We start from the raw sequence: 461373 nt of genomic DNA on the forward strand, positions 1-461373 counted from the left end.
CGCACAGGTCCAGACTTGGCGCGCGTAGGCGGACGCTACAGCGATGAGTGGCATCGCATACACCTCAACAACCCGCGTGACCTGGTGCCTGAGTCCAACATGCCTGCTTACCCGTGGTTGAACACGGCCAAGGTGGACGCTCAAGCCTTGGCCAACAACGTCAAGGGCATGCAGACATTGGGTGTGCCTTACACCGATGAAGAGGTGGCTGCTGCCGCCGCTGCAGTGCAAGGTGCTACCGAAATGGACGCGGTGGTGGCTTATTTGCAAGTCATGGGCACATCGTTCAAATAAACCCGGCTACACAACAGGAACACGCGTTATGGATATCAATGACATTCGCTCCATCGTGACGGTGGTGTGTTTTTTGGCTTTTCTAACCATCGTGGGTTGGGCTTGGTCTAAACGTAACAAGGCCGACTTTGACGAGGCCGCCAAGCTGCCCTTTGACGATGAAGCGCCGCACTAAGCGCATCCACAGATAACCCGCGTGGGTGATTGCCCCGCGCATGAGAGAGGTACGCCATGAGCGACTTTATTAGCGATTTTTGGTCCAACTACGTTGCCATCATTACGTTGGTCAGCATTTTGCTGTGTGTCGTGTTGCTATGGATTAGCGGCACCACCAAAGTGAAACCAGCAGATGACAACACCACTGGTCACGTGTGGGACGAAGACCTCAAGGAAATGAATAACCCGCTGCCACGTTGGTGGGTAGGCTTGTTCATCATCACCGTGTTGTTCGGCTTGTTGTATGCGTTTTTGTATCCCACGCTGGGTTCAGACCCTGGCCGCCTGGGTTGGACGTCTACTGGTCAGCATGCCGTGGAAGTGCAAAAGTACCAAGAACGCATTGAACCCATTTACGCAGCGTTTAACGCCATGCCAGTTGAGGCGGTGGCTAAAGACCCCAAAGCCCACGCGATTGGCGAGCGTTTGTTTATGAACAACTGCGCACAATGCCATGGATCTGACGCACGCGGCTCAAAAGGCTTTCCTAACCTGACTGACAAAGACTGGTTGTACGGCGGTGAGCCTGAGACCATAAAAACCAGTATCAAGGGTGGTCGCCAAGGCATGATGCCCGCTATGGCTGCAGCTGTTGGTACGGCCGAGGATGTCACCAATTTGGCGCACTATGTGTTGAGCTTGTCTGGCAGCCCACATGACTCCATCAAGGCAGCATTTGGCAAAAGCAAGTTTGTATCTTGCGCCGCATGCCACGGTATGGACGGCAAGGGCAACACCGCACTGGGTGCGCCCAACCTCGCCGACGATATCTGGTTGCATGGCTGGGGGGTTGATCATGTGGTGAGCATGGTGAATAAAGGCAAGCACAACATCATGCCCGCCCAGGGCGCCAAGCTCAGTGACGACCAAATTCATGTGCTCACAGCTTATGTGTGGAATATGAGTAACGCCAGTAAATAAAAACAATCGTTTCACACACGCCCCCTCCCTAAGTGAACAACAATAAAAAAGTCACCAGCAACGCCACTGCGTCTGATGAAGCCGTGACGGTGTCTCTGTACCAGTCGCAAGCCAAGATATATGCCCGCGCGGTCACAGGCATATTTACCAGCTGGCGCTGGGTGTTTGTGTGGGCCACGCAGCTGGTGTTTTATGGCTTGCCCTGGTTGTCCATGAATGACCGCCAAGCGGTGTTATTTGATTTGGAAGCCAGGCGCTTTTACATCTTTAACCTGGTGCTGTACCCGCAAGACTTCATTTATCTCACCGGGCTGCTCATCATCAGCGCGCTGGCCTTGTTTTTGTTCACGGCCGTAGCAGGGCGGTTGTGGTGTGGCTACGCTTGCCCACAAACCGTGTACACCGAGATCTTCATGTGGATAGAGCACAAAATCGAAGGCGATCGCTCGGCCCGTATGCGTTTGGATAAGAACGGTTGGACAGGTAATCGCGCTGTGCGCAAAATGGCCAAGCACGGCTTGTGGTTGCTGGTGGCCTTGTGGACGGGGGCTACTTTTGTGGGTTATTTCACGCCTGTACGGGAACTGGTAGGTGCTATGGCTGGCAATGCGCTTGGCCCCTGGCAAACATTTTGGGTGTTTTTTTATGGCTTTGCCACTTACGGCAATGCTGGCTTTATGCGAGAGCAGGTGTGCAAATACATGTGCCCTTACGCTCGCTTTCAAAGTGCCATGTTTGACAAGGACACCATGATAGTCACCTACGATGAGGCTCGTGGTGAGCCGCGTGGGGCGCGTAAAAAATCTGCAAGCCCAAGCGAGTTGAATTTGGGTTCTTGTATTGACTGCACCATGTGTGTGCAAGTGTGTCCTACCGGTATTGATATTCGCAACGGTTTGCAATACGAGTGCATTGGTTGTGGTGCATGTATTGATGTGTGCGATGAGGTCATGGACAAAATGGGCTACGAACGTGGCCTGGTCAAGTACGCCACCCAAAACGGTATGGCCGGTGGCTGGAGTCGGGCCCAAATGCTGCGCCGCGCACTGCGCCCTCGTGTGCTGGTGTACACCAGCATATTGGTGCTGATTACGGTGTCCTTGTTCACGTCGCTGTTCTTGCGCGACCCCATGCGCGTAGACATAATTCGTGATCGTGGCGCTTTGGCGCGCATGGTTGAAAAAGGATGGGTAGAAAACGTTTACCGGTTGCAGCTGATGAACGCGACCGAGCACACGCAGCGCTACGCGGTCAGCATCAGTGGCCTTGACGGCGGCGTGATGACAGCTGACGATGATGGCGTCTTTGAGGTGTTGCCAGCAGAGATAAGGTCGGTTGCTGTCAGGGTGCGTGTGCCACCCATGCGCTACCCCACTGGCTCCTACCCCTTGCAATTTGTGGTGCAAACCTTGAACGCCCCAGCTGTCAAGAGGCACACGGTTACCGAGACATCAACGTTTGTGATGCCGCGTTAGGCGCGCGACGCTGCATAAGGATTAGGAGTATTTATGAGTACCACTGTGGCACCCAACAATGTGCAATCAAGCGCGCGTGCACCCGGTCAGACTTGGTGGCGTGAGCCCATGATGTGGCTGGTGGTTGGCGGCCCAGTGGCTGTGGTGGTTGCCGCACTGGTAACCGTTTGGATTGCCATGACCCATGTAGACCCGCTTATTGACAAGCGCGCACCCAGTCAGTCCAACGAAGTGGCCAGTGCTCGTGCACTGCAACGAACCGACTTGCCTGCTGGCCAAGCCCGCAACCATGTCGCAACGCCAGAATGGGCGTTGGCCACACAAAAGTAGCGTTTGTGATGATGAGCAAACTTCAAGCTGGCGACTCATCTACGCCAACAACCACACACCGCTTGGCAGCTGTGCTGTGGCCAGCATTTTTGGCCGCAGGCCTTATGGAAATGTTGGTATTTGCCTTTGTTTCCCCAAGTGAGTTGCACTGGGGCCAGGCATTCAGTGGCCTACCACCAGCTGGCATTTACACGCTGGCGTTTTTTGCTTTTTGGGGCGTTACCAGCTTGTCTAGTTGGTTGACGCTGGCCTTGTCTGTGCCGCGCGCCCAGCTCAACCCCCACGCCACGCAAGACTGAACGCCTTGTTTTGGCGTTGGTCAAGAGTCAAATGGCGCGTGCCTCGGGCGCGGCCAACGCGCGCAAGCCGTCCATATTCACGATTTTGATGTGACGTTGCTTGACTTCAATCAGTGCCTCGTCGACAAACTTCGAGAAAGTGCGGCTGACTGTCTCTAGCTTCATGCCCAGGTAGCTGCCAATTTCCTCGCGTGTCATGCGCAGCACCATTTCACTGGCTGAAAAGCCGCGTGCGGTCAAGCGCTGTGTGAGGTTGACCAAAAAAGCTGCCAAGCGCTCTTCAGCGCGCATGCTGCCCAGCATCAACATCATCCCTTGGTCGCGGACCAGTTCACGGCTCATGACGCGGTGGATGTGATGTTGCAAACTGGGGAAGTCGCGCGAAATGCTTTCCATATTGTCGTAGGGCATGACGCACACTTCGGCGTCTTCCAGGGCAACGGCGTCGCAGGAGTGTTGTGCGTTCACTATGCCGTCCATGCCCAAAATTTCTCCTGCCATTTGAAAGCCTGTGACCTGCTCACGGCCATCGGGCGCGGTGATCAGCGTTTTGAAAAAGCCTGAACGCACCGCAAACATGGCGTTGAACGCTTGCCCCGCGCTAAACAGCGGCTGCCCCTTGCTGATGCGTCTGCGGGTAGAGACAACGCGATCAATGTGCTCAAGCTCTGCGTTTGATAAACCGACAGGCATGCACAAATCACGCAGGTTGCAGCTTGAGCACGCAACGGTAGTGGTTGATTTACCAATAATCGACATACCCTTATTGTGCGCGAATTTGTATGGCCAAGTTGCGCCCATTCGTGCAGTAGACGACATTAGTTTCTTGGTGATGCTTAATGCGTATGTGCGTACTTTTGCTTGTTGCTTGACGTGTATCAACATGCGCAGGGTGGGCCGGCGGCATAGTAGATGCCATGTCATTACCTATTACAGCCGACGAGCTCGCGCGTTTTGACGTGAGCGGGCCGCGCTACACGTCTTACCCTACGGCTGATCGATTTGTAGAGGCGTTTGCCGCAGGCGACTATGAGGCTGCGCTGCGCCAAGCGAGCCACGCGCCACTGTCCCTTTACATACACGTGCCGTTTTGTGAGTCGGTTTGTTACTACTGCGCTTGTAACAAGGTGGTAACCAAACACCACAGCAAAGCCAAGCGTTACCTGCAATACCTTGAGCGCGAGCTTGACTTGGTCATTGCGCAACTGGGCGCTAACCACACCGTGTCACAACTGCACTTTGGCGGCGGCACACCCACTTTTTTAAGCGATGACCAATTGCGCCAATGCATGGACATGCTGCGCAGCAAGTTCAACTGTTTGCCAACCGGTGAGTACGCCATTGAGGTAGACCCGCGCACCGTCGGTCAGGCGCGCTTGCAAGCGCTGTGGGACATGGGCTTTAACCGCCTCAGTTTTGGCGTGCAAGACTTCGATCCGCAGGTACAAGTGGCGGTGCATCGCGTGCAGCCCTTTGATCTGGTGCAAGCACTGGTACAGCAGGCGAGAGCCATTGGCTTTGCTGCTATCAACGTAGACCTCATTTACGGCCTGCCATTGCAAACACCACACAGCTTTGCCACCACACTGATGCAGGTACAAGCCATCAAGCCAGACCGCATCGCGGTGTATGGCTATGCGCATTTGCCCACACGTTTCAAGCCTCAACGCCGCATAAATAGCGATGAGTTACCAAGCGGGGCAGATAAGCTGCGCATGTTGTCGCTGGCGCTGGATACCCTGGGTGATGCGGGCTACGACTACATTGGCATGGACCACTTTGCGCTGCCCACTGATGCGTTGTCTGTGGCTAAACGCCAAGGGCGTTTGCACCGTAATTTTCAAGGCTACTCCACGCAACCAGACTGCGACGTTGTAGCGCTTGGCGTGTCTGCCATTGGTCGGGTGGGCCGTTGTTACAGCCAAAATACGAAATCGCTTGAAGACTACTACGACGCACTGGACCACCATGAGCTGCCCGTGGTGCGCGGCATGCACTTGAGCCGTGAAGACCTGCTGCGTCGCGCCGTCATCATGAGCATTATGTGTAACGGCCGTCTTCACTTTGACGATTTCAACACGGCTTACTTGGTGGACTTTAAGAAATACTTTGGCAAAGAGCTACAACGACTTGACGAGCTGCAGGCCGCAGGCATGGTGCAGCGCACCGAGCAAGGCTTTGAAGTGAGTGCAAAGGGCTGGTACGTGGTGCGCGTAGTCGCCATGGTGTTTGATGGCTACTTGGACTGTGCACGTGACAGTGCCCGTTTTTCGCGGGTGATGTAGCCACACGCTTGCCGCCTAAAATTCACCCATGAGTGCTCTTACACAATTGGCCACACCTGTACTGGCTGCCTTAAGCATGGGCTTGCTGGGCGGGCCGCATTGCATTGCCATGTGCGGTGCCGCTTGTGCGGGTATCGCCAGAGCCTCAGGCAATGACAGCAAAGCGCTTTGGCGTTTTCAGCTGGGCCGCTTGCTGGGCTACAGCTTGCTCGGTGCTGTGGTGGCCGGTTCTGTGCAGGCCATGGGCTGGCTGGGTGAGAACACCGCTGTGGTGCGTCCGTTGTGGGCCAGCTTTCATGTGTTGGCAGCCTTAATGGGCGTGAGCCTCATGGTGCTGGGACGGCAGCCTTTTTGGATGGACGGTATGGCACAGCGTTTATGGCGTTGGACCAAGCCCAAGCTGCAAGGGCGCAGTGCCAACACGCCTGTGCTCATAGGCATGCTGTGGGCGCTGATGCCCTGTGGTTTGCTGTACTCGGCATTGCTGGTGGCTGCATTGTCTAACAACGCTATACAAGGCGGGGTGACCATGGCCGCGTTTGCCATGGGCAGCGGCTTGTCCATGACACTGGGCGCTTGGTGGTTGCTGCGCGTGCGGGCCAACCCAAGCGGTCACTGGGCCATACGCGCCGCAGGTTTGGCGTTGTTCGGTATGTCCAGCTGGGCCATCTATATGGGTATTACGGCACCAACGGGTTTGTGGTGCTAGGCATGCCCTTTGCCAGTGGTTGCCAACACCACGCCCATCAGCGCGATACCGAATGCCACGGCTTGCAGGACTGTCATGACGTCACCTAAAAACAGCACGCCAATGGTCGCTGCGCTGATAGGCAGTACGACGGTGAACACACCCGCTTGGTGAGCTTGCACGCCTTGCAGCCCAGTCATCCAAAGCCATACCGTTAGTACGCTAGCGGCCAGCGCGTAAAACACCAACAGGCCCCAGTCACTTGGTGAAACCACTGAAAAGTCGAATTGGGTCAGCCAATACAAACCTGCCGGTGTGGTGAGTGCCAAGCCCCACACGTTGATGACAGAGGCAATGCGTTTAGCGCTTAGGTGTTGGGTTAAGTGTTTGCCAATCACCGCGTAGGCAGCTTCGCAACACACGGCAGCAAACACCAACAGGTTGCCCAGCCATGCGTAGGGGTAGTTGGCGTCCACGTCTGTGTGACTGATGCTGGCGTACAAGCCTATGCCCACAATGGCACAGGCAATGGCCAATAGTGAACGCGTGCTTAGACGCTCTTTTAAAAACACCGCACTTTGCAATGCCACCATGGCTGGGATGGCAGACAACATAACGCCCGCTGCACTGGCACTGGTGAGGCTCACGCCGTACAGCATGCAAACAGAAAATAAGACGTTGCCCAGAAAAGACTCTAGAAACAGCAACTTCTTGGTGGCTGCAGACAGTGGTTTTTCTGTACTTGGCTTTTGAAGCCAGCGGGCCATGGCAACCGAGCCGATCGCAAAGCGTAGCCACGCCAGTAAAAACACCGGAAATACGGCCACCAGTGGCTTGGACAAGGCCACATAAGACCCTACCAGCGCCATGCTGGTGGCCAGGCAGGTGAATGCAAGCCAAGGTTTCATCTCACTAGTTTAGGGGATTGCATAGCTGAAAAGGGAAAACCACAATATGAAATATCGCGATGCTGCACTGCGGAAAAATTTCTCATGGTGAGAAAAACAATTTCGTATTGAGAAATTAATAGTATTTGTCGTTGTTTATAAACGTAAAAATATTTTATCTTATATAAGACACAAGAGCAAAATAACTCTTATATAAGACTTATAGTTAAGCCCATGGCAAAGCAACAAGCCGAGCCCAAGGTTTTCACGGTTTTTAATCTTCAAGGAGCGTCCACATGACACAACAAACACGCGAACAACAAGTAGCAGCGCTAAAAAAAGACTGGGCAGAAAACCCCCGTTGGAAAGGCGTTAAGCGCAACTACACAGCCGAAGACGTAGTGCGTTTGCGCGGCAGCCTGCAGCCTGAGTACACACTGGCCAAGCGCGGCGCAGAAAACCTGTGGGCCAAAGTCAATGGCGGTGCCAAAAAGGGCTATGTCAACGCGTTTGGTGCTATTTCTGCTGGCCAAGCCATGCAGCAAGCCAAGGCTGGTCTTGAGGCTGTGTACCTGTCTGGCTGGCAAGTAGCCGCTGACGGCAACACTTCCGAGACCATGTACCCAGACCAGTCTTTGTATGCCTACGACTCAGTACCCACCATGGTGCGCCGCATCAACAACACCTTCAAGCGTGCTGACGAAATTCAGTGGTCACGCGGCGTCAACCCAGGCGACAAAGAGTTTATTGACTACTTCCTGCCCATAGTGGCTGATGCAGAAGCAGGCTTTGGCGGTGTGCTCAACGCGTTTGAGCTGATGAAAAACATGATCACTGCAGGTGCGGCTGGTGTGCACTTTGAAGACCAATTGGCGGCTGTTAAAAAGTGTGGCCACATGGGCGGCAAGGTATTGGTGCCTACGCAAGAGGCCATTGAAAAACTCAACGCCGCACGCTTTGCAGCCGACGTTATGGGTGTATCCACCATTGTGTTGGCCCGTACCGATGCAGAAGCGGCCAACCTCATTACCTCTAACCACGATGCCAATGACCAGCCTTTCCTGACAGGCGAGCGCACACCAGAAGGCTTTTACCGCGTGAAAAACGGTCTGGAGCAAGCCATCAGTCGTGGTGTGGCGTACGCGCCTCACGCTGACTTGGTGTGGTGTGAAACAGGCGTGCCAGATATTGGCTTTGCCCGCGAGTTTGCACAAGCCGTGCACGCAGCTTGCCCAGGCAAGTTGTTGAGCTACAACTGCTCACCATCATTCAACTGGAAGAAAAACCTCAACGACAGCCAGATCGCCAGCTTCCAAGAAGACTTGGCCGCGCTGGGTTACAAGTACCAGTTCATCACCTTGGCTGGTATTCACGTGAACTGGTACAACACCTTCAAGTTTGCCAAGGCCTACGCAGGCGGCGAGGGCATGAAGCACTACACAGAAATGGTGCAAGAGCCAGAATTCGCAGCCCGCGAAGACGGCTACACCTTTGTGTCGCACCAGCAAGAAGTGGGTGCAGGCTACTTTGACGACGTGACTACCGTTATTCAAGGTGGCGCGTCATCTGTAAAGGCGTTGACAGGCTCTACTGAAGAAGAGCAGTTCCACTAACGTGAAGCGCTAGCCCCTAGGGGCTCAAGATTGAAGCCACCTGGTGCTTGCGCATGAGGTGGCTTTTTTGTGTCTATGGCGGATTGCGCTGATGCATTTCTCGCGGTGTATCTAGTTCGCCGGTTTGGACAGGCGCATCAGCCGCCCGCCAGCGCCATCCTCCATCACCCAGATTGCACCGTCTGCGCTCACCTCAACGTCACGTACACGGCGCTGCCAGCTGAAGCGCTCGGCTTCTGCCGCTTGGCCGTTCTTGAAGGACACACGAATCAGTGCTTGGCTGCGCAAGCCGCCAATAAAGGCTTGATCTTGCCACTGCGCAAACTGTGCACCTTTGTAAAACGCCAAGCCAGATGGTGCGATGGTGGGGTCCCAAAATAGCGCTGGGGCTTGAAATTCCGGTCGGGTGCTGTGACTTGGAATGCCACGGCCGCTGTAGTGTCTGCCTTCAGACACCAAGGGCCAGCCGTAGTTGCGTCCGGGTTTGATGTGGTTGAGTTCATCGCCGTTGCGTGGCCCCATTTCGTGGGCCCACAGCTCGCCCTGGTTGTTAAAGGCCAAGCCCAGCACGTTGCGGTGCCCGGTCGTCCAGGCGGTGGCGGCCAGTTGCCCCTTGTCCTGGAAAGGGTTGTCTGCTGGCACGGTACCGTCGTCGTAGAGGCGCACTATTTTGCCCAAATTACCAGTCCACGCCTGCGCGGGCTCCATTTCTTGGCGGTCGCCTGATGAGATAAACAGTTGCCCCGCATAGGCACTGTTGGCGGGCGCAAAGGCCAGCCTGTGTGAGAAGTGGCCTTTGCCACTGAGTGCCGGTGTTTGTTGCCAAATGGTTTGTTGATTGGTCAGGCGCAATGGCAAAGCGTTGATGTCTAGCGTTGCGCGAGCCACGGTGGCAAAGCGGGTTCGCCCGCCGTCGGTGGAGTTGACATACGACAGGTACACCAGCTGGTTGTTGGCGAAATTGGGGTGGGGCACCACATCGCCCATGCCACCTTGCCCGCCTGCAAACACAGTGGGCACACCCTCAACCAGGCGTCTTTGCCCTGTGGTGTCGACCAGCCACAGTTGCCCGGACTTGGTGCTGACCAGTAGTTGTTGCCCGTTGATGAATGACAAGGCCCACGGCTCCTGGAACTCAGCAACAACCTGCGCGCGCGCAGCTGGCTGCCGCGGCTGCCAACAATCGTATTGTCAGCGTTTGCCGACGTGGCTATGGCCGCAGTTGATGCCAGCATGACCGCAAGGCGTGGCAGCCACTTCAGGTGTGACGAGCGAGCCGCAGGTGGTGTCAGTGTTGTGTTGCGCATCACGGCCTTTGGTTGCCTTGGTGAGACGAGTTCGTTGTACTTCATTTGATGCAGTTTGGCAGGTGACCAGCCACGGCTTTGCTGCACGCTGAATAAACAGACCAGTCTTAATGTTTTTAACAAAGTGGCCGGCGCACCAGGTCGCAAGCGCCAGAGACAGGTGCTTTATCGTTTTGCGGCTCTAATAGCTGCAATGACCCGCCATTCAGTATCCATACCGCTTGCCTTTTGGCGTAGCTGCACGCCCACTCAACAAGCGACCATGTTTGGTTTGGGTGCGGTCCTGATTTGGGGCGCCTACATGGCGCTGGCTCGCGCTGGTGTCAGTGGCGGATTGACAGGGTTTGACTTTGCGTTTATCCGCTATGCCGTGGCTGGTGTGGTGATGCTGCCCTGGTTGTTGCGCAACAAGCCCTTGCAGCTTGCGGGCATTGGGTGGCGTAAAAGCATGGCCCTGGTGTTGTGTGCAGGCCCCATTTTTATTGCTGTAGGTGTGGGCGGTTACGCCTATGCGCCGCTGGCCCACGGTGCCGTGGTGCAGCCTGCCACCATTGTGGTGAGCACCGCCTTGTTTGCGTGGTGGCTGTTGGGCGATAGGCCTACACGTGAGCGTCTTGTGGGCATTGTGCTGATTGTGTTGGGCTTGTGTTTGGTTTCTGGCCCTAGCGTGTGGGTGGGTGATACCCAAACGCTGATAGGTGACGCCATGTTTGTGGGCGCTGGCTTGCTGTGGGCCATGTTCACCGTGCTGACCAAGCGTTGGCAAGTGTCTGCCATTGCCGTTACGGCGGTGTTGTCCGTGCTGTCTGCTGTGCTGGTGTTGCCCCTGTACGCGGCTACTGAAGATTTTTCGCGGCTGGCGTCCTTGCCGGTGTGGACGCTGTTGGTGCAGTTTGTGGTGCAAGGTCTGTTGTCGGGTGTGGTGGCTATTGTGTTTTTTACCCGAGCCGCTGAGCTGGCGGGTGCTGCGCGCGCTGCCATATTCCCAGCCCTGGTGCCTGCGGCTGCCATTGTGATGGGCATACCCATTACAGGTGAACTGCCCACGCCAAACCAATGGGCGGGGCTTGTGGTCGTCACCTTTGGTTTGTTGACGGCTATAGGTGTGGTGAAGCGGTGGTTGTTGCGGCTTTAGTGGCGTCTTGGGTTGGGTCTGGCGTTGTGGGTGGGGCCGGTCGGGTCGCAGGCCCAGTGCGCACTATAGAATCGAGGGCTGCACGCATTGCAGTGTGCACCAGCAGTGTTTAGCGCCGCGGTGCAGATTGTGCCCAACACATTACCTACCACTTCGACTATGTCTGACATCACGCTACCCGACGGCTCCGTTCGCTCTTTCCCTGGCCCTGTGACTGTGGCCGAATTGGCTGCCAGCATTGGCACGGGTTTAGCCAAGGCTGCGTTGGGTGGCAAAGTTGATGGGCAGTTGGTCGACACCAGCTTCAAAATTGAAGGCAACGCCAATGTGGCTATTGTGACGGCCAAAGACGCTGACGGCTTGGAGCTGATTCGCCACTCAACGGCGCACTTGTTGGCCTATGCCGTCAAGAGCCTGTTTCCAGAGGCACAGGTCACCATCGGTCCTGTAATTGAAAACGGGTTTTACTACGACTTTTCATACAAGCGCCCGTTTACGCCCGAAGATTTGACGGCTATTGAAAAGCGCATGACCGAGCTGGCGCAAAAGGACGAGCCTGTAGTTCGCCGTGTATTGCCGCGCGACGAAGCCGTGGCTCACTTCAAGGCCATGGGTGAAGCCTACAAGGCCGAAATCATTGCTGGTATTCCCGCTGACCAAGACGTCAGCTTGTACGCCGAGGGCGCATTCGAAGACCTGTGCCGTGGCCCACACGTGCCCAGCACGGGCAAGCTAAAGCACTTCAAGTTGATGAAAGTTGCAGGTGCTTACTGGCGCGGCGACCACCGCAACGAAATGCTGCAGCGTATTTACGGCACGGCTTGGGCCACCAAAGATGAGCTGCAGCAATACATCACCATGCTGGAAGAGGCCGAGAAGCGAGATCACCGCAAGCTGGGTCGTGAGTTGGACTTGTTTCACATTGACGAGCACTCACCCGGCACTGTGTTCTGGCACCCCAAAGGGTGGACGCTGTGGCAAGAGGTCGAGCAGTACATGCGCGCGGTTTACCGCAACAACGGCTACCAGGAAGTCAAGGGGCCGCAGATTCTGGACAAAGGCCTGTGGGAAAAAACTGGTCACTGGGACAAGTACCGCGACAACATGTTCACCACAGAGAGCGAAAAGCGGGACTACGCGCTAAAGCCCATGAACTGCCCGGGGCACATTCAAATTTTCAAGCAAGGCATTAAGAGCTACCGCGACTTGCCGCTGCCTACGGTGAGTTTGGTCAGTGCCACCGCAATGAGCCGACAGGCGGCTTGCACGGCATCATGCGTGTGCGTGCGTTTACGCAAGACGACGGCCACATCTTCTGTACCGAAGAGCACATTTTGGACGAGTGCGTCACCTACACCACCTTGCTGCAAAAGGTGTACGAGGACTTTGGCTTTAAGAACATCATTTACAAAGTAGCCACGCGCCCTGAACAGCGCATTGGCTCGGACGAGAGCTGGGACAAGGCCGAGCACGCGCTGATGGAAAGCTTGCGCCGCTCAGGCTGTGAGTTTGAAATAGCGCCGGGAGATGGTGCATTCTACGGCCCCAAAATCGAATACACACTCAAAGACGCCTTGGGTAGGCAGTGGCAGTGCGGCACCATGCAGGTGGACTTTTCCATGCCAGAGCGCCTTGATGCCGAGTACGTGGGCGAAGACGGTGCACGTCATAGGCCTGTCATGCTGCACCGCGCCATCGTTGGCAGCTTGGAGCGTTTCATAGGCATTTTGATTGAAGAACACGCCGGCGCCTTGCCAACATGGCTGGCGCCAACGCAGGTTGCAGTGCTCAATATCACGGATTCGCAGTTGGATTACTGCCACGAAACGGCCAAATTGCTCAGAAATCAAGGGCTTAGGGTAGAGGTTGACGCCCGAAACGAGAAAATTACGGCTAAAATACGCAGTTACGCCATGCAAAAGGTGCCTTTCATTGCCGTTGTTGGTGATAAGGAACTGGCCGCTGGCTCGGTTGCTGTGCGTGCGCGCGGCAACCAAGACCTAGGCGTGATGTCGGTGCAAGCCTTTGCTGAATTGGTTGCCAAAGCCGTATCGGACAAGGTGTGAGCCCACTCACTCCGCTAGATTTTTATATGTTGTGTGCAGCCTAGTGCTGCGGAAAAAAGGATTGAACCATCGCTACCGAATTTCGTGATCGTCGCCACCGTGAAGAGCGCAAACACCGCTTAAACCGTGAAATCATGGCCCCTGAGGTGCGCGTTAGCGGCCCAGATAACGAGCCTTTAGGCATCGTGTCATTGATGGAGGCGTTGCGCATGGCGGGTGAACTGGACGTGGACTTGGTTGAGATTTCTCCCAATGCCGCCCCCCCAGTTTGTCGCCTGATGGACTACGGCAAATTCAAGTACCAAGAGCAGAAAAAAGCTGCTGAAGCCAAGTCCAAGCAAAAAGTCATTGAAGTTAAAGAGGTGAAGTTTCGCCCCGGCACAGACGACGGCGACTACAACATCAAGGTGCGTAATATCCGCCGCTTCCTCGAGGATGGCGACAAGTGCAAGATCACGCTGCGTTTTCGCGGTCGTGAAATCACGCACCAAGAATTGGGCTTGGCCTTGTTGCAGCGTTTGCGCGACGAGTTGGCCGACGAAATTATGGTGGAGCAATTCCCCAAGCTGGAAGGCCGCCAAATGGTCATGATGATTGCACCGGCGCGTAAAAAGCCCGGTGGCAATAAGCCTGCAAAGGCCGCACCTGAAGGTGCAGCCCCAGCAGCCGCTGAAGCAAAAGCTGAGTAAGCTTTTAGCGACTGGCGCAGCAGTATTTGCACGCAAGTGCGAACGGGTAGGTTGTAAGACCTGCCAACCACAACCGGCAGCGGTGAGGCCTTAGGGGTTTGTCGCTGTTGTGTTGAATAAGTGTCTCGGGGCCAACAAGTCTGTGGAAGGTTCACAGCGCCTCACGAGCACAATGTCAAAGGAGCATAAAAATGCCCAAGATGAAAACTAAGAGTGCGGCTAAGAAACGTTTCCGCGTTCGTCCAGGTGGCACCGTTAAACGCGGTCAAGCCTTCAAACGTCACATCCTGACCAAGAAGACCACTAAAAACAAGCGTCATTTGCGCGGTGCAACCAATGTAGCGAAGTCTGACTTAGGTCATATCGCTGGCATGATGCCCTTCGCAGGCCTGTGATTTAACGACGAACAAGGAGAAATACTATGCCTCGCGTCAAACGTGGTGTTACGGCTCGCGCCCGCCACAAAAAAGTCTTAGCCCTTGCCAAAGGTTTCCGCGGTCGCCGCGGTAATGTCTACCGCATCGCCAAACAGGCGGTGATGAAGGCCGGTCAATACGCATACCGTGACCGTCGCACTAAAAAGCGCGTGTTCCGTCAGTTGTGGATTGCCCGTATCAACGCCGGTGCACGTGAATTGGGTCTGACATACAGCCAGTTTGCCAACGGCTTGAAAAAGGCAGCGATTGAGATTGACCGCAAAGTGTTGGCCGATCTGGCCGTACACGACAAAGCGGCGTTTGCCAGCATTGTTGAGCAAGTTAAAGCCAAATTGGCCGCTTGATGCAACGCGCACAGCCCGCTAACTAGTTAGTGGATTGCGTGCAAACGAATTGGGGCTAAGCAGCGATGCTCTAGCCCCTTTTTATTGCTGGTCTGCACAGACATAATTTTTGATGGCTCTATACCAACGGCCCTAGAGGCACTAGATACCGATGAACGACTTGGACGCTTTGGTGCAAACGGCTGCAGCGCAGTTTGCACAAGCCAACACCCCCAACGATCTTGAGAACGCCAAAGCGCAGTTTTTGGGCAAAAGTGGTCGTGTTACCGAATTGATGAAAGGCATGGCGGCCTTACCGGTAGACGAGAAAAAAGCGCAAGGCGCCCTGATCAACCAGGCCAAGCAAGCCATTGAGGCAGCACTGTCCAGCCGCAGAGCAGCGCTGGCGCAGGCTGAGCTGGACAAGCAACTCAAGGCCGAGGCTTTGGACGTGACACTACCCGGTCGTAGCCAAGGAGCAGGGGGATTGCACCCGGTCAGTCTCACCATTGAGCGCATAGAGGCTATTTTTGGCTCCATGGGTTTTGACGTCGCAGACGGCCCTGAGATTGAATCAGACTGGTTCAATTTCACCGCACTCAATACGCCAGCGGACCATCCGGCGCGCTCAATGCACGATACCTTTTACGTTGAGCAAGTGGTGCAATCCGAGGATGGTCAGCCCAACTTGCTGCGCACACACACAAGTCCCATGCAAATTCGCCATGCGGTGCAACATGTCAAGCGACACCGCGCAGCACTGGATGCCGGCGAGGCCATGCCAGAAATTCGTGTGATTGCACCAGGGCGTACCTACCGTGTAGATAGCGATGCCACGCACTCACCCATGTTTCACCAGTGCGAAGGCTTGTGGATTGGCGAGAACATCAGCTTTAAAGACTTGCGCGTGGTCTTTACCGAGTTTTGCAAAACTTACTTTGAGTCTGATGACTTGGTGCTGCGCTTTAGACCTAGCTTCTTCCCGTTCACCGAGCCAGGCGCTGAGGTCGACATTCAGTTTGCCAGTGGCCCTTTGGCCGGCAAGTGGCTTGAGGTGGCCGGTTGTGGGCAAACCCACCCAGATGTGGTGCGCAACATGGGCCTAGACCCAGAACGCTTTATCGGCTTTGCGTTTGGCATGGGTCCAGACCGTTTGGCCATGCTGCGCTACGGCGTGAATGACTTGCGCTTGTTTTGACGGCGATTTGCGTTTTTTGAGCCAGTTCCAGTAAAGCAGCTTGAGTTTTTTGCGCCAGTGGCGCATACCGCGTGACTTGTCACACAGTTTGAATTTTTTGCGTTCGAGTAGCCCCTATGCAATTTCCAGAATCTTGGTTGCGTGAGTTTTGCAACCCACCACTAAACACCCAACAACTTGCCGACACCTTGACCATGGCTGGTCTGGAAGTGGAAGATATGCAAACTGCTGCACCCGCATTCAGCGGTGTGGTGGTGGGCGAAATTGTGTCTGCCGAGCAGCACCCAGACGCTGATCGCTTGCGCGTTTGCCAAGTGAATGTGGGTGCGGCTGAGCTGCTCACCATTGTGTGTGGCGCACCCAACGCGCGCGTTGGCATTCGCGTGCCAACCGCCACTGTTGGTGCTTTGCTGCCGCCGGGCAAAGACGGCAAGCCGTTTGCCATCAAGGTGGGCAAGCTGCGTGGTGTTCAAAGTTACGGTATGTTGTGCTCAAGCGTTGAGCTGGGTATTGACTTGGATGGCGAAGGCTTGATGGAGTTACCCGCTGATGCGCCGCTTGGCCAAGACCTGCGAGCCTATCTGGACCTGGACGACACCATATTTACGCTTAAGCTCACGCCCAACCTGGCGCATTGCTTGAGCGTTCAGGGCGTGGCCCGAGAGCTTAGCGCCGTTACTGGCGCGCCGCTGGTGCAGCCGCAGTTCCCAAGCATTGCGCCTGTCCACAACGACACGCTAAACGTGGTGGTACAAGATACCGATTTGTGTGGCCGCTTCAGCGGACGCGTGGTGCGTGGAGTTAACACGCAAGTGCAAACGCCTCAATGGATGGTGCGCAAGCTGGCACGTTGTGGCCAGCGCAGTGTGGCCCCATTGGTGGATATTTCAAACTACGTCATGTTTGAGCTGGGGCGTCCATCACATATTTTCGACCTTGACACAATTCACGGCGGTTTAACCGTGCGTTGGGGCCAGCCGGGTGAACAGCTCAAGTTGCTCAATGGCAACACCGTAAGCCTTGATGAGTCGGTCGGTGTGATCGCCGATGAGCAATCGGTCGAGTCTTTGGCCGGCATCATGGGGGGCGACGCGACCGCCGTGACCGATGCCACCACCAATATTTTCATCGAGGCCGCGTTTTGGTGGCCCAAGGCCATTGCTGGGCGCTCACGTCGCTTCAACTTCTCAACAGATGCGGGCCATCGTTTTGAGCGCGGTGTGGATCCCCAGTTAACGGTAGAGCACATTGAGCGCATCACTGCGTTGGTGTTGTCCATATGTGGCGGACAAGCTGGTCCCATAGACGACCAACAAGTCAACATGCCTACCAACCCCACAGTGCGTTTGCGCGTCGCTCGTGCCAGCAAGGTTATTGGCATGGCCGTGACTGAGGCGCAATGTCTGCAAGCCTTGTCTTTGTTGGGAATGACGGTCAAGGTGGTTGAGCCCGGGGTGCTTGACGTGGTGGCACCGTCGCCACGCTTTGACATCCACCTCGAAGAAGACTTGATTGAAGAGGTGGTGCGCATGGTGGGCTTTGACAAACTGCCCACTACCGCGCCCCTGGCGCCTACGTCGCCCAAGGTACGCTCAGAACGAAAGCGTGGCCAATACGCCCTGCGTCGATTGGTGGCTCAGCGCGGTTACTTTGAAACCATCAACTACAGCTTTGTTGAGGCACGCTGGGAGGCTGAGCTGGCGGGTAATGCAGATCCCATCAAGCTGCTAAACCCCATAGCAAGCCAGCTTAGCGTGATGCGCTCAAGCTTGTTGGGCAACCTGGTGCAAGTGCTCAAGTTCAATCTAGACCGCCGTGCCTCACGTGTGCGCGTGTTTGAATTGGGCCGCGTGTTCAAGAAGAACCCTGCAGTTGTTGACAGTGACACCACGGTTGCAGGCTTTGACCAGCCCATGCGTTTGGCGGGCCTGGCCTTTGGTCCCAACCAGCCTACACAGTGGGGTGTGGCTGAGCGCGACGTTGACTTTTACGACGTGAAGGCAGATGTTGAGGCTTTGTTGGCGCCGCTCAAGCCTGAGTTTGTAGCTGCCACACATCCAGCACTTCACCCGGGTCGTTGTGCCCAGGTGTTGTTAGACGACCAAGCCATTGGCTTTGTGGGCGAGTTGCACCCGCAGTGGCGTCAAGGCTACGACCTACCCAAAGCGCCAGTGCTGTTTGAGTTGGACTTGGACGCCTTGCTGGCCAGACAGTTGCCCAAGGCGCAGGTGGTCTCACGCTTGCAGCGCGTTGAGCGCGACTTGGCGGTGTGGGTGGCTGAGGCCGTGACACACGACCAAGTCATGGCGGCCGTTAACAGTGCCCAAACGCAAGGCTTGCTCAAGAGCGCCAGCCTGTTTGACATCTACCGCCCCAAACCCGTGGACGGGGTTGCCAGTGCGCGCAAGAGCATGGCCATTCGTCTGAGTCTGGGCTCTGACGAGGCGACCTTGACAGACGAGCAAGTTGAAGTGGCTGTGGCCGGTGTGTTGGGCGCTTTGCAAAAAGAGGTGGGTGGCGAGTTACGCGCTTGAATGCGTATTGGCCGATAAGCTTTTGTAAGCCATCAGTTCTAGGTCGACTGGCTGTCACCTGGTGCAGGTAAGGTGTTGAACCGATTGGGTAAAATCAATCTCCCAAGTTGTGAGTGTAGTTATGGAATTTGCGTTTGAAAGCTTAGAAACCCCGGCGCTGACCAAAGCAGCGTTGGCCGATATGTTGTACGACAACATTGGCTTGAATAAGCGCGAAGCCAAAGACATGGTAGAGGCCCTGTTTGACTTGATCACAGAGCAATTGGTCAGCGGCGAAGACGTCAAGATCACTGGTTTTGGCAACTTTCAAATTCGCTCCAAGTCACCACGTCCGGGGCGCAATCCACGCACTGGGCAGCCTGTGCCCATTGCCGCGCGTCGCGTGGTCACATTTCACGCCAGTCCAAAGCTTAAAGACCAAGTACAAGCGGGCGTAGCCAGCTTGGCATAAGCCCTTGGTTTTCAGTTTTTAAAGGTGCACAACAACTTCACTGGCGTTGTGTCAGATTTGCTGTAAAGTCATGGCCTTGGCGAATTTTCTTCGTGTTTCATCGACGACCCGCCAGCACCTTGCACCAGATTGTTAATGGAACAAACACTCCCATCCATACCAGCCAAGCGCTACTTCACCATTGGTGAGGTTGGCGAGCTGTGCGGCGTCAAGCCGCACGTGCTGCGCTACTGGGAGCAAGAGTTCACGCAGTTGCGCCCCATGAAGCGCCGGGGCAACCGACGCTACTACCAGCATCACGAGGTGTTGATGATTCGGCGCATTCGTGACTTGCTGTACGAACAGGGCTTTACCATCAGCGGTGCGCGCAACAAACTGCAAGAGCTGGTACATGTGCAGCGCAATGCACGTAAGCAAGCGTCCCCAGACCTGGCCGATGCAGCGCTTGGGCAAGATGACGCCAATGCGTTGGTAGAGCAGGCTGCGATGAATTTGTACAACGCCCCGCTTGCCATGTCCAACAGCCATGACTTGGTGGGCTTGCGCGCTGAGTTGGTTCGCATACGCGACATTCTGACCCTGGACCTGTAGGTCTAAAAATAAACCAGGTGGGTGCTCAGTTGCTGACAGTCAGCACGTTATAATCTGTGGCTTGTCGGCGTGTGGCGCAGCCTGGTAGCGCACTTGCATGGGGTGCAAGGGGTCGCGAGTTCGAATCCCGCCACGCCGACCATTATTGAAAACCCGCAGTTCTTACGAGCTGCGGGTTTTTTCTTGTGTGGTTCTGATCCAACAGACAGCCCACGACAAAGACTTGCATTTGTGCATATTCAAGGGGGTAGACCCAAATCCACTAGGGTTGGTTGCTTTTAGTATTTATAGTTGTTCGCAATCCTCACTGACATAACTAGCAGAGCCGCCCAGCGGCCCAACACCTTTATGACCCAACCCCCAAGCCCGGCGCACGTTAACCAACACAGTATCAAAGCACGCCTGTTGCGTTTGCGTGACCTGGAGCGTGAGCTTAGCGAACCCACAACCTTGCTGGGCAGACGCTATATGGTGTTAATCGCCATGACCATCGTGGCATCCATCTTCTTTTTGTTTATTGTTGATGAATACCCCAGTTGGTTTCCTACCAACAGTTTGCAAATTTTTATCCCCGAGTTGCTGATTTTTGTCATCTTTACGGTGGACTTCATACTGCGCATAACCGTAACCAAGCTGAGCAATTGGCGTGCCGTCTTGCTGCTGTTATGCGACGCTCTGGCGATTGTGCCGTCGGCCATGGTGGTGTTGGTATTTATGGATGTGGTGCCAGCTGCGCACATTGATTCGCTGGTATTGCTGCGTTTGTTCAGGCTGTTGCGCGTTGTGAAGTTGCTGCGCGTGAGCAACATCATTGGTGAGGTATTTGGCGCTTCGGTGTTCAGTTTGGTATTTGGCGCCATGGCCGCCCACCTGGGTTTGCGCGTGTTGTTTGTAGAGGTCAGTCGGGTGAGCTCATTTGACTTGTACGCCTTCTTTGATCGGCCTGTGCTGATGTTGGCGGTGAGTGCTGTGGGCTATGTGTTTGGCATTGCGCTGGCTATTACCTTTGGCATCGTAAAGCGCAAGCAAATGGAAATCACCGAGCTACACCGCACAGCGCTTGATGCACTGAATGCCGTTGAGTATGACTTTCAAACAGTGCTAAAAGATGCGGCAGATCAGGCTGAGGCCAACGGTAGGCGCCCGGATTTTGAGGGTTGGCGTTTGCAGTTGTCGCACTACTTGCAAGAAGAGTTGAGCTACGAGGCCATGAAGGCCAGCACCAATCAGTTATTGGCCAATATTCGCGACGTGGTGGCCACGCGTCCAAGCATGGATGTGCCGTTTCACGCGGTGCTGACGCAGCGTATGTCGGCCTTCCTGACCAGAACCCAAGTGTGTTTTCACCCGGCGTTTTACGACTGGCTTAAACGCATTGCCAACCTGTACTTTGTATTGGTGATGCTGGCCGCACCCGGGCTGACCGGGCTTGGCGCACAGTTGTTGGTGATCTTTGTCTTCCAAGGTCTGGTCGTCATCATTGATGACATGGATCACTCAGTCGACAAAGCCGTCACCATCTTTAATTCCAAAATTTTGGACGTTTAAAGTTTAATTTGCGCAATCATTTCAATTTCAACGCACGCGCCCATGGGTAGTTGCGCCACACCAAAAGCGCTGCGCGCGTGTGCGCCGACTTCTGGGCCAAACACCTCGCCCAGCAACGCTGAGCAGCCATTGGTCACAATGTGTTGATCGGTGTAAGTGGGTGTGGAGTTCACCAGGCTCATCACCTTGACGATGCGCACCACTTTGTTCAGGTCCCCTCCCACGGCGGCTTGCAGTGTGCCCATCAAGTCAATGGCAACAGCGCGAGCAGCGGCCGTGCCAGTTGCCGTGTCTGTGTCCTTACCCAATTGGCCAACCCAAGCGACGCCATTTTGCTTGGCGATATGGCCGCTTAAAAACACCATGTCGCCGGCGATGGTAAATGGCTTGTAGGCCGCTGCGGGTACGGATACGGGCGGCAGTTCAATGCCGAGTTCTTGTAGTTGCGTGTAAACACTCATAGTGATCTCCGTTTGCGGGTGCTAGGTTAAAAGCGCTCATTCTAGACTTGGCGTGCGATGTGTATCGCTGTGTAAGCGGCTGCACTGTTCAGTTTGTGGGCTTACACCATGTTGCACCATGACCTACATACTGCGGCTTTGTATCGCCTAGCGCATTGGCCTGGCGCTTTACTGTTCGGCGCGCCTACGGCTTGGATGGCAGGTGTGGCCACGCTCATGTTTCAGCCTGACTTGTGGTCGGCGTGGTGTTACAGCGTATTGCTTGCTTTGGCGCTGCTGCTGTTGGCTTGCTGCTTATGCGACTCATGCGGCTTTTTTCACGTTGCTCAATCACGGTTAAGCCCGTGGTCTAGCTTGCTGGTGAGTATGTTGGCCCTGGCTTTTTTGGGATTTGCCAGCACAGGGCTGCGAGCCACTCACCGCCAAGCCTTGGGGATTGACCCAAGCATGGAAGGCACAACCGTGTGGGTACGTGGACGCATAGCATCGCTGGTGCACAGCGACGAGCTTGCAAAGCGCTGGCAGTTTGAGGTGTCGCATGTCAGCACGGTTGCGCCAGACGCTGGCGCTGAGCCTGATTGGTCAGGCGATCAATGGCAAGCGTGGCCAACAATGATTGCATTGTCCTGGTACCACGGCGCTAGGGGCGGCAAGGCCTCTGCGCCTTTGCCAGAGCTGCTTGCCACGCAGCAGTGGCTGCTGCCTGTTCGTCTTAAAGCACCGCATGGCAAGCGAAACCCATTTGGCTTTGACTGGGAGCTGCACGCCTGGAGCCAAGGCTTGAGTGCGGTGGGCTACGTGGCCAGTCGGGTAAATCAGCAGGCCCAATTGTTGGCGCCTGCGCGCAACACCGGCTGGCTGGCATGGCGCGCGGATACCAAGAAGCGCATTGGCGCTGCCTTGGCCAGCAGTCCGCGTGTTGCTGGCTTGTTGAGTGCGCTTGTAGTGGGTGACCAAGACGCCATTGCCAGCGCAGACTGGGACTTGTTCAGAGACACAGGTGTTGCCCACTTGGTCAGTATCTCTGGTTTACATGTGACCATGTTTGCATGGCTGGCACACGCCTTGTTGTGGGGCTTTTGGCGTGTGCTGGGGGTTCGTCTAATGGGTCGCGCCAACGCACCAGTGCCCATTGCCGTTGGTGCAGCGCTTGGTGCGTTGGCTTATGCATTGTTTGCGGGTTGGGGCGTTCCCGCTCAGCGCACGGTATTGATGTTGTTCGCATGGGCTGCGTTAAAGGTCTTTGGCCTACGTTGGTCGTGGCCTGCGGTGTGGCTTTGTGTGTTGGCAGTGGTTGCGGCTTGGGATCCGTGGTCCGTGCTCAGTGCTGGCTTTTGGCTGAGTTTTGTGGCGGTGGCTGCGCTGCTGGGAGCTGTTGACCGGCAGCCTAGCGTGGCCGTTGACGTGCCGCTGTCAAAGCGCATGCTTGCAAGCCTGATGGCCTTGTGGCGGGTGCAGTGGCGCTTGAGCCTGGTGCTGGCGCCACTGACGTGGTTGTTGTTTGGCCAGGTATCTGTAGTGGGTACGTTGGTGAACTTGCTGGCCATACCGCTTGTGAGTTTTGTGGTGTTGCCGCTGGCCATGGTGGGCTTGTTAGGTGGTGTAACGCAATGGGCTTGGCAGTTGCTGGTGCCTATTGTGCAAGCCGCATTGGCGGGGCTGCAGTGGGCGCAACACTTTGCATGGGCGGTGGCGCAGCCTGCTGCCTTGCCAAGCTGGCTGGGTGTGAGTGTGGCTTTGTCTGTGTTTGTCATGGCCGCACCTTGGCCCATACGTTGGCGTTTGCAGTGGGCATGGGTGGTAGTGGTGGCGCTGTTGTACACGCCGCCTCGGCCTGCCAGCGGCAACTTTGAGATGCTGGCGTTTGACGTGGGGCAAGGCAGTGCTGTGCTGTTGCGTACGCATCGCCACAGCTTGTTGTTTGATGCTGGTCCCAGGTATGCCGGTGGTTTTGACACAGGCATTGGCGTGATCGTGCCGCACCTGTTGGCAACGGGCGACCACTTGGACGCAGTGGTGTTGAGCCATGCTGATAACGATCATGTTGGCGGCAGCGCTTCTGTGCTTCAGTCTGGGGTGGCTGAGGGCGCTGTTGTGTGGTCGTCGTTTGCACCACCGCCTGATGCCAGCCACACCTACCAAGCGTGCAGGGCAGGCAAGCGTTGGCAGTGGGATGGCGTTTGGTTTGAATGGATGCACCCCGGCGCAAGGTCCAACAGCACGACGTGGCCACGCATCAGCAGGTCACAACGCAACGCGCAGTCGTGCGTACTAAGGGTGAGCAATCAACAAGCCGTGGTATGGCTGATGGCGGACGCAGGCGTTGCGCAAGAACGCGCAATCATGGGGCGCTTGGGCGAGCAAGGACAAAGCGCTTTGCCCACGGTGTTGGTGGCAGGCCATCATGGGGCGGCTACGTCCACCAGTGCTGCGTGGCTGAACTATGTCAGGCCCAATTGGGTGGTGATGCAAGCGGGCTACCGCAACCGTTACGCACATCCAAGCGCCGCTGTGCTGCGGCGCTTAAGCCTGCTTGCATCAAAGTGGCACATGCAGTGGCAAGATACCGTTCACTGCGGTGCGGCCACCTGGCGCAGCAGCCAACCCCGTCAGCTCGGTTGCGAGCGTGAGATGCGCCCAAAGCATTGGCAACACAGGCCTTGAGGCGCTTGCGCTGGCGGCTACCTGCATGCACAAAAGCTCCCCGGTCTGACCGGCCACGCGGCTATCGCATGCTGTTTTCTACAGCTTGCCCCAAGTGAATAACCGCTAAGGCGTAGTAGCTGCTCCAGTTGTAGCGGGTGACCACATAAAAATTGTGTGTGCCAGCAACATAGGTGGGCTTGCCTTTGGCGTTGTCCAGTCGCACCAGCGCCAGCTTGTCTTGATGGGCCAGCCCGTCCTTGCGCAGGCGCGCGCCGTTGTTGTGCAGGTAGCTCGCACTAAAGCTGGGCACTATGTCTGGTGCCAGCAGTTCTGCAAGGGCAGGGCTTTTAGGGTCAACCTTTACGCGGTAGTGCGTGGGCATATCGGTTTGCCAGCCAAAGGCTTTGAAGTAGTTGGCCACTGAGCCAATGACATCGGCTTGGCTATTGAGCAAGTCAATGTGGCCGTCCTTGTCAAAGTCCACAGCAAACCTTTGCCAGCTGGAGGGCATGAACTGTGGCCAACCCAGTGCACCGGCATAGCTGCCTACCCATTGCTCTATCGGCTTGTCTTGTGCGCCTGCGAGTTTTAAAAACGCGGCCAGCTCATCGTTGAAAAACGCTTGGCGCGCTGCCCATTTGGGGTGCGCTTTGGGAAAGTCAAAGGCCAAAGTGCTCAGCACATCCAGCGTTGCAAAGTCGCCTTTGTGCTGGCCGTACAAGCTCTCTACACCAATGACGCCGACTATCAACCATGCTGGAACGCCGTAGATGGCTTGCGCACGCCGCAGCGTTTGTGCGTTGGCTCGCCAAAACGCGCGCCCCGCCTTCAGGCGCACAGGCTCTACAAAGCGTGCGCGGTAGCTGCGCCAATCTTTCTTGAATGTTGTGGGCGCTGGTGTGACCAGCTTTATCACGCGGTCTAGCTTGTTGGCAGCACCAATGGCAGCCAGGGCTTGCTGCGGGTTTACGCCATTGGCATTGGCCCAGTTGGTGGCAAACGCCATAGCGTCTTGACGCGTGGCGTAGTGGGCCTGGGTGCGCTCGGTGCGCAGCTCAAGGCGGGCTTTTGCTGGCGCAGCAGAAATCGCAATGTGGGGCTCAGTGGGCGCGCTGGTGGCATGACTGGTGCAAGCCAGCAAGCCGTAACATGCCAAGCCCGCCAAACGCCGCCTGAGCGTTGCAAGGTCCGATGCCGGTAGCTGCGGTGCACGGATGGGCTCAAATACGCTGGGCAACAAGGTGGCGGGCAAAAGAGTGCTTTCTAAAACTACTGGCTGACAAGCGTTATTGTGTCTCAAGTGACAATGCTTGATGGCCTGCAGCAGCTTTGAAGGTGTCAGTTTGTGGGCAATTTGTCGTGCTAAGCTGCCCATCCATGGTGCAATTGAATCCTCACGACGCGTCAGCCAGCGCTGCCAACCCATCTGCAAAAAAGCCTGCACAGGGTCTTGTGGGGCATTATGTAGAGGCCTTGTTGCCTCAGCTTGGAGGTGTGTCCAGGTCTCACGGTACAGGCTTGCTCAGTCACAGCGACTGCCGCTTACACGACATGGGTGCAAACCACCCCGAATGTCCGCAGCGCTTGAGCGCCATAGACGACCGTTTGCTCGTTACCGGTGTGGCAGACGCCCTGGTGGCTTTAGATGCGCCATTGGCTCATATCAATGACTTGCTGTTGGCGCATACGCCAGAGCACGTGGACAACATACTGAGCCACTCACAGCGCTTGGCAACCGCGTTGAAAGATGTGAGCGGTTTGAGCCATCTCCAAATTGACCCCGACACACTGATGAATGCGCACACGTGGCAAGCGGCCTTGCGTGCGGCCGGTGCGGCCATGGCCGGCGTTGATGCCGTCATGAATGGGTTGCTGGCCAATGTGTTTTGCGCCACCAGGCCGCCCGGACACCACGCCAAGCGCGCCCAAGCCATGGGTTTTTGCTTTTTCAGCAATGTGGCCCTGGCGGCGCGCTATGCCCAAGCGGTGCACGGCGTGCAGCGCGTGGCCATTGTTGACTTTGACGTGCACCACGGCAATGGCACGCAAGACGTGGTGCAAGGTGTCAGCGGTATCGAGATGTTCAGTTTTTTCCAGCACCCGTTTTACCCGTACGACGAGCCCTTTGACGGCAGCGCCAATTTGCACAATGTGCCGGTGCCAGCATACGCTGCCGGCGAAGCCATACGAAACATAGTGACCGAGCAGTGGCTGCCTGCACTGCATGCGTATCAACCCGAGTTGCTGCTTGTTAGTGCGGGCTTTGATGCACATCGAAACGATGACTTGGCGCAATTGGGTTTGGTCGAGGCCGATTACGCCTGGATCACAGAGCAGCTGGTGGATGTGGCCAACGCCTATGGCAAAGGGCGCATTGTGAGTTGTCTGGAGGGTGGGTATGACTTGGGCGCTTTGGCCAACAGCGTCGAGGCCCATGTGCGCGTACTGGCAGATTTGGCTTAGCGCCACAGCGCAATCTACAGGCTAGGCTGCCGTGTGCAAGCGCAGCCGTAGCGCCCCGCAGTTGAGGGCACAATGCGGTGTACGTCTATCCGTTTTCAGCGTATTTACTAAGCCACATACATGCAAAAAGTAACTTCTCCTTCGGCCAATGCACCGGCCAGTCTATCGGTGTGGTTAGACCAATTGATGCTGCCTAACGTACTGTTTGAGTGCGCAGCGCTGGTGTTGTGTGGTTTGTTGTCGTGGTATGTCGTGCGGGCCTTGCGCCGCAGTCTGGAATCGGCGCCTGAAGAAAACGGCGTGCTGCTGGGGCGCATAGGCCTTGACGGTGCGTTGTTTCCCATGCTGTGGCTATTGCTGACTGTGGGCGCGCGCTTTGCCCTGAGCATGCAGATTCCCATCACGTTGCTGCTTGTTGCCATTCCCATGCTGATGGCCTTGGTGGCCATACGCCTATCCGTGAAGATTGTGCGAGCGGTGTTTCCAGACTCACGCTGGGCGAGGCGTTTGGAGCGCACGGTGTCATGGCTGGTGTGGCTGTTGCTGGTGCTGTGGGGGACAGATTTATTGCCGTCAATGCTGAGTGAGATGTCTGACCTGAAGTTCTCGCTAAGTGGTACAGAGATCAATTTGCGCCAAGTGATGGAGGGCGTTTTAACAGCAGGTTTGGTGTTGATGCTGGCCATGTGGGTGTCGGCTGCCATTGATCACAAGCTGTTATCCAACGCGCAGGGTGGCGAGTTGTCGGTGCGCAAAGCCATCAGCAACATGATTCGCGTGGTGCTGCTGTTTGTGGGTTTGATGGTGGCCTTGACGGCGGTTGGAATTGATCTCACCGCGCTGTCTGTGTTGGGTGGCGCTATTGGTGTGGGTATTGGCTTTGGCCTGCAAAAGCTGGCTTCCAACTATGTGAGTGGCTTTGTTATTCTGGCTGAGCGCAGTCTGCGCATTGGCGACATGGTGAGCGTGGACGGCTTTGAAGGTGCTATCACCGATATTCGAGCGCGCTACACCGTGATTCGCTCTTTGCTGGGGCAAGAGTCCATAGTGCCCAACGAAATGTTGTTGATCAATCGTGTGGAAAACCTGTCCTTGGCGGATACGCGCATATGGCAGTCAACCACAGTTGGTGTGGCCTATGACAGCGATGTAGACAAGGTCAGCGCGTTGTTGCTCAGTGCTGCAACCTCGCAGCAAAGGGTCTTGACCGAGCCCGCACCAAGCGTGTCTCTGGTGGAGTTTGGCGCCGACGGCTTGATCTTTAGAGTGGGCTACTGGATAGCTGACCCGGAGAACGGCCGCATGAATGTGTTGTCCAGCATCAACTTCGAAATTCTGAGGCTGCTGCGCGAGCACGGTATTGAAATCCCTTATCCCCAGCGTGTTGTTCATCTCAAGCGCGACACCCAGGGCTGACACTTACCTTATAATTCAAAAAAAGCACGGTCGTTCGTTTTTAGTGACCTGCAACTGATACACTTGAAGATTAGATTGACGTTTACGTAAACGTCAATCCTTATCCACTTATCATCAGCCATTTGTGTCTATTGCTCAATCAGGAGTGTCGTTATGAAAGTTTTAGTCCCAGTCAAGCGCGTTGTTGACTACAACGTCAAGGTCCGCGTGAAGTCAGACGGCTCTGGCGTTGACATCGCCAACGTCAAGATGAGCATGAACCCATTTGACGAGATCGCAGTTGAGGAAGCCGTACGCTTGCGCGAAAAGGGCGTGGTAACTGAGGTTATTGCTGTGTCTTGCGGCGTCACCCAATGTACCGAAACCCTGCGTACCGCCATGGCCATAGGCGCTGACCGTGCCATTTTGGTTGAGACAGACGCCGAGTTGCAGCCCCTGGCCGTAGCCAAGCTGCTGAAGGCACTGGTGGACAAAGAGCAACCTGACTTGGTGATTTTGGGCAAACAGGCCATTGACGACGACAGCAACCAAACAGGCCAAATGCTGGCCGCCTTGGCAGACTGGCCGCAGGCCACGTTCGCCAACAAAGTTGAAGTGGCAGACGGTAAAGCCACGGTCACACGCGAAGTAGACGGCGGTCTGGAGACCTTGGCTATTCAGTTGCCAGCGGTTATCACCACCGACTTGCGCTTGAACGAGCCACGCTATGTCACGCTGCCCAACATCATGAAGGCAAAAAAGAAAACCGTGGATACCTACAAGCCAGAGGAGCTGGGTGTGGACGTAGCCCCTCGCTTGAAGACCCTCAAGGTTGCAGAGCCACCCAAGCGCAGCGCCGGCATCATGGTGCCAGACGTTGCCACGTTGGTAGACAAGCTGAAAAATGAAGCCAAGGTTCTGGGCTAAGCCGCCCGCCGCTGACTCCAACCACTATTTATAGAGAAGACACCGTTATGACCGCTCTCGTAATTGCAGAACACGACAACGCCTCTATCAAGGGCGCTACGCTGAACACCGTGACCGCCGCGCTGGCCTGCGACGGCGATGTGCATGTGCTGGTAGCAGGACACAATGCAGCCGCAGCCGCAGCCGCAGCCGCACAAATTGCAGGTGTAGCCAAGGTGCTGCACGCTGAAGATGCGTCGTTTGAGCACGGACTGGCTGAAGCTGTGGCGGCACAAGTGCTGGCAGTGGCTGGCAGCTACGGCCATATTTTGTTTCCAGCGACCGCATCCGGTAAAAACATTGCACCGCGCGTAGCCGCCAAGCTGGATGTGGCGCAAATCTCTGACATTTCCAAAGTCCTTGCGCCAGACACCTTTGAGCGCCCGATTTACGCAGGCAACGCCATTGCCACCGTGCAAAGCACAGATGCCACCAAGGTCATTACCGTGCGCACGACCGGTTTTGACGCCGCTGTAGCTACAGGCGGTTCAGCTTCTACAGACTCAGTCGCCGCGGCAGCGGGGTCTGGCAAGTCCAGCTTTGTGGGCAGCGAAATCGCCGCCAACGACAGGCCAGAGCTGACTGCGGCCAAGATCATTGTGTCTGGTGGCCGCGCTTTGGGCAGCGAAGAAAAGTTCAATGATGTGATGATTCCCTTGGCCGACAAGCTGGGCGCAGCCGTGGGTGCAAGCCGCGCCGCCGTTGACGCAGGTTACGCCCCCAACGACTGGCAAGTGGGCCAAACCGGCAAGATTGTGGCCCCACAGTTGTACGTTGCCGCAGGTATCAGCGGCGCCATTCAGCACTTGGCAGGTATGAAAGACAGCAAGGTCATTGTTGCCATTAACAAAGATCCAGAAGCGCCCATCTTTGGCGTATCTGACTACGGCCTTGAGGCCGACTTGTTTGAGGCCGTACCCGAGCTGACCAAGAGCCTTTAAGGCGCGGGGCAAAAGGCGCTGGTTGTTCAGCGCTTTTTTTGCCTGAAACGCCACCCGTAAATTGATATTTGGAGACTGAAGATGACCTATAAAGCCCCCGTACAAGACATGCTCTTCAACATGCGCCATGTGGCTGACATTGAAGCCGTGGCGCAAATGCCAGGTTTTGAAGATGCTGGCTTTGAGACCGCACAAGTTGTGCTCGAAGAGTGCGCCAAGTTCAACGAAGAAGTATTGGCCCCGCTGAACTGGGCAGGGGACATCAACCCCAGCCATTGGGACAATTTTGAAGTCAAAACCACGCCCGGCTTCAAAGAGGCATTCAAGTTGTACGGCGAGGCGGGTTGGCAAGGCCTGCAACACCCCACAGACTTTGGTGGACAAGGCTTGCCCAAAACAATTGGTGCGGCTTGCGGCGAGATGTTGAACTCAGCCAACATGAGTTTTGCGCTGTGCCCATTGCTAACTGATGGCGCCATTGAGGCACTCATTACAGCGGCCAGCGACGATTTAAAAAATACCTACCTGGAAAAGCTCATCAGCGGCCAGTGGACTGGCACCATGAACCTGACTGAGCCGCAAGCCGGCTCGGATCTCGCGCTGGTGCGCACAAAGGCTGTGCCTCAACCAGATGGTACTTACAAAATATCAGGCACCAAAATTTACATCACCTACGGTGAGCATGATATGGCCGAGAATATTGTGCATTTGGTGCTTGCCCGCGTAGAAGGGGCACCCGCAGGTGTAAAGGGAATCAGCCTGTTTGTGGTGCCCAAATTCATGGTGGTTGAGGGGGCGCTTTGGGCGCGCGCAATGATGTGAAGTGCGTGAGCATTGAGCACAAAATGGGCATCAAGGCCAGCCCAACCGCTGTGTTGCAGTTTGGTGACGCGGGTGGCGCCACTGGCTTTTTGGTCGGTGAGGAAAACCGTGGCCTGGAGTACATGTTCATCATGATGAACGCGGCGCGCTATGCGGTGGGTGTGCAGGGTATAGCCATTGCTGAGCGTGCCTACCAAAAGGCGGTGCAGTACGCGCGTGACCGCGTGCAAAGCCGCCCTGTGGATGGCTCTATGAACCAGTCCGCCCCTATCATTCACCACCCTGATGTCAAACGCATGCTCATGACCATGCGTGCCTACACAGAAGGTTGTCGCGCTTTGGCCGCATCTGCGGCTGCAGCCTTTGATGCCGCGCATGGTCACCCCGACGCGGCGGTGCGCAAAGACAACAAGGCGTTTTACGAGTTCATGGTGCCGCTGGTCAAGGGTTTCAGCACCGAAATGAGCCTGGACGTGACCAGCCTTGGCGTGCAAGTGCACGGCGGTATGGGCTTTATTGAAGAAACTGGCGCGGCGCAGTACTACCGCGACGCCAAAATTCTCACCATTTACGAGGGCACCACAGCCATTCAGGCCAACGACTTGGTAGGACGTAAAACCGCGCGTGACGGCGCCCAGCAAGCCAAAGCCCTGGCCGCACAGATTGAGGCTACCGAGCAAGCCATGCTGGCCAATGGTGATGCGTCGGCCAAAGCCTTTGCCCAGCGCCTGTCTGAGGCGCGTGTTGCCTTTGTAGAGGCTGCAGAGTTTATTGCCATCAACGCCAGTGCCAACCCCAACGCGGCTTTTGCAGGCAGTGTGCCTTACCTCATGCTCACGGGCAATGTCATGGCAGGCTGGCAAATGGGCAGAGCCATGTTGGCTGCGCTGGCACTCAAGGCTGCAGGTGATGAGTCATTTGGTGCGGGTTTTGTAGATGCCAAACTGGTCACCACACGCTTTTATGCAGACCACATACTGTCTAAAGTGCCTGCATTGCGTGACAGCATTGTGAGCGGCGCAGACAGCGTGAATGCCATGGCGCTAGAGGCTTTCTGACGACGACAGGCCAACACACTCTTATTACTTTTTGGAGACACCATGAGTTCTACTAAACGCACACTTCCTGGCGCATTGGCGCACTTGCCATTTCCAGTGATTGGCTCACCGCTGTTCATTATCAGCAACCCCAAGCTGGTGATTGCCCAGTGTATTGCCGGCGTTGTAGGCTCAATGCCGGCGCTGAATGCAAGGCCCAAAGAGCAACTCGAGGAATGGCTGATTGAAATTACCGAGGCTTTGGCCGCACACAATGCAGCGCATCCAGACAAGCCCGCTGCGCCGTTTGCCATTAACCAGATTGTGCACAAGAGCAACGACCGTCTTGAACATGACATGGCCATGTGCGTGAAGTACAAGGTGCCAATCATCATCACCAGCTTGGGCGCGGTTGAAGACATCAACAGTGCCGCGCACAGCTACGGCGGCGTGGTGTTGCACGACATCATCAACAATAGGCATGCACACAAAGCCATAGACAAAGGCGCTGATGGCTTGATTGCTGTGGCTGCGGGCGCTGGCGGTCATGCTGGTGTGAAAAGCCCTTTTGCATTGATCTCAGAGATTCGCCAATGGTTTGACGGACCAGTGGCATTAAGCGGCTCTATCTCAACAGGCCAAGGCGCGTGTTGGCCGCGCAAGCCATGGGTGCCGACTTTGCCTACATGGGCTCCGCCTTTATTGCCACTGAAGAAGCGCGCGCCACACCTGATTACAAGCAAGCCATTGTGGACGGCAACAGTGATGATATTGTGTACAGCAATCTGTTTACCGGCGTACATGGCAACTACCTGGCACCCAGTATCAAGGCCGCGGGCCTGGACCCAGCCAATTTGCCTGACAGCGACCCCTCTGCCATGAACTTTGGCGGCGACGCTAAAAAGGCCTGGAAAGACATATGGGGCTGTGGTCAAGGCATTGGCGCTGTTGACAAAGTGCAAACAGCGGGTGAGTACATTGCGCAATTAAAGGCTCAGTACGCACAAGCTAAAAGTGCATTGCTGTGATACTGCACTGAGAAAAAACGCACAGACTGACCCAGCACAAACGTGACATTGCCCGGCTGAACCGGGCACCCATGATGATCGACATAGCGCGCCATGAACGCTCGGTGCGCGTTCGATGCGCGTTTGGGCCTGGTGGTGAGCGCTTACAGGCCTGCTCTAAGTGCTGCCAGCAGCTTCTGTCCAGCACGCCCAGACGCTTCATGCTCCAGGCGTTGCTGCTCCAGTTTGATAGCGGCCTGGCTTCTGGTGCCCAGTGCGCCGTCTACTTCGCCTATGTCGTGTCCGCGTGCCAGCAATAGCGTTTGCACCTCGCGTTTTTCGGTGCGACTCAATCCTGCGTCATCAGTAGGCCAAGGCGTCGCGAACACACCCTGTCCGCGCAAGCGGTCTGACAAGTGGGCAATCGCTAGGCCGTAGCTCTCAGAGGCGTTGTAGCTGTAAATGGCCTTGAAGTTGTTCAGCAATAAAAACGCGGGGCCGTTATCACCAGCTGGCAATAGCAAGGCGGCATTTGTGTCGTTGTCAATACCACCACCTATCAAGTGTGAGCCATCAACGCGGCTAAGGCCTTGCCCCACCCAATAAGACATGCCACGCATGGACTTGCGCCCGGTCACACCTGGCGTGCCTTTGTTGAGCTTGACTTCAAAGCCCCATGTCTGGCCAGCCTTCCAGCCTGCACGCTTTAAAAAGTTGGCGGTGGAGGCGAGGGCGTCTATTGGGTTGGTGATGAGGTTGCGTTTGCCGTCACCATCGCCGTCAACTGCCAAACGTAAAAACGTGGATGGCATGAACTGCGTTTGCCCAAAGGCTCCAGCCCACGAGCCTTTGAACAACGCACGCTCAAAGTCACCCGCTTGCACAATTTTGAGTGCAGCCACAAACTCGCCAGAGAAAAAGTTCTGGCGTCTACCCATGCAACTCAGTGTTGCCAGCGACTCAACAATATCGCGCCCACCCGTGTTTTGCCCGTAGTTGCTCTCAACACCCCAAACCGCCACTATGGTTTCTTGGTCAACGCCGTATTGCTGGGCTATGGCAGCGAGCTCGGTTTTGTATTGCACCAACATGGCTGCGCCGTCTGATACCCGCTCATCGTCCACAAGGCTGGCCAAATAGTCCCAAATAGGCAGTTTGAACTCTGGCTGGTAGTTGAGCTTGTCCATCAATTCAGGCTTGGCCATTACGCCTTGCATGGCTTGGTCAAACGTAGCGTTGGTCACACCTGCTCGCGTTGCTTTGCTGCGCAGTTCATTGATACAACTTTGCGCCAGCGGCTGGTCGGTCTGTTGGGCATGAACCGTAGAGATGGCCAGTGCCGATGCGATTGCTAAAAGGGCATGGCGTGCTGATAAGCGAGAGTGTGTAGTCATGCTTTTAATCATAAAGAAAAAGCCACTGACGTTGGCATCGGTGGCTTGTTCGTTGCCCATATGGGGCTTGTTGGTGGTGTGCGTGCTGCCAAGTCAGGAAAAGAAGGCCTTGGCCTTCTCAAACCACCCTTGGTCTTGAGGGCTGTGCTTGGTGCCAGCTTTGCGGAAAGACTCGTCTAGCTCTTTGAGCAGCTTGCGCTGGTGCTCTGTGAGCTTGACAGGGGTTTCTGCAGAGATGTGGCAGTACAAATCACCGGCTACGCTAGAGCGTACGCCTTTAATGCCTTTGCCACGCAGGCGGAATGTTTTGCCGTTCTGCGTGCCATCAGGTATCTCAATGGTGGCCTTGCCGTTGAGCGTGGGTACGTCAATCTCGCCACCCAATGCAGCAGTGGTGAGTTGCACCGGTACCTGGCAGTGCAAGTCGTCGCCATCGCGCTCAAAGATGTCGTGCTTTTTAAGGCGGATTTCAATGAACAAGTCACCGGGTGGGCCGCCGTTGTGGCCGGGTTCACCGTTGCCTGTGCTGCGAATGCGCATGCCGTCGTCAATACCAGCGGGTATCTTGATCTCAAGCGTCTTGTTGACCTTGTTTTTGCCCTGACCATGGCAGGTGTTGCATGGGTCAGAGATGATTTTGCCAACACCGTGACAATGCGGGCAGGTTTGCTGCACGCTGAAAAAGCCTTGGCGCATTTGCACTTGGCCTGAGCCATGGCAAGTGGTACAGGTTTTAGCTTGAGTGCCAGGCTTGGCGCCGGTGCCGTCACAGCTGTTGCAGTCGTCCCAAGACGGAATGCGGATTTGCGAGTCTTTACCGGCAGCGGCCTCTTCCAGCGTGATTTCCATGGCGTATGACAAGTCATTGCCTCGGTGTACTTGACGCCCACCGCCGCCACCGCCTCGGCGTCCGCCACCAAAAATGTCACCAAAAATATCGCCAAATGCATTGCCAAAGTCACCATGGCCCCCCGCGCCACCGCGCATGTTGGGGTCTACGCCGGCGTGGCCGTATTGATCATAGGCTGCCTTCTTCTCGGGGTCAGACAGCATTTCATAGGCTTCTTTGGCCTCTTTGAACTTGGATTCTGCGTCCGCGTTGCCCTGATTGCGGTCAGGGTGGTGCTTCATCGCGAGTTTGCGATAGGCTTTCTTGATCTCGTCGTTACTGGCGTTTTTGGGCACGCCTAGTACTTCGTAAAAATCTCTTTTGGCCATGGTTTGGTCGTCTCGTTGCGGTTAAAGTCAAAAGCCGCGCCAGCGCCTGGTGGCACTAACGCGGCGGGCGTGAAGCAGACGGCTTAGTCTTTTTTCACTTCTTTTACTTCGGCATCCACCACGTCGTCGTCGACTGGCTTGCTGTTGTTGCCAGCACTGGCTTGTTCGCCACCTTGCATGTCGGCGTACATCTTTTCGCCCAGCTTTTGGCTGGCTGTCATCAAGGCGTTGGTTTTCTCTTCCAGGGCTTGCTTGTTGTCTTCGCCCTTGAGTTCTTCTTCCAGATCAGTGATGGCGGCTTCTACAGCCTCTTTTTCACCGGCCTCTAAAGAGTCGCCGTGCTCGCCCAAACTCTTCTTGACGCTGTTGAGCATGGCTTCAGCTTGGTTGCGGGCCTGCACCAGCTCAACTTTTTTCTTGTCATCTGCCGCATTGACTTCGGCGTCCTTGACCATTTGTTCGATTTCTTCATCCGACAAACCTGAGTTGGCCTTGATGGTGATCTTGTTTTCTTTACCCGTACCTTTGTCCTTGGCGCTCACGTGCAAAATGCCGTTGGCATCAATATCAAAAGTCACCTCGATTTGTGGTGTTCCACGCGCTGCTGGTGGTATGCCTTCAAGGTTGAATTCGCCCAGGCTCTTGTTGCCAGAGGCAATCTCGCGCTCACCTTGGTAAACCTTGATGGTCACCGCCGGCTGGTTGTCGTCTGCGGTAGAGAACACCTGGCTGAACTTGGTAGGAATGGTGGTGTTCTTGGTGATCATCTTGGTCATCACGCCGCCCATGGTCTCAATGCCCAAGGACAGTGGTGTGACGTCTAACAGCAACACATCAGAGCGGTCACCAGACAACACCTGGCCTTGAATGGCGGCGCCTACTGCGACGGCTTCATCAGGGTTTACGTCACGGCGCGGCTCTTTGCCAAAGAATTCCTTGACTTTTTCCTGGACTTTAGGCATGCGGCTCATACCGCCTACCAAAATCACGTCGTTGATATCTGACACGCTGATGCCAGCGTCTTTAATGGCGGTGCGGCAAGGCGCAATGGTGCGCTCTATCAGCTCATCTACCAGGCTCTCCAGCTTGGCGCGAGTCATCTTGATGTTCAAGTGCTTAGGGCCTGATGCGTCAGCGGTGATGTAGGGCAGGTTGATGTCTGTTTGTGAGCCGTTAGACAACTCGATTTTGGCTTTCTCGGCGGCTTCTTTCAGGCGCTGCAAGGCCAATACATCTTTAGACAAGTCAACGCCTTGCTCCTTCTTGAACTCGGCAATGATGAAGTCGATGATGCGTTGGTCAAAGTCTTCGCCGCCCAAAAAGGTGTCGCCGTTGGTTGACAACACTTCAAACTGCTTCTCGCCATCTACGTCTGCAATTTCAATGATGGACACGTCAAATGTGCCACCGCCCAGGTCGTAGACCGCAATTTTGCGGTCGCCTTTGGATTGCTTGTCCAGGCCAAAAGCCAATGCAGCAGCAGTTGGTTCGTTGATGATGCGCTTCACATCAAGGCCAGCAATACGACCGGCGTCTTTGGTGGCTTGGCGCTGTGCGTCGTTGAAGTAGGCAGGCACTGTGATGACGGCTTCAGTGACCGCTTCGCCCAAGTAGTCTTCGGCGGTTTTCTTCATCTTGCGCAAAATTTCAGCACTCACCTGTGGTGGGGCCAGTTTTTCACCGCGAATTTCCACCCAAGCGTCGCCGTTATCGGCTTTGGCGATTTTGTAAGGCATCAAGTCTATGTCTTTTTGCACTTCTTTTTCGGCAAACTTGCGGCCGATCAAGCGCTTGACAGCGTACACCGTGTTGGTGGGGTTGGTGACGGCTTGGCGCTTGGCAGGCGCGCCCACCAAAATGTCGCCGTCTTCTTGATAGGCGATCACGGAAGGCGTGGTGCGGGTGCCTTCACTGTTTTCGATCACGCGGGTGTTGTTGCCCTCCATGACGGATACGCAGCTGTTGGTGGTGCCCAAGTCAATGCCAATGATTTTTCCCATGATGAAACTCCAAATACGTTTAATTTTTAAATTTAAAAAAGCGGGTCGCTTTGTAGCGGCGTTTGCCTGTTGCTGCGGCCTTGCTTGTTAGGTAGGTGCTGATTCCGCTATTTCAAGAGGTGAAACAAAGGATTGCCCCTTTTTTTGCTTATTTGGGCGCAGTTACTGTGACCAGCGCTGGGCGCATCACGCGTTCGGCGATCATGTAGCCCTTTTGCAGCACAGTCACGACCGTGTTGGGCTCTTGCTCGGCCTGCACCACGCTAATGGCTTGGTGCTGGTGCGGATCAAACTTGGTGGCTGCCTCAGGCGCCAAGGCCACTACCTTGTTGCGCTCAAGTGCGCTGATCAATTGCTTGTGCGTGGCCACAATGCCTTCGCGCATTTGCTCTATGGTGGCTGTGTCTGTGGCCAATGCCGCATCAAAGCTGTCGATGACGGGCAGCAGGCTTTCAGCAAAGCTCTCAACCGCAAACTTGCGCGCTTTTTGCACGTCCTCATCTGCGCGGCGTCTGGCGTTTTCAACGTCCGCCTTGGCGCGCAAAAAAGTGTCTTTGACTTCGTCTTGCGCCGCAGCCAGCGCGGCCTGCAATGACTCTATGGTGACGGGTGCGTCAGCGCCTGGCATGGCGGGCTGCTCAGCCGTTGTGTTGAGGCCTGCCGCCAGCTCGGCTGCCAGGTCGGCGCCATTGGTGGCGTGGGGTTGCTCCGCGGGTTTGTCGTCGGCGTTGGGCTGTGCGTCTGCTTGTGAGTTGGTGTTTGGGTCTGTCATGGCGTTGGATATAGCGGGTAAGTGCGGTACGTCGGTTTGGCAACCAATAGTTGGCTTACGTTTGCATATGGGGCTGCGTGCAGCGGATTTCAAGAGCTGCTGCTAGCAAGTTGTGGCCAAAGAGGCCAAGCGCTTAATCAAAACGCCCCGGCTGCGAACAACCGGGGCGTTTTTAGGGGCGAGTCGCTTACAGCGAGTCCATAAAGCTGCGCAGTTTGTCGCTGCGGCTGGGGTGCTTTAGCTTGCGTACTGCTTTGGACTCAATTTGGCGTATGCGCTCGCGCGTGACGTCAAATTGCTTGCCCACTTCCTCTAGCGTGTGGTCTGTTGACATTTCGATACCAAAGCGCATGCGCAGCACTTTGGCTTCACGGGGTGTGAGGCTGTCCAGTATGTCCTTCACCACATCACGCAGACCGGCTTGCATCGCTGCCTCCAGGGGGGCGGTGTTGGCCGTGTCTTCGATGAAGTCACCCAGGTGCGAGTCGTCGTCGTCACCAATGGGTGTTTCCATGGAGATTGGCTCTTTGGCTATCTTCATGATCTTGCGGATTTTGTCCTCAGGAATTTCCATTTTTTCAGCAAGGATAGACGCATCAGGCTCAAAACCAAACTCTTGCAAGTGCTGGCGGCTGATGCGGTTCATCTTGTTGATGGTCTCAATCATGTGCACCGGAATACGGATGGTGCGTGCCTGGTCAGCAATAGAGCGCGTAATGGCCTGACGAATCCACCATGTCGCGTAAGTTGAGAATTTGTAGCCACGGCGGTATTCAAACTTGTCCACTGCCTTCATCAAGCCTATGTTGCCTTCCTGAATCAAGTCCAGGAATTGCAGGCCACGGTTGGTGTATTTTTTGGCGATAGAAATTACCAAGCGCAGGTTGGCTTCAATCATTTCGCGTTTGGCGCTGCGCGAGTTGATCTCGCCTTGAATCATGCGCTTGTGAATGCTCTTGAGCTGGTCAAGTGGCACGACCACGCTGGCTTGAATAGCGGCCAAATCGTTTTGCAGCTCTTGTACTGGCGGGATGTTGCGCTCCATGATGACGCTCCATGGCTTGCCAGCGGCGGCTTCCTTTTCAATCCACTTGGTATTGAGCAGGTTGGTGGGGAAGTCTTTGATGAAGCGCTCTTGAGGCAGGCCACATTTGTCTACCAGAATACGGCGCAGCATACGCTCTTTGGTACGCACAGTGTCAATTTGGTCGCGCACCATATTGCTCAGCTTGTCGATGGTCTTCGCGGTAAAGCGAATGGTCATGAGCTGCTCGGTAATGGCTTTTTGAGCCTTGAGGTAAGCGGGTGAGCCCCAGCCGTCTTTGTCGTAGGCTTTGTGCAGCTTTTCAAACTGGTCGCGCATGTTGTCAAAGCGGGTGAGGGCTTCGTTTTTTAGCTTGTCCAGCAAACGGGTGAGGGACTTGGAGCCGCCTTTACCGTCGTCATCGTCGTACTCTTCGTCGAAGTCTTCTTCGGCTACGTAGTCGTCGTTTTCGTCGGCGTCGGCAAAGCCATCCACCACGGTGGAAATCACAACTTTGCCTTCGCGAATTTCTTCAACCATGTCAAAAATGGCGGCAATCGTCGCGGGCGACTCAGAGATGGACTCCACCATGTCTGTCAAGCCGCCCTCAATGCGCTTGGCGATTTCAATTTCGCCTTCTCGGGTGAGCAGCTCAACCGTACCCATTTCACGCATGTACATGCGCACAGGGTCAGTGGTGCGGCCAAACTCGTTGTCCACGTTAGACAGCTGCTTCGGCTTCTTCTTCAGCTTCTTCTTCAGATGCAGCTGTGCCGCTGGTGTTGTTCAGCAGCAATGTCTCAGCATCTGGCGTTTGCTCGTAAACAGACACGCCCATGTCTGACAGCAGCGAAATAACAACCTCAAGCGTCTCCTCGTTTACCAGCTTGTCGGGCAAGTGGTCGTTGATTTCGCCGTTGGTGAGGTAGCCACGGGTCTTACCCATTTTCAACAGCTCTTTGAGCTTGTTGCGGCGGTTCAGCGTTTCTTCCTCAGACAACACGGTGTCGTCCAGGCCAAACTCCTTCATCAAGGCACGCTCTTTGGCCTTGCTGATCTTCATGCGCAGAGGCTTGACCTTTTCTGCCGGCTTGTCTGGCGTGTTGTCCTCAGCTTCCGGCTCACCGCTGATGTCGTCTTCCAGGTCGCTCAAGTCGATGTCATCGTCGTCATTGGCTTTTTTGCCGCCCTTGGCAGCAGCCTTGCCTTTGGCTGTTGTCTTTTTGGCAGCTGTGGGCTTTTTGGCTGCAGGTGTTTTTGCGGCTGGCTTGGGAGTGGCTGCCGCGGCCGCAGCTTTTTTGGCCGGTACGGCCTTGGCCGCAGCGGTTTTGGTTATTGGTGTTTTTTCGGGTGTGGCTTTTTTAGTCACAGGGGTTGCTTTCTTGGCGGCTGTTTTGGCAGCGGGTTTGAGAGCAGCGGAGGTGGCGGCTTTTGCAGGCGCTTTGGCGGCTACCTTGGGTGCGGCTTTTTTGGCGGGCACTTTTTTTGTAGCAACGGTTTTTTTACTGGCTGGCATCTCAATCCCTCTGTAAACAATCAAACATACCGCTGTTGCCTGGGCAACCCGTTAGCAAACAGCGGTCATTGGCGGCGTGTGTGGATGTGTTGCTAAGGTGACTCAGCAACGCAAGAGTTGTTTGAATGCATTGGCAAACACGACGAATCTGTGAGATGCGGTGTGACGCCAAATTATTCAAGGTAGCTGCGCAAACTGTGTGGGCGAACATTTGGTGTGCAGCCCTTGCGGATAAGTGTGTGGCGGGGCGCTGTGCCCATGCATTGCGTTGCGCAATGTTGCCGTGGTCCGGAGGTGCTGCTGTCGCGTTTGCTGAGCGAGATGGATTATACCAAGGTCGTCAGGCGGGGGTGTTGGTCTGTTGGGGCCAAGCTGGCGCCTGGCCGACCTTTCTACAATCGGGGTATGTCTGAACCGCTGTCCCCCCACGTCACACCACCGCCCTTGCTGCAAGGCCTCAACCCTGAGCAAATGGCAGCTGTTACGTTGCCGCCTGAGCACGCTTTGATATTGGCGGGTGCGGGCTCTGGCAAAACGCGGGTGCTCACCACGCGGATTGCTTGGTTGCTGCAAACCGGCCAGATCACCCCTGGCGGCATGTTGGCGGTGACCTTTACCAACAAGGCTGCCAAAGAGATGATGACCCGCTTGGGTGCCATGTTGCCGGTGAATGTGCGCGGCATGTGGATTGGCACATTTCACGGGCTTTGCAACAGGCTGTTGCGCGCGCATCACAAGCTGGTGAACTTGCCGCAAACCTTTCAAATACTGGACACGCAAGACCAACTGTCTGCCGTCAAGCGCTTGTGCAAACAGTACAAGGTGGACGATGAGCGCTTTCCGCCCAAGCAGCTGGTGTGGTTTATTGCCGGAGCCAAAGAGGATGGCATGCGCCCTGGTGACATACAGGTGCGAGACGACGAGACCCGCAAGAAAGTAGAGATTTACCAGCTGTACGAAGACCAATGTCAGCGCGAAGGCGTGGTGGATTTTGGTGAGCTGATACTGCGCAGCTACGAGCTGCTGCGCGACAACCCCTTGGTGGCGCAACACTACCAGCGCCGTTTCAGGCACATTTTGGTGGATGAGTTTCAAGACACCAATCGATTGCAATATGAGTGGCTCAAGTTGTTGGCTGGCGGCGGCAACGCCATGTTGGCCGTGGGTGACGACGACCAAAGCATTTACGCCTTTAGAGGTGCGCGCGTGGGCAATATGGCCGACTTTGTGCGTGAGTTTGGTGTGCAGCACCAGATCAAACTGGAGCACAACTACCGCAGTTGCAGCAATATTCTGGACACTGCCAACGCGCTGATCAGCAACAACACCTCACGCCTTGGTAAAAACCTGCGCACAGAGGCTGGCGCTGGCGAGCTGGTGCGGGTCAAAGAGGCGCCCAGTGATTACGCCGAAGCCGATTGGTTGATGGATGAAATCAAGCAGTTGGTGCGCGAAGACGTGCCGCGCCAGGAAATTGCCGTGCTTTATCGCAGCAACGCGCAAAGCCGGATCATAGAAACAGGCCTTTTCAACAACAGTATCCCTTACCGTGTGTACGGCGGCCTGCGATTTTTTGAACGCGCCGAGATCAAGCACGCGCTGGCCTATTTGCGTTTGTTGGAAAACCCACGCGACGACACCAGTTTTTTGCGTGTGGTGAACTTTCCACCACGAGGCATTGGCGCGCGCAGCGTCGAGCAGCTGCAAGACGCAGCCCGCTCGCATCAATGCGCCCTGGCAGATGCGGTAGATGCTGTCGCGGGCAAAGCGGGCACCAACCTGCGTGCCTTTGTCGCCAGAATTGACGTCATGCGTGAGCAAACCCAGGGTAAAACGCTGCGCGAAATCATTGAGCTGGTGTTGGAGCACAGCAGCCTGTTAACGCACTACGAGACAGAGCGAGAAGGCGAAGACCGCCTGGAAAACTTGGGTGAATTGGTTAATGCCGCAGAGAGCTTTGTTACCCAGGAAGGCTTTGGCAAAGAGGCTGTTGCCATGCCGCTAGACGAGGTGGCGGGCACCGTTGAGCCGCTCAGCGCAGAGGCCGCGACACAACTGGGTCTGCAGCCTGACACTGGCGAGGTGTTGTCACCGCTGGCAGCTTTTTTGACACACGCTGCGCTTGAAGCTGGCGATAACCAAGCCCAGGCAGGCACTGAGGCGGTGCAGCTCATGACTGTGCATGCATCAAAGGGTTTGGAGTTTGACGTGGTGTTTATCACAGGCCTGGAAGAGGGCTTGTTTCCCAATGAGCGCGCACTTACAGACCCAGACGGCGTGGAGGAAGAGCGCCGGTTGATGTACGTGGCCATTACGCGCGGGCGCAAACGCCTGTACCTCAGCCACTCGCAAACGCGCATGTTGCACGGTCAAACACGCTACAACATTCGCAGCCGCTTTTTTGACGAGTTGCCCGAAAACACACTCAAGTGGCTGTCGCCACCCAGCGGCGGTTTTGCCAGCCCCATGATGGCCAACAGCCAAAAGTCCTGGAACAACGGGTTTGATAAAGCGGGCCGCTACGCCGGCCAACAAGCCTCGCCAGCCTGGTCGCCCGCGTGGCATGGCGACACCAGTGGCCAGTCCGCCAAAGCCTTGCAGCCCAGTGACAGAGGCGAGGCCGCCTCTGGTATTCAAAAAGGTGTTGCGGTGTTTCACAACAAATTTGGCGAGGGCAAAGTACTGGCCATTGAAGGCCAGGGCGACGACGCCCGCGCTCAAGTTGCGTTTAGTCGCCACGGCACCAAGTGGCTGGCGTTGTCGGTGGCGAAGTTGACAGTGGTTTAGGCGCTGTCTAGGCCTTGGTATCCACCAGGTGCGTACCTTCAAAACTGTCTTGGTAAGTGAAGTAGATAGACGCAAAAAACATGGCTGCCATCACCATGGTGGCTGGCATGAGCAGCATGTTGATGACGGCTGCGCCGCCTAGCATGCCAGCCAATAGCGTAATGACCACGCCGGCGCCAGTGATCACGGCCATCCAGGTCAGCATGAACATCAGCATGGCGCCCTTGTTGCGCCAGCAGGCCATGGCACTGAAGAACAAGCTTTTACCTGGTGTGACGTCATGCCAGAATACCAATGCAGGCGCATGCCAAAACACGGCGGCCATGGGCAAGTACAACAACAGGGCCACCCACAGTGCGCTGATAAAACGACCGTCTGCCACCATGTCTTCGGTCAGTGGTGCGCCCATGAGGTACACGCCTGAAAACTGACCGCCGTCAATGAGCATGGTCACGCCAATAACCGCCAAAAATGCAGCGGTATACAACACGCCCAATTGCAGCATGGCGCTGCGCTTGGCCGCACCGGCCGTGAAGGCCGCGATCAGGGTGACAGGGAGCGGAAAAGAGCCGGTAGAAGCCAAACGGGCCGCGTTGATCAGGCCAAGACTGGCCGCTGGCAAGATGATCAGCGACAAGGCGGTGCCCAATAGCGGCACTATAGACAGCACAGACACCACGCCTATAAACAAAAAAAACAAGCCACCCAGGGCCAGCGGCTGGCGAATAAAGGTTTTAACACCCAAGCGCACCCACTGGACGCCTTGGCTGGACGGAACAATATGCAGTTTCATGATGTCGATTGTGCTTTAAGCAGCCACCGCCTCGCCCGGTGGCATGGCTTGGGCCAGCAGCGCCAAGGGCTTTGCGGCGCGAGCGCGCACAATGCGTTCAAAGTGGGCGGGGTCGTGGGGCTTGAGCATGCTGGCCTCGCGGGGCAAGTAAAAATCCCACAAGCGTGATATCCAAAACCGCAGCCCGGCCGCACGCAGCATGGGGTTTAGCAGCTCGCGCTCGGCGCTTGTCAAGGGGCGCACGGCCTGATAAGCGTCTAGCAGCGCCTGTACCCTTTGCAAATCCCACTCGCCGGTGTCCAGGTGCGTGGCCCAGTCGTTAAGACACACGCTCAGATCAAACAGCCAAGAATCCACACCCGCAAAGTAAAAGTCAAACACGCCTGTGAGGGTGTCGCCCTCAAACATCACGTTATCCCTGAACAGGTCAGCATGCACAGGGCCACGGGGCAGGGCGGCGTAGGCACTGCTAGCTGCCACATGGTTTTGCAAGGCTAGTTCTTGCAATAGCAGTGCACGCTGCGGCTCAGTGGTGTGCGGCAGCACGGTGGGCACGGTGTCGTTCCACCAGCTCAAGCCGCGTAAATTAGGCTGCGCCATATCAAACGACTGGCTTGCCAAGTGCATGCGAGCCAGGGTATTGCCAAGCTCGGCGCAGTGCACCGCTTGGGGGGCGAGTTGGCTGGTGCCTGCTAGTTTGTTAACGACGGCTGCGGGTTTGCCTGCCACGGTATGCACAATACCGCCGCTGTCATTGGCTTTGGGGTTTGGCACCGCAATGCCTTGGGCGGCCAAATGCTGCATCAGCGACAGGTAAAACGGCAGCTGTTCAGCGCTCAAGCGTTCGAACAGTGTGAGCACATAGGTTTGCGCTGGCTGGCCGTCTTGGCTGGCGCTAACGAAGTAGTTGGTGTTCTCAATACCGCCTTTGATACCGTCCAGCGCCGTGACCTCACCCAAGCCTAGGGTGCTGAGTAAGTCTTGCGCCTGTTCGGGGCTAACCTCTGTAAATACCGCCATGCTGGACTTGGGCCTAAAAGTAGATGTAAGTGAGCAACGTTGGATTGTAGGGCTTACGCATAATGTCACCCATGACTACACCGCTTGATGCTCCACAAAAAACACTTGTTCTGGTAGATGGCTCCAGCTATTTGTACCGCGCCTTTCATGCCATGCCTGATCTGCGGGTAGACCGTTCAGACCCCAATAGCGCGCCTACTGGTGCGGTGCGCGGCATGATCAACATGATGCAGTCACTGGCCAAAGAGGTGCAGTCGGACTATGCCGTGTGCGTCTTTGATGCCTCAGGCCCCACCTTCAGAGACGAAATTTACCCCGATTACAAAGCCCAGCGCGCGCCCATGCCAGACGACTTGCGCGCGCAAATTGAGCCCATTCACGAGGTTGTCAAGCTCATGGGCTGGCCAGTAATGGCTGTCAAGGGCGTGGAGGCAGACGACGTCATAGGCACGTTGGCCAAGCGCGGCGCCGAGCAGGGCTATAACGTCGTCATCTCCAGTGGTGACAAAGACTTAAGCCAGCTGGTAGAAGCCAACATCGTGGTGGTGGACACCATGAACGGTAAGCGCCGCGACGTCGCGGGGGTGACCGCAGAGTTTGGCGTGCCGCCTGAGCTGATGATTGACTTTCAAACCCTTGTGGGCGACACCGTAGACAACGTGCCTGGTGTGGCCAAGGTAGGCCCTAAAACTGCTGCCAAATGGTTGGTGGAGTATGGCTCTCTGGAAAATCTATTGGCCAATGCCCAGGCCATCAAAGGCGTGGCTGGCCAAAACCTGCGGGACGCTGTGAGCTGGCTACCGACTGGCCGCTCACTGGTCACCATCAAGACGGACTGTGACCTCGCTGCGCAGGTGAGCACTTGGCCCAATCTAGAGGGCTTGTCCAAACAGCCGCCCAACGCTGATAGCTTGAATGCCTTTTATGCGCGCATGGGTTTTAAAAGCCTCATGAACAAAGGCACGGTGGCGCAAACGCCCAAAACCGCAAAGGCAGCCAACAGCAAAGGGGCGTCCGGTTCATTGTTCGACGATGCGCCCAGCGGTGATGGCGAAGTGCCTGCAACTGACGACCAAGCCCGGGCCAACTCCAGTGTGAACGGCTCTGTGAACTACACCACGGTTGTGACAGCCGAGGCTTTGCAAGAGTGGGTTAACAAGGTCATGGCAGCGCCGCTGACGGCCATTGATACAGAGACCAATGCGCTAGACCCCATGAGCGCTGCGCTGGTAGGCATCAGCCTGTGCACCGCGCCTGGCGAGGCGGCCTACATTCCTGTTGGACACAACTACCCGGACGCACCAGCCCAGCTGCCGCTAGACCAAGTGCTGGCTGCGCTAAAGCCCTGGCTGGAAAGTCCAGACCACGCCAAGCTAGGGCAGCATGTAAAGTTTGACCGCCACATACTGGCCAACTGCGGCATCCACGTGCGCGGCTACGCGCACGACACCATGTTGCAAAGCTATGTGCTGGAGGTGCACAAGCCGCACAGCCTGGAGAGTCTGGCCAAGCGTCACGTGGGGCGTGTGGGTTTGAGCTTTGAAGACCTGTGTGGCAAAGGCGTGAACCAAATCACCATGGCGCAAGTAGAGGTGGACAAGGCCAGTCAGCGCTTGCGAAGATGTGGATATGTGTCTGGACGTGCACTTGCATTTGTTCCCCAAGCTGCGCAGCTTCGCGGGCCTCAAGCGTATTTACGAGCTGGAGATGGCCAGCAGCGAAGCGCTTTACCGCGTAGAGCGCAACGGTGTGCTGATTGACGCGCCCACGTTGGCCAAACAAAGCAACGACTTGGGTGCACGCATTGTGGCGCTTGAAGCCAAAGCGCACGAGCTGGCCGACCAGCCTTTCAACCTGGGTTCACCCAAACAAATAGGCGAGATTTTCTTCACCAAGCTGGGCCTGCCTGTGGTGAAAAAAACCGCTACCGGTGCGCCCAGCACCGACGAAGAAGTGCTGGAGCGGCTGGCTGCAGACTACCCGCTGCCTGCGTGCATTCTGGAGTACCGCGGCCTTGCCAAACTCAAAAGCACCTACACCGACAAACTGGCGGGGTTGGCCAACGCCAAGACTGGGCGCGTACACACCCACTACGCACAGGCGGTGGCGGTAACGGGGCGCTTGTCTAGCAACGAGCCCAACCTGCAAAACATCCCTGTGCGAACCGAAGAGGGCAGGCGCGTGCGTGAAGCCTTTGTGGCGCCGGCTGGGCGCATGATCGCCAGCGCCGACTATTCCCAAATTGAGCTGCGCATCATGGCTCACCTCAGTGAAGACCAGGCCTTGATTCGTGCGTTTAGAGAGGGCCTGGATGTTCACCGCGCCACCGCGGCCGAAATTTTCAACGCTGGGCTTGACCAAGTCACCTCTGAGCAACGCCGCTACGCCAAGGTTATCAACTTTGGCCTCATTTACGGCATGAGTGCTTACGGCTTGGCCAAAAACTTGGGCATAGACAACACCGCGGCTAAAAACTACATACAGACTTACTTTGAGCGTTACCCTGGCGTGAAGCAATACATGGAAGAGACCCGGGAGCAGGCCAAAGCGCAGGGCTTTGTTGAAACCGTATTTGGGCGTCGTTTGTATCTGCCAGAAATCAACTCGCCCAATGGCCCGCGCCGCGCCGGTGCCGAGCGCGCCGCTATCAACGCGCCCATGCAAGGCACGGCTGCTGACCTCATAAAAATGAGCATGCTCAAAGTGCAAGAGGCTTTGGACGCCGCTGATAACGGCGTGATCATGATCATGCAAGTGCACGACGAACTGGTGTTTGAGCTGCCTGTTGACCAAGCCGACTGGGTACGCACGCAAGTACCGGCGCTGATGGCCGAGGTGGCCCAGCTGCGCGTGCCCTTGCTGGCCGAGGTGGGCATGGGCGCCAACTGGGAGCAAGCGCATTGACCCCAGCATTGATAGGTGCAACAAATAAGGGCACACTTGCCGGATAAGCCACTTGAACTGTTTTCAACCCATTTGTAGGAGTCATTGTTATGTCTGAATCTGTATCACCTGTTCACAACAGCATCCAAGACGCGCAAGCCTTGCTGGACAAAGCCGTGCCCAGCACACCGCCCACTCGCCGTACCGCCTTGAAAGCCGCTTTGGGCGTGGGCTACGCCGCTGCTGTGCTGCCAGAGTTGGCGCATTCAGCCATTTACACGCCTGGCGATGATTTGGTGCAAGGTGAGGTGATGGTAGACGTTGACGGTTTCAAGATGCCTGTCTACCGCAGCCAACCCAAGGGTGACGGACCATTCCCCGTGGTATTGGTGTTGTCAGAGATCTTTGGGGTGCATGAGCACATTGCAGACATCACACGCCGCTTTGCCAAGTTGGGCTACATGGCTTTGGCGCCTGAGCTGTTTGTTCGTCACGGTGATGCCCAAGGCTACGCCGTGATGGCCGACTTGTTCAAGGAAGTCATCAACAAGGTACGTGATGAGCAAGTCATGACCGACTTGGACGCACTGGTGGATTGGGCCGGACAAAACGGTGGTGACACCAACCGCTTGGGCGTGACAGGCTTTTGCTGGGGTGGACGCCAAGTGTGGCTGTACGCTGCGCATCAGCCTAAAGTGAAGGCCGGCGTGGCTTGGTATGGCCGTTTGGTAGGCAACGTGAGCGAGCGCACGCCCAAGCAGCCTGTGGATGTGGCCGCCAGCTTAAAAGCGCCTGTGCTGGGCTTGTACGGCGGAGCAGACACCGGTATTGGCCTGGACACTGTTGCATTGATGCAAAATAAGCTCAAGGGCGCTGGCAACAACAAGGCGGCTCAGGCCAGTCGCTTTGTGGTGTTTGATAATGCACCACATGCCTTCCATGCTGACTACCGTCCCAGTTACCGCGCTGAAGCGGCCAAAGACGGCTGGGCGCAGTGCTTGCAATGGATGGCAGCCAATGGCGTGAAATAAGCGCCGTCGGCTTTTGCCGACTTTTTTAAGATGAGATGACATGAATTTGGCGTGGATTGTGGCCGGCACGGTAGTGGCCGGTGTGGGCAGCGTGTGGTTGGCTGCTTTTTTAAGCTTTGGTATTTTGGCGAGGTTTACCCGTCACATGCTGAGCTTTGCTGCCGGTGCGTTGCTGGCCACTGCCATGCTCAAACTGCTGCCCGAGGCGCTTGAAACGGGTGTTGGTGTGCACGCCTTGTTTACCGTGCTGCTGGCGGGCATGGTGTTTTTTTTCATGCTGGACAAGGCAGAGCTGTACCACCACGGCCACGAACATGGTGAACACGGCATGGACTTGCACAGCAGCGAGCCGCTGGAACAAAGCCATCACGCGCATCATGCCCACGGACAAAGCCACAGTCATGGCCACAGCCATGCGCACAGCGGCGGGGGCTGGGCGGTGTTGCTGGGCGACAGCATCCATGCATTTGGCGACGGCATTTTGATTGCCTCTGCCTTTATGGCTGACTGGCGCTTGGGCGTGCTTGCCTCCATGGCCGTGTTGGCCCATGAGGTACCCCACCACATGGGTGACTTGGTGGTGCTGCGCAACTCCACCAAGGGCAATGCGCAGGCCGCGTTAGTCAAGGTATCCATGGCTGGCACTGTGACCGCTTTGGGCGGCATTGTGGGCTATTTTTTGCTGGCGCAGTTTGCCAGTGTATTGCCTTACTTTCTGGTGGTTGCTGCCAGTAGCTTTATGTACGTGGCGCTGGCCGACCTCATTCCACAGCTGCAACGCCACGTCAGTTTGCGTGACTCCGCAGGCCAGTTGGTGTGGCTGGCAGCTGGCATCTTGCTGGTGTTGGCCGTGGGCGCGTTCTCGCACCACTCGCACTAAGCGTCGCGAGTTGCCCTTGGTGGCTTGTTGTTAGCCAGTCCCGCGCGTTTGGCCGCTGCTCTGGCCAAGGCGGCTTCAATAACGGCGCGTTTGTTGTCCAGCACTGCCGCATCGGTGTGTTGGCTGGCCGCGCCGACGTCTGCCAGCTTTAGCTTGGCTTTGGCTTCCAGACGGTCATCATGCTCTGTTTGTTCTCGGGCCAGGCGCGCGCCGCGTTGGGTGTAGCGCAGCAAGGCGGTGTCGGCCTGCTGCTGGCTCCAAGCTTGCCAGCCTGTCGCATCGCCGCTGACGCTGTCAAGGCTGATGCAGTCTACCGGGCAGGCTGGAATGCACAACTCGCAGCCTGTGCAGTCGGCCTCTATAACTGTGTGCATGGCCTTGTTGGTGCCAACAATGGCATCGACTGGGCAGGCTTTGATGCACAGGGTACAGCCTATGCACCACGCCTCATCAATAATTGCCACCGTCACCGGGCCCTCAAAACCGTTGGCCTCGTTCAGTGGGCTTATGGCTTGACCGGTAATGGCGGCCAGGCGCTCAACGCCTTCAGCGCCGCCTGGCGGGCATTGGTTAATGGCCGCGTCGCCACTGGCAATGGCTTGCGCGTAAGACATGCAGTCCGGATAGTCGCAGCGCGTGCACTGCGTTTGCGGCAGTGCCTTGTGAATGCGGGCAACCAGATCTTGCATGTCTTGTCATGACCCCTGTCTTAAGCTGCTTGACCCGTTGCGCGTTTGCGCGCTGGTGCTGCTTTGGTTGGGGCTTTTGTGGCCATTGTCTTTCGAGTAGCGGCTTTGGGCGCAGCTGTTGTCTTGGCAGCAGGCTTGGCCACTGCCTTTTTGGCAACGGCTGGCTTGCTCGTGGCTTTGGCAACGGGCTTGGCGATGGGTGTGGCGTGACCACGGCCTACAGCAAGCTTGCCTTGGGCTTTTTTGATGAAGGCTTCAACCTCTGGGTACACCATGTTGCGCCAGCGGCTGCCGCTGAAAATACCGTAGTGGCCTGCACCCTTGACTTCCATGTGGCGACGTTGTTTGGCATCAATGCCAGAGCACAAGTCTTGCGCAGCTTGGGTTTGGCCTGATCCAGAAATATCGTCTAGCTCGCCTTCAATGGTGAACAAGGCGCAGCCTTTGATGTCGGCAGGGCGCACACGCTCCAGCTTGCCCTCGGTGTTGGCCACATCCCATGTGCCCTCTACCAGGCTGAACGCCTGGAACACCACCTTGATGGTCTCCAGGTAGTAGTCAGCGTCCATGTCCAGTACGGCGTTGTACTCGTCGTAAAACTTGCGGTGTGCTTCTGCGCCGGTGTCGTCCCCTTGCATGAGTTGCTCAAAGAAGTCGTAGTGACTTTGTGCGTGGCGGTCGGGGTTCATGGCCACAAAACCGGTGTGCTGCAAAAAGCCGGGGTATACCAAACGGCCCGCACCTGGAAAGGTGGGGGGCACGCGATAAATCACGTTGTTTTCAAACCAAGCCAAGTCACGGTTGGTTGCCAGTGTGTTGACAGCGGTAGGACTGCGACGCGCATCAATGGGGCCGCCCATCATGGTCATGGACAGTGGCAGCTTTTCACCGCGTGAGGCCATGAGCGACACGGCCGCCAACACTGGGACTGTGGGCTGGCAAACGCTCATGACGTGGCAGTCGCCGTATTGGTCTTGCAAGTCACGTATGAACTCTTGCACGTAGTTGATGTAGTCGCTGAGGTGAAACTCACCGTCTTCAAGCGGCACCAAGCGGGCATTGCGCCAGTCGGTGATAAATACTTTGTGGCTTTGCAACATGGACTTGACGGTGTCGCGCAGCAGCGTGGCGTAGTGGCCAGACAGTGGGGCAACTATCAGCACCACAGGCTGCTTGACCATGGTGGACAAAGTGGTCTCGTTGTCACTGAAGCGCTTGAAGCGGCGCAGCTCACAAAAGGGCTTGTTTTTGACCACGCGTTCGCTGATGGCGACTTCAACGCCGTCCACTTCAACGGTTTGGATACCAAACGTGGGTTTTTCGTAGTCTTTACCCAGGCGGTACAGCAACTCGTAGCCGGCGGCCATGCGATGGGCCATGGGTGTTGAGCTTAGTGGAGAAGTAGGGTTGGCGTACAACTTGGCAGTCGCTTGGGCAAACTCTGCAAACGGCTCCATCAGGGCACGTTGTGCGTCGTAAATTTGGTAAAGCATGCGGACCTCTCAATAAAAAATGCTGCAGTGCAATATAACAGCATGTACCCTCATGTGGCTACTTGCTGATGCACATCTGCAGCATTTGTGTGACGTTGCCGTCACTTGGCGCGAAAATGACGCTTTAGGCTTACAAAACGGCTGCAATAGACTTGCATACGTGATCAATGTTGCCGCTGTTGATAGCGGCTACACACATGCGCCCTGTGTCTGTGCCGTACACGCCAAATTCGTTGCGCAGGCGCACCATTTGGTCTTTGCTCAGGCCAGAGTAGCTGAACATGCCAATCTGGGTGGTGATGAAGCTCATGTCCTGTGTCACACCTGCGGCCTTTAAGCCGTCTACCAGTTGCTGGCGCGTGGCCTTGATGCGCTCACGCATCTCGCCCAGCTCTTGCTCCCACAGTTCGCGAAGCTCTGGTGTACCCAGTACAGTGGCCACTGCCGCGCCACCGTGTGTTGGCGGGTTGGAGTAGTTGGTACGAATGGTGATCTTGAGCTGGCTCAACACGCGGTCGGCTTCTGGCTTGTCTGTGCACAACACGCTTAGCGCGCCAACGCGCTCGCCGTACAGGCTAAAGCTTTTTGAGAAAGAGGTTGACACAAAGAAGGTGAGTCCGGCGTTCACAAATTGCTGGATAACGGCGCCGTCTTGTGCAATGCCATAGCCAAAGCCTTGGTAGGCCATGTCCAAAAAGGCGACCAAGTCGCGGCTCTTGACGGTCTCAACCACTTGCGCCCACTGGGCGGGGGTGATGTCATAGCCCGTTGGGTTGTGGCAGCAAGCGTGCAGCACCACTACAGTGCCTGCCTCAGCCGCGTTGAGTGCCGCCAACATGCCGTCAAAGTTCACGCCGCGTTTGGCCGCATCGTAGTAGGGGTAGCTCTGTACGGTAAAGCCCGCAGCGGTAAACAAAGCGCGGTGGTTTTCCCAGCTGGGGTCGCTGATGAGTACCTTGGCGGTGGGGTTTAAGCGCTTCAAAAAGTCAGCACCCACCTTTAGGCCACCGGTACCACCAATGGCTTGAATGGTTGCCACACGACCGCTTTGCACAGGCTCGCTGTCCTGGCCGAACACCAGGCCTTTGACGGCGCCGTCATAGGCAGCAATGCCGTCAATAGGCAAGTAGCCTCGTGGTTTAGGCGTCGCCATCATTTGTGTTTCAGCAGCTTGCACGCACTTGAGCAGGGGTAGCTTGCCGTTGTCGTCGTAGTACACGCCCACACCCAAGTTCACTTTGTTGGGGTTGGTGTCGGTAGCATATTGCTCGTTCAAGCCCAAAATTGGATCGCGGGGTGCCATTTCAACGGCGGAAAACATGGACATGTGGCGGTACCTGTGAAAAGTAGACAAAACAAGAGATAAGCCTTCTATTTTAGGCTGCAAATGTGGTGTGTGGACAACGTTTTAAGCGGTTCTGGCGTCTGAAGCCGTGATGAATTGAACGCCCGCGACTTTGTGCGAATGCGCGCATTCAAGTGGTCAACACGTGACAGGTTTGGCAGACATGCAAAACCCCGGCCACAATAGCCGGTTGCCCGAACACGACTCAAATAGCGACTAAAACCATGTCCAAGCGCCCCGATACCTCAGCTGTTGAACAAGTGATTGCCTTGGCCAGTCGTACCGCTGCTGTGCAGGCTGGCGTGGGCGTGCAGGCGTCTAGCAGCAACGCCCAAAACCAGTCTGCTGCTGATGCACAGCACGCAGCCGGCGAATTTGTGCGCTTTGAAGGTTCACCCTTTGAGCTGTTTCAGCCATTCCCACCAGCGGGCGACCAGCCCGCGGCCATTGCGCAGCTGGTCGATGGTCTTGAAAACGGTGAGTCGTTTCAAACCCTGTTGGGTGTAACGGGCTCTGGCAAGACTTACACCATGGCCCAGACCATTGCGCGAATGGGCCGTCCGGCCATTGTGTACGCGCCCAACAAAACCCTGGCCGCACAGCTCTATGCAGAGTTCAGGGAGTTCTTTCCACACAATGCGGTGGAGTACTTTGTGAGCTATTACGACTATTACCAGCCAGAGGCCTACGTGCCGCAGCGGGATTTGTTCATTGAGAAAGACTCGTCTATCAACGAGCACATTGAGCAAATGCGGCTGAGCTGTACCAAAAGCATATTGGAGCGCCGCGACGTGGTCGTTGTGGCCACGGTGTCTGCCATTTACGGCATTGGCAAGCCAGAGAGCTACCACCAAATGGTGATGACGCTGCGCGTGGGTGATGAGGCAGGGCAGCGAGACGTGATTGCGCAACTGGTGCGCATGCAATACCAGCGCAACGACGTGGACTTTTCGCGCGGTACCTTTCGCGTGCGCGGTGACACCATTGACGTGTTTCCGGCTGAGCACTCCGAGTTGGCCATCCGTATCGAGCTGTTCGACGATGAGGTGGAGACGCTACAGCTGTTTGACCCGCTAACAGGCCGCGTACGCCAAAAGATTCCGCGCTTTACCGTTTACCCCAGCAGCCACTATGTGACGCCCCGTGAGCAAGTGCTCAGCGCGGTAGAGCTGATAAAGGACGAGTTGCGCGAGCGCTTGGCCGAACTGGTGGGTATGAACAAACTGGTAGAGGCGCAGCGCCTTGAGCAGCGCACCCGGTTTGACCTGGAAATGCTCACGGAAGTGGGACTGCAAAGGCATTGAGAACTACTCACGTCACTTGAGTGGTGCGAAAGCCGGTGAGCCGCCAGCCACGCTAACCGATTATTTGCCTAAAGACGCATTGATGTTTTTGGACGAAAGCCACGTGCTGACCGGTCAATTTGGTGGCATGTACAACGGCGACAGGGCACGCAAGACCACGCTGGTGGAGTATGGCTTCAGGTTGCCCTCGGCGTTGGACAACCGCCCGCTGAAATTTGAAGAGTTTCAGGCGCGCATGCGCCAAACGGTTTTTGTGTCAGCCACGCCTGGCGACTATGAGAAGCAGCACTCTGGCCAAATTGTCGAGCAAGTGGTGCGCCCCACAGGCCTCATAGACCCCATCGTGCATGTGCGCCCAGCCACCACCCAGGTGGACGACGTGTTGCAAGAAATCAGGCAACGCGTAGAGGTGAACGAGCGCGTCATCATCACCACGCTGACCAAGCGCATGGCCGAGCAGCTGACCGACTACCTGACAGAGAACGGTGTGAAAGTGCGCTACTTGCACAGTGATGTAGATACCGTAGAGCGTGTTGAAATTTTGCGCGACTTGCGCCTTGGCGAGTTTGACGTGCTGGTGGGCATTAACTTGCTGCGCGAAGGCATTGACATACCCGAGGTGTCCTTGGTGGCCATTCTGGACGCCGACAAGGAAGGCTTCTTGCGATCAGAGCGCTCACTGATACAAACCATAGGCCGTGCCGCCCGTAACGTCAACGGTGTGGCCATTTTGTACGCCGACAAAGTCACTGACTCCATGCGTCGCGCCATGGATGAGACGGCACGCCGCCGCACCAAGCAAGAGATGCACAACCTAGAGCACGGCATCACACCGCGCACGGTTATCAAGCGCATCAAAGACCTGATAGACGGTGTGTACAGCGAAAAGTCAGGCCAAGAGGCCGAGAAGCTAGAGCGCGACTCCATGCGCCGCGCCGAGCTGGAGGCCATGAGTGAGAAAGACATTGCCCGCGAAATCAAGCGTCTGGACAAGCTGATGCTGGAGCATGCCAAGAACCTTGACTTTGAAAAAGCCGCTCAGATGCGCGACCAGCTGTCCATGCTGCGCGAACAGGCGTTTGGTGCCACGGGCACCGACAATATCGCGGTGTTAACGCCCAAAAGTTGATGCGCTCACGCGCCGTGCAGGTGATTGTTCGCTGCAAGCATTAGGCAACTGCCCGCCCAAATTGTCTATTTATTGATAAATAAGTGACATTTAATTCGACAAAAGCATAAAACCCATGTCTAAAACATTGTTTGTCGTGGACAAATAATGTTTGTTGGCGTACAATCCCTACGAAATCACTGGGACATTCTGGTATACTCGACAAAAATAGTCGGGTAGTGCCCATCCCCCGGATGGTTTAGTTGAACAAAGCCGCATTGGCGGCAGTGTTCAAGGCCACAGACTTGGCAACAAGTCCAACCCCAACCAAGGAGTTTGTTATGCGTCTCACCACCAAAGGCCGTTTTGCTGTTACCGCCATGATTGATTTGGCTTTGCGCCAAAACACAGGTCCCGTCACATTGGCTGCTATCAGCCAGCGTCAACAAATTTCTTTGTCTTACCTAGAGCAGTTGTTCGGTAAGTTGCGTCGCCACCAACTGGTGGAGTCCACCCGTGGCCCAGGCGGCGGTTACACATTGGCGCGCAAAGCCGCCGAAATCACCGTGGCAGACATCATCGTGTCTGTTGATGAACCCATTGACGCCACACACTGCGGCGGCAAAGAAAACTGCATGGGCGAAGGCTCACGTTGCATGACACACGAACTGTGGGCCTCACTCAACGAGCGCATGGTGGACTTTTTGGACTCCGTCAACCTGCAAAAGCTGGTGGATGACCAAGTCGCCAAAGGCGTGGTGATTGAGCAAGCACCCATGATCAAGCGTGCTATCTCCAGCACGCCAGTGGTCAAACCCTTGCGCGTGAATGCGCCCAACTCTGTATTTGCGCTGGGCGCGTCGTTGGCCAACAGCTAAGTAGCTGCTTGCTTTTCATTGAGTTTGTATTGTTTGATCGCTTGTCTTTGACAGCTTGAATTAGGTAACCTTTTATATGTCAACGCCGCATTTCCCCGTGTACATGGACTACAGCTCCACCAACCCCTGCGACCCACGTGTGGTGGACGCAATGGTGCCGTGGCTGTACGAGCACTTTGGCAACCCTGCATCACGCAGCCATGCGTGGGGCTGGGAGGCCGAGGCCGCTGTAGAAAAGGCGCGTGTCAACGTTGCTGATCTCATTGGTGCCGACCCACGCGAAATCGTGTGGACCAGTGGTGCCACCGAGTCCAACAACCTGGCCATCAAAGGTGCGGCGCAGTTTTACAAAACCAAGGGCAAGCACATCATCACGGTCAAGACAGAGCACAAAGCTGTGCTGGACACCTTCCGTGAGCTGGAGCGCCAAGGCTTTGAGGCCACTTACCTAGACGTGCAAGAAGACGGCTTGGTGAACATGGATGCGTTCAAGGCAGCCATTCGCCCAGACACCATCTTGACCAGCGTCATGTTTGTGAATAACGAGATTGGTGTGATTCAAGACGTGGCGGCGATTGGTGCCGTGTGTCGCGAAAAAGGCATCATCTTCCACGTTGACGCAGCGCAGGCCACAGGCCGTGTCGAGATTGACCTGGCCAAGTTGCCTATTGACCTGATGAGCCTGACCTCACACAAAACCTACGGCCCCAAAGGCATTGGTGCTTTGTTTGTGCGCCGCAAGCCACGCATTCGCCTGGAGGCCCAAATGCACGGTGGCGGCCACGAGCGTGGCATGCGCTCTGGTACGTTGCCAACCCACCAAATTGTGGGCATGGGCGAGGCCTACCGCATTGCCAAGGCTGAAATGGCCGAAGAAAACAAGCGCATCAAAACCTTGCATGACCGCCTGGTGGCGGGCCTGTCTGGCATGGAGGAAGTGTTTATCAACGGCAACAAAGACCAGCGCGTGCCACACAACGTGAACATGAGCTTCAACTACGTTGAAGGCGAGTCATTGATTATGGGTATCAAGGGTATGGCCGTGTCTAGCGGCTCAGCCTGTACCTCTGCCAGCCTTGAGCCCAGCTATGTGTTGCGCGCCCTGGGCCGCAGCGATGAGCTGGCACACAGCAGCTTGCGCATGACCATTGGCCGCTGGACCACAGAGGCCGAAATCGACTATGCGATTGAGACCATCAAAACCAACGTGGCCAAGCTGCGCGAGTTGTCTCCGCTGTGGGAAATGTTTAAAGACGGCGTGGACTTGTCCACCATCCAATGGGCTGCGCACTAAGCGCTGGCCTACCACCACACACAGTAATTGAAGGAGTTTTGTTATGGCTTATTCAGACAAAGTAGTAGAGCACTACGAGAACCCACGCAACGTTGGCAGCTTTGACAAGGGCGACGAGTCCGTAGGCACAGGCATGGTGGGTGCGCCCGCTTGTGGCGACGTAATGAAGCTGCAAATCAAGGTCAACCCCGCTACAGGCGTGATTGAAGACGCGCGCTTTAAAACCTACGGTTGTGGCTCTGCCATCGCTTCAAGCTCATTGGTGACCGAGTGGGTGAAGGGCAAAACCCTGGACGAGGCTGCTGCGCTGAAAAATGCAGAAATTGCCGAAGAGTTGGCATTGCCACCCGTCAAAATTCACTGCTCTATCTTGGCTGAAGACGCCATCAAGGCGGCAGTTGAAGACTACAAAAAGAAGCATACGGCAACCGCCTAACGTGAGATAGGAAGTTCCTATGGCTGTCACCATGACTGAAGCTGCTGCAAAGCATGTCAACCGATACTTGGGCCGCCGCGGCAAAGGCATAGGTGTGCGCTTGGGCGTTAAGACCACGGGCTGCTCAGGCTTGGCCTATACGCTGGAGTACGCTGACGAGGCCGGTGAGGAAGACGTGCAGTTTGAAGACCAGGGCATCAAAATTTTGATTGACCCCAAAAGCTTGGCCTACCTGGAGGGTACGCAGCTTGACTTTGTGCGCGAAGGCTTGAACGAAGGTTTCAAGTTCAGCAACCCCAACGAGCGTGATCGCTGCGGCTGTGGCGAGTCGTTTCGTATTTGATGTCTGGCACTATTGAATTAAGCCTGCAGGCCAACGACTTCCAACTCTTTGACCTGCCTCAGCAATTTGAGCTAGACGCGGGCGACCTGGCCAAGCGCTGGAAAGCGCTGCAAGCCCAAACTCACCCCGACAATTTTGTAAGCGCCACCAGCGCCGAGCAACGCTTGGCCATGCAGTGGTCTGTGCGCGTGAACGAAGCCTACCAGCGACTGCGTGCCCCGCTGCAACGTGCCGCCTATCTGTGCGAGCTGCGTGGTGTACCCATTAACGCCGAAAGCAACACGGCCATGCCGCATGAGTTTTTGGTGCAGCAAATGACGCTACGCGAAGAGCTGGATGAGGCGGGTGGCAATGCCGTTGCCTTGCAGCAATTGGCCGATATGGCCGCTGCAGCCAAGCGCGAGTGGCTGGCCAAGGTAGGACAGGCGCTAGACACAGACAACGACACGCAAGCAGCCAGCGGCGCAGTACGCGCACTCATGTTTATTGAGCGCGTGAGCAAAGACATCAATCAACAATTAGACGACGCAGCTTAGTACACCCCATGGCATTGCTACAAATTTCAGAACCAGGCCAGTCGCCAGATCCGCATCAGCGCAAAATTGCTGTAGGTATAGATCTTGGCACTACACACTCGTTGGTGGCCAGCGTGCGCAATGGCGTGGCCGAGTGCTTGCCAGACGACCAAGGTCGCGTGATATTGCCCAGCGTGGTGCGCTACACCACCACAGACGTGGCCAGCTCTGGCCGCCAAATTGGCTTTGACGCACTTGAAGCTGCCAGTACAGATGCTGCCAACACCATTGCATCTGTAAAGCGCCTGATGGGTCGCAAACGCGCCGACGTGCACGACGTAGACAACTTGCCCTACACCGTTGTAAACGGTGAAGGCATGGCCCAAGTGGCCACGGTAGCGGGCAACAAAACCCCAGTAGAGGTGAGCGCCGAGCTACTGGCCACGCTGCGCTTCAGGGCCGAAGACACCTTCAACGACGACCTGTTTGGCGCAGTGATTACCGTGCCGGCTTACTTTGACGACGCGCAGCGCCAGGCCACCAAGGACGCCGCGCAGCTGGCTGGCATCAACGTATTGCGTCTGATCAATGAGCCCACCGCAGCAGCCATTGCCTACGGCCTGGAGCAGGGCAGTGAGGGCGTTTACGCCGTGTACGACCTGGGCGGTGGTACGTTTGACATCTCCATATTGCGCTTAAGCGAAGGCGTGTTTGAGGTGGTGGCCACTGGTGGTGATTCTGCCTTGGGTGGCGACGACTACGACCGCGCACTGGCCCACTGGGCCTTGCAACAAGCCCCTGGCCAGCCAGACCCGGCAGCCTTGAGTGCCGAAGACAAAACACACTTGTACGCCGCTGCACGCGCCTGCAAGGAGCGTTTGTCCGCGCAGCCCAGCGCTATATTGGCAGCGCCGCTAAGCGTGGGTGACCTCAGCGTGAACGTGAGCGGCCAGGACTTTGCCAACGCCACCACACACCTGACCCAGCGCACATTGCTGGCCGTGCGCCGCGTGTTGCGCGACGCTGATATGGCCACAGATGAGGTGCAAGGCGTGGTGATGGTGGGCGGCTCTACCCGCATGCCGGTGGTGTTGCAAGCGGTAGAGCAACTGTTTGCCACAACACCACTTACCAACCTCAACCCCGACGAAGTCGTCGCCCTTGGCGCTGCCATTCAGGCCAATCAGCTGGCGGGCAACCACACGGGTGATGCGTTGTTGTTGCTGGACGTGATTCCGCTGTCTTTGGGCATAGAGACCATGGGCGGCCTGGTAGAGCGCATTGTGCCGCGCAACAGCGCCATACCCACGGCGCGCGGCCAAGACTTCACCACATTTAAAGACGGTCAAACTGCCCTGGCCTTGCACGTGGTGCAAGGCGAGCGAGACCTCGTGGCCGACTGCCGCAGCCTGGCGCGCTTTGAGCTGCGCGGCATACCGCCCATGGCTGCAGGTGCGGCACGCATACGCGTGACCTTTACGGTAGACGCTGACGGACTGCTGCAAGTAGGTGCTACGGAAACACAGTCTGGCGTGCAGGCCCAGATAGATGTAAAGCCCAGCTACGGCTTGTCTGACGACCAAATAGCCAGCATGCTGCGCGACAGTTACAACACCGCACAACAAGACATGCAAGCGCGTGCATTGGTGGAAGCACGCGTAGACGCGCAGCGCATGCTCATGGCCACGCAAAGCGCGTTAGATGTAGATGGTGACTTGCTGTCTGCGCAAGACCGCGCCAGCATAGACGCTGACATGGCCACACTGGCCGCAATGCAAACCAGCGAAGACGCCGCACAGATAGAGGCGTGCACCAAACAACTGGCCGCCAGCACCGAGGCGTTTGCCGCTGCGCGCATGAACCGCGGCATTGCGCAAGCGCTGGCTGGAAAAAACCTCAACGCCATCTAAACCCACACACTTTATTGCCCACGCGCCATGCCCATTATCAAAATACTGCCTCACCCCGAGTACTGCCCGCAAGGCATAGACATCAACGCGCCTGCAGGCACCACCATCTGTGAGGCCATGCTCGACAACGACATCAACATCGAGCACGCTTGCGAGATGAGCTGCGCCTGCACCACCTGCCACGTCATCGTGCGCGAAGGCAGCGCCAGCCTCAGTGAAGCAGAAGAGGGCGAGGAAGACATGCTGGACCGCGCCTGGGGCCTAGAGCCCAACTCACGCCTGAGCTGCCAAGCCGTGCTGGCCCAAGCCGACTTGGTGGTGGAGATACCCAAGTACTCCATTAACCACGCCAAAGAGAATCACTAGGCGTAAAGGTCGTTAGTATGTGGGCATGAATACCCACCACAAACTCAACTACATTGAGCTGCCTGGCAACAATTTTGAGGCGACCAAGGCGTTTTACGCCAGCGTGTTTGGCTGGCAGTTTGAGTCTTACGGACCGGAGTATTTGGCGTTTACCGATGGTGTACTAGACGGCGGTTTTTATACATCAGACCAGCAAAGCCGCATCGACAATGGCGCGGCTTTGGTCATTTTGTACAGCGCTTGCATTGACGCCACCCTAGTCGCCGTGCAATCCGCGGGCGCCGTTATTGCCAAGCCCATGTTTGACTTTCCAGGCGGGCGGCGCTTTCATTTTTTAGACCCCAATGGCAACGAGTTGGCCGTGTGGTCAGATGCTTGAATGGCTTAACATCAGCGCATGCGACAAATTGTTTTAGACACCGAAACCACTGGCCTGTCACCTCATGACGGCGACCGAATTATTGAGATTGGCTGTGTAGAGCTTTATCAGCGCAAGCCCACTGGGCGCAACCTGCATCTGTACATCAACCCCGAGCGCGACAGCCACGAAGACGCGCTGAAAGTACACGGCATCACCACAGAGTTTTTGGCCGACAAGCCCAAGTTTGCTGCTATTGCACAAGAGGTGGTGGACTATCTGCAAGGCGCCGAGCTGATCATTCACAACGCGCCGTTTGACGTGGGCTTTTTAAATCACGAGTTTGCGCTGCTGGGCATGCCGCCCATATCCGACATTACGTCAGGCGTGATAGACAGCTTGGCCATGGCCAAAGATCTGTACCCTGGCAAACGCAACAGCCTGGATGCGCTGTGCGACCGCCTGGAAGTGGACAACTCAGGCCGCAGCCTGCACGGCGCGTTGCTGGACGCCGAAATATTGGCCGAGGTCTACGTCAATATGACGCGCGGTCAAGACGCGCTGCTAATGGATTTGGACGACCGCAGCACCAACGGCCAAGGTCACGTTAAAGCCGTTGACCTCGCACAATTCGAGCTACCCATACTCACTGCCAGCGACGCAGAACTGAGCGCGCACGAGCAAGTGTTGAGCGCGCTGGACAAGGCTTGCGAAGAAGGCAGCGTGTGGCGCCGCGCGGCTGAGGCTGCTGGTTAAAGCACCCAAAACCGGGCTATAATAAAAGGCTAGCCGGGCGGTTAGCTCAGTGGTAGAGCACTGCCTTCACACGGCAGGGGTCACAAGTTCGAACCTTGTACCGCCCACCAGCAATTAGTCAGTTAAATCAAGCACCTACGAGTAGTTCTAGGTGCTTTTTTTACGCCCAAAAGTAGTATGAACACGCTTTACTACTATTGTTATGTTTCAGGGCTGGTTTGGTTAGTTTTACGGTTCACGGGCACAGTGTTTCGTGAATCGAATCTATCCTGCTACCTGGAGATATACCACTATCGCACCGTCCTGTTGAAGCGATCGACACAGGCGTTCTGTGTTAATCCAACGGGCCTCCACGAAACCCAGGGCGATTCAGTCTCCGATGTTGCGACCCAAGCGTCTGGCCAGCGACCGACGCATGGTCTTTGCCATGCGTTGCTGCCCTTGCAAATGACAGCAATCATCGTATTTTTGCGGCGCGTTTGTAATGACTCGAGACGCAACGAGAGCAGTTGACGCTATACACATAGCCTCAGCAAGGCATTGCTTTATAGACCACTTTTGTATTATAGTAAGCGGGTATTTATTAATCCAAAGGAGTTATAGTGTATTGCTTGTGTTCGAATGCATCGTTCGATGAAATTTTGGATCGGCAGCGCAACGCGCCGCTGCCTAGCAAGGAAATGATTGAGCAGTACACAGGCTGCTCCAAGGGATGTGGCACCTGCATAGGCGCGCTACTGGCCGAAGCTGAGATGCTAGAACTGCTGCCATGTGTGGTCGAGGCATGTCCAGTATGAGTGGCCTTGAAATGCTGTATCCAAGGCTTTTCGACTCCATGGAGCAGGCACGGTGGAGTCTCGCACACGATATCCCTTGGGATAACTTCGAGCGCACCAAGCTCAGTGATCGGCAGGTGCATGGAATTAAAATGAATGCCATCCTTGAGTGGTCCGCAATGCCGACCGCTGAGATGTTTCTGCGCGATAACCAACACGATATAGACTTCGCCGCCTTCGTATCGATTTGGTTCTTCGAAGAGCAGAAGCACAGCCTCGCCCTGCTCGAGTATCTCCGGCGATTTGCGCCTGATTTTCTGCCAACTGAGGCAGAACTGGCGGCCGTGCGCTTTAATTTTGACCCGGCTCCAGCACTGGAAAGCCTGGCCCTACATTTCTGTGGAGAAGTCCGACTCAACCAATGGTACCGCTGCGCCCGCGAATACCACACCGAGCCGGTCATCCGCCATATCTATGCAACACTGGCTACCGACGAGGCTCGTCATGCTCGGGCCTACTACGCATACATGTCCAAGGCGTTAAAGATAACGGAGGTCGATGCCGCTCAGGCGTTCACTAAAGTCGGCGTTTTGATGACCAACGCGCGACTGAACAAGGCCATGCATCCGACGAATTTGCATGTCAATAAGTCGCTTTATCCGAACGACACCGTCAATGCCCGATTGCCGGATCCCGCCTGGCTATCAACTTGGCTCGATCATGAGATCAAGTTCAGTCAGAAATGGGAGGCGTGCGTCGAGCGAGGCATCCTCGGCAATCTTTCCACATTATTCGCCACACCAATCACTGATGCACACGATTTAAGGCGATTCAGGGATTCGTTGCGCGTGCAGCGGCACGAACTGCCCGAACCTTTGGAGGCATAAGTTGGCCACTTCAGAAGATATTCAGTTCCACTACGATGTTGACAACGCGTTCTATGCCATCTTCCTAGACCGCGAATTCCGCGCCTACAGCTGTGCGGTCTGGGACAATGCCAAGACGTTAGAGGAAGCTCAGCGCGCTAAAGTCGATCGTATCTGTCAATTCGCGGCGGTCAAGGCAGACACGCGTCTGCTTGATGTCGGCTGCGGCTGGGGCGGATTGATGGCTCATGCGGTCAGCGTCTACCACGCGCGCAACGCACATGGCTTGACGCTCAGCAACGATCAGTTGGCTTATATCGCTGCCGAAGCTTCGCCAGAGGTGAGCGCGGAGTTGCAGTCTTGGCGTGATCACCATCCGATGCAGCTCTATGATGCAATCATCTCGGTTGGTGCTTTCGAGCACTTTGTCTCGCGTGTCGAGCGCATGACCGGCCAACAGATTGGCATCTATAGGGACTTTTTCGCCACCTGCCGACGAGTGTCTACTGAAACCGCCCACCTAGGTCTACAGACTATTGTGACCGCGCGCAATCCGGCAACCCTACAAGAGGCGCGCGATGCGCGCTATTTGTTGGACAAAGTTTTCCCCGGTTCAGCCCTGCCAAGCGAGGCCGATATCCTCGCAGGTTCGGGTGGCCTGTATAAAGCGGCAGAGATTCGTCGAATAGGCAGAGACTATGCGCGTACGCTGGCCTGTTGGCGGGAGAGGTTACTTGGGCAACGCAAACTCGCGACTGAGAAATTTGGATCGGCGGTCGTCGATCACTATCTGCGCTATTTCGAGGCGGCCGAGAGAAGCTTTGAAAGCGGCGTGACCGATTTAGTTCAGATGTCTTTGTGTCCCGAACTTTCAATCGGGACCGTGCTGTCGTGAACGCAATGCTGGACGAGCCACGCGACGAGCAACTTCAAGCAGAAGCGAACTTCTTACCAATGCCATATGAGGTCGATTTCACTGGCTTCCTCAGTAATACGGTGGCACCGCGCTGGCTTGAGCGTATGCGACTTCAGCTGATCGCCGATCACTTCGACGATCAGGGTCTGTTTGAACGACGGCAGTTGTCGGTGATTGCGCGCAGCGAGATTGATTATCTGCGACCGGTTCGCATGGGTGTGCTTGTAGTCGGTCGGGCTTGGATTGAACGATGTCTGCGTACGAGTTGGACGATTCGCTTTACGTTCCGCGAAGCAGATGCAAATGTTCTGTGCATGCGAGCGCTGCAAGTCGGTGTCTTTATCGATCCAGATACCTTCAACCCGGTCCGAGTGCCGCCTGTCATAGCAGCTCGTGTAGCTGAAACCAACAATTAACAGGAGATTAATGTGGAACAAGAAATACTCCACAAAGCCCGCGACATTATTCTCGATATCGTTGATATTGAGCGTGAAAAAATTGTTCCCGAGGCTTCGCTACGCGATGACTTGCAAGCCGACTCTCTCGCTAGCGTCGAGATAGTCATGGCACTTGAAGACCAGTTCAAAATTCAATTTGATGAAGAGCAGGCGCGCAGCTTTGTTACGGTAGGTGAATTAGTCGCTGCAATCGAGGCCATGCGATGCATCAACGCTACGCCAAAGACATCGGTATGACCGAGATAGCCGAGCCGACCTCCGGCGCATCCGCCCCCGGTGGTTTTGCCGACAAGCCAGTAGCGAAGTTCGCGCGTTCGCTGTTCCCCTTGTTTGCCAGACTAATGCCGGACGCGGCGGCGAACCTCGCACTGAAGTTGTTCCTGTCACCGCCGCGTGTCAAAACACCCGGTTGGGAGCGCCCCTTTGCTGAGCGTGCCACGATCGGCGCGCTGTCGGTCGACGACAAGCAATTCAAAACTTACACTTGGGGAAGCGGCAATCGCACGATTGTCATATGCCATTCCTGGGGCGGGCGCTCTTCTCAGCTCGGAAATTTCATTGAACCGATTACCTCCGCAGGTTTTCGCGTTGTTGGTTTCGATGCGCCGGCGCATGGTGCCTCCGCGGGCAAGCAGACTGACATGATGGAGTATTCGGCCGCCATCAATGCGGTTGTCAATCATTTCGGGCCAGTGCATGGCATGCTCGGTCACTCGTTCGGTGCAGGAAACTCTCTGTTCGCTTGGGAGAGATTTGGCTTCAATGTCCCTCGAATGGCCCTCATTGGTTGCTTCTCGAATGCGATCTGGGTGACTGATCGCTTCGGCGAGGTACTCGGAATTCCGAAGGTGGTCCTGGTCAAGATGCGATCAGCACTTGAGCAGCGCTATGAGGGCAAGCTCAACTGGGCCTCGCTTGACATAGGCAAGTTCGCGCAGCGTTTTCCCGGCGAGCTGTTGATGGTTCATGATCGCGATGACTACGAGATTCCCTACTTCCACGCTGAGAAGATCATGGCGACTGCTGCGCGCCCCGGCTTGACTCTTTTAAGTACGAGCGGTCAAGGGCATCGCCGAATTCTTCGTGACCAGCAAGTCATTGTGCGCGTTACCGACTTTTTCAACGCTTCCGCCTAAGGTCCAGATGCTGTCATCTACCGGTATCCAGGCTTCGGAGAGCACGACGCTGATCAGGCTGCGCGTCATCATCGTTTATTTTGGGTGTTTGGCCATATTGTGGGTTCCTGCAAGTTCGGAATTATTGATGCTTGCTGCGCTGAGCTTTTATCTACGAACCTTTGGTTGGGAGGGTGGTCATCATCGCTACTTCGCGCATCGCAGCTTCAAGACAGGACGCTTCTTTCAGGCCGTGTTGGCTTGTCTGGGCGCGTCGTCTGGCCAACGTGGACCGCTCTGGTGGGTGTGCCACCACCGGGCACATCACCGATATTCGGACACGCCGCGCGATCCGCATACACCAGTCGGTAAAGGCCGGGCGTACGCCTACTTGGGCTGGATTTTCGACAAGCAGTACTGCGATACCAACTTAGACGAAGTGAAGGACTTTGCAAAGTATCCAGAACTGGTCTGGATTAATAAGTATCACTATGTTTTTCCGTACCTGTTGCTAGTTGGTCTCTATGCGCTTGGCCGCTGGACCTCTCTGCTGGGCCAAGATGCTGGGTTTGCCGCCGTGGTCTGGGGCTTCTTTGTGCCGACCTTTATCTCACTGCAGGGCTCGCTGCTCGTTAATGCTTTCGCTCATGGCTACCCGCAGGACGCCAAAAGTTGGTTTTCTTACCGAACCTATAACACCTCCGATACTTCGCGTAACAATTGGCTACTAAGTCTTGTTTCGCTCGGTGCTTCCTGGCATAACAACCATCACCGCTATATGAACTCGGCGACGACAGGCTTCCGTTGGTGGGAGCTCGATATCACCTACTTAACCCTGCGCGTTCTTGCAATGTTGGGGCTGGTCTGGGATCTTCACAGGGTGCCCGTGCATATTCGAAACGAACAGCGAATCACGACATCATGACAAGCGTCATACCCTTAACCATTACCACACCATCGACGGTACTTCCCCCGCTGCCGCCGCGACATTTTTTCGAACAATCGCTATTGCAGACGTCACTTTACCTTGGCTATGGGCTACTGCTCTCGATAGGCCCCGGTTGGTTATCCTATGTCGTTCAGACCACTGACTGGCCTCTCGCCGTGCGTCTCTCTGCTTCACTGCTGCTATCGGTGATTGCAGGCTTCGGATTTTTCATGCTAGCAGGTACCGCTCACGAGGGCTTCCACTGCAATCTACATCGTCGACCAGCCATAAGTGGACTAATTGGCATCATGTTCAGTGCGTGCATTCCGGGATTCATCGGTATCGGGTTCACGCTATCCCATTGGAAGCATCACCGATATACGAATGAACCGCTCGACCCTGATTGCATGCAGTTCAGGCGCTTCCGCAATTTCTGGTCTCGCCTACTATTGGCAAGGTTATCGGCCAATGCCGCTTATCGCCGTGTGGCGCTGACATTGTTGATGGGTCACATCGATACCAAGGCTGGCACCTACTGCCTGCCTTTGCACACGTTGCGCTTGCTTTGCTTAGTCAATGTAGTGTGGCATCTGCTACTTATGGCGGGCCTGATCGCAATTTGTATCAGCGCACCATTGTTGGCGGTTTGCATGTTCATTGCACCACTGATAGCCACATTAATGATCACAGGGATTAACCCCTACCAAGAGCATGCAGGTACGGGAACCGAGCACGACAATAAAGCACGGAGCCGTACCTCGCCGCTGTTCACGCTCTTGATGCTCGGCACCAATTACCACCTAGAGCACCACCTCTATCCACGGGTTCCATGCTGGCGTTTACCAGCACTTCATCGTTGGCTTGTCAGCACTGAATGGTACCGTGCGGCTGAGCCGATTGTCGTTTCACAGTTCATGGCCGCTTTCTCGCCACGCCTCATTTCGGGTGCTCTGGCCTACGGAACTTATGGAGAGTCAAATCCGTGAACTTGGGCGCGAGTACGGCATCGTTTCCGAACGCTCAAGACTGGTCGATGCTGTCGACATTGGTTCTAGCTGGCGGTGGCAACCGCTGTTGGTGGCAAGCAGGCGCAATTAGTTGCTTGCTTGATGCCGGATGGTCGTTGCCTCGGAAGTGGGTTGGTACCAGTGCGGGTGCTGCAATCGCCGCCTCCTGTCTGACAACCGGCGCCGAGTCAGCATTGGATGCGTGTCGTACCCTTTATGGAGAGAACACTCGTATTTTCGATTGGCAAGGTCTGTGGCATGGCCGACTTCGGTTCGCGCATCAAGACATCTATCCATCCTGGCTCAATGTTTTCGTCAATGACAAGACTTTCGATCAGTTACGTAGCTGCGATGCTTCGCTACAAGTTGGGATTACCCGGCCGGCGCGCCTGCTTGGCTTGGGCATCAGCGTTGCCCTGGGCACGGCGGCGTATCTAGTCGACAAGAAAATTGGGCATGGTATCCACCCACGCTTGCCTAGTTTTTTGGGACTACGCCAAGAATTTATAGATATCACGCGTTGCGGCAGTGCGTCTGAAGCGCACCTGATACTGCTGGCTGCAGCGGCACCTCCTCCAATCATGCCTGCGGTAAAAATTGCTGGCGACTATGGCTTTGACGGCGGCTATACCGACAACGCGCCAATCCCTGCTCAGAATTTGGCGGAGCGCAATGGAACACTGGTCATGCTTACTCGCCACTATCCGAAACTTCCAACCGTGTTCCGTTTGCGCGAGCGTTTGTACTGGCAGCCGAGCCGACCAATACCAGTTTCAACTTGGGACTGTACCAAGCAAGCGACTGTAGATTCCGCCTTCCGCTTAGGCCGTGAAGATGCAGCGGCCGTGCTGCAATTGGGCGGAGGAAATCCAATCCGTAATGGGGATGTAGACACTTGGCAAATTTAAAACGCCAAAGCAGCTGTATATCGTTGATGAACTGCCTCGCGGCCCCTCTGGCAAGGTGCAGCGATTGAAGTTGCCTGAACTTGTTCGCCATGAGGCAGCCGCGTGAGCCTCGGCGGCCTTACGAATGTCGGCCGCCAGTTGCAATCAGCTGTCAGCAGTGCAAAAACGCGTTTAAAGGGACTCAGTCCGGTGGCGTACCGGTTGAGTAACACCGCTTAATTAGTAGAGCCGCCTACGGGGCCCCTTTTTTCAATAGCATTGTTTGACCATGGCCTCTAAGGCAATGGGTTTGATCTTGGAGCCATGGCCTGCACAGCCGAAGGCTTCAAAGCGGGCTTCACAAATGCGTTGGGCGGCGCTGCGTGCGGCGATCAGGGCTTTGCGTGGGTCGAATTCGCTGGGTTGCTGGGCAAACAGCTGACGCATGGCGCCGGTCATGGCCAAGCGGATGTCTGTGTCTATGTTGACCTTGCGCACGCCGCGCTGGATGCCACGCACAATTTCTTCTACTGGCACGCCATAGGTTTGCTTGATATCACCACCGTATTGACGAATGATTTCCAGCCACTCTTGAGGCACGCTGGAGCTGCCGTGCATGACCAAATGAGTGTTGGGTATGGCTTTATGAATGGCCTCGATGCGGTCAATGGCCAATATGTCGCCTGTAGGTGGGCGGGTGAATTTGTATGCACCGTGACTGGTGCCAATGGCAATGGCCAGGGCATCCACGCCGGTTTGGGCTACAAAGTCTTTGGCTTGTTCGGGGTCGGTCAGCATTTGCTCGTGGCTCAGTTTGCCCACTGCGCCCACGCCGTCTTCCTCGCCTGCTTCGCCAGTCTCTAACGAGCCCAGGCAACCCAATTCACCTTCCACGGACACGCCTACTGCATGCGCCGTGTCGCAGACGCGTTGCGTCACGCCCACGTTGTATTCGTAGCTGGCGGGCGTTTTGGCGTCTTCCATCAACGAGCCGTCCATCATCACGCTTGAGAAGCCGGAGCGAATGGATTGCTGGCATTGGGCGGGGGACGCACCATGGTCCTGGTGCAAGACCACGGGTAGGTCAGGGTGGGTCTCTATGGCGGCTAACACCAAGTGGCGCAAGTAGGCTTCGCCTGCATATTTGCGAGCGCCGGCTGAGGCTTGCAGTATCACTGGGCTGTCAGTGGCTTGTGCAGCCTCCATGATGGCTTGAACTTGTTCAAGGTTGTTGACGTTGAATGCGGGCACGCCGTAGCCGTGCTCTGCCGCGTGATCTAAAACTTGGCGTAATGAAACCAATGCCATGATGTTGTCTCCTGTTGCGATTTAAAACATGTTGATTAAGCGGCTGCGCGTTGGGTCAAGATCTCAAACGCTGGCAAGGTCTTGCCTTCAAGCACCTCCAGGAATGCGCCGCCGCCGGTGGAGATATAGCCCACCTGCTTGTCTATGCCGTACTTGGCAATGGCTGCCAAAGTGTCACCGCCGCCTGCGATGCTGAATGCGCTTGACTCGGCAATGGCTTGCGCAATCACCTTGGTTCCGTTCTCAAACGCGGCGAACTCGAACACGCCCACGGGGCCATTCCACACAATCGTGCCTGCCTTCATCAGCTGTGCGGCCAGTCTGGCTGCGGTTTGTGGGCCTATGTCCAGGATCAGGTCGTCGTCGGCCACCTCAGTGGCTGGCTTTATGGTTGCCACGGCGTCAGCGGCAAAGCTTTTGGCAGTGACCACATCGGTAGGGATTGGCACTTCTGCGCCACGCGCCTTGATGATCCCCATCACGGCTTTGGCCTGGTCCAGCAAATCTGGCTCGGCCAGGCTCTTGCCTATGTTGAGGCCAGCTGCCAGCATGAAGGTGTTGGCAATGCCGCCGCCCACGATGAGTTGGTCTACGTTGTTGGCCAGGCTAGTCAGAATGGTCAACTTGGTACTGACTTTGCTACCCGCCACGATGGCGGTCAAGGGGCGTTTGGGGTTGGCCAGGGCTTTGGTGATGGCATCCATCTCGGCGGCCAACAGGGGGCCTGCACAAGCCACGGGGGCAAACTGTGCAATGCCGTAGGTTGAGCCTTCGGCGCGGTGGGCGGTGCCAAAGGCGTCGTGTACAAAGATGTCGCACAGCGCGGCGAGTTTGTGGGCCAGCTCAGGCGTGTTCTTTTTCTCGCCTTTGTTGACGCGGCAGTTTTCGAGCATGACCAGTTCGCCCGGAGCCACTGTGACGCCGTCTACCCAGTTGGCCAGCAGCGGCACTTCGCGGTCCAGCAGCTCGCCCAAGCGTTTGGCGACATGGGCCAATGAGTCTTGGGGTTTGAACTCGCCCTCGGTGGGGCGGCCCAAGTGGCTGGTCACCATGACAGCAGCGCCTGCGTCCAGGGCCATTTGAATGCAGGGTACAGAGGCGCGGATGCGGGTGTCCTCGGTGATGTGGCCTTGGTCGTCCTGGGGCACGTTCAGGTCCGCACGGATGAAAACACGTTTGCCATTGGCCCAGCCGTTGGTGCACACGTCAGAGAATCTCAAGAAATGCATGGTGGCCTCGCAATCAGCAGCTGCCGACGTGCTTGACAAAGCGCATCATGTTGCAGGTGTAGCCGTATTCGTTGTCATACCAGGCCACGACTTTGATAAACGTATTGTCCAAAGCGATGCCAGCCTCGGCATCAAATATGGAGGGCATGGCGCAACCACGGAAGTCTGTGGATACAACCTTGTCGGTGGTGTAGCCCAGCACGCCTTTGAGCCCACCTTCGGAGGCGGCTTTCATGGCCTTGCAAACGTCGTCGTAACTGGCTTCCTTGTTCAGCTCCACGGTCAAGTCGACCACAGACACATCAGAGGTCGGAACACGAAAGGCCATGCCAGTCAGCTTTTTGTTCAGCTCAGGCAAGACCACACCCACGGCTTTGGCCGCGCCCGTGCTCGATGGGATGATGTTTTCCAAAATGCCGCGACCACCACGCCAGTCTTTGCTGGAGGGGCCATCCACCGTTTTTTGTGTGGCAGTGGCAGCGTGTACTGTGGTCATCAAACCGCGCTTGATGCCGAAGTTGTCATTGAGCACCTTGGCCACGGGGGCTAAACAGTTGGTGGTGCAAGAGGCGGCCGAGACAATGGCTTGGCCTGCGTAGCTGCTGTGGTTCACGCCGAAGACGAACATTGGGGTGTCGTCCTTGGAGGGGGCAGACTGCACCACTTTTTTGGCGCCGGCATTGATGTGGGCTTGGCAGCTGTCGCCCGTCAAGAAGAGGCCTGTGGCTTCCACCACCACGTCTACACCTGCGTCGCCCCATTTCAGGTTGGCGGGGTCGCGTTCGGCGGTCAGGCGTATCTTTTTGCCGTTGACCAACAGGTCTTTGCCGTCTACGGCTACGCTGCCTTTGAAGCGGCCATGCACCGAATCAAACTGCAACATATAGGCGAGGTAGTCTGGTTCAAGCAAGTCGTTGATGGCCACCACTTCTATGTCGTTGAACTCGGCTTCTTGTGTGACGGCGCGAAACACCATGCGGCCAATGCGACCAAATCCGTTGATACCAATTTTTAAAGTCATGATGCGGGCTCCAGTAAAGAGAGGATAGGTAGAAAGTCAGGAATAACCCGGTCGGGGTTTGAGGCGCTCACAGGCTCGCCCATGTTGTAGCCATAAGGCAGCAACCACACACGGACACCTGCGTTGTGGGCAGTGGCCGCGTCTATGGAGGAGTCGCCTATGAAGATTGCCTCTTCAGGCTTTATGCCAAAGTGGTCCAGGCAATGTTGGATAGCAGCCGGGTTGGGTTTCTTGGTGGGCAAGGTGTCGCCGCTGATGACCATGTCAAAGACGTTGTCCATGGCGTGGGCCTTCAAGACGGTTTGCGTGAAGCGTCCCTCTTTGTTGGTCACCACGGCGAGGCGAACCCCTTTTGGGGCCAACACATCCAGCACCGTGCGCACATGGGGGTACAAGTTGCTGCGCGTGCCACAACGCTGTTGGTAAAACCCATTGAACACCGTGCTGGCGTTAGACAGCCCATCCCAGGCGCGAATGTCATCGGTGGTGGTTTGCTTCACGTCCGCCAAGGCGCTGATCAACAGCGTGTGCGTGCCGTGACCTATCCAGTCATTGACTTGCTTCAATGTCACCGAGGGCAAACCCAGATGCGTCAGCGTGTCGTTGACGGCATCTGCAATCTCGGGCGCTGTTTCTATCAGTGTGCCATCGAGGTCAAACATGACCAGTTTCAAGGTAGACGTCATGTTTATTGCTCAGTTGGTTGATGGCACGATGTGGTCAGGGAAGGGCACATCGTGTTTGTGGTTGTTGCGGTGCACCAGGTTTTTGACGGCAACCTCGATACGTTCTGTGGTGATACCAAAGTGTTTGTACAAATCAGCCGCAGGCGCAGATTCGCCAAACGTGGCAATGCCAATCACCACGCCGGTGCGACCCACGTACTTGCGCCAGAAGTCTGGATGCGCCGCTTCGACCGCCACCGTGGGCAAGCCAAGGGGCAACACCATGTTTTGGTAAGCCTCGGGTTGGCGGTCAAACGCATGGGTACATGGCATGGACACCACGCGTGTCGCTATGCCTTGCTCGGCCAAATGGGCTTGTGCTTGCATGGCCAACATGGTTTCAGAGCCTGTACCAATGATGATGGCCTTGGCGTCGGCCATGTCGCTCAAAATGTAGCCGCCTTTGCGCACCTTGTGCGCATCAGCCGCGTTGTCGAGCAAGCGGGGCAGGTTTTGGCGTGACAAGGCCAGCAAAGAAGGGCCGTCATGACGCTCAACAGCGCAGGCCCAGGCCACTGCTGTTTCCAGGCCATCTGCAGGACGCCACACATCGAGGCCAGGAATCAACCGCAAGCTGGGAACGTGCTCTATGCTTTGGTGTGTGGGTCCGTCTTCACCCAGACCTATGGAGTCGTGGGTCATCACATGAATGACGCGCTGCTTCATCAAAGCCGACATGCGTATGGCGTTGCGGCTGTAGTCGCTAAAGGTCAGGAAGGTGCCGCCGTATGGCATGTAGCCACCATGCAAGGCGATACCGTTCATGATGGCGGCCATGCCGAACTCGCGCACGCCATAAGACATGTGGTTGCCCCACTGGTCACGCTTGGCGATTTTGCAGGTCTTGAAATTGGTCAGGTTAGAACCTGTCAAGTCTGCGCTGCCACCGAAAAACTCGGGCAGCAATGGGGCCAACAAGTCCAGCGCATGTTGGCTGGCTTTGCGTGTGGCTATGCTGTCGGCTTTGGCGCATACGGCTTCAAACACGGCGCTTAAACCTGCGGTGTATTGGCTGCTGAGTTCGCCTTTTATGCGCCGCTGCAGCTCGGCCGCTTTCTCTGGGAACTGGCTGCGGTAAGCGACCATGCGTTCTTCCCATTCTTTCTCGTACATCGCACCACGTGCACGCGCATCCCATGCGGTGGCAATGGCTTGGGGAATGACGAAGGGTTCATCATGCCAGTCGAGGGCTTCTCGTGTGGCGGCCACTTCGGCCGCGCCCAAAGCTGCGCCATGTACATCGTGCGTGCCGGCCTTGTTGGGCGAGCCTTGGCCTATGACGGTTTTGCAGCAAATCAGCGTGGGCTTGCCATCGCTGCGTGCGCTTTGGGCACGGGCGGCCTGAATGGCGCGGTCAATGGCTGCGGGGTCGTGGCCATCGACATGGGTGATCACTTTCCAGCCGTAAGCGTCGAAGCGCTTGGGGGTGTCATCGGTGAACCAGCCGTCTACGTGGCCGTCTATGGAGATGCCGTTGTCGTCCCAAAACGCGATCAGTTTGGACAAGCGCAAGGTGCCCGCCAAAGAGCAGGCTTCGTGGCTGACGCCTTCCATCAAGCAACCGTCGCCCAGAAAAGCGTAGGTGAAGTGGTCAATGATGTTGAGCTGCTCGTTGTTGGCGGGGTTGAACTCTTGCGCCAAAAGCTTTTCTGCCAATGCCATGCCCACTGCATTGGAAATGCCTTGGCCTAGCGGTCCCGTAGTGGTCTCCACGCCAGGGGTGACGCCCACTTCGGGGTGACCGGCGGTTTTGCTGTGCAGCTTGCGGAAGTTTTCAAGCTCGGACATGGGCAGGTCGTAACCTGTCAAATGCAGCAAGGCATAGATGAGCATGGAGCCGTGGCCGTTGGACAGTACAAAGCGGTCGCGGTTTATCCAGTGTGGGTTGTTGGGGCTGTGGCGCAGGTGGCGGTTCCACAGCACTTCGGCTATGTCGGCCATACCCATGGGAGCGCCGGGGTGGCCTGATTTGGCTTTTTCGACAGCGTCAACAGCCAAGATGCGGATGGCGTTGGCCATCTGGCGAGCGAGCTGGGCGGTGGGGGCATTTGTCATAGGTGTGTTTCCTTAGCCTTGGCCGAGCGCGCGTTTGCGGCGCTCCATCATTCGCCACACAAAGGGGGTGAAGATCAATTGCATGGCGATTTCCATCTTGCCGCCGGGTACTACTATGGTGTTGGCGCGCGACATGAAACTGTCGTTGATCATGTTGAGCAAATACTGAAAGTCGATGCCCTTGGGGTTGGCAAAGCGGATCACCACCATGCTTTCGTCAGCGGCTGGGATGTCACGTGCGATGAACGGGTTGGAGGTGTCGACCATGGGCACACGCTGGAAGTTGACATGCGTGTGCGCGAATTGCGGCACGATGTAGTTCACGTAGTCGGGCATGCGGCGCAAGATGGTGTCTGTGACTGCTTCTGTGCTGTAGCCACGTTGGTTTTTGTCGCGCCAGAGTTTTTGTATCCACTCGAGGTTGATGACGGGTACCACGCCCACGCGCAAGTCTGGGTATTGCGCAATGTTGTGCTCAGGGGTGACCACTGCACCGTGCAAGCCTTCGTAAAACAGCATGTCCGTGTCCTGGGGCAGGTCTTCCCAGGGTGTGAAGGTGCCTGGTTCTTGTTTGTAGGGCGCGGCTTCTTCGGCGTTGTGCAAATACTTGCGTGCTTTGCCCTGGCCTGTTTCGCTGTAGGTTTTGAACAGGTTTTCAATCTCGCCAAACAAGTTGTTGTCAGAACCAAAGTGGCTGAAATTCTTGTTGCCAGCGGCTTCGGCTTCGGCTTGCCGCTTTTTCATTTCTAGGCGTTCGTAGCGGTGAAAGCTGTCGCCTTCTATGATGCCGGCCTTCACACCTTCACGACGAAAGATGTTGGAGAAGGTACGGGTCACAGTGGACGTGCCGGCACCAGAAGAGCCGGTGATGGCGATGATGGGGTGGCGTTCAGACATGGTGTCTCCTGAGTTTTAGTAATGGGGTGTCAATCGCGGAACAAGCTGCGGTTTGAGAACAAGGGGTTCAAGTCGACCAAGGGTTCGACGGGTTCTGCGTGGTAGTGCTCTATGCGCTCGACTTCGTCTTTAGAGCCAAACACCAGGCCAATGCGCTGGTGCAAGCCTGTGGGGTTGACGGTGAGTATGGGCATTTGACCTGTGCTGGCACGCCCACCGGCTTGCTCCATGATGAAACCAATTGGGTTGGCCTCGTACAACAAGCGCAAGCGCCCGGGCTTGCTGGGGTCTTTGGTGTCGCGGGGATAGAGGAACACGCCACCGCGCATCAAGATGCGGTGCGCCTCGGCCACCATGGAGGCAATCCAGCGCATGTTGAAGTCTTTGCCGCGTGGGCCTGTTTTGCCCGCCATGCATTCATCCACATAGCGTTTAACAGGGGCTTCCCAAAAACGGCTGTTGGACGCGTTGATGGCAAATTCCTGGGTTTGTGCCGGCACCCTCAAGTCGGGGTGAGTGAGCATGAATTCGCCCAGTGTGGGGTCCAGGGTGAAGCCACTCACACCGTTGCCCACAGACAAGATCAACATGGTGGTGGGGCCGTACAAGGCGTAACCCGCAGCCACTTGCTGCGTGCCGGGTTGCAAGAAGTCGGCTTCGGTCACGTCTTTGCCTTCGCCTGCAGCACGCAAGATGCTGAAGATGCTGCCTACGGACACGTTCACGTCAATGTTGGATGAACCGTCCAAGGGGTCAAACACCAACAGGTATTTGCCGCGCGGAAACTGCTTGGGGATTTGGTATGGGTCATCCATCTCTTCGGAGGCCATACCTGCCAGGTGACCGGCCCATTCGTTCATGTGTATGAACAGCTGGTTGCTCAACACATCAAGTTTCTTTTGTGTTTCACCTTGCACATTGACGCTGCCGCCTTCATCAGCGGCGTGGTTGCCATACATGCCGCCCAGCTCACCAAAGGCCACGGCTTTGGCAATGGCTTTGCAAGCGAGGGCGACGTCCAGGATCAAGGCATTGAAGTCGCCACTGGCGCTGGGGAAGCGACGCCGTTCTTCAATCAAAAACTGGGTCAGGGTGGTGCGTTGTTGGATAGACATAAGTGCTTTCGGTTTTTTAAATGCTTGGCTCAGGCTGCGGCTTGGCGCAGCGCTTTCATGATGTTGTGGTAGCCACCGTCGGCATCGGGCGCACCAAATACGGCACTGCCTGCCACGCAGGTGTCTGCGCCGGCGGCCACGATGGCTTGTATGTTGTTGGTTTTGACGCCGCCGTCGACTTCCAGCCAAATGTCCTGGCCGCCTTCGGCTTTGTGTTGTTCAATCAGTTGGCGGGTTAAACGCAGCTTGGCCAAGGTGCTGTCTATGAACTGTTGGCCGCCAAAGCCAGGGTTCACACTCATCAGCAAAATCATGTCGAGTTTGTTCATCACGTGTTTGAGCACGTCTAGTGGTGTTGCAGGGTTTAGCACCAAACCGGCCTTGCAGCCGTGTTCACGAATCAGGCTCAGCGTGCGGTCTACGTGACGGCTGGCTTCGGGGTGAAAGGTGATGATGTTGGCGCCCGCTTTGGCAAACAGTGGAATCAGCGAATCCACAGGCTCAACCATCAAATGCACATCGATTGGAATCTGCACATGGGGGCGAATGGCTTCGCATACCAAGGGGCCTATGGTGAGGTTGGGCACATAGTGGTTATCCATCACATCAAAGTGCACCAAGTCAGCACCTGCGGCCTCAATGGCGCGGACTTCTTCGCCCAAGCGTGCGAAGTCGGCAGACAGAATAGAGGGGGCAATGCGTAGCGTTTGCGTCATGATTGGCTTCAAGCGATGTGGTGGGCTGCGTGCATGGCATGCAGGTGTTTGACATTCACGCCGTCCAAGTTGGGCAACACGCGCATGGCGCCAGTGAAGTTGTGGTGGTCTGTGAAGTTGTTGGGCGTGACCAGGGTGGCCAGTTGCGCGGCATTGGCGGCACGCAATCCGTTTTCAGAATCTTCAAACGCCATGCAGGCGTTGGCAGGCAGCTTCAAGCGGGCCAGGGCTTGCAGGTAAACCTGTGGGTTGGGCTTTTTGTGGGGGGCGGTTGATGCGTCTTCAATCACCAAAAAGTAACGTGCCCAATCAGGGCCAATGGCTTTGCGCAGCAAGGCCGCAATATTGGCGGGCGAGGTGGTGGTGGCAATGGCCAGTTGCAAGCCAGAATCGGCCGCTTCGTTGATGAGGCGGAGCACGCCAGGGCGCATGCGCACTTCGCCGTCTTGTACCGCCTGTTCGTAAGCAGCCGTTTTGAGCGCGTGCAAGCGGGCAATGGTCTCTTGCAACGCATTGCCGTCTACGGCTTTGATGTCCGGGTTGGTTTGCTGCCAGTAGTGCATCAGCCGTTCCTGACCGCCGGAGATGGCCAACAAGTCGGTGTACTGCGCCACGTCCCAGTGCCAGTTCATGCCTTCTTCCCGGAAGGCGTGGTTGAATGCCGCAAGATGCGCCATTTCGGTATCGGCCAGGGTGCCATCTACATCAAAAATCAGGGCTTGAAGCATGGGTTTGTCACAGGTATTTTTTGAAAGCGTTGGTAAACTTTAAAAAAATATCAAACTAAGGTAAATTCACTTTTTGTTGGATACGGATTCAGCAATTGCTGAATGTCTAGGTTTTTCAAGGGCTTGGCTCAAAAAATACGGATTACTTATTTAGGATTATTTTTTAAGGCGCTCGCATCAGCGTGCGGTGAGTGACAAAAACAGTTGTGCCAAGCTGCTGGGCAGCTTTTCGAGGTGGTCCACTATGGTGTAGCGCGCGCCATAGACCTCGCGCACCGTGTCGTCGGCTTTGGCGTCCAGGTTGATGCACCAGGTGTAAATGCCTTGGGCTTGCAGTTCTTGCACCGCTTTGCGAGCGTCTTGCACAAGCCATTGCTGGTCTGGGCTGTCCACATCGGAAGGCTCGCCATCGGTGATGACCAGCATGAGTTTTTTCTCGCTTGGGCGTGCCCCAAGGTAATGGGCCGCGTGGCGCAGGGCTGCGCCCATGCGGGTGGAGTAGCCAGGCTCCATGGCTGCCAGGCGGGCTTTGGCCGTATCTCCCCAGCTTTCACTGAAGCCTTTGATATGCAGGTAGCGCACCTCGTGGCGGGTGTTGGAATGAAAGCCTGCAATCGCAAACGAGTCACCCAAGGTGTGCATGGCCCAGCCCAACAGGGACACCGCCTCTTGGCTTAGTTCAAGAATGGTTTGGTCGCTATTGGGCACACGTGTGCGCAGCGACGCAGACAGGTCAAGAAGCACTTGCACGCTGATGTCGCGTCCACAGGTTTGGTGGTGTTGATGGATGCGCTCGCTGGGCGGCTGGCCGTTTTGCATCTCTATCCACGCGTTCAGAGCAATGTCTAAATCCAGCTCGTTGCCTTGCTCTTGAAAGCGTATGCGTTGGCGATGCTGGGGCTTGAGCGAATCCAGGATGCGCTTGAGCTGGCGGGCCAAGGGTTCCTGTTTGGCCAATAGTGCGGCGATGTCGCTGGCGCGGCCACTGGGGTGCAGGTGCTCGTACACACTCACCCAGTCGGGGCGATAGGTTTGGCCCAGGTAGTCCCATTCGGGGTAGTGGCGCGGCGGCAACTCGGACAGATCGGATGCCTCTTTGACGCTGGGTGTGCTGCGCGTGTCTTCTTCGTCGCCGTCTTCTATGAAGCGCCACAAATGGCGGTTGTCGTCGCGCCAGTCGAGTTCGGTGTTGCCAAAGTAGACATCGGCAAACTGGTCGCTGGCCTGGCGGGTGTTGGCTACGAAGCGCAAGGCCATGAGAGCCATGTCTGAGGTACGTGTGTTCGGCTCGGTCACGGCCTGCAAAAACAAGTCGCGGTACTTCTCCAGCGTGGGGTGGTCCAGGCGATAGCTGGGGTCAAACACACTGCATGACCAACGGCTCAAGCGATGAATCAGACAGGCCTGGGTGGCGTCATCGCACTCGTCGGCCATGGGGCGCGGGTGTAAAGCCAGCAAGCTGCCACGCAAACCCGGAAATCGTTGCAGCATCAAGTAGTCCACGCGTGCGTCTTCAAACCATTCCACCGCCATGCGCTGTGAAGGGCTCCAGTTGTCGGCTACGCTGGGCTCAGACCACTGCAAATGGGCTGCCAAATGGGCTTGCATCAGCTGGTAGCGCTGCAGGGCGCTGACGCCGCCTAAGTCGTCTAGTACATCCGGCAAGCCCAGCGTGTTGTCTTGCAGACAGGGGCGCGCGGTGGTGTGTGTATCTATGCCGTTGTAGGGCACGCGTGGCAAATCAATGTGCCACATCGCACGCAGCGACATGCCCAGCACGCGGTCGACATCGACCAAGAGCAAGCCATGGCGTTCGCGTTGCAATACCGCGCGGCTGTCCGGCGTTTGCAAACTGAAATAAGCCGTTTGCTGGGGTGGATGGTTGGCATAGGCGCGAGCGCCGTAACTGACCCAGTTTTGCAAACCTGTCAACGACAGGCTTTGCAGAATATGCGGCGACTGTTCGATTAAATGGGGCAGGCCCGGGCTGGGTTGCGTTTGCTGGCGACCATGAATAGAGCCCGTGGTCTGGTCCATGAAGTGACCCAACAGGTGCAAATATTGGCGCACACCCTCAGAGCTGCCCAGGCGTCGTGCAACAGGGGCTAATGCATTGAGCAAGGGAGAGATTGAAGCGCTGTTGGGCGATTTGTGCATGCGGCGCACCAAGGCCATCACTGCATCAACATCGTCGAAGTGTTGCGCCATGTCTGGCCAAGCTTGCAGCCAGGTCAGGACGGGCGCTGGGCCACGTCCGAGTTTGCCAAGGGTTCGACCGGCTTCGATGTAGCGCTCTAGCTGGGCTGCATCCAGAACACTCAGGGCATGGCGTGCGCAGTCGTCAAAGACGGCGTCAACACCGGGCAGTTGGCAGTCGAGTTGCTGCCATAGCGGCAGCACAGCATCAGAGAAGGACGGCGTCGATGGCATGGTCGAGACTTTGTCGAACATCCGCATCGTCGGTGATGGGGCGGACCAAGGCCATGCGGCAGGCTTCAGGTGCGGCCACGCCTTGCACCATCAATGTGGCGGCGTACACCAGCAGTCGGGTGGACACACCCTCGGTCAAACCATGACCTTTGAGCTTGCGTGCCATGCCGCCGATACGAACCAGCTGGGCGGCGCGATCGGCGTCAATGCCTGTTTCACCCATCACGATTTCGGCTTCCAGCTCGGGGTGGGGGTAGTCAAAGTCAAAGGCGACAAAGCGTTGCTTGGTGGACTGTTTGAGATCTTTCATGAGGCTTTGATAGCCTGGGTTGTACGAGATGACCAGCTGAAAGTCGGGGTGGGCATGCACCAGTTCGCCCTTTTTATCAATAGGCAAGGCGCGGCGGTGGTCGGTGAGTGCGTGGATAACCACGGTGGTGTCTTGCCGCGCTTCAACCACTTCGTCGAGGTAGCAAATGGCGCCGGTACGGGCCGCCTGTGTGAGCGGCCCGTCCATCCAGCGTGTGCCACCTGCGTCAAGCAGGTAGCGCCCCACCAGGTCAGACGCCGTCATGTCTTCGTTGCAAGCGACGGTGATGAGTGGCTTGCCCAGACGCCACGCCATGTGCTCAACAAAGCGTGATTTACCGCAACCTGTGGGCCCTTTGACCATTACAGGCAGGCGTGCTGCATACGCGGCTTCGTAGAGCTGCACCTCTTGGCCTTGTGGGTGGTAGATGGGCTCTGTGGACATCTGGTTAGACATAGGCGTTGACCGGTTGAATGTGCTTATTTGTGGCTGGTGAGCTTGTCGCGCCAACCGGGGAACAGCTTGTCGGCATCTCCTGGGAAAGAGGCGAAGGCACGTGCAAACTCCTTGTGCTCCTTGGCAAACTCTATGGGGTCAGCCCCCGACTTCCAGCACTCATACGACTGGCGCAACGAGATCGCGCCGGCTGCGGGCGAGTCGATGTGGCCATATGAGCCGCCACCTGAGGTGTTGATCACGTTGCCATGGCCCAGGTTCTTGAAGAAGCCTGGCAGGCGCAAAGCGTTCATGCCGCCCGAGATGATGGGCGTGGTGGGTTTCATGCCGTACCACTTTTGGAAATAAACGGGGCCTTGGCACTCGTCGCGCTCGATCATGTAAGCGATCATGCGGTCGTCGTTTTCGCCTTCCATCTTGCCAAAACCCATGGTGCCTACGTGGATGCCAGAGGCTCCCTGCAAGCGGCTCATCTTTGCCAACACCAGGGCGGTGTAGCCGCGTTTGGCGCTGGGGCTGGTAACCGCACCGTGGCCTGCGCGGTGGTAGTGCAGGTATTGGTTGGGGTATTGACGGCGTGCGGTGGTGACCATGCCTGGGCCGCCCACATAGCCATCAACCAAGAAGGCGACTTTATCGGCGTCAGGGCCGAAAGCCTCCAGTATGAAGTCAGCGCGGGCGCACATTTCATAGTGGTCGTCGGCGGTGATGTTGGCCGAGAACAGTTTGGCTTGGCCTGTTTCGTCTTGCGCACGCTTCATGGCATCCACCACCAGGGGGATGGTTTTTTTCATGGGTGAGAAGACCTGGTTGCCTTGTGGCTCATCATTTTTGATGAAGTCGCCCCCTAACCAAAACTGGTAGGCCGCTTCAGCGAAAGGCTCTGGACGCAGACCCAGCTTGGGCTTGATGATGGTGCCGGCAATGTAGCCGCCATCTTTGATAGGGCGGCCCAAAATACGCCACATATCCGAGATGTCCTTGCTAGGGCCGTCAAACAGTTGAATGACGCGCTCTGGCACATAGAAGTCATGGATTTTGGCGTGTTCGATGTCGCCCATGCCCTGGTTGTTGCCAATGATCAAGGTCAACAGCGACACCATCATCATGCGGCCATCGGTGACATTGCGGTCAAACAAGTCAACGGGGTAGGCAATGCGCATGTCTTCGGTGGCTTCGTCTATGTGATAGACCAGGGCATCCAAGCCTTTGGTGAAGTCATCGGTGGTGCTGACCTCAACGTTGGTGCCTGTGGACGACTCGGCTGCGAAGTGGGCTGCAGCTTCGAGATAGCCGTAGCCAGACTTGGGCTTCATTTTGTAAGCCACCAAAATGTGTTTGCCGTCTCGGATGAGTTCGTCTTCTGTCAAGCTCAGGTCGGCGTAGCGTGCGGATTGGTCCATGAAAATCTCCAGTTGCTGTGAGGAATGGCGCTACTGTAAAAAACCCTTAAGATAAAGTAAATTCAGAATTAATCCACATTCAGTTAAGAAAGTGCTTAATGAAAAACGCCACGTTTCGTCAATTGCGGGTTTTCAACGAGGTGGCCAAGCACCTCAGTTTTGTCCGCGCCGCCGAGAGCCTGCACCTCACCCCGCCGGCCATTACGATGCAGATCAAGGAGTTGGAGGGCCATGTGGGCCTGGCGCTGTTTGACCGCAGTGGCAAAAAAATCAGCTTGACCACGGGCGGCGAGTACATGCTGGTGTTTGCCCGAAAAATTTTGGCCACCATCAAAGACGCTGAAGATGCGGCAGCCCGGTTGCAGCGGGCCGAAACAGGGGTGTTGACCATAGGCATGGTGAGCACGGCCAAGTACTTCATGATGAAAATGTTGGCTGAATTTCGCAGCAAACATATGGGCGTGGAGATTCAATTGGCCACAGGTAACCGCGAGCAACTGGTGAAGATGCTGCAAGCCAACGAAGTGGACATTGCCATCATGGGCCGCCCGCCCAAAGAGTTGCAAACGCGTGCCGAGCCCTTTGCGGCGCACCCGCACGTGTTTGTGGCAGCCGTCAACCATCCGCTGGCCGGACGTGGCCACTTGCGTGTGGAGGACTTGCGCGGTTACGACTTCATCGTGCGCGAAAAGGGCTCAGGCACTCGCGCTGCGACGGAAAAGTTTTTTGAAGACGCGCGCGTCCAAGCCAATTTGAAGCTGCACTTGCAAAGCAATGAAACCTTAAAGCAGGCCGTGATGGCGGGCTTGGGGCTGGGTTTTATCTCTTTGCACACCATAGGCAATGAGCTGGATCTAAAGCAAATTGCGATGCTAGACGTGGACGGTACCCCTGTGGTTCGCGCGTGGAATGTGGTGCATACACAATCCAAAATGCTGTCGCCTGCGGCCGAGGCGTTTCGCTATTTCATGTTGGAGCAAGGCGAGGCATTTCTCGCTCAACAATTCGGCCACCACATGGCCGTTTGATGCGCGAACAGTGGGGGCGCAAACCGGTTATTGGTTGAGTTTGCGTTTGATGAGTGCCAGCCTTTTGTGCAGGGCTGCACACAGCACTGGCCAAACCGGCCCAGGTCACCAAACCGAGCGGTCACCCGTTGTCTGGTCTGGCGCATATTCACATCGATTGGTGTTGGCAAAACTGAGTCTGAGCTCTATTGGCTGGTTATTGAATGAATACGCGACACGGTTGATACAAAGCACAGGACTGCCAGCTTCCATCTCTAGCAATTGAGCTTGCGCAGCGCTGCATGCACCTGCGCTCAGGCGTTCGCCAGTTGGAAGAAGGCGTCTTTGGTGATCTCAACTGGGTGGAGGAGCGTGCCTTGAAAGATGGCGCTTTGGCATTCAGTGACATTGCCGCAGGCAAAGTCGCCTCTGCCAAAGTGGTACTCATTCCGGATTGACGGCTTGTTTGCATAAGCCGTCAAACGCTGGCGTTGCAAGGGCTACAGCAACTGGCCCATGCGCTTGGCGGCGCGCTTCAGCGCAGGCAAGTGTTTGGCCGCGCTGTCTGTGGTCAGGCGCGCCACCGGTGCGTGCACGGCGATGGCACCACGCAAGTTGTTGTTGGCGTCGTGCACAGGCACTGCCAGCGCGATGAGGCCTGGAATGAACTCCTGGCGGTCAAAGGCATAGCCTTGCTTGGCAATGGTGGCGCATTCTTGTTGCAATGCGTCTACCGTTGTGATGGTGTGTTCGGTCATGCGTTCCAGCGTCAAGGTTTGCAGCATGGCGTGCCGTGTGGCTTTGGGCATGTGTGCCAAAAACAGCTTGCCGCTGGCAGTGCAGTGAATGGGCACGTGTACGCCAACATCCAGCGTCAATCGCCATGGCCATGAGGCTTCCACGCGGTCCAGGTACATCACGCCTGCGCCATCCAGCGTGGTGAAGTTGCAAGTCTCGCCCACCTGGTTCACCACGTCTGACAGCACCGCGTGGCGCAGGCCTCTCGCGGTGTCGTGGTTGAGGGTGTCCAGCGCCATTTGTCGCATGGCAGGACCAATTTCGAAGACGCGGTTGTCTTGCGATTTGGCAATAAAGCCAACGTCCAGCAACTGCGTTGTGAGCCGGTGTGCCGTGGCTTTGGGCAGTTGCAGCTCGTCGGCCAACTGCGCCAGTGACATGCCTTTGCCTTGCTGCGCCAAGGTGCTCAGCAAGCGTAGGCTGCGCTCTGCAGATGAGCCTGATGCACGGGTGGTATCGGTGTTTGTCATTAGGGGAAAACGCTAATAATGGAATGTTGCGTTCCGAAATAAATGTGTGTAGCATTCATTAAAACGGAACAAAACATACCGAAATAAAAAACTTAGCTGGCAGCGAATGCCATTCAAATACCAAAACTTTATGAAATCCAGATTCGACTATATCGTGGTTGGCGCAGGCTCGGCGGGTGCTGTGATGGCCGGTCGCTTGAGCGAAGACGCAGCCACCGAGGTGTTGTTGCTTGAAGCCGGCCCTGCAGACAACTCCTTTTGGATTCACCTGCCCATTGGCTACGGCAAGACCATGTGGAGTAGCAAGTACAACTGGTGTTTTCACACGGACCCAGACCCCAATATGAATGGGCGTCGTATTTACTGGCCGCGCGGCAAAACCCTGGGCGGCTCCAGCTCCATCAATGGCCTCATTTACATACGTGGTCAGCATGCCGACTACGACGCATGGGCACAGCAGGGCAACCCCGGCTGGTCGGCCAAAGATGTGCTGCCGTATTTCGTGAAGTCCGAGCGCAACCAGCGTGGTGCCTGCACGTACCACGGCGCAACAGGCCCGCTGTCTGTGTCCGACATCACGCAGCGCCATCCTCTGATTGAAGCGTTTATTGGTGGCGCAGGTGAGTTGGGTGTGCCACGCAACAATGATTTCAATGGCGAGCACCAGTACGGTGCGGGCTACTACCAGCTCACCACTTGGAAGGGTTGGCGCTGGAGTACGGCCAAAGGGTATTTGAAGCCCGCGCGCAAGCGCCGCAACCTGACGGTTGCCACCCATGCGCAGGCCACACAAATCATCATGGAGGGCACGCGTGCCGTAGGGGTGCGCTACCGGGTCGGCGGAGAGCATGGCAAAGACGTAGAGGTCTATGCCAATAAAGAGGTGCTGTTGTGCGCAGGTGCCATACAGTCGCCGCAGTTGTTGCAGTTGTCGGGCATTGGGCCGGCGCAGCTGCTGGGCCAACACGGGATTCCGGTGGTGGCAGACTTGCCCGGTGTGGGAGAGAACCTGCAAGACCATTTGCAAATTCGCCTCACCTTTGAGTCTCGCCAGCCCACTACCAACGATGAGCTCAATTCCCTGTTTGGCCAGGTCAAGCTGGGCTTGCAGTGGTTGTTCAAGCGCTCAGGGCCATTGGCTGTTGGTATCAACCAGGGTGGCTGCTTTATGTATGCGCTGCCAAACGAGGCCAAGACGCCCGACATCCAGTTTCACGTGGCCACGCTGTCGGCTGACATGGCTGGGGGCAAAGTGCATCCGTTCTCGGGTTTTACCTTGTCGGTGTGCCAGCTGCGTCCCGAGTCGCGCGGCCACATCCGCATTCGCAGTACCAATGCGTTTGAGCCGCCCGAGATGCAGCCCAACTACCTCAGTACCGACCTGGACAGGCGAACCAACGTGGCCGCTGTGCGCGCTGCGCGTGCCATTGCGGCGTCGCAGGCCATGAAGTCGTTTGTGGTGCGTGAGATTAAACCAGGCCCAGCGGCCCAAACCGATGAAGAGATATTGGAGTTTTGCCGCGAATACGGCGCAACCATTTTTCACCCCAGCGGCACCTGTGCCATGGGGCCAGACCCCCGAATGGGCGCTGTGGTGGATGCGCGCTTGCGTGTGTACGGCGTTCAAGGTCTGCGGGTTATCGATTGCTCGGTAATGCCGACCTTGGTGTCTGGCAACACAAATGCACCGGCTGTGATGATGGCCGAAAAAGCCGTGGACATGATTCGAGAAGACAACAACGCGCTGTAGCGGCGTCGTTAGAGGTGACGCCGGGTATGGTCGCCCCGGTGTGATGGTGATGGTGCAAATGACCCATGCAGTGCTTAACAAACTTGAACACAACTGGAGACAAATATGAAAAAGAGTACACCCCTGGACAGGCGCGGTTTCATGCGCATTGCTGGTCGTTACGGCTTTACGTCAACCGCCTTGGCCGTGACCGGCATGGTGGGACCACTGACGCTGGAAGGTGTTGGTAAAGCCGCCGCCGCGACCAGCGATGCGCGCAGCGGTAAAGCGCTGATGACGTTGAAGTTTGGTGCGTCTGGCTTTAACGAAAACAATTTGAAAATTCAGGAGTCTGGTCAGCTGTGGTTTGCACAGCAGCTGGAGCAGCGCACCAACGGCGCATTGAAGATTGAATTCATTGGCTCAAACGCCATTTGTAACCAGCTGGACTGCGTGAAAAAAACACAGCAAGGCATTGTGGACTTGTTCACCGCCAGTACGCAAAATTCCGCAGGTTCAGCGCCTTACTACAACGTGCTGGACTTCGCGTACATGTTCCCATCGCGTGCAGCCCAACACCACTTTTTGTACAGCAAAAAGAGTGAGGCTTTGCTGCGTGAGCCCATGCGCAAGCTGCACAACATTCAGTTCCTGTACAGCCACTGTGAGTTGCGTGGTTTGATGCTGGGTAAAAAGTTTGAAGACAAACCCTTGATCAGCAGCATTGACGACTTGGCAGGTACCAAAAACCGCGTCACAGGCACTCAGTTGGGCCGCATTGCCATGCAGTTGATGAACCTCAACCCAGTGCCAATTGCGTGGGAAGAAACACTGGATGGTCTGAAACAGGGCTTGATTGATGGTGCCGAAACCTGGATGGGTGCTGCGGCTTACGCCAACATGTCGCCTGTGCTGTCGCAAGCGGTTGATTTGAAGTTCTTCTGTGGCACTGAGCACACAGCCATGAACTTCAAGACATTCCAGAAGCTGCCAGCCAAGATTCAGGATATCGTGATGGAAACGTCTTACGATGCCCAGCAGTACACGCAGCAGCGTCAAGAGCGTGCGTTGATTGATGTGGTGGGTGCTGTGCCCAACCCCGGCAAGGACACCGTGTTTGGTAAAGCTGGCGTGCGCGTGGCAACGCTGTCAGATGCCGAGCTGCTAAAGGCCGAAAAGATGTGCTCGCCAGAGTACAACCCCAAGCCATGGGAACAGTGGCGCGAGCGTTTGAACAAAATGTCAGGCGGACGCGACGTGTACAAGGAAATTTACGACATTGCGCGTGAGATTCCAAAATCCATGAACGCTGTGGACGTGAAGCCCAACCGCTGGTGGGTTTAAGTTGCCGAGCCTCACCGCCTTTAAACGTAAACGTTGACAGGCGGTGAGGCTCTATAAGAGACATGGGCGTGTGCGGCGTATGCTGCCACGCCCATGTTTGCAGCTGCATCAAGGCATGCGGCACGCGTCAATGAAACGAGATCGTAATGACCAATGTACTGATGGCAGGCGTTCGATGGCTGGATAAAAACGCTGAGCGAACGCTGATTTTGGTGGCCTACGCCACCATGGCGCTCATTATTGTGTATGCCGTTGTCGAGCGATTTGTGTTCAAAACACAAATACCGTGGAGTTCGTCCATACCCATTTATTTGTTCTTGTGGGTGACCTGGATTGGTTGCTCGCAAAACGTGCGCAAGCGCACGCATCTGGTGTTCAACGATTTGCGCCTGCGTATGCCGTACCGCGCGCAATATGCCTGCTTGGTATTGGACGCGCTGCTGTGGGTGGTGTTTGGCTTGGTGGTACTCAACTTCACGATTGAGCAAACCATGTTGGTTGAAATGAATTTCGCCATCGTTCAGGGTACGGATAACGTGATGCAGTGGTGGTTTTACCTCGCCACCCCAGTGGCTTGGTCTTTGCTGTTGCTGCGTGTAGTGCAGAACTTGTGGGACGACACCGTGCGGTTCAGGGGCAACCAACCATTTCTGGTTGACATACAGGCCATTGGCCAAGATTAAAAGAGGGCGTTGTCATGGATCAAGGTACTTGGATTGCATTGATTTCAGCCGGTGTGATTGGGCTGTTTCTCATTGGTGTGCCCATTTTTTTGGTGATTGGGTATTGGGTATTGGGCGTGTCGCTGGTGATTGATTTCACGCTGGCCAATATTGGTGTGACGCTGTTCGAGGGGCTGAACTTCTTTGGCTTGCTGTCGTTGCCGCTGTTCATATTGACTGGCGACCTGATCGCTGCCGCCGGTATTGCGAGGCGGCTGGCTGACTTTGCCCACGCTTGCCTGTGCTGGATGCGCGGTGGCCTGGGTTTGGCCACCATTGGCTCGTGCGGAATGTTTGCAGCCATTTCGGGTTCAAACTCCGCGACCACCGCCACCATAGGCGGCATCATGCACCCGCTGCTGGTCAAAGATGGCTACGACACGCGTTTCGCGGCTGCAACCGCAGCCGCTGGCGGTACGGTGGGCATTATTATTCCGCCCTCTATTATTTTTATTGTGTATGGCTTTTTGATGAACCTGTCGATTTCCGACCTGTTTGTCGCGGGTATTTTGCCCGGTGCACTGATGGTGTTCGCCATGCAGATGGTGTGCTGGTGGCTGGCCAAACGCAACAACTGGGGCACGGTGTCGCCACTGCAGTGGAGCCGTATTGGCTTGACTGCACGGCGCGCGTATTTGGGATTTTTTGCCATTTTCATTGTGATTTACGGCATTTATTCAGGCATTTTTTCGCCTACGGAGGCCGCGGCCATTACGGTTGGTTTTTGCCTGATCGCAGGTCTGTTTCTGACACGGGAAATCAGCTGGAGAAGTTTGCCCGATATTTTGTTACGCTCCGGCCAGCTCACAGGCATGTTGGCACCCATGATTGCCATCTCGATTGTGATGCAGCAGGTGTTTGGTTTATTGGGCGCGACTGAGGCGGTGGCTGATTTTGTGGCGTGGTTTGGCGACAGTGAGACCATTGTCTTGCTGGTGTGCATGGCCATCGTGATGGCGGCGGGCTGTATTTTGGAGAGCTTGCCGGTCACGGTTATTTTTGCGCCCATACTCGCGCCCATCGCGGTAGCCCATGGTGTGGACCCGGTTCATTTCTCGGTCATCTTTTTGGTGGGGGCGGCCATTGGCTTTATCACACCACCATTCGGTTTGAACTTGTTTGTGGCCAGCGGTGTGACGGGTATTCCATACGCCAAGTTGGTGGGTTTTGCCACGCTGTACATGGCCGGTTTGGTGCTGGCCTGGTTGTTGATCGCCTTTATTCCGTCTATCTCCTTGTCGTTGTTGCCCAATGTCGCGGGCTAGCGTGGCGGGGAAGGCATTGTGAGCGCTTATGTCCTGGCGTGGGTGTGTTGCGTTGGCTTTGGTGCGGGCTGGGTGCGGGGCTTTGCGGGATTTGGGTTTTCGGCGCTGTGCATGGCTGGCCTGGCCTGGCTGATCAGCCCAGCACTGATTGCACCCATCGTGGTGTTGCTTGAGATGGTTGCCAGTGTGTTGTTGTGGCGAGGCTCGGTTGCAGCGGCTGATAAAAATTGGTTGAAAACCTTGCTGGTGGTCAACGCCATGACCGTGCCTGTGGGTGTGGTCTTGTTGCAGCTGTTGCCTATACAGCCCTTGCGCGTGGTGGTTGCGGTGTTGCTGTTTGCGGCGGCGTTTGGATTGCGGTTTGTGTTGCGCGCAGACCTGAAGAATACCGCGCAGCTGCGCCGGCTTTGTGGTGTGGTGTCCGGGCTGGTCAACGGTGTGGCCGCCAGCGGTGGTGTCATCGCGGCCATGTCCATGGCTGCAACGGGTATGCGCGCCAGTCAGCTGCGGGCCACCATGATTTTGTACTTGCTGTTTACCGACATGTACATTCTGGCGTCTATGCTGTTTGCACACATGTGGTCCCGCCATCAAGCATCCGCTATCGTTGGCAATACCCTTTTTAACAACCACTCGGTTTTATTGGCGGCTGCGCTTGGTTTGCCCATGGCGGCCGGTATTGTGTTGGGGCGGCACAGGTTTCAACGCACGCCTGCAGGCGACTACCGGGGCTTTGTGCTGAATGTGCTCATGCTCATGTCCAGCATCAGCTTGTTGTTGGTGATCACGCGGTGAGGCAGCCGGTTTTAATTTGTTAGTCTGTGAATTCTTGCGCGGCCTGATTGTGACGCAGGTGCTGTTTGAGCACGCCCGCCATGGCCTGCACGCCTTGCCCTATGCGCTCGGTTGCAATCGACGAGTAGCCTAGTCGCATGCTGTTGCAATGCTGTGGTTGTGCGGGGTAAAAAAACGCGCCCGGCTCCACCACCACGCCGATTCGGTACAAGTCTTTTGCAAGTTGCAAGGTGTCTAGTCCGTGCGGCCCTGTTACCCACAGCGCCGAGCCACCCTGGGCCGCACTGTGTTGCAGTTGTGGTGCGTATGTGGTCAACGCCTGTCTGAGTGTGGCTGCACGCTCGCGGTAGCGCGCAATCAGGTTGCGTACATGTGTTTCATGAAATCCGTGGGCAACAAAGCTGGCCGCTGCGCGCTGGTTGTTGGATGAGACATGGCGCATCATCAAGCGGCGCAGCGCGCGCAGCTCTTTGATGAGCGCGGCGCTGGCCACAATAAACCCAAGCCTAAGACCATGCGCCAAGGTTTTGGACAGACTGCCCAGGTAAATCACACGTTGCTCTGTGTCCAGGCTTTTGAGAGCGGGCGTGGGGCGTGTTGAAAAATTGAGTTCGCTTTCATGGTCGTCTTCGATCACCACAAAATCGTCTCGGCTGGCACGGGCGAGTAGTTCGCTCCTGCGCGCCAGTGACAGTGTGACGGTTGTTGGGCACTGGTGGCTGGGAGTTACAAACACGTAGTCACAACCGGTGATGTGCTGGTTCAGAACAAGCCCTTGTTCGTCCACGTCCAAGTTGTGCAGGTGCTGCGTGCGCAGCGCAAAGTTGTTGCGTGCATCAGGGTAGCCCGGGGACTCTATGCCAACATGTGTGTTGCTGCCCATGAGCAGCTGGGCCAGCAAGAACAGGCCTTGCTGGGCGCCGCTGGTCACCAGTATTTGGTCGCGTTCAACCCATATGCCGCGTGCTGGCAGCAGGCGGGCGTGAATTTGCTCCACCAGTGCGTCGTCGTCCCGGTCCATGTGGTCGGGGGCCCATGTGCGTACCGAGCGTGCCTATGGTTTCCAGTACACAGCGCCGCCAATTTCGAAATGGAAACTGTGTGGCATCAAATTGGCCGTACACAAACGGGTAGGGCATTTGCTGCCAGTCTGCGGGCTTGTAAATATTGCTTTGCGTGGATGGCTGAAGTTGCAGGCGCGATTGCCAAAAATCAGTCCCGCCGTGGTGCGCAATCTCTGGTGTTGGGGTGTTGTGGCGTGTGACGCTGGTGTGTGTGGCGTCTGTGACGAAGTAGCCGCTGCGGGGCTTGGCCGTTAAAAAGCCTTGGTCGGCCAGGGCTTGCAGAGCCAGGCTCACAGTGGTGCGCGACAAGTTCAAGGCGTTGGCCAATACGCGGCTTGATGGCAGCGCGGCGCCTGGTTGCAAAAAACCCTCCATGACACTTTGAACCACCATGTCGCGCAACTGGCCTTGGCGTGTGGGTGAGATGCCTTCAAAGCGCTTGAATAAACGCTGCCACATAAGGCTGCTGGGTCTGGCGGTTCGGGTCATGAGTGTGTAGGACTGTGGCGTTTTATTCTGGCTTTAATGATAAGGCTTAATTGGCTTTATCGCGAGGCACGCGCGTCCCTAAAATCTGGCAACAACTGGGCAGGCCCAGTTTTTTTATAACAAGCTGAAGGTGACACCATGGCACACTATTTGAAGCAATCCAACCCACCTGTTGAGGTCATAGACACCGAGACGGGCGTGACTGTGCAACGCATGCTGGCTGACATACAGGCTGGTGGCGAAGAGGCCGTGCGCCGTTACGCGCGGGACTTTGACGGTTGGCAGGGCGACATCGTGTTGGGTGAGGCGGCATTCGACAAGGCCGCCAAAAGCCTGAGCGAGGGCGTGAAGCAGGACATTCGCTACGCCCGCGACCGCGTATGTGGTTTTGCCCAAATGCAGCGCGACTCGCTGCACGAGTTTCAAAGCGAGTTGCGCCCAGGTTTGATTGCAGGTCAAAAGCTCATCCCCGTGCAAACGGCCGGCTGCTACGTGCCGGGTGGGCGCTATGCGCATGCCGCCAGCGCTGTGATGAGCGTTGGTACCGCCAAAATTGCAGGCGTCAAAAACGTCATCGCCACGTCGCCCGCACACAAGGATGCGGGTGTCAATCCGGCCATCTTGTATGCCATGCAGCTGTGCGGCGCAGACAAGGTCCTGGCCTTGGGTGGTGTGCAGGCTGTGGCGTCACTGGCCTATGGTTTGTTCACGGGCAACAGTGCAGACGTGATTGTTGGGCCCGGCAACCGCTTCGTGGCAGAAGCCAAGCGCAGCTTGTTTGGACGGGTGGGTATTGACGTGGTTGCCGGTCCTACCGAGTCAGCCGTTATTGCCGATCACACGGCAGATCCTGATGTGGTGGCTGCGGACCTGGTTGGTCAAGCCGAGCATGGTCCTGATTCGCCCGTGTGGCTGATCACCACCTCGCGAGAGCTGGGTGAGGCGGTGATTGCCCGTGTGCCGGCCCTGATTGACGCGCTGCCTGATTTGGCACGCGCTGCGGCAACCGTGGCTTGGCGCGATTATGCAGAGGTGGTGTACTGCGCCACGCGAGAAGAGGCCGTTGAGGTCAGTGATGCGTACGCCTGCGAGCACTTGCAAGTGATGGCCCAAGACCTGGACTGGTGGCTGGACAAGTTGAGCAACTATGGCTCATTGTTCCTGGGTGAAGAAACCACGGTGGCCTACGGCGACAAATGCAGTGGCCCCAATCACATTCTCCCAACCAAGGGTGCGTCGCGTTATTCAGGTGGTTTGTCAGTGGGCAAGTTCATCAAGACTGTCACTTGGCAGCGCTTGGACAGAGACGCGTCGCGCGAGGTTGGGCAAGTTGCGGCGCGCATTTCTCGCCTGGAGGGCATGGAAGGCCATGCGCGTACCGGCGATATTCGCCTGAAAAAATACTTTCCCACCGAGCAATTTGAACTGGGCACGTTGGGTGGCCATACGCACAACGCTTGAACGGCACAAGGCGAACAAATCATGAACGCAAGCACTGCAAACCCACCGTCGGCAACCCCATCTTCGGCCCACCCAGTCGTGTCCGAAGAACTGTGGTTTGGCAAGGACTTGAGTCAGCCTGAGCCAATTCCTGAAGCGGGCATCGAACGTGCTGTGGCATTGATGCACAGCGGGCGATTGCACCGCTACGGTGAAACCGGTGGCGGTGCGCCTGAGCCGTCGCTGTTGGAGCAAGCGTACGCCGCTTACGTGGGTGCCAAGTACTGCGTGGCCATGAGCTCATGCGGTGCAACTATGTTTGTGGCGCTCAAAGCCTTGGGCGTACAGCCAGGCGATAAAGTGCTGACCAGCACCTTCACGCTGGCACCTGTGCCTGGTGCGATTGCCCATGCCGGCGCACATCCGGTACTGGTGGAAACCACGGCCAACTACACCACCGATTTGGACGACTTGGCACAAAAGGCTGCCACCAGTGGTGCCAAGGTGTTGTTGATCTCGCACATGCGTGGTCATATCACCGACATGCAGGCGGTGCGTGCCATCTGCGATGCCAACGGCATCGCTGTGGTGGAGGACTGTGCCCACACCATGGGTGCGCGTTGGGATGGTCGCTTCAGCGGTACCTGGGGAGCAGTGGGTTGCTTTAGTACCCAGACTTACAAGCACATCAATTCCGGCGAGGGTGGTTTGTTGGTCACGGACGATGAAGATATTTGTGCGCAAGCCATCTTGATGTCTGGCAGCTACATGCTCTACAGCCAACATACCAGAGCGCCCAGCCCTGAGGTGTTTGAGCGCTGGCGTTACAAAACGCCCAACTTCAGCTTGCGCATGTCCAATCAGGCGGCTGCGATGTTGCGCCCACAGCTGGCAGACATGCCACGACGCACCCAGGTTTGGAATGGCTTGTATGCCACATTGGCGGAATCCCTTGCGGGCATCCCACATGTGGTGGTGCCTGCCCGAGACCCGCGCGAGTCCTTTGTCGCGAGCTCCATCCAATTTACCCTGGACCTGGACACCTCCGCCATCCTGAAATTTTTGGCCGGTTGCGACAGCCGAGGCTTGCACATCAAGTGGTTTGGCCGTGATGAGCCACAAGGCTTTACCAGTAACTACACGCACTGGCACTACATGCGCGAGCCGCAGGCGCTGCCGCGTTCGCTGACGCTGATGCAAGGCTTGTGTGACATGCGTATCGCGCTTTCAATGACTGACGCTGACTGCGACATGATTGGTCGCATCGTGCGGGCTTCCATGAATGAGTGTTTGGCATGACGGCGCGCCGCGAACCCCCGCATAGCAGTCAAGAAACGCTTGACCCCACCGATTGGGCGGCATTTAGGGAACGTGCACATGCCATGGTTGACGCAGCCGTCGACAAGATGGCCACCACCGCCGAGGGCCGCGTGTGGCACGAACCGCCCGCTGCATTAAAGGCGGCGTTCAATGCGCCTTTACCCATTCAGGGGCATGGCGCTGACGCCACGCAGACCAGGCTCACGGACTTGTTGCCCTATGGTGTTGGCAACACGCATCCGCGTTTTTTTGGTTGGGTACACGGCAGCGGCACGCCTGGCAACCTCATTGCAGACATTGCCGCGGCAGCGATCAACGCCAACTTGGGTGGGCGTGACCATGGTGCGATGTATGTTGAGCGGCAAGTCAACCAATGGTGTCGAGCGCTGTTTGAATTTCCTGAAACAGCCAGTGGCCTGGTGGTCTCTGGCACATCCATTGCCACCATCATCGCGCTCAAAACCGCGCGCGATCAATGCCTTGCATTCGCCAGTCGTACAGCGGGTTTGGCCGGCGCCAAGCTGACGGGCTACACCTCAACGCAAACCCATTCGTGCGTTGCCCGCGCGTTTGATGTGTTGGGCTTGGGCGCCGATGCCTTGCGCAAGATTCCGGTGAACGACCGCTTTGAAATCGATACCCAGGCCTTGAAAGACGCGATCGCTGCGGATCAGGCCGCAGGCTTTCAGCCCTTTGTGATTGTGGGTACTGCCGGCGCGGTCAACGTGGGCGCCATTGATGATTTGGAGGCCTTGGCCGACATTGCAGCTTCACAGGGACTCTGGTTCCACGTTGATGGCGCATTTGGTGCCTTGGGTATTTTGAGTCCACGGCTAAAGCCCCGCTTGAGCGGGATCAAGCGGGCTGACTCGTTGGCGTTTGACTTCCACAAATGGCTGCACGTGAACTATGACGCCGGCTTTGTGCTGATGCGATCCGAGGCGGCACATCGCAAAGCCTTCTCTGAGCGTCCGGATTACTTGAAAGGCGCTGAGCGTGGTTTGGCCGCTGGCAACCCCTGGCCTGTGGAATACGGGCCGGAACTCTCGCGTGGTTTCCGCTCATTGAAGATTTGGACGCAATTGAATGAACACGGCATCGATAAGCTTGGCGAGATGATCACGCGCAACTGTGAACAAGCCAGCTACCTCGCCGAGCGTGTCCAACAAGCCCCAGAGACCGAGTTGTTGGCGCCTGTCGCCATGAACATTTGCTGCTTGCGCTACGTGTTACCCGGTTATGGAGTGGCACAGTTGAACGCACTGAACGACGAAATCGTTGTGCAATTGCAGCTCAAAGGTATCGCGGCGCCATCAACGACGGTTTTAAAAGGATGTACCGCGATTCGGGTCAACATCACCAATCACAGAACGCAGTTCAGCGATATCGATGTGCTCCTGGATGCGGTCATTGAAACTGGTGCTGAATTAAGCCCTCAATTTGCGTAAATTTCAGGACAAGCATTGCCACTGTTTCAGTTCACAATAGAGGCTTTGGGCGCCGGTTGAGCTGCCTTTGAGTAAACCTCGCTATGGCAAAAACACTGCAAGGAGCCATGTGGAAGCAGTTGATGCTTCGTACGGCTAGAGAAAACCTATCGCTGCAAGCGCAGATCCGCGAGATGCTGGTCGGCGCCATACTCGATGGGCACCTGGAGCTGGACCAACCAGTGCCTTCCAGCAGGGTGCTGGCTGAGCATTTGGGTGTCGGCAGAATCACGGTCGTATTGGCCTACCAGCAGTTGGTCGATGAGGGCTACCTGGTCTCCAAAGAGCGCAAGGGTCATTTCGTCAGCCCCACCATTTTGGGGGAGAGGGTCAAAAAGACGGCGCCACAGGCAAACACACAAGCTGTGCCCGCTGCAGGTGTTGATTGGACGTCTCGATTTTGCCAGCGCCCCAGCGCACAGCACAGCATCACCAAGCCCAGTAACTGGCAAGCCTATCCTTATCCGTTCTTGTACGGCCAGTTTGATGAATCGCTGTTTCCCACCTCGGCATGGCGCGAGTGTTGCCTCAAAGCGCTCAGCGTGCTGGATATCCGGGCATGGGCGCCTGATCAAATCACACGCGATGACGACTCCCTGGTGCACCAGATTTGCGCCAGGGTGTTACCGCGCAGGGGCGTCTGGGCCACCCCTGATGAACTCATAGTGACCGTTGGCGCGCAACACGCGTTGTACATGGTGGCCGACTTGTTGATGAGCTCGGGTACCCGCGTGGCCATCGAAGACCCAGGGTATCCCGATGCCCGCAATATTTTCAGTAACCGCACTGATAGCCTAAGCCCTGCCGAGATTGACCAATACGGTTTGGTGGTTGGAGATCATCTGCGCAATTTTGACTACATCTATACAACGCCCAGTCACCAGTGCCCAACGGGCGTCACCATGCCATTGAGCCGACGTGAACAATTGTTGCAGTTGGCCAATGAGTCCAATGTGGTGATCATCGAGGACGACTTTGAAAGTGAAAACAACTTTGGAGGTCACCCCATTCCTGCGCTGAAAAGCCTGGATCAACACAACCGCGTGATTTATGTGGGCAGCCTGTCCAAGAGCATGGCGCCAGGTCTGCGCATTGGTTATGTTGTTGCCGCAAAAGAGTTGATTGCTGAATTGCGAGCGCTGCGCCGGCTCATGATCCGTCACCCTTCGACCTTTATTCAGCGCAGTCTTTCGCTGTTCATCTCGTTGGGACACAACGACGCCCAGCTGCGTCGATTGGGTGAGGCCCAAAAAGAACGCAGCGCTCTCATTCTTGACGCCTTGGGTCGCTATGCGCCCGATTGCCGCGTGACGCCTATGACGGGCGGCGGTTCGTTTTGGGTCAGGTTGCCGCAGGGGGTATCCGCATTGGCGCTTGCCGAACACGCCAAAACACGTGGGGTATTGATTGAGCCCGGCGATGTTTTCTTCAATCGATCAGCTGGAAATGGACAGTTTGTCCGCTTGGGCTTTCAGTCCATCAGCGCGTCCGTGATTGATGCGGGTGTCGCAGAGTTTGCCAAAGCGCTTGCAGATGTGCGGCAATAAGTCGTTGCGATAACGCCATGAAAAAAGGCTGTTTGATGCGCATCAAACAGCCTTTTATTTGTCGAGATATCGCTGGCTCAGTAGCCCACCAGTCTGGGTAACCACAGTGATATCTGGGGCACAAACGCGATGGTGAATACCGCAATAGTGGTCACCAGTACAAACGGCAATACCCTGACGGTGATGCGCTCAACGGTCTCGCCACCAATACCCGAGGCCACAAAAAGATTCTCTCCCAATGGCGGTGTCATAAAGCCAATGGACAGGGTACAAATCACCACGATACCCACATGCGTGGGGTCAGCCCCCACCGAGTACATGACCGGTAACAACACGGGGACCAGGATCAATATGGCTGCCAGCGTCTCCATGAACATACCGACGAACAGCAGGAAGACAATCACCATGGTCCAGATCAAGTAGATGTTGTCCGTGAGGGACAGCATGGAGTCAGCTATTTGAGCGGGTATGCGTTGTTCCACCAGCAGGCGGCCAAAGGCGGTTGCCGTGAATAAAATCAACAGCACGCGACCGGTAATCCAGGTGGTCGTGCGCAGTGATTCCGAAATGCGTGGCAATTTCAATTCGCGGTGAATAAAGATACCAACGAACAAGGTGTAGAAAATGGCCACGATGGCGGACTCAGTCGGCGTGAACAGGCCTGAGTAAATGCCTCCCAGGATGATCAAGGGCGCCAACGCTGCCCAAATACCTCGGCGCAGGGATGCGCGCACATCATCGAAAGACCAGTTCTCTGTGAGGCCTTTGTAGCCATTCTTTTTAGAGATGTAGTAGTTCATCAGCAACAAGCTACCAGCCATAACCGTACCGGGTATCACGCCCGCGATAAACAGCTTGGGTATGGACATGGAGGCGAAGGAGCCAAATTTCTCTACCGCTTCGGGCGGCGGTTGCATTCCCAAAGCCGCAATGCCAAAAATCACCATTGGAATAGACGGGGGAATAATGATGCCCAATCCACCTGATGCTGCAGTGACCGCTGACGCGTAAGGGCGGTCGTAGTTGCGCCGTGTCATCGCAGGAATCATCAACATACCCACAGCGGCAGTGGTGGCAGGCCCAGAGCCTGAAATGGCGCCAAAGAACAGGCAGGCAACGACTGTGGCAACACCCAGGCCGCCCGTGATTGGGCCTGCCAGGGTCTCCGCGATGTCCACCAGGCGCTTTGAAATGCCGGCGGCCTCCATCAGCGCACCAGCCAGCACAAAAGCGGGCAAGGCCATCAGCGGAAAACTGCCAACCGAGTTGAATGCAATTTGAACCAGCGCTATCGGGTCTTTATCCAGCGCGATGTAGGCCATCATGCCCGCACCGCCTAGCGCAACGGTAATGGGCGCGCCAATCAGCAAGAGAATGACGAAGCCGCCAAACAGTAATTCTGCAACGTACAAATCCATAGTAAGGGCTCCTAAACGGCATCAAGCGTTAGCTTGTTCGTTTTCTTTTTTAATTTTTTCAATGGCCGCTGTTTCAGGATCCAGTAGTTCTTCGCCACGGAAGACACTCACGTAGAGATTCCAGAGAATTCGGATGGACATCAATGTGAAGGCAATCGGCAAGATCATGTAGATGTACTTCATGGGTACGCCCAGTGTTTGGGCTTTCCAAAAAAGGTTCATCCGATTGAACACAAAGTCGTAGCTGAGGTAGACGAAATACAAGTTGAAACCGACCCACAGCAGATCTGAACGTCAGCAGCGCCTTGCCCACAATTTTGGGCATAAAGGCAAAGTGGAAAGTCACCCGGTTGTGTGCCGACTTCTTTGCGGCGACGACGGCGCCCAGGTAGGCGAACCAGACAAACATATAAGTGGACAGCTCTTCACTCCACGCGATGGAGTAGCCAAACAACTGACGAGCCAATATTTGAATAAACAGCAAGACCACAAACAACGCGAGTAAGACCTCGCAAAAGAGGGTCTCGGCGTTGTCGATAAGGGCGAGTGCTTGACGCTTGACTGACATGGAAGCTCCTAGAAAAAGAGCGTGCTTCGCACGCTCGTCCATGGATCGTACAGACATCAGCACCCATTAAATGGGTGCTGATGCGTTAGGTTTAACGACCCAAGATTTTCGCAACGCGATCCAGCTTCTCTTTGCCACCAATGCTCTTGTAGAACTTAGGCCACACAGCGGTCGTTGCCTTCGCAATCCACTCTTTCTCGCCGTCAGCGGGGTCAGAGATTTCCATGCCCTTGGCAACCAGTTCCTTACGGATACGGTCTTCTGTCTTCAACAAGTAGTCGTAGCTGTAGTTGGTGGCTTCCTTGCCAGCTTCCAAAATTGCTTTTTGCGTATCAGCAGACTGCTTCTGGAACATGGCTTCGCCAACAATGATGGGCTCCAGTGAGAACACGTAACGGATGTTCGTGATGTACTTCTGGACTTCGTTGAACTTCATGGAGTTAACGGTGATGTAGGGGTTGTCCTGACCGTCGACAACGCGCTGTTGCAAAGCGGTAAAAGTCTCGCCCCAGGCCATTGGCGTTGGGTTGATGCCCCATGCCTGGTAAGACGCGATCATGATCTCGTTCTTGGGAACGCGGATCTTCAAACCCTTCAGATCAGCCAATGTCTTGACAGGCTTCTTTGAATTGGTCAAAACGCGGAAACCAGTGAAGGACCAGCCCACGATACGAACGCCTGCATCGCGAATGGTGTTTGCGGTCAGCTCTTGACCCACTTCGCCGGTAACCAAAGTCTTGGCTTCAGCGGCGCTTTGAATCACGTAGGGCAATGTCAGGATACCCACTGTTGGTGAGAAAGGCGTGATGTTGTTCACAGCCAGAACTGAGAAGTCAAGTGTGCCCATGCTGGCGCTGTTGACAGTGGTTTCTTCGCCGCCCAGCTGCTCGTTGGGGAACAGGTCAGCCTTGTGCTTGCCGCCTGTTTTGGCTTCGAAAGTCTCTTTGAACTTGCTGGCCATGACCCATTGGGCACTGCCTTCTGCATCGCCGATGGCGACTTTGAATGTTGCGGCCATTGCGCTAGCGCTGGTGAGGGCCAAAGATGCTGCGAACAGCGACAAAACTGCGGTTTTTTTCAAAATCATAGGTATCTCCTGGGTTATAAAAAATACGGCGACTTCTGCGTCACTCTAGTTATGTTGCGAAACTGGTTGCGCTACAAGCGGGCCTGTTACGTGGCAATCGCTGGGCGGTCTTTGCGGAAGGCATTCTTCACCAAAATCTTGCCGTCTTTAAAGGTAAAGACGTCGACCATGCGGGCCTCAATGCGTGAGCCATCAGCCTTGGTGCCGGCAAATGTGGACTCTGATACACCACGCTCGCCAACGACGAAGTGGACTGCGTCCAGCCAGGCGGCATCGGGGAAGTTTTGCCATGCGGCCTTAAAGCCTTCGCGAACCTCTGCCGTGCCTTTGAAGGTACGCCCCATGAGGTCTGGACCGGCGACGGCATGGAACACGCAGTCTTCGTGCATGAAGCTCATCAGTGCCTCTAAGTTGTGGTCGTTCCAGGCTTGGGCAAAGTCTGCCAGGGCCTGGGCGCTCACGTTGTTGTCCTGAACTGTCATGTGCTCTCCTGCGTTACGCTGTGGTGGTTGTGTTGTTGCAAGCGGGTTGCAATCGCTGGCTTGGCTGCATTATTGGTAGTGATGCCAGTTGACTTGTAGAGCCAAGAAAACTGAATCGTTAGAGCCAACCACAAGGGTTAACCCGATAGCGCTCTGTGTGGGCTGGCATCATTGATTGCTTGAATCTGGTGCTATCGGCCAGGTGCCTCAATTCACTATCCTCTTGGCAGTGATTCGACAGCGCAAACGACTCCGTATGCGCACGCCCCCCGTTAACGGAAAGGTGTGCCGCGCAGTGGTATGGGGCATTGGTGAATTTTTATTGGCAAGAAACAATCTGGAGATCAGCATGCATTCAGCACACCCGGGCGGCACGGTCATGCGCCCCTACGTACCGACTTTTGACCCGTTGGTGGACGACAACCCCGGACGCGGCACCGACTATGCGCCCAGCTACTGGGTAGCGTCTGCAGGCGCGCCGCCCGAGGACGACGGCCCCATTCAAGGTGATGTCGATGTAGACGTGGTGGTGGTCGGTGCTGGCTCTACCGGCATGTCTACTGCCTTGTATTTGGCGCAAGACCATGGCGTACAGGCCGTTGTGCTGGAGGCCAATCAAACAGCATGGGGCTGCTCCAGCCGCAGTGGTGGCCAAGGCCAAAACGCCAGTGGTCGTTTGTCGCGCTCCCAGTGGATTGAGCGTTGGGGCCTGGACGTTGCCAAAAATCTGGACACTGAAATCCGCCGTGGTTTTGACAACTTCAAAACCCTCACCCAGGAGATTGACTGCGAAGCCTATGACGGCGGCCATTTGTACCTGGCGCACAAGCCAGCCAAGATGGACTACTTGCGCAACATGGCCAAGGTTCGCAATGAGGTGTTTGGTTACAACACCCACATACTCAGCGCTGAAGCCGTGCGCGAGCAGCACTGTGACGAGCGCGAACAGTGCGGCGCCATGCTTGAGGAAGAGGGCGTAGGCGTTCATCCATTGAAGTTCACATTTGGTTTGATGCGCAAAGCGCGCGCGCTGGGTGTGAAGGTACACCCAGCCAGCCCGGTGCAAGGTGTGACAACGGTAGCGGGTGTGCACCACTTGCAAACGCCCGGTGGTGTGGTGCGTGCCAAGCGCGTGGTGTTTTGCACAGGTGGCTACACCGGTGGAAAAATGCACACATCCGTTAAAAACAAAATCATGCCGATTTTGTCCAACTCCGTGGTCACACGCCCACTGACCGACGCGGAAATGGCGGCTTGCAACTTCAAGACCAAAACGTTCATGACGGATACGCGCACGCTGCGCTTTTACTACCGTTTGCTGGACGGCAACCGCTTGCAGCTGGGCAGCCGCAGCTCTATCACGGGTGCCGATGCGCAAGGCCCTGAGCATTTGAAATTGCTGACAGATGCTATTGCGCGCAAATTCCCCCGCTGGCAGGCATTCAAATTGACCACTCATGGTGGGGTTGGGTGGATGTGAGCCACGACATGATGCCGCGCATCACCCGCCCCGATCCCAAGCTGAGCATCTGGTATGCCGTGGGTTACGGTGGCAACGGGGTCTCGTTCTCAACCTGGGCCGGCAAGCGGGTCGCCCAGCGAGTGGTGGGTAAGGATATGGATCAAGACGTCTTCAATCTGCCTATTTACAACTCGCCACTCGAGTACCCCAACATCATGAACACGGTGCGCTCGGAAATGTTTGCGCCTTTCCGTCGCTTTGGTCAATACTTCCTGTACAAATGGTATTGGCTTAACGACGAGAAGCTGTGACATTGCAATTAGCAGTGGCTTATCAATGGTTTTAAAAGTCGTCGATTTTTCAGCCCAGTGCGATACGTGGGAAGCGCGTCGCCTGGCTGATGTACCTGACCGGGTGGTTTCGGGTGACCCCCAGCACCGCTCGGTTGGGCGGTACAGCAACCCCAGCGGTGACCTGATTGCCGGCACGTGGACAAGTACGCCGGGCAAGTGGCACGCGTTCACCGATCGTGATGAGTTCTGCACCATCTTGTCTGGCCATGTTCGGCTGATTGCCGAGGATGGCTCGGCTCAGGAATTCCGGGCGGGTGACAGTTTCCTCATCCCCAATGGCTTTCGCGGCTTTTGGGAGGTTGTCGAGACCACCACAAAGCACTACGTCATTCGCGATTACAGTTGAGCTTGTTGCCGCTATCGCGGTTTTTCGGAGTGTTACCAATGGCAAAAAAACGCGTCGTCACGCAATTCGGAATGGGCACGTCCATACGTAGCCTCAATTACACAGAAGCCTGCGCGCGAGCCATACGTGATGCGCTGTGGCACAACTCCCTCAACGTGGCCGATGCGTTCGGCTTTGACCGTGAGGCCATGTTGATTGACGTCGAGGTTGCTGTGCAGCGCCCAGACCTGGTGGACGCCAGTGTCTTGCAAGGTATTTTTCCCTACGGTCAACCGCATATCACCGTGGTCAAAGGTGGGCTGGACATACCGCGGCGCGACAAGCCAGGCACCAGTGTCGTGGCCAATGCCGCCATCATGGTCTCGTTTGATATGGAGGCAGCGCATGGCTGATCAAACCCCCACTGAAAAGCGCATCATCCTGGAGATGGGGTCGGGCAACGATCTTTACGGCTTGGACTACACCAAGGCGGCGATCCGCGCGGTCAACGACGCCTTGCATCACTCGTCGATTGTGCTGTTCCGGTCCCTGGGCTATGACCATCAAACCATGCGCGTACAAGTGACTATTGGCGTGCAACAACCCGCGTTGGTGGACTGTGATGAGGTGGCCAAAGCGTTGCCGCGCGGACGCGCAGAGGTCACAGCGGTTTTTGGCGGCCTGGATGTGGTGGACCCCGAGCAGGGGACCACACACGTTATTGCAACCGCGGCGGTCGAAGCCTTCTTGGCTATAGACGCATCGCAGTGGCGACTCAGTTGAACTGACGCATCAACAGCACCATGCCCAGCATCCAGCTGGCGATGAACAGCGATTCGCTGGCCAGCAAAATAATGGGGCGCCAGCCAAGTGCCGACAATTTGTCCAGCGACGTCTTCACGCCCAGGGCCGCGATGGAAATCACCAGGCACCAGCCAGACAGGTCGCTTAAAAAGCCAACGGCTGGTTTGGGTAATGCAACCGTGTTGTTCAACACGGCCAATACAACAAACACCACCAGAAAGCCGGGTATCAAGCCCGCTTTTTTAGTGGGCTTGTCGGTGTCACTGGCATTGTGACGGGCGCCGCTGAAAGCCAGCGAAAACACCATCACCATAGGCATCAACATGGACACGCGGAACATTTTGGCCAAGGTGGCTGAGTCCGCGACATCGGGCGAAATGATGTAGCCCGCGCCCACCACTTGCGCCACGTCATGGATGGAACCACCTAAAAACAACCCCGCCTCTGCCTGGCTGAGTGGTAGGGTCACCACCAAGACCGGGTACAACACCATGGCAACAGTTGAAAAGGCAGCGATGCCAATCGCCGTGAGCAGCGTCATTTCCTCGACTTCTTTGCTTTGGGGCATGGTGGCGGATAGCGCCAATGTCGCCGAGATACCACAGATAGCCGTACCGCCACCAGACAGCAAACCCAAACTGCGTGGGAGGGCCAGGCGCTTGGCCATCCACATGCCAAATGCAACGGTTAGCAACAAGCCACTGATGAGTGCGAACACACCACCCCATCCCAAGTCTTGCAAATCACTGAGCAATATGCGCAAGCCCAGCAACGCAACGCCGAAGCGAACCAGTTTCTTGGCGGCGAATTCAATGCCCGCGCTGTAGCCATCGACTTGGCTGAGGTGGTGGAAAGCCATGCCCATCAGCAGGGCGTAGAGGTACTTGGGGCCGCCGTAGTGATCAGCGACAAAGGTTGCAGCCAAAGCGACGACCGCGCTGAGCGCAAGGCCTTTTGACCAAGAAGCGAGACCGCTGCCTTGAAGCAGCGCACCGAATTTGGAGCGGATGTGCATGATTTCCTTTTTATGGAACGTATGGTTTCGAAAAATTGCGCCAATGATGCTCCAAGAAAGATTCGGCGTCAAGTTTTTTAAAAAACGAGACAAATTGCATTCAATTTTGAAATTTGATATCATCCAGACATGAAAACACCAAACAAGCTCATCACCCAGTCGGTTGTGACGCCCAAGGTCACCGCTTTGGACAACGACAAGCCGACCATGCGCCAATTTGCGTTGTTGGAGGCCTTGGCCAAAATGGACAGGTTTGCCACCTTGCAAACATTGGTGGAAGAAACAGGTTTGCCCAAGCCTACTGTTCACCGCATGTTGCAACAGTTGGAGATGGCGGGCATGGTGCAGCGTGACGGCGATGGTCGCCAATACACCACCGGCTTGCGCCTGCGTCAAATGGCCGAGACGGTGTTGCTCAACAACACCGTTCACGGTGCGCGTCATCTGGTGTTGCGCCGTTTGGTAGAGGAGGTTGGAGAGACTTGCAACCTCACTGCCTTCAACGGCTCCGAGGTGGTGTATCTGGACCGCGTTGAAACGCCCGCACCGCTGCGTTTTTATCTACAAGCGGGTTCGGTTGTGCCGGCGCATTGTTCGGCCACCGGCAAGTTGTTTTTGGCACAGATGACACCCAGCCAGCGGCGTCGCCTTCTGGGGCAGGTGTCCCTGGAGCGCTTCACGCCCAAAACCATCACCGACCTGGAGGCCATTGAGGCCGAGATCGCCACCGTCAAACGTGATGGCGTGGGCTACGACCGCGAGGAGTACCTGCCCGGCCTTATTTGTGTGGCCGTGTTGGTGCCCAGTACGAACCGGGCATCGAACTTGGGGCTTGCCATTCAGGCCCCCAGCATGCGCCTGACCCAACCGCGTGTCGAGGCTGCGATTCCTGCGCTGCAGCGCGCGGCATCAGCCTTGCAGGCCATTGAAGAGCAAGCTGCGAGCGGCCCAGATTTGAATAACCAGTCGGCATAAACCCGGCCAACGGAAGCTACCATGCAAGTGCCCGATCAATCATTTTCAGCACGCGAGTTATTTGGTTTAGACACCGACTTTCGCGTCAACGGCTTCACCGCTGGTATGGACTTGGTTCCACCGGTTGACCCCGCCTATCAATTTCAGCCCGAGGTGACGCAGGCTATTTTGGCGGGCTTTATGCACAACAAACGCGTGTTGGTGCAAGGCTTGCACGGCAGTGGCAAGTCATCACACATAGAGCAGGTGGCCGCGCGATTGAACTGGCCTTGCATGCGTGTGAACCTGGATGGACACATCACCCGCCTTGATTTGGTGGGCAAAGACACCATAGTGATGCAAGACGGTCACCAAGTCACCAAATTTCAAGAAGGCATTTTGCCGTGGTGTATGCGCAAGCCCATTGCGCTCATCCTGGACGAGTACGATGCAGGCCGCCCCGATGTCATGTTTGTGATCCAGCGTGTGCTGGAGCGTGAAGGCTCGTTCACCCTGATGGAGCAAAACCGCACGCTGCATCCACACAAGGCTTTCCGCTTGTTTGCCACAGCCAACACAGTGGGTCAAGGCAATGTGCAAGGGCTTTACCACGGCGTGCAGCAAATCAACCAGGCGCAGATGGACCGTTGGAATCTGGTGGTCGCACTGAACTACCTGCCGCCAGAAAAAGAGCTGGCCATTTTGACCGCTCAAGTCCCCAGCCTCGCTCAGGGCGAGGGCCTGCGCATTGCCAACGCGATGATTGCAATGGCCAATCTCACACGCCAAAGCCATGCCATGGGAGACTTGTCCGTGCTGATGTCGCCGCGTACCCTTATCAACTGGGGTGAAAATGCAGCGCTTTTCCAAGACCGCGTGCTGGCTTTCAAGTTGTCTTATCTCAACAAGTGTGAGCCCAGCGAGCACCCCCTGATAGCCGAGCTGTACCAGCGCTGCTTTGCTGAAAATCTGCCGCTTGCCGATACGCACGCGGCGCCACGCGCTTGATCTGCTCGTGTCCGCCACGCACGTGACACCCCAAGCCCCGGTTACAGGCATCGCCTTGCGCGACGCCGATGAACTGTCCGCTGGCGTTGCGCGCGCGCTCACCGGTGAAATGGGTATTTACCCATCCGCACACCGACTGTTCATAGGTGAGGCGGGCATACAGACGGGTGCCACGCACCATGATTCGCGTACGGACGGCCCCCAGGCCCGTGCCAGTGCTGACGCGGCCGCCGCGCATTTGCTAGGCGCTACGCTGCGTGATCACCCGTCCCCTGATACCAGCGCCCAGCTGGGTATGGCGCACCTGGTATACGGCGTGTTGTGTCAATTTCGCGATGAATACACCGTAGCGTCGCGTTGGCCAGGTGTACAACAAAACCTCTTTGAAGCCTACGAACACTGGGTGATGCAATTCAAAGCCTCACTCATTACAGAGACCCAAACCGGCTTGTTGCTGTTCACAGTCATTGGCAGCGCGCGCAGCCTGATCAATGGCCAAGCGATTGCCGACGAAGATACCGATGTCATGGAGACCATGCGGGCCTCCCTGGTTGGACCGCAATGGGGTGGTCACTTTCAGGTCATGCGCCGCCAGCGTCACGACGCTGCTGCTTACACCCAGGCGGCCTGGTTGGTGGCCTTGGGTGTTGCCCAGTGGTTAGAGGCAGAGGCGCAGTCCTTGCCACCTGGTGCGCGCCGTTTCAGCAAACGCGCAGCCGCTTTGCTGGCCGCCTTGCTGCGCCCGATTGAAAAGCCTTTTACAGACCTCTTGCAAACCGATTGGGGCGATGGGAAAGACATCAAGGCGCAGCGCACGGGCTACCGTATCTTTACCGACCGTTTTGACCTGGAGCGCACGGGCGAAGACTTGGTGCGTGCCGCCTTGCTGCCAGGGTACCGGCGACAGATTGATGACTGGCTGCTGGATTCGCCCGTGAATATTGGCGCGTTGGCGCAGCGTGTGCGTCGGCAATGGGCGGTACCGGTTCGCAATGGCTGGGAGCTGGAAACCGAGTCTGGCTACCTCAGCGCGGAGCGGCTGTCCATGCTGGTAACGTCGCCGCAAGAGCGCAACGTGTTCAAGCAAGAGCGCTACCAGCCCGACATCAGCGCAGCGGTTTCCATCCTGATGGACTGCTCGGGCTCTATGCGCAACCAGTTGCCGCGTGTGTTGCCCATGGTGGAGGTGTTGACCCGCGTATTTGAGCGTGCGGGTGTTCAAACCGAGGTGTTGGGTTACACCACAGCATCCTGGAACGGCGGCAAAGCCCAAAAGGCGTGGGAGAGGGCGGGCCGACCTGATCAGCCAGGGCGCTTGGCCGAGCGCCTGCATATGGTGTTGAAGTCGGCCAGTCAAACCCGCCGCGCTGCAGCCCTGTCGATTGCGGCCTTGCTCAAGCCAGACCTGTACCGCGAAGGTCTTGACGGTGAAGCCGTTCAATGGGCGGCAGACCGCCTGATGGCGTTGCCTGTCACCCAGCGCCTGGTGGTGGTGATCTCAGATGGCTCGCCAATGGAAACCGCCACACAACGCACCAATGTCGAGTACTACCTAGACCATCATTTGCGTACCGTTTTGCGTCAACTTGAACGTGCTGGGTCGGTGGCCGTCATGGGGCTTGGTGTTGGCTTAGACCTCAGCGTGTACTACCGCCACTGCCTGGGCTGGACAGATACACACATCGTTCAAACCCAGAGCATTGGCAACATCTTGAAGGTGGGTTTCGAGGCGCAACGCGCGCTGCGAAAACGCCACTGATCAAGACTGTGCCTGCACCACAGTCGTGCAAATTACGCCGTAGACATCTTGCGCTGAACACCCCCTGGACAAATCATTTGCGGGTTTGTTCAAGCCTTGCAACAAGGGCCCCAAGGCGGTGAACCCGCCTAAACGCTCAGCCAGCTTGTATCCAATGTTGCCTGCATCCAAATTGGGAAACACCAGCACGTTGGCGTTGCCCTTGACCTTGGACTGTGGGATTTTGCGCGCTGCGATAGCAGGCACCAGTGCCGCGTCCAGTTGCAACTCGCCGTCTACCGGCAGATCGGGTCGCAGGTCGCGTAGCAGCGCGGTGGCTTCTTGCACCTTGGTCACGCGCTCGTGGCGTGCGCTGCCGGCGGTTGAAAAAGACAACATCGCCAGCCTCGGCTCAACGGCCATCAGCTGGCGCGCACTATTTGCCGCTGCGCTGGCAATATGTGCCAACTCTTGTGCGCTTGGCTCAATAACCAAACCGCAGTCCGTAAATACAAATTGCTGCGGCAACTGTGTGCCATCGCCCGCCTTGTACATCAAGAAAAAGCTGGACACCAACGGTGTGCCCTTGGCCACGCCAATCAATTGAATGCTTGTACGCACCACGTCTGCGGTGGTCGTTATTGCACCGCACACCATGCCGTCGGCATCACCCTCGCGCACCAGCATGGCGGCGAAGGTCAAGGGGTTTTCAATGCGCTTCAAGGCGTCTTCAATGCTGAGGTTTTCCTTGGCGCGGCATAGTTGCAACGCCTTGGCCAATCGGTAGCGGTGCTCATCTGTCTGTGGGTCGTGAACCACCACATCGGCAGGCCAAACGGTCCCGGCCGCGCCTTGTGCGTCAGCGGCATGGCCAACAAAAATGATTTGTGCCACGCCATCGGCGTGCGCCTTCAAGCCCGCCTCGCGCACACGGGCATCTGCCAGCTCGGGTAAGACGAGGCGTTTGGGTGAGCGTTTCGCGCGCGCGGCTAATTCGTTGATCATGGTGCTGAAGTTTTAACCATAAAAAAGGGCCAACCTGCCCAACGCACAACGGCGCATGACAGGTTAGCCCTATGGGTTTGCCTTAAACGAAGTCTTTGTACTTGTCCAGCAAACGAACGGGTTTCGCCAACGCATCGCGGCGGAAGGGATCACCCAATTCACGGGTACACATGATTTCGATAACGCAGGTCTTGCCTTCGTTCATCTGCATGTCTATGGCCTTCTTCAGCGCGGTGCCAACGTCTTCCAGCTTATCGACAACAATGGCTTCAGCACCCATGGCTTGTGCCATGCCTGCAAAGCTTTCGCTCTCGAGTTCACCGGCCACGAAGCGGCGGTTGTAGAAGTCAACCTGGTTCTTCTTCTCGGCACCCCACTGGCGGTTGTGGAACACCACAGCCGTTACGGGAATGTTGTGACGAACCGCAGTCATGATTTCCACCATACTCATTGCCCATGCACCGTCGCCAGCGTAAGCAATGGCGGGGCGATCAGGTGCGCCGTACTTGGCGCCAATGATGGTTGGCAATGCGTAACCGCAGTTACCGAAGCTCATGGGTGCAAAGAAGCTGCGTGGCTCGTCAAAGCGCAAGTAGCTGTTGGCTACCGAGTTGATGTTGCCGATATCGGTTGACACCATTGCGCGCTTGGGCATGGCTTTTTCCAGCTCACGCAACACCTGGCGGGGGTGCAAGTATTCACCGCCGCTGAAAGGCTTCTCGCCTTTGGCTTCTTCGATCATGTCCAGGCTGTAAGCGTCACGCTCGTGTGTCCACTCGTCCAGCTCTTTTTCCCAGGCTGCTTTTTCAGCGGCGATGGTTTTGGCGCGGGCATCTTTGGTTGCATCGCAGGCCAAGGCCTTGCCAGCCAAGCGCTCGGTAATGGCTTTTGCAGCGGCTTTCGCATCGCCACAAATGCCCACAGAAATTTTCTTCACCAAGCCCAAGTTGGTGTGATCGGCTTCAACTTGAATGATCTTGGCTTCTTTGGGCCAGTAGTCCAAACCGTGCTGCGGCAAAGTGCCGAATGGGCCCATGCGTGAACCCAATGCCACCACCACGTCCGCCTGCGCGATCAACTTCATGGCGGCCTTGGAACCTTGGTAGCCCAAAGGGCCTGCCCACAGGGGATGGCTTGCTGGGAAAGCATCGTTGCGCAAGTAGCCGGTTACCACGGGTGCGCCCAGGCGCTCAGCCAAAGCCTGGCATTCTGCGACTGCATCGCCCATCACAACGCCGCCGCCTGACAAGATCACTGGGAACTTGGCCGTTGCCAGCAATTCTGCGGCTTCGTTCAGGCTGTTCTCGCCACCGGCGCCACGCTCAATCGTTTGCTCGGCGGGAATTTCGCAGGTGACTTCACCGTAGAAGTAATCACGGGGAATGTTCAACTGGGTGGGGCCCATTTCTGAAATGGCGCGGTCAAACACACGACCGGTGTACTCGGCCATGCGCTTGGGGTTGTTCACGTGGCCCTGGTACTTGGTGAACTCCTGGAACATGGGCAACTGGTTGGCTTCCTGGAAGCCACCCAAACCCATACCCATGGTGCCGGTCTCAGGCGTAATGATCACAACTGGGCTGTGTGCCCAAAATGCCGCAGCAATTGATGTCACGCAGTTGCTGATACCGGGGCCGTTTTGGCCAATCACCACACCGTGGCGGCCGGTAACGCGGGCATAACCATCGGCCATGTGACCTGCGCCTTGCTCATGCACAACGGGAATCAATGTGATGCCAGCTGGAGCAAAAATGTCCATGGCATCCATAAAGGCCGAGCCCATGATGCCGAACATGGCCTTCACGCCACGCGCGACCATGGTTTCGACGAAAGCCTCGGACGGCGTCATGCGCTGGGGACCAGAGGGTACTTGCGGTGAGGTGCTGTTCATGATTTCTCCAAAAGTGGTACAAAAAGTTCCAAAAAAATGATTGGTGACGGATTCTAATCACGCCTGCACCACATTGGCAAGAAATATTTTTATTTGAGCCGAATTATTCCAAAAATCGGAATTCAAAGCCCTACTCGGTCTCAAGTCACAGCTTCTCACGTCACAGTTTGTAGGCCCTCCATGTTGGGACTGGCTTGGGTCTGGCTTGGGTCCAGCCCAATTACTGCGCGTTGGGGAAGAAAAGTTGCTCGCCACCTATGGTGTAGCTGGCAATGGCGGCTTGGCCCAATGGGCTCAATACCCAGTTAACAAACTGCTGGCCCCGCGCGGTGTTGACGTGTGGGTGCTTGGCAGCACTCACCAACATGATGCCGTACTGGTTAAACAATCGCTTGTCACCCTCTAGCAGCACGCTTAAATCACCACGGTTTTTAAAGTTGAGCCAAGTGGCGCGGTCGGTCAGCACATAGGCATTGCTGGCAGACGCCATGTTTAAAGCGGGGCCCATGCCGCAGCCGCATTCTTTGTAGCCGGTGCCTTTGCTGGCGTTGTCGCCCAGCAGCTTCCAGTAGCGCAGCTCGGCGGCGTGTGTGCGCTTTTGTCACCACGAGAGATGAAGGCGGCATTCGCATTGCTGATGCGCTGTAGGCCGTTGCCAATATCATTGCCGCGTGCACCGGCTGGGTCTGACTTGGGGCCAACCACTACAAAGTCGTTGTACATCACGTTGTAGCGCTTGTCCGCAAATCCATCTGCCACAAACAGGTTTTCTTTTGCTGTGTCGTGCACAAACAGCACGTCTGCGTCACCACGCCGTGCCATGTCAATGGCTTGCCCAGTGCCCAGTGCCACCACCTTGACGTCTATGCCTGAGACCTTTTTGAAAATGGGCAATATGTGTGCAAAAAGACCCGACTGTTCGGTGGAGGTGGTGGACGCCACCACGATGGAAGGCGTTTGGGCCTCGGCATGCAGACTCAAGCTCAGCAACAGCGCGGTTGCAGTGATCTTCAGGTGGGTGGCAAGACGGTTCATTAGATTTCTCCTTTAATAAAAGCCAAGGCTTCTGGACACTGCGCCTCTAGATGAGACTCATTGAAAAACTGCGCAACAGGCATGTCAGCCAGCAGGCTGCCTTGTTGCAAATACCACACGCGCTGGGCCAGGCGCTTCACTTGGCCCAGGTTGTGGCTGCTGAAAATGAGTGTGCTGTCGTCGCTTTGCGCAAACGTCGCAATCAGGGCTTCCACGTCGCGCTTGGCATGGGGGTCCAGGCTGGCCGTGGGCTCGTCCAGCAGCCACAAGCGTGGGCGCAGCACCCAGGCCCTGGCCAATGCCATGCGCTGTAATTGCCCGCCAGACAGGGTTCGGCCATTTTGCTCAGCCACTGCTTGCAGCCCCATTTTGTGCAGACCTTGCATGGCCAGGGACTTGGTGTGCGCCCATGGCACAGACTGCAGCCACAGCGCCACGCGTATGTTGTTGAGCGTGCTCATGCGCATGGCGTAAGGGCGTTGAAACAACATGGCCATCGCGCCTTTTTCGCACAGCGACGGTGCACGCCACGCCTGGCCTTGCGTGGCTTGCAAGCCGTGCAGCGCCCGCAGCAGCGTGCTTTTGCCGCTGCCGTTGGGCCCTATGATGGCAATGCGTTCACCGGCGTGCACTTGCAAGCTGATGTTGCGCAGCGCCTTCACTTGGCGCAGGCCACCCATTGAGGCGCTGACTTGTTGCCAGTCAAACAGCATCACAAGACCCCCTGTGCTGGAGCCACGTCCACGCGCTCACGCCATAGGCGCACCCACGACACGGCGGCATTGAGCAGCAGTACCAGCAGCAACAGCACCACACCCAGGCCCAGCGCCATGGGTAAATCCCCCTTGCTGGTCTCAAGGGCAATGGCCGTGGTCATGACGCGTGTAAAGCCTTCTATGTTGCCGCCCACAATCATCACGGTGCCCACTTCTGCAATGGCGCGACCAAATACCGCCAACAAAACCGTCAGCAAGGCGTAGCGCTCATCCCAGCCCAGTAACAGGCCCCGGTTGAGTGTGGTGGCACCCACCGACAGCAGTTGCTCGCCGTAGCGCTGGTCAGCGTCTTCAATGGCTTGGCGGGTGAGGGCGGTGGCTATGGGCAGCACCAGTGCGGTTTGGGCAATCACCATGGCTTGAAACGTGAACAGCCAGCCCAAAAAGCCCAAGGGACCTGATCGCGACAACAGCAAATACACCACCAGGCCCACCACCACCGCGGGAACGCCCAGTGATGTATTGAGCAGCGTAAGCACCAAGTTGCGCCCTTTGAAACGTGCCACCGCAAGCCAGGCACCCAAGACCATGCCCATGCCGCATGCCAGTAGTGTGGCCGTGGCGCTCACGCCCACAGACCGCGTTACAACGCCCCACAACACGGGGTCGGCTGAGGCGATGAGGGCCAGTGCTTGTAGCAAGCTGTCAGAGAAGGTATTCATAGCGATGGCGCATGCTATGTGTATCGGCCTGGCAGCGTTGCGTGGGGTTGAAAGCTATGTAATGGTTTGCATAAGCACAGCTTGCGTTGTTGGGCAGTGATGCCTTTGAATTCAGGCACACTTCGCCTATGCGAAAAGTACTTTTAAGTTATCAGCTGGCTGACAACCGCGCGTCCGAGCCACACATCCAAAACGATTTGCTGGATTTGCTGTTTGCCGTGCGCACACAGGGCTCTATTTCAGCCGCAGCGCGCGACATGGGCTTGTCTTATCGGCACGTATGGGGCTTGCTCAAAGACTGGGAGGTGAAGTTGACGCAGCCCTTGTTGTTGTGGGAGCGTGGTCAAGCCGCGCAGTTAACACCCTTTGCAGACAAGTTGCTATGGACTGAGCGGCTGGCCCAGGCGCGTCTGGCGCCAAAAATTGAAGCCATGCGCGCAGAGCTGGAACGCACGCTGGCGCTGGCCTTTGAGGCCAATGCCCATGTGCTAAGCCTGTTTGCCAGCCACGACGACGGCTTGCCCAGGTTGCAAACCCACGCAGCGAGTCAGGGCGTGCATTTAGACATTCAGTTTGGTGGCAGTTTGTCGGCCCTTGAGGCGCTTAACAGTGGGCAATGCGCATTGGCAGGCTTTCATGTGCGCGACAACCCCAGCGCCACCAGTGTGTCGGCGCGTACCTACAAGCCACTGCTTAAAACGGGAGAGCACAAATTGCTGGGTTTTGCCACGCGCCAGCAAGGCCTCATGGTGGCCGCAGGCAATCCGCGGCACATTGACGGCCTCAGGCACATAGCCCACTGGCGGCTGCGTTACGTCAACCGTACGTCTGGCTCTGGCACGCGTGTGCTGCTTGACGAATTGCTGAAAGAGCAGGGGGTGCAGGCCAGGCAACTGTTGGGCTATGACCGCTATGAACCATCACACAGTGCGGTCGCCTTGGCTGTGGCCAGTGGTGAGGCTGATGCCGGCCTGGGGACGCAATCAGCAGCCGCCGCCCATGGCCTGGGCTTTGTACCGTTGCTGCGAGAACACTATTACCTGGTATGCCGCAAACAAGTGCTAAGCCAACCGGCCGTGCAAGCCCTGCAGCTTATTTTGCAAAGCGCCCAGTGGTCAAACTGCTGGGCGCGGTGCCGGGTTATGTGAGTTACCAAAGCGGCAAGGTGTTGTCGCTGCGCCAGGCATTGCAGTGGTGGCAGCTAAAGCCCAAACTGAGCGGTAAGTGAGCTACAGATTAGCCGTAAATGAGCAGTAAGCCAGCAACAAAGCCAGCAACAAAGCCAGCAACAAAGCCAGCAACAAAGCCGCTTGCGCATACACTCGGGTCAGAGGTGCCTGAGTTGTGTGTAACGGGTGTTGCGGTCTGGCTTAGGCCACCCATGGCAGCCCACGGAACCTTTAAGCCGCACACCACCTCTTAACAAAGTTACAGCTTGTTTGGTTCAAGCTGTGCCGCCAACCCCATCAACACACTAAAAATACCCCATGCTCTACGCCACGCTCAAGTTACTGCACATTTTGTCCCTCATCGTCTGGTTAGGCGGCATGGTGTTTTCGTTGTTCTGTTTACGCCCGGCAGCGGCGCAGCTGGAGCCCGCAGCCAAGCTGCAACTGATGCATGGCGCATTGGGCCGGTTTTTCAGAGTAGCCATGTGGTGCGCCACAGTGGTGCTGGGTAGTGGCTTTTGGATGATGGGCCGCGTTGCCAAGCAGACCGTGCAGGCTGGAGGCACATTTGCCATGCCACTTAGCTGGACCATCATGGCAGCGCTGGGCGTGCTGATGGTGCTTGTGCTGGGTCACATTCGGTTTGCGCTGTACAAGCGCTTGGACCGTGCCGTCGCTGCACAGGATTGGGCCGCAGGCGCCAAGGCCATGGACACCATCAAGCGTTGGGTGTCCATCAATCTGGCCATAGGCGTTGCGATTGTGGCAATCGTGCTACTGGCCTAGCAGCGCTTTGCCAGCTGCCAGCACACGACGTCCAGTCATCGTGTGCCGGTGTCCTTGTCGGTATGGTCGCTGGGCGTTGGTGGTTTGGCGTCTACGCCTGTTTGCTGCGCGGGTGCCAAGGGTGGGCGGCACATTGTGTCGCCATCCCATTGTTGGCCGCACCAGCACAAGCCTTCTGCGTTGATGATGCAAGTGCCGCTTCCGCAGCAGCGTAAGTCTTCTGTCATAGGTCTGCCATTAACGGTAAAAAGCTTCGACTGTGCCTGTGATCTTGATCAGCAGGGGCTGCCCTTTTCGGTTGAGTGTCTTGCCCGCAGGCACTCTCACCCAGCCTTCGCTCACGCAATACTCTTCTACGTCGTTACGGTCTTTGCCGTTAAAGCGAATGCCAATGTCGTGCTCAAAAATCGCCGCCATATGGTGCGGGCTTTTGGGGTCAATAGACAGACGGTCTGGCAGTGCTGGGCGCTGGGGCGCGGTGGTGGAGTCGGTCATGTTGGGCTGTAGGTGTAGAAGAACTGAGGGGTTTGTTGTATGGCCTGGATACTGGCAACTGAATGCCAGCAACTCAATACTGGCAACTCAATACTAGCAATTAAAGCGATCAACTAAATGCGGCATGGTCTACGCGGCATCAGGCTGATCAGACATGCTGTTGAGCTGGTGCAAGATTTGTGTGAAATTGTCTACGCCTTGCGCACCGCTGACCAAATGACGCTTGTTAAACACCACAGCCGGCACGCTTTGAATGCCTTGCTGCACCCAAAACTGCTGGGCGGCTCTCACCTCGGCCGCAAAGCGCTGGTCGGCCAGTACAGCCGCCGCTTGCGTTGGGTCCAGCCCAATGCTGGCGGCAATATCAGCCAATATGGCGTCGTCTGACAGGTTGCGTCCGTGGGTAAAGTGCGCCGTAAACAGCGCCATTTTGAGATCATGCATGCGCCCAAGTTGCGCGGCCCAGTGCAACAGCTGGTGGGTGTTAAAAGTGTTGTGCATGCGCATATCGTCTGTGTAGGCAAACTCAAAGCCCACGGCGGCTCCGGCTTGCGTCATGTGCACACGGCTGGCCTGCGACTGCTCGGGTGTCGCACCATATTTTTGAGCAATGTGCTCGGTGATGTTCTGGCCTTCTGGGGGCATGTTGGGGTTGAGCTCAAAAGGGTGCCAGCGAATCGTGTGTGGCGTGCCAAGCGTCTCCAAAGCGCGTGCAAGTTGCATGTAACCAATGACACACCAGGGGCACATCACATCTGAGACGATGTCAATGTGTAGCGGTGAGGTAACGGCTTGGGCGGTGGTCATGGTCATGGTTTGGCTTTGAGGTGGTTGTGGCGAGCTGCAGTCACCGCGCGCATCTTTCAATTTTAGGTGACTGTGGTGACTACTCGGAAAACAGATATGTTGCAGGCAAGCAAGTCGCAGACAAGGGCTTGTGCAATGCGTGGGTTAAAAGGGCCTGGATACGCGGGGCACTTGGTGGGGGCTGGCCTGGCTACAGTGTGCGCTCCCACATGGCTTGAGTGTCAGGCTTGCAGGCGCGACGTAAGCCATGGCTAAGGGGCGCATCAAGCGGCTGCAGGCCGCCCGCAGCGGGTCTTATGTGGTGGCCCCGGAGGGCCAGCCCATCTGCGTGCTTTGCGACAGACCCATACCGCCTGGCCTTAAAGATGCCCACCATCTGGTACCCAAGTCGCGTGGCGGCGTGGCCACTGTGCTCATGCACAGGATCTGCCACAAGCACATACACGCTGTACTGACCGAGACAGAGCTGGCGCGGCATTATGCGACAGTGGCAGCGCTGCAGGCCCATCCCGTTGTTGCCACATTTGTGCAATGGGTAAAAGACAAGCCCATAGATTTCAACCCACCCGTCAGGCGCAACCGCCACAAGGGCCTCAGATAGTTTTACGCCTTTGTAGGCTTGCCATTGTTTAGAGTCATGACACCAAACCCCCCAGCACGCCCCAATGATTTACCAAGCCGTTTATGGCAAGAGCTCACGCGCGCACCGCATGACCGCCACCACGAGTGGCGCACCCCAACGGTGTCTACAGAGGGTTTAAACAACAGCGGCCCCCAGGCTCGCACTGTGGTGCTGCGGCATGCCGATGCGCAGCAGTGGTTGTTGCATGTGTTTACCGATGCGCGCTCACCCAAGTGCGCAGAGCTGGCGGCGCAGCCATTGGCACAACTGACGTTTTGGAGCAAGCGCCTTCATTGGCAGTTGCGCGCTACAGCACGTGCCACTGTGCTCACCGAAGGCCCGGTTGTGCATGCCGCCTGGCAACGGCTGGCACAGTCACCAGCTGCGGCTGACTACACCAGCGCCTTGGCGCCTGGTAGTGCGCAAAGCACAGCCCATGTGGCCCTGGCCGAAGGCGACACGCCAGCCCATTATTTGGCTGTTGTGGTGTTTCAAGTTACAGGTCTGGACTGGCTGGCGCTCAGCAAGAAAGGGCACCAACGTGCAAGGCTATCGCCAGGCGGTGCCTTGGAGTGGTTGGTGCCCTGACCAGCTGTTACTGCCGCGACTGCCCCCATGCAGGTGCGCGGCGTCAGGCTTTGCCTACAGGCCCAGCAGCTTTTTGGCCTCACCCAGAGAGGCCATGGATGCGCTGTGTTTACCCGCCTTGTGTTCGGCTTCACCGCGTGCGCGTAGTTCTTTCACTGTTGTCATGTCTGCAGCGCCAAGCATGGCAGCGGGTAGTTTGGCGTCAATTTGTTTCATCTCACCCGGGCAGCCATGTGCAAATGCCACTGACCCATACGCCATAACGGCAAGTGCAAGCAATGTGTGTTTCATGTGATGTCCTTTTAGCGCGCTCAAACGCCGTCACGGCGTTGAGCCAATGGGAAAAATGTCCCAAAGCTAGTATCACATTTGTAGATTTACCGCATGGCCTCTGGGGAGATGGGGCATCTTTGTAATGGTTTGCGCTGTACGGCTGACCACGGTGTCTGGTCAGCTTGTGGCTGCGGTAAAGGGCATAATCCAGCACCGTCACTACATTGCCTAGGCAACCGCACACCATGTCATCGCTACAAATAGTCGTTACCACTGACGACAACCGCACGTTTTATGACATGCCAGAGCACAGCATCTGCAACGACTGTGGCGCGTGCTGTAAACATTTTCGTGTGTCGTTTTACCAGGGTGAGCTGGATACCTTTCCGGGAGGGTGTGTGCCGGCTGAACTCACGCAGCCTGTGACCCCATTTCTGGTCTGTATGAACGGCACCGAAAAAGGCAACAACAACGGTCAGGGGCGGTGCACGGCGCTGCAAGATAACAACCGCTGCTCCATTTATGAGGACAGGCCGTCGCCATGTCGGGAGTACGCCGCCTATATGGAAGACGGCAGCCTTAACCCCAAATGTGTACAGCTGCGCATGCATTACAACATTGGCATGCCCCAGCCGCCATTAAAGGCGGCTTAGGGCATTGGGTTAAGGGTTTAAGCCTTTAAGCCTTTAAGCCTTTAAGCCTTGGGTGCGAGGCTTAGCTGAACATGTCAGAGGTGATGCCGTCGTACCAGCCCAGGCTTTCCTGGAAGGTGGCCTTGCGCAGTTCGCGGCTCTCACCGGTTTTGCTGATAAAGCCGTCCACTTTTGCGATTTTCTCGTCAGTGGCCTGGTAGGTGGCACCCACTTTGACACCGTCGTCGTGCCCAGCATAGACCAGCATGTGTTGGAGAACTTGGCAGGGAACATGCGTGAGCCGGTTAGCTCAGCGCGCACGGCCATGGCAGCTACCTTAGCCTGGCTGTTGGCCGAGTAGCCAGACTTGGGCATATCACCCTGGTTTGTAGCATCGCCCAACACGTAGATTTTGTCGTCTACGCGGCTTTGCATGGTGTGGCCGCTCACTGGCGCCCAGTTGCCTTCGGTGATACCGGCGACTTCACAGATGCGGCCAGCCTTCATGGCAGGTATGACGTTACACACATCAACCTTGACCGCCTCGCCGTCTATCTTCAGCACCATGGCGTCGGCATCAACAGACACGTTTTTGCCGCCAAAGTCTGGGCCTACCCACTCAACCATGCCTTGATGGTGGCGTGACCACGCATCGCGGAACAATGCCTCTTTGGAGAACTTTGGCTTGGGGTCGGCCACAATGATTTTGGCTGTTGGGTTCTTTTGCTTGAGCAAGTGCGCCACCATGGACACGCGCTCGTATGGGCCGGGAGGGCAGCGGTAAGGGTTGGGTGGTGCCACCATGGCAAAAGTGCCGCCTTGGGGCATAGCTTCCAGTTGTGCCTTCAGCAGCTCCGTTTGTGAGCCGCCCTTGTAGGCATGCGGCATTTTGTTTTGCTTGGATGTGTCCCAGCCTTCAACAGCACCTGCGATGAAGTCAATACCGGGAGACAAGATCAACCGGTCGTAGCCCATTTTGTAGCCACTTGCCAGTGTGATGGTGCGGGTGTCGCGGTCAATGCCAACGGCCCAGTCGTGCACCACGTTGATGCCGTGCGTAGACGCCAATTTGCCGTAGGTGTGCGCCAGCGATTGCATGGTGCGCTCACCGCCCAGATACAGGTTGGAGAAGAAGCAGGTGTAGTACACACGCGATGGCTCAATCAACGTCACGTCAATGGCGCCTTTTGAGTCTTTGGCAATGTAGCGCGCAGCGGTGGCACCACCAGCGCCGCCACCAATAACGACCACGCGTGGCTTTGCCCTACCAATAACCGCAGGTGCGGCAAGTGCCGCGGTTGTGCCGGCGGCCAATTCCAAAAAATGACGGCGATTAAAACTCATGATTCACTCTCCAGGTTGAGGGGCAAGCTTCTTAGTGGCTTGCAAAATAGGCAGCCAAGGCTGCGATCTCTTCATCCGCCAAACGTCCCGCCATCATTTGCATGACGGGGTTTGTGCGTAGTTTTTGTTTGTAGGCGTGCATGGCCAACACAAATTGCTTTTCTGGCCAGCCCGTTATGGGCGGTATGCCTTGGGTACTGCCTTGGGCTTGATGGCAAGTCAGGCATTCGCTGGACAGGTACTCACCGTAAGCGACATCTCCCTTAAGCCCCAATATGTCGTCTGGCAGCTCAACTTCGTAAGCAGTTGAGGTTGGCGCGGCTTCAGGAATATCGGCTGTGTTGTCCGAGAAGATGCGCAAATACGCCAACAAGTCAGCCCTTGCCTTTGGGTCTGCCAAGCCGGCATAGCCCATGCGTGTTTGTGAGGCAAACGCTCGCGGGTTCTCGATGTAGGCGTCAAGATTGTCAAAGTTCCAGCGCATGCCGCTGTGCTTCAAGCGCAGCAAGCTGTCTGAGTAGTTATAGCCTTGGACAGCGCCTACCTGGCGTCCAAAAATACCGTTCAACACTGGCCCTATGCCGGCTTGCGCGCCTTTACCAACCTGGTGGCAGGCAACGCACTGTGCGTAGACCTGTTGGCCTAGTTTGGCGTCACCAAACTCATTGCTGAGGGCTGATTGTGCAAAAGCGAGGCTGAAAATGAAGAAAAGCGACCGAAGGGGCTTCATGCGTTGAGGTTTCTTGTGAGGGGCAAAATCATGGGCTGGCTCTTGTTGGCCACCTCTTATAGGCGAGCTCTAATATAAGCAAGCGAAGATGATTGCGAAATCAATAGAAACCCTTAGAGCCCATTGGCCACGGGGTTGTGGCGCTACTGGCTGTTGGCGGCGCGCAGGCCCAGCGCCTTCGTTACAGCCGCCTCAATGGCGCCACCCAAGGGTTGGTTGGCCGAGTCAAACCCTGTGACTTGTTGGCCGTCGGCGCTGATGAGGTACTTGTGAAAATTCCAGCCCGGCGCAGAGCCACTGGCCTTGACCAGTTGCTTGTAAAACGCATTTGCGCCTTCACCCGCAACAACCGTTTTGGCAAACATGGGAAACTCAACGCCGTAGGTGTTGAAGCACAAGTCGGCTATTTGCTTGGCGTCGCCAGGCTCTTGTCTGCCAAAGTCGTTAGACGGAAAGCCCAGCACCACCAGGCCGCTCGCCGCGTAACGCTTGTGCAGCGCTTCCAGTCCTTTGTACTGGTTGGTAAACCCGCAGTAGCTTGCCGTGTTCACCACCAACAAAACGTTGCCCTTGTACTGGCATAGCGACTGTGGTGCACCATCTTGCAAGCGCTCAAACTGGTGTTGTAACAGGGTGGGGCAGGCGTACACGCTGGTCGTCCACATACAAACCGTTAGTACTGCCCAGCGGGCGCCGTTCAAGAAAGGCATAGCTTTGATTCCTTGGGTATCAGCGCCAAGCCTTGGCACTTCAAAACGTAGAGCCAGTTTAGCCCGTGATCTGTTCCCCGCCGCCAGTCAGGGCTTCTTGACTTGAGCTTGTCGCTGTTGGCAATGTGTGGGCACTGTGTGGGCACTGTGTGGGCGCTGTGTGTATGCACGACCGTGCGCTGTGCACACCCTGCGACGCCACAGGTACGGCGCGTCTTTGAGCGCTATTTGTCCAGCATGTGGCCCACTAGGCCAACTAAAAAACCCACTATGCCGCCCAGTGGCGGCAGCCAATGGTTGTCCATTCGTATTTGCGGTGCAATATCTTGAAAGACCGAATACAGGATGCCGCCGGCAGCAAAAAGCATGATGGCGCTGACCATGACCGGAAATTGGGATAAGTAAAAAAAGCCGATCAAACTGAAAACTGGCCCCAACAAAGCCATAAAAGCAAAAATAACAATCAGCCTGGTGCTGCGCTGTTTATTTTTGGGCAGCATTTCACGGTAAGCATTAAAACCCTCCGGTAAATTCTGTACCGCAATCAACACGCCCAACAACATGGTGGCGCCGCCAAGTGCTGCTGTTGCGCCTAATGCGATGGACTCAGGAACGAAGTCGCTGAGCATGGCAGCACACTGACTGCCCGCCGTTTTCTTTTTGGCGAGGTAGATATCAAGTGACATAAAGGCCAGCGCGCCACCAACAAAGCAGACTACTGCGGCCACAACCGACAAATTTGTCACCCCGTTAGGCACCAGGACCAACCCAACCGCCGATACCAAGGCCCCAGCGCCCAAGGCCAGAATGCCGTGCCGCCACTCCGTCTCCAGCCATTGCGGCTGGACACTTTCACGGGTAGCAAGCATGGCGCCCGCTGGCATGGCCAAACCTGCAATGGTGGCGATGATGAGTACATCCACAACGCTACTACCAGCACCCGACATAAAGGCTTCCAGAGACATATTTAAAAAGCCTTTTCCTGTTAATAATCAACAGGTTGGAGTATATCGCAGCGGCATGAAAGCAATGGGCCGTGCATGCAAAACCAAAACCGCCACCATTGCCCGCGAGTGCTGATGGCGCAGGTGCCGGCCCTACGGGGTGTAAGCGTTGTGGGGGCAGGGTGCGCCATTCACACCGGCGTCTGAATGGCTGTTTTTGGTACTCACACGCAGGGCTGGGCAAGCACAGCATGGGGAGTCTTGCGCAAGAGTGTCCAAGTTGTGGACACCCTGCGCGCCGCTTACTTGCTGGCCAGCTTTTCTACCTGGGCCATGAGTGCCGCCATGCGCTGCTTGAGTTCGGCATTCTCTGCGGCTTGGGCGGCCTTTTCTGCCGCCTGCTGCCGCTTGAGTTCATCAAACGCTGCCGCTTGCACCCGTAGCTGGTCTTGCAACACCACCACTTGCTGGCCCTGATCTGGTATGCTTCGGTTAGAGCCACCCCATGAGTAGCTAAAACCTGCGCCCACTGTGGCCTTGCCGTTGCTGCCGGTTGCCGCTGCCACCTTGAAGGTGGTATTGGCGCTGAGGCGGTGCTGAAAGCCAATGGCCAATGCGTTCTTGCCGCTGTATGCGCCTACACCTGCCGTAAAGCCACTGTCGGCACCAGCTGGTAGGGCTGGCATGCTGGCCATGGCGGTGACGTTGGCAATGCCTTGGGTGTTGCCGTCAATGCGCTTGGTGTTGTCGGCTATGCCTTTGCTTAGGCTCTGGTCTACGCTGTCCAGCTGGCCTTCGATGCCGTCGTCGGCGGTTGTTTCTTCTGCGTTGGCACCGGTTATCGCCCGGCTGGCGCTTAGCACCACGGTGTCGCTGTTTCTGACGTTGTTACCGCGCTTGCCGCCAAGGCCTAGGTGTTCGTTAACCTGCTTCACCATACGGCGGGTGCGGGTTGCCTTGCGTGTGACGGCTTCCACGTCTTGCTTGTTGGTGGCCACCTGGCCGTTGGCTAGTGCGTTCACCTTGGTGGTGGCGTCGGTGGCTGCCGTGTTGATGGCATCACTCTTGGCCGTATTTACTTTTTCCTGAGCGGTGGCTGCTGCTGTGTTGATGGCTGCGGTCTTGGCTGCTTCGGCTTTGGTGGTGGCATCGGTTGCGGCTGCGCTGATGGCCGCGCTCTTGGCTGATTCGTGTTGGCCTGAGCCGCTGGTCCAACTCCAGTGCCGCTGCGCGCTTGCTGATTGGCTGGGCTTTGCTGTCGGCGCCGAAGGAGCTTGCCCAGCCTCCTGTGGCTTTGCTGTTATGGCCGAAGGCGGCGTCCTTGGTTCCTGAGGCGTGTGAGTCGGGGCCAAAGTAGACGCCATACGCCTGTGCATACGCGGCGCTGCCGTAGGTGAGTGCGAGTAGTGCCGCTAGAGCGACCTGACTTAATTTACTGCGAGGTGCATTGTAATCTAAAGGTAGTTTAAAAGTACCTAATAGTTTACAAAAAACCTGAATAAAACTACATAGTTGTAGTTATTTTTAATCCATAAAGGTTTTTGGTCGGGTGTGCTGGCTCAGCCCATGAGTGCCTTGCGCATGATGTTGAGTGACGCTAACAGCAACACCCATAAGGTGACGCGCTTGAACACGGCTTGGTCTATGCGGTGTTGCATGTGGGTGCCCAGTGCCAGGCCAATAAACATGGGCATTAGCAGCAGCACAGACAAGCCCAGGGCTTGCGGCGTGATCAAGCCTGAGTGCTGGTGGGCTACCCAAAACATCAGCGCACCCAAGCCAAAGCTGATGCCGGCAATACGTACCTGCTCGGCTTTTTCGGTGCCAATAGCCAGTAGGTAAATAATGCTGGGTGGGCCCCATGTGCCTGCAATTGCTCCAAAAAAACCGGCTACGCTGCCAGCCACGACAGCACCCAAGGTGTGGTGGCGTGGCGCCAGTGAGAGCTGCCAGCCCATCAGTTGCACCACGCTCGCAATAAAAATAACCACGCCCAGTAGCAAAAACAAGGATTGAAACGCCAACCCCTCAATGAGTTGTGCGCAGATGTAAATCATGGCCAGTGTGGTGGCTACCAGTACGCGGTATTTTTTGACGGTTTGCCAGGCGGCTTTGGGGCCTTGGCGCAAGCCTTGCCATGCGTTGCTTACTAAGGTTGGGATGACAACACTGGCAATTGCCAAGCGCGGGTCTATGAAAGTAGACATGCCTGAGACCATGATCAGTGGCAGTGCAAAGCCAGTCATGCCTTTGGTGAAGCCCGCAAAAACAGTTACCAGCGCCGCCCATAGCAGCAGTGCCCAGGACAGGCCAAACGATAAATCAGGAATAGAGATGATGAACCTTGGTTGGTTGTAAGCAGCCGCGGATTCTACGGTGTATTTGTGACGCTTGAGGCCAGCGGTGCGTTAGACAAGTCCACCCGGCGAGCGCCTTCAAAGCGGCGCTGCCAGAATCGCTTGGTCATGTCTTCAATACGCACAACAGCGCCTGGCTTGGGGGCGTGTACAAATTTGCCGTCACCCACGTAAATGCCCACGTGGCTGAAGGCGCGTTTAAGCGTATTAAAAAACACCAAGTCACCGGGGCGCAGTTCGCTGTTGTCAATGGGCATGGCCGCTGCGGCTTGTTGCGAGGCGTTGCGTGGCAACACCACGCCAGAGGCTTGTTTGTAAACCGCTTGTACCAGCCCGCTGCAGTCCAGGCCCTTGCTGGTTTGGCTGCCACCCCATACATAGGGCACACCAATTAAGCCCATGGCGTTTATGGCAAGTTGCGACGACAAGGCATTGGTGCGTTCGCGCAGACTGTCGATGGGGTGTACCAGGCCTTTGGTCACCAAAAACTGGGCAATGCTGTCTGGCTCGGTTGCGTGGCTGTAGGGGGCTGCCACTGCATGGCCTACGGCGGCCCACACCAAGACCAGCGTCCATACTGGCTTTGGTAGCGCCAGGCGTGCGGTACGAAGGTGGCGGGGCGGTAGCATGCGCGCAGCATATACGAAATATCTTTATTTTTTCAATTAAATCAGCCATGTAAAAAATATTTTTAATGTGCTACGCCACTAGTTGGCTGATAAATGTGGACGCATAACGTTTTGTGTGCGGCTGAAGTGCCCCACAATGGCAGCCGTGTACAAACATGTTTAAGGGTTTTCCGTGTTACTTGATGCTTTGCAATGCCAGTTGGTTTTGGTTGACTACCAAACGCGCTTGATGCCCGCTATTCACGACCACCAACGCGTATTGCAAAAAGCCGCCTTGGTGGCTGGTGCGGCACGCTTGCTGGGTGTGCCTGTGTGGGCTACCACCCAGTCTGCAGACAAGCTGGGCGGTGTTGTTCCACAACTCAGCGGGTTTGCTGGCAATGCCTTGGACAAGTGGTCTTTTGATGCGTGCCAGGATGGCTTGCTGGACAGGCTGATGCCAGCTGCCCCTGCGCATGATGCGCCCAGAGGCGGCAATGCGCGCAGCATGCCCAAGCATTTGCGCAAGGCCAAGGAAGAGCCCGAACAGGCCGCGCCGCGCCAGGTCATTGTGTTGGCAGGCGTTGAAGCCCATGTGTGTTTGCTGCAAACCGCGCTGGGGCTGATAGAGCAAGAGCTGGACGTATGGGTGGTGAGTGACGCCAGCGGTTCGCGCCGCGAGCGGGACTGCGACGCTGCGTTTGACCGCCTGGCGGGTAATGGCGTGGAGTTGGTGACGGCTGAGATGGTGGCGTTTGAGTGGTTGGGCGCAGCTGATCACCCGCAATTTGAGCAAGTGCTGGAGCTGATCAAGCGCCACACCGTCTAGCGCGTGTCGGCGCTGCAAATGCGTCAGGATGTCGAAAGCCTGTTATTCATAATTATGAATTCAGGTAGCCGCACATGCTGCGGCTCCAAATAAGGAGACACAGCCATGAGCAAGCGTTTTGATGCGGTTTACCGCCAGTCTATAGACCAGCCCGACGAGTTTTGGCGCGAGCAAGCGCAGCTTGTGGACTGGGCCAAGCCCTTTGACGAGGTTTGTGATTACACCCAGCCACCGTTTGCCAAGTGGTTTGTGGGCGGGCAAATCAACCTGTGTCACAACGCGGTTGACCGGCATGCTGCGACGCGTCCGGATGCCAATGCCCTGATTTTTGTATCAACAGAGACCAACGTAGAAGTCACTTACACCTTTAAAGAGCTATTGGCTGAGGTGCAGGTTATGGCTGCGGTGCTCAAGGCGCAGGGCGTTAAAAAAGGCGACCGCGTGCTGATTTACATGCCCATGATTGCGCAAGCGGCCACTGCCATGCTGGCCTGTGCGCGCATTGGTGCAATTCACTCGGTTGTTTTTGGTGGTTTTGCCAGCGTGAGTTTGGCCAGTCGCATTGACGACTGCACGCCCACGGTGGTGGTCAGCGCCGATGCCGGTTCTCGTGGTGGCAAAGTGGTGCCTTACAAGCCGCTACTCGATGAGGCGCTGGCGCTGGCCACTCACAAGCCTGCGGCTGTGTTGATGGTGAACCGCGGTTTGGCGGCCATGCCTTTGCAAGCTGGGCGCGATGTGGACTACAACAGCGTTGCTGCGCAGCACGCTGGCGCCCAGGTGCCTTGCGAGCCCATGGCCTCAACCGACCCCAGTTACATTTTGTACACCAGCGGCACCACAGGCAAACCCAAGGGCGTGCAGCGAGACACCGGTGGCTACGCAGTGGCCTTGGCCGCCAGCATGAAGCACATTTACATGGGCCAGCCTGGTGAGACTTACTTCTCTACCAGTGACATCGGCTGGGTAGTGGGGCACTCGTACATTGTGTACGGCCCACTCATTGCCGGCATGGCCACCATCATGTACGAGGGCTTGCCCATTCGGCCAGACGCGGGTATTTGGTGGCAGCTGGTTGAGAAGTACAAGGTGTCTGTGATGTTCAGCGCGCCAACCGCGGTGCGCGTGCTCAAGAAATACGACTCGTCGTTTATCAAAAATGCCGATTTGTCCAGTTTGAAAGCCCTGTTTTTAGCGGGTGAGCCGCTTGATGCGCCGACCGCGCAGTGGATATCGGATGAGCTGGGCAAGCCCATTATTGACAACTACTGGCAAACCGAAACCGGCTGGCCCATTTTGAGTTTGGCCAATGGCATTGAGCCGTTGCCCAGCAAGTTTGGCAGCCCTGGCTTGCCTATGTACGGCTACAACGTCCAAATCATTGATGACAGCACCGGGGCCAATCTGACAGAGCCCAATGCCAAAGGTGTTGTAGCGATTGAGGGGCCTTTGCCACCGGGTTGCATGCAAACCGTGTGGGGCGATGACAAGCGCTTTGTGGATACCTACTGGAGCAGCATTCCCGGGCGCTTGGTGTACAGCACTTTTGACTGGGGCATACGCGATGAAGATGGCTACTTTTTCATATTGGGTCGCACAGACGATGTGATCAACGTGGCCGGTCACCGCTTGGGTACGCGCGAGATTGAAGAGAGCATTGCCAGCCACAGCGCCGTGATGGAAGTGGCTGTGGTGGGCGTGGCAGACCAGCTTAAAGGCCAGGTGGCCATGGCGTTTGCCGTGCTGAAAGATGCCAGCGCGTACGACAGCGATGAGGCCAGGCTCAAGTTGGAGGGCGAGCTCATGAAGGTTGTGGACGGCCAATTGGGCGCCGTGGCCAGACCTGCGCGCATTCGCTTTGTGTCGTTACTACCCAAAACACGCAGTGGCAAATTGCTGCGTCGTGCCATACAAGCGGTGTGTGAGCACCGCGATGCAGGGGACTTGACCACCATGGACGACCCCAGCGCACTGGCCAGTATCAAGGCCCTGGTGCAAGCCTAGACGCGTTTGATTGGTTTGTTATGTGACCATGCGTGATTGGCCCAGGTGTTGAGCACTTGGTCTGTGAGTACTAGAATATGGCTAGTCCAATATATTCGAGTTCGCGCATGAATGAACATAACCAAGAGCCTGTTAACGACAGCGACCAAGCGGCTGGCGATGCCGCTTTGGTGGGGCCCATGGTTGCTCATGATGCACCTGACGGTGACCGCGTGTTTGAGTTGGCCGCCGAGCTGTTCAGCGTATTGGCCACGCCTATGCGGTTGCGCATTTTGAGTGCCTTGTGCAATTGCGAAAAGTCTGTCAGTCAGCTGCTTGGCGAAATCAAAACCACACAGCCCAACCTGTCGCAACATCTCAATGTGCTTTACCGCTGCGGCGTGCTTGCCAAACGCAAGCTGGGCACGCAGGTGATTTACCGCGTTCAAAGTCAGCAAGCGGTCACGCTGTGCCGGTCCGTTTGTACGCAAATTGCCATTGATATTGACGAGCCGCAAAAGCCCGACGTCATTTAGCGCCTGGCGCCCAGGCTCATGGCTCATGGCGAAACCTCGTGTTAATTGTCAGGTGTTCGCGAATTAGCGGCGCCAAATGCCATGTTTTGCCATATCGGTGGCACAATAGCGCCTGCACACCGACCCTTCCTTGTCACCGTCGCATCCGCTAACCGGTCCAGCCGTGTCGCGGGAGGTTTTTTTACCCAACTAATGTTTTCTTCAGGAAAACGGAGGTCAGCGAAACAATGAGCGAGACCAACAGCGTCTACAAAGCCTTTAACGGCAACTCGTACCTTTTCGGCGGTAACGCACCGTACGTAGAGGAAATGTACGAGAACTATCTCAGCAATCCCACCACGGTTCCCGATGAATGGCGCAGCTATTTTGACGCGCTGCAAAACGTGCCAGCCGTTGACGGCTCGGACATGCGTGACCAGCCGCACCAGCCCGTCATCAATGCATTTGCCGCCATGGCCAAGCAGGGCACGACCAAGGTCGTGCAAAGCAACCCGGACTCGGAGATGGGGCGCAAGCGTGTTGCTGTACAGCAGCTGATTGCCGCGTACCGAAACGTGGGTACGCGCCACGCTGACCTTGACCCGCTCAAGCACCAGCAACGCGAAAACATTCCTGAGCTGGACCCAGCGTTTTACGGTCTGACAGACGCTGACCAAGAAACCATATTCAATACCAGCAACACGTTCTTTGGCAAAGAGACCATGTCGCTGCGCGAGTTGCTGAACGCCTTGCGTGAGACCTACTGCGGCACCTTGGGTGCCGAGTACATGTACATGACAGACCAGACGCAAAAGCGCTGGTGGCAACAAAAGCTGGAGAGCATTCGCTCAAAGGCAACGCTTACAGCAGAGCAGAAAATCCATGTGTTGGGTCGCCTTACAGCGGCTGAAGGCTTAGAGCGTTTTTTGCATACCAAGTATGTGGGGCAGAAGCGTTTTTCACTTGAAGGCGGCGAGAGCTTTATTGCCGCGATGGACGAGCTCATCATGCGCGCCGGCGAAAAAGGCGTGCAGGAAATCGTCATCGGTATGGCCCACCGTGGTCGCTTGAACGTGTTGGTGAACACCTTGGGCAAAATGCCCAAGAACTTGTTCGCCGAGTTTGACCACACCGCACCTGAAGACTTGCCCAGTGGTGACGTGAAGTACCACCAGGGCTTTTCAAGCGATGTGCCCACACCTGGCGGTCCGGTGCACCTGACGCTGGCGTTTAACCCGTCGCACCTTGAAATTGTGAACCCCGTGGTTGAAGGCTCTGTGCGCGCGCGCATGGACAGACGCGATGACCCCAAGGGCTTGCAAGTGCTGCCCGTGCTGGTGCACGGTGATGCCGCTTTTGCGGGCCAAGGCGTGGTGATGGAAACCTTGGCACTGGCCGAAACCCGTGGTTACTCCACTGGCGGCACCGTGCATTTGGTGATCAACAACCAAATTGGCTTTACCACCAGTGACCCGCGAGACAGTCGCTCCACCATTTACTGTACCGATGTGGTGAAGATGGTTGAGTCGCCTGTGCTGCACGTCAACGGTGACGACCCCGAGGCGGTGGTGTTGGCCACGCGCTTGGCTTTGGAATACCGCATGGAATTCCAAAAAGACGTGGTGGTTGATATTGTCTGTTTCCGCAAGCTGGGTCACAACGAGCAGGACACACCGTCTATCACACAGCCCTTGATGTACAAGCGTGTGGGTGCCCATCCAGGCACGCGCAAGTTGTACGCAGACAAGCTGCAAGGCCAAGGCCTTGGCGATACCTTGGGTGATGACCTTGCCAAGAGCTACCGCGCCGCGCTGGACGAGGGCCGCCACACGGTTGACCCCGTGCTGACCAACTTCAAGAGCAAGTTTGCAGTTGACTGGGCCCCCTATCTTGGCAAGGCGTGGACAGATGCTGGTGATACGGCGATTCCACAATCAGAGTGGACGCGTTTGGCTGAACGTCTCACCACCATGCCAGACACCATTACCGTGCACCCCCTGGTGCAAAAGGTGTACAAGGACCGCGCGGCCATGGGCCGAGGCGAAATTCCTGTGGACTGGGGCATGGGCGAGCACATGGCGTTTGCGTCGTTGGTGGCCAGCGGCTACCCCGTGCGCCTGTCTGGTGAAGACTGTGGCCGTGGCACGTTTACGCACCGCCATTCGGTGATTCATGATCAAGAGCGCAAGGTCTACGACGAGGGTTACCACATACCCTTGCAAAACGTATCAGACAACCAGGCACCATTTGTGGTGATTGACTCCATATTGTCTGAAGAAGCGGTGCTGGGTTTTGAGTACGGTTACGCCTCAAACGACCCCAATACCCTGGTTATTTGGGAAGCCCAGTTTGGCGACTTCGTCAACGGCGCCCAAGTGGTTATTGACCAGTTTATTGCCTCAGGTGAAGTCAAGTGGGGCCGTGTGAACGGCATCACACTGATGCTGCCGCACGGCTACGAAGGGCAGGGCCCAGAGCACTCGTCAGCACGGTTGGAGCGCTTTATGCAGTTGGCCGCTGATACCAATATCCAAGTGGTACAGCCTACAACCGCCAGCCAGATCTTCCACGTGTTGCGTCGTCAAATGGTGCGCAACTTGCGCAAGCCGTTGATCATCATGACGCCCAAGAGCTTGCTGCGTGCCAAAGACGCCACATCGCCTTTGTCAGAGTTCACTGAGGGTAGCTTCCAAACGGTTATTCCTGACAACAACGAAGCGATTAACAAGGCCGCGGCCAAAGTGAAGCGCGTGATTTGCTGCTCAGGCAAGGTGTACTACGACTTGGTCAAAAAGCGCGAAGAGTTGGGCACCAAAGACGCCGTGATTTTGCGCGTTGAGCAGTTGTATCCCTTCCCTCATAAAGCCTTTGCTGCGGAGCTGAAAAAGTACCCCAATGTCACAGACATTGTGTGGTGCCAGGATGAGCCGCAAAACCAGGGTGCCTGGTTCTTTGTGCAGCACTACCTGCACGAGAACATGCGTGATGGACAAAAGCTGGGTTACGCAGGGCGCGCCGCGTCTGCGTCACCAGCTGTGGGTTACGCACACTTGCACCAAGAGCAGCAAAAGGCCCTCGTTGAGGCGGCTTTTGCCAAGATCAAGGGCTTCGTGCTGACCAAGTAAGCACCACACAAAAGCATTTATTGAAACGAACGCACGCCGCCTGTATGGCGTGCCTTCGTGCACAACGCAAAGCATTGCAAGGAATTGAAAAATGGCAATCGTAGAAGTTAAGGTCCCGCAGCTGTCGGAGTCTGTAGAAGAAGCCACGCTGATGACTTGGAAGAAAAAGGCCGGCGACATGGTCGCGGCTGATGAAATTCTGATTGAAGTTGAAACCGACAAGGTGGTTTTAGAGGTGCCCGCGCCCGCGGCTGGTGTGTTGTCTGAAATCGTGCAAGGTGACGGCGCAACGGTGGGCTCTGACCAAGTGCTGGCCCGCATTGATACAGATGCAAAAAGCGTTGCAGCACCTGCTGCTGATGCACCCGCTGCAGCTGCGGCACCTGTTGCTGCGGCGCCAGCGGCTGCTGGCAAAAACATGGCTGGCGTGGCGTCTCCTGCGGCTGCCAAGCACATGGCTGATGCGGGCATGGCCCCTGGCTCTGTGGCCGGCACTGGCAAAGATGGTCGTGTGACCAAAGGCGATGTGCTGGCAGCTGCTGCCAAGCCCGCGCCTGTAGCGGCCACTGCTGTGGCCATACCCAATGGTGTGCCCACCAAAGTACTGCCACAGGTCAATACATTGGCGCCTGACTTGGGTGACCGCCCAGAGCAGCGCGTACCCATGAGCCGCTTGCGCGCCCGCGTGGCCGAGCGCTTGCTGCAGTCACAAGCTACCAACGCCATACTGACCACGTTCAACGAAGTGAACATGGCGCCCGTGATGGAGCTGCGCAAAAAGTACCAGGACAAGTTTGAGAAAGAGCATGGCGTGCGCCTGGGCTTTATGAGCTTCTTCGTCAAGGCCGCGGTGGCAGCGCTGAAGCGCTACCCTGTACTCAATGCCTCTGTTGACGGCAACGACATCGTGTACCACGGCTACTTTGACATTGGTATTGCGGTGGGCTCACCACGCGGTTTGGTGGTGCCGATTTTGCGCAATGCCGATCAAATGAGCTTTGCCGACATCGAAATCAAAATTGCCGAGTACGGCAACAAGGCCAAAGAGGGCAAGTTGGGTCTGGAAGAAATGACAGGCGGCACGTTCTCTATCTCTAACGGTGGCGTGTTTGGCTCTATGTTGTCCACGCCAATCATCAACCCGCCGCAGTCGGCCATTTTGGGTGTGCATGCAACCAAAGACCGCGCCATGGTTGAAAACGGTCAAGTGGTGGTGCGCCCCATCAACTACCTGGCCATGAGCTATGACCACCGCATCATTGATGGACGCGAAGCCGTATTGGGCTTGGTGACCATGAAGGAGGCCTTGGAAGATCCGTCACGCCTGTTGTTCGGTATCTAAGTGGTCAGTGGCGTGTTGGCGTGCCCGGTGCAGCCAACACGCCAACCAGTTTCAGCGCCGTTGCGCGCGTGCGATGCCGTTGTTTGTGGCTCGCTTTTTTGAGGATTCATCATGTCCCAAGCATTTGATATTGCCGTTATCGGCGCAGGCCCTGGTGGCTATGTAGCAGCTATTCGCGCTGCACAACTGGGTTTCAAGGTTGCGTGTATCGACGAGTGGACCAACGCAGCCGGTGGCGCAGCGCCTGGTGGCACTTGCACCAACGTGGGCTGTATCCCGTCCAAGGCTTTGTTGCAGTCTTCCGAGCACTACGAACAAGCGGCTCACCACTTTGCAGAGCATGGCATTGGTGTGAAGGGCCTGAGTATGGATGTGGGCAAAATGATTGCCCGCAAAGACGACGTTGTAAAGCAAAACAACGACGGCATTTTGTACTTGTTCAAAAAGAACAAGATTACGTTTTTCCACGGACGCGGCAGTTTTGTGTCGGGTGGCGACGACGGTTTTGAAGTTGCCGTTGCTGGCAACAAGCCCCAGACGATTACCGCACGTCAGGTGATTATTGCTACAGGCTCAAGCGCACGTGCTTTGCCTGGCACACCGTTTGACGAGGTTAATGTGTTGTCCAACGACGGTGCTTTGCGTGTGGGTGCCGCGCCCAAAACGCTTGGCGTGATTGGCGCTGGCGTCATTGGCTTGGAGATGGGCTCTGTGTGGCGCCGCCTGGGTGCTGATGTCACCATTTTGGAAGGACTGCCCACATTCTTGGGTGCGGTCGACCAGCAAATTGCCAAAGAGGCACACAAGGCGTTTACCAAGCAGGGTCTGAAAATCGAGTTGGGCGCCAAAGTTGGTGGCATTGAAAATACCAAAAAGAACGTGTCCATCGCTTACACCGATGCCAAAGGTGAAGCCAAGACGCTGGTGGTGGACAAGCTGATTGTCTCTATTGGGCGCGTGCCCAACACCACGGGTCTAAACACCGAAGCGATTGGTCTAAAGCTTGACGAGCGCGGCATGATTGAAGTGGATGCGCAGTGCCGCACCAATGTGTCAGGCGTATGGGCAGTTGGCGATGTGGTGCGTGGCCCTATGCTGGCCCACAAGGCTGAGGAAGAGGGTGTTGCAGTGGCTGAGCGCATTGCTGGACAACACGGCCACGTTGACTTTGACTTGGTGCCCTGGGTGATTTACACCAGCCCTGAGATTGCCTGGGTGGGCAAGACCGAGCAGCAACTCAAGGAGTCTGGTCGCGCCTTTAAGGCTGGCACTTTCCCGTTTTTGGCCAACGGCCGCGCGCGCGCTTTGGGCGATACCACTGGCATGGTCAAAATGCTGGCCGACGCGGAAACCGACGAGATTTTGGGCGTGCACGTGGTGGGCCCCATGGCCAGCGAGCTGATTGCCGAGGCCTGTGTGGCCATGGCCTTCAAGGCCAGCAGTGAAGACATTGCGCGTATTTGCCACGCGCACCCGTCCTTGTCCGAGTCCACCAAAGAGGCCGCTTTGGCGGTAGACAAGCGCACGCTGAATTTCTAAACGGCATCCTGGTCTCACAACAACCGTTGATGTCCTATGGGTGTCAACGGTTGTTGTGTTTGTAGCCTGGGTTGGGTTGCGACTAGCGGCACAATAGCGTTCAATGACAACACAATCTTCCCAAACCCACCAAGGCGTTGTAGCCGCCTACCAGCAAGCACTTGACGAGCGGGGCTATACCGCCGATGAGGCGCAGTTGCGGGCCATTGCCTCGCTGCAACGCTGCGCCGACGAGTGGTCTGTGTACAAGCAACGGCGCTCAAATGGCATTAAAAAGCTGTTTGTGAAACCGGCTATTCCGCGTGGCGTTTACATGTTTGGCGGCGTGGGCAGGGGCAAAAGCTTTTTAATGGACTGCTTTTTTCAAGCGGTTCCAATTGAGCGCAAGACGCGTTTGCACTTTCATGAATTTATGCGCGAGGTGCACCGCGAGCTGCGTGAGCTGCAAGGCACTGTTAACCCGCTGGACGAGCTGGGCAAGCGCATGGCCAAGCGCTTCAAGTTGATTTGCTTTGACGAGTTTCACGTGGCTGACGTGACAGATGCCATGATTTTGCACAGGCTGTTGGACGCCTTGTTTGCACACGGCGTAGGCTTTGTGACCACGTCCAACTTTAAGCCAGACGACTTGTACCCCAACGGTTTGCACCGTGACCGCATATTGCCAGCCATCGCTTTGCTCAACGCCAAGCTCGAAGTGCTAAACGTTGATGCAGGCACCGACTACCGCAGCCGCACCCTGGCCATGCTAGATGTCTACCACCAGCCATTGGGCGAGCAGGCCGAGGCGTCCATGGCCGATGCATTTGACAAGCTGGCTGAGTCGCAAGACGAAGAGGCCCGTGTGCAAATGGGGTCTCGCACCATTGCTGCCAAGCGCAAGGCTGGTAGCGTGGTGTGGTTTGATTTCAAGTCGCTGTGCGGTGGTCCGCGTTCACAAAACGACTACCTTGAAATTGCCACGCAGTTTCATACGGTGCTGCTGAGCAACGTGCCCAAAATGGAGGTGCGCAACGCCAGTGAGGCGCGCCGTTTTACCTGGCTGATTGATGTGCTGTACGACAGGCGCGTCAAGCTCATTATGTCTGCGGCGGTACCGCCTGAGTCCTTGTATCTGGAAGGCCCCATGGCGCATGAGTTTGTGCGCACGGTGTCTCGCCTGAACGAGATGCAGTCCAATGAGTTTTTGTTGGAAGCCAAGCGCTCTATTGATACGAGTATCACGTGAGTAACGACTGGCTGGCCCGTGTGGCCAACGTGTTTGCACAAGGCGGTGATCTGGCCGCTGGCAACCCCAACTTTAGGCCACGTGCCGGCCAGCAGCGTATGGCCGAGCTGGTGGCGCAGACTATTGCGAATGAGTCAAGCCTGGTGGTCGAGGCGGGCACTGGTACCGGTAAAACATATGCCTACCTGGCCCCAGCGCTGCTAAGCGGCAAGCGGGTACTGGTGTCAACCGCTACCAAGGCGTTACAAGACCAGTTGTTTTTGCGTGACCTGCCCAAGTTGGTGCAGCTGTTGGGCACTCCCATACGCATTGCGTTGCTGAAAGGGCGTAGCAATTATTTGTGTAGTCACAGGCTCAAGGTGCATATGCAAAGCGGCTCGGTAGCGGACCGCTTTACCAGCAATGCGCTGGCCAAGATTGAGCGCTGGGCGGCAACGTCTACCCATGGTGACTTGTCAGACATGCCGGGGCTTGACCAGCGGTCTGGCGTAATCCCACTGGTTACATCCAACCGCGATAACTGTTTGGGCAGCACCTGCCCAGACTTCAAAACCTGCCACTTGCAAGCGGCCAGACGCGAGGCGTTGGCGGCAGACCTGGTGGTGGTCAACCACCATTTGTTTTTTGCCGATCAAGCTGTACGCGAGTCTGGCATGGCCGAGTTGTTGCCCAGTGTTGATGTGGTGATTTTTGACGAAGCGCATCAGCTCAACGAAATCGGCGTGCTGTTTTTGGGGACTCAGCTGTCGTCACCGCAGTTGTTGGACTTCAACCGCGACGTGTTGGCTGCAGGCTTGCAACATGCACGCGGGTTGTGCGACTGGTCGGCTCGCTGTGGCGCGCTTGAGCGGGCGATTCGCGATGTGCGTTTAAGCCTGCCGGTTACGCAGGCGCGCACCAGCGTGCGTTTGGCGTGGGTGGACAACGCGCCACAGGGTGTCGATTTGTCGCTGTGGCACACCACACTGGCAGACCTTGTGAAAGCCTTGAACGACGTGCGCGCCGACCTGGACACTGTGGGTGAGCTGGCCCCCGACTTTGAGCGCTTGACCGAGCGCTGCGATACGTTGTTACAGCGCCTTGAGCACTTGTTGCGGCCCGTGGCCGCCGACCATGTGCGCTGGCTGGAGGCTGGGGGCAATTGGCGTTGGGTAGACAGCCCGCTGGACAGCGCACAAGCTTTTGCCGCCAGTGCGCCTGACAGCGAAGCGCCAGGCCCCAAGAGTTGGATTTTTACGTCCGCCACTTTGGGCGACGATGAGCAATTGGATTGGTTTGCCCAACCCTTGGGCCTGGACCATGCCAGGCGCGCCGTGGTTGCAAGTCCGTTTGACTTTGCGGCGCAAGCTGCGCTGTGGGTGCCTACAGATTTGCCCATGCCCAATGAGCCAGGCCATCCGCTGATACTGGCCAGACACATTGCGCCCTGGGCGCAACAGCTGGGTGGGCGCACCATGGTGCTAACCACCAGCTTGCGGGCGCTTGCCATCATTGCGCAAGAGCTGCGCGACAAGCTCAAAGAAGACGATATAGAGGTGTTGGTACAGGGTGAGCTGAGCAAAAATGAGCTGCTTGAGCGTTTTCGGGCTTACGCCGATACCATGCGCGCCAACAATGGCCAAACCAGCAATTACCGTGGTGCGGTGTTGGTCGCGTCGGTGTCTTTCTGGGAAGGCGTTGATGTGCCCGGTGACGCGCTGCAATTGGTGGTGCTGGACAAGCTGCCGTTCCCCGTGCCTGATGACCCCCTCACTCAAGCGCGCGCAAAGCGCCTGCAGGCCAATGGGCAATCGCCTTTTACTGCGCAAGTGTTGCCCGATACGGCCGTGGCGCTCAAGCAGGGTGCTGGTCGATTGATTCGCTCCGAGCTGGACAGGGGCGTGCTGGTCATTGGTGACCAGCGTCTGGTGAAGATGGGCTATGGCAGGCGTTTGATGCAGGCCATGCCTGCCATGCAGCGCCTGTCCAGCAACGAGGCACTGTCCGATTATCTGGCAGCGCTTGTCGCCAGCTAGTCTGTCTCAGCAGGGCTGCTGGCTTACCAAAGAGACCACCAGGGCTTGGTGGTTTTCAAGCTTTGGTTGGCAAACTGGCTGTTGGGGTAGTTGGTGTCAATCACGCGTTTGACGTCATCGCGCATATCAGTCATGCCCAGCGCATCGTAAGAGCGCATCAGGATAAACAAGGCTTCTTCCAAAGCTGGGGCGTCTTTGAATTGGCTTAGCGCTTGTTGCGCGCGGTTGATGGCGGCTACGTACACCCCGCGTGTGTAGTAATGACGCGCCACGTGCACTTCTGAGCGCGCCAGTGAGTTGACGATGTAGGTCATGCGCAGCGCGGCGTCTTTGCTGTAGCGAGAGTCAGGAAAGCGTGTGGTGAGTTCGCGGAATGATTCAAATGAATCTTTAGCCGCTTTTTGGTCACGCTCGCTCAAGTCTTGCGCGCTGAGTGAACCAAACAGGCCCAGGTTGTCGTTGAAGTTCACCAAGCCTTGCAGGTATAGGGCGTAGTCTGTGGCCGGGCTGGCGGGGTGCAGGCGCAAAAAGCGTGTCAGCGTGGCCATGGCTTGGGCTGGCTCGCTGGCTTTGTATTGGGCAAAGGCTTTGTCCAGCTGCGCTTGTTGTGCCAAGGGCGTACCGGCTGCGCGACCTTCCAGTTTGTCAAACAGTGCGGAGGCTTTTTCATAGTTGCCGGCGGCCTGCTCGTCTTTGGCTTCCTGGTAAATGCGGTTGGGGCTCCAGTCGGCGGTGATGTCTTTTGGTGTGGATGATGCGCAACCCGCGACAATCGCAAGTAGCCCCAGTAGTGAAGCCGCCGATAATCTGGAAATGATGCGGTGATGTCTTAAAGCCATTGCAGTGTCCGTAAAAGCGCACAGCTTAGCGCCTGAATAAGAAAGCATCCGTCAAACGGTGAGTTAGAAAATTATATAGATGCCCAAGCCCACAATGAATCAGAATTCGCAAATGCCCATGGATGTGGCGCAAGAACACGCAGCGCACATGGACCAAAGCGACCCACAAGGCGTGGACATGGGGGCAGGTGAGGCAGCCGATGAGGGCGAACACCTGTCTATTAAAGCCACGCCTGCAGACCACGGCCAGCGCCTTGACAAAGTGTTGAGCGCCCACATTGCCAGTGTGTCGCGTTCGTTTCTAACGCAGCTGGTAAACCAAGGGGCGGTTCAGCTAGGCGGTGCCACCTGCACCAAAGCCGCTCAAAAATTGCGCGTTGGCGATGTGGTTGACATTCACTTGCGCCCCACACAGCAAGCCATGGCGTTTACCGCGCAAGACGTGCCGCTGGATGTGGTCTTCGAGGATCAGCATCTGGCCGTCATCAACAAGCCAGCTGGCTTGGTGGTGCACCCGGGTGCTGGCAACTGGAGTGCCACGCTGCTAAACGGCTTGTTACATCGCTGGCCTGATTCGGTGACCTTGCCGCGCGCCGGCATTGTTCACAGGCTGGACAAGGACACCAGTGGCCTGATGGTGGTGGCCCGCTCGCGCGCCGCATTTGACGCGCTGGTCAAGCAGTTGGCAGATCGCGAAGTGAGCCGCATTTATCTGGCCATTGCCCATGGCGACTGGCGCCGTATCAACCGCGACTTGCCCACGCTGGATGCGGTCACGCTTAACCAGGCCATTGGTAGAGACGTGCGCAACCGCTTGCGCATGGGTGTGGTCGCTGCAAACAGCCCCAATGGCAAGCCCGCGCAAACAGATGTGTACGGCCTGGACGCGGTCGATACGCCTGGGGCCCAGGCCAGTTTGGTGCGTTGCAAGCTGCATACAGGCCGTACCCACCAAATCCGCGTGCACATGAGTGCGCTTGGTTACCCGTTGGTGGGTGACACGCTGTATGGCGGCACGCACAAGGCTGGTTTGGAGCGCCAAGCTTTGCACGCGCATGAGTTGGGATTGGTGCACCCCGGCACAGGTCAAGCCATGCACTGGTCTTGCCCAGCGCCGCCAGATTTGCAGCAAGCCCTCAAAACACTGGGCCTGAACTACAATAGGGACCTGTTTCACCCAACCGGGTCGCCCCTATTGTCATAGGGCCTCGGTTGCTCGGTTGCATGGGCCCCAAGCTCGTGCAACGGTCCCCGGCTGGCGCACTGTGCCGAGCTCATTTTTTTCGGACCTTTTCATGCAAACGACGGATGCCAAGCGTGTCCTCGAAACCGCACTCATTTGCGCTGGTCAGCCCCTGACTGTGCGCGAGCTAGGGTTGCTGTTCGATGGCGCCATTGCCCCAGATACGATCAAGACCATGCTGGGCGAGCTGCAGCTTGAGTGGACCAACCGCGGCGTAGAGCTGGTGCCGGTGGCCACGGGTTGGCGCTTTCAAAGCCGCCCTGAGTTGCGCGAGTTTTTAGACCGGCTACACCCTGAAAAGCCGCCCAAATACACCCGCGCAGTGCTTGAGACCCTGGCCATCATTGCCTACCGTCAGCCGGTTACGCGCGGTGATATTGAAGACATTCGTGGTGTGACGGTGAACTCGCTGATCATCAAGCAGCTGGAAGACCGCGGCTGGGTAGAAGTCATTGGCCACCGTGAAACAGTGGGCAGGCCCGCCTTGCTGGCCACCACCAAACAGTTTTTAGACGATTTGGGTCTGGCCTCGCTGGACCAACTGCCAGAGCTGGACCAAGACGGCGTGGCCAATGCCATGGCCGACTCGCTGGCCCAAGAACTGGACCTGCACCCCAGCGATGAGGCCCCAGCGCCGCAAGACGCTGAGTTGGCAGGCGACGATCAGGTGCAAGAAGACGAACAAGAGCAGGGCGACTTGTCGGCACTTGACCAAGACAACCAAACCAAGGGCGACCATGAGTAACACCAACGACCAACACCCGCAGGGCGAGGACGTCGTGTCTGGCGCCCCCAACACCAACAGGGTGAGCTTTGAAGACGTCATCAGTGGCGCCTTTGACGACGAAGGCTTTGTAGCCGATGTGCCGCAGACCGAAGACGATGTCGCCAAGCGCGTACTGGCGCCCGAGGTCAACGCGCCCAAGCTGCACAAGGTGCTGGCGCAAGCGGGCATGGGGTCACGCCTGGAGATGGAGCAACTCATTGTGCAGGGGCGCATCTCCGTCAACGGTGAGCCTGCCCACGTAGGCCAACGTATCAAGTTTGGCGACACCATCAAGGTTAATGGCCGTGCCATTCGCGTGCGCATTGACCCGCCGCCCCCACGCGTGCTGGCCTACCACAAGCCATCAGGCGAGGTGGTGACTCACGACGACCCGCAAAACCGCCCCACGGTGTTTCGCCGCCTGCCCAGGCTGCAACACGGCAAGTGGCAGTCTGTGGGGCGCCTGGATTTAAACACCGAAGGCCTGTTGCTGTTCACCAGCTCTGGCACATTGGCCAACCAGTTGATGCACCCGCGCTTTGGATTGCAGCGCGAATACGCGGTACGCGTGTTGGGCGCGCTTAGCAATGTTGAAAAGCAGCAACTGCTGGACGGCGTGCAGCTGGAAGACGGCCCTGCGCAGTTTGGCAGCATTATTGACGGCGGCGGCGAGGGTTCTAACCACTGGTACCGCGTGACCATTGGCGAAGGCCGTAACCGCGAGGTCAGACGCATGATAGAGGCCGTTGGCCATGCGGTTAGCCGCTTGATCCGCATCCGTTACGGTAGCGTGGAGCTGCCGCGCGGTTTGCGTCGCGGCGCGTTTGTTGAGCTCGATTGGCGTGACATTGAGCAGCTCAGCGCTGCAGCCAATGAAGCTGTGCCAGTGGCCGGCTCAGGCGGTGGCCGAATGGCCAACCCGCAGGCGGGTAAATCCGGGCGCACAGCCGGCCTGGGCCGTACCGTTAAAAACAGCTACAACAAGCGATCAGGCGGGCGTCGCCCCAGCACGCCGCAGGGCTGGGACGCGCGTGCGGAGGCGCAAGCCGAGAAAAAGGCTACTCGCGCACCTACCAAACGTGGTCCGCGTGTGTCTGTGCAGGCGGTACCGTCTGCGCAGCCAGATCCCATGCAGACTTCGTTTGGCTACATTGGCGGTGATGCGCTGCAACGACAGCGTGACCGCAGTGAGCCAGGTGCCAAGCGCGTCAAGCGCAAGCGTTAGATTTTTGACGGCGTTGCAGTGGGCTGCGCCCCTGCACACGTTAGAATGAGAGGCTAAGCCGTTGGCGGCAAACGCTGGCGCTTGACCCTGTTGGGGTTTTCAACCCAGATTTTTAATTTTTCAAGGTAATTTCCATGGCTATCGAGCGCACCCTGTCCATCATCAAACCCGACGCAGTGGCAAAAAATGTCATTGGTCAGATCTACGCACGTTTTGAAGCCGCCGGCTTGAAGGTTGTTGCGGCCAAGATGGCTCACCTGTCGCGTCCAGAAGCCGAGGCTTTCTACGGCGTGCACAAAGAGCGTCCTTTCTTCAAAGACTTGGTTGACTTCATGATTTCTGGTCCTGTGATGATTCAGGCACTGGAAGGCGAAGGCGCCATTCTGAAGAACCGTGACCTGATGGGCGCGACTGACCCCAAGAAGGCCGACGCCGGCACCATTCGTGCTGACTTCGCTGACAGCATTGATGCCAACGCTGTGCACGGCTCTGACGCGGCTGATACAGCAGCGGTAGAAATCGCGTTCTTCTTCCCCGGTATGAACGTTTACACACGTTAATCGGTAATGACGGCCAACCTGCTCGACTTCGATCTCGAGGGCTTGGCCGCCTTTTGCGAGCGCTTAGGCGAAAAACGCTTTCGCGCCACGCAACTGTTTCGTTGGATACACCAGCGCGGTGCCAACGATTTCTCGGGCATGTCTGATTTGGCCAAGAGCCTGAGAGACAAACTGCCCGACGTGGCGCATATTGCAGCATTGCCTGTGCTCAGCCGCCAAAACGCATCAGACGGCACCATCAAGTGGTTGTTTGACGTGGGCAACGGTGACGCCGTAGAGGCCGTGTTTATTCCCGAATCTGACCGTGGCACCTTGTGTGTGTCATCGCAAGCGGGTTGTGCTGTGGGCTGTCGGTTTTGCTCCACCGGCCACCAAGGCTTTAGTCGCAACCTCACCACCGCCGAAATTGTGGCGCAGCTGTGGTTTGTGGAGCACACGCTCAAACAGGAACGTCAAACCACAGACCGCATGGTCACCAACGTGGTGATGATGGGCATGGGCGAGCCGCTACAAAATTACCATGCATTGGTGCCAGCACTCAAAGTCATGCTGGACGACCATGGCTACGGCTTGTCGCGCCGCCGCGTCACCGTCTCAACTTCTGGCGTGGTGCCCATGATGGACAGGCTGGCCAAAGACTGCCCAGTCGCGTTGGCGGTGTCGCTGCACGCACCGCTGGATCCGCTGCGTGACGACCTGGTACCGCTGAACAAAAAATACCCGTTGCAAGAGTTGCTTGAGGCCTGTGCGCGCTATTTGCCAGCTGCCCCACGCGACTTTTTAACCTTTGAGTACTGCATGCTCGCTGGCGTGAATGACCAGTCCGAGCATGCCCAAGCGCTGATCAAGCTGGTGCGCCAGTTCGATGGTGGGCGCGGCCTGTCGTGCAAGTTCAACCTCATACCCTTTAACCCATTCCCCGACTCTGGCCTGACTTGCTCAGACAAGGCGACCGTGAAGGCGTTTGCCGAAACATTGAATGCCGCTGGCTTGGTGACCACGGTTAGAAAAACCCGTGGTGACGACATTGATGCGGCATGCGGCCAACTTGCTGGCGAGGTGCTAGATCGCACCAACGCTACCCAGCGTATGGCCAGGCGCCGTGTGGAAACCGAGCATGTGGTGAGCGTGCACGCGAGGGTGCCGTGAGCACTCAAGCGCGCTGTGTCGTTGTTCGCTGGCTGCAAGGTGGCTTGTTGGGTGCGGTGTGCGCGGTATTGGCAGCATGCCAGGCTTACGCGCCAGTGAGCGCGTCACAGGCCAAGCGTGTGGATTTACGCGTGCAGCTGGCTTGGGCTTACCTTGATCGCGGCCAACCTGAAGTGGCGCTGACAGAGGCGCAACGCGCCCTGGACGTAGACCCCGCAAACGCCCAAGTCCACAACGTACTGGCCATGTCCTTGTTGGCGTTGCAGCGCCTGGATCCTGCACTGCAAGCCATGTGTCAGGCCACCAAGCTGGCCCCATCCGATTTGTCGCTGCAGCACAACCTGGCATGGCTGCAATGCGCTGCAGGCCAGCCAGAGCAAGCACTTCAAACCTTTGCACAGCTGCTGGCACAGGCTGCGCCGCCTTTTGATGTGGCTCGCACGCAATTCAGCCAGGGCGTATGCGCCATGCAGGCCCAACGTACAGAAGTGGCGCAGCGTGCGCTAGAGCAAGCCATGCAAGATGTACGCTATGCCGATGCAGCGCGCTTTGGCCTGGCCAAGCTCATGGTGCAAACCCAGGACTGGGCGCATGCCATGCGTTTATTGGCTGCCATGCCAGCGGCACAACGTGCCACCCCCGCAGTAAAAGCCTTGCAAGCTGACATAGATGCCCAGTTTGAGCGCAGCAAGAAAGCCCCGTTAATCAACTGATAATTGAAGCGAAGTCGCCTTGCGAGGCGCAGCAAGTCCAAAAAAGAATGAGGAAATCAGCCGCTATGACCGATAACAACGCCCACAACACGGTAGACCAAGAGGTCGCCGAACAAGAAGCGCTGGCCGCTTTGTCAACGGTCATGGGATGGGACATGCTCAGGCAGGCGCGCGAAGACGGCGACGTGTCTTTGGAGAGCTTGGCCGCGGTGCTGAAGGTGCCAGTGCGCAAGCTGCAAGCGCTGGAAGCGGGTGAGCTGGGTCAAGGCACTGACCTGACTTTCTCTCGCGCCCTGGCTGCCAGCGTGTGCCGCCAATTGCGCATAGATGCTGAGCCTATTTTGGCGGCGTGGCCCAAGTCCAATCAATCTGTGAAAAAGCCGCTGCCCAGTATCAACGACGGTGCACCGGGTGCAGCCACAGCCTTGCCGCCAGCCAAGCGTGAAGGCGGCGGCATCATGTGGGCTTTGGTGGTGCTGGCCCTGGCTGGCATTGGCTTGTGGCTGGCGATAGAGCAAACCCAAAGCTCGGCCACCAAGCGCGCGGCCAACCAAAGCCAGCGCGCCGTGACACAAGTACAGCCCCAGGAGGCCGCGCCCAGTGTCGCTGAGCCCAGCGCAGTGGCAACTGCCGATGACAGTGCTGGCGCAGCCACCGATGCCAGTGGCCAGGCAAGTGCCGAGATCAATGGACTTGCTGATCAAGCCGCTGCAGACGCCACAACAGAGGGCGAGGCTGCGGCAACAGCCGAGGTGCGCACCAGCGCTGCAGCTTTAACCGCGTCGCAAATTGGCGACCACTTACTGGTCATTCAGGCTGTGCAGGAGTCGTGGGTGGAGGTGACAGATGCCTTTGGCAACCGCGTGTTCACAAGCCTCATGATGCCTGGTGACTACACGGTGTTGGATCAGCCGTCCAGCATGTCTGTGGTGGTGGGCAACGCCTTGGGCGTTGTGGCACACACGCGTGGCCAGCCCGTCGATGTGCAGGGCAATGCGCGCGGTAACGTGTCGCGCTTTGACATTCGTTAAGCTCAAGCCCAGCTTTTTAAAACGGTCTTTACCTACTTATTTGTGTCATGAGCGCCAACCAATCTCACACTTCTGCCAAGCCTGTTGCCTTGTTCTCGCCAGTGCAGCGCAAGACGCTGCAAGCGCGAGTTGCCTGGGGTGACCATGTGGTAACAGTGGGCGGTGGGGCACCTGTGCGCGTGCAGTCCATGACCAATACCGACACCGTCGATGTGATTGCTACGGCCATACAAGTCAAAGAACTGGCCATGGCAGGCTCTGAGGTGGTGCGTATCACGGTGAACAACGAGGAGGCGGCCAAAGCGGTGCCTCACATTCGTGAGCAGCTGGACCGCATGGGCGTGCCCACGCCGCTGGTGGGTGACTTTCATTACAACGGCCACAAGCTGTTGAGTGACCACCCCGACTGCGCGCAAGCCTTGTCCAAGTACCGCATCAACCCCGGCAACGTGGGGCGGGGCGACAAAGGCGACAAGCAGTTTGCCCAAATGATTGAAGCGGCCATGCGCTACGACAAACCTGTACGCATAGGCGTGAACTGGGGCAGCCTTGACCAGGACTTGCTGGCCAGCATGATGGACGCCAATACCGCACGCGCCCAGCCCTGGGATGCGCGTCAGGTGATGGTGGAAGCGTTGATCACATCCGCCCTGGACTCGGCGCAAACGGCGCGTAACTTGGGCATGCGCCCAGAGCAAATTCTGTTGTCTTGCAAAGTCAGTGGTGTGCAAGACCTCATTACGGTTTATCAGGAGTTGGCGCGCCGTTGTGACTACCCGCTGCACCTGGGCCTTACCGAGGCAGGTATGGGCACCAAAGGCACTGTGGCTTCCAGTGCGGCCTTGGCGGTGTTGTTGCAGCAAGGTATAGGTGACACCATTCGCGTTTCGCTGACGCCTGCGCCAGGTGAAGCCCGTACCCAGGAGGTTGTGGTGGCCATGGAGATTTTGCAGTCGCTGGGTTTGCGCGCATTTGTGCCCAGTGTGACCGCTTGCCCAGGTTGCGGGCGCACGACCAGCACCACCTTCCAGGAACTGACCAAACAAATTGATGACTACATGCGCGGCGCCATGGCGCAGTGGCGAGACCAGTACCCCGGTGTTGAGAGCATGAAGGTGGCCGTCATGGGCTGCATTGTGAACGGCCCCGGTGAGAGCAAGCATGCAGACATTGGTATCAGCCTGCCGGGCACCGGTGAGGCGCCAGCTGCACCTGTGTATGTAGACGGCCACAAGACGGTCACACTCAGAGGTCACGACATTGCCGCGCAGTTCAAAGACATTGTGGACAACTACGTGCGCCAGCGCTTTGGTCAACAGGCTTAAGCGCATTGCGCAGCACCCGCTGCACCCTTATTACGCATTCACTTGATTGTTATGGCCGACAAAATACTTGCCGTTAAAGGCATGAACGATATTCTTCCTCCTGCTTCCGCGCATTGGGAGTGGCTGGAGCAAACCGTACGAGAGCTGATGGCAGGCTATGCCTACCGCAACGTGCGCACCCCCATTGTTGAGCCCACTGGCCTGTTTGTGCGGGGCCTGGGCGAGGTGACAGATATTGTTGAAAAGGAGATGTACTCCTTTGAAGACCGCTTGAACGGCGAAGCCCTTACATTGCGACCAGAAGCCACAGCCGGTGTGGTGCGTGCTGTGGTGGAAAACAACTTGCTGTACGACGGGCCGCGCCGCTTGTACTACATGGGCCCCATGTTCAGGCACGAGCGTCCGCAGCGCGGGCGTTACCGCCAGTTTCATCAGGTTGGTGCCGAGGCGCTGGGCTTTGCCGGGCCAGACGTAGACGCCGAGCTGATTTTTATGGCTTGCGACTTGTGGGCCAGGCTGGGCTTAAAAGGTGTGACCTTGGAGATCAACAGTTTGGGGCAGCTGGATGAGCGCCAGGCGCACCGTGCAGCCCTTATCGCGTATTTGTCCATCCACCAGGATGTGCTGGACGATGATGCCAAGCGCCGCCTGTACAGCAACCCCTTGCGTATTTTGGACACCAAAAATCCGGCCATGCAAGACGTGGTGAATGCCGCGCCCAAGCTCATGGACTACCTGGGTGAGGCCTCATTGGCACACTTCAACGGTTTGCGCGCCATTCTGGATGATGCTGGTGTGGCCTACACCATCAACCCGCGCCTGGTGCGCGGCATGGACTACTACAACCTCAGTGTGTTTGAGTTCGTGACCCAGGATCTGGGCTCTCAGGGCACCATTTGTGGCGGCGGGCGCTACGACGGCCTGATAGAGCAAATCGCAGGCAAACCCGCACCTGCTGTAGGTTGGGCGCTGGGTGTAGAGCGCTTGTTAGAGTTGCTCAAAGAGCAGAACCTGTTGCCACAAAAGCCTGTGCCCGATGTGTTCGTGATTGTGCCCAGTGCAGCAGTGGCCTTGCAGGCCGCGCAAGTGTGCCGCCTGTTGCGCAGCGCTGGCGCGCAAGTGCATATGCATGCGGGCACCGCGCAGGGGCAGGGCAGCATGAAGTCGCAGTTCAAGCGCGCCGACGGCAGTGGTGCGGCCTGGGCCGTCATTTTGGGTGAGCAAGAGCTTGCCGCCGGGCAGGTGGCGTGCAAGTCGTTGCGCATCGCACAGGAACAGCAGTTGGTGAATCTGACAGACCTCCCTGCCTGGTGGGCTGAGCAGGTCTAGGCTCAAGCGGGCCTTGCAAGGGCATGGCCCGTGGCAATCTGCCGTTGTGGATTGCCATGTTGCGGCGCTGCTCACAATAAGGTTGCAGCCGCATCATTGCCCGCACGCTCGCGATTTGCAAGCACCTTCACGCTCTACAATACGGGGTTGCGTGCAAGCAGTGCCCAGCATGCGCATTTTTATTTCAGCAGCAGGATGTACTCCCAATGGCGACCCAGCACTTAAATCTAGAAGAACAAGAACAAATTGACCAAATCAAGGCTTTTTGGCGCCAATGGGGCAACGTCATCACGTGGGTGTTGATCGTGGTGTTGGGCAGTTACGCCAGCTACAACGCTTGGCAGTTTTGGCAAAACCGTCAAGGCCAGGCCGCTGCCCAGCTGTTTGACGAGGTGAACAAGGCCGCCCAGGTTGGCGATTTGGACAAGCTCAAGCGCGTCGTGGGCGACATGCAAGAGCAGGCTGGCAGCTCGCTACTGGCTCAGCATGCGCAGTTGCTATTGGCCAAGGTAGCTGTTGACAAAGACGACGCAGCGGCAGCCAGGACGGCGCTAGAGGCGGTGGTTGAGCAGTCCCCCGATGACGGCCTCAAGGCGGTTGCCGCTTTGCGCGTTGTCGCCCTGGACATGAACGCCCAGCAGTGGGACAAGGCCTTGGCCGAGTTAGACGCGTTGGGCCAGTCAGCAGTACCCGGGTTTGCGGGCTTGATTGCTGATCGCCGTGGTGACGTGCTGATGGCCAAAGGTGACAAGGTAGGTGCTGGCGTGCAATACCAGGCTGCTTGGGATGCATTGGCAAATGACGCCAACTACCGTCAATTGGTAGAGGTCAAGCTCAATGCCTTGGGCTTGTCTGCCAGCAGCGCCGCGCAATAACGATTGTGCATTTCGTCAAACGCTAAAGGAATGACCGATATGACATTGATGCAGACCATGCTCAAGCGCCTAAGCCCGGTAGTGGCCGTGGCTGGTTTATTGGGTTGCGCCGCAGGTAGCGCGCCGCCAGCGCCCACACCCTTGCAAGGCTTTACACCGCTGATGAATGTGGTGCAGGTTTGGCGTGCGCAGTTGCCAGCGCCAATAGGCGAGACACTGCGTGCGCGCGGCGTGGGCAAGACATTGGCTGTGGCGACAAGCGGCGGCCAAGTCAGCGTGCTGAGTGCAGCCAATGCCCAGTCGCAGTGGTCTGTAAACGTGCAAGACGACGTTGTAGCCGGTGTTGGTTTTGACGGCACAACTGCCGCAGTGGTCACCACACGAAACCAATTGGTGGCCGCTGCCAATGGCCAAGTGTTGTGGCGTGCCCAGTTGCCGGCGCGCACCTATACCCAGCCCTTGGTGGCTGGTGGACGTGTCTTTGTGTTGCTGGCTGACCAAAGCCTGAGCGCGTTTGACGCGAGCAACGGCGCGCCCTTGTGGACGCAGCGCTACTCGGGCGAGCCCCTGGTGTTGGCGCACCCAGGTTTGCTGGTGGCTGTGGGCAACGCCTTGGTAGTGGGTGTTGGCGAGCGTTTGGTGGCCATGAATCCTGACAATGGCCTGGCGGCTTGGGACGTGCCCCTGGCCCAGCCTCGCGGCGTTGACGAGGTTGAGCGTTTGGTTGATTTGGTGTCTGAGCCGGCTGTGATTGGCTCGGTGGTGTGTGCACGCGCGTTTCAGGCAGCGGTGTCTTGTGTCGATATGACCACCCGCGCCCGTGCTTGGACGGCGTTGTCCGATGGTGCCAACGGTTTGTCTGGTGACGCACAGGCGGTGTTCAGTACCGACGGCGCAGGCCGCGTGAAGGCTTGGGCAACCGCTACCGGCAAAGAGTTGTGGACCAGCTCAGACTTGCTGTACCGCGGCCTAACCACACCGCTTGCTCTTGGAAAAACATTGGTCGTTGGTGATGCACAGGGCTATATGCACTGGTTGTCACGTGACAACGCCCGGGTAATGGCCCGCTTGCCAACAGACGGGTCCGCTATTGTGGGCGCGCCGGTTTTGGTAGACGGCACTTTGATTGCATTGACCGCCAAAGGTGGCGTGTTTGCTTGGCGTCCTGAATGAAACCAGTTATTGCGCTTGTGGGGCGGCCAAACGTTGGCAAATCCACGCTGTTTAACCGCTTAACCAAGTCGCGTGATGCGATTGTGGCCGATTACGCGGGTCTCACCCGCGACCGTCACTACGGCACAGGCAAGCATGCGGGGCGCGAGTTTATTTGCATAGATACCGGCGGCTTTGAGCCCACTGTGGATACCGGCATCGTCAAGGAAATGGCCAAGCAAACGCTGCAAGCCATTGCTGAGTCAGACGTGGTGATTTTTGTGGTGGACGCCAGAGGCGGCATCAGCGCACAAGACCACGATATTGCCAACTTGTTGCGCAAGCTAGGCAAGCCAGCCTTGCTGGTCGCCAACAAGGCTGAAGGCATGCAGCAAGGCACGCACTTCACAGAGTTTTACGAACTGGGCCTGGGCGAAGTCATGGGCGTGTCTGCCGCACACGGGCAAGGCATACGAAGCCTCATAGAAATCGCGCTTGAAACCCTAAACCTGCCCGAGCTTGACGAGGACGCCCAAGAGGCTGAAAACACGACCATACGTCTGGCAGTAGCCGGGCGGCCCAATGTGGGCAAGTCAACGCTGATCAACGTGTGGCTGGGCGAAGAGCGTTTGGTGGCATTTGACATGCCAGGCACCACGCGGGACGCCATTACCGTGCCGTTTGTGAAGGGTGAGCAGCAATATGAGCTGATAGACACTGCCGGCTTGCGACGCCGTGGCAAAGTGTTTGAAGCCATTGAGAAGTTCTCTGTTGTTAAAACCCTGCAAGCCATTGAGAGCGCCAACGTGGTGGTGTTGCTGATAGATGCCACCCAAGGCGTGACCGACCAGGACGCCCACATTGCCGGTTTTATCGTGGAAAGTGGACGTGCGGTGGTGGTGGCCATTAACAAATGGGATGCTGTAGACGACTATCAGCGCGAATGGGTGATGCGCTCTGTGGAGCAGCGCTTGCCGTTTTTGAAGTTTGCCTCGGTGTTTACCATGTCGGCCATCAAGCGTCAGGGCCTGGGCCCTGTGTGGAAGGCGATTGCTCAGGCCCACAAGTCGGCCACGCGCAAAATGCCCACCCCCCAGCTCACACGTATTTTGGAAGAGGCGGTGCAGTTTCAGCAGCCCAACCGCAGCGGCATGTTCCGCCCCAAAATGCGCTATGCCCACCAAGGCGGTATGAATCCGCCCGTGGTCGTGGTGCACGGCAACTCCCTGGAGCACGTGACCGAGGCTTACAAGCGCTACCTAGAGGGCCGTATTCGCCAGGCGTTTGACCTGACCGGCACGCCCTTGCGCGTCGAGATGAAAATCTCTACCAATCCTTACGCAGACAAAGATAAATGAGTTCAAAATAGGCGGCCTGACTGGCCCCAGTGGGTGTAGGGCTTGACACCATGTGGTATCGTTAAATTTTTATAAATCTCTCCAACACGGAACATATCGTGAGCAATAACAAAGGCCAACTTTTGCAAGATCCATTTTTAAACCAGCTGCGTCGTGAGCATGTGCCAGTGTCCATTTACCTGGTCAACGGCATCAAGTTGCAAGGCCAGATTGAGTCATTTGACCAGTACGTGGTGTTGCTGCGTAATACCGTGACCCAAATGGTTTACAAACACGCCATCTCCACCATCGTGCCCGGACGCCCAGTGCAGTTTGTGGGCACGGGTGAAGCAGACCAAGGCAGCGCGGCTTAACTTGCAAACCGCGACTGTTGCCTGAAGTGGGTGCCAACGCTGCACCCAAAGTGGTCTTGGTGGGTGTCGACTTTGGCGAGCCCAACTTCGACGCTGAACTCTTGGAACTTGGTTTGCTGGCAGAGTCTGCTGGCTACGAGGTGGCCCAGCGCATCACCTGCAAACGCCGCGCACCAGACGCGGCCTTGTTCGTGGGCTCGGGAAAAGCCGAAGAAATCAAGCTGTTGGCCCAGACTTCAGACGCTGTGGAAATACTGTTTGATCAAGCACTAAGCCCTGCGCAACAGCGCAATCTGGAGCGTGAGCTGGGTATGGCGGTCAACGACCGCATCTTGCTGGTACTTGAGATATTCGCCCAGCGCGCCCGTAGTTTTGAGGGCAAGCTGCAGGTAGAGCTGGCACGCTTGCAATATCTCAGTACGCGCTTGGTCAGGCGCTGGTCTCACTTGGAGCGTCAACGCGGTGGTGTAGGCCACAGAGGCGGCCCCGGCGAGCGCCAAATTGAGCTGGACAGGCGCATCATCAGCGACAGCATCAAGCGAACGCGTGAGCGCTTGTCCAAGGTCAAGCGCCAGCGCCAAACGCAGCGCCGCCAGCGTGACCGCGTGGGTGCATTCAAATTGTCATTGGTGGGCTACACCAACGCGGGCAAGTCGTCGCTATTCAACGCATTGGTCAAGGCGCAAACCTACGCGGCTGACCAACTCTTTGCCACCCTGGACACCACAACGCGTCAGATGTACCTGGCGGGCGCCGGGCAAAGCGTGTCCATTTCAGACACGGTGGGCTTTATCAGAGACCTGCCGCACGGCTTGGTGGAGGCGTTTTCTGCCACCTTGCAGGAGTCTGTGGAAGCCGATGTACTGCTGCATGTGGTGGATGCGGCCAACCCTGCTTTTGTTGAGCAAATCGCTGAAGTGCAGCGCGTGTTGAACGACATTGGCGCTGGTGACATACCGCAGGTACTGGTTTTCAACAAGCTTGATTTGGTAGAGGGTGGGCGAGGCCCCAGGCGATTGCGCGATCAAATGGACTTGAAGGGCGACTTGTTTGAACGTCTGTTTGTCAGCGCTCATACCGGTGAGGGCCTGGACGGCTTGCGCGAGCTGTTGGTTGAGCGTTTTGAGGCGCATCAAGCCCGGCAGCTGCAAGGCGTTGGCGTTGCAACAAACCCCAAAGATCCATCAGACCGAGACCAGGCCTTTGATCAGGACTTGGATCTGGATTTCGACGCCGAGCAAGAACCTTACGAACAAGACCCTGACGACCCCCGCCAGCTGCCAAGGCGCTAGCCGCTTGGAGCCTGCATAGCAGGCGATGCCAGTGCTGTTTGTGCGGGTTTTGTTGTACAACATGGTGGTCATGGTCACTCATGCCACAATCTAACTCTTATGCACTTTTACCCAAAACACTACACGATGAACGCTCAAACGCTGCGTCCCGCTGCCACTGGCTTGCGCGGTTTGCTCTCACGCTTGTTCAACCTCAATGACGCCAACTGGGGGCGAGGTGAGGGCAATGGTGACAAGCCCACGTCTGATCAAGCTGAAGACCAAGCCACACGCCCCAATCAGCCCGCCAATGACAATGTGCAGCCCATACGTGGCGGCAACAATGGTCAGCGTCCCAATCAGCAAGATGGTCCGCCAGACCTGGACGAGCTGTGGCGCGATTTCAATCAGCGCTTGGGTGGCTTGTTTGGCGGTAAAGGCGGGCGTTCTGGCAACCGAGGTGGTCACAACGGCGGCAATGGTGGTGGCAATGGCGGCGACACACCGCCACCGTTCATGCCAGATGGCAAGTCTGCTGGTGTTGGCGCTGGTTTGGTGGGCGGTGTTGCGCTGCTCATTTGGCTGGGCACGGGTTTTTTCATTGTGCAAGAAGGTCAGCAGGCGGTCATCACGCAGTTTGGTCGCTACCACGCCACTGTTGGTGCTGGTTTCAACTGGCGCCTGCCAGCGCCCATACAAGCCCACGAAGTGGTGTTTGTGACGCAAATTCGCTCTGTTGATGTGGGCTCTGACCGAATCGTGCCGGCCACCGGTCTGCGCGAGTCGGCCATGCTGACCGCCGATGAAAACATTGTGGAAATCAAGTTTGCTGTGCAATACCGTTTGAGTGATTCACGCGCTTACTTGTTTGAAAGCCGCGATCCAGACTCGGCCGTGGTGAAAGCTGCTGAAACAGCTGTGCGCGAGGTCGTGGGCAAGATGAAGATGGACTCGGCCCTGGCCGAAGAGCGTGACCAGATTGCGCCGCGTGTGCGCGACTTGATGCAAGTCATCCTGGACCGTTACAAAGTTGGTATCGAAGTTGTGGGCATCAACTTGCAACAAGGCGGTGTGCGTCCTCCAGAGCAGGTACAGGCCTCGTTTGACGATGTGCTGAAAGCTGCGCAAGAGCGCGAGCGTGCCAAAAACGAAGCACAAGCCTACGCCAACGATGTGGTGCCGCGTGCCCGAGGCGCTGCGTCCCGTTTGCGCGCTGAAGCCGAAGCCTACCGCGACCGGATCGTGGCACAGGCAGAAGGTGATGCCAGTCGCTTCGAGTCCATATTGACCGAGTACAAAAAGGCGCCGCAAGTCACGCGTGACCGTTTGTATGTGGACACCATGCAGTCTGTTTACAGCAATGTGAGCAAGGTACTGGTGGAGTCTCGCCAGGGTTCCAACCTGTTGTACTTGCCATTAGACAAGTTGATGCAAAGCGGCGCGGTGAATGGCAATGCAGCGCCAACGCCTAGCACCTCATCATCAAGTACCTCTAACTTGCCACCGTCGTTGAACTTGGATGGCTCGCGCGCCAGAAGCCCGGATGCGGCTCGCTCGCGTGACCTGCGCTAAGCCGTTTGGCCCGCACAGCTGTTTCAACGAATTAAAGATAGAGATTAAAGGTCTGTTATGAACCGAATTGGATTTTGGATAGCGTCGGCACTGTTGGCTTTGGCCATTGCCAGCTCCACAATGTTTGTGGTCGATCAACGTCAGTTTGGCGTGGTTTACCAGTTGGGCGAAATCAAGTCTGTGGTCACTGAGCCAGGCTTGAACTTTAAAATGCCGCCCCCGTTTCAAAACGTGAGCTACATAGACAAGCGCTTGCTCACGCTTGACAGCACCGATACAGAGCCCATGCTCACCGCTGAAAAGCAGCGTGTGGTGATTGACTGGTTTGTGCGCTGGCGCGTGTCTGAGGCTTCTCAGTACATTCGTAATGTAGGCTTGAACGAGCGCGCTGGTGCGCTGCAGCTCAACCGTGTGGTGCGCAATGCCTTTCAGGAAGAGGTGAACCGCCGCACCGTGTTCCAGTTGCTGTCCAGCGACCGCGAAGCACTGATGGCGGACGTGAAGCAGCAAGTGCTTGAGGCCGTCAACGGCGCAGACAAGCCCTGGGGTATGGACGTGGTAGACGTGCGTATCACGCGTGTGGACTACGCCGAGACCATTACCAAGTCTGTTTATGACCGTATGGAAGCCGAGCGTAAGCGCGTTGCCAACGAGCTGCGCTCCACCGGCGCTGCCGAGGGCGAAGAGATTCGCGCCGACGCAGACCGCCAGCGTGAGGTGATTCTGGCTGAGGCCTACCGTGATGCCCAAACCATCAAAGGTAATGGTGACGCAACAGCGTCCAACACCTACGCGCGGGCCTTTAACCAGGACCCAGCCTTCGCCAAGTTTTACCGCAGCCTGGAGGCTTACAAAAGCAGCTTCGCCAGCAAAAACGACATCGTGGTGCTAGACGGTGAGTCCGACTTCCTCAAGGGGATGAAGACCAACCAGGTCACGCCATCGCGCTAAGTCCCACGCTTGGCCCACTCCAAAGCCCTCTTTGCGAGGGCTTTTTGGTGTGTGCACGCCAGACATGCGTGCAAGTTTTGAGAAACCATTGGCCCGGTACAATGCTGGGTTGTCTTCACCATATAGAAACTAGTTATGTCTGCTTGGGTCCTGCCGGATCAATTGGCCGATGTGTTGCCCTTTGAGGCCAGGCACATTGAAGAGCTGCGCCGCGTGTTGCTGGACTCGGCCCGTGTGTACGGCTTTGAGCTGGTGATGCCCCCTATGCTTGAGCACCTGGAGTCCTTGCTGTCAGGCACTGGCGAGGCCTTGGGCTTGCAAACATTCAAACTGGTAGATCTGGGTTCAGGTCGTAGCCTGGGGCTGCGCGCCGATACCACGCCGCAGGTGGCCCGCATAGACGCCCACTTGCTCAACCGAACAGGCCCCACACGCTTGTGCTATTGCGGCCCTGTGGTGCACACACGTGCGGCCCACGCTTATGCCTCACGCGAGCCCTTGCAGTTTGGTGCTGAGTTGTATGGCCACCAAGGCCTTGAGGCCGATGTTGAAGTGGTGGAGCTGGTGCACACCTGCTTGGCCAAGGCCGGTGTCGCGTCTTATGCGTTGTACCTGGCCGACGTACGCGTGGTGGACGCATTGCTGGGCGACACAGGTTTGAGCGCTGAACAAGCCACACGCTTACACAATGCCCTGGCGTGCAAAGACAGAGCCCAGATTGAAGCGTTGACCAGCGGGTTGCCACCCCAAGTGCGTGACGGCGTGCGCGCCTTGCCTGCACTGTTTGGTGATGCCGCCGTGCTGGATAAAGCCCGCAGCATATTGCCAGCGTCTGGCTTGCTGCACACCGCGTTGGATGAGCTGGGTGCCATGGCTGCGGCTGCCAAAGCCATGGGCATGGATGTAGGCATTGACCTGGCCGACCTGCGTGGTTATGCCTACTACACAGGCATTCGTTTTTCTGTTTATGCCACAGCAGCCGACGGCGTTCGTCAGCTGGAGTTGGTCAGGGGCGGGCGCTACGACGAGGTAGGCGCTATTTTTGGCCGTCGTCGTCCTGCAGTGGGTTTCAGTATTGACGTTAAAGAGCTGGCCGCCACCGTGGCCGTGCCACCTTTGCGCCGTGTGATACGCGCGCCGTGGGGCCAGGACGCTGGTTTGGCCCAAGCGGTCGCGCAATTGCGCGCACAAGGCCATACAGTGGTGTCAGTGCTGCCTGGCCATGATCATGAGGTCAACGAATTTGACTGTGACCGCGAGTTGGTCATGGTTGCAAACAAGTGGGAAGTCAGACCCTTGGCGTAAAGCGTGGTCGGACCTCATTGAACTATTGGTAATTTACGGAAAGCAAAATCTTTATGGCAGCGACAGGTCGTAACGTTGTGGTGGTCGGCACCCAGTGGGGTGACGAGGGCAAGGGCAAGCTGGTGGACTGGCTGACCGAAACCGCAACCGGTGTGGTGCGCTTTCAGGGTGGTCACAACGCTGGCCACACACTGGTGATTAACGGTGTAAAAACCGCCTTGCATTTGATTCCCAGCGGCATCATGCGCGCAGGTGTAACGTGCTACATAGGCAACGGTGTCGTGCTGTCTGCTGGCAAGTTGCTAGAGGAAATTCGTGGCCTTGAGAAGGTGGGTATTGATGTGCGCAGCCGCTTGCGTATCAGTGAGGCCTGCCCACTGATTCTGCCTTTCCACGCCGCCATAGACGTTGCGCGTGAAGCTGCCAAGGAAAAGGCTGGTACGGCCAAGATTGGCACCACAGGCCGCGGCATTGGACCAGCTTACGAAGACAAAATTGCGCGCCGTGCCTTGCGTGTGCAAGACCTCAAGCATCCCGAGCGTTTTGCCACCAAACTCCAGGAGTTGCTGGCCGTGCACAACCACATGCTCACCACCTACCTGGGCAGCGCACAGCTTGATTGGGCCGATGCCTTAAAGCCTTACTTGCAAAACGGCGAAATTCAATTTGACGCCGTGTACAACGAAGCCATGGCCCACGCCAAGGAAATATTGCCCATGGTGGGCGACGTGTCGCGTGACTTAAACGCCGCGCACTTGAATGGCGAGCACTTGTTGTTTGAAGGTGCGCAGGGCACGCTGTTAGACATTGATCACGGCACCTACCCCTTTGTGACCTCTAGCAATTGCGTGGCTGGCAACGCTGCAGCCGGCGCGGGCGTAGGCCCAGGCATGTTGCATTACGTGCTGGGCATTACCAAGGCTTACTGCACACGTGTGGGCGGTGGCCCATTCCCCACCGAACTCGACTGGGAAACCAAAGGCACACCGGGCTACCACATGGCTGATGTGGGCGCAGAGCGCGGTACCACTACAGGGCGCAGCCGCCGTTGTGGCTGGTTTGACGCGGCCTTGCTCAAGCGTTCAGCGCAGGTCAACGGCTTGTCTGGCTTGTGCATTACCAAGCTGGACGTGCTTGACGGCCTGACCGAGCTGCAATTGTGCGTGGGCTACACCTTAGACGGTGAGGTCCTGGACTTGCTGCCCATGGGCGCAGACGACATTGAGCGCTGCGTGCCCATTTACGAGACCATGCCCGGCTGGACAGACTCCAGCGTTGGTGTGACCGACTTTGACAAGCTGCCCGCCAATGCGCAGGCCTACCTCAAGCGCATTGAGGTGGTGACTGGTGTGCCCGTGCACATGGTTTCTACAAGTCCGGACCGTGATCACACCATTGTGTTGCACCACCCCTACGCCGTGGCATGAGCCAGACCACACGCTTTATTTCCAATTCCCCCACACCAGCCTAAAAGGATTGATTTATGTTGACCGAAGACGGTAAGCACCTGTATGTGTCGTACGACGAGTACCACAACCTGATTGAAAAACTCGCCATTCGCATTCACCAGTCAGGCTGGGAATTTGACAACATTTTGTGTCTGGCCCGCGGCGGTATGCGCCCGGGCGACATCTTGTCGCGTATTTTTGACAAGCCTCTGGCCATCATGTCCACCAGCTCATACCGCGCTGGTGCGGGCACAGTGCAAGGTCACCTGGATGTGGCGCGCTACATCACCACGCCAAAAGGTGAAATCGCAGGTCGCGTGCTGTTGGTCGATGACTTGGCCGACACGGGTCACACCTTGAAAGCTGTGATAGACACCTTGCGCGACAACTACAAACCCATTACCGAGCTGCGTAGTGCCGTGATTTGGACCAAGGGCGTTTCAGCCTTCCAACCAGACTACTCCATGGAGTTTTTACCCACCAACCCCTGGATTCATCAGCCATTTGAGCCCTACGACAACTTGCGCGTAGCCGACTTGATGGAAAAATGGAAAGTCTGACCTGGCTTCTTGCAAGCTATTTGACACAATAGGCATTCCTGCAATGCCGCAAGCAAACGGCAGACACTCCAGCAGTGTGCTGCCGTTTTGTTTTTTAGGAGAGCCCTATGGCCAAAGCACCTGCACACCTCACCGCCAAAGCCGCGCTCAGTACCCAGCTCATACACCACCCCTACACGGCTCCAGCCGACTTTGACAGCGCCGCTGTAGGTGTGCACAAGGCCTCCACGGTTATTTTTCCAAGCGTGGCAGCCATGCGCAGCCGCACGTGGACAGACAAGTCTGCCTACACCTATGGCCTGCATGGCACGCCTACGACTTTTACGCTTGAAGAGCGCCTGGCTACAGCCGAAGGCGGCAAGCACTGCATACTGGTGCCAAGCGGTTTGGCCGCAATTGCCTTGGTGGACTTGGCATTGCTGCAAGCGGGTGACCACGTACTGATACCCGACAACGCTTATGGCCCCGGCAAAGACTTTGCCAGTGTTGAGCTGGCCAAGTGGGATGTGCAATGCGAGTACTTTGATCAGCAACAGCCGGCTGACCTGGCCGCTCGCATCACACCCAAAACGCGCCTGGTGTGGCTGGAGGCACCGGGCTCAGTGACCTTGGAGTTTCCGGACATCCCGGCGCTGGTGGCGGTGGTGGCCGCAGCCAATGAAGCCCGCGCCGCTGAGGGGGCCAACCGTTGCATGCTCACCGCGCTGGACAACACATGGGGTGCGGGTGTTGCGTTCAAACCCTTTGACCTGGGTGTAGACATTTCCATGCAAGCCCTTACCAAATACCCCAGTGGCGGCGCGGATGTGCTGATGGGTTCTGTAGTGACTAAAGACGCAGACCTGCACCATGCCATGCTCATGACCCACATGCGCCTGGGGCTAGCCGTCGCCGCGAATGATGTTGAGCTGGTGTTGCGTGGCCTACCGTCCATGACATTGCGTTACCAGCGCCAAGACGCCACCACGCAAGCTCTGGCGCAGTGGGCCTGCACGCGGGATGAGTTTGAGGCCGTGTTGCACCCAGCCTTGCCAAGCTCACCCGGGCACGACGTCTGGCAGCGTGATTGCACCAGCGCGGCGTGTTTGTTGACGGTGGTCTTTCAACCCAGCTTTACGCCCGCACAAATTGACGTGTTTTGTGATGCCTTGCAGCTGTTCCAGCTGGGCTACAGCTGGGCAGGGCCCATGAGCTTGGTGGTGCCGTACAACATGGCCAGCATGCGTGAGCGCGCCTGGCCGCATGCTGGTGGCGTGGTGCGTTTTGCCATTGGGCTGGAAGATGCCGCTGACTTGCAAGCCGACATTGAGCGTGCCCTGGCACAGATGTTGTTGGCCTAGGGCTTGGTGTCAAGCGGCATCAAACGCCAAAATGCCTGCCGCTGTGTCTTCAATACTGCCTTGTGAGTCGTCTGCCACCGTCACTTGATGGGCGCTGGTGTACAGCGCAAAGTTGCGCGCCATGGACTCAAAGTATTTGGGGTCGTAGTGGCTATCCAGCAGCTGGGCGACAACTTGTGCGGATTCCCCGTTGCGGGCCAGGTCTTGCCACTGCTCTATGGTGGCGTGCCCCAGCAGCGCAACAAGCGTGTCCAGGCGCTCGCAAAACAATGCACTGTCGTTGACAAAGAAGTCGTAGTCGCGCATCAGAAGGCGCACGCGCGATTGTGTGTTCATGCTCAAGTGGTGACAAGGGCTTGCACGCATGGCGGTGATCAGCGACTCTGGTACTGTCACGTTGCCCACGCGCTTGCTTTCAGATTCGATGTACACAGGCCGGCTTGGGTCAAGGCTTTGAAGCTTGTGCCACAGCTGCGTTTCAAATGCTTTTTGGCTGGGTTGCGGCGTGCCGGGAATAATGCCCAGCACTGAGCTGCGGTGTTTCGCAATGCCTTCCAAGTCTATGGTCTGCGCGCCCAATTGCTCAAGCGCGTGCAGCACGTGGGTTTTACCCACACCGGTCGCACCGGCTACCACGCGCAACTGCAAGGGCTTGACCAGCTCAGGTGTTTGCGCCATCACGGTCGCCCTAAAGGCTTTGTAGCCGCCTTCAATCAAGGACACCTTGAAGCCAATAGCCGACAACACGGTTGCCAGCGATCCAGAGCGGTTGCCACCGCGCCAGCAATAAAGCAGTGGCTGCCAGGTGCGCGGCATGTTGGACGCGTGTTGTTCAATATGGGCTGCAATATTGCGAGCGACCAGCGCAGCCCCCGCTTTTTTGGCTTCAAAGCCGCCCGTTTGCTTGTACATGGTGCCTATCACGATGCGCTGTTCATCGTCCAGGGAAGGCCAGTTGACCGCACCAGGTATGGCGTCCAGCGCATATTCGCCTGGGCTTCTGGCGTCTATGACGTCGTCAAACTGGTCCAGCTTGGCCAGTGCGTTAGCCGCGGTAATGAGGTTGATGGGCATATAAGTTGTTAGCGCGCCAGTTCACGCACAAGGGCAGGCCACATATTGTCCAGCATGATGGGCTGCGCCAACTCGTTGGGGTGTATGCGGTCTGCCTGAAACAGGCGTGGCGCGTCTTGCGCATCGGCCACATTGCTTAGGAAAAACGGCACCAGCGGCACACCCATATTGGCTGAGGTGTCGGTAAACACCTTTGCAAATTCGTCTGTGTAGCGCTGGCCGTAATTGGGCGGCACCTGCATGCCCAGCAGCAGTACCTTGGCACCACTGGTTTGCGACATGTTCACCATGGCGGTGAGGTTGGCTTGGGTGGTGTTGAGTGGCAGGCCGCGCAACGCGTCGTTGGCACCCAGCTCAATAATGACCAGTCCAGGCTTGTGGCGCTTGATCAGGCTGGCCAAGCGCGCGCGTCCCCCGGCCGTGGTGTCGCCGCTGATGCTGGCGTTGATGACACTGGCGGCAATACCTTGTTTGGCAATGCGCTGGGCCAGCAGCGCCACCCATCCTGTGCCGCGCTTTATTCCATATTCGGCGCTGATAGAGTCGCCCACCACCAGGATGCGTGTGGCTTGGCTGTCGTTGGTGGCATGGGTGGCCAAGCTGGCTTTGGCCGAGTTGGTAGTGGCGTTGAGCGCATCGTTGGACGAGGCCGCCCACGCGCCTGAACCGACCAGCCACAGCGCGACCAACAGCAACAAGTGGCCTGCAAACACCCGCATCAGCCAAGGACTTTTTGGGGCGGTAGTTGTGCTCAGGTGGCGGCGGTTACAGTGCATGGTCATGAAGTGGGTTCTATAGCCAAAAACGGGAAATATCAATGCAAGACAGTCATCAAACGCCGGTATTGGTTGCCACGGGTGTGGGCAAAGACGTGAGTGACTCAACCGGTACATTATCCATTTTGAGCGGCGTTGACCTGACCGTGTATGCCGGCGAGACCTTGGCTATTGTGGGTGCTTCTGGTTCTGGCAAAAGCACTTTGCTGTCCATACTGGCGGGGTTGGATACGCCCAGCCATGGCCAGGTGATGCTGGCAGGTCAAGATTTGTTTGCTCTAGACGAAGACGAGCGCGCGGCCTGGCGTGCGCACAACCTGGGCTTTGTGTTTCAAAACTTTCAGCTGCTGGGCCACCTCAGCGCGCTAGAGAACGTGATGTTGCCGCTGGAGCTGGCAGGCCGCAAAGACGCCAGAGACGCCGCCAGTGCCATGCTGGAGCGCGTGGGTTTGTCCCAGCGCCTGCGTCATTACCCCAAGGTCATGTCTGGCGGCGAGCAGCAGCGCGTTGCCTTGGCGCGCGCTTTTGTGATGCGCCCCAAGCTGCTGGTGGCCGATGAGCCCACAGGCAGCCTGGACTTTGCCACTGGCGAGTCGGTGATGAATCTCATGTTTGAGCTCAACCGCGACTTGGGTACAACGCTTCTGATGGTGACCCATGACCGGGCAATTGCTGCCAGGTGCCAACACCGCATTGGCCTGCGAGCCGGCACAGTGGTAGAGAGAAGCTAGCCGATCTAGTCAGTGCGTGGCTTGCGGCAGGCGATAATAGCGCCATGTCTGCAATCAAAGTGTTATTTGGCTTTCACGCCGTTAGTGTGCGCATCAAGACCGATCCCTTGTCGGTGGTAGAGGTGTACTTCGATGCCAGTCGGCGTGACCAGCGCATGCGTCAGTTTGTGTCGCGCACCAAAGAGGCCAATATCCGTCTCATTGAGGCCGATAGCGCGCGTTTGTCCAAGCTGTGTGGCAGCATGGGCCATCAAGGCGTGGTGGCCCGCGCCCACGACGTAGCGCTGGCCAAAAGCCTGGACGACTTGCTGGACAAAGTAGACCAGGACGCCAGTCAGACACCGCTTATTCTGGTGTTGGACGGTGTGACAGACCCACACAACCTGGGTGCTTGTTTGCGTGTGGCCGACGGTGCAGGCGTGCAAGCGGTGATTGCCCCCAAAGACCATGCTGCCGGCATCAATGCCACGGTGGCCAAAGTGGCCAGCGGCGCGGCAGAGACCGTGCCGTACTTCATGGTGACCAATCTTGCGCGCACGCTCAATGAGCTGAAAGAGCGCCACATTTGGGTGATTGGCACCAGTGAAGACGCAGATCACACCATTTATCAAACCGACCTCAAAGGCCCAGTGGCCCTGGTGCTGGGTGCAGAAGGCCCTGGCATGCGACAACTCACCCGCAAGACCTGCGACGCCTTGGTGCGCATTCCCATGAGCGGCGCGGTAGAAAGCCTGAACGTGTCTGTGGCCAGCGGTGTATGCCTGTTTGAGGCCATGCGCCAACGACAACACGCGCCCAAGCAGTAGGGGCGTGGTTGGGGCTGAGCAGCACTGGCCGCCTTGTTACACCAAGCCAGCTGCGCCCAGTGCACCACCTGCGAGTAGCAGCCACAACAAATGCAGGCGTGTGCGCACTACCAGGTAGGCGCAGATAAGCGACAAGGTGGCAGGTGGCCAAGCGGCTGCCAGGGTGTCGTGATGGCTGCCCATTAGCCAGGCGGTGGCCAGCAGCAAAGCGATGACAACGGGCGACAGGCCCAGCTTAAAGGCTTGCACGCCCACACGGTTCTTGTTGCGGTGCGCCCATGCTGCAGCTGTGTAGCTGAGCACGGAGGAGGGCAGCAATATGGCAAACAAGGCCAACAACGCGTAGCCCACCGCCAATACCCATGACAACCACGCACCGGCGGTGGCCGCCTGTGCAAACGGGGCGCTCAAGCCCACGTGCCAACCCAGCAAGGGAATAAACAACAGGTTGGGGCCGGGCGCGGCTTGGGCCAACGCCACCGAGCCGCCAAACTGGCTATTGGTAAGCCAGCCGCGTTCGTCAACCAAATAGCGGTGCATGTCTGGCAGCACGGTGATGGCGCCACCAATGGCCAACAGCGACAGGCCAGCAAAGTGCACCAGCAAGTCCCAGGCATTGCCCCACACCAATAGCCAATGTTCACTCATGGGTGTTATCTGTTTGTGTGGCTGGCGTAGCTGACGCGGTTTGGGCTTGGCGCAGCAAACGCCACCACGCCAGTGCACAGCTTGTGCCGCCAACAGTTACCAGCACCCACATAAGCGGCAAGCGCAACAAGGCCGCGCCAATAAAAGTCAGGCAGGCCAACGCCGCACAGGTTTGCCAGCCCAGCAGGTGGTCTTTGAGTGCAGGCATTAGGCGTATGGCTGCGCCTGCAATCATGCCGGCGCTCACGGCGGTAAAGCCACGCATGGCGCCTGCGGCCATGTGGTGATCGGCGACGTTGGCGACCAGGGCCGCCAAGGCCAGCACCACCAGGGTTGGAAACACCAACATGCCGGCCAGGGCTGCCAAAGCGCCAGTCCAGCCAAAAAAGCGCCCGCCCAGCATCATGGACAAATTCACCACATTGGGTCCAGGCATTACTTGCGCTACGGCCCACTCTTCTAGAAAGGCTTGAGGGGTCAGCCAGCGTTTGTGTTCAACCAACTCACGCTGAACAATGGCCACTACACCACCAAAGCCCTGCAAGGCCAACCGGCTAAACGACCAAAACAAGTCGCTGCGCGAACGCGTTGGTTGATGGCAACGTTAGCAGTGGTGGGCACGGTCAATAAGTGGGTGTGAGCTTCGTGAGTGTGGCAATGATATCGTCATCAAGGGCAAAGCCTTTGCCGTGTGCCAGTGCCAAGGCTGCGCAACGCGTTGCAAATGCGTCTACACCCATGCTGTAGATAAACTGCGCCGCACCGCCTGTCCACACCGGAAAGCCAATGCCCATGATGGAGCCAATGTTGGCGTCGTGAACATGGCTTAGCACGCCCTCGTGCAAACAACGCGCGGTTTCAACCGCTTGCCTGAATAGCAAACGGTCTTGTATGGCTTGTACGCTTGGCGGTGTTTGTGTGCGCTTTTCAAACAGGCTTTCCAACTGCGGCCACAGCTGCTTGGATGCGCCTGCAGGGTAGTCGTAAAAGCCACCACCTGCTGCACGTCCAGGGCGTTTGAGTTCTTTAACCATGCGCTCTACCAGCAGCTCACCGGCGCTGGCTTCGTAGGTTTGTCCGTTGGCTGCAAAGTCTGCACGTGTCTGGTCTAGTACGGCCACGCTCAGGCTCAGCGCTGTTTCGTCCAACACTGCCAGCGGCCCCACTGGCATGCCGCACTGCATGGCGGCATTTTCAAGCAAGGCGGCGGGCACGCCTTCGCCCAACATCGCAGCGCCTTCCATGACATAGGTGCCAAAAGTGCGGCTGGTAAAAAAGCCGCGCGAATCATTGACCACTATGGGCAACTTGCCCAGTTGCTGCACGTAGTCAAAAGCCAAGGCAATGGCCTGGTCGCTGGTGTGTGTGCCCTTGATGATCTCCACCAGCTTCATCTTGTGAACAGGGCTGAAAAAGTGAATGCCTACGAACTGCGCCGCATTGGAAGAGGCTTTTGCCAAACCCGTAATAGGCAAAGTCGAAGTGTTGGACGCCATGACGCCACCTGCGGCTAACTGCGGCTCGGCGGCCTGGGTAATGCTGGCTTTGAGCGCGCGGTTCTCAAACACGGCTTCAATGATCAGCTCACTGCCTGCCAAAGCGCTCATGTCCGTGCATGCGTTGATGAGTGCCAATGTGTCTTGCGCCTTGTCGGCGTCTAGTTGGCCTTTGGACACGCGCGCTTGCAGCAACTTGTCGCTGTGGGCTTTGCCTGCGTCAGCCCTGGCCTGGGCGGTGTCAATGAGTGTGGTGGCAATGCCGTTGCTGGCTTGCGCATAGGCAATGCCCGCGCCCATCATGCCCGCTCCAATGACGCCCACTTTGCTTATGCGTTTTTTCTCTATGCCGCCTGGACGGCTGCGCGCGCTTTTGATGGCGTTCATGTCAAAGAAAAACGTGTTGATCATGTTGCGCGCCACTGGCGTCGTCATGAGCTTGGCCAAGTAGCGGCTTTCAATGCGCAAAGCGGTATCTATGTCAACCAAGCTGCCTTCAACCATGCTGGCCAGCGCATATTCAGGTGCGGGCAGCAGGCCACGGGTTTTCTTTAGCAGCATGGCCGGAGCCACACTCAGTGCATTGGCGATAGCTGGTGATGCAGCCGTGCCGCCTGGCATGCGCCAGCCTTTTTCATCAAAGCGGTGTTGGGCTGTGGGATTGGCTGCAATCCAGGTTAGCGCTGCGCTCAGCATAGCTGCAGCGGCGGTATCGCTGGGCTCTATGAGTTGATGTATCAGGCCCAGGTCTGCGCCTTGGGCTGGGGTAAACAGCTTGCCCTCAACCACATAAGGCTGCGCCTTGATGAGACCCAGCAAGCGCGACATTTTGGTTGCGCCACTGGCCCCTGGAAACAAGCCCAAGGACACCTCGGGCAAACCCAGTTGCGTGCGCGGGTTGTTGATGGCAATGCGGTAGTGGCCTAGCAGCGCTACCTCCCAGCCACCACCCAGGGCTGTGCCGTTGATGCAACTCACCACAGGAATGCCCAGGGTCTCAATGGTCCTGAAGCTGTGCTTGATGCGTTGCGTGTCTTCAAACAGGCGTGGCGCGTCAGCAGCAGTCAGTGCCATGGCGGCGCGCAAGTCGGCACCTGCAAAAAACGTGGATTTGTTGGAGCGCAAAATAATGCCCGCCAGCGCTTCGGCGCTGTGTTTCGCTTTGATCTGCGCGGCGATGTCGTGCAAGTCGTTTTGCCAAGCCTGGCACATGGTGTTGACTGGCGAGTTGGGCTGGTCAAACACAATGTGCGCAACGCGCTGCTCAACAACTAATTGAATATGTGTGGTCATGGGTGGTCTCGCAATATGGTTTGCAGGGGGCTTAGCAGCGCTCGACAATGGTGGCAATGCCCATGCCACCGCCTACACACAAAGTGGCCAGACCAAATCGCAACTGACGACGGTGTAGCTCGTCTATCAGCGTGCCCAAAATCATGGCACCTGTTGCGCCTAAAGGATGACCCATGGCAATGGCGCCACCGTTCACGTTCACCCGGTCATGGGCCACGCCCATTTCTTTCATAAAACGCATGGGTACAGCGGCAAAGGCCTCGTTGACTTCAAACAAGTCAATGTCGTCAATGCGCAAGCCAGCCTTGGCCAAGGCCTTGCGCGTGGCAGGCATGGGGCCTGTGAGCATGATGGTGGGGTCTGCGCCAGACAAGCCCACAGACACTATGCGTGCGCGTGGCGTGAGGCCGTGTGTTTTGCCTGCTTGTTCGCTACCAATTAAAACGGCGGCTGCACCGTCCACAATGCCAGACGAGTTGCCAGCGTGGTGAACGTGGTTGATGCGCGCGACATGCGGGTAGCGTTGCTGCGCGACTGCGTCAAAGCCCATGCTACCCAGTTGCTCAAAAGCGGGCTTGAGTTGTGCCAGGCCCTCTGACGTTGTGTGCGGCTTGATGAACTCGTCTGTGGCCAATATCACTTGTCCCAAGTCGTCAGTGACGGCGATCAACGCATTTGCAAAATAGCCCGCTGCGCTGGCCGCATGCGCGCGGCGTTGACTTTCAAGTGCAAATGCGTCAACGTCTTGGCGACTAAAGCCCTCCAGTGTCGCAATGAGGTCTGCGCCAATGCCTTGCGGCACAAAAGCTGTTTGTATGTTGGTGGCCGGGTCTTGTGACCAGGCGCCGCCATCTGCACCAATGGGTACGCGGCTCATGCTTTCTACCCCGCCGGCAACAACCATGTCTTCCCAGCCACTGGCAATTTTTTGTGCGGCCATGTTGACGGCCTCCAGACCAGATGCGCAAAAGCGGTTGATTTGAACACCGCTGGCGGTGAAGTCCCATCCTGCCTTGAGTGCGGCCACTTTGGGCAGTACAGAGCCTTGCTCGCCTATGGGCGACACCACGCCCATCACCACATCGTCTACGCATGCAGTGTCCAGCTGGTTACGCTGTTGCAGGGCTTTGAGGACACCAGCGAGCAAGTCCACAGGCTTGACCTCATGCAGGCTGCCATCCCGTTTGCCTTTGCCCCTGGGTGTGCGTATGGCGTCGAATACGAATGCGTCTGTCATAAAAGCCTCGGTCGGTTTGCTGTAGGCACACATTTAAACCGACAACGGGTATGGCAAAACGTCGCCAACTTGACCATTTGCAGGCGGGGTTTTGGTGTAAGTTAGAGACAAAACCAGTCAGGAGCCCGGCGTGATCAAGCGAAGCCTATTCAACCAAGACCACCTTGCGTTCAAAGACGCATTTGCCAAATTTACGGCCAAGGAAATTGCGCCATTTCATGCGCAATGGGAAGAGCAGGGCTTTGTAGATAGGGATTTGTGGCGCAAAGCCGGTGCCAACGGCTACTTGTGCATGAGCATGCCAGAGGTATTTGGTGGCAGCGATGCAGACAAAATGTATTCGGTCGCCCAGTTTGAGGTGTTGGCCGATGCAGGCTTTACCGGCGTGGGCTTTGGCCTGCACAGCGAAATTGTGGCCCCCTACTTGCTGCACTACGGGACAAATGAGCAAAAACAACGTTACCTGCCTCGGCTTGCCAGTGGTGAGCTGGTGGGCGCCATAGCCATGAGCGAACCTGCGGCTGGCAGTGACTTGCAAGGCATTCAAACCACGGCCAATGCCAAGGACGGCGGCTATGTCATCAACGGCAGCAAAACGTTTATCACCAACGGTTGGCATGCCGATTTGGTGATTGTGGTGGCCAAGACAGACCCAGCAGCCGGTGCCAAGGGTACCTCGCTGTTTTTGGTGGAAGCGGGTACACCGGGGTTTGAAAAAGGCCAACGCTTGAAAAAGCTGGGCATGAAGGCCCAAGACACCTCAGAGCTATTCTTCAAAGACGTGCACGTGGGTGCCGAGCAACTGCTGGGCGGTGAGGCGATGAAGAACAAAGGCTTTATTTGCCTCATGGAACAGCTGCCTTGGGAGCGCTTGCAAATTGCCATCACGGCCGTAGCAGCCTCGCAGTCTGCCATTGACTGGACCGTGGCTTATGTGAAAGACCGTCAGGTGTTCAAGCAAAGCGTTGGTAGTTTTCAAAACACGCGCTATGTGCTGGCCGACTTGCAGGCCAAGGTGCAAGCGGCACGGGTGTTTGTGGACAAGTGTTGCGAACTGGTGTGCGTGGACGAGCTAGACACGGCCACCGCCAGCATGGCCAAGTCGTGGTGCTCGGATTTGCAATGTCAAGTGATGGACCACTGCTTGCAGTTGTTTGGTGGCTACGGCTATATGTGGGAATACCCCATTACCCGCGCTTACGCCGACGCACGCGTGCAACGCATATACGGCGGCACCAATGAAATTATGAAAGAGGTGATTGCGCGATCAATGGGCTTGCCTGCACCGCGCTAATCAGTGAGTCGCTGCTGCGCCCAGGGCGCAGGCTGTCACCTTTCCTGCGCACGGCGGTGTAGGGTCGGCTACTCAGAAAAAGTCTCTGTATCTACTTCGCTTTCGGCCTGGGCGGTGTAGCGCCCACCTGCCACGGTTTGCTGGTTGATCAACGCGTTGAGTTGTGCAAGCGTGTGCGCGTCCAGCGATATGTGTGCAGCCTGCGCGTTGTCTTGCACATGGGCGACTTGGGTGGTGCCGGGTATGGCCACAATATGTGGGCCTTGGTGCAACACCCAAGCCAGTGCAAGCTGAGCGGGGGTGTGGCCTAACGATAATGCAATGGCTTTGAACTGGGCCAGCAATGCTAGGTTTTTGGCGTAGTTGTCTGGCAAAAAGCGCGGCATGGTGTGGCGAACGTCGCTGGGCGAATAGCTCGTAGCTACGGTGGTGTTATCAGCCAAAAAGCCACGCCCAACGGGGCTAAAGGCGACAAAGGCAGTGCCCAGTTCCTGGCAGGTTTGTAGCGTGGCAATTTCTGGATTGCGTGTCCATAGTGAGTATTCGGTTTGCAGGGCCGCAACAGGTGCAACCGCGTGGGCGCGGCGTAGCGTGGCCGCGCTCACCTCAGACAAACCAATGTGGCGAATCTTGCCTGCGGCAACCAAGTCGGCCAAGGCGCCTACGCTGTCTTCAATGGGGACTTTTTTGTCCCATCGGTGCAGGTAGTACAAGTCAATGACGTCTGTTTGCAAGCGCTTTAGGCTTAGCTCGCATTGGCGTTTGATGTTGGCAGGGCTGCCATCAATCACGCGAATGAGCTTGCCGTCGCCGTTGACGTCTTCACCGCCCATGCCGCACTTGCTGGCCAGCATGAACCTGGATCTGTGCTTGGCCAAGGCCTTGCCCACCAGGGTTTCGTTGGCACCAAAGCCATACAAGGTTGCGGTGTCGAACATGGTCATGCCAGCGTCCAGGGCGCTGAGCAATACCCGTTCACCTTGGGCGTCTGACAAGGGCGCGCTGTAGGCATGGCTGATGTTCATGCAACCCATACTGACGGCGCTGATGTGGAGGTCGCCAATGGCGCGAACGGGTAGTGGCGTTGGGTAGGTGACTTGCATAGGTTTATTGGGTATGGCCGGCTTTAGTGGGTCCAACTTGGACTGCGGTTAGTTTATCTGCTGTACGTTGGGCGCATCAAAGCCACGCCTGTTAGCACTGATCAGTGCAGTCGCCAATGCGAAGCGTGCCATCAGGCATTTGCCTACACTTGAACGTTTTGTAGCGTGGGTAAGCAGCATGTTAGAGACTAAATTTGGCAGCGGACACTCGGTGCTGCGTGTGGAAGACGACCGCTTGCTCAGAGGCGAGGGCCTTTACGTCGCAAACGCAGCTGAAGCAGGCGCCAAGCACATTTATTTTGTGCGCTCGCCCTACGCGCACGCAATGATTCGCAACTGCAATACCGATGCCGCCAGAGCAAGCGACGGTGTGTGCTTGGTGCTCAGTGGCGCAGACCTGCAAGCCGCGGGCGTGCCCGCCATGGCTGGCGCGGTGAACTTCAAGCGCGCCAATGGTGCTGCATTGCAAGCGCCGCAGCGCCATTTACTGGCTACAGATCGTGTGCGCTTTGTGGGCGAGGCTGTGGCATTGGTGGTGGCCGACACCGTGCAGCAAGCCCAAGACGCTGCAGAGCTTATAGAGTTTGACTACCAGCCCTTGGATGTTGTTGCCAATGCGCAGCAATCGGTAAGCAGCAACGCCAGGCTGGTCGAAAACGGCCCGGACAATGTATGCGCACAATCGCACTATGGCGATGCCCATGCCACGCAGCAGGCGTTTGCGCAGGCCGCACATGTCACCACCATTGCGGTGGATCACCAACGTTTGGCAGCAATCACGCTTGAGACGCGCAACTCGCTGGCCACCCCCAGAGGCAAGCGCTTGGAGTTGCGCGCCTCCAGCCAGGCTCCCACGCAAATGCGCGCCGCCGTCGCCCACCACTTGGGCTTGGCACTTGATGACATTCGTGTATTGGTAGGCGATGTGGGCGGCGGCTTTGGCATGAAAACCACGCCTTATGCTGAAGACATACTCACTGCGTATTGCGCGCAACGCCTCAACACGCCTGTGAAGTGGGTGGCTACGCGCAGCGACGATTTTTTGACGTCGTCACACGGGCGCAGCGTGCACAGCACCGTGGGGGTGGCACTGGACTGCAACGGCAAAGTGCTGGCGCTGCGGGTGAACAACATTGCAGACGTTGGCGCCTATCCCACTATGGCCGGCTTGGCCATACAGCTGCTGATAGGTCCGTGGGTCAGTACCAGTATTTACGACATACCGCTGATAGATATCTCCATTCAGGCGGTACTCACCAACCGCGCGCCCACTGGTGCGTACCGAGGTGCCGGACGGCCAGAGGCCATTTTGAATATTGAGCGCGTGCTGGATGAGGCCGCTGGCGCGCATGGCTTTGACAGATTCGCGCTGCGCAGGGCCAACATGATTGCGCCTGCCCAAATGCCCTACACCAATGCGATGGAGCAGGTCTATGACTGCGGCAATTTTGAGCGCATGTTTGACCAGGCATTGGCCTTGGCACGTGTTCATGACTTTGAGGCCAGGGCTGAGACGTCTGCCAGCAAAGGGTTGTGGCGCGGTTTGGGTGTGGCCAGTTTTCTGGAATGGACAGGTGGCAACGTATTGGATGAGTCTGTTGATGTGCGCATTTTGGCCGATGGCCGCGTGGAGGTGTTTGCCGCTGTGCTGCCCATGGGGCAGGGCATTCAGACGTCTTTGACGCAGCTGGTGGCGGACGTTTTTGACTTGCCCGCCCACAACATCGATGTGGTGATGGGTGACACTGATCGTGGCAATGGCTTTGGCAGCGCGGCCTCGCGCTCGTTGTTTACGGGTGGCAGTGCGGTTAGCGAAGCTTCACAGCGCGCACTAGACAAGGCACGCCAGCTGGCCGCGGCCGAGTTGGAGGCGGCTGAGCAAGACCTGGAATATGCCAATGCCTATTTTCAAATCAAGGGCACAGACATTGGGATTGGGTTGGCGCAACTGGCTCAACGCCATGTGGGGCAGCGCATAGAGCTGCAATCCACCACTAAAGCGGGTGCGCCAACATGGCCCAACGGCTGCCACATTTGCGAGGTTGAAATCGACCCGCAAACAGGGGTTTGCGAGGTGGCCGCCTACTACTCGGTCAACGACATTGGCCGCGTGGTCAACCATGCCATTGTGGTGGGTCAAATTGACGGCGGTGCCGTCCAGGGCATAGGCCAAGCGCTTTACGAAGACCTGGTGTACGAAGCAGACGGTGCGCAATTGGTGGCTGGCAGCCTGATGGACTATGCCATTCCCAGGGCTGATGTGGCGGGCGTCAACTTCGTCACCCAGTTTGACGAGAGCGTGCCGTGCACCACCAACTTGTTGGGCGTCAAGGGTGTGGGCGAGTTGGGTACCATTGGCGCGACACCCGCGGTGCTGAACGCCGTGGCCCACGCACTGGCCAGAAATGGCCACATGCACGCCACCCAATCCCTACAAATGCCGCTGACGCCTTGCAAGCTGTGGCACGCGATTCATGGGCACTCGTGATGGCGTTGGTGCACTCAGGTTTAGCGATGCAGCTGCTGCTCCAGATCGTGTAGGACCTGGTAGCAGGGCAGTACCTGCGAGACGCTTGCATTGGGCTCTCGGCCTTCGCGAATCGCTGCAAAAAATTCACGGTCTTGCAGCTCTATGCCGTTCATGGACACATCGACTTGTGACACATCAATGGCCTGGTCTTGGCCGTTGAGCAAATCGTCGTAGCGAGCGAGGTAGGTGCCGCTGTCGCCTATGTATCTGAAAAAGCTACCCAGTGGGCCGTCGTTGTTAAACGACAAGCTCAGCGTGCAAATCGCACCGTTGGCCGCTTGCAGCTGTATGCTCATATCCATGGCAATGCCCAGCGTGGCGTGAACAGGGCCTTGCACAGCATTGGCCTTGACGATGGGGCTACCCGCTTGGTAGGCAAACAAGTCCACCGTATGCGCGGCATGGTGCCACAGCAAGTGGTCTGTCCAGCTGCGTGGCTGGCCCAGGGCGTTGATGTTGGAGCGCCTGAAAAAATAGGTTTGCACGTCCATTTGCTGGATATTGAACGCACCACTGGCCACCTTGTTGTGCACCCACTGGTGGCTGGGGTTAAAGCGTCGCGTGTGGCCGCACATGGCCACCAAGCCGGTTTGCTGTTGCATCGCAACCACCGCTTGGGCATCAGCCAAACTGTCGGCCATGGGTATTTCTGCCTGCACGTGTTTGCCAGCCTTCATGCACGCGATGGCCTGTGAGGCGTGCAGTTGTGTGGGCGTACACAAAATCACCGCGTCTACTTCAGCCAGCGCTAGGCTGTCGTCTAGGTTATCGGTAGCGTGGGCTATGCCGTACTGTTGCGCCACCGACTGAGTGGCAGCAAGGTCTCTGCCCACCACAGAGACAACCTCAACGCCGTCAATGTTTTTGATGCCGTCTAGGTGTTTAATGCCAAACGCGCCAGCGCCGGCTAGTGCTACTTTGATGCTCATACCGAGTCCTTTAGGTGTTTTCCAAAATCGCATGCCCCACGGCTGTGTTGCTGGCGGGCACATGGTAGAACCTGTGGAGCAGCTTGGGCGCAGGGCCTGAGACTTGACCGTTGTTGATGTCGCTCATGGCGCCACGCGCGATCAGCCACATCACCAGCTCAATGCCTTCGCTGCCTGCTTCGCGCACGTAGTCAATGTGTGGCACCTGGGCACAGGCCACTGGGTTGTTGATGAGCAGGTCCAGCCAGTTGTTGTCCCATTCGCGGTTGATCAGGCCAGCACGTGCGCCCTGCAGCTGGTGGCTCATACCGCCTGTGCCCCAGATGTGCACCTTGATGTCGTCGTCAAACGTTTCCACCGCTTTGCGAATGGCTTGCCCCAGGGCAAAGCAGCGCGCGCCGCTTGGCACGGGGTATTGCACCACGTTGACCGCAAACGGAATAACAGGGCAGGGCCATGCGTCTGTGACTGGATCAAGCTGGCCGCACATTAGTGACAGTGGCACGGTTAAGCCGTGGTCTACCGGCATGTTGTTGACTATGGTGAGGTCAAAGTCTTGTTGAATCACGCTTTGCGCAATGTGCGCAGACAGCTCAGGGTGGCCTTTGACCACTGGCACGGGGCGCGGTCCCCAGCCTTCGTCAGCGGGCTGGTAGCTGGCCGCTGTGCCAATGGCAAAAGTAGGAATCATGTCCAGGCTGAACGCAGTGGCATGGTCGTTGTAAACCAATATCACCACATCGGGTTTGTTGTCCTTCATCCACTGCATGGAGAAGTCGTACCCGGCAAACAAGGGCTGCCAATAGTCGTCGCCTGTTTTTCCCAGGTCCATGGCCGCGCCAATGGCGGGGACGTGTGAGGTGAATACAGATGCGGTGATGCGTGCCATTTACGTGTTCTTTCCTGCTGCGCCTTGTGGCTGCCTGTGTGCCTGTGCGTCGCCGTCTTCACCCACCACGCGGTTGCCTTCCACACTGCGCCCACCGGCCACCATCATGGCGCGGTACTCGGCCTCTGTCATGCCGGTCATGGAGCCTGCCATTTGTTGAAAGCTCAAGCCATCTGTTGAGCCAATCTTGGCCAGGAAGTAAATGTTGCCGCCTGTGCGCATGCACCAGTTCAAGTCACGCGCCAATACCGCTTCGCGTTGTTCTTCGGTCATGTCCCATTCAGCCAGATAGGCGCGCTCGTCAGCTTTAAAGCGAGCGCGGTTGTCCGGCTTCATCAGGCTCATGCAAAACTGGTTGAGCCAGTAGCCTTTGCGGCTTTGTTCCGCATCAAAAATGATGGTGCCGGGCACATCGAGATAGGGCTTGTCTAGCGCCATGCTTATTGTTCCTCTGGCCAATAAAGGCGCATGGGGTTGTCTACCAGCAGCTTGCGCTGTAATTCTGGCGTGGTGGCAATGTGTGGAATAAAGTCCACCAGCAGCCCGTCGTCTGGCATGTGATTTTTAAGATTGGGGTGCGGCCAATCGGTGCCCCACAGCACGCGGTCTGGGAAGGTCTCAACAATGCGCTTGGCAAACGGCACCACGTCCTGGTAAGCGGCTTGCTCGCCGTTCAAGGCTTTGGGGCCAGTCAGCGACAAGCGCTCTGGGCAGCTTACCTTGCTCCACACGTTGGGGTGCTCGCGCATAAACCTTACAAACAACTCAAACTCTGGTCCATGCAGCGGCTTGCTCACGTCTGGCCTGCCCATGTGGTCCACCACCACGGTGGTGGGCAGCGCGGTGAAAAAGTCCCACAGCTCAGGCAGGTCCACCGCTTCAAAGTAAATCACCACGTGCCAGCCCAGTGGCTGGATGCGCCTGGCAATGTCCAGCAGCTCGTCTTTGGGCGTGAAGTCCACCAGGCGCTTCACAAAGTTAAAGCGCACGCCACGCACGCCAGCTGCATGCAAGACTGTCAATTCGGCGTCGCTGATGCTGCGCTTGACAGTGGCTACGCCACGTGCCATGCCGCCGCTGTGCCTGAGTGCATCGACTAGGGCTGCGTTGTCAGCACCGTGGCAGGTGGCTTGCACCACCACGTTGCGCGCAATGCCCAACTGGTCGCGCAGCGCAAACAACTGTTCTTTGCTGGCGTCGCATGGTGTGTACTTGCGCTCAGGCGCAAACGGGAACTGTGCGCCCGGGCCAAAGACATGGCAGTGTGCATCTACCGCGCCTGCGGGCAATTGAAAGCGGGGTGTAGATGGGCTCTCGTACCAGTCCATCCAGTCGGCGGTTTTGGTGAAGTTGCCAGTTGTGGGTTGACTCATTGCGCCACCTTAGTCAATGTAGCGCAGGCCGGCCTTGGCCAGCGGTTCGCGCATGTTGTACATGTCCAGACCCAGCACACCAGCGGCAAACTTGGCGCGCTTCTCGCCTTCAAAGCTTTCGCGCCTGGCTGCAGCCTCAGCCACAACCAAGGCGTTGGCCTTTGGCACACACACAATGCCATCGTCGTCGGCCACCACCACGTCACCTGGTGTGACCAACATGCCCGCACACACGACAGGAATGTTGACAGAGCCCAGGGTGGCCTTGATGGTGCCTTTGCTGGAGATGGCTTTGCTCCACACTGGAAAGTCCATGTCTTGCAGCGTTTTAACGTCACGCACACCCGCGTCAATAATGAGTGCGCGCGCGCCACGCGCTTTGAATGAGGTGGCCAGCAAGTCACCAAAGAAACCGTCTGTGCATGGTGCGGTACACGCTGCCACCACCACGTCGCCCGGCTGAATTTGCTCGGCGGCCACGTGCAGCATCCAGTTGTCGCCAGGCTGTAGCAGCACGGTTATCACCGTGCCGCCTGCCATGGCACCCGGATAAATAGGGCGCATATAGGGTTGCATCAAGCCCACGCGGCCTTGCGCTTCGTGCACGGTGGCACTGCCAAAGGCAGCCAGTTGGTCGGCTGCGGCCTTGTCAGCACGCTCAATGTTTCTGTAGCAAACGCCTAGTTCATACATGGTGGTTGTCCTGATCGTTTGTCTTATTGCTCAAAGGCCTTTGGCCTTTAGCGCCGCATCCATGCGTGGGAATACGCGTCGCGCGTTGCCTTCAAACACCTGGTGGCGTTGCGCCTCGGTGAGATTGGGTGTGGCGGCAATATAGCGCTTGGTGTCGTCGTAATAAAAGCCTGTTTGTGGGTCAATGCCGCGCACCGCGCCAATCATTTCAGAGGCAAACAAAATGTTGTCTACCGGAATAACTTTGGTCGCAAGTCAATGCCTGGCTGGTGGTATACGCAGGTGTCAAAGAAGATGTTGTTCAGCAAGTGGTCTTCTAGAAGCGGTTTTTTCATCTCCTGGGCCAAGCCCCTAAAGCGGCCCCAGTGGTAGGGTACAGCGCCGCCGCCGTGGGGTATCAAAAACTTCAGGGTGGGGAAGTCCTTGAACAAATCACCGCTCAAGCACTGCATAAATGCCGTGGTGTCGGCGTTGAGGTAGTGTGCGCCTGTGGTGTGAAAGCAGTCGTTGCAGCTAGTGGAGACATGAATCATGGCGGGTATGTCGTACGAAACCATTTTTTCATACACGGGGTACCACGCTTTGTCGGTCAGCGGTGGGCTGGTCCAGTGCCCGCCAGACGGGTCTGGGTTCAGGTTGATGCCAACAAAACCGTAGTCTTTCACGCAGCGCTCTAGCTCTGGAAGGCAGGTGGCGGGGTCTACCCCGGGCGATTGGGGCAACATGGCTGCGCCAATGAAGTTGTCAGGAAACAGCTGCGCCACACGTGCGCACAGTTCGTTGCAAATAGCGGCCCAAGTGCTGGACGTTTGAAAGTCGCCAATGTGGTGAGCCATGAACGAGGCACGTGGGCTGAACACGGTGAGGTCTGAACCACGCTCTTTCATTTTGGCCAGCTGGTTGAGCTCGATAGACTCGCGCAGCTCGTCATCGCTGATGCGCAGCGCTTTGGGGTCAGCCACAACGCTTGGGTCTGTGAGTGACCTGATTTGCAAGTTGCGCCAGTCACCCAACGCCGCTGGTGCGGTGGTGTAGTGACCGTGTACGTCAATGATTAAAGGTGGGCGGCTCATGGTGTGTCCTGTGGGGTGATGCGCTGTGGGGGGATGCGTATTTGGGTCTCAGGCGGGGGTCATGCCTTGGGCCTTCTTGGCTGCAGCTGCGGCGTCGCTGGCCAGGAAGGTAAGCAGTTCTGCTGCAGCTTGCGGTTGCTGGCTGCTAGTCAACACGCAAGCGCTGAATGTGGTGGTGATTTGAATGGCACTGGGCAGTGGGCCAACAATTTGTATGCCGTCTACACCCAGTAGCTCGCTGCGCTGCTGAAAGCCCAAAGCCGCTTGGCCACTGGCCAGCAAGCTGGCCACGGGTGTGCCCGGTGGTGGCGTGATGGTTTTGCTGGCCACTTGCCCGGCAATACCCCAGCGCTCAAACAATGTGGCCAACGCCACGCCGCTTGGCCCAGTGGAGTAGCTGATGCTGGGTGCCGCCAGCACGGCAGCCCGAACGCTGGCCTCTGTTGATAAATCTGGCGTGGTCGCACCAACGGGCACGGCGACTGCCACTGCAGAGTGCACCACAGGCGTCACGCTGGTGGCCAGCGCATGACCGCTGGCTACCAGCTTGGCAATGGCGTCGCTGGCCAGTACGGCTATGTCAAAGGCTTCGCCCGTTTGAATACGCTTTAGCGCATCCACGCCCCCTATGGACAACATATGGGTTGATTGTTTGCTGATGTCCTGGTGGCGTTGCAGCAGCTGCGCCAACAACGCGCGCGTGGCCATAGACGAAATGCCGGTAAGAAAGGGCGCTGGCGCGGTAGTCATGAGGAGCATTGTGCGCACTTGCCAGACCGTATTCAATAGCATATCCAATCTATCTGATATGCTCAATTGGCATTTCTTTAAGGGCAGCCTTGTGGACTTTAAGCAGTTGATGTATTTCGAGCGCGTCGCTGAGCTGGGTAGCTTTACCAAGGCGTCTGACGCGCTGGGTGTGGCGCAGCCTGCGCTGTCACGACAAGTGCGCGCGCTGGAGGTTGAGTTGCACCAAACCTTGCTGATGCGCAACGGTCGCGGCGCGGCGCTGACCGAGGCGGGTGAGTTGCTACTGGAGCATGCGCGCGGCATTTTGTACCAGGTAGAGCGGGCCAAACAAGCGGTGTCAGATGTGCGCGGCACCTTATCTGGGCGCGTGGTACTGGGTATGCCGCCCAGCGTGGCGCGCAGCTTGGCGATACCGTTGTTGCGCGCGTTCAGGGCTGAGCTGCCACACGCGCAGCTGCGCATTACCGAGGGGTTAACGCGGGGCATGCAAGCCCAGCTGCTGGATGGCGTGGTGGATGTGGCGCTGTTGTACAACGCCACGCCTGCCCAGGCGCCAGGCATAGACGCCGAGTTGCTGTGCCATGAGGCGTTGGTGCTGGTGCAAGCCAACACAAAAGTCAATACAAAAGCCAATAACAAAGCCAAGGTGGCAAGCAAAACCGCAGGCGAATCAGACAGGCTTGCCATGGCGGCCAGCATTGACTTGCGCGATATTGCAGACTTGCCGTTGCTGATACCCAGCAGGCCCAATGCGCTGCGTATGCAGCTGGAGGCCGAGTTGATGAAGCTGGGTTTGGCGCCGCGCATTGCCCTGGAGGTAGACGGCGTCAGCGCCATTTTGGACCTGGTTGCCGATGGCACTGGTGCGGCTGTGTTGGCCCGCCATGCGGTCACCAGCTCAGACAAAGCCAAGGCTTATGCGGTGCGCGCCATTCACGTGGGTGGGCGTGGTGCAAAGCCCGGAGGTGGCGTCAGGACTGGCGTGCCAATGTCAGTGGCTGTCTACGTGGCCACTAGCCACAACCGGCCCGTGACACCCACGCAGCAAGCGGCCATGGTGTTGTTGCGCACAGTGGTGGCACAGGTGTTGGGGCGAGGCTAGTGCCCGGCTAGCGCCCGGCTAGCGCCTGGCCATGTACCTTGTTCACAAAGGTCATACAAACAACATAGTATGGAGTTACTGTATTGGTTTGATGCTGTTAGGTGCTATGGATTCCGTTACACAAATATTGCTGGGTGCCTCTGTAGGCGTGGCCGTGATGGGCAGGCGTACCGCCGTCTGGAAGTCGGCCTTGTGGGGCGGCGTGGCAGGCCTGTTACCAGACCTGGACGTGCTGCTGGACCATGGCGACCCTGTGCTCAACATGGTGCGCCACCGTGCTGAAACGCATGCCTTGCTGCTGGTGACGCTGTTTGCCATACCGTTTGCCTGGGTGGTCAGTGGTGTGCACAAACAGCGCCATTTATACGGCTGGTGGTTTGCAGCTTTGGGTTTGGCCCTGGTCACACACCCGCTGTTAGACCTCATGACGATTTACGGCACGCAAGTGTTTCAGCCTTTTACAGACCAGGCCTATGGGCTTGGCAGCCTGTTTATTGTTGATCCGGTGTACACATTGCCGTTGCTGTTCGGCGTGGTGGCGGCGCTGCGCATCAAAGTGCCTGGGCGCGGTGTGCGGTTTAACAATGTGGCACTGGCTTTTAGTACGCTGTACCTGGTGTGGAGTGCTGCTGGCCAGGCCTGGGTGACGCAGCACGCACGCCAGTCGTTGCAGGCGCTTGGCTTGCCAGCGCAGCAAGTGCTTGTCACGCCTGCGCCGCTTACCACTGTGGTGTGGCGCGTGGTGTCTGTAGACGGCGACCAGTTTCACGAGGGCTTTTACGCGCTGGCAGATGCTGGCAGACCCATGCGGTTCAACACGTTTGAGCGCGGTGATGCCTTGGCCAAGCAGCATGCCGACCATCCTCATGTGCAGCGTTTGGCCCGGTTTACCGATGGTTTCTTCAAAGTGCAGACCAGTGGCGACAACCTGGTGGTCACAGATTTGCGCATGGGGCAAGAGCCCAACTATGTGTTCTCGTTTGACATTGGCCCACCGCTGCAAGAGGGCGATGTGCAGCAGCCCGCGCAGCAATTGGCCTACGGCCTCGATGTAGGCCAGGCTTTCAAGTGGTTGGGTCAGCGGTTGCTGGGCCGTGACCTGCAGCCGCCCGGTTTGTAAGCGCCAACCTTTTGAAAAGACTTTTATGAGCATGGAACTGGCAAAGCGCATGCGTGCGGCGTCTGATGCCCACCACAATGGTACTGCCGAGACGCGCCGCCGAGACATTGCTGCGCTGTTGCAGCTGCACGGCGAGTCGTCTCTGGCGGTGTTGCTGTTGCTGCTGTCTGTGGTGAGCATAGTGCCCATTGTTGGTTCAGGCAGCTTGGTCAGCATTGCTATTTTTGCAGCGGCGTGGGCTTGGGCGCTGGGGCACGATACGCAAGCCCTGCCTGCGCGCCTGGGCCGAATCACATTGAGCGAGTCAATGACTGGGCAGTGCTTGCACGCATTTGCCTGGCTTTATGAGCAATGCGACCGTTGGATGAGGCCGCGCTGGCGGCTGTGGTCCAGCCGGCCTACGTATTGGTTGTGGGGCCTGTGGATTGCTCTGATGGCCGCTATTATTTTCCTGCCGCTGCCACTGGGCAACGTGTTGCCCTGCATCAGCCTGATTTTGCTGACCTTGGGCTGGATGTCGCGCGATGGTGTTGCGCTGCTGGGCGCTGTTGTTGTAGGCCTGGCGGCTATGGCTTATACGGCGTTGTTGTGGGGCATTGCCGAGTTGGCGCTGCGCAACATGTGGGGCATGCTGACCAATGGCATTTAAAAGTCCTTTAAAAGGGTTTTAAGCCTGCCCGTTTTGTGACAGGCGCGCCGCAATCAGTGCATCGGCATACGCCTGCCACGGCGCGTCTTTTGGCAGGGCAGCAAACACGCCATCGCGTTTGGCGTCGGCCATCCACTGCTGTTTGCTTGCAATAGCGCTGGCCATGATGGGCTCTAGGTCAGCCTCACTCACCGTGACTGCTGACTCTCGCATTTCTTCGGCGCGGCGCTGTCCGTGCTGGGCCACGCGGCTGAAAAAATAGCGGCCCTGCTCGGTCCAGTCAATGCCAGGAAAGGTTTCAGCCAGTGTGGGCAACACTTGCGCTTCAACGCCATAGCTGCGTGCGGTGGTGTAACTTTCTATGACCAATGACTCCAAGCCCTTGATCATGATGGAGCGGCACATTTTGATCGCGCTGGCCACGCCTAGCGCGGTGCTGGCCACTTTGGCATTGCAGCCCCAAGCGTTGAGCGCATCGGCCAGCGCATGGGCGTGTGGGCCGCCCAGCAGCATGGGCACGGACAAGCCATAGGGCGGCACCGAGGTCATGACACCTGCTTCGACGTAGTGCACACCCTTGGCCTCAAGCACCTGCGCACAGGCTTTTTTGGTGCCCGGTGATGCAGAGTTGAGGTCCAGGTACCAACTGCTAGGCGCCATGTGCGGTGCGGCGGCCTGGGCTGCCCCCAGGGTGTTGGAGGCGGTTACAGCGCTGATGACAAGATGGCCTGGGCCAGGGCCGACACACATTTCGGCCACGCTTTTTGTAAGCGCTACCTTGGCTTGTTGGGCACGGGCCGTTAGGGTGGCGTTGCCAGCGCTATCGGCCAGCAACTTGTCCCAAGCCATCACCGGTATGCGTTGCCTGGCTAATGCGCCACCAAATAAAGTGCCGACTTCGCCAAAGCCCAGTAAGCCAACGGTATCTATTGAGGGTGAGGTCTGAGTCGTCATGATGCTGGTTAAACTAACAGGCTGTTTGTTACTGCCCCTATTGTTACCCCAATGTCTAAATACGATTTGTACGCCATCGGCAACGCGCTGGTTGATTGTGAGTTTGAAATCAGCGATGAAAAGCTCACCGCGATGGGCGTACTCAAGCGCCACATGACATTGGTAGACGCCGATCAGCGTCAAGCGCTGCGCGACCAATTGGTGGATAGTCATTCGCGCCAAAGTGGTGGCGGCTCAGCCGGCAATACGGTTGTGGCTTTAGCCCAGTTGGGCGGCAAGGCCTTTTACAGCTGCCGCGTGGGTGACGATGAGCTGGGCCAGTTTTATGCGGCTGACCTGAACAGCCACGGTGTGGCGTCCAACCTTGATCGCGGCCTTGTTGCGGGTGCACCTACCGGCAACTGCATTGTGATGGTCACACCCGACGCAGAGCGCAGCATGTGCACCTACCTGGGTACCACCGCCGAGCTTGAGCGAGGCGCTCTAGATGTAGCTGCCATTGAGGCCAGCCAGATCTACTACATGGAAGGCTATTTGGCCGCGTCACCCACAGGCTTGCAGGCCGCGCTGGCTGGCAAAGCCGTGGCCAAAGAAGCCGGTGTGCGCTTGGCGCTGACCTTGAGCGACATGAGCATGATCAACTTTTGCCGTGAAGGTCTTGAGTCCATGGCGGACGGCGGCGTGGACTTCTTGTTTTGCAACGAGGAAGAAGCGCAGCAGTGGTGCGACAGTAAAGACATTGACGCCATATGCGTGCAACTGAGCACCCTGGCCACCACCGTGTGCCTGACCCGGGGCGCATCAGGCTGTTTGGTGATTGAGGGTCCACAAGTGACCAAGGTGGCAGGCGTTGCGGTGAAGGCACTGGACACCAACGGTGCTGGTGACATGTTTGCGGGTGCGTTTTTGTATGCCATATCGCAAGGTCGCAGCAACGTACAAGCCGCCGCACTGGCCAATGCCTGCGCCTCATTGGTGGTGGGCCAATACGGCAGCCGCGTGCAAACGGCTGAGTTACTCGCTGTTGCGTCCAACGTTGGCTAAGCTGCGCATATGGCCCAGTACAGCAGGGCCTTGCCTTGCTGTACTGTTGTCTGTGTGGTGGCGGCTACGGCGTTGCCCGCCAGGGCCACGGTTACTGTGCAAGACGACACGGGCAAGCGCATCAGCTTGGCGGCACCGCCCAAGCGTATTGTGAGTTTGCTGCCCTCACTCACAGAGATGGTGTGTGCGCTTGGTGCTTGTGAGCGCCTGGTGGGTGTTGACCGTTACTCGAATTTTCCGCCACGCGTTGCTGATCTGCCTGTAATGGGTGGCGGTCTGGACCCCAGCATAGAGGCCATTGTGGCGCTTCGCCCAGACGTTGTTCTGCTGGCAGGCTCGTCTCGCGTGGCAGACAGGCTAAGCGCTTTGGGCTTGCCAGTCATGGCACTTGAGCCCAAAAGCCACGCCGATGCACAGCGCGCCATGTTGGTGTTGGGCGCACTGCTGGGCGTGTCCAGTGCTGCTAAGCAGTGGCAAGCGATTGATCAGGCGTTGACTGCGACTGCACAAACCTTGCCACCAAGTGTGCGCAATCTGCGTGTTTACTTTGAGGCCAGTCAAGGTCCATACGGCGCAGCGCCCGCGTCCTTTATTGGTGAGACCTTGACGCGTCTGGGTGTTGCCAATGTGGTGCCCGACGGCTTGGGCCCATTCCCCAAGCTAAACCCTGAATTTATCGTGCGTGCCAACCCGGACGTGATCATGGTGGGTGAGGTCAGTGGCGATGCACTGGGCCAACGCCCGGGCTGGCAGCACATGCAGGCCATTGTGGGCAAGCGTGTGTGCTTGTTTACGCAGGCGCAAGCAGACATGCTGGTGCGTCCGGGCCCGCGCATGGCCCAGGGTGCACAGCTCATGGCCCAGTGTTTGTTGGGTAGCAAGCCATGAGCATGCCGCGCCAGCAACTGGTTGCGTGTGCCTTGTTGGGCGTCTCGGTGGCTTTGGTGGCACTGGGCGCAAGCATTGGCAGCGCAGGTCTTGATGCCAGTGCCTTGCAATGGCTTTCAAGTCATGTGGGCGATGTTGCCTCTACCAGTGAAGCGCCTGGCTATCACAGCACCTTGCAGCAAATCATTGTGGACATTCGTCTACCCAGAAGCCTGGGCGCTTGGGCGGCAGGCGCATTGTTGGGCCTGGCGGGTGCTGTGGCGCAGGGTTTGTTTCGCAACCCGCTGGCCGACCCCTTTTTACTCGGTAGCGCACCCGGTGCCTCTTTGGGGGTGGCGTTAGCCTTGGCGACAACAGCCAGTGGTGCTGGCGTATTTGCCAGCGACATATGGGCGCGGCTGGGTTTTACGGGGGCGGCCTTTGCTGGTGCGGTGTTGGCCGTGTTGCTGACCTTGGTGCTGTCGCGTGGCGTGCAGCACACCTTGCGTTTGCTGCTCGCTGGCGTGGTGGTGGGCGTGGTGCTGGGTGCGCTGACGCAACTGGTACTGTTGATGTCGCCGCAATCTTTATTGGCCATGCAGGCATTTTTGCTGGGCTCAACCGGCTTTGTAGGCTGGGACGCCACCGTGTTGATGTGGCTGGTGTGGCTGGTCTGTGCATTGGTAGCTGCATCGCTGGGACGCGCTTTAGACGCGCTGAGTTTGGGCGAACACACTGCAGCCAGCCTGGGCTTGCCGCTGGCACCCATGCGCATGGGCCTGGTGGCGGTGTTGGCCTTGGCCACAGGTAGTGCCGTGGCGCAAACAGGCTTGGTGGCTTTTGTGGGCCTAGCTGCACCGCATGTGGTGCGTGGCTTGGTGAAAACCAGACACGCTGCATTGCTGTGGCTGTCCAGCCTGATGGGTGGCGTGTTGTTGTTGGCGGCAGATGTGGCCGCACGTTGGCTCATTGCGCCGCAAGAGCTGCCTGTGGGCGTGTTAACGGCCGTCCTGGGTGGCGGCTATTTGCTGGCGCTGATGCACAGGGCCGGCGCTGGTGCTGGTGCGGCCGGCAAGGGTACTCTATGAGCCAGGCAGCACTGTTGGCCCAGGCGGTGAGCGTTCGCTTGTCGCCATTGGCGACTGCCACACCGGCACTTGCGGGGGTTGACGTATGCATTGCCAAAGGCTGCTGGACCAGCGTGGTGGGCCCCAATGGTGCAGGCAAGTCGACCTTGCTAAAGGTATTGGCGGGGTTGTTGCCACACACTGGACATGTGCAACTAATGGGCAAGCCGCTGGCCAGCTGGCCAGCGCGAGAGCGTGCCATGCGCCTGGCGTGGCTGGGCCAAAGCGAGTACAGCAGCGACGACTTAAGCGTTGCAGATGTGGTGATGCTGGGGCGCTTGCCGCACCAAGGCTGGCTGGCACCGCCCAGTGCGCAAGACCACGCCGTGGTGCAACAAGCCTTGCAAACCATGCACGCATGGGCGTGGCGTTCGCGCCGCCTAAGCCAGCTGTCAGGCGGTGAGCGTCAGCGTGTGCTGCTGGCCAGAGCCTTGGCTGTACAGGCCGACGTGCTACTGATGGACGAGCCGCTGGCCAACCTGGACCCACCACACCAGGCCGATTGGTTGAAAACGGTGCGCCAACTCACAGCCAACGGCACCACTGTGGTGAGCGTATTGCACGAAATAGGCATGGCCTTGCAAGCCGATCACATGCTGGTGCTACGCGACGGCCAGGTTGCCCATGCGGGCAACTGCGCTGAGCCGCGAACGCATCAGGCATTGGTGCAAGTGTTTGACAACCGCATTGCAGTGCATGCGGTAGACGGTCAGTGGGTGGTGCTGCCTCGCTGATCAGTTGATCTGTTGATCTGTTGAGCAGGCGCAGCGGCAGCCATATCGAGCTTAAGTACTCGACATGGCTGCGTTGCAGTCAATGTTAAGCCGTCAACTGCTTTTTAGTAGCAATACGCTGTGCGACCAGTACCAGCGCGGTTAAGCCAAGACCAATAAGGTCGCTGACCAAGCCGCCCTCAATCATGGATAGCGCTGCAGCCAGCAGCACCACACGCATGACGGGGTTGACCTTGGCTTTTAAAAGCCAACCCACCACAGATGCAGACAACAGGTACACACCGATCAAGGCGGTTACCACAGCCCGCAGAATCTCTGTGGTGCTGCCGTCCATCAGAAGGGCCGAGTTGTAGAAGAACATAAATGGCACTATGAATGCGGCCAAACCAATGCGGAATGAGGCCACCGATGTCTGCATGGGGTTGGCCCCAGATATACCCGCCGCCGCATAAGAGGCCAGCGCCACGGGCGGCGTAATCGCCGACACCACTGCAAAGTAAAACACAAAGAAGTGCGCCGTCAGCAGCGGCACGCCCAGGTTGACCAGGCCCGGTGCCACCACCGATGCAGCGACTGCATAGGCCGCTGTTGTGGGCATACCCATACCCAGCATGATGGAGATACACATGGCAAAGAACATGGCCAAGAACTGTGACGAGTCGGCCACGCCCAACAGCAATGACGAGAATCGCGCGCCCACGCCTGTGAGGGAAATAACACCAACGATTACGCCAGCGCAGGCACACACGGCAATGATTTGAATAGACATCAAACCAGCCAACTCAAAAGCCTTGCCAATTCGCGGCAAGTTCATGCGGTAGGGCGTTAGCCAACTGACCACCGCCGCTGAGGCAATCGCCAGGGTGCCAGCCCGAATCACCGAGTAGCCCATGAACAAAGCGCCAATCAGGATGATGATGGGCAAGAACAAAAACACTTGCTTTAGCAGCGCCTTGATTTTTGGCAGCTCTTCGTCACGCAGGCCACGCATGCCCAGCTTGGCGGCTTCCAAGTCAACCATGAAGTAGATAGACGCAAAGTACAGCACAGACGGAATAATGGCCGCAATCGCGATGTCTACATAAGGTATGCCTGTGACCTCGGCCATGATGAACGCGCCTGCGCCCATGATTGGCGGCATGATTTGCCCGCCCGTTGAGGCGGCCGCTTCAATGGCGCCAGCACTTGTTTTGCTGTAGCCCACTTTTTTCATCAGTGGGATGGTGAGTGAGCCTGTGGCCACCACGTTACCGGCAGACGTGCCGTTGATCATGCCCATCAGGCCAGAGGCAAAAATGCCCACTTTGGCTGGGCCACCGCGTGAGCGGCCAGCCAGCGCAAAGGCAAAGTTCACAAAGTAGTCGCCCACTTTTGACGCTTGTAAAAACGCGGCAAAGATGATGAACAAAATAATGTAAGTCGACGACACCGCAGTGGTGGGACCCAAAATACCGACGTCTGTGTAAACCTGGCTAAAGAAACGCTCCCATGAGATGGCGGGTGAGTTCAAGAAGCCGGGCAGCTTGTCGCCAACAAACACGTACAACAAGAACACACTGGCAATGGCAACCAACGCCAAGCCTGCCACACGGCGCGTCAGTTCCATGATGAGAATCGTGCCAGCCACTGCCACCAAAGAGATGCCAATGGGAGCGAAGGGCGTGCCGGTAGCGTTGCGCATCAGCGTGCCGTAAACAGCAATGAGGTACACCGCAACTGCGAAGCTGGCGATGACCAGCGCGATGTCAGCCAAGGTGGTGTGGTGGCGCTTGGTGTGGTGTAGCCAGGAAATCATGCTGGCGCCCAGGCTGGCAGCCACCAAGGGTGCGCCTAGCAACCATGTCTCGCGGTACTTGATGGCTTTGTCCACGCCGTTCCACATGGCACCGCCCGCAATGTCTGAAGCAATGCCTACGGCGCCGTACAAGCCAAACAAGGCCAACACCACCATTACGGCAGACAGCAAGTGCCACACGTTGGACAGGGCTGTGGTTTCGTCAGAAAAGCGTGAGCCAGAAAACACCAAAAAGCCAAGGGCCAAAGCGCCTGCGACGTGGGCTATGCGGAAGTTCCATGTCTCAAGTGGCATGGTTGGCAAAAAGTCAAAGCTCAGCAAGCCAAGGCTCATGCCGCTTAACGACAAGCCATTCAGGGCCGCCACGTGCATGAATGCATAAACGCCTGAGGAAATGGCTACAACCCATAGCAAGACGTTTTGAAACTGTCTGCGGTTGTGCTCAATGGGTTCTTCGTCAACGCCTTCGGCAAGAATAGGTGTGACAGGCTCGTTTGGTGAGTTTGACATGGTGGCGACTAATTGGATAAAGAAAAAGCAGGGTGCACCCGCCGGGTGAGCCCTGCTTTACAAGACGCTAAGCGCTTATTTTTTGTGAATCATGTTGGCAGGAATTTTCGCGCCATTCTCGTTAAACCACTTGGCCGCACCGGGGTGCCAGTTCATGAATGTGTTCTTGTCCCAGTTGGCAACAACTGTTGACTTGGCACTCTTGTGAACGCCCATCATGCGCTTGTTGTCGCTCATGACAACCTTGGTGGCTTCGTACACAAATGACTCTGACAAGTCACAGTTGGCCACTGCAAAGTTCCACATCGCAACCGAGCGAGCTGGCTTGGTCAGTGTGGTGTAGGTGCCTGGATCAATGTTGAACGCGGCTACTGGGTAGGTGTCCATGATCTTCTTTTGTTCAGCTTCTGTGAACTCGATGATGTTGACCTTGGTCTGAACTTCCAGTTGGCTAACTGCAGGCACTGGCACGCCAGCGGCAAATGCAATCACGTTGAGCAAGCCGTCTTGCAACTGGCCGCCCAGGTCACCCCAACCACCGTTACGGCGGTCAAACTGCACACCCAATGTTTCCAGCATGCGTGGGAAGTAGGTGTCTGAGGTAGAGCCCGCTGGGCCAAAGCCAATGCGCGCGCCGTCAGGAATCTTGCTGATGGAATCAATGCCAGAAGCGGCCAATGTGGTCACGCTGAACGGAGTTTGGTACATGGGGAACATCGCGCAAGCGTTGTCCATCTTGAGGCCTGGGGCAATGGGGTTGGTGCCGTCGATAGACTCACGGGCGGGGCCCAATGTAGTCATACCAAACTGTGCGTCGCCAGTGTGTACCAACGCCATGTTTTGCATGGGGCCGCCAGTGACTTCGCCAGCGCCTGGCAAACCCAGCTCTTTGGACACCAGGTTGGCCCAGCCTGAGCCGTACACAAAGTAAGTACCGCCCTGTGATGCCGTACCAACGGTAAAGCTCTCTGGCCAGTCTGAACGGTCTTGGGCAGACGCTTGCACGCCTGTCAATGCCAAGCCGGCGGCGATGGCTGCTTGCAGAATTGTCTTTTTCATTTGTTTGAGGCTCCGGTGTAAATAAGAGGGTACGGCTTGAAAGCCGACTGGCGAATATAGCAGGACAAATCATCACACGGTTTAGGATAGACCCCAATCCAAAAATGGCAGGGAAAACCCTAAATGCTTCTTGGCGGGCGACTGCCTGCCATGCAACCCACACCATATACCTATGAACTCATTCATCGAAGCCTTTCAACGCACACCCATTTACAAGCTCTTGGGCGCGGTGGCGCTGGCCAGCATTGGCTTGTCGGCTTGGGCCGCAGACAATGCGTGGTCTGAGACCTATGCGCCAACCAAAGGGCAGTGGTTGGCCTACGAGGTACAGCGCGACGTCGAGCAGCTTACCCACTTGTGGGCGCAGCGCGTGGCTGTGGTGGTTACGGCCGACCCCAAAAAAGAGGCGGTCGATATTTTCGTGACCACGGTGAAAGGGGATGGTTTGGCAGAAGCCTCAGCGTGTGAAGCCAACAAGACAGCGCTTCAGCAGCGCGCCAGGCGCACGTTGCGCCAATACGACTGGGCCTTGAACGGCACCGTGTTCGTGACCTGTTTGTAGTCTTAAGCAGTCTGGCCACGCCAACGACGTGCCAATCGTTGGTGCGCCAGCAAGGCTTATGTGTTGTTGGCGGAAAGGGAGGGATTCGAACCCTCGGTGGGGATTAACCCACACACGCTTTCCAGGCGTGCGACTTAAACCGCTCATCCACCTTTCCGCGAAGCCCTCGATTCTAGCAGGGAAAACGCCCACGTCCGGCTATGGGGCGCATGCGTGGCTGTGGGTTTGCTCTTATTGTTGGGCTTTGCCAACTTGCAGCATCTTCATGACGCTGCCCACCAAGCCGGCGGTCTCGCTCATGTTGCTGGGCACAATGAGTGTGGACTGGGAGCCTGCAGCCACCTGGCCATAGGCTTCAACGGCTTTCTCGGCAACCTGCAGCTGTACGGCCTGCTCGCCGCCTGGTTGCTTGATGGCCTGGCCAATGCGCTCTATGGCCTGGGCTGAGGCCGTGGCCACGGTCAATATGGCGGCTGCTTCACCTTCGGCTTCGTTGATAGCGGCTTGCTTTTCACCTTCAGAGCGGGCAATGGCGGCTTCACGCTCGCCGGTGGCAATGTTGATCTGCTCTTGGCGACGCCCTTCAGACGCGGCAATCAGCGCGCGCTTTTCGCGCTCTGCCGTGATTTGCGCTTGCATGGCGCGCAATATCTCGTTGGGCGGGGTCAGGTCTTTGATTTCGTAGCGCAACACCTTGACGCCCCAGTTCAATGCCGCTTCGTCAATGGCGGACACAATTTGTGCGTTGATCATGTCGCGCTCTTCAAAGGTGCGGTCCAGTTCAAGCTTGCCGACTACGCTGCGCAAAGTGGTTTGTGCCAGCTGGGTGATGGCCATGATGTAGTTGCTGGAGCCGTAGCTGGCGCGTTCGGGATCTGTGACCTGAAAGTACAAAATGCCGTCCACCTCAAGCTGCGTGTTGTCTTTGGTGATACACACTTGGCTTGGCACGTCTAGCGGCACTTCTTTGAGCGAGTGTTTGTAAGCCACTTTGTCGATGAACGGCACGATGATGTTGAGACCGGCATAGCGCGCGCCCGCGTATTTTCCCAAGCGCTCAATCACCCAGGCAGATTGTTGTGGCACTATCTTGATAGAGCGGGTGATGAAGATGATTGCAGCAATTGCAAAGACAATTGAAATTTCCATTGGGTAAGCCTTTGTTGGAGTGTGTGGGGTAAGAAGGTGGTGGGGTATGCGGTGAAAGGGTAAAAGCTGCTGGCGTTAGCCTTGCTCTGTAGGGCGGGGCGCATGGCCTGGTGCGATGCGCAGTTGTGAGCCGTCTATGTCTGCAATGTGGTGCGGGCCTGGTTGCAAGCTGGTATGGCCATGGACGGCTACCGCTGTCCAAGTCGCACCGCGGTACAGCACCTTGGCTGTTTGGTCTGGGCCCCAGCTGGCCACCATCACGGTTTGCCCTATGTCCATGGACACCGCATGGCCTGTTGCCAAGCGCTTGGCACGGTTTATGTGCCACAAGGCAACAGCACCTGCCGAAATGGCGGCAGCCGTGGCCACCTGCTGGGTGAGTGTGGTGTCTGCATAGCTTAGCAAGGCAGCCGCGCCAATGCCCAACGCCAGCATGAGCAAGTAAAACGTGCCTGTGACCATTTCTGCTGCCAACAGCACAAAGAAGGCAATCCACCACCAGGTTGTGATGCTCATATGTGACCTTTATAAATTGCAAGACGCAGTGAAGACTGTCTGTATTATGAGAGGCTGCGCTGCCGGCAAGGTTCCCGCAGCTTGGGCCATGCCTGCCTGGCTGGGCAAAACGTAAGAAATACCATGAAATTCCGCTTCCCCATTGTCATCATTGACGAAGACTTTCGCTCTGAAAACACCTCAGGCCTGGGTATTCGTGCCTTGGCCGCAGCCATTGAGTCCGAGGGCTTTGAGGTGCTGGGCGTTACCAGCTATGGCGACCTAAGCCAGTTTGCCCAGCAGCAAAGCCGCGCCAGTGCCTTCATTTTGTCTATTGACGACGAGGAGGTCACGCAAGGCCCGGACATTGACCCCGCTATTGAGCGCCTGCGCGGCTTTATTGAGGTAGTGCGCAACAAAAATGCAGACGTGCCCATTTATGTGCACGGCGAGACCAAAACCTCGCGCCATATTCCCAACGATGTGCTGCGTGAATTGCACGGCTTTATTCACATGTTTGAAGATACGCCAGAGTTTGTGGCGCGTCACATCATCCGTGAGGCCAAAAGCTATCTTGAAGGCATTCAGCCGCCGTTTTTCAAGGCGTTGCTGGACTATGCAGAAGACGGCTCTTACTCGTGGCATTGCCCAGGCCACTCGGGTGGCGTGGCGTTTTTAAAGTCGCCGGTTGGGCAGATGTTTCACCAGTTTTTTGGCGAAAACATGTTGCGCGCCGATGTGTGCAACGCGGTAGAAGAGCTGGGCCAGCTGCTGGACCACACCGGTCCCGTAGCCGATAGCGAGCGCAATGCGGCGCGTATCTTCAACGCCGACCACTGCTACTTTGTGACCAACGGCACCAGCACCAGCAACAAAATGGTGTGGCACCACACCGTGGCCCCTGGGGACGTGGTGGTGGTAGACCGCAACTGCCACAAATCCATTCTGCACGCCATCATCATGACGGGCGCGATTCCGGTGTTTTTAAAGCCCACGCGCAACCATTACGGCATTATTGGCCCCATTGCCCAAAGCGAGTTTGAGCCCGAGGCCATACGCGAAAAAATTCGCAACAACCCACTGCTAAAAGGCTATGACGCGGACACAGTAGAGCCGCGCGTGGTGACACTCACGCAGAGCACTTACGACGGTGTGCTGTACAACACAGAAACCATCAAGAGCATGCTGGACGGCTACGCCACCAACTTGCACTTTGACGAGGCCTGGTTGCCGCACGCCGCGTTTCACCCGTTTTACGGCACCTTCCACGCCATGGGCAAAAACCGTGAGCGCCCTGAAAAAGCCGTGGTCTATGCCACGCAGTCTATTCACAAGCTGCTGGCCGGCATCAGCCAAGCCAGCCATGTGTTGGTACAAGACTCCAAAACTGTGAAGCTGGATACGCACTTGTTCAACGAGGCGTTTTTGATGCACACGTCTACCTCACCGCAATACGCCATTATTGCCAGCTGTGACGTGGCTGCCGCCATGATGGAGCCGCCTGGCGGCACTGCCTTGGTGGAAGAAAGTATTTTGGAGTGCTTGGACTTCAGGCGTGCCATGCGCAAAGTGTCCAAAGACTATGCCAAAGACCAGGGCGACAAGGGCTGGTGGTTTAAGGTGTGGGGCCCCAAAGTCGACGAGCTCACAGACGAGGCGGAAGAGGGCATTGGCGACCCAGCAGACTGGGTGCTGGGCATGGGCAAGGACAACAACTGGCATGGCTTTGGCGACCTGGCCGACGGCTTCAACATGCTGGACCCCATCAAGGCCACCATTGTGACCCCCGGCTTGGACATGGACGGCACTTTTGCCGAGCAGGGTATACCGGCCTCTATCGTGACCAAGTTTTTGGCAGAGCACGGCGTGGTGGTTGAGAAGACGGGCTTGTACAGCTTCTTCATCATGTTCACCATAGGCATTACCAAAGGCCGCTGGAACACCTTGCTAACTGCGCTGCAGCAGTTTAAAGACGATTTTGACCGCAATCAGCCCATGTGGCGCATATTGCCGGAGTTCTGCAAGGCGCACCCCAAATACGAGCGCATGGGCCTGCGTGACTTGTGCCAGTATGTGCACGCCATGTACGCCAAGCACGACATTGCGCGCCTCACCACGGACATGTACTTGAGCGACCACACGCCTGCCATGACGCCAGGCGACGCGTTTGCCCACATTGCACGCCGCACCACAGAGCGCGTGCCCATTGACGATTTGCTGGGCCGCATCACCACAAGCCTCATCACACCTTACCCACCGGGTATTCCGCTGCTGGTGCCAGGCGAGGTGTTTAACCAGCGCATTGTGGACTACCTCAAGTTCTCACGCGAGCTGGAAATGCAGTGCCCTGGCTTCTCTACCGACATACATGGCCTGGTAGCCCTGGTGGGGAATGACGGCGTGAAACGCTACTACGCCGACTGCGTGCGGGCTGACTAGGCACTAAGTGCTATGCCGCTGCCGCACTGCGGTTGTTAACAGCCAGGCCATGCGGCCAGTCGCGCATTAGCTTGTGTCGCCAGGTTGTCGACAAGCTCAGTGCTGATGGCCGTGCTCGCCATGCACGTGCTTGTGTGCAATTTCTTCAGCGCTGGCCGCGCGCACGGCGGTTACGTGGCAGCTGAACCTAATGGCTTTGCCAGCCAGTTCGTGGTTGCCGTCTAGCATCACCACAGGGCCTTTGATTTTCATCACCTTGAACACCTGCGGTGTGCCGTCGTCTAGTGCGCCTTGCAGTTGACCGCCCACTTTGACACCGGGCGGGAAATCGCTTTTAGGAATGGTGCGTACCAGTGCTTCATCACGCTCGCCGAAGGCGTCTGCGGGTTGTAAGTCGGTAGTGCTTTTAAAGCCAACCGCTTGGCCGTCCAGCAAGGCCTCAATGCTTGGAAACAGGTTGTCGTAGCCACCGTGCAGGTAAGACAAGTGGCCTTTGTCTAGCGGCTTGCCCGCCAGGTCGGTAACGGTGTAGGACAGGGTAACGGCGGTGTCTTTGGCGATGTTCATAGCTATGTTGGGTGTATGCCCATTTGATTATTTGGTTATTTGACAACTCATATTGGCTTGTCTGCGCAGCTTTATTATCTACGCCGCTGCGTAGGCATAGTCAGGCCTCGCATTCAGGCTTTGCGCGCCAAGCGCCACAGCGAGGTGACTTCTTTGCGTCGCGCCATGAACAGCGGATCTGCCGCGTCTTTTGACTTGGGGTGAGTGGGGCGTGTGTCGTGGCGCTTCACCACGCGCAAGCCTGCACCGGCTATCCAGCCCATTAGCTCATCGCGTGTGCGCAACCCCAAGTGCTCAGCCAAGTCAGACAGAATCAGCCAGCCTTCACCCCCAGGCGTGAGGTGCTCACCCAAACCGCCAAGAAAGCCACGCAACATGGCGCTGTCTGGGTCGTATACGGCGCGCTCAATGGCGTTGTTGGCCGGTGCAGGCAGCCATGGTGGGTTGCACACAATCAGCGGCGCCTGGCCTTGCGGAAACAGGTTGGTGGCTACAAGGTCAACCTGGCCAGAGAGACCTAACCGCTGCAAGTTGTCTGTGGCGCAGGCAATGGCACGTGGCTCCATATCGGTGGCCAACACCCGCTGAACGCCGCGCTTGGCAAGCACGGCGGCGATCACGCCAGAACCTGTGCCAATGTCAAACGCAAGCGCTTGCGCGCCAGGTGGCAGCGGTGCTGTGGCAACAAGGTCAATGTATTCGCCACGCAGCGGCGAGTAAACAGCGTAGTGGGGGTGTATGCACCCGTCCAAAAACGGAATGCCAACGCCTTTTTTGCGCCACTCATGCGCACCAATCATGCCTTGCAAGTCTTTAAAAGAGGCTATGCATGCCTGGTCAGTAGGCTCACCCCACGCTTCTGTCAGCGCCAGCTGCGCCTTGGGCGCACGGCGCAAAGCCAGGCTGTAATCAGGCTCAAACGCCAGCAGCACACGGGCGAGTAGGTTGTGGCGGCGGGCCTGGTCGGCGCGGTGCTGCACAAAAGCGGCGTGAGCATGGGCGGTTTGGTCTGCCGTAGCAGCCGCTTGGTTGGCCTTGGGCGTGTTCACGCGAGGCTTTTTGTCTAAACGTCGGCCCAACGCCTGCAGTAATTGGCGACCATTGTGATAGTCACCGCGCCACAACAAATACGCACCGCCTTTCAGCAGCTTGTAGGCCTTATCTGCACTGAGCGTGTCGTCAGCCACCTCCAGCGCGGCAGGCGGTGGGCTGATAGCGGCCCGCCACAAAGCTGTGTGCGTTTGGCCAGATTCATCCCAAGTGAACTGTGTTTGTTTTAAAAGCATTAGCCCATCATCGTTTAAAACCAAGCAGTATCCGGGTTGGCTGCGTATTTTTTAAAGGATGGACAAGCTTTGCCATTGAATCGCCATACGGCAGCGCGTCTATTGGGCTTGGGTTACAACTGCAGCATGACTACAAAGCCCACCACTGGAACAAACCAACAAAGCGCCGACCGCGGCGCACTAACCGTCATGTTTGACGGCGCGTGCCCACTGTGCAGGCGCGAAATAGGTTTGTACCAATCGTTAAAACCATTGCAACCGGTTTGCTGGCAAGACGTCAGCAAAGGCGGTGATGACATCACGCCTCAGCAACAAGCGCAGTACATGGCCAGATTTCATGTGCGCCTGCCCAATGGCGAGCTGCTAAGCGGCGCAACCGCCTTTGTTGCCCTTTGGCACAGCATGCCCGGCTGGCGCTGGCTAGCCCGCTTGGCCAGCCTACCAGGCGTAACGCCAATGCTGGAGCTGGCCTACAAAGGCTTTTTGCGCATACGCCCAGCGTTGCAGCGGTTGATGCGTTAGGCAGCATGCCCGATATAAGAAAACCCAGCTACCTCGCGGTAACTGGGTTTTTGTTTTTTGACAATGCTCCTCGAACTGGGCTCGAACCAGTGAACTACGGATTAACAGAAAACAAGGACGTAGAAAAACCTTTAAAAATCAATAACTTATTTTAATAAAATTGATTTGTGTAATATTTCGTGTAGTTGACCAAAAGTTTCATAATGTAACTTTTTCGACGACTAGGCAACTTTTAGGGTGACGCTGAGCATTTGGCGTAGAAAACAGTTCAGACAGGAAGGGCTTCAGCGATCACTTTTTCACGAAAAGAGTCTGGCAAAGCTTTTGGGGTTAACACATCGACCCTCACCCCTAAAAGAGATTCAAGTTCAATTTGAATTTTCGCAACATCCATACCCATGGCAAAACAGTGCTGGTGACGGGGGCGGGCGGCAGCATTGGCAGCGAGCTGTGCCGCCAAATCCTCAAAACCCAGCCGCAGCAGCTTCTGCTGGTAGAGATGAGCGAATTTGCCCTCTACCAAATTCACCAAGAGCTGGTGGAGCTGCTGGCCGAAGGCTTGGCCGATAGGCAGTCGATACAAGCCGCTGCTTCAGGTGAGCCTGCCGATGAGCTTGATTCCGCGCTTAAGGTGGCGGGCGTAGAGGTGGTGCCACTGCTGGCATCGGCCTGCGACGAGGTGCGCATGCACGAGATCATGGACACCTGGAAGCCGCACACCGTGTACCACGCGGCGGCCTACAAGCATGTGCCCTTGGTGGAGCACAACCCGGCCGAGGGCGTGCGCAACAACGTGTGGGGTACCCGCGTGTGCGCCGAAGCCGCTATGCGCCACAGCGTGCGCAACTTTGTGCTGGTGAGCACCGACAAAGCCGTGCGCCCCACCAATATCATGGGCGCCACCAAGCGCCTGGCCGAGATGGTGCTGCAAGCCCTGGCTGAGGTCAATGCCGCCGTAGCGGCCCAAGGGGGCAGGGCGCCCAGCACTCGCACCACGCTCAGCATAGTGCGCTTTGGCAATGTGCTGGGTTCCAGCGGCTCTGTGGTGCCACTGTTCCGCGAGCAGATCAAAAACGGTGGGCCCATCACCCTCACGCATGCCGACATCACTCGCTATTTCATGACCATCCCCGAGGCGGCGCAGCTGGTCGTCCAAGCTGGGGCCATGGGGCAGGGCGGCGATGTGTTTGTGCTGGACATGGGCCAGCCCGTCAAAATCATCGACCTAGCTCGCCGCATGGTGGAGCTCTCTGGCCTGACTGTACGCGACGAGCTGCACCCCGATGGCGACATCGAACTCACCGTGACCGGCTTGCGCCCCGGCGAAAAGCTCTATGAAGAGCTGCTGATAGGCGACAACCCCAAGCCCACCCAGCACCCGAGCATTATGAAAGCGCACGAGCAGTTTTTGCCCTGGCCTACCTTAGAGCAAAAGCTCAACGCCCTGAGCATCGCCATGAGCGCCAACGACGTGCCCGTGATCCGCGCCCTGCTCAAAGACCTGGTGAGCGGCTACCAACCCACCGGCGAGGTGGTGGACTGGGTGCATTTGGCGATGCAGCGCTATGCGGCGGCCAACGAATAGCGCTTGCGCGCTAATCTGGTCTTATCAAGCCAACTCCACCGCAGCCTTGAGCAAGTTAGGGCTGCTGTACAAATAAGCCGCGGTGGTTTGGATGCTGCGGTGCCCAGCCAAGCTTTTCAGCAAATGGATGGCAATGCCTTGGTTGGCCAAGTTGGTTAAAAACGTGCGGCGCCCACTGTGGCTGCTGGCACCATCCAGCCTAGCACCCGCATACAACTGGGCAAAGGTTTGCGACAGGCTATTGGCGCTAAAGCCCGCGCATACACTCGTTTGACTGGCAAACAGCGGGTATCGCTGGTCCACACAACTGGCCTGCGCCACGTAGGCCTTTAGCTCAGCTCAATCGCTTTATGGTCATCTTGCAAACTTTGTAGTTTGAGGACGCAAAAAAGCCCAGCGACTTTTTAGTAACTGGGCCTTTTGGCTTTAACAGTGGCTCCTCGAACTGGGCTCGAACCAGTGACCTACGGATTAACAGTCCGGCGCTCTACCAACTGAGCTATCGAGGAATATATTTGGTGTGTCTAGCAGGAAGTTTGACACGGCTGCCACCTGTACGGCGACATCTCGCGCAATTATTGAAGAGCATACGTACGCTGCTCTCAGTTATCTTGCTACCCTCACATTGTAGCAAAGAAAACAGGGCCGTTTAAAGATGCAGTGAACTTTTTTGACTTGGCTGCGCGGTTTTGATTGTTCAAGACATTAAGCAACGCGCAGGTGCGATGCTTGTAGGCGATACCGATGTGAGTCTGTCTAGTTCAGGGCACGCGGCCCTTTAGAATGACGACTACTTTTTACAATACCAACACTGCCATGAATGAAACCCCTAGGTCCGCTATGGACGACGAAATTGATTTGCTGGACCTCTTGGTAACAGTTGCTGAGTCTTGGAAGCTCTTGGTGATTGCGCCTGTGTTGATTGCCATTGCAGCTTTCACTGGTGCGACCTTTATCAAACCCAATTTGTACCAATCCACAGCCATTTTGCGTCTTGCTGAGAACGAGGCCGCGCTCTTGCATTCGGCCGCCATACTGGATCCCTTGGCCGAGTCATTCGGCTATTTGAGCGAAGCTGAGGGAGTCAGGGAAGACGCTAGAGAAGCCCTTAAAAACGATCTTGCCAGTTCGGTAGACAAACGAACCAAGCTGGTGACCATCACGGCAAAGTCCACCTCTGCAGAGCAGGCCCAAAAGCTCAACCAGCAAGCCATTGAACGGTTGCTGGCCGAGCTCACACCCAAAGGCCAGGACAAGGCCAACATCCTGCGACAAATAGAGATTAGAAAACAGGCTATCTCTGCAGCCGAGAACGCTTTTGAACAGATTGTCCAAGCCTCTCCTGAAGGCACCGCAGGTACATCCAACGCCGAGTCCAGCAATATCGTTTTATTGGTGACGGAAAACAAGCAAGCCATTCAGGCTTTGGAGGAGCGGTTGCTTGTTAAAGGCGCTGAAGTGTTTGTTCAAACCCCAACGCTTGCGCAAAAACCCTTGCCACGCAAGCGTGCCTTGATCGCCGTGATTGCAGCCTTGGCCAGTGGGTTTGCATTGCTGCTGTTTGTTTTTATTCGCAAAGCACTGATGAACGCAGGTGCAAACCCAGAGTCTGCCAAGAAGATTGCACAGATCAAACAATCGCTTGGTATGTCTTCAAAGGCGACTTGATGTCTTGATTCAAATGGTCAAGCGCCGTGTTGATTGATATGCGCTGATCGACATGGTGTTTATCGACTCAAAAATCCTGCAAGCCATCACACAGCTTTTGTAATAGCTTGCCTGCTTTCCAAAAGCGGTGATTGATGGCTTTAGTCAAACGTTGGCGTTTCCACACCCAGCACTTTGTGCAGCTTAGGGCTGGTGGTGGTGTATTGCAGCAGCACGCGCTTTTCGGGGTTGATGATGGGAGACGCGCCAAAGGCGGCCAGCGCGCACTCATGAAAGCCAGACAAGATGAGCTTCTTTTTGCCAGGGTAGGTGTTGATGTCTCCCACGGCAAAAATGCCGGGTATGTTGGTAGAAAACTTTTCAGTGTCTACCACCAGTTGCTTGCGCTCAATGTCTAGGCCCCAGTTGGCAATAGGGCCCAGCTTGGGGCTTAGGCCAAAGAACACCAGCATGGCGTCCATAGGTACCACGCGGGTTACGCCGTCTGAGCCGGTGACCTTAGCGCCCACCAGTTTGCCGTCGCGCTGGTCAATGCCTGTGACTTGGCCCACGATGAATTGCATCTCGTATTCGTCACACAGCTCGCGCATTTTGGCAACGCTTGCTGGCGCGGCCTTAAAGCCGTCGCGGCGGTGAATGAGGATGACGCTTTCAGCCTTGTTGGGGCCGTCTTTGACAAAGTTGAGCGTCCAGTCGAGCGCAGAGTCGCCGCCGCCCACAATGACCAAATTTTTGCCAGCAAACTCGGCTGGGTTTTTCACGCTGTAGTGCACTTGTGTGCCGTTGTAGGCGTCTAGGCCTTCAACCTTTAGCATGCGCGGCTGGAAGGCACCCACGCCCGCGGCAATAAAAATGGTTTTGGTTAAAAACTGCGTGCCCTTGGCAGTTTGAAGGTAGAAGCGGCCATCGGGCTGCTGCTCAACCACGCTGACCTCGTGGCCAAAGTGGAAGGTGGCACCAAAGGGCTCAATCTGTTTCATCAAAGAGTCAGTGAGCTCTTTGCCCGTGCAAACAGGCACAGCTGGAATGTCAAAAATGGGCTTGTCTGGGTACAGCTCCATGGGTTGGCCGCCGGGGTAGGCCAATGAGTCAATGACGTGGGCTTTGATTTCGAGCAAGCCCAGCTCAAACACTTGAAACAAGCCAACAGGGCCTGCGCCAATGATGACGGCGTCGGTTTCAATGCCGTCGGCAGCAAGGGTGCGCGCAACGGCTGCGGTGGTAACAGCGGTATCCATGTGGTGTACTTAAAGTTGGCGGTGGGGGGGCCGCATCAATTAAAAATGTATGTAGCTTTAGCGAACCAGCTCTGGCAGCTTGCCTGGCTTGTCAGCCCAGTTGTCGGCGTCAGCCAAAGGCTCTTTGCGTTTGGTGATGCTCTTCCATGTGGGTATGCGTGACAGCTCTTCGTTGAGCTTGATCATGTGCATTTGGTCTGCAGGCACGTCTTCTTCAGCATAGATGGCAGACACGGGGCACTCTGGGATGCACACGGCGCAGTCAATGCACTCGTCTGGGTCAATGGTGAGGAAGTTGGGGCCTTCGCGGAAGCAATCTACGGGACAAACGTCTACGCAATCGGTGTACTTACAACGGATACAGGCTTCGGTAACGACGTGTGTCATGGTGGTGGTATGTGGGTTGGTATGAGGTGGGGCGCGTCTATGGCCAAACCCTAGATTTTAATGGCTGGCGCAAACGCCCTTTGGGTGGTGGTGCTTTTGGGCTTGGTGGCCGCGTTTCTGGTGTTTTTCTGGGGCTTTATCTAACCGTCTATCAACACCGCGCCTGCGGTGGCGTGGCTTGCCGTGTTGACCAGAATAAGGCCGCCAAGCCCGCGGCTAAGCCGGTAGGGCTGCAAGGGCAGCTTGGCCTGAAACTGCAGCTGCACTTGGCCCATGCTATTGGCTTGCAGCTCGCAGGCTGGCTCGGTGGCCAGTGTGTCTATGTCAATGCGGTGATGAATGGCGCTGACTTTGGCCTTGACCCAGCGATGACCCAACAGCGCCCAGTACGTGCGACCAATGGCAAGTGGTTGCTTGTCCAGCCAGGCTACGGTGGCGGTGGCTTGCTGGGTGCCTGCTGGGGCGCTTTCGCTTAACAGCCAGTCACCACGTGAGATGTCAATTTCGCGGTCTAGTACAACGCCGTAGCTGGCGTTTATATGCTGCGCGCCGCTGGCCTGTGGCAAGGTTGGCGGGTGGTGCCAAGCAGGCGCGCCACCGCAGCGGTTTGGCCGTTGCACTGCAGCTTTTGGCCAACGCGCAGCTGGCCTGCGGCCAAGCGGCCCCAGTAAATGCGCCTGCCGTGGGGGGCGTTGGCTTGGTGCTTGTGGCTTTCCTCGCCATCTTGGCCGTGCTTCACATCGTGGTTGATTTCTACCCACTGCACAGCCAAGTGGGCTTGCAGGCTACTGTTTGCTTGATTGGTCGTCTCGGCTGCCTGTGCCGCATCAGCCTGGGCGACTGTAGGCAGTGTTTCAAGAAGCTTTAACAAGCTGGGGCCTTTGTAGCCAGCCCAGCCACTGTTGGTGTCTACCACGTTGTAGCCCAACAATGCCGACACCGGTACGGTCGCGGCGTGTTGTATGCCTGCTTGCGTGGCAAAGCGGTGCAGCGCGGCGCTGATGTTGGTCAAGGCAACAGCGGCATCGTCAACGGCGTCCAGCTTGTTGACGGCAAACACCACGCTGGGCACACGCAAGCGATGCACCAACAGGCTGTGGCGACGTGTTTGCGCCAGCAGTGCCACATTGGGGTTGCGCCAGTCCAGTTTGGTGGCGTCTACCAGCACCACGGCGGCATCGGCGTTGGTGGCGGCTGTGACCATGTTGCGCGTGTACTGTACGTGGCCAGGTGTATCGCCAATGATGAACTTGCGCGCAGGCGTTGCAAAGTAGCGCCACGCCACATCAATGGTGATGCCTTGCTCGCGCTCGGCTTGCAGGCCGTCTGTAAAGGCGGCCAGGTCTGGCTGCTGGTGGTTGCCGGTTTGAAGGTTTTTGCTTGAGGCGCTGGCCAGCTGGTCTGCGAGTACGGCCTTGCTGTCCATGAGCAAGCGGCCAATCAGCGTGCTTTTGCCGTCGTCAACCGAGCCGCAAGTAATGAATGTGAGCGCGTCCATCTTAAAAATAGCCTTCTGTTTTGCGTTGTTCCATGGACACCTCTGAGGTGTGGTCGTCTAAGCGGGTGGCACCGCGCTCGCTGACGGTGACGCCCAATGTTTCGGTCACTATGTCTGTGGCGTTGGCGGCGGTGCTGGCCACTGGGCAGGTGCAAGTGATGTCGCCCAGCGTGCGAAAGCGCACCTGCACTTGCTCAACGGTCTCGCCGCTGCGCGCTGGTGTTAGTGGCGTGACTGGCACCAGCAGGCCTTTACGCTGCACAATGTCGCGTTGGTGGGCGTAGTACAAGCTGGGCAGCTCGACGTGCTCGCGCTCAATGTATTGCCATACGTCCAGCTCGGTCCAGTTTGAGATGGGGAATACGCGAAAGTGCTCACCCGGCTGCAGCTTGGTGTTGAACAGCTGCCACAGCTCAGGGCGCTGAGCTTTGGGCTGCCATTGGCCAAAGCTGTCGCGGTGCGAAAAAATGCGTTCTTTGGCACGGGCCTTTTCTTCATCGCGTCTGGCGCCGCCTATCAGTGCATCAAACCGAAACTCGTCAATCGCCTCTAGCAAGGTGACCGATTGGTGCGCATTGCGCGGCTCATCCGCGTGGGCCAGGCGCACTGTGCCGCGCGCCATGGAGTCTTCAACGCTGCGCACTATGAGCTTGGCGCCCAGTTGCTGGGCGCGGTAGTCTCTAAAGGCTATGACTTCTGGGAAGTTGTGGCCGGTGTCTATCATCAGCAGCGGGAAGGGGATGTTGCCCGCACCAAAGGCCTTTTCGGCGCACTTGAGCATGACCAAGGAGTCTTTGCCACCTGAAAACAGCAGCGCGGGGCGCTCAAAGCTGGCTGCAACTTCGCGCAAGATGAAAATGGTCTGGGCCTCCAGCGCGTCTAGATGTGCATTGCTGAGCGTGGTGTGTGGCTGGGCTTGCACAGTGGCTGTCGTATCAGCTTGCAGGTTGGCTGCCAGATGGGTTTTTTCGGTTATGGCGTTCATGCGGTTGGCTCTGTGGTGGTTGCGTTACGTGTGCTTGGCTGCAGTGGCTGCACATGCAGGCCGCATTCTTTGGCGGGGGTTGCAGCGTTGCCAGCGCTGTCTATCTCCCACCACCAGCGTCCAGCGCGTTGGTCTTCGCCTAGGCTGATGGCGCGCGTGCATGGCTCGCAGCCAATGCTGGGGTAAAAGGCATCGTGTAGGGCGTTGTAAGGCAGTTGGTGCTGCGCAATAAAGTGCCATACATCGCCTTGCGTCCACTGCACAATGGGGTTGAGCTTTAAGCGTTGGCCTTGCGGGGCGGACTCGCGCTCAAGTGCGCTGATGTCTGCGCGGCTACCAGACTGCTCACGGCGCAGGCCTGTTATCCAACCCACTTGGCCCGCCAGTGCTTGGGCCAGTGGCTGCAGCTTGCGTACATTGCAACAGTCAAGGCGTTGCGGCTTGCTTTCATAAATACCCTGCTGGCCAATGCGTTGAACCAATGCCACGACATGCTCGGCCTGTGGCTTAAACACCCGCAGGCGTATGTTGTAGCGCGACTCAAGCTGGGGTATCAGGGCCAGTGTTTGCGTATGCAAGCACAGCGTGTCCAGCACAAATACGGTGGTGCTGGCTTGTTGTAGCAAGCCGGCCATGTGCAGCAAGTGCGTCACCACCACGTCCTCAGCGCCCAAGCTGCTGGCCTGTGTCCAAGCGCCGCGGTGCTGGCCCAGTGTGTCTTGCAGCAAGGCAAGGCTTGCGGCCAGTTTGGCGTCAAACTGCGCGCTGGGGCGGTTGTACAAGGCGATGGCGTTCATACGGGTGTTGGGTTTGCAAACAGCGGTTGTTGGTGTACCACGTCGCCCTGGTAGTAGCGGTTAAAGCGCGACAGTGCTTGCGTGGCGGCTGCCAGGCTTTGGTCGTCGCGCAATACCGCTTGGCTAAACCCAAGGCGTTGCATGTGGGGCAGCTGGTCTACCAACACGTCGCCGTGCGCCAGCAAGCTGCCCGCAAACTTCAAGCGTGTGCGCAGGTGTTGCGCTTGCGAGTAGGCACGCCCGTCACTGAACTTGGGAAAGTGCAGGGCAATGCGGCTAACGCCTGTCAGGTCTAGTTGTGCCACTTCAGTGTCGTTGGCAATGTGCAAGCATGCCGCTAATGCGTTGTGGCTGTCTTTGTGAAATGTGAGTTGCATGGTTTGTGAACGTGGGTTTAGGCCGCAGCGGCAGTAAGCCTGGCTGTGGCCACACGCACGGCGTTGGCTGCGGCTTTAAAAGGTTCAAGGCCTACGCGGCGCACGGTTTGTACAAAGCGCTCTCGGGCTGCGCGTTGGTCGCGGTAAGTGGCGAGTAAGGCTTCCACCACGTCTGGCACCTCTGCGGCTGCAAACGATGGGCCTATGACTGTGCCCGCCACTGCCTGGCCGCCCAGGTGCGCGCCGTCAGAGCCCCCCAGGGTGATTTGGTACCACTCTTGCCCATCTTTATCAACGCCCAATACGCCAATGTGGCCGCTGTGGTGGTGGCCGCAAGAGTTGATACAGCCGCTGATGTGCAAGTCCACCGGGCCAATGTCGTCTAGCTCGTCCATGTCTTGGTAGCGCGCCGTAATGGCCGAGGCCAATGGCAATGAGCGGGCATTGGCCAGGCTGCAAAAATCACCACCCGGGCAGGCAATCATGTCTGTGAGTAAGCCAATATTGGGTTTGGCCAAACCCAGTGCGTGGGCCGCACGCCACAGCTCTGGCAACTCATCGCAGCGAACCCAGGGCAATACCAAGTTTTGTTGGTGGGTGACGCGCACCTCGCCAGCGCTGAACAAATCAGCCAACTCGGCTGCGGCGTCTAGCTGCTTGGCGCTGGCGTCGCCTGGCGCAAAGCCTGGGCGCTTGAACGACAGCGTGACAGCGCGCATATCTGGGTGTTTGTGTGCGCCCACGTTTTGCTTGAGCCAGCGGCCAAAGGCCACGTCGTCTTGCGCAGCAGCGCGCAAAATGTTGGCGATTTTGGCGTCAGCGCTTGTGCGGTCGCAGCTGCGCTGGGGCGGGTTGAACATGGCGCTCACACGTGCCAGCTCGGCGGGCGTGATGGTGTGCTGCGCACCGTCTTTGTTGTTGATGATGTCGTCAAACTCGGCATTGACCTCGTCAACATAGGTTTGACCCAAAGCCTTTAGCAAAATCTTGATGCGCGCTTTATAGACATTGTCGCGACGGCCCCAGCGGTTGTACACGCGCACCACAGCTTCTAGGTAGTTCATGATGTGGTGGGCGGGCAAAAACTCACGCAACACAGTGCCTACAACGGGTGTGCGCCCCATGCCGCCGCCCACGCTCACCTGAAAACCTATTTCGCCGTCAGCGTTTCGCAGCAAGCGCAAGCCCACGTCGTGCCAAGCCGTTGCAGCACGGTCTTCGGTAGCGCCGGTGATGGCAATCTTGAACTTGCGTGGCAAAAACGCAAACTCAGGGTGCAAGGTACTCCACTGGCGAATGATTTCGCAATAGGGACGTGGGTCAGCCACTTCGTCTGGGGCAATGCCTGCAAACGCATCTGAGGTGATGTTGCGTATGCAGTTGCCACTGGTTTGTATGCCGTGCATATTCACGCTGGCAAGCAAGTCCATCACGTCTGCGCTTTTGCTAAGCGGTATCCAGTTGAACTGCAGGTTTTGGCGTGTGGTGAAGTGGGCGCAGTGGTCTGGCAGCATGGCCACGTCGCTCAAGCCAGCGTTGCTGGTGTCCAGTGCCCTGCAGTCCTTGTGGTCAAAGTCGCGGGCAATGGTGGCCAGCACACGCAGCTGCGCACTGGACAGCTCGCCATAAGGCACAGCCACTCGCAGCATGGGCGCAAAGCGCTGCACATACCAGCCGTTTTGCAAACGCAGCGGCTTGAACTCGTCCTCGGGCAACAAGCCTTTCTGCCAGCGGGTGAGTTGGTCGCGGTATTGCTCGGCGCGAATTTTTATAAATTGCTGGTCAAAGTCTGTGTATTGGTACATATGGTTTCTCTTGTCGTGTGTTGTCTTGGTTGGTCTTTTTTGGTCTTGTTTTTGTAGGGGGTTACCAAGCCAGCAGCTTGAAGCCAGCCGTGGCCAGCAACACAGACAGCCCGAGCGAATAACGCTTGGGTTGCTGTGGTTGAGCAAATGCGCGCCCAGCCAAATGCCAGGCAGAGAGCCGCACAGCAGCAGCGCGAGCAAGTGCCAGTCCACCGTGGCCAAGCTGGCATGGCCCAGGCCTGCCACCAGCGTTAGCGGCACGGCGTAGGCCAAGTCGGCTGCAACCACACGCGGTAACGCCAAGCTAGGAAACAGCAGCAGCAGAGCGGTCACGCCAATGGCACCGGCACCGACTGAGGTGAGCGTGACCAGTGCACCAATGACTGCGCCGAACAGCACAGGCCATGCCCAATGCGCGTCTGCGCGGGTAGGTGCTGTGCGCGCTGCCGGTTTGTGGGCGACAAACACCTTAATGAGTGTGGCCACAGCGGTTAGCAGCAGTGCAAAGCCCAGGCCTTGGCGAATGAGTTGTTCGGTTTGCGGGGTGGCTGCGCCAAATTTGTGCAACGCCACGATGGTGGCAAAAGCCGCCGGTATGCTGCCAGCGCTTAGCAATGCCACCTTGTTCCAAGGTACCAAGCGCTGTTGGGCGAGTTTGAGCGTGCCGCCAAACTTGGTTGCGGCAGCAAACAGCAAATCGGTGCCCACAGCCACGGCGGGGTTGATACCAAAGCCCATGATCAGCAGCGGCGTCATCAGCGAGCCGCCGCCCACACCGGTTAAGCCTATGATGCAGCCCACGAACACGCCGCTGACAATGAAGAAGATGTCTTGCATGGCCTGCACTGTAGGTGCGTAGGCTTATTTCCCAAACGACATTTATGTCATACGCTTATTCGCTGAGCCTATATAGGCGGCAAACCCAAGCGGGCTGGGCCTTGTGGCTTTGTGGTCTTGTCGCCTTGTGACCTTAGGGTACGGGTGCGGGCTGCGCGGCCTTGGCTTTGTGGGTTTGGCGACGCAGTTGGCGCATGACTTGCAGCGGCGCGCGCCTGGGGTCAATGGCGCGCAGCAAGTCCGCGGGCAGATGCTGGGGCGCGTCTTGTGGCTGCCCGGTTATTTGGCTGGCCAGCACGTCGCCTAGTAAAGCGGCCAAGCTCAGACCTCTTGAGCCCAAAGCCAGCAAGCCGTACAAACCCGGCTCGGTTTCCACCTCCAGCAGTTTGGTGCTGTGGTGTAGCTGCGCCATACCCGCAGCGGCTGGCAGCGCACCACACAGTGGCAAGCGGTCTGTTGAGGCGCAGCGCACGCCTACCCAGTTACGCAGCGTGCCAGCTGCCTGCTGTTCGTCAAACCGTGCCAGCGCACTGGCTGCCTGGCTGTTGGCTGCAGCCAACTTGGACAAGCTGCTGCGGTTGGCCAATTGGTCTTGTTCAAGCGTGCATGGTTGCGACTCACCACGCCTGTAGGTGGCACCCATGCTCCACACTGTCTCACCTGTGTGCGTCAAAAAACATGGCGCGTAAACACCTTTGTAGCGCAGCGTAGGCGCTGCTTGTGGGGTAGTCTTTGCAAGACCCCATGTCATTTGTCCGGCAACGGCGCGCAAGCCCAGCGCCACGTGTGGATTGAGTAGCTCGTTGGCAGCAAAGGCATTGCACACAACAGCCACAGGGGCTTTGGCAATGGTTTGCCCATCGGTGTCTATGGCTTGCCAGTGCTGTGTGTCTGGGCAGCGCTGCAGCTGGTGGACGCGCCTGTTACACAACACCTGTAACAGATCGGGGTAGGCGCCAAGCCAGGCGTGTACCAATGCAACAGGCGACACCAGGTGCGCGGCCTCTTCAAAGTGCGGAGTGATCGCCTCGCCACTGATGCTGGCTTTGTAGTTGCGCACTTGTGTGGGCTGCCAGCCATGTTGCGTGGGCAGCACACGCTGCAGCTGCGCCTGGGTGGCTTGCAGGCCCAATGCGCACAAGCGGCTCATGGGCGTTGGGCTTTGCGTGTGGTGTGGGCTGAGCATGCCCACTGGCAGTGCAGATGCGCCACGAGCTGGCGCGGCGTGTTGCTCAATGAGTGTGACGCGCCAGCCGCGCTTGGCTAACGCGTGGGCTGTCGCACTGCCAGCCAAGCCTGCACCAATGACGATGGCATGTTGGTGCACGCGGCAGTGCTACTAATTGCCTTGAGTGGCGCTTATGCAGTGGGTGGTGTGTAGCCTTGGGCGGCGTCAGCCCCGTCGCCAAAGAAATGGTTCTCCATTTGGCGGGCCAAGTATTGGCGGGCGCGGGCGTCGGCCAGGTTTAGGCGGTTTTCGTTGACCAGCATGGTTTGGTGTGTCATCCAATCAGCCCAGGCCTTTTTGCTAACTTGTTGCCATAGCTTTTTGCCCAACTCACCGGGGTAGGGTGGAAAGTCCAGGCCTTCGGCCTCTTGGCCTAGCTTGATACAGTGAACCATTCGTGTCATGTGGAAGCCTTTAGTCTCAATGTGTTGTCGTGGGCCGTACTGTAGCAAGCTTTGCAAGGCTTACGAGCAGTGGTGTTGTTCAATTGGTTACCATTGGCTCATACATCTGCCCTAAACACCTCAACGGGAGCACTAACTATGCAAGCCATGTTTACCACCACAACGCCGCAAGGGCGCGCGCAGCGGTTGTGGCTAGCCGTGGTTGCTGTTTGGTGTGCAGGCCTGCTGGCGTTTGGCTTGTATTTGCAGCATGTAGTGGGCCTGGAGCCTTGTCCTATGTGTATTGTGCAGCGCTATGCCCTGATTGGCGTGGTGGTGTTGGCGATGTTAGGTGCCTGGTTGGCCCATAAAAACGCGGCTTGGATATGGCCTCTGTTGTTGGCCCTCAAGGCCTTAGGCGGCGCATTTGTCGCCGCCAAGCAAAGCTGGCTGCAGTGGTACCCACCAGAGGTGTTCTCTTGCGGGCGAGACTTCTACGGCATGATAGAGGCGTTTCCCCTGCAAAAAGTCATACCCATGTTGCTCAAAGGCAGCGGCGACTGTTCAGCGGTTGACTGGTCTTTTTTAGGGCTGACCATAGCCAACTGGTCATTTTTAAACTTTATGGGCGTGGCCGCGCTGGGCTTTCTGGTGCTGGTGCACCGTTTGCGCAACCGTTGATCGCTTAGGCCTACAGCTGCTTTAAAAACACCTTGGAGCGCCTGTCCCAGTTGTATTTGCTCTTGCGCGCCTCGGGCAATGTATCTGGTGGCACTTCTTTAAAGCCGCGCTTGATAAACCAGTGCATGGTGCGGGTGGTGAGCACAAAAATACTTTTGAGGCCTTGGGCTTTGGCGCGTTGCTCTATGCGCTTTAGCAGCCGCTCGCCATCGCCTTGCGACTGGCTGTGTGGCGACACGGTCAAGGCGGCCATCTCGCCAGTGCGTACCTCTGGGTAGGGGTACAGCGCCGCGCAGCCAAATATCACGCCGTCGTGCTCAATGATGGTGTAGTTGCCCGCGTCGCGCTCAATTTCAGTGCGGTCGCGCTTGACCAGCACACCTTCTTTTTCTAGCGGCTCAATCAACGCGACGATGCCAGAGACATCGTCAATGCCGGCTTCGCGCAGGCTTTCCAGTTTTTCGTCAACAACCATGGTGCCAATGCCGTCGTGGGTGTAAATCTCCAACAGCGGGCTGCCGTCGACTGCAAATGGCAGTATGTGGCTGCGCTCCACACCGCCTTCGCAGGCCTTGATGCAGTGCTGCAAGTAAAACGCGGTGTCTGTGGGTTTGTCCGCTTTGGGCAACTTGGCTATCAAGGCCTTGGCCTGTGCCAAAGGCAGCTCGGTGTCGATGGGGGTGCTGGCATCAAGCGGGTCTTGATGTATGCCGTCTATCTCCGTTAAAAACATCAGCTTGTCGGCCTGCAAGGCAATGGCGGTGCTGGTGGCCACGTCTTCCATGCTCAAGTTAAATGCCTCGCCAGTGGGCGAAAATCCAAACGGTGACAGCAACACCAAAGCGCCCATATCAAGCGAGCGCGTGATGCCCACAGCGTCCACTTTGCGCACCAGGCCAGAGTGGATAAAGTCCACGCCGTCTACCAGTCCTATGGGTCGGGCCGTAATAAAGTTGCCTGACAACACGCGCACAGTCGCGCCTGCCATGGGGGTGTTGGGCAGGGCTTGGCTGAAAGCAGCTTCTATTTCGTAGCGCAACTGACCTGCCGCCTCTTGCGCGCAGTCCAGCGCCACAGGGTCTGTGATGCGAATGCCCTTGGAAAACTGCTCCTGGTGACCTTTGGCGGCCAGTTGCTCACTGACCTGCGGCCTAAAGCCGTGCACCAACACAATGCGCACGCCCATGCTTTGAATGAGCGCCAAGTCTTGGACCAGGTTGGGCAAGCGTCCGGCAGCTATGGCCTCGCCCGCAACCGCAATGACCACGGTTTTGCCGCGATGCATATGTATGTAGGGGGCTACAGAGCGAAACCACGGTACAAAAGTAAAGTTAAAAACGTTGGACATGGGCAGCTGGCGTGTGTTCTTGGCAATCCTTAAGGATAATCGCTTGTTGCCCCAAGAATTTGCCGAGAGTGTGCTGTTTTGAATTTGAGCCTGAATTTCCCAGACAACCTGCCTGTTAGCGCCAAGCGCGATGAGATTATGGCGCTGATGCGTGACCACCAAGTGGTGGTGGTGTGTGGCGAGACGGGCTCTGGAAAAACCACGCAATTACCCAAAATGGCATTGGCGCTGGGCAAGGGGCGCATCAACGGCGGCGGCTTGATTGGCCATACGCAGCCACGGCGTATTGCGGCGAGCAGCGTGGCCAAGCGCATTGCCGAAGAACTGCAAACCTCGCTAGGCGACGTGGTGGGCTACAAGGTGCGTTTTCAGGACCGCTTGAGTAAAGACGCCTCGGTCAAGCTCATGACAGACGGCATCTTGCTGGCCGAGACGCAAACCGACCCACTGCTCAAAGCCTACGACACCATCATCATTGACGAGGCGCATGAGCGCAGTCTGAACATTGACTTTTTGTTGGGCTACTTGCGCCAGCTGTTGCCGCGCCGTCCAGACCTGCAGGTGATAGTGACCTCGGCCACCATAGATGCCCAGCGCTTTGCCGAGTACTTTGCAGGGCGCAAAGGGCCTGCGCCTGTGATTCAAGTGTCTGGGCGCACCTTTCCGGTAGAGGTGCGTTGGCGGCCTTTTGAAGAGAGCAAAGAGACAGACCTGAATACGGCTATTGCAGAGGCCGTGGACGAGCTGTGGCGCGGGGGCCCTGGCAAGGGTGGCGATATTTTGGTGTTTTTGCCAGGCGAGCGTGAAATTCGGGAGGCTGCCGACCATTTACGCCAACATTTAAGCCACCAGCCCACGCTGCGTGATGCCCAGATATTGCCGCTTTTTGCACGTCTAAGCCAAGCTGAACAAGACCGCGTGTTTGAAACAGGCGGCGCGCGGCGCATTGTGCTGGCTACCAACGTGGCTGAGACCTCGCTCACAGTGCCAGGCATTCGCTACGTGATTGACGCAGGCAACGCGCGCGTGAAGCGCTACAGCTACAGGCAAAAGGTAGAGCAGCTGTTGGTAGAGCCCATCAGCCAAGCCGCGGCCAACCAACGCAGTGGTCGGTGTGGACGGGTGGCCGACGTATTGCCATACGCCTTTACGCGCAAGACGACTTCTTGGCCAGGCCTGCGTTTACGGACCCTGAAATTGTGCGCAGCTCGCTGGCCGCCGTTATTTTGCGCATGAAGGCGTTGCACCTTGGCGACATTGAGCAGTTCACCTTCATTGAGCCGCCGCCCAGGCGCGCCATTGTCGATGGCTACCAGTTGCTCAATGAGCTGGGCGCGGTAGATGACGACAACCAACTCACGCCCATTGGCAAAACCTTGTCACGCCTGCCAGTTGACCCACGCGTGGGTCGCATGCTGCTTGAGGCTAAAACCCGTGGCGCGCTCGCCGAAGTCATGGTGTTGGCCTCGGCCATGTCGCTGCAAGATGTGCGCGACAGGCCAATGGACAAACAAACACAGGCCGACCAGGCGCACAAGAAATTTGACGACGAGAAGAGCGAGTTTGTAGGCACGCTGCGCTTGTGGGCGTGGTTGGCGCGTTCGCGTGGTACGGCCAACGCAGATGCCTTGTTGGCAGCCTGGGCCAAAGGCGGTGCAGCTGACAAGCCGGCGCAACGCTTGCGCAGCGCGCATGCGCACTTGAGTGCAGACAAAAGAGCCACAGGCGCGATGGCGCCCGCCAAAGCTGGCGCACAGCAATACGCCAAAGGCGGGGCCCGCCCCAATGTGGCGGCGGCCAATGCAGAGCCTGCCGCGCACAAGTTGTCCAACCGCCAATATGAGCAGCTGTTACGCGACAACTACCTGCACGTGCGGCGCGTGCGCGAGTGGCGCGACATTTACAAGCAGCTGCACACAGTGGTGGCTGAGCATGGCTGGCAGCCCAATGAGCAGGCCGCATCCTATGAGGATTTGCACAAGTCCTTGTTGGCCGGTTTGTTGGGCAATATTGGCTTTAAAAACGACGCTGAAGATTGGTATTTGGGTGCGCGAGGTATCAAGTTTGTCAAACACCCCGGTGCCAACTTGAGTCAAAAACCGGGCAAGTGGGTGGTGTGTGCCGAGCTGGTGCAAACCACGCGGTTGTTCGGCAGGGGGGTGGCGTCTATTGAACCAAAATGGCTTGAAGAGGTGGGCGAACACCTTCTTAAAAAGCAACTGCTGGACCCGCATTGGGAGAAAAAATCTGCGCAGGTGATTGCACTTGAGCGCGCCACCTTGTACGGGCTGGTGGTGTACAACAACCGCCGTATCCGCTACGACCAGATTGACCCGCAGTTGTCGCGTACCCTGTTTATTCGCGAAGGTCTGGTAGCGGGCGAGTGGGATACCAAGCTGTCTTTCTTGCGCACCAACCAGCGCTTGGTTGCCGAGGTGCTTGAGCTTGAGCACAAGTCACGCCGCCAGGATGTGCTGGTGGACGACGCCTTGATTGAGGCTTACTACGACGAGCACCTGCCTGATACAGCTGTGAGTGGCGACGCGCTTGAGCGTTGGTACAAGCGCGAGTCTGTGCACAACAAGCAGTTGCTGGTGATGACGCGCGAGACGCTGATGCGCCACGAGGCCAGTGGTATTACCCACCAGGCGTTTCCCAAAATCGTGCGGCTTGGTGGTGTGGACTGCAAGGCCAGCTACCTGCACGAGCCGGGTGACGCCAAGGACGGTTTAACGGTAGACGTACCCATCTTCGCGCTCAATCAAGTGGATGGCAACCGCGTTGAGTGGTTGGTACCCGGCATGTTGAAAGACAAGTTGCAAGCGTTGTTGAAAAGCCTGCCGCAGCGTCCGCGTTCTCGCTTGGTGCCGTTGCCGCAAACGGCGCAACGCATGGCACAGGCTTTCAGCGAGCCGGTGGCGTTTGGGCGCGGCAGCCTGCTGGACGCCTGTTTGGAGTGGGTGCGCAAAGCCACCGAGCTGGATGTGAAGCGCGCGGACTTCAAGTTGGACATGGTGCCCGCGCAGTGGCTGATGAACATACGCGTGGTAGACGAGCACGGCAGACAACTGGGCATGGGCAGGCACTTGAGTGTGCTCAAGGCTGAGCTGGGTGGCAAGGCGCGCGGTGCTTCAGGCCTTGGCGCAACTCAAGCTGGGCGACCTGAAGAAAGCGCCGCAGGCTGCGGTGCAGGTCAGCGACAAGCCCGCGTCACCACAGCGGCAGGCCACGCCTGTGCAAGCCAACAATGCAACCAACAACGCAACCAACAACGCAACCAACAACGCAACAAATAGCGCAACCAATAACCCCGCCAAGGTCTCGCCAGACAACCGCGAAAGCTATACCGCGTGGACTTTTGGCGAGCTGCCCGAGCTTATGGAGCTGCGCCAGGGTGGGCAAACGCTGATCGGGTTTCCTGCGCTCATAGACGGGCAAAACTGCGTGCGCATTGAGGTGTTTGACGAGCCGCATGTTGCCGCCGTTCAGCACAAGACTGGTTTGACGCGCTTGTTTGCGCTGCAAATCAAAGACGCCATCAAGTACCTGGAAAAAAACATTCCAGACATGCAGCTGATGTCTGTGGCGTATATGCCGCTGGGCACGGCAGAGGAGTTGCGCGGACAAATTTTGAACGCGGCCATGCAGCGCGCCTTTTTGCAGGCGCCGCTGCCTGTAGATGCCGCCTCGTTTGATGCGCGCTTGAAAGAAGGGCGCACGCGCCTGAGCCTGATTGCCAATGAGTTGGCCAGGACTTGTTCTGAAGTGTTGGCTGCATTTGCCAAAGCCAGTCGCAAACTCAAAGACAGCAAACACCTGGGCGCAGCCCACGCAGATGCCACACAGCAGCTGGCCAAACTCATGCCCAAGCACTTTGTGTCGGCCACGCCACCAGCGTATTTGCCCCACTTGGTGCGCTACCTGAGCGCGGTGGTGATGCGCCTGGACAAAGCCCGCGCAGACGCCACGCGCGACGCAGCACACACCAAAGACATCAACAGGCTAGAGCAAGGTTATTGGAAGCTGGTCTCGGCCAGGCAAGGCCAACTGGACGAGGCGGCGACCAATGTGCGCTGGTTGCTGGAAGAGCTGCGCGTGGGTTTGTTTGCGCAAGAGTTGCGCACCAAGCAGCCTGTGAGTGTGAAGCGCCTGGAAAAAGCCTTGGCGCAGTTGCAAAGCTAGCCTAGAGCTTGGCCAGGCGCTGCAGTGCCAGGTCCAGAGTCGCGTCTTGTTTGGCAAAGCAAAAGCGTATGCGGCGTTGGTCAAAGTTGTTGCCGTAAAAAGCCGATAGCGGCACGGCTGCGACGCCAACCTCGGTGGTGAGCCACTTGCAAAAGTCGGCCTCGCTCAAACTGCGCTCTGGTACCTTGAGTTCGTCAATATCGGCGCACTGGAAATAGGTGCCGTTACAGGGCGCCAGTTTGAAGTTGGTTTGCGCCAGTCCCGCACGAAAACGGTCGCGCTTGGCCTGGTAAAAGGTGGGCAACTCCGTGTAGGCCTCGGTGTACTGCATGAAGTCAGCCAAACCGTGTTGCATGGGGGTGTTGACCGTGAACACGTTGAACTGGTGCACCTTGCGAAATTCAGCCATTAGCTCGGGCGGTGCCACCACATAGCCGATTTTCCAGCCGGTTACATGATAGGTCTTGCCAAAGCTGCTGACGACAATGGCGCGTGCGGCAAGCTCAGGGTAACGCAGTGCGCTTTGGTGTGTTGCGCCGTCAAACACCATGTGTTCGTACACTTCGTCACTGATGAGCACGATGTTGGTTGGGCGCAGCAAATCTTGCAGTGCCAGCATGTCGGCTTGGCTCCACACCGTGCCGCTTGGGTTGTGCGGGCTGTTGATGAGCAAGGCGGTGGTGCGAGGTGTGATCGCGGCTGCAATGGCTGCAAAATCTGGGCGCATGCTGCCAGGTGTCAAGGCCACGCGCACGGCAGTGGCGCCGCACAACTCGATGGCGGGTATGTAGCAGTCGTAGCAAGGCTCTAGCACTATGACTTCGTCGCCAGCTTTCACCACGGCCAGCATGGCCGTCAAGAGTGCCTGTGTGGCACCTGCGGTAACAGTGATGTCATCAGCGTTGGCTTTGCTGGCGTAGAGGGTTTGCACTTTGCCTGCAATGGCAGCGCGCAAGTTGGGCAGGCCAGCCATGGGTGGGTATTGGTTGTGCCCACCGAGCATGGCGTTGGCCACGGCCTGGTGTAGCCGGGCATCACCTTCAAAGTCTGGAAAGCCTTGGCCTAAGTTAACCGCTTGGTGCTCAGTGGCCAGTGCCGACATGACAGTAAAAATAGTGGTGCCAACGTTGGGCAGTTTGCTGCTGATGGCAGGGGTTTGAAAGTGCGTCATGTCCGTTGTGTCGTTTGTGTATGTATCGCGCTGTTGCTTTACTTAAAGCTGGTAATTGTCGCCGTCGCCGTCGCCGTCGCCAGCCATGGCACGGGTGATGAGATCGCGCTTTAAGCGCGGACTTAACAGCTCGGCCAGGCGCAGCACGTAGTGGCGCATGTAGGCGCCGCGCTTGAAGGCTACACGTGCCAGGTTGCTGCCAAACAAATGGCCAGCCGGGCGGCTTACCAAGTCAGGGCCAACGCCGTCTGCATCCACTGCCATTTGCGCCACAATGCCTACGCCCATGCCCAGTTGTACATAGGTTTTGATCACGTCCGAGTCAATCGCATCAAGCACCACGTTGGGTTTTAAGTTGCGTGCGGCAAACGCCAGGTCAATTCGGTTGCGCCCGGTGAATGTGGGGTGGTAGGTGACTATGGGGTGCTCGGTCAAGTCCTCCAGCCTGATACGCTCTAGCGCGGCCAGCGGGTGGTTGCTGGGCATGACCAATACGTGTTGCCACTCGTAGCACGGCAGCGTGATCAAGTCTTCAAATTGTGTGAGCGACTCGGTCGCAATGCCAATGTCGGCGACGTCGTCCAGAAGCATTTTGGCCACTTGCGCTGGCGAGCCCTGGTGCAAGCTGACATTGACCTTGGGAAACTCGTGACGCAGCTTGGCAACGGGTTGCGGCAACACGTAACGCGCTTGTGTGTGGGTGGTGGCAATGCTTAGCATGCCAGAGTCTTGTGTAGAGAATTGCTCGCCAATGCGCTTTAAGTTGCGCACCTCCCGCAAAATGATGTCAATGCTTTTCAGCACATGCGCACCTGGCTCGGTGATGCGCTTGATGCGTTTGCCGTGGCGGGCAAAGATGTCTACGCCCAGCTCGTCTTCCAGCTCAATGATGGCCTTGGATACACCGGGCTGCGAGGTGTGCAGTGCCTTGGCTGTCTCGGTGAGGTTGAGGTTGCGTCTGACAGCCTCTTGGACAAATTTGAACTGGTGCAGGTTCATGGCGAACAATCAGGTACCCGAGGTACTGCGAGTGGTTGTGGGGGCGCTGCAGTGCGCCCAATACGCCATTATCAGGTGAATCTGCCCGCCAGTTGGCGGCGCTTACGCGGTGGCAGCAATCGCGGCGATAGCTTGCTCCAGCGCTGGATGCTGGCCTACGGCCTGCTCACACACAAACTGCACGTTGGGGTGAGTGTCTTGCAGCTGCTGCATGAGCACAGGCAAGTCTTCGCGCGCGTGCTTGCCCACCCCAAAAAACATGGGCAACACGCGTATGTGTTTGGCACCATGGTTAATCATGTCCGCTGCCACAGCAGGCAAATCGGGCTCGCACAGTTCCAGGTAGGCACAGGCGACTTGGGTGTCTGGCGTTTGCTTGGCTATGTTGGTGGCCATGGCCTCCAGTGGGTCTCGCCACAGCGGGTCACGCGAGCCATGCGCAAACAGAATGAGGCCTTTGGATGCGGCGGATGCGCTTTGGTGGGCAATAGACATGGCGAGATTGTGGCAAATCGCGCTAACGCCTGAGCACCAGCCAGCCAAAAGCCCCTAGCGACATCGCGGTGTACATCAGGCTTGGCGCGGCGGCGGCCACCCATGGACGCCACTCGTTGAGGTTGCCGATATAGCCAAAGACGTTGTTGAGCAAAAAGAAGCTGATGCCCGCCAAAAAACCAATGAACACATAAGCTGCCACCCCGCCAGAGCGAAAGTGCAGATAGGCAAATGGCAATGCCAGCACCACCATGACCAAGCAACTCAATGGGTAAAACAACTTGCGCCAAAACTCAATCTCGTATTGCTGGGCGCTTTGTTGGTTGGCTTGCAGGTGGTTGATAAATTGAAACAAGTCGAATGTGCGCATGGTGCTGGGGTCTAGCACCGCCACAGACACCATTTCGGCGGTGATCTCGGTAGGCCACTGCATGGTGTCAAACGTGGTGCTGTCTATGTGCAAATCGCTTTGATTTTGCGGGCCTTGTGGTGTGGCCTGATCGTAGCGGGTGAGGGTGCCGTTTTGCAGCGTCCACGTGAGGTCTTCGCCTATCAATGCGCGGTTGGCTTGAATGGTTTGTATCAATTGTCCTTCGCGTGTGAACTCAAATACGCGCACGCGCTCAAGCGCTGAGTCTGGCCCAATGGCGCCTACGTTGACAGATGCGTTGCTATTGGCCCGCTTTTCTTTCAGCCAAGCGCCTGTGCGCCCCGAGCTGATGCTGCCGTCAAACCGCGCTTTCAGGGCGGTTTGGTATTTGCCAGATACCGGTGCGAGGTAGTCACCCGCCACAAACGTCAACACCACAAATACGGCACCCATGGCCAGCATCACACGTAGCGCCAGCCAAGGCCCTAGCCCACTGGTTCGCAAAATCGTGAACTCTGAGCTTTGCGCCAGACGCGTGAGCACCAACACCGTACCGATCAGCACGCAAATAGGCATGAGCTGGTACAAGCGCTCAGGCAGGCCCAAGCCTACAAACAGCAGCGCGTGCTCTAAACCAAAGGTGACATCTGGCTGGCCTGCGGCCTGGCGGCCAATGCCGCCCAGTTCGTCTACCAGGTCGAAAAATGAAAACAGCGCCAAGAAGCCCATCGCCGTGAACGCAACGGCGCGATAGACCTCCGCGTAAATGAGTGTTCTGAGTGTTTTCATGGTTTGACCGTGCTGCGCAACCAGTGCATCAGGCTAAATTGCACGTGGCTGGCGTATAGCCATAGCATGCACAGCGCGAATACGCTGCCATGCAAGCCTGCGGTAAGTGCCAGCGCACTGATTTTTTGGCTCACCACCCAACCTTGTCCAAGGCTTAGCAGGTTGAGGTAGACAAGCGATGTGAGCAACGCAAAGGCCAAGTTCCTGCCCCGGCTGGAGCGGTTGTTGACTTTTGCAGCGGCCAGCGCCAACAGCACAAAATTGACGCTGGCCAATGCCATGCCTATGCGCCATGTCAGCTCGCCTCTGGCGTGCGGTGTTGGTTTTTGTAGCAAGTCCCACGACGGTGTAGAGCGCGACGTTTGGGTGGCGCCTAGCTTTACCTCGTCGTCGGTGCGGGTGCCGTGGCGCTCAAAGTCAATCATGCGTGTGTTCTGGCCGTCTTTTGTCTTGGTGAGCTGTTGGCCCTGGATGAGCTCTACGTACTGACCGCCATCGCGGTTGACGATGACGGCGCTTTGCGCGGCAATCACGCTGCTGCCTTTGGCTGTGCTGCTGGATACAAAAATATTGTTGCCGTCAACGCCAACGGCTGCGTCCTTGTCCATGAAGAACACTTGCTCGCCGCTGGCAGACTCTTTGAATTGGCCAGGGGCCACGCGTTCAAGGTCGCCTCTTGACTCAAAGCGCACTTTCAACTCGTCAAGTTGCTGGTTGGACCAAGGCCACACAAACCATTGCAGGGCCGCCACGCTCAGTAGCACAGGCCACGCAAATCGAAATACGGGCGCAATAAACGACAACAAACCCACGCCACTGTTGTGCCAGATCACCATTTCACTGTCTTGGTACATGCGAGACATGGCTGAGATCACCGCAATAAACAGGGCAATCGCCAATATGGTGGGCATGCGACCCACAGCGCTGTAGCCCAGGGCCAGGTACAAAGACTCGGGGTCAAACTGGCCCTCAGAGGCCAAACCCAGGGTGCGTATCAGCATCAGCGTCATCACAATGGTGAATAACACCATCCAGCTCGTCCAAAAGCTGCGCGCCATATCCTTGCGAATTGAAGAATGGAATAACATAAGACCCAAGCGATTAACAAACCAACCCAACTACCAAGCCCGCATTATGAACGTTGAACTCAAAAACCTGTCTTTTGACGCTGCTTGCCAAGCCCGCACCGACGTGTTGGTGCTGCTGGTGGCCAACGACACCGCTACCGCTGCGGGCAAAACCAGCGCCGCCAATCCAGTGGCGCATTGGTTGGCGCAGGCCAGCAAGGCAGGGCATTTGGGAACAGGTACTCAAACGCAACTGAGTAGTTACGCTGACCCCCGTTTTGCCGCCAAGCAAGTCATTGCCCTGCATGTTGGCGCAGGTGATGCTGGCAGCGTACGGACAGCCCTGGCCAATTGTTTGCGTGGCCTAGCCAACGCTAGTGTGACAAGCGTGTTGGTCAGTGCACATGGCTTGCGCCTTGATGGCAAGGCTGACAACGGGCCAGACTGGGCTAATGCGCTGGTGGCTGCGGTCGAGCAAGGCACTTACCTGTACACCACCAGCAAGGCGGTTACAGCCAGCAAGCCTTTTGCTGCCACTATTACCATTTGCACCGACACCTCGGTCTTGTCTGGCGCGTTTGCTGTGGCCAAAGCGGTCGCAAATGGTGTGGGCGTGGCCAAAGAGTGGGCCAACCGCCCAGCCAACATGGCCACACCAACGCACCTAGGCGTCTTGGCCAAGGCCATGGGCAAGCTCAAAAACATGCAGGTACAAGTCATGGGCCCGCGTGAGGTGGCCAAGCTCAAGATGGGCTCATTCATGTCGGTGGCCCAAGGCTCCAAAGAGCCTTTGCGGTTCATTGTGATGCAGTACAAGGGCGCAGCTGCCTCTGGGGCACCTGTTGTGTTGGTGGGCAAGGGCATTACCTTTGACACCGGTGGCATTTCGCTAAAGCCTGGCGCCGAAATGGACGAGATGAAGTACGACATGGGCGGCGCGGCCAGCGTGCTGGGTGCCATGCAAGCCATAGGTGAGCTGCAGCCCAAGATCAACGTGGTGGCACTTATTCCAAGCTGTGAAAACATGCCAGACGCCGGCGCGGTAAAGCCGGGTGACGTGGTGACCAGCATGAGCGGCCAAACCATTGAGATTTTGAATACAGACGCCGAAGGCCGTCTTATTTTGTGTGACGCTCTGACCTATGCCACGCGCTACAAGCCAGACCACGTCATTGACATTGCCACCTTGACCGGTGCTTGTGTGATTGCTTTAGGCCATGTGCGCACGGGTATGTTTTGCCAAGACGACGACTTGGCCAACGCCTTGTCTGCGGCGGGTGAGGCCAGCGGTGACCTGTGCTGGCGCATGCCGCTAGACGCCGCCTATGGCGCAGCGCTCAAGTCCAACTTTGCCGACATACCCAATATTGGCGGCGGTCGTGCAGGTGGCTCTATCACGGCAGCCAAGTTTCTAGAAAAGTTCACTGCCGACTACAAATGGGCCCATTTGGACATTGCTGGCACGGCCTGGGTCAGCGGTGCCAGCAAAGGCGCTACCGGCAGGCCAGTGCCCTTGCTGGTCACCCATTTGTTGCGCCATGGCCAGAGCTTGGCAACTGGCAAAGCCACTGTGAAGCCTGTAGCCAAGCCTGCAGCCAAGCCCGTAGCCAAGAAAAAGCCCGCCAGCAAGCGCGCGGCCTAAGCCCACGCAAGCCCAGACTCAAACCATGGCGCTGCAAGAGGTGATGTTCCACACGGGCGTGGCTGACGTGCCCGCCCACGTCGCACGGCTTGCCGCCAAAGTGCTGCGCAGCGGGGAAACCATGGCTGTGTTGTGCGCCGCCCATGAGGTCGACGCGATAGACGCGGCCTTGTGGCAACTGGACAAAACCAGCTTTGTGCCGCACGCCCAACCCGGTGCCAGCGCGGCTGTGCAGGCGTGTAGCCCTATTGCCATAGTCACACAGCTAGACGGCTTGGGCCCCAACATGTCTAAGCGTTTGCTCAGCACCTTGCAGACATGGGTAGACGGCTGCGAGGCCTTTGACAAACTGATAGAGGTTGTCTCGCCGCAGGGCACTGTGGATGCGCGTCAGCGTTGGAAGCGCTATGCTAATGAATTTAAAGTTAAGCAACACCGCTGTGAACCAGTAGACGCGCTGGTCGTTTGCTGTCGTTTGCCCGGTAAAAATCTATAACAAGTCTCACAAAGCCCACTATTGCCCCCAAGGAGTCGCATGCAAAAAATCCTGAAACTCGTCGTTATCGCAACCGCTGTGGCGGCCCTTGCTGCGTGTGGCGACAGCGAAGGTGAGGCCGACGCGGTTGCGCCAGCCGAAGAGGCACCACTGGTCGTCAAAATTGGTCACGTAGGCCCTACCAGTGGCCCCATTGCCCGATTGGGTCAAGACAACGAAAACGGTGGCCGCATGGCGATTGAGGCCTTGAACGCGGCCAACATCACCCTAGGTGGCCGTGCAGCCACTTTTGAGTTGTTGGCCCAAGACGACGACGCCGACCCAGCAAAAGGCGCTGCTGCTGCAAGACAGCTGGTGGCCTCTGGTGTGAACGGCGTGGTAGGCCACCTCAATTCGGTCACCACGATTGAGGCATCTAAGATTTACAGTGATGCCGGTGTGCCGCAAATCTCGCCCTCGGCGACCAACCCCAAGTACACGCGTCAAGGGTTTGCCACCACATTTCGCTTGTTGGCCGACGATGCCCAGTTGGGCGACAGGCTAGGGCGCTACGCTGTTGAGACCTTAAGCGGTAAAGCCATTGCCGTGATAGACGACCGCACTGGCTACGGCCAAAGCGTGGCAGATGCATTTGAGCAAGGCGTCATCGCAGCTGGCGGCAGTGTGATTGCGCGCGAGTTCACCAGTGACCAGGCGACAGACTTTACTGTCATGTTGACAGCCCTTAAAGACAAAAGCCCCGATGTGGTGTTTTTCGGTGGCATGGACGCGGTTGCAGGCCGCATGCTGCAGCAAATGAAGCAGTTGGGCATTGAGGCCAAGTTGGTGGGCGGCGACGGTATTTGCTCGTCCCGCTTGCCATCGTTGGCGGGTGACGCCTTGCTGGACGACCACGTTTTTTGCGCAGAAGCAGGTGGTGTGGCCGATGCCGACAAGCCAGCTATGGACAAGTTCCGTGCTGATTTCCAAGCCAAATACGGCACGGCTGTTCAGGTCTACGCGCCTTATACCTATGATGCCGTGATGGTGATTGCGCAGGCCATGAAGCGTGCCGACTCAGCAGACCCGGCTGTGTACTTGCCTTTCCTGGCGCAAACAGACGGCTACCAGGGCTTAACCGGCACCATTTCATTCGACGAAAAAGGCGACCTCAAAAGCGGCGCGCTGACCTTGATGACTTACCGCGGCGGCGCGCGCACCGCTGTGGCTGTCATCCGTTAACCACGCCAAGCCAAGGGCACAAAGCCCTTTTGTGGGCGATTATTCGTTGGGCGCGTAAAATGGTCGGTTGCCAATAAACACCCGGCCTGGCGCCAGCCCCACATGAACATGCCCCTAGACGTTTCGCTGTTTGCGCGTAACGCCAAACCCATTACCAGCTACCGCAAATACTGGGCTCACCGCTTTGGTACGGCCAAGTTTTTGCCCACTAGCCGCGCGGAAATGGACGCTTTGGGCTGGGACAGCTGCGACATCATCATAGTTACCGGTGACGCCTATGTAGACCACCCCAGCTTTGGCATGGCCGTGATCGGGCGCACATTGGAAGCACAAGGTTTCAGGGTAGGCATTATTGACCAGCCTGATTGGCAAAGTGCCGAGCCTTACAAGGCGTTGGGAAAACCCAATTTGTTCTTCGGCGTGACCGCGGGCAATATGGATTCCATGATCAACCGCTACACGGCTGATCGCAAAATTCGCTCAGACGATGCCTATACCCCGGGTGGGCAGGGCGGCTCAAGGCCAGACCGTGCCGCCTTGGTCTATTCGCAGCGGTGTCGCGAAGCCTACAAAGACGTGCCTATCGTGTTGGGCGGCATTGAAGGCTCGTTGCGCCGCATTGCCCACTACGATTACTGGCAAGACAAAGTGCGCCGCTCGTTGGTGGTGGACTCCAAATGTGACTTGCTGTTGTACGGCAATGCCGAGCGCGCCATTGTGGAGATTGCCCACAGGTTGGGTAAAGGTGAGTCGGTTCAAAATATTGTGGACGTGCGCGGCACAGCTTTTGTGCGCCGGTCCACGCCAGAGGGTTGGTTTGAAATCGACTCAACTGAGGTGGACCAGCCCGGGCGCGTAGACGCCCATGTGAATCCTTACCTCATGGTGTCCGAGCAAGCTGCGGCGCAAGGTGAAACTTGTGCACGCGAAGACGAAGCCAAGGCCGTCGCCGATGCCAGCAACAACAATGTCAGCAAGACTGTAGTCAAGGCAACTGAAACAGCCGATAAAGCCGATGCAACCGATGCAACCGATGCAGCTGGTAAGGGCGACAAGGCTCAATGGACAGAAAAAGCCGACCAGGGAGGCGTAAAGCCCTTGCAGTTCATGGCCAACCCAAGCCTGGCCAGTCGCAAAGGCGGCGTGTGGACGCCACCACGCGATAGGACAGTGATTCGTATACCGTCTTATGAGCAAGTCAGGCGCGACCCTGTGTTGTATGCCCACGCCAACCGCGTGCTGCACCTTGAGACCAACCCAGGTAACGCTCGTGCCTTGGTGCAAGCCCATGGCGAGGGTCACACTGCGCGTGACGTATGGATGACGCCGCCGCCCATTCCGCTGACCACAGCCGAGATGGACCACGTGTTTGATCTGAACTACGCTAGAAGCCCACACCCCAAGTACGCCGACAAGAATGGTGGCTTTGATGGTGAAACCAAAATCCCCGCGTGGGAGATGATTCGCTTTTCCGTGAACATCATGCGCGGCTGTTTTGGTGGTTGTACTTTTTGCTCTATCACCGAGCACGAGGGGCGCTTGATTCAAAGCCGCTCTGAAGATTCTGTCATCAAAGAGGTTGAGGCCATACGCGACACCGTCAAAGGTTTTACCGGCGTCATTTCCGATTTGGGCGGACCCACTGCCAACATGTACCGCATTGGCTGTAAAAGCCCAGAGATTGAAGCGGCCTGCCGCAAGCCCAGCTGCGTATACCCGGGTATTTGTTCTAACCTCAATACTGACCACAGCCACCTCATCAAGATGTACCGCCGCGCGCGGGAGTTGAAGGGCGTCAAGAAGATATTGGTGAGCTCAGGCCTGCGTTACGACTTGGCGGTTGAGTCGCCAGAGTACGTGAAAGAGCTGGTGACCCACCACGTGGGCGGTTATCTCAAAATTGCGCCCGAGCACACCGAAGGGGACCCGCTTTCCAAGATGATGAAGCCTGGCATTGGCACTTATGACCGATTCAAGCAGATGTTTGAAAAGTTCAGCGAGCAGGCGGGCAAAAAGCAATACCTAATCCCTTACTTTATTGCAGCGCACCCCGGTACGCGCGATGAAGACATGATGAACTTGGCCGTTTGGCTAAAGGCCAATGGCTTCAAGGCTGACCAGGTTCAAACCTTTTACCCCAGCCCCATGGCCACCGCCACGGCGATGTACCACACGGGGAAAAACCCACTGCGCATTGGACGTGACTCTGAGACGGTGGACATTGTGCGTGGTGACAAGCGCCGGCGTTTGCACAAGGCGTTTTTGCGCTACCACGACTCCAATAACTGGCCGCTGCTGCGTGAGGCATTGAAGTCTATGGGTCGAGCCGACTTGATTGGCAATGGCAAGCACCATTTGATACCCAGCTACCAGCCTATGGCCACTACCGGTTACGCCAGCCCGCGCCGTAAAAACAGCACGCCGCTAAAGGCACGCCCTGGCCGCTTGCTCACGCAGCACACCGGTTTGCCGCCACGCGAAGGCATTAAAGCGGGCAAGCCTGGCACTGCGAAAAAGTCTTAGGCACAGGTCGCCACGGCGGCGGTTTGATGCTCACATGGTGTGCAGTGGCAAGTCGTTAGCAACTGCCAGCTTGTCGAGTTGGGCTTTGGTATGCCTCTTGAAAAAAGCAGCCAGTTGTATTTTGGTGCCAGCTGCAAACCAGTCCACCGCAGCAGCGCCCACGCCAGACTTTTTTGAAGGTTTGAGCGCGGCAGCCTGCGCCAGTGCCGCGGCAAAGTGTGGCTCCAATGCCGCTACCGCCACCCGACCATCGGCGCAGGCGTAGACGTTGTAGCCTGCATGGCCACCACCTACCGCACCGTCTGCCGTTGTCAGCCCCCAAGCTCTTGGCAAGCCCAGCCATTGCGCGGCGTTACTCAATGCCACTTCGCTGCGCGTGGCTTTGCCAGCGCGCGCTCTTGTGAGCAACGCAGCCATGGTGGCTTGCGTCGCCATCAGCGCGCCACCCATATCGGCAAACAAACTGGGCGGCAGGCTAAGGCCGTTGACCAAGTCTTGCGCTGCCATGTAGGTGAGGTCGTGCCCAGGCTTGTTGGCCAACTCGCCCGGCGCGCCCACTACGTCTATATGAATAAGGTTGGGAAACCGCTGGTGCAAGCTGCGCCAGCCCAGCCCCAACTTGCGCATGGCCGCAGGCCTGAAGGAGCTGAGCAGCACATCGGCTTTGGTGAGCTGCCTGGACAAAGCCGCTTGGCCCACATCGGTTTTGAGGTCAATGGTGTGCAGGCGAATGCCCTCGTGCAGCTGTGCGTAGGCTTTGGGCTTGTAATAGGCCATGGGGTCACCGCTGGGCGGCTCAACCTTGGCGCAAGTGGCCCCCAATGCGCGCAACTGCATGAGGCAGGCCGGACCTGGCAGGTTGAGGGCAAGGCTTACAACGCGTATGCCGCGAAGGGGTTTTGAGTTGGAGGGGGTGATCATGGCTGCAGTGTACAAACCTGGCCTTGGTGTTTGTGTCGCTACAGCGGCAAGCCTACGTAGTTTTCTGCCAAGCTGGTCGAGGCTGCTTGCGAGTGCACCAGATAGTCCAATTCGGCCTCTTGTATTTTTTGATTGAAGCTGCCCAACTCAGGAAACTGGTGCATCAACGAGGTAAACCACCAGGAAAAACGCTCGGCTTTCCAAACCCTGGCCAAGGCCTTTGCCGAATAGCCTTTGATGCCCCCTGTGTCGCGCTCATTAAAGAAGCGGTCGAAAGCTTGCGTCATGTACAACACATCCGACACCGCAAGATTGAGGCCTTTGGCCCCAGTGGGCGGCACGATGTGGGCGGCGTCGCCGGCCAGCAGCAGGCTGCCAAACTGCATGGGCTCTGTGACAAAGCTGCGCAGGGGCGCAATACTTTTTTCAATTGATGGGCCTGTTACCAATTCTTGTGCGGCTTGCGGGTCCAAGCGCAGGCGCAACGCTGCCCAAAAGGCGTCGTCGCTCCATTGCTCGACCTTGTCTGTCAATGGGCATTGCACGTAGTAGCGGCTTCGTGTTGGGCTGCGCATAGAGGCCAGCGCAAAGCCATGCTGTGTGTTGGCATATATCAACTCGTGGGCAACGGGCGGCACGTCGGCCAGCACGCCCAACCAGCCAAAGGGGTAAACCTTTTCAAAGGTTTGTAGGGCGCTGGCGGGTACGCTGGCGCGGCAAACGCCGTGAAAGCCGTCACAGCCCGCAATAAATCTGGCGCTTACCTCATGGCTTTGACCATTGTGTGTGTAGGTCACACGTGGCGCGTCACCTTCAAAGTCATTGATCGCCACGTCGCTGGCACTGTAGACCGTTTGCAAGTTGGCAGCGGCGCGCGCTTGCATCAGGTCTTTGGTGACTTCGGTTTGCCCGTACACCATGACTTGTTTGCCGCCGGTGAGTGCGGTCAAGTCTATGCGGTGGCGCTGGCCTTTAAACAACAAGTCAAAGCCGCTGTGCGGCAAACCCTCTTGATGCATGCGGGCGTCAACGCCCACACTAGTCAGCGCATCCACGGTGGTTTGTTCAAGTACGCCAGCTCTTATGCGACCCAGGACGTAGTCAGGGCTTTGGCGCTCAATGATGATGTTGTCAATGCCGGCCTTGGCCAGCAATTGCCCCAGTAGCAAACCAGATGGACCCGCACCAACGATGGCGACTTGTGTAGAGCGTGTAGACATATGGGGGGCGTTTTTTAAAGTTGTAATGCGCTTGAGCTTAGGTTGGCGTTTTGATGCGTGCAAACGCCTGATGCTGTCTTTGTGCGCTACATGGCTACTTTGCGCGATAATCGCGCATCATGCGTTCACCACCCACCAAATCACCACTAAGCCATGCAGCGCCCGCCAACATGCAGCAAGCAGACTTTATTGCTGGCCTTGCTAAAGGCTTGGGCGTGCTGCAGGCCTTTGATGTCAATCGCCAGCGCCTCAACGCCACGCAGGCCGCACAGCGCGTCGGTTTAACGCGGGCGGCGGCCAGGCGTTATTTGTTAACGCTGCAGGCTTTGGGCTACTTGGACTCTGACGGCACACAGTTTTGGCTGACTCCCAAGGTGTTGCAGTTCAGTGGTCATTACTTGGCGTCTGCGCAGTTGCCCCGTGTCGCGCAGCCCACGCTAGATGCCTTGAGCATGCATACCCATGGTGCTTTTTCTGTAGTGGTTGCCGACGGGGCTGAAGTGGTCATCGTGGCCAGAGGCCGCGACAGCTTGCGCGCTGCTGTGGCGCAGTTGCCACCAGGTGGCTCAAGCGCTGACAATCGCCTGCAAGATCGTGAGGCCTCTATTGCCCATGCGCGAAGCGTAATGGGCATGGCGCAAGGTTTGCACCTGGGGGCGCGCTTGCCCATGCACGCCACGTCTACAGGGCAGGTACTAATGGCGCACTGGAGCAACGAGCAGTTGGAAGCGTGGCTGAAATTACACGCTTTGCGCCCATTGACGCCGTACACCATCACCACCGCGACTGCATTGAAGAAACGCTTGCAGCACATTCGCAAGTGCGGCTGGTGTTGTGCCTCGCAAGAGCATGAGTTGGGCGTGCAAGGCTTAGCTGTGCCTGTGTACAGAGGTGACGGCCATGTTGTGGGCGCGCTGAATGTGGTCAATAGCGTGGCACTGGGTAAACCCACTGCTGCATCAGATCAGGACGCGGTGGCGCAGCAATGGCTGGCGTGGTTGCAAGAGGCCGCTCAGCGGCTGCGCACCTTGCTGTAAGGCTTGCTGCTATGACTGGCTCATGTCGCTGCAGCTTGCACCACGTGCTTGGCCCATTCAGTAGCCCACTGTGCTGCCGTTTCGTTGGCGTCGTCCAACCCGCTGGCATCGTGCTCAAACATCAGGCCCAGGCGCTGTGCGCCCAAGTCTTGCAGTTTTGCATCCAGTAATTTGGCGCCAGCGGCGTAGGTGGCACCGTAGCTGCTGTCGCCCAGCGCCATGAGTCCATAGCGCACGTGGCCTAAAAAAGTGGGCTCCAGGTCAAACGAGGCCAGAAAGGCTTGCGCGTTGTCTGGCACATCGCCGCTGCCATGGGTAGACGAGCACACTATGAACAGCTTGTTGGCACTGTCGTCGACTTGTCCGAAAACAGCTATACCGTCGTCGGGCGTTAGTTTGCTGACCTCTATGTGGGTAAATGTGGCGCTTAGTACCTGTGCGGCGGCTTTGGCGGCGTTGAGGGCCCTGTCACCAGTGGTGGCAACCAGTATGTGTAGGTGGGTAGGTGTGCTCATGGGGAAGAGGGGGTATTACAAAATTAAATTACACCACGCTTGAAAAACATCCAAACTTCGCGCTAGAATCTAGGGCTTGTCGGAGCGTAGCGCAGTCTGGTAGCGCACCTGGTTTGGGACCAGGGGGTCGTAGGTTCGAATCCTACCGTTCCGACCAGTTATCCATGGTGAACCCATGCCTAGGCCCATCTTGTTGGGCCTTTTTTTTGGGTGAATAATGTGGGTTGTACCCGATCTGGCCGTAGCTCATCTGGATAGAGCAATGTCCTTCTAAGACATGGGTAGGGGGTTCGAGTCCCTCCGGCCAGGCCAATGTTCTGTTGTGCGAGGGGTAGTGGTGTCTGTTTGGCCTTGATGGCCATTTTTTTCGTCCCACACTGAAACAAATGTATCAATAGTGAAAATAAAGATACAATTGTTTCTTATGCAACAAGAGTCACACACGCTGGCTGCTCGCATAGAGCGGCTGTTTGACACCCTAAGCCCTGAGCTGCAGTCGGCCGCGCGGTGGTTGCTTGCCAATCAACAACAGGCGGGTGTGGTGTCCATGCGGCGCTGCGCTGTGATGGCCGGGGTGTCGGCAGCCACCATGACGCGCTTGGCCAAGGCCCTTGGCGAGACGGGTTTTGCTGCCCTGCAAGCGCAACTCAGCGCTAACACTTTGGCGCTGGCCAAACAACAGCTTGGTCAGCCATGGTCAAGCCATGAGCCTCATGCCTATGAGAGCAATGCGCGCACGGCCAAAAGCAATGCGCAGTGGTTGCAAGACCTGCGCTCGTCACATATTGGCAACGTCGCATCGGTTGCACACGCGATAGACACAGCCGCTTGGCAGGCTCTGGGTGTGCGTTTGTTGCAGGCCAGGCGTTTGGTGTGCCTGGGTGTGCGTGCCAGTTTTTCGGTGGCGCAGCAGTTGCACTATGCCAGCAGCTTGCTGCGTCCCAATGTGGACTTGCTGCATACCAGCGGTGGTGAGGCAGATGTGTTGTGCGACTTGGATGAGCGTGATGTCTTGGTGGCTATCTCGCAAGCGCCTTATGCACAGTTGGCGCTTGAGTCTGCCCATCAAGCCAGGCGCCAAGGCCTTTATGTGGTGGCCGTGACAGACAGCAGCGTGAGCCCGTTTGCGCAAATGGCTGATCAAGCGGTGGTGTTTGAGGCGCAGTCTGTTTCATTTTTTCCGTCCATGCTGGGCAGCTTGAGTGCCATTGAGACCATGCTGGGTGCCATGGCGGTTGCCGCTGAACCGCATCACCTAGAACACCTTGCCAGACGAGAGCGCTATTTGCGCGAGCGCCAAGCCTATGTGCTGTCCGCCAAAGACAGCGCAGGCTTTTTGCAACTGACACCTAATCACGCCAATGACCAGCTCAATAGCGGTCGCAACGTTTAAACACCATGAACACCAAAGATCTGGCCTCTGCCATCATTCATCGCCACATGGCGTTTAAGCCTGCCACTGCCGTGTCGTCATCGGCGTATGTATGGATTGAGGACGCCCAGGGCAAGCAATACATGGATGCGTCAGGCGGCGCGGCGGTGTCTTGTTTGGGGCATGCACACCCTGAGGTGTTGGCCGCCATGCACCAGCAAATTGACAAGCTGGCGTATGCACACACCAGTTTTTTTACCACCGACGTGGCTGAAACCTTGGCCCAGCAGTTGGTACAACACGCACCTGCAGGCTTAGACCGTGCCTATTTTGTAAGCGGCGGCTCAGAGGCCGTGGAGGCAGCGCTGAAGATGGCGCGCCAGTACTTTGTGGAAATTGGTCAGCCCCAGCGTAAACACTTTATCGCTCGCAAGCAAAGCTACCACGGCAATACCCTGGGCGCCCTGGCCGTGGGGGGTAACGCCTGGCGTCGTGCGCAGTTTGAGCCTTTGCTGATTGACGTGACCCATGTCTCAGCTTGTTACGCCTACCGAGACCAAACGCCTGATGAAACACCTGCGGCCTACGGCCAGCGTTTGGTGCGTGAGTTGTCAGACGCCATTGACAACCTCGGCGGCGACAAGGTGATTGCCTTTGTGGCGGAAACCGTGGGGGCGCCACAGCAGGTGTGTTGCCGCCTGTTGAGGGTTACTTTAAAGGTGTGCGTGAGCTGTGCGACAAGCACGGCATTTTGCTTATCCTGGACGAGGTCATGTGCGGTATGGGCCGCACGGGTAGCTTGCACGCCTGTGAGCAAGAGGGTGTCGCACCTGACTTGCTAACCATTGCAAAAGGCTTGGGTGGTGGCTACCAACCCATTGGTGCTGTGCTGGCACACACACGTATTGCGCAAAGTTTTGCAAAGGGCACCGGGCTGTTTCAACATGGCCACACCTACATAGGTCACGCAGTGGCGTGTGCGGCGGCTTTGGCGGTGCAAACCATCATTCAACGTGACCAATTGGTCGCCCAGGTGTGTGAGCGCGGCGCCTGGTTTGGTGATGCGCTGCGCGCCAGGTTTGCGCAGCATCCGCATGTGGGTGATGTGCGGACGCGGTTTGTTCTGGGGTTTGGAGTTGGTGGCCGACAGGGCGACCAAGCAGTGGTTTGACCCACAGCACAAACTGCACGCGGCTGTCAAACGAGCGGCCATGCAAGAGGGCCTGATGGTCTACCCCATGGGTGGCACCGTTGATGGACGCTGCGGTGACCATGTGTTGCTGGCGCCACCGTTTATTGCCAGCCAAGATGAGTTGTCGCAAGTGATAGACAGAATGGCGCGGGCTATTGATGTGGGTCTTGCATCAGTATCTGCCTGATGTACAGGCCCAGCGTTTTTCTTGTCGTGCACAATACCGCCCTCACGGGTGGGAATGGTTTAGGTTGGCATGTATTCGTGCTAACCTGAAGTGTGAGAGTTGTTAGTGGTTTGGCTGTTGACACAGCTGATATGACAATTCATTGTTTTAAAAAGAGGAGTTCAGGTATATGAAATTAGTGATTCAAAAAAGTATGGCTCATTTGGCCATTGCCGCAGCCAGCATGGCTTTGCTGATCCCAGCTGCACAGGCGGCTGAGCAGCGCTTTATGACCATAGGCACAGGCGGCGTGACTGGCGTTTACTACGCAGCAGGTGGCGCGATTTGCCGTTTGGTCAATAAAGACCGCGCCACACACGGCCTGCGTTGCTCTGTGGAGTCAACCGGCGGCTCTGTGTTCAACATCAACACCATTCGCGCTGGCGAACTAGACTTTGGTGTGGCCCAGTCTGACTGGCAGTACCACGCAGCCAATGGCTCCAAGGTGTTTGAGAAAGACGGTGCTTTCAAGGAATTGCGCGCGGTGTTCTCTATTCACCCTGAGCCCTTCACCGTGTTGTCACGCAAGGAAGCCAACATCAGCAAGTTTGAAGACTTCAAAGGCAAGCGCTTCAACATTGGCAACCCAGGCTCAGGTACACGTGCTTCCATGGAGCAGTTGCTCAGCGCAATGGGTATGAGCAAGGACGACTTCTCGGTGGCGTCAGAGCTCAAGGCCGACGAACATGGCGCAGCTTTGTGCGACAACAAAATCGACGGCTTTTTCTACGGCGTGGGTCATCCTTCCGCCAACATCCAAGACCCCATCACCACTTGTGGTGCCAAATTGGTGCCTTTGACCGGTCCCGCTGTGGACAAATTGGCAGCCGAGAACAGCTTTTACGCCAAGGTTGAGATTCCAGGCGGCTTGTACGCAGGTCAGGACACACCCGTACCCACCTACGGTGTGTTGGCAACTTTCGTCACGTCAACAAAGGTGTCAGACGATGTGGTGTACGCCTTGGTCAAGGGCGTTTTTGACAACTTCGACGACTTCAAAAAGCTGCACCCTGCGTTTGCCAACTTGAAGCCAGAGAACATGATCAAGAACGGCTTGTCTGCACCATTGCACCCAGGTGCTGTGAAGTACTACAAGGAAAAAGGTTGGATGTAATCGCATAGGCGAACATAGACCTGATGTCGCAAAAAAGCTCCACCGCGTGGGGCTTTTTTGTCGATAGGGAGACGGCTTTTAACTCGGCACAACAGGATGACAGCAACAACTAAAAATCAACCCAACGCGTCTGAAGTGGACGTGAACCAGTTGGTGCGTGACAACGACACGGGCGGACGCAAACCCGGGCCGCGCGTTGCTGCGTTCTTGGCCGCTGTGGCCTTGGCATGGTCGCTATTCCAACTATGGATCGCGTCGCCACTGCCTTTTTCATTGGGTATTTTTGTATTCAATGACACAGAGTCCCGCGCCATTCATTTGGCGTTTGCCGTGTTTTTGTCGTTTATGGCCTATCCGGCCAGCAAGCGCTCATCGCGTGCGCTTGTGCCGCTGCTGGATTGGTTGCTGGCGCTGACCGCTGCATTTTGCGCGGCCTACCTGTTTTTGTTTTACAACGAGTTGTCGACTCGTCCTGGGCAACCCACAGACTTTGACGTCGCCGTTGGCGTGGTGGGTATGGCGTTGTTGCTGGAGGCCACGCGTCGGGTCTTGGGCATGCCCATGGTGATTGTGGCGGGTCTGTTTTTGCTGTACACATTCGCTGGGCGCTACATGCCAGGCCTCATAGCCCACCGTGGCTATTCTTTGTCGCGTGCCATGAGCCATCAGTGGCTGACCACCGAAGGTGTGTTTGGTGTGGCGCTGGGTGTGTCCAGTAGCTTTATCTTTTTGTTTGTCCTGTTTGGTTCGTTGCTGGACAAAGCTGGCGCGGGCAACTACTTCATCAAATCGGCCTTTGCGCTGTTGGGACATATGCGCGGCGGCCCAGCCAAGGCGGCCGTTCTGTCGTCTGCGGCGACTGGCATTATTTCTGGCTCATCCATTGCCAACGTGGTGACAACCGGCACGTTCACCATTCCACTCATGAAGCGTGTGGGCTATAGGCCAGACCAGGCAGGCGCAGTAGAGGTGTCCAGTTCGGTGAACGGGCAGCTTATGCCACCAGTCATGGGGGCCGCTGCGTTTTTGATGGTGGAGTACGTGGGTATTCCTTACACGCAAGTGATAAAGCACGCGTTTTTGCCGGCCATCATCTCTTATGTGGCGCTGTTGTACATCGTTCACTTGGAGGCTTTAAAGGCCGATATGCAAGGCTTGCCAAGACGTGGCAATACCCCTTGGCAGCAACGCATGTTGTCGTTTGGCTTAACCGTTGCTGGCTTTATTGTGTTGGCAGGCGTGGTGACGTGGGTCATTGGTTTTCTTAAGACTGTACTGGGCGCTGATGCCGTGTGGCCCATTGGTGTGGGCTTGTTGGCCACCTATGTGGGCTTGCTGTGGTTTGGTGCCCAGCAGCCACAGCTGGAGCTAGATGACCCCAATGCCCCGGTGTTTGAATTGCCTGAGACAGGACCTACGCTGAAATCAGGCTTGCACTATTTGTTGTCTGTTGTGGTGCTGATTTGGTGTTTGATGGTTGAGCAACTCTCTCCTGGTTTGTCAGCGTTTTGGGCCACCATGTTTATGGTGTTCATCATGCTGACCCAAAAGCCAATCATCGCGGCATTTAGGGGAGGCGGCGTGGGTATCGCAATTCAAAGCCGGCTGGGCAGACTTGGTAGACGGCCTGGTAGCCGGTGCGCGCAACATGATTGGTATTGGGGTGGCCACGGCTGCAGCCGGCATTATTGTGGGTACTGTGTCTCTAACTGGCGTGGGTCTGGTGATGACAGAGGTGGTTGAAATACTGTCTGGTGGCAACCTCATCGTGATGCTGGCGTTGGTAGCCGTTATCAGTCTCATTTTGGGGATGGGCCTGCCCACTACGGCCAACTACATTGTGGTGTCTACGCTCATGGCGCCCGTGGTGGTTGAGCTGGGCGCGCAAAGTGGGCTGATCGTGCCGCTGATTGCCGTGCACTTGTTTGTGTTCTACTTCGGCCTGATGGCGGACGTGACGCCGCCTGTGGGCTTGGCGTCTTTTGCTGCTGCCGCTATTGCGCGAACAGATCCACTCAAGACAGGTGTGACGGCGTTTGTTTACAGCATGCGCACGGCCATTTTGCCGTTCCTGTTCATCTTTAACACCCAGTTGTTGATGATTGGTATAGACGGGACTTGGCACTTGTTCTTAACCGTGTCCAGTGCGCTGGTGGCCATGTTGCTGTTTGCGGCAGCCACTCAAGGCTACTTTTTGGTGCGCTCCAAGTTGTGGGAGTCGGCCGCGTTGCTGCTGATCACCTTTACCCTGTTTCGTCCAGGCTTTTGGTGGGACATGGTGTACCCACCGTTTGCCGCTATCCCGGCCGCACAAATGGCGCCGCTGATTGAAGCTGCCCCGGCCAACACAGGCAAACGTGTGTGGGTAGAGGGCTTGAGCCTGGAAGGCAACGAAGTGCGCAAAGGCGTGCTGTTGCCGCTGGGGCCAGAGGGTAGCATGAAGCAGCGCCTTGCTCACTCAGGCCTGAGCGTCATGACCCAGGGTGACGGCTTGCTGGTCAGCATGGTGCGCTTTGGCAGCAAGGCTGAAAAGCTGGGGGTTGAGCAAGGCTTTGTCATCACGCAAGCCGAAGTATCCACAGACCGCCCCGACAAAGAGTGGATGTTTGTGCCGGCACTGGGCTTGTTGGCCCTGGTCTTGTTGTCGCAGCGCCGTCGTAAAGTCAAAAAGGCCTGACGTTTATGACGCGTATTGCACTCATACATGCTTTGGCGCATTCGGTTGCGCCTATCAACGAGGCCATGGCCGCGCAATGGCCGCAAGCCTCGCGCATGAACCTGCTAGACGACAGTTTGTCTGCTGATCTGGCTGCGAACAGCCGTGGCCTGGATGAGGCCATGACCCAGCGCTTCTTGCGCTTGGGTCAATACGCAGTCGATACAGGCGCGCAGGCCATGCTTTTTACGTGTTCGGCCTTCGGGCCTTGCATTGATGCGGTGGCCAAAGCCCACCCCAACATGCCTGTGTTAAAGCCCAACGAGGCCATGGTGGAGCAAGCGCTCGCATGGCAGCACAGCGCACAAAAGCCTATTGGTTTGATTGCTTCTTTTGCGCCCACATTGGCATCTATGCCGCCAGAGTTTGGCGCTGAGGCGGCCTTGCAAACAGCGCTGGTTGAGCCCGCCCTGTTGGCCTTGAATGCTGGCCGTATCGACGAGCACGATGCGGCCGTGTTGGCCGCCGCGCGGGCGCTGGTGGACAAGGGCTGCGGTGTGATTGCCCTGGCGCAATTCAGCATGGCCAGAGCCGCTGCCTTGTTGCGCCGTGAGTTGCAGGTGCCTGTGCTCACGACGCCAGACAGCGCTATTGACAAGCTCAAGACCAAGCTGCTGGTTTAACCTGCTTAACCTGCTTAACCTACTTAACCCGCTTGGTCGGTTAAGGTTTAAACCCGGCTGGCTTCTTTGGCCAGCTGGTAGCGCTGGTACAGCTCCTGGTAGATTGGGCCTGGTGTGCCACTGCCAACCGCTTGGCCGTCCAGTGTGGTGACAGGTAACACCTCTTTGGTGGCAGACGACAGCATCAGCTCGTCTGCATTCAACACCTCCGCCTTGGTGATGCTGCGCAACTCAAACCCTATACCTGCGTCTGCGCACAGCTGCTCTATGAGACCGTAGCGTATACCCTCCAAGACAAGGTTGTTTTTAGGCGGCCCCATGACCACACCGTCTTTTACCACCCACACATTGCTGGCGGCGGCCTCACTCAGGTGTTCGCCCCTGAACATGACGGTTTCAAGCGCACCTGCGTCGGCACTGATTTGGCGAGACAATACCGCGCCCAACAACGACGTGCTCTTGATGTGGGCTTTCTCCCACCTGAAGTCAGATGCGCTGACGCAGGCTACGCCTTGCGTGCGTTGGTCGTCTGTGGGCATGCTCATGGCGCCCACCATGACAAATACGGTGGGCGTGATGTCGTTGGGCATTACGTGGTCACGCATGGCCACACCCCGCGTGATTTGCAGGTAAATGAGGTGGTTGTCGCTGGCTGGCGCGTCAGCGTGCAGCACCAGACTGTGGGCAATGTCACGCCACTCGTCGCGTGTGTGCGGATTGTTGATGCGCATTTCAGCCAATGAGCGCTCCAGGCGCTGCATGTGCTGGTCAAAGCGGAACAGGTGCTGCCGGTACACAGACAATACTTCGTATACGCCGTCACCAAACACAAAGCCTCTGTCCATCACGCTGATGTTGGCTTTATTCAGTGGCAATACAGTGCCGTTCAGGTAGCAGGGCGTGGCAGCAATACGGCTTAGGTCTGAGGCGGTGGTCATGGTGTGTGGCTTACAAAACTATGGGGTTCATGTGGTGCGGCGTTGCTATCGAGTAGCGCACTCAACTGGCTGATATGCTGGGGCTCAAGTCGCTGTGACGCAGCCAATAAGTGTAGCTGGCGCTTGGCCACTTGTTGGTACAGCAAACTGGCGTCTGCCCCCACAGTGGCTAGTGCCTTCAAGTGCTGGCTGACCACGCCAGCGTCACCGCGCGCCACTGGCCCTGCCACTGCGCCTGCCAAGCCTTTGGCCTGTATGCTGGCGATGGCACCGGCACCAAGCGGCAGCAGCGCCTTTAATGCCTGGTCGATATCAATACCCGCTTCACGCCACAGCGTGGTGGCCTCAGCCAGCATGGACACCAAGGCGCTCGCTGCGTAGCCCGCGCCTGCGTGGTATAGCGCACGCTGGCCACTGGCGATGGGAAGCGGCTTCAACTGCAGGCTATGTGCCAGTGTGTTTGCCTGCGCCCATAGCGTGGCAGCGTGCTGGGCGTTGGCCTGTACCTCTATGCCTACACTGCTGCCGGGCAATTGTTGCAGCGCAACTTGTGGCTGCGAAAAGATTTGCAAAGGGTGAAAGCCAATAGCGCCGCTGCATGCGTCAGCGCCTAACGCCCCGAGCTCGGTGGCACCGCTGCAATGCAGCGCCACTTGGTGTGGCTGCCAATTGACTTGGCTGGCCGCGTGCGCAATGGCGTCGTCACCCACGGTAATCCACACCCAGTCGGCCAGCGCGATTGCATTGGTTGACAGCGGCCCCAGGCCTTGAAACCCCAACGATTGCTGCGCATCAAACATGCGCATTGATTGTGGGTTACCCACATAGCCCAATACGGTGTGGCCGGCTTGGCGCATGGCTGCCGCCAAGGTGTTGGCCAAGCGGCCAGGGCCTACAAAGGCATGTTTGATGTCTGACACGTTGGGCAATGACTTAACGCTTGGCGTACTGCATTGATCCAAATAACGCCTGGGTAGCCTTGGTGTCTGTCAGTGGTACGCGTGCGCTGGCCAGTACCTCGACGCCTCGCTTCACGGCGGGGCGCTCACCAACGCGGTCAAACCATTCTTTAAGGGCAGGGTAGTCGGCCCAGTCAATGCCCTGGTTTTTCCAGCTCCGAATCCAGGGAAATGTGGCTATGTCGGCAATGCTGTATTGGTTGCCTGCTATGAACTTGTTGCTTTGAAGCTGCTTGTTGAGTACGCCATAGATGCGCTTGGCCTCGTTGGTGTAGCGGTTGTATGCGTAGTCAATTTTCTCGGGTGCGTATATACGGAAGTGATGGGCCTGGCCAGCATGGGACCTACGCCGCCCATTTGAAACATCAACCATTGCAAGGTCTTGAACTTGGCAGCGTCGCTCTTGGGCATGAACTTGCCAAACTTGCTGGCCAGATACACCAAAATTGCGCCTGACTCAAACAATGAAAAAGGCTTGCCGTCTGGCCCCATGCTGTCCACCATGGCGGGTACTTTGTTGTTGGGGCTGATGTCCAGAAAGTCAGGCTGGAATTGGTCGCCGCTACCAATATTGACAGGGTGGGCTTGCCAGTCTTTGCCAAGGCGCTGACCGCATTCCTCCAGCATGATGTGTACTTTGTGGCCGTTGGGCGTGGCCCATGAATAGATATCGATCATTGGGTCTCCTTGCGATACAAATAACAATGCCAGCATTGTGCAACAACGCTGGCATGTTGGACGAGCGCAAGTTTGAATTCAGCTGCCGCGTGTCACCGGCATGTCAACCTCTTTGGGCACCAGCATGTGCTTGGCAAGCTCTAATTTGGCGACAGCTGCGCGGTGTACTTCGTCTGGCCCGTCAGCCAGGCGCAGCGTGCGCTGGTTGGCGTAAGCGTAAGCCAGTGGGAAGTCGTCGCTCACACCCGCGCCGCCGTGAGCCTGTATGGCCCAGTCAATGATTTGCAAAGCCATATTGGGTGCCACCACTTTGATCATGGCGATTTCAGATTTGGCCACCTTGTTACCAACGGTGTCCATCATGTAGGCGGCCTTGAGCGTGAGCAAGCGTGCTTGCTCAATCATGCAGCGCGCATCTGCAATGCGTTCGTGCCACACACCCTGGGCGGATACTGGCTTGCCAAACGCCACGCGGCTGTTGAGGCGTTTACACATCAGCTCCAGTGCGCGCTCGGCAATGCCAATGGTGCGCATGCAGTGATGAATGCGGCCTGGGCCAAGGCGTCCCTGGGCAATTTCAAAGCCACGGCCTTCGCCCAGGAGTAAGTTGTCTACCGGCACACGTACGTTGGTCAGTGTGACCTCCATGTGGCCGTGAGGTGCATCGTCGTAGCCAAAAACGGTGAGCGGACGTATCACCTTAATGCCGGGCGTATTGGATGGCACCACAATCATGGACTGCTGTTGGTGGCGTCCGGCCTCAGGGTCTGTCTTGCCCATTACGATGTAAACCGCGCAGCGTGGGTCACCTGCGCCCGAGCTCCACCACTTGCGACCGTTCAATACGTAGTGATCACCATCCCGCTCAATGCGGCATTCGATGTTGGTGGCGTCAGATGAGGCAACGTCAGGCTCAGTCATCAAAAACGCTGAGCGGATATCACCGCGCAGCAATGGCTCTAGCCACTTGTCTTTGATGGCTTCGCTGGCGTAGCGCTCCAGGGTTTCCATGTTGCCGGTGTCGGGTGCCGAGCAGTTGAACACTTCGGCGGCAAATGGTACGCGGCCCATGATTTCGCACAAAGGGGCGTACTCCAGGTTTGACAGGCCTTCAGGTGCGCGCTTGCTGTGCGGTAAAAACAGATTCCACAAACCTGCTTCACGCGCTTTGGGCTTGAGGTCTTCAACAATTTGGGTGGGTATCCACGCGTTGCCATTGGCGCGGTTGTTGGCAATCTCGGTGAAGAAGCGCTCTTCATTGGGGTAAACGTGCTCGTCCATGAAGGCCAGCAAGCGCTGGCGCATACCTTGTACTTTGTCTGTGTAATCGAATTGCATGGTGTTGTCCTTTTTTGACGGAGAGCGAATCAGTGGTTGTGATGTTGTTGGGCGAATTGCCACGCCATTTGGGCCAGTGGCTTTGCGCCAGCTGCAGATGATTGGGCTTGTGCGCTTGAGGCGGTGCCAGCCTCTACACGTTTGGCAATGCCTTGCAAGATGGCGGCCAGCCTGAACAGGTTGTACGCCAAATAAAACGGCCAGTCGGCATGCAGCTGCTCAGGTGTGACAAAGCCAGTGGCCTCACAGTATTTGGCAATGTAGTCGCGCTCTAGTGGTATTCCCAGCGCAGCGTGGTCTAGTCCGCCTATGCCTCTGAAGGCGCCGGGCGGAATATGCCATGACATGCAGTGGTAGCTGAAATCAGCCAGGGGGTGACCTATGGTGGACAGTTCCCAGTCAAGCACGGCAATGATGCGTGGCTGCTGGGCGTCAAACATGAGGTTGTCCAAGCGGTAGTCGCCGTGCACCACGCTGATCAGGCTGGCGTTGCGTGCAGTGTCTGGCAGTTGCTGCGGCAGCCACTGCATGAGCTTGTCCATTTCTGGAATATCCTGGGTGACAGATGCCTGATACTGCCTGGACCAACGGCCAATTTGGCGTTCAAAGTAGTTGCCAGGCTTGCCGTAGTCAGACAGGCCCACAGCGTTTACGTCGACGCTGTGCAGCTTGGCGAGCACATCGTTCATTGCCCAATAAATCGGTGCGCGTTGATCTTTGCTGAGGTCTGGCAGGCTTTGCTCCCACATCACACGGCCTGGCATAAAGTCCATGACGTAAAAAGCGCGGCCAATGACAGACTCGTCTTCACACAGTGCGCCCATTTGAGGCACTGGTACGTCGGTGTTGGCCAGCGCGCTCATCACGCGAAACTCGCGTTCAATGGCGTGGGCCGATGGCAGCAGCTTGGCCACAGGGCCTGGTTTGGCGCGCATGACGTAGGTGCGCGCAGGTGTGATGAGTTTGTAGGTGGGGTTGGACTGTCCGCCTTTGAACATTTCTATGTCTAAAGGGCCTGCAAAGCCGGGCAGGTTGGCATGCAGCCATTGCTCAAGTGCGTCGGTATTGATCTGGTGCGCAGCGGATACCGCGCGTGTGCCTGTGAAGGCTTCCTGTGCGGCGTCGCTCATGAAGCCTCCCTGGTTGCGGTGGTGCTCAGTCGTCGTCTGCTTCTATGAGTTGCATCAGCGCTGCGCGGTCGCGCACAATCAAGCCCGCTTGCTCCACGCGAATAATGCCCTCGCGCTCCATGGACTTGAGCTCCTGGTTCACACGCTGGCGAGACGCACCCAGCAGCTGCGCGAGTTCTTCTTGCGCCAGTTGCAGCCCAATACGCACTTCGCTGGGGTTGTTCAGGCAAGGCATGCCGTAGCTGCGGCTCAGGTGAATGAGCTGCTTGGCCAAGCGCGCGCGCAAGGGCAGGGTGTTGAGGTCTTCCACCAGACCAAACAACTGGCGAATGCGGCGTGCTTGCAAGCGCATCAGCGCTTCGTACAACTCGACATGCTGGGACAAAATCTTGAAGAAATCCGCGCGCGCCACGCACAGCAGGGTGGTAGGCCCGTGGGCATAAGCGTCGTGTGTGCGAGCGTCCCCATCGAACAGCGACACATCGCCAAACCAAATGCCTGGCTCCACATAGGTGTAGGTGATTTGCTTGCCCGTAATAGACGTTGAGCTCACCCGTGCCGCGCCCTTGGTCACGGCTATCCATTCGCTGGGCACATCGCCCCTGGCGCAAATCAAGTCGCCGTCTTTGTGTCGTTTGACGTAAGCGCATCGCAGTATGTCGTGTCGCAGTGATGGTGAAAGGCTAGAGAACCATCGTCCTGAGTTGATGGCCTCGCGTTCGTCCATGGTAAGAATAGGCTCGTCTATCATGTGTCTTATCTGTGACTAGTTGTGGTTAAAAGCCGCTTGTTTGCGGGTTTGTAAGGGTTTGTCTGGGCTTTGTCGCCAAGGCGATTGTGCGTTGTCGCATCTGTGCTTTTATTTGTAGTGGGGCGTGCGTTTTTCCAGAAATGCATCAATACCCTCGCCGCCATTGATGTGGTGCAGGTTGCGTACAAAGTGTTTCTTCTCGGCATTGAGGTGTGTGGTGAAGTTGGTGTCCGGTGCATCGTTCATCAGCTCTTTGATGCTGGCCATTACATTGGGCGCGCGCGCATTGAGCATGGCGGCGGCTGACAACGCTTGGCTGAGCGCCTGTCCTGGCTGCGTCAAATGCGACACCAGACCCCAGCTGTGCATTTGAGCGGCTTGTACGGGTGCGCCACTTAACAGCATGTGCATGGCTGCTGCGCGCGGCAGCGCACGCGCCAATACCCAGGCGCCGCCACCGTCAGGCGACAAGGCCACAGAACTGTAAGCCATCACAAACCTGGCGTCATCCGCCGCGACCACCATGTCACAAGCCAAGGCCAATGACACGCCGGCACCAGCCGCTGCGCCTTCAACGGCGGCCAATACGGGCTTGGGGAAGTTGCGAATGCACTCTATAAACGTGTGCAAGGCTTCAATGCTGTCCTCCTGCACTTTTGGCGCTTGCGCCCGATTGGCCTTTAAGCGGTTCAAGTTGCCACCGGCACAAAAATGCTCGCCTTCGCCTGTGATGATGACGGTGCGTATGTCGCGGTTGGCTTCGGCGGCATTGAGCGCCTCAATGCCAGCCGTATAAATCGCTGGACCCAAGGCGTTTCTGTACGGCGGATTTGAAATGGTGAGTACCAGCGTGGCGTCAATTTGCTCAGCCAGTAAGCGCGTGCTCATAAGCCTGACTCCACGTGCCTCAGGCTAAGCCCCAATGCACCACGACGGCGCAACCACGGGCTGGGGCGGTAGCGCGGGTCGCCGTACACAGTTTGCAGGTTGAACAAGATTTCAAGCATGTTGGTAGGCCCAATGGCGTCGCCCATAGCCAAGGGCCCCAGTGGGTAGCCAAGGCCTAATGTCACGGCCAAGTCCAGGTCTTGCGGTGTGCAAACACCTTGCTGGCACATGTCGGCCGCGATGTTCACGATGGTGGCAACCACGCGCTGGGTCACAAAGCCACCGCTGTCACGTATCACGCTGACCAGTTTACCGTCTGCCGCAAACAAGGCGTGTGCGGCATCGCGCATACCGTCGCGCGTGGCGGGGTTGGTCGCCAACACGCGGCGCTTGACGTTGGCGTCCGGCAGCATCATGTCTATGCCTATCACGCGCGTGGCGTCATGTTGCTCAACAGCGGCCAACGTGGTGACATCCATACCCAAGGGCGCGACCACAATCAAGGCCTGCTCGCTGGGGGCTTGGCCAGTTTCAATGTTGGCGCCCAGGTTTTTAAGCAGCTGGTACAGCTCTTGCCGGCGCGCCGCTTTGGGCGATACCCAAACAGGCGGCAGCTTGGCAACCACTGGCACAGGCGGCTCTGGTGGCGTGATGACTGTGCCGTTGGGCTGATTGTCCTGATAGGCGTAAAAGCCAGCACCTGCTTTTTTGCCCAATACACCGCCGGCCAGGCGCTGCGCCGTAATCACGCTGGGCCGGTAGCGTGGTTCCTGGTAGTACTGGTTGTACACAGACTCCATCACCGGGTGGGACACATCCAGCGCGGTCAAATCCATCAGCTCAAATGGGCCTAGGCGAAAGCCCATTTGGTCTCGCAAAATGCGGTCAATGGTGGCAAAGTCAGACACGCTTTCCGACACGATACGCAAGGCTTCTGTGCCATAGCCGCGCCCAGCATGGTTCACGATAAAGCCGGGTGTGTCTTGGGCTTGCACGGCGGTGTGGCCCATGGCTTTACTAAAGCTGTGCAAACGCTCGCAGGTTTGACTGCTTGTTTTGAGGCCGGCAATCACCTCTACGACGCGCATCAGCGGCACTGGGTTAAAAAAGTGGTAGCCCGCGAAGCGCTCGGGCTTTGATAAACCAGCGGCCACTGCAGTCACCGACAAGGATGAGGTGTTGGTAGCCAGCACGCACTGTGCATCGACAATGCTTTCCAGTTGGGCAAACAGTTGCTGTTTGACATCCAGGCGCTCAACAATGGCCTCAACAACCAGCTGACTGGGTGCCAGTGCGTCAATGCCATCTGCAATGCCGATGCGGCTGGCATATTGAGTGGCTTGTTCTGGTGACAGCTTGCCCTTGGCTTGCAGCTTGGCCCAGGTTGCAAGAAGCGCATCGTGCGCTTTGGCAGCCGCGCCTGCGCCCACGTCAAAAAGCAGGACTTGTGCGCCAGCTTGTGCTGCCATTTGCGCAATACCTTGTCCCATGGCACCTGTGCCAACAATGCCTACGGTAAAAAAGCCGTGGTCTTGCGCCGCAGCCCCTGATGTGCTGGCAGTGGTTTGATGGGCGTTGGCTGGTGATGTCATGGGTTTGTGCGGTCGCTAAAGGTAATGAGGCATTGACGTGAACGTAAGCGTCAGTATCAACGCGTCATATTACAGCCTACTGCCAGTGCAGCTGTGTGCCGTGATCAGAAAATGTGGTTGGCGTGCCAGCAGCGCCGCGTGTTAGCGGCGTAGGGACAGCGCTTGCGGGTTCAGCGGTGTAATGGCTTGCCCGGATGCAAAGGCATTAACCGTGTTGAATGCGGCTTGATAGTCGGCTTGCATGGTGTCAATTTCCACATTGCTGATGTGCGGGGTGCAAATGCAGTTCTCCAGGCGCAACAAGGTTTGCCCCGGCGCGGGTGGCTCGCTGTCAAACACGTCAATAGCGGCCAAGCCCGGACGGCCTCTGTTGAGCGCGGCGACCAGGGCATCTGGTTCTATGAGCGACGCTTTGGCCGTGTTGACCAATAGTGCAGTGGGCTTCATGCGGCTTAAGTCTGCCAAGCTCAGCACACTGGGCGAACTGTCGCTACAGCTGGGGTGCAAACTGAGTACGTCGCAGGTATCCAAAAAATGTTCTTTGGTGTTGGCAACCTCAAAACCCTGTTGAGCCGCAAAGCTGCGTGCTTCTGTGTTACCCCAGATCAGCACATGCATACCAAAAGCGCGACCGTAGCCGGCAACCAGATAGCCCACGCTGTTGTGTAGCTGCGCCATATCGTCTGTCCACACGCCCAGTACTTTGCCGCGCAGTGAACTGCCTATGCAAAAGTTATCCGGCATGGCGCGGGCCTTCATGCCCGACTGCTGCCACGCGCCGTGCTTGAGGTGAGACACATAGTGGGGAATCCGGCGCACGCTGGTCATGATCAGCCCCCAAGCGAGTTCAGCGCTAGCGTGTGGTGCGTCTGTACCCGCACACACCAAAATGCCGCGCTCGGTGCAGGCGTCTATGTTGATGTTGTCTGTAGCTGCGCCGGTTTGCACCACCAGGCGAAGCTTTGGCAGTTTGTCGACTAGGGCCTTGGTGATGTTGGTACGCTGGTGGGTGAGGACAACCACTTCGGCGTCGCGCATACGAACGGCCAATTGACCCACGCCCTTGACGTTGTTGGTGTAGACCTTGGTAAGGTGCTCGTCGAGCAAGGTGGCACAGGGGAGTTTTCGGATGGTGTCTTGGAAGTCATCAAGAATGGCAATATTCATACGCGACATTGTGCCCGCTGCGGTGCATCAATGTGCCGACTACTGAGTTGTAGGGGACGGTTTTTTGCGCTCAGGCACAGGCCTCTAGCGCGGCCATTCGGCTTAATTCTGCGCATACATCTGCGAAGCGACCCGTGAGCACCATGCGCCCGGCCACTGGCCTGTGGCCACCCACGCTGCGCATACGTACATTGCCAGGCAACTCAATGCCTGGGCCTACGGGGCTGTTGGCTGCGTGCAGTGCGTGTGTGCCCACGTGTGCCATGGTGACGGTGTTGGTGTTGGTGTTGTGTTGTTGGTGTTGTCGCGGATGCGCTGCGGGAAAACAATGATGTTGGAGCTCATGGTGGTAGTCCTGGACGAATGGGGTGGGGTGAAACAGTGGTTTATTGGCTTTTTTTGTAGAGGCTATGGGTCGCTGTGGCCAACAGGTGCAACGTTTGGTGGCAATGTGGCGTTTAGTTCAGTACCGTGTTGCGTATCAGGCCAACGGCCAAGCCTTCTATGTCAAACAATTCATCTGGCTGCACCACAATGGTTGAAAAGTCGGGGTTTTCAGCGCGCAGTTCAATATGGCTTGCGTGTTTGTAAAAGCGCTTGACGGTGACCTCGTCGCCCAAGCGGGCCACGATAATCTGGCCGTTGCGTGCATCGCGTGCGGTTTGCACCGCCAGCAAGTCGCCGTCCAGGATGCCGGCGTCTCGCATGGACATGCCTCTGACTTTCAGCAAGTAGTCGGGCTGCTTTTGAAACAGGCTTGTTTCCAGCTGGTAGCTTTGCTCCACGTGCTCTTGCGCCAAAATAGGTGAGCCTGCAGCCACGCGGCCAACAAGTGGGAGCATGAGCTGGTTAAAGCCCGTCATGGGCAGCATCATTTGGCGTTGTGGGCTGTCGTTCATGTTGCGCAGCGCGTCGCCTCTGAGGCGAATGCCGCGTGACGTGCCACTAACCAGTTCGATAACGCCCTTACGGGCCAAGGCTTGCAGGTGTTCTTCGGCGGCGTTGGCAGACTTGAAGCCCAGCTCAGTGGCAATTTCTGCACGTGTGGGTGGCGCGCCGGTTTGTGCAATGGCGCGCTGAATGATGTTCAAAATCTGTTGTTGTCTGTCGGTAAGCTTGGCCATGATTGAGACGCTTTCTGAGCTGGTAGGTGGTAACAAGTGTTTTAACCGAGTAGGTGGTGATGTACTGGTTGTTTAAACACCTGTTTATTCAAACAGTGACTGTATTTTTAAACAGGAAAATAAATAATGCAAGCGTTTTTTTCAAGTGCAGCCCAAGCTGTTGATTGTTCTGGCTATATTGCCGTTCTTGGCACTGGCGGCACCATCGCAGGCTCGGCGAGCAATGGCGCAGACCATGTGGGCTATACCGCTGGCACGGTGTCTGTAACTGAGCTGGTTGGCGACTTGGCCGGTACTGTTCAAACGGCAATGGGCGCAGGCGTACGCGTACAGTTTGAGCAAGTGGCACAAATTGACAGCAAAGACGCCGATTGGCCGTTTTTGTGGAAGGTGGCGGCTGCCACAGCAAGGGCTTTGGCGCAAGCTGATTGCCAAGGGGTGGTGATCACTCACGGCACCGATACCCTGGAAGAGACGGCTTGGTTTTTAGCCTGTGTATTGGGTCAGCAAGTGGCACAAAAGCCCGTGGTGCTGACATGTGCCATGCGCCCCGCCAGTGCCTTGGTACCCGATGGGCCCCAAAACCTGGTCGATGCCTTGACACTGGCCACATACCCCGGCGCGTGCGGTGTGCAAGTGTGTGTGGCGGGTGCCAGTTGGTCTGCGCAAAGCGTGCAAAAAGTCCACCCTTACCGCTTAAACGCTTTTGACGGCGCAGACGTGGGGCCTGTGGCCTATATAGAGGCTGGCACAGTGCGTCCAGTGACCGCGCTGACAGCCTTGCCGCATGACTATGACTACAGCCAAGCCAAAGCCTGTTTGGCCCAGGTCGTTGCTGGCCATGCCGTGCCGGCGCAACCGTGGGTGGAGTTGTTGGTGCACACCAGCGCAGCCAATGAGCAGCTCGTCGGCGTGCTGCGTCAGGCGGGTGTGGCGGGTCTGGTGGTGCAGGCCACAGGCAACGCTACGCTCAATGCGCATTGGTTGCAGTCGCTGCAGGCTTGCATACAGGCGGGCGTGCCCGTATGGTGTGCCACGCGCTGTCAGTCTGGGCAATTGGTAGCATCTGCATTGCCAAGCAGCACTGATGGCGCCCAAAAGAAAGCCCGGCTGACACCGGCAACCCTTTCAACGCTTGCAGGTTTGCCGTTTGTACCGGGCTTGTCTGCGGTCAAGGCCCGCATCAGCCAGATGCTGTACCTGCTTACGCCAAGGCAGCAAACGCGCGCTGGGTAATTTCGTCAACACCGCCTGTGCCGCTGATGGCGCGGTAGGCTGGCGCGTTGCTGGGATCTTGCTTGGCCCAGTCTGCGTAGTAGTTTACCAATGGGCGGGTCTGCTCGTTGTACACCTCCAGGCGCTTGCGTACGGTGGCTTCTTTATCGTCTTCACGCTGTATCAATGGCTCGCCGGTCACGTCGTCAATGCCGGCAACTTGGGGCGGGTTGAACTTCACATGGTAGGTGCGCCCGCTGGCCACGTGGGCACGGCGTCCGCTCATGCGCTCAATGATGGCGTCGAACGGCACGTCAATTTCCAGCACAAAGTCCAGCTTTACGCCAGCGTCTTTCATGGCCTGTGCCTGAGGAATGGTGCGCGGGAAGCCGTCAAACAAAAAGCCATTGGCGCAGTCGTCTTGTGTGATGCGCTCTTTAACCAATCCAATGATGATGTCGTCGCTGACCAAGCCGCCAGAGTCCATGACCTGCTTGGCCGCAACACCCAGGGGGCTGCCCGCTTTGACGGCGGCACGCAGCATGTCGCCGGTGGAAATTTGGGGAATGCCGAACTTCTCGCAAATGAAGGTGGCTTGTGTACCTTTACCCGCGCCTGGGGCGCCCAACAAAATCAGTCTCATGGTGTTCTCGCTTAATTGTCAATTGGGGGGCGCTCATCCGTTTTGCTGTGAGTCACCGTTTTAAGTATGTTGCGCCTAGGCAGGACCTACGGGCTTATTCGCGTGAAGCATAGCATGCAAGCCCTTGCGTAGGCTTACTGGCCATGAAAATGCTTATTTGTCATTTGAAAACATGGTGTTATAGCGCTTTCCACAACTCCCTGACAGCCAGTAAATCCGTGGGCGTATCCACGCCAGGACTGGGTGGGCCTTGGGTAATGTGCACCGCGATTTTGTAGCCATGCCACAGCACACGCAGTTGCTCCAAAGACTCACACACCTCAACCGGGGCCATGGCCAGCTTGGGGAACTGGCGCAAAAAACCGGCGCGGTAGGCGTAAATGCCCACATGGCGCAAAGGCTTGGCCATATCTACAGCCTGGGCTTGGAAGTCTTTGGCGTCGCGCGGCCAGGCAATGGGCGCGCGGCTGAAGTACATGGCTGTTTGAGCGCGGTCTAACACCACTTTCACGATGTTGGGGTTTGAAAACTCAGCTGCGGAGTGAATGCTGTGGGCGGCGGTGCTCATGACACAGTCTGGGCGCTCTATCAGTGTGTGCGCTACCGCATCAATCAGTGCGGGGGCAACCAGTGGCTCATCACCTTGCACGTTGACCACGATGGCGTCATGGGCCAAGCCCAACAAGTCGCAGGCCTGCGCCAGTCTGTCGCTGCCGCTGGGGTGGTTGACGGCGGTGAGCACGCTGGCCACTGCGTGTTGCTCGCATGCAGCCACAATGCTGACGTCGTCTGCGGCCACCACCACTTGGGTGGCTGTGCTTAAAGCTGCGCGCTGCGCCACACGCACCACCATGGGCGCGCCGTGAATATCAGCCAGGGGTTTGTTGGGCAAGCGGCTGGAGGCCAGCCGTGCAGGTATCAGTACGCAAAAGGCCGTCTGTGCCTTGGCGGTTGCGCTTGCAGTGGTGTCTTGCGCGGCCATCTTCAGTGCGCAGGCAGTGCATCAATCTCGTCGTCGCTCAGTGTGCGGGCCTGGTCTTCCAGCATGATGGGAATGCCATCGCGTATGGGGTAGGCCAAGCGCGCGCTGCGAGAGACCAGCTCAGTTTTGTCTGCATTCATGCGCAGCGGACCTTTGGTCACTGGGCACACCAACATATCGAGTAATTTGCTATCCATGGCGCAATGATAGTGGGGAAGTGGGAGTAGCGTTTTCAGCCTGGCGTGTTGGGGTGTGCAAGCTGGGACATGCACTGGTCAAAGGTGGTCCAAAACGCGGTGGGCAGCTGTACGGACAAAGGCGCGACCCACATATTGAGTTGCGCGGCATCGGGGCGCGCACGCAATTTGACCGCGTCTTTCGCCGTGCAAATAGTGGGCAAGTCCGGGTTTAGGCCAAAGCTGTAGGGCCAGGCGCCGTCAAGTGCATCGTGGTCTGCCACCAGGGCTGTATGCGCCACGATGAAGCCTTGGCTGCGCAGCATGGCTGCAAACGCTTGGGGCTTGGCAATGCCGGCCAGTATTTGCACCGTGTCACCAGCAACAGGTACTGCACAGGACGCCTTGTTGGGCAGCAGCGGGTGCAGCTCACCCAGCACGCGCAGGCTTGCAAACACTGGATCGCCGGGGTTGAGGGCGTCTACCGTTGGTGCGCTCACGCCGTTTTGCACCACCAGGCAGTGCGCTGCGGCTTGCTGCTCAGCGCGGCGTGGCCAAGGCTCTCGCAGCAAGCCAGCGGGCAAGAGCTGACCGTTGCCAGTGGCGCGCTCGTCAAACACCACAATCTCTATGCTTCTGGGCAGGGCGGCGTGTTGTAGTCCGTCGTCACTCACAATGACGTTGACTTCAGGGTGTTGTGCCAGCAGATGTTGCGCGGCCAACAGACGTTGGCTGTGTACGCAAACCGGTACTTGCGTGAGCTCAAACAACAGTTTGGGCTCGTCACCACAGCTTTGGGCCGAACTGCCGGCGTTTACCAGCGTGGGTGTTGAGGCCAGGCCACGCTGGGCGTGTGCCGGGGATGTCGCCTTGTAGCCTCTGGCCACAATGCCTGGGCGCATGCCTGTGGCTTGCAAGTGTGCCACTACCGCTGCGACCACCGGCGTTTTGCCAGTGCCGCCTACCAGCACATTACCGACTACGACAACCGGAACCAGCAGCGCTTGGCGCTTGGCCAAGCTGTTGCTGTGGGCGCGTTGCGCCAGCCATGCGTAAAGCCAAGCCACTGGTCTTGTCATGACTGACCACCAGCCGCGTCGACTGGCTTGCGCCAGCCACCAATGGACCAGCCTGGTCTGCAACTGCTTACTCACTATTCACCGCGCACAGTGCGGGTTGCAAACTGCAGCTGGTTGAGGCCAGCCAAACGCGCGCCTGACATCACGTCTACCACCGCTTGATGGGGCGCGTTGCCGTCTGCAGCTATCACCACGCGCACATCGGCCTGGTTGCCCGCCGCCCTGAGTAAGGCAGCGCCCATGGCGGCAGTGCCACCCTCAAAGCGCTGGCCATTGATGGCGCTGGCGCCTGCGGCGTCAATGCGCACCACGATGGTGGTGATGGCCTGTGCAGGTGAATTGGCCTTGGCCGTGGGCAATACCACGGTCAAGCCGGCCTTGTCGGCGTAAACAGTGGTGAGCATCAAAAACATCACCAACACCAACAACACGTCAATAAACGCAATGAGGTTGATCTCTGGCGCGTCGTGAGCGCTGCCCCCTGCCTGAAAGCCTTGGGGGTTGCCGCTACTAAACGAGGCACCTGGCAAACTATTGGGCTTGGCATTCGACATGGGCTGACTTACTTGCTGGTTGCAGCCTGGGCTGTTTTGCCGGCTGCGCCAGTGCTTTTGCGCACCTGAGTGGCGCGCACTTGCAGCAGTTGCTCAGCGCCCATTTCCAGTTGCATGACAAAAGAATCCACTTTGGCGCGCAAAAAACGCCAGGCCAACAGGGCTGGCACAGCCACCATGAGGCCAAAGGCCGTGTTGTACAAAGCCACTGAAATACCAGCCGCCATGGCAGACGGGTCGGCTTGGCCGCCCACGCCTGCGGCCTGCGCGTTGAACATGTCAATCATGCCTATCACGGTGCCCAGCAAGCCCAAAAAAGGGGCAACGCTTGCAATCGTGGCAATGGCGGTCAGGTGTTTGTTGAGCAAGGCGCTTTGTACGCGGCCCGTTTGCAAGGTGGCGTAGCGCATGGCTTGTTCGTCAGCACCTGCGGCAATGCCGGATGCAAAGATGCGGCCCATCACCGAGTTGTCGCAGACCTCAAGCGCTGGTGCCGCGCCGCCGCTGACCCACGCCTTGATGACGCGCTCTGGCAAACCGGCTGGGGTGATCAGTTCAACCCTAAGCGCCCACAGTCGCTCGCCTATCAGAGCCAAGCCCACAACTGAGCACATGATGAGTGGCCAAATTGGCCAGCCGGCGGCTTGTATGATGCTGATCACGCTGTTCTCTCAGGTTAATGTTGAGACCACTTCACGTTGCATTATCCACGCGCAGGCCAAGGTAACACTTTGGAATTCTCTAATGCTCAGCTTGGCTTTAATTGCACACAATTTCTGTGGATAACTTTGTTGATAAGCCTGCAGCCTGAGTGCTTATGCAGCCTGTTTCTCGCTGTTTGATTAACTTGCACAAAAATTAAGCAACAATTTATTCTTATAAATCAATGATCTCTACGTACTCATGCATTTCTCGAGCTGGTAACAATGGTCTGGCCACGCCATGCCGCCATCTGTGGATGAAAAGCCTGTGAGTGCGGCGGGTTCAGCGCAGTCACCCGTGTGGTCTGTGGGCCATTTGGTGTCTGCCATAGGGCACAGTTTGGCTCAAAGCTTCAACCCCGTGCGGGTTAAAGGCGAAGTGTCTGGTTTCATGCGCGCGGCCAGCGGTCACTGTTACTTCACCCTGAAAGACGGTACAGGTCAGCTGCGCTGCGCCATGTTCAAGCGAGCCGCTTCGTTGTTGGCCCAGTTACCAAAAGACGGCGACACCCTGGAAGTGCTTGGCAAACTGGATTTATACCCGGCCAGAGGCGACTTGCAGCTGATCGTGGAGTCTGTGCGCATGGACGGGCAGGGCGCGCTGTATGAGCGGTTTGTAGCGCTAAAAGCCAAGCTGGAGGCCCAAGGCTTGTTTGACCTTGCGCGCAAAAGAGACTTGCCCGATTGCCCCCGCCATGTTGGCGTGGTGACCTCATTGGGCGCAGCTGCGCTGCGAGACGTGGTCACCACGCTTGAGCGGCGCTCAGCCCATGTGGCGGTGACCATTTTTCCGGCAAGCGTTCAAGGCCAGGGTGCTGCGGCTGAGCTGGTGTCTGCCTTGGCCAAGGCCAGCAATTACATAGACCCGCAATTTGGTGCTTGCGACCTGGTGCTGTTGGTGCGTGGTGGTGGCTCTATTGAAGACTTATGGTCTTTTAACGACGAGCAGCTCGCGCATGCCGTAGCGGCCATGCCCATGCCTGTGGTCAGCGGCGTGGGGCATGAGACTGATTTTTCAATTACCGATTTTGTGGCCGATTTGCGCGCCCCCACACCCACGGCAGCGGCCGAGATGGCTGTGCCACAAACGGCAGCGCTGCTGGCGCAGGTGACGCAGCTAGCCCATGAGTTGCGCTCGGCCGTGGCACTGCAGTTGGACAGACGCTGGCAGCGCTTGGACCGCATGGGTGCGCGCTTAACAAAGCCGGTGCAAACCTTGGGCCTGCAACGTGAGCGCTTGCAATCTCTTGGTTTTGCCTTGCAGCGCGGCTTGGGCCGAGGTGTGGATGTACATAGGCGCAGTCAGGAGATGGCCGCCCACCGGTTGCAGCAAGCTGTCAAGCACCATTTAGACAAAAAAGTGAACTGGTTCAACCAAACCGGTGCACAACTGCAAGGTCTCAACCCGCAAGCTGCGCTGGAGCGTGGCTACGCGTGGGTGCGCCGAAGCGACGGGCAAGCGCTGGCCAGCGCCAAAGATGTGCAAACTGGCGACGCGCTCACCTTGTTTGTGCGCGATGGCGAGCTGGACGTGCAAGTGCAGCGCGCCGGCTATTGACGCCCAGGTGTGTAGCAACAGCCTTGCCGTTTAGGGAAATGGCGCGGGCTGCAGCGCCGCAGCCGTCAAGCATCTAGAATAGGCATTGACGCGTTGAAAAGTGTCACTTTTAGAGCGCTTGACTGGCGATATGCGCCAGCTTTTTACAACTTTATTTCAGGACAAGCATCATGGAACATACACTGCCAGCACTGCCTTACGCCATAGACGCATTGGCGCCTCACTACAGCCAGGAGGCTTTTGAATACCACCACGGCAACACCACAACGCCTATGTTGTGAACCTGAACAACCTGCAAAAGGGCACAGAATTTGAGTCTATGGACTTGGAGTCCATCGTGAAGAAGTCTTCCGGTGGTGTGTACAACAACGCTGCCCAGATTTGGAACCACACCTTCTTCTGGAACTGCATGAAGCCCAACGGTGGTGGCGCACCAACAGGTGCTTTGGCCGATGCCATCAACGCCAAGTTTGGCAGTTTTGATGCCTTCAAGGAAGCTTTTACCAAGTCTGCTGTTGGCAACTTTGGTTCTGGCTGGACCTGGTTGGTGAAAAAGGCCGACGGCTCTGTTGACATCGTCAACACAGGCCCAGCGGGCACACCGCTGACCACGGACGACAAGGCGTTGTTGACGGTTGACGTGTGGGAGCATGCCTACTACATAGACTACCGCAATGCACGTCCCAAGTTTGTGGAAACTTTCCTCAACAGTTTGGTCAACTGGGAATTTGCGCAAAGCAACTTCGCATAACAGCGATAGCCCTGGCAAACAGGCCAGGTAGCGTCATCACAACCCGCTCGGCCTTGGCTGGTGCGGGTTTTTTTATGACAAATACGGCCAGGCCGTGTGTCAGCAGGTGGTTGTTGGCCCGGCCTTGACGGGGGCGCTATGCCTGACTAGGTCAACCTGGCCCGCACGGGGGCGTCGTCACCAAAGGCCGCGGCGGGTATGTCTTCTTGTTCGCCATTGTCTGCACGCAATGTGCCAGTGTGGCGTGGTGTTGCGCCGCGCGCAGCGTGTTTGCTGTGGCGGCCTGTGACGCGGGCGCGCCAGTTCCTGAACGACTTGGCCTTTAGCTCGCGGCGCATCAACTCAATGACTTGCGACTCAGCCAGGCCAAACTGGGCCTCAATGGCGTTGAATGACACCTCATCAGCCCAGGCCAGTTCTATGACTTGCGAAATCTCGTCTGCTGTTAGCGGTTGTTGAGTTGTGTTGTGCATGTCATGTCGCGCGGGTTAAAAGCCAAAGCTTTGTTGTGTGTCTTGGACGCTGTTAACAGGTTTGCGCCGCTGGCCTGTCGCACTGGCCTGTGCGTGATCGCCACTTTGTGACGCGTGTCGTTTCACAATAGCGGCTTTGCCAGCGCGCACGTGGTCTTGTTGACGGTAACTGTACAGGCGTTGCTTGGCCAGTCGTGTGGCCATGTCCAACTCGACAATGGGCGTGGCAATGTCTGCGCCAACGCGCACGCCGCACTGTTGCTGCACTGAAGGCGGCATGCGCCACGGTTCAAAAAGCCATGTGTCTGGTACGCGGCGCATGGCTGGTAGCCAGCGCCGCACAAAAACGCCTTTGGGGTCGTGGTCTTGTGCCTGCTTGATGGGGTTGTACACGCGCGTGGTGTTGATGCCGGTGGTTCCCGATTGCATTTGCAGTTGGCTCCAGTGAATGCCTGGCTCGTAGTCTAAAAACTGGGTGGCCAGCCATGTGCCCACATCACGCCAGTGCAGCCACAAGGGGTAAGCTGCCACCGAGACCAGCATGGCACGCATGCGAAAGTTGATCCACCCAGTGGCTTTGAGCATGGCGACACTGGCGTCCACCATAGGCCAGCCCGTTTGGCCGTTGACCAAGGCTTCAAAGTGGCTTTTGTTCCAGTCGTTTTCGCGCAGACCGTTGTAGCCCTGGTGCATATTGCGCCATTCAATTTCGGGCTCGGACTCCAGTTTTTGAATGAAATGACAATGCCATTGCAAGCGGCTTAGCATGGCATTAAGCCCCAAGCGTTGGTAGGCCGGTATGTCTGCGGCCAGGCCAGACATGCGCACCGCTTGCACCACTTCGCGCATGCTCAGGCAGCCCAGGGCCAAATATGGCGACAGCCTGGAGCATGCCGTAGTGGCCTTGAGCGGTGAGGAAATGCCACCCCGGTAGTGTGCGCTACGCTCACTTAAAAAAGAGCGCAATACAGATAACCCACGTGCGCGGCCACCGCGCTGGCGAAACTGTGGCTCATGTGCCGCCAAGCCTAAATCGTCGGCTCTGGGCAGGGCAGGCAAAGGGGGTAGTGCTGGGCTGGCGACAGCGTCTGGTGCGGGGCCTATCGCTTGCGCCATATGTTGCTGCCACTGCGAAGCCCAACGGCTGCGCACTTGCAAACCTCTCTTGACGCCAAACTGCGGCGTCTCCAGCCATTTGACGCCGGCTGACTGACACCAGGCCCCAACCGCCTTATCGCGCTCAAAGCTGGCGTGGTTGCCGGTTTCCTCGTGGCTTAGCAACGTGCTGATGGCTTGTTGACTGTGCAGCAAGGCCAGCTGTTGCGGTGCGTCACCCACTGCAACATGCAACTGCAAACCGCTTTGAGCCAACTGTTGGCGCAAGTCCGCCAGGCACTCCAGTACAAAGTGGTAGTGCTGGCGCGCCGCATCGGGCTGCGCCCACAGCGTAGGCTCAATGCAGTAAAGGCACAGCACGTGGCCGTGGGTTTGTACTTGTGCCAGGGCCTGCTGTAGCGGCGCATGGTCGGTTGTGCGTAGGTCTCTCTTGAACCAGACCACTTGCCTGGCGCTCATGCGTTGTCCTGCCGTGGGCTTGCTGGCACATTCATGCACCTAAAGCCTATGTAAACAGCGTAAAAGTCTTTGGACTTGAAGGCCTCAATACCGTCTCGCATTTGGCTGGCTGGGTACCACCAGGAGCCGCCCGCTGTTTGGCGGGCCTCATCTCTGGCAGTGGTCGTCCATTCCCATACGTTTGCACCCATGTCGTACAAGCCGTTGACGCCTCTCTTGGTGTGGCCAACAGGTGCCGCCGTGGGCCAGGCGTCTGGCCCAGAGGTGTTGGCACCCAGGCCGCTATGGCCTGTGGGGTAGGTGTAGGTGGTACCTGTTACAAAACCATCGCTGGGCTGCGCGCGTTGCTCTGTGTAGGCCGCTGCTGCCCATTGCGGGTAGGTTGGTAGCTGGCCACCAGCCCAGTGGCAATAGGCTTGTGCCTCATCAAATGTGAGGTGTACGGCAGGCAGTTGTGGGTTGGCATGGGCTTGGCCGTTGGGCGAGCGCCACGTCCAGCCCTTGCGGCGTTGCCAGCCCCCCAGGTATTCAAACCCGCCGCCTTGTTGTTCTGCCAAGCTTACAAAGCCTGTAGCTTCAGCAAATTTGGCAAATGCCGCTATGCTCACCTCCGTGGCGTCCATGCGCGGCGCGGCTGCACTGGCGTGCGTCGCCAACGCGCACAGAAAGGCGCCAAGCAATGGTTTAAGGAATTGAGTGAGCTGCATACCGCCTGCATCATCTCAAGTTGCCCAAAACCTTGCGCCAGGCTGGGTCACCAGCAGCGCGAGGTGGGTATGTCAAAGTGCCGGACAATAAGCGACTTATTTACAGACAGTTGGCAGCAGCGTACTTATGGCGATTCAATGGTTTCCCGGGCACATGCATCTCACGCGCAAAGCGATTGAGGAGCGTATCAAGTCAATCGATGTGGTGATTGAAATGCTGGACGCACGTTTGCCCGGATCAAGCGCCAACCCCATGCTTGCCGAGCTCATCGGTGGCAAGCCCGCCTTGAAGGTGCTGAGCAAACAGGATATGGCCGACCCAGTCCAAACCACCGCATGGCTGGCCCACTACAACGCCATGCAGGGTGTCAGCGCGCTGGCCATAGACACCAGTATGGTCTCACCCGCCAAGGCGCTGATGGAGGCTTGCAAGCTGTTGGCGCCCAATCGCGGTGGCATGGCCAAGCCCATGCGTGTGTTGATGTGCGGTATTCCCAATGTTGGTAAATCAACGCTGATCAACACGCTCAAAGGCAAGCGCGCCGCCAAAACGGGAGACGAGGCGGGCGTCACAAAGCTGGAGCAGCGCATTGTGTTGGCGGATGACTTCTACATGTTTGATACGCCTGGGGTGCTGTGGCCGCGCATTATTGTTGAGCAAAGCGGCTACAACCTGGCTGCAAGCGGTGCCATTGGCGTGAACGCGTTTGACGAGGTAGAGGTGGCGCTTGAGTTGCTGCATTACCTCATACCCCACTACCCACAGGCTTTGCACGCACGCTATTTGATTGACGATGTGCCTGGCCATTGCGACGAAACCTTGCTGGAGGCCATTGGGCGTAAACGCGGTGCTGTGCAAAGCGGCGGGCGCATAGACATGGTCAAAGCGGCCAAACTGGTCATTCACGACTTCAGGGCTGCGGCGCTTGGCCCCATCACCATAGAGACGCCAGAGCAATTTGCACAGTGGCTGGCCAGTGGCAAACAAGCAGACGCTGAGCGGGCCGCCAAAAAACCCCAAAAAGCGGCCAAGCGCAGGACTTCGAAAAAGTCTCGCTGACAGCTGGGGTGAAAGGCTGTCACATGCGCTTGGACGGCGGCGTTTACAAGCTGATGGTTTGTCGCCAGTCCAGTTCTGGTCTGGCAACGTAGTCGGCGATTACCCAAGCGCGCTGGGTACTCAATGCGCCGTCTTGAAATACGTCTAACAATACGTTGATAGAGGGCAAGTCCAGTGCGGCAAAGGGCTTTTTTATACAGGTAATCGTCGCACCAGCGCTGAGCGCGCATACCAAACCAACTTTGCGCCTAGAGCCTGTAGACAGCATGTGCAAAGGCTTGTTGGTGTGAGCATCCAGGTCTAAGGCGCTAGCCAGCGCTTGCGACAGATCGGCCTGCCAGCGCGGGTACAGCACAGCGTGGTGGGCCCAAATGGCATTGGGCGTGTGGTCTAGTGTGTGCTGGGAGGCGTGTGCCCATGAATGGTCCAGGTAGCACACGTCGTGATGAGACGCCGCGATGGCACTTAGAAGTGCCGTTTTGCCCGTGCCCTCATCGCCCACCACAGCCGTTAAACCGGGATAGATGTCTACATCGCGTGTGGGCTGACTGGTAGGCTTAAAGCCCTTAACAGAGGTGAGGATCATCATGCTCTGTATCCTAGCGACTTGGTCGAGGTTAAGTATCAGCCGTGCTGGTCCTTGTTGTTTAGAAAGAGTGCCCAATGCCCTTTATTGCTTTTGCGCACAAGCGCCTAAATGGTTGGCGGTGGTGGTCCGCCTGTGCCTTGTGGGTGGCTGCTGTGTGTAGTGCCAGTTACACATCCGCCAGCGCAGCGCAGACCAATACGGAGAAAACCAGTACAGAGCAAGCTGCCGTTGAGGTCTACATCATGCGTCACGCATTGGCGCCGGGCTTTGGGGACCCCTACAACATCAAGTTGGGAGACTGCAGCACGCAACGCAACTTGAGTGATGCCGGACGGGCACAGGCCACTGCAGCGGGGGAGTGGTTGCGAAGCCAAGGCCTTAGTGCTGCCAATGCGCTGGTGTTGTCCAGCCCTTGGTGTCGCACGCTGGAGACGGCTGAGCTGCTGCAGCTGGGCAGCGTGCGCAGCACCACGGCCTTGTCGTCGTTTTTTCAGAAAGGCTCACAGTCCAGCACCATGGCCGCGTTGTCTGGCCTGTTGGCCAACATCGCTTCAAAACAACCTTCCAACACAAAGGCGGTATTGGTGACCCACCAAGTCGTGATTGCTGCACTGACTGGGCGGGGCGTTAGCAGCGGCGAAATCATGCGCATAGGCTTGGCCCGCGACGGCTCGTTTGAGCGCATTATTGAGCGCCATGTGCCTTGAGCTTGGACGTTTATTGCGCTTCTGAAGCGGCCTGCAGTTGCGCGGCCAGGTCTAAAAAGTCAGTGGCATGGTAGGTGTTACGGCAAGCGCGCGCAGTTTCCTTGAGTATGGCTTGGCCGTACTCTAGAGGGCGCTCAATGTAGGCAGTTTGCAAGCCACAGGCCGCAGCCGCATCCAGGTCGTCCTGATGGGTGGCGACCAGCATCACGTCGCTGGGCTGCACATCAAATGTGGTGGCAACGCCCAGGTAGGTCGCTGGGTCTGGCTTGTAGGCCTTGAACACCTCAGCCGACAAAATACAGTCCCAAGGCAGGCCAGCGTGCTTGGCCATGTTGGTCAACAAGCCCATGTTGCCGTTGCTCAGTGTGCAGATGGTGTGCCGGGTTTTAAGCTGGGTAAGACCCGCTACCGCGTCTGGCCAGGGGCTAAGCCTATGCCACGCGTGGTTGAGGTGCACGCGTTGCGCCTCGTCCAAGTGTTCAAGGCCAAATGCTGGCAACAAGTCGTTGAGTATGAGTCGGTGCAAATCGTCAATGCGCGTCCAGCCCAGCTCGCCCTTGCGTACCCGCTGCATTGCGGGTTGGTAGCCCCCACGCCAGGCCAGCGCAAATGCGCCGGCATCGACCTGTGGGTACAAGGCATTGACTTCGCGGGCAATACTGCCGTGCCAGTCAACAACAGTGCCAAAGACATCGAAAGCCAATATATGCGGTTTGGTCATGGCTGGATTGTGCAACGGTTGAGACAAGCTGTGTGCGGTTAATGGGCTATAAACACTGCTCGCTCACATCGCAACACCCCCAAGGACTTTCCATGCTGAAGTTTTATTACAACGCCGCCCCCAACCCCATGAAAGTGGCTTTGCTGCTGGAAGAGCTGGGCTTGCCTTACGATGCGGTGCCTGTGGATACCCGAAAGGGAGAGCAGTTTGCGCCCGAGTTTTTGGCGGTAAACCCCAACGCCAAGCTGCCAGCCATCACGGATGGTGACGTCACCGTGTTTGACAGCAACGCGTGTTTGCTGTTTTTGGCTGAGCGGGCAGGGCAGTTTGTGCCTGCCGCCTCTGACGGCAAAGCGCGCGCAGACATGCTGTCCTGGTTGATGTTTATTGCCTCTGGCATTGGGCCGTTTTCTGGTCAGTCTGTGCACTTCAGGCATGCTGCACCCGAGCCCAAAACATACGCACTAAACCGCTACGACTTTGAAGCGCACCGCCATTGGGCGCTGATAGATCAGCGCTTGAGCACACACACCTACATGCTGGGCGAGACTTACAGCATCGTAGACATTGCCCTGTGGGGCTGGGCACGCATGCTGCCCTATGTGTTGGGCACTGGTGAGGCGGCGTGGACGCAATACCCCAACGTGAAGCGCTTGTTGGATACCGTAAACGCAAGACCCGCCGCCCAGCGTGCTGAGGCACTGAAAACGCGCCATGCTTTCAAGGCCGAGATGGACGACGAAGCTAAAAAATTCATGTTCCCGCAAAACCAGCGCTTGTCATCATGAGTGACAGCTTGCTATTTACACCTTACGAGCTGTCAAGTCCCAGCGGTGGGTTGCGCTTGGCCAATCGCATTGTGATTGCGCCCATGTGCCAATATGCCGCCGTTAGCGGCGCAGCCAATGACTGGCACCTGACCCATTGGACCAGTTTGCTCAACAGCGGTGCGGCCTTGGTCACGCTTGAGGCGACGGCCGTGACTGAAGACGGTCGTATCAGCCCAGGCTGCCTGGGCTTGTGGAACGATGCTACCCATGCCGCTTTAGAGCAGCACCTGAAGCGTGCCAGAGCCCTGGCGCCAGCCACGCCAGTATGCATTCAGCTAAGCCACGCCGGGCGCAAAGCCAGCAGCGCCAAGCCCTGGGATGGCGGTGCGCTGCTAGACCTGGACAACGGTGGCTGGATCACCAAGGGCCCTAGCGCTGCGCCGCACCTGCCCACAGAGCGCGCGCCCCAGGCGATGAGCCTGCAAGACATTGCCGAGGTGCAACAAGCCTTTGTCGCAGCAGCCAAACGCGCGCAAGACATAGGCATTGAAGCGGTAGAGCTACACGCCGCACACGGCTACTTGCTACACCAGTTTTTGTCGCCACTGGCCAACCTGCGAGACGACTCTTACGGCGGCGATTTTGCTGGTAGAACCCGCATGGTGCTTGAGGTGTTCAAGGCGGTTCGTGCCGAATTTAAAGGTGCTTTGGGTGTACGCATTTCAGCTAGTGACTGGGTAGACGGTGGTTGGACGCCTGAAGAAACCGCACAGCTGTGTGTGTTACTCAAGGCGGCGGGTTGCGACTTTGCGCATATCTCAAGTGCTGGTGTGTCGCCATTGCAAAAAATTGCCATTGGCCCTGGTTACCAGTTGCCTTTTGCACGCACCGTCAAAGCGCACACGGGCATGACCACCACGGCTGTTGGGTTGATCACCGAGGCGCAGCAGGCCGAAGACGCCCTGCAACGCGGCGACGCCGACTTGATCGCGATTGCGCGTGCGGTGTTGTTCAACCCCGTTGGCCTTGGATGGCGGCCGCCCAGCTGGGTGGCCAGGTGGTGGCAACCACCAGCTACTTGCGTTGCCAGCCCCTGCAAGCCCGCCATATTTTTAGCAACCAGGGTGGTGGTCAGCGCTGAGGCGCTGCGCAGACGCCCTAGGTGGCGCTGCGCTCGCGAATGAGGCCAATGAGGTCGGTAAACCGCTGGCCTTGCACCATCACGTGGCAGCGCGCTGCCTGAGCAGCGCGCTTAGCGTCTGCTGTGGTGATGGCCTCGAACAAGTCTCTATGCTCCGACAGCGATTGCTCAATGCGCTTGCTGATTTGTAGCTGCATGCGCCTGTAAGGCTTTAGCCGGTTTTTGAGTTGCAGCGTTTGCTGCTGCAAATACTGGTTGCCGCTGGCCTGGTAAATGAGGTGGTGAAACACCTCGTTGGCACGGTAGTAACTGTTGGCATCACCTTGCCTGGCTTCGTGCTCACACATGGCAACGGCCTGCGCAAATTCGGCGTGCATGGCCGCTGTACTGCGCTTGGCCGCCAGGCTGGCGCACATGGCTTCCAGTTCGGCCATCACCTCAAACATTTCCATCATGGTGCTCACACCCAGTGTTGCGACATAGGTGCCGCGCTTGGGCAATACCTCTACCAAGCCGCTGGCCTCTAGCTGCTGCAAGGCTTCACGCACGGGCGTGCGCGACATGTCAAACAAGCTGGCTATCTCTTCCACATGCAACTGTGAGCCGGGCAGGCGTCTGCCTTCCACGATGTCGTCTTCCAGCTGTTCGCGCACGCGCGTGACCAGTGAGTTTTTAACAGTGCTTGTGGCAGGGCGGTAGGGGGTAATTGCGGTGTCGTCATGGGGACTGTGGGGAGTGGCGTCCAAGGGAAAACGATAGGGTTTTATGGCTCTGTTACATATATCATGGCTGCTCTTTTATACAACATCGATTGGAGACAACATGACATTCACAATCAAGTCATTGGTGCTGGCCGTAGTAGGTGCAACCATTATGACCGCCGCGCATGCTGACGTGGTGCTCAAGGCATCGCATCAGTTTCCGGGTGGTAAAGGCGACGTGCGCGACGAGATGATACAAATGATCGCGCGCGATGTGGCTGCGGCCAATGTGGGTCTGACCATCAACGTATTCCCTGGCGCCAGTTTGGTCAAGCCCAAAGAGCAGTGGAAGGCCATGTTGACCGGCCAGATTGACATGACGTCTTTGCCACTGGACTACGCTTCTGGCTTCCACCCCGAGTTTGGCGCCACGCTGATGCCTGGCCTGGTTAAAAATCATGCCCATGCACGTCGTATCAACGACTCTGCATTCATGAAGGACATACACGCCATCATCAACAAAGGCGGCGTCGATGTGTTGGCCAACGCTTGGTTGGCAGGCGCCTTTGGCGGCAAGGACAAATGCATTATCGAGCCCAAGGACGTAAAGGGCATGAAGGTGCGCTCAGCGGGTTCAACCTTTGCTGAAATGTGGGCAGGCGCTGGCGCGTCTATTGTGTCCATCCCGTCTCCCGAGGTGTACAACGCCTTGCAACAAGGCGTGGCCCAGGGCACAGACACCTCTGCGGGTAGTTTTGTATCGTTTCGCTTGTACGAGCAGCTCAAGTGTTTAACAGCGCCTGGCGACGAGGCACTGTGGTTTATGTACGAGCCTGTGCTCATTTCCAAGAAGGCCATGGCCAAATTGAACGACGCACAAAAGAAGGCGTTGATGGTTGCATCTGCCAAGGCAGAAGCTTACTTTGAGGCCGAGTCCAAAAAGCTTGATGAAAAATTGGTGGATTCATTTACCAAGGCTGGCATTGATGTGAAGTACATGACAGCGGCACAAGCTGATGCCTGGCGCGCAGTGGCCGCCAAGACGTCTTACAAGAACTTTGGCGACAAAGTGGCCGGTGGCCAGGCATTGATAGACAAGGCACTGGCAGTCAAGTAAGCCGCACGGCTAACAACAGCCAAAGAAATCAGCAGGAGTAGGGTTTGAACCAGGTTTACAAATGGGTTTGCAAGGCATCGACGGCGTTGGGCATTTTGCCGCTGGCCTGATGCTGTTGTCGGTATTGGTGGTGTGCCACATGGTGTTTGTCAGGGCGGTGCTCAACGAGTCATCCGTATGGCAAACCGAGTTTGTGACCTTTGCCCTCATTGCCGCGACCTTTCTTGGTTCGCCCTACATATTGCTGACCAAAGGCCATGTCAACGTGGACTTGCTCCCTTTGATGCTGGGCGACGTGGGCCGCAGGCGTTTGGCTTGGCTGGCGTCCAGTCTGGGTTTTGGCTTTTGTTTGTTGTTGTTCTACAGCAGCTTGCACTGGTGGTGGGAGGCGTGGGTGCTGGAACTCACCACACCCACTATTTGGCGTGCACGCTTGTGGATTCCCTACCTCAGCTTCCCTATAGGCTTGGGTCTTCTGTGCTTGCAGTACATGGTTGATATCTGGGCGTTGGCCAAAGGCCTGTCCTCTCCGTTTGCCGCAATGGCCACACAAGAAGAAGGTGCGGTATGAATCCGTTGGTAACAGGCGCGCTTATTTTTGGCGTAACGCTTTTATTGTTGGCCACAGGCATGCCTATTGCGTTTGCACTGGGCGCCACGGCTTTGTTTTTCATGTGGCTTAACGACGGTTGGGCGGCACTCACTTTTTTGCCCGAAACCTTGTTTGCGGGCCTTGACGACTTCACTTTGGCATCTATTCCCATGTTCGTCATCATGGGTGCGGCGGTGGCCTCATCGCGTGCGGGCAGTGACTTGTACGAAGCCCTGTCGCGCTGGCTGTACAAGGTGCCAGGCTCCCTGGTTATCTCAAACATTGGCGCGTGTGCCTTGTTTTCTGCGTTGACAGGTTCGTCTCCAGCGACTTGCGCGGCCATAGGCAAGATGGGTATTCCAGAAATGCGCCGCCGTGGTTATGACGCCGATTTGGCCACTGGCGCCATTGCGGCCGGCGGCACACTGGGCATTTTGATTCCGCCCAGCGTGACCATGATTTTGTATGGCATTGCCAGCGAAACGTCTATTGGTGCCTTGTTCATCGCGGGCATTGTGCCGGGTTTGCTGCTGACCGGTTTGTTTATTGCGTGGGCCTTGTTGTTGAGCTGGAAACGGGGCAATGTTGCCGTGTTTGCAGGCCAAAGCTATACCCTGTTGCAACGCTTGGAGCTCATGCCCAAGCTGCTGCCCTTGTTGCTGGTGATTGTGGGTGTTGTGTACTCACTGTACGGCGGTATTGCCACGCCATCCGAGGCGGCGGGCGTAGGTGCTGCGCTGTGCCTGGTGATGGTGATTGTGATTTACCGCATGTGGACAGTGAAAGACTTGTGGCACATCATGCGAGACGCACTGCGCGAATCAGGCATGTTGCTCATGATCATTGGCATGTCGGTGTTGTTTGGCTACGCCATGTCGTCTTCGTTGGTGACCCAAAGCGTTGCCACCGCTATTGCCGAGTTAGACGTTAACCGCTGGGTATTGTTGGGCTTTGTAAACGTGTTTTTGCTGGTGCTGGGCTGCTTTTTGCCACCAGCGGCCATTATTCTCATGACCACGCCCATCATCTTGCCGGTCATCACCGCCGCTGGCTTTGATCCCGTGTGGTTTGGCGTGATGCTCACCATCAACATGGAGCTTGGCTTGATCACGCCGCCGGTTGGATTAAACCTGTTCGTCATCAATGGCATCACGCCTGACGTGAAGCTCACCACCATTTTGCGCGGCGCATTTCCCTTCATGATGTGCATGGTTGTGGCCATGGTGTTGTTGTGCCTTTTCCCTGGCATTGCCACCTGGCTGCCAAGTGTGTTGATGGGCTACGGAGGCTAGGCATGTTTGAAAAGCTGTGGGCCTTGGCCAAACAAGCGCAAGAGGACAGAGGCTTCAAGCAATTGGTACTGGCTTGCAAAGGTCTGCTGTCTGAGCGTGGCCAAGCCAATATGTATGCCTTGGCTGACGAAGTGGTGGCCGGTTGGGCAGCATTGCCCGCCAGCCGCTACGAGGCCTTTTTTGCGGTTTTGGCCACCGAGTTTGCGCCAGACGAGAAGCGGGTGGCCAAGGCCATTCAGGCCTATCTGGACAAGCCCAACCCAGACACGTTGGCACAACTGTCGAGCGCCAGTGAAGCGCCACGCCAAGAGCTGTTGCGTCGCATCAATAGAACAGGGCGGGGGACCGCCACGCTATTGGCCATGCGCGTAGCCTTGTTGAACTGCATGCGTACACGCCAAGGCCTAAACGTGGTGGACGCAGACTTTTTGCATTTGTTGTCGTCCTGGTTTAACCCGGGTTTTTTGCGCTTCGAGCCCGTCAGCTGGGACTCCAGCGCGGCTTTGCTTGAGAAAATCATTCACCACGAGGCAGTGCATGCCATAGACAGCTGGACGCATTTGCGCCGGCGTCTGCAAAGCGACAGGCGTTGCTATGCCTTTTTTCATCCACAGCTTGAGGGCGAGCCCCTGATATTTGTGGAAGTGGCGCTGACACACGAGATACCACCTGCCATTGCGCCGCTGATTGACATCAAGGGTGAGCCAGACACCAGCGCCAAGCCCAAGGTAGCGGTGTTTTACTCCATTAGCAACTGCCAGCCCGGCTTGCGCGGTGTGTCTTTGGGTAACTTTTTAATCAAGCGCGTGGCTGAGCACTTGGCCGCCGAGCTGCCCAGTCTCAAGACCTATTGCACCCTGTCCCCTGTGCCAGGTTTTGGCAAGTGGCTGGAACAAGCCGATGCCGACAGCCTGGCCGCACCGATTGCCGCGCAACTGCAACTGGTGCGTAAGTGGCAGTCTGAGCACACACCGCTCACGCAAAGTGACATAGGCCTGATGCCGCAAGCGGCGCAAACTGCCTTGCAAAACCTGTGCGCGCACTGGCTTGTCAACGGCTCTCACCAGCATTTGAGTGATCCTGTTGCGCGCTTTCACCTGGACAACGGTGCACGCCTTGAGCAGGTGAATATTGCGGCCGACTTGTCTAAAAAAGGCATCAAGCAGTCTTTGTCTGTGATGGTGAACTATGTATACGATTTAGACAAAGTAGAGGCCAGACACGAGTCATTTATGCAAGGTGTGGTGTCGCACTCGTCACACGTTAGTAAATACCTTAAAGCCTAAGCCTATTGTTATGAGCAACTCCAATCACAATTTTTACACCCTGCTACGCCAGCAATTCCCCAAAGACCTGACAAAGCCCGCCATTTACGACGAGGCCGGCATTTACTCATGGGCAGATTTGGAGCAGGGTTCGGCCATGATGGCCAACCTGTTAGAGGGCTTGAATTTGCCAGCCGCAAGCCGCATTGCCGTGCAAGTGGACAAGTCGGTAGAGGCCGTCATGTTGTACCTGGCCACATTGCGCACAGGCCATGTGTTTTTGCCACTCAATACCGCCTACCAAAGCGCCGAGGTGGGGTACTTTTTAGACAACGCCAAGCCCGCAGTGGTGGTGTGTAGCCCTGCCAATTTTGGCTGGGTGAGCAAGCTGGCGTTTCAAAATGGCGTCGCGACTGTGTTTACCCTTAGCGACCAGCGCAGTGGCAGTCTGCTTGAGCGTGCTGCCCACTGTGACAGCAAACACACACCGGTTGGCGTTGCGGGCAATGACCTGGCCGTCATCATTTACACCAGTGGCACCACAGGGCGCAGCAAAGGCGCCATGCTCAGTCATGCCAATATTGCCAGCAACGCACAAACCCTCAAAACCTACTGGAACTGGCAGCCCAATGATGTGTTGCTGCACGCCTTGCCCATATTCCACGTACACGGTTTGTTCGTCGCGATTCATGGCGCCTTGCTCAACGGCAGCCCCATGATTTGGATGAAAAAGTTTGACCCGCAAGCCGCGCTGGCCCACATGCAGCAAGCCACTGTATTTATGGGCGTGCCCACGCTTTATGTGCGCATGCTTGGCCTGCCCGGGCTGAGCGCCAAGGCAGTTGCCAATATGCGCTTGTTTGTGTCTGGCTCAGCGCCCTTGTTGACGGACACATTTGAGGCGTGGCAACAGCGCACAGGCCACACTATTCTTGAGCGCTATGGCATGAGTGAAACCGTTATGCTCACCTCCAATCCGTGCACACCAGACCAACGCCACAACGGCGCGTCCAAACGACTGGGCGGTACCGTGGGTTTTGCGTTGCCTGGCGTGGACTTGCGCGTGGTAGACGATCAAGGCCAACTTCTTGGCGCCGGCGAGGTGGGCCACATACAAGTCAAAGGCCCCAGTGTGTTTGCAGGCTACTGGCAAATGCCCGAAAAAACTGCCGAAGAATTCACTGCCGACGGCTACTTTAAAACGGGCGACGTGGGCCTAGTCAGTGCCCAAGGCTACGTCACCATCGTAGGGCGCAATAAAGACTTGATCATCAGTGGCGGCTACAACGTGTACCCCGCTGAAATTGAGTCTGTCATCAACAACCTGCCTGGTGTGGCTGAAAGTGCCGTGGTGGGTGTGCCCCATCCAGACTTTGGCGAGGTGGGCGTTGCAGTCGTGGTGGCGGCTGGTGCGGCCAACGTAAACGGCACTGACTTGCTGGCCACACTAAAGCCCATGCTGGCCAACTTCAAGTTGCCCAAACACTGCGTCGTGGTGAATGAACTACCACGCAACACCATGGGTAAAGTGCAAAAGGCCTTGCTGCGCGAGCAATACGCCACGCAATTTGCCTGAGTAAGAGGCTCCTGTATCGCGCTGACGTGTGCAGGCATTGGCCCACGCGGGGCGATGCTGAGCTGCCAGCCACGTTGCGCCCAGCAAATAAGCGTGAGGGTCAAAGGGGCGGCTTACCGTATCATGACTGCAACCTGCGACCACACAACGCCCGGATTGCTTTATGCCCCACGCCCATATCCCTTTGGCCTCGGTAGACCAGATGCGCCAGCGCATTCGTCGCAGCAGCCAGCTTAAAGGCAGGCAAGCCTGCGACCACGACTTGGCACAAGTGCTGGCCTTGATTGGTGAGGGGCCTTACAGGCGTGACTTGCTGATTGAGTACCTGCACCAGTTGAACGACGCGCACCTGGGCCTTCGTGACACGCATCTGGTGGCTTTGGCCAAGCTCATGCGCTTGCCCATGGCCGAGGTGTACGAGGTGGCCAGCTTCTACCACCACTTTGACGTGTTGCGCGACGATGCACAGCCAGCGGCCATCACCGTGCGCGTCTGCAATGGCTTGAGCTGTAACTTGCAAGGTGCGCGAGACTTGTTGGACAAGTTGCCCACACTGTTGGGCCACGCGCATGCCCGTGTGGTGCAGGTGCCATGCGTAGGTCGTTGTGAACAAGCACCAGTGGCCGTCGTACACCAGAACCCCGTGGTGTTGGCAACCACCGACTCTGTGGTGCAAGCTGTGAACAGCGGCGCATTACACCACCGCATAAGTGCGGGTGGCGCGCGCTTTGAGCCAGCCGATTTAACGTTGCAAAGCGTGAGCAAATCCACCGCGGACATAGCGCCCGCTTATGTAGACATGGCCACCTATGTTGCGCAAGGCGGCTACGCTTTGGCCGCATCACTTGACAATGCCGCAGCCGGGACGGGGGAGACCGCCTTGTCAGCCATGGAAAACGCTGGCCTGCGTGGTTTGGGCGGCGCTGGCTTTCCGGCAGGGCGCAAGTGGCGCATTGTGCGTGAGCAGGCCGCGCCCAAGCTGATGGCGGTCAACATCGACGAAGGCGAGCCAGGCACCTTTAAAGACCGCACCTACCTGGAGCGTGACCCGCATCGGTTTCTAGAGGGTATGTTGGTCGCTGCCAAAGTGGTAGGCGTAGACGCTTGCTACTTGTACATACGAGACGAATACCACGGCGCGCGCGCGTTGTTGCAAGCCGAGTTGGCCAAGCTACAAGCCAACCCGCCGTGCGCCTTGCCGCACATAGAGTTGCGCCGAGGCGCTGGCGCCTATATTTGCGGCGAAGAGTCCGCCATGATTGAAAGCATAGAAGGCAAGCGCGGTGAGCCTCGCATGCGCCCGCCCTACATTGCGCAAGTGGGGCTGTTTGGTCGGCCCACTTTGGAACACAACTTTGAGACGCTTTACTGGGTGCGCGACATCGTGCAGCGTGGCGCACAGTGGTTTAGCGGCTTTGGCCTCAATGGTCGTTCGGGCTTGCGCTCATTCAGCGTGAGCGGGCGCGTCAAACAGCCAGGTGTGAAGTTGGCGCCTGCTGGCATCAGCGTGCGCCAACTCATCAACGAGTATTGCGCCGGTATGCAAGACGGCCACCAGCTGTATGCCTACTTACCCGGCGGCGCGTCTGGCGGCATATTGCCAGAGCGCTTGGCCGACGTGCCACTGGACTTTGACACCTTGCAACCCTATGGCTGCTTTATTGGCTCAGCCGCCGTCATTGTGCTGAGCCAGCAGGACTGCGCCAGAGACGCTGCACTCAACATGATGCAGTTTTTTGAGCATGAGAGTTGCGGTCAATGCACACCTTGCCGCGTGGGTACAAAAAAGGCCGCCACGCTGATGCAAGCGCAGGTGTGGGACAACGACACCTTGAACGATTTGGGCCAGGTCATGGTGGATGCGTCTATCTGTGGCCTTGGCCAAGCCGCGCCCAACCCCATGCGTTGTGTGCAGCAGTACTTTGCCCACGAGGTGTCTTGAATGAACGCGCCCCTAAAACTATCAGATTTGTCGCCCCAGGAAATTCACTTCACGCTGGATGGGCAACAGATCACGGCATTCGACGGCGAGAGTATTTTCAGCGCAGCCAGGCGCAACGGCATAGACATACCGCACCTGTGCTTTAAAGAGGGATACCGCGCAGACGGCAATTGCCGCGCTTGCGTGGTGGAAATTGACGGCGAGCGCACACTGGCGCCCAGTTGCTGCCGCACTGTAAGCGCAGGCATGCACGTGCAAGCCCACAGCGAACGCGCCCTTAAAAGCCAGCGCATGGTCCTGGAAATGCTCATGGCTGACATGCCAGAGCAGGGCTTTAAGTGGAACGACAAGCTGCCGGCCGCAGCAAACATACAGCAAGACAGCAGTCAACACGGTGAGCATGGTGAGCTAAGCCTGTGGGCCAACCGCTTGGGCGTTGACGTGCGCCCGGCTTTGCGCGCCACACAACGCGAAGCCATTGCGCCAGATCTGTCCCACCCAGCCATGGCGGTGAACCTGGATGCCTGTATTCAGTGCAACCGCTGCGTGCGCGCCTGCCGTGAAGAGCAGGTCAATGATGTTATTGGCATGGCCTACCGAGGCGCACAAGCGCAAATCGTGTTTGACCTGGGCGACGACCTGGGCGCCAGCTCTTGCGTGGCTTGCGGCGAGTGCGTGCAAGCTTGTCCTACTGGCGCCTTGATGCCCCAAACCCAAGTCGGCAGCCAAGCGGTAGACAGCCGGGTGGACTCGGTCTGCCCGTTTTGTGGTGTGGGCTGCCTGCTGACCTACAACGTCAAGGACAACCGCATCGTAAGTGTTGACGGGCGAGACGGCCCGGCCAACAAAAGCCGCTTGTGTGTAAAAGGGCGCTTTGGTTTTGACTACGCCCACAGCCCCCAACGCCTGACGGTGCCGCTGATTCGCAAACCCGGTGTGGCCAAAGACACCAACTTCGCGACCAGCCCAGCGCACTGGCAACAGGTGTTTAGAGAAGCCACCTGGGAGGAAGCCTTGGCCTTGGCTGGCACGCAGCTGTCAAACTTGCGCGATACCTATGGCCCCAAGTCTCTGGCTGGTTTTGGCTCTGCCAAAGGCAGCAACGAAGAGGCGTATTTGTTTCAAAAACTCATACGCACGGGTTTTGGCTCCAACAACGTAGACCATTGCACCCGCTTGTGTCATGCCTCCAGTGTGGCCGCCTTGTTAGAGGGTGTGGGCAGTGGCGCCGTGAGTAACCAGGTGAACGACGTAGAGCACGCCGAGCTGATACTGGTGATTGGCTCTAATCCAACTGCCAACCACCCTGTGGCGGCCACCTGGATGAAAAACGCGGCCAGGCGCGGCGCCAAGATTGTGTTGGCAGACCCGCGCATCACCGACATGGGCAAGCACGCTTGGCGCACCATGCAGTTCAAGCCAGACACCGATGTGGCCATGCTCAATGCGCTGATTCATGTGGTGATAGAAGAGGGCTTGGTAGACCAGACCTTTGTGCGCGAGCGCACTGATAATTTTGAGGCGTTGCGTGACAACGTGGCTGGCTACAGCCCTGAGGCTATGGCGGCTGTTTGCGGTGTGTCTGCCCAGACCTTGCGCGAGGTGGCGCGCGCATTTGCCGCAGCCAAAAGCGCCATGATTTTGTGGGGCATGGGTGTTAGCCAGCACGTGCACGGCACCGACAACGCGCGCTGTTTGATTGCGCTGGCCAGCGTGACCGGGCAAGTCGGCAAGCCTGGCTCTGGTCTGCATCCGCTGCGCGGCCAAAACAATGTGCAAGGCGCCAGCGACGCAGGCCTGATCCCCATGATGTTTCCCAACTACCAGCGCGTAGACAACGCCAGTGCCCACGCGTGGTTTGAGCAGTTTTGGGATCACAAATTAGACGACACGCCTGGCTACACCGTGGTGGAAATCATGCAAAAGGCCTTGGCCGATGACAGCGACCCACACAAAGTGCGCGGCATGTACATCATGGGTGAGAACCCGGCCATGAGTGACCCCGACCTCAACCATGCCAGACAGGCGTTGGCCAGCATGTCGCATGTGGTGGTGCAGGATATTTTCATGACAGAAACGGCTTGGCTGGCAGACGTGGTGTTGCCTGCTACCGCCTGGCCCGAAAAAACAGGCACAGTCAGCAACACCGACCGCATGGTGCAGCTGGGCCAGCAGGCGGTCAGTCCGCCAGGCCAGGCCAGACCAGATTTGTGGATCATCCAGCAAATGGCCAAAGGCATGGGCCTGCAGTGGGACTATGCGGGCGAGCATTGCGGCGTGGCCGCGGTTTACGAAGAAATGCGCCAGGCCATGCACACGGCTATTGCGGGCATTACCTGGGACAGGTTGCAACGTGAGTCCAGCGTGACCTACCCATGCTTGAGCGAGTCAGACCCCGGTACGCCTACGGTGTTTATCGATACATTTGCCACCGCCAATGGACGCGTGCAGCTGGTACCGGCAGACATCATTCCGGCCAACGAGCGCCCTGATGGCGACTACCCCTTTGTACTGATCACGGGACGTCAGCTTGAGCATTGGCATACAGGCAGCATGACGCGCAGGTCCTATGTATTGGACGCCATTGAGCCCGTGGCCACGGCCAGCATGTGCGGCGCGGATTTGCAGCGCTTGGGCGTGCAAGCCGGCGACGTGGTGACGGTGCGCTCACGCCGAGGTGCAGTGGTGTTGCAGGTGCGGCTAGACGACGGCACGCCCAGCGGCGCGGTGTTCATACCCTTTGCCTACGCAGAGGCGGCGGCCAACCTGCTGACCAATGCCGCGCTGGATCCATTTGGAAAAATACCGGAGTTCAAGTACTGCGCCGTTGCTGTTTACGCAGGTGGTGATTTGTCGCCTAAAAACGGCTACAGCAAAGGCGTTTGATAACTAGCCTTGGGTTGCAAAGCCTATTGCGGGGCTATTGAGGGACTATCTTGAGGGGCTGTTGCGTGACTATTGGGCCAGCAGCTCGCGCAAACGCTTGGTCACTTCTTGCGCTGTATGCGCAGACATGCGCTCACGCAGTTGGGCGGCGGCGGCTTTGGTGCGTTCCTGGCGCTGTATGTCATGTAGCTGTGCATACAGTTCACGTTTGGTCTGTGTCAGATGCGCATCTGTTTGGGCCAACTGGACCAGTAAACGCTCACGTGCTTGCATGGTCTCTTGCAAGTCGGCTATCCGGTTTGCCACGTCGTCCCAAGACAACTCACCCGCCTCCTCGGCGTATTGGTCAAGTGGGGCAAATAGTTCAGGCAAGCGCTGGCTTAGTGTTTCCAGACTGGCGTGTGCCATGTCATGCACGCCAAAGTGGTCGGGCGAGCGTGCAGCCTGTTCTAACCAACTGTCCAGCTGCGCTCGCTCTGCACTGTTAGCACTGCCAGCACTGTTTGCAATGTTGTCAGCAGTGTCGCTGTCATCGACGGATGCAGGCGATGCAGCGGCTTGTACCGGCATGGGTATCACTTTGGCCGCTGTTGGCTGCTGTGTAACGGCTGCGGTGTCGTCGTCTGTGCTGGTGTAGTCAATGGGGCTCCAGCCCTTGCCTGGGTTGTACTTGAGCAGCGTGCTGGCGTAGTCGGTTTGTATTTTTTCTTTTGACATGCAACATCCTAATTTGATTGCTAGGGGTGATATCGAATCTAATTATTTAATTGTTGATTGTATGTGCTTGTTTTATCGCGTGTCTAGTGCCTGTTGTTATGTGCATCAAAGATGACAGCGCGGGTGTTTGAATGCAGGTAACATAGCATTAACCAACCGCTTGGTCGGTTAATTGTTTCAACATATTCAAACGCCAAAGAGACAACATGAAAACCTATGCGCAGCACTACATTGACGGGCAATGGGTCAACGCCAGTGGCAACACCACGCTGAACGTGACCGACTCCAATACTGAAGAGGTTATTGCCACCGTGCCCGCGGGCAGTGCAGCAGACGCACAGAGCGCGGTATTGGCCGCACGCAGGGCTTTTCCAGCATGGTCTGCATTAAGCGTGGAACAGCGCGCTGGCTACCTGGACAAAGTAGCCGCTGGCTTAAAGGCGCGCGCCGACGACCTGACTGCAACCATTGCCAGTGAGGTGGGTATGCCACTCAAGATGGCTGGCATGGTGCAAGTGGGCATGCCTATATTCAACTGGGGCAACTTTGCCAAAGTCGCACGCGCCTTTGAGTTTGAAAGCGAAATCAAACACTCGTTGATCGTGCGCGAGGCGATTGGCGTCGTGGGGTGTATTACGCCCTGGAATTTTCCGCTGAACCAAATCGCACTCAAAGTGGCGCCCGCGCTGGTGGCAGGCTGCACCGTCGTGCTAAAGCCGTCAGAGATCGCGCCCATCAACGCCATTATCTTGACCGAGGTGATACACGAGGCGGGCGTGCCTGCGGGCGTGTTCAACCTGGTGAATGGCTTGGGCCCGGAAGTGGGTGAGGTGCTGGCCAGCCATCCTGAAGTGGACATGGTGAGCTTTACGGGTTCTACCCGCGCGGGCAAGCGTGTAGGTGAGCTGGCATCACAAAGCATCAAACGTGTGGCGTTGGAGCTTGGCGGTAAATCTGCCAGCGTGGTGTTGGACGATGCCGATTTTGCCGCAGCCATCAAGGGCTCTGTAGGCGCTTGTTTGCTCAACAGCGGTCAAACCTGCTCGGCGCACACACGTTTGCTGGTGCCCGCGTCGCGCTACGACGAGGCCAAAGCCCTGGCCAAAGCGGTCATTGAGCGCTTCACCATTGGCAACGCCTTTGACGAGGGCAGCAAATTAGGTCCCCTGGTAAGCGCAGCGCAGCGTGACCGTGTGCTCAGTCTCATACAACTTGGCCTGGACGAAGGTGCAGAGCTCATTGCTGGTGGCGCAGACAAGCCCGCATTTGACAAGGGCTACTTTGTACAGCCAACTATTTTGGGTGTGCAACGTCACCACACACTGGCACGGGAAGAAATTTTCGGCCCAGTCCTGGTGATGCTGACTTACAAAGACGAAGACGAGGCTGTGGCCATTGCCAACGAGACGGTTTACGGCTTGGGTGGCGGCGTATGGGCTGGCACAGATGAGCGCGCCATTGCTGTGGCCAGGCGCCTTCGCACAGGTCAAGTGGACATCAACGGTGCACCATTCAATGCCAATGCGCCATTTGGCGGCTACAAACAGTCGGGAAACGGCCGCGAAAACGGCGTGTTTGGTTTGGAGGAGTTCCTGGAGGTCAAAGCCATTCAAAGGCCTGTGCCCAAACAAACCTAGTGCCAGGCCACTGGTGACTTGCTTTGGCATGCGCCCAGAGAAGCTCTGGGTGCGCACGATATAGTGGTGACCAGTCACTGTTTTAGGACACCGCTATGAAACGCTCATTCGCTCGTTTGGCACTGCATGCTGTGTGGATGCTGCCTCTGGTTGGCGCCATAGGCTTGGGTGCGGCGGTGCTGGTGTACGCACTCAACAGCCAAACACCCTTGGACGGCACGTTCACAGCGCCTGGTTTGCGCCAACCTGTGAGCGTGACCCGCAATGCCAGCGACGTCACGACCATTCAAGCCCAGTCTGCCACCGATGCGTGGTACACCATGGGCTGGGTACACGCCAGTGAGCGAGCGTGGCAGCTTGAGTTCAATCGTCGCGTGGTACGTGGCACTTTGTCCGAAGTGCTGGGTGAGGCCACGCTGGATACAGACAAGCTGCTGCGTACCCTGGGCATTTACAAAGTGGCGCAGCAGCAGCTGGCCGCATTGCCCGCCAAGGCACAACAAGCCTTGCAGGCATACAGCAACGGCATCAACGACTCACTGGCTGGGCAAACCCAGTGGCTGACACCCGAGTTCACTTTATTGGGTGTGAACGCCAAGGCGCGGGCGCAGAAAGGGCAGTTCTGGACACCTGCTGACTCTGTGGGCTGGTCCTTGATGATGGCGCTGGACCTTGGCGGCAACTGGAGTCACGAGTTTGCGCGGTTTAGCTTGTTGCAAACGCTAGACACCCAAGCGCTGTGGCAAATCATGCCGCCTTATGCGCGACAACAAATACCTGAAGCGCCCGCAACCAGCCTGGACTTGGGCCAGTTGTACCAGTCGCTAGGCGCTTACAGTACGGACGGTGTGGCCCCAAGCCGTGCGCGTGCCGATGTCAACGGCTTGAGAGAGCAGGTGGGCGCAGCTGCCAACGCATGGGTGGCGCAGTTGGGCAGCCTGGACGGCAAAGGCTCGAACAACTGGGTCGTGGCTGGCCAGAACACGCGCAGCGGTCAGCCCATGTTGGCCAATGACCCGCACCTGGGTCTCAGTGCGCCGGCGCTATGGTATGTGGCCCATTTAAAAGCGCCTGCAAGTGACGAATGGCCAGCCATGGACGTGCGCGGCGCGACGCTGCCGGGTTTACCCGTGGTGGTGTTGGGACATACCGCTGGTGTGGCATGGGGCTTTACCAATGTGGGGCCAGACGTACAAGACTTGTACCTGGAGCAGCTCAAGCCAGATGCACCCGATTTGTACCGTGTGCCGTCGCCAGCAGGGGCAGGGGAGTTTCAAACGTTTGCCACACGGGCTGAAACCATCAAGATCAAGGGCGATGACGACTACACCTTCACCGTGCGTAGCAGCCGCCATGGCCCAGTTGTCAGCGACGTGCAGCCTGCCTACGACAGCGTTCTGGACAAAACGCGCTACGCGATTGCGTTGCGCTGGAGTGCTTTAGAGCCAAACAACAAGACTGTGTTGGCTGGCCTCAATGCCAACTTTGCCACCGATGTGGCCAGCTTGGAACAGGCTTACGCCGACCACCATTCGCCCATGCAAAACGTAGTCATGGCGGACACCAACGGGCGCATTCGTTACAAAGCCATTGGCACCACACCTGTACGCAACCGTGCCAACGACATCATGGGTGTGGCCCCTAACCCGGGCTGGGACGCCAAATACGACTGGGCAGGGTGGCTGCCTTACGCCGACACGCCTGAGGATGATGGCGCTGCTGGCTGGATAGCCACAGCCAATCAGCGCATACACGACACCAAGTACCCGCACTTTATAACCAGTGACTGGGCCACCAGCCACCGCATGCGCCGAATCAGCAAGTTGATGGCGCAAAGCCCGCTGCACGATGCACAGTCTTTTGCGACCATGCAAATGGATCAGGTGTCGCTATCTGCGCTGTCGTTGTTGCCTTACTTGCAGCGCAGCACCAGCGACCATGTACTGGCACCCGCTGCAGCCAAGGCGCTGGCCGGTTTTGATGGCGACATGCGGGTGAACTCACCGGCGGCGTTGATGGTCTCGGTGTGGGCGCATGAGTTGACACAACTGGTGATAAGGCCGCGACTAGGCCAAGACAAGTTTGACAAGCTATACGGCAAGCGCCAGTTTAGGGAGGGGCTGTTGGGCATACTGGCCAGCGACAACACCGACTGGTGTGGCCAAGCCGGCTGCAAGCCCCTCATGAATCAAGCGCTTACGCTCACACTAAACCAGTTAAGTGCCGATATGGGGCCAGACCTCAGCAAGTGGCAGTGGGGAAATGCCCACACAGCCATCAGCAGCCACAAACCATTTGGCAATGTTGGGGTGTTGGCCAAGTTGTTCAACGTACAAGTGCCAGTGGGTGGTGATGGCTATACCGTTAACGTGGGGCGTTATCACGCCAGCGGCGAGCGGCCCTTTGCGGTGGTACACGCCGCATCATTGCGCGCGATTTATGACTTGTCCGATTTGTCAAAGTCGCAGTTCATGTACCAAACCGGCCAAAGCGGCAATGTGCTGTCCAACCGTTACGGCGACATGAGCGCTGAATGGGCCAATGGACGGTATCGCTTGCTGGGTGTGCAGGGCGAAGTACCGCAGCACACCATGCAGCTGCTGCCCACAGTACGCTGATGCAGGTGGCAGGCTAGTTGCTGCGGTGTGGCAGCTGGCTAACTAACTGACTGACTTCTACCTTCGCTACTTATGTTAGTTAACATAATATACATTGTGGAATGTTTAATATAAAGCACCATTAACGTAAGTGTGTCCAGTCACCAGGTTCCCTTGGGCAAGGCTGCGTTGTCCAGTGCAACCTGATCCAGTAGTCTGATTGAATCTGGCTTGGCGCCTGCCTTGGCGAAATCCAATGCGCTAAGACCTTTGGCGTTGATCAGGTTGACGTCTGCGCCCAGTTCCACCAGCAGCTTCACGCTGTCTGGCCGACCGTAGCGCGCGGCCATCATCAGAGGCGTCGTGCCATTGGGCGATTCGGCGTCTATATAGGCGTAGTTGTCCAGCAGCAAACTGATCATGGCGGGCGCTTGTTCGTAAGTGGCGGCTGCGGCGTAATGCAGCGGTGTCCAGCCCGGGTGGTTGATGGCGGCTTTGGCTGCAATCAAGGATTGCGCCAGTGCCACCTGGCCACGCAGCACGGCCAGCATCAGCGGGGTTTCGCCCGCCTTGTTGCGCGCATCAAGATCAACGCCGGGCTGGCGCAACAGGACCTGGGCAATGCGTGGCGCTGGAAGGCTTACTGCTTCATGTAAGGCTGTGTTGCCGTTTGCAAGGCGCAAGTTGGGGTCGGCGCCAGCAAATACCGCATTGCTAAACGCCCATTCATCGTCTTTTTGAAGGGCGTCCCAAAACCTCTGTTCGCGCGCCGCCTGTTGCTGCTCAGCGGTTGGGGCTGGCTTGGGTGATGACTTTGGAGCGGATTGAATCAGTGGCACGTCATCGGTGTCCTGGTGGCTGGGAAACACGGTTTGCGCCTGTGATGGCAAGCCTGGGCTTAACGCCCAGCACACCATTAACAAAGGCCAAGTAAATCTATACTAAATAGATATTTATCATAGTATTGCAGGTATTTATTCATGTAGTTTGTCATGCAACATGAAGTTGCAAACCCTCCCCCAAATCACGCGCTGATGGCTCAGGGCTGGGCTTGCGCCTTTGAAAACAGCCTGTAAAAGTTCTCTGTGCTCAAGCGCCCTACTTCTTCAACGGCAATGCCCTTTGTTTGCGCCACTTGTTGCGCCACCAAGGGCACAAAGGCTGGGCTGTTGGTTTTACCTCTGTGTGGCGTGGGTGCCAAATAAGGGCTGTCGGTCTCAATCAGCAGCCTGTCCAGCGGCACATAAGCCACTACATCTCTGATATCCGCCGCATTTTTAAAAGTAATAATGCCCGAGAAGGAGATGTAGTAGCCAATATCCAAGGCTGCCTTGGCCACCTCCAAGCTTTCAGTAAAGCAGTGCAACACGCCTCTGGACTGTGGGCCATCGCCCGCACTGGCGCTGCCAAAGCCGCCTATATCCCGCAACATGGCCATGGTGTCTGCGCTGGCGCTGCGCGTGTGCACCACCAACGGTAAATCAGTGGCCCTGCCCGCACGTATGTGTGTGGCAAAGCGGTCTCTTTGCCATTGCATATCGTCTATGGTGCGCCCGTTTAAGCGGTAGTAGTCCAGTCCTGTCTCGCCAATGCCCACTATGCGTGGGTTGGCCGCACGCTGTACCAGCCAGTCAAAGCTGGGCTCAGCCACCCCCTCGTTGTCTGGGTGTACGCCCACGGTAGCCCATAGGTTGGCGTGCTGTTGGGCCAAGTGTAAAACGTCGTCGGCCTCCTCTACCGTGGTACAGATGCACACCGCCTGGTCCACATGTGCCTCAGCCATGCGCTGCAATATGCTGTCCAGGTTGCCCTTGAGCTCAGGGAAGTTCAGGTGGCAGTGAGAGTCAATAAACATGAAAACCGATGCGTTGTTAAGAGTAAATGCGTGTGGGGGTTAGGCGTGGGCACCCGTGGGCAAAGGCCGCGTGGGCTTGGCCGCAGGCAAACACCATGGCTGCGTCTGCCATCCAGGCCTCGGTTTGAAGGCCTGCGTTGTAGGGGTGTTCTACCGTGCGCCGCCAGCCTGCCAAGCGCTGGGCCCATTGTTCCAGGCTGCGCAGGTGCGGCAAGGCAGGCAAATCGGTCGCCTCAAAAAACCTGGGCGCCGCACCTACCCAGACCGCCTGTGCATCGTGGGCAATTTTTTGAAGTGTGTCCAGCACAACGACAGCGTCCCAGTCTTGCATGCCTGCCAGTTGGCCGGCGGCCACGGCCTTGGGCAAAGCACTCCACTGCGCCGCGCTAAGGCCCAACTCGGCCCAGGCCAAGGCGTCCATGGGCCGTCCGCCAGCGGCGCGCAGCCAGGTGGTCGCAGCTTGTGCGCTGGGTGCCGGCTCAACGGTGGTGCCAAGCCAGTCGGTGCAAGTGGCGGCATCTGGCCAGGCCATGGTGTGGGTGAGGCAGCGGCTGCGTATGGTGGGCAGCAACATGTGCGCAGCCTCGGTGGCCAGCACAAAGCGCACGTCGCCGGGCGGCTCTTCCAGGGTTTTCAGCAGGGTGTTGGCCGATTCCACATTGAGCCGCTGCGCCGGGTAAACAAGCACCACTTGGTAGCGTGCCCGTGCACGTGTCATCTGGGTAAATGCCACGGCTGAACGCGCCGCATCCACCCGAATCCATCGGCTTGGTTTGCGCTCTTTTTTGTCTATGGCGTCTTGTGCTGCGGCTGGCAGCGGCCAGTCCAGGCCGGGGGCAACCGTCTCGGGCATCAACACGTGCAAGTCGGGGTGGGTGCGCACCTCGACGCTGTGGCAAGCACCGCATTGGCCGCAGGCACCAGCATCTGTGGGTGCGTCACAAAGCCACGTTTTGGCCAAGGCATAAGCCAACTCGTACTGGCCAAGGCCAGGCGGGCCGCTTAGCAGTAGTGCATGTCCGCGCTGCTGCATCAAGGCCTTTAACTGGTCTTGCAGCCAGGGTGCCAAGGCGGTTGGGGGCCTTAAGTCGCTCACGCCACGTTGCCTTTGAATGCGGCACTATTGACCATAATGGCCAGCCAGCCGCGTTGCACCACCTGATGGGTGATGTGCTGCCACACCAAGTGCTTGCTCTGGTCTGCGTTGATACGCACCATACGCCCGGCTGAGGTCTCAAAACGGGCTTGGTAGCCACTGCGCACACGCTCGAAAAAGTCCAGGGATTGTGCTTCAAAGCGGTCGGCTTCACGCGCTTGCGCCAGCCGCTCAGCCGCCACCGCTGGGGGCAAGTCAAACCACAGACTCAGGTCGGGTTGACGCAGACCGGATTGATCCGCCTTGGTTTGCACCCACTGCTCCAAGGTGGTGAGTGTGGCCAAGTCAAAGCCGCGCCCTGCCCCTTGGTAGGCAAAAGTGGCGTCTGTGAAGCGGTCGCAAATCACAACGCTGCCCTTGGCCAGCGCGGGCTCAATTACGGTGACCAAATGGTCCCGTCTGGCGGCAAACACCAGCAAGGCTTCAGTGAGTGGGTCCATGGCTTCGTGCAAGACCAGTTCGCGCAAGCGCTCGGCCAATGGCGTGCCGCCAGGCTCACGGGTCAGCACCACATCGCGCCCTTGCTCTCTGAATAAATGCGCCAAGCCCTCGATGTGCGTGGACTTGCCAGCGCCATCGATGCCTTCAAAGCTGATAAATAAACCGCGTTTGAGCTGACTCATAGTGATGGGGATGTCAATGTAAACAAGTGTCTAGCTTAACGCCCAAATCAGCGGCCAAAAATATAGCGTTGTACGGCCATGTTGTGCTCGGCCAGGTTGTTGCTAAAGGCGCTTTGGCCGTTACCCTTGGCAACAAAGTAAAACGCCTTGGTGGGCGCAGGTGACACAGCAGCCGCCAACGATGCCGCGCCAGGCATAGCAATGGGCGTAGGGGGTAGACCCGCCCGGGTATAGCTGTTGTAAGGCGTATCCGTGCGCAGGTGTATGCGGCGCAGGTTGCCGTCAAAGGCGTCGCCCAAGCCATAAATGACGGTGGGGTCTGTTTGCAGGCGCATGCCAATGGCCAAGCGGTTGGCAAACACGCTGGCAACCAATGGGCGGTCTGGGTCGTGGTTGGTTTCTTTTTCAATAATGCTGGCCAGTATCAACAGTTCATCAGGGGTGTTAACAGGTGTTTGTTCGCTGCGCTTGGCCCAGGCTTTCGCCAACTCGGTGTCCATGAGCTTGGCCGCCTGGCGCAGCACATCCAAATCATCGGCGTGCTTGGGAAACACATAGGTGTCAGGGAAAAACCGCCCTTCCGGGTGCTGGCCGTTGCGCCCCAGCGCCGCCATGATGCGGCTGTCTGTCCAGTCGCTTGTAACCGGTTCAAGGTCAGGGGCGTCAGCAAGCGCTTGGCGCACTTGTTTAAAAGTCCAGCCCTCAATGAGGGTGACTTTGCGCAACGCCTGTTTGCCCTGCACCAACACGTCAATCAGCTGTGTAGGCGTAATGCCAGGGGCCAGCTCATAACTACCGGCCTTTATCACGCGCTTGGCCTGACCAGCGAAACCACTCAAACAGCAAGCGCGTGGGCGTGGCCACGCCCGCCTTGTTCAGTGCCCTGGCAACGTCCATCGCGTTTGCACTGGGCGGTACACGCAAGTCCAGCACGTCTTGATTGGCCTCAAGTGTGATGGGCAGCGGCTTTTGGCTCCACCAGGCCACGCCCGCCACCGCACCCAGCACGGCAAGCACAGCGGCAATGAATAGAAATTTGAGCGTCTTTAGCATGGGGTTGACTAGGTATACAACTGGGCCGGCAAGGTTGATGACAGCACAGCATAATCATCGCATTATTTCTGTTTGATTCGACTCTTAAACCTCACAAGGCCGCGCGCGACATGTCCCATTCAGCCACGCTCACTCCTCACGATGAACAAACCCTCACCTTGCTGCCCGACTGGGGGGTGATGCTGGCAACGGGCGAGGATGTAGCCGACTTTTTGCACAAGCAGCTGTCCAATGACATGTTGTCGCTAGACCAGGCCTCTGCGCGCTTGGCAGCTTTTTGCAACGTGAAAGGCCGTGTACAGGCCAGTATGGTGGCATTGCGCCTGGATGCACACACCATTGCACTGTTAATGCCCCGCGATTTACTGGAGACCACGCGCAAGCGTTTGTCCATGTTTGTCATGCGCGCCAAGTGCGTTTTGACAGACGCATCCGAGCATTACGCGGTAATGGGTTTTGTGCGTCCCTGTCTGGCGTCGCCGGTGCAGCCCGCCTGGCAACGAATCACTGTGCAACTGCCCTGGGGCCAAGCCGACAGCCTTGCATGGCCAGCAGCCCAAGGCGCACAAGCCTGGCTGGTATTGGCACCGGCTACGGGCGCGCCCACCGAGGCCCAGGAAGATGCGCTAGCCAGTTGGCAATTTGCGTTTGTGGCCAGCGGCGTGGCCATGGTGAGCCAGCCCACATTTGAGGCCTTTGTGCCACAAATGATCAACTACGAGTCTGTTGGCGGCGTGAGCTTTAAAAAAGGCTGTTACCCAGGCCAGGAAGTGGTGGCGCGCAGCCAGTTCAGGGGTGCGATCAAGCGGCGCACCATGTTGGCCCAGCTGTCGCCTGACGTTGCGCTACCAGCCTTGGGCGCTGAGGTGTTTGCCAACCGAGCTGATCAGCCCGACAGTTTTGAGGCCTGTGGCGTGGTGGTTGGTGCTGCCAGCTTTGAGGGGCAGCAAGTGGTGTCGTTCAGCACACAACTGGCTATTGCACAAGAGGCCACTGCGTTGCGGCTGGTTGACGCCAACGGCCCCGCGCTGCAGTTGTTAAACCTGCCCTACGCGCTTCTTGCTGATATCTAGGCGTTTGTACAGGTGTGTTGATAGAAAGCGCTTATGTGCCTTATTGCATTCGCCATAGGTGCTGCACCCCACTTGCCGCTGCTGGTGGCGGCCAACCGTGATGAGGCGTTTGGGCGGCCAACGCAAGGCTTGGCGAGTTGGCCCTTAACGTCAGACATCACGGTGCTGTCTGGGCGCGACATGGTGGCTGGAGGCACCTGGATGGGTGCGGGCAGTAACGGGCGTGTGGCGTTTTTAACCAATATCAGACCCACTTTGCCAGCCGCAACACCAGTTGCACCGACGGCCAGCAGCCGTGGCAGCTTGTGCACCCAATGGCTTGGTGGCATCAGCTTTGAGCGGTGGCTGATCAACAACCCTGCGAGCAGCTTTGAAGGCTGCAACGTGGTGTTGGGTGATGTGCTCACGCAAACATGGCATGTCGCGCGCAACAAAGCCAGCGCGCAACACACCGCAAGCGCTGGCGGCTGGTACACAAGCGCACTTGCGCCTGGCGTATACGCCTTGTCAAACGCAGACCTAGATACACCCTGGCCCAAACTGCTGCGGCTGAGACAGGCGTTGTCGGGTGTACTGGGTATGTCGCAGGCCGAGCGCCATGCATTGCTGCTGGCGGCCTTGCAAGACGATGAGCGCCTGACGCCCGATGCCTTGTCCAGCGTATTTGTGCGCTGGCCCCAGCAGCACTACGGCACGCGCAGCAGCACCTTGATGTGGCAAGGTGTTGGCCCAACTGGCTTCAACCAGGACTTTTATATGCAAGAGTGGCGCTATGACCAGCTGGGTCAGGTACTGGCCACGTCTGAAGCACAGCACCTGGCCGTCACACCAAAGGCTTGCTCATGGTGACGTGGTCTATGCCGGCCTCTACGAATAAATCGCCCTGTTGGGTAAAGCCCAGCTTGTCATAAAAGCGTTTGGCGCTGGTTTGGGCGTGTAGCAAAACAGTCTTGTCTCCACGGGCTTTGGCGTGCTCGCACAGCGCATGGAGAATGTGAGCGCCCTGCCCTGTGCCACGCAGCACCCGTGTCACCGCCATGCGGCCAATTTTGGACTGGCCTTGTACGCTGGGCAATAGTCGTCCTGTGGCCAATGCCTGACCCAAGCCATTGAACAACACCGCGTGCAAGCACTGGGCATCCATGTCGTCCCACTCGTCGTCCTGGCTAATGCCTTGTTCTTGTACAAACACCTCAGTGCGCACCTGTGAAGCCTGCGGCCCCAACGCTTGCCAGGTACCCACTTGTAGCTTTGTCACTGGCTGGCCTGACTCGTATTGCTCTATCACGCTGCGCAGCGCTGCGGGTATAGGCTTGCTGGTTTGGGTGCTGGGGTCGGCAAACACGTACACCAGCTCGGCACTGGTGAGCAAGGTGTCGCCGCGCGCAATGGTGGCGCTAAACGTCATGCTGGAGCGGCCCAGGCGTGTGCAGGACAAGCCTACGCTTAACAAGTCTTCATACACGGCTGAAGCGTGGTACTCCACCGTGGTTTTTTTGAGGTAGATATCTCCCTCAAGAAGGGCCATGGCCGCATGGTAGGGCAAGCCCAATGCGCGCCAGTAGCCTGCAATAGCTGTGTCTATGTAAGTGAGGTAGTGGGCGTTAAAGACAATGTGCTGGGCGTCTATTTCAGACCAGCGTACGCGCAAACGCTCCTGGTAGCGGTGGTTTATTGTGGTGGTGCTCATGTGTTGGCCAACAGTTAGGGGTTAGGCAAATGCTGCTTTGAGGGCCGCGCCTGCGTCTGCGTGCGCTTGACGGGCCTCTGGTATCGCGCGTTCCCAGTTTACAAAGCCGTGTACCACGCCCTTGTACACCTCCAAGTCTACGGTCACGCCTGCGGCGCGCAACACATCGCCATAGGCAATACCTTCGTCAAACAGCGGGTCACACTCGGCCAGACCTATCCAGGCCGGGGCAACACCTGCGTGATCTGCTGCGTACAAAGGTGCAAAGCGCCAGTCGTCACGTTGGTCCTTGTTGGGAATGTAGTGGTTGAAAAAGTAGGCAATGTCTGCGGCTGACAGCACAAAGCCGTCGGCGTACCTGGCATGTGAGTCGGTGTTGGCGTGCGCACCCACGCCGGGGTATATCAGCAGCTGCAACGCCAGGTCAATGTGGTGATCACGCGCCTGCAAGGCGCTTACAGCAGCCAATGTGCCGCCGGCACTGTCTCCGCTACAGCAATGGCATGGTGACAAATATGACGCGGCGCGAGTGCATCCACGTGTTGGTGTAACCACTTGAGGCTGTCAAAGGCGTCGTGCACGGCTGTTGGAAACTGGTGGTCTGGCGCCAGACGGTAGTCAACAGACACCACGGCGCAGCCCGCCGCTATTGCCATGTGCTGGCACAGCGCCTTGTGGGTGGCCGACGAGCCAATGGTGAAGCCACCTCCATGAAAATACAGCAGCACGCCACGCGCTTGCGTGTGTGGCACCCACAGCTTGGCATGCAGCCGCTGGGCGTCACGCGTAGGTATGGACAAGCTTTCGTCCACCAACATTGGCGCTGGGTCAATGCTAAGCACGCCAGCAGCTGCGGCATAAAACGCCCTGGCCGCCTGAACCGGCAACAAGTGCATGGGGGGTCTGGCAGCCTGGGCGATGCGTGCAAGCAAGTCTTTGATCTGGGGTGTGAGCATAGGGTCATCCTGGCGACGCACCAAACAGGCGCCTGGCAGCTAGCATACGGTAAGTTGTTGGCGTCAAGCGTCGCCCGCGTCTATGGACTATTGAGGAGTTGCACACCATGGGTTTGATCAAGTACATCACCGACATTGAATTTGACTGTGGCGCAGTGGCCAAACTAGGCGCCAGCTGTGTCGCCCATGGCATCAGCAAACCACTGTTGGTTACCGACGCCGGTATCAAGGCAGCAGGCCTGCTGGACCAAGTGATGGCACAGCTCAATGACCTGCCCGTAACAATATTCGACCAAACACCCAGTAACCCCACCGAGGCAGCCGTGCGCGCCGCAAGTGACTTGTACCTGGCCCATGGATGCGACGGCATTATTGCCCTGGGCGGTGGCTCCAGTATTGATTGCGCCAAAGGCGTAGCCATACTCGCTACCCATGGCGGCAGCCTTAAAACCTACGCCACCATTGAAGGCGGCTCTTCCAAGATCACCGAAGCCGTGGCGCCATTGATAGCCATACCCACCACAGCAGGCACGGGTAGCGAAGTGGCACGCGGCGCTATTGTCATCGTGAATGACGGACGCAAGCTGGGCTTTCACAGCTGGCATTTGGTGCCCAAAGTGGCCATTTGTGATCCTGAGCTAACGCTAGGCTTGCCACCCATGCTCACCGCCGCTACTGGCATGGACGCTGTTGCGCACTGCATGGAAACCTTTATGGCCGCGCCCTTTAACCCGCCCGCAGATGGCATTGCCCTGGACGGCTTGGCTCGTGCCTGGGCACACATTGAACAGGCCACCAATGACGGCAGCAACCTGGAGGCGCGCCGCCACATGATGAGCGCGTCCATGCAAGGCGCCATGGCGTTTCAAAAAGGCTTGGGGTGTGTGCACTCTTTAAGCCACAGCTTGGGCGGCGTGTCCCCGCACTTGCACCACGGCACACTCAATGCGATGTTTTTACCAGCGGTTATTGCGTTCAACGCCCACAGCGAGTCGGTACAACAAGAGCGCCGCCTAGAACGCATGGCCCAAGCCATGGGGCTGGACAACGCCGGTCAATTAGGTGATGCCATCAAGGACATGAACCTGCGCCTGAGGCTACCCACAGGGCTGCAAGCCATGGGCGTGCAAAGCAGTCAATTCGACACGGTGATCAAAGGCGCTTTAGCCGACCACTGCCATGCCACAAACCCTCGTATTGCCTCCGCGCAAGACTATGAATCGATGTTGGCGCAGAGTATGTAGCGCCGACCATACACTGTCTTTTATCGCCTTGCCTTGCAATGCCGCCCTGCGCCCAATTGAGACAGCTGGGTTGGGCTACAAGGCTTGCACCTGGCTCATATCAGGCTTGGCCAGCCAGTCTTGAAACTCATGGACCAAGCGTTGGCTTTCGTCCACAGCGGTTTGCCACACTTTTACGCGCCCAGCAAAGTCGTTGTTGTAATGCACGAAGTCGTGCCGGTCTGGCAGCTTGGCATTGGGCAGTGTGGCTACCCACTGCGGGTTAGGCGCTATGACCACCATGTGGTCTAACGCAGCGGTTGCAGCGTGTCTGTGCTTTAGCGTTTTGTCCAGCCAGCCCGGCACCACTGCTTTCTGAAAATGCGGGTACAGCACCACATGCTGAGGGTCTGTGCGGTAGCGCAAGTGCATGTGGTAGTCGGTAATGCCACCGTCCCAATAGGCGCCGGTGGGCGCACCAGGAATGTCGTGCACGGCGTCCAAGGCAAACGGAATCGAACAACTGGCGCGCAACGCCTGGTAGAAATTACCGTTGGTAAGCGCGCATTGCAGCGTTTTGATGTCAGAGGTGTCAAACGGCAAGGCCGCTGGCGCTGCGGGCGGCTCGCTCTGCTGGCCAGCCGCAGAAAACACCACGCGCTCAAGCCAATTGCCCAAGGCTTTGCGAGACAAGGCGTTGGCTACAAACGCACCGGCGTAGCCCAGTGGCGTAGTGATCCGCCCTTGCCTGTGCAACACGTGTTTGCCATGGCTTGTAACAACGTGTAGCTTGTAGCGCTCGTGGCCTAGTACTTGCGACACATGGTCATCGTAAAAGCTGTGCAAACTGTGGGCAAACGCGGCGCTAACGCTGGCTGAGCTGGGCATGCGCTTGCCTGGTGGGATGACAAACTCCTGACGAATGTAGTCGTGCTCCAGGCGTTGAAAGCCTGCCACGCTATCGGCCATACAAGCCGTGGCCATGCGCCAGGCACCAATGGATGCACCGACCAGGTCTATGGGCTGCGCGCTGTTACCAAGCCAGTCACCAAATAAAAACTGGTCCAGCCTGCAAAGCATCAAACCCTTTGGGCCGCCAGCTGCCGCGGGTATTGCGGCAACATGCTCTGGGCGCAAGCCCTCACGCTGCAACAAGGCACGGGCGCCAGGACCTGCATAAATGGCCAGTGCCTTGTTGCCGGCGCTCATGGGCGTTGGTCGGTGGAGGGTTTTTGCCACAAGTTGATACCGCCTTCAACCGCATGCTGGTCAATGGCAGCAAGCGTTTGTTCGCTGAACGCAAGTTGCTTGAGCGCACTCACCAGCTCTGTGATTTGTTCGGGCCGGCTGGCACCAATGAGTGCGGACGAGACTTGTGGGTTGCGCAACACCCAAGCCACGGCCATTTGCGCCAGGCTTTGACCGCGCGCTTGCGCGATACCGTTAAGCGCCTGGATACGAGCCAAGTTGGCTTCACTCAAATGCTCTTGCTTGAAGGAAGCACCGCCTGGTCGGTTGATGCGGGCGTCTGCTGGAACCCCGTTTAAATACTTGTTGGTGAGCAGGCCCTGCGCCAGTGGGCTGAACGCAATGCAGCCCATACCCTGCTCGCTCAGGGTACGCAACAAGTCTTGCTCTACCCAGCGGTTGAGCATGCTGTAAGACGGCTGGTGAATCAATGGTGTGATGCCCATGCCTTTTAGCAGCGCTGCAGCCTCAGCGGTTTTGCCCGCCGAGTAGCTGGAGATGCCCACGTACAAGGCTTTGCCTTGTTTGACAGCGCTGGCCAGGGCGCCCATGGTTTCCTCTAAGGCGTGTCGGGGTCAAAACGATGCGAGTAAAAAATATCGACGTAATCTAGCCCCATGCGTTGCAGGCTCTGGTCAAGGCTGGCCAGCACGTATTTGCGTGAGCCACCGCCCTGGCCATAAGGCCCTGGCCACATGTCCCAGCCGGCTTTGCTGGAGATGATCAACTCATCGCGGTAAGGCATGAAGTCTCGGCGCAAGTGCTGACCAAAGTTGATTTCGGCGCTGCCTGCGGGCGGGCCGTAGTTGTTGGCCAGGTCAAAGTGGGTAATGCCCAGGTCGAAAGCGGTGCGCAGCATATCGCGCTGCGTTTGCATGGGCGTGGCATCGCCAAAGTTGTGCCAGAGACCCAGGGTAATGGCGGGCAATTGCAGGCCACTGTTGCCGCACCGGCGGTAAATCATGCGCCCGTCGTAGCGGTCTGCCTGGGCGTTGTAGCGGTCTGTTGTTGTCATGGTGTGCTTGATACGTGGTGTTATTGGGCTTTGAGCTTGGCAAAGGCTTGGGCCATGGCCGAGTTGCCTTGAGCATGGCTGGCAGCGTGCCCCCTTGAGGGCGCACTGCGTTGCGTGCGGCATGCTCGAACTTGTTGTCGCGCGGCGCATCCTTGCGGGCCGCCACGGGTGCGTCCAGCTTCATGGTCAGGCTGATGCGCTTGCGTGTGGCATCCACTTCAACCACGCGCACCTTGACGATGTCACCGGTTTTCACAACCTCGTGGGCGTGGGTCACAAACTTGTTGCTGAGCTGGCTCACGTGAACCAAACCATCCTGGTGTACGCCTATGTCCACAAATGCACCAAAAGCGGCCACGTTGCTGACAGTGCCCTCCAGTACCATGCCTTCGCGCAAATCACGTATGTCCTCCACGCCGTCGTTAAAGCGCGCCACGGCAAAATCAGGACGAGGGTCTCGGCCTGGCTTTTCCAGCTCACTCAAAATGTCAGATACGGTGAGTTCGCCAAACTGCGGTGTGACAAAAGACTTGGCCGATAAGGTCTTCAGTACATCAGGCTTGCCCATGATGGCCTCGATGGGCTTGGCGGCCTGCGCCATGATGCGCTGCACCAGGTCATATGTCTCTGGGTGTACACCTGTCATATCCAGTGGGTTGTCTCCACCGCGAATGCGCAAAAAGCCTGCACTTTGCTCAAAGGTTTTGGCCCCCAAACCACTCACGTCCATCAGCTGCTGGCGGTTGCGAAACGCGCCGTTGCTGTCACGCCAGCGCACCACCGCCTTGGCAACAGTGGACGACAAGCCGGATACCCGCGACAGAAGCGGCACGCTGGCCGTGTTGAGGTCTACACCGACGGCGTTCACACAGTCCTCCACCACGGCGTCCAGTTGTTTGGCCAGGTCGCTCTGGTTGACGTCGTGCTGGTATTGACCCACACCAATGGACTTGGGGTCAATCTTGACCAATTCAGCCAATGGGTCTTGCACGCGCCGCGCAATACTGGCCGCACCGCGCAAGCTCACGTCTACGTCTGGCATTTCCTGGCTGGCAAACTCACTGGCGCTGTAAACAGACGCGCCAGACTCACTCACCACCAGCTTTTGCGGCACGGTTGCGCCATCGTGTTTGCTCATTAGTTTGATGAGGTCGGCTGCGAGTTTGTCAGTCTCGCGGCTGGCGGTGCCGTTGCCAATCGCGATGAGCGCCACCTGGTGCTTGGCACACAGTTGCGTCAATATATGCAAGGCACCATCCCAATCTTTGCGGGGCTCGTGTGGGTATACCGTGGCGGTATCGACCAGCTTGCCAGTGCTGTCCACCACCGCCACTTTGACGCCGGTGCGAATGCCAGGGTCAAGGCCCATGACAGGTTTGTTGCCAGCTGGTGCGGCCAGCAACAGATCGCGCATGTTGTCGCCAAACACTTTAATGGCCACTTGTTCAGCCGACTCGCGCAAACGGGTGAACAAGTCCCGCTCAACCGACAGGCTGAGCTTGACCCGCCAAGTCCAAGTCACGCATTTGCGCAGCAAGTCGTCGCTGGCGCGGCCCTGGTGGCTCCAACCCGCGGCCTGGGCAATCATGCCCTCGGCGAGACTGGGCGACTTTGCAGCGCTGGTGCTGTCTTGGTCAACACTGTCGGGCAACACCAGCTTGGCATCCAGCAAATTGAGGCCACGGCCTCGCAGCACTGCCAGCGCGCGGTGAGACGGCACGCGACCAATGGGCTCGGCGTAGTCAAAATAGTCTCTGAATTTAGCGGCATCTGCGTTGTGTTCGTCAACGCCGCTGGCCAGCTTGCTTTGAAAAAGGCCCTCACGCCACAACCACTCACGCACGCGCTGCACCAAGCCAGCATCTTCAGCCCAGCGCTCACTCAAAATATCGCGCACACCGTCCAATACGGCCGTTATGGTGGTGAAGTCTTCGCCGGCCTCGCCTTTTTCTGTGCGTACATAGGCCGCTGCCTGATCTTGCGGGTCCAGGGCGGGGTTTGCCAGCAATGCATCGGCCAGGGGTTCAATGCCAAACTCTTTGGCAATTTGCCCTTTGGTGCGGCGCTTTGGCTTGTAGGGCAAATAAAGGTCTTCCAGTTGTTGCTTGGTGGCGGCCGCAGCTATCGCGGCTGCAAGCGCTGCAGTGAGCTTGCCCTGCTCATCAATACTTTTGAGCACCACAGCCCTGCGGTCAATCAATTCCCTGAGGTAGGCCAAGCGCGCATCCAGTTCACGCAGTTGTACATCGTCCAGGCCACCTGTGGCTTCCTTGCGGTAGCGAGCAATAAAAGGAACTGTCGCGCCGCCGTCCAGTAAATCGATAGCAGCCTTGGCTTGCTCTGGGCGAATACGTATCTCTTGCGCGAGTTGCGCGGCAATGTCTGTCATGTGATGGGGTGTTAGGTGTTTGTAAGGCGCCTGATGGCGCGTCAATACGCCAGTTTGCCATAGCTGAGCGCACCTCCAACCCGCAGCCAAGTGCACAAGACCGGATCAATGCATGACACCCAAGCCATATGCTTAAGCGCTCAGTGGGCGCGCTGGCCTACAAGGCCAGCCAGTGCCTGCCTAGCGATCAGCGCTGCGCAGTGACTCGCGCAGCTGCTCGCCAACTTGCGGGCGCAACGCAAATGGGTCAGGCGGCTGCTCACCCGCGACCAGGGCCTTGAACCTCGCCTCTACAGTGGCCAGGGCTTGCGGGTGGCTGTAAATGTAAAACTGGTCGTCGCGAACGGCATCAAATACTTTTTGTGCGACTTCAGCCGCAGTCACCTTGCCGGCGTTGACCGCCTTGTCAGACATGGCCTGCCCAATGAGTTGACTGGGCGTGGGCTTGGCCGCTTTGAGGTCGGCAGGCCTGTTACGGTGGCTTTGGCTGATGCCAGTAGGCACAAAATAAGGACACAACACACTGGCACTGACCTGATCTGTGACCAAACGCAAATCCTGGTACAAGGTCTCGGTCAGCGCCACCACCGCGTGTTTGGAGACGTTGTAAATACCCATATTGGGAGCAGTCAGCAAACCAGCCATTGAGGCGGTGTTCACAATATGACCTTTGTAGTTTGGGTCTGCCTTTGCGGCCGCCAGCATCATGGGCGTGAACAAGCGCACGCCGTGAACAACCCCCCACAAGTTCACATTGAGCACCCACTCCCAATCGGCAACCGTGTTTTCCCATACCAAGCCGCCAGCGCCCACCCCAGCATTGTTGAAGACAAAGTGCGGCGCACCAAAACGCTGCTGCACATCCGCGGCCAGTTGGTTCATGGCCGCCTCGTTTGAAACATCAATGACGCGGCTCATCACCTGTGCGCCAGTGGCTTCAATCTCAGTTGCTGCAGCGCTTAGTGCATCGGCTTGCACGTCGAGTAGCACCAGGCGCATGCCGTTCGCAGCCCCTATGCGGGCGCACTCCAGGCCAAACCCCGACCCAGCGCCAGTCAGTACGGCGGTTTTGCCTTTAAAGCTATGCATTGTGTGTCTCCAGGTGATTCAGTAAGCCCATGCTCGCCAGCACAGCCGGTTTATCAATATCAGTCGCTGATTTTTACCAATTGCTTGCCAAAGTTTTTACCCTTTAGCAAGCCCAGGAAAGCCTCAGGCGCGGCGGCCAGGCCGTCGGCAATTGTCTCGCGGTACTTGAGTTTGCCGGTCGCAACCATGGTGCCCAGCTCCTGCAGCGCCTGTGGCCACAGCGACATATGCTCGCTCACAATAAAGCCCTGAATCTTGATGCGGTTCACCAAAATCAAAGATGGGTTTTGCATGGGCAGTGGCTCACCGTTGTAGCCGGCAATCATGCCGCACACCGCAATGCGCGCGAAGGCGTTTGTACGCAGCAGCACGGTGTCCATAATGGTGCCCCCAACGTTTTCAAAGTAGCAGTCCACACCGTTTGGCGTGGCTTCCTTGAGGGCTTTGTACAAAGACTTGGCGTCTGCATGCGCCTTGTAGTCGATACAGGCATCAAAGCCAGCTTCGTTGACGACAAAATTGCACTTGTCAGGGCCGCCGGCAATACCGACCACGCGGCAGCCGCGTGCTTTGGCCAACTGGCCCACCGCCGTGCCGACTGCGCCGCTGGCCGCACTGACCACCACGGTCTCGCCCGCCTTGGGCTCGCAAATTTGCGTCAGACCCACCCACGCTGTCACACCCGGCATACCCACGGCGCCCAGGTAGGCGCTAAGCGCAATGTGCTCGGTGCTGACCTTGCGCAGCATGCCAGGCTCGTTGCCGTCCACCACGCTGTAGGTTTGCCACCCGCCCATACCGACCACGCTGTCCCCTACCGCAAACTTGGGGTGGGCGCTGGCCTCCACCACGCCGACGGTGCCGCCGATCATGACCTGGTCCAGCGCTTGCGCTTGCGCGTAGCTTTTACCTTCATTCATGCGCCCACGCATGTAGGGGTCCAGGCTCAGAAACTGGTGCCTAACCAGCACCTCACCGTCTTTCAGCTCTGGCGTGTCACTGGTTCTAAGCTCAAAGTTGTCAACAGTGGGTTCACCTTGTGGGCGGCTTTTTAAAACGATATGTGGATTGCTTGGCATGAGTGCCTCCTTGAAAACGGGCAATGGGTCGTGGTTGAAACATAGGCGTGAGGCTATACGCCGCAGAACTTATGTTGCTTTGTTGAGTGGCTTGACCTGGCCTTTGCCAGCGGCCAGCCTGGGAATAAATTTAAAAGTGCCGCTGGCATGCACACACAAACGCCCCTTTGCGTCAAACACCTTGGCCTCGGTAAAGGCCATGGTTGCGGTGCGGTGCAGCATGGTTGCTACAGCCTCCAGGCGGCCAACAGCGGGTTGCATAAAGCTGGTTTTCATCTCAATGGTGACGCAGCCCATATCAGGCTCAACGCTGCGTGCCGCGTGAGCCATGGCCACGTCCATCAGCGTCATGCTGGCGCCGCCGTGCGTCACGTCAAAGGAGTTGAGGTGTTCAGGTGCAGGCGTATAGGCAATGCGGGCCTGGCCGTCGGCCATGCTCAGCAATTCAAAGCCCAGCAGCTCTACAAAAGGAATGCGTACTGAAAAGTCCATGCTGGGTTATCCGCCGCAAATGGCACTAACCCCGCCGTCCACAGCCAGCCACTGGCCAGTGATGTGCTTGCCGGCGTCGCTGGCGTACAGCAGGCACAGGCCTTTGAGGTCTTCGTCGTCCCCCAGTCGTCGCAATGGCGCGCCTGCCTTCAAGCGGTCTTCGCCCAGGTGCTCCAGGGTACCCTTGGTCATCTTGCTTGGGAAAAACCCCGGGCAAATGGCGTTGACCGTAATGCCGTAGTGGCCCCACTCGCCTGCCAGTGCACGGGTGAAGTTCACCACCGCGCCCTTGGAGGTGTTGTAGGCAATGGTCTTCATCTCTGCGGGGTTGCCGCCCAGGCCTGCAATAGAGGCCACGTTGATGATGCGCCCAGACCTGCGCTCAATCATGCTGCGCTTGGCCACCATTTGGCTGAGCAAAAAATAGCCGCGAACGTTGAGGTTCATGACCTTGTCCCAGGCCTCAATGGGGTGGTCTTCAGCCGGTGCACCCCAGGCCGCCCCCGCGTTGTTCACCAAAATATCAATGTTGCCCATTTGCTGCAGGGTTTCATCCACCACATGTTTGATGCCGGCCTCGTCGGCGCAATCTGCAGCAACCCAGCGCGCGTCAATGCCGCGAGACTGCAGATGAGCTACGGCCTCTTCAAGCTCGGCAGACTTGCGCGCAGTGATCATCACCTTGGCACCGGCCTCGCCCAATGACTCGGCCATTTGCAAGCCAAGTCCACGAGAGCCGCCGGTGATGAGTGCGTTTTTGCCGTCTAGGTTTAACAGTTGTTGAATGCTGCGTGTCATGGTGTTGTCTCCTGTTGGTGTTGGCGTGCTGCGTGTCTCAAACGGTGTAGTCCATACAGTGGCGTGAAGCCACCGCTTGCTTCATGAATGTTTTAACGGGTGCGTGCTGTGGATGCTCCTGGTAAGCGTCCAGTGCAGCTTGTGACGTAAAGGCGCTGTACAACACCAGGTCGGCGGTGCAGGCTGGGTTGTCTGCCCCAAGGCCACTTCAAATGCCTCTATGCCGTCTACCAGTTGTGCACAAGACTGCAGCAACGTGACGGCTTGCACCAAGTTGTCGGCCTTGCTGCCCGTAGGGGTCTGGTCTTGAAAATTCCAAAAAACGATATGTTTGATCATGCTGTGCGTCATTCCCTGCGGCTAAGCCGTTAAAAGGCCTCCACCGCCACGTTGGCACAGGTTTGGTCGCGCGACTGCGCCACACCAAGCCATGCGCCCACTTTGGGCAATTCATAGTTAAAGAAGTAGGTGCAACAGGCCAGCCGGCCCGCGTTGGCAGTTGTTGTTGTCTGGGTGGTGGCCGTTATGGCAACATCCAGCCAAATCCACGCCAGCACCACATGGCCAAAGGCTTGCATATAGGGCACTGCGTTTGCCAGCGCTTGGCGTGCGTTGGGCGACCCGTCAAACGTCCAGATGGTTTGCGTTGCCACCGCCAGCGCATTGATCTGTGTCTGCAACTGCGCGGCAAAGTGGGCCAGTGTGTCATGCGCCGCGCCGCGGTGAGCCGTAGCTTGCATGCGCTCTACCAGCAGGCCAAACGCCTTGCCTTTGTTCATGATGACTTTGCGCCCCAGCAAGTCCATGGCCTGCACGCCGTGCGTGCCCTCATGAATCATGTTCAAGCGGTTGTCCCGCCAGTACTGCTCTACCGGAAAATCCCGGGTGTAGCCGTAGCCGCCGTGAATTTGAATGGCCAACGAGTTGGCCTCCAGGCACCACTCGCTGGGCCAGCTTTTTACGATAGGCGTGAGCACCTCTAGCAAGTCGTGCGCTTGCTCAGATTGCATGCCATCACTGGTTTTGAGTGTGTCTACCAGGCGTGCGCAATACAGCGCCAAAGCCAGTGCACCTTCGCTATAACTTTTTTGTGCCAGCAACATGCGCTTGACATCTGCGTGCTCAATGATGGCCACAGGCGGCGCACTGGGGTCTTTGGCCGCGCCGTCAATATGCCTGCCCTGCGGGCGGTTTTTGGCATACGCCAGACTGGCCTCAAAGCCTGCGTAGCCCAACATGGTGGCAGCCATACCAATGCCAATACGGGCCTCGTTCATCATGTGCATCATGCACTTGAGCCCTTCGCCTGGCTTGCCCACCAGATACCCCACCGCGCCCGCCTGGCCATTCACAGGGTATTTGCCTTCGCCGAAATTGAGCAATGTATTGGTGGTGCCGCGCCAGCCGCATTTGTGATTCAGCCCAGCCAGTGCAACGTCGTTGCGCACGCCCGTTAACTCGCCATCCGCGCCCACCAAGTGTTTGGGCACTACAAACAATGAAATACCGCGCGTACCAGCGACCAACTGGCCGCTTTGGTCTGGAATTTTGGCCAGTACCAAATGGATGATGTTGTCGGTGAGCTCGTGTTCACCGCTGGAAATCCACATCTTGTTGCCATGCAGCCTGAAGCGGGGACCCAATGCATCGGCCTCGTAGTCGGGACCGTCGGGTGTGGCACGCGTCACAATGTCGCTAAGACTTGAGCCTGCTTGCGGCTCAGACAAACACATGGTGCCGCTAAAGCGCCCACTGAACGCTTGGGCTGCAAACACTTGTTTTTGCCTGGGCGTGCCATGCGCCATCAGCAAATTGGCGTTACCCACTGTCAGCAGGCCGCTGCCTATGCTCACCGATGCTGCGGCAAAAAACGAATTGGCTGCAGACTCAACGGTTTGGGGCAGTTGCATGCCACCCCAGTCGTAGTCTTGACCAGCGGCCAGCATGCCTGACTCGGCGTAGGCCTTATTGGCGTCATGTGTGGCTTGGGGCAAGTGCACGCGTTCGCCATCAAAGTGTGGCTCCTGCGTGTCTACCAGACGGTTGAACGGCGCGAACTTGTCACGCGCAATACGCTCGCAGGTGTCAAGCACTGCGTCAAAGGTCTCACGGCTGTGGTCTTCAAACCTGGGCACCTTGTTGAGCTGCTCGGCTTGAAGCCAGTCGTACAACAGGAAATTGAGCGTCTCGCGCAAAGCCATGGCCGCCCCGCCCCTACAAGACTTCAAACACGCCAGCTGCACCCATGCCACCACCAATACACATGGTGACGCACACGCGCTTGGCGCCACGACGCCTTCCTTCGATGAGTGCATGGCCGGTCAAGCGTTGACCGCTTACGCCGTAGGGGTGGCCCAATGCAATCGCACCGCCGTTGACGTTGAGCCTGTCGGCCGGAATACCCAGCTTGTCGCGGCAGTACAAGACTTGCACGGCAAAGGCTTCGTTGAGTTCCCACAAGTCAATGTCGGCTACGGTCAGCCCCAGCTTTTTAAGCACCTTGGGCACGGCAAACACAGGGCCAATACCCATTTCGTCGGGCTCACAACCGGCGACGGCAAAGCCCAAAAAGCGGCCCAGTGGCTTTAAGCCCTTTTGACTGACCAGCTTCTCGTTCATCACCACGCAGGCACCCGCACCGTCAGAAAACTGGCTGGCGTTGCCTGCCGAGACAACACCACCTGGCAGGGCTGAGCGAATGCCAGAGATGCCTTCTTTGGTGGTGCCATCACGAATGCCTTCATCGTGCTCGACGGTGACTTGTCTGGTCATGAGTCCCAGCTTTTTGTCAGCCACGCCAGCGGTTACGGTAATAGGCGCAATTTCGTCGGCAAACAAGCCGCCATCGCGTGCGGCACAAGCGCGTTGCTGGCTGGTCGCGCCGTACTCGTCCATGGCATCACGGCTGATGTTGTAGCGCTTGGCCACTTGCTCTGCCGTTTGCAGCATGCTCCAGTACACCTCAGGCTTTTGCTTGAGCAGGCTCATGTCCTGAATCATGTGCAGGTTCATTTCCTGTTGCACACAAGAAATGCTCTCCACGCCACCAGCCACATAGGTGTCGGCTTCGCCCGCAATGACGCGCTGCGCCGCCAATGCAATGGTTTGCAGGCCAGACGAGCAAAAGCGGTTCACCGTCATGCCGGACACGTCAACTGGGCAGCCCGCTTTCAGCGCGATTTGTCGTGCAATGTTGGCGCCCGTTGCGCCCTCTGGGTTGGCACAACCCATGATGACGTCTTCAACCTCACCGGCTTCAATGCCTGCGCGCGCTATGGCTTGCGCCACGGCGTGGCCACCCAGGGTGGCGCCATGTGTCATGTTGAAAGAACCCTTCCAGCTTTTGGCCAAAGGGGTACGGGCAGTTGAAACAATCAATGCGAATGTCATGAAGCTAATCCTTTTAGAGGCAGCGCCAGCACTTGGGGTGGCGCTGACATACAGAAGTTAATGCAGTGCGAACAGGTGGCCGCGCGTCAGCCTGTGAAGGTTTTGCCTTCAGCAACCAGGCGTTTGAGTAAAGGCGCGGGCTGCCAGAATGAGGCGTCGTCCTGCGGGTTGGCGGCAAACTGCTTCATGCGCTGCAACACGTTGAACAATCCGTACTCGTCGGCGTAGCACATGGGGCCGCCGCGCCACAGCGGGAAGCCATAGCCCGTGAGGTACACCATATCGATGTCGCTGGCCTTGCTGGCAATGCCCTCTTCCACGATGTGCGCAGCCTCGTTGACCAACGAGAACACCAAACGGTGCACGATTTCGTCATCGCTGATGGTGCGCACAGGCTTGCCCTGCTTGGCGCGGTAGTCGGTGAGCATGTCTTCGACCAACTTGCTGGGAATAGCCTTGCGCTGGCCTGGTGCGTAGTCGTACCAACCTGCACCGGTTTTTTGGCCAAAGCGGCCCAGCTCGCACAGCAAGTCGGCGGTTTTGCTGTAGGTCAGGTTGGGCTTTTCGACGGCACGACGCTTGCGAATGGCCCAACCAATGTCGTTACCCGCCAAGTCACCCATGCGGAAGGGTCCCATGGCAAAGCCAAACTTCTCAACAGCCTTGTCAACCTGTTGGGGTGTGCAACCCTCGTCTAGCAAGAAGCCTGCTTGACGGCTGTACTGCTCAATCATGCGGTTGCCAATAAAGCCGTCGCACACGCCAGACACAACAGACGTTTTCTTGATGGCTTTGCCCAGAGCCATCACAGTGGCCAATACGTCTTTGGCGGTTTCTTTGCCGCGCACCACTTCAAGCAGCTTCATCACGTTGGCGGGACTGAAGAAGTGCGTGCCAATCACGTCTTGCGGGCGCTTGGTAAACGCGGCAATGGCGTCTACGTCCAGTGTTGACGTATTGGTCGCCAAAATGGCACCGGGCTTCATCACCGCATCCAGCTGCTTGAACACAGCTTCTTTGACGCTCATTTCTTCAAACACAGCCTCTATCACCATGTCCGCATCTTTAAGGTCTGCGTAGTCCAGTGTGGTGGTGAGCAGGCCCATGCGCTGGTCCAGTTTCTCTTGCGTGAGCTTGCCCTTCTTCACTTGGGCTTGGTAGTTGTTGCGAATGGTGGCCACACCACGGTCTAAGGCTTCCTGCTTGGTCTCCAGCATGACAACCGGCATGCCTGCGTTCAAGAAGTTCATGGAAATGCCGCCGCCCATGGTGCCCGCACCAATGACGGCCATTTTTTGAACATTGCGCTTGGGCGTATCAGCTGGCACATCTGGAATTTTGCTGGCAGCACGGTCAGCCATAAAAATATGGCGCAACGCACGGCTTTCAGCAGTCCACATGAGGTTGATGAACAGCTCGCGCTCAAAGGCCATGCCATCGTCAAACTTGCGTTTGGTAGCAGCTTGTACAGCGTCCAGACACTTTTCGGGTGCTGGAAAGTTCTTGGCCATACCCCGCACCATGTTGCGGGCAAACTGAAAGTAAGCGTCGCCCTCTGGGTGCTTGCACTTGAGGTCACGCACCAGTGGCAATGGCCTGTTATCCGCGATGCTGGCGGCAAAGGCCTTGGCCTCCTCCAGCAAGCTGTCTGCACTGGCAGCAAGTTTGTCAAACAGCTTTTGACCAGGAATGGCGGCCAACATTTCGCTGTTAACAGGCTCGCCGCTCACAATCATATTGAGCGCCGCCTCAACACCAATCACGCGTGGCAGGCGTTGGGTGCCGCCCGCACCCGGCAACAAACCCAACCTGACTTCGGGCAGCGCCACTTTGCAGCCAGGCGCAGCCACACGGTAGTGGCAGCCCAATGACAACTCAAGACCGCCGCCCATGCACACAGAATGAATGGCCGCCACAACGGGCTTGGCCGACTGCTCTATCAGCTTGATCACGCTCAGCAAATTTGGCTCGGCCATGGCTTTAGCCGTGCCAAACTCGCGTATGTCCGCACCACCTGAAAACGCTTTGCCAGCGCCCGTGATCACAATGGCCTTGATGGCCGCATCAGCGTTGGCCTGCTCCATGGCGGCCGCTATGCCCTGACGAGTGGACAAACCCAATCCGTTAACCGGTGGATTGTCTAGGGTGATCACGGCAATATTGCCGCTGGCAAGGTAGTGCGCTGTCATGAAGCCTCCAATAGTGTTTATCTCAACGAAGTCGATGGGTGGACCAGCAAAAAACGAACGACCGTTCGCTTTTGTGAAATGGTATCCGAAAAAAGTAAGCTGCTTGTCTCTGTTGGGACAAAGTAGCGCCCGTGCAAACCACACCCCAGACTGCTCACCATGACCCGCACCAGATCTTTTAGCTTTACGCTGTCATTGCGTTTTACGAGCCTGCCACGCCACATATACCGCCAGCGCTGGCACCAGCCAAAGCGCTGCGCGCAATGAACTGGCGTGCGCCACCCAGCCCAATAGCGGCGGTGCTACCAACATACCCATGGCACCCATAAATGCAACAGTGGCCAGGGCCTGGCCGCCGTTGTTGCCGTCTATGTGCCCTGCGCAGCGCATTAGTACCGGCACGGCCAAGGACATGCCCAAGCCTATAACGAAGTAAGCCGGCACAACAACCCATGGTGTGGGCCACATCAAACTCAAAGCCATGCCCGCCGCAGCCAAGCCACCACTGGCTTGTAATACGCGCACATTGCCCACCCACTCAATGATCTGATCGCCCAATAGGCGCCCGCCCACCATCGCAAACGAAAAGGCCGCGAATGCTGTGGGTGCCTGCGCCAAGCTACGCCAACAACGTCGCGCATGTACAAGCCACTCCAGTCCCCTACGGCGCCCTCCACCACATAGGCACACACCACCATGGAGCCCACCATCATCACAGGCCCTTGCCACTGCATGCGTGGCGCACGTCTTGGGCTATGGGCATGGTGCGGCTCAGGCACAAGTGCGTGGCCGTTGAACAGCAGCAAGGCTGCCCACACAGCACACACTGCCAACATGTAAAGCCACGGTGGCATGTGCCAGCTCAGGGCAAAGCCAACACCCAAGGCACCACCCAACGCCCCCAGACTCCAACACGCGTGAAAGCGCGACATCAGAGCGCGTGACGCGGCGCGCTCTTGTACAACGGCTTGGGCGTTAATGGCCACATCCATGGCCGCCGCCGGCATGCCCACAACAAACAGACACGCGCACAACCACCACAGGTTTGGCGCCAATGCAATAAACGGCACAAAGCACGCCATAGCAACAGCACTGGCCACGGTTAGACGCGCACTGCCGTAGCGCGCTAGCAAATGCCTCACCAGCGGAAACGTCACCAAACCGCCTATGCCAGCGCACAAAAGTGCAAAACCGACTTGCTCATGACTGAACGCGCGCGCATCGCGCACCCACGGAATCAAGCCCAGCCACGTGCCAAACATCATTCCAAGCGCGGCAAATGCGCCGCGCAGCGTCCAAATAGCGTGTGTCATATCAACCAACAAAAAAGGCGCTGTGCCCATGCGGCAAGCGCCTTGATGATAGTGGCTGACCAGGCACTAAAGCTAGCCGCTGACCTCGAGCCATTCCTGGCGTATGTCGCTGCGCTGTTTGAGCTCGGCGGGCGTGCCCTCAAACGCAATGCGGCCATGTCCCATCACCGCCACACGGTCCGATATGTCCATGGCAATGGTGAGTTTTTGCTCGATCAACAACACACTGACGCCTTTACTTTTGAGCATTTTTAAGTAGCCCGCTACTTGCTCAACCACCATGGGCGCCAGGCCTTCAGTGGGCTCGTCGATGATGATGAGGTCAGGGTCTCCCATGAGGCTGCGGCACAGCGTAAGCATTTGCTGCTCACCGCCAGACAAAACGCCTGCTTCGGTGTTGGCGCGCTCTCGCAAGCGTGGAAACAACGCGTACATATCGTCAAATGACCAACGTGGGTTGGTGTTTTTACGCTGTTGGCCCAGTAATAAATTTTGAGCCACCGTGAGCTTGGGAAAAATATCGCGCGACTCCGGCACATAGGCCACGCCAGCTTGGGCCATTTTGAACGGTGGTGCGCCCAGCATGTTGGTACCGCCCCAGTGCACCTCACCCGTGGCATGCACCAAACCCATGATGGCTTTGGCCAATGTGGATCGCCCTGAGCCGTTACGCCCAAGCAAGGCAACAATTTCGCCTTGGCCAATGCTCAGGTCGACACCATGCAAGATATGGCTTTTATCGTAAAAAGCGTTTAGGTTCGAGATGTTCATGCGTTGTCTTGCGCCTCAAGCACTGCGCCCAGATAGGCCTCTTGCACCCGTGGGTTGTTTTTGACCATGGCTGGTGTGTCAAAGGCAATCACCTCCCCGTACACCACCACCGCAATACGGTCAGCCAACTCAAACACCACGCCCATATCGTGCTCAACGGTGAGCAGGGTTTTACCTTCGGTTACCTTGCGGATCATGTGAATAAAACTGGTGGTCTCGTCCACGCTCATGCCAGCGGTGGGCTCGTCCAGCAAAATCACGTCAGCGCCGCCACCAATGGTGATGCCCACCTCCAGCGAACGCTGCTCAGCGTAGGTCAGGTTCATGGCCAACACGTCCCGCCTGGCCTGCAAGCCCAGCATGTCAAGCAACTGGTCTGTGCGCTGGTTGGCATCTGTCAGGCCAGACAGGGCGCGCCAAAAGTTGTAGCGGTAGCCCAATGACCACAACACGCTGCAGCGCAGGTTTTCAAACACGCTCAGCTTGGGAAAAATATTGGTGATTTGGAAGCTGCGCGACAAACCAAGTCGGTTGATCAAAGGGGCGCAAGCCCAATATAGATTGCCCATGTAGCGCAATGTCACCGGCGCTTACGCCAAAGCGCCCGCTGATCAGGTTGAACAGGGTGGACTTACCTGCCCCGTTGGGGCCAATAACGGCCACACGCTCACCCACTTCAACACTCAGGTCAATGCCTCGAATAATTTCGGTGGCACCAAAATTTTTGCGCACACCGCGCAGTTGCAATGCCGGCGTACTCATACGCTACCTTCTAAAGCTGTCGCAGCAGCTGGACCAGGGCCACTGGCGCGCTTGCTGTGCAAGGCCTCCAGCTGCGCCATGCGCTGACGCTGGCGCTGCTCTATGGCCGCTTGTACGTCAGACCAGCTGCGCGCAAATTTGCGTCTGGCCCACTCGAACAAAGCAGCGCCCACCAACGCCAGCAAACTGGCTTGCACCCATGGCATAACCACGGCGGTATCCCAAGACATGCCGTACATCTGCAGCACAGGGTCAATGCCAGCGTTGAGTTGGCGGTGGTACAGCATTTCAACCAGCACGGTCACGCCCACAAAGCCCGGCACTGATGCCCCCGCCAGCACGGCATAAGGCTTGAACAAGGCCCCCATAAAGCCTTCTTTCCACACACGCACGTTGTGCAACAAAATGCCAGCAAAGCCACCCGGTGCGTACATCACCATGAATACAAAGATAAGACCCAAATACAACAACCACGCGTTGGTGAACTCGGAGAACAAGACCAAGGCCAACACCATCAAAATGGCACCTAATATGGGGCCAAAAAACACGGTGGCGCCGCCCAAGAAGGTAAACAGCAAATAGGCACCAGAGCGCTGCAAGCCGACCACTTCGGCCGTGACAATTTCAAAATTGAGCGCCGACAGGCCACCTGCGATACCTGCAAAAAAACCTGCAAACACAAAGGTGATGTAGCGAACCATTTGGGTGTTAAACCCGACAAACTCAACACGCTCAGGGTTGTCGCGGGTGGCGTTGAGCATGCGCCCCAGTGGTGTGCACGTAAACGCATACATCAGTGCCGTACACACAAAGGTGTACGCCGCAATCAGGTAGTACAGCTGGACTTGCGGGCCGTAGGTGATGCCAAAAGGCGTGGCGCCGGTGACGCGGTCACCGCTGATGCCGCCCTCACCGCCAAAAAACTCTGGAAACATCAGCGACATAGCCCACACCAGCTCACCCACACCCAGCGTAATCATGGCGAATGGCGTGGCTGCTTTTTTGGTGGTCACCCACCCCAGCACCACGGCCACCAAAGCAGCGCCTATGCCGCCAGCAATTGGAATGGCGCTCACTGGCAGCCACCATTGACCGTCGCTGACCAGGTTCAACGTGTGAATGGCTAAAAAACCACCCATGCCAGAGTAGACCGCATGCCCAAAGCTGAGCATGCCGCCCTGGCCCAGCAGCATGTTGTAGCTCAGACAAACGATGATGCCTATACCCATTTGTGACAACAAGGTGCGTGACAAGGAGCTGTCAAACAGTATGGGCGACACCGTCAGGACAAAGGCGAAAGCCCACCAAATTGCATAGCGTTTCATGGTGTTCATCCTTCGCGTGTGCCCATCAAGCCGCGTGGCCTGAAGACCAGCATCAAGACCAGTAGCAAGTAGGGCAATATGGGCGCGATCTCACTGATTTTTAATCGCCACAGCACGTAGCCAAACGAGTCTGGTGTTAGTGGCTGGCCAATGCTTGCAAACAGGCTCACCACAGACCAGTCCATGGCCACGGCAAATGTCTGCACCACGCCAATCAGGATGGACGCGATGAAAGCCCCAGCCAATGAGCCCATACCCCCCACCACAACAACAACAAACACAATACTGCCCACAGTGATCGCCATGCCAGGCTCTGTCACAAAGGCATTGCCACCAATCACCCCAGCCAACCCAGCCAGTGCAGCACCACCGCCAAACACGCCCATGAACACGCGCGGCACGTTATGGCCAAGCGACTGCACCATGTCTGGGTGCGTAAGCGCGGCCTGAATCACCAAGCCGATTCGGGTTTTGGTAAGCAACTGCCAAATGGCAAACAGCATCACAATGGCAACGCCCATCATGAAGCCGCGGTATAGCGGAAATTGTGTGCCGTACAACGTGAACAATGGCCCATCTAGAAATTCAGGCACACGGTAGTCCACTGAACTGCGGCCCCACACCAATTGCACCAGCTCCAAAATGATGTAACTCAAGCCAAACGTCACCAGCAACTCTGGCACATGGCCCAAGTGATGCACACGGCGCAAAGCCCATTTCTCAAATAAAGCCCCTGCAATACCAACACCGATAGGCGCTAACACCAATGCCGGCACATAGCCCACCACCTCGGAGATGCTGTAGGCAAAGTAGGCGCCCATCATGTAAAAACTGGCGTGGGCAAAGTTCAGTACGCCCATCATGCTGAATATCAGCGTCAATCCGGAGCTGAGCATGAACAACAGCAAGCCATAGCTCAGGCCGTTGAGCAATGAGATGACTAAGAATTCCATGTGTGACCCACAAACAGATAGTTAGGGTGCAGGCCAAGCTTGCGGGTTTGGCCCAGCGTTGAACAAAGCAGGCAGCACGGCTGCCTGCTATGCCTCACAAGTGAGTGACTGACGCGCTTTCAGGGGCGCTTCATGTCACAAGTGGTGGCGGTACTGGACGTCTGCAAGTCCAGGTACTTGACGGGTGCAAAGGTGTAGCCCGTGTTCTCAACACTGTAGGCGTACTTGCCATCTGTCTTTTGCCACTTGGATATCCACATCCCTTGTTGCAGCTGGTGGTCATCAGCGCGCATGGTGGAGTCACCGTTGAATCCTTTGATGGTGAGGTTCTCCATGGCTTTGGCCACCTTTACCGGGTCGGTGGACTTCACCTTGGCCATGGCATCACCCAATAGCGTGACGCCATTAAAAGTAGCGTAGGTGTAGTAGTCGTCGTTGAATCGCTTTTTAAATTCAGCGCTCAGCTCGCCCAACTCACCCGTGTGATTGGAGTGCGCGTAAGACACCACATACACCTGTCCAGATCCACCGGCCAACGCTGTAGGCGTTCCGGTCACCGGTGCGTAGTAGGTGTACAACGGTGTGGTCATACCTGCGTCATTGAGGGCTTTGACAAGCAAGGTCAGGTCGGTGCCCCAGTTGCCCGTAACAATCGCGTTGGCGCCAGACTGCTTGATCTTGGCCACGTAGGGCGCGAAGTCCTTGACTTGAGCAATGGGGTGTAACTCGTCGCCTACGATTTCAATATCTGGGCGTTTCCGCGAAATGCCTTTTTTGAAATACTCTGAAACCTGTTTGCCGTGCGAGTAGTTTTGACCAATCACGTAGACCTTGGTGATGGCCTTCTCGTCAGCCATAAACGAGGTCAGCGCTTGCATTTTCATGCTGGTATCGGCGTCCAGGCGGAAGTGCCAGTAGTTGCAAGCCTCATTGGTGAGTGAGGGGTCGACTGCGGCATAGTTCAAAAAGACAACCTCCTTACCGGGGTTGCGCGAGTTGTGCTTGGCCACGGCTTGAGAGATGGCCGCTGCCGCACCTGAACCGTTGCCCTGGGCCACGTACTGGATGCCTTGGTCAATGGCGGCCTTCAACGCGGTTAAGGATTCTTGTGGTGAGCCCTTGTTGTCAAAGGCCACCATCTCGAAATTCACGCCGGCAGCATTGTTTGCACCGCTTTTCTTCTCGGCAATAAAACGCCAGCTTTGCAGTTGGTTTTGCCCTACGTTGGCAAACGGGCCGGACAAGGGGTCAATAAAGGCGATTTTGACGGTCTCGCCCGATTGCGCAAAAGCGCTGCACATACCAGCGATAGCCAAAGAGGCGGTGAGGGTTTTGATTCCAAAGCGCATGCGTTGTCTCCTAAACGTTTTTTCAAACAAGTTAAATCAACCGAACCAAGTTGCAGCTTGCAAGCACCGGTGCCCCCAAGCTATCACATGTGTGACTACCTCTGGTTAACCCAATTGTCTGCGCTACTGCGGTAATTGGTAGTCTGCCAACTGCTCACGCAATGCCATCTTTTGCATCTTGCCCGTGGCACCCAAGGGTATGGCGTCGACAAACACCACATCGTCGGGTATCTGCCACTTGGCTATCTGGCCTTCAAAGTGGGCCAACACATCCTCTTTGCTCACCGAGGCGTCTGGCTTTTTCACCACCACCACAATGGGGCGTTCGTCCCACTTGGGGTGAGCCATGCCAATACAAGCAGCCATGGCAACGCCTGGGTGCGACATGGCAATGTTTTCCACGTCGATAGAGCTGATCCACTCGCCACCGGACTTGATCACGTCTTTGGACCGGTCTGTGATTTGCATAAAGCCCTGAGCGTCAATGGTGGCCACGTCGCCCGTTGGAAACCAGCCATCAACCAACGGCGCTGGCTTGTCGGACTTGTAGTAGTTGTCAATCACCCATGGACCTTTCACCAACAAATCACCGTAGCTCTTGCCGTCCCATGGTTGCTCTTGGCCTTGCTCATTCACAATTTTCATGTCCACGCCAAACACAGCGCGACCTTGTTTGAGCAAAGTCGCACGGTTGGCCGCCTTGTCACCAGCGTCTTTCTTCAGCACACCCACGGTGCCCAGGGGCGACATTTCCGTCATGCCCCAGGCATGCAGCACTTGCACGCCATAGTCGGTTTCAAAGGTGTCAAACATGGCAGGCGGGCACGCAGAGCCGCCAATGACGGTGCGCTGCAAACTTGAAAACTTGAGCTTGTGCTGCTGCATGTAGCCCAGCATCATTTGCCACACTGTGGGCACACCGGCGGCCATGGTGACCTGTTCGGCCTCCACCAGCTTGTACACAGACTCACCGTCCATGGCTGGGCCCGGAAACACCAGCTTGGTGCCGGTAGCCGCAGCAGAGTACGGAATACCCCACGCGTTCACGTGAAACATGGGAACAACCGGCAAGATGGCGTCATTTGCGCTGATACCCAAGGCATCAGGCAGCGCCGCTGCAAACGCGTGCAGCAAGGTGGATCGGTGGCTGTACAGCGCAGCTTTGGGGTTGCCAGTGGTACCGCTGGTGTAACACATGCTGGAGGCCGTGTTTTCATCAAATTGCTGCCAAGCATAGTGTTTGGAGTGGCCGGCAATCCAGGCTTCGTAGGCGCGTAATTGGGGTATGCCCTCTATGGCGCTCGCAGTGGTCTCGTCGCTCAGCGCGATCCAGTGCTTTACCGTGGGGCACTGAGCCTGCACGGCCTTGATCAACGGGGCAAATGTGGTGTCAAAACACACCACCGTATCTTCAGCGTGATTGATGATCCAAGCCAACTGCGCCGGGACCAGACGCGGGTTTAGTGTGTGCAACACGCGTTGGCTGCCGCTGACGCCGAAGTACAGCTCTAAATGGCGGTAGCCGTTCCAGGCCAGTGTGGCCACGCGCGCACCCGCTGGAATGCCGTCCGCATCCAGCGCATGTGCAATTTGTTGCGCACGCTGTGCAACCTCACCCCAGCTGGTCCGGTGAATGTCACCCTCTACGCGGCGCGAAACGATTTCGGTGCTGGCATGATGACGCTGCGCGTGCTCTAGCAACATGTGAATCAACAAACCCTGTGACTGCATCAAACCTAACATGCCGCATCTCCTAAAGCGTAAATGTGAATATCCAACAAACGCTGATCATGCTAAGCCACACAAGGCCTGTAAATAGGCGAAAACGCCAAAGCCTGTCACACGCCAGACACCCCTACACCCGCTAAGCACGCCTACGAACAAAAGACCAACAAGACCATGACCTCGAAAGCCCATTTGGCACACGCCGCCTGGGGCATTTGGTTGGCACCGCACAATAGCGCCATGGCTCAACTACTCAGCTCGCCCACACAGGCAGACTTTTTAAGCACTCTAAACCGTGCTGACTACGCCGGCGATGCAGGTGATGACGCAATGCGTTTTACGGTGGACTGCCCTGCCACACCCTTGGCCCAGCCTACGCTGGCCGCCAGCAATGCCCCGCTTCTTGCGGCCTGGGGCTATGAGCCACCCAAGGACCAAGCCTTGTGGGCCAACGTACTGAGCGGCAATGCCAGGTGGCCCAACGCGGCAAACAGCACATCGGCAAGCGTCTACAGCGGCCACCAATTTGGCGTGTGGGCAGGCCAATTGGGCGATGGTCGCGCCTTGATGCTGGGGCAAGTAGACACCGCGCAAGGCAGCATGGAGTTGCAACTCAAAGGCGCTGGTCCTACGCCCTTCTCACGCCGAGGTGATGGCAGAGCGGTGCTGCGCAGCAGCATCAGAGAGTATGTCTGCAGCGAGGCCATGCACGGCTTGGGCATACCCACTACGCGCGCGCTGGCCATGGTGGCATCAAGTACGCAGGTCAGGCGAGAGAGCATTGAAACCACAGCGGTGGTCACGCGTGCAGCGCCCAGTTTTTTGCGCTTTGGCCACTTGGAGCACTTTGCTCATCATGGGCAGCACGCTGCGCTGCGTGTGTTGTTTGAGGCTCTTGTCACGCGCTATTTTCCAGCGTTAGGCGAGCTCACTGGCGACGAGCACGTAGCCGCTTTGCTGCGCGAGGTGTCCGGCCGTACCGCCAAACTCATGGCGCAGTGGCAGTCGGTTGGTTTTTGCCATGGCGTGATGAACACCGACAACATGAGCCTGCTGGGCCTCACACTGGACTATGGCCCCTTCCAGTTTTTAGACGCCTACCAACCAACGCACATTTGCAACCATTCGGACCAGGCTGGTCGCTACGCGTTTAATCAACAGCCGCAAATTGGCTTCTGGAACTTGCACGCCCTGGCCCAAGCCCTGGTGCCGCTCATGAGCAGCACCAACGCCGCTACCGAACACCTGCAAGCGGCACTAAAGCCCTACCCAGACGAGTTTGCAGCCCACTACACGCAGCTGCTGAGCGCCAAGCTTGGGCTAGACCAGCGCCAGGACACGGACCCAGACCTCATTAACGACTGGATGAGCCTGCTGGCCAGCCAAAGCGTTGACCACACACTGGCTTGGCGCAACCTGAGCCCAGTGCAGTACGCACAGGCGCCAGCGCTCAACGCTGAGCCACCGCGTGAGCTGTCTGACCTGTTCAAAGATGGCCAAGCCTTGGCGCAATGGTGGCGTGGCTATGTCGCCAGACTAAGCCACATGCACCCAGACCAGCAGGCAAGCTGGGGCCAGCGCATGCGCGCGACAAACCCCAAATACGTATTGCGCAACCATTTAGCCCAGCTGGCGATAGAGGCCGCCATGCAAGGGAACTGGCAAGTGATGAACGATCTCAAAGCCGTTCTGGACGCTCCCTTTGATGAGCACCCTGCCCACAACGAGTGGGCGCGCCTGCCACCAGCCTGGGCGGCTGATTTGTCGTTAAGCTGCTCTTCTTGAATGAAAAGACCCCAACCACCGCGCTACCAACCGCGCCAGTAACCGCCCCGGCAACGCCCACCACCCGTTCCGCTTTTCCAGCATCAACACCAGTAGATAATGCACCAATGCGCTTACTTTTAGATTTTTTCCCCATCGCCATATTTGTAGTGGCCTACAAAATGGGTGACATTTACACGGCTACGGCCGCGCTTATGGTCGCCACGGTGGTGCAAACCGGCTTGTTGTACAAGTTGGACGGCAAGCTGGCCACCGTACAAAAAGCCACACTGGGCTTGATTTTGGTCTTTGGCGCGCTCACGCTGGTGTTGCACGATCAGCGTTTTATTCAGTGGAAGCCAACGGTTTTGTATGGTACGTTGGCCGCCATTTTGAGCATTGCGTTGCTGGTGTTCAAACGCAACTTGTTGCACCTGATGCTTGGTGCGCAGCTGCAGTTACCAACCAGGGTCTGGCACAACTTGGCGCTTGTTTGGGCTGTTTATTTTGCAGCCATGGGCGCACTCAATGCGTTTGTAGCCATTTACTTCACCCTGGATCAGTGGGTGGACTTCAAGCTGTGGGGCTACATATTCCCTATTGTTTTTATAGTGGGCCAAGGCTTTTACATCGCCAAATACTTGCGTGATGACGCACCACCCCCAAAGGACGAACACGCATGAGCGACTCAACACCCATTACCGCGCAAGCCATAGAAGCCCGCCTGCGCGACTTACTCAGCCCAGCGCCCCTGGAAGTCATTGACGAAAGTGCTGCGCACGCTGGACATGCGGGGTCAAATGGCTTGGGCTGGGGCACGCATTTTAGGGTGCGCATGCACTGTGCGGCTTTTGTGGGCAAGTCCCGTGTGGCTCAGCACCGCGTTGTGTATGATGCCCTGCAACCGTTTATTGACGCTGGTTTGCATGCGCTTGCCATTGAGGTTGCAGCGCCACAGTAACGGTGTGTGCCACGCCATACCCTTTCAACAACCCCAACTTCTTCTGATTATTTATGACCCAATTTGTGTTGTCTCGTCCCGTTGCACGTGCACTCGTTGCCGCTGGTTTGCTCAGCGTTGCAAGCCTGTCCAGCGCTTGGGCGCAAAACCTGGCCATCGTCAATGGCAAACCAGTGCCCAGCGCGCGTGTTGCCATCATGGAACGTCAAATGGCAGCTGCCGGCCAGCCTGTTACCGATGATGTACGCGCACAAATTCGCGACGAAGTCATCAACCGTGAAGTATTGGTGCAAGCCGCCACAGCACGCGGCCTCAACACCACGCAGGCTTATCAAGACCAGATGAGCCTGGCGCGTGAGAGCATACTGGTGCGTGCCTTGCTGGCCGACTTTGAAGCCAGCAACCCCATTACAGAAGAGCAGATTGCCGCTGAGTACAAGCGCGTGGCCGACAGCGACATGGCCAAGGAATTTCGTGCAAGCCACATTTTGGTTGCCACAGAGGCCGAGGCCAATGATGTACTGGCCAAACTAAACGGTGGTGCAGACTTTGCCACTCTGGCCAAGCAATTGTCCAAAGACCCAGGCTCAGGTGCACAAGGCGGTGATTTGGGCTGGGCCAATGCAGGTGGTTTTGTGCCAGAGTTTGGCGCGGCCATGGTGGCCTTGAAGCCAGGCGAGACCACAGCAAAGCCGGTACAAACCCAGTTTGGCTTTCACATCATTCGTCTTAGCGACTCACGCCAAATGGCCTTACCCCCACTTGAGCAAGTACGCGACCAGGTTGTGGAGCAACTAAAAACCACCCGCTTGAACGCGTTTCAAGACGGTTTGCGCGCCAAGGCCACCATCCAGTAATCAGCTGCGCAGTAGCAACGCACTGAGCGCTTGCGGCTGATCGACCATGGGGTCGTGACCGCAAGCCAGCTCAAAGTAGCGCCACGACTTGTCGAAGTCGGTGGCGCTTTTTGTTGCTTGCGCGGCAATGGCTGCATGCACGCGCTCACGGCTTCGCTGCACAGCAGGCAGCGCTGGCTTGGTGCAATCTATGTAGGTTTTGGGCACGCTTGACATGGCCTCATCGTCTATGTCCAGCTTGTCAAAGTACACGCCAAAGGGCTGCGGTGTTTGCCTGCGGTTAACCCAATCACGGTCTTCACCTACAAGGCCAAACACGCTGGCATCAGGCGCTGGCAAAAACACGCCACCACCCAGGGTATGTGCCTCTTTGGCGCGCTGAGCTTGTGCTTCTGGTGCCTGCAAGCTGGCCCAACTCTCGCCACTGCGCGGCACGTGAGCATCCACGTACACCATACGCTGCAACACGCCGGGCAGGTATTGCTGCAACTCGTGGGCCGCCTGCGTAATCACCAAGCCGCCGTAGCTGTGCCCCACCAGCACCACGCGTTGCCACTCGCTGGCCACCACGGTTTGCACCACATCGGCCACATGGGTTGCCAAACGGATATTGGCTGCCAGCGCATGCGCACGCTCACCCACACCCGTTAAGGTCACAGCATGACTTTGCACGCCAGCTGCCTGAAGCAATGGCTGCACACGCTGCCAGCACCACGCGCCGTGCCAAGACCCATGCACCAGCAGGAAAACAGTTGAGGCAGACGTTTTGTGTGTCATGGTGTTCAATGGTTAACAAAGCCCTTGTTGTGTGCTCGCCTGAATCAGCCCAACCATTCACGCGCATTGCGCCACAGGTCGGCCCAAGGGCTTAAGGCGTTGATATCCCCGCTGGTCCAACTCATTTGAGCGTTTCTAAAGACGCGCTCTGGGTGCGGCATCATGGCGGTGAACCGGCCATCAGAGGTGGTGACTGCTGTCAGGCCGCCTGCGCTGCCATTGGGGTTGGCGGGGTATTGCTCAGTGGGCAAGCCAGTGTTGTCTACAAAGCGCATCGCAGCAACAACATCAGAGGCGTTGCCGCGCGACTCGAAGTTGGCAAAGCCCTCGCCGTGCGCCACGGCAATCGGTAAGCGCGCACCTTGCAGGCTGCTTAAAAACACGCTGGGAGACGCCAACACCTCAACCATGCTCAAACGCGCCTCAAAGCGCTGGCTGTGGTTGGTGGTGAAACGTGGCCAGGCCTGTGCGCCAGGTATCAAAGGCGCCAGCTCGGCAAACATTTGACAGCCGTTGCAAACACCCAAGCCAAAACTGTTGTCACGCGCAAAAAATGCTTTGAACTGCTCTGCCAAGGCCTCATTAAACACAATGCTTCTGGCCCAGCCTACGCCAGCGCCCAGGGTGTCGCCGTAGCTAAAGCCACCACACGCCACCAAGCCCTGGAAGTCGCGCAAGTTTGCGCGACCACTTTGCAGATCACTCATGTGCACATCCACCGCGTCAAAGCCGCCCAAGTCCACGCTGTAGGCCATCTCAACGTGCGAGTTGACGCCCTGCTCTCTGAGCACGGCCACCTTGGGCCTTGTCGTTGACACACTTGGTGCTTGCGCCTTTGCGCTGTAGCCCTGAGGCAAGTGCACGTGCAAGCCAGGGTCAGACGCTTGGCCCACGCTGGCGTGCTCAGCGTCCGCACCTTGCGGGTTATCACGCAACTTGCACATTTGCCAACTCACGCTGTCCCACACGGCGTGTAAGTCTGTTAGAGCCGCATCAAAGATATTGCTGGTATCGCGCCACACTTGCACGCGACCTTTGCCAATGTCCATGGTCGCACTGTCAGGACGAGTTTTGCCCACCACATGGCTGACCGCAGACAAGCCGTGCGCGCGCAGTATGGCAAACACGGCGTCGCGTTGCGCCGTATCAACCTGCAACACCACGCCCAGCTCTTCATTGAACAGCGCCTTGAGCGTGCGCTCAGCACGGCGTGCACCCACTTGTTGAGCCCAGTTTTTACTGTCACCCACGTCCATCAGGCTGTTGCTGATACCGTCGCCTTCCACCAGCAGCATGTCTATGTTGAGCGACACACCTACATTGCCCGCAAACGCCATTTCGCATACACAGGCCAGCAGACCACCGTCGCTGCGATCGTGGTAGGCCATTAGCAGACCTTTGGCTCGCAGCTCGTTCACAGCATTGACCAAGGCCACCAAGTCTTGGGCGTTGTCCAGGTCCGGCGCAGCACCTGCGCTTTGGTTGAGCACCTGGGCCAGCATGCTGGCGCCCATGCGCATCTGGCCGTGGCCCAGGTCCACCAGTATCAGGCTGGTATCTGCTGCGTCGCGATTGAGCTGCGGTGTGAGCGTGGGGCGTATATCGCCAACTGTTGCAAAGGCACTCACGATGAGGCTAACCGGCGATACCGACTTGTGCGCAAGGCCTTGTGCATCTGTCCACTGCGTGCGCATAGACAAGCTGTCTTTGCCCACTGGTATGGACACCTTTAGGCTGGGACACAAGGCCATGCCAACGGCTTGAACGGTTTGGTACAGCGCTGCATCTTCGTAGGGCTCACCGCAAGCGGCCATCCAGTTGGCTGACAGCTTGATGGTGTCCAGCTCAATGGGCGCGCTCAAGGCGTTCAGCACGGCCTCGGCCACTGCCATGCGTGCGCTGGCTGGTGCGTTGATAGATGCAATAGGACTGCGCTCACCCATGGCCATCACTTCACCAGCAAAGCCTTTGAAGTCTGCCAAAGTCACTGCGCAATCGGCCACAGGCACCTGCCATGGGCCTACCATTTGATCCCGGTGCGTCAGACCTCCCACGGAGCGGTCGCCAATGGTGATGAGAAAGCGCTTGGACGCCACAGTGGGCGCACCCAGCACGGCAATAACGGCTTGCTCAAGTGTCACGTCATCCAGCGATATATCGGCAAAGCTGCGCTGCAGGCTGTGCACATCTCGCGTCAGCGGCGGCATGCGGCCCAGCAACACGTCCATGGGCATGTCAACAGCGCGCTGACTCGGCGCTTGCGTGGCAACGCTGGCGTCTTGCGGCAGCCGCTCGTCGGCCACCACCAACTGTCGCTGTTCGGTGGCAACACCCACCACGGCAACAGGGCAGCGTTCGCGCTGCGCCATGGTTTGCAGGGTGTCCCAGGACGCTGGAGCAATGGCCAATACGTAGCGCTCTTGACTTTCGTTACACCACACCTCTTTGGCTGCCATACCGCTTTCTTCCAGCGGAATTGCAGACAAGTCAAAAAACGCACCCCGCCCTGCATCGTTGGTGAGCTCTGGAAATGCGTTGGACAAGCCACCTGCACCCACGTCGTGAATCGCCAATATGGGGTTGGCAGCGCCCATGCGCCAGCAATGATTGATCACCTCTTGCGCACGGCGCTCTATTTCGGGGTTGCCGCGCTGTACAGAGTCAAAGTCAAGCTCGGCGTTGTTGGCACCACTGGCCATGGAGCTGGCCGCACCGCCACCCATGCCAATGCGCATGCCAGGCCCACCCAGCTGCACCAGCAAAGTGCCTGCTGGAAACTCAACCTTGTGGGTCAGGGCCTCGTCAATGACACCCAAGCCACCCGCAATCATGATGGGCTTGTGATAGCCGCGCAACACTTGGTCTTGCTCGCTCACTACCAGCTGTTCGTAGCTTCGGAAGTAGCCCGACAAGTTGGGGCGACCAAACTCGTTGTTAAACGCCGCACCGCCCAAGGGGCCTTGCAGCATGATGTCCAGTGCGCTGGCCATGTGCGCAGGTGGCGCGGGCAAGTCGGCCAACCCCATGGGCGATGACGCAGCTGTGCCAGCTGGCCAGCGCAGCCTGAAACCGTAAAACCTGTTAATCCGGCCTTGGGGGCGGAGCCGCGCCCGGTTGCGCCTTCATCGCGAATTTCACCGCCCACGCCTGTAGCCGCACCTTCAAAAGGGCTTATAGCGGTTGGGTGGTTGTGGGTTTCCACCTTCATCAACACATGGCGCACGGCCTGCGTGTGTTGGTAGCTACTGGCCTGTGTGGGCTGGGCTGGCACAAACGCGCTAACCCGGTGGCCAGTCATCACGGCGGCGTTGTCCGAGTAGGCCACCACCGTGTGTTGCGGGCGCAGCTTGTGGGTGTTGCGTATCATGGCAAACAAGCTCAGGTCTTGCGCTTGGCCGTCAATGATGAATTGGGAATTGAATATCTTGTGGCGACAGTGTTCGCTATTGGCCTGGGCGAACATCATCAGCTCTACATCTGTGGGGTTGCGGCCCAAACCCCTGAAGGCTTGTTCCAGGTAGTCGATTTCCGCGCCAGACAAGGCCCAACCAAACTCGGCGTTGGCCCGCTGTAACGCTGGTGCACCTTGACCCAACACATCCACCACAACAGTGGGCGCGCTAATTTTGGCGGCAAACAGTTGGCTTGCCTGGTCTTGCTGCGTGAGCACGGTTTGTGTCATGCGGTCAAACAGCGGTGCAAGCAGCGCGGCCGTTTGCTCGGCGCTTAGCGCAGGCGCGCGCTTAAAGCTCAGGCGCATGTGGGTTAGCCGCTCTAGGCGTTGCACATCCAGGCCACAATTGCGCGCAATGTCGGTGGCTTTTGAAGCCCATGCAGACAAGGTACCCAAACGCGGACTAATCCACAGGTCCAGGCTGTGTCTGGCTTGGGGCAACTCGTATACAGCACCGTTTGCGGGCAGCAGCAAGGCTTGCAGCTTGTCCACCGCGCTGTCTGGCGCGCCGCTGGCCACAAACTGGTGTGCGGCCTGCAGATCCTGTACGTCTGGCTGTATGGTCTGGAGTTGGGCAAGCAGCCGGCGCTGCAAGAAGTGGCTCAAGGCATTGGAGCCCTGAAAGTAGCGCAATGGCGTTGTCACTGTTTGGCCTAGAAATGGTGCCGCGCAGCGCGGCTGGTAGCAGAAGCCGTTATTTTAAGGCCGCGCACGCTCAGGCGCGTATACAAACGGCAAGGGCGTGCCGCTTCAAGCTTGGGCGCCGTTATTGCAATGCTTTGTTATTTACAAACGGAACATGGCGTTTTTGCCCGCCATGGCGTTGCGCATGTACAGCTGCAGCAACAAGGCCTGGAAGGTTGGCGTGACCAGCCCTGACTCTTGGGCCAACATGAGCTTGAGGACTTCAGCCGTGATCTCAATGCAGGTGACATCGCCCTTTGCAATCGCGGATGCACTGCGCACACCGCCAGACAGTATGGCCTGCTCACCAAATGAGTTTCCGGTTTTGAGCTCAGCAATGACGGTGGCCGAGTCAGGATCCACCATAAGTACTACGCCAGCTTGAATCATGTAAAACCGCTCGGCGTTATCGCCTTTGTTAAACATGACTTGCCCGTCGGTGTAATGGCCTTGGGGAAACTTGACATCGCTCATTTGAGTGCCGCCGGAAATAAATCAATGTGCATGATGCGCGCAATGGTGCACCGGAAAATGCCTTTCAAGCCCGTATTGGTCTTGGCCACACTGCGCAGCGCGCCCTCCATGGGAATCATGCGGGTGTTGACAAGGCTTCTGGCCGTTGCGTGGCAGCGTGCCTTCACGCCCAGCAAGCCCTCTGACAAGCCAACAACCGCGCCCGGGCCCACCACAAAGTTGCCGTCGGGGTGCACGATATCAACCTCTCCAGACACGATGACGTGCGCGGTAGCGACCAACTCGTCCTTGCCCATTAAAACCTTACCCGTATCGAACAGACCGGTTGTCAGGTTGGGGTTGGCCATGATCTGAAACAGCAATCGCTCATCACTGCTCAGGTGCAAGTTGTCGTAGTACTCAGGCGTGTGCTGGCGCCCGCTATCGCTGAAGGAGATAGAACTGAATCGGTTCGTATCAATTGAAAAGACAGGTTCTGTCAAAACGAATACCCCTAAATGAACGATCAACCCTGCGATGCTGCGGCTGGTATGGCCTCAGCGAGCGCGACTGCCTGGCTGTGACTCATTGCGCAACCAGCTCAAGGGCTCTATGGGCTGAACAGCATAGGCCGTCAGCTTGAGCTCTGAGGACATGCGGTCTGCCAGGCTTTGCGCCATTTCAAAGGCCTCTTTGCCAGAAACACGCTTGTTCTGGTACTGCACCCCCAGCGAAAAGAATGCCTCAGCGTACTTGAACGGAACGTAACCCAGCACCAAACCCTCAGGGGTTCGAATTTTTTTGTAACAAGTCTCTGGCGTGGCTTTGGGAAAATTTGGTGGGTCCTCGCCGCCAGCTACGGCAATCATGACTGTCTCGTCGAAGTTCAACAAGCTGCGCATGCCATCGTCAAATATCTCGTCAAGAACGTGTGAGGCGCGCACTGCAACGCGCACCTTGACCGCGCGCACGGCTTTGGAGTCGCCAGACAAGCGCACGGCATTCTCATAGGCTTTCTTGGCCTGGGCTTTAGGCCCTTCCTTTTTTCTGAAAATATCAAACAACCCCACAACCACCTCCTCGCGTTGTGGTCGCACCACAACAACAAATCACTAATAATTAACGATGTACTGCATCACAGTGCTGGCCTTGAGCTCAGGCACGTTAACCCAAGTCGCACCCGGCACCTCGTGCTTTATCAGAGCCCCCACAGAGGGCCTGTTACCAATCCACTTGACCGTTGCTGGGTGAATGTTTTGCCGAATGAGGCCCAAAACAGCCGGCTTGACCATATCTATATCCATGGCCAACATCCACAGCTTTTTGGGATTGATGCCTGTCAGCGACACCATTGGCTTGGGTTTGGCCAGGTAGTAGCCCAAGCGAATCACGCGCAGGCCGTTGGCAATGAGCTTTTTGGCCAAGGTGCCCGCTGAGCCAGACGCTTCCAGCACCAAAAACAGCTCTTTTCCACCTCTTGTTTCACCAACCTCGACACCAGCTCGTCCATGTCGCCGGCCAGTTTGGGCCTGGCAACCGTCTTGTAGTGAAACTTTGAAATATCCTTGATGTAGCAAACTTCGGAGATGGCTGACGCAGTCTCCAAGTCAAGGGCGGCGAATTTGACGCGGTCTTCTCTCAGCTTGAGCGCCAAGCACAAGGGGTCAAAAAACTCCAGCGCATCGGGCGCATCCTGGGTCTCAAACGCCACCGTGAGTGGTGTTTTGTCCTTCACGGCGTCCCAATCGGCCAACTCACGCAATACGCGGCGCAATATGGCGTCGTTAGCCATCTCCAGCTGAAAAAGAGGCGACTCCACCAGGTCAAGCTTGTAATCGGCGTTGACGCGCTTGAAGTCTGTTGCCAGTACGCTGGCACGCGTGCCCCAGGCCGAGGTGGTCAGCACCAATGTGTCGTTAGAGGCCGTCATGATCGCATCTGCAGTTGTATCCCTTGTAGCGCCCACACGGGCAGACTATGGCTCGTGGCGGCCGCTTCATTTTAGGGGATCACCTGTACACCGCTGGATCAGCATCAACATGTACATGGCCTGTCAGTGGCTATGGACAACTAATGCATTACACCAGTCAACATATCGCGGCTTGCTGGCCCGTGGTTCAAGATGTTGAGCCAGCAGCCGATACTGCCAATACGCGCTATCCGCGTTTAATCAACAAGTCGCCAGCTCATTACTTTTCGCCTGTGTACACAAAACACCGTGACAACCGCCAACCCCACACTGCTGCAAAGCCTCAACCAATTCGGCGTTGACCTCGCGTTTTGGGACTTGACCAACGCTCAAGACATCAACGAGATTGAGGCCAATTTGCGCGCATTGGCGGCGACGCCCCAACTGCCCCCGGCAGTGGCGCAGGCGCTAGAGCTGGCACTGGTGCAATTGCCGACCTGGAGCACAACGGCCCAATCTGACCCCAGCGCGGCCATGGATTCTGTGTGTCAGTGGTACAGCCAAACAGAGCTGCTGTGTGCCCAAGGCATAGAGCCAGTTGTGGCCGAGGTGGCGCAGGCGGCTGACACAGAAGTGGCCGAACAAGACAACACCCGTATTGAACTGCATGTCGCGCGTGATGGCGACTTGCTGCGCGAGTTTTGCAACGAGGCCAACGAGTTGCTGGCAGACATTGAACAAGGCCTGCTAACGCTTGAAAGTACGCCAGACGACCATGACGTATTGAACGCCATTTTCAGAGCGTTTCACACCTTCAAGGGCGGTGCTGGCATGCTTAAGTTGCTGCCCATACAGCACTTGGCACACCAACTTGAATCCATACTGGACAAGGCGCGCAAAGGCTTGCTAACCGTTGACTCCAATGTGGTCAGCCTGGTGTTGCAGGCTTCCGACGGCGTGGATCAGGCGGTACGCGACATTCTGCAGGCTTTGGACAGTGGCGAACAACAATCTTTTATTGCATTCGACGCTCACGCGGTATTGGACAACGTGGCACGCGTGCTGCGTGGGGACAACGTGGTTGTGACAGCCGCGGCACAAGTCACCCAGCCAGATCACGACGCGCCCAGCGCCGAGCCCGTCGTGACGGTGGACAAACCCAGCCAATCTGGCGGCACTGCGGCCGCAGACGTCAGCATCAAAGTGGGTGCACGCAAGTTGGACGAACTCATTGACCTGGTGGGCGAGCTGATGATTGCTCAATCCATGGTCACACAACACCCACTTGCCGCCAAGGTGGCCGACGACGCGTGGAACAGGTCTGTACGCCAGCTGTCGCGCATCACAAAGGATTTACAGCGCACGACCATGGCGGTGCGCATGGTACCGGTGGCCAACACCTTCAAGAAAATGACGCGAGTCGTCAGGGACTTGAGCGCAGCCCAAGGCAAGCAAATTGACTTGGTGCTCAAGGGTGAATACACCGAGCTGGACCGCTCGATTGTGGACGCCCTGGCCGACCCGTTGGCGCACATGGTTCGCAACGCCGTAGACCACGGCATAGAGCCGCCAGATGAGCGCCAGGCCAGTGGCAAAGACGCACGCGGGCGCATCGAACTGGCAGCGTTTCAGCGCGGGGGCGCATTTTGGGTGCAAATCACCGACGACGGACGGGGCTTGTCGCGTGAGCGCATACGCAACAAAGCGTTGGCAAACGGCCTGATCACCCCAGACCAGGAGCTGGCCGATGCCGACTTGTTCAACCTCATCTTTGCGGCCGGTTTTTCTACAGCGACCAACGTGACCAACGTATCTGGGCGCGGGGTGGGCATGGATGTTGTACGCCAGAGCATTGCGGCTTTGCGCGGCAAAGTGGATATCAGCTCCGAACTTGGTCAAGGCACGCAAATGACCATCACCCTGCCCTTGACGCTGGCCATTATTGACGGCTTGTTGGTGGTGGTAGGCCAGCAGCGCTATATCGTGCCTGCCCTGTCGGTCATAGAGTGTTTGCGCCCCCAAGCCGACATGCTGGGCCTGACCTCAACGCAAGGCGAAGTGGTACGCATACGCGACCAGCTCATTCCCATAGTGCGGCTCGGCAAGTTGCTGGACGCCCCCCACGTCAGGACTGACCCGACACAGGGTATTGTGGTCGTGGTACAGACCGGTCGCCAGCGTATTGCCATACTGGTAGACCAGCTGCTGGACAAGCAAGAATTGGTCATCAAGTCACTGGGCAGCAGCTTTCAGCACCAGCATTTGTTCTCAGGTGCCGCCGTCATGGGTGACGGTTTGGTCTCTTGCATTTTGAACATCGACGCGTTGTCAGAGCAAGTCACCAAGAGGCCAGCGAGCAGCGCCCATGCACACCAGCACAAACTGGACTGGCAGTCTGAAGCACTTTTAAGTTGAACGCCGTATGAACAACATTGCAGCCACGCACAAATACCTTGCCTTTAGCCTGGGCGATGAACACTTTGGTACCCCGGTGCTTCAGGTGCTGGAAATCGTGAGGCTCATGCCAGTAACGCCAGTGCCCCCAATGCCTGCCTACGTCAAAGGCGTGATCAACTTGCGCGGGCGCATTGTCACAGTGGTGGACATGCACGTGCGTTTGGGTATTGCTGTGCCTGCAGACACAGAACGCAACTGCATCGTGGTGTGCCAGGTTGATGGTGGCAACAAGGCCGCCGACTGTATAGGCATCATTGTCGACAGCGTTGACGAGGTCATGTCCATCAAGCCAGACGACATACAAGAGCGTTTGTCCATCAACGCCAGCAGCGATTCGGACTACGTGCTGGGAATGACGCATGTTGGCGGCAAGATCCGAACCATCATGGATATGCAACTGTTTTTGCAAGCCATTACCGCCCTTACCCAGGCAACAAGTCAAGACCCAGCCGCATCAACAGACAAAAACGGATAAGACATGCTGACAAACTTTAGTAAATGGACGCTCAGTGGACGCCTGCGCATGCTGGCCAACATCACCTTCACATTGGTGCTTTTGGGCAGTATTGGCGGGTATATGACCTTGAACAGTGCCCATAAGACACTGCACAGCGTTGCGTCGTTGCACGTACCTAAAAGTGTGTTGCTAGGTGATATGTTCGAGTCGTTGGCGCTGGATTGGCTGGACGTGGAGGCATACAGCCAAGCCAGCACAGCCCAACGCAAGGCCTTGCAGCAAACGCACACCATGCTCGTTACCCAAAACCTGGACCGCACGCAGCAGCTCAAATCCTTCAACCTCAGCGCTGAGGCCAGACAGGCCATTGACAACATAGCCATACAGCTCAACTTGCTGAATGCGGCCACAGACACCTACTGGCGCGTTGCCAATTCCGTGATGCCCAGCGCAGATGCGATGGCTGGTGTGACCAAGGCTTACAACGAGCAGCGCAAGGAAGCCATGCGGGCTACCCAGGTCATGTTGAATATCGCGCAGGCTGGCGCCCTTAGCGAGACAGAGAACCTAACCAATGCATTGGAGTTGGTTGGCAGAAACTTGTTGATCACAGTCTTGGTGTTTCTGTTGGTTGGTGGTGTCCTCACGACTACTGTTGGTCGCAAAACCTCGCGTCACCTGCTGCGTGTGGGCTACGAGCTGCAAAACGGTGCAGAAGCCACCTCTCAAGTGGCCAGAGACATCTCCACCATGAGCAAAGACTTGGCCGAAGGTGCCAGCGAGCAAGCGGCTGCCGTAGAGGAGATCATGGCCTCTCTTGAAGAGCTCTCCAACATGACCCAGTCCACATCGGTCAACGCGTTAAAAGCGTCCACCTACACCAAGGAAAGCCGCAAATCGGCAGACTTGGGCGCTCAAACCATGATCAAGATGAGCGCTGCCATGCACGCTATCGAGACCTCAAGTGCTGAAGTGGCCAAGATTGTGAGGGGTATTGATGAAATAGCCTTTCAGACCAACTTGCTGGCGCTCAACGCCGCAGTCGAGGCCGCCAGGGCTGGCGAGGCAGGCGCAGGTTTTGCGGTGGTGGCGGACGAGGTGCGATCCTTGGCGCAGCGCAGCGCAGCAGCGGCGCGCGAAACGGCTCAAAAATCGAGGCCGCCATAGACAACAGCCGGCGTGGCACCGTCAGCTGTGACGAGCTCAGCCAGGTATTGGCCACCGTGGTCGACAACACGCGTATTGCAGACGGCTTGGCCGACGAGATAGCAGTCGCCGCGCAAGAGCAATCAACAGGCATTGCACAGATTACAACCGCAGTGACACAGATGGACGTTGTAACCCAAGCCACCGCCGCCAGCTCAAAGAGCCTGCTGAAAACTGCGCAGGACATGCGCGAGCAGGCCGTGAACACGGCAAGCCTGGTCAACAACACCATTCGCCTGGTTAAGAAACCTGCGAAACATGCCTGACGACGGCTTTGCCAAGCTGTGCGTCAACATCCAGCAACGCATGGGTGTACGCATGGACGAAAGCAAGCGCATGTTTGCGCAAACGCGCTTGCGTAAACGTTTGGCCGCGCTACAGCTGCCTGACATAGACGCCTACAGTGCTTATGCACTGTCCAATGAACAAGAGTTCCAAGCGTGTAGAGTGTTTGCTCACACACCACACACAATTCTTTAGAGAAGCGTCACATTACCCTGCACTCACCAAGGTGTTGGACAAAACGACCAGGCATGCCAATGTTTGGTGTGCGGCCTGCTCCAGTGGTGAAGAGGCTTACACCTTGAGTATGGTGTTGCAGGAGTGGGCGCATGCCCAGCCCAGCCGCACCTTCAAACTGCACGCCTCTGACGTGAGCAACAAGGTGTTGGAAACGGCGCAAAAGGGCTTGTACACCCTAAACGACACAAACCTGCCCAACAAAAACATGTTGGCCAGCTACTTTCAAACAGACCCGCATGTACAAACAGGCCAATGCCGCATAAAGGCTGATTTGAAACGGACCGTGTCTTTTTACCAGCACAACCTGTTAGACGCACCCACAGCCGACCTGGCACGGGCTGCGCCGTTTGATGTGGTGTTTTGCCGCAACGTATTGATTTACTTTGACACGCCCACACAGCGCCGCGTGATAGACCATTTACTGGCCACACTGCTACCGGGGGGACACTTATTTGTTGGACACTCAGAGCACGTTAACAGCCAACATCACAAGGTAGCTGCCCTGGGCGGTGGCGTGTACAAAAAACAGTAAGCCTATGCAAGACCCGCTATGAGTTCAACATCTAAAATAAAAGTCTTAATCGTTGACGACTCGGCGTTGGTCAGGCGTGCCATTTCAGACGCACTGGCGCTTGACGCAGACATTGAGGTGGTAGGCGTTGCCCACGACCCCTTTATTGCGCGCGAAAAAATACTAACGCTCAAACCAGACGTGCTCACGCTAGACATCGAGATGCCGCGTATGGACGGCCTCACCTTTCTGAAAGTCCTGGCAAAACACCACCCCATGCCAGTATTGGTCATCAGCTCGCTGACAGAGGCTGGCTCTGAAATGGCCATGGAGTGCATAGAGGCCGGTGCAACAGAGGTTTTGAGCAAGCCAGACGGCAGCATGTCCATTGGCGCGCTGGGCGCACAGTTGGCGTCGCGCGTCAAGGCGGTCTACCAGGCGGGCGTTGGGCGCAAGCGCATTGCCGCGCGAACCAGTGCTGCTGGCGCACATGCGCGGCCTGACGCTGTGCATGCACCAGTCACACAAAAGGCCCTGCACATAGCGCCACGCACCAATGACCAACGCTTGGTGGTGATAGGCTCGTCCACGGGTGGTATTGAGGCCTTGCGCACCATCATTCCAGCGTTGCCCGCCGATTGCCCGCCTACGGTCATCGTGCAGCACATACCGGCACATTTCTCAACCGTGTTGGCCCAACGACTCAACACCTTGTCAAAAGTTGAGGTGCGCGAGGCTGTTGAGGGCGATGTGCTGCGGGCAGGCCTTTGCCTGGTCGCACCTGGCGGTCATCACGCACTGGTGAGCAACACGCCAAAGGGCTATCAAATACGCCTCACGCAAACGCCTCCCGTACACTTTTTCCGCCCCGCCGTGGACGTGTTGTTCAAGTCGGCCTCGCGTGCGGCGGGGGCCAACACCACCGCCGTGCTGCTAACAGGTATGGGCAGCGACGGCGCGCAGGGCATGCTGGATGTACTGAACGCGGGCGGCGACACGATTGCAGAAGACGAGAGCACTTGCATTGTGTTCGGCATGCCACGCGCAGCGGGTTTACTCAATGCAGTGAATGCCAAAGTGCCTTTACCCAACGTAGCGCACAGCATTGCCGCATCGCTGAACAGGCGCCCAGGCTAAGGCTTATGGCAGACAACACAATCATCACGCCAGGTGTTCACATCAACACCATAGACTTCGACAGCTTTTGGCTGCATGGCGTTGCAAGTCCCGATCAGATACCGGCACAAACAGCCAGTGATCAATCAAGCTCGGCCCATATCCTGGTGGTAGACGACAGCCGCATGATGCGCGCGGCCTTGGTGCGCGAGCTGAATGACTTGGGCTACAACCGCATTACCCAAGCCGAAGATGGCCAAAGCGCCCTCAGCTTGCTCGAACAACACGATGTGGACCTGGTCTTGCTGGACATAGAAATGCCCGGCATCTCTGGCATAGACGTGCTGACCACGCTCAAGACCGGTGCTGTGCCCTCACCTGTACCGGTCATTGTGATCTCAGGCGCGCAAGACGAAGAAAAGGCCGTGCAGTGTATTGAGTTGGGCGCTGAAGACTTTCTTCCCAAGCCGTTCAACAAAACCTTGCTAAAGGCCCGCGTTTCCTCTGGCATTGAGAAGAAGCTGTTGCGCGACCTGGAGCTGGAGCGCCTGGAAGAGTTGCGCAAGGACAAAGAGCAGATGGCGCTTGAAAAGGACAAGTCTGACTACCTGCTGCTCAACATCCTGCCCGCCCCCATTGCACAGGAGCTCAAGGCGGGTGCCAGCGACATTGCGCAAGCGCACCCGCAAGTCACCGTGCTGTTTTCTGACCTGGTGGGCTTCACCTCTTTTTCTCGCACGGTCAGCGCATCGGAGTTGGTACACCTTCTCAACAAGGTGTTCAGCGCCTTTGACGACCTCGCCCATGAGCTGAAACTGGAAAAAATCAAAACCATTGGCGACGCCTACATGCTGGTAGGCGGCTTGCCGACTGCCAGAGCAGACCACGCCCAGGCCTGTATCCGCATGGGCTTAGGCATGGTCAAGGCCTTGAATGAGGTCAACCAGCAAATCGGCTCCAGCCTTCAAATGCGCATTGGCATGCACACTGGCTCTGTGGTCGCAGGTGTTATTGGCAAGCGCAAGTTTGCTTACGACATTTGGGGCGACACCGTCAACACGGCCAGCCGCATGGAGTCCACCGGGCAAGCCGGACGCATACAAGTGTCCAACACAACCTTTGCATTGGCCCAGCATGACTTTGCCTTTGAGGCCACTGGCGGTGTTGAATGCAAGGGCATTGGCCTCATGCCCAGCTACTTGGTCGCATGACGCGGCACAAAGGCTGGCGTGTGCACCAAACTCGCGTATGACCCTCATCATGGCGGTGATACAGTCAGTCCCGTAAGTCAGCGCACGCTTTAACCTGTGGACTTCAACACTCAAGAACTTCAAGGCGCAGCCATGGCCAAGCCCTACACCCTGTCAATGCCCCAACTGTGGCAAGCCCTACGCGAACTGCAAGCCTCCTGGAACAGCGGCGATTGGGCGGGTTTGCCCACAGTCGTGAGCGGATGCCTGCGCACCATGGGGTACACGCCCGCGTGGACAGCCCAACAGCGCGGTGTGCTGCGCCAATTCATGAAGGCCATAGACGTGCTGGCGCACGATGTTGAGCGCGTGGGCCACGCCATGCAGCAAGCCAACACTGAGCCGGCCTATCACAACCGCAAGCACATGGGGCAAGTGGTGGCCAGCATGGCTGCCTTGCTGCTGGCCAGACGCGCCAGCAACACCATGTCCACCACAGAAGCCTGCCAGGAGCTGACCTTGGTGGCCGCCGCACTTGGCCACGACGTGTTGCACGACGGACGGCGCAATGTCAGCTTGCGCCAGGCTGAGCTGCTGTCAGCCAGGTACGTCAAAGCCATATTGAAGAAAAGTGGCCTTGGCGCCCACTGGTGCGCACGCGTGGCCAGCATCATTGAGCTGACAGACCCCATAGACGCTATCAACAACCACGCCTTTCTGCTGGACAAGCATGGCTTGGACGACCTGGTGTTGTGCTGTGTACTCACCAACGAGGCCGACATTGTCGCCAGCAGCTTGCCCGACATTGGCGCAGACCTCACCGAAGATCTGGCCACAGAGTGGGACCAGCGCTACCCCACAGACGCGCAAGGCCTGCGCACCCCTGGCGGGCGTATTTTCTTCTTGAAACAACTGGCCCTGTTTTCCAGTGAGTCGTCCAAACGCCTGGGCCTGCCCGGCATTCGCCAAGCCCAACTTGAGGCTTTGGGCGCCGTCTAGACAGCCACAAGCCATTTGCACAGCGCTGGCTGCAGTCAATGCGATAATTTCGCATGGCTATTACATACAAAACAGAACAAGACGCAGCAGGCATGCGCATCGCTGGCCGCCTGGCTTCAGAGGTGCTTGACTACCTGACGCCCCACGTACAGGTGGGCGTGACCACAGAGCAATTGGACAAGCTGGCACACGACTACATCGTGAACGTGCAGCAAGCCATTCCAGCGCCGCTGAACTACGCACCGGGTGGTTACACACCCTACCCCAAGTCTATTTGCACGTCGGTCAACCACACCATTTGCCACGGCATTCCCAATGAAAAAGCCCTCAAAAAAGGCGACATCATCAACATTGACATCACGGTCATAAAAGATGGCTGGCATGGCGATACCAGTCGCATGTTTACCGTGGGAGAAGCCTCTATCGCCGCCAAACGCTTATGCGCTGTCACCTACGACGCCATGTGGAAAGGTATTGCCATGGTCAAACCCGGCATACGCTTGGGTGACATTGGCCATGCCATTCAAACCTTTGCTCAAGGCCAAGGGTTTAGTGTGGTGCGCGAGTTTTGTGGCCACGGCATAGGCAGAGGTTTTCATGAAGACCCCCAAATATTGCACTACGGCACGCCCGGCACAGGCGAGGAAATCAAGGCCGGTATGGTCTTCACCATTGAACCCATGATCAACGCCGGCAAACGCGACATCAAGGAAATGGGCGATGGCTGGACCATAGTCACCAAAGACCGCTCGCTGTCGGCGCAGTGGGAGCACACCGTGTTGGTCACACCCACAGGCTACGAGGTGTTAACCGTGTCTGCTGGCACGCCTGCCACACCCGCGTTTGTGCCAGCCTAAGCCGTACAAAGCCTACCCATGAGCAGCGCCGCACCAAGCCTTGCCATGCAGCATTTGGGCGTGCTGCGTGAGCAACATGCTGCGGGCAAGCTGGCGTTGCAGGCGGCACTGCTAAACCCCGCCATGCAGCCACGCAGCGTCAAAGGCGTGTTGCGCGGCCTGGCCAGGCACACAGACACAACACTGCGTGCCGTTTGGAAGCTGGCCAATATGCCTGCCTCTGCAAGCCTCATCGCCGTAGGCGGCTATGGGCGTAACGAGTTATTCCCAGGCTCGGATGTGGATGTGCTGGTATTGCTAACAGGCGGCAAGCCGCCAGAAGCTGACCCACAACTGCGCCAGTGCATAGAGCAATTCATCAGCAACTGCTGGGACGTGGGCCTGGAGATCGGTGCCAGCGTACGCCAGCCCAGTGACTGCCTCAACGAGGCGGCCAATGACGTCACCGTGCAAACCTCGCTGCTTGAGTCGCGCTGGTTGGCAGGCTCAAAAATGGCGCTACCCGCACTGATGCAGTCCGTGTTGGCAGCCCTCAGTCCCCTGGACTTTTTTACCGCCAAAACGCTTGAGATGCGCCAGCGTCACCAGCGGTTTGACAGTACGCCCTACTCCCTGGAGCCCAACTGTAAAGAGTCGCCCGGCGGTCTGCGTGACTTGCAAGTGGTGGGCTGGGTCGCCCGAGCCGCTGGCTTTGGCAACAGTTGGGATGACATGGCGGCCAAAGGCCTCATCACCGACCTGGAACTGGGGCAACTCAAAACCAATGAAGCCTTGCTAAGCCTGATTCGGGCGCGCTTGCACGTGTTGTCCAAGCGGCGCGAAGACAGGCTGATTTTTGATTTGCAAAACGCCGTGGCTGAGACGTTTGGCTACAAGGCCAGCGCCCCGGCAGACGGCCACAGCCGCTCGGCAAGACGCGCCAGCGAGGCGCTGATGAAGCGCTACTACTGGGCCGCCAAGGCGGTCACACAGCTCAATCAAATTGTGCTGCTCAACATTGAAGAGGCGCTTCGCGCCTGCGAGGTAGAGGCGCCTGTGGCCATGCGCGCCATCAACCCACGGTTCTTTGACAGAGGCGGTCTGATTGAAGTGGCCTCAGACGACTTGTATGTGCGCGAGCCACAGGCCATTCTGGAGACGTTTTTGCTGTATCAAAATACGGTCAGCATTACCGGCTTGTCTGCCCGAACCCTGCGTGCGCTGTACAGTGCACGCCCCATCATGAACGCCAAGTTCAGGGCAGATCCAGTCAACCACGCCACCTTCATGGCCATATTGCGACACCCGGAAGGCATCACGCACGCACTGCGCCTGATGAACCAAACATCTGTGCTGGGTCGCTACCTGTGGGTATTCAGAAACATCGTGGGGCAAATGCAGCACGACTTGTTTCATGTGTATACCGTAGACACGCACACACTGATGGTGTTGCGCAATGTGCGCCGCTTTTTCATTGCCGACCACTCACACGAATACCCCTTTTGCTCGCAACTGGCTGCCGGTTGGGACAAGCCGTGGATTTTTTATGTCGCGGCCATCTTTCACGACATTGCCAAAGGCCGGGGCGGCGATCACTCGGTACTGGGCGCCAAAGACGTCAAAGTGTTTTGCAAACAACACGGCATTGTTGGCGAAGACGCCAGACTCATAGAGTTTATTGTGGCCAACCATTTGCTCATGAGTCATGTGGCTCAAAAGCAGGACACCTCTGACCCCGAGGTGGTGGCCAACTTTGTAAAACGTGTGGGCAACGAGCGCAATCTGAGCGCGCTGTACCTGTTTACAGTGGCCGACATAAGAGGCACATCGCCCAAAGTCTGGAACGGCTGGAAAGCCAAGCTGCTAGAAGACTTGTTCAGGGCAGGCATGCGCATACTGGGTGGCCAAGAGGTTCGCCCAGACGCCATTGTTGACGCGCGCAAGCGTGAGGCGCTGGCTATCTTGGCCCTGCATGCCACGCCCTACATGGCGCACAAAACCCTTTGGGACCAGCTGGACCTTAGCTACTTTATGCGCCACGACAGCGACGACATTGCATGGCATACACGCCATTTGTCCAAAGTGTTTGCAAACAGCCTGGGCACAAGCCAAGACACGACAAGCAACAGCCCGGCGCTTGGCCGCCAAAGCTGCGTGGTCAGGGCCAGGCGTTCGCACTTAAGCGATGGCCTGCAAGTGATGGTGTTCGCGCCAGACCAGCCAGACCTGTTCGCGCGTATTTGTGGCTACTTTGACCGGGCTGGCTTCAGCATATTGGACGCGCGCATTCACAACACCAAACTGGGTAACGCACTTGATACGTTTCAGGTGAGCAACCCACACATTGCCGAGCAGCAACGCGAGTACGTGGGCATGGTTGAAGCCAACCTGGCTGCGCTGATTGACCAGGCAGCCCCGTTGCCACAAGCTCAGATGGGGCGTTTGTCTCGCCGCGTCAAAAGCTTTCCCATGCCTGCGCGGGTGGATTTGCGCCCAGACGAAAAGGCGCAGCACTGGCTGCTGACCATCTCGGCCAGCGATCGCACGGGGTTGCTCTACGGCGTCGCACGCACACTTGCATTGCACGGGGTGAGCGTTGAATTGTCCAAAATCACCACGTTGGGCGAACGGGTTGAAGACACATTTTTGGTCAGTGGCGAGGCGCTAGGCAGCCAAAAGGCGCGCATCGCGCTAGAGACCGAGTTGCTAAGCGTCTTGAACGACTGACTGGGCTTTGCCGACCCACTAGGCAGTCTTTCCCTCAAGCGCTGCCAACTCCGGGAATAACGCCTCTACATACCCAAACTGGCTGAAGTCTCTCACGCGGCTGGGGTACAGCACACCAAACAAGTGATCACATTCATGTTGCGCCACACGCGCATGAAAGCCTGAGGCCGTTCGGTCAATGGCATTGCCCATCACATCAAAGCCGGTGTAGCGAATGTGCATCCAGCGTGGCACTTGCGCGCGCATGCCTGGCACAGACAGGCAACCTTCCCAGCCCAGCTGCTCTTCATCGCCTATGGGTGTGATCACGGGGTTGATCAATGTGGTCGCCGGTATGGGCGCTTCCAGCGGATAACGAGGGTTGACTTGGCCAGAGCCAAACATGACCACTTGCAAGTCCACGCCAATTTGGGGTGCAGCCAGGCCAGCACCGTTGGCGTGGGCCATGGTCTCTGTCATGTCGGCAATCAGCTGGTGCAGCTCAGGTGTGTCAAATTGCTGCACGGGTTGTGCAGTGCGGTTCAGGCGGGCATCGCCCATTTTTAGTATGCTGTGAATCGTCATAGCGGTAGTTTAGATCGAATAAGCAAAAGGAGACCCGACATGCATAACCCCCTCGTATCACCCGTTGCCTCAGTACTGTTGATGGGCGCGGCGCTTGCCGCGCACGCTGACACGCCTGCCATTTACAAAGGTGCTGACCTGGCACTGGGTCAGGAGCTCATTGCGCAAAACAACTGCACCAGCTGCCACATCGAAAAAGTTGGTGGTAACGGCAGCGGCATTTACAGGCCTCTTGGGCGCATCAATACCGCTGGTTTGCTACGCGGCATGGTGGAACAATGCAACACATCGCTGAATCTGTCGTTGTTTCCTGAAGAGGTCACGGCTGTGGCCGCCGTGCTCAACCGCGACCACTACAAATTCAAAAACTAAACGGGTGGCAACTTGCCCGCCAACAAGCTGGCCAAGCCTTCTTCGTCTAAAACAGGCACACCCAACGCCTGCGCTTTGTCCAACTTGCTGCCCGCGGCCTCGCCTGCCACCACGTAGCTGGTTTTTTTGCTCACGGAGCCTGATACTTTTGCGCCAAGGGCTTCCAACGCCGCTTTGGCCTCGTCCCGCCCGTATTGGGTCAGCGTGCCAGTGAGCACCACAGTCATGCCAAACAGGGCCAGGTCTTGCGCGTTTTGTGGCGCCACGTCGTCCCAATGCACACCCAATGCAATCAATTGCGCAATCATGTCGCGCTGGGGTTGTTGTGCAAAAAATGTATGCGCGCTCAAGGCCACCACCGGACCTACGTCGGGCACTTGAGCCAAGGCGTCGGTGCTGGCGTTCATGATGGCGTCTAAATTGCCAAAGTGCTTGACTAAGGCCTTGGCGGTGGCCTCACCGACATGGCGAATGCCCAAACCAAACAAAAAGCGCGGCAATTGCGCAGCCTTGGACGCATTGAGTGCATCCACCAGATTTTGAGCGGACTTGGCCGCCATGCGCGGCAAGCCAGACAAGGTGTCCACGTCAAGGCGGTACAAATCCGCCAAGTTGTGCACCAGGTTGGCGTCTACCAGCTGCTCTATCAGCTTGTCGCCCAAACCGTCTATGTCCATGGCTTTGCGCGAGGCGAAATGCGCCATGGCCTCTTTGCGTTGCGCGGCGCACACCAGACCACCGCTACAGCGGTAGTCGGCCTCACCGTCCAGGCGAATGGCCTCACTGCCGCACACTGGACATGCTCTGGGCATGACAAATTGCAGCGGTGCGCCCTGGCGTTTATCCAGGGCCACGCTCACCACCTCAGGTATCACGTCACCGGCGCGGCGCACCACCACGGTATCGCCTACGCGCACGTCTTTGCGCCTGGCTTCGTCTTCGTTGTGCAGTGTGGCATTGGTCACGGTCACACCACCTACAAACACCGGTGCCAGTTTGGCCACTGGCGTGAGCTTGCCAGTGCGCCCCACCTGAATGTCAATGGCCTGCACAGTGGTGAATTGTTCCTGGGCGGGGTATTTGTGCGCCACAGCCCAGCGGGGCCACGGCTGACAAAGCCTAAGCGCCGCTGAAGAGCGAGATCGTTGACTTTGTAAACAACGCCGTCTATGTCAAAAGCCAAGGCGTCACGCTGCTGCGCGATGTGTTGGTGAAAGGCCACCAACCCTGCACCACCTGATACCACTTGGGTCTGCTGGCTAACCGGAAAGCCCCAAGCCTTGAGTTGCTGCAACCATGCAAAGTGCGTGTTGGGCACAACACCAGCGAAGCCTTGCACCGTGGCCAAAGCGTAGGCAAAAAAGCTCAGAGGCCTTGACGCTGCAACGCTGGAGTCCAACTGGCGCACGGCACCAGCGGCTGCGTTGCGTGGGTTGACAAATGTTTTGTCACCCTGGTCCCGTTGACGCGCGTTGAGCGCCTCAAAGTCGGTGCGTGCCATGTAGACCTCGCCGCGTACCTCCAGCACCTTGGGCGCACTTGGTGGCAAGCGCAGTGGAATCTGGCCAATGGTGCGCACGTTGTGCGTGACGTCTTCACCACAGCGCCATCACCACGCGTTGCGGCGCGCACCAGCACACCGCCTTCATAGCGCACACTCATGGCCAGGCCGTCAAACTTCAGCTCAGCCACGTAGTCAACAGGCGGCGCGTCCTCGCTCAGGTCCAGCTCTTTGCGCATGCGCGCATCAAAAGCCAGCGCGCCTTGCTCAGTGGTATCTGTCTCAGTGCGAATACTGAGCATGGGCACGTCATGCGTGACGGTTTGAAATTGCGGCAATACCGCACCACCCACGCGCAAAATGGGTGAATCAGGCGTTTGCAGCTCTGGGTACTGTGTCTCAAGCGCTTGCAGCTGGACAAACAAGCGGTCGTACTCGGCATCTGGCACCGTAGGCGCATCCAGCACGTAGTAGGCGTGTTGGTGGGCCAGCAGTTGGGCGCGCAACGTGGCTGCACGCTCCAAAGTGTCAGGGCCTGGCGGCTGGTCGCCAAATAAATCGGCCATTAGCTGAATCGGCTACTCGCGCGTGTTAGGAGAACAAGCGCTTGGCCAAAGCCGAGCCTGCGGGCAAGTCACGCCCCATCAACTCGCCGTACAGCGCCAGTACGTCCTGGCCAATCTGGTCAAGCGTGGCCGCGCCAAGACGCACCCCCGAGTCGTCGGTCAACACACCATCCATCTCTCGGCACAAGGTCTCGCCGACATCGCGCATGCGGGTGTAAGGCGTTTGTGCAGCGCTGACGTGGCCCACATCCAGCTCTAGTCGAATCTCGCGTACGGCTGACTGCTCAGGATCGTCGGCCATGGCGGCTTGCGAATCAATGCGCAAACTCAGCAGTGCGCTGTCACCTGTCTTGGTGCTGGGCAATATCATTTTGCCCGGCAACGAGCCCGCTACAAAACCCAGCTTTGAGGCCTGCAACTGCACATAGCCCACGCTCCAGGCGGCCTTGACCGCACGAATCGTGAAACTCAATTGCGCGTCACGTGCGCTGGCAAACTGGTCTAGATCGCGCGCACGGGCCACTTCATCCATCATGTCTGGAAAGTCTGGCTGCGCTGTGATGACATCGCAAAAGTGCTGTGTCTTGACCACGTACTCTGAAAACTCTATGTCGTTGATGGGGCCACTGCGGTTGGCAAGCTGCAAACCCGCCTGGAGTTGGCTGTAGGTTTGCGATGGCTGAATAGGCTCCCAAGCCTCGTGCAGCACGTTGAGACCTTCGATGGCGAAGGGTTTGGTGCCCACACGCCGGCTGGGTGGCATGGCAGCCAATACAAAGTCGCCCTTGATGGGCGTATCCAGTTGCAGCGACGTGATGACGTCAATCAGCGCATCCAGTTTGCCCTTGTAGTCAATAGACGAGGCAGACGCGCTGAGTCCATGCTCAGGCAAGTCCCAGCGCGCGCTGGTTTTGGCCTCATCGCTTTGGGTGCTGTCTTGCCCGTCGTCAAGAATGGCCTCAATGCTGGGGTCTACCGCCAGGCTGGGGCTTGCACGTTTTTTGCCGTGCTTGGGCTCGCTGCGCCTTGTTACCCACGCGTTGTAGGCCACGACGCCCGCCATGATGAGTGCGCCCAAGATTGTTAGTGACAGTTGTAATGAGCTCATGTGTCGTCCCCCTAGGCTACCAAATTCGCCGCAGACTCCATATCTACCGCAACAATACGCGACACGCCCTGCTCTTGCATGGTCACGCCAATGAGTTGCTTGGCCATTTCCATGGCAATCTTGTTGTGACTGATGAATAGGAATTGCGTACTGGCGCTCATGGCGCTCACCAGCTTGGCATAGCGCTCCGTGTTGGCGTCGTCCAGCGGCGCATCTACCTCGTCGAGCAAACAAAAAGGCGCCGGGTTGAGCTGGAAAATGGCAAAGACCAGTGCAATGGCAGTCAAGGCTTTTTCGCCGCCAGACAACAAGTGAATGGTCTGGTTCTTTTTGCCCGGCGGCTGCGCCATGACCTGCACACCAGCGTCCAAAATCTCGTCGCCAGTCATCACCAACTTGGCATGACCTCCACCAAACAGCTCTGGGAACATCTTGCCAAAGTGGCCGTTGACGGTCTCAAAGGTGCTGCCCAACAAGTCGCGCGTCTCGGCGTCGATTTTGGCAATGGCGTCTTCCAGCGTTTGTATCGCCTCAAGCAAGTCGGCCATTTGCGTATCTAAAAACGCTTTGCGCTGGCGAGAGGCTGTGAGCTCTTCTAGCGCGGCCAGGTTCACCGCGCCCAAGGCGGTAATGTCTCTGTGCAAACGCTCAATTTCAGACTGCAAGCCGTTCAGACGCACATTGCCCTCAGTCACGCTTTGCGACACCGCCGCCAGATCGGCCTGGGCTTCTTCCAGCTGCTGCGTGTATTGCGCAACGCCCAAACGGGCAGCCTGCTCTTTGAGCTGCATCTCGGTGATGCGCGCGCGTATGGGGTCCAGTGCACGCTCGATTTGCAAGCGGCGCTCGTCGCTGGCGCGCAGCTTGTTGGTGAGATCGTCGTACTCGCTGCGCTTGGCACCTAAAGCCTCTTCGCGCTGCAACTTAAGCGCCAACGCATCTTGCAAACCGCCTTGCGCCGCCGCATCGCTAAGCCTTGCCAGCTCACTTTGAGCGCGTTCACGCTCTGCGTCCACACCTGCGAGCTGATCGCCAGCGGTCTTTAGCATGCGCTGCAACTCGTCACGCCTCGCGCCCAAGCTGCGTTGCGAAAAGCTGGCCTCTTGCATCTGGCGCTCAAGGCTGCGCTGTTGCTCACGCGCGGCATCCAGCTGGCGTTGTTGCTGAATCACGGTGTCGTCTAACTGCGCGTGACGCTCTTGCGTATCAGCCAGCTGCATGTCCAGCTCTTCAAAACGCTGCTGCGAGGCCGCTTTGCGTGCTTGAATGTCTTCAAGTGAGGCATCCAGCTCTTGCAAGTCCCCTTCAATTTGGCGGCTGCGCGCAGCTGCTTGCTCGCTGGCCTGGGTCAGACGCAGCAACTCCACTTGCAATTCGTGGCTACGCGTTTGCGACTCATTGCTGCGTGCACGCAGTTGCGTCAGTTGCTGGGCCGCATTGGCATAGTCGGCCTCAGCGCGCACCAATGCAGCACGTGCCTCGTCGCTGATCAGTGACTGCGCACGCACTTGCTTGTCCAGATTTTCGATTTCCTGGCTGCGCGCCAGCATACCCGCCTGTTCGCTATCGGCGGCGTAAAAACTCACGCTATTGGGGCCCACTACATGACCATCGGTGGCCACCAGGTACTGGCCAATACCCAGCTTGGTGCGCTCAAGCAGCGCATGGCCAAGGCTGTCTGCCACAAAGCAGCCGTTTAGCCAGTGGGCCAACACGGCACGCACGCCGGCGTCACGGGTAGACACTTTGTCCAGCAATGGCTTGAAACCAGCAGGTGCGGCAGGCGCAGCGGTTTGTGCGCCATTGGTATCCAAGAAGGTGAGCTTTATGGCGGGCGCATCCGCTGCAAAGCCTTTGACCATATCAAGTTGGCCTACAGGCAAAGCAGCCAAGCGCTCACGCAATATGGCCTCAACGGCGGTTTCCCAGCCGTTTTCCACCTGCAACTGCTGCCACAGCGGCTGCAAGTGGCCTAAGCCATGCTTGTCCACCCAGGGTTGCAGCTTGTCGTTGGTTTGCAATTTATCTTGCAGCGCTTTGAGCGCTTGCAGCTTGGCGGACAGTTGGGCCAGACTGGAACCTTGCTGGCTAAGATTGCTTTGGGCCGCCGCTCTGGCCTCGTCCAGCTCTGGCACAGACGTTTGCAAGGCGTCCAACGCGCCCATGTTCCAGGTGTGCTGCTCCAGCGCTTGGGCATGTTGTTCGCGCAAGTTGTTCAGGCGCGTGGCATCAGGGGCTTGTACAGCATTGCGCTCAGCTGCGAGGCGCTCGCGCCTGGTCTCGCTTGAGCGCGCCTGGTCTTCCAGGCCGCGCTGTTCAGCGGCCAACACCTGTATTTGCTGCTGAATCTGGGTCACCGCGCCGCGCTGCTCATTGGCTTTGCCTTGTGCGGCGCGCAGTTGCTCTTCCAGGCCTGGCAAGACCTGCGCCTGCTCTTCAACCTGGGCCTCCAAGATAGCCGCTTGTTCTTGCGCTGACTCGGCGTTGGCCTCTAAATTTTCCAGTTCGTCGGTGGCTGTGGTTTGCTGGGTGAGCCACTGCTGGTGCTGTTCTACCAGTTGCTCAAGGCGCTGCTGTGCTCGGGCGCGCCCTTCCACCACAAAGCGAATTTCCGCCTCCAGCTTGCCTACCTCTGCAGAAGCCTCATACAACTGGCCTTGCGCCTGGTTGACCTGGTCGCCAGCGGCGTAGTGCGCTTGGCGCACCACTTCAATATCGGCCTCCAAGCGGCGCAAGTCAGCCATGCTGGACTCTAGTTCAGTGGCGTTGGTCTGCGCCTGTTCGGCCAAGCGCGCCTGCTCGGCTTGCGCGTCTGCGCGCTTCAAGAACCAAAGCTGCTGCTGCTTGAGTGTGGCGCTGGCCTGCAAACTTTGAAACTGCGCGGCCACTTCGGCTTGGCGCTCCAGCTTGTCAAGATTGGCGTTTAACTCGCGCAATATGTCCTCGACACGGGTGAGATTTTCACGCGTATCGTTCAAGCGGTTCGCGGTTTCACGGCGACGCTCCTTGTATTTGGACACCCCCGCGGCCTCTTCCAAAAACAGGCGCAATTCTTCAGGCTTGCTCTCAATAATGCGGCTGATGGTGCCTTGGCCAATGATGGCGTAGGCACGCGGACCCAAGCCAGTGCCCAAAAACACGTCTTGTACGTCCCGGCGGCGAACCAGCTGGTTGTTGATAAAGTAGCTGCTATTGCCTTCGCGCGTGAGCACACGCCTGACGGCAATCTCAGAAAACTGGCTCCACTGGCCACCGGCGCGGTGGTCGGCGTTGTCAAACACCAGCTCGACACTGGCGCGGCTGGCTGGCTTGCGGTTGTTGGTGCCGTTAAAAATAACGTCCTGCATGGACTCACCGCGCAACTCGGACGCTTTGGACTCGCCCAGCACCCAGCGCACGGCGTCCATGATGTTGGACTTGCCGCACCCGTTGGGACCCACCACGCCAACCAGTTGGCCAGGCAGTACAAAGTTGGTGGGCTCTACAAAAGACTTGAAGCCCGCTAGCTTGATAGATTGAAGACGCACGCTGTTTTGTTTGCCAAAGTGTTCATTTTTGGCTGTTATGAGAAGCAATAGACCGCTGACTATAACGCGTGCGCGACGCCAGCTCCTGTTAGACCTTTGGTCAGGGTGTGTATGGCTGGCCCAAGCGATAATAGCGTGCTATGAACCCGCTGCTGTCCAAACTCCAACCCTACCCTTTTGAGCGACTGCGAGGCTTGTTTGATGGCGTGGTGCCCAACCCCAGCTACAGCGCCATCAGCCTGGGTATAGGTGAGCCCAAGCACCCCACGCCGGCACTCATAGGGCAAGCCATGGCACAAGCCGACAACAGCCTGGCCACCTACCCCGCGACCAGTGGCTTGCCCGCCTTGCGTCAGGCCTGCGCGGACTGGGTACAGCGCCGCTATGGGGTAGACATCAATGCCACCAGCCAGATATTGCCAGTCAACGGCACGCGTGAGGCTTTGTTTGCCCTGTGCCAAACCGTGGTGGACGCCAGCCAGCCCAAGCCGCTGGTGGTATGCCCCAACCCCTTCTACCAAATATACGAGGGCGCGGCGCTTTTGGCGGGTGCCACACCAGTATTTGCCCCCAGTGACCCGGCACGCAACTTCGCCATTGACTGGAGCCAGATCACCCAGGCGCAATGGGCCAACACCCAGCTGCTGTACGTGTGCTCGCCTGGCAACCCCACAGGCGCAGTGATGCCGCTTGAGGAATGGCAAACATTGTTTGAGCTCAGTGACCAGCATGGTTTTGTCATCGCCTCGGACGAGTGCTACAGCGAAATCTACTTTAGAGATGAGCCGCCACTGGGCAGCTTGCAAGCCGCCAACGCCCTGGGTAAAGCCGACTTTAAAAACCTGATCGCCTTTACCAGCCTGTCCAAGCGCAGCAACGCACCGGGTTTGCGCAGCGGCTTTGTGGCAGGTGACGCCGCGCTCATCAAGGCGTTTTTGTTGTACCGCACCTACCACGGCGGCGCCATGAGCCCCCTGGTGCAAGCTGGCAGTGCAGCGGCGTGGAACGACGAGGCCCACGTGCAGGCCAACCGGCAAGCCTATCGCGCCAAATTTGCCGAAGTCACACCGGTTATTGCCGAAGTCATGGACGTGCAGCTGCCAGACGCGGGCTTTTATTTGTGGGCCAGCGTGCCTGCAGCATTCCAAGGTGATGACCAGCGCTTCGCACGTGAATTGCTGGCTCAATACAATGTCACGGTTCTACCTGGCAGCTACCTGGCACGCGAGGTCAACGGGCTGAACCCCGGCGCTGGGCGCATTCGCATGGCCCTGGTTGCACAAACCGCAGAGTGTCTAGAGGCCGCCCAGCGCATTAACGCGTTTGTCAAGGCACAGGGCTGACACGCGGCCACAAACACCTACCCTACTCACACCAAACCAACTTTACTTTTCTGGAGAAGCCCACATGACACAACAACTGCAACAAATCATTGATACCGCCTGGGAAGACCGCGCCAACTTGTCACCCAAAACAGCGCCCAAAGAAGTGGTAGACGCCGTTGAGCACGCCATTGCCGGCCTGAACAATGGCAGCTTGCGCGTGGCTACCCGCGACGGTGTTGGCCAGTGGACGACGCATCAGTGGCTTAAAAAGGCCGTGTTGCTGTCGTTTCGCTTAAACGACAACAAGCCAATCGCCGCCGGCGACTTGGGCTTTTACGACAAGGTACAAACCAAGTTTGCCCACCTCAGCGACGCTGAGATGGCCGCCAGCGGCGTGCGCGTGGTGCCACCTGCTGTGGCGCGCCGTGGCAGCTTTATCGCCAAAGGCGCGGTGCTGATGCCCTCTTACGTCAACATTGGCGCCTATGTCGGCGAGGGCACCATGGTAGATACATGGGCCACTGTTGGATCTTGCGCGCAAATCGGTGCCAACGTGCACTTGTCTGGCGGCGTAGGCATGGCGGCGTACTGGAGCCACTGCAAGCCAACCCCACCATCATCGAAGACAACTGTTTCATCGGTGCGCGCTCTGAGGTGGTTGAAGGCGTCATTGTTGAAGAAAATTCCGTCATCTCCATGGGCGTTTACATTGGTCAAAGCACCAAAATCTACGACCGCGCAACCGGCGAAGTGACCTACGGCCGCATTCCTGCAGGCTCAGTCGTGGTAAGCGGCAACCTGCCATCAGACGACGGCAAATACAGCCTGTACTGCGCAGTGATCGTCAAGCGTGTAGACGCCAAGACACGCGCCAAAACCAGCCTCAACGAGCTGCTGCGCGACTAAATCCACCCAAGCCAAGCATGTACGACGCACTCACACTCACAGAGGCCTTGTTGGCCAAAGCTTCGGTGACACCGCAAGACTGCGGCTGCCAGGATCTGATAGCCAGCCAGCTGGAGCCGCTGGGCTTTGTGTGTGAGCGTATGCCGTTTGGCGAAGGTGACGCGCGTACAGAGAACCTGTGGGCCAAGTACACCGCACAGCCACTGCCCAATGGGCAAGCCGCACCCTTGCTGGTGCTGGCCGGTCATACCGACGTGGTACCAACTGGCCCACTAGAGGCGTGGGACAGCAACCCCTTTGTGCCCACGCACAGAGAGGGCAAGCTGTTTGGCCGAGGCGCCAGCGACATGAAAGCCTCATTGGCCGCCATGGTGGTAGCGGTGCGCGACTTCAGGTTGTCCACGCCTGACGCGCCGCTGTCCATTGCGTTTTTAATCACCAGTGACGAAGAAGGCCCTGCCAAACACGGCACAGTGGAGGTTTGCAAAGCCCTCACAGCGCGGGGCGAACACCTGGATTTCTGCATAGTGGGCGAGCCCACCTCGGTAGAGCGCACGGGCGACATGATTAAAAACGGCAGACGCGGCAGCATGAGCGGGCGCCTTACTGTAAAAGGCATACAAGGCCACATTGCCTACCCACACATGGCGCGCAACCCCATTCATCAAGCGGCACCAGCACTGGCCGCGTTGGCGGCCACGCAATGGGATGCGGGCAACGCGTTTTTTCCGCCCACCAGTTGGCAAATCAGCAACATACACGGCGGCACGGGTGCCAGCAACGTCATACCGGGCGAGGTGGTGGTGGACTTCAACTTCAGGTTTTGTACCGAAAACACGCCTGAACAGCTGCAGGCACAAGTGCACGCCATACTGGACCAGCACGGTCTTGAATACGACTTGGCCTGGTCAATCAGCGGCATGCCGTTTTTAACCACGCCAGGCCCTTTGGTGCACGCCGTGCAAAGCGCCATACGCAAGGTTGCAGGCATTGACACGCAGCTATCCACCACTGGCGGCACCAGTGACGGGCGCTTTATTGCGCAAGTGTGCCCACAAGTCATAGAGCTGGGCCCACCCAACGCCACCATTCACAAAGTCAACGAATACGTGGCCGTGGCTGATATTGAACCGCTCAAAGACATCTACCGCGAGGTGCTGGTGGCCTTGAGCAGCCGCTAGGCCAGTGCAGCCGCCACGCCTGGATAGCTTTGATTTGCTATAATTAGAGGCTTTGCCGATTGCCCCAACGCGGGCCATGGCACTACACATTGGCCTCAACCCACGCGTTTGGTTTGGGGCACACATTCGGTATTTAAGGAAATTACATGGCAAAAGACGACCTGATTGAGATGATGGGCATCGTCAACGAGGTGTTACCAGACTCACGCTACCGCGTGACGCTAGACAACGGACACCAGCTCATTGCTTACTCAGCAGGCAAAATGCGCAAAAACCACATTCGTATTTTGGCGGGCGACCGCGTCACGCTAGAAATTTCGCCCTACGACTTGACCAAGGGCCGCATCAGCTTCCGTCACATTGAGGGCCGTGGCCCCATGACACCGCGTCGCCGCTAAGCGACTATCTAAACGGTTTGGCGCACCCCGCTGCCGCCAAACCCCTCAGCACGTGTGACTGCCATTGGTTGCTGCGTCACCGCCGCCACTGTCTACAGGTGCCAACCGCTTAACCACAGCTACAGCACCATGCAACTACACCAACTCATTGGCGAAAGCCAGTCTCTGTTAGAAGCCGCCGAACTCAGCTTTGGTCACGGCACCACCAACGCACGCGACGAAGCCATCTGGCTGGTGCTTTGGAGCCTGGGCATGGCGCTGGACACAGACATTGACGACAAGACCGTGGCCAACCGTGCGTGCACCCCCGATGAGGTCGCCAAGGTTCAAGCCCTGATTGCCAAGCGCATCGCCACACGCAAGCCTGCGGCATACCTCACGCAGCAAGCGTGGCTTCAAGGTGTACCGTTTTTTGTAGACGAGCGCGTGATTGTGCCGCGCAGTCTCATTGCCGAGTCATTGGCTTACGGCCACATAGACGACTGGCTGCCCGCCAACACCAGCCGCGTTTTAGACCTTTGCACGGGCAACGCCAGCCTGGCTGTCTTGGCGGCCATGGCCTACCCCACTGCCCTTGTTGACGCTGCAGACTTGTCTGAAGCCGCTTTGGAAGTAGCCGCTATCAACGTGGCGCAACACGATTTGACATCGCGCATCAGGCTCATACAGTCTGACGGACTGGCCCAAGTGCACCAGCGCTATGACCTGGTGCTGTGCAACCCGCCCTACGTCAACCAAACCAGCATGGACGAGCTGCCCCCTGAGTACCTGGCCGAGCCCAACATGGCCCTGGCTGGCGGCACAGACGGCATGGACTTTATCCGCCCCATGATGGCCGACCTGCAACGCGTGTTAACCGATGAAGGCGTGTTGGTGCTGGAAATTGGCTTTGAACGCGACCACTTCGAGCGTGCATTCCCCACGCTCAACCCCATTTGGCTGCCCACCAGTGCTGGCGATGACCACGTGCTGCTGCTCACCAGAAACATGCTCAACACCGTTGAGCTCACGCAAACAACATGATTACGCTCACCGACATAACCGTCAGACGCGGCACAAAAGTGCTGCTGGACAAAGCCAACCTCACCATACACCCCGGCGAAAAGGCCTCGCTCATTGGCCGCAACGGCGCCGGTAAGTCAACGCTTTTTGCATTGCTCACAGGCGGGCTCACTGAAGACGGCGGCGAGTGGTACATGCCCAAGACGTGGCGCTTGGGCCAGGTGGCACAAGACATGCCAGAGACCGACGACTCTGCCACCGACTTTGTGATGGCGGGCGACACCGTGCTGGCAGAGGCCAACGCCATGCTTGCAAAAGCCGATGCCAGTGGAGACGGCGAAGCCATAGGCGAGGCCTATGCGGCCTTGGCGGATGCCGGCGCCTACGACGCTGAATCACGTGCACAAACATTGCTGATGGGCTTGGGCTTTACCGTGCCCGAACTCAACAACCCCGTCAACAGCTTCTCAGGTGGCTGGCGCATGCGCTTGCAGCTGGCACGCGCACTCATGTGCCCGGCCGACCTCATGCTGCTGGACGAGCCCACCAACCACCTGGACTTGGACGCCCTGGTGTGGCTGGAGGCCTTAAGCGCTATGAAGGCACCCTGCTGATCATCAGCCACGACCGCGAGTTTTTGGATGCCGTCACAAAGGTCACTGTCAGTCTGGACAACGCGCAGCTCACGCGCTTTGGTGGCAACTACTCCACGTTTGAAGACGTGCGTGCCCAGCAACTGACCTTGCAACAAGCCGCGTTCTCAAAGCAGCAAGACAAAATTGCCCACCTGCAAAGCTTCATCACACGCTTCAAGGCCAAGGCATCAAAAGCCAAACAGGCCCAAAGTCGCGTCAAGGCACTAGAGCGCATGGAGCGTGTGGCACAGGTGATCACTGCCGCCGACTTTACGTTTGAGTTTAAAGAGCCCGCCTCACTGCCCAACCCCATGATCACCATACGCGATGCGGTGGTGGGTTACACGGCTGAAGACGGTCACACCACAGCAATTGTCAAAGGTATTACGCGCTCAGTTGTGGCGGGCCAGCGCATTGGTTTGCTGGGAGCCAACGGCCAAGGCAAGTCGACACTGGTCAAAACCATTGCCGGCGCCTTGCAGTCATTGGGCGGCGAGTTTGCCTTTGGCAAAGGTCTGTCTGTAGGCTACTTTGCGCAGCAAGAGCTGGATGTGCTGCACGTCCAAGACTCACCGCTGGAGCACATGGTGGCCCTGGCGAAAACACTGGGTATTAATGCGCGCGAGCAAGAGCTGCGTGATTTCCTGGGAAGTTTCAGGTTTATTGGCGACATGGTGGGCCAGGCCGTAGGCACCATGAGCGGCGGCGAAAAAGCCCGCCTGGTACTGGCCATGGTGGTGTACCAACGCCCCAACCTGCTGCTGCTGGACGAGCCAACAAACCACCTAGACCTCACCACGCGCGAGGCCCTGGCCATGGCGCTGAACGCGTTCAGCGGCACCGTCATGCTGGTCAGCCACGACCGTGCATTGCTGCGCAGCGTGTGTGATGACTTCTGGATGATAGGCAAAGGCGCCGTGACAGACTTTGATGGTGACCTTGACGACTACCAGGTCTACTTGCTGGAAGAAGCCAAACGCAAGCGCGAAGAAGCCAACGCCAAACCCACACAAGCCGCACCCGTGACAGCAACACCGAGCCCTGCGGTGGTCGTTGAAAAACAACCAGAAGCGATAGTGCCCCAGCCACCATTTGAGGACAGAGCCAACCAGGCTGAAAAGCGCCGCGAACAAGCTGCCAGGCGCCAAGCCCTGGCCACACAAACAAAGCCACTGCAAAAAGCCATGACCGCCGCTGAGGCCCTAATGGCCAAGCTGGAGACCGAGCGCGAGCAACTCAATAACGAGCTGATGGCCATGCCCGCAGCCGCCAAAATTGCCGACATAGGTAAACGCCTCAAAGCCATTGACGACGAAGTGGCCGCCGCTGAGGGCAAGTGGCTGGAGGCTTCAGAGGCCATTGAGCGCTTAAGCGCTGAGCTTGAAGGCCAAGCGCGCTAGTTTTTCTTGCGCTTGCGCATGCGCGCTTGCAAGCGCTCAAACTCGTCATCGCTCACACCCATGTCGTCCTTGAGTGTGGCGAGAAACTCCATTTCAGCATCGGTCAGTACGCCGTCGCTCATGGCCTCGTGCAAGTGATCTTCAAACTCGCGCTTGCGCCGCTCCATTTGCACAGCAAATGACGACGCCAAAATACCGGTGAGCAACGCAACCGTACAGACACCCAAAAAAGCGACCACGCCGCCAAACAACTTGCCCAGCGGGGTAATGGGTGACACATCGCCATAGCCCACAGTGGTCAGCGTGATAACACCCCACCACATGGCATCAGGAATAGAGCCAAAGTGCTCGGGCTGGGCCTTGTGCTCGACCAAATACATCAGGGTAGAGGCCAACAGCAACACCATGCCCAACACGTAGAAAGACGCAGTAAACGCGCGGCGCTCCTCAAAAATGGCTCGCCCCAAGTCTTGCAACGCGTAGGAGTAGTGGCTGAACTTCAAGACGCGCAACAGGCGCACAGCGCGCAGACTGCGCAAGTCCATGCCCGGCATGAAGAACGCCAAAATCGAGGGCATGATGGCCAATAAATCAATAACGCCATAAAAGCTGAAGATATAGCCCCGTCTGCACAGCCAAGTGCTTTCACCGTCTTGCGCACGCTCACCAATAGACCACACGCGCAGCGCGTATTCCACGGCAAACACAGCAACAGAGCACAACTCGAAGGCATCAAAATACACCTTGTACTGCGCATAGATGTGGTGCACAGACTCTGCAATAACCGCTGCAATATTGAGCGCCACCAGGCCCATTAACAAGCCATTAACCCAGGTGCTCAGTTTGTCGTCGGGGCGCGAGCGCTCCAGTACCTCATAGACACGCGCGCGAGACAAGTGCATACCAACCAGTGCCACGGGTCAGGCTCCTGCGTGGTCGTGTGACCAAAACACCAGCGCCTCTTTACCCTGCACCATCACGTCTACACGCTTGCCCACAGGCAACATCACCTTGGTGGGTACATGTCCAAATGGCAGCTGCGTGAGCACGCGCGCTTTGGTGTTGGCACGCAGCCATGCCACCACAGACTTCATGCCAAAGCCTTTGTCTTGGGCGCTGGCGCTAAATCGGTTGAACGCACCCAGCACAATGACTTTTTGCTGCGCCAGCACACCCGCATGCAACAACTGCGTGAGCATGCGCTCTATGCGGTAAGGCGGCTCTGCCACATCCTCTAAAAACAAAGCGCCGTTGGTCACCATGGGCAGGTAGGGCGTGCCCACCAGGGAACACACCAACGACAGGTTACCGCCCCACAGCATGAGGTCTTGATAGCCAAACTCGGTAGGGTCGTCTTTGGCAATGCGCCAACCCGTGCCCTCACCCATGCCGCTTAGCACGTCGTCGAAACAGGCTTGGGTGATCTCATCCATGCCACCATCCGCATCGGCTGCACCAAAGTCGTCCATCACTGCTGGACCGGCCCAGGTGCTGCGCTCAGTCTTGGCCATCACGGCCAAGCTCAAGCCCGTAAAGTCACTAAAACCCACCCAATGCGTGCCCTTGTCTATGGACTTGGCGATGGCCTTGTAGGGCAACTTGGGCAGCAAGCGGCTGATGCCGTAGCCGCCGCGCGTGGTCATCACCACATCCGCCCCGCTGGCAGCAGCGCGCGCAATGGCGGCCAGTCGTTGCTCGTCGTCGCCTGCAAAACGGGTGCTGCGGCTGAGCGCACCATCGTCAATTTCAAGCGTATGGCCTTGGGCCATGAGGCGCTTTATGCCGCGCTTGTAGGCAGCCTTGTCCAGGACGCAAGAGCTGGGGGAAATAATATAAATGTGACTCATAGGCCCGTAGTTTGGCACAAAGCAGACACGGCCCACGCCACCAGGCCACCGCTCATGGGTGGCGGTAAACCCTGGGCCTTGGGGTGAGCCCATTCTTGCAAAAAGTGTCCGCCATTCTCGATAGTCACAGGCGGTGCGCAGTTGCGAATAGTGGCATGCAAGGCTTGCATGCTGGGTGTGCCCAACACCGGATCGGCCGCGCCTATGGCCATGGCTGCGGGCCCTGCCCACTCGTGCTGCCAAAAGTGCAAGGCGTCGCGGGAGGTTTGTGCACCTTGAGCATCTGCACTGCTCATCACCATCTCAGGAAAACGGCGTAGCACCGCCCTGTGCCCTGCATCTGGAAACGGTGCACTGTAAGCCTGCGCCTCCTCGGCGCTTAAGTGTGGGCATGAGCGTTGCATCAAACCAGCAATCGAGAAACCGGGTTTGTCTGCACAAAATTGCCGCCACGCCTCAAAGCCCTTGCCCATTGGCTTGTCGCCAGTGGCCAAAGCCGTGTTCATGGCCAGCAAGCCGCCAAAACGCGCAGGCTCGGCCATGGGTAGCGTCAAGCCCAATAGCCCGCCCCAGTCTTGCACAGCCAATTGAATGTTGCGCAAGTCCAGCCTGTTGATGAGCTCTAACAACACATTGCGGTGAAAGTCAAAGTGATGGGCCTGCTCTTTTTTGGGCTTGTCACTCTTGCCAAAGCCAATGAGATCTGGCGCAACCACGCGGTGGCCTTTGGCCACCAGTTGTGGCACCCAGTGCCGCCACACATAACTCCAAGTGGGGTTGCCGTGCAGCAGCAGCCAGGTCACCGCAGCATCACGCGGCCCCTCATCCAGGTAATGCATGCGCCAGCCGCCCAGGCTGGGCAAGTCGCTCACATAGTGGGGCTTGAAAGCATAGTCGGGCAAGTTCTCAAAGGCATACCCGGGCGTGCGCAATGCGTCGTCTTTCAGCGGTTGTGCCATGGCTTTTTGCATGTCGCGCCGCTCCTTGAAAAACTGCGACATCAACGCCGCACACTCTGAGGCCAACACCTGTGAGTCAACGCTTGTGTGGTGGTTTAGCTCGGTGTTGGCCAATACATTGGTCACAGACCCGCATGCGCCCGTTCTGGGCTCTGAAGCACCAAAGACCAAGCGGGCCAGGCGCGCATTGATGATGGCGCCGCTGCACATGGTGCAAGGCTCCAACGTGACATACAAGGTGCAACCCTCTAGCCTGTAGTTGCCCAACGCTGCTGCAGCCTGACGTATGGCTTGAATCTCTGCATGGGCGCTGGGGTCTAGTGTGGTGAGTGGCGTGTTGTAGCCCGAGCCAATGACTTGCCCATCTTTCACCACCACGGCCCCCACAGGCACCTCGCCCAGCTCAAACGCCAGACGCGCTTGCGCCAAGGCCAAGCGCATAAAAGCGTGGTCGTCTGTCATACCTTGTGCGCGTCCCGGCTGGCGTGCCAGCGCTGCGTCCACACCGCCAGCGCCTTCTCGTCGGGCGAGCCAACAGCCGCTTGCAACGCGAGTTGCCCAGCCGCCTCAGGCCGGTGCTGGTTAACCTTCACCTTCAGCTGCCACGACAACACCTCAAGCTCAAAGCCCGTAATGGCACGCAACATGGCCTGCGTGTACTGCCCGGGAAGATCGCGCCACTGCTGCGCATAGCTGGGCTCGTGGTCTGCAATCAGTTGCTTTAGCAACACGTCTTTGTGCTCGGCATCGGTTAACAGGCGCACGCTGACCTGCGCGTGCAACGCCACGTAGTTCCAAGTTGGCACACGCTGCACATCGGGGTAAACAGCCGGCGACATATAGGCCTGCGGCCCCAGGACCGTGACCACAGCGTGCGCGTTGTCGTGCAACAGCGCGCGATGCGGGTTGGCATTGGCCAAATGCCCCAACAATCGCCAGTCTTTTGCCGTTGAGGTGGATGTGGTGTGCAAGGGCACATGCGTAATAAGCGGCAGGCCGTCGTCCGCCACACTCACCAAACTGGCCAGGGCATGCTCTTGCAGCAAGGTACAAGCCAGCGACCAATCGGCGCAGGCGAACTGCGCGGGGTTGTACAGGCTTTGGTGCGGCTGCGTCATGGCGCAAAGTCTACCTGTTTTACCACCGCAACTTGTCATAGCCGCTGTTATGTAACAAGCAGCGTGCAAAGCACTGCTTTAAGAGTGTCGTTTCAGTCCTTTAACTAGACGCTCTTTAAAAAGCACGCCTCACAGACGCTCGGTGCCAGACCACATCGCACTCAAAGCCTCTGCCTGCTGCAAAACCATTTGCACTGCCGTGTCTTGAAGGTCGGGTGGGTAGCCGTACTTTCTTAAGATGCGCTTAACCAGCACCCTTAGTCTGGCTCTTGCGTTTTCTCTGTGCGCCCAGTCCACGGACACGTTGGCCTTGAGACTCTCCAAGAGTTCGTGGGCAATCAACTTGAGTTGGTCGTTGCCCATTATTTCGACTGCGCTGCTGTTCTCAGCCAGGGCGTCGTAGAAAGCAATCTCGTCGTCACTCAACCCGCTGTCTTCACCACGTGCCCTTGCTGCACGTATATCCTTGGCCAGTTCAATAAGCTCTTGCAGCACCTCGGCTGTGGTGATGGCGTTGGCGTGGTACCTAGCCACTGCACGTTCAAGACGCTCGGTAAAGCCCTTGGTTTCCACCACGTTGGCCTTGCTGCGTGAGCGAATGCCGTCATTCAACAGCTTTTTGAGCGCCTCCAAGGCAAGGTTTTGGCGTTTCATCTGCTGCAACTCTGCCAAAAAGTCCTCAGACAAAATCGAAATATCTGGCGACTTCAAGCCTGTGGCCGCCAGTATGTCCACGATTTCGGTGGAAATCACCGCACGACTGACGATTTGCTGAATCGCCATGTCTTTGTCATGCTGCGTTGTTGTTGAACCAATGGCGCTTTTGACCAAGGCTGCGCGAATGGCTTGAAAAAAACCAACTTCCTCACGTATGCAACGCGCCTCGTCGCTTGCACTGGCAAGACTAAAAGCCTTGCTCAAAGCCAGCACCGCGTCTTGGTAGCGTCTGTGTGCTTGCTTTTTCTTGGCCTCGGTCTTTTCCTGTTCGGCCAGCTTCTGCTGCATGCCCAAAACCCAGTCAATGGCACCGGCCATTGCCAACATGCGCGCTTGGGGTGTGCCACCAAGTGCGGTGCGGTAGTCGTGGCCGTGGAACATGTCACACACCACTTCGTACTTTTCCAGCATCACGGCCACGGCTTGGCGCTCGTCTATGCCGGTTTTGTCTCGGTCGCCAGAACTGTACATTTGCAGGGCTGACTTGAGGTTTTGCGCGATGCCGATGTAGTCAACAATCAAGCCACCTTGCTTGTCTTTGAACACGCGGTTTACACGGGCAATGGCCTGCATCAAGCCGTGACCGCGCATGGGCTTGTCTATATACATGGTGTGCATACAGGGCGCATCAAAGCCGGTCAGCCACATGTCTCTAACGATAACGATTTGCAAATCATCCTCAGGGTCACGTGCACGTACCGCCAAGGCATCTCTGCGCTGCTTGTTGCCAATATGCTCTTGCCACTCCACGGGGTCACTGGCCGCGCCAGTCATTACAACCTTAACCACACCTTGGGTGTCATCTTTGCGGTACCACTGCGGCCTAAGCTTGACAATGGCATCGTGCAGCTTGATGCATATGCTGCGGCTCATGCAGACCACCATGGCTTTGCCAGGCATGGCAGATGTGCGAGCCTCGAAGTGATCGACCAAATCCTTGGCAACCAGCTCAATGCGCTTGTGGCTACCCACCAATGCTTTAATGGTGGACCATTTTTTCTTGAAGCGGTCTTGCTCAATCGGGTCATCTTCTTCGGTTAGGGCCTCAATCGCAGCATCAATGTTGGGCTTTTCGTCTTCGTCCAGTTCGATACGCGCAAGTCGCGATTCGTAATAAATAGGCACCGTTGCGCCGTCTTCTACCGCGCGGCTGATGTCATAAACGTCGATGTAATTGCCAAAGACGGCGGGGGTGTTGACGTCATCGGCCTCAATGGGTGTGCCTGTAAACCCAATTAATGAGGCATTTGGCAGCGCATCGCGCAGGTACTTGGCAAAACCGTAGCCAATCTCGCCGGTCTTGCTGTCTATCTTGGCCTTGAAGCCGTATTGACTGCGGTGGGCTTCATCTACGATGACGACAACGTTACGGCGGTTGGTGAGTACCGGGTATGTGCTGCTGCCTGCATCTGGGCTGAATTTTTGTATGGTCGTAAACACCACGCCACCCGATGAGCGACTGAGAATCTGTTGCAGGTCTTCTCGGCTGTTGGCCTGCTCTGGGCGTTGACGGATTAGGTCTTGGCACATAGAGAACGTGCCAAAAAGCTGATCGTCTAGGTCGTTGCGGTCTGTGAGTACAACCAGCGTTGGGTTGGCCATTAATGGGTGTTTAACCAGCTGCCCCGCGTAAAAAGCCATCAGCAGGCTTTTGCCTGAACCTTGGGTGTGCCAGATCACCCCGACACGCTTATCGCCCTGTGCTTGTATTTTGACAGACGCAAGGCCGTAATCTGCCGGGTCTTCACGCACCTCATGGCATTGCGAGGCGGCACGAATGGTAGATGCCACCGCCCTGCGCACCGCATGAAACTGGTGGTAACCGGCGATGATCTTGAGCAGCCCAGCGCCGGCATTGCCAAACACCGTAAAGTCACGCAGCAGTTGCAGCAAGCGGCCACGCTCCAACACGCCCTCAATCAATGTCTGCTGCTCGGGTGTTCCTTGGGTGGCCACATGCTGGCCGTTGGTGGTGCGCCACGGCATAAAACGCTCAATGGCCGCGCTTAACGAACCAATACGCGCGGTTAACCCGTCGCTGGTAATTAGCACCGCGTTGGTTGTAAACAGCGCCGGGATTTGGGACTTGTAGGTTTGCAGTTGGTTAAAGGCACTGACCACGGTGGCGTTGTTGTTGCCAGGTGCTTTGAGCTCAATGACCGCCAAAGGCATGCCGTTAACAAAAACCACCACGTCAGGCCGGCGCCGGTGGGTGCCTGCAATTACCACGAACTGATTAACGGCCAGCCAATCGTTGTTGTCCACATTTTCAAAGTCGATCAGGTTGACCTTGCCAGCCTTTATCGTTGCGTCTTGTTCGTGGTACTCGACATCCACCCCCTCAGTCAGCAGCTTGTGGATGCGGCGGTTTTCTTCGAGCAGCGTAGGAAACTCTGTCTGCGTCAGCCTGCGAACTGCATCTACCCTTGCCTCTGCAGGAACGCTGGGGTTGATGCGGGCAACGGCACTGGCGAGCCTGCGGGTGAGGATGACTTGATCGTGACTGTCACGCTCTGGCTGCGAACCATCAGGCCCAATGACATCCTCTGTTGCAATGCTGTAGCCCAGTGCGTTGAGTTGATCAATAAGCATCTGCTCCAGCGCGGCTTCGCTCATAAAGGCCATGGTCGTATCGCTTCTTGTTCTTCTCTCAGATCAATCGTCGGCGTTCGCTACAAGCCAAATGCGTTTTAAGGGGATTTCTGCTCGAATGTTTTGATCTAGCTTGTCGTAGTTCGCCAGCAACTGATCGATCAGGTCGTTCTGGGTCCATAGACGTACCTTGAAGAACTTGGCGGCTTCTTCCTTGTTCACTGATTGCTTGAAGTCAGACCAAGAGACGAACAGGCCATATTCAGCTTGCACACTCTGCATGGCACCAATCAGGTGTGTGAACTCAGGATGATCTGCAGGTGTGTCACCCGATTTAACTTGCACACAGATCTTCGGATCGTTGAAGCCAAATGCACCACTGCCAGCCAGTATGTCGATGCCTTTGTCGGGGCCTTCTGGGCTAAGGCAGGTTGTAAAGCCCTGTGCTCGAAGAATCGCGTCAACCAGTCGGGCCATTCCGTGGCCCTTGAACTTCTGGATGATGAGCTTGGCTATAGCATCTTTTGCAAGCTGCTCCAAATCAACGCCAACATCGTCACTAGCCGCAGCCGTTGCAGTGTTACCGTCAGAAGGAACTTCGACCTTGGCTTTGGTGGTGCCAACAGACGGAACATGCCAGCCGTTCTGCGCCATCGCACGAACACGGGCTTCGGCGTCGTTACGCTTGATCTCACAGATAGTCAGGAACGCACCAAGCGAATACAGCAAGTCCTGGTCAAAGTTGCTGCGCGGGATTTCGGTGTCTAGCCACTTGATTTCCCGGTAGTGTCTGTAGTCATTGGCAGCACTGGCATCGAACTTGCACTTGCTTTTGATTTCACCAATCGCAATGGTTGCCTTATTTTTGCGGGGCATAACCACCCAATCACCCTCTTTCATCGCAAGGATAAATGCCCCTACTTGCGCCGACCAGTTGGCTAGCTTGTGGATTGACTCATTGGGGAAAAACTGCGTGAAACGCTGCTTGATCCTGTCGTTATCCGGCATACGCGTTAAATCAGAGGCCACGAATTCTGCCCAGGTTAAGCAGACCTTGTTTTCGTCTATGAATTTTGATTCGTGTTCTCCGTAGCTTCCGCCACGTACAAGCCAAAGTGCCATGTGTTGTTCCTCTCCTATGCTTTTATTGGGTGTTCGCCATCTCGCAGGCTATTAATTTTTTGCCGCATCATGCGTTGCCACTAGCCGGTTTTAGAACCATCCCAACTCTGGCACCCAGTCTGTAAGGGCATTGACTGCCGCGATGCATTCCTTCGCCGAATGGCCGAAGATCCCGCTTCTAACGTAGGGTGAGTTGTCTCCAAGGCTTTCGATTGAGGATTTCATTTCCTTAACGATGCGATCCAGACTATCCCTCCGATAGCCATAGCATCCTGGCGGCACCAAATATGGATGTCCTTCAGGTCGTTTGGCGTGATGGGCAAAGCCCAGCGCCATCAGTACTTCCAGTTTGTCAAAGGCATCGGTCAATTTGAACTCTGAAGGAATTAGGCTTCGGAATCGCGGTTGCAGAAGCGCATGTATCCAGTCATTAAGCGGTGCGCGCCGACGATCCATACCTTCGAGAAGCTTCCCGAGTTCATTGACATGCCTGAAGAGCCAAAATGGCGGTAGCAATTCGATAGCAGTTTGCTCTTCCCGATATTCCCGATGGACAATGATGCCGAACAGTTTCCCTAGAAACAGCAATCCCCTCTCACCAGCCTCAACCGCGCCCAGCCCTAATGCGTAAAGAAGCAAGGTAGCGGGATAACGCCGCGACTCACCCCAAAGGTCTAAGCCTGGCTCCCCACGCCGGGTGGCCAACTTTGTTAACGCCGTTTGCCACGCGGTGTAATGCCAATCCTCCACCCAATACCCGCCCACAGCGGCCATCGCTACCAGCGTTTCGCAAGTGGCCTCATACGCGCGCACCCGCGCCGTAAAAGTCTTGGCATCTGGCGCAGGCCCACCGCGAAGAGCAAATGCAGGGGTGGCCATGGCGTCGAGCACTCGGTCTACCTCACCACTGACAAGATCAGCAAGACGGATGCGATGCTTTGGATCGGCGAGATAACCCTTGAGGCTGGCAACTGCCGCCTCGGTCGAGAGGGGATGTGGTCGTGAGAACTGCTCGAGCGCCTCAACTAGACGCCCGAGCTCCGAAAAGAAGCTGTCCGCATCTTCAATCAGTAGTTTCTGCCCCTGTCGGTGCTCAATCAGCTGCTTGGCAGCGTTGCCCGGCTCACCGCGCACGGCCCAGAAGTGAGAGAAGCGGCGGGACGCTGCCCGTTCGACAGCGGCACGCAAAGCGGTATCCCATTCCGCCGACCAGCCGCAAACGATCAGCCCAAACTCGTCGAGTATGCGATCCAGCAGATCGTTAAGTTCCTCGGGGTAACTCCCCAGTTCGGCGGTCGTGTTGCGAATACGAGGGTCGAGGTAATCGCCATGGACTTTGAACACACAGCAGCGGGTGTGAATCAAGGGCATCGCACCGCGCACCTGATCCGGCGAACTGAGCACGGTCGGCACCACATCAACATCTGCCAGTGCCGCTTCCATCAGACGGTCGAAATTGGTGGTGATGATGATGCGGATGTAGCCCTTTGCAGCCAGGCTGGCAATGCTGCGGTGCGCGGCAGTGGGGGCCTTAAGACCATCGGCCCGCTCCGTTTCGGAAGGTTCCAAGTAGGTACGGAGCAACTGCTGCCGCTCCGCCGGAGTCTTGGCCAATGCGTTCAGCAAATCGGAATAGTTGGGTTCTTCTCCGTTGCGCGTGCGATACCAAAGAGCAGGATCGGAGCCGCAATTTTCGTTCTCCATTTCGGCTAATTTACGCACGAAATCGAGTGTGATCTCCCAGCCTGTGGGAATCTGGGCGGAGCGCGAAACGCCCGAGCCAATCAATACGGCATAGACACCAGGATTCGCCTGGATCGAGAATGCAAGCGAGTGCAGCGGTTCAATCATGCCTTCTCCGTCTCACTAAGAATCTGCTCGGCATCCGAAACACGCATCTCGCCAGAGATGAGCTTGGGCAGCAATGTGTCACGTAGATTTGCAAGAGTTTGAATTTGCTGTTTATTTTTTACAAAACGGTCGTAAATTGGATTGGCAATAGTGCTGAATCGTTTTAAAACTTCACTAGGGGGCATAGTAATTTTGAAACGATCAATGTCATTTTTCCCAAGGTGAATAACAGTTGTTGCCGTCTCAGAAGCTTCTACCGCTGCAAGAAGCGTTCCAGGGGGCTTTGCTTTAAATAACTTTGAAGCAAATGGAGCGCCATACGTTACTGTAGCGATACTGTAAACAGGAGCAATCTGCCACCCCTTTGGCACCATCCCTAACTCTGTCTCTTCAAACGCATCAGGAAACAGCGCCGCAGTTGCTGCATCTAATCCTGCGGGCGCGCGGCCTTCCATCTTTGCGCGCACTGGATCAAAGTCGATGAACCATGACTTAAATAGCGCGCGGGCCATTGCCTCTAGTGTTTCGTTTTGTTTGCGGTTGAGTTCGATTTTGTCGTCTAGCGTGCCTAGGATATGGGCGATGGCGCGTTGTTCCTTTATTGATGGCAACAGCAAATCGATGCTTTTAAAAGTGTCTCGAGTAATGGTGTCGAAAACACCTCCATGTGCTAGCTGCTTCAAGCTCTTAACAGCAAGCTTCAATGCATAAAATATGAAATTAGTGTCGGCGACTCCCGAAATTCCACGGACGCCATAACACGACTGATTGAATGCCATAGGACGGCCAAGCTGAGCCAGCGCGCCAACAGTACCTCGGGCTGAAATAATAATATCGCCCGCATTTAGCAATTTAGTAGAACTCTGTGCCAAACCAAGCTCAGTTATGCTTTTTTCTGCCCCAGAAACCCACCTTGGCACACTATTAAAGTCTGCTACTGATAACCATGGAATTACTCCATTCCAAAAACTGCTTTCGGTCGTCTTTGGAGTTCCTCCGCCAACCAGTTCTATTACATTGTGAAATTTGACCAGAGGCCATTCTGAACTCATAGCGCCCCCGTCAGCTTCTCGGTTTGTTGCACGTGGCACAGCGCTTGATCGTGGCTTTGGCGCTTGCTGATGATGGCGAGGTTGTGACCCCAGGGTATGGCGGTTAATTGGGCAACAGCCTGTTGCCCAATTGGGCTTGCAGTCCAAAAGATGGTGTGCCATTGCTGTATGCATTTAAGGTCGCGCAGCCACTGGCGGTAACCGCTGGCGTTGCGTGCATTCAGATCATTCGCCATACCCTAGCCCCTTTAGGTTGGCTTCAATTGCCGCGTCCAGCTTGGCTGCCTCGGCGCACTGCTGGCGCCACTGTGCCGATAGGCGCAGCATCTTTTCTTCAAACGCCTCGTCATCCTCCTGCACCTCTACCGCCCCTACGTAGCGCCCCGGCGTTAGCACGTGACCGTGCTTTGCAATTTCAGCCACAGGCACGCTGCGGCAAAAGCCCGCCACATCGGTGTACTCACCGCAATCTGGCTCACCGCGCCAGGCGTGGTAGGTGTCAGCGATCTTCTGAATTTCTTCATCAGTAAGCTCTCGCCGGGTGCGGTCCACCAATGTGCCCATCTTGCGGGCGTCAATAAACAAAACACGGCCACGGCGGTCACGCAGCCGCTTGCCCGGGTTCTTGTTACGTGCCAAAAACCACAAGCAAGCCGGGATTTGTGTTGAATAAAACAACTGCCCTGGCAGCGCAACCATGCAGTTCACCACGTCTTGCTCAACCATCTCGCGGCGGATCACGTCTTCGCCAGACTGCGCGGAAGTCATGGAGCCGTTGGCCAGCACCACGCCCGCCGTGCCGTTGGGGCTTAGGTGGTGGATGATGTGTTGCAGCCAAGCAAAGTTGGCATTGCCCACAGGCGGCGCGCCGTATTTCCAGCGCACATCGTCTCGCAAGCGCTCACCGCCCCAGTCGCTGATGTTGAACGGGGGGTTGGCCAGAATGAAGTCTGCTTTTAGGTCTCGCAGTTCGTCTTTGTGAAAGCTGCCCTCGTTGTTCCACCGAATGTCGCTGTCAATGCCACGTACCGCCAAGTTCATCTTGGCCAGTCGCCACGTGACGTAGTTGGATTCCTGCCCATACACCGCAATGTCGCCAATGCGCCCGCCGTGCTCGCGCACAAAGTTTTCGCTTTGCACAAACATGCCGCCTGAGCCGCAGCAGGGGTCATAAATGCGGCCCGAATAAGGTTCTAGCATTTCAACCAATGTACGAACCACTGAGCGCGGTGTGTAAAACTCGCCGCCGCCTTTGCCCTCAGCACCCGCAAAGCGGCCCAAAAAATATTCGTAAACACGGCCCAAGACGTCTTTGCTCTTGTGGTCGCCACCGGCCATCAAGTCGATCTTGCCCACCAAGTCGATCAACTCGCCCAACATCATCTTGTTCAGCGCAGGCCGTGCGTAGTCCTTGGGCAACACACCCTTGAGGCTTTCGTTGTCTTTTTCAATGGCACGCATGGCGTCGTCGATCAACGTGCCAATGGTTGGCTGCTTGGCGTTGGCCTGTAGCTGCGCCCAACGAGCGTCTTTGGGCACCCAGAACACGTTGTCTGCGGCGTACTCGTCACGGTCTTCGGCTGCACTGGCACCTTCTGCCATCAACTGCTTGTGCTTGTCGTCAAAAGCATCCGAGATGTACTTAAGAAAGATCAGGCCCAGCACCACGTGCTTGTAGTCGCTGGGCTCCATGTTGCCGCGCAGCTTGTCGGCGGTTTTGAACAACTCTGCCTCAAAGCCGAGGTCACCGCCGTTGTTTTTGTTGGTTTTTGTTGCCCTTGTGGCCATGAGCCTATGGATATTTAATGGTTAATAAAAATAATTTTTAACCGTTAATGATATCACCTAAGTACTCATTTAGTTGATAAGCAAGGCGTACGCGCACAGTGGCCCAGCAGGCATCGCATACGCCGCACCACGCCCCTTGGTTGGCGCGTCTACCTGCCTACCAACAACACAAACAACGCATGCGTTAGGGGGCAGCGCACAACAAAAAGCCCGCAGTTACGCAGGCTGTTTGGTAGGGTTTACGTCGGCTTACAGTTGCGTGTTTTGCGTTTTCACAATTGCCACACCAATTAAAAATAAATCAGCACGGCATGCGGCGCAACACATTACGCAATGCGCAATACGTCGTGTCTAAAACGTTGCCGGCCAATGGCTTAGCGCCTCACCACAAAGAAGCATCTGACAAAGGTTGAATACAGGTAAAAGAATGCTTGGCATGGCCAGCGTCCGCGTTACCAAGCTTTAGTGCTTGCCAACCGAAATCGTACTCAAGCTCATACGGTGGAACGAAACACTTACCCAACTCAACACTAAAACCAAACCTGCCGTAAAACGCTGGATCACCATAAACAAACAGAAAATCAATACCACGTGCGGCAAGCGTTTCTTTACCGCTTTCGATCAATTGACGGGCAATGCCCTTGTTGTGGTACTCGCTATGAACTGCAAGAGGCGCCAAAATGAAAGCGCCAGGACTGGATGCGTCCTTCATAACAACCGGACTGAACGCAACACCCGCCACCAACGCCCCATTTACTTCATAGCCCAATACAAGCGAATCGGTTGTACTGCCAGCTTCTATGATCTCGCTTATCAACTTAAATGTTATGGGCGCTTCGTCCGCTGGAAACGAATTGAAGTAAACATTCTCAAGAGCATCATGATGATTTGAATTGAGCGAAATAATCATAAAAGCCTCTGACAGACAACCATATTGTTATCAAGCTATCAACACTACCGCAAGTATGGAACACTGCTTGTGGCGAAGAGGTATCACCCCCTGAAACCAAAGGGTTTAGAAACAAAGCTGTTTCTCTACAGGGAAGCATGCATTAACACTATGGCCTTTAACAAGGGGCACGCCACACATGGCGGCATGGACGTGTCGCTGATGGTGTGGATGAGTGTGTTGGACCCACCGACGAGCTTAAGCGATTAATTTCAAGCGTTTGAGCTCGACAAAGCACCGTGAAGTGGCACGAACATCTTCCATTGCATTGTGTCCTCCACTGAAATGACGCCCAAACAAGTGAAGATGCAACTCCTGTAGTGACGGCCATTTATAACCTCCACCACGCTTGGGGAGCTTACAAATTTCGACAGCATTTAACATTGTGCAGAAGTGTGGGCGACTACTAATTTTTGAAGATAAATTTAGATTTTCAAGCTCTGCATGTATTATTCTCAAATCAAAATTAATGTTGTGAGCAATAAGTGTTCTTCCATCAATATCAGTATCAAGTAAAAAGCTTTTTATTACATGGCGCAGGGGTAGGCCAAATTTTTCGCATAGTTATCAGTAATTCCATGTACTTGTGTAGATGATTTTGGAATAGAGTAACCATCAGGCTTGACGACATAATTTTCCTCTTTAATGACTTCGCCCGAAGACTCAATAACAGACCAGGCCAACTGAACAAGGTGAGGGTTGCTTTTACTGCTTGGTAAACCAGTTGTTTCACAATCAAAAACAACGTACTTGAATGGTGAAATGAGCTTGGATAAACATATGGAACATTGGTAAACAACCAATGTTTTTTGTTTTTTAACCCTATTCTTAACCCCACACTTCTCACACTTAATAATGAAATTTTCTGAATTATATGATGCCACATCAATCTTGAATGGCGAAACAAGTTCAGACGAACATTTGGCGCATTGATAAATAACTGGAGATTTTTGTTTTTTAACTCTATTCTTGGTTCCACACTTGCTACATTTAACAATGAAACTCTCTGATTCAGATAACATATTATCAACACCGAAGCTAGGCGGCCTTCACGCTATATACCAGTACTGTTGAAATTCAACAAAGATACACTTAATTCCATCCATATCACTCACCCGCCCCTTCGTACACACTACCATAATTGAACAAGGTCTTTACTACCCACTCTTTAAAGCCTTCACCCGCTTTCTAAACACAGCGTCAAGCCGCTCAAGCTGCTCAGCAAGCCAAGTAAATTGACTGGCCCAGTCGCTTTCATCCCTAAAGTCAGTCTCCTTTCTCGTCACAGACAAATAAGACTCCTTACCTTCGGGTAATTCAAACCAATCAAGTGCGCCGCCGAATTCGCTCTCAATAGCATCCTTGTCAGAATAAAACTGATGGAATAACGTTTTAGAGGAAGGTGTCTTAAAGTGAAAGTCAGCGGAAATAGTTGACTTTTGGCTATGCACGCGAGCCGTTAACCAGAATCCTCTTTTGCCGATACCCATATTCACCCAGTGTTGTGCTGAACCGTTTTGGCAACGCACGGAACTCTTGCGAGCGTCCATAAACTCTTTGAAAGCAGTCCAGTAAGCAAGCTGTTGGCGCTTAACTTCAGTCAACTCACCATGTTGTTGGTTGCTTTCCCTGATACTCTTTGTCCAAGTATTAGGGCGTGAAACAATGTTGAACTTAGGTGCCGGAACACTGTTACCTATCTTCCATAACTCTATCTCAAGGCCAAAGAAGCTGTAGCCTTCTTCCGTAATCTCATTGAGGTAGTCCAGTGCGGCTCTATGCTCATCAGTGAAACGTGAGGCAATCCAAACTACAGTCTTTACATCAAGCCCTGCCGAATAGGTAAGAATTTGTCCTAAATGATTGTGATTTGTTTTCTCTAACTGGTTCTCAATAAGTACCTTAGCGCCGCTAAATGCGTCCGTACACAGTAGATCCGCGCGATAGGGCCCTACACTTTGTTCAGTGCCAGCAGTCTCCAAATCCATAACCAACGCTTTACTAAGACGCTCCAAATTCTCAGCCTTGGCAAGCCACGGTGTGAAATCTGTTGCTTCATTATTCCAAATGGTTCGCAAATCGACTGACTCAAATTCACCTAGCATATCGCTACCTCAAGCTATCTTTACTTTGTACAAGTGCTGTCAAAATTCAGCGGCGAAACGCTAAATCTCAACCGCATCACCGGGTTTTTTCTGTGATTCATAGGGTTAATTTTCAATAGCAACAACTGTATTGAAGAGCCCATAGCGGGATAGACCTTCGTGACTGTCGATTCCTGTGTACCGTAACGATGCATCTTCATAACGCCTAAATGCAAAAACGGCTTGGTTCATATGCTCGGTATTGAATACCCTAAGCTGAACAAGGAGGTGAAAGTCTTTTACCGTTAAGCCTGTAACCGTATGGAATAAATCAGGCTCTATCTTTGTAATAACGTCTTGTAAAGTGTTCTCTCTAAAATCGGTCAGATACATGAAAGCAGGAATACGCGTAGCGAATTTAATTAATTTTTCTTGTACAAGCTTTCTCTTAGACTTGTATTCTCTTTCTTCCTCAGTAAGTTCTTTCTTTTCCTTGTCAGTCAAGTCTCGACTCTTACCTTTATTCTTAATTTCCTTTATCTTGTCGATCTTGTTGATGATAGTATCAATGATGTTGTCGCCTAGGGCACGCCAACCTTCAATACGCTCAACAGCAGCCATCGCCTCTGGATTATTCAATACCCGCCGCAATGTTGCGTTGTCAACATTGACCAGCAAAGCGCTTTCCCATTTGCGAGCTAATAGCGTAGCGGAAGTGCCAGCCATAGCTATATCAAGCACACCTCCAGCATCAATCTGTGTCATGTTTGCACCGTCATAAGCTAGTACGGGCAAGAATGACACAAGTTCTTCTACAGCTTTTTCGGGATTAGGCTCATTAGGTGACAAACCAATCCCATACTCTGATACCTTTCTAAGAGCACGAGTTGGTGCGAAGTCAAAGACAAAACAGACTGGCTTGAGTATTTCCTCTTCATTAGGATTGTCACCATTAGGGTTCTTAACAGACCACGGTGATTGCACTCGAAAAGCCGATTGAAAGTACGTTTCTGGTGACTTGAGATTTCTTAACATCAAGATGGAAGACCACTGTGGAACCGTTACACCAGTGGTTAACTTACCGCATGAGAGGGTAATAGTCTTTATATTAAAGTCATTACCAATTGCATCTCGTACAGGTGGAAGTGCCTCTAAACCAATGCCAGCGGATGTGCCAGCCGCTACAACTACTTTGTAGTCCTGCCAGAAAACATTGTGTTCTTCTTCAAGCAAGTTCTTCATGGCATGACAGGAGCTTACACTGTGCATGAACCAGAATGAATGCTGAAGGTGCGGCAATAATCTAACGTCAGAATATGGAAATGGAGGACGTGTGCCAATCTTTAACATCTCAGCAGATTGGGGTAAGTAACCACCACGAATAATATCCAACCACTTCTGAACATCTTGCTTATGCTTAAACTGCGCTGAGTTTTCCTCACCAGTCGCTTCGAAGAAAGAATTAAGGTCAAACTCATCAAACTCACCACCGCTTGCTATAGCCAGCAATTCATCTGGCATTTGATACGTCAGCAGACGCATTTGCGGTAGTGCCGCGTAGGGGTTAGTCTCTTTAGGTTTCTCAACAGCGAACTTTTCTTTTGCTTTTTGTTCGTCGGTATAAGTCCAGTTGAAGATCTGCTCTTCAATAAATTCACCTGAAGACAAAGCCTTAAAAGGTGTACCAGAAAGATAGAGATATGCTCTGGAGGTTATAGGCAAAAAGTCGCCTTCGCTATCTAGAGGCTCTCTTAAGTCTGCAATTATCTGATCATGCTCCTTTGAATATTCGTCGATATTTTCTAGCTCAAATAACTTATCCCCATCTGATGCGAACAAATATTTTGTTGTTTCACGCCATGCTCCAAAGTGATACTCATCAAAGATTACCAAGTCCCAATTGATGGTGTGTAGCCACTCATTCTTTGATTTAATCTTTCCATTACTATCTTTGCCAAGCAAGTCTTGTAACGAACCGAAATAAACAAGTGGAGTGAAGCTCTTTACCGCAGATGGATCACCGCCAGAGGCTTTAGACATGTATTGCCAACCTTCAAAGTCCACATGGCTTTCCAAATCTGTTTGCCAAGCATCTTCAACCGCAGGTTTAAAGGTAACAACAAGGACTCTTCTCGCTTTGAGTTTCTTTGCCAATTGGTAAGACGCAAACGTCTTACCAAATCTCATCTTGGCGTTCCATAAGAACCTAGGTGTAGAGTTCTTATCTTCCTTCCATATTGAATGAAAGTATTCGAAAGTTTTCTTTACTGCACTGGCTTGCTCATCACGCATGCTAAACGTCTGGTATCTGTCGCCGCTTAGTCGTTGCCCCGTCTGTAACTCAGTGATGACTGTTTTTACATCATTAACAGAGCATCGCATCCACTCTAGTTCAGATTTCTGAAACCTCTTCTGGACAAGCCTAGCTCGCACTTCATGGTCACTAAAGAACGAGCCATCATTCCTAAGTGCATCATTTATAAGCACTATTTCATAGTTTTTAATAGCCGCGGTCTTGAGCTGTTCCGCAACTCGTAACTTAACATCCCGTGTTGTTTGTCCAACCTTAAGAAGTCCAGAGTGAGCCTCATCGTCGATACTGTAAGCATAGATTTGAGGCCGTACTTGGGGCTTAGGTGAAAGTATTTCCTCAATCGTTTTATTCATCATCAGTCTCTCTTACAGCAAGCGATATAGGTTTTATGATTGACTCTATGTATTCGATGTCCTCAACGCTTAAATTGTATTTTTCGTACAGTTCACTATCGGTCCAACTTTTATCCCATTTTTGCAATGGAACCCACTGATAAGAATGTCGTGCCGCATCTTGATTAATCTTTCGAAGATGCAGAAGAAAACGAAAAAATTTAGTCTCATAGTAGCTCTTCGCGTTGATAGCCTCAGCCTCAGAAAAAAACGGACCAGCAACTAAAAATGAGCCTGTACAAATCTCGTTAGGCGGCAATACTGTTGGGGAACCAACAATACGATGAGGATAAGATTCAGCGACGTTATATACACGATTAAGCATTAACTTCCACGTGTCAATCATAGAAACATTTCGTGTAACCATATCCCTTGATACGTATCCAACGGCACGAACAGCCCCTCTACCTCCAGAGTTATAGTGAAGCTTAACGTCACCCTTATTAGGTTTAACCTTATGATCTTCAAAGTTTGTTCTGAAACCAAAAGGGTCAGGACCACTAATTAAGGATGAAAAATTTTCACCTGATGGATTAACTAGAACCTTGTTAAGAATTGATAGAGCCTCATTACTACGAACAAAAATTTCGTGCTGATCGAGGTCCCTTTGTGTAGTAGATTTAATTCCGTTGCGAACAATTGTTACTGAACATTTCCCTTTGTAACTTGAGTCCCAAAGAAAATATGAAACTCCACCACCAATCAAAACACCTGGGAAGACCTCATCGGCTTTAGGATAGTCGACAATGTATCTAAGTCTCTTATCTCGAAGCATTTCTTCCCGATAAGTGTCTAAACCTCTCCCACCAGCAAACCAACGTGAAGGAGTAACCATACTCAAAAATTTCGGATCTAGAGACTTAGCACTTTGAACAAATTTTTGATATAGAGGCATAGCACCACCAACCCCTCCATCATCTAATTGATAGGGTGGATTTCCGATGATCACATCAAATCGCATACCTTCTCCAAATATTTTTTCAATCAAATCATTGACATTTTCAGAATGAATAAAGGCGTATGCATGAGTATCTAGACCCTTCGCACGACCAAATACAGACTTTGAAGCACCACAAAACACACACCTATCGTTCACCCAAGAGTGTTCAATATTTTCAAACCAGATGTTTCCATCTTTACTTTTCAAGCTCTTGGCAATGGAGTGCTCACTGTCAGCATTCCTTGAGCAATACACACTTCTACGGGCTAACAAGCTGGTCAATTTAGTGATGCCAATGCCGTAGACTTGTTTGCTTAATATATGGTCGACTCGTTTTTCAAGATTGGGAATTGTTTTTTCAAGCCCTTTCGTGAGTCGTGATGTAATTTCTCTTAAAAATATTCCAGATTTTGTACAAGGGTCAAGAAACTTGACATCCTTGTTCTCCCAAATATTTTGACGGTTGTGATCTTTGGCCCATGCTTCAGCAAGCATGTCTAACATCTGATTCGCCAATTGTGGTAGTGTAAAAACCTCGTCATTCGACAGATTGGCGATGCAAGTTAGAACATCTGGGTTGCGATGGCGGAGCGTGAAACTGGCTTTTTCATTCATCATCGTCTCCTTAATTCGATTGCAGTTGTGCGGCTATCTCAACTGCTGTCATTGGCTTGGATGTCTTAATAGGAGTGAAAATCGCGTGTTGATCTAGGTCAGCGAACAAGGAGCCTTCAGCACTAAATGCAGATGAACCTATCAGCACATCAAACTTAAAGTCACGACGCTGAAACTTTCCTTTTCCTAGGTAACCCCACTCTGCGAAAGTAATTGGGCTACCCTTTATGTCTTTCATTGTTAGCGCGTTACCGTGTACGATATTTTGGGTAAGTACATATTCACCGCAGGCATACAAAGCATCTTCCTGGCTGAGGTTTAGGTACTCAGCATAAATTTTTAAAAGGTTCGCTTTACACTCAGCAATGTTGTCTTCTAGTAGCTCAATTCCGTAGATGCACATCACGCTTAAAGCGGCATAGTGTTTACGAGCAAATTCCGATTTTGCGTACTTCATTTCTACTGTGGCCAGCTTTCGCATTAGGATTCTTTTTAGAAAATTCCCACTTCCACAAGCTGGCTCCAAGAAGCGAGCGTCCAGTCGCTCTGACTCATCTTTGACTAAGTCAAGCATTGCATCCACTAGCCACTCTGGCGTAAACACTTCGCCATGTTCTGAAACACGTTGTTTGGATTTGATTAAGTTCATAGGTTGGTACAGCCACTTGTGTAACGACAAAACCTATAAAACAACGACTTGTCTAAAGAAAGCTACTTCCGCTCAATGCGGCAGGTGGCTTGCTGTTGGCCGGTGTGATGGTCTGATGGGCGGCTGCGGCCCACAGTGGTGGTTGGATCAGGCCTAACATGTAGCTCATGGATATTTAAAGGTTAATACAAGGTATGTAAAACCGTGAATAATATCACCTAAGTACTCATTTAGTTGATAAGCAAGGCGTACCCGCACAGTGGCCCAGCAGGCATCGCATACGGCGTGCCGCGCCCCTTGGCTGGCGCGTCTACCTGCTTACCAACAACGCAAACAACGCAGGCGTTAGAGTGCAGCGCACAACAAAAAGCCCGCAGTTACGCGGGCTTTTTTGTTGTGCGGCCTAGGCCAGCTAGAAAGTTACTCCCACTCAATAGTGGCAGGCGGCTTGCTGGACACGTCGTAGGTCACGCGGTTGATGCCGCGTACTTCGTTGATGATGCGACCAGATACCTTCTTGAGCAACGCGTAGGGCAGCTCGGCCCAGTCTGCTGTCATGAAGTCTGAGGTTTGCACGGCGCGCAAGGCCACCACGTATTCGTAGGTGCGGCCATCGCCCATGACGCCTACGCTTTTTACCGGTAAAAACACAGCAAAGGCTTGGCTGGTGAGGTCGTACCAGGTGGCGCCGGTTTCGGCGTCGGTGTGGTTGCGCAGCTCTTCGATGAAGATGGCGTCGGCTTGGCGCAGCAAGTCGGCGTATTCTTTTTTCACTTCGCCCAAAATACGCACACCCAAGCCTGGGCCTGGGAAGGGGTGGCGGTACACCATGGCGTGCGGCAGGCCCAGGGCCACGCCCAGTTCACGCACTTCGTCTTTAAACAATTCGCGCAGCGGCTCTAGCAGCTTAAGGCCCAGTTGCTCTGGCAAGCCGCCCACGTTGTGGTGGCTTTTGATGGTGACGGCTTTTTTGCTGTTGGCACCGCCAGACTCGATCACGTCGGGGTAAATGGTGCCTTGCGCCAAAAACGTCGCGCCCTTGTGGCCGCCGTCGCCTGCTTTGAGTATGGCGGCCTGCTCTTTGAACACGTCTACAAACAAGCCACCAATGATTTTGCGCTTGGCCTCTGGCTCAGACACGCCTGCGAGCTTGCCCAAAAACAAGTCGGCAGCGTCTACGCGAATCACGCGCGCGTTGAGCTTGCCCTCAAACATTTCCATGACCATGTCGCCCTCGTTCAGGCGCAACAAACCGTGGTCAACAAACACACAGGTGAGCTGGTCACCAATGGCGCGGTGTATGAGCGCAGCTGCGACAGACGAGTCCACGCCACCGGACAAGCCCAAAATAACTTCTTCGTCGCCCACTTGTTCGCGGATGCGAGCCACGGCTTCTTCAACGTAGTCGCCCATGATCCAGTCGGGCTGGGCCTTGCAAACGTCTAGTACAAAGCGCTCCAACATGGCTTTGCCCTGCACGGTGTGTGTCACCTCTGGGTGAAACTGCACGGCGTAGTAGCCGCGCGCTTCGTCCGCCATGCCTGCTATGGGGCAGCTTGGCGTTGATGCCATGAGCTTGAAGCCCTCAGGCATGCCTGTGACCTTGTCACCGTGACTCATCCACACTTTGAGCATGCCGTGGCCTTCGGCGGTGGTGAAGTCGGCAATGCCGTCCAACAATTTGGTGTGGCCGTGTGCGCGTACTTCGGCGTAGCCAAACTCACGCGTATGACCGCCCTCCACCTTGCCGCCCAACTGCTGCGCCATGGTTTGCATGCCGTAGCAAATACCCAGCACGGGTACGCCCAGCTCAAAGACGGCGTCAGGAGCGGCGTCGGTGGACTCTTCGTACACGCTGGCGTGGCTGCCAGACAGAATCACGCCTTTCAGGTTGCCGTCTGCGGCGTAGTCACGCACCCAGTCGCTTGTTACGTCACAGGGGTGTACTTCACAAAACACATGGGCCTCTCGCACGCGACGCGCTATGAGTTGGGTGACTTGTGAGCCGAAATCAAGAATGAGGATTTTTTCGTGTGACATCAATGCAAACGGGCCTGTGGTGAAACAGGCCCGGTGTGGTTGGTTAACTGTTAGTGACTGTGGCTATTTTAAGCGCTGGCCAAGGCGACTAGTTGCCCCGGTAGTTGGGCGCCTCTTTGGTAATGCGCACGTCGTGTACATGGCTCTCACGCACACCTGCCGTGGTAATTTGCACAAACTCGGCCTTGTTTTGCATGTCGTCAATGCTGGCGCAACCGCAATAGCCCATGGACGCACGCACGCCACCGGCGAGCTGGTACAAAATGGCCACCACAGAGCCTTTGTAGGGCACTTGGCCCTCAATGCCCTCAGGTACCAGTTTGTCTGCATTGGGGTTGCCGGTGCTGGACTCTTGGAAGTAACGGTCTGCACTGCCCTGTTGCATGGCGCCAATGCTGCCCATGCCGCGGTAGCTTTTGTATGAGCGGCCCTGGTACAAAATCACCTCGCCCGGCGCCTCTTCTGTGCCGGCAAACATGCCGCCCATCATGACCGTGCTGGCGCCTGCGGCAATGGCTTTGGCCACGTCACCGCTGTAGCGCACGCCGCCGTCTGCGATGAGTGGCACGCCAGTGCCTTTTAGCGCAGTGGCCACGTTGTCAATGGCTGTGACTTGTGGCACACCAACACCGGCCACAATGCGGGTGGTGCAAATGCTGCCTGGGCCAATGCCAACCTTCACGGCGTCTGCACCGGCTTCTACCAGCGCAAGTGCTGCCGCTCCAGTGGCAATGTTGCCGCCAATCACCTGAATGTGTGGGAAGTGTTTCTTCACCCAGCGCACGCGGTCCAGCACGCCTTGGCTGTGGCCGTGTGCTGTGTCAACCACTATGGCGTCAACACCAGCGGCTGCCAGCGCTTCAACGCGCTCTTCTGTGCCTGCGCCTACGCCTACTGCGGCGCCCACCAGCAAGCGGCCCGCATCGTCGCGCGCCGCATTGGGGAAGTTGAGCTGTTTGGTGATGTCTTTAACGGTGATCAGGCCGCGCAGCTCAAAGTCGGCTGTAATAACCAGCAAGCGCTCCAGCTTGTGTTTGTTCAGCAGCGCTTTGGCTTGCTCTGGTGTGGTGCCTTCTGGCACGGTTATCAAACGCTCACGCGGCGTCATGATCTCGGCCACGGTTTGGTCAAAGCGTGTTTCAAAGCGCAAGTCACGCCCCGTCACAATGCCCACTACTTTGCCGGCGTCTACCACCGGAAAGCCAGACACGCCAAGGTCTTCAGACATTTGCATGACTTGGCGAACGGTGTGGCCAGGAGTGATGACAACGGGGTCTCGCACCACGCCGCTCTCGTAGCGCTTGACCTTGGCCACTTGCGCGGCCTGCTCTGACGCGGTGAGGTTTTTGTGCACGATGCCAATGCCGCCTTCTTGCGCCAAGGCAATGGCCAAGCGGGCTTCGGTCACGGTGTCCATGGCTGCTGAGACCAATGGCAAATTCAAGCGCAACTGGCGCGTAAATTGGGTGGTGAGGTGGGTGTCCTTGGGCAGGACTTGCGAAAACGCAGGTACCAACAACACGTCGTCGAAAGTAAGCGCTTGACCTAGCAGCCGCATGTAAAAGCTCCAAAGAACGCAATTTTAACGTTACGTCTGGGCGGCGCTGTATACACAGCGAGCGGTTTGGCCTAATAGCCCGCTTTTGCCCCTGCCCGGCGCTTTGAAAACAAGCCGGCGCCCCGCGCGCCCTGGGTGGCAAAACGCTCGCGCCTGGCCACCATGGGGTCTACCAGCAAGGGGCGGCACAACTCCAGGCGGTCGCCATGACGCAGCACTTCAGTTAGGCCAATTTTTCGTCCCCACAAGGCGCTTGTCCATTCGCCTGCCAGCGCGCTGTTGGCTGCAACTTGCCAGTCTGCGTGCGTGGCAATGTGCTGCAAGGCCTGTTGCGTGGTGGTGCCCACGTCCAGGTCTAGCGTCAGCGTTTGCAGCTGCCGGGGCTTTGTTGAGGCCATCACCTGTATTTGCATGCGCTTGGTGTCTTGCTTCATGGCTGATGAGCAGTCGCGTCTGCGCGCGCCACAAAGGCCTCCACCATGGTGGCGGCAATCTTGTCAAACACAGGGCCTACCAGCATCGCCAGTGTTTTGCTGGCAAAGGCATAGGTTAGCGTGAAGTTCACTTTGCACGCTTGTACATGGCCCTGCTGGTCTGGCTGGCCCAGTGGCGTAATAGTCCATTCACCCTCAAGGTGAGAAAACGGGCCGTCAACCAGCTGCATGTGCACCAGGGTGGACTCATCTGGCCTTTGGGCCACGGTGTGGGTGTTGCGCGTGGTAAAGCTTTGGTGCAAGCCACCCAATGCAATGCCCACTTGCGCCGTCATGCCAGCGCCGTCTTGCGACAGCACTTGGGCCTTGTCACACCAGGGTAAAAACTGGGGGTATTGGTCAACGCCTGTCACCAAATCAAACATGCGTTGGGGGCTGTGGTGAAGTAAAACAGACTTGCGAACGGTTTTCATACAATAGTGGGCTTTGCGCAATGCATACCTTGCATTGTAGGCAAAGCGCTGCACTTAACTTCTATGGCCACATCTAACGCATCAGGCAAGCCCAAAAAGCCATTGCCCGCCAAAATTGCGGACAACAAGCGCGCGCGTTTCGACTACGCCATTGAGGACACTTTTGAAGCCGGTATGGTTCTGGAGGGCTGGGAGGTCAAGGCGTTGCGCCAGGGCAAGGTCCAGCTGACAGACGGCTATGTGGTCATTCGCAACCAGGAGCTGTTCATCATTGGCTGCCAGATCAACGCGCTGATCAGCGCGTCTACCCACGTGCGAGCGGACGCGGTGCGCACCAAGAAGCTGCTACTCAAAAAGGACGAGATCCGCCGCCTGGTGGGCAAGGTGGAACAACGCGGCTACACACTGGTGCCACTCAACCTGCACTGGAAAAACGGCCGTGTGAAATGCGACATAGGCCTGGCCAAAGGCAAGGCCGAATACGACAAACGCGCCACCATCAAGGAACGCGAGGGCAAACGCGAGGTTGAGCGCGCCATGAAAGAGCGGCACAAATAACGCGTCACCGCGGTAGCGGCTGGGTCAGCGGGCTTGTGCCTCAGCTCAGATGCGCCAGCGGATGCTCATGCTCGCCCCAGGGCGACTTGAAAAACACCTGCACCATGTCCTCACCGACACCGGCGATGCTGGGCGGGTTCCATTGGGGCGCATGGTCTTTGTCCACCGCCAAGGCCCTAATGCCCTCAACCGTTTCACTGGCAGCCCCTGCGCGCCAGTTAAAGCATTGGTAGACCATGTCGCGCTCCATGCGCAGGTCTTCGGCCAGGGTCATACCACGGGCCTTGCGCACTTGTTCCAGCACCACGTGCAGCATCAGCGGTGAGCGGGCTCTGAGCACTTGCAGCGTGTGGCTAGCCCATTCGCCCTCCATGCCTGCGAGCATGGCTTCCATTTCGCTGACCGTATCAAGGCCAAACACGGCGTCAATATGCGTGCGGTCTTTAAAGACTTCAGGCAGCGGTGCGGGGCTGGCTTTGCCTTGCACCCAACGCTCTACCGCCTCGGCGCTTTCAAAGGGCGTATCTTGCAACTCTTGCCACAAGGTGGCCAAGCGGCCTCTTTCCACGCATATGTCGGCCAAGCCCGATGCAATGGCGTCCCCTGCGTGTATGACCTCGCCAGTAAGGCCCAAGTACTCGCCTATGCGACCCGGTGCGCGACTCAGGAAAAAGCCGCCGCCTACATCTGGAAACAAGCCAATATTGGTCTCTGGCATGGCCAGCTTGCTGTGCGGTGTGACCACGCGCAGGCTGGCGCCCTGCGCAATGCCCATGCCGCCGCCCATTACCACCCCGTCCATCAAGGCGATGTAGGGCTTGGGGTATTTGTGTATGAGGTGGTTTAGCGCGTACTCTTGCGTAAAGAAGTCGTCCAGCGCTGTGTCACCTGCCAGTGCAGCTTGGTGAAAAAACCGAATGTCGCCCCCAGCACAAAAATGGCCGAATGGGCCGTTTTTGTCACTGCCGCGAATAACCACGGCCAACACCGCATCGTCGTCTTGCCAGGCCTCAAGACACTGCGTAATGCTTTGCACCATGCCTAGGTCTAGCGCGTTCAGCGCCTTGGGGCGCGTGAGGCTGATCAGGCCAACGCGACCGCCCACGTAGGCGTTCACAAACTCGGTATCCAGTTGAAATGAAGGTGATGGTGTGAGGGACTTGGTCATTTGTATCCTTGCGGCCTGTGGTGCACCGCTTGCATCAGTGGCCAACAGCACACAGTGGCTGCTGGCCAGCAGAACGTACATAGCAAAAAGGACGCCTAGGCGCCCTTTTTAGCGGGAATTAACCCATGCTGGTGTCGCGACCCGCGCGCTTGCGGTCTGACTCTTTCAAGTGACGCTTGCGCAAACGAACGCTCTTTGGTGTGATTTCAACCAGCTCGTCATCTTCAATAAATTCAACACCGTACTCCAGTGTCAAGTCGATTGGAGGCGTGATCTTGACCGCATCTTCTTTGCCGCTGACGCGGAAGTTGGTGAGCTGCTTGGTACGGGTGGCGTTAACAACCAAGTCGTTGTCACGGCTGTGGATGCCCACAATCATGCCTTCGTATACAGGATCGTTGGCCTTGACCATCATGCGGCCACGGTCGTCAAGCTTGCCCAGGGCGTAGGTGAAAATTTCACCGTCGTCCATGGAGATGAGCACGCCATTCTTGCGGCCACCGATATCGCCTTTATGAGGCTCGTAACCATCAAAGATGTTGGAGATCAGGCCAGAGCCACGGGTCAAGTTCAAGAACTCGTTGGTAAAACCAATCAGGCCACGCGCTGGAATGCGGTACTCCAGGCGCACGCGACCACGGCCATCGGGCTCCATGTTCACCAGCTCGCCTTTACGCTCGCCCAGTGCCTGCATAACGCCACCTTGGTGCGATTCTTCGATGTCTGCTGTGACCAGCTCGATTGGCTCGCAACGCTGTCCGTCTATTTCACGGAACACCACGCGTGGCTTGGACACAGCCAGTTCGTAGCCTTCGCGGCGCATGTTTTCCAGCAAAATGGTCAGGTGTAATTCACCACGGCCACGTACTTCAAAAATACCTTCTTCGTCGGTTTCGTCAACACGCAACGCGACGTTGTGTTGCAGCTCTTTTTGCAGGCGGTCCCACAGCTGACGGCTGGTCACAAACTTGCCTTCACGACCGGCCAGTGGGCTGGTGTTCACACAGAAGTTCATGGTGAGCGTTGGCTCGTCCACGGTCAACATGGGCAGTGGTGCGGGCTTTAGCGGGTCTGTAATGGTTACGCCAATACCGATGTCTGCAATACCGTTAACCAGCACAATGTCGCCCGGGCCGGCTTCTGTAACCTGTACGCGCTCCAGGCCCTGGAATTTCAACACCTGGTTGATACGGCCTTTGTAAGACTTGCCGTCAGGGCCTTCCATAACCACCACGTCCATTTGTGGCTTGATGGTGCCTTGCTTGACGCGGCCCACGCCAATGCGGCCCACGAATGTAGAGAAGTCCAGTGCCGAGACTTGCAACTGCAATGGCGCTTGCGCGTCACCGCTTTGTGCTGGCACGTGGCTCAAAATGGTGTTGAACAAGGCAGCCATGTCTGGGCCCCACTGCTCACCGGGTGCGCCCTCGTCCATGGACGTCCAGCCATTGATGCCTGAGGCGTACACCACCGGAAAATCCAACTGCTCGTCGGTAGCACCCAACTTGTCAAACAAGTCAAACGCAGCGTTGACAACAAAGTCGGGGCGCGCGCCTGGCTTGTCAACTTTGTTCACCACCAAAATGGGGCGTAGGCCCAAGGCCAAGGCTTTCTTGGTCACAAAGCGCGTTTGTGGCATGGGGCCTTCTTGCGCATCAATGAGCAATACAACGCCGTCAACCATGGACAAGGCGCGCTCAACTTCACCACCAAAGTCCGCGTGTCCTGGAGTATCAACGATGTTGATGTGTGTACCTTCCCAGCTCACGGCACAGTTTTTGGCAAGAATGGTAATGCCGCGCTCACGCTCGATGGCGTTGTTGTCCATCACGGTGTCCACGACTTTTTCGTGGTCTGCAAACGTGCCGGACTGGCGCAGCAATTGGTCAACCATGGTTGTTTTGCCGTGGTCAACGTGGGCAATGATGGCAATGTTACGAATAGGCGTTGTCATGAAAAATCCTCAAACCCTTAAAAAACCTAGAAACTCAAAAACCTAAAACTCAAAATCTTAGAACTTGCTAAAACCGCTGCGCGCACCGCTTGGCTAATGCACTTGCGCCACACACTGAGACACTTCCACAGGGCTTAACAACCTGGTGGGAATCAACTCGCCACCGGCGGTGTGCGCAGAGCCCAAAAAGGCTTGCGGCGCGTCACCCCAAACGGCAACCAGTGGCTGGGCTTTGCCGTATTGCTCACCACGCAAGCGCACGCCGCTTAAAAAGCGTCCTGCATCATGACTGGCCAATGTGACGGCTGGCACATCGGGCAGCAGGCTGTGCACAGGCAGCAAAGTCTGCAAGCGGATATCGTCGGCCATGGCCTCCAGCTCGGTGAGTGACACCGTGCCATGCTGGGCGCAACCATCATCCAGCGTAAAGCCGCCCGTTTGGGTACGGCGCAAACTGGCCAAATGCGCACCACAACCTATGGCCGCGCCAATGTCTTCACCCAAGGTGCGTATGTAGGTGCCCTTTGAGCAGGACACTCGCAAGCTGATCACGCCTGGATCAGCCGTTGGTGTCAATTGCAAGTCAAATATATGTACCGCCCTGGCCTCACGCTCAAGCGTGACACCTTCGCGCGCGTATTCGTAAAGGGCTTTGCCATCCTTTTTAAGCGCTGAATACATGGGCGGCACTTGCTGTATGTCGCCCACAAACCGAGCAGCTACCGCATCCAGAGCGGCTTGGTCCAGGGCTGGTACCGGCCTGGTCTCAAGCACGTCGCCCTCGGCGTCAGCGGTAGTCGTGGTCACACCAAGCCTCACATGGGCTATGTAGGCCTTGTTGGCGTCCAGGTGCAACTGGCTGAATTTGGTGGCGGCGCCAAAGCACAGCGGCAGCATGCCTGTAGCCAGCGGGTCAAGCGTGCCTGTGTGGCCGGCTTTTTCGGCGCGCAACAACCACTTGGCCTTTTGCAAGGCTTGGTTGCTTGAGAGTCCTATGGGCTTGTCCAGCAGCAACACCCCGTGCACGGGGCGACGCGTCACCGAACTCCGCCGCTGCTGTTGCGGTGAGTTCATGGAATCAGTCGTCCTTGGCCCTGGATGAAACGGCCTTGGCGATCAAGGCGTTCATGTCCGCGGCGTGTTCTGCCGTGCGGTCAAAGTGAAAGTGCAGTGTCGGCACGGTGTGGATGTGCAAGCGCTTGAACAAGCCATTGCGCAAGAAGCCTGCACCCTGGTTCAGTGCTTCTTCAGTCTTGATGGGGTCGCCCACCAACAAGCTGAAAAACACCTTGGCATGCGCATAGTCTGGTGTGACTTCAACGCTTTGAATCGTGACCATACCCACGCGCGGGTCTTTCAACTCGCGCGCGATCAACTCCGACAAATCGCGCTGGATCTGATCGGCCACCCGGTAGCCCCGGTTGGGTGTTGATGATTTTTTGATGGCCATATGGTTGCTGTGCCCTGCTCTGCCTTACGACAGGCGACGCGCCACTTCCTTGACTTCAAAGAACTCGAGCTGGTCGCCCTCTTTGATGTCGTTGTAGTTTTTCAGCTTGATACCACACTCAAAGCCTTCCTTGACATCGCGCACGTCGTCCTTGAGGCGCTTGAGGGTGTCGATCTCGCCGGTGTAAATGACCACGTTTTCGCGCAGCAAGCGGAAGTGCGCCGAACGGGTAACTTGACCGCTGGTAACCATACAGCCTGCAACCGTACCAATCTTGGAAGCCACAAACACGGTGCGAATTTCTGCACCGCCTATGACTTCTTCTCGGCGCTCTGGTGCCAGCATGCCGGAAATGGCAGCCTTAACTTCATCTACGGCGTCGTAAATGATGTTGTAGTAACGCACGTCAATTTCGTTGTTGTCAGCCGCCTTGCGCGCGCCTGCGTCGGCTCGCACGTTAAAGCCAATCACCACAGACTTGGAGGCAATGGCCAGGTTGATATCAGACTCGCTGATACCGCCCACGCCTGCCATCACGATTTGCACCTTGACTTCGTCGTTGGACAACTTGAGCAACGAGGCTGCCAGCGCCTCTTGCGAGCCCTGCACGTCTGCCTTGATGATCAGCGGCAGTGTTTGCACCTCACCCGCACCCAAGTGGCTGAACATGTTCTCAAGCTTTGACGCTTGCTGCTTGGCCAACTTGGTAGAGCGGAACTTGCCTTGACGGTAGGTTGCAATTTCGCGGGCACGACGCTCGTCCAGCATGACCATAAAGTCATCACCAGCGGCTGGTACTTCTTGCAAACCCTGGATCTCAACCGGAATAGACGGGCCAGCTGTTTTGGCAGGCATGCCGTTCTCGTCCAGCATGGCGCGCACGCGACCATGGCTGTGACCAGCCAGCACCACGTCGCCAGCCTTCAAGGTGCCAGACTGCACCAGCACGGTGGCCACTGGGCCACGGCCTTTGTCCAGGCGGGCTTCAATCACGATACCCTTGGCCATTGCGTCAACAGGCGCCTTTAATTCAAGCACTTCGGCTTGCAATAACACTTGCTCCAGCAAGTTGTCAATACCGGCGCCTGTTTTGGCAGACACCTCAACAAACGGTGAGTCGCCGCCGTATTCTTCTGGCACCACTTCTTCGCTCACCAGCTCGCCTTTGACGCGCTCTGGGTTGGCATCGGGCTTGTCCATTTTGTTGATGGCCACCACCAAGGGCACGCCAGCTGCTTTCGCATGCTTGATCGCTTCCTTGGTTTGCGGCATCACGCCGTCATCAGCAGCCACCACCAAAATGACAATATCGGTGGCTTGAGCACCACGGGCACGCATGGCGGTAAACGCCTCGTGTCCAGGTGTGTCAAGGAAAGACACCATGCCGCGCTCGGTTTGAACGTGGTAAGCGCCAATGTGCTGCGTGATACCACCAGCCTCACCGCCAGCCACCTTGGCTCGGCGGATGTAGTCCAGCAGCGATGTTTTACCGTGGTCAACGTGGCCCATGACGGTAACCACTGGTGCACGCGGCAGCAGCTCGGAGTCGTGCGCTGACGCCTCTTCTTCTGTAAATGCCTCTGGGTCGTCAAGCGCAGCCTGCACGGCTGTGTGGCCCAACTCTTCCACCACAATCATGGCGGTGTCCTGGTCCAAAGGCTGGTTGATGGTGGCCATTTGGCCCATCTTCATCAGCTCTTTGATGACCTCAGACGCCTTGATGGCCATCTTGTGCGCCAGCTCGGCCACAGTAATGGTTTCTGGCACGTGGATTTCCAGGGCCTTGAACTCGGTAGGCACAACAAATGTTGACTCTTCGCCGCGTCCGCGCTTGTCGCCACGGCGTGAACCGCCTTTGGGACCACCGCGCCAATTGCCACGACCGGCTGTGGTGTCGCCACGGGTTTTGATTTCTTTTTTCTTGCCAGCTTCGTCTTTCCAGGTGGACGACAAATTCTCTGACTTGATTTCCTTGCGTGCGCCGGCTGCAGGCTTGGCCGCTTCCGTTTTTGTTTCTTCGGGCTTTTTGGCCACCAACACCTTTTTCTGAGGTGTGGCCATCATTTCGCGAATGGCTGCAGCCTCCGCCTCAGCCTTGCGACGGCGAATCTCCAAGGCCTTTGTACGCTCTACCTCAGCCTGTGTGGCGGCAGCGGCGTCTACCTTGGCTTTGTCATCGGCAGCTTTGCTGGCGGCAGCTTTGTCAGACGCGGCCTGCACCTTGGCAGCTGCTGCTTTTTCGTCAGCGCTCACTACAGGCACAGCTTTTTTGGCGGCAAATTGGTTGGCTGCTGCCGCTTCAGCGTCAGCGACAGCACGCGCTGCGGCACGTGTGGCCTTGGCTTTGGCTTCACCGCTGTCTGCAGCATCGACTGCAGGCTCGGCGCTTTCAGCAGCGCTTGCCTGGGCCAGTTGGGCCGCTTGCTCAGCAGCGGCTTGCGCCTCTTCAGCTTCGCGGGCAGCGCGCTGTGCGGCAAGGGCTTGCTCTTCTTGACGAATTGCCTCGGCCTCAACTTGGGCAGCGGCTTCGCGACGGGCCAGCTCCAGGTCTTGCTCGCTTGGCACGTCTGGCTTGGCGGTTACGGCTTCATCGTCACGCCTGATAAAGGTGCGCTTTTTTCGCACTTCAACCTGAATGGTGCGGGCACCGCCACGCGCGTCAGCCTGCTTGATTTCGGACGTCGATTTTTTAACCAGTGTGATTTTTTTGCGCGCAGGTGCAGCAGTGCCATGAGCACTTTGCAAGTGCGCCAGCAATTGTTGCTTGTCCGCATCGGACACGGTATCTGTAGAACCTTTTTTGGTCACGCCCGCGCTGGCGAGTTGCTCCAATAGGGTTTCAGTTGGCTTGTGCAGCTCAGCTGCTAATTCTGCGACGGTTGTACTGGTCATAAAACTTCTTTCCTGTGGGCCTCCGTGATCAAGACTGCTCTTGAGCGTCGTCTGCCGCAAACCAATGCTCGCGGGCTTTTGTGATCAGGGCTTGCGCCTCTTCTTCTGACTGTCCGGTGATCTCTTGCAACTCATCTGTAGCCAAGTCAGCCAAATCGTCGCGTGAATGCACGCCCGCATCTGCCAGCTTGGAGATCAACTCAACCGTCAAACCTTCAAGGTCACGCAAATCTTGCGAGACGTCTTCAACGTTTTCTTCATGCGCCAACTCAAGGGTTAGCAGCACGTCTTTGGCACGTGTGCGCAACTCGTTGACAGTGTCTTCGTCAAAGGCTTCGATTTCCAGCATTTCCTGCAGCGGCACGTAGGCCACTTCTTCCAGGCTGGTAAAGCCTTCTTCGATCAGGATGTCAGCGATTTCTTCGTCAACATCGAGCTTTTCCATGAACAAACCACGCACGCTTTGCGCTTCTTCGGCCTGCTTTTGCGCCGACTCGTCGGCCGTCATGATGTTGATGCGCCAGCCTGTAAGCTCAGAGGCCAGACGCACGTTTTGACCGCCACGGCCAATGGCGATGGCCAGGTTTTCCTCGTCAACCACCACGTCCATGGCACCGCGCTCTTCGTCAACCACGATGGATGTGACGTTGGCGGGTGCAAGCGCACCAATGACGAACTGCGCTGGGTCTTCGCTCCACAACACAATGTCAACGCGCTCGCCTGCAAGCTCGTTGGTAACGCCGTTGACGCGTGAGCCGCGAACACCCACACAAGTACCGATGGGGTCTACGCGTGCGTCGTGGGACACCACAGCGATTTTGGCGCGTGAGCCTGCGTCACGGGCGCATGATTTGATTTCCAGCGTGCCTTGCTCGATTTCAGGCACCTCTTGGCGGAACAACTCCACCATAAAACCAGGCGCTGAGCGTGACAGCAAAATAGGGGCACCGCGCAAAGTGGTGTCCACTTCCATGATCATGGCGCGCACACGGTCGCCAGGGCGGAAGTTCTCTTTGGGGATCATCTCGGTGCGACGCAAACGGCCTTCAACACGGCCGCTTTCAACAATGATGTCGCCCTTGTCCAGGCGCTTGACGGCACCTACCAGAATTTTCTCGCCTCTGGCCATGAAGTCGGCCAGAATCATTTCGCGCTCGGCTTCACGGATTTTCTGCAAAATCACCTGTTTGGCCGCCATTGCGCCAATGCGGCCAATCGGCATGGTCTCAATGGCTTCTTCAATGTAGTCACCCACCTGAATTTCAGGGTCTTCCTCGCGGGCGTCAGACAAGATTTCTTCAGCATCTGGCACTTGCAAGCCAGCCTCGTCGGGCACAACCAACCAGCGGCGGAAGGTCTCAGCCTCGCCAGTGTCTTTATCAATAGACACGCGAATGTCTACATCGTCTGGGTACAGCTTTTTAGTGGCTGAGGCCAAGGCCAATTCAACGGCGGCGTACACCACGTCGCGCTCTACGCTTTTCTCGCGTGAGATCGCATCTACCAACATCAACAGTTCGCGATTCATGTCAACTCGCCTGCCTTTCAAAACTCAAAACGATATTCAAAACTTAACAACTTGCTTCAGGTCGCCGCGCTGGGCGCGGGTGCGACCTTGGGCTTGCGCCCACGAAAATCAACAATAGGTGCCAAACGCGCTTCGCGCACATCGGCAAACTCGAACTGCATGGCCTGAAGCGGTGCTTCCTGGCGCTTTTTACTCACGCGCACGCCTGGCTTCACTGGTGGCGCATCGCTCCACACCAGTTGCCACTGTTTGCCTTGTCCCTCTGGGGCTTGCACACCTGGGTCTTCCAGGGTGCCGCGAAATTTTTCCGGTTCGCTGACACGCTGGAATCGGTAGAGCCAATGGGCTCTTTCAAGGTGATGTCAATCACCTCACCGACGAAGCGGGCGAAATCCGCGTCGCCGCGCAGCAAACGGTCAATACCGGGCGAGCCGACTTCAAGACGGTTGTAGTCCACGTTTTCAACTTCCAGCAAAAAACGCAACTGCTTGGTCACAGACTCACAGTCTTCGACGGTAATGAGCTGCTCGGGCTGATCCGCAACAAAGGGCATATCAATGGTGATGCGCAGCAGGCCTCCGGCGGAACGTTCAATTTCCACCAAATCAAAACCCAAACCAGTCACACTGGTGGTTACTGCTTCTTGCCAAGACATGCGCCCGAATCAACCCTTCAATTCACAACAACTATAAAAACCAACGACACAAACAAAACAACGCCCTAACACACGACGCCGCACCAACAGCCGCTTGCACACACCTAGACCGAGCCCAGACACAGACAAGACAACATCAGCACAAGCACACCGTACGTTGGGCGAAGCCAAAAAAATGGGCGGTGTAAACCCGCCCATTTGGTCGTGAAGCTAGCATTTTAACCCGATTTTTGAACTAATTCAATGCGTTGCAGCCTACATTCCCAAAAACCACTTGATAAATTGCTTGGCAACAAAACCCAACATGCCAAAGCTGAGCACCAAAAACAATATAAAGGTGCCGAACTTGCCCGCTTTTGATTCTTTAGCCAGCGAAAACACGATAAACAACATATAGGCAATAAACGCCCCTACACCGACAGTCAAGCCAAATTGCGCAATGTCGCCCTCAGAAAACCCCCATAAACTGGCTTGCATCATGCAGTCCTGTCTTGGCGGCCTGCACGACGGTCTTGGTCATTCAACCAGGCTTGGGCATCAGCGTAGGCATGCCAACTGGCATGCGCCAACCACGGCACAACGTACACCAGGCCAAACAAGGCCGTGAGCATGCCTATGCCCACCAGACTGAACAGCGTGGCGGCCCAGGCGGCCATCAGAACGGGGTGCGCACCGCAAATGCGCCAGCTGGCCAGCACCGCCTGCCACACCGAAGCGCGGCTGGACACCAGCATGGGCAGCGCCACCACGCTTGAGGCAAACATGGGTGCGGCCAACAGGCCGCCCAGCAGCAGCCACCACTCAAACAAATAGCCCTCGGGTGCCAGCACCACAAAATGCAAGAAATCAAGGGGCTTTTTGATGGCGATATCAGAAAACGCGGTGATCAAGCCCGCTGAGCTCAATACCCAGCCCGTACCCGCCAAGCCCAGCAGCAAGCCAAACCCAATCAGGCGCTTGTCAAACGACAACCACACAAACAAGACATCCCACAAGTCCACCTTGTAACCAAAGTATTGCCCACGACTGACCTCATACAACGCCGTGACCAATACCGGCCCAACAATCAAAAAGCCCGAGTAGACGCCGGCCAACAACCAAAACTCATCTCGCGCAAGCCACATCAGCAGCCAACCCACCACCACCAGGGCCAGGCCGTGCAAGACGCCTGGCCATGGGTTGCGTCGCATATCTTGCGCACCCAGGCGCAACCAGCGCCCAACAGCCGTAAAGTCCATAACAGGCGGCTGGCCGGGTGCAGGTGTGTGGCTGGTGTGAACAAGGGGCATGGTTGGATGTGGCAAAGCGGTCTCACAGTAGGGAGTAGCCCACAATATATGCCAGCCAGCCCTGAGGGCTTGATATTTCTCAACCCAATGCGCCGCGCCCCCCAAGGGTGGCATGCGACAATTCACCCACATTTAACTGGCACAAAATAAGCTTGCACAAAAGCCAACCATATGTTTTGGAGATATCAATGAGTGAACGCACTGGGTTCTTAGTCGGCAAAAAATTACTGATTACCGGCGTACTGTCTAACCGCTCAATTGCCTATGGCATTGCAAAAGCCTGTCATGCACAAGGCGCAGAGCTTGCTTTCAGCTACGTGGGTGAGCGCTTCAAAGACCGCATTACCGAGTTTGCGGCCGATTTTGATTCCACACTCATTTTTGACTGCGACGTGGGTGACGATGCACAAATTGACGCCTTGTTTAAAGATCTGTCTGCTACTTGGCCCACATTTGACGGCTTTGTGCACGCCATAGGCTTTGCACCCAAAGAGGCCATTGGTGGCGACTTCCTGGAAGGCTTGAGCCGCGAGGCATTTCGCATTGCACATGACATCAGCGCCTACAGCTTCCCGGCCATGGCCAAGGCTGCAAAGCCCTACCTCAATCCCAAGTCAGCGCTGCTGACGTTGAGCTACCTGGGTGCTGAGCGTGCGCTGCCCAACTACAACACCATGGGCTTGGCCAAGGCCTCGCTAGAGGCATCGGTGCGTTACACCGCAGAATCCCTGGGCCCCAAGGACGTTCGCGTTAACGGCATCAGCGCTGGCCCCATCAAAACCCTGGCTGCCAGCGGTATCAAGGGCTTTGGCAAAATTTTGAGCCAAGTTGCGCAAACAGCGCCTATGCGACGCAATGTCACCATTGAAGACGTGGGCAACGTCGCCGCCTTCCTGCTCAGCGACCTGGCCAATGGCGTAACGGCAGAGATCACTTACGTAGATGGTGGTTTTAGCAATGTGGTCGGCGGCATGTCCGAGGCCGAATAACACCACCAACCACGCCAACAACCACTACAAAAGAGCTACCTATGACCATTGCTTTTTGGTGCGTACTGGCATCAGCCCTGATGCCATATGTATGGACGGGTGCAGCCAAGTTTGGCAAACCAGACCCCGCACATGCCAAGCCAGCGCGCTATGACAACCACGCACCGCGCGCCTACCTGGACCAATTGAGCGGTCGCAAGCGGCGCGCGCATTGGGCGCAACTCAACTCATTCGAGGCATTCCCCGCCTTCGCCGCAGGCGTTGTCATTGCCCACATGGCAGGTGGTGACGAGCAGGTGATAGACGCACTGGCCATGTTGTTTGTGGTGTTTCGCCTGGCCTATGGTTACTGCTATATCGCAGACAAACCCAGCGCACGCAGCCTCACTTGGCTGGGCGGCATTGTGTGCGTGGTGGGCTTGTTTGTTGCAGGTGCTCTTTAGCGTTGTCTTCGCCCTTTAAGGCGTGTCGCGCTTGACATTGAACCAAGCCGCGTAAATGGCGGGCAATGCCAGTAGCGTCAGCACCGTGGCCACAATCAAGCCACCCATGATGGCAATGGCCATGGGCCCCCAGAACACGCTGCGCGACAGCGGAATCATGGCCAACACAGCGGCGGCTGCGGTGAGTGCGATAGGACGCAAGCGGCGCACGGTGGACTCAATAATGGCGTCCCAAGCGGCTATGCCTTTGGCGCGGTCTTGTTCAATTTGGTCTATCAAGATAACCGAGTTGCGCTGAATCATGCCCATCAGGGCAATCACACCCAGCAACGCTACAAAGCCAAATGGCTTGTCAAACAACAGCAATGCACCGGCCACACCGGCAATGCCCAGAGGGCCTGTCAAAAACACCAGCAAGGCGCGGCTAAAGCTTTGCAATTGCAGCATCAGCAGGGTAAACACCACAAACAGCATGATGGGCACACCTGCCTGAATGGATGATGTGCCCTTGGCACTTTCTTCAACCGCACCGGCTACGCTGATGCTGTAACCACTACGCCCTGTTGCGGCCCAGCCCGCTTCTATCTCGCGCAACACGGGTAACAGCTGCGCGGTCACGGTGGCGCCTTGCAAGCCGTCAATGATGTCACCTTGAACGGTAATGGCGTATTGGCGACCTTCGCGCCACAGCACGCCTGGCTCCCAGTCGAACACAGGCTTGGCAACTTGCACCAGCGGCACCATGCGCCCGCTGGATGTGGGGATGTAAGCGTTTTGCAACGCGGCCAGGCCATCGCGCTCGTTGACGGGTTGGCGCAACACAATGTCTATCAGCTTGTCACCGTCACGGAACTGCCCAACGGTGCTGCCAGACAGCAAGGTGCGTGTGGCTTGTGCAATGCTTTGTGCACTTACGCCCAACTCGCGTGCGCGGGTCTGGTCTACCTCAAGGCGCAGCACTTTGATGGACTCGTTCCAGTTGTCGTTCACGCCGCGCATGCTGGTGTTGGCGCGCATGGCGGCCTTTACCTCTGTGGCCAGCTCTCGCAGCACCACCGGGTCAGCGCCCGACACCCGGAACTGCACGGGGTAAGGCACTGGCGGGCCGCTTGGCAGCAACTTCACACGCGCACGAACTTGCGGAAACTTGTCGGCCAACAAGGCGGGCAACTCAGCACGCAAACGCTCACGCGCTTTGATATCTTTGGGCACCAGGATAAATTGGCTCACATTGTTTTGCGGAAACACCAAGTCAAGCGGCAGGTAAAAGCGCGGTGCCCCAGAGCCCACCCACACACTGACTGATCCCGCATCAGCTTGCTGCAGCAGTGTGGCCTCGACCTCTTTGGTCAGCGCCTCGTTGGCCTCAAATGATGTGCCCTCTGGGAACCACAAGTCCACCAACACCTCTGTGCGGCTGGAGTCAGGGAAAAATTGCTGCTGCACTTGCCCCATACCCACCAGGCCGGCGACAAACAACGCCAGTGTGGCGGCAATGGTCTTCCAGCGGTTACCCACGCACCATTGCACAGTCGCGCGAAAGCGGTTGTAAAAAGGCGAGTCAAACACCTCGGCTTCTTCAGGGTCTGTGTCCAGATCCACGTCTGGTGCGGCGTGGTGATGCTGCTTGACCTTGAGCAAACGCGTACCCAAATAAGGCACAAAGTAAACAGACACCAGCCAGCTCACCACCAACGCCACAGACGTCACAGCAAAAATAGCAAAGGTGTACTCACCCACGGTGGACTGCGCCATGCCAATGGGCAAAAAGCCTGCTGCCGTAATCAGGGTGCCGGTCAGCATAGGCATGGCAGTGACTTCGTAGGCGTAAACGGCCGCACGCATTTTGTCTGCGCCCTGCTCCATTTTGCGCACCATCATCTCTACCGCAATGATGGCGTCGTCTACCAATAAACCCAATGCAATGATCAGCGAGCCCAGCGAAATTTTGTGCAGGCCAATGCCCCAATACTTCATGCACAAAAAAGTCACGGCCAACACCAGCGGAATGGTAATGCCCACCACCAGGCCGGGGCGCACATCCACATACCAGCCAAAGCGCCCGCCCTTGTGCAAGCCCAACGCCAAAAAGCTCACGCCCAGCACAATCACCACGGCTTCAATCAGTACCTTGATGAACTCAAACACGGACTCAGACACCGTTTTAGGCTGATCTTGCAATTGCACCAAGCGCACGCCCACCGGCAGTGTTTGCTCTATACCGGGCACAGCTTCTTGCAGGGCTTTGCCCAAAGCAATGATGTCGCCGCCTTTGGCCATGGACACACCCAAACCTATGACTGGCTCACCTTGATGGCGCACCTTGACGTTGGGCGGATCTGCGTAGCCACTGGTCACCGTTGCGATGTCACCTAGCACTATGGTTTGCCCAGACGCGCCGCGTATAGGCGTTTGACGCAACGCCTCTATGCTGGTGAATGCGCCGTCCACGCGCACTTCAAACATATCGGACGCATTGGTGGTGGCACGCGCACGCCCTGCACTTTCGACGGCGTTTTGTTGGTTGATTTGAGCCAACACCTGGCCAAAGTCCAAGCGCAACTGGGCCAGCTGGGCTTGTGCAATGTCTATAAAAACCTTTTCGTCTTGCACGCCAAACAAGGCCACTTTGGCGACGTCTGGCACGCGTAGCAATTGTTCGCGCACGTCGTCAGCAAAGGCTTTGGTTTGCGCGGGTGTGAAGCCTGGCGCTTCCACGGCATAAATCACACCGTAAACATCGCCAAAATCATCGTTGAAAAACGGCCCAATGACGCCCTGCGGCAAAGCGCTTTTGGTGTCGGCGATTTTCTTGCGCACGGTGTACCACACGTTGGACACCTCAGCGCCTGGTGAGGCGTCTTGAAGCTGGAAAATAACTTGTGATTCGCCGGGCTTGGAGTAGCTGCGTATTTTGTCGGCGTAAGGCACCTCTTGCAGCGTGCGCTCAATGCGGTCTGTCACCTGCTCTGCCACTTGCTGCGCGTTGGCGCCAGGCCAGTAGGTCTTCACCACCATGGCTCTGAACGTAAAGGGTGGGTCTTCGTCTTGACCCAGCTGGAAGTAGGCTGCGACACCCAGCAACATCAACACCACCATCAGGTAGCGTGTGAGTGGCGCGTGATTCAAGGCCCATTCCGATAGGTTGAAGCGTTTTATATTGGTTGATGTGGACGACATAAAAAATCAGACCCTTTTGAGTCAGTTGGGTGGTGGTGGCGGCTTGGTCAGGTGGTATTAATTGATAAAACGCTTCACCACTTGGCCAGGCGTTAACGCATGCGCGCCAGCGCTCACCACTTCATCACCTTGTTGCAGTCCACTCACCAACAAGCCATCGTCCAGCACTTGCACCACCTGCACAGGCTTGGCAAGAACAGTCATGGCCTGTGGCTCTAGTACCCACACAGCACTGGTCGCACCGTCAAGCCACACCGCCGTACTGGGCAACTTGGTGGTGGCCAACTCAGCCTCACCACCCGACGTATCAGCATCTTTCGTCGCCACATGGACTTGCGCCGTGCTGCCCAAAGGCCACTGCGCATCAGCTGCCAGGCGCACGCGCACCAAGTAACTGCGTGTCACTGGGTCGGCGCTGGCTGCCACGTCTACCACGTTGCCGCTGCTGGTGGCACTTGAAGCCAGGCTGGTCACCTGTACGGTTTGCCCAGGCGCGACAGAGGTCAAGCGCTGTTGGGGTACGGCAAACTGCACTTCACGCGGACCACTGTGCGCCAGGCGAACCACTACAGCACCCGCACCAACCACTTGGCCCAACTCGCCCTCGGCACCCGTAATGACGCCTGCGCTGGGCGCACGCAATTGGGTGTAAGCCAGCTGATTGCCTTGAACAGACGCGCCCGCTGCAGCGCTGCTCAGCTGCGCAACAGCAGCGTTGTAGCTGGCCTGGTAGCGTTGCAGTTGCGCCTCGCCCACAAAGCCTTTTGCAGCCAGATCTTTGTAACGTGCCAAGTCGGCAGTGGCCAGCGCCAGCTGGCTTTGCGCCGCATCCCGCTGGGCTTTGGCAGAGGCTGCAGACAGCTGATAGTCACTGCTGTCCAAGCTGGCAAGCAAGTCACCCGCTTGAACGCGCTGGCCAATATCAACGGGGCGGCTTTTCAGCTTGCCACCCACTTGAAAGCCCAGCAAGCTTTCAGACTGGGCACGCACCTCACCCGAATAAGTAAAGCCATTTTCAGCCGCAGCAGAACTGCCGATGGTGATCAGCTGCACGGCCCGCACAGGGGCTTGCCTGACCTCTTGCTGACCGCAGGCGGCAACGGCAAAGGCAACAACGCCAAGTGCAAACAAGCGAGAAGCAAATAAACAGGACATGGCGCAACAACAAAACTAAGGGGTGAAACAGATGGCGTAGCGCACGGTGAAAACCACCTGAGAATGCCGCTATTGACCGATTGGTCAACAAATTGTAACTGAAAGGCAGGCCATACCGGCGGGACTCACACAATAAGCTCAGCGAACAAATCGACAGCTTGGTAGCATGACGCCATGTCGCACGCCACAGAACTTGACCTGCCATGGTTGGAGCCGCACCAGCCGCTGCCCCCAGCGCGCCAAGCGTGGCCCAGCGGCACAGCCTATCCGGGTTTGCTGGCGGCTGGCGGCGACCTGAGCGTAGACAGACTTTTAGACGCCTACAGCCGAGGCATATTTCCCTGGTTTAGCGACGGCGAGCCAATTTTGTGGTGGTCTACCAGCCCTCGCATGGTGCTCGTGCCTGCGCATTTCAAATTGCACAAAAGCCTTCGCAAACAGCTGCGTGGCTTTCTTAACAATCATCAGCTGCGCATTGCTGTTGACACCCACTTCAAGCACGTCATCGCCCAATGCGCCACCGTTGCAAGAGACGGCCAGGCGGGCACATGGATAGGCCCTCAAATGCGCCAGGCCTATACCGCGCTGTTTGAAGCTGGCTACGCACACTGCATCACCGCCTGGATAGACGACGTGTGCGTGGGCGGCCTGTACGGCGTAGCCATAGGGCGCATGGTCTATGGCGAGTCCATGTTTAGCCTGCAAAGCAATGGCTCCAAGTTGGCATTGGCAGCACTGGTAGCCATTTGCAGGCGCGAGCAGGTAGCCCTGATTGACTGTCAGCAGGTCACGTCTCACTTGGCGTCGTTGGGAGCCGCGCCCATATCGCAAGACGCCTTTTTACAAACGCTTGAGCTGGCATGCACTAATCCCATGATCAATTGGGCGTTTGACCAAGCCGACTGGGCCTGGCTGGACGAAAGACTGGCATGACACACCCGCAAGAGCTCCCCATCAACACGGTACAGCTGTACGCCACAGCGCCCTACCCGTGCAGTTACTTGCCCAACTTGCAAGCACGCTCACAAGTGGCCACACCCAGTCACCTGGTACACGACGATGTATACGCAAGCCTGGTCGCCACAGGCTTTAGACGCAGCGGCTTGTTCACCTACCGCCCACACTGTGACGGCTGCAGTGCGTGTGTACCGGTGCGGGTACTGACCCAGCAGTTCAAACCCAACCGCAGTCAGCAGCGCAACTACAAGGCCCACCAACACTTGCACGTACGCGTGCTGCCAGTCGCATTTGACCCCACCCACTACGCCCTGTATCAGGCCTACCAACACAGCAGGCATGCTGGTGGCGGCATGGACAACGACAGTGTTGAACAGTACAAACAGTTTTTGCTGCAAAGCCGCGTGAACACACGCTTGGTCGAGTTTTGGCAGCCCGCCACCCCAAACCAGGCCGCCAAACTCGTGATGGTGTGCATCATGGACGTTCTTGATAACGGCTTGTCAGCGGTGTACACGTTTTTTGATGCAAGTATCAAGTCGGGCTTGGGCACCTACGCCGTGTTGTGGCAAATAGAGCAAGCGCGCCAAGCCGACATTGCGTATTTGTACCTGGGCTACTGGATAGCACAAAGCGACAAAATGAACTACAAGCGCCTCTTTATGCCGCAAGAGCATTACCTGCAAGAGCGCTGGGAGGCTGTGGCCGTTGTGACGGCTTGAGCCCACTGCACTAAACGTTCACAGTGGCATAGCGTTTCACGCTATAAAATGGGCTTGCACCATGTCGTTGCTTGTTACGGCATCAACCCGCAGCCAATAAAGTCATGTCCGAGCCAGAACACGCCAAGCCAGCCGTCCAAGTCATAGAGCGCATTTTCGTACTCTTGGAGGTATTGGCGCAGCAGCGTGAGCCTATGGCGCTGAAGGACATCAGCGAAGGCGCAGGCCTGCACCCCTCCACCACACACCGCATATTGAACGACCTTGCGATTGGGCGCTTTGTAGACAGGCCAGAAGCTGGCAGCTACCGCCTGGGCATGAGGTTGCTGGAGCTGGGCAATATTGTGAAAGAGCGCCTAAGCGTGCGAGACGCCGCCATAGGCCCTATGCGCGAGCTGCACCGCCATATTCAACAGCCTGTCAACTTGAGCGTGCGACAAGGCGATGAGATCGTATACGTGGAACGTGCTTACAGCGAGCGCTCTGGCATGCAGGTAGTCAGAGCCATTGGCGGGCGGGCGCCGCTGCACCTCACCTCTGTGGGCAAGCTGTTTTTGGCAAGCGAAGACATGCCGCGCCTGCGCAGCTATGCCACACGTACAGGCCTGGCAGGCCAAACGCGTAACAGCCTCACCCAGCTACCCATGCTTCAGCGCGAGCTGCTTGAGGCACAGCGCACCGGTATTGCGCGCGACAACGAAGAGCTGGAACTGGGCGTGCGCTGTATGGCAGCCGGTATTCGTGACGACCAAGGTCGGCTTGTGGCAGGTCTTTCCATATCAGCGCCAGCCAGCCGCCTGGACGACGCGTGGCTGCCCAAGCTGGTGAACACTGCGCGGACCATCTCGGCGGCACTGGGCTACCACGACAACCTGTAACAGACCAGACAACTTGAAGCCACAAAAAAGCCACCCAAGGGTGGCTTTGTCACGTGTCAACGGGCTGCGCCTTTGTTGCTATGAACGGTTGCTGTTGGCGATGGTCGCGGCATGCTCGCCGATGGGGTTGGTGGTCTCCACCCACTTGCGTACGCGACGCGCATCAGCCAAGCGCGTGTACTTGCCCTTGGAGTCCAAAAACACCATGATCAAATTGCGCCCCGCAACTGCTGTTTGCATCACCAGGCAGCGACCTGCTTCGCGTATGTAGCCTGTTTTTTGCAAGCCAATATCCCAATCGTCCGAGCGCACCAGGCCGTTGCTGTTCACGTATTTCAAACGGCTGCGACCAGATCGTACCGACGTGGACTCAGCGGTAGACAACTCGCGCAACAGCGGCCTGTCGTGCGCTACAGAGACCAAAATGGCCAAGTCGCGCGCGCTTGACTTGTTTTTGCTGGATAAGCCTGTGGGCTCTACGTAGCTTGTGTCTGTCATACCCAGCAAGCTGGCTTTGGCGTTCATGTTGGCAACAAACGCCGCCTCACCGCCTGGAAAGGTACGGGCCAAGGCATGTGCTGCACGGTTTTCACTGGACATCAAAGCCAGATGCAATGCCTGTCCACGTGTGAGCTTGGTGCCCAAGCGCAAACGTGACGAGCTTTTCTTGATACGGTCCACGTCATCGCGCGTGATGACGATTTTCTCGTCCATATCCAAATTGGCGTCGTTGATGATGAGGCCAGTCATCAGTTTTGTGAGTGATGCAATGGGCAGCACCGCTTCGTCGTTTTTGCTAAACAACACCTCGTGCGTGTCCTGGTCAATCACCAGGGCCACGCTGGACTTGAGGTTCAGCGGATCAGCCGTCTGGTTCAAGCCCAGTTGGCTTGCGGCAGATACAGATGACGAACGGCTACGGCTGCTGACCTTGCGCTTGCTGGTGGTGCTTCGCGCACTGGTCTTGACAACTTTGGTGGCGTAATTCTTGGCAACCACACGCGGCTCTTTTGCCTGAGCCTCACGCACAGTGGCCGCGCCAAACAGCAGTGTGACTCCTACAAAGGCAGCACTCAACAGTGTTAGACGTGATTTCAAAATACCTTGTCCCCGGGTTTGGTCTTTATCGCTTCGAATCATTTTAAGGGGAAAAATGAAAATGTCCAGTAATTTCAAGCATTTAAGCAATATAGCTAGACTGGGTCTAGCTTCAAAAATGAAGCCATAAGAAAACACTTGACACGGTTTTTCAACTGGTATATCGCTTTGTTGAGGACTGAAGCATTAAAAAATTAATTAGTTACGCAAATGCAACAGACAAAAAAATACCGCTGACAGGCATTGGCCTGTCAGCGGTATTTCACTAGAGCGGATTAAACCAACGGTCGGCGCCTATAGCGCAGGCTGCTACAAAAGCGATCAGCCTTGTGCAGACACCCTCTCAGCCGTGCTGTGCAACTTGTTTAAAGCGCTGAGGTAAGCCTTGGCAGACGCGACCACGATATCTGGGTCAGCACCCACGCCGTTGACCACGCGTCCAGAGTGCTGCAGGCGCACTGTGACTTCACCCTGGCTTTCAGTAGAACCAGAGGTGATGGCGTTTACGGAATACAACACCAACTCTGCGCCACTGTTGACATGGCTCTCAATAGCCTTCAAGGACGCATCTACGGGGCCGTTGCCGGTTGCGGTGCCCGCAAGCTCGGCACCTTTGGCATTGAACACCACGCTGGCAGTGGGCTTCTCGCCTGTCTCGCTGCTTTGCGACAAGGACACCAGGCTGTACAGCTCGGCAGCGCTACCCGCTTGCTCCTCACTGACCAAGGCCAAAATATCTTCGTCAAAAATGTCGGCCTTACGGTCTGCCAGCTCTTTGAACTTGGCAAATGCGGTGTTGATGTCGGCCTCAGACTCCATGGCGATGCCAAGCTCTTGCAAGCGCTGCTTGAACGCGTTGCGCCCGCTGAGCTTGCCCAACACAATTTTGTTGGCACTCCAACCCACGTCTTCGGCGCGCATGATTTCATAGGTATCGCGGGCCTTGAGTACGCCGTCTTGGTGAATACCAGACGCATGGGCAAACGCATTGGCACCCACCACCGCCTTGTTGGGCTGCACCACGAAACCAGTGGTTTGACTCACCATGCGAGAAGCAGGCACGATTTGACTGATGTCTATGCCCACGTCCAGGCCAAAGTAGTCTTTGCGTGTGCGCACCGCCATCACCACCTCTTCAAGTGAGCAGTTGCCAGCACGTTCACCCAAACCGTTGATGGTGCACTCGACCTGACGCGCGCCACCTATTTGCACACCTGCCAATGAGTTGGCCACGGCCATACCCAAATCGTTGTGGCAATGCACAGACCAAATCGCCTTGTCTGAGTTGGGAATACGCTCACGCAAGTTTTTAATGAAGTTGCCATACAACTCGGGCACGGCGTAGCCCACTGTGTCCGGGATGTTGATGGTGGTCGCACCTTCGTTGATCACAGCTTCAATCACCCGGCACAGGAAGTCGGGGTCTGAGCGGTAGCCATCTTCCGGACTGAACTCCACATCACCCACACGGCTGCGCGCATAACGCACAGCCAGCTTGGCTTGCTCAAACACCTCGTCGGGTGTCATGCGCAACTTCTTCTCCATGTGCAAGGCACTGGTGGCAATAAACGTGTGTATGCGCGCAGAGGCAGCACCGGCCAAAGCGTCGGCTGCTCGGCCAATGTCCTTGTCATTGGCCCTGGCCAGCGAGCAAATGGTGGAGTCTTTCACCGCGTCGGCAATCGCCTTCACCGCCTCAAAGTCACCGTTTGAGCTGGCGGCAAAGCCCGCCTCGATCACGTCCACCTTCAGCCGCTCCAACTGGCGCGCAATGCGCAGCTTCTCGTCACGCGTCATGGAAGCGCCGGGCGACTGCTCACCGTCGCGCAAAGTGGTGTCAAAAATTACAAGCTTATCCGTCATGACTTACTCCGAGAGGTTTTTACAACTTAGCACAGGTACAAATAAAAACGGCCCGCTGCGCTGGCAAACGGGCCGTTGGTTCAGAAGCGCACGCGCGTCAACCAACCGACCCTTTGGTCAGTAGGCTTAGCAGGTGTAGGCTGCTGGCGCAGGTGCGTGCTGAAAAATTCATAGCGAGAATGTATCACAAAGTGTCAAACCCATTGTCACCCTTGTTAATCTGGGTTGACTGCGCCTGAGCAGGCTTCACCACGCTTGATCGCGCTTAATCGTGCAATCCGCGCTCATCCGGCTCGTCTGTTGAAGTGCTGATCATGCTAGTGGGCTGGCCCTTGAATTTGCGCCAGCCATACAAGGCATAGCCAGACAGGCCATAAGCCATGAACAACGCAAACAGCACGGTTGGCGGATGAATGTTGACAACAGCAATGCCCAAAGCAATCGCCACAATCGCGGCAAACGGCACGCTTTTCTTGAGGTGCATGTCTTTGAAGCTGTAAAACGGCACATTGGTAACCATTGTCAAACCCACATACAAGGTGAGTGCAAACATAGGCCAGGCCAACTGGGTTGGATCCAGCTCAATCTCGCCAGACAACCAAATGGCACCCGCCACCAAGGCTGCCGCAGCCGGTGACGGCAGGCCCTGGAAATAACGCTTGTCAACAACACCTGTGTTGACGTTGAAGCGCGCCAGGCGCAGGGCCGCGCAAGATACGTACACAAACGCTGCAATCCACCCCCAGCGCCCCAAGTCACGCAGCGTCCACTCATAGGCAATAAGCGCAGGCGCGGCGCCAAATGACACCATGTCGCTCAAGGAGTCCATTTGCTCACCAAACGCGCTTTGGGTGTTGGTCATGCGGGCGACACGTCCGTCAAGGCTGTCCAAAATCATGGCCACAAAAATGCCCAGCGTGGCCAGGTCAAAGCGGCCATTCATGGACATAACCACCGCATAAAAGCCACCAAACAAAGCGGCCAAGGTGATCATGTTGGGCAACATGTAAATACCTTTTTTACGCAACGGCATGGCTGACGCTGAAGATGCACCGGTGCTGGATTCGCTGCTTGGTTCGTTTTTGTTAACGGTCATATGGTCGTTCAATTCGGCAAGAGCTACAGTTTAAAGCACCCTCACCCGCTGCTGTGCGCGCAGCCCACAAAGAAAAAGGCCACCGATGTGGCCTTTTCAATACAACAGGCTTGGCCCCATTGGGTCCAAGCGACTTGTATCAGTTGCGGGTTTGGTCTACCAGCTTGTTCTTGGCAATCCAGGGCATCATGGCGCGCAGCTTTTCGCCCACGACTTCGATCTGGTGATCAGCCGTGTTGCGACGACGTGCAGTCATTGACGGGTAGTTCAGGCGACCTTCCTGAATGAACATCTTGGCGTAGTCACCGTTTTGGATACGCTTCAAGGCGTTGCGCATGGCTTCGCGCGACTCGGCATTGATAACCTCTGGGCCGGTCACGTACTCACCAAACTCTGCGTTGTTGGAGATGGAGTAGTTCATGTTGGCAATGCCGCCTTCGTAGATCAGGTCCACGATGAGCTTGAGCTCGTGCAAGCACTCAAAGTAAGCCATCTCGGGTGCGTAACCCGCTTCAACCAGGGTCTCGAAGCCCATTTTCACCAGCTCAACCGCACCACCGCACAACACGGCTTGCTCGCCGAACAAGTCGGTTTCGGTTTCTTCTTTGAAGTTGGTCTCAATGATGCCGGCCTTGCCGCCGCCGTTGGCCATTGCGTAGCTCATGGCCAGTTCACGCGCTTTGCCTGACTTGTCCTGGTGTACCGCTACCAGGTGTGGCACGCCGCCACCTTGCGTGTAGGTATTACGAACGGTGTGACCAGGGGCCTTGGGCGCCACCATCCACACGTCCAGGTCAGCACGTGGAACCACTTGGTTGTAGTGCACGTTGAAACCGTGGGCAAACGCCAAGGAAGCGCCTTGCTTGAGGTGTGGCTCAATGCTGCGGTAGACGTCAGCAATGTTCTCGTCTGGCAACAAAATCATTACAACGTCAGCGGCTGCAACTGCATCGTTGACTTCGGCAACGTTCAAGCCAGCTTTGCCAACCTTGTCCCATGAGGCGCCGCCCTTGCGCAAGCCCACTACGACCTTGACGCCAGACTCGTTCAGGTTTTGTGCGTGTGCGTGGCCTTGGCTACCGTAGCCAATGATGGCAACTGTCTTGCCTTTGATCAGGCTCAAATCGCAATCTTTGTCGTAAAAAACTTTCATGGTGGTCCTCGTTATAAAAATGGATTGAAAAACAAACTAAACAAATGAAATGTGTGTGCGGGCAAAGCCGTTATACGCGCAGTATTCTCTCACCCCGGCCAATGCCACAGGTGCCAGTGCGCACGGTTTCCAAAATGGCGCTGGTGTCAATGGCCTGCAAAAACGCATCGTTTTTGCTTTGATCACCCGTTAGCTCAACGGTGTAAGAGCGGTCGGTCACGTCAATGATGCGGCCACGGAAGATGTCGGCCATGCGCTTCATCTCTTCGCGCTCTTTGCCTACGGCGCGCACTTTAACCAGCATCAGCTCGCGCTCGGTGTAAGCGCCTTCTGTGAGGTCTACCACTTTCACAACCTCAATGAGGCGGTTTAAGTGCTTGGTGATTTGCTCGATGACGTCTTCAGAGCCAACCGTTTGTATGGTCATGCGCGACAAGCTGGGGTCTTCTGTAGGTGCAACAGACAAGGACTCAATGTTGTAGCCACGGGCTGAGAACAAACCTACCACGCGCGACAGCGCGCCGGGTTCGTTCTCTAGCAAAACTGCAATGATGTGTTTCATGGTGTGGGTGCTTCTTTTCGCCGCCCTCCCCAGCGCACGGTAATACGCTGGCTTGGCAGGCAATAGACTCAAAAAAGAGCCAAGGCGTTGGCAGCGCGCTAAGGCGCTGCGAGTGCCAAGGCTGGTGTGATGTGCTGCTGGGTGTGCCTTACAAGTCTTCAGAGCCCAACAGCATTTCCGTAATGCCCTTGCCGGCTTGCACCATGGGGAATACGTTTTCTGTAGGGTCTGTTCTAAAGTCGACAAACACGGTGCGGTCTTTCAGGCGGCGCGCCTCACGCAACGCAGGTTCCACGTCTTTGGCGTGCTCAACCAGAATACCCACGTGACCGTAGGCCTCAGCCAGCTTCACAAAGTTGGGCAGTGCGTCCATGTAGCTGCTGGCGTAACGGCCTGCGTACTCCACCTCTTGCCACTGGCGCACCATACCAAGGTAACGGTTGTTCAGCGACAACACCTTGATGGGCGTGTTGTATTGCAAGCAGGTCGACAGCTCCTGGATACACATTTGCACCGAGCCCTCACCTGTTACGCAAAACACCTCGGCGTCTGGCTTGGCCAGCTTAATGCCCATGGCGTAAGGAATACCCACGCCCATGGTGCCCAAGCCACCTGAGTTGATCCAGCGGCGTGGCTTGTCAAAACCATAGTACTGCGCCGCCCACATTTGGTGTTGGCCAACGTCTGACGTGATGTACGCGTCGGCATCTTTGGTCATGTCCCAAAGGGTTTCAATGACTTTTTGCGGCTTGATCACGTCCGTGTTGTCGCGGTCGTACTTCAAGCAGTCGCGTGAGCGCCATTCTTCAATGGTGTGCCACCATGCGGCCAAATCGGCGGGGTCCACACGCTGCTGCGTCTCTTTGATCATGTTGATCAACTCGCGCAACACGTCTTTACAGTCGCCCACAATTGGCACGTCAACCTTTACACGCTTGGAGATGCTGCTAGGGTCTACGTCTATGTGAATGATCTTGCGCTCGTTTTGCGCAAAGTGCTTGGGGTTGCCAATCACGCGGTCATCAAAGCGCGCGCCCACAGCCAACAGCACATCGCTGTTTTGCATGGCGTTGTTGGCCTCAATGGTGCCGTGCATGCCCAGCATGCCCAGGAAGCGCTTGTCACTGGCCGGGAACGCGCCCAAGCCCATCAGCGTGTTGGTAACGGGGTAGCCCAGCAAGTCCACCAACTCGCGCAACTCAGCTACGGCCTCACCCAACAGCACACCGCCGCCGGTGTAGATGTAGGGGCGCTTGGCCGTTAGCAGCAGCTGCAACGCCTTGCGAATTTGTCCGCCGTGGCCTTTGCGCACGGGGTTGTAAGAGCGCATTTCCACCGTTTCTGGGTAACCAGCGTAGGGCGTCTTTTGAAATGACACGTCTTTGGGCACATCCACCACCACCGGACCAGGACGGCCAGAGCGGGCAATGTGGAAGGCTTTCTTCATGGTCTCGGCCAGGTCAGCCGGGTGCTTGACCAGGAAGTTGTGTTTCACGATGGGGCGCGTAATGCCCACGGTGTCGCATTCCTGGAAGGCGTCTAGGCCAATGGCTGCCGTCGGCACCTGGCCGCTGATGATCACCATGGGAATGCTGTCCATGTACGCCGTGGCAATACCAGTGACAGCATTGGTCAGACCTGGGCCAGACGTTACAAGTGCTACGCCCACTTCGCCCGTGGCGCGCGCAAAACCGTCGGCAGCATGCACAGCGGCTTGTTCGTGGCGCACCAATACGTGCTGAATGGTGTCCTGCTTGTACAGTGCGTCGTAGATGTAGAGCACAGCGCCACCGGGGTAACCCCAGATTTGCTGGACACCTTCGGCTTGCAAGGACTTGACGAGGATTTCCGAGCCCATCAGCTCAGGTGCTTGCCCAGCAGCGTCGGCGTGGGCGGCGGAGTTGATTTCCGCAGAATTGATTTTCATGATGAACCTTTGAGATTTTCTCTAACGAAAAACCGTGGGTGCCTCTCGCGAAACCCTTTTGAGGCAGGCTTGAGACTTAAGACAACAGACATTGGCGGGCCTCAATGTATGCATCCCGCGCGACTGTTATCCGTTTGCAAGTAAGTTGTGCAGCTAGCATTATGGCATGTATTTTCAACAGCTTACCCCTTTGCGACATCGCGCACATGACTCAAGCGACAATACATGCCTGACCAATCACCACATCAGCCATGACCGACAACGACCACACCACAACAGCAGCACCAACAGACATACCCAGCCTCAAACGCCGCATGGCCGCCTGGTTGTACGAGGGTATGCTGCTGTTTGGGGTGACGTTTGCCACCGACTATGTCTTTAGCGTGCTCACCAACACACGCAGCGGTCTGGACAACCGAACAGCGCAGCAAGCTGTGCTGTTTATCGTGCTGGGCGCCTACTTTTGCTGGCAGTGGACGCGCAGCGGTCAAACCCTGGCCATGAAAACCTGGCACTTGCGCTTGGTTGACGCCCACGATGGCAGCAAGCTGCCAACCTGGCGTCAGGCCGTTGTGCGTTATGTGTTGTGCTGGGTATGGCTGCTGCCGCCATTGCTGTTTGGCAAACTGATGGGCTCTGGTGCGGGTGCGATTACAGCTTGGGTGTTGTTGTGGGCGTTTATCTGGGCCAACACGGCGCGACTCAATGCCAAGCGTCAGTTCTTGCACGATGTGTGGGCTGGCACGCAGGTCACCTCCTACGTAAAGCCCCGCTTGCTCACTGGCCAGGCCAAGACTTAATGCCAGCCTCAACGCGTCCTGTATTTGAAAACACTCTGCCATGAACAACCCCAATCAAGAACCCAGCGGCAAGCCCACCACCAAACGCAAAGGCTTTGCCCGCGTGCCTTACGCCTTCAAGTACTCTTTAGCTGGCCTGAAAAGTGGCTGGCTGGAGCCTGCATTTGCATTTGAGGCCAAGTTGGCCGTGCCAATGCTCCCCCTGGCCTTTGTCATTGGCCGCCATTGGCTGGAGGTGGCGATGCTGCTGGCCACAGTGGTCTTGGTGCTGATCACAGAGCTGCTCAACACAGCGGTTGAGAGCGCCATTGACCGCATCAGCGAAGACCACCACGAACTGTCCAAGCGCGCCAAAGACTTGGGCAGCGCCGCCGTGTTACTGGCCTTGTTGTTGTGCGCAGGCGTGTGGCTGGCCGCTATTGCTGAGCGGGTATTGGACTTATGAAGCCCGTCAACTTTTCAGTGGCTGTGTACTGCGGCTCCAGGCCAGGCACAGACCAGGCTCATGTGGCAGCGGCTACAGCTGTAGGCCACTGGATTGGCACACACGGCGGCCAACTGGTGTACGGCGGCGGCAATACCGGCCTCATGGGCACGGTGGCCAAGGCTTGCGCAGCGGCCGGCGGACGTGTGCTGGGCGTCATGCCTCAGGCCCTGGTAGAACGCGAGGTGGCCAACACCGACTGCGACGAGTGGGTGGTGGTGCAAACAATGCACGAACGCAAAGCCATCATGGCACAGCGTGCAGATGCGTTTGTCGCCATGGCTGGCGGCATTGGTACGTTTGAAGAGTTGTTTGAGATTTGGACGTGGCGTCAGCTGGGCTATCACAACAAGCCTGTTGGCTTGCTCAACATCAACGGCTACTACGACGGCTTGAACGCGTTTATCAACACCGCTCGCCAAGCCGAATTCATGGATGACAGGCAGCTGGCCCTGATGGAAGTCGGCACACAACCGGCTGCTCTGCTGCAAACGCTGGTGCAGCAGGCTGGATTCAATGCGGCCTTGAAGACAACTGCGATATAGCCGGATTTTTGGCTTTCGCAGGCTGGCTTTAGATCGCGGTTTCGTCCTGCTCGCCTGTGCGTATGCGCACCACGCGCTCAACAGGCGTTACAAATATCTTGCCATCGCCAATTTTGCCCGTGCGTGCGGCGGTCACAATGGCGTCCACGCAGCGCTCTACGTCGTCTGAAGCCACGACCACCTCAATCTTGACCTTGGGCAAAAAGTCCACCACATACTCGGCACCACGGTACAACTCGGTGTGACCTTTTTGTCGGCCAAAGCCCTTTACCTCGGTCACTGTCAAGCCGGTCACGCCTTGCTCGGCCAGCGCTTCGCGCACTTCTTCCAACTTGAACGGCTTGATTACGGCGGTAATTTGCTTCACGAGGCAACTCCTTAGTGGGGGCTAACAATAGACGTTGGTGCGGCTGCAGGCGTGAGCCATAAGCGCTAAGCATGACATTATGCCCAAGCCTTGAAGCCCTGGCGCGCAAGAGTGCTGTGGTAGCCCATAATCTCAGTCTGTTCACGCTTTACGCGCTTGAGGTCGCACCACAACTTTGTCCATGTCTACGCTACCCAAACACATGCCAACCGTTGTCACATTTCGGGGCAACCACCCTGAAAATATCTACTACGGCTCTATTGCTGTGGTTGACAAGCGCGGCAAACTCGTTGCCCATGCCGGAGACATGCAAACGCCCATGTTCACACGCTCAGCGCTAAAGCCCTTTCAGGCCATGCCGCTGATTGCGCAGTTTGCCGACAACTTTGACTTGAGCGACGCCGATGTCGCCTTGCTATGCGCCAGCCACAACGGCGAAGCCGCCCACGCCAGCCGCGCCGCATCAATGTTGAGTCGCGCAGGCCGCTCTGAGGCCGACTTGCTGTGTGGCACTCACCTGCCCTATTACTACACCACCAACAAAATCACCCCGCCAGAGCCACCTACCTACAACCGCTTACACCACAACTGTTCGGGCAAGCACGCCGGCATGTTGATGTTGGCCTGTGCTTTGGGCGTGTCTCACCAGCAATACACCAGCCTGGAACACCCTGTGCAGCAAGCCATTGTGGCTAGCGTGTGCCACTTTTGCGGCATGCAACCCAGCCAACTGGTGGTGGGCATAGACGGCTGCAGCGTGCCCAACTTCGCAGTGCCTCTGCCCAACCTGGCGCGCGCTTTTGCCCAACTCACCAAAACCGAAGCAGGTGGGCCCTACGGCCGCGGCCCACAGCGCGTGTTTCAAGCCATGAGCGAACACCCCGCCATGGTTAGTGGCATGGGCAGAAACGACCTTGCCATCACCCGCGCTGGCGGTGGCGACTGGATATCCAAGGTTGGGGCAGACGGCGTACAAACCATCACCAGCCGCTCACGCGGCGAAGCCATTGTTGGCAAAATTGCAGACGGCAACCTGGACATGCTCATGGTCATGATGATGGCCGCACTGGAGCAACTGGGCTGGATGACAGACAGCGCCCGCAATGCCTTGCGCACCTACGTGCCAGGCCCGCTCAAAAACGCGGCCAAGCTGGATGTGGGGCACACAAAAGCGGTATTCCAGCTGGCTTGATGCCTGCCAAGTGCCTGCTGGGGTGATCAACCCGCTGCAAAAAACCGGTTTGTAATCGGATAGCGCCAGTCTTTGCCAAAGGCCCTGTGACTCACGCGCACGCCAGGGGGCGACTGGCGGCGCTTGTATTCGTTGATGCGAATCAGGCGCACCACTTTGGCCACATCTGCCTCGGCGTAACCGCTGGCCACAATGTCAGCAGGGGCGACGTCTTGCTCCATATAAGCCGCAATGATGGCGTCTAACACCGCGTATTCGGGCAAGCTGTCCTGGTCTGTTTGGTCCGCGCGCAGCTCGGCACTGGGCGGGCGCGTGATGATGCGCTCGGGTATGGGGTCGTCGCAGGTCGCAAAGGGGTTGTTGGCGTTGCGCCAGTTGCACAGCGCAAACACCCTTGTTTTAAGAACGTCTTTAATGACGGCAAAGCCGCCAGCCATGTCGCCATAAAGCGTGCAGTAGCCGGTTGCCATTTCGCTCTTGTTACCTGTGGTGAGCACCATGCTGCCCCACTTATTGCTCAGCGCCATCAGCAAGGTGCCCCTGATACGCGCTTGCAGGTTTTCTTCAGTGGTGTCTTCTGGTATGCCATCAAACTCCCGCGCCAGTGACTGCTTGAACACCTCAAAGTGCGGCGTAATATCCAGCTCTGTGTAGCGCACATTCATGCGCTTGGCCATTTCAGCGGCGTCCAACAAGGAAATATCAGCGGTATACGGTGACGGCATCATCACGGCGCGCACGCGCTGTGCGCCTAAGGCGTCTACGGCTATGGCCAACACCAAAGCCGAGTCCACGCCGCCAGACAAGCCCAACACCACACCAGGAAATTTGTTTTTGCCCACATAGTCGCGAACGCCCATTACCAGCGCTTGCCACAAGTCGCTCAGCTCGCCTTGCTCAACGGCCACGTCATTCGCCCCGGCCAAGGTCCACGTGATGAGCGTCTCAACAAAACTGGGCGCTCTGGCAACCACCTGCGCGCGCGCATCCAGCATAAAACTACGCCCGTCGAACACCAGCTCATCTTGCCCGCCCACCATGTGGGCATACACCAGAGGCAGCGGCACACGCTGCACCAGTTGGGCCATGGCCGCCTCGCGTTGCGCGCCTTTACCCATGTGAAATGGCGAGGCATTGATCACAACCAGTACTTGCGCACCGGCGGCTTGGGCATCCAGAGCAGGCTGCTCAAACCAGGCGTCTGCACAAATCAACAAGCCGACTTTGGTACCCGCCACGTCAAACACACAAACATCTTGCCCAGGCTCAAAGTAGCGGCGCTCATCAAACACCTGGTAGTTGGGCAACTCACGCTTGGCGTAGCTGGCCACCACCTCGCCTGCATGCAATACCGTAGCCATATTGAGGCAAGGCGGTGTCGATATGGCTTCTGTGCGAACCGTTTGCTCGCGCCGCGCCGCGGCGTGTCCCACCACAATATGCAGGCCTTCCAGGTGTGCTGTGCGCGCAGCAATGGTTTTCAGGGCATCATCAACAGCTTGCAAAAACTGCTCGCGCAAGTACAGGTCTTCAGCGGCATAACCCGACAACGCCAGCTCTGGGGTTAGCAACAGCTGGGCACCGGCTGCGTGCGCATCGGTGGCGGCTTGTACGATGCGCTGGGCATTGCCAACCAAATCGCCAACAACAAAATTGAACTGAGCAACAGAAATGCGCATAGGTAATAAAACGTGGACAGCAAAGCAATGAGCGTTGGCAATTATGTCACCCGCATCATCCAGGACCCCGCCAGCATTGCGCAAGACCAGTGGGATGGCTTGCTTTTGGCGTGTGCCGGCAACGCATCGCTAAACCCCTTCGTGCGCCACGCATACATAGCAGCCATGCACAGCAGCGCCAGCGCCGTGGCCGATACAGGCTGGCAGCCCTATTTTGTAAGCCTGTGGCACGCTGACGAACAACGCTTGGTGGGCGTGTGCCCCATGTACGTGAAGTCACACTCTTACGGCGAATACGTGTTTGATTTTGCCTGGGCACGCGCCTACCAGGAGCATGGCCTGACTTACTACCCCAAGGCCGTGATTGCGCCACCGTTTACACCCGTGCCAGGGCCGCGCTTGATCGCGGCAACAGCAGCAGACCAATCGGCATTGCTGGCTGCCACCGTGCAAACCTGTACTGATATTGGCGTGTCGTCCCTACACGCCTTGTTTATCAGCGAGTCAGACCGCGCTGCGTGCGAAGCGCAAGGTCTGTTGATGCGCCAGACCGTACAGTTTCATTGGCACAACACGCAACCAGGCTACGACAGCTTTGATGCGTTTTTAGCCACGTTGGCACAAGACAAGCGCAAGAAAATCAGGCAAGAGCGGCGCAAAGTGTCAGACGCAGGCGTACGCTTTGAAACCAGACGCGGTACTGACATCACAGCAGATGACTGGCAATTGTTCTACCGCTGCTACCAGCAAACCTATCTGGAACACGGCAACGCGCCCTACCTCACGCCCGCGTTTTTTCAAGCCATGCGCGAGCACATGCCGCACAACTGGTTGATGTGCGTGGCCTACTCACCGTCTGACCAAGCCTTTGCCTGTAGCCTGATTGGCCTGGAGCTGGACAGCGACGGCCGGGCCATTGCCGCCTTTGGCCGCTACTGGGGAGCCTTGGCGCGTTTGGACTGCCTGCACTTTGAAGCCTGTTACTACCAACCACTGGCCTGGTGCATAGACAACGGCGTGGCCCGCTTCGAGGGCGGCGCCCAAGGCGAGCACAAAATGGCCAGAGCCCTCATGCCCCAAACCACCTACAGCGCCCACTGGCTAGCCCACCCAGCTTTCGCCGACGCCGTAGACCGCTACCTGGAGCGTGAAACGCAAGGTATGCAAGCCTATGTTCAGGATTTGCAAGCCCACAGCCCGTTTAAAACACGCGCAGATTGACGCGCAGCCGTATCACGTTGGGCCTGCCCAACCCCGCTGGGGCTGAACCGGGTTTAGGGTGCAGGCACCCCAATTAATTTACTTGGCGGCGTAATTGGCGATACCGTCTGTAATTTCTTTATGGGCGGCGGCTTTACCCTCCCAGCCCACAACCTTGACCCACTTGCCTTTTTCCAGGTCTTTGTAGTGCTCGAAAAAGTGGGCGATTTGGGCCTTGGTGGCTTCTGCCACGTCGCCAATGTCTTGCACGTTGGCATTGGTTGGCAATAGCTTGTCTGTGGGCACTGCCAGTACCTTGCCGTCCATGCCGCCTTCGTCTTCCATGTTCAAGATGCCTACGGCACGGCAAGGAATCACCACGCCTGGGGGCAATGGGAAGGGGGTCATTACCAATACGTCTACCGGATCACCGTCACCCGCGATGGTTTGTGGCACATAGCCATAGTTTGTGGGGTAGTGCATGGCGGTGCCCACAAAGCGGTCTACGAAAATCGCACCGGTATCTTTGTCAACTTCGTACTTCACGGGGTCTGCGTTGGCAGAAATCTCGATGATGACGTTGAATGCGTCTGGAACGTTTTTACCGGGCGTGACGTTGTTTAAGGACATAAGTTCTCTCTAGGGTCTAAAAATGGGGCTGGCACCATGCAGCATGGGTGGGCCAATTGGGGCTGATTTTACTGAACTGTAGCTGACACAAGACCAATGGTATTCGCGCTGCAACATGCAAGGCGGCATGCTTGCAGCACAATATAGCCATGGCTACTTCCAATACACGCGTCATCCCTGTTGTAAAAGCTCAACCCGCCGCCCTCGCCTGGCCAGATGTTGGCAACGTGTCGGCCGGCCCCAACACCGCTGACCAGCTGGGTAGGCACTTGCGCGACCTGCGCATCAGCGTGACGGACAAATGTAATTTCAGGTGCAGCTACTGCATGCCCAAGAGTGTGTTCAACCGCGACCATGTGTATTTGGCCCAAAGCGAATTGCTGAGTTTTGAGGAAATCACCGCTGTGGCACAAGCCGCAACCCAGCTGGGCGTTCGCAAACTGCGCATTACCGGCGGTGAGCCACTGCTGCGCAAGCACCTGCATGTGCTCATAGCCCAACTCAGCGCCCTGCGCACAACAGACGGCAAGCCGCTAGACCTTACGCTCACCACCAACGCCAGCTTGTTGGCGCGCCAAGCCCAAGCGCTGAAAGACGCGGGCCTGAACCGCCTGACCATCAGCCTGGACGCTTTGGACGACCTGGTATTTCGGCAAATGAACGACATGGACTTTCCGGTAGCCGACGTGCTCAAAGGCATAGAAGCAGCGCAAACGGCGGGCTTTGACAACATCAAAGTGAATATGGTGGTCAAGCGCGGCACCAACGAAGACCAGATTGTGCCCATGGCCAGGCACTTCAGAGGCACAGGCGTGGCACTTCGCTTTATCGAGTACATGGACGTAGGAGCCAGCAACGGCTGGCGCATGGACGAGGTGCTGCCCAGCGCCGATGTACTGGCCTTGCTGCAAACCCACTGGCCCATGCAGGCCTTGAAGGCCAACAGCAGCGGCGAGACCGCCAAACGGTTTGGCTACGTGGGCGCACATGGACAGGTAGACCCAGGCCTGGGCGAGGTAGGCTTTATCTCCAGTGTGACCCAGGCCTTTTGCCATGAGTGCAACCGTGCACGCCTGTCAACAGACGGCAAGCTGTTCAACTGCTTGTTTGCAAGCGCAGGCTTTGACATGAAAGGCCTGATACGCAACGCCAAGGTCACCACGCCAGACGCCATAGCGAACTATTTGGCCGCGGCTTGGGGCGCACGCGCAGACCAGTACTCAGCGCTCAGGCAAGCTGGTGTGCTGCCGGCTGGCAATGCCGAACAACGCATTGAGATGAGTTACATAGGCGGTTAAGCCAGCGGCTTGTCACAAGGCCGCCAATAACCAAAGCCACAGCCAAACCCACAGTCATCAGCAGCCGGCTTAAAGGCTGTCTACACCTTTGTTGGCCAGCATGTCGGCGCGCTCGTTGCCAGGGTCACCAGCATGGCCTTTGACCCAGCGCCACGTTAGTTCATGCTCGGTATTGGCCACCAGATCATCAAGGGTTTGCCACAAGTCAACGTTTTTAACGGGCTGCTTGGCCGCTGTTTTCCAGCCTCGCGCTTTCCAGCCCTTGACCCACTCTGTAATGCCCTTGCGCACGTACTCGCTATCCAGGTACAGCGTAACCTTGCATGGGCGCTTCAAGGCTTGCAAGGCCTTGATAACGGCCATCATTTCCATGCGGTTGTTGGTGGTGTTGGCTTCGCCGCCAAACAACTCTTTTTCGGTGCCTGCGCTTTTTAAAAATACGCCCCAACCGCCAGGGCCTGGGTTACCTTTGCAAGCGCCGTCTGTGTAAATGATGACTTCGTTCATGGGGAGGGATTGTCGTTCATAACGCGCGCGGGTTGCTTGGCTGCCACTCTGGCCCGGCCACGCACACGTTTGCGACTCCAGCTGGGGCCCATCACGCGCATGCCGCGTACTTTTTTTACGGCCACCAGCATGTATACGCCACCGGCAAACGGCCACAGCCTGGCGCCCCACCGCTCCAGCCAAGCCCAACGCTGAGCCCACTTGGACGAGGCAACACCCGGGCGGTACATACCGGTTTTAACCAATTGCACCTCAAAGCCCAGCAGCTTTAACCAGTCGCGCAAGCGCCACAAACCAATCCAGTGCCTGGCTGCCACATCAAACGGCGCGAACTGCGCCCCGCCCTTCAAGCCAAAGCGCTGCGACCAATCAAACCGGCTCTGGCGCACAGACCACAGGCTGAATGGGTTTAGCCCCGCAATCACCACATGCCCCTCAGGCATCAGCACTCTGGCCACCTCGCGCAGCGTCGCGTGCGGGTCAGCCGCGCGCTCCAAGGTATGGGGTATGACCACCAGGTCCAGGCTGGAAGACTCAAATGGCAAGGCGTGGCTGTCGCAATCAAGGTCTACCTCTGCGCCTGGGGCAGTGCCCAAAGCGCGGCAGTCTGGCCCGTAGCTGTCCACTTGCGCCAACCACTGGTGCGGCATGCGATTGGCGCTCAGACCGTCTAGCTCCGGCAAACCCAGCTGGATGGCATGGTAGCCAAACAGGTCGCGCACAACCTCATCTGTGTTGGCTTGCAGCCAATCTAGCCAGCATTGCCGCAAAAAGTCATGGGAATTGGTAAGCAAACTTAGAATATCCGGGTAGCAAATAACGACACGCCACGTGACAATCCCCTATTGTCGTGTGTCACATCGGCGCAGGCCACGAGAAACCCCATGCATTTATTGCCCATTCCCGCTTTTGACGACAACTACCTGTGGCTGCTGCACGACGGCCAACAAGCCTTGGTGGTTGACCCTGGCGACGCCGCCCCTGTGCAGGCCACGCTGGCGCAGCTGGACTTGGATCTGGTGGCTATTTTGGTCACGCACCACCACGGTGACCACACCGGCGGCGTATTGGCGCTGCAACAGCAATATGCCTGCGATGTGTATTACCCAGCCAACGAGCAGCTCGGTTTCGTAAATCAGCTGGACAGCGCCAAGGGCCACGCTGTGCGCGGCTCAGACACATTGAACGTGCTGGGCACCACGTTTACCACGCTGGATGTACCTGGCCACACGCTGGGGCATGTGGCGTTTCATGCCGCAGACGTTGCAGACTTGGGTAGCGTCTTGTTTTGTGGTGACACCTTGTTTTCTGGGGGCTGCGGCCGGTTGTTTGAGGGCACGCCTGCGCAAATGCGCGCCTCGCTGGCGCAGCTGGCTGCGCTACCCCCACAGACTTGGGTGTGCTGTGCACACGAGTACACCTTATCAAATTTAAAATTTGCCCGCGCTGTCGATCCGCAAAACCAAGCCTTACTGGGTTACAGTTCTACAGTCGAATCATTGCGCGCTAAAGGCTTGCCCACGCTGCCTGTGCGCCTTGGTACCGAGTGTGAGATCAACCCCTTTTTGCGTGTCAACCATGTTGACATTGCAACCAGTGTGTTGAGCCAATTTCCCCAAACACCTGCGCAACCTGATGCCATTTTTGGTGCCTTGCGCGCGTGGAAAAATAATTTCTAAATTGCCAATGCTGTTTATTGTTTACCGCCGCGCTGTGTTGGCGCTGCTGGGTGTGACCGCCGTTGTGTTGTCTGGTTGTGCAAGCCTGGCTGTGCCAGGCAGTGCAAGCCAACCTGCAAGAGCCTCTACCGCTGACTATTCAGGCCCTGCCGTCATACCAGAAGGGCCTCTAAGCCAGCTGGACGCAGCCACGGCCACCAACCTCGGCGGTGTGGCTGCAACCGCCCCACCACAAGACATGTGGGAGCGTATACGTCGCGGCTTTGCCATGCCCGATATTGACGGCAAGTTGGTGGACTCACGTGTGCAGTGGTACGCCTCTCGCCCTGACTACATAGACCGCATGTCTGAGCGCTCCAGCCGCTATATTTTTTATATTGTGGACGAGCTGGAGCGCAGAAGAATGCCCAGCGAACTGGCCCTGCTTCCCTACATTGAAAGCGCCTTCAACCCGCAGGCAGTCTCTCATGCCAAAGCCGCTGGCATGTGGCAATTCATGCCAGCTACCGGTCGCTCTTTTGACCTGCGCCAAAACTCTTTTCGTGACGACAGACGCGATGTCATTGCCTCAACCAACGCTGCGCTCGATTACTTGGAGAGCCTGCACAAACAGTTTGGTGACTGGCATCTGGCGCTGGCGGCCTACAACTGGGGGCAAGGCAATGTGCGCCGCGCCATCGCCCGCAACAAAGCCGCAGGCAAAGGTACGGGCTACCTGGACTTGCGCATGCCAGCAGAAACGCGTAATTACGTGCCCAAGCTGCAGGCCGTTAAAAATATTGTTAGCAACCCAAGTGCCTACTCGGTAGACCTGCCCTCCATCCCCAACCACCCGTTTTTTGATGTGGTCACCATTGAGCGCGACATAGACGTGAGCTTGGCCGCTGAATTCGCAGGCGTCTCTGTAGACGCCTTTAGAACGCTTAACCCGTCGTTAAAACACCCGGTTATTTTGGCCAACGGCACACCCTCCATCTTGCTGCCGTGGGACAACGCCGCGGACTTCAAGATACGACTCAAGGCACACAGCGGACCTCTGGCCTCCTGGACTGCATTTGTGGTGAAGCGCAACATGAAGCCGCGTGACCTGGCCAAGCAAGTTGGCATGTCAGAGTCAGAGCTGCGCCAGGTCAACAACATCCCACCTCGCATGCTGGTGCGCAAAGGCTCTACCGTGCTGATCAAGCGAAGCGCCAACAAAACTGCCAACGTAACCGAATACGTTGCCGACAACGCCCAGCTGGCATTGGCGCCAGAGTTCAGCAAGCTGCGCGTGAAGGTGCGCAAGGGTGACACCTTGTCAGGAATAGCGCGCAAATACGGCGTGTCGGTAAGCGCCATCACCAAGTGGAACAACTTGAAATCGCGCAGCTACATTCGCATAGGCCAGACACTGATCGTGCAGGTGCGCTAACGCTTTCTACAGTATTTCTAGTTGCTGGTTGCTAGCGCCTGGCCAGCAAGGAGTGCGCGATAGTGCCCAGGTCAACGTACTCCAGTTCGCTGCCCACCGGCACACCTCGCGACAGGCGCGTGACGCGCAGCGGTAAATCTTTCATGGCCTGCGCAATCACGTGGGCTGTGGCCTCACCTTCTGCCGTGAAATTGGTGGCCAAAATAACCTCTGCAACCGGCACTTGCGCGTGCTCAGGGATTTGAGCCGCCAGCTCAGCATCTTCCCCTTGCTGGGCCAGCTCTGGATTGATGCGGTCAAACAATCGGCGCAAGCCAATCTCTTTGGGCCCTACACCGTCCAAAGGGCTTAGGCGCCCCATGAGCACAAAGTACAAGCCCTGAAAGGCACCCGTGCGCTCAAGCGCGGCTTGGTCGGCGGGCGTCTCCACCACACACAATTGCGTGGCGTCTCTTGTGGCGTCTGAGCAAGTGGCGCACACCACCGCTTCAGTCAATGTGTAGCAACAGGCGCAGTGACGAATGCGCGCCGCGGCTTCATCAAGCGCGCGGGCAATGTGACGTGCGCCCTCTACGTCTTGCTGCATGAGGTGAAACGCCATGCGCGCAGCCGACTTCGCCCCGACGCCTGGCAAGCGTTGCAGGGCAAGCGTTAGCTGGTCTAAAGCACCACCGGGTTGAGCCATACAGATAGGCTTAGAAAGGCAACTTCATGCCGCCCATGCCAGGCATACCCGCGGTAATTTTGCCCAGCTTGGCCTCTGACGTGGCTTCTGCGTTACGCACTGCATCGTTAAACGCCGCAGCCACCAAGTCTTCCAGCATATCTTTGTCGTCACCCATTAGTGAGGGGTCAATCTCCACGCGACGCACATCGTTTTTGCAGGTCATGGTGACCTTTACCAAGCCTGAGCCGGACTGGCCCTGCACCTCGATATTGGCCAACTCGGCCTGCGCTTTTTTGAGGTTGTCTTGCATGGCCTGCGCTTGCTTCATCAAGCCTGCCATTTGTCCCTTGTTAAACATGTTGTGTCCTTTCAATAAACCAAGTGGGTAACAATTTTTTTACATCAGACTGCACTGCCCCTTACGCGGCAGGTACAGACCGGAGTGTGCCCGGCACAATGACCGCGCCAAACTCTTGCATCATTTGCTGGGCAAACGGGTCATTCAAAATAATCTGCTCGGCCTCGTGCAAGGCTTGCGCAGCCGCTGCTGCCATGCGTTTGGCTGGCGTGTCTTGCACCAAACCCAGCTCTACGCCCAGTTGCACCTCGCAGCCCGCTTGCGCAAGCGCTGTTTGCAAGCGTTCCTTGTTTGAGCCCTGGTTAAGCGACTCGCGCTCAATGCGCAGCAGCCAATGTGCAGGCGTTGACGACTCGTCGGTAGCCACCAACTGCGACTGCAAAGCCAACTCTCGCACCAATGCACTGACGCGCTCTTGCTCAATCAGGGTCTTGACGGTATCTAACCACATATCGCCTTCAGGCGTGCACACCAGCTGCACGTCGCTGCCGCGTGCTGCGCAGCTGCGGGCGGCTGGACCCGGTCAACTGTTGCCGTGCGTGCAACAGGCTGCTCGTCTCTGGACTCGCGCACAGGCATGCGGGTAATGGGTACTGGCAGCTCTTGCTCAGGTGCTTGTGCCGGCGCCGGGGCCGCAATGCTGGCCGGTTTTGGTTGGGATGCTTGCTGGGCGACTGCCGCAGGGGCAACAGGTTGAGCTTGCGCAATTGGTGTTGCAGGCGCTATTTGAGGAGCAGGAGCAGGAGCAGGTGCCGGTGCAGGTTTAGCAACTACCAGCGCTTGGCCATTATTCAGGCTTTTTTTTCAGCCGACGCTTGCACAGCGCCCGGCTTGAACGCCAACAGCCTCAGCAACACCATGGTGAGTGCCGCGTACTCGTCTGGTGCCAAGCCAAGCTCGCCACGGCCATGCAAACACAAGCTGTACAGCAGCTGGGTCTCGTCTGCGGGCATGGCATCTGCCAGCGCTTTGAGTTGCTCAAAATCTGGATCTGTCTCGTCACCCTTGCCTGTGGCTTGCAACACTGCCATGCGCTGCAAAGCACCAGCCATTTCCTCCAGCGTGGTCGCCGCACTAAGGCCTTGCAGTCTGGCCGCATCAATCATGGCCACCACATCGGCGCCACGGTTGTGAGCCAGCGCCTCAATCAGCTCAAACACATGGCTGGCATCTACAGCGCCTAGCATTTGGCGCACAGGCTCTTCCTGAAGCACGCCATTGCCAAAGGCAATAGCCTGGTCTGTCAGGCTAAGCGCATCACGCATAGAGCCGTGCGCCGACTTGCCAATAAAACGCAACGCGCCCAGGTCAAACTCAACGCCTTCGTCGCCCAATACGGTTTGCAAGTGCTCCACCACCGTTTGCGCGGGCATAGGACGCAAGTTGAACTGCAAACACCGCGACAACACCGTTACCGGCACTTTTTGTGGGTCTGTGGTGGCCAGCACAAATTTAAGGTATTCGGGGGGCTCTTCAAGCGTTTTCAACATGGCGTTAAACGCCGTGTTGGTCAGCATGTGCACCTCGTCGATCATGAACACCTTGAAGCGCCCCTGCACAGGCTTGTAAACCGCTTGCTCCAACAGGCTTTGCACCTCGTCCACACCACGGTTGGACGCGGCGTCCAGCTCGGTGTAATCGACAAAGCGGCCTTGATCAATGTCGGTACAGGCCTGGCACACGCCACACGGCTCAGCCGTGATGTCGCCCTGGCCATCAGCGCCCACACAGTTGAGCGACTTGGCCAAAATTCGGGACACTGTGGTTTTACCCACGCCACGCGTACCGGTAAACAAATAGGCATGATGCAAGCGCTGCGTGCGCAAAGCATTGCCCAAAGCCTGCACCACGTGCTCTTGCCCCACCAACTCGGAAAAGTTGCGCGGTCTGTATTTGCGAGCAAGAACGGTATAAGCCATAGCCCTAGATTCTATGTGCAATAGATCGCCGCCTGGCATTCGCTCAATCTGACAAGACATGGTGAAAGGTCATTCGCACGCCGTTACAATAACCCTCGACGGGCCTTCCCGCATGGTGAAGCGGCCAACCGGGTCAGATGGGGAACCAAGCAGCCCTAACTGTGAATCCAGTGCCGGGGTCAAGGCTCGTCACCCTTCTTTCTTTTGCCAATCAGTACAACAAACTGAACTCCATCCGGACCTAAGTTGCCTTCGTTGTGGCAGTTGGCTGTATCACTTCCTCCCCAACTAGGTCGATGAAATCGACACGACACAGGTCGAAGGTCTGAACCTTCGAGGCGCACGTTAATGCGTCCGCGTCTTGATTCCAAATGATCTCTGGGGTGCCTACGGCAAGATTTGTCGTCATCAGTGGTGGGCTGCACGCTACCCCCTGTGTTGGGAATCCTCAACTCTCACACAAAACCACTGTATTTGATAACTTAAGATGGCTATTTTGGCCTATTAAGTTATTGATATGAATTCTTTAGAATCACTTTTATCGCGCAAGGTTAGGCTGCTTCTAACCATGGTGCCAGCGGTGCCACTCGCGCTTACCTCCGCTGCATTCATCGATGAATACATGAGTAGCTACCACCGCCTAGACGAACTCATCCCGGCGTCTATTTCCATATTTACGCTTGTGCTGGTGACTGCACTTGGTCTGCGGAGGAGTCGCGCGACACGCCCGCTCGCGGTGTTTACCTGGCTCAAATCGGTCATCAAGCAACTCCTGATAGTCCTGGTGGGAACCATTCTCATCATCACCATCATCATTATGGTGGCCGGCCTTGATGTCGTACTGCGGCTGGCACAGTCACCGTTGGCTATTTTGCTGGGGGCTGCGCTTATTCTTTGGCAGGGACGTTCGAAACGGCTGCGGGATGAGTTTGATTGGCTATTGGTCATCAAGAAAATCCTGATAGTCCCTGCGGCAGCCATTTCATTGGCCATCCTCATCCTCATCCTCCTCATGACAGCGCTCGTCGAGGATCTGCATCTGTTACGGTCGCCGTACGCGGTTTATATGGTGGCTGCGCTTGGTCTGCGGTGGTTTCGCACGACGTACCCTCTCGAGGATTTTGGTTGGCAATTGGCCATCGAGCGAATCCTAATGGTTCTAGCCGGGACCATTTACACCATCCTCACGATGCTTGTCATTACCGGAATCCGGCCGGCACAGTTGCCATCGGCTCTTTTGCTTATGGCCGCACTTGTTTATTGTCGGGCTCGCGCAACGCGGAAGCTGGAGGAATTTGATTGGCGATCGGTTACCAGGCAAATCCTAATGACGCTTGCCGCATTCCTTTTCATCAGCGACACGCTGAATGTAATTGCGGCAATGTAGCTGACACCCAGGGACCAATGCCATCAATTCTTTTTCATACCAAACAGCACCGCTGGGGGACTGCCCTACACAAGTGGGCTCATGACTAAGCGTTATACGGGCCGTAAAGGCAATGCGGCAAATCCAGGCCAGCTGTAACGCAGCGTCGCTAGCCCTAAAGACTCAGAGTTCGACCAACTTGCAAGGCTGGCACCAAGCGGTAGTATCTGTTCACTTGTAAGCAGGTTAAGGTTACGCCAATGGACCCACTAGATACTTCCGCCATCACTACACGACGTATAGATGCACTCTTGAGCGAGTACGGCGAGAGCCACCTCAATGTGACCAACAAGCGTATTCACTGGCTTTGTGTGCCAGCGATTACGTGGTGCGTTTTTGCGGGTTTTTACTTGTTGCCTTACCCCTATGCCTTGGGTGCGGCGTTGGGTTTGAACTGGATGTGGCTGGCCATAGTGGCCAGCATTGCCTACTACTTGCTGTTGTCTGCCAAACTGGCTGCTGGGCTGGTCTTGGTGAGTGCGGCGTGCGCAGCAAGCATTTACTGGTTTGAGGCCACGCGCACTATCAGCCTGGGGTGGTTTGCTGCCGTCGTATTTGTATTGGCATGGGTAGGCCAATTTATCGGGCACAAGATTGAGGGCAAAAAGCCTTCGTTTTTTAAAGACATACAGTTTTTGCTGATAGGCCCGGCTTGGCTGATGTCATTTGTGTACCGCAAGCTAGGCTTGCCGTACTGAGCTAAGCCTCTTGCGCTGGGTGCGCTGGTTCCACTGGCTGCGCCAGCGCGTGCTCCATGGCCTCTAGCAAGCCGGCTGGCGGCTGCGCGCCAGACACGGCCCACTTGTTTTGAAACACAAACAGCGGCACGCCCTGCACCTCCATGCTGCGCCATTGTTGAGCTGCTTGCAGCGCCGCTTGCTGAGCTGGCCCGCCTTTTACCAAACATTGAGCAACCACCTCTGCAGTCAGACCGGTGGGCTGCATCACTTGCTGAACCACTGCATCGTTGGTCAGGTCCAGGCCCTTCAAAAAGTAGGCGTCAAACAGGGCCTGTACCACCATGTCCTGTTGCTGCGCAGTGGTGGCCGAGGCAATCAAGGCCTGCATGCCCAGCGTGTTGGGTTGGCGGGTGATCTGGTCAAAGGCAAATTCAATGTTGGCGTTGCGCCCGGCATCTGCCATGCGCTGCAGGACCTCATCCGCGCGGTCTCCAAACTTGTTGCGCACATAGGCCGCTCTATGCATGCCGTCCAGTGGCATGTCGGGGTTGAGCTGAAACGCAGACCACTGCACCTGGGGCTTGGCCCGCTCGGGGTATTTGCTGGCATACAAGGCCAAAGCTTGCTCAAGGTGGCGTTTACCAATAAAGCACCACGGGCACACCACGTCAGACACAACGGTGATGTGAAGTGTGGTGCTGCTTGCGCCAAGGCTGGTTGCAGAGTCGGCTGGGTTCAAAACAAGTCCTCAAAAAGTAGTGCTGCCGTGTGATGTGGGCTGTTAGACCCATGGCCTCATTGTGCGGGCTCTATCAGCGCCCCGCTGGCGGTGAGGAAAGCGCTGCGCACCTCCTGACTGTGGTAGATGGCCGCCACTGCAGCCCTATAAGTGTCAAGCTGACGCAGCAAGGTCTGGTCTAGCTGCGGCTGGCGGCTGGACTTGAAGTCAAGCACCCACCACTCCTTGGTGTCGCGGCGTTGTACCAATCTATCCAGGCGCATCAACGTGCCGTCAACCATGATGTCGACTTCGTTGCCAGCAAAACCAACAATGCTGTCCTGCCACGCCCAGGCACCCTCACCTCGCACAATATTGCAAGCCCATTGATGCGCCAGCTCAAGCGCTTCGCCGCTGAGCTGCCAATTGCGTTGTACGCGCTGTAGTTGCTCTGGGTGCCATGGGTCTGCAGCGGCATCCAACTTGGCCGGCAGCCACTCAAGCAACTGGTGCATGGCCTGCCCCAGGCGTGCGCTTTCTTCTTGCTCAGCAACAGGCTTTGCGGGGGGTGCGCCATCTGCAAACACTGGGCGCGCATGCCATTTGGGTAGCCGCTTGATGGCCACTGGCGCGTTGTGTGCTTGCGCAGTCGCGTCGTTTGGGTCATCGGTTTGCGCAACGGTCACGGTTTGCGCGTGTGTTACCAAACGCGACCACCAGCTGTCATCTTTGTTGCCAGCGCGACTGTGCGCAGACAGCACCAGCTCGTCGGCCGCGCGGGTCATAGCCACGTACAAGGCATTGTTTTCTTCTACAGCTCTGGCCTGTTGGTCGCTCGCCAGCAGGCCTTGAGCGCAAATGGGGGGCTGCTTTTCCCGGGCAACAAACACCACGCGCTTGGGTGCGGCTGCGTCACTGGGCCAGTCCACCAGCATGGACATGGTCTGGGCTTTTTTGGCAGGAGCGTGTGTGTCTAGCAACAGCACGCAAGACGCCTCAAGGCCTTTGGCGCCGTGCACGGTGAGCAGCTGCACTGCATTGGGTGGTGTTGGCCAAGCGCGCTTGCTGGTGGCGGCTTTGACAGCGCGCACAAACTGGTAAGGCGTCACAAAGCGGCCCTGATTTAACGCCAGACTCTCATCCAGTAATGCCAGAAGCTGGGCATGCGTGGCGCCCACCATGGCAGGCGGAACCGCCGCTGCATAGGCTGCCAATACGTCACAGTGCTCATAAATGGTTGTTAGCAGTTGTACCAACGTCAACTCACGCAGCCAAGTGCTCATGTGGTCTAGCGTGCTTGCCCACTGCTGCGCCTGATCAGGCGCGTCAGTGTTGCCGCATGCGCTGTGCAAAGCGGCACGCCAACTCATGGATGAACCGCTTGGTGCATCGCCCTTGGCAACCACAGACAACCACAGCAAATCCTGATCAGTCGCACCAAACAAGGGCGAGCGCAGTGCGCGGGCCAACGCCAAATCACTGTTTGGTGAAATGAGGGCGTCCAGCAACGCCACCACATCGGCCACCGCCGGGCTGTCAATCAGGGTGGACTTCTCTGGTTGTGCGCACGCAATACCCAAGGCAGACAGCGACGACTGCATCATGCCCAAGCGGGCATTGGTGCGCGCTATCACCATGATGTTCTGCGCCGCCTCACCGCTGGATACCTTGTGGGCTACCCACTGCGCGGCTTGCTGTATTTCAAGCGCGACGCGCTTCTCCTCTGCCACCACTTTGGGCGACAACAAACTGTCGCGCCACTCGTGCACCTCGCCAGCTGCATCCACTTCGTCCGCCGCATCGTCAAGCTCTGGATCAATCAACGGCAAGGCCAGTACCGCGCCTACCGTCTTTTTATCGGTGGTATGCGTGCGAAACAATGGCGCTTGCGCAGCAGCTGCTGCGACCTCCGCCTCATCCTCTTCATCCGCTTGATCGCATACATCGGCTTGGGGCAACATCACCGCGTTCAGCGCTTGCACCACGCTGGTGGCATTGCGCCTTGTGTGGTCACAAGCCAGCACATCGCCACCCAGCGCCAGCGCAACAAACTCAGTCGCAGCCCGAAAAACGCGCGGCTCAGCGCGGCGGAATCTGTAAATAGACTGTTTGGGGTCACCCACAATAAAGACGTAGGGCACGTTACCGCCACCTGCGCCCACATAGCCTTCCAGCCACGACAGCAAAGCACGCCACTGCATGGGGTTGGTGTCTTGAAACTCATCAATCAGCAGCTGCGACACGCTGGCATCCAGGCGCTGCTGCACCCAGGCGCTGAGCTCAGAATCAGCCAACAGCTTGCTAGCGGCCATCTCGATGTCGTTCATGTCGACCCAGCCGCGCTGGCGTTTGAGCGCGGTGAAGCAGTCAATAAGGCACAAAGACAAACGGGCCATGCGCTGCTGATGTTCTATACAAGCAGCTTGGTGCAACGCCTGCTGCCAGTGCTGCGCCCACTCTTGCGCGGCTTGCACCAGCTCTGGGTTCGGCGCTTTAAGGCCACTCTTCCTGGGCTTGCCGTCGCTGGTCAGCAGCACTTTGGCTGCAGCGTGCATATCCGCGTTGTCCAGCGCCGCACCCAGGGCAGTCGCTGCCTTGGTGGCGGCAGCGTTACCGCTGCGCCCCATGGACATGGCCGCATCACGAATTGCTTGGGCCATGCCAGGCATGTGCTCCAAGGGCTTTTGCAAGTTGGTGCAGTTGGCAAACGCTGGCACGGTTTCGCCCAGGCTGGCGACACCGTGCAACAAGGCATCAGGTGAGGCCAAACCAATTTCAACGCGTTTGCCCAGTGCGTTGACCAACGCCTCGTTGAGGTTGCTGCGCCCGCTGGTCGCCAGTGCATGGCGAAAGTCAGCCAGCAGCTGCTCATCGGCATGAACGGCCCTGTAAAAGTGCGGCCACACCAAGGCCATGGCCTCGGCGTCGTCTTGCAACAGCTCGTAAGGAGACGGCAGCCCCAGGCTTTGCATCAGCGACAGCGGCGCCATGCGCAGCAAGCTGGCAAACCAGCCGTGAAAGGTACGAATACCCACGCCGCGCCCCGCCAATATTTCAGCGTGCAAGCCGCTGGCGCGGCGTAGCAGCTCTGGGGTCAGCTCTGCCTCAGACAGGCCTCTGGCCAACAGCTCGCTACGCAGCGTTGCCTCGTCGTGCTGGGCCCATTCTTGAAGCAACGCCACCACGCGTCCACGCATTTCTGCGGCGGCCTTGTTTGTAAAGGTTATGGCCAGTATGTTTTGCGGCTCTGTGCCGTTGAGCAGCGCGCGCGCAATGCGCGCCACCAACATCCACGTTTTGCCCGCGCCGGCACAAGCTTCTACCACTACGTGGCGCTGGGGGTGGCAGGCTATGCGGTAAAAGGCGGCAGGCGCAACGGGCACGCTGTTTACGGTGTAGCTAAGGGGTTGATGGGCTGGTGTATTCATGACGCTTGCGCCCAAAAATCTTTGCGACATAAACCACGCGCAGCGCAGTATTCACACACCACGCCATCGCCCAAAGCGTTCAGCGCCTGGCCACTTTGCAAACGCCGGATATCCACAACAACGCCTTGCAGCATGGTTTCCATGAGTTCTGTCGATGCAGTTTGTGCCACCAGCTGCGTAGCCCCTGCACCCTTGCTGTCCTGGCCTGAAATGTTGAGGTAGCCGGTTTGCAAGTCCACACCATCGCTCAGGTTTGGCTGCATAAGCGCGGCATAAAAAGCCAGCTGCGTGTCCTCCAGTGGCGTTTTGACACGTTTCCTGGTTTTGTCCAAACGCTCGGTTTTGTAGTCCAACACAGCACATGCACCGCTGTCTGAATGGTGGTCTATGCGGTCAATGGTGCCCGTGATGGTGACGGCCTCGCCCTGTTCGTCAGACAGCATGCGTTGCATGTGGCGCTCTGCCTGATCAAACACAAACCCCTGCGCCTCATGGCTTTGCAGCCAGCTCAAGTAGCCGTCACGCAATTGCTCCCAATTGCCATCAAACGGCAAAAACTGTGCTGCCTCAAACCCCATGTCACTGCGCACTTGCGCAGCCAAGGTGTCCAGTGTGGCTGCATCTGTTTGGGCGTTGGCCTTGCTGGCGGTACGGCCCTCGTGAAACAACTGCAAGACCTTGTGCAGCCAGTTGCCCAAGTCTTTGGCGCCCACATTCTCATCCAGCTCGGCGCTCTCCCACAAGCGCAAACCTTGCATGGCAAAAAACCTATAGGGACAGTCGCGCAACGCCTGATAGGCACTGGCAGACAAACGCTTGGGCGTGTGGTGGGCCAACACGGGTGCTGGTTGCTTGGTACCAAGGCTGGTCTGCATATCAATAGCGCGAGCATCCTGGCCCGCCTCCCAGCCTCTGCGTATCAGCCAAGGGCTTGGCAGATCTGTGTGGTCAACGCCAGCTGACTGCGACAACGCCAACCACGGTGCGGCCAGTTGGGCCTGGTCGCCGTCTGTGCATCGCCACAACACATCCAACACGGGCGCGGTGGTGGCCATACACCAGGCGTCCAGCGCGGCCTGGGTTTGCGCACTGGCTTGCGGCAAGCCCAATATGGCCTGTTGCTCTGGTGTCCACAAATTGATAGCACTGACATAGGCGGGCATGTGCTTGGCATCACAGCCAGCAATCACCACAGCGCCCACTTCCCGGCCCAGCAACTGCGCCATGGGCAAGGCAGACACCTCAATACGCCCCACGTAAGGCGGCTTGTAGCTGCCTCCCTCCAAGGCACTGCGCAACCATGCTGTAAAAGTATGCACAGACATGCGCTGCCACAGTGGCGCCAAAGCCACCGACCATGGCAGCACCGCGTCGGATAAGTCACTGGGCAGCGCATCTACAGCCAGCAGGGTTTCATCCAAGCGCAGCATACGCAACACTTGCTGTGTGGCGTCATCGTCTGGCCAATGCTGCAACCACGCGCTGCCAACCAACAACGTCAGCACGGCTTCACGCCATTGGTCTGGCGTTTGCTGGCGCGCCAGCGATAGCCAGCCACGCAGCACTTGCGCCCCCGGCTTGACCTCCCCACGCTCAGACCATGAGTCCAGCAGTAACAGCGCTTTGTCAGCGCTGCGCACCTGCAGCTTGCGCAGCTGCGCCTCCCACTCATCCAGTTGCGCCGAATAAGAAGGCGTGGCAAACAGCGGAGCGGCTTTGACAACATCCAACAACTGGTTGCTCGTGGCGCTGGCATGACTGGCTTGCAGCCAAGCCATTAAAAACGCAGCAATAGGCGTGGTGGACAGCATCCAACCTGTCTCATCACGCCAGTCAACACCGGCTGTTTGCAGTTGCGCGTGTATGCGTTTGGTCAGCAAGCGGTCTTGCGCCACGATAGCCACCGGCACACGCCCGGCCTCCAGGTGCGCCAGCACGCAAGCGGCGGCGAGGCTGGCTTCGTCTTGTGCGTCCAGTGCCTCATAGACTTTTGCAGCTGGCCTGTCACCCAAGGCGGGCTGCAGCGTTGGCAACACAGTGGTGGCCTGCTCTCCCAACTGGTGCTGCCAATGGCTTAGCAGTGCCTCGCTGAGCGCATCGACTTGCAAACCCGGCAGCACAGCCAGCGCCTTGCAACTGCTGGCAGCCACCGGTTGCCACAACACATCGGTGGCATAGCCGCTGCTGGCGGCCCAGTTGAGTGCCAAGGTCGCCAACAGCGACTCCCATTTGTTGAAACCATCACCGGCTCCCAATGCCAATTCAGCTTGCTTGCTGTGCAACCAAGCCTGTCGCTGCTGCGGCGCAACGGCGCACACAACACTGGCCAGGGATTGCGCCGCGCTGAACAACTGCGGGGCCAAGGTTTGCCGCCACGCATGATCCAAGCCCGGCAACGCAATGCTCGCCAACATGGCCGCGCTCACTGCAGCGTCGTGGGCGGCGTCCAGGCTCAAGTCTTCTGGCCCTGGGGTAAAGGCTTCAAGCCTGTTGGCCCAATTGCGCGTGGTTTCAAACCTGGGCACAAAACTGGTCGGAAAGGCCTGCGCCCAAGCCTGCCTGGCAGCCCCCATCATTTGTGCAAACGGTACCAGCACCACCACTTCACTGGGCTGCCATTGCCCATGGCGTATCCAACTGTCTAATGCCAGCATGCAAGGCTGCCATTGCCATGCAGGCCTCGCTGTGTTGCTTGTGGGTTCATTCATGGTTGGTACGCTAAAAGGCTATTTGGCTGTGCATGGTGGCTTCGGCGGCTTGTTGATGACACAAAACTGGCGCGACACTTGAATGGGCTGTTTCTGTCACAATTATGTTGCGTGTGCAGCCTGCACCTGATTACTTAACCAAAGAGGATATACACAATGGCCAGCGAACTCATCAAGCACGTCTCGGATGCCACTTTTGAGCAAGACGTGTTGAAATCTACCAAACCCGTTTTGGTTGACTTTTGGGCCGAGTGGTGTGGTCCTTGCAAGATGATTGCCCCCATTCTGGACGAGGTAGCCACCAGCTACGAGGGCAAGCTAGACATTGCAAAGCTCAATGTCGACGATAACCGCGGTGTGCCAGCCCAGTTTGGCATTCGTGGCATTCCCACCCTGATGGTATTCAAGGACGGCCAGTTGGCAGCCACCAAAGTCGGCGCCCTGAGCAAAGCACAATTGGTTGAATTTGTTGACGAGCAACTGGCCTGATTACCAATCAACCGGTTTCCTGCTCACCAAAGCCCCACGCCTCCAAACGGCTGGGGCTTTTTTGTTGTGCGGCACACATTCATGAGTGACGGGGCTATTTGCTGCTATCATTAGCGCTGTTCCACGGCTTGGCCTGACACGGCCCGGTAGCAGTGAACACTGTCAAGCAACAATCTTGGCAAGCTAAGCCCACCATCAGGCTAGCCTCACCCCAACACTTACAGGCGCTTTTCTAGCCCTTGCCCCCACACCGACCGACCGATACCAACCTGCAACAGGTTTGACCCAACATGCATTTATCTGAACTCAAAGCCCTGCACATTTCTGAAGTCCTCAAACAAGCGGACGAACTGGAAATTGAAAACACCGGGCGCATGCGCAAACAAGAGCTGATGTTTGCCATCATCAAAAAGCGTGCACGCGGCGGTGAACAAGTGTTCGCTGACGGTGTACTGGAAGTACTGCCCGACGGCTTTGGCTTTCTGCGCGCGCCCGACACCAGCTTTACGGCCAGCACAGACGACATTTACATCTCGCCCAGCCAAATTCGCCGCTTCAACCTGCACACAGGCGACATGATCGAGGGCGAAGTGCGCACCCCCAAAGACGGCGAGCGCTACTTTGCACTCACCAAGCTGGACAAGATCAACGGCTTGCCCCCAGAGGACAACAAGCACAAGATCATGTTTGAGAACTTGACGCCGTTGTTCCCCAAAGAGCACATGCGCTTAGAGCGCGACACCAAGTCTGAAGACAACATCACAGGCCGCATCATTGACATCATCGCGCCCATTGGCAAAGGCCAGCGCGCCTTGCTGGTAGCACCGCCCAAGAGCGGCAAAACCGTGATGATGCAGCACATGGCTCACGCCATCACGGCCAACAACCCGGACGTGACACTGATCGTGTTGCTGGTTGACGAGCGCCCTGAAGAAGTCACAGAGATGCAACGCACCGTGCGCGGCGAAGTCATTGCATCCACCTTTGACGAACCGGCAGCGCGCCACGTACACGTGGCCGAAATGGTGATTGAGCGCGCCAAACGCCTGGTTGAGCTCAAAAAAGACGTGGTGATCCTGCTGGACTCGATTACCCGCTTGGCCCGCGCTTACAACAACGTACTGCCCTCTTCTGGCAAAGTACTCACCGGCGGTGTTGACGCCAATGCCTTGCAGCGCCCCAAGCGCTTTTTTGGTGCAGCACGCAACGTCGAAGAAGGTGGCTCGCTCACCATCATCGCTACAGCCCTGATTGACACCGGCAGCCGCATGGACGAGGTGATTTTTGAAGAATTCAAGGGCACAGGCAACTCCGAAATTCACCTGGACCGCCGCTTGTACGAAAAGCGTGTATTCCCGTCTATCCAGCTCAACCGCAGCAGCACACGCCGCGAAGAGCTGCTGCTGCCACCAGAAATCCTGCAGAAAACGCGCATTTTGCGCCAGTTCATGTACAACATGGACGAGATCGAGTCCATGGAAATGGTGCTCAAGAGCATGAAAGCCACCAAGAACAACTCAGAGTTCTTTGACATGATGCGTCGCGGTGGCTAAGACACCTGATTTCATGCGATAATTGCAGGCTATTTGGAACAAACCCCGTTTAATGGGCTTTGTCACCCACATACGATTTACTTTTTCGCGAAAAGTGTGATTGGCAATGTCGCTGGTCAAGGCTGTCGCAACTGAACCTTTGAAAAGAGATACGACATGAGAGAAGGCATTCACCCCGAATACCGCGAAGTTTGCTTCTTGGACCAGTCCAATGGCTTCCAGATCATCACACGCTCAACAGCGTCCACCAAAGAGACCATCAAGCTGGACGATGGCCGCGAAATGCCTTTGTTCAAGCTGGAAACCTCTAGCGAGTCACACCCCTTCTACACGGGTACACAAAAGAGCGTGGACAGCATGGGTGGTCGCGTGGAGCGCTTCCGCAACCGCTACGCAAACCGCACAGCCAAGTAATTGGCCCACCCTGTGGTTTAGCCGGGCTAGTCCCATTGAGCAGCCTGCCAGTTTGTGTCAGACTGCTCTTCAAAAAACAGCCGGTAAACCCGGCTGTTTTTGTTTGTGCACACTAAGATGGCACACACGATAACAGTGCCACCTGCAACACATGAACATACCCTCGCCAGCACTCGTCACACAATCAGCCGTCAGGCGTCTACCCCGTTGGGCCCTGGTGCTGTTTTCACTGCTGTATGTGTTGCCTGGCTTTATTGGGCGTGAATCCTGGAAGGTTCAGGACGGTGCCAGTTTTGGCGTCATGCTGTCGCTGGCCAAGGGCGACAGCAACTGGTGGACACCCACCGTGTTTAGCCAACTGCCAGACACGCTGGCGCTGCTACCCTACTGGCTGGGCGCGCTGAGTATCAAGTTTTTCGGTATTGTTGACGCCGAGTTTGCTGCGCGCATACCCTTTGCCATGCTGCTTGGCCTGACCATGGCCAGCGTTTGGTACAGCGTCTACCAGCTGGCCCATCTACCCATGGCCCAGCCAGTGGTGTTTGCATTTGGCGGGCAAGCCAAACGCTCTGACTACGCACGCGCCATGGCTGACGCAGGCTTGCTGATGCTACTGGCCTGCCTGGGCTTGGCCCGCATGGGGCACGAAACCACGGCGGATCTGGCCAGCCTTGGTTTTGTCGCGCTCATGCTGTGGAGCGCCAGCGCATGGATAGCGCCCAGACATCCCAATCGCTGGCGCGCCGTTATAGCTTGGCCAATCGCCGTTGTGGGCCTGGCGCTGAGCGGGCAAAGCCTACTGGCCAGTGTCATGGCAACAAGCGTTGGCCTGTGCCTGTTGTTCAACAGCCAGTTGGCGCTGCAGCGCCGTACAGAGCCAGACTTTGGCACCTACAACCCCGCAAGCACCACACCAGCGTACGGCACTTGGCTAGCTGTTGTATCGATATTGGTGGCATTGTCCACGGCTGCAGTCGCCATTGCCTTGCACTTGCAGCTGCCCATTTACGGCAACGCCTACCAGTACCTGTGGCTGGTTGAGCCGTCGCTGGGCTGGTTTCGTTGGCTCAAGCTGCTGTCCTGGTTTGTGTGGCCCGCAGGCCCCCTGGCTTTGTGGGCGCTATGGCGTTGGCGCGCGCATTGGCGTTCTGCACACGTATGGTTACCACTGTGGTTCAGCATGGTCACCGTGATGGTGGCTATGGCTTCCAGTCGTCCAGAGCGCTCCATTGTGCTGGCGCTGCCAAGCCTGGCGGTATTGGCCAGCTTTGCATTACCCACATTAAAGCGCCGAGCCAATGCGCTGATTGACTGGTTTGCGTTGCTGTTTTTTACGGGCGCGGCCATTATTGTGTGGGTGGTGTGGTTGGCGATGCACACAGGCTTTCCGGCGCAGCCAGCCACCAACGTGATGCGGTTGGCGCCTGGTTTTGAGCCTCAGTTTTCAGCGATTCCCACCTTAATCGCCTTGCTGGCAACTGGCATTTGGTTTCAACTCATACGCTGGCGCACCCGCTCAGTGGTACCCGCCTTGTGGAAAAGCCTGGTACTGTCTGCCGGTGGCACGACCATGTGCTGGCTGTTGCTGATGACGCTGTGGATGCCACTACTGGACCACGGCTTGAGTTACGGCAACGTATCCAGAGCTATTGCCTCCGTACTGGATAACAAGTCTTGCGTACGCACCATTGGTCTGTCCCAGGATCAACTGAGCTCACTGCGCTACCACGGTCGCCTGGAGGTTAAGCCCGGCAACTCAGGCGAGAACTGTTCGGTGCTGCTGGTCAGCAGCGACGCGGTCAGCCGCATAGGCGCCATAGTTGATCTACCCCAATGGGCCTTGCGCCAACAGGTGTGGCAGCTGAACAACCGATCGGAAAAGATTTACATCTACCAGCGTATTGGCAACTGACAGTGTTACTGCTCAGCGCTGCGGTAGCGCTTTAGGGGCAAGCTGATTGAAAACGTGGAGCCCTGCCCCACCACACTGGCAACGTGTAACTCACCGCCGTGACGCTGTGCCACATGCTTCACAATTGCCAGTCCCAAACCTGTGCCACCGGTCTCGCGAGAGCGGCTGCGGTCTACGCGGTAAAAGCGCTCTGTCAGGCGCGGCAAGTGTTCTGGAGCAATACCAGGCCCTGTGTCTCGCACCACAAAGCGGATCACGTCGCTACCAATTTCCCAGCCCGCACTGATTACGCCGCCGTCTGGCGTGTAGCGCACCGCATTGCCCACCAAGTTGCTCAGTGCACTGGTCAGCTCATTCAAATTGCCCGACAAGCTCACGCCTGACAAACCCAGGCGCTGAATCACCTGCCCCGTTTTGCTGGTCACAGATGACAAGGCTTTCGCATCCGTCAACGTGCGCTCCAACAAAGCGTCTGCGTCAAACCACTCGTGCCAGCCAGGTACAGGGCTTCCCTCCAGACGTGACAGCGTGAGCAAATCAGCCACCAGTGAGTCCATGCGCCCAGCTTGCTGCCCCATCAAATCAAGGTAATGGCGCTGCTCTGCAGGCGATAGCTCAAGTGACTGCAAGGTTTCAACAAAGCCTCGAATAACGGTTAGTGGCGTGCGAATCTCGTGCGACACATTGGCCACAAAGTCACGCCGCATGGACTCTGCGCGCTTCAACGCTGTCACATCGTTGGTGAGCATCAGCATGCGGTCTTGGCCATAGGGGAATATGCGCACGGATATCTCGGCCAGGGTATCACCGTTGATAACCGGACCCGGCAGCAATACAGGCTTGTCATACTGCTGACGCTGCAAATAGTTGGCAAAGTTGGGGTTGCGCACCAAATTGCGTATGTATTGACGCACATCACGTTGAGCGTCTATGTCCAAGTGATCGCTGGCAGACTGGTTGGCCCACTCAATACGGCCCAACTCGTCTAGCAAAATAACGCCATTGGGAGAGGCCTGAATAGCCGACAAGAACTCGTCAAGCCGTCGTTGACTGTCTTGAGATTTACGCTGCAGCCGCTTGAAGGCCTTGCGCGAGCGCTCGATAAAGTCGCCCCACACACCAGACAGCGTGGGCGGGGCGTTGTAGCGTCGAGACTGCAACCAGCGCGCCACGCGTGCAGCGCGTACGCCGTCCCACACAGCCCAGGCGGTAACGCCTGCGACAGGCCCCAGCAATGCTGCGGTGTCACCCAAGCCCAACAAGCGGGTCAGTATCCAACCAACAATAACGGCAACAAGCAACTCAATCAAACGCAACAGCATGAGCCGGATTATGCCCTGTACATCGCGCTAATCAGCACTTGCCGCCACTGATTCGATACACAATTTAAGCCGTCTTTTTAGCCAGCGTGGCTTGTGCCGTAAGCCTGTAGCCAGCACCTCTGACGGTTTCTACGGCCACACCCCAGTCACCAAGCGCTTCGCGCAAGCGTTTGACGTGCACATCCACAGTGCGCTCCTCAATAGCCACATCATCGCCCCACACCTGGTCTAACAGTTGCACCCTGGAGTGCACGCGTTCCGAGTGTTTCATCAAATGAGCCAGCAACTTGAACTCAGTTGGGCCGACTTTGACAGCTTCACCATCCACACTGACACGGTGGCTGGAGACATCCAGGCTGATATGCCCCACACGCAGCAACTCGGCAGGCGCACTGGGTGCGCGCCTTCGCAGTACGGCTTTAACACGCGCAATCAACTCTTGGGTAGAAAACGGCTTGGTCACATAGTCGTCAGCGCCAGCGTTCAGGCCTTGCACCTTGTCCATCTCATCGCCCTTGGCGGTGAGCAGCACAATGGGCATATCACGCGTGCGCTCGGCTGCGCGCCATTTGCGAGTCAGGCTCTCGCCACTTTGGCCTGGCAGCATCCAGTCCAGTAACACCACGTCGGGCAGCTGCTCATCAATTTCGCGCTGAGCGGCCACGCCCTCAAACGCGATCACAGGCTCAAAGCCGTTGTGGCGTAAATTTACCGCTATCAGTTCCGCAATAGAGGGCTCATCTTCCACCACCAACACTCTAGGCGTTGCATTCAAAGACAGATTCATAAGGCAGTTCGCACGCAGCCCTGCCTGCCCGTTGGGGCATGCAAGCTGCTTGTTATGAAAAACAGAGCATGGCAAGCGGCTTGGACTGCGCTTGCCACAGCGGTCACTTGACCAACGACTCCACGCTCTCGACAGAGGCGTGTCTGACGTCTTCGCCCTTGACCACGTAAATAGTGGACTCGGCAATGTTTTTGGCATGGTCACCCACACGCTCCACTGCCTTGGCCAAAAACAGCAAATTCAGCGACGGCGAAATCGTGCGCGCATCTTCCATGATGTAGGTCATGAGCTTGCGCAAAAAGCCGTTGTACTCACGGTCAATGAGGTCGTCCTCTTTGATGATGGTCAACGCCATATGAATGTCCAAACGGGCAATGGCATCCAGAGACTTGCGCAACAACTGCGACGCCAACTCACTGGCTGTGCGCAACTCTGAAATGGGTAAAGACCGCGCATCGCCACTGGCAATAATGGACTTCACCATACGGGCCATTTTTGCAACCTCGTCGCCAGCGCGCTCAAGGTTGCCAGTGGTGCGGGACAAGGCCATGAGCAAGCGCAAATCGCGAGCTGTAGGCTGGCGCCTTCCAATAATGGAAGAGATATCGCGGTCCAGTTCAATCTCGAAGTCATTGACTTCCGCTTCGCGCTCAATCACTGACTGGGCCACCTCGCTGTCCATGTCAGCCAACGCAGTGATGGCGTCGCGCAACTGCACCTCGACCAGGCCACCCATTTCCATCACACGGGTCGAAATGGCGTTGAGTTCGGTGTCGAACTGGGATGAAATGTGTTTACCGCTCATGATCAACCAAACCTTCCTGTGATGTAGTCTTCCGTCTCTGTGCGCTTGGGCTTGAAGAACAACTGCTCGGTGTCTCCAAACTCGATGAGCTCACCCAAATACATGTATGCCGTGTAATCAGATACGCGCGCAGCTTGCTGCATGTTATGCGTCACGATGGCAATGGTGTAGTCTTGCTTGAGCTCGTGCACCAGCTCTTCCACCTTGGCGGTAGAGATAGGGTCCAGTGCAGAGGTAGGCTCGTCAAGCAGCAAAATGGACGGCTTGATGGCGACGCTGCGCGCAATACACAAACGCTGCTGCTGGCCACCTGACAATGACAAGCCGCTTTGGCTCAGTTTGTCTTTGGCCTCATCCCAAATGGCAGCCTTGCGCAACGACCACTCCACACGGTCGTCCATCTCGCTGGACGACAAGTTCTCGTAAAGGCGCACGCCAAACGCAATATTGTCGTAAATGGACATTGGAAATGGCGTTGGCTTTTGGAACACCATGCCAATGCGTGAGCGCAACAGGTTCAAGTCCTGCTTGGCATCCAAAATGTTCTGGCCGTAAAAATTGATCTCGCCTTCTGCGCGCTGACCGGGGTACAACGAGTACATGCGGTTCAACGTCCGCAGCAGCGTAGACTTTCCGCAACCGGACGGGCCGATAAACGCTGTCACCTTCTTTTCGGCAATACCCAGATTTATGTTTTTTAGGCCCTGAAAGTTGCCGTAAAAAAAGTTTAAATTCTTGATCTCAAGCGCCATTTTTTCTGGTGCCTGTGTTGCAGTTTGATTATTCGTCATGGTAGTTGCTTCAGTTGGGTCAGTATGGGGGCTGTGGGCATTGGATGTATCCGTAAACATCAGCCATTGCCTTTGTCTCTAAACAACACGCGGGCCACGATATTGATGGCCAGTACAGCAAACGTGATGAGCAGCGCCCCACCCCATGCCATTGATACCCAGTCGTCGTAAGGGCTTAGGGCAAATTGGTAAATCACCACTGGCAGGCTTGCCACTGGCGTGGACATGTCGGTGCTCATAAACTGGTTGCTTAGGGCTGTAAACAACAGCGGCGCTGTCTCTCCACTAACGCGCGCAATGGCCAGCAAAATACCGGTCACAACGCCTGAGCTCGACGCACGCAGGACCACAGAGGTAGACACCTTCCACTTGGGCGCACCCAAAGCAGCCGCAGCCTCGCGCAACGGCGCGGGGACCAAACGCAACATGTTTTCAGTGGTGCGCACCACCACTGGCAAGGCAATCAGACCCAGCGCAACAGAGCCCGCCCAGCCAGAGAAGTTACCCATGGGGGCCACGACAAGGGCGTATACAAACAAGCCAATCACGATACTGGGCGCTGACAACATGATGTCTGTGACAAACCGTGTGACAGACGCGGCTTTGCTGGTGCTGCCGTATTCACTAAGGTAGATACCCGCCAAGATACCAATGGGCGTAGCGACCAAAGTACAAACGGCCACCATTAATAAACTGCCAACAATGGCGTTGGCCAAGCCGCCAGGGCTGCCCGGCGCTGGCGTTGTCTGTGTGAACAAGTCCAGGTTGATAGCGCCCGCACCTTTGTACACCAACACGCTCAGTATCCAGAGCAACGCTACCAAGCCAATCACCATGGCCAGCATGGACAGCGCAAGGCCTAGTGTGTTGGCGCGACGGCGTTTGGCGTAGACGCCGGGGTTTTGCGCAATCATGCTCATGTCTTGCTCCCTTGGGCTTTTTCCAGATTCGACAGCATGTATTTGGCAGCGGCCAACACCGCGAATGTGATGATGAACAACAACAAACCAAGCGCAAACAGAGAGGATATGTGCAGCTCGCTATCGGCTTCGGCAAATTCGTTGGCCAGCGTGGAAGCAATGGAGTTGCCCAAGCCAAACAACGAACCGGTCAACTTGTGGGCGTTGCCAATCACAAAGGTCACGGCCATGGTCTCGCCGAGTGCACGGCCCAGGCCCAGCATGATGCCGCCAATCACACCTGCACGCGTGTAAGGCAAGACAATGCGCGTTACAACCTCCCAGGTGGTGCAGCCTATGCCATAGGCTGACTCTTTGAGTACCGGGGGCACGATGGCAAATACGTCTCGCATGACAGACGCGATAAATGGCAATACCATGACGGCCAGAATCAGTCCCGCCGTCAAAATGCCAAGGCCAATTTGAGCACCAGAGAACAGGTGACCAAATACAGGAATGGCGCCCAATGTATCGGCCAACAGCGGCTGGCCGTAGTCCGCAAACATGGGAGCAAAAATAAACAGGCCAAACATGCCGTAAATGATGGACGGCACACCTGCGAGCAACTCGACGGCAACACCTAGCGGGCGGCGCAGCCAGACAGGACAGGTTTCAGTGAGAAACAGTGCAATACCAAAACTCAGTGGCACGGCTATGACCAGGGCAATCAGGGCTGAGACAATGGTGCCGAAAATGGCAATCGCAGCGCCAAAGTCGTCATTGACAATGTCCCATTCAACCTTGGTTAGAAAACCAAAACCAAAAGCATTGAATGCGGGCCAAGCCTCTATGGTGAGCGAGACAATAATGCCAACCAACACCACCAGCACCATCAGTGCAAACAACATGGTGATTTTATGGAAGAAGAAGTCTTGCCAGCGCTGACGCTTGACAATGGCCATGCGGGCGTCTTCCGTCAATGACGACGAAGAGTTCATGGCATCCATAGCACTAGAGGGCATTTGTGTCATTCAGACCAACTTGCAAATATGGCGGTCAAGACACCCTGACCGCACTCTTGTTCAAAAACAAAACTGAGTGCACATGCACCCAGCTTTGCTACAAAAACCGATTAGTTCTTGATTTCTGTCCACACTGACTTGCGGATGTAGTCGGTAGCCTTGGCAGGCATTGCAACGTAGTCCAAGTCATCGGCCATTTTGCCACCGTCCTTGAATGCCCAGTCAAAGAAAGCCAGGGCTTCTTTTGACTTGCCAGCATCTGTAGGCTTTTTGTACATCAAGATGAACGAAGCTGTCGTGATAGGCCAGCTGTTGGCGCCTGGCTGATTGTTCAGTGACAAAGCCATTCCTGGAGCGGCGGCCCAGTTCGCACCTGCAGCGGCAGCGGCAAAGTTGTCACCACTTGGCGCAACGTAATTGCCATCCAGGTTCTTCAACAAAGCGACTGGCAGGCTGTTTTGCTTGGCGTAAGCGTACTCAACATAGCCAATAGCGCCTTTTATCTTGCCCACATTGGCAGCAACACCAGCGTTGCCCTTGCCACCCACAGAGGCGTCAGCAGGCCACTTGACAGCCTTGCCGGCACCGACTTTGTCAGCAAACTCTTTAGACACCATCGCCAGGTACTCGGTAAACACTGAGGTTGTACCTGAACCATCGGCACGGTGTGACACTGTGATGGACTGGTTAGGCAACTTCAAACCGGGGTTCAGCGCGGCAATTTTGGCATCGTTCCACTTGGTGATATTGCCCATAAAAATGTCGGCCAACATTTGACCGTCCAGCTTGAGCGTGCCTGATGCAACACCTTCAACGTTGTAGATTGCAACCACACCACCAATGATGGCGGGGAACTGGACCATGCCTTGTTTGGCAACTTCGTCACCAGACATGGGCGCATCGGTAGCACCGAAGTCAACCGTTTTAGCCTTGATTTGCTTGATACCACCCGAGGAACCAATTGACTGGTAGTTCACGGCCTTGCCGGTGGCCGCCTTGTAGGCCTCTGCCCACTTGGCGTAAATAGGTGCCGGGAACGACGCGCCAGCGCCAGTAACATCTTGTGCGAAGGCGGATACGGCTACAACTGAGCCAATCAACGCGGCCAGCAGGGACTTGGAAAACGTCTTTGTCATGTGAATCACCTCAAAAAAATACGTGTTAGAACCAAACACAAGGCGAACTGTAAAAGCGGTATGTGACGGTTTTATGACAAATTACGAACAAGCTGCAAATGAGCCCCGATCGGTAAGCGCCCAGGGCCTCTCCGTACCCACTAGGTCCAGGCAACAGTATAAAGTCACAAAATTGTCATACTCAAACCCTACCGTCTTCCCCTTTTGCGTCGTCAATGCGCAGCACCACAGCACAACAATCACATGAACAACGGCGACCTAATCGCAGCCATAGACATTGGCTCCAACAGTTTCAGGCTTGAAGTGGCACGCTTCACCAACGGCCACATCGAACGCGTGGACTACCTCAAAGAGACGGTAAGACTGGGCGCAGACCTCAACGAAGACAAGGAACTCAGCCCGCAGGCGATGTCCAGAGGCTGGGATTGCTTGGCCAGGTTCGGCGAGCGCATTAGAGATTTCCCCGCCGAAAACGTCACCGCGGTGGCAACCCAAACGCTCAGAGAAGCCAGCAATAGAGGCGTATTTGTTGCAAAAGGCCAAGCATTACTGGGTTTCGAAATAGACGTTATCGCCGGCCACGAAGAAGCCAGGCTCATTTATCAAGGTGTCGCACACAACTTACCAGACGACCCAAGCCCGCGATTGGTGGTGGACATTGGTGGGCGCTCCACAGAGTTCATGCTGGGCGTAGGCCTTGAATCCAGCGCACTGGCCTCCTACCGCGTGGGCAGTGTGTCTTGGTCACAACGCTACTTTCCTCAAGGCCAGCTCAACCCTGAAGCCTTTAACAACGCAATCATTGCGGCCAAAGCCCTGCTGGACGAGGCGCTAACAACGTTTAAGCGCGCAAACTGGCAACTGGCTTTTGGCTCGTCGGGCACAGTAGGCGCTGTGGCTGAGGTACTCAAAGCCAACGGTCGCGGTGAAGGGGGTATCACCCACGCCGATCTCAATTGGTTGATAGCCAGACTGTGCAAGTGCAAAACCACAGAAGACATTGACCTCGCTGGTGTTAAACCTGATCGCAAGCCTGTTATTGGCGGTGGGGTGAGCGTACTAAAGGCCATTTTCGAATTGTTCGACATTGACGCCATGCAGGTGGCCAAAGGCGCTTTGCGCCACGGCGCACTGCAAGACCTGGTGCAGCGCGATGGCGGCGTGGGTCAACTGCGCGACCATACCGTGCAGTACCTGATGCAACGCTTTAATGTGGATGCGGCACATGCCGCGCTTGTACAACAGACCGCCCTGCACTTTTTTGACCAAATCCATGGCAAGGAGGACGCCAACCTGCCAGCCCGTAAACGTCTTGCATGGGCAGCCAGTTTGCATGAAATTGGCGCCATCGTGTCGCACAACGAGGCACCCACGCACGGCGCCTATGTACTAAGCCACGCAGACGCGCCCGGCTTTTCTATTGATGAGCTGCACACACTGGGCCAACTGGTACTGGGCCAACGAGGCAAGTTGCGCAAAGTAGAACCACAGCTGGACGATGCCAGCTTTCGCGTCAAACTCATTTGTCTTCGCTTGGCGTGTTTGTTGTGCCATGCACGAAAGCCTCCAGAACTCAAACACTTGAGGCTGCAGATTGCAAACGACACATTCAACCTCAAGCTCAACGCCACATGGGCGCAACACTACCCGCAGTCGATGTGGCTACTCAATGAAGAATCGAAATATTGGGAACGCACAGACTGCTCTCTTCACATAGACGGCATGTGACACAAAACATGGCCAAGAGGTTAAACCGTATAAATGGTATAAATGGTTTATACTTTATACATGTAAACCCTCTTGGAGAAAACCATGGCCAAAACCAGCAAAAAAGACGACAAAAAGAACAGCAAACTCATTCGCGACAGCTTCACCATGCCGCGTGACGAGCATGCGCAAATTGAACAACTCAAACTCACCGCACGCAAGCTCGGGCTAGAGGCGAAAAAAAGTGAGTTGTTGCGCGCGGGCATCGCCTGCCTGGCTGGCATGAGCCCCGCTGGACTGCAGGTCGCACTGGCTAAGCTGGTGACTTTAAAAACAGGCCGCCCAGCCAAAGCTGCCGCCCAACCAGTGGCCAAAACAGTCACCAAAACAGCAACGGCTAAAACCAGCAAAGCTGACTCGCCCATTGCCAAAAGCGTGGCCAAAACACCTGCAAAGCGAGCAACCCCAGTACGTAATAAAGCCAGCGCTAAAGCCGCCAAACCGCAGGTCGCAACGCCAGTAGCGAAAACAGCCGCAAAAACGGCAGCCAAAACACCCGTAAAGACACCGGTCAAAACGTCAGCGCCAACGACGGCAAAACGGGTATCGACCACCCGTCGCGCTGCGGTCAAACGCACGACGGCGCGTGCAGCTCAGCCCGCAACGTCTGTAGCCGCCAGCAGCAGCAGCGGCAAGACAGCTTAAGCCAAGCGCCCGTATTTTTGCATCAGTGTCTGGTGGACATCGACGGGCGCGGCATGTTCTGCGCCCTTCGCAACCAGCTCGTATTCAGCATGGCTGTTCATCACCCACGTGTTGGCCGTGTCGCTAAGGTATAGGCCCAGACACTCGTCAAGCACACGCGCTCTAAGGTGCTCATCGTCCACTGGCCAGGCGATTTCGACACGCCTAAGCATGTTGCGGCTCATAAAATCGGCACTAGACAGCCACACTGTTTGCGCTTGGTCGGCCTGAAAGTAATAAACGCGGGTGTGCTCTAAAAAGCGCCCGATGACGCTGCGCAAGCGAATGTTTTGACATGCCCCCCTGCCTGGGCAGGCACAATACAAGCGCCTCGCACAATGAGGTCGATTTTTGCGCCCTTTTGAGCTGCCGCCATCAGCGACTTGGCCAAACGCTCGTCGGTAAGTGAGTTCATTTTGGCCACAATGTGCGCAGGCTTGCCAGCCTGCGCAGCAGCGCCAACCTCTTCAATTTTTTGCAGCAAGCCGTTTTGCAAATGAAACGGTGCCATTTGAATTTTGGCCAACTGCGGCAAACGGCGCTGGCCAAATGCAAAAACACCTGGTCAACATCGTGCGTCAGCGCTGGATCTGCGGTCATCATGGCCAAATCGGTGTAAAGCTTGGCCGTAGATGCGTTGTAGTTGCCCGTTGATAAATGTGCATACCGCTTGAGTGCCTTGCCTTCACGCCGGGTAATAAGCAGCATCTTGGCGTGTGTCTTTAAACCCACCACGCCGTACACCACCTGAGCCCCCACCTCTTCCAGGTACTCGCTGTAGTTGATGTTGGCCTCTTCGTCAAAGCGCGCTTTGAGTTCAACAACAGCCGTTACCTCTTTGCCCCTGCGTACGGCTTCACGCAACAACTTCATGAGTTCTGAGTGTTTACCTGCGCGGTAAATGGTCTGCTTGATAGCCAACACGTCGGGGTCATACACCGCTTCGCGCAACAACTCAATCACAGCGTCAAAGCTTTCAAACGGCTGGTGCAGCAACACATCACCCTTGGTGATGCGATCAAACAAGGGTTGCCCAAGTGTGAGCTGTTTGGGCCAGCCTGGGGTGAACTTGGGAAACATCCACGTAGGTTCGTCCAGCATGTCTATGAGCTGGTTCAATCGCACCAGGTTCACAGGGCCATGCACCCTGAACAGCGCTTGCCTGGGAATACTGAATTGCTGTTGTAGCAAGTCGGATAAAAACTCCGAGCAACCGGCAGACACCTCCAGGCGCGTAGCCAGGCCATAGTGGCGGTGTTGCAGCCCTTGTCGCAGCGCCGTTCTGAGGTTTTTGACCTCTTCTTCGTCCACCGCCAAGTCTGAGTGGCGGGTAACGCGAAACTGCGAAAACTCAGTGACCTGGCGCCCCGGAAACAAGTCAGACAAGTGCGCTCGAATCACACTGGAAATAGATACAAACAGGCGTGCTTTGCGCCCTTTTACCCCGGGCATCGCGATAAAACGCGGCAATGAGCGTGGCACTTTTACGATGGCAACCTCGTTTTCACGGCCAAAAGCATCTGCACCTTTGAGACGGACAACAAAGTTCAGCGTTTTACTAGCCACCTGCGGAAACGGATGAGACGGATCAAGCCCCACCGGTATCAGCAGTGGCTGTACTTCAGCCTCGAAGTACTGCTTAACCCATTTTCGCTGCGCTACAGTGCGCTGGCCATGGGCGATCACTTTGACACCGCGTGCGGCCAGCTCTGCCATCAGCACGTTGTTGTATGCCGCATATTGACGCTGGACCAGCGCATGTATACGCGTCGTCAACGACTCAAAACTGGCAGTGCGTGCCGATGATTTTTTGACATCACCTACGAAGCTGGCCAGGTGTGGCGCCATGCGCACTTCAAACAGCTCATCCAAGTTGGACGACACAATGCACAAAAACCGCAGCCGCTCCAGCAGCGGTATATCAGCGCGTGTTGCCCAGTGAAACACCCGTTCGTTAAACGCCACCAAGCTGGCGTCTCTGTCCAATAGAGGTGCAGTTTTTAGATGGGCAGTTTTTTTTGTTGCCATTGAATTCACTCAGTCAGTCCAACCATTGATCAAGACTGGTCATGCTGGCGTGGCCATATGACAAAACTGTGACAACAGCTCACAAACCGGCCAGGGCCCTATAGAAAAAAGTGCTTTCGGTACCTCGGCGGCATGTCATCTAGGCACAAGATCATGGGTAAATCCGCCGCGTTAAAGTCAGGATCCCAGGCTGGTGCACCCATAATTTTAGTACCCAAACGCAGATAACCGCGTATCAAAGCCGGGGGTTCAACCACCAAGCTGGTGTCCAAACGCTCAACAGGCAGTGCCAAACGCGGCGTGACGCGGTATTGAATGGGCGCCATATGCGTGGCCTGAAGCTGATGCCACAAACTGGCTGCGCCATGGCCGCCATGCACCACGCCGTGTGCGCAGTTCATGCTCATGGGCACCGTTGCGCAACCCACCATGATGTCCAGTTTGTTGCGCTTCATGAATTCAAACAATGCGCTCCATAACGCCATGATGACGCCGCCATGCCTGTGGCTGGGTGGACACAGCTGCGCCCCAACTCAACCATGCGTGTGCGTATGTCACGCAGGCGGGTCAAGTCAAACTCTGTATCGCTGTATGTGCTGCCTATGCGCTTGGCCTGGGCCGGCGTCAATACACGGTAGGTGCCAATGACTTGGTTGCTACCCCGCTCACGTACCAGCAAGTGCTCACAAAAGTCATCAAATAAATCGACGTCATGGCCAGGCAAACGCGTAACCAACTGCGCACCCAACTCTGCGGCAAATACCTGATAGCGCAACCGCTGCGCGGCACGCACGTCATCTTGCGTTCTAGCCCATTGCACGCTGATACCAGCGGGCTTTTTGTCGCTTGTTGCTGGCGACTGCGCACGCTCAAATGCTATGTCTGTGTGTGTTGCCTGCCCTGTTGCATGCGATAAGCCGGTCATCAAACGCTCTCCCGTAAAAGCCAGTCCAACAACGGCTGGCCATGGGTGCAAGTTTGTATAGCCTTGATGACAGGCTTGTGTCACTTTAATGAATAATGTGTGACACGCGTCGGTTGTTGTGTGAGCGACGCACGCTTAGGCGGCGCAGCGTTACAAGGCCATCTGCATAAACTGCGCCTTGCCCATGGCAGGGTCTAGCTCGTAGCCCTTAAAGCCCAAGTCTGTGTAAACCTTCAACGCGGGCGCGTTGCCACTCAGCACCTCAAGCGTCAGCTTGACGGCGCCGCGCTTGCGGGCAATGTCTGCCACACGGGCCAGCATTTGCCTGGCAATGCCTTTGCCGCGGTGCGAAGCCAGTACCGTGACGTCGTGTACGTTGACCAATGGCTTGCAGGCGAAGGTTGAAAAACCCTCTATGGCGTTGACCAGGCCAACAGGCTGCTCACCGTCATAAGCCAATACGCTGAACATGCTGTCGCGTGACTTCATGGCTGAAATGAGATTGGACTTGGCGTAGTCGCTAAGCCCTTGTCCGCCCCCGGCTGGGTCACGCGCGTAATCGTCTAACAGCATCAGCACGGCTTGCGCATGACTGGCCAAAGTCATGTCAGCAGAGACAACTTGTATTGGTTTTTCAGACATATGAGCCATTAAAAAATTAAATGAGTTCAGCAAGCCGCGTTGCCAGCGCTTTGGCCTGCGCAGCGTCTGCTGCCTCAACCATCACCCTCAGCAAAGGCTCTGTGCCACTGGCACGTATCAGGACACGCCCAGTCTCACCCAACTCTTGCTCGGCACCAGCGATGGCTTCCTTAAGGGCAATATTGCTTTGCCACCCTTGTTGACCAGGCTTAAGCCTCACATTAAGCAAGGTCTGTGGAAACAGCTGCACATCCGCCAGCATGTCAGCCAGCGTCACGTTGGCACGCACACAAGCTTGTAGCACCTGCAACGCACTGATGAGGCCGTCGCCAGTGGTGTGTTTGTCCAGCGCCAGCAGGTGACCAGACCCTTCGCCACCCAGCAGCCAGTTGTTGCTTTCAAGCTGTTCCAGCACGTAGCGATCGCCCACGTTGGCGCGCACCATGGCCACACCCTTGCGCTTAAAGGCCAGCTCCACGGCCATGTTGGTCATAAGCGTGCCGACCACGCCTGCCACCGTCTGGCCCTGGTTCATGCGGTCTTGTGCCAGCACATACAGCAACTCATCGCCGTTGTACAAGCGCCCTGCCGCATCCACCACTTGCAGCCTATCGGCATCGCCATCGAGTGCAATGCCAATATCGGCTTGATTGGCCAGCACAGCAGCCACCAGCGCTTGTGGGTGCGTGGCGCCTACGTCCTTGTTGATGTTGAGCCCGTCTGGCGTGCAACCTATGGCTATGACCTCAGCCCCCAATTCGTGAAATACCTTGGGCGCTATGTGGTAGGCCGCGCCATTGGCGCCGTCCACAACAATCTTCATGCCCTTCAGGCTTAACGACTTGTCGAACGTGCTTTTGCAAAACTCGATGTAGCGGCCTGCCGCGTCGTCTAGACGCTTGCTCTTGCCCAGGTCTGCCGAGCTGGCCCAGCTGGGCTCTTCCTTGAGGGCCGCCTCAACAGCCCGCTCCCATGCGTCTGGCAGCTTGGCACCCAAGGCACTAAAAAACTTGATGCCATTGTCTTCAAATGGATTGTGGCTGGCACTGATCACCACACCAAGCGCAGCACGCTGGGCACGCGTGAGGTAGGCCACTGCAGGCGTTGGGATTGGGCCCAACAGCACCACGTCTACACCGGCCGAGTTGAAACCCGACTCCATCGCACTTTCCAGCATGTAGCCAGAAATGCGCGTGTCTTTGCCTATCAGCACTTTGGGGTTGGGCGCGCCTGCAGGCAGTTGGGTCTTCAGTACACGGCCTACCGCATGCGCCAAGCGCATGACGAAATCGGGTGTGATGGGCGACTCGCCAACGCGACCGCGTATGCCATCTGTACCAAAGTAAGTGCGACTCATGTGTTGTTTTACAGTAATGTTTTGCGCCACGGCTTTGCCCACATTGGGGCAGCCAAGCCTTTGATTATCTCTTACGCGGTGCGACCGACTGGGGCTGCAGCCTGGGCCGCGGCCACAACAGCCAAGGCGTCTTTGGTAGCGGCAACATCATGCACACGCACAAGGCTGGCACCATGGCAAACCGCGAGCACTGCAGCCGCCACGCTGGCAGAAACGCGCTGACCAACATCACGCCCGGTAACAGCACCTAATGATGACTTGCGCGACCAGCCCGCCAGCACGGCAAAGCCCAAGTCCAGCAAGGCACGTTGCCCGTCAAGCAGTGAAAAGTTTTGCGCCACTGTCTTGCCAAACCCAATACCGGGGTCCAACACAATGCGAGGGCGCTCAACGCCAAGGTGCATCAAAGCTTGTGCGCGTTGGTGCAAAAACTCGGCCACGGCATGCACCAAGTCGCCCTCGACAGGATTGACTTGCATGGTGGCAGGCTCGCCATTCATGTGCATCAGGCACACGCCACAGCTGTTGTGCGCGCCAATGACTTGCTCGGCGGACAGGCCGTCACTTGCATGCCAGCGCAGCGCACACGTCGTTGATGATGTCTGCGCCCATGTCCAGGGCACGCTGCATCACGGCTGGCTTGTAGGTATCCACTGACACCGGCACACCCCACCGCAACACCTCTTGCAGCACTGGCTGCAAGCGCGCCCACTCCATTTCCTGACCCAAAGGGCTTGCGCCTGGCCTGGTGGACTCAGCACCAATGTCCAATATATGGGCACCGGCCTCTACCGCAGCCCTTGCCCGCGCAATGCCGCTTGCATGAGACATGTCGGTGCTGCCGTCAGAAAAAGAGTCTGGCGTGACATTGACAATGCCCATGATCTTTGGCGCGGAGAGGTCAATCACGTGGCGTGTGGTCTGCCACGTCGTGGGTACCGCTACTAGAGGCGCTTGATGTAACAGGGTTGACATTGAAAAGTTGGGCGTGAGACGCAACAGGATTTTGAACGACAAACAGAAACGGGGCTATCTAGCCCCGCATTCATTAGCTGCAACCCAGCAGCTTAGGCCGTGGTCGGCGATGGGTCTGCAGGCGGCTCTTTGGCTGACACCTCTGCAACTGGTGTTTCAGTTGCAACCGCACCGTTACCACCACTGCCGCCATGACCGGCGTCTGCGGCTGGCTTGGACCAGTCTTTAGGTGGACGCGGCACTTTGCCGGCCATGATATCGGCGATTTGCTCAGCGTCAATGGTTTCCCACTCCAGCAGTGCTTTGGCCATGGCGTGCATTTCGTTGCTGTGCTTCTCAATGAGGTCACGTGCCAACTTGTATTGCTCGTCAATGATGCGGCGTACCTCAGCGTCTACTGTTTGCATGGTCTGCTCGCTGATGCTGGTGGTCTTGGTCACAGAGCGGCCCAAAAACACCTCACCCTCGTTTTCAGCGTACACCATGGGGCCCAATGCGTCGGTCATACCGTAGCGCATCACCATATCGCGGGCGATTTGCGTGGCACGCTCAAAGTCGTTGCTGGCACCCGTGGTCATTTGATTCATGAACACTTCTTCAGCAATGCGACCACCGAACAACATGCTGATCTGGTTGAGCATGTATTCACGGTCATAGCTGTAGCGATCGGCCTCAGGCAAGCTCATGGTCACGCCCAACGCACGACCACGCGGAATGATGGTGACTTTGTGTACGGGGTCACACTTGGGCAGCAAATGGCCAATCAGAGCGTGGCCAGACTCGTGGTAAGCCGTGTTTTTGCGCTCTTCTTCGGGCATCACCATGCTCTTGCGCTCTGGGCCCATAAAGATCTTGTCTTTGGCGCGCTCAAAGTCTTGCATCTCAACCGTGCGGCCATTGCGTCTTGCAGCCATCAAAGCCGCTTCATTACACAAGTTGGCCAGGTCAGCGCCTGACATACCAGGTGTGCCACGGGCAATGATGGACGCGTTCACGTCAGCTGCAACAGGCACCTTGCGCATGTGCACATTCAGGATCTGCTCACGACCACGAATGTCAGGCAGCGTGACGTAAACTTGTCTGTCAAAACGACCTGGGCGCAGCAAAGCGGCGTCCAAAATGTCTGGGCGGTTGGTGGCAGCCACCACAATCACGCCGAGATTGGTCTCGAAACCGTCCATCTCAACCAGCATTTGGTTGAGCGTTTGCTCACGCTCGTCATTACCGCCGCCCAGGCCTGCGCCACGCTGGCGGCCAACCGCGTCAATTTCATCCACAAAAATGATGCAAGGCGCGTTCTTTTTGGCATTTTCAAACATGTCGCGAACGCGGGCCGCGCCCACACCCACGAACATCTCGACGAAGTCTGAACCTGAGATACTGAAAAAAGGCACCTTGGCTTCACCGGCAATGCTCTTTGCCAGCAATGTTTTACCCGTGCCAGGAGGGCCCACCAGCAACAAGCCGCGTGGAATACGCCCGCCCAGTTGCTGGAAGCGCTGTGGATCTTTTAAAAAGTCCACCACCTCTTTCACTTCTTCCTTGGCTTCGTCACAACCGGCCACATCAGCAAAGGTGACCACGTTGTTGTTCTCGTCCATCATGCGGGCCTTGCTTTTGCCAAAGCTGAACGCACCACCTTTGCCACCGCCTTGCATTTGGCGCATGAAGTACACCCACACACCAATCAGCAGCAGCATGGGGCCCCAGCTCACCAGCAGTGTCATGAGGAATGAGCCTTCTTCACGCGGCTTCACGTCAAACTGCACGTTGTTCGCCAACAAGTCCCCAACCAGACCGCGGTCCAGGTAAGTGGCGGTAGTGCGCAAACGACGCTCATCAGTGGTGATGGCTACTATTTCGGTGCCATTGCTATTTTCCGAAATGGTGGCGCTTCTGATGCGCCCACTTTGCACTTCGTTGATGAACTCAGAATAGCCCACGGTACCAGCGTTGCTGGTGCTGCGACCTTCGAACTGCTTGAACACGGTGAATAGCACCATGGCTATCACCATCCAAACAGCAACTTTTGAAAACCATTGATTGTTCAAGGGGAAGGCTCCGCAATAAAGAAAAAACCCGAGGTGGGCACTGCACTATGTGAGACTTATTCTAGAGGTTTCAAGACCACGCACCTTGATACAGCGCATGGCAACCACCACAAACCGTGTGGATTTAGCTGAAAATCAGCCTGAAACACCCTTCAAGCCACGACCCAGCAAAAAAGTCTCGGACGAATCGCTGCGTGAGCTTTTAGGCTTGATAGGCTTGACCAGCAAAAAATGGGCCCTGAATAACTCAACCAGCTGGCTGTAGCCGCCGCCATGGAACAGCTTTACAACCAGACTGCCATCCGGCTTGAGGTGCGCGCAAGCAAAGTCGACGGCCAGTTCAATCAAATGCGTGACTCGCGCGGTATCCGATGCGGCAATGCCAGACAGGTTGGGCGCCATATCAGACACCACCACATCCACCAGTCGCCCCGGCTGCACATCGTCCAGCTTGGCCTTCAACTGTGCCAATACACTGTCTTCGCGAAAATCGCCCTTGATGAAGTGCACGCTGTCTATGGGCTCCATGTCCAGCAGGTCCAGCGCCACGATATGGCCGTCTAGTGCACCTGTGGCTGCCCCCTGGGGCGATAAGCGCCTGCGCAGGTATTGGCTCCAGGCCCCCGGCGTGCTTCCCAGGTCCACCACAAAGTCACCGGGGTGTATGAGCTTGTAGGTTTCATCGATTTCTTTGAGCTTGTAAGCCGCACGCGCTCTGAAGCCATCGCGCTTGGCCGCCTTGACATAGGGGTCGTTGACTTGCTGGTTTAGCCACGCTTTGTTAACTTTTTTGCTTTGCGTTTTAACTTTCATACCCACACCCTGTTGTACGCATGCCAAAGACAGGCTGCGATAGCCGATAATTGTCCCATGTCTCAAATCAAACTCACACCCGTTCAGCGCAAAGCCCACAGAGCCGATGCCCACCACCTCGATGCCGTGGTGCACATCGGCAACGACGGCCTAAGCGCCGCTGTCATCAAGGAGGTGGACGCCGCGCTCAATGCGCACGGCCTCATCAAAGTGCGCGCCATGAACGACGAGCGCACCACTCGCGCCGAATGGCTGGAGACCCTGGCCGAGCAACTCAGCGCAGCACCAATCCAGCACATTGGCAAGTTGCTGGTGCTGTGGCGCCCCATGCCAGAAAAAGAACGCGAGGTCGACGAAGACCGCAGGCCAGGCCCGCGCACAGTCAAGGTCTTGAAGTACAGCACACGCGGTGGCCAGCGCCCAGAGGTCAAGCAAATACGCTTGCTCGGCAACGAGCGACTGACCAAAGGCGGCACGGTCAAGCGTGTCAAGCCCAAAACCAAAAGCCTCAAACGTGGGCCTGGTATCTGAGTGGTTTAAAAGCCCGCTTCAAACAAGAGGCAAGGCCTCCAACTAAACTGCTGACCGCGCTGATGCGTTAGCACCTTGTTAGCCCTAGCGCTTCGCAGCTTGCTGCCGGAAGCGCTTTTTTATTGCCCCGTTATGACCACCACTGCAACGCCCCACTCACTCAACAACAACCCACTGCTTCAGCGCACAGACGACGGCTTACCGCGGTTTGACGTCATTGAGGCCCAACACGTTGAGACCGCTATAAACGAACTATTGGTTCAAGCCAAAGCGGCACTGGATACCGTAGTCGCGCCAGCCTTTGAGGCTGATTGGAGTGCCTTGGCTGCCACGCTTGACGTGGCCACCGAACGCCTGGGACTGGCGTGGGGCGCTGTCAGCCACCTCAAAAGCGTGGCCGAGACGCCTGAGCTGCGTGCGGCCTACAACGCGGTATTGCCAGCGGTGACAGAATTTTGGACGCAGCTGGGTGCCAACGAAGACTTGTACGCCAAATACAAAGCCATCAATGCAAACGACCTCAACAGCGAGCAACAGCAAGCACTGCGCAACACCTTGCGCAGCTTTGTGCTGGGCGGCGCAGACCTGCGCGGTGAGGCCAAAGCGCGGTTTGCCGCCATTCAAGAGCGCATGGCCGGGTTGGGCCAACAGTTCAGCGAGCACAGCCTGGACGCAACAGAGGCTTTCAACCTGGTCGTACCCACCGCGCAGCTGGACGGTGTGCCCGCTGACGTGCTGCAGGCTACTGCACATGCTGCCAAACAGGCTGGGCATGCCCAGGGCATGCACCAGTTGAGCTTGAAAATGCCGGTGTACTTGCCTGTGATGCAATACGCCAAGCACAGCGGCGTGCGCGAGACGCTCTACAAAGCCTACGTGACCCGCGCCAGTGACCAAGCTGACCTAGCCAACAACCCAGACCTGGCCAAGTTGGACAACACCGCCGTCATGCAAGAACTCGTGGCGCTGCGCCAAGAAGAGGCCCAGCTGCTGGGCTTTGACAACTACGCAGAACTATCCGTATGCCCCAAAATGGCTGCCAATGCCGCTGAGGTGATTGGCTTTTTGCGCGACCTCGCGGCCAAGGCCAAACCCTTTGGCGAGCAAGACTTGGCCGACTTGCGCGCCTTTGCCAAAGAGCAACTGGGCATGGACGACCCCCAACCTTGGGACTGGCCTTTTATCAGCGAGCGTCTCAAAGAGCAACGCTACGCTTTTAGTGAGTCTGAAGTTAAAAACTACCTGCCCGCAAACAAGGTGCTTGAAGGCTTGTTTCAAGTGGTGCAAAGCTTGTTTGGCGTGCGCATCACTGCTGACCAGGCGCCGGTTTGGAACCCTGCTGTCCAGTTTTTCCGCATAGAGCGCGATGCAGGCGCCGGCCAAGCGGCGCAACTGGTAGGCCAGTTTTACCTGGACACACCTGCCAGAGACGGCAAGCGCGGTGGCGCGTGGATGGACGACGTGCGCGCGCGCTGGCTGCGCCCAGATACCCGGCAACTACAAACACCCGTGGCACACATGGTGTGCAACTTCAGTGATGGCCTAGACGGCAAACCCGCCCTGCTTACCCATGATGACGTGATCACGCTATTCCATGAATTTGGCCACGGCCTGCACCACATGCTGACGCAAGTCAACGAGCACGACGTCTCTGGCATCAGTGGTGTGGAGTGGGATGCGGTAGAGCTACCCAGCCAGTTTATGGAAAACTTCTGCTGGGAATGGGATGTATTGCGCAGCATGACGGCGCACGTGGACACTGGTGAGCCCATGCCGCGTGAGCTGTTTGACAAAATGCTGGCCGCCAAAAACTTCCAAAGCGGCATGCAAACGCTACGCCAGGTAGAGTTTTCGCTGTTTGACATGCTGCTGCATATGAACAAAGCGCCACGCACCAGTGGCCAACCTGACCTGCAAGCGCTGGCGCAGTCTGTACGCGACGAGGTAGCCGTGATGCATGCGCCTGCCTACAACCGGTTTGCCAACACCTTTGGCCATATTTTTGCCGGCGGCTACTCGGCTGGTTACTACAGCTACAAATGGGCAGAAGTGCTGTCAGCAGACGCCTACGGCGCGTTCGAAGAAGCCGCAAAAGCCAGCGGCAACATACTGGATGCAGCCACTGGCAAACGCTTTTTGAACGAAATATTGGAGATGGGCGGCTCACGCCCAGCCATGGCATCGTTCATAGCCTTTAGGGGCCGGGAGCCAGCTGGACGCCCTGCTGCGCCACCAGGGCATGACGCCCGCCTAAGTGCAAACCTATCGCCAGGCGTTAAAACGTCAGTGTTTTAACGCCCTCGCTAGTGGCCAGCAAACACACGTTGGCGCGCTGGTGGGCAAACACGCCAACTGTGACCACACCAGGCCACTGGTTCACCATGGACTCAAAAGCCAATGGGTCGGCAATGCTTAAGCCGCGCGCATCAACAATGTGTTGCCCATTGTCTGTCACCAATGGCGCGCCATCTGCTTGACGCACAGTGGCCTGGCCTCCCATGGCCATAAACTGCGCGCAAATGCGCTGTGTGGCCATGGGAATCACCTCCACGGGCAAGGGGAACTGGCCTAGGGTCCTTACCAACTTGGAATCGTCGGCAATACACACAAACTGCTTGGCCAAGGCCGCAACAATCTTCTCGCGCGTGAGCGCCGCACCGCCGCCCTTCACCATATAGCCCGCGCCATCTATCTCGTCTGCGCCGTCTATGTACACGTCCAGGCTGTCGACCTCGTTGCTATCAAACACAGTAATGCCGCCAGCCAACAAACGCTGCGTCGACGCGGTCGAGCTGGACACCGCGCCCTTGATCTGGTCTTTCATGCCTAGCAAGGCGTCAATAAATTTGTTAACCGTTGAGCCCGTGCCCACGCCCACTATGGTGTTGGGCTGCACATAAGCCAAAGCCGCTTGGCCTACCAGTGTTTTGAGTTCGTCTTGTGTCATGTTGGGTGCTTTGATCTGGGACAATGCCACCTGGCCTGTCGTTTTTGCTGAACTCCTGATTATCCAATGTCTTTACTGCCCTACCCACTCGCTCGCGCCGCCTTGTTTTGCCTGGACGCTGAAACTGCTCATGACATCACGCTATCAAGCCTGGCTGCCACCCAACACACGCCGCTGTCCAGGCTGTACGAGCAGCCACGCATTGACGACGCGTTTGAACTGGCCGGCCTCCCGTTGCCCAATCGTGTGGGCTTGGCTGCAGGCCTGGACAAAAACGCCCGCTGCATAGATGCGTTTACACAAATGGGCTTTGGTTTTGTAGAGGTAGGCACGGTCACGCCCAAAGCGCAGCCCGGCAACGACAAGCCACGCATGTTTCGTTTGCCCAAAGCGAATGCGCTCATCAACCGACTGGGCTTTAACAACCACGGGCTTGACGCATTTTTAACCAACGTGAAAAAAGCTCGCCTGCGCGAGCGCATGGTGCTGGGCCTGAACATTGGCAAAAATGCCATCACGCCCATTGAAGACGCCACCAATGACTACGTGCTGGGTTTGGCGGGCGTGTACGCGCAAGCAGACTACATCACCGTCAACATCTCTAGCCCCAACACCAAAAACCTGCGTGAACTGCAAAGCGACGCCGCGCTGGACGCGTTGCTAGACGCCTTGTCCCATGCGCGCGACCAATTGGCTGCGCAACACGGTAAACGCAAGCCTATATTCGTCAAAATTGCGCCCGACCTGGACGAGGCGCAAATCAGCGTCATTGCGCAAGTGCTCAAGCGCTACGGCTGCGATGCCACTGGCCAAGCCAACAACGACTGGGGCCTTATTGCAACCAACACCACGCTGAACCGCGAGGCCGTAGACGGCATGCCACACGCCAGTGAAGCGGGTGGCTTGAGCGGTGCGCCTGTTTATGACTTCAGCAACCACGTCATCAGCAGCATGCGCCAGCTGTTGGGCAAAAGCTTTCCCATCATTGGCGTGGGCGGCATAGACAGCGCTGCCAAAGCGGTGGGCAAAATTGCCGCTGGTGCCGACGTTGTGCAGCTGTACACAGGCTTTATCTACAAAGGCCCAGCGCTGGTAAGAGACTGTGCATTCGCGCTCAAAAACCGCGGCCGGTAGTCTGATGCACTCTCTCAATCTCTCATTCTATTAATCGAGCAAGCCCGCCACATGCTGGGCCAAGGCCATGGCGCTGGTCAAGCCGGGTGACTCTACGCCGAAAGCGTTGACCCAGTTGGCCACGCCATGCTGGGCTGGGCCATCTATTCGAAAGTCCGGCGCAGCTTGTCCTGGGCCATAAATGCGCGGACGAATACCACAATAGGACGCCTGCAGGCTATCGGCTGGCAAGCCTGGCCAATAGCGACGCACCGCGTCTTCAAATGCCTTTGCGACACCCTCGGTCGTGCGGTAATCCAAGGCATTCGCGTCCTGCGTGTCCAGCCAATGCTGATCAGGCCCAAAGCGCGCGCGCCCTGCCAAATCAAGTGTGAGGTGAATGCCCAACCACGCGTCTTGCGGCGCGGGGTAAATCAGGTGCCTAAAGGGCGCTACGCCGCTCAAGTCGCAGTAGTTGCCCTTGGCAAAACGCGGTGTTGGCAACAGCTCGGGGTCAAAACCATCTATGTTGGCAGCCACTTGCACCGCATGCAAAGAAGCGCAATTCACCACGGCATCAAACGCCCACTCGGTGGTACTCAGCGCGCAGCCTGGCTCATCGCTTCGGCTGCTGATGAGCAGCTTGTGCCCCGCCTGCCGCGTCGCCCACAGCCCCACCAACCTGGCCGCCCACAACGCTGGATTCAAACGCCACCAGCCCGCCATGGGCTTCCAGGTCAGCTTGCAAGGCCAGCATCAGCGCATGCGAGTCCACAATGCCAGTGTCTGGCGAATACAAGGCCTCGACACAGTCCAGGGCGGGCTCAAGCGTCCTGACCTGGCTCGCACTGAGGCGCTCTACACGCACGCCATTGGCTTGCGCCTTGTCGTAAAGGCCGTCCAGGCCTGCAACCTGATCCTGGTGCGTCGCCACAATGAGCTTGCCACACAGCCGGTATGGCACGTGGCGGCTATTGCAAAAATCCACCAGCTGCGCCCGCCCCTGCACACAGGCTCGCGCCTTGAGCGAGCCGGGCTGGTAATAAAGCCCGGCATGCAGCACTTCAGAGTTGCGAGAGCTCACGCCCGCGCCAATATGCCCGGCACGCTCAGCCACCACCACATGGTCACCGCGCATAGCCATTTCCCTGGCGACAGCCAAGCCCACTACACCTGCACCAATAACCAGCACATCACGCATGTCGTTTCTTTCAAAATCCTCACAAATGAGGTTATTTGTTGACCCAGCACAAACACCAATGCTGCCCCGGGCTGCACGACTGAGGCACAATACCGGGTTGTTGATAACGCAAGCATTGTTGAACTATGACTACCAAAAAGCCCCCTCGTGACCGTGGCAACCCCAAGTACTCTTTGTTGCAAGTGATGGGCTCACTGGCCGGCGCAGGCGTTGCCGCTTGGGCCATTTTGCATTACGCACTCGCACCCGAAGCACCACCCCGCCCCATGGTGGTAGAAGTGCGTCTGAACAACCAATGCGGCCTGGTAGAAAACGCCTTTATGGCAGCTGCCACTGACGGCGCCACCGCCTCGTTTCAAAAGGGCGTTGCCGTGCTGAAAACACGCTCAACCGCCAAGGTATGGGTGCGCAACAGCGAACAGTTTCCTATGTTTGGCTTTGAAACCGACAAAGTCAAAGCCGAGCCCGTATTGGACATCACCGCCAAATGCGCAGCCGGCACCAGTATTGACACCACCCTGGATGCCATGCGCGGCCAGTTCAAGTCCAACTAAGCGCCTCAATACATAGCCCCACGCATACGCCGGCTAACCCAGCCGGCGGTGCGGCAACTGTTGCAAGGCTTTGCGCAGTATCTTGTAGGTATCCGCGTCAAAGCTGGGCTTGGCGCACTCCAGCAGCTGGGCACACGCGTCGTCGGTCTGGGCCGTACCAAGGTAACACCATGCATCAACCACGTGCACATCGGTTTGTTCGCCGTCTGCGCTGCGCTCAATGAGGCCTATAGGCCCTGCAAAAGGCCAACTGGCCAGCTGTTTGGGCATCATGGCCGTTTGTACGCGTACATCGTGCAACGCACCAGGCTCCGCTCCGGTGCAGGCGCCCTTGCACTGTCCTATTTGACTGCCAAAGCACGCCGCACCAGCGCGTACTTTTTCCAGGCCCAACAAGGCCTTGCACAAGCGGTGCTCTTGCGCCAAATCTGTCAACCACTGTACCGCTTGGCGTTGACTTGGAAACAAACCAAACAAATGCGGCTGCGTGCCCATGTCCAGGTCTTGCGTCCACACCAGCTCTGGTGCTTGTCCCGCATGCAAGCGCCACGAGCACAAGGACTTGGTCCGGCGCAGGCGCACATTGTGGCTGGGCATCAGCTGCTTGACCATATGGGACTCCAGCAACAAGGCGCCAACCTCACCAGCGGTGCAATGCCACTGCACATCGCGCGTTTGTAACGACAAACTCAGTTCCTTGCCACGGGCGTGGTCACCCGCGAAGTGCGACATCACGCGCTGGCGCAAGTGTTTGCTTTTGCCAACGTACAAGACAAAGCGCTTCTCACCGTAAAACACATAAACGCCGGGCGTGTCTGGCATATCGTCCAGAGCGTCTCCATCCAAATGAGACGGCCAGCTGGACTGCCCCAATAGCTTGCCCGCTTGCTGCATCAAGCCGTCGTCACCCAAACGCTGGCGCAAGCACTGCCAAAACTGGTACAACAAATCGGCATCGGCCAACGCGCGGTGGCGCGTATCGCTCACAAGCTGGTAGCGGGCAGACACCGCGTCCAGGTTGTGTTTTTTCTCCAACGGGTCAATCAGGCGCGACAGCTTGACGGTACACATGACCGGCGCCCTAAAGCTCAGGCCAATGCGCTTGAACTCGTTTTTGATGAAGCCGTGATCAAAGCGCGCGTTGTGCGCCACAAACACCGAGTCTTTGAGGGCAGCCTCCAACTCGGGCGCGATTTCACCAAAATCAGGCGCATCAGAAACCATCTCGTTGGTGATGCCTGTAAGGCTTTGTATAAAAGCGGGGATGGCGGTATGCGGATTCACGAGGTAGCTCTCGCGGCTGACCTCATCGCCATCCAGCAGCACCCACGCAACTTCTGTCACGCGGTCGCGCGTGGCGTTACCGCCAGTGGTTTCAACATCCAAAAACAACCACCGCTGGTTTGCCGCGCGCAGACTTGCCATATGGGTGCGCGTGCTTGTTGCAGCCTATGCCTGGCTTAGCGCGCCAAGCGGCGCGCCGAAACGGCTTTGGCCAAGCCCGCCAGCACGGGCTGGGTTTGGGCCAGGCTGATACACGCATCCGTGATGGACACACCGCGTTTCAAAGCGCCGCCGTCCACCAAGTCTTGCCGGCCTTCCTCAAGGTGGCTTTCAATCATCATGCCCATCACGCCGTGCTCGCCCGCTGCAATACGCGCAGCCACATCCGCCGAAACGTCTATTTGCTTGGCGTGCTGTTTTTGACTGTTGGCGTGCGAGGCGTCCACCATCACGCGCGGTGTGCAGTTGACCTTGGTCAGCGCCGCAACGGCAGCGGCTACGCTGGCCGCGTCAAAGTTGGGGGCTTTGCCGCCACGCAGAATCACGTGGCAATCCTCGTTGCCGCGTGTCTCAAAAATGGCGGCTTGCCCCATGTTGGTCAAGCCCATAAAGGCATGGCCATTGCGCGCAGCCACCATGGCATCAACCGCCACTTGAATACCGCCATCGGTACCATTTTTAAAGCCTACTGGACAACTCAAGCCAGAGGCGAGTTGTCGGTGGCTTTGGCTCTCGGTAGTGCGCGCACCAATAGCTCCCCATGCAATCAGGTCCACCACAAACTGTGGGCTTAATAAATCTAAAAACTCAGTACCCGCGGGCAAGCCCTCACCCACCACGTCCAGCAACAAACGGCGCGCCTTGTGCAAACCTTCGTTGATGGCGTAGGTACCGTCCAGGTGCGGGTCGTTGATGTAACCCTTCCAGCCCACTGTGGTGCGCGGCTTTTCAAAGTAGGTGCGCATCACCACCATGAGCTCGCCACTCATGGACGCCGTCATGGCCTTGAGCGCGCGTGCGTAGTCCATAGCCTGGTCATGGTCGTGCACAGAGCAAGGCCCCACCACCACCAACAAACGGTCGTCGCGCCCGGCAACAATGTCGGCAATTTCGCTGCGATGGCGGGCTACTTGCGCAACCATGGCCGGCGTCTCTGGCAGCGCTTCTTGCAGCAGTGCTGGCGTCATTAAAGGCCTGACGGACTTGATGCGCACATCGTCCACACTGGTTTTATCGTGGGTTGACAGCGCTTCAGGCGAAGTGGCAGCGGTGCTTTTATGTTGTGTCATGGTGTTTATTTACTTCCAAAGAATAGGCTCAATGGTGACCAAGCCCTGGTCACTGCTCAAGGTGAGCGTGCTTTCCTGAATAGTGGCTTGCAGCTGCATGCTGCGCTGGGCCAAACTCACCAGGGCTTGACTTTGCTCCGTGGGCAGGCGCCACACTTGCAGCTTGTCCAACCGTGAGAGCTTGTTTTTAATGCCGTTCCACCAGATATCTGCAGACGAGCTAAAGGCATACAGCAGCACGGAGTCGGCCTTGCTACAGGCTTTTGACAATGGTTTGTCCTCTGGCTGACCGACTTCCATCCACAGCCGCTTGCGTCCGGTGAAGTCCACCAGCTGCACATCTGGCTCCTCTGGGTCAGACAAGCCTGCGCCAAAGCCCAGCGTGGCGTCGCCGTTGCAGGTGTCTTTGAGCTGGTGTGCATTGAGCGCCAACGCCACCAGGCGCACCATCATGCGCTCATCGTTTTCACTGGGGTGGCGCGCCAAAGTCAGCGCATGGTCGGCGTAATAGCCGTGGTCAACGTCCGCGATTTGAACGTTGGCCTTGAAGATCGTAGATTTAATAGCCATAGCCCGCCATTATGCGCAGGTATCAGACCCGTTTGCGTGTACGACAGGCCTGACGTCACGACTGCACTACAGTCATGCCATGTCTCAAGGTACACAAGTCGCCACACACACCCCCCGCTTGGCCGCGCTCACCGCCCTGGCCTTATGCGCCTTTGCCGGCAACTCGCTGCTGTGCCGCGCCGCCTTGGCGCATACCAGCATAGATGCCAACACCTTTACGTGGCTGCGCCTGTTCAGCGGCGCGGTTTTTAACGCTGCTCAGCTTGGTGAGCGCCAAGCGATCAGCTGCGCCAAACAGCAAGCCTGCGCTGCTCAACGCCACCACGCCTACCCATTGGAAAAGCGCGGCCGCGTTGTGGGTCTACGCCGCTGGTTTCTCCTTGGCATACATCCATATGCCGGCCGCCACAGGCGCACTGGTGTTGTTTGGTAGCGTACAAATCACCATGACCAGCTGGGGGTTGCTGCGTGGTGAGCGCTTTGCCGTCGTTCAATGGGTGGGTTACCTGTTGGCCATAGCAGGCTTGTTGTGGCTGCTGTTGCCCGGTGCCAGCGCACCACCATTGGGCAGCGCCATGCTCATGGCCACGGCGGGTGTGGCTTGGGGTGCATATTCGGTATTTGGCCAGCGCGCCACGCAACCCGTCAAGGCAAGCGCCATCAACTTTCGCTTAAGCGTGTTACCAGCTACTGCTTTG

The 461373-nt window shown here is 57.0% G+C and carries 381 protein-coding genes, 6 tRNA genes, 1 other RNA gene and 40 pseudogenes (2 of these 428 cut by a window edge); 203 read left to right on the plus strand and 225 right to left on the minus strand.

What is annotated here, in order from left to right:
• The 6 genes in view from ccoO to LN050_01405 are tightly spaced (at most 56 nt apart) and all read left to right on the plus strand, a layout consistent with a single transcriptional unit that may run on beyond the window.
• Window positions 1–294, plus strand: the 3' end of a protein-coding gene (gene ccoO / locus LN050_01380) for a cytochrome-c oxidase, cbb3-type subunit II (GenBank protein UFS56555.1). Its footprint begins 330 nt before the window's first position; only the last 294 of its 624 coding nucleotides appear in the window; the start codon falls outside the window, past its left edge; the stop codon is at window positions 292–294.
• Window positions 295–322: 28 nt separating this feature from the next.
• Window positions 323–469, plus strand: a complete 147-nt coding sequence (locus LN050_01385) for a cbb3-type cytochrome c oxidase subunit 3 (protein ID UFS56556.1) — start codon at window positions 323–325, stop codon at window positions 467–469.
• A gap of 56 nt (window positions 470–525) precedes the next feature.
• Window positions 526–1431: a cytochrome-c oxidase, cbb3-type subunit III gene (gene ccoP / locus LN050_01390; protein UFS56557.1), complete on the plus strand. Its 906-nt coding sequence runs from the start codon at window positions 526–528 to the stop codon at window positions 1429–1431.
• 32 nt (window positions 1432–1463) lie between these two features.
• On the plus strand, window positions 1464–2906 hold the full coding sequence (ccoG, locus tag LN050_01395) for a cytochrome c oxidase accessory protein CcoG (protein ID UFS56558.1): 1443 nt from the start codon (window positions 1464–1466) through the stop codon (window positions 2904–2906).
• A 33-nt stretch (window positions 2907–2939) separates the two neighbouring features.
• On the plus strand, window positions 2940–3236 hold the full coding sequence (locus LN050_01400) for a nitrogen fixation protein FixH (protein UFS56559.1): 297 nt from the start codon (window positions 2940–2942) through the stop codon (window positions 3234–3236).
• A gap of 11 nt (window positions 3237–3247) precedes the next feature.
• Window positions 3248–3535 carry a hypothetical protein gene (locus LN050_01405; protein UFS56560.1) on the plus strand — a complete coding sequence of 96 codons (288 nt, stop codon included), beginning with the start codon at window positions 3248–3250 and terminating at the stop codon, window positions 3533–3535.
• Between the two features lie 27 nt (window positions 3536–3562).
• Here the strand turns inward: LN050_01405 and fnr are convergent, their stop codons facing one another.
• Window positions 3563–4294 (minus strand): fumarate/nitrate reduction transcriptional regulator Fnr, encoded by a 732-nt coding sequence (gene fnr, locus LN050_01410; protein UFS56561.1) that lies wholly within the window; start codon window positions 4292–4294, stop codon window positions 3563–3565.
• Window positions 4295–4452: 158 nt separating this feature from the next.
• On the opposite strand from fnr, the gene hemN reads away from it, so the two are divergent.
• Together hemN and LN050_01420 are read left to right on the plus strand one after the other, a co-directional pair.
• Window positions 4453–5820, plus strand: coding sequence for an oxygen-independent coproporphyrinogen III oxidase (gene hemN, locus LN050_01415; GenBank protein UFS56562.1), 1368 nt, complete (start codon window positions 4453–4455; stop codon window positions 5818–5820).
• A 28-nt stretch (window positions 5821–5848) separates the two neighbouring features.
• A complete protein-coding gene (locus LN050_01420) occupies window positions 5849–6529 on the plus strand; it encodes a sulfite exporter TauE/SafE family protein (protein ID UFS56563.1) in 681 nt (226 codons plus the stop codon).
• On the opposite strand, the gene LN050_01425 is transcribed toward LN050_01420, so the two are convergent.
• Window positions 6526–7416, minus strand: a complete 891-nt coding sequence (locus LN050_01425; GenBank protein ID UFS56564.1) for a DMT family transporter — start codon at window positions 7414–7416, stop codon at window positions 6526–6528. The two genes, LN050_01420 and LN050_01425, sit on opposite strands and share 4 nt — an antisense overlap.
• Window positions 7417–7691: 275 nt before the next feature.
• On the opposite strand from LN050_01425, the gene aceA reads away from it, so the two are divergent.
• Window positions 7692–9008, plus strand: coding sequence for an isocitrate lyase (gene aceA, locus LN050_01430; GenBank protein ID UFS56565.1), 1317 nt, complete (start codon window positions 7692–7694; stop codon window positions 9006–9008).
• A gap of 111 nt (window positions 9009–9119) precedes the next feature.
• On the opposite strand, the gene LN050_01435 is transcribed toward aceA, so the two are convergent.
• Window positions 9120–10124 (minus strand): PQQ-dependent sugar dehydrogenase, encoded by a 1005-nt coding sequence (locus LN050_01435; GenBank protein ID UFS56566.1) that lies wholly within the window; start codon window positions 10122–10124, stop codon window positions 9120–9122.
• Window positions 10125–10508: 384 nt separating this feature from the next.
• Here LN050_01435 and LN050_01440 point away from each other — a divergent pair, with 384 nt between their 5' ends.
• The 11 genes and pseudogenes from LN050_01440 (at window position 10509) to LN050_01490 (ending at window position 21287) form a co-directional block, all read left to right on the plus strand.
• Window positions 10509–11450, plus strand: a complete 942-nt coding sequence (locus tag LN050_01440; GenBank protein UFS56567.1) for a DMT family transporter — start codon at window positions 10509–10511, stop codon at window positions 11448–11450.
• A 159-nt stretch (window positions 11451–11609) separates the two neighbouring features.
• Window positions 11610–13516 (plus strand): annotated as a pseudogene (gene thrS, locus LN050_01445) (threonine--tRNA ligase).
• Window positions 13517–13650: 134 nt separating this feature from the next.
• On the plus strand, window positions 13651–14205 hold the full coding sequence (gene infC / locus LN050_01450; protein ID UFS56568.1) for a translation initiation factor IF-3: 555 nt from the start codon (window positions 13651–13653) through the stop codon (window positions 14203–14205).
• A gap of 191 nt (window positions 14206–14396) precedes the next feature.
• Window positions 14397–14600 carry a 50S ribosomal protein L35 gene (rpmI, locus tag LN050_01455; protein ID UFS56569.1) on the plus strand — a complete coding sequence of 68 codons (204 nt, stop codon included), beginning with the start codon at window positions 14397–14399 and terminating at the stop codon, window positions 14598–14600.
• A gap of 26 nt (window positions 14601–14626) precedes the next feature.
• Complete coding sequence (gene rplT, locus LN050_01460; protein UFS56570.1) at window positions 14627–14986, plus strand: 50S ribosomal protein L20; 360 nt, start codon at window positions 14627–14629, stop codon at window positions 14984–14986.
• A 151-nt stretch (window positions 14987–15137) separates the two neighbouring features.
• Window positions 15138–16197, plus strand: a pseudogene (pheS, locus tag LN050_01465) (phenylalanine--tRNA ligase subunit alpha).
• A gap of 82 nt (window positions 16198–16279) precedes the next feature.
• Window positions 16280–18697, plus strand: a complete 2418-nt coding sequence (gene pheT / locus LN050_01470; GenBank protein ID UFS56571.1) for a phenylalanine--tRNA ligase subunit beta — start codon at window positions 16280–16282, stop codon at window positions 18695–18697.
• A 121-nt stretch (window positions 18698–18818) separates the two neighbouring features.
• Window positions 18819–19148, plus strand: coding sequence for an integration host factor subunit alpha (locus LN050_01475; protein UFS56572.1), 330 nt, complete (start codon window positions 18819–18821; stop codon window positions 19146–19148).
• 135 nt (window positions 19149–19283) lie between these two features.
• A complete protein-coding gene (locus LN050_01480; GenBank protein UFS56573.1) occupies window positions 19284–19739 on the plus strand; it encodes a MerR family transcriptional regulator in 456 nt (151 codons plus the stop codon).
• Window positions 19740–19804: 65 nt separating this feature from the next.
• A tRNA-Pro gene (locus LN050_01485) sits at window positions 19805–19881 on the plus strand.
• 206 nt (window positions 19882–20087) lie between these two features.
• Window positions 20088–21287: a hypothetical protein gene (locus LN050_01490; GenBank protein ID UFS56574.1), complete on the plus strand. Its 1200-nt coding sequence runs from the start codon at window positions 20088–20090 to the stop codon at window positions 21285–21287.
• Here LN050_01490 and LN050_01495 read toward each other — a convergent pair.
• Window positions 21284–21748 (minus strand): RidA family protein, encoded by a 465-nt coding sequence (locus LN050_01495; protein UFS56575.1) that lies wholly within the window; start codon window positions 21746–21748, stop codon window positions 21284–21286. The two genes, LN050_01490 and LN050_01495, sit on opposite strands and share 4 nt — an antisense overlap.
• Before the next feature lie 108 nt (window positions 21749–21856).
• On the opposite strand from LN050_01495, the gene LN050_01500 reads away from it, so the two are divergent.
• On the plus strand, window positions 21857–24412 hold the full coding sequence (locus tag LN050_01500) for a DNA internalization-related competence protein ComEC/Rec2 (protein ID UFS56576.1): 2556 nt from the start codon (window positions 21857–21859) through the stop codon (window positions 24410–24412).
• A 61-nt stretch (window positions 24413–24473) separates the two neighbouring features.
• On the opposite strand, the gene mltB is transcribed toward LN050_01500, so the two are convergent.
• The gene (gene mltB / locus LN050_01505) at window positions 24474–25646 is read right to left on the minus strand and encodes a lytic murein transglycosylase B (GenBank protein ID UFS56577.1); all 1173 of its coding nucleotides are present in this window, start codon (window positions 25644–25646) and stop codon (window positions 24474–24476) included.
• A gap of 299 nt (window positions 25647–25945) precedes the next feature.
• Between mltB and LN050_01510 the strand changes: the two genes are divergently transcribed.
• The 6 genes and pseudogenes from LN050_01510 to LN050_01535 all read left to right on the plus strand — a co-directional run bounded on the left by LN050_01510 (window position 25946) and on the right by LN050_01535 (window position 33046).
• The gene (locus LN050_01510; protein ID UFS57290.1) at window positions 25946–26857 is read left to right on the plus strand and encodes a histone deacetylase family protein; all 912 of its coding nucleotides are present in this window, start codon (window positions 25946–25948) and stop codon (window positions 26855–26857) included.
• A gap of 120 nt (window positions 26858–26977) precedes the next feature.
• Window positions 26978–28273 carry a mechanosensitive ion channel gene (locus LN050_01515; protein ID UFS56578.1) on the plus strand — a complete coding sequence of 432 codons (1296 nt, stop codon included), beginning with the start codon at window positions 26978–26980 and terminating at the stop codon, window positions 28271–28273.
• Between the two features lie 153 nt (window positions 28274–28426).
• Window positions 28427–29179, plus strand: a complete 753-nt coding sequence (locus LN050_01520; protein UFS56579.1) for an electron transfer flavoprotein subunit beta/FixA family protein — start codon at window positions 28427–28429, stop codon at window positions 29177–29179.
• Window positions 29180–29226: 47 nt separating this feature from the next.
• Complete coding sequence (locus LN050_01525) at window positions 29227–30159, plus strand: electron transfer flavoprotein subunit alpha/FixB family protein (protein UFS56580.1); 933 nt, start codon at window positions 29227–29229, stop codon at window positions 30157–30159.
• 81 nt (window positions 30160–30240) lie between these two features.
• A pseudogene (locus tag LN050_01530) lies at window positions 30241–32039 on the plus strand (acyl-CoA dehydrogenase).
• A 42-nt stretch (window positions 32040–32081) separates the two neighbouring features.
• A pseudogene (locus LN050_01535) lies at window positions 32082–33046 on the plus strand (nitronate monooxygenase family protein).
• Window positions 33047–33189: 143 nt separating this feature from the next.
• Here the strand turns inward: LN050_01535 and LN050_01540 are convergent.
• The 5 genes and pseudogenes from LN050_01540 to rpoD all read right to left on the minus strand — a co-directional run bounded on the left by LN050_01540 (window position 33190) and on the right by rpoD (window position 40949).
• Window positions 33190–34479 carry a lytic murein transglycosylase gene (locus tag LN050_01540; protein ID UFS56581.1) on the minus strand — a complete coding sequence of 430 codons (1290 nt, stop codon included), beginning with the start codon at window positions 34477–34479 and terminating at the stop codon, window positions 33190–33192.
• A 33-nt stretch (window positions 34480–34512) separates the two neighbouring features.
• The gene (dnaJ, locus tag LN050_01545) at window positions 34513–35637 is read right to left on the minus strand and encodes a molecular chaperone DnaJ (protein ID UFS56582.1); all 1125 of its coding nucleotides are present in this window, start codon (window positions 35635–35637) and stop codon (window positions 34513–34515) included.
• Window positions 35638–35720: 83 nt separating this feature from the next.
• Window positions 35721–37637, minus strand: a complete 1917-nt coding sequence (dnaK, locus tag LN050_01550; GenBank protein ID UFS56583.1) for a molecular chaperone DnaK — start codon at window positions 37635–37637, stop codon at window positions 35721–35723.
• Between the two features lie 148 nt (window positions 37638–37785).
• A complete protein-coding gene (gene grpE / locus LN050_01555) occupies window positions 37786–38409 on the minus strand; it encodes a nucleotide exchange factor GrpE (GenBank protein UFS56584.1) in 624 nt (207 codons plus the stop codon).
• 187 nt (window positions 38410–38596) lie between these two features.
• Window positions 38597–40949 (minus strand): annotated as a pseudogene (gene rpoD, locus LN050_01560) (RNA polymerase sigma factor RpoD).
• Window positions 40950–41354: 405 nt separating this feature from the next.
• Between rpoD and LN050_01565 the strand changes: the two are divergent.
• A complete protein-coding gene (locus tag LN050_01565; protein ID UFS56585.1) occupies window positions 41355–43736 on the plus strand; it encodes a UvrD-helicase domain-containing protein in 2382 nt (793 codons plus the stop codon).
• Between the two features lie 7 nt (window positions 43737–43743).
• Here LN050_01565 and LN050_01570 read toward each other — a convergent pair whose 3' ends face one another.
• Window positions 43744–44529, minus strand: coding sequence for a hypothetical protein (locus tag LN050_01570; GenBank protein ID UFS56586.1), 786 nt, complete (start codon window positions 44527–44529; stop codon window positions 43744–43746).
• Window positions 44530–44544: 15 nt separating this feature from the next.
• Window positions 44545–45549 (minus strand): homoserine kinase, encoded by a 1005-nt coding sequence (locus tag LN050_01575; GenBank protein ID UFS56587.1) that lies wholly within the window; start codon window positions 45547–45549, stop codon window positions 44545–44547.
• Between the two features lie 62 nt (window positions 45550–45611).
• On the opposite strand from LN050_01575, the pseudogene polA reads away from it, so the two are divergent.
• The 3 genes and pseudogenes from polA to LN050_01590 all read left to right on the plus strand — a co-directional run bounded on the left by polA (window position 45612) and on the right by LN050_01590 (window position 50343).
• Window positions 45612–48453: pseudogene (gene polA / locus LN050_01580) on the plus strand (DNA polymerase I).
• Between the two features lie 89 nt (window positions 48454–48542).
• Window positions 48543–49463, plus strand: a complete 921-nt coding sequence (locus LN050_01585) for a dienelactone hydrolase family protein (protein UFS56588.1) — start codon at window positions 48543–48545, stop codon at window positions 49461–49463.
• A 40-nt stretch (window positions 49464–49503) separates the two neighbouring features.
• Window positions 49504–50343: a ZIP family metal transporter gene (locus LN050_01590; protein ID UFS56589.1), complete on the plus strand. Its 840-nt coding sequence runs from the start codon at window positions 49504–49506 to the stop codon at window positions 50341–50343.
• On the opposite strand, the gene rsxB is transcribed toward LN050_01590, so the two are convergent.
• From rsxB to LN050_01605, 3 genes are all read right to left on the minus strand, one after another.
• Window positions 50340–51032 carry an electron transport complex subunit RsxB gene (rsxB, locus tag LN050_01595; protein ID UFS56590.1) on the minus strand — a complete coding sequence of 231 codons (693 nt, stop codon included), beginning with the start codon at window positions 51030–51032 and terminating at the stop codon, window positions 50340–50342. The two genes, LN050_01590 and rsxB, sit on opposite strands and share 4 nt — an antisense overlap.
• Window positions 51033–51052: 20 nt before the next feature.
• A complete protein-coding gene (gene phaZ / locus LN050_01600; GenBank protein UFS56591.1) occupies window positions 51053–52525 on the minus strand; it encodes a polyhydroxyalkanoate depolymerase in 1473 nt (490 codons plus the stop codon).
• A 130-nt stretch (window positions 52526–52655) separates the two neighbouring features.
• Window positions 52656–53852, minus strand: a complete 1197-nt coding sequence (locus LN050_01605; protein ID UFS56592.1) for an aspartate/tyrosine/aromatic aminotransferase — start codon at window positions 53850–53852, stop codon at window positions 52656–52658.
• Window positions 53853–54247: 395 nt separating this feature from the next.
• Between LN050_01605 and uvrB the strand changes: the two are divergent.
• The 19 genes and pseudogenes from uvrB to LN050_01700 all read left to right on the plus strand — a co-directional run bounded on the left by uvrB (window position 54248) and on the right by LN050_01700 (window position 70112).
• A pseudogene (gene uvrB / locus LN050_01610) lies at window positions 54248–56303 on the plus strand (excinuclease ABC subunit UvrB).
• Between the two features lie 320 nt (window positions 56304–56623).
• Entirely contained in the window at window positions 56624–57160 is a 537-nt protein-coding gene (iscR, locus tag LN050_01615) for a Fe-S cluster assembly transcriptional regulator IscR (protein UFS56593.1), read from the plus strand.
• 76 nt (window positions 57161–57236) lie between these two features.
• Window positions 57237–58454, plus strand: coding sequence for an IscS subfamily cysteine desulfurase (locus LN050_01620; GenBank protein ID UFS56594.1), 1218 nt, complete (start codon window positions 57237–57239; stop codon window positions 58452–58454).
• Between the two features lie 43 nt (window positions 58455–58497).
• A complete protein-coding gene (gene iscU / locus LN050_01625) occupies window positions 58498–58890 on the plus strand; it encodes a Fe-S cluster assembly scaffold IscU (protein ID UFS56595.1) in 393 nt (130 codons plus the stop codon).
• Window positions 58891–58909: 19 nt separating this feature from the next.
• Window positions 58910–59233, plus strand: coding sequence for an iron-sulfur cluster assembly protein IscA (gene iscA, locus LN050_01630; protein ID UFS56596.1), 324 nt, complete (start codon window positions 58910–58912; stop codon window positions 59231–59233).
• Entirely contained in the window at window positions 59233–59769 is a 537-nt protein-coding gene (gene hscB / locus LN050_01635; protein UFS56597.1) for a Fe-S protein assembly co-chaperone HscB, read from the plus strand. The genes iscA and hscB overlap by 1 nt, the downstream gene beginning before the upstream one ends.
• Before the next feature lie 8 nt (window positions 59770–59777).
• Complete coding sequence (gene hscA, locus LN050_01640) at window positions 59778–61658, plus strand: Fe-S protein assembly chaperone HscA (GenBank protein ID UFS56598.1); 1881 nt, start codon at window positions 59778–59780, stop codon at window positions 61656–61658.
• Between the two features lie 27 nt (window positions 61659–61685).
• Window positions 61686–62024, plus strand: coding sequence for an ISC system 2Fe-2S type ferredoxin (gene fdx / locus LN050_01645; protein ID UFS56599.1), 339 nt, complete (start codon window positions 61686–61688; stop codon window positions 62022–62024).
• A 25-nt stretch (window positions 62025–62049) separates the two neighbouring features.
• The gene (locus tag LN050_01650; protein ID UFS56600.1) at window positions 62050–62403 is read left to right on the plus strand and encodes a VOC family protein; all 354 of its coding nucleotides are present in this window, start codon (window positions 62050–62052) and stop codon (window positions 62401–62403) included.
• Window positions 62404–62421: 18 nt separating this feature from the next.
• Complete coding sequence (dnaQ, locus tag LN050_01655; GenBank protein UFS56601.1) at window positions 62422–63138, plus strand: DNA polymerase III subunit epsilon; 717 nt, start codon at window positions 62422–62424, stop codon at window positions 63136–63138.
• 35 nt (window positions 63139–63173) lie between these two features.
• Window positions 63174–63248 (plus strand) — tRNA-Val (locus LN050_01660).
• 698 nt (window positions 63249–63946) lie between these two features.
• Window positions 63947–64801, plus strand: coding sequence for a ferritin (locus LN050_01665; protein ID UFS57291.1), 855 nt, complete (start codon window positions 63947–63949; stop codon window positions 64799–64801).
• 1 nt (window position 64802) lies between these two features.
• Entirely contained in the window at window positions 64803–65675 is an 873-nt protein-coding gene (locus LN050_01670) for a cyclopropane-fatty-acyl-phospholipid synthase family protein (GenBank protein UFS56602.1), read from the plus strand.
• Window positions 65676–65680: 5 nt separating this feature from the next.
• Window positions 65681–66112, plus strand: coding sequence for an acyl-CoA thioesterase (locus tag LN050_01675; GenBank protein UFS57292.1), 432 nt, complete (start codon window positions 65681–65683; stop codon window positions 66110–66112).
• Window positions 66113–66124: 12 nt separating this feature from the next.
• A complete protein-coding gene (locus LN050_01680) occupies window positions 66125–66391 on the plus strand; it encodes an acyl carrier protein (protein UFS56603.1) in 267 nt (88 codons plus the stop codon).
• Window positions 66388–67290 carry an alpha/beta hydrolase gene (locus tag LN050_01685; GenBank protein UFS56604.1) on the plus strand — a complete coding sequence of 301 codons (903 nt, stop codon included), beginning with the start codon at window positions 66388–66390 and terminating at the stop codon, window positions 67288–67290. Before LN050_01680 ends, LN050_01685 begins: the two co-directional genes overlap by 4 nt.
• A gap of 7 nt (window positions 67291–67297) precedes the next feature.
• Window positions 67298–68194 (plus strand): acyl-CoA desaturase, encoded by an 897-nt coding sequence (locus LN050_01690; protein ID UFS56605.1) that lies wholly within the window; start codon window positions 67298–67300, stop codon window positions 68192–68194.
• The gene (locus tag LN050_01695; protein UFS56606.1) at window positions 68191–69183 is read left to right on the plus strand and encodes a fatty acid desaturase; all 993 of its coding nucleotides are present in this window, start codon (window positions 68191–68193) and stop codon (window positions 69181–69183) included. Before LN050_01690 ends, LN050_01695 begins: the two co-directional genes overlap by 4 nt.
• Complete coding sequence (locus LN050_01700) at window positions 69180–70112, plus strand: patatin-like phospholipase family protein (protein ID UFS56607.1); 933 nt, start codon at window positions 69180–69182, stop codon at window positions 70110–70112. The genes LN050_01695 and LN050_01700 overlap by 4 nt, the downstream gene beginning before the upstream one ends.
• Before the next feature lie 249 nt (window positions 70113–70361).
• Here LN050_01700 and fba read toward each other — a convergent pair whose 3' ends face one another.
• The 12 genes from fba to LN050_01760 form a co-directional block, all read right to left on the minus strand.
• Window positions 70362–71399, minus strand: a complete 1038-nt coding sequence (gene fba / locus LN050_01705) for a fructose-bisphosphate aldolase class II (protein UFS56608.1) — start codon at window positions 71397–71399, stop codon at window positions 70362–70364.
• Window positions 71400–71434: 35 nt separating this feature from the next.
• A complete protein-coding gene (locus LN050_01710) occupies window positions 71435–72628 on the minus strand; it encodes a phosphoglycerate kinase (GenBank protein ID UFS56609.1) in 1194 nt (397 codons plus the stop codon).
• Window positions 72629–72641: 13 nt separating this feature from the next.
• Complete coding sequence (gene gap, locus LN050_01715) at window positions 72642–73649, minus strand: type I glyceraldehyde-3-phosphate dehydrogenase (GenBank protein UFS56610.1); 1008 nt, start codon at window positions 73647–73649, stop codon at window positions 72642–72644.
• Window positions 73646–74335, minus strand: a complete 690-nt coding sequence (locus LN050_01720) for a phosphoglycolate phosphatase (GenBank protein UFS56611.1) — start codon at window positions 74333–74335, stop codon at window positions 73646–73648. The genes gap and LN050_01720 overlap by 4 nt, the downstream gene beginning before the upstream one ends.
• Window positions 74336–74344: 9 nt before the next feature.
• Complete coding sequence (tkt, locus tag LN050_01725) at window positions 74345–76429, minus strand: transketolase (protein ID UFS56612.1); 2085 nt, start codon at window positions 76427–76429, stop codon at window positions 74345–74347.
• A 12-nt stretch (window positions 76430–76441) separates the two neighbouring features.
• Window positions 76442–77326, minus strand: coding sequence for a phosphoribulokinase (locus tag LN050_01730; GenBank protein ID UFS56613.1), 885 nt, complete (start codon window positions 77324–77326; stop codon window positions 76442–76444).
• A gap of 29 nt (window positions 77327–77355) precedes the next feature.
• Window positions 77356–78441 carry a class 1 fructose-bisphosphatase gene (locus LN050_01735; GenBank protein UFS56614.1) on the minus strand — a complete coding sequence of 362 codons (1086 nt, stop codon included), beginning with the start codon at window positions 78439–78441 and terminating at the stop codon, window positions 77356–77358.
• 29 nt (window positions 78442–78470) lie between these two features.
• The gene (gene rpe / locus LN050_01740) at window positions 78471–79157 is read right to left on the minus strand and encodes a ribulose-phosphate 3-epimerase (protein ID UFS56615.1); all 687 of its coding nucleotides are present in this window, start codon (window positions 79155–79157) and stop codon (window positions 78471–78473) included.
• An 8-nt stretch (window positions 79158–79165) separates the two neighbouring features.
• Entirely contained in the window at window positions 79166–79885 is a 720-nt protein-coding gene (locus LN050_01745) for an HAD-IA family hydrolase (protein ID UFS56616.1), read from the minus strand.
• 177 nt (window positions 79886–80062) lie between these two features.
• Window positions 80063–82315, minus strand: a complete 2253-nt coding sequence (locus tag LN050_01750) for a VWA domain-containing protein (protein UFS56617.1) — start codon at window positions 82313–82315, stop codon at window positions 80063–80065.
• Window positions 82290–83081, minus strand: a complete 792-nt coding sequence (locus LN050_01755; protein ID UFS56618.1) for a CbbQ/NirQ/NorQ/GpvN family protein — start codon at window positions 83079–83081, stop codon at window positions 82290–82292. The genes LN050_01750 and LN050_01755 overlap by 26 nt, the downstream gene beginning before the upstream one ends.
• Before the next feature lie 23 nt (window positions 83082–83104).
• On the minus strand, window positions 83105–84484 hold the full coding sequence (locus tag LN050_01760; GenBank protein UFS56619.1) for a ribulose-bisphosphate carboxylase: 1380 nt from the start codon (window positions 84482–84484) through the stop codon (window positions 83105–83107).
• A gap of 98 nt (window positions 84485–84582) precedes the next feature.
• On the opposite strand from LN050_01760, the gene LN050_01765 reads away from it, so the two are divergent.
• Together LN050_01765 and LN050_01770 are read left to right on the plus strand one after the other, a co-directional pair.
• Entirely contained in the window at window positions 84583–85512 is a 930-nt protein-coding gene (locus LN050_01765) for a LysR substrate-binding domain-containing protein (protein ID UFS56620.1), read from the plus strand.
• Window positions 85513–85793: 281 nt separating this feature from the next.
• On the plus strand, window positions 85794–85949 hold the full coding sequence (locus LN050_01770) for a hypothetical protein (protein UFS56621.1): 156 nt from the start codon (window positions 85794–85796) through the stop codon (window positions 85947–85949).
• Window positions 85950–85991: 42 nt separating this feature from the next.
• Here LN050_01770 and LN050_01775 read toward each other — a convergent pair whose 3' ends face one another.
• On the minus strand, window positions 85992–86759 hold the full coding sequence (locus LN050_01775; protein ID UFS56622.1) for an IclR family transcriptional regulator: 768 nt from the start codon (window positions 86757–86759) through the stop codon (window positions 85992–85994).
• 130 nt (window positions 86760–86889) lie between these two features.
• Here LN050_01775 and LN050_01780 point away from each other — a divergent pair, with 130 nt between their 5' ends.
• The 5 genes from LN050_01780 to LN050_01800 all read left to right on the plus strand — a co-directional run bounded on the left by LN050_01780 (window position 86890) and on the right by LN050_01800 (window position 92614).
• Window positions 86890–88509 carry a choline dehydrogenase gene (locus LN050_01780; protein UFS56623.1) on the plus strand — a complete coding sequence of 540 codons (1620 nt, stop codon included), beginning with the start codon at window positions 86890–86892 and terminating at the stop codon, window positions 88507–88509.
• Between the two features lie 105 nt (window positions 88510–88614).
• Window positions 88615–89832 (plus strand): TRAP transporter substrate-binding protein, encoded by a 1218-nt coding sequence (locus LN050_01785; protein ID UFS56624.1) that lies wholly within the window; start codon window positions 88615–88617, stop codon window positions 89830–89832.
• Window positions 89833–89978: 146 nt separating this feature from the next.
• The gene (locus LN050_01790) at window positions 89979–90515 is read left to right on the plus strand and encodes a TRAP transporter small permease (protein UFS56625.1); all 537 of its coding nucleotides are present in this window, start codon (window positions 89979–89981) and stop codon (window positions 90513–90515) included.
• Window positions 90516–90529: 14 nt separating this feature from the next.
• Window positions 90530–91819 (plus strand): TRAP transporter large permease, encoded by a 1290-nt coding sequence (locus tag LN050_01795; protein ID UFS56626.1) that lies wholly within the window; start codon window positions 90530–90532, stop codon window positions 91817–91819.
• Between the two features lie 18 nt (window positions 91820–91837).
• Entirely contained in the window at window positions 91838–92614 is a 777-nt protein-coding gene (locus LN050_01800) for a TSUP family transporter (protein UFS56627.1), read from the plus strand.
• A gap of 19 nt (window positions 92615–92633) precedes the next feature.
• Here the strand turns inward: LN050_01800 and LN050_01805 are convergent, their stop codons facing one another.
• Together LN050_01805 and LN050_01810 are read right to left on the minus strand one after the other, a co-directional pair.
• Complete coding sequence (locus LN050_01805) at window positions 92634–93635, minus strand: PLP-dependent aminotransferase family protein (GenBank protein UFS56628.1); 1002 nt, start codon at window positions 93633–93635, stop codon at window positions 92634–92636.
• Window positions 93562–94167 (minus strand): GntR family transcriptional regulator, encoded by a 606-nt coding sequence (locus LN050_01810; protein ID UFS56629.1) that lies wholly within the window; start codon window positions 94165–94167, stop codon window positions 93562–93564. Before LN050_01810 ends, LN050_01805 begins: the two co-directional genes overlap by 74 nt.
• A 213-nt stretch (window positions 94168–94380) precedes the next feature.
• On the opposite strand from LN050_01810, the gene hisD reads away from it, so the two are divergent.
• From hisD to LN050_01830, 4 genes are all read left to right on the plus strand, one after another.
• Window positions 94381–95628: a histidinol dehydrogenase gene (gene hisD, locus LN050_01815; protein ID UFS57293.1), complete on the plus strand. Its 1248-nt coding sequence runs from the start codon at window positions 94381–94383 to the stop codon at window positions 95626–95628.
• 78 nt (window positions 95629–95706) lie between these two features.
• The gene (locus tag LN050_01820; GenBank protein UFS56630.1) at window positions 95707–96906 is read left to right on the plus strand and encodes an aminotransferase class I/II-fold pyridoxal phosphate-dependent enzyme; all 1200 of its coding nucleotides are present in this window, start codon (window positions 95707–95709) and stop codon (window positions 96904–96906) included.
• Entirely contained in the window at window positions 96903–98375 is a 1473-nt protein-coding gene (locus LN050_01825; protein ID UFS56631.1) for a pyridoxal-dependent decarboxylase, read from the plus strand. Before LN050_01820 ends, LN050_01825 begins: the two co-directional genes overlap by 4 nt.
• An 83-nt stretch (window positions 98376–98458) precedes the next feature.
• Complete coding sequence (locus LN050_01830) at window positions 98459–99961, plus strand: PLP-dependent aminotransferase family protein (GenBank protein ID UFS56632.1); 1503 nt, start codon at window positions 98459–98461, stop codon at window positions 99959–99961.
• Between the two features lie 77 nt (window positions 99962–100038).
• Here LN050_01830 and LN050_01835 read toward each other — a convergent pair whose 3' ends face one another.
• The 4 genes from LN050_01835 to LN050_01850 form a co-directional block, all read right to left on the minus strand.
• Complete coding sequence (locus LN050_01835) at window positions 100039–101379, minus strand: TRAP transporter large permease (GenBank protein ID UFS56633.1); 1341 nt, start codon at window positions 101377–101379, stop codon at window positions 100039–100041.
• A gap of 73 nt (window positions 101380–101452) precedes the next feature.
• On the minus strand, window positions 101453–101947 hold the full coding sequence (locus LN050_01840) for a TRAP transporter small permease subunit (protein ID UFS56634.1): 495 nt from the start codon (window positions 101945–101947) through the stop codon (window positions 101453–101455).
• Window positions 101948–102038: 91 nt separating this feature from the next.
• Window positions 102039–103034, minus strand: a complete 996-nt coding sequence (gene dctP, locus LN050_01845; GenBank protein UFS56635.1) for a TRAP transporter substrate-binding protein DctP — start codon at window positions 103032–103034, stop codon at window positions 102039–102041.
• An 86-nt stretch (window positions 103035–103120) separates the two neighbouring features.
• A complete protein-coding gene (locus LN050_01850) occupies window positions 103121–103516 on the minus strand; it encodes a nuclear transport factor 2 family protein (GenBank protein UFS56636.1) in 396 nt (131 codons plus the stop codon).
• A gap of 349 nt (window positions 103517–103865) precedes the next feature.
• Here LN050_01850 and LN050_01855 point away from each other — a divergent pair.
• From LN050_01855 to LN050_01870, 4 genes and pseudogenes are all read left to right on the plus strand, one after another.
• Window positions 103866–105289 (plus strand): annotated as a pseudogene (locus tag LN050_01855) (FAD-binding oxidoreductase).
• Window positions 105290–105314: 25 nt separating this feature from the next.
• Complete coding sequence (locus tag LN050_01860) at window positions 105315–105677, plus strand: cupin domain-containing protein (protein ID UFS56637.1); 363 nt, start codon at window positions 105315–105317, stop codon at window positions 105675–105677.
• Window positions 105678–105715: 38 nt separating this feature from the next.
• Window positions 105716–106069, plus strand: coding sequence for a Lin0512 family protein (locus tag LN050_01865; protein ID UFS56638.1), 354 nt, complete (start codon window positions 105716–105718; stop codon window positions 106067–106069).
• The gene (locus tag LN050_01870; GenBank protein ID UFS56639.1) at window positions 106062–106439 is read left to right on the plus strand and encodes a Lin0512 family protein; all 378 of its coding nucleotides are present in this window, start codon (window positions 106062–106064) and stop codon (window positions 106437–106439) included. The genes LN050_01865 and LN050_01870 overlap by 8 nt, the downstream gene beginning before the upstream one ends.
• Here the strand turns inward: LN050_01870 and LN050_01875 are convergent.
• Window positions 106432–107475, minus strand: coding sequence for a putative sulfate exporter family transporter (locus LN050_01875; GenBank protein ID UFS56640.1), 1044 nt, complete (start codon window positions 107473–107475; stop codon window positions 106432–106434). The genes LN050_01870 and LN050_01875 overlap by 8 nt on opposite strands.
• A 129-nt stretch (window positions 107476–107604) precedes the next feature.
• On the opposite strand from LN050_01875, the gene LN050_01880 reads away from it, so the two are divergent.
• The 3 genes from LN050_01880 to LN050_01890 are packed head-to-tail and all read left to right on the plus strand — an operon-like array spanning window position 107605 to window position 111196.
• A complete protein-coding gene (locus LN050_01880) occupies window positions 107605–108450 on the plus strand; it encodes an IclR family transcriptional regulator (GenBank protein ID UFS56641.1) in 846 nt (281 codons plus the stop codon).
• Between the two features lie 21 nt (window positions 108451–108471).
• Complete coding sequence (locus LN050_01885; protein UFS56642.1) at window positions 108472–109437, plus strand: AAA family ATPase; 966 nt, start codon at window positions 108472–108474, stop codon at window positions 109435–109437.
• A gap of 7 nt (window positions 109438–109444) precedes the next feature.
• A complete protein-coding gene (locus LN050_01890) occupies window positions 109445–111196 on the plus strand; it encodes a cobalt chelatase (protein UFS56643.1) in 1752 nt (583 codons plus the stop codon).
• Here the strand turns inward: LN050_01890 and pta are convergent, their stop codons facing one another.
• The 5 genes and pseudogenes from pta to LN050_01915 form a co-directional block, all read right to left on the minus strand.
• A complete protein-coding gene (gene pta, locus LN050_01895; protein ID UFS56644.1) occupies window positions 111197–112180 on the minus strand; it encodes a phosphate acetyltransferase in 984 nt (327 codons plus the stop codon).
• A gap of 82 nt (window positions 112181–112262) precedes the next feature.
• Complete coding sequence (gene xsc / locus LN050_01900; protein ID UFS56645.1) at window positions 112263–114071, minus strand: sulfoacetaldehyde acetyltransferase; 1809 nt, start codon at window positions 114069–114071, stop codon at window positions 112263–112265.
• A gap of 220 nt (window positions 114072–114291) precedes the next feature.
• Window positions 114292–115106 (minus strand): annotated as a pseudogene (locus LN050_01905) (substrate-binding domain-containing protein).
• Entirely contained in the window at window positions 115106–115819 is a 714-nt protein-coding gene (locus LN050_01910) for an ATP-binding cassette domain-containing protein (GenBank protein ID UFS56646.1), read from the minus strand. Before LN050_01910 ends, LN050_01905 begins: the two are co-directional and overlap by 1 nt.
• Window positions 115819–116544 (minus strand): ABC transporter permease, encoded by a 726-nt coding sequence (locus LN050_01915; GenBank protein ID UFS56647.1) that lies wholly within the window; start codon window positions 116542–116544, stop codon window positions 115819–115821. The genes LN050_01910 and LN050_01915 overlap by 1 nt, the downstream gene beginning before the upstream one ends.
• Before the next feature lie 128 nt (window positions 116545–116672).
• Between LN050_01915 and LN050_01920 the strand changes: the two are divergent.
• Window positions 116673–117772, plus strand: a pseudogene (locus LN050_01920) (helix-turn-helix transcriptional regulator).
• Window positions 117773–118031: 259 nt separating this feature from the next.
• Window positions 118032–118499 carry a CopD family protein gene (locus LN050_01925; protein UFS56648.1) on the plus strand — a complete coding sequence of 156 codons (468 nt, stop codon included), beginning with the start codon at window positions 118032–118034 and terminating at the stop codon, window positions 118497–118499.
• Window positions 118500–118534: 35 nt separating this feature from the next.
• Here the strand turns inward: LN050_01925 and LN050_01930 are convergent, their stop codons facing one another.
• From LN050_01930 to LN050_01940, 3 genes are all read right to left on the minus strand, one after another.
• Window positions 118535–118726, minus strand: a complete 192-nt coding sequence (locus LN050_01930; GenBank protein UFS56649.1) for a hypothetical protein — start codon at window positions 118724–118726, stop codon at window positions 118535–118537.
• Between the two features lie 10 nt (window positions 118727–118736).
• Window positions 118737–118994 carry a DUF3297 family protein gene (locus LN050_01935; GenBank protein ID UFS56650.1) on the minus strand — a complete coding sequence of 86 codons (258 nt, stop codon included), beginning with the start codon at window positions 118992–118994 and terminating at the stop codon, window positions 118737–118739.
• 129 nt (window positions 118995–119123) lie between these two features.
• On the minus strand, window positions 119124–119807 hold the full coding sequence (locus tag LN050_01940; protein ID UFS56651.1) for a DsbA family oxidoreductase: 684 nt from the start codon (window positions 119805–119807) through the stop codon (window positions 119124–119126).
• 241 nt (window positions 119808–120048) lie between these two features.
• Here LN050_01940 and LN050_01945 point away from each other — a divergent pair, with 241 nt between their 5' ends.
• Together LN050_01945 and LN050_01950 are read left to right on the plus strand one after the other, a co-directional pair.
• A complete protein-coding gene (locus LN050_01945) occupies window positions 120049–120402 on the plus strand; it encodes an HNH endonuclease (GenBank protein UFS56652.1) in 354 nt (117 codons plus the stop codon).
• A 36-nt stretch (window positions 120403–120438) separates the two neighbouring features.
• Window positions 120439–121011, plus strand: coding sequence for a pyridoxamine 5'-phosphate oxidase family protein (locus LN050_01950; GenBank protein ID UFS56653.1), 573 nt, complete (start codon window positions 120439–120441; stop codon window positions 121009–121011).
• A 54-nt stretch (window positions 121012–121065) separates the two neighbouring features.
• Here the strand turns inward: LN050_01950 and LN050_01955 are convergent, their stop codons facing one another.
• Entirely contained in the window at window positions 121066–121302 is a 237-nt protein-coding gene (locus LN050_01955) for a hypothetical protein (GenBank protein ID UFS56654.1), read from the minus strand.
• A 227-nt stretch (window positions 121303–121529) separates the two neighbouring features.
• On the opposite strand from LN050_01955, the gene LN050_01960 reads away from it, so the two are divergent.
• Window positions 121530–121937: a YkgJ family cysteine cluster protein gene (locus LN050_01960; protein ID UFS56655.1), complete on the plus strand. Its 408-nt coding sequence runs from the start codon at window positions 121530–121532 to the stop codon at window positions 121935–121937.
• Window positions 121938–121970: 33 nt separating this feature from the next.
• Here the strand turns inward: LN050_01960 and LN050_01965 are convergent, their stop codons facing one another.
• From LN050_01965 to LN050_01980, 4 genes are all read right to left on the minus strand, one after another.
• Window positions 121971–123260 (minus strand): NAD(P)/FAD-dependent oxidoreductase, encoded by a 1290-nt coding sequence (locus LN050_01965; GenBank protein UFS56656.1) that lies wholly within the window; start codon window positions 123258–123260, stop codon window positions 121971–121973.
• Between the two features lie 31 nt (window positions 123261–123291).
• Window positions 123292–123990, minus strand: a complete 699-nt coding sequence (locus LN050_01970) for a c-type cytochrome (protein UFS56657.1) — start codon at window positions 123988–123990, stop codon at window positions 123292–123294.
• Window positions 123991–124133: 143 nt separating this feature from the next.
• Window positions 124134–124655, minus strand: coding sequence for a glutathione peroxidase (locus tag LN050_01975; protein ID UFS57294.1), 522 nt, complete (start codon window positions 124653–124655; stop codon window positions 124134–124136).
• Window positions 124656–124924: 269 nt separating this feature from the next.
• Complete coding sequence (locus LN050_01980; GenBank protein UFS56658.1) at window positions 124925–125584, minus strand: hypothetical protein; 660 nt, start codon at window positions 125582–125584, stop codon at window positions 124925–124927.
• Here LN050_01980 and LN050_01985 point away from each other — a divergent pair.
• Window positions 125583–125780 carry a hypothetical protein gene (locus tag LN050_01985; protein ID UFS56659.1) on the plus strand — a complete coding sequence of 66 codons (198 nt, stop codon included), beginning with the start codon at window positions 125583–125585 and terminating at the stop codon, window positions 125778–125780. The two genes, LN050_01980 and LN050_01985, sit on opposite strands and share 2 nt — an antisense overlap.
• Before the next feature lie 166 nt (window positions 125781–125946).
• Here LN050_01985 and LN050_01990 read toward each other — a convergent pair whose 3' ends face one another.
• The 3 genes from LN050_01990 to LN050_02000 form a co-directional block, all read right to left on the minus strand.
• Window positions 125947–127008, minus strand: a complete 1062-nt coding sequence (locus LN050_01990; GenBank protein ID UFS56660.1) for a YadA C-terminal domain-containing protein — start codon at window positions 127006–127008, stop codon at window positions 125947–125949.
• A 195-nt stretch (window positions 127009–127203) separates the two neighbouring features.
• The gene (locus tag LN050_01995; protein UFS56661.1) at window positions 127204–127890 is read right to left on the minus strand and encodes a sulfite exporter TauE/SafE family protein; all 687 of its coding nucleotides are present in this window, start codon (window positions 127888–127890) and stop codon (window positions 127204–127206) included.
• 125 nt (window positions 127891–128015) lie between these two features.
• The gene (locus LN050_02000) at window positions 128016–128630 is read right to left on the minus strand and encodes a C40 family peptidase (protein UFS56662.1); all 615 of its coding nucleotides are present in this window, start codon (window positions 128628–128630) and stop codon (window positions 128016–128018) included.
• A 172-nt stretch (window positions 128631–128802) separates the two neighbouring features.
• Between LN050_02000 and LN050_02005 the strand changes: the two genes are divergently transcribed.
• From LN050_02005 to LN050_02040, 8 genes are all read left to right on the plus strand, one after another.
• Entirely contained in the window at window positions 128803–129438 is a 636-nt protein-coding gene (locus LN050_02005; protein ID UFS56663.1) for an isochorismatase family protein, read from the plus strand.
• A 105-nt stretch (window positions 129439–129543) separates the two neighbouring features.
• Window positions 129544–131442, plus strand: coding sequence for a propionate--CoA ligase (locus tag LN050_02010; GenBank protein UFS56664.1), 1899 nt, complete (start codon window positions 129544–129546; stop codon window positions 131440–131442).
• 179 nt (window positions 131443–131621) lie between these two features.
• Window positions 131622–131957 (plus strand): metalloregulator ArsR/SmtB family transcription factor, encoded by a 336-nt coding sequence (locus LN050_02015; protein UFS57295.1) that lies wholly within the window; start codon window positions 131622–131624, stop codon window positions 131955–131957.
• A 227-nt stretch (window positions 131958–132184) separates the two neighbouring features.
• A complete protein-coding gene (locus LN050_02020) occupies window positions 132185–135061 on the plus strand; it encodes a 2-oxoglutarate dehydrogenase E1 component (GenBank protein ID UFS56665.1) in 2877 nt (958 codons plus the stop codon).
• A gap of 91 nt (window positions 135062–135152) precedes the next feature.
• The gene (gene odhB / locus LN050_02025; GenBank protein ID UFS56666.1) at window positions 135153–136403 is read left to right on the plus strand and encodes a 2-oxoglutarate dehydrogenase complex dihydrolipoyllysine-residue succinyltransferase; all 1251 of its coding nucleotides are present in this window, start codon (window positions 135153–135155) and stop codon (window positions 136401–136403) included.
• Between the two features lie 111 nt (window positions 136404–136514).
• Window positions 136515–137942, plus strand: coding sequence for a dihydrolipoyl dehydrogenase (lpdA, locus tag LN050_02030; protein UFS56667.1), 1428 nt, complete (start codon window positions 136515–136517; stop codon window positions 137940–137942).
• Window positions 137943–138045: 103 nt separating this feature from the next.
• Window positions 138046–139170 (plus strand): cell division protein ZapE, encoded by a 1125-nt coding sequence (locus LN050_02035; protein UFS56668.1) that lies wholly within the window; start codon window positions 138046–138048, stop codon window positions 139168–139170.
• Entirely contained in the window at window positions 139167–141185 is a 2019-nt protein-coding gene (locus tag LN050_02040; protein ID UFS56669.1) for an ATP-dependent DNA helicase, read from the plus strand. Before LN050_02035 ends, LN050_02040 begins: the two co-directional genes overlap by 4 nt.
• A 23-nt stretch (window positions 141186–141208) precedes the next feature.
• Here the strand turns inward: LN050_02040 and LN050_02045 are convergent, their stop codons facing one another.
• Window positions 141209–142024, minus strand: coding sequence for an outer membrane protein assembly factor BamD (locus LN050_02045; protein UFS56670.1), 816 nt, complete (start codon window positions 142022–142024; stop codon window positions 141209–141211).
• Between the two features lie 94 nt (window positions 142025–142118).
• Here LN050_02045 and LN050_02050 point away from each other — a divergent pair, with 94 nt between their 5' ends.
• The 20 genes from LN050_02050 to LN050_02145 all read left to right on the plus strand — a co-directional run bounded on the left by LN050_02050 (window position 142119) and on the right by LN050_02145 (window position 163550).
• The gene (locus LN050_02050; GenBank protein ID UFS56671.1) at window positions 142119–143228 is read left to right on the plus strand and encodes an RluA family pseudouridine synthase; all 1110 of its coding nucleotides are present in this window, start codon (window positions 142119–142121) and stop codon (window positions 143226–143228) included.
• Between the two features lie 91 nt (window positions 143229–143319).
• A complete protein-coding gene (scpB, locus tag LN050_02055) occupies window positions 143320–144012 on the plus strand; it encodes an SMC-Scp complex subunit ScpB (GenBank protein ID UFS56672.1) in 693 nt (230 codons plus the stop codon).
• Window positions 144005–145258 carry a pseudouridine synthase gene (locus tag LN050_02060; protein ID UFS56673.1) on the plus strand — a complete coding sequence of 418 codons (1254 nt, stop codon included), beginning with the start codon at window positions 144005–144007 and terminating at the stop codon, window positions 145256–145258. Before scpB ends, LN050_02060 begins: the two co-directional genes overlap by 8 nt.
• 134 nt (window positions 145259–145392) lie before the next feature.
• Entirely contained in the window at window positions 145393–145818 is a 426-nt protein-coding gene (gene ndk / locus LN050_02065) for a nucleoside-diphosphate kinase (GenBank protein ID UFS56674.1), read from the plus strand.
• Window positions 145819–145824: 6 nt separating this feature from the next.
• The gene (rlmN, locus tag LN050_02070) at window positions 145825–146967 is read left to right on the plus strand and encodes a 23S rRNA (adenine(2503)-C(2))-methyltransferase RlmN (GenBank protein ID UFS56675.1); all 1143 of its coding nucleotides are present in this window, start codon (window positions 145825–145827) and stop codon (window positions 146965–146967) included.
• The gene (locus LN050_02075; GenBank protein ID UFS56676.1) at window positions 146964–147680 is read left to right on the plus strand and encodes a tetratricopeptide repeat protein; all 717 of its coding nucleotides are present in this window, start codon (window positions 146964–146966) and stop codon (window positions 147678–147680) included. The genes rlmN and LN050_02075 overlap by 4 nt, the downstream gene beginning before the upstream one ends.
• 65 nt (window positions 147681–147745) lie before the next feature.
• The gene (locus tag LN050_02080; protein UFS56677.1) at window positions 147746–148711 is read left to right on the plus strand and encodes a DUF4115 domain-containing protein; all 966 of its coding nucleotides are present in this window, start codon (window positions 147746–147748) and stop codon (window positions 148709–148711) included.
• 47 nt (window positions 148712–148758) lie between these two features.
• On the plus strand, window positions 148759–150036 hold the full coding sequence (ispG, locus tag LN050_02085) for a flavodoxin-dependent (E)-4-hydroxy-3-methylbut-2-enyl-diphosphate synthase (protein ID UFS56678.1): 1278 nt from the start codon (window positions 148759–148761) through the stop codon (window positions 150034–150036).
• Window positions 150037–150087: 51 nt separating this feature from the next.
• On the plus strand, window positions 150088–151365 hold the full coding sequence (gene hisS, locus LN050_02090; protein ID UFS56679.1) for a histidine--tRNA ligase: 1278 nt from the start codon (window positions 150088–150090) through the stop codon (window positions 151363–151365).
• Between the two features lie 206 nt (window positions 151366–151571).
• A complete protein-coding gene (locus LN050_02095) occupies window positions 151572–152240 on the plus strand; it encodes a tetratricopeptide repeat protein (protein ID UFS56680.1) in 669 nt (222 codons plus the stop codon).
• Window positions 152241–152279: 39 nt separating this feature from the next.
• Window positions 152280–153413 carry a PQQ-binding-like beta-propeller repeat protein gene (locus tag LN050_02100; GenBank protein UFS56681.1) on the plus strand — a complete coding sequence of 378 codons (1134 nt, stop codon included), beginning with the start codon at window positions 152280–152282 and terminating at the stop codon, window positions 153411–153413.
• Entirely contained in the window at window positions 153410–154750 is a 1341-nt protein-coding gene (gene der / locus LN050_02105; protein ID UFS56682.1) for a ribosome biogenesis GTPase Der, read from the plus strand. The genes LN050_02100 and der overlap by 4 nt, the downstream gene beginning before the upstream one ends.
• Window positions 154751–154848: 98 nt before the next feature.
• Window positions 154849–155103 (plus strand): RNA chaperone Hfq, encoded by a 255-nt coding sequence (hfq, locus tag LN050_02110; GenBank protein ID UFS56683.1) that lies wholly within the window; start codon window positions 154849–154851, stop codon window positions 155101–155103.
• Between the two features lie 17 nt (window positions 155104–155120).
• Window positions 155121–156395 (plus strand): GTPase HflX, encoded by a 1275-nt coding sequence (hflX, locus tag LN050_02115; GenBank protein ID UFS56684.1) that lies wholly within the window; start codon window positions 155121–155123, stop codon window positions 156393–156395.
• A 126-nt stretch (window positions 156396–156521) separates the two neighbouring features.
• Window positions 156522–157946 carry an FtsH protease activity modulator HflK gene (hflK, locus tag LN050_02120; protein UFS56685.1) on the plus strand — a complete coding sequence of 475 codons (1425 nt, stop codon included), beginning with the start codon at window positions 156522–156524 and terminating at the stop codon, window positions 157944–157946.
• A 57-nt stretch (window positions 157947–158003) separates the two neighbouring features.
• Window positions 158004–158897: a protease modulator HflC gene (gene hflC / locus LN050_02125; GenBank protein ID UFS56686.1), complete on the plus strand. Its 894-nt coding sequence runs from the start codon at window positions 158004–158006 to the stop codon at window positions 158895–158897.
• 135 nt (window positions 158898–159032) lie between these two features.
• Window positions 159033–160202 carry an ATP phosphoribosyltransferase regulatory subunit gene (locus LN050_02130; GenBank protein ID UFS56687.1) on the plus strand — a complete coding sequence of 390 codons (1170 nt, stop codon included), beginning with the start codon at window positions 159033–159035 and terminating at the stop codon, window positions 160200–160202.
• A gap of 53 nt (window positions 160203–160255) precedes the next feature.
• Complete coding sequence (locus tag LN050_02135; GenBank protein UFS56688.1) at window positions 160256–161629, plus strand: adenylosuccinate synthase; 1374 nt, start codon at window positions 160256–160258, stop codon at window positions 161627–161629.
• A gap of 56 nt (window positions 161630–161685) precedes the next feature.
• Window positions 161686–162210, plus strand: coding sequence for a phosphoribosyltransferase (locus LN050_02140; protein UFS56689.1), 525 nt, complete (start codon window positions 161686–161688; stop codon window positions 162208–162210).
• A 107-nt stretch (window positions 162211–162317) separates the two neighbouring features.
• Window positions 162318–163550: a PLP-dependent transferase gene (locus LN050_02145; protein UFS56690.1), complete on the plus strand. Its 1233-nt coding sequence runs from the start codon at window positions 162318–162320 to the stop codon at window positions 163548–163550.
• Between the two features lie 9 nt (window positions 163551–163559).
• Here the strand turns inward: LN050_02145 and mnmH are convergent, their stop codons facing one another.
• Together mnmH and LN050_02155 are read right to left on the minus strand one after the other, a co-directional pair.
• Entirely contained in the window at window positions 163560–164624 is a 1065-nt protein-coding gene (gene mnmH / locus LN050_02150) for a tRNA 2-selenouridine(34) synthase MnmH (protein UFS56691.1), read from the minus strand.
• Window positions 164625–164632: 8 nt separating this feature from the next.
• Complete coding sequence (locus LN050_02155; GenBank protein ID UFS56692.1) at window positions 164633–165406, minus strand: arylesterase; 774 nt, start codon at window positions 165404–165406, stop codon at window positions 164633–164635.
• Window positions 165407–165441: 35 nt separating this feature from the next.
• Between LN050_02155 and LN050_02160 the strand changes: the two genes are divergently transcribed.
• Both LN050_02160 and rlmB read left to right on the plus strand, forming a co-directional pair.
• Window positions 165442–166131 (plus strand): ABC transporter ATP-binding protein, encoded by a 690-nt coding sequence (locus tag LN050_02160; GenBank protein UFS56693.1) that lies wholly within the window; start codon window positions 165442–165444, stop codon window positions 166129–166131.
• Window positions 166132–166175: 44 nt separating this feature from the next.
• A complete protein-coding gene (rlmB, locus tag LN050_02165) occupies window positions 166176–166937 on the plus strand; it encodes a 23S rRNA (guanosine(2251)-2'-O)-methyltransferase RlmB (protein ID UFS56694.1) in 762 nt (253 codons plus the stop codon).
• A gap of 36 nt (window positions 166938–166973) precedes the next feature.
• Here rlmB and LN050_02170 read toward each other — a convergent pair whose 3' ends face one another.
• The 4 genes from LN050_02170 to LN050_02185 are packed head-to-tail and all read right to left on the minus strand — an operon-like array spanning window position 166974 to window position 171611.
• The gene (locus tag LN050_02170; protein UFS56695.1) at window positions 166974–167585 is read right to left on the minus strand and encodes a chromate transporter; all 612 of its coding nucleotides are present in this window, start codon (window positions 167583–167585) and stop codon (window positions 166974–166976) included.
• Window positions 167578–168156 carry a chromate transporter gene (locus LN050_02175; GenBank protein UFS56696.1) on the minus strand — a complete coding sequence of 193 codons (579 nt, stop codon included), beginning with the start codon at window positions 168154–168156 and terminating at the stop codon, window positions 167578–167580. Before LN050_02175 ends, LN050_02170 begins: the two co-directional genes overlap by 8 nt.
• A 52-nt stretch (window positions 168157–168208) precedes the next feature.
• The gene (locus tag LN050_02180; GenBank protein UFS56697.1) at window positions 168209–170374 is read right to left on the minus strand and encodes a 3-hydroxyacyl-CoA dehydrogenase NAD-binding domain-containing protein; all 2166 of its coding nucleotides are present in this window, start codon (window positions 170372–170374) and stop codon (window positions 168209–168211) included.
• A gap of 31 nt (window positions 170375–170405) precedes the next feature.
• Window positions 170406–171611 carry an acetyl-CoA C-acetyltransferase gene (locus tag LN050_02185; protein UFS56698.1) on the minus strand — a complete coding sequence of 402 codons (1206 nt, stop codon included), beginning with the start codon at window positions 171609–171611 and terminating at the stop codon, window positions 170406–170408.
• Window positions 171612–171741: 130 nt separating this feature from the next.
• Here LN050_02185 and LN050_02190 point away from each other — a divergent pair, with 130 nt between their 5' ends.
• Entirely contained in the window at window positions 171742–172905 is a 1164-nt protein-coding gene (locus LN050_02190; GenBank protein UFS56699.1) for an acyl-CoA dehydrogenase family protein, read from the plus strand.
• Between the two features lie 68 nt (window positions 172906–172973).
• On the opposite strand, the gene LN050_02195 is transcribed toward LN050_02190, so the two are convergent.
• Window positions 172974–174008, minus strand: a complete 1035-nt coding sequence (locus LN050_02195) for an aldo/keto reductase (GenBank protein ID UFS56700.1) — start codon at window positions 174006–174008, stop codon at window positions 172974–172976.
• Between the two features lie 178 nt (window positions 174009–174186).
• Between LN050_02195 and LN050_02200 the strand changes: the two genes are divergently transcribed.
• The gene (locus tag LN050_02200) at window positions 174187–176496 is read left to right on the plus strand and encodes a xanthine dehydrogenase family protein molybdopterin-binding subunit (protein UFS56701.1); all 2310 of its coding nucleotides are present in this window, start codon (window positions 174187–174189) and stop codon (window positions 176494–176496) included.
• Window positions 176497–176516: 20 nt separating this feature from the next.
• Here the strand turns inward: LN050_02200 and LN050_02205 are convergent, their stop codons facing one another.
• From LN050_02205 to LN050_02235, 7 genes and pseudogenes are all read right to left on the minus strand, one after another.
• Window positions 176517–177467, minus strand: a complete 951-nt coding sequence (locus LN050_02205; GenBank protein UFS56702.1) for a Gfo/Idh/MocA family oxidoreductase — start codon at window positions 177465–177467, stop codon at window positions 176517–176519.
• A gap of 10 nt (window positions 177468–177477) precedes the next feature.
• Window positions 177478–178356, minus strand: coding sequence for a protocatechuate 3,4-dioxygenase (locus tag LN050_02210; protein UFS56703.1), 879 nt, complete (start codon window positions 178354–178356; stop codon window positions 177478–177480).
• Window positions 178357–178794 carry a protocatechuate 4,5-dioxygenase subunit alpha gene (gene ligA, locus LN050_02215; GenBank protein UFS56704.1) on the minus strand — a complete coding sequence of 146 codons (438 nt, stop codon included), beginning with the start codon at window positions 178792–178794 and terminating at the stop codon, window positions 178357–178359. It abuts the gene before it with no gap.
• 2 nt (window positions 178795–178796) lie between these two features.
• The gene (locus tag LN050_02220; GenBank protein ID UFS56705.1) at window positions 178797–179729 is read right to left on the minus strand and encodes an amidohydrolase family protein; all 933 of its coding nucleotides are present in this window, start codon (window positions 179727–179729) and stop codon (window positions 178797–178799) included.
• 9 nt (window positions 179730–179738) lie between these two features.
• Window positions 179739–180422, minus strand: a complete 684-nt coding sequence (gene ligK, locus LN050_02225) for a 4-carboxy-4-hydroxy-2-oxoadipate aldolase/oxaloacetate decarboxylase (protein ID UFS56706.1) — start codon at window positions 180420–180422, stop codon at window positions 179739–179741.
• A 30-nt stretch (window positions 180423–180452) separates the two neighbouring features.
• Window positions 180453–181495, minus strand: a pseudogene (locus tag LN050_02230) (amidohydrolase).
• 48 nt (window positions 181496–181543) lie between these two features.
• Window positions 181544–182245: a substrate-binding domain-containing protein gene (locus tag LN050_02235; protein UFS56707.1), complete on the minus strand. Its 702-nt coding sequence runs from the start codon at window positions 182243–182245 to the stop codon at window positions 181544–181546.
• 58 nt (window positions 182246–182303) lie between these two features.
• Between LN050_02235 and LN050_02240 the strand changes: the two genes are divergently transcribed.
• The 3 genes from LN050_02240 to LN050_02250 all read left to right on the plus strand — a co-directional run bounded on the left by LN050_02240 (window position 182304) and on the right by LN050_02250 (window position 185116).
• A complete protein-coding gene (locus tag LN050_02240) occupies window positions 182304–183347 on the plus strand; it encodes a LysR substrate-binding domain-containing protein (GenBank protein UFS56708.1) in 1044 nt (347 codons plus the stop codon).
• Window positions 183348–183453: 106 nt separating this feature from the next.
• On the plus strand, window positions 183454–184467 hold the full coding sequence (locus LN050_02245) for a metal-dependent hydrolase (GenBank protein UFS56709.1): 1014 nt from the start codon (window positions 183454–183456) through the stop codon (window positions 184465–184467).
• 25 nt (window positions 184468–184492) lie between these two features.
• Window positions 184493–185116 (plus strand): exopolysaccharide biosynthesis protein, encoded by a 624-nt coding sequence (locus LN050_02250; GenBank protein UFS56710.1) that lies wholly within the window; start codon window positions 184493–184495, stop codon window positions 185114–185116.
• 18 nt (window positions 185117–185134) lie between these two features.
• Here the strand turns inward: LN050_02250 and LN050_02255 are convergent, their stop codons facing one another.
• Window positions 185135–186070, minus strand: a complete 936-nt coding sequence (locus LN050_02255) for a DUF1932 domain-containing protein (GenBank protein ID UFS56711.1) — start codon at window positions 186068–186070, stop codon at window positions 185135–185137.
• Between the two features lie 51 nt (window positions 186071–186121).
• Here LN050_02255 and LN050_02260 point away from each other — a divergent pair, with 51 nt between their 5' ends.
• Genes LN050_02260 through LN050_02275 form a run of 4 tightly spaced genes read left to right on the plus strand, consistent with a single transcriptional unit; the run spans window position 186122 to window position 189842 of the window.
• Window positions 186122–187114 (plus strand): adenosine kinase, encoded by a 993-nt coding sequence (locus tag LN050_02260; GenBank protein UFS56712.1) that lies wholly within the window; start codon window positions 186122–186124, stop codon window positions 187112–187114.
• Window positions 187115–187123: 9 nt separating this feature from the next.
• Entirely contained in the window at window positions 187124–188002 is an 879-nt protein-coding gene (locus tag LN050_02265) for a helical backbone metal receptor (GenBank protein UFS56713.1), read from the plus strand.
• On the plus strand, window positions 187999–189069 hold the full coding sequence (locus tag LN050_02270; GenBank protein UFS56714.1) for an iron ABC transporter permease: 1071 nt from the start codon (window positions 187999–188001) through the stop codon (window positions 189067–189069). Before LN050_02265 ends, LN050_02270 begins: the two co-directional genes overlap by 4 nt.
• On the plus strand, window positions 189066–189842 hold the full coding sequence (locus LN050_02275) for an ABC transporter ATP-binding protein (GenBank protein ID UFS56715.1): 777 nt from the start codon (window positions 189066–189068) through the stop codon (window positions 189840–189842). Before LN050_02270 ends, LN050_02275 begins: the two co-directional genes overlap by 4 nt.
• A gap of 85 nt (window positions 189843–189927) precedes the next feature.
• Here the strand turns inward: LN050_02275 and LN050_02280 are convergent, their stop codons facing one another.
• Together LN050_02280 and LN050_02285 are read right to left on the minus strand one after the other, a co-directional pair.
• Window positions 189928–192147: a TRAP transporter permease gene (locus tag LN050_02280; protein ID UFS56716.1), complete on the minus strand. Its 2220-nt coding sequence runs from the start codon at window positions 192145–192147 to the stop codon at window positions 189928–189930.
• Between the two features lie 75 nt (window positions 192148–192222).
• Window positions 192223–193206, minus strand: coding sequence for a TAXI family TRAP transporter solute-binding subunit (locus tag LN050_02285; GenBank protein ID UFS56717.1), 984 nt, complete (start codon window positions 193204–193206; stop codon window positions 192223–192225).
• 172 nt (window positions 193207–193378) lie between these two features.
• Between LN050_02285 and LN050_02290 the strand changes: the two genes are divergently transcribed.
• Complete coding sequence (locus LN050_02290) at window positions 193379–193768, plus strand: hypothetical protein (protein ID UFS56718.1); 390 nt, start codon at window positions 193379–193381, stop codon at window positions 193766–193768.
• A 67-nt stretch (window positions 193769–193835) separates the two neighbouring features.
• On the opposite strand, the gene LN050_02295 is transcribed toward LN050_02290, so the two are convergent.
• From LN050_02295 to LN050_02305, 3 genes are all read right to left on the minus strand, one after another.
• A tRNA-Ser gene (locus LN050_02295) sits at window positions 193836–193925 on the minus strand.
• Window positions 193926–193999: 74 nt separating this feature from the next.
• Window positions 194000–194917, minus strand: coding sequence for a paraslipin (locus tag LN050_02300; GenBank protein ID UFS56719.1), 918 nt, complete (start codon window positions 194915–194917; stop codon window positions 194000–194002).
• A gap of 75 nt (window positions 194918–194992) precedes the next feature.
• Window positions 194993–195433, minus strand: coding sequence for an NfeD family protein (locus LN050_02305; protein UFS56720.1), 441 nt, complete (start codon window positions 195431–195433; stop codon window positions 194993–194995).
• Window positions 195434–195556: 123 nt separating this feature from the next.
• Here LN050_02305 and LN050_02310 point away from each other — a divergent pair, with 123 nt between their 5' ends.
• Window positions 195557–197851 (plus strand): arginine/lysine/ornithine decarboxylase, encoded by a 2295-nt coding sequence (locus LN050_02310; GenBank protein ID UFS56721.1) that lies wholly within the window; start codon window positions 195557–195559, stop codon window positions 197849–197851.
• 96 nt (window positions 197852–197947) lie between these two features.
• Here the strand turns inward: LN050_02310 and LN050_02315 are convergent, their stop codons facing one another.
• Window positions 197948–198418, minus strand: a complete 471-nt coding sequence (locus LN050_02315; GenBank protein ID UFS56722.1) for a peptidylprolyl isomerase — start codon at window positions 198416–198418, stop codon at window positions 197948–197950.
• Between the two features lie 113 nt (window positions 198419–198531).
• Complete coding sequence (locus LN050_02320; GenBank protein ID UFS56723.1) at window positions 198532–199704, minus strand: class I SAM-dependent methyltransferase; 1173 nt, start codon at window positions 199702–199704, stop codon at window positions 198532–198534.
• Window positions 199705–199773: 69 nt separating this feature from the next.
• Between LN050_02320 and LN050_02325 the strand changes: the two genes are divergently transcribed.
• Window positions 199774–200226 (plus strand): DUF393 domain-containing protein, encoded by a 453-nt coding sequence (locus LN050_02325; protein ID UFS56724.1) that lies wholly within the window; start codon window positions 199774–199776, stop codon window positions 200224–200226.
• A 268-nt stretch (window positions 200227–200494) separates the two neighbouring features.
• Here LN050_02325 and LN050_02330 read toward each other — a convergent pair.
• Window positions 200495–200620 (minus strand): annotated as a pseudogene (locus LN050_02330) (nucleotidyltransferase).
• A 9-nt stretch (window positions 200621–200629) separates the two neighbouring features.
• Between LN050_02330 and LN050_02335 the strand changes: the two are divergent.
• Window positions 200630–201811 (plus strand): annotated as a pseudogene (locus LN050_02335) (polysaccharide biosynthesis protein).
• A gap of 24 nt (window positions 201812–201835) precedes the next feature.
• On the opposite strand, the gene LN050_02340 reads toward LN050_02335, so the two are convergent.
• Complete coding sequence (locus tag LN050_02340) at window positions 201836–202114, minus strand: site-specific integrase (protein ID UFS56725.1); 279 nt, start codon at window positions 202112–202114, stop codon at window positions 201836–201838.
• A 130-nt stretch (window positions 202115–202244) separates the two neighbouring features.
• Window positions 202245–202320, minus strand: a tRNA-Asn gene (locus LN050_02345).
• A 307-nt stretch (window positions 202321–202627) separates the two neighbouring features.
• Here LN050_02345 and LN050_02350 point away from each other — a divergent pair.
• Complete coding sequence (locus LN050_02350) at window positions 202628–203479, plus strand: Wzz/FepE/Etk N-terminal domain-containing protein (protein ID UFS56726.1); 852 nt, start codon at window positions 202628–202630, stop codon at window positions 203477–203479.
• Window positions 203480–203619: 140 nt separating this feature from the next.
• Here LN050_02350 and LN050_02355 read toward each other — a convergent pair whose 3' ends face one another.
• From LN050_02355 to LN050_02400, 10 genes and pseudogenes are all read right to left on the minus strand, one after another.
• Window positions 203620–204717, minus strand: coding sequence for an NAD(P)/FAD-dependent oxidoreductase (locus LN050_02355; protein UFS56727.1), 1098 nt, complete (start codon window positions 204715–204717; stop codon window positions 203620–203622).
• Window positions 204718–204774: 57 nt separating this feature from the next.
• Entirely contained in the window at window positions 204775–205104 is a 330-nt protein-coding gene (locus tag LN050_02360) for a ferredoxin family protein (protein UFS56728.1), read from the minus strand.
• Window positions 205105–205244: 140 nt separating this feature from the next.
• Window positions 205245–206602, minus strand: a pseudogene (locus tag LN050_02365) (GTP-binding protein).
• A gap of 1 nt (window position 206603) precedes the next feature.
• A complete protein-coding gene (gene cysD, locus LN050_02370) occupies window positions 206604–207587 on the minus strand; it encodes a sulfate adenylyltransferase subunit CysD (protein UFS56729.1) in 984 nt (327 codons plus the stop codon).
• The gene (locus tag LN050_02375) at window positions 207584–208384 is read right to left on the minus strand and encodes a phosphoadenylyl-sulfate reductase (protein ID UFS56730.1); all 801 of its coding nucleotides are present in this window, start codon (window positions 208382–208384) and stop codon (window positions 207584–207586) included. The genes cysD and LN050_02375 overlap by 4 nt, the downstream gene beginning before the upstream one ends.
• Window positions 208381–208761, minus strand: a complete 381-nt coding sequence (locus LN050_02380) for a DUF934 domain-containing protein (protein UFS56731.1) — start codon at window positions 208759–208761, stop codon at window positions 208381–208383. Before LN050_02380 ends, LN050_02375 begins: the two co-directional genes overlap by 4 nt.
• A 17-nt stretch (window positions 208762–208778) precedes the next feature.
• Window positions 208779–210566, minus strand: coding sequence for a nitrite/sulfite reductase (locus LN050_02385; GenBank protein UFS57296.1), 1788 nt, complete (start codon window positions 210564–210566; stop codon window positions 208779–208781).
• Window positions 210567–210740: 174 nt separating this feature from the next.
• Window positions 210741–211403: pseudogene (locus tag LN050_02390) on the minus strand (sulfite exporter TauE/SafE family protein).
• 133 nt (window positions 211404–211536) lie between these two features.
• The gene (locus LN050_02395; GenBank protein ID UFS56732.1) at window positions 211537–212730 is read right to left on the minus strand and encodes an FAD-dependent oxidoreductase; all 1194 of its coding nucleotides are present in this window, start codon (window positions 212728–212730) and stop codon (window positions 211537–211539) included.
• Window positions 212731–212762: 32 nt separating this feature from the next.
• A complete protein-coding gene (locus LN050_02400) occupies window positions 212763–213035 on the minus strand; it encodes an oxidative damage protection protein (protein ID UFS56733.1) in 273 nt (90 codons plus the stop codon).
• Between the two features lie 147 nt (window positions 213036–213182).
• On the opposite strand from LN050_02400, the gene LN050_02405 reads away from it, so the two are divergent.
• On the plus strand, window positions 213183–213695 hold the full coding sequence (locus tag LN050_02405; GenBank protein UFS57297.1) for a disulfide bond formation protein B: 513 nt from the start codon (window positions 213183–213185) through the stop codon (window positions 213693–213695).
• A gap of 10 nt (window positions 213696–213705) precedes the next feature.
• Here the strand turns inward: LN050_02405 and argA are convergent, their stop codons facing one another.
• Window positions 213706–215043 (minus strand): amino-acid N-acetyltransferase, encoded by a 1338-nt coding sequence (argA, locus tag LN050_02410; protein UFS56734.1) that lies wholly within the window; start codon window positions 215041–215043, stop codon window positions 213706–213708.
• 138 nt (window positions 215044–215181) lie between these two features.
• Here argA and hrpA point away from each other — a divergent pair.
• Both hrpA and LN050_02420 read left to right on the plus strand, forming a co-directional pair.
• Window positions 215182–216653, plus strand: a pseudogene (gene hrpA / locus LN050_02415) (ATP-dependent RNA helicase HrpA).
• Window positions 216654–216773: 120 nt separating this feature from the next.
• Window positions 216774–219225: pseudogene (locus tag LN050_02420) on the plus strand (DUF3418 domain-containing protein).
• A gap of 1 nt (window position 219226) precedes the next feature.
• Here the strand turns inward: LN050_02420 and LN050_02425 are convergent.
• The 5 genes from LN050_02425 to lptF form a co-directional block, all read right to left on the minus strand.
• On the minus strand, window positions 219227–220396 hold the full coding sequence (locus LN050_02425) for a pyridoxal phosphate-dependent aminotransferase (GenBank protein ID UFS56735.1): 1170 nt from the start codon (window positions 220394–220396) through the stop codon (window positions 219227–219229).
• 42 nt (window positions 220397–220438) lie between these two features.
• Window positions 220439–221395 carry a CysB family HTH-type transcriptional regulator gene (locus LN050_02430; protein ID UFS56736.1) on the minus strand — a complete coding sequence of 319 codons (957 nt, stop codon included), beginning with the start codon at window positions 221393–221395 and terminating at the stop codon, window positions 220439–220441.
• Between the two features lie 102 nt (window positions 221396–221497).
• Window positions 221498–221890 (minus strand): CbiX/SirB N-terminal domain-containing protein, encoded by a 393-nt coding sequence (locus tag LN050_02435; protein UFS56737.1) that lies wholly within the window; start codon window positions 221888–221890, stop codon window positions 221498–221500.
• A 22-nt stretch (window positions 221891–221912) separates the two neighbouring features.
• Window positions 221913–223049 carry an LPS export ABC transporter permease LptG gene (lptG, locus tag LN050_02440; protein ID UFS56738.1) on the minus strand — a complete coding sequence of 379 codons (1137 nt, stop codon included), beginning with the start codon at window positions 223047–223049 and terminating at the stop codon, window positions 221913–221915.
• Window positions 223046–224107 (minus strand): LPS export ABC transporter permease LptF, encoded by a 1062-nt coding sequence (lptF, locus tag LN050_02445; protein UFS56739.1) that lies wholly within the window; start codon window positions 224105–224107, stop codon window positions 223046–223048. The genes lptG and lptF overlap by 4 nt, the downstream gene beginning before the upstream one ends.
• Before the next feature lie 76 nt (window positions 224108–224183).
• On the opposite strand from lptF, the gene LN050_02450 reads away from it, so the two are divergent.
• From LN050_02450 to LN050_02465, 4 genes are all read left to right on the plus strand, one after another.
• Window positions 224184–225758 carry a leucyl aminopeptidase gene (locus tag LN050_02450; GenBank protein ID UFS56740.1) on the plus strand — a complete coding sequence of 525 codons (1575 nt, stop codon included), beginning with the start codon at window positions 224184–224186 and terminating at the stop codon, window positions 225756–225758.
• Between the two features lie 25 nt (window positions 225759–225783).
• Entirely contained in the window at window positions 225784–226254 is a 471-nt protein-coding gene (locus LN050_02455) for a DNA polymerase III subunit chi (GenBank protein ID UFS56741.1), read from the plus strand.
• Window positions 226255–226293: 39 nt separating this feature from the next.
• Window positions 226294–227475 (plus strand): branched-chain amino acid ABC transporter substrate-binding protein, encoded by a 1182-nt coding sequence (locus LN050_02460; protein UFS56742.1) that lies wholly within the window; start codon window positions 226294–226296, stop codon window positions 227473–227475.
• A 102-nt stretch (window positions 227476–227577) separates the two neighbouring features.
• On the plus strand, window positions 227578–229998 hold the full coding sequence (locus LN050_02465; GenBank protein UFS56743.1) for a YgiQ family radical SAM protein: 2421 nt from the start codon (window positions 227578–227580) through the stop codon (window positions 229996–229998).
• A gap of 30 nt (window positions 229999–230028) precedes the next feature.
• On the opposite strand, the gene LN050_02470 is transcribed toward LN050_02465, so the two are convergent.
• Both LN050_02470 and pobA read right to left on the minus strand, forming a co-directional pair.
• Window positions 230029–230919 (minus strand): CoA transferase, encoded by an 891-nt coding sequence (locus LN050_02470; GenBank protein UFS56744.1) that lies wholly within the window; start codon window positions 230917–230919, stop codon window positions 230029–230031.
• A gap of 38 nt (window positions 230920–230957) precedes the next feature.
• A complete protein-coding gene (gene pobA, locus LN050_02475; GenBank protein ID UFS56745.1) occupies window positions 230958–232139 on the minus strand; it encodes a 4-hydroxybenzoate 3-monooxygenase in 1182 nt (393 codons plus the stop codon).
• A gap of 119 nt (window positions 232140–232258) precedes the next feature.
• Between pobA and LN050_02480 the strand changes: the two genes are divergently transcribed.
• Window positions 232259–233176, plus strand: a complete 918-nt coding sequence (locus tag LN050_02480; GenBank protein UFS56746.1) for a helix-turn-helix domain-containing protein — start codon at window positions 232259–232261, stop codon at window positions 233174–233176.
• A gap of 20 nt (window positions 233177–233196) precedes the next feature.
• On the opposite strand, the gene LN050_02485 is transcribed toward LN050_02480, so the two are convergent.
• The gene (locus LN050_02485; GenBank protein UFS56747.1) at window positions 233197–233691 is read right to left on the minus strand and encodes a flavodoxin domain-containing protein; all 495 of its coding nucleotides are present in this window, start codon (window positions 233689–233691) and stop codon (window positions 233197–233199) included.
• An 80-nt stretch (window positions 233692–233771) separates the two neighbouring features.
• Here LN050_02485 and LN050_02490 point away from each other — a divergent pair.
• From LN050_02490 to LN050_02525, 8 genes and pseudogenes are all read left to right on the plus strand, one after another.
• A tRNA-Pro gene (locus LN050_02490) sits at window positions 233772–233848 on the plus strand.
• A 78-nt stretch (window positions 233849–233926) separates the two neighbouring features.
• Window positions 233927–234003: transfer RNA gene (locus LN050_02495), tRNA-Arg, on the plus strand.
• A gap of 112 nt (window positions 234004–234115) precedes the next feature.
• Window positions 234116–235084, plus strand: a complete 969-nt coding sequence (locus LN050_02500; protein UFS56748.1) for a MurR/RpiR family transcriptional regulator — start codon at window positions 234116–234118, stop codon at window positions 235082–235084.
• Window positions 235085–235131: 47 nt separating this feature from the next.
• Window positions 235132–236442 (plus strand): annotated as a pseudogene (locus LN050_02505) (aspartate aminotransferase family protein).
• 193 nt (window positions 236443–236635) lie between these two features.
• The gene (locus LN050_02510) at window positions 236636–237595 is read left to right on the plus strand and encodes a TAXI family TRAP transporter solute-binding subunit (protein UFS57298.1); all 960 of its coding nucleotides are present in this window, start codon (window positions 236636–236638) and stop codon (window positions 237593–237595) included.
• 96 nt (window positions 237596–237691) lie between these two features.
• A pseudogene (locus tag LN050_02515) lies at window positions 237692–239642 on the plus strand (TRAP transporter permease).
• Between the two features lie 111 nt (window positions 239643–239753).
• Window positions 239754–240272, plus strand: a complete 519-nt coding sequence (locus LN050_02520) for a DUF3394 domain-containing protein (protein ID UFS57299.1) — start codon at window positions 239754–239756, stop codon at window positions 240270–240272.
• A 5-nt stretch (window positions 240273–240277) separates the two neighbouring features.
• The gene (locus tag LN050_02525; protein UFS56749.1) at window positions 240278–240934 is read left to right on the plus strand and encodes an aspartate/glutamate racemase family protein; all 657 of its coding nucleotides are present in this window, start codon (window positions 240278–240280) and stop codon (window positions 240932–240934) included.
• A gap of 47 nt (window positions 240935–240981) precedes the next feature.
• Here LN050_02525 and LN050_02530 read toward each other — a convergent pair whose 3' ends face one another.
• The 11 genes and pseudogenes from LN050_02530 to lexA all read right to left on the minus strand — a co-directional run bounded on the left by LN050_02530 (window position 240982) and on the right by lexA (window position 251499).
• Entirely contained in the window at window positions 240982–241872 is an 891-nt protein-coding gene (locus tag LN050_02530) for an aminotransferase class IV (protein UFS56750.1), read from the minus strand.
• A complete protein-coding gene (locus LN050_02535) occupies window positions 241869–242792 on the minus strand; it encodes a DUF2520 domain-containing protein (GenBank protein UFS56751.1) in 924 nt (307 codons plus the stop codon). The genes LN050_02530 and LN050_02535 overlap by 4 nt, the downstream gene beginning before the upstream one ends.
• A 13-nt stretch (window positions 242793–242805) precedes the next feature.
• Window positions 242806–243509 (minus strand): annotated as a pseudogene (locus LN050_02540) (glutathione binding-like protein).
• A 78-nt stretch (window positions 243510–243587) separates the two neighbouring features.
• A complete protein-coding gene (locus LN050_02545; protein UFS56752.1) occupies window positions 243588–244847 on the minus strand; it encodes an acyl-CoA dehydrogenase family protein in 1260 nt (419 codons plus the stop codon).
• Window positions 244848–244876: 29 nt separating this feature from the next.
• Window positions 244877–245977 carry a phosphotransferase family protein gene (locus tag LN050_02550; protein UFS56753.1) on the minus strand — a complete coding sequence of 367 codons (1101 nt, stop codon included), beginning with the start codon at window positions 245975–245977 and terminating at the stop codon, window positions 244877–244879.
• A gap of 25 nt (window positions 245978–246002) precedes the next feature.
• Window positions 246003–246725, minus strand: a complete 723-nt coding sequence (locus LN050_02555) for a Crp/Fnr family transcriptional regulator (protein ID UFS57300.1) — start codon at window positions 246723–246725, stop codon at window positions 246003–246005.
• A 111-nt stretch (window positions 246726–246836) separates the two neighbouring features.
• Entirely contained in the window at window positions 246837–247616 is a 780-nt protein-coding gene (locus LN050_02560) for an enoyl-CoA hydratase-related protein (protein UFS56754.1), read from the minus strand.
• Complete coding sequence (locus LN050_02565; GenBank protein ID UFS57301.1) at window positions 247613–249106, minus strand: 3-hydroxyacyl-CoA dehydrogenase; 1494 nt, start codon at window positions 249104–249106, stop codon at window positions 247613–247615. The genes LN050_02560 and LN050_02565 overlap by 4 nt, the downstream gene beginning before the upstream one ends.
• Before the next feature lie 243 nt (window positions 249107–249349).
• Complete coding sequence (locus tag LN050_02570) at window positions 249350–250375, minus strand: D-2-hydroxyacid dehydrogenase family protein (GenBank protein UFS56755.1); 1026 nt, start codon at window positions 250373–250375, stop codon at window positions 249350–249352.
• A gap of 70 nt (window positions 250376–250445) precedes the next feature.
• Window positions 250446–250640, minus strand: coding sequence for a hypothetical protein (locus tag LN050_02575; protein UFS56756.1), 195 nt, complete (start codon window positions 250638–250640; stop codon window positions 250446–250448).
• Between the two features lie 193 nt (window positions 250641–250833).
• Window positions 250834–251499 carry a transcriptional repressor LexA gene (lexA, locus tag LN050_02580; protein UFS56757.1) on the minus strand — a complete coding sequence of 222 codons (666 nt, stop codon included), beginning with the start codon at window positions 251497–251499 and terminating at the stop codon, window positions 250834–250836.
• A gap of 126 nt (window positions 251500–251625) precedes the next feature.
• Between lexA and LN050_02585 the strand changes: the two genes are divergently transcribed.
• Window positions 251626–252735, plus strand: a complete 1110-nt coding sequence (locus LN050_02585) for an asparaginase (protein UFS56758.1) — start codon at window positions 251626–251628, stop codon at window positions 252733–252735.
• Here LN050_02585 and adk read toward each other — a convergent pair.
• The 6 genes from adk to LN050_02615 all read right to left on the minus strand — a co-directional run bounded on the left by adk (window position 252704) and on the right by LN050_02615 (window position 256810).
• On the minus strand, window positions 252704–253357 hold the full coding sequence (adk, locus tag LN050_02590) for an adenylate kinase (protein UFS56759.1): 654 nt from the start codon (window positions 253355–253357) through the stop codon (window positions 252704–252706). The two genes, LN050_02585 and adk, sit on opposite strands and share 32 nt — an antisense overlap.
• Window positions 253358–253535: 178 nt before the next feature.
• A complete protein-coding gene (gene kdsB / locus LN050_02595) occupies window positions 253536–254339 on the minus strand; it encodes a 3-deoxy-manno-octulosonate cytidylyltransferase (protein UFS56760.1) in 804 nt (267 codons plus the stop codon).
• A gap of 2 nt (window positions 254340–254341) precedes the next feature.
• Window positions 254342–254536, minus strand: coding sequence for a Trm112 family protein (locus LN050_02600; GenBank protein ID UFS56761.1), 195 nt, complete (start codon window positions 254534–254536; stop codon window positions 254342–254344).
• Window positions 254537–254571: 35 nt separating this feature from the next.
• Window positions 254572–255594: a tetraacyldisaccharide 4'-kinase gene (gene lpxK, locus LN050_02605; protein UFS56762.1), complete on the minus strand. Its 1023-nt coding sequence runs from the start codon at window positions 255592–255594 to the stop codon at window positions 254572–254574.
• Between the two features lie 74 nt (window positions 255595–255668).
• Window positions 255669–256148 carry a biopolymer transporter ExbD gene (locus tag LN050_02610; protein UFS56763.1) on the minus strand — a complete coding sequence of 160 codons (480 nt, stop codon included), beginning with the start codon at window positions 256146–256148 and terminating at the stop codon, window positions 255669–255671.
• Window positions 256149–256156: 8 nt separating this feature from the next.
• Complete coding sequence (locus tag LN050_02615) at window positions 256157–256810, minus strand: MotA/TolQ/ExbB proton channel family protein (GenBank protein ID UFS56764.1); 654 nt, start codon at window positions 256808–256810, stop codon at window positions 256157–256159.
• Window positions 256811–257090: 280 nt separating this feature from the next.
• Here LN050_02615 and xseA point away from each other — a divergent pair, with 280 nt between their 5' ends.
• Complete coding sequence (gene xseA / locus LN050_02620; GenBank protein ID UFS56765.1) at window positions 257091–258407, plus strand: exodeoxyribonuclease VII large subunit; 1317 nt, start codon at window positions 257091–257093, stop codon at window positions 258405–258407.
• Between the two features lie 170 nt (window positions 258408–258577).
• Window positions 258578–259158, plus strand: a pseudogene (locus LN050_02625) (superoxide dismutase [Fe]).
• A gap of 146 nt (window positions 259159–259304) precedes the next feature.
• Here the strand turns inward: LN050_02625 and LN050_02630 are convergent.
• Genes LN050_02630 through LN050_02640 form a run of 3 tightly spaced genes read right to left on the minus strand, consistent with a single transcriptional unit; the run spans window position 259305 to window position 261829 of the window.
• Window positions 259305–259631 (minus strand): TIGR03643 family protein, encoded by a 327-nt coding sequence (locus LN050_02630; protein UFS56766.1) that lies wholly within the window; start codon window positions 259629–259631, stop codon window positions 259305–259307.
• 15 nt (window positions 259632–259646) lie between these two features.
• Window positions 259647–261206, minus strand: coding sequence for a deoxyribodipyrimidine photo-lyase (locus tag LN050_02635; GenBank protein ID UFS56767.1), 1560 nt, complete (start codon window positions 261204–261206; stop codon window positions 259647–259649).
• Window positions 261203–261829, minus strand: a complete 627-nt coding sequence (locus tag LN050_02640) for a formylglycine-generating enzyme family protein (protein ID UFS56768.1) — start codon at window positions 261827–261829, stop codon at window positions 261203–261205. Before LN050_02640 ends, LN050_02635 begins: the two co-directional genes overlap by 4 nt.
• A 211-nt stretch (window positions 261830–262040) precedes the next feature.
• On the opposite strand from LN050_02640, the gene ylqF reads away from it, so the two are divergent.
• Window positions 262041–262973 carry a ribosome biogenesis GTPase YlqF gene (gene ylqF, locus LN050_02645; GenBank protein ID UFS56769.1) on the plus strand — a complete coding sequence of 311 codons (933 nt, stop codon included), beginning with the start codon at window positions 262041–262043 and terminating at the stop codon, window positions 262971–262973.
• Between the two features lie 43 nt (window positions 262974–263016).
• Here ylqF and LN050_02650 read toward each other — a convergent pair whose 3' ends face one another.
• Window positions 263017–263562: a hypothetical protein gene (locus tag LN050_02650; GenBank protein UFS56770.1), complete on the minus strand. Its 546-nt coding sequence runs from the start codon at window positions 263560–263562 to the stop codon at window positions 263017–263019.
• A gap of 74 nt (window positions 263563–263636) precedes the next feature.
• Here LN050_02650 and LN050_02655 point away from each other — a divergent pair, with 74 nt between their 5' ends.
• On the plus strand, window positions 263637–264269 hold the full coding sequence (locus LN050_02655; GenBank protein UFS56771.1) for a histidine phosphatase family protein: 633 nt from the start codon (window positions 263637–263639) through the stop codon (window positions 264267–264269).
• A 10-nt stretch (window positions 264270–264279) separates the two neighbouring features.
• On the opposite strand, the gene LN050_02660 is transcribed toward LN050_02655, so the two are convergent.
• Entirely contained in the window at window positions 264280–264990 is a 711-nt protein-coding gene (locus tag LN050_02660) for a haloacid dehalogenase type II (protein ID UFS56772.1), read from the minus strand.
• 92 nt (window positions 264991–265082) lie between these two features.
• On the opposite strand from LN050_02660, the gene LN050_02665 reads away from it, so the two are divergent.
• Both LN050_02665 and LN050_02670 read left to right on the plus strand, forming a co-directional pair.
• A complete protein-coding gene (locus LN050_02665) occupies window positions 265083–265778 on the plus strand; it encodes a glutathione S-transferase N-terminal domain-containing protein (protein UFS56773.1) in 696 nt (231 codons plus the stop codon).
• Window positions 265775–266901 (plus strand): annotated as a pseudogene (locus LN050_02670) (NADH:flavin oxidoreductase/NADH oxidase). The gene LN050_02665 and the pseudogene LN050_02670 overlap by 4 nt, the downstream one beginning before the upstream one ends.
• 17 nt (window positions 266902–266918) lie before the next feature.
• On the opposite strand, the gene LN050_02675 reads toward LN050_02670, so the two are convergent.
• Window positions 266919–267647: a GntR family transcriptional regulator gene (locus LN050_02675; GenBank protein ID UFS56774.1), complete on the minus strand. Its 729-nt coding sequence runs from the start codon at window positions 267645–267647 to the stop codon at window positions 266919–266921.
• A gap of 76 nt (window positions 267648–267723) precedes the next feature.
• Here LN050_02675 and dctP (LN050_02680) point away from each other — a divergent pair, with 76 nt between their 5' ends.
• The 7 genes from dctP (LN050_02680) to fdhF all read left to right on the plus strand — a co-directional run bounded on the left by dctP (LN050_02680) (window position 267724) and on the right by fdhF (window position 278272).
• Window positions 267724–268719: a TRAP transporter substrate-binding protein DctP gene (gene dctP, locus LN050_02680; protein UFS56775.1), complete on the plus strand. Its 996-nt coding sequence runs from the start codon at window positions 267724–267726 to the stop codon at window positions 268717–268719.
• Window positions 268720–268780: 61 nt separating this feature from the next.
• Window positions 268781–269290, plus strand: a complete 510-nt coding sequence (locus LN050_02685; GenBank protein UFS56776.1) for a TRAP transporter small permease — start codon at window positions 268781–268783, stop codon at window positions 269288–269290.
• Window positions 269287–270603 (plus strand): TRAP transporter large permease, encoded by a 1317-nt coding sequence (locus LN050_02690; GenBank protein UFS56777.1) that lies wholly within the window; start codon window positions 269287–269289, stop codon window positions 270601–270603. Before LN050_02685 ends, LN050_02690 begins: the two co-directional genes overlap by 4 nt.
• A 2-nt stretch (window positions 270604–270605) precedes the next feature.
• A complete protein-coding gene (locus LN050_02695; protein UFS56778.1) occupies window positions 270606–271889 on the plus strand; it encodes a malonyl-CoA decarboxylase in 1284 nt (427 codons plus the stop codon).
• A gap of 10 nt (window positions 271890–271899) precedes the next feature.
• The gene (locus LN050_02700) at window positions 271900–273444 is read left to right on the plus strand and encodes a malonyl-CoA synthase (GenBank protein UFS56779.1); all 1545 of its coding nucleotides are present in this window, start codon (window positions 271900–271902) and stop codon (window positions 273442–273444) included.
• 163 nt (window positions 273445–273607) lie between these two features.
• Window positions 273608–275386 carry an NAD(P)H-dependent oxidoreductase subunit E gene (locus tag LN050_02705; protein ID UFS56780.1) on the plus strand — a complete coding sequence of 593 codons (1779 nt, stop codon included), beginning with the start codon at window positions 273608–273610 and terminating at the stop codon, window positions 275384–275386.
• Complete coding sequence (fdhF, locus tag LN050_02710; protein ID UFS56781.1) at window positions 275387–278272, plus strand: formate dehydrogenase subunit alpha; 2886 nt, start codon at window positions 275387–275389, stop codon at window positions 278270–278272. It begins immediately after the preceding gene.
• A gap of 69 nt (window positions 278273–278341) precedes the next feature.
• Here the strand turns inward: fdhF and LN050_02715 are convergent, their stop codons facing one another.
• Entirely contained in the window at window positions 278342–278989 is a 648-nt protein-coding gene (locus tag LN050_02715) for a hypothetical protein (protein ID UFS56782.1), read from the minus strand.
• A 206-nt stretch (window positions 278990–279195) separates the two neighbouring features.
• On the opposite strand from LN050_02715, the gene LN050_02720 reads away from it, so the two are divergent.
• Window positions 279196–280626, plus strand: a complete 1431-nt coding sequence (locus LN050_02720; protein UFS56783.1) for an aldehyde dehydrogenase family protein — start codon at window positions 279196–279198, stop codon at window positions 280624–280626.
• A 95-nt stretch (window positions 280627–280721) separates the two neighbouring features.
• Window positions 280722–283244, plus strand: coding sequence for a penicillin acylase family protein (locus LN050_02725; GenBank protein ID UFS56784.1), 2523 nt, complete (start codon window positions 280722–280724; stop codon window positions 283242–283244).
• A 140-nt stretch (window positions 283245–283384) separates the two neighbouring features.
• Here LN050_02725 and LN050_02730 read toward each other — a convergent pair whose 3' ends face one another.
• From LN050_02730 to mltG, 5 genes and pseudogenes are all read right to left on the minus strand, one after another.
• Complete coding sequence (locus tag LN050_02730; protein UFS56785.1) at window positions 283385–284140, minus strand: ankyrin repeat domain-containing protein; 756 nt, start codon at window positions 284138–284140, stop codon at window positions 283385–283387.
• 122 nt (window positions 284141–284262) lie between these two features.
• Complete coding sequence (locus LN050_02735) at window positions 284263–285078, minus strand: TatD family hydrolase (protein UFS56786.1); 816 nt, start codon at window positions 285076–285078, stop codon at window positions 284263–284265.
• Between the two features lie 16 nt (window positions 285079–285094).
• Complete coding sequence (locus tag LN050_02740; protein UFS56787.1) at window positions 285095–286174, minus strand: DNA polymerase III subunit delta'; 1080 nt, start codon at window positions 286172–286174, stop codon at window positions 285095–285097.
• Window positions 286171–286857, minus strand: a complete 687-nt coding sequence (gene tmk / locus LN050_02745) for a dTMP kinase (GenBank protein ID UFS56788.1) — start codon at window positions 286855–286857, stop codon at window positions 286171–286173. Before tmk ends, LN050_02740 begins: the two co-directional genes overlap by 4 nt.
• Before the next feature lie 47 nt (window positions 286858–286904).
• Window positions 286905–287910: pseudogene (mltG, locus tag LN050_02750) on the minus strand (endolytic transglycosylase MltG).
• 110 nt (window positions 287911–288020) lie between these two features.
• Here mltG and LN050_02755 point away from each other — a divergent pair.
• Window positions 288021–288983 (plus strand): folate-binding protein, encoded by a 963-nt coding sequence (locus LN050_02755; GenBank protein ID UFS56789.1) that lies wholly within the window; start codon window positions 288021–288023, stop codon window positions 288981–288983.
• A 33-nt stretch (window positions 288984–289016) separates the two neighbouring features.
• A complete protein-coding gene (locus LN050_02760; GenBank protein UFS56790.1) occupies window positions 289017–289832 on the plus strand; it encodes an NRDE family protein in 816 nt (271 codons plus the stop codon).
• Here LN050_02760 and LN050_02765 read toward each other — a convergent pair.
• Both LN050_02765 and LN050_02770 read right to left on the minus strand, forming a co-directional pair.
• On the minus strand, window positions 289807–290673 hold the full coding sequence (locus tag LN050_02765) for a YbgC/FadM family acyl-CoA thioesterase (GenBank protein ID UFS56791.1): 867 nt from the start codon (window positions 290671–290673) through the stop codon (window positions 289807–289809). The two genes, LN050_02760 and LN050_02765, sit on opposite strands and share 26 nt — an antisense overlap.
• Before the next feature lie 21 nt (window positions 290674–290694).
• A pseudogene (locus LN050_02770) lies at window positions 290695–291429 on the minus strand (alpha/beta hydrolase).
• Window positions 291430–291736: 307 nt separating this feature from the next.
• Here LN050_02770 and LN050_02775 point away from each other — a divergent pair.
• The gene (locus LN050_02775; GenBank protein UFS56792.1) at window positions 291737–292873 is read left to right on the plus strand and encodes an iron-containing alcohol dehydrogenase; all 1137 of its coding nucleotides are present in this window, start codon (window positions 291737–291739) and stop codon (window positions 292871–292873) included.
• Between the two features lie 75 nt (window positions 292874–292948).
• Here LN050_02775 and LN050_02780 read toward each other — a convergent pair whose 3' ends face one another.
• The 19 genes and pseudogenes from LN050_02780 to LN050_02870 form a co-directional block, all read right to left on the minus strand.
• A complete protein-coding gene (locus tag LN050_02780; protein ID UFS56793.1) occupies window positions 292949–294061 on the minus strand; it encodes a patatin-like phospholipase family protein in 1113 nt (370 codons plus the stop codon).
• Window positions 294058–295115 (minus strand): annotated as a pseudogene (mgrA, locus tag LN050_02785) (L-glyceraldehyde 3-phosphate reductase). The gene LN050_02780 and the pseudogene mgrA overlap by 4 nt, the downstream one beginning before the upstream one ends.
• 20 nt (window positions 295116–295135) lie before the next feature.
• Window positions 295136–297504, minus strand: a pseudogene (locus LN050_02790) (RNA-binding transcriptional accessory protein).
• A gap of 180 nt (window positions 297505–297684) precedes the next feature.
• Window positions 297685–298593, minus strand: a complete 909-nt coding sequence (locus LN050_02795) for an SDR family oxidoreductase (GenBank protein UFS56794.1) — start codon at window positions 298591–298593, stop codon at window positions 297685–297687.
• A 59-nt stretch (window positions 298594–298652) separates the two neighbouring features.
• Complete coding sequence (locus tag LN050_02800; GenBank protein ID UFS56795.1) at window positions 298653–299672, minus strand: NADP-dependent oxidoreductase; 1020 nt, start codon at window positions 299670–299672, stop codon at window positions 298653–298655.
• 69 nt (window positions 299673–299741) lie between these two features.
• Window positions 299742–300164, minus strand: coding sequence for a PaaI family thioesterase (locus LN050_02805; protein UFS56796.1), 423 nt, complete (start codon window positions 300162–300164; stop codon window positions 299742–299744).
• Window positions 300165–300170: 6 nt separating this feature from the next.
• Entirely contained in the window at window positions 300171–300962 is a 792-nt protein-coding gene (locus LN050_02810) for an SDR family oxidoreductase (GenBank protein UFS56797.1), read from the minus strand.
• 37 nt (window positions 300963–300999) lie between these two features.
• Complete coding sequence (locus LN050_02815; GenBank protein UFS56798.1) at window positions 301000–301128, minus strand: Dabb family protein; 129 nt, start codon at window positions 301126–301128, stop codon at window positions 301000–301002.
• Window positions 301129–301330: 202 nt separating this feature from the next.
• Entirely contained in the window at window positions 301331–303163 is a 1833-nt protein-coding gene (locus LN050_02820; GenBank protein UFS56799.1) for an acyl-CoA dehydrogenase, read from the minus strand.
• Between the two features lie 13 nt (window positions 303164–303176).
• The gene (locus LN050_02825; GenBank protein UFS56800.1) at window positions 303177–304352 is read right to left on the minus strand and encodes an acetyl-CoA C-acyltransferase; all 1176 of its coding nucleotides are present in this window, start codon (window positions 304350–304352) and stop codon (window positions 303177–303179) included.
• 86 nt (window positions 304353–304438) lie between these two features.
• Entirely contained in the window at window positions 304439–306541 is a 2103-nt protein-coding gene (locus tag LN050_02830) for a 3-hydroxyacyl-CoA dehydrogenase NAD-binding domain-containing protein (GenBank protein UFS56801.1), read from the minus strand.
• A 192-nt stretch (window positions 306542–306733) separates the two neighbouring features.
• Window positions 306734–306955, minus strand: a complete 222-nt coding sequence (locus LN050_02835) for a hypothetical protein (protein ID UFS56802.1) — start codon at window positions 306953–306955, stop codon at window positions 306734–306736.
• A gap of 59 nt (window positions 306956–307014) precedes the next feature.
• The gene (locus LN050_02840) at window positions 307015–307854 is read right to left on the minus strand and encodes an MFS transporter (protein ID UFS56803.1); all 840 of its coding nucleotides are present in this window, start codon (window positions 307852–307854) and stop codon (window positions 307015–307017) included.
• A gap of 72 nt (window positions 307855–307926) precedes the next feature.
• Window positions 307927–308625, minus strand: a complete 699-nt coding sequence (locus LN050_02845) for an ABC transporter ATP-binding protein (protein UFS56804.1) — start codon at window positions 308623–308625, stop codon at window positions 307927–307929.
• Window positions 308622–309387, minus strand: a pseudogene (locus LN050_02850) (ABC transporter ATP-binding protein). The gene LN050_02845 and the pseudogene LN050_02850 overlap by 4 nt, the downstream one beginning before the upstream one ends.
• Window positions 309384–310712 carry a branched-chain amino acid ABC transporter permease gene (locus LN050_02855; GenBank protein ID UFS56805.1) on the minus strand — a complete coding sequence of 443 codons (1329 nt, stop codon included), beginning with the start codon at window positions 310710–310712 and terminating at the stop codon, window positions 309384–309386. The pseudogene LN050_02850 and the gene LN050_02855 overlap by 4 nt, the downstream one beginning before the upstream one ends.
• 5 nt (window positions 310713–310717) lie before the next feature.
• Window positions 310718–311665 (minus strand): branched-chain amino acid ABC transporter permease, encoded by a 948-nt coding sequence (locus tag LN050_02860; protein UFS56806.1) that lies wholly within the window; start codon window positions 311663–311665, stop codon window positions 310718–310720.
• Window positions 311666–311784: 119 nt separating this feature from the next.
• Window positions 311785–313014: a branched-chain amino acid ABC transporter substrate-binding protein gene (locus LN050_02865; GenBank protein UFS56807.1), complete on the minus strand. Its 1230-nt coding sequence runs from the start codon at window positions 313012–313014 to the stop codon at window positions 311785–311787.
• Between the two features lie 123 nt (window positions 313015–313137).
• Window positions 313138–314757 carry a fatty-acid--CoA ligase gene (locus tag LN050_02870; GenBank protein UFS56808.1) on the minus strand — a complete coding sequence of 540 codons (1620 nt, stop codon included), beginning with the start codon at window positions 314755–314757 and terminating at the stop codon, window positions 313138–313140.
• A gap of 222 nt (window positions 314758–314979) precedes the next feature.
• Between LN050_02870 and LN050_02875 the strand changes: the two genes are divergently transcribed.
• The 4 genes from LN050_02875 to LN050_02890 all read left to right on the plus strand — a co-directional run bounded on the left by LN050_02875 (window position 314980) and on the right by LN050_02890 (window position 318321).
• The gene (locus tag LN050_02875; protein ID UFS56809.1) at window positions 314980–316524 is read left to right on the plus strand and encodes a YdiU family protein; all 1545 of its coding nucleotides are present in this window, start codon (window positions 314980–314982) and stop codon (window positions 316522–316524) included.
• A 107-nt stretch (window positions 316525–316631) separates the two neighbouring features.
• Window positions 316632–317186, plus strand: a complete 555-nt coding sequence (locus LN050_02880; GenBank protein UFS56810.1) for a septation protein A — start codon at window positions 316632–316634, stop codon at window positions 317184–317186.
• Window positions 317183–317464: a BolA family transcriptional regulator gene (locus LN050_02885; GenBank protein UFS56811.1), complete on the plus strand. Its 282-nt coding sequence runs from the start codon at window positions 317183–317185 to the stop codon at window positions 317462–317464. The genes LN050_02880 and LN050_02885 overlap by 4 nt, the downstream gene beginning before the upstream one ends.
• 53 nt (window positions 317465–317517) lie before the next feature.
• A complete protein-coding gene (locus LN050_02890; GenBank protein ID UFS56812.1) occupies window positions 317518–318321 on the plus strand; it encodes a peptidylprolyl isomerase in 804 nt (267 codons plus the stop codon).
• Here LN050_02890 and LN050_02895 read toward each other — a convergent pair whose 3' ends face one another.
• The 7 genes and pseudogenes from LN050_02895 to LN050_02925 all read right to left on the minus strand — a co-directional run bounded on the left by LN050_02895 (window position 318322) and on the right by LN050_02925 (window position 325619).
• Window positions 318322–319098 carry an alpha/beta hydrolase gene (locus LN050_02895; GenBank protein UFS56813.1) on the minus strand — a complete coding sequence of 259 codons (777 nt, stop codon included), beginning with the start codon at window positions 319096–319098 and terminating at the stop codon, window positions 318322–318324.
• A gap of 44 nt (window positions 319099–319142) precedes the next feature.
• Window positions 319143–323197 (minus strand): annotated as a pseudogene (purL, locus tag LN050_02900) (phosphoribosylformylglycinamidine synthase).
• Window positions 323198–323338: 141 nt separating this feature from the next.
• Window positions 323339–323710 carry a cyclic nucleotide-binding domain-containing protein gene (locus tag LN050_02905; GenBank protein ID UFS56814.1) on the minus strand — a complete coding sequence of 124 codons (372 nt, stop codon included), beginning with the start codon at window positions 323708–323710 and terminating at the stop codon, window positions 323339–323341.
• Complete coding sequence (locus LN050_02910; protein UFS56815.1) at window positions 323707–324192, minus strand: hypothetical protein; 486 nt, start codon at window positions 324190–324192, stop codon at window positions 323707–323709. Before LN050_02910 ends, LN050_02905 begins: the two co-directional genes overlap by 4 nt.
• A 54-nt stretch (window positions 324193–324246) precedes the next feature.
• Window positions 324247–324759 carry a hypothetical protein gene (locus LN050_02915; GenBank protein ID UFS56816.1) on the minus strand — a complete coding sequence of 171 codons (513 nt, stop codon included), beginning with the start codon at window positions 324757–324759 and terminating at the stop codon, window positions 324247–324249.
• 42 nt (window positions 324760–324801) lie between these two features.
• Window positions 324802–325113: a hypothetical protein gene (locus tag LN050_02920; GenBank protein UFS56817.1), complete on the minus strand. Its 312-nt coding sequence runs from the start codon at window positions 325111–325113 to the stop codon at window positions 324802–324804.
• Window positions 325077–325619, minus strand: coding sequence for a hypothetical protein (locus LN050_02925; protein UFS56818.1), 543 nt, complete (start codon window positions 325617–325619; stop codon window positions 325077–325079). The genes LN050_02920 and LN050_02925 overlap by 37 nt, the downstream gene beginning before the upstream one ends.
• 288 nt (window positions 325620–325907) lie before the next feature.
• Between LN050_02925 and LN050_02930 the strand changes: the two genes are divergently transcribed.
• The 11 genes and pseudogenes from LN050_02930 to LN050_02980 all read left to right on the plus strand — a co-directional run bounded on the left by LN050_02930 (window position 325908) and on the right by LN050_02980 (window position 337619).
• Window positions 325908–328013, plus strand: coding sequence for a chemotaxis protein CheA (locus tag LN050_02930; GenBank protein ID UFS56819.1), 2106 nt, complete (start codon window positions 325908–325910; stop codon window positions 328011–328013).
• Window positions 328014–328020: 7 nt separating this feature from the next.
• Complete coding sequence (locus LN050_02935) at window positions 328021–328530, plus strand: chemotaxis protein CheW (protein ID UFS56820.1); 510 nt, start codon at window positions 328021–328023, stop codon at window positions 328528–328530.
• A gap of 816 nt (window positions 328531–329346) precedes the next feature.
• A pseudogene (locus LN050_02940) lies at window positions 329347–329681 on the plus strand (methyl-accepting chemotaxis protein).
• A gap of 54 nt (window positions 329682–329735) precedes the next feature.
• Window positions 329736–329984, plus strand: a complete 249-nt coding sequence (locus tag LN050_02945) for a hypothetical protein (protein UFS57417.1) — start codon at window positions 329736–329738, stop codon at window positions 329982–329984.
• Window positions 329977–330198 carry a hypothetical protein gene (locus tag LN050_02950; protein ID UFS56821.1) on the plus strand — a complete coding sequence of 74 codons (222 nt, stop codon included), beginning with the start codon at window positions 329977–329979 and terminating at the stop codon, window positions 330196–330198. Before LN050_02945 ends, LN050_02950 begins: the two co-directional genes overlap by 8 nt.
• Window positions 330140–330772, plus strand: coding sequence for a hypothetical protein (locus tag LN050_02955; protein ID UFS56822.1), 633 nt, complete (start codon window positions 330140–330142; stop codon window positions 330770–330772). The genes LN050_02950 and LN050_02955 overlap by 59 nt, the downstream gene beginning before the upstream one ends.
• A gap of 18 nt (window positions 330773–330790) precedes the next feature.
• Complete coding sequence (locus tag LN050_02960) at window positions 330791–331888, plus strand: chemotaxis response regulator protein-glutamate methylesterase (protein UFS56823.1); 1098 nt, start codon at window positions 330791–330793, stop codon at window positions 331886–331888.
• Between the two features lie 5 nt (window positions 331889–331893).
• Window positions 331894–333078: a response regulator gene (locus LN050_02965; protein UFS56824.1), complete on the plus strand. Its 1185-nt coding sequence runs from the start codon at window positions 331894–331896 to the stop codon at window positions 333076–333078.
• A 96-nt stretch (window positions 333079–333174) separates the two neighbouring features.
• Window positions 333175–334056: a 3',5'-cyclic nucleotide phosphodiesterase gene (locus LN050_02970; GenBank protein ID UFS56825.1), complete on the plus strand. Its 882-nt coding sequence runs from the start codon at window positions 333175–333177 to the stop codon at window positions 334054–334056.
• A 53-nt stretch (window positions 334057–334109) separates the two neighbouring features.
• Window positions 334110–334913 (plus strand): type I methionyl aminopeptidase, encoded by an 804-nt coding sequence (gene map, locus LN050_02975; protein ID UFS56826.1) that lies wholly within the window; start codon window positions 334110–334112, stop codon window positions 334911–334913.
• Between the two features lie 18 nt (window positions 334914–334931).
• On the plus strand, window positions 334932–337619 hold the full coding sequence (locus LN050_02980; GenBank protein ID UFS56827.1) for a [protein-PII] uridylyltransferase: 2688 nt from the start codon (window positions 334932–334934) through the stop codon (window positions 337617–337619).
• 18 nt (window positions 337620–337637) lie between these two features.
• Here the strand turns inward: LN050_02980 and def are convergent, their stop codons facing one another.
• Window positions 337638–338183: a peptide deformylase gene (gene def / locus LN050_02985; protein UFS56828.1), complete on the minus strand. Its 546-nt coding sequence runs from the start codon at window positions 338181–338183 to the stop codon at window positions 337638–337640.
• A gap of 39 nt (window positions 338184–338222) precedes the next feature.
• Between def and LN050_02990 the strand changes: the two genes are divergently transcribed.
• Window positions 338223–338555 (plus strand): hypothetical protein, encoded by a 333-nt coding sequence (locus LN050_02990; protein UFS56829.1) that lies wholly within the window; start codon window positions 338223–338225, stop codon window positions 338553–338555.
• On the opposite strand, the pseudogene ligA (LN050_02995) reads toward LN050_02990, so the two are convergent.
• The 3 genes and pseudogenes from ligA (LN050_02995) to smc all read right to left on the minus strand — a co-directional run bounded on the left by ligA (LN050_02995) (window position 338552) and on the right by smc (window position 345257).
• Window positions 338552–340622: pseudogene (gene ligA / locus LN050_02995) on the minus strand (NAD-dependent DNA ligase LigA). The gene LN050_02990 and the pseudogene ligA (LN050_02995) overlap by 4 nt on opposite strands.
• Before the next feature lie 25 nt (window positions 340623–340647).
• Complete coding sequence (locus tag LN050_03000; GenBank protein UFS56830.1) at window positions 340648–341730, minus strand: cell division protein FtsZ; 1083 nt, start codon at window positions 341728–341730, stop codon at window positions 340648–340650.
• A gap of 11 nt (window positions 341731–341741) precedes the next feature.
• Window positions 341742–345257 carry a chromosome segregation protein SMC gene (smc, locus tag LN050_03005; GenBank protein UFS56831.1) on the minus strand — a complete coding sequence of 1172 codons (3516 nt, stop codon included), beginning with the start codon at window positions 345255–345257 and terminating at the stop codon, window positions 341742–341744.
• Window positions 345258–345397: 140 nt separating this feature from the next.
• Here smc and dapC point away from each other — a divergent pair, with 140 nt between their 5' ends.
• The 6 genes and pseudogenes from dapC to LN050_03035 all read left to right on the plus strand — a co-directional run bounded on the left by dapC (window position 345398) and on the right by LN050_03035 (window position 352104).
• Window positions 345398–346600 (plus strand): succinyldiaminopimelate transaminase, encoded by a 1203-nt coding sequence (dapC, locus tag LN050_03010; protein ID UFS56832.1) that lies wholly within the window; start codon window positions 345398–345400, stop codon window positions 346598–346600.
• A gap of 64 nt (window positions 346601–346664) precedes the next feature.
• Window positions 346665–347488 (plus strand): annotated as a pseudogene (gene dapD / locus LN050_03015) (2,3,4,5-tetrahydropyridine-2,6-dicarboxylate N-succinyltransferase).
• Between the two features lie 17 nt (window positions 347489–347505).
• Window positions 347506–348669, plus strand: coding sequence for a succinyl-diaminopimelate desuccinylase (dapE, locus tag LN050_03020; GenBank protein UFS56833.1), 1164 nt, complete (start codon window positions 347506–347508; stop codon window positions 348667–348669).
• Between the two features lie 146 nt (window positions 348670–348815).
• Window positions 348816–349067: a translation initiation factor IF-1 gene (gene infA / locus LN050_03025; protein UFS56834.1), complete on the plus strand. Its 252-nt coding sequence runs from the start codon at window positions 348816–348818 to the stop codon at window positions 349065–349067.
• 129 nt (window positions 349068–349196) lie between these two features.
• Window positions 349197–350090 carry a 50S ribosomal protein L3 N(5)-glutamine methyltransferase gene (gene prmB / locus LN050_03030; GenBank protein UFS56835.1) on the plus strand — a complete coding sequence of 298 codons (894 nt, stop codon included), beginning with the start codon at window positions 349197–349199 and terminating at the stop codon, window positions 350088–350090.
• Window positions 350087–352104 (plus strand): annotated as a pseudogene (locus LN050_03035) (ATP-binding cassette domain-containing protein). Before prmB ends, LN050_03035 begins: the two are co-directional and overlap by 4 nt.
• Here LN050_03035 and LN050_03040 read toward each other — a convergent pair.
• The 20 genes from LN050_03040 to LN050_03135 all read right to left on the minus strand — a co-directional run bounded on the left by LN050_03040 (window position 352101) and on the right by LN050_03135 (window position 377598).
• Complete coding sequence (locus LN050_03040) at window positions 352101–353021, minus strand: ion transporter (GenBank protein UFS56836.1); 921 nt, start codon at window positions 353019–353021, stop codon at window positions 352101–352103. The pseudogene LN050_03035 and the gene LN050_03040 sit on opposite strands and share 4 nt — an antisense overlap.
• 3 nt (window positions 353022–353024) lie before the next feature.
• Window positions 353025–353951, minus strand: a complete 927-nt coding sequence (locus LN050_03045) for an LD-carboxypeptidase (protein ID UFS56837.1) — start codon at window positions 353949–353951, stop codon at window positions 353025–353027.
• A complete protein-coding gene (gene tadA / locus LN050_03050) occupies window positions 353948–355372 on the minus strand; it encodes a tRNA adenosine(34) deaminase TadA (GenBank protein UFS56838.1) in 1425 nt (474 codons plus the stop codon). Before tadA ends, LN050_03045 begins: the two co-directional genes overlap by 4 nt.
• A complete protein-coding gene (locus tag LN050_03055; protein ID UFS56839.1) occupies window positions 355369–356028 on the minus strand; it encodes an FMN-binding negative transcriptional regulator in 660 nt (219 codons plus the stop codon). Before LN050_03055 ends, tadA begins: the two co-directional genes overlap by 4 nt.
• Before the next feature lie 129 nt (window positions 356029–356157).
• On the minus strand, window positions 356158–359370 hold the full coding sequence (locus tag LN050_03060; protein UFS56840.1) for a type I restriction endonuclease subunit R: 3213 nt from the start codon (window positions 359368–359370) through the stop codon (window positions 356158–356160).
• Between the two features lie 30 nt (window positions 359371–359400).
• Entirely contained in the window at window positions 359401–360459 is a 1059-nt protein-coding gene (locus tag LN050_03065) for a restriction endonuclease (GenBank protein UFS56841.1), read from the minus strand.
• A gap of 90 nt (window positions 360460–360549) precedes the next feature.
• Window positions 360550–362310, minus strand: a complete 1761-nt coding sequence (locus tag LN050_03070; GenBank protein UFS56842.1) for an SIR2 family protein — start codon at window positions 362308–362310, stop codon at window positions 360550–360552.
• Window positions 362307–363362, minus strand: a complete 1056-nt coding sequence (locus LN050_03075) for a restriction endonuclease subunit S (protein ID UFS56843.1) — start codon at window positions 363360–363362, stop codon at window positions 362307–362309. The genes LN050_03070 and LN050_03075 overlap by 4 nt, the downstream gene beginning before the upstream one ends.
• Window positions 363359–363598 (minus strand): hypothetical protein, encoded by a 240-nt coding sequence (locus LN050_03080; protein ID UFS56844.1) that lies wholly within the window; start codon window positions 363596–363598, stop codon window positions 363359–363361. Before LN050_03080 ends, LN050_03075 begins: the two co-directional genes overlap by 4 nt.
• On the minus strand, window positions 363588–365150 hold the full coding sequence (locus LN050_03085) for a type I restriction-modification system subunit M (protein UFS56845.1): 1563 nt from the start codon (window positions 365148–365150) through the stop codon (window positions 363588–363590). Before LN050_03085 ends, LN050_03080 begins: the two co-directional genes overlap by 11 nt.
• 382 nt (window positions 365151–365532) lie before the next feature.
• On the minus strand, window positions 365533–366060 hold the full coding sequence (locus LN050_03090; protein UFS56846.1) for an N-acetyltransferase: 528 nt from the start codon (window positions 366058–366060) through the stop codon (window positions 365533–365535).
• Window positions 366061–366626: 566 nt separating this feature from the next.
• Window positions 366627–367121 (minus strand): hypothetical protein, encoded by a 495-nt coding sequence (locus LN050_03095; GenBank protein UFS56847.1) that lies wholly within the window; start codon window positions 367119–367121, stop codon window positions 366627–366629.
• 135 nt (window positions 367122–367256) lie between these two features.
• Window positions 367257–368204, minus strand: coding sequence for a DUF4268 domain-containing protein (locus LN050_03100; GenBank protein ID UFS56848.1), 948 nt, complete (start codon window positions 368202–368204; stop codon window positions 367257–367259).
• A 105-nt stretch (window positions 368205–368309) separates the two neighbouring features.
• Window positions 368310–370853, minus strand: a complete 2544-nt coding sequence (locus LN050_03105) for a DEAD/DEAH box helicase family protein (protein UFS56849.1) — start codon at window positions 370851–370853, stop codon at window positions 368310–368312.
• Window positions 370843–372444, minus strand: a complete 1602-nt coding sequence (locus LN050_03110; protein ID UFS56850.1) for an Eco57I restriction-modification methylase domain-containing protein — start codon at window positions 372442–372444, stop codon at window positions 370843–370845. The genes LN050_03105 and LN050_03110 overlap by 11 nt, the downstream gene beginning before the upstream one ends.
• A 10-nt stretch (window positions 372445–372454) precedes the next feature.
• Window positions 372455–373093 carry an SAM-dependent methyltransferase gene (locus LN050_03115; protein ID UFS56851.1) on the minus strand — a complete coding sequence of 213 codons (639 nt, stop codon included), beginning with the start codon at window positions 373091–373093 and terminating at the stop codon, window positions 372455–372457.
• A 420-nt stretch (window positions 373094–373513) separates the two neighbouring features.
• The gene (gene guaA / locus LN050_03120) at window positions 373514–375133 is read right to left on the minus strand and encodes a glutamine-hydrolyzing GMP synthase (GenBank protein UFS56852.1); all 1620 of its coding nucleotides are present in this window, start codon (window positions 375131–375133) and stop codon (window positions 373514–373516) included.
• An 88-nt stretch (window positions 375134–375221) separates the two neighbouring features.
• Entirely contained in the window at window positions 375222–376691 is a 1470-nt protein-coding gene (gene guaB, locus LN050_03125) for an IMP dehydrogenase (protein ID UFS56853.1), read from the minus strand.
• A 71-nt stretch (window positions 376692–376762) separates the two neighbouring features.
• Window positions 376763–377125: an RnfH family protein gene (locus LN050_03130; GenBank protein UFS56854.1), complete on the minus strand. Its 363-nt coding sequence runs from the start codon at window positions 377123–377125 to the stop codon at window positions 376763–376765.
• Window positions 377122–377598, minus strand: a complete 477-nt coding sequence (locus tag LN050_03135) for a type II toxin-antitoxin system RatA family toxin (protein UFS56855.1) — start codon at window positions 377596–377598, stop codon at window positions 377122–377124. Before LN050_03135 ends, LN050_03130 begins: the two co-directional genes overlap by 4 nt.
• A 63-nt stretch (window positions 377599–377661) precedes the next feature.
• Here LN050_03135 and smpB point away from each other — a divergent pair, with 63 nt between their 5' ends.
• On the plus strand, window positions 377662–378156 hold the full coding sequence (smpB, locus tag LN050_03140; GenBank protein ID UFS56856.1) for an SsrA-binding protein SmpB: 495 nt from the start codon (window positions 377662–377664) through the stop codon (window positions 378154–378156).
• 40 nt (window positions 378157–378196) lie between these two features.
• Here the strand turns inward: smpB and LN050_03145 are convergent, their stop codons facing one another.
• From LN050_03145 to LN050_03185, 9 genes and pseudogenes are all read right to left on the minus strand, one after another.
• Window positions 378197–379324, minus strand: a complete 1128-nt coding sequence (locus tag LN050_03145; protein UFS57302.1) for an enoyl-CoA hydratase/isomerase family protein — start codon at window positions 379322–379324, stop codon at window positions 378197–378199.
• A gap of 118 nt (window positions 379325–379442) precedes the next feature.
• Window positions 379443–381278 (minus strand): translational GTPase TypA, encoded by a 1836-nt coding sequence (gene typA / locus LN050_03150; GenBank protein UFS56857.1) that lies wholly within the window; start codon window positions 381276–381278, stop codon window positions 379443–379445.
• Window positions 381279–381371: 93 nt separating this feature from the next.
• Window positions 381372–382352: a tRNA pseudouridine(55) synthase TruB gene (truB, locus tag LN050_03155; GenBank protein ID UFS56858.1), complete on the minus strand. Its 981-nt coding sequence runs from the start codon at window positions 382350–382352 to the stop codon at window positions 381372–381374.
• Between the two features lie 4 nt (window positions 382353–382356).
• Window positions 382357–382728 carry a 30S ribosome-binding factor RbfA gene (gene rbfA / locus LN050_03160; protein UFS56859.1) on the minus strand — a complete coding sequence of 124 codons (372 nt, stop codon included), beginning with the start codon at window positions 382726–382728 and terminating at the stop codon, window positions 382357–382359.
• Between the two features lie 24 nt (window positions 382729–382752).
• Window positions 382753–385620 (minus strand): translation initiation factor IF-2, encoded by a 2868-nt coding sequence (infB, locus tag LN050_03165; protein ID UFS56860.1) that lies wholly within the window; start codon window positions 385618–385620, stop codon window positions 382753–382755.
• Between the two features lie 28 nt (window positions 385621–385648).
• Window positions 385649–387148, minus strand: coding sequence for a transcription termination factor NusA (gene nusA / locus LN050_03170; GenBank protein ID UFS56861.1), 1500 nt, complete (start codon window positions 387146–387148; stop codon window positions 385649–385651).
• Window positions 387149–387204: 56 nt separating this feature from the next.
• A pseudogene (gene rimP / locus LN050_03175) lies at window positions 387205–387803 on the minus strand (ribosome maturation factor RimP).
• 255 nt (window positions 387804–388058) lie between these two features.
• Window positions 388059–388283 (minus strand): DUF2788 domain-containing protein, encoded by a 225-nt coding sequence (locus tag LN050_03180; GenBank protein UFS56862.1) that lies wholly within the window; start codon window positions 388281–388283, stop codon window positions 388059–388061.
• Window positions 388280–389092, minus strand: a complete 813-nt coding sequence (locus LN050_03185) for a DUF2189 domain-containing protein (protein UFS56863.1) — start codon at window positions 389090–389092, stop codon at window positions 388280–388282. Before LN050_03185 ends, LN050_03180 begins: the two co-directional genes overlap by 4 nt.
• 188 nt (window positions 389093–389280) lie before the next feature.
• On the opposite strand from LN050_03185, the gene fabI reads away from it, so the two are divergent.
• The gene (fabI, locus tag LN050_03190) at window positions 389281–390081 is read left to right on the plus strand and encodes an enoyl-ACP reductase FabI (protein ID UFS56864.1); all 801 of its coding nucleotides are present in this window, start codon (window positions 389281–389283) and stop codon (window positions 390079–390081) included.
• Window positions 390082–390122: 41 nt separating this feature from the next.
• Window positions 390123–390524, plus strand: coding sequence for an MAPEG family protein (locus tag LN050_03195; protein ID UFS56865.1), 402 nt, complete (start codon window positions 390123–390125; stop codon window positions 390522–390524).
• A gap of 15 nt (window positions 390525–390539) precedes the next feature.
• Here LN050_03195 and LN050_03200 read toward each other — a convergent pair whose 3' ends face one another.
• Together LN050_03200 and LN050_03205 are read right to left on the minus strand one after the other, a co-directional pair.
• Window positions 390540–393704 carry an efflux RND transporter permease subunit gene (locus LN050_03200; GenBank protein UFS56866.1) on the minus strand — a complete coding sequence of 1055 codons (3165 nt, stop codon included), beginning with the start codon at window positions 393702–393704 and terminating at the stop codon, window positions 390540–390542.
• Between the two features lie 57 nt (window positions 393705–393761).
• The gene (locus tag LN050_03205) at window positions 393762–394859 is read right to left on the minus strand and encodes an efflux RND transporter periplasmic adaptor subunit (GenBank protein ID UFS56867.1); all 1098 of its coding nucleotides are present in this window, start codon (window positions 394857–394859) and stop codon (window positions 393762–393764) included.
• A gap of 174 nt (window positions 394860–395033) precedes the next feature.
• Between LN050_03205 and aat the strand changes: the two genes are divergently transcribed.
• From aat to LN050_03220, 3 genes are all read left to right on the plus strand, one after another.
• Window positions 395034–395792: a leucyl/phenylalanyl-tRNA--protein transferase gene (aat, locus tag LN050_03210; GenBank protein UFS56868.1), complete on the plus strand. Its 759-nt coding sequence runs from the start codon at window positions 395034–395036 to the stop codon at window positions 395790–395792.
• Window positions 395789–396538: an arginyltransferase gene (locus LN050_03215; GenBank protein UFS56869.1), complete on the plus strand. Its 750-nt coding sequence runs from the start codon at window positions 395789–395791 to the stop codon at window positions 396536–396538. The genes aat and LN050_03215 overlap by 4 nt, the downstream gene beginning before the upstream one ends.
• A 104-nt stretch (window positions 396539–396642) precedes the next feature.
• Window positions 396643–397416 carry an IclR family transcriptional regulator gene (locus LN050_03220; GenBank protein ID UFS56870.1) on the plus strand — a complete coding sequence of 258 codons (774 nt, stop codon included), beginning with the start codon at window positions 396643–396645 and terminating at the stop codon, window positions 397414–397416.
• Window positions 397417–397494: 78 nt separating this feature from the next.
• Here the strand turns inward: LN050_03220 and pbpG are convergent, their stop codons facing one another.
• From pbpG to LN050_03250, 6 genes are all read right to left on the minus strand, one after another.
• Window positions 397495–398517, minus strand: coding sequence for a D-alanyl-D-alanine endopeptidase (pbpG, locus tag LN050_03225; protein UFS57303.1), 1023 nt, complete (start codon window positions 398515–398517; stop codon window positions 397495–397497).
• Between the two features lie 318 nt (window positions 398518–398835).
• Window positions 398836–400377, minus strand: a complete 1542-nt coding sequence (locus LN050_03230; protein ID UFS56871.1) for a 2-isopropylmalate synthase — start codon at window positions 400375–400377, stop codon at window positions 398836–398838.
• Between the two features lie 265 nt (window positions 400378–400642).
• Window positions 400643–401410, minus strand: a complete 768-nt coding sequence (gene pssA, locus LN050_03235) for a CDP-diacylglycerol--serine O-phosphatidyltransferase (protein ID UFS57304.1) — start codon at window positions 401408–401410, stop codon at window positions 400643–400645.
• 202 nt (window positions 401411–401612) lie between these two features.
• Window positions 401613–402626, minus strand: coding sequence for a ketol-acid reductoisomerase (gene ilvC / locus LN050_03240; GenBank protein ID UFS56872.1), 1014 nt, complete (start codon window positions 402624–402626; stop codon window positions 401613–401615).
• 70 nt (window positions 402627–402696) lie between these two features.
• Entirely contained in the window at window positions 402697–403188 is a 492-nt protein-coding gene (ilvN, locus tag LN050_03245; GenBank protein ID UFS56873.1) for an acetolactate synthase small subunit, read from the minus strand.
• 148 nt (window positions 403189–403336) lie between these two features.
• Window positions 403337–405115 (minus strand): acetolactate synthase 3 catalytic subunit, encoded by a 1779-nt coding sequence (locus LN050_03250; protein UFS56874.1) that lies wholly within the window; start codon window positions 405113–405115, stop codon window positions 403337–403339.
• 251 nt (window positions 405116–405366) lie between these two features.
• Here LN050_03250 and LN050_03255 point away from each other — a divergent pair, with 251 nt between their 5' ends.
• The 3 genes from LN050_03255 to LN050_03265 are packed head-to-tail and all read left to right on the plus strand — an operon-like array spanning window position 405367 to window position 406944.
• Window positions 405367–405915, plus strand: a complete 549-nt coding sequence (locus tag LN050_03255) for an RDD family protein (GenBank protein ID UFS56875.1) — start codon at window positions 405367–405369, stop codon at window positions 405913–405915.
• A 40-nt stretch (window positions 405916–405955) separates the two neighbouring features.
• The gene (locus tag LN050_03260) at window positions 405956–406360 is read left to right on the plus strand and encodes a diacylglycerol kinase (protein ID UFS56876.1); all 405 of its coding nucleotides are present in this window, start codon (window positions 405956–405958) and stop codon (window positions 406358–406360) included.
• Window positions 406357–406944 carry a TIGR00730 family Rossman fold protein gene (locus LN050_03265; GenBank protein UFS56877.1) on the plus strand — a complete coding sequence of 196 codons (588 nt, stop codon included), beginning with the start codon at window positions 406357–406359 and terminating at the stop codon, window positions 406942–406944. The genes LN050_03260 and LN050_03265 overlap by 4 nt, the downstream gene beginning before the upstream one ends.
• 28 nt (window positions 406945–406972) lie before the next feature.
• Here LN050_03265 and LN050_03270 read toward each other — a convergent pair whose 3' ends face one another.
• Window positions 406973–407311, minus strand: a complete 339-nt coding sequence (locus LN050_03270) for a P-II family nitrogen regulator (GenBank protein UFS56878.1) — start codon at window positions 407309–407311, stop codon at window positions 406973–406975.
• Between the two features lie 181 nt (window positions 407312–407492).
• Here LN050_03270 and LN050_03275 point away from each other — a divergent pair, with 181 nt between their 5' ends.
• Window positions 407493–408503 (plus strand): asparaginase, encoded by a 1011-nt coding sequence (locus tag LN050_03275; protein UFS56879.1) that lies wholly within the window; start codon window positions 407493–407495, stop codon window positions 408501–408503.
• A gap of 26 nt (window positions 408504–408529) precedes the next feature.
• On the opposite strand, the gene LN050_03280 is transcribed toward LN050_03275, so the two are convergent.
• On the minus strand, window positions 408530–410182 hold the full coding sequence (locus tag LN050_03280) for an NAD+ synthase (GenBank protein UFS56880.1): 1653 nt from the start codon (window positions 410180–410182) through the stop codon (window positions 408530–408532).
• Between the two features lie 27 nt (window positions 410183–410209).
• Between LN050_03280 and LN050_03285 the strand changes: the two genes are divergently transcribed.
• Window positions 410210–411403, plus strand: a complete 1194-nt coding sequence (locus LN050_03285; protein UFS56881.1) for a GNAT family N-acetyltransferase — start codon at window positions 410210–410212, stop codon at window positions 411401–411403.
• A 78-nt stretch (window positions 411404–411481) separates the two neighbouring features.
• Here the strand turns inward: LN050_03285 and ppa are convergent, their stop codons facing one another.
• Window positions 411482–412012, minus strand: coding sequence for an inorganic diphosphatase (ppa, locus tag LN050_03290; protein ID UFS56882.1), 531 nt, complete (start codon window positions 412010–412012; stop codon window positions 411482–411484).
• 149 nt (window positions 412013–412161) lie between these two features.
• On the opposite strand from ppa, the gene moaA reads away from it, so the two are divergent.
• The gene (moaA, locus tag LN050_03295; protein UFS56883.1) at window positions 412162–413310 is read left to right on the plus strand and encodes a GTP 3',8-cyclase MoaA; all 1149 of its coding nucleotides are present in this window, start codon (window positions 412162–412164) and stop codon (window positions 413308–413310) included.
• 69 nt (window positions 413311–413379) lie between these two features.
• Here moaA and rnhA read toward each other — a convergent pair whose 3' ends face one another.
• On the minus strand, window positions 413380–413817 hold the full coding sequence (gene rnhA / locus LN050_03300; GenBank protein UFS56884.1) for a ribonuclease HI: 438 nt from the start codon (window positions 413815–413817) through the stop codon (window positions 413380–413382).
• Window positions 413814–414611: a methyltransferase domain-containing protein gene (locus LN050_03305; GenBank protein ID UFS56885.1), complete on the minus strand. Its 798-nt coding sequence runs from the start codon at window positions 414609–414611 to the stop codon at window positions 413814–413816. The genes rnhA and LN050_03305 overlap by 4 nt, the downstream gene beginning before the upstream one ends.
• A gap of 90 nt (window positions 414612–414701) precedes the next feature.
• Between LN050_03305 and gloB the strand changes: the two genes are divergently transcribed.
• The gene (gloB, locus tag LN050_03310; GenBank protein ID UFS56886.1) at window positions 414702–415496 is read left to right on the plus strand and encodes a hydroxyacylglutathione hydrolase; all 795 of its coding nucleotides are present in this window, start codon (window positions 414702–414704) and stop codon (window positions 415494–415496) included.
• A 7-nt stretch (window positions 415497–415503) separates the two neighbouring features.
• Window positions 415504–416910, plus strand: a complete 1407-nt coding sequence (locus tag LN050_03315; protein UFS56887.1) for a transglycosylase SLT domain-containing protein — start codon at window positions 415504–415506, stop codon at window positions 416908–416910.
• A gap of 31 nt (window positions 416911–416941) precedes the next feature.
• Here the strand turns inward: LN050_03315 and LN050_03320 are convergent, their stop codons facing one another.
• The 4 genes and pseudogenes from LN050_03320 to dnaX form a co-directional block, all read right to left on the minus strand.
• Complete coding sequence (locus LN050_03320) at window positions 416942–417595, minus strand: recombination protein RecR (protein ID UFS56888.1); 654 nt, start codon at window positions 417593–417595, stop codon at window positions 416942–416944.
• A gap of 10 nt (window positions 417596–417605) precedes the next feature.
• A complete protein-coding gene (locus LN050_03325) occupies window positions 417606–417935 on the minus strand; it encodes a YbaB/EbfC family nucleoid-associated protein (protein UFS56889.1) in 330 nt (109 codons plus the stop codon).
• A gap of 61 nt (window positions 417936–417996) precedes the next feature.
• Window positions 417997–418386: a hypothetical protein gene (locus LN050_03330; GenBank protein UFS56890.1), complete on the minus strand. Its 390-nt coding sequence runs from the start codon at window positions 418384–418386 to the stop codon at window positions 417997–417999.
• A 346-nt stretch (window positions 418387–418732) separates the two neighbouring features.
• Window positions 418733–419854 (minus strand): annotated as a pseudogene (gene dnaX / locus LN050_03335) (DNA polymerase III subunit gamma/tau).
• Between the two features lie 97 nt (window positions 419855–419951).
• On the opposite strand from dnaX, the gene ffs reads away from it, so the two are divergent.
• From ffs to LN050_03350, 3 genes are all read left to right on the plus strand, one after another.
• Window positions 419952–420048, plus strand: an RNA gene (gene ffs, locus LN050_03340) — signal recognition particle sRNA small type.
• Window positions 420049–420371: 323 nt separating this feature from the next.
• A complete protein-coding gene (locus tag LN050_03345) occupies window positions 420372–421241 on the plus strand; it encodes a hypothetical protein (protein UFS56891.1) in 870 nt (289 codons plus the stop codon).
• Window positions 421242–421480: 239 nt separating this feature from the next.
• Window positions 421481–421978: a DUF962 domain-containing protein gene (locus tag LN050_03350; protein UFS56892.1), complete on the plus strand. Its 498-nt coding sequence runs from the start codon at window positions 421481–421483 to the stop codon at window positions 421976–421978.
• A 1-nt stretch (window position 421979) separates the two neighbouring features.
• Here LN050_03350 and LN050_03355 read toward each other — a convergent pair whose 3' ends face one another.
• Genes LN050_03355 through LN050_03365 form a run of 3 tightly spaced genes read right to left on the minus strand, consistent with a single transcriptional unit; the run spans window position 421980 to window position 428814 of the window.
• Window positions 421980–422699 (minus strand): DsbA family oxidoreductase, encoded by a 720-nt coding sequence (locus tag LN050_03355; GenBank protein UFS56893.1) that lies wholly within the window; start codon window positions 422697–422699, stop codon window positions 421980–421982.
• 56 nt (window positions 422700–422755) lie between these two features.
• Window positions 422756–426106, minus strand: a complete 3351-nt coding sequence (locus LN050_03360; protein ID UFS56894.1) for a UvrD-helicase domain-containing protein — start codon at window positions 426104–426106, stop codon at window positions 422756–422758.
• Window positions 426103–428814, minus strand: a complete 2712-nt coding sequence (locus LN050_03365) for a PD-(D/E)XK nuclease family protein (protein ID UFS56895.1) — start codon at window positions 428812–428814, stop codon at window positions 426103–426105. Before LN050_03365 ends, LN050_03360 begins: the two co-directional genes overlap by 4 nt.
• Before the next feature lie 156 nt (window positions 428815–428970).
• On the opposite strand from LN050_03365, the gene trxA reads away from it, so the two are divergent.
• The 4 genes from trxA (at window position 428971) to LN050_03385 (ending at window position 433182) form a co-directional block, all read left to right on the plus strand.
• Window positions 428971–429303 (plus strand): thioredoxin TrxA, encoded by a 333-nt coding sequence (gene trxA / locus LN050_03370; GenBank protein ID UFS56896.1) that lies wholly within the window; start codon window positions 428971–428973, stop codon window positions 429301–429303.
• A gap of 290 nt (window positions 429304–429593) precedes the next feature.
• Entirely contained in the window at window positions 429594–430856 is a 1263-nt protein-coding gene (gene rho / locus LN050_03375; protein UFS56897.1) for a transcription termination factor Rho, read from the plus strand.
• Window positions 430857–431012: 156 nt separating this feature from the next.
• Window positions 431013–431270, plus strand: a complete 258-nt coding sequence (locus tag LN050_03380) for a type B 50S ribosomal protein L31 (protein ID UFS56898.1) — start codon at window positions 431013–431015, stop codon at window positions 431268–431270.
• 151 nt (window positions 431271–431421) lie between these two features.
• Window positions 431422–433182 (plus strand): hypothetical protein, encoded by a 1761-nt coding sequence (locus LN050_03385; protein ID UFS56899.1) that lies wholly within the window; start codon window positions 431422–431424, stop codon window positions 433180–433182.
• Window positions 433183–433187: 5 nt separating this feature from the next.
• On the opposite strand, the gene phoR is transcribed toward LN050_03385, so the two are convergent.
• From phoR to pstS, 7 genes are all read right to left on the minus strand, one after another.
• The gene (gene phoR, locus LN050_03390) at window positions 433188–434504 is read right to left on the minus strand and encodes a phosphate regulon sensor histidine kinase PhoR (protein ID UFS56900.1); all 1317 of its coding nucleotides are present in this window, start codon (window positions 434502–434504) and stop codon (window positions 433188–433190) included.
• A gap of 64 nt (window positions 434505–434568) precedes the next feature.
• Window positions 434569–435291 carry a phosphate regulon transcriptional regulator PhoB gene (gene phoB, locus LN050_03395; protein ID UFS56901.1) on the minus strand — a complete coding sequence of 241 codons (723 nt, stop codon included), beginning with the start codon at window positions 435289–435291 and terminating at the stop codon, window positions 434569–434571.
• A gap of 103 nt (window positions 435292–435394) precedes the next feature.
• Window positions 435395–436096, minus strand: a complete 702-nt coding sequence (gene phoU / locus LN050_03400) for a phosphate signaling complex protein PhoU (GenBank protein UFS56902.1) — start codon at window positions 436094–436096, stop codon at window positions 435395–435397.
• Window positions 436097–436098: 2 nt separating this feature from the next.
• Window positions 436099–436887 (minus strand): phosphate ABC transporter ATP-binding protein PstB, encoded by a 789-nt coding sequence (pstB, locus tag LN050_03405; protein UFS56903.1) that lies wholly within the window; start codon window positions 436885–436887, stop codon window positions 436099–436101.
• A 59-nt stretch (window positions 436888–436946) separates the two neighbouring features.
• Window positions 436947–437807 carry a phosphate ABC transporter permease PstA gene (pstA, locus tag LN050_03410; protein ID UFS56904.1) on the minus strand — a complete coding sequence of 287 codons (861 nt, stop codon included), beginning with the start codon at window positions 437805–437807 and terminating at the stop codon, window positions 436947–436949.
• Window positions 437804–438793: a phosphate ABC transporter permease subunit PstC gene (gene pstC, locus LN050_03415; GenBank protein UFS56905.1), complete on the minus strand. Its 990-nt coding sequence runs from the start codon at window positions 438791–438793 to the stop codon at window positions 437804–437806. Before pstC ends, pstA begins: the two co-directional genes overlap by 4 nt.
• A 125-nt stretch (window positions 438794–438918) precedes the next feature.
• On the minus strand, window positions 438919–439944 hold the full coding sequence (gene pstS, locus LN050_03420) for a phosphate ABC transporter substrate-binding protein PstS (GenBank protein ID UFS56906.1): 1026 nt from the start codon (window positions 439942–439944) through the stop codon (window positions 438919–438921).
• A gap of 243 nt (window positions 439945–440187) precedes the next feature.
• Between pstS and LN050_03425 the strand changes: the two genes are divergently transcribed.
• Together LN050_03425 and LN050_03430 are read left to right on the plus strand one after the other, a co-directional pair.
• Window positions 440188–441672: a Ppx/GppA family phosphatase gene (locus LN050_03425; protein UFS56907.1), complete on the plus strand. Its 1485-nt coding sequence runs from the start codon at window positions 440188–440190 to the stop codon at window positions 441670–441672.
• 84 nt (window positions 441673–441756) lie between these two features.
• Window positions 441757–442356 carry a hypothetical protein gene (locus tag LN050_03430; GenBank protein ID UFS56908.1) on the plus strand — a complete coding sequence of 200 codons (600 nt, stop codon included), beginning with the start codon at window positions 441757–441759 and terminating at the stop codon, window positions 442354–442356.
• Here the strand turns inward: LN050_03430 and ppk1 are convergent.
• The 7 genes and pseudogenes from ppk1 to LN050_03465 form a co-directional block, all read right to left on the minus strand.
• Window positions 442353–444423, minus strand: a pseudogene (gene ppk1 / locus LN050_03435) (polyphosphate kinase 1). The gene LN050_03430 and the pseudogene ppk1 overlap by 4 nt on opposite strands.
• Window positions 444424–444521: 98 nt before the next feature.
• Window positions 444522–445348, minus strand: a pseudogene (locus LN050_03440) (GNAT family N-acetyltransferase).
• Between the two features lie 150 nt (window positions 445349–445498).
• Window positions 445499–445990 (minus strand): GNAT family N-acetyltransferase, encoded by a 492-nt coding sequence (locus LN050_03445; GenBank protein UFS56909.1) that lies wholly within the window; start codon window positions 445988–445990, stop codon window positions 445499–445501.
• Between the two features lie 16 nt (window positions 445991–446006).
• Window positions 446007–447347 carry a phosphoglucosamine mutase gene (gene glmM, locus LN050_03450; GenBank protein ID UFS56910.1) on the minus strand — a complete coding sequence of 447 codons (1341 nt, stop codon included), beginning with the start codon at window positions 447345–447347 and terminating at the stop codon, window positions 446007–446009.
• Window positions 447348–447418: 71 nt separating this feature from the next.
• A pseudogene (folP, locus tag LN050_03455) lies at window positions 447419–448322 on the minus strand (dihydropteroate synthase).
• 92 nt (window positions 448323–448414) lie between these two features.
• Window positions 448415–450373, minus strand: a complete 1959-nt coding sequence (gene ftsH, locus LN050_03460; protein ID UFS56911.1) for an ATP-dependent zinc metalloprotease FtsH — start codon at window positions 450371–450373, stop codon at window positions 448415–448417.
• A 135-nt stretch (window positions 450374–450508) separates the two neighbouring features.
• Window positions 450509–451186, minus strand: coding sequence for an RlmE family RNA methyltransferase (locus tag LN050_03465; GenBank protein ID UFS56912.1), 678 nt, complete (start codon window positions 451184–451186; stop codon window positions 450509–450511).
• 57 nt (window positions 451187–451243) lie between these two features.
• On the opposite strand from LN050_03465, the gene LN050_03470 reads away from it, so the two are divergent.
• Window positions 451244–451717, plus strand: a complete 474-nt coding sequence (locus LN050_03470) for a YhbY family RNA-binding protein (protein ID UFS56913.1) — start codon at window positions 451244–451246, stop codon at window positions 451715–451717.
• A gap of 132 nt (window positions 451718–451849) precedes the next feature.
• Window positions 451850–453971: pseudogene (locus LN050_03475) on the plus strand (M3 family metallopeptidase).
• Window positions 453972–453992: 21 nt separating this feature from the next.
• On the opposite strand, the gene rpiA reads toward LN050_03475, so the two are convergent.
• Entirely contained in the window at window positions 453993–454664 is a 672-nt protein-coding gene (rpiA, locus tag LN050_03480) for a ribose-5-phosphate isomerase RpiA (protein ID UFS56914.1), read from the minus strand.
• A 66-nt stretch (window positions 454665–454730) separates the two neighbouring features.
• Here rpiA and LN050_03485 point away from each other — a divergent pair, with 66 nt between their 5' ends.
• Window positions 454731–455798, plus strand: coding sequence for a quinone-dependent dihydroorotate dehydrogenase (locus tag LN050_03485; GenBank protein UFS56915.1), 1068 nt, complete (start codon window positions 454731–454733; stop codon window positions 455796–455798).
• 30 nt (window positions 455799–455828) lie between these two features.
• On the opposite strand, the pseudogene LN050_03490 reads toward LN050_03485, so the two are convergent.
• Window positions 455829–456978: pseudogene (locus tag LN050_03490) on the minus strand (NAD(P)/FAD-dependent oxidoreductase).
• Between the two features lie 125 nt (window positions 456979–457103).
• On the opposite strand from LN050_03490, the gene LN050_03495 reads away from it, so the two are divergent.
• A complete protein-coding gene (locus LN050_03495) occupies window positions 457104–457532 on the plus strand; it encodes a hypothetical protein (GenBank protein UFS56916.1) in 429 nt (142 codons plus the stop codon).
• Between the two features lie 33 nt (window positions 457533–457565).
• Here the strand turns inward: LN050_03495 and LN050_03500 are convergent, their stop codons facing one another.
• The 3 genes from LN050_03500 to LN050_03510 all read right to left on the minus strand — a co-directional run bounded on the left by LN050_03500 (window position 457566) and on the right by LN050_03510 (window position 460675).
• Entirely contained in the window at window positions 457566–458957 is a 1392-nt protein-coding gene (locus tag LN050_03500) for an ethanolamine utilization protein (GenBank protein UFS56917.1), read from the minus strand.
• Window positions 458958–458992: 35 nt separating this feature from the next.
• Window positions 458993–460003: a 3-deoxy-7-phosphoheptulonate synthase gene (locus LN050_03505; protein ID UFS57305.1), complete on the minus strand. Its 1011-nt coding sequence runs from the start codon at window positions 460001–460003 to the stop codon at window positions 458993–458995.
• 111 nt (window positions 460004–460114) lie between these two features.
• Window positions 460115–460675 carry a YaeQ family protein gene (locus tag LN050_03510; protein ID UFS56918.1) on the minus strand — a complete coding sequence of 187 codons (561 nt, stop codon included), beginning with the start codon at window positions 460673–460675 and terminating at the stop codon, window positions 460115–460117.
• A 79-nt stretch (window positions 460676–460754) separates the two neighbouring features.
• Between LN050_03510 and LN050_03515 the strand changes: the two are divergent.
• A pseudogene (locus tag LN050_03515) lies at window positions 460755–461373 on the plus strand (DMT family transporter) (it continues 354 nt past the right edge of the window).

The sequence above is a fragment of the Comamonadaceae bacterium M7527 genome (assembly GCA_021044545.1).
Lineage (GTDB): Bacteria > Pseudomonadota > Gammaproteobacteria > Burkholderiales > Burkholderiaceae_C > RS62.

Excerpts from the sequence above, each read along its gene's own strand:
- LN050_01385 (UFS56556.1), top strand. The coding sequence starts at position 323 with ATGGATATCAATGACATTCGCTCCATCGTGACGGTGGTGTGTTTTTTG.
- ccoP (UFS56557.1), top strand. The coding sequence starts at position 526 with ATGAGCGACTTTATTAGCGATTTTTGGTCCAACTACGTTGCCATCATT.
- LN050_01400 (UFS56559.1), top strand. The coding sequence starts at position 2,940 with ATGAGTACCACTGTGGCACCCAACAATGTGCAATCAAGCGCGCGTGCA.
- LN050_01405 (UFS56560.1), top strand. The coding sequence starts at position 3,248 with ATGAGCAAACTTCAAGCTGGCGACTCATCTACGCCAACAACCACACAC.
- fnr (UFS56561.1), bottom strand. The coding sequence starts at position 4,294 with ATGTCGATTATTGGTAAATCAACCACTACCGTTGCGTGCTCAAGCTGC.
- hemN (UFS56562.1), top strand. The coding sequence starts at position 4,453 with ATGTCATTACCTATTACAGCCGACGAGCTCGCGCGTTTTGACGTGAGC.
- LN050_01420 (UFS56563.1), top strand. The coding sequence starts at position 5,849 with ATGAGTGCTCTTACACAATTGGCCACACCTGTACTGGCTGCCTTAAGC.
- LN050_01425 (UFS56564.1), bottom strand. The coding sequence starts at position 7,416 with ATGAAACCTTGGCTTGCATTCACCTGCCTGGCCACCAGCATGGCGCTG.
- aceA (UFS56565.1), top strand. The coding sequence starts at position 7,692 with ATGACACAACAAACACGCGAACAACAAGTAGCAGCGCTAAAAAAAGAC.
- LN050_01440 (UFS56567.1), top strand. The coding sequence starts at position 10,509 with ATGACCCGCCATTCAGTATCCATACCGCTTGCCTTTTGGCGTAGCTGC.
- infC (UFS56568.1), top strand. The coding sequence starts at position 13,651 with ATGGCCCCTGAGGTGCGCGTTAGCGGCCCAGATAACGAGCCTTTAGGC.
- rpmI (UFS56569.1), top strand. The coding sequence starts at position 14,397 with ATGCCCAAGATGAAAACTAAGAGTGCGGCTAAGAAACGTTTCCGCGTT.
- rplT (UFS56570.1), top strand. The coding sequence starts at position 14,627 with ATGCCTCGCGTCAAACGTGGTGTTACGGCTCGCGCCCGCCACAAAAAA.
- pheT (UFS56571.1), top strand. The coding sequence starts at position 16,280 with ATGCAATTTCCAGAATCTTGGTTGCGTGAGTTTTGCAACCCACCACTA.
- LN050_01475 (UFS56572.1), top strand. The coding sequence starts at position 18,819 with ATGGAATTTGCGTTTGAAAGCTTAGAAACCCCGGCGCTGACCAAAGCA.
- LN050_01480 (UFS56573.1), top strand. The coding sequence starts at position 19,284 with ATGGAACAAACACTCCCATCCATACCAGCCAAGCGCTACTTCACCATT.
- LN050_01490 (UFS56574.1), top strand. The coding sequence starts at position 20,088 with ATGACCCAACCCCCAAGCCCGGCGCACGTTAACCAACACAGTATCAAA.
- LN050_01495 (UFS56575.1), bottom strand. The coding sequence starts at position 21,748 with ATGAGTGTTTACACGCAACTACAAGAACTCGGCATTGAACTGCCGCCC.
- LN050_01500 (UFS56576.1), top strand. The coding sequence starts at position 21,857 with ATGTTGCACCATGACCTACATACTGCGGCTTTGTATCGCCTAGCGCAT.
- LN050_01510 (UFS57290.1), top strand. The coding sequence starts at position 25,946 with ATGGGTGCAAACCACCCCGAATGTCCGCAGCGCTTGAGCGCCATAGAC.
- LN050_01515 (UFS56578.1), top strand. The coding sequence starts at position 26,978 with ATGCAAAAAGTAACTTCTCCTTCGGCCAATGCACCGGCCAGTCTATCG.
- LN050_01520 (UFS56579.1), top strand. The coding sequence starts at position 28,427 with ATGAAAGTTTTAGTCCCAGTCAAGCGCGTTGTTGACTACAACGTCAAG.
- LN050_01525 (UFS56580.1), top strand. The coding sequence starts at position 29,227 with ATGACCGCTCTCGTAATTGCAGAACACGACAACGCCTCTATCAAGGGC.
- LN050_01540 (UFS56581.1), bottom strand. The coding sequence starts at position 34,479 with ATGGGCAACGAACAAGCCACCGATGCCAACGTCAGTGGCTTTTTCTTT.
- dnaJ (UFS56582.1), bottom strand. The coding sequence starts at position 35,637 with ATGGCCAAAAGAGATTTTTACGAAGTACTAGGCGTGCCCAAAAACGCC.
- dnaK (UFS56583.1), bottom strand. The coding sequence starts at position 37,637 with ATGGGAAAAATCATTGGCATTGACTTGGGCACCACCAACAGCTGCGTA.
- grpE (UFS56584.1), bottom strand. The coding sequence starts at position 38,409 with ATGACAGACCCAAACACCAACTCACAAGCAGACGCACAGCCCAACGCC.
- LN050_01565 (UFS56585.1), top strand. The coding sequence starts at position 41,355 with ATGTCTGAACCGCTGTCCCCCCACGTCACACCACCGCCCTTGCTGCAA.
- LN050_01570 (UFS56586.1), bottom strand. The coding sequence starts at position 44,529 with ATGAAACTGCATATTGTTCCGTCCAGCCAAGGCGTCCAGTGGGTGCGC.
- LN050_01575 (UFS56587.1), bottom strand. The coding sequence starts at position 45,549 with ATGGCGGTATTTACAGAGGTTAGCCCCGAACAGGCGCAAGACTTACTC.
- LN050_01585 (UFS56588.1), top strand. The coding sequence starts at position 48,543 with ATGTCTGAATCTGTATCACCTGTTCACAACAGCATCCAAGACGCGCAA.
- LN050_01590 (UFS56589.1), top strand. The coding sequence starts at position 49,504 with ATGAATTTGGCGTGGATTGTGGCCGGCACGGTAGTGGCCGGTGTGGGC.
- rsxB (UFS56590.1), bottom strand. The coding sequence starts at position 51,032 with ATGCAAGATCTGGTTGCCCGCATTCACAAGGCACTGCCGCAAACGCAG.
- phaZ (UFS56591.1), bottom strand. The coding sequence starts at position 52,525 with ATGCTTTACCAAATTTACGACGCACAACGTGCCCTGATGGAGCCGTTT.
- LN050_01605 (UFS56592.1), bottom strand. The coding sequence starts at position 53,852 with ATGTCCATGTTTTCCGCCGTTGAAATGGCACCCCGCGATCCAATTTTG.
- iscR (UFS56593.1), top strand. The coding sequence starts at position 56,624 with ATGCGTCTCACCACCAAAGGCCGTTTTGCTGTTACCGCCATGATTGAT.
- LN050_01620 (UFS56594.1), top strand. The coding sequence starts at position 57,237 with ATGTCAACGCCGCATTTCCCCGTGTACATGGACTACAGCTCCACCAAC.
- iscU (UFS56595.1), top strand. The coding sequence starts at position 58,498 with ATGGCTTATTCAGACAAAGTAGTAGAGCACTACGAGAACCCACGCAAC.
- iscA (UFS56596.1), top strand. The coding sequence starts at position 58,910 with ATGGCTGTCACCATGACTGAAGCTGCTGCAAAGCATGTCAACCGATAC.
- hscB (UFS56597.1), top strand. The coding sequence starts at position 59,233 with ATGTCTGGCACTATTGAATTAAGCCTGCAGGCCAACGACTTCCAACTC.
- hscA (UFS56598.1), top strand. The coding sequence starts at position 59,778 with ATGGCATTGCTACAAATTTCAGAACCAGGCCAGTCGCCAGATCCGCAT.
- fdx (UFS56599.1), top strand. The coding sequence starts at position 61,686 with ATGCCCATTATCAAAATACTGCCTCACCCCGAGTACTGCCCGCAAGGC.
- LN050_01650 (UFS56600.1), top strand. The coding sequence starts at position 62,050 with ATGAATACCCACCACAAACTCAACTACATTGAGCTGCCTGGCAACAAT.
- dnaQ (UFS56601.1), top strand. The coding sequence starts at position 62,422 with ATGCGACAAATTGTTTTAGACACCGAAACCACTGGCCTGTCACCTCAT.
- LN050_01665 (UFS57291.1), top strand. The coding sequence starts at position 63,947 with ATGCTGTATCCAAGGCTTTTCGACTCCATGGAGCAGGCACGGTGGAGT.
- LN050_01675 (UFS57292.1), top strand. The coding sequence starts at position 65,681 with ATGCTGGACGAGCCACGCGACGAGCAACTTCAAGCAGAAGCGAACTTC.
- LN050_01685 (UFS56604.1), top strand. The coding sequence starts at position 66,388 with ATGACCGAGATAGCCGAGCCGACCTCCGGCGCATCCGCCCCCGGTGGT.
- LN050_01690 (UFS56605.1), top strand. The coding sequence starts at position 67,298 with ATGCTGTCATCTACCGGTATCCAGGCTTCGGAGAGCACGACGCTGATC.
- LN050_01695 (UFS56606.1), top strand. The coding sequence starts at position 68,191 with ATGACAAGCGTCATACCCTTAACCATTACCACACCATCGACGGTACTT.
- fba (UFS56608.1), bottom strand. The coding sequence starts at position 71,399 with ATGGCATTGGTTTCATTACGCCAAGTTTTAGATCACGCGGCAGAGCAC.
- LN050_01710 (UFS56609.1), bottom strand. The coding sequence starts at position 72,628 with ATGCATTTCTTGAGATTCTCTGACGTGTGCACCAACGGCTGGGCCAAT.
- gap (UFS56610.1), bottom strand. The coding sequence starts at position 73,649 with ATGACTTTAAAAATTGGTATCAACGGATTTGGTCGCATTGGCCGCATG.
- LN050_01720 (UFS56611.1), bottom strand. The coding sequence starts at position 74,335 with ATGACGTCTACCTTGAAACTGGTCATGTTTGACCTCGATGGCACACTG.
- tkt (UFS56612.1), bottom strand. The coding sequence starts at position 76,429 with ATGACAAATGCCCCCACCGCCCAGCTCGCTCGCCAGATGGCCAACGCC.
- LN050_01730 (UFS56613.1), bottom strand. The coding sequence starts at position 77,326 with ATGTCTGAACGCCACCCCATCATCGCCATCACCGGCTCTTCTGGTGCC.
- LN050_01735 (UFS56614.1), bottom strand. The coding sequence starts at position 78,441 with ATGTCTATCCAACAACGCACCACCCTGACCCAGTTTTTGATTGAAGAA.
- rpe (UFS56615.1), bottom strand. The coding sequence starts at position 79,157 with ATGACGCAAACGCTACGCATTGCCCCCTCTATTCTGTCTGCCGACTTC.
- LN050_01745 (UFS56616.1), bottom strand. The coding sequence starts at position 79,885 with ATGCTTCAAGCCCTGATTTTTGATGTAGATGGCACCCTGGCCGATACC.
- LN050_01750 (UFS56617.1), bottom strand. The coding sequence starts at position 82,315 with ATGCCATCGACGCCGTCCTTCTCTGATGCTGTGCTGCCGCTATGGCAG.
- LN050_01755 (UFS56618.1), bottom strand. The coding sequence starts at position 83,081 with ATGTCTAACCAGATGTCCACAGAGCCCATCTACCACCCACAAGGCCAA.
- LN050_01760 (UFS56619.1), bottom strand. The coding sequence starts at position 84,484 with ATGGACCAATCCGCACGCTACGCCGACCTGAGCTTGACAGAAGACGAA.
- LN050_01765 (UFS56620.1), top strand. The coding sequence starts at position 84,583 with ATGAAAAACGCCACGTTTCGTCAATTGCGGGTTTTCAACGAGGTGGCC.
- LN050_01770 (UFS56621.1), top strand. The coding sequence starts at position 85,794 with ATGCACCTGCGCTCAGGCGTTCGCCAGTTGGAAGAAGGCGTCTTTGGT.
- LN050_01775 (UFS56622.1), bottom strand. The coding sequence starts at position 86,759 with ATGACAAACACCGATACCACCCGTGCATCAGGCTCATCTGCAGAGCGC.
- LN050_01780 (UFS56623.1), top strand. The coding sequence starts at position 86,890 with ATGAAATCCAGATTCGACTATATCGTGGTTGGCGCAGGCTCGGCGGGT.
- LN050_01785 (UFS56624.1), top strand. The coding sequence starts at position 88,615 with ATGAAAAAGAGTACACCCCTGGACAGGCGCGGTTTCATGCGCATTGCT.
- LN050_01790 (UFS56625.1), top strand. The coding sequence starts at position 89,979 with ATGACCAATGTACTGATGGCAGGCGTTCGATGGCTGGATAAAAACGCT.
- LN050_01795 (UFS56626.1), top strand. The coding sequence starts at position 90,530 with ATGGATCAAGGTACTTGGATTGCATTGATTTCAGCCGGTGTGATTGGG.
- LN050_01805 (UFS56628.1), bottom strand. The coding sequence starts at position 93,635 with ATGGACCGGGACGACGACGCACTGGTGGAGCAAATTCACGCCCGCCTG.
- LN050_01810 (UFS56629.1), bottom strand. The coding sequence starts at position 94,167 with ATGACCCGAACCGCCAGACCCAGCAGCCTTATGTGGCAGCGTTTATTC.
- hisD (UFS57293.1), top strand. The coding sequence starts at position 94,381 with ATGCTGGCTGACATACAGGCTGGTGGCGAAGAGGCCGTGCGCCGTTAC.
- LN050_01825 (UFS56631.1), top strand. The coding sequence starts at position 96,903 with ATGACGGCGCGCCGCGAACCCCCGCATAGCAGTCAAGAAACGCTTGAC.
- LN050_01830 (UFS56632.1), top strand. The coding sequence starts at position 98,459 with ATGGCAAAAACACTGCAAGGAGCCATGTGGAAGCAGTTGATGCTTCGT.
- LN050_01835 (UFS56633.1), bottom strand. The coding sequence starts at position 101,379 with ATGGATTTGTACGTTGCAGAATTACTGTTTGGCGGCTTCGTCATTCTC.
- LN050_01840 (UFS56634.1), bottom strand. The coding sequence starts at position 101,947 with ATGTCAGTCAAGCGTCAAGCACTCGCCCTTATCGACAACGCCGAGACC.
- dctP (UFS56635.1), bottom strand. The coding sequence starts at position 103,034 with ATGATTTTGAAAAAAACCGCAGTTTTGTCGCTGTTCGCAGCATCTTTG.
- LN050_01850 (UFS56636.1), bottom strand. The coding sequence starts at position 103,516 with ATGACAGTTCAGGACAACAACGTGAGCGCCCAGGCCCTGGCAGACTTT.
- LN050_01860 (UFS56637.1), top strand. The coding sequence starts at position 105,315 with ATGGTTTTAAAAGTCGTCGATTTTTCAGCCCAGTGCGATACGTGGGAA.
- LN050_01865 (UFS56638.1), top strand. The coding sequence starts at position 105,716 with ATGGCAAAAAAACGCGTCGTCACGCAATTCGGAATGGGCACGTCCATA.
- LN050_01870 (UFS56639.1), top strand. The coding sequence starts at position 106,062 with ATGGCTGATCAAACCCCCACTGAAAAGCGCATCATCCTGGAGATGGGG.
- LN050_01875 (UFS56640.1), bottom strand. The coding sequence starts at position 107,475 with ATGCACATCCGCTCCAAATTCGGTGCGCTGCTTCAAGGCAGCGGTCTC.
- LN050_01880 (UFS56641.1), top strand. The coding sequence starts at position 107,605 with ATGAAAACACCAAACAAGCTCATCACCCAGTCGGTTGTGACGCCCAAG.
- LN050_01885 (UFS56642.1), top strand. The coding sequence starts at position 108,472 with ATGCAAGTGCCCGATCAATCATTTTCAGCACGCGAGTTATTTGGTTTA.
- pta (UFS56644.1), bottom strand. The coding sequence starts at position 112,180 with ATGATCAACGAATTAGCCGCGCGCGCGAAACGCTCACCCAAACGCCTC.
- xsc (UFS56645.1), bottom strand. The coding sequence starts at position 114,071 with ATGAACAGCACCTCACCGCAAGTACCCTCTGGTCCCCAGCGCATGACG.
- LN050_01910 (UFS56646.1), bottom strand. The coding sequence starts at position 115,819 with ATGCTGTTTGACTGGCAACAAGTCAGCGCCTCAATGGGTGGCCTGCGC.
- LN050_01915 (UFS56647.1), bottom strand. The coding sequence starts at position 116,544 with ATGAATACCTTCTCTGACAGCTTGCTACAAGCACTGGCCCTCATCGCC.
- LN050_01925 (UFS56648.1), top strand. The coding sequence starts at position 118,032 with ATGCTCTACGCCACGCTCAAGTTACTGCACATTTTGTCCCTCATCGTC.
- LN050_01930 (UFS56649.1), bottom strand. The coding sequence starts at position 118,726 with ATGACAGAAGACTTACGCTGCTGCGGAAGCGGCACTTGCATCATCAAC.
- LN050_01935 (UFS56650.1), bottom strand. The coding sequence starts at position 118,994 with ATGACCGACTCCACCACCGCGCCCCAGCGCCCAGCACTGCCAGACCGT.
- LN050_01940 (UFS56651.1), bottom strand. The coding sequence starts at position 119,807 with ATGACCATGACCACCGCCCAAGCCGTTACCTCACCGCTACACATTGAC.
- LN050_01945 (UFS56652.1), top strand. The coding sequence starts at position 120,049 with ATGGCTAAGGGGCGCATCAAGCGGCTGCAGGCCGCCCGCAGCGGGTCT.
- LN050_01950 (UFS56653.1), top strand. The coding sequence starts at position 120,439 with ATGACACCAAACCCCCCAGCACGCCCCAATGATTTACCAAGCCGTTTA.
- LN050_01955 (UFS56654.1), bottom strand. The coding sequence starts at position 121,302 with ATGAAACACACATTGCTTGCACTTGCCGTTATGGCGTATGGGTCAGTG.
- LN050_01960 (UFS56655.1), top strand. The coding sequence starts at position 121,530 with ATGTCATCGCTACAAATAGTCGTTACCACTGACGACAACCGCACGTTT.
- LN050_01965 (UFS56656.1), bottom strand. The coding sequence starts at position 123,260 with ATGAGTTTTAATCGCCGTCATTTTTTGGAATTGGCCGCCGGCACAACC.
- LN050_01970 (UFS56657.1), bottom strand. The coding sequence starts at position 123,990 with ATGAAGCCCCTTCGGTCGCTTTTCTTCATTTTCAGCCTCGCTTTTGCA.
- LN050_01975 (UFS57294.1), bottom strand. The coding sequence starts at position 124,655 with ATGTGGACGACCAGCGTGTACGCCTGCCCCACCCTGTTACAACACCAG.
- LN050_01985 (UFS56659.1), top strand. The coding sequence starts at position 125,583 with ATGGCCAAACCTGCAATGGTGGCGATGATGAGTACATCCACAACGCTA.
- LN050_01980 (UFS56658.1), bottom strand. The coding sequence starts at position 125,584 with ATGCCAGCGGGCGCCATGCTTGCTACCCGTGAAAGTGTCCAGCCGCAA.
- LN050_01990 (UFS56660.1), bottom strand. The coding sequence starts at position 127,008 with ATGGCGTCTACTTTGGCCCCGACTCACACGCCTCAGGAACCAAGGACG.
- LN050_01995 (UFS56661.1), bottom strand. The coding sequence starts at position 127,890 with ATGACTGGCTTTGCACTGCCACTGATCATGGTCTCAGGCATGTCTACT.
- LN050_02000 (UFS56662.1), bottom strand. The coding sequence starts at position 128,630 with ATGCTACCGCCCCGCCACCTTCGTACCGCACGCCTGGCGCTACCAAAG.
- LN050_02010 (UFS56664.1), top strand. The coding sequence starts at position 129,544 with ATGAGCAAGCGTTTTGATGCGGTTTACCGCCAGTCTATAGACCAGCCC.
- LN050_02015 (UFS57295.1), top strand. The coding sequence starts at position 131,622 with ATGGTTGCTCATGATGCACCTGACGGTGACCGCGTGTTTGAGTTGGCC.
- LN050_02020 (UFS56665.1), top strand. The coding sequence starts at position 132,185 with ATGAGCGAGACCAACAGCGTCTACAAAGCCTTTAACGGCAACTCGTAC.
- odhB (UFS56666.1), top strand. The coding sequence starts at position 135,153 with ATGGCAATCGTAGAAGTTAAGGTCCCGCAGCTGTCGGAGTCTGTAGAA.
- lpdA (UFS56667.1), top strand. The coding sequence starts at position 136,515 with ATGTCCCAAGCATTTGATATTGCCGTTATCGGCGCAGGCCCTGGTGGC.
- LN050_02035 (UFS56668.1), top strand. The coding sequence starts at position 138,046 with ATGACAACACAATCTTCCCAAACCCACCAAGGCGTTGTAGCCGCCTAC.
- LN050_02045 (UFS56670.1), bottom strand. The coding sequence starts at position 142,024 with ATGGCTTTAAGACATCACCGCATCATTTCCAGATTATCGGCGGCTTCA.
- LN050_02050 (UFS56671.1), top strand. The coding sequence starts at position 142,119 with ATGAATCAGAATTCGCAAATGCCCATGGATGTGGCGCAAGAACACGCA.
- scpB (UFS56672.1), top strand. The coding sequence starts at position 143,320 with ATGCAAACGACGGATGCCAAGCGTGTCCTCGAAACCGCACTCATTTGC.
- LN050_02060 (UFS56673.1), top strand. The coding sequence starts at position 144,005 with ATGAGTAACACCAACGACCAACACCCGCAGGGCGAGGACGTCGTGTCT.
- ndk (UFS56674.1), top strand. The coding sequence starts at position 145,393 with ATGGCTATCGAGCGCACCCTGTCCATCATCAAACCCGACGCAGTGGCA.
- rlmN (UFS56675.1), top strand. The coding sequence starts at position 145,825 with ATGACGGCCAACCTGCTCGACTTCGATCTCGAGGGCTTGGCCGCCTTT.
- LN050_02080 (UFS56677.1), top strand. The coding sequence starts at position 147,746 with ATGACCGATAACAACGCCCACAACACGGTAGACCAAGAGGTCGCCGAA.
- ispG (UFS56678.1), top strand. The coding sequence starts at position 148,759 with ATGAGCGCCAACCAATCTCACACTTCTGCCAAGCCTGTTGCCTTGTTC.
- hisS (UFS56679.1), top strand. The coding sequence starts at position 150,088 with ATGGCCGACAAAATACTTGCCGTTAAAGGCATGAACGATATTCTTCCT.
- LN050_02095 (UFS56680.1), top strand. The coding sequence starts at position 151,572 with ATGGCGACCCAGCACTTAAATCTAGAAGAACAAGAACAAATTGACCAA.
- LN050_02100 (UFS56681.1), top strand. The coding sequence starts at position 152,280 with ATGACATTGATGCAGACCATGCTCAAGCGCCTAAGCCCGGTAGTGGCC.
- der (UFS56682.1), top strand. The coding sequence starts at position 153,410 with ATGAAACCAGTTATTGCGCTTGTGGGGCGGCCAAACGTTGGCAAATCC.
- hflK (UFS56685.1), top strand. The coding sequence starts at position 156,522 with ATGAACGCTCAAACGCTGCGTCCCGCTGCCACTGGCTTGCGCGGTTTG.
- hflC (UFS56686.1), top strand. The coding sequence starts at position 158,004 with ATGAACCGAATTGGATTTTGGATAGCGTCGGCACTGTTGGCTTTGGCC.
- LN050_02130 (UFS56687.1), top strand. The coding sequence starts at position 159,033 with ATGTCTGCTTGGGTCCTGCCGGATCAATTGGCCGATGTGTTGCCCTTT.
- LN050_02135 (UFS56688.1), top strand. The coding sequence starts at position 160,256 with ATGGCAGCGACAGGTCGTAACGTTGTGGTGGTCGGCACCCAGTGGGGT.
- LN050_02140 (UFS56689.1), top strand. The coding sequence starts at position 161,686 with ATGTTGACCGAAGACGGTAAGCACCTGTATGTGTCGTACGACGAGTAC.
- LN050_02145 (UFS56690.1), top strand. The coding sequence starts at position 162,318 with ATGGCCAAAGCACCTGCACACCTCACCGCCAAAGCCGCGCTCAGTACC.
- mnmH (UFS56691.1), bottom strand. The coding sequence starts at position 164,624 with ATGCCCATCAACCTCATTACCGCGGCTAACGCACTGGCCAAGCTGGAC.
- LN050_02155 (UFS56692.1), bottom strand. The coding sequence starts at position 165,406 with ATGACCATGCACTGTAACCGCCGCCACCTGAGCACAACTACCGCCCCA.
- LN050_02160 (UFS56693.1), top strand. The coding sequence starts at position 165,442 with ATGCAAGACAGTCATCAAACGCCGGTATTGGTTGCCACGGGTGTGGGC.
- rlmB (UFS56694.1), top strand. The coding sequence starts at position 166,176 with ATGTCTGCAATCAAAGTGTTATTTGGCTTTCACGCCGTTAGTGTGCGC.
- LN050_02170 (UFS56695.1), bottom strand. The coding sequence starts at position 167,585 with ATGAGTGAACATTGGCTATTGGTGTGGGGCAATGCCTGGGACTTGCTG.
- LN050_02180 (UFS56697.1), bottom strand. The coding sequence starts at position 170,374 with ATGACCACACATATTCAATTAGTTGTTGAGCAGCGCGTTGCGCACATT.
- LN050_02185 (UFS56698.1), bottom strand. The coding sequence starts at position 171,611 with ATGACAGACGCATTCGTATTCGACGCCATACGCACACCCAGGGGCAAA.
- LN050_02195 (UFS56700.1), bottom strand. The coding sequence starts at position 174,008 with ATGCAAGTCACCTACCCAACGCCACTACCCGTTCGCGCCATTGGCGAC.
- LN050_02200 (UFS56701.1), top strand. The coding sequence starts at position 174,187 with ATGTTAGAGACTAAATTTGGCAGCGGACACTCGGTGCTGCGTGTGGAA.
- LN050_02205 (UFS56702.1), bottom strand. The coding sequence starts at position 177,467 with ATGAGCATCAAAGTAGCACTAGCCGGCGCTGGCGCGTTTGGCATTAAA.
- LN050_02210 (UFS56703.1), bottom strand. The coding sequence starts at position 178,356 with ATGGCACGCATCACCGCATCTGTATTCACCTCACACGTCCCCGCCATT.
- ligA (UFS56704.1), bottom strand. The coding sequence starts at position 178,794 with ATGGCGCTAGACAAGCCCTATCTCGATGTGCCCGGCACCATCATTTTT.
- LN050_02220 (UFS56705.1), bottom strand. The coding sequence starts at position 179,729 with ATGAGTCAACCCACAACTGGCAACTTCACCAAAACCGCCGACTGGATG.
- ligK (UFS56706.1), bottom strand. The coding sequence starts at position 180,422 with ATGTATGAACTAGGCGTTTGCTACAGAAACATTGAGCGTGCTGACAAG.
- LN050_02235 (UFS56707.1), bottom strand. The coding sequence starts at position 182,245 with ATGACTACCGCGCCAGCGCCCTTTCTTACCGGCATTTCGTCTATGGCC.
- LN050_02240 (UFS56708.1), top strand. The coding sequence starts at position 182,304 with ATGCTCAATTGGCATTTCTTTAAGGGCAGCCTTGTGGACTTTAAGCAG.
- LN050_02245 (UFS56709.1), top strand. The coding sequence starts at position 183,454 with ATGGATTCCGTTACACAAATATTGCTGGGTGCCTCTGTAGGCGTGGCC.
- LN050_02250 (UFS56710.1), top strand. The coding sequence starts at position 184,493 with ATGAGCATGGAACTGGCAAAGCGCATGCGTGCGGCGTCTGATGCCCAC.
- LN050_02255 (UFS56711.1), bottom strand. The coding sequence starts at position 186,070 with ATGACGACTCAGACCTCACCCTCAATAGATACCGTTGGCTTACTGGGC.
- LN050_02260 (UFS56712.1), top strand. The coding sequence starts at position 186,122 with ATGTCTAAATACGATTTGTACGCCATCGGCAACGCGCTGGTTGATTGT.
- LN050_02265 (UFS56713.1), top strand. The coding sequence starts at position 187,124 with ATGGCCCAGTACAGCAGGGCCTTGCCTTGCTGTACTGTTGTCTGTGTG.
- LN050_02270 (UFS56714.1), top strand. The coding sequence starts at position 187,999 with ATGAGCATGCCGCGCCAGCAACTGGTTGCGTGTGCCTTGTTGGGCGTC.
- LN050_02275 (UFS56715.1), top strand. The coding sequence starts at position 189,066 with ATGAGCCAGGCAGCACTGTTGGCCCAGGCGGTGAGCGTTCGCTTGTCG.
- LN050_02280 (UFS56716.1), bottom strand. The coding sequence starts at position 192,147 with ATGTCAAACTCACCAAACGAGCCTGTCACACCTATTCTTGCCGAAGGC.
- LN050_02285 (UFS56717.1), bottom strand. The coding sequence starts at position 193,206 with ATGAAAAAGACAATTCTGCAAGCAGCCATCGCCGCCGGCTTGGCATTG.
- LN050_02290 (UFS56718.1), top strand. The coding sequence starts at position 193,379 with ATGAACTCATTCATCGAAGCCTTTCAACGCACACCCATTTACAAGCTC.
- LN050_02300 (UFS56719.1), bottom strand. The coding sequence starts at position 194,917 with ATGGAAATTTCAATTGTCTTTGCAATTGCTGCAATCATCTTCATCACC.
- LN050_02305 (UFS56720.1), bottom strand. The coding sequence starts at position 195,433 with ATGAGCATCACAACCTGGTGGTGGATTGCCTTCTTTGTGCTGTTGGCA.
- LN050_02310 (UFS56721.1), top strand. The coding sequence starts at position 195,557 with ATGAAATTCCGCTTCCCCATTGTCATCATTGACGAAGACTTTCGCTCT.
- LN050_02315 (UFS56722.1), bottom strand. The coding sequence starts at position 198,418 with ATGAACATCGCCAAAGACACCGCCGTTACCCTGTCCTACACCGTTACC.
- LN050_02320 (UFS56723.1), bottom strand. The coding sequence starts at position 199,704 with ATGCTTTTAAAACAAACACAGTTCACTTGGGATGAATCTGGCCAAACG.
- LN050_02350 (UFS56726.1), top strand. The coding sequence starts at position 202,628 with ATGAATGAAACCCCTAGGTCCGCTATGGACGACGAAATTGATTTGCTG.
- LN050_02355 (UFS56727.1), bottom strand. The coding sequence starts at position 204,717 with ATGGATACCGCTGTTACCACCGCAGCCGTTGCGCGCACCCTTGCTGCC.
- LN050_02360 (UFS56728.1), bottom strand. The coding sequence starts at position 205,104 with ATGACACACGTCGTTACCGAAGCCTGTATCCGTTGTAAGTACACCGAT.
- cysD (UFS56729.1), bottom strand. The coding sequence starts at position 207,587 with ATGAACGCCATAACCGAAAAAACCCATCTGGCAGCCAACCTGCAAGCT.
- LN050_02375 (UFS56730.1), bottom strand. The coding sequence starts at position 208,384 with ATGAACGCCATCGCCTTGTACAACCGCCCCAGCGCGCAGTTTGACGCC.
- LN050_02380 (UFS56731.1), bottom strand. The coding sequence starts at position 208,761 with ATGCAACTCACATTTCACAAAGACAGCCACAACGCATTAGCGGCATGC.
- LN050_02385 (UFS57296.1), bottom strand. The coding sequence starts at position 210,566 with ATGTACCAATACACAGACTTTGACCAGCAATTTATAAAAATTCGCGCC.
- LN050_02400 (UFS56733.1), bottom strand. The coding sequence starts at position 213,035 with ATGACACGAATGGTTCACTGTATCAAGCTAGGCCAAGAGGCCGAAGGC.
- LN050_02405 (UFS57297.1), top strand. The coding sequence starts at position 213,183 with ATGTTTACCACCACAACGCCGCAAGGGCGCGCGCAGCGGTTGTGGCTA.
- argA (UFS56734.1), bottom strand. The coding sequence starts at position 215,043 with ATGTCCAACGTTTTTAACTTTACTTTTGTACCGTGGTTTCGCTCTGTA.
- LN050_02425 (UFS56735.1), bottom strand. The coding sequence starts at position 220,396 with ATGACGCACTTTCAAACCCCTGCCATCAGCAGCAAACTGCCCAACGTT.
- LN050_02430 (UFS56736.1), bottom strand. The coding sequence starts at position 221,395 with ATGAACCTGCACCAGTTCAAATTTGTCCAAGAGGCTGTCAGACGCAAC.
- LN050_02435 (UFS56737.1), bottom strand. The coding sequence starts at position 221,890 with ATGTCTATTGCCCACCAAAGCGCATCCGCCGCATCCAAAGGCCTCATT.
- lptG (UFS56738.1), bottom strand. The coding sequence starts at position 223,049 with ATGAAAACACTCAGAACACTCATTTACGCGGAGGTCTATCGCGCCGTT.
- lptF (UFS56739.1), bottom strand. The coding sequence starts at position 224,107 with ATGGCGCGCAGCTTTTGGACGAGCTGGATGGTGTTATTCACCATTGTG.
- LN050_02450 (UFS56740.1), top strand. The coding sequence starts at position 224,184 with ATGAACGTTGAACTCAAAAACCTGTCTTTTGACGCTGCTTGCCAAGCC.
- LN050_02455 (UFS56741.1), top strand. The coding sequence starts at position 225,784 with ATGGCGCTGCAAGAGGTGATGTTCCACACGGGCGTGGCTGACGTGCCC.
- LN050_02460 (UFS56742.1), top strand. The coding sequence starts at position 226,294 with ATGCAAAAAATCCTGAAACTCGTCGTTATCGCAACCGCTGTGGCGGCC.
- LN050_02465 (UFS56743.1), top strand. The coding sequence starts at position 227,578 with ATGAACATGCCCCTAGACGTTTCGCTGTTTGCGCGTAACGCCAAACCC.
- LN050_02470 (UFS56744.1), bottom strand. The coding sequence starts at position 230,919 with ATGATCACCCCCTCCAACTCAAAACCCCTTCGCGGCATACGCGTTGTA.
- pobA (UFS56745.1), bottom strand. The coding sequence starts at position 232,139 with ATGTCTACACGCTCTACACAAGTCGCCATCGTTGGTGCGGGTCCATCT.
- LN050_02480 (UFS56746.1), top strand. The coding sequence starts at position 232,259 with ATGCGTTCACCACCCACCAAATCACCACTAAGCCATGCAGCGCCCGCC.
- LN050_02485 (UFS56747.1), bottom strand. The coding sequence starts at position 233,691 with ATGAGCACACCTACCCACCTACACATACTGGTTGCCACCACTGGTGAC.
- LN050_02500 (UFS56748.1), top strand. The coding sequence starts at position 234,116 with ATGCAACAAGAGTCACACACGCTGGCTGCTCGCATAGAGCGGCTGTTT.
- LN050_02510 (UFS57298.1), top strand. The coding sequence starts at position 236,636 with ATGGCTCATTTGGCCATTGCCGCAGCCAGCATGGCTTTGCTGATCCCA.
- LN050_02520 (UFS57299.1), top strand. The coding sequence starts at position 239,754 with ATGTTGCTGTTTGCGGCAGCCACTCAAGGCTACTTTTTGGTGCGCTCC.
- LN050_02525 (UFS56749.1), top strand. The coding sequence starts at position 240,278 with ATGACGCGTATTGCACTCATACATGCTTTGGCGCATTCGGTTGCGCCT.
- LN050_02530 (UFS56750.1), bottom strand. The coding sequence starts at position 241,872 with ATGACCACCGCCTCAGACCTAAGCCGTATTGCTGCCACGCCCTGCTAC.
- LN050_02545 (UFS56752.1), bottom strand. The coding sequence starts at position 244,847 with ATGCAATTCGATTACACAGACAAAGTACAAGGTATGCGCCAGCGCTTG.
- LN050_02550 (UFS56753.1), bottom strand. The coding sequence starts at position 245,977 with ATGAGCGACGCCGCACAGGAAGCCTTCACAGGCACACGCGCGGTATCC.
- LN050_02560 (UFS56754.1), bottom strand. The coding sequence starts at position 247,616 with ATGAGCACGCGCTTACTGGCTGAGCAAATTGACGCCACGCTGGTACTC.
- LN050_02565 (UFS57301.1), bottom strand. The coding sequence starts at position 249,106 with ATGGGACAAGGTATTGCGCAAATGGCAGCACAAGCTGGCGCACAAGTC.
- LN050_02570 (UFS56755.1), bottom strand. The coding sequence starts at position 250,375 with ATGAATATTGCCATTCTTGATGACTTCCAAGACACCATCCGAAAACTC.
- LN050_02575 (UFS56756.1), bottom strand. The coding sequence starts at position 250,640 with ATGGCACACGTGGGCACACACGCACTGCACGCAGCCAACAGCCCCGTA.
- lexA (UFS56757.1), bottom strand. The coding sequence starts at position 251,499 with ATGGCCAAGCTTACCGACAGACAACAACAGATTTTGAACATCATTCAG.
- LN050_02585 (UFS56758.1), top strand. The coding sequence starts at position 251,626 with ATGCAAGCGTTTTTTTCAAGTGCAGCCCAAGCTGTTGATTGTTCTGGC.
- adk (UFS56759.1), bottom strand. The coding sequence starts at position 253,357 with ATGAGACTGATTTTGTTGGGCGCCCCAGGCGCGGGTAAAGGTACACAA.
- kdsB (UFS56760.1), bottom strand. The coding sequence starts at position 254,339 with ATGGCCGCGCAAGACACCACTGCAAGCGCAACCGCCAAGGCACAGACG.
- LN050_02600 (UFS56761.1), bottom strand. The coding sequence starts at position 254,536 with ATGGATAGCAAATTACTCGATATGTTGGTGTGCCCAGTGACCAAAGGT.
- lpxK (UFS56762.1), bottom strand. The coding sequence starts at position 255,594 with ATGACAAGACCAGTGGCTTGGCTTTACGCATGGCTGGCGCAACGCGCC.
- LN050_02610 (UFS56763.1), bottom strand. The coding sequence starts at position 256,148 with ATGTCGAATGCCAAGCCCAATAGTTTGCCAGGTGCCTCGTTTAGTAGC.
- xseA (UFS56765.1), top strand. The coding sequence starts at position 257,091 with ATGCCGCCATCTGTGGATGAAAAGCCTGTGAGTGCGGCGGGTTCAGCG.
- LN050_02630 (UFS56766.1), bottom strand. The coding sequence starts at position 259,631 with ATGCACAACACAACTCAACAACCGCTAACAGCAGACGAGATTTCGCAA.
- LN050_02635 (UFS56767.1), bottom strand. The coding sequence starts at position 261,206 with ATGAGCGCCAGGCAAGTGGTCTGGTTCAAGAGAGACCTACGCACAACC.
- LN050_02640 (UFS56768.1), bottom strand. The coding sequence starts at position 261,829 with ATGGACGCCACGGAGGTGAGCATAGCGGCATTTGCCAAATTTGCTGAA.
- ylqF (UFS56769.1), top strand. The coding sequence starts at position 262,041 with ATGGCGATTCAATGGTTTCCCGGGCACATGCATCTCACGCGCAAAGCG.
- LN050_02650 (UFS56770.1), bottom strand. The coding sequence starts at position 263,562 with ATGATGATCCTCACCTCTGTTAAGGGCTTTAAGCCTACCAGTCAGCCC.
- LN050_02655 (UFS56771.1), top strand. The coding sequence starts at position 263,637 with ATGCCCTTTATTGCTTTTGCGCACAAGCGCCTAAATGGTTGGCGGTGG.
- LN050_02660 (UFS56772.1), bottom strand. The coding sequence starts at position 264,990 with ATGACCAAACCGCATATATTGGCTTTCGATGTCTTTGGCACTGTTGTT.
- LN050_02665 (UFS56773.1), top strand. The coding sequence starts at position 265,083 with ATGCTGAAGTTTTATTACAACGCCGCCCCCAACCCCATGAAAGTGGCT.
- dctP (UFS56775.1), top strand. The coding sequence starts at position 267,724 with ATGACATTCACAATCAAGTCATTGGTGCTGGCCGTAGTAGGTGCAACC.
- LN050_02685 (UFS56776.1), top strand. The coding sequence starts at position 268,781 with ATGGGTTTGCAAGGCATCGACGGCGTTGGGCATTTTGCCGCTGGCCTG.
- LN050_02690 (UFS56777.1), top strand. The coding sequence starts at position 269,287 with ATGAATCCGTTGGTAACAGGCGCGCTTATTTTTGGCGTAACGCTTTTA.
- LN050_02695 (UFS56778.1), top strand. The coding sequence starts at position 270,606 with ATGTTTGAAAAGCTGTGGGCCTTGGCCAAACAAGCGCAAGAGGACAGA.
- LN050_02700 (UFS56779.1), top strand. The coding sequence starts at position 271,900 with ATGAGCAACTCCAATCACAATTTTTACACCCTGCTACGCCAGCAATTC.
- LN050_02705 (UFS56780.1), top strand. The coding sequence starts at position 273,608 with ATGCCCCACGCCCATATCCCTTTGGCCTCGGTAGACCAGATGCGCCAG.
- fdhF (UFS56781.1), top strand. The coding sequence starts at position 275,387 with ATGAACGCGCCCCTAAAACTATCAGATTTGTCGCCCCAGGAAATTCAC.
- LN050_02715 (UFS56782.1), bottom strand. The coding sequence starts at position 278,989 with ATGTCAAAAGAAAAAATACAAACCGACTACGCCAGCACGCTGCTCAAG.
- LN050_02720 (UFS56783.1), top strand. The coding sequence starts at position 279,196 with ATGAAAACCTATGCGCAGCACTACATTGACGGGCAATGGGTCAACGCC.
- LN050_02725 (UFS56784.1), top strand. The coding sequence starts at position 280,722 with ATGAAACGCTCATTCGCTCGTTTGGCACTGCATGCTGTGTGGATGCTG.
- LN050_02730 (UFS56785.1), bottom strand. The coding sequence starts at position 284,140 with ATGGTGTGCTGGGCGTTAAGCCCAGGCTTGCCATCACAGGCGCAAACC.
- LN050_02735 (UFS56786.1), bottom strand. The coding sequence starts at position 285,078 with ATGTTTATTGACTCTCACTGCCACCTGAACTTCCCTGAGCTCAAGGGC.
- tmk (UFS56788.1), bottom strand. The coding sequence starts at position 286,857 with ATGAGTCAGCTCAAACGCGGTTTATTTATCAGCTTTGAAGGCATCGAT.
- LN050_02755 (UFS56789.1), top strand. The coding sequence starts at position 288,021 with ATGTCCCATTCAGCCACGCTCACTCCTCACGATGAACAAACCCTCACC.
- LN050_02760 (UFS56790.1), top strand. The coding sequence starts at position 289,017 with ATGTGCCTTATTGCATTCGCCATAGGTGCTGCACCCCACTTGCCGCTG.
- LN050_02765 (UFS56791.1), bottom strand. The coding sequence starts at position 290,673 with ATGAGCACCACCACAATAAACCACCGCTACCAGGAGCGTTTGCGCGTA.
- LN050_02775 (UFS56792.1), top strand. The coding sequence starts at position 291,737 with ATGGGTTTGATCAAGTACATCACCGACATTGAATTTGACTGTGGCGCA.
- LN050_02780 (UFS56793.1), bottom strand. The coding sequence starts at position 294,061 with ATGAGCGCCGGCAACAAGGCACTGGCCATTTATGCAGGTCCTGGCGCC.
- LN050_02795 (UFS56794.1), bottom strand. The coding sequence starts at position 298,593 with ATGCATAGCTTTAAAGGCAAAACCGCCGTACTGACTGGCGCTGGGTCG.
- LN050_02800 (UFS56795.1), bottom strand. The coding sequence starts at position 299,672 with ATGCCAAGCAATCCACATATCGTTTTAAAAAGCCGCCCACAAGGTGAA.
- LN050_02805 (UFS56796.1), bottom strand. The coding sequence starts at position 300,164 with ATGGACTTTTCAGTACGCATTCCTTTTGTAGAGCTGCTGGGCTTTGAA.
- LN050_02810 (UFS56797.1), bottom strand. The coding sequence starts at position 300,962 with ATGACACGCAGCATTCAACAACTGTTAAACCTAGACGGCAAAAACGCA.
- LN050_02820 (UFS56799.1), bottom strand. The coding sequence starts at position 303,163 with ATGGCTTTGCGCGAGACGCTCAATTTCCTGTTGTACGACTGGCTTCAA.
- LN050_02825 (UFS56800.1), bottom strand. The coding sequence starts at position 304,352 with ATGACATTCGCATTGATTGTTTCAACTGCCCGTACCCCTTTGGCCAAA.
- LN050_02830 (UFS56801.1), bottom strand. The coding sequence starts at position 306,541 with ATGACAGCGCACTACCTTGCCAGCGGCAATATTGCCGTGATCACCCTA.
- LN050_02835 (UFS56802.1), bottom strand. The coding sequence starts at position 306,955 with ATGTCCTTGGCCGTGCCGGTACTAATGCGCTGCGCAGGGCACATAGAC.
- LN050_02840 (UFS56803.1), bottom strand. The coding sequence starts at position 307,854 with ATGACACACGCTATTTGGACGCTGCGCGGCGCATTTGCCGCGCTTGGA.
- LN050_02845 (UFS56804.1), bottom strand. The coding sequence starts at position 308,625 with ATGAACATCTCGAACCTAAACGCTTTTTACGATAAAAGCCATATCTTG.
- LN050_02855 (UFS56805.1), bottom strand. The coding sequence starts at position 310,712 with ATGAAACGCTATGCAATTTGGTGGGCTTTCGCCTTTGTCCTGACGGTG.
- LN050_02860 (UFS56806.1), bottom strand. The coding sequence starts at position 311,665 with ATGGAATTCTTAGTCATCTCATTGCTCAACGGCCTGAGCTATGGCTTG.
- LN050_02865 (UFS56807.1), bottom strand. The coding sequence starts at position 313,014 with ATGCGCTTTGGAATCAAAACCCTCACCGCCTCTTTGGCTATCGCTGGT.
- LN050_02870 (UFS56808.1), bottom strand. The coding sequence starts at position 314,757 with ATGTTAGGTTTGATGCAGTCACAGGGTTTGTTGATTCACATGTTGCTA.
- LN050_02875 (UFS56809.1), top strand. The coding sequence starts at position 314,980 with ATGGCTCAACTACTCAGCTCGCCCACACAGGCAGACTTTTTAAGCACT.
- LN050_02880 (UFS56810.1), top strand. The coding sequence starts at position 316,632 with ATGCGCTTACTTTTAGATTTTTTCCCCATCGCCATATTTGTAGTGGCC.
- LN050_02885 (UFS56811.1), top strand. The coding sequence starts at position 317,183 with ATGAGCGACTCAACACCCATTACCGCGCAAGCCATAGAAGCCCGCCTG.
- LN050_02890 (UFS56812.1), top strand. The coding sequence starts at position 317,518 with ATGACCCAATTTGTGTTGTCTCGTCCCGTTGCACGTGCACTCGTTGCC.
- LN050_02895 (UFS56813.1), bottom strand. The coding sequence starts at position 319,098 with ATGACACACAAAACGTCTGCCTCAACTGTTTTCCTGCTGGTGCATGGG.
- LN050_02905 (UFS56814.1), bottom strand. The coding sequence starts at position 323,710 with ATGAGCGATGTCAAGTTTCCCCAAGGCCATTACACCGACGGGCAAGTC.
- LN050_02925 (UFS56818.1), bottom strand. The coding sequence starts at position 325,619 with ATGACGGCCTCTAACGACACATTGGTGCTGACCACCTCGGCCTGGGGC.
- LN050_02935 (UFS56820.1), top strand. The coding sequence starts at position 328,021 with ATGAACAACATTGCAGCCACGCACAAATACCTTGCCTTTAGCCTGGGC.
- LN050_02950 (UFS56821.1), top strand. The coding sequence starts at position 329,977 with ATGCCTGACGACGGCTTTGCCAAGCTGTGCGTCAACATCCAGCAACGC.
- LN050_02955 (UFS56822.1), top strand. The coding sequence starts at position 330,140 with ATGAACAAGAGTTCCAAGCGTGTAGAGTGTTTGCTCACACACCACACA.
- LN050_02960 (UFS56823.1), top strand. The coding sequence starts at position 330,791 with ATGAGTTCAACATCTAAAATAAAAGTCTTAATCGTTGACGACTCGGCG.
- LN050_02965 (UFS56824.1), top strand. The coding sequence starts at position 331,894 with ATGGCAGACAACACAATCATCACGCCAGGTGTTCACATCAACACCATA.
- map (UFS56826.1), top strand. The coding sequence starts at position 334,110 with ATGGCTATTACATACAAAACAGAACAAGACGCAGCAGGCATGCGCATC.
- LN050_02980 (UFS56827.1), top strand. The coding sequence starts at position 334,932 with ATGAGCAGCGCCGCACCAAGCCTTGCCATGCAGCATTTGGGCGTGCTG.
- def (UFS56828.1), bottom strand. The coding sequence starts at position 338,183 with ATGACGATTCACAGCATACTAAAAATGGGCGATGCCCGCCTGAACCGC.
- LN050_02990 (UFS56829.1), top strand. The coding sequence starts at position 338,223 with ATGCATAACCCCCTCGTATCACCCGTTGCCTCAGTACTGTTGATGGGC.
- LN050_03000 (UFS56830.1), bottom strand. The coding sequence starts at position 341,730 with ATGAGCTCATTACAACTGTCACTAACAATCTTGGGCGCACTCATCATG.
- dapC (UFS56832.1), top strand. The coding sequence starts at position 345,398 with ATGAACCCGCTGCTGTCCAAACTCCAACCCTACCCTTTTGAGCGACTG.
- dapE (UFS56833.1), top strand. The coding sequence starts at position 347,506 with ATGTACGACGCACTCACACTCACAGAGGCCTTGTTGGCCAAAGCTTCG.
- infA (UFS56834.1), top strand. The coding sequence starts at position 348,816 with ATGGCAAAAGACGACCTGATTGAGATGATGGGCATCGTCAACGAGGTG.
- prmB (UFS56835.1), top strand. The coding sequence starts at position 349,197 with ATGCAACTACACCAACTCATTGGCGAAAGCCAGTCTCTGTTAGAAGCC.
- LN050_03045 (UFS56837.1), bottom strand. The coding sequence starts at position 353,951 with ATGAGTCACATTTATATTATTTCCCCCAGCTCTTGCGTCCTGGACAAG.
- tadA (UFS56838.1), bottom strand. The coding sequence starts at position 355,372 with ATGACAGACGACCACGCTTTTATGCGCTTGGCCTTGGCGCAAGCGCGT.
- LN050_03055 (UFS56839.1), bottom strand. The coding sequence starts at position 356,028 with ATGACGCAGCCGCACCAAAGCCTGTACAACCCCGCGCAGTTCGCCTGC.
- LN050_03060 (UFS56840.1), bottom strand. The coding sequence starts at position 359,370 with ATGGCCTTTATGAGCGAAGCCGCGCTGGAGCAGATGCTTATTGATCAA.
- LN050_03065 (UFS56841.1), bottom strand. The coding sequence starts at position 360,459 with ATGGCACTTTGGCTTGTACGTGGCGGAAGCTACGGAGAACACGAATCA.
- LN050_03070 (UFS56842.1), bottom strand. The coding sequence starts at position 362,310 with ATGATTGAACCGCTGCACTCGCTTGCATTCTCGATCCAGGCGAATCCT.
- LN050_03075 (UFS56843.1), bottom strand. The coding sequence starts at position 363,362 with ATGAGTTCAGAATGGCCTCTGGTCAAATTTCACAATGTAATAGAACTG.
- LN050_03080 (UFS56844.1), bottom strand. The coding sequence starts at position 363,598 with ATGGCGAATGATCTGAATGCACGCAACGCCAGCGGTTACCGCCAGTGG.
- LN050_03085 (UFS56845.1), bottom strand. The coding sequence starts at position 365,150 with ATGGCCACAAGGGCAACAAAAACCAACAAAAACAACGGCGGTGACCTC.
- LN050_03090 (UFS56846.1), bottom strand. The coding sequence starts at position 366,060 with ATGATTATTTCGCTCAATTCAAATCATCATGATGCTCTTGAGAATGTT.
- LN050_03095 (UFS56847.1), bottom strand. The coding sequence starts at position 367,121 with ATGTTATCTGAATCAGAGAGTTTCATTGTTAAATGTAGCAAGTGTGGA.
- LN050_03100 (UFS56848.1), bottom strand. The coding sequence starts at position 368,204 with ATGCTAGGTGAATTTGAGTCAGTCGATTTGCGAACCATTTGGAATAAT.
- LN050_03105 (UFS56849.1), bottom strand. The coding sequence starts at position 370,853 with ATGATGAATAAAACGATTGAGGAAATACTTTCACCTAAGCCCCAAGTA.
- LN050_03110 (UFS56850.1), bottom strand. The coding sequence starts at position 372,444 with ATGAATGAAAAAGCCAGTTTCACGCTCCGCCATCGCAACCCAGATGTT.
- LN050_03115 (UFS56851.1), bottom strand. The coding sequence starts at position 373,093 with ATGAACTTAATCAAATCCAAACAACGTGTTTCAGAACATGGCGAAGTG.
- guaA (UFS56852.1), bottom strand. The coding sequence starts at position 375,133 with ATGTCACACGAAAAAATCCTCATTCTTGATTTCGGCTCACAAGTCACC.
- guaB (UFS56853.1), bottom strand. The coding sequence starts at position 376,691 with ATGCGGCTGCTAGGTCAAGCGCTTACTTTCGACGACGTGTTGTTGGTA.
- LN050_03130 (UFS56854.1), bottom strand. The coding sequence starts at position 377,125 with ATGAAGCAAGACACCAAGCGCATGCAAATACAGGTGATGGCCTCAACA.
- LN050_03135 (UFS56855.1), bottom strand. The coding sequence starts at position 377,598 with ATGAAAACCGTTCGCAAGTCTGTTTTACTTCACCACAGCCCCCAACGC.
- smpB (UFS56856.1), top strand. The coding sequence starts at position 377,662 with ATGGCCACATCTAACGCATCAGGCAAGCCCAAAAAGCCATTGCCCGCC.
- LN050_03145 (UFS57302.1), bottom strand. The coding sequence starts at position 379,324 with ATGACCAAGTCCCTCACACCATCACCTTCATTTCAACTGGATACCGAG.
- typA (UFS56857.1), bottom strand. The coding sequence starts at position 381,278 with ATGACAACGCCTATTCGTAACATTGCCATCATTGCCCACGTTGACCAC.
- truB (UFS56858.1), bottom strand. The coding sequence starts at position 382,352 with ATGAACTCACCGCAACAGCAGCGGCGGAGTTCGGTGACGCGTCGCCCC.
- rbfA (UFS56859.1), bottom strand. The coding sequence starts at position 382,728 with ATGGCCATCAAAAAATCATCAACACCCAACCGGGGCTACCGGGTGGCC.
- infB (UFS56860.1), bottom strand. The coding sequence starts at position 385,620 with ATGACCAGTACAACCGTCGCAGAATTAGCAGCTGAGCTGCACAAGCCA.
- nusA (UFS56861.1), bottom strand. The coding sequence starts at position 387,148 with ATGAATCGCGAACTGTTGATGTTGGTAGATGCGATCTCACGCGAGAAA.
- LN050_03180 (UFS56862.1), bottom strand. The coding sequence starts at position 388,283 with ATGATGCAAGCCAGTTTATGGGGGTTTTCTGAGGGCGACATTGCGCAA.
- LN050_03185 (UFS56863.1), bottom strand. The coding sequence starts at position 389,092 with ATGCCCCTTGTTCACACCAGCCACACACCTGCACCCGGCCAGCCGCCT.
- fabI (UFS56864.1), top strand. The coding sequence starts at position 389,281 with ATGAGTGAACGCACTGGGTTCTTAGTCGGCAAAAAATTACTGATTACC.
- LN050_03195 (UFS56865.1), top strand. The coding sequence starts at position 390,123 with ATGACCATTGCTTTTTGGTGCGTACTGGCATCAGCCCTGATGCCATAT.
- LN050_03200 (UFS56866.1), bottom strand. The coding sequence starts at position 393,704 with ATGTCGTCCACATCAACCAATATAAAACGCTTCAACCTATCGGAATGG.
- LN050_03205 (UFS56867.1), bottom strand. The coding sequence starts at position 394,859 with ATGTCCTGTTTATTTGCTTCTCGCTTGTTTGCACTTGGCGTTGTTGCC.
- aat (UFS56868.1), top strand. The coding sequence starts at position 395,034 with ATGTCGCACGCCACAGAACTTGACCTGCCATGGTTGGAGCCGCACCAG.
- LN050_03215 (UFS56869.1), top strand. The coding sequence starts at position 395,789 with ATGACACACCCGCAAGAGCTCCCCATCAACACGGTACAGCTGTACGCC.
- LN050_03220 (UFS56870.1), top strand. The coding sequence starts at position 396,643 with ATGTCCGAGCCAGAACACGCCAAGCCAGCCGTCCAAGTCATAGAGCGC.
- LN050_03230 (UFS56871.1), bottom strand. The coding sequence starts at position 400,377 with ATGACGGATAAGCTTGTAATTTTTGACACCACTTTGCGCGACGGTGAG.
- pssA (UFS57304.1), bottom strand. The coding sequence starts at position 401,410 with ATGCCGTTGCGTAAAAAAGGTATTTACATGTTGCCCAACATGATCACC.
- ilvC (UFS56872.1), bottom strand. The coding sequence starts at position 402,626 with ATGAAAGTTTTTTACGACAAAGATTGCGATTTGAGCCTGATCAAAGGC.
- ilvN (UFS56873.1), bottom strand. The coding sequence starts at position 403,188 with ATGAAACACATCATTGCAGTTTTGCTAGAGAACGAACCCGGCGCGCTG.
- LN050_03250 (UFS56874.1), bottom strand. The coding sequence starts at position 405,115 with ATGAAAATCAATTCTGCGGAAATCAACTCCGCCGCCCACGCCGACGCT.
- LN050_03255 (UFS56875.1), top strand. The coding sequence starts at position 405,367 with ATGACCGACAACGACCACACCACAACAGCAGCACCAACAGACATACCC.
- LN050_03260 (UFS56876.1), top strand. The coding sequence starts at position 405,956 with ATGAACAACCCCAATCAAGAACCCAGCGGCAAGCCCACCACCAAACGC.
- LN050_03265 (UFS56877.1), top strand. The coding sequence starts at position 406,357 with ATGAAGCCCGTCAACTTTTCAGTGGCTGTGTACTGCGGCTCCAGGCCA.
- LN050_03275 (UFS56879.1), top strand. The coding sequence starts at position 407,493 with ATGTCTACGCTACCCAAACACATGCCAACCGTTGTCACATTTCGGGGC.
- LN050_03280 (UFS56880.1), bottom strand. The coding sequence starts at position 410,182 with ATGCGCATTTCTGTTGCTCAGTTCAATTTTGTTGTTGGCGATTTGGTT.
- LN050_03285 (UFS56881.1), top strand. The coding sequence starts at position 410,210 with ATGAGCGTTGGCAATTATGTCACCCGCATCATCCAGGACCCCGCCAGC.
- ppa (UFS56882.1), bottom strand. The coding sequence starts at position 412,012 with ATGTCCTTAAACAACGTCACGCCCGGTAAAAACGTTCCAGACGCATTC.
- moaA (UFS56883.1), top strand. The coding sequence starts at position 412,162 with ATGGCTACTTCCAATACACGCGTCATCCCTGTTGTAAAAGCTCAACCC.
- rnhA (UFS56884.1), bottom strand. The coding sequence starts at position 413,817 with ATGAACGAAGTCATCATTTACACAGACGGCGCTTGCAAAGGTAACCCA.
- gloB (UFS56886.1), top strand. The coding sequence starts at position 414,702 with ATGCATTTATTGCCCATTCCCGCTTTTGACGACAACTACCTGTGGCTG.
- LN050_03315 (UFS56887.1), top strand. The coding sequence starts at position 415,504 with ATGCTGTTTATTGTTTACCGCCGCGCTGTGTTGGCGCTGCTGGGTGTG.
- LN050_03320 (UFS56888.1), bottom strand. The coding sequence starts at position 417,595 with ATGGCTCAACCCGGTGGTGCTTTAGACCAGCTAACGCTTGCCCTGCAA.
- LN050_03325 (UFS56889.1), bottom strand. The coding sequence starts at position 417,935 with ATGTTTAACAAGGGACAAATGGCAGGCTTGATGAAGCAAGCGCAGGCC.
- LN050_03330 (UFS56890.1), bottom strand. The coding sequence starts at position 418,386 with ATGTGGTTAGATACCGTCAAGACCCTGATTGAGCAAGAGCGCGTCAGT.
- LN050_03345 (UFS56891.1), top strand. The coding sequence starts at position 420,372 with ATGAATTCTTTAGAATCACTTTTATCGCGCAAGGTTAGGCTGCTTCTA.
- LN050_03350 (UFS56892.1), top strand. The coding sequence starts at position 421,481 with ATGGACCCACTAGATACTTCCGCCATCACTACACGACGTATAGATGCA.
- LN050_03360 (UFS56894.1), bottom strand. The coding sequence starts at position 426,106 with ATGAATACACCAGCCCATCAACCCCTTAGCTACACCGTAAACAGCGTG.
- LN050_03365 (UFS56895.1), bottom strand. The coding sequence starts at position 428,814 with ATGAATGAACCCACAAGCAACACAGCGAGGCCTGCATGGCAATGGCAG.
- trxA (UFS56896.1), top strand. The coding sequence starts at position 428,971 with ATGGCCAGCGAACTCATCAAGCACGTCTCGGATGCCACTTTTGAGCAA.
- rho (UFS56897.1), top strand. The coding sequence starts at position 429,594 with ATGCATTTATCTGAACTCAAAGCCCTGCACATTTCTGAAGTCCTCAAA.
- LN050_03380 (UFS56898.1), top strand. The coding sequence starts at position 431,013 with ATGAGAGAAGGCATTCACCCCGAATACCGCGAAGTTTGCTTCTTGGAC.
- LN050_03385 (UFS56899.1), top strand. The coding sequence starts at position 431,422 with ATGAACATACCCTCGCCAGCACTCGTCACACAATCAGCCGTCAGGCGT.
- phoR (UFS56900.1), bottom strand. The coding sequence starts at position 434,504 with ATGCTGTTGCGTTTGATTGAGTTGCTTGTTGCCGTTATTGTTGGTTGG.
- phoB (UFS56901.1), bottom strand. The coding sequence starts at position 435,291 with ATGAATCTGTCTTTGAATGCAACGCCTAGAGTGTTGGTGGTGGAAGAT.
- phoU (UFS56902.1), bottom strand. The coding sequence starts at position 436,096 with ATGAGCGGTAAACACATTTCATCCCAGTTCGACACCGAACTCAACGCC.
- pstB (UFS56903.1), bottom strand. The coding sequence starts at position 436,887 with ATGACGAATAATCAAACTGCAACACAGGCACCAGAAAAAATGGCGCTT.
- pstA (UFS56904.1), bottom strand. The coding sequence starts at position 437,807 with ATGAGCATGATTGCGCAAAACCCCGGCGTCTACGCCAAACGCCGTCGC.
- pstC (UFS56905.1), bottom strand. The coding sequence starts at position 438,793 with ATGGATGCCATGAACTCTTCGTCGTCATTGACGGAAGACGCCCGCATG.
- pstS (UFS56906.1), bottom strand. The coding sequence starts at position 439,944 with ATGACAAAGACGTTTTCCAAGTCCCTGCTGGCCGCGTTGATTGGCTCA.
- LN050_03425 (UFS56907.1), top strand. The coding sequence starts at position 440,188 with ATGAACAACGGCGACCTAATCGCAGCCATAGACATTGGCTCCAACAGT.
- LN050_03430 (UFS56908.1), top strand. The coding sequence starts at position 441,757 with ATGGCCAAAACCAGCAAAAAAGACGACAAAAAGAACAGCAAACTCATT.
- LN050_03445 (UFS56909.1), bottom strand. The coding sequence starts at position 445,990 with ATGTCTGAAAAACCAATACAAGTTGTCTCTGCTGACATGACTTTGGCC.
- glmM (UFS56910.1), bottom strand. The coding sequence starts at position 447,347 with ATGAGTCGCACTTACTTTGGTACAGATGGCATACGCGGTCGCGTTGGC.
- LN050_03465 (UFS56912.1), bottom strand. The coding sequence starts at position 451,186 with ATGAAAGTTAAAACGCAAAGCAAAAAAGTTAACAAAGCGTGGCTAAAC.
- LN050_03470 (UFS56913.1), top strand. The coding sequence starts at position 451,244 with ATGTCTCAAATCAAACTCACACCCGTTCAGCGCAAAGCCCACAGAGCC.
- rpiA (UFS56914.1), bottom strand. The coding sequence starts at position 454,664 with ATGACACAAGACGAACTCAAAACACTGGTAGGCCAAGCGGCTTTGGCT.
- LN050_03485 (UFS56915.1), top strand. The coding sequence starts at position 454,731 with ATGTCTTTACTGCCCTACCCACTCGCTCGCGCCGCCTTGTTTTGCCTG.
- LN050_03495 (UFS56916.1), top strand. The coding sequence starts at position 457,104 with ATGACTACCAAAAAGCCCCCTCGTGACCGTGGCAACCCCAAGTACTCT.
- LN050_03500 (UFS56917.1), bottom strand. The coding sequence starts at position 458,957 with ATGGCAAGTCTGCGCGCGGCAAACCAGCGGTGGTTGTTTTTGGATGTT.
- LN050_03505 (UFS57305.1), bottom strand. The coding sequence starts at position 460,003 with ATGACGCCAGCACTGCTGCAAGAAGCGCTGCCAGAGACGCCGGCCATG.
- LN050_03510 (UFS56918.1), bottom strand. The coding sequence starts at position 460,675 with ATGGCTATTAAATCTACGATCTTCAAGGCCAACGTTCAAATCGCGGAC.